Source organism: Tissierella sp. (assembly GCF_031460495.1).
In the GTDB taxonomy this organism is placed as follows: Bacteria; Bacillota; Clostridia; order Tissierellales; family Tissierellaceae; genus JAVKTS01.
Genome location: NZ_JAVKTS010000001.1, coordinates 288,356 through 749,728, shown reverse-complemented (window position 1 = coordinate 749,728; position 461,373 = coordinate 288,356). Strand labels below are relative to the sequence as shown.

Below are 461,373 nucleotides of genomic sequence, written 5' to 3'. Positions count from 1 at the left end.
TTAAATATTATATTTCCATTTTCTATTGATTGAACAATAGCTAAAGACTCTAGTTTGACACCTTGTTTTCTTATATTGTCTCCACCATTTTGGAAGCCCTTTTCTATTACAATACCTACTCCTGCAACTCTGCACTTTGCCTTGTTTACTATATCTATTAAGCCCTCTGCAGCTTTTCCATTGGCAAGAAAATCATCTACTATTAATACATTTTCTCCTTCATTTAAATATCTTTTGGATACTTTGATGGTATAGGTCTTGTCCTTGGTATAAGAATATACAGAGCTCTCATAAGTATCATTATCTAAGTTCTTTGACTCTGTTTTCTTAGCGAATACTACTGGCACATTAAAATGCAGGGCCGCGATAACTGCTATTGCAATACCAGATGCTTCTATGGTAAGTATCTTGTCTATTTTCTCAGATTGAAATCTAGACTTAAATTCTTTTCCTATCTCATTTAATAATTCCACATCTATCTGATGATTTAAAAAACTGTCTACTTTTATAATATTTCCTTCTTTAAAGGATCCATCTTTAATTATTCTTTGTTTTAATAATTCCATTTTTTTCACCTCTACACTAATTTTATATTATATTATAACAATTATTGAATTTATTCAACAAAGAAAATGAGCCATAAAAAAATGGCTCGTTAATCATCATGGTTTTGATCCTTATATCCTTCTCTTATTAATTTGTATTCTCCAGTCTGCACATCTAAATCATATATATTAAAATTTGTCTTTATATCAAATCCGTCAATATGAGTAGCTAAGTTTATAGAAGCTGAACCATCTTCTCCACTTCTTATTCTATGGAATACATTGGTGGTCCAAGTAATTAATCCACCACCCTCTACAATACGCTCACCATTATGCTCAATATAGTCTGGAGTGATTACAAATCTTTCAACCTTTCCATGCTCCTTTGTGTAAAGTTCTATGTATCTTTTCCCATGAAGTACAAATAGATTATCCTCTTGATTTGGATGCATGTACCAAGGGCGTTCTACATCTTCAACTGTTCCTGGTGATATGGCTCCATCTTCATGTAACACCCTATCTATGGCATGAACTGGAGGCACCATAGATTTAACCATTACATCAAAAACTACACCCTTTGTCTTTCTAAATTCCTTTAGTTTAATAACCTTAAAAAAGTTTTCTACTTCTCTTACAATATAACTCATAATATCCCCCTTTAAAATCTATATTCTAGCCATGCCTGTTTCACGAGCTACCTGGGATACAGCCTTGGCAATTTTAACTACTACTGTTTTATCAAAAATATTTGGAAGAATATTTTCTTCATTTAAATCTTCCTCATCAACAGCATTGGCAATAGCATAGGCTGCTGCTAATTTCATTTCTTCGTTAATATCTTTTGCCCGTACACTTAATGCTCCTTTAAATATACCAGGAAATGCTAATACATTATTCACCTGATTAGGATAATCCGATCTACCTGTGCCTACTATCCTAGCTCCATATGATCTTGCATCTTCTGGAATTATTTCAGGGTCAGGGTTTGCCATGGCAAGTATTATTGGATCTTTATTCATGGACTTAATATCTTCTCCATTTAATACATTTGATGTTGATACTCCAACGAAAATATCTGCATTAGTTAAGGCATCCTTTAAGCTACCTTCCACCTTTTTAGGATTAGTAATCTTAGCTATATCCTTATTATACTTATCTAAGGAAGGATCATTATATTCTAATATTCCTTTTCTATTACATACAATTATATCTTTAAATCCATCCTCCATAAGTAACTTTGCTATACTAATTCCTGCAGCCCCGGCTCCATTTATTACAATAGAGACCTTTTTCTTCTCTTTCTTTACTATCTTTAAAGAGTTTATTATAGCAGCTAGGACCACCACTGCAGTACCATGTTGGTCATCATGAAATACAGGAATATCTAATTCTTTTTTAAGTCTTTCCTCTATTTCAAAACATCTTGGAGCAGAGATATCCTCTAGATTTATTCCACCGAAAGTTGGAGAAATATTTTTCACTGTAGAGATAATCTCTTCTACATCTTGGCTTCTTAAACATATAGGAATAGCATCTATACCAGCAAATTCCTTAAATAGTATTGCCTTTCCTTCCATAACAGGTAGCCCTGCTTGAGAACCTATATTTCCTAATCCCAATATAGCAGACCCGTCTGTTATGACTGCCACCATATTTCCTTTATTAGTGTATTCATATACTAAACTTAAATTATTTTTTATTTCTGCACATGGTGCTGCTACTCCTGGAGAATAGGCTATGCTCAAGTCTTTATAATCCTTTATTTGAACTTTGCTTTTGATTTCTATCTTGCCTCTATTATTCTTATGTAATGCTAAAGATTCCTTATTTAAATCCATCTAATCTCCCCCTGCAAGACTATTCTATGATATCTATTTACCCAAAATTCATAAACCTTAACTATTGTACATGAAAAAATAGTGGAAATCTTCCACTATTTTTTCATGTATTATAGCTATACTTCATTTTTTATCGAAACTATATAATCATTGACCTATTCTCTACCTAATAACTTTTCTATAATCATATGTGTTTTGTATCCTTCTTCGAAGTCAACAATTTTTGCATCTTCTCCATCTATTGCTTTAAATATATTGTCTAGCAAACCTACTAAATGATTTTCCTCTTTTATATCTAACTTTTCTAATGCTTCTCCCTTTTTAGATATCCATAGTTCTCTCCAGTTTTTTAAGAATATTGACCCCTTTGTACCAAATATTTTAAAAGACAATTCTTCTTCCATACCTATATCAGTTACTCCATTGATTAAGACTGGAACCCCTTTCACTGTACCTCTTGCGATAATGCTTGTTTCTGAGATTGTGGGGTCCTCTGGATATTCAATAAAGCTGCTAACATCTTCTATATCTCCAAATAATCTTTGAATCATTTGAATATAGTGAGTAACTACTTCCCTTACAAAACCACCTTGCTCCCTTGATGAAATCCAATGGTTTTGTTGCCATAGTCTAGGCCAATGGGTGAAGTAGCCTTGGAACTCAACTCTAACTAAATCACCAATAAAGCCTTCTGATAAAAGCTCCTCCATTTTTTTATAGGCATTTATATATATAGTAGGAAAGTTCATTCCATGGACTATAGCTTTATCCTTTGCTACACTGTACATTTCCCTAGCCTCATCTGTTGAATTTGCCAAAGGTTTCTCACATATAAAATGTTTGTCTGTCTTTAGTATATCCATAGCTATAGGATAATGAAATTTTGGTGGAACTGCCAAATAAATAATATCTATATCTTCATCCTGTAGCAAATCATTATAGGAATCTACGGCTTGCAAATTATATTTCTCTGTTACTTCTTTTAATTTGTTGAGATCCACATCATATATTCCCTTAATATTTGCTCTTGGATGCTTGTTGCTAGCATTTATGATTCTCTCTGCAACTACACCTGCTCCAATTATTCCTATATTCATTTTTTTCACTATTGTGTTCATCCTTTCATCTTAAGTTAATTGCTATAGTTTATTGATTTATCTTTTCACAGGCCAAGTCTGTGTATATTATTCTACTCCTGCTATATTTACATTTAGAAGTTTAACTGCCCTAGGCCCACTAAAATTATTTATTTTTTGTAACTCTTTAGATAAGAACATTTCCTTATGAACTTCATTTATATTTCCTGAAATAGAACCTCCTGTAACTGCTACTTTCTTTTCTCCATCATTATACCAGCCTAATCTAATTTCTCCAGCAAAATCTCCTGTTAATGTATCCATTTGAAAATCAGAAAATACTTTAAGCTCTATATAAGCTCCTTCTCTAATTTCTTCTAAGGTTCTACTTCCACCTTCCACTATAATATTTCTTATATTGCCTGTGGCTTCTATATCTAAATAATGAGAAAATCTTGTATTACCCCAATATCTTTTCAATATGCCGTCTTCATATAAGGATACCTTGGAAAGTCTCAAACCTTCTTCATCATAAGGTAGGGATGCTGTAGAATTGTCTAAATTAGGGTCTAAGATAATATTTACTTTGTCACCCTTTACTCCATCGCCCTGTATATTTTCATTTAATTTAGCAGTTGATGTCTCTTCGTAAATAGAAGCTGCTGCAGCTTTATCATAGTAGTAATTGAAAAATTCTTTTACTGCCATTCCTGATAAAATCACTGGTATATCCTTCAACACAGGTGTAGGTTTAGCAATTGCCTTATCCTTAGATATCTTGAGCATTTCATCTACGGAATTGACTATTAATTTTTCATCGAAGTCTGAAAAAAGAATATCTTCATAAAGCTCTACTTCTTCTCCCTTTTCTTTCCAGTTTGTAATAAATTCAAGCTCCCCTCTGTAAGTTTCATAAGCTACATTTACACCTTGAGAGTTGAGTATTCTCACATTTACCTTATCTAAGAAAAGTTCTGCAGAATTAATCCCCCCATTTTCATATCTATCAGCTCGGAAGATTTCTTCTGTGAGTTTAGGTATCCAATTTGACATAGAATCCTTCTTAAAACGATTTTCAATTATTTCTTGTTCTTCTACTACAGGCTCTACTAATGGATAGTACTTATTTTTTACAAATCCTGCAGCATAAATAGCGTCCCTTATTACTATTATTATTTCTTCTTCATTCATAGTAGGATGAATTGCAGTAGTAGATGAACCCCTATACTTCTTGCCATCTTCCTCAAAATCTTTATAGACAGTAAGATTTATGTGGTGTACATTTTTAGCTCTATTCATATCAAGTTCTTTTTTTATAAAGAATAATTCCTTTGATTCTACTATTTTCTCGTTTATCTTCCAGCCATGTATTCCATCTATATTTGATAATATCCCTTTTATTTTCTCTAGCATTATCCCAACCTCACTTTTGCCTTGATGTATGGACCACCATCAGATACCTTGACCCATTCCTTGTAACCCTTTCCACATTCTCCACCAGCATGTATTTTAACATCTTCAGATAACATAGATATGGATTTTAGTAGATCTGGTACATAACCAGTCATAATAACGGGTGACATGATATTTCCTGTAAGCTCTCCATCCTTTATTTCCTTTGCAACAAGGATCATACATTGTATACCCCAATTTTTTGGATCTTCCATACCGCTTAAGACAGTTTCTAAAATATAACCCTTTTTTATTGAAGCAATCATGTCCTCTAGCTTGTCATTTCCTCCTTCAAAGAAAGTATTAGTCATCCTAGCATAGGCCTTTCTCTCAAAGGATTGTCTTTTACCATTGCCAGTAGGTTTAGTTCCAAGTCTCAGGGCAGAAAGCAAATCTGATATTCCAGTTTCAAGAATCCCTTTGTCTATTACCAAGGTATCAGTTCCAAGTATACCCTCATCATCAAACAAAAAGGATGAGATGTTTTCTACAGCGGCTGCCCCATCATGCATACTTACTAGACCTGAAGCTATTTCTTTACCAATATACTCTGCAGCCTTTGCACGATTTTTAACAAACATATCCATTTCAACACCATGACCAAAGGCTTCGTGAGCAATTAACCCTGATATTTCTGGTGAACAAATAACATCATATTCTCCTGGGATAATTCTTTTGGCATCTAAAAGTTTTTCTGCATAGGAAACTACTCCCTTTGCCTTTTCTTCGAGCTCATCAAGAAGCTCAACACCTTTTAGACCTGACGCCCCCACATAATAATATTTTGTATTATCATCCCTTCTCACTATAGCTGTAAGAGTACCTTCACTGTATATATATGATTGCTCTAGCTCTTTATTTTGAGATATAAACACTTTCGATACATGACAATCCTCATAGTATACATAAAAATCCACTAATAAATCTGAATATGTAAAGGCCTCATCCATAATTCTAGTCATTCTCTTAATTTTTTCCTCTGCCCCTACTTCTTCAGGAAGTATTTCTACCTCTTTAAAATGCTTGTCCATAACCTTATCCTCTTCTATGACTGGATAGCTACTTAGCCTTATATCTGAAGCCTTCAGTTTGTTAATATCATCATTTATCTTATCCTTTATGTCTTTACATAAGGAATCCAAACCTTCAAGTGATAACTTATTAAAGGAATACTCAGAATAGTTATATCCATTATGAAGCCTAACTACGAAACCCCTCTCACCGCCTGATGAATCGTTTATACTTGCTCCTGTCTTATAAACTGAGTAACTCTTGCCTCTTACATCAGTTCCTAAAACTGATACATACTTAAATTCTTTTGAAAGAATTTCTACTAATTTTCTTAGTGTGTTTTTTTGATTTGTTAGGTACTTTGACATTGATACCTGCATAGTGCACCTCCTTGTTGTATTTGCATTAAACGACATAACCATAAGACCATTTATTGATGGTATTGCTATGACCTATATATTGTATTCTACAAAAGTTTATGAAATCCTTCTTTTATATAAAATCATTCAAATAATATATAATTTCCCCTTATGTTTAAAGTCAATTGCAAGAGACTTGTTTTCTTTGTACAATTATTATTTTTATCTCCATTATTTAAATAACTATCTTAGACTTGAATGTATGTTCGAAAGCATATATAATATACAATAGTATCTTTAAACTACTATAAGCCAGTACATACATCTAAGGAGGAGTTTTATGACGGGAAAAACACATATGGCTATAGGAATCGTAGCAGCATTAACTGTTTCTGTAGGGCAACCCATAGAAAATCAACTAGTATTGGTAGCAGCTTCTGTCATTGGCTCTTTAATACCAGATTTAGATCATCCCAAAGCTAAGTTAAATCAAAAACTATTGTTTATTAAAAATGAAATATATAGGGTATTGTTTTATTTATCTTTAGCTATAGGATTCATCTACTTATATTTTCTGACAGAAAATAATATATTTGGTCTTTTAGGCATAGTGACCCTATTTATTGGACTATCAAGCCACAGAGGTTTTACCCATAGCATAATAGGTTTTCTGACAGTTTCATATATGGTCAAATTAATGACAGCAAAATATAATTTATCTCTTGTATATTCTGGATTTATTATAGGGTATGTCTTACATCTACTAGCTGACTTTTTTACAATAAAAGGTGTAAGGTTGTTTTTTCCTCTAAAAACAAACATTTCATCTCCAATAATAATTAAGCCTAATAGTGAATTTGAAGATATACTTTTCGTATTGTTAACCATATATTCAATATTTCTGCTATATAATTTTATAAAAATATAATTATATAGCAGAAATACAAGATGCAATTACTTTATATCACATAGAATAGAAATAGTTCACAGCATAATAGGATGGATTAGTCCATCCTATTTTACTTATATATGTCTCCTCTAGTATCTATCTTTATTACCTTTATGCAGTCCTTATCCAAATAGCTATAAATTATCCTATACTTCCCAACTCTAAGTCTAAACAATATAGGTACATTATTTCCTTCCAATCTCTTTATGTCACCTAAGGGGATATCTTCTATTGCTTTAATTATTCTTAAACCTGTCTTTTTATCATATGACTCTAGTGATTTTTTCGAGTCTTTTGAATAGATAGTCTCAATCATTTTCTTTATCCAGTATCGTCTTTTTTACTTCATCAGAACTGTACCATTCATCTTCTTCTAATATTCTTATTATTTCTTTTTCATCACTTGATTCAAGCAATAGAATTGGTTCTTCTTCTTCTTTAATAAACCTAATAAAGCTAATTACTTTTCCCAACTTCTCTTCTGATAAATCATCCATTAAATCTAAAATTATTTTTTTGGGGATAGCCATCCTAAACACTCCCTTATAGATATTATTGTAATTATTTATATTATATCATGTTCTAAATTAATCCATATAACTTTATAATTCTAATCCATTCAATATATCTCTTAACTGCTTTATCTCCTCGGCATTTAATGTAACACCCTTGCCCATTTTAATGTGCTCTGGATCCCATTCTCTTATATCATATTTTGCAGGGTAATTATTCCAAGATACAAGATTTATCTCCTTAGTCCAACCCTTCGCTGATTCTGATAATACACCTAAGTTTTCTGTTATTTCATATTTTATTTCTGCCATTGTATTGCCTCCTTTAGTTATTTACTGGATATTTTATCGCATTCTTGCCTATTTTATCCTCTATAGCTGCACTTACATCAATGTCTAGTTGATTAGCCAAGGATAAGCAATATATAATCACATCTGAAAGTTCTTCTTTGAGATGGATACTTTCAGTGGAGTTATTTATATTCCATGCCTCTTCTTCTGTCATCCACTGAAATATTTCCATTAATTCACTAGCTTCTATAGCTATACTCATGGAAAGGTTCTTTGGATTGTGGAATTGATTCCACTTTCTCTCTGCAACAAATTTAGCAATTTTATCTTTTACTTGTTGGATATTTGTTGTTTTGTCGGTCATTAGTTTATCTCCTATCTTTGATATGTTATCTTGAAATTTCACTTAAATAAAATTTGCCTAAGTCATACTAAGCTTCCTTTATATCAGAAAAGAACAAATGTACATATTGTACATTATACACATCTATTCCTTATATACATAATTAGGTAGTATGGCTAGAACACAAGAGAACCATTCATCTGTGTCAAAATCGTCTTTTGCGTCAGCTACCCACTACATACTTATTTGGTTATAGTCTTAAATGCTGCTGCCTGCTCTCTTATCCCTTTTTCAGCTGCAAATCTTTCAATACTTGATGCCCCGAAGAATCCATCTATTCCTTCTGTTCTTTCTATTACATATTTGGCATCCTCTGGATATGCAATAGGTCCACCATGGCAAATAACCATAATATCTGGATTAACAGCTTTGCCAGCCTTGATTATTTCCTCTATTCTAACTATACAATCATCCAATGTAAGGGCAGTCTTTGCTCCAATTGTACCCTTTGTTGTTAATCCCATATGTGCCACTAAGATATCGGCGCCTGCTTCTGCCATTGCTTTAGCCTGCTCTGGATCGAATACATAAGGTGTCGTTAACATATCTAAATCATGAGCCTTTTTAATCATTTCTACTTCTAGATCATAACCCATTCCTGTTTCCTCTAGATTTTGTCTAAATACCCCATCAATTAAACCTACAGTTGGAAAGTTTTGAACTCCATTAAAGCCTTGTTCCTTTAATTGTTTTAAATATACATCCATAACTCTAAATGGGTCTGTGCCACATACTCCTGCTAATACTGGAGTATGTTTCACCACTGGCAATACCTCTGAACCCATATCTATAACAATTTGATTTGCATCTCCATATGGTAATAATCCTGCTAATGAACCACGACCTGCCATTCTATATCTACCTGAATTATAAATAATGAGCATATCAGCTCCACCAGCCTCACTACTTTTTGCTGTAATACCAGTACCAGCCCCTACACCTAATAATATCTTTCCACTCTTTACTTCTTCTCTAAACTTTGCCATTATCTCTGTTCTTGTCATTGTGTTCATTTATATGTCCTCCTTCATCAACTCTATTAATCTTTTAGCTGCGGCTTCTGCAAATTCCTTATCATTTATTGCATTATCCATCTCTATTATCTCAACAATATCTTTATTTATCTCATTTCTTAAAGTATCAAATAAAGTCTTATCTTCTTCAGGTCCATAGAATACTTGACCTTCTACATCAATGGCAGATACACCCTTTAATGGTAGGAATAAAGCTGTTTTTCCCTTTGCCATATTTAACTTTTCAGCTATTTTATTGCCTATTATCTTGTTTTCTTCCACAGTGGTTCTCATCAATGTTACTGTAGGATTATGTTTATATAGATTACGGCCAGCAAATTTCTCTGGTACAGTGCCATATGGTCCAAAATTACACATATCCATGGCACCAACGGATACTACTTGTGGAATATTATTTTTCCCTGCGGCTTCTAGACGATTTGGTCCTGCATTTAAAACACCACCTACTATTTCATCTACCCATTCCGTTGTAGTTAGATCTAATACTCCTTTAATGAATCCTGCCTCAACAAGGGATTCCATTGATTGTCCACCAATACCTGTTGCATGAAATACCAATACTTCGTATCCTCGGTCTTCTAGATATTCTTTTGCATAATTTACGGACTGAGTAGTTACACCAAACATGGTAGCAGCTACCAATGGCTTTTTCTCAATTTCCTTTTTATTTTCATGTTCTAACATTCCTGCCATTGCAAAGACGGCATTGGAAAAGATCTTGGTGGATATGGAATTTAGTCCAGAAACATCTACTACTGATGGCATCATCATAATATCGCTAGTTCCCACATATTGAGATGTATTTCCTGATGCCATTGTAGATACCATTATCTTTGGTACACCTATTGGTAGTGCCCTCATAGCTGGAGTTACAAGAGATGTACCACCGGATCCTCCAAAGGAAATGATTCCATCAAACTTTCCCTGATTATATAGCTCTGGAATCAATTTTTCCATTCCCCTTGCTAAAATCTCAGTTGCCAATGCCCTATCTTTCTTTTCTGCCATAACTGTAATATTTTCACCTACTGCTTCTGCAATTTCCTTATTAGAAATATCTGGTTCAAATGTTGGTTCAAATACGCCAGTATGAATTGTAAATGTTTTTATGCCCAATTCTTCAAATAATTCCTTGATATAAGTATATTCAACACCCTTCGTATCAAATGTTCCTGCTATTGCAATAGTTTTCATTAAATCTCCTCCAATTACATTTTTATTATGATAATCCTAGGTTATTAATACCCCTATATGATCTTTTCCATTCTTTTTATTGTGCCCATTTAATTATCCTCCATATACAAAAAAGTCACCCTTTAATCATACAAGGTAACTTTTTATCACTATACACAGGGCAAGAGAATCTTCAGCCCCACCGTGCTATATCTTTATATCTAATTCCTTTTTATCTTCTTCACCATTATCCTTATTGGGTTTTAGGTCACTATAGGCTGCTGATAATAATTCTGCGTATTTTGGATCTTTGTCAAAAACCTGTTGCACTTCTATTTTTGCCTCTGTAATAATGGCTCTTGCTTCACTTTTAGTCTTAGCTCTTTTTAATCTTGCTTCAACATCTTTCCTTCTTCTAGCTGCCATGTCTGCCTTACGCAGTAGGTCTGGATCATTCTTTTCTAATAAGGCTCGTTCCTCTGAAGTAATATCGTCTCCTCTTGCAATTCTTCTGGCAATGCCTTCTATTTTGTATCTTAGATTTGTTGTTTCATTTTCCTTTGCTTGATTCCTTAGCATATCTATCAGTGAATTCTTATCTTCTATTTTGGATTCATACTTTGATTTTTTTGGTCCTTCTAAGAAACTTAATATATTAGGATTGTTATTGTTAATTTTCATAGTACACCTCCACCCATAATTATATTAATATCATCGGCTATAGATATGTATAACTTTATCTAAGTATATATTCAAGCCCTTCCTACTGATACTGTGTTATAATATACCTAATTAAAGCAAAATGAGGAGGGATAGCATGCTAGATTTGTTGATGAAAAGAAGAAGTATAAGAAAATACAAGGATATGGAAATAGAGGATGGAGTTCTAGATAAGTTATTGCAAGGGGCTCTAACTTCACCATCATCTAAAAATCGTAAACCTTGGGAGCTTATTGTAGTTAAGGATAAAAGCATATTAGAAAAACTTGGTGATACTAGAGGATCATCTTCAGGACCTTTGAAAAATGCCCCAGTAGGAATTGTGATTTTAGGTGATCCAGAGGCAAGTGAAATTTGGATAGAGGATTGTTCTATTATATCCACGGTCATTCAATTATTAGCAGAAGATCTAGGATTAGGTTCTTGTTGGATTCAGGTGAGAAGTAGAGTAAATGACAAGAATGAAAATGTAGAAGATTTAGTTAAGGGTATTTTAAATATTCCTGAAAAATATGAAGTAGAATGTATGATATCCATTGGTTATCCTAATGAAGAGAAATCAACTCATAGTAAAGAAGGACTCTCATATAATAAAATCCATGATAATGGTTTTTAGTAGATAATAAGGGCGACCAGTGGTCGCCCTTATTATTCCTATCCCATTAAGTGTTTTTCTAATATTTGTTCTTCTCTAAATCCTTGTAGTCCTAAATAATGATTTAAATTATTTAGTAAGTATTCTAATTTTACTGGACCTACTAGTTCTGAGCCTGTTACTGGTATTCCATATTTTTGTGCTTCTAATTTTACTAATTCATATGCTCTATATAATGGTGTTTGAGCACAGTTGAACATATTTATAGATACAACTACTCCTTCTCTTTCAGGGAATTTGATTCCTACTGCCCTTGTTGTAGAGAATCCACCACTTGGTCCTCTTACTGCTTTTGCTATTTCCTTTGCAATATTTACATTTTCTGTTCCCAAAAATACATTATATGCTGTTAATCCTTCTAAATCAGCTGATACTATTGTAGCACCATATTGTGGACTTAGTTTGCCATCTACCGATAGGTCTGGGCGTCTCGCTTCATGATCTGGATGATTTGCGTCATCTAATAGTTCCTTCAGTCCTTCATATTGTCCTTTTCTTATGAATGATATTGATTTTTTGTCTTCTGTTCTTGCGTTTTCTGCTGAGAAATATATTGGAACTTGATATTTTGCAAATAATTCGTTTCCTATTTCTTCAGCTAGTGTTTTACATTCTTCTAATGTAATGTTTTTAAATGGGAATAGTGGTATTGTATCTTGTCCACCTATCCTTGGATGAGAACCTTTTTGCTCTCTCATGTCAATTAATTCATAAGATTTTCCAGCCATTGCAAGTAATGCCTCTTTCAGTGGTTCTGGCTCTCCTAATATTGTCACAACTGTTCTATTAAAGTCATGCTCTGGTTCTACACTTACTAAAGTTACTCCTGGGCGATTTTTGATTTCTCCTGTTATCGCATCGATTACATCTTGTCTCCTACCATCTGAAAAATTTGGTACTGCTAAAATATATTGTTTATCTTGCATTATTATTCCCCCTTAATTTCCTATGATATAATATTAGCATATTTGACAAAATTTTGCTTTATGTACTTTCTACAAAAGGTGTCCTCATTTAGGCTTTTGATGTCTAGTTTTTCCATTATTTTTTACTAATAGGGCCTCCCCTCAATCTATGAATATCCTCTTGAGTGTCTATATCCACACCCAAGTTTTCATCTTCAAAATAAACCTTTTTTACTATATGGATATTGTCTTTAACTATATCTCTACCACCTTTATCTCCTACTATCTTTAGGAGTTCCTCTTTAAATTCTGATGAAATAATCATTGGCATTCCTTTATTACCATTGTAATATGGAACTAATATAGTAGAATTTGATTCTTTGTATTCTTTTAACAATTTGTCGATAATAGTTGAGGTCAATAAGGGTTGATCTCCTACTAAAAACATATAAGCTGTAGAACCTTCTGCCTCTTTAACCCCTAGTTTTAATCCTTCTGACTGACCTAAATGAGCTTTTTCATTGTATATCGTTCTAATATTATATTTATTTCCTATTTCTTTTACTTCATCTCTTCTATATATTAGAATCACATCATCTAGATTAGACTCTTTGCACGCTTTAACTACTCTTTCTATGACTTTTATGCCGTCTATTTCCAACAGAAGTTTATCTTCCTTCATTCTTGTAGAAAACCCTGATGCTTGTATTATTCCTATAATCATTTTTATTCTCCTAGCCTTTGAACTAGATTAAATATCTTTCAATAGAGATTCTATACCTAATCCTACTTCATAAAGCTTTTTATTTTCATCTGTCACAGTTAAAAACTTGAATAGCTTTCCGTCTTCCATTCTTTTCTTTATAGGTGTTACAATATACTCCTTTTTTTTGCTTTCAAAATCTGCAAAGCTAGGATCAGCTACATATAAGTTTAATCCTATGGCATCTTTTTCATTAGTATACTCTACAATACCTGATGAATCAGTTATATATATTGCATCAATACCAACTTCTTTAATTAACTGCTTGATTTGATTATCAGATACATTTTTATTGTTAATAAAGAAATCTTTCACTTCATAAGCTTGTTTTAACATCTTCTCTTCCATGACTTTACCTACTACAAATTGCTGCATATTGTATACATTATCTCTGATTTTTTCTACTGCTGTAGCTACAGATTTTGCTCTATTATGCTGATCCATAGTTTGATCAGTTGTTTGAACCATTTGAGAAGAAGTTTCTTCAGAGAATTGTGTGATTTTATCAATATTTATAGTCACTTCTTCTATCATTTTATTGTTTTGCCCTGTAACATCTTTTATTTGCTCTAAACTTTCTTTACCTAGATTCAAAGTCTCCACTATTGATCCTAGTTCTTCGTTTGTAACTTCAATTACCTTGCAGTTTTCATCCATGTACTCCATTTCTTCAACCATGGAACTTGTAATTGATGCGATTTCATCTCTAAGTACATTCATTACTTCTTCAATCTTCTTAGATACTTTATCTGTTTCTTCAGCTAGTTTACCTACTTCTGTAGCTACAACAGAAAAACCCTTACCCTCTTCCCCTGCTCTAGCTGCTTCTATTGAAGCATTTAAGGAAAGCATCTTTGTTTCACTGGATATTGAATGAATTAAATCTACTAGTCCTCCTACTTCATCAGAATAGTTTTTAAGCTTTGTCATTTGCTGAGAAGTTTCCTTTACCATGGACTTAGAATTTTTTATTCTATCCTCAATACCATGGATTTTACCTAAGCCCTTTTGAGCTGATGTAATAGAAGATGCTATAAATTGAATCTTGTCCATTATGTCTCTCTCAACATTCTTCATTGAGCTAATTATCTCATCTGTTAAATCGTTGGTTTTCTTTAGCATAAGAGATTGTTCTCTTGTATTGGAGTCAGATATCTCTACTGATGTGGCTACAAGCTCTGCTGAGGATAAACTATCCGTTGACAATACTCCCAAGCTCTCACATTCATTAAATATTTCAGTGGATATCTCTACTTGAGTCCTTAGATTGTTTCTAATCTGTTTGGCTACATTATAAATATTTTCTTTTGCTTCTTCAGATAAAACCATATCCTGTTGTATTGTAAAATCTAGGTCATTTATCTTTGATACAAGCTCTACTATTTCCTCTACTCCTCTGTTCTTTTGCAGCTGAACTATCACTAAAGTAAATATGACTGAAAGAATTAGAAGAATTCCAATTTTAATATACATGTTGTTTAAATACATTGCAGTTAGATGGTTAACTCCAAAGAAAATAATTGCTAATAATAAAATTCCAATAATACTTTTAATGTTTCTTTTCAAGTAATTGTCCCCCTCATATTTATTAGCACAATTTGCCACGCTCTCCTACATATACATCCCTAATTCCCTTTTCAAGCAATTGTCTTCTGATTACTTCTCCTAGGTGAAGCAACTCTATATTGTCTGCCTTGTTGAGAAATAGTACTTTCCTACCAGAGGTTCTCTTAAATAACCCATCCTCACTTGAGGCAAGTTTCACAATATCATTGACATCAACATAATGTGGCAAATCCACATTTAAAACTGATCCTAGTATTTCAGCCCTGTGTACATGTTCTTCATCCAAGGGCTTACCTATGGCATCAAGACCTATTACCCCAATTGTCATGGTTGTAATATTTGGTACCACTGGCTCATGATTGGCTGGAGCTTTTATTGGTTTCATCCTTGCTCCATCAGCTTCTACTAAAATAATATCAAAAATTCCTCTATTGTATATCTCTATTACTTCATCTTCAGAAACTCCTCGTATCTTTCCATCATCCATACTTCTGCCATATAAAGTAATAGAGCCTTTTAAGGGAATTAGATCATAATTTAATTCCCCTAGAACAAACTCATCATTATCTATATGTTGCTGATGAAATATTACTGTTGTAGTAGTCACTAAAACTTTTTTACCCATATCTTTAAACTCTTTTGCTAGAATATCCATAGATGTGCTTTTTCCACCAGCTCCTACGAAAGAAATTAAATGTCTTTTTTCTAAATCTAGGTCGAGAATCTCGTAGTTTTTCATTTTATGCACTTTCCCTTATGGCCTTCATTAGCTTTTCTGGTGTTACAGGAAGTTCTTTGATTCTAACACCAATTGCATCATAGATTGCATTTAATATTGCAGGAGCTATGGGTATCATCACAGGCTCACCTATGCCCTTTGCCCCATAAGGAGCAGTTGATTCGGGATCTTCTACTATAATATTCTTTATATCTATCATATCCATAGCTGTAGGTATGAGATATTTAGAAAATTTATTATTTTTCATTTTTCCATTTTCAATATTCAAGTCTTCAAATAAGGCATAACCAAGTCCCATGGCAAATCCACCATCCATTTGACCTTCTAACAATTGTGGATTTACCGCACGACCAGCATCTTGTGCAAAGGTAGCTCTTAGTAGATTGACTATACCTGTATTAGTATCAACTTCTACTTCAACTGCACATGCATTGAATGTATAAGGCCAATAAGGAGCACCCTGTCCTGTTTCCTCATCCATTTGAGTTGTTTGAGCAGTAAATTCGCCACTAGCCTCAAGGATTTTTTCTCCCTTATATATCTCTGCTAATTCTTTAAAGGAAATTCTTTTTTGTGGAAAAAAGCCTAATATTATTTCTCCATTTTCTAGAACTAGCCCTGCTGTAGAATTTAGACTTAGGGCTTCCTTTGTCTTTTTAAATAATTCAGTTCTCATATTTTCACATGCTATCTTTATAGCATTTCCAGTATTATATGTTTGTCTAGTTGCAGCTGCAGTTCCAGAATCAGGCATTAATGATGTATTTTCATGTACTAATTCTATATCTTCTACTCCTAGACCAAGTACTTCAGCAGCTATTTGTCTCATTGATGTTTTTGCACCTTGCCCTACCTCTGTAACTCCACAATATATGCCTATTTTCCCTTCTGGAAGAAGCCTTATTATTGCTCTTGATACATCTGGAAAACCATTGCCATAACCAGTTCCATAGAAAGAAACTCCTATACCCTTACCAATTTTCTTCATATTGCTCCCTCCTTTGCTTCTTCGGAGAAATTAAAATGCTCATTGACTTCTTCTATACATTTATCTAAAGGAACACTGTCTACTAATACCTGTCCTGTAGCTGTAGTAGAACCTAGTCTGAATATATTCTTCATCCTAAATTCAATAGGGTCCATACCTAATTTTTCTGCTAATATATCCATTTGTTGTTCGTGGGCTATAGGTACTTGAGTTGCACCGAATCCCCTCATTGCTCCAGTAAATGGATTGTTTGTATATACTGCATATGTGTCTACTTTCACATTTGGTATGACATAAGGTCCAGTAGCATGCACACCAGCTTTTCTCAGTACATTTATAGCCCATGAGCAATGTGCTCCAGAGTCCCCTATTATTTCTGCCTCCATATATTGTAAGAAGCCATCTTCATCTGCCCCAGTCTTATATTTCATAGTCATTGAGTGACGCTTTGAATGGGTTAAAAATGATTCTTCCCTTGAATATATAACCTTGATTGGTCTCTTTAATGTATAGGCAGCCAATGCTAAATGTATCTGTGGCGAAATATCTTCTCTAGCTCCAAATGCTCCACCTACGGCTGTATTGATTACCTTGATATTTTCTTCCGGTATCCCTAAGTTAATAGCTATTTCTTCTCTATCATAATGTGGATATTGAGTGGCTACTGCAACTACTAGTGTTCCATCTTCTTCAAGATATGCTAGACCTGCTTCTGGCTGTAAAAATGCATGCTCTACCATAGGTGAATAATATGTGTTTTCAACTATATACTTGCATTTTTTCTTGCCTTCTTCTATATCTCCATGTCTTAATTTATAGTTAAATATAATATTCGACTCTCCATGAACCTTGGGTGCATCTTCTTTCATAGCTTCTACTGGATCAAATACAGCTGGTAAATCTTCATATTCTATTTTGACTTTATTGTATGCTTCATCGCAAACTTTCTCACTTTCTGCTACAATAAATGCTATGGGTTCCCCAATTCTTATAACCTTTTCACTTGCAAATACTTCATGATCTTTTAGTACTACTCCATGGATATTTTCCTTTGGCACATCTTTATAGGTGAAAACCTTTAATACACCTTGGATTTCTTCTGCTTCTGTCACATCTATGTTAATCTTGGCATGAGGTCTTTCTGATCTTAGGGTCTTTCCATAAACCATATCATCTAAATATATGTCCTGAGGATAAAGGGCACTACCAGTAACTTTACTATATGCATCGACTCTGACAACACTTTTTCCTACTACATTTAGTTTCATTACTCTTTCTCCTCCTCCATATATTTTATAGCCATTTCAGTTGCATCCAGCATTTTATTATATCCAGTACATCTACATAGATTTCCTGAAATACCTTCTCTTATCTCATCTCTATTGGGATGAGAATTTTTATCTAATAGAGCTTTGGTAGATAGAACCATGCCAGGTATACAGAATCCACATTGTACTGCTCCAGCATCTATATAGGCTTGTTGTATAGGATGAAGTTTCCCATCCTTTTCCATTCCTTCTATTGTTGTAATATTAGAGCCATTGGCTTGAAAAGCCATTACTAGACAAGAGTTAACCGTCTCGCCATCCATTATTACAGTGCAAGCACCACATTCACCTTCTCCACAACCCTCTTTGGTGCCGTGAAACCCTAGTTTATCTCTTAATAAATCTATTAATCTCAAGTTCTCATCTACAGAAATTTCAAACAATTTTTGATTTACTGTAAGACCTATGTTTACCATGCACCCACCTCATTCTTAGATTCATTTCCAGACTCTAATGTTTCTCTTAATATACTAACAATGGCAGTCCTCTTATATGGCAGAGTAGACCTGCCTTTTAGCCTTTCATCCATGGCTATTTGTAATGCATCTACAGCTCCATCTATGGTTTCATTCTTAATCTTTTTACCTAAGAGATACTCTTCCACTTCTATTTCCCTCATGGGATATTTCCCCAATGCTCCACTGGCAGCTCTAACAAACTGTATAATATTATTCTCATCAAATTCAAGTAAAACTGCTGTTGTAAGTCTAGATATTGCCAAAGCTTTTCTAAGACCTAGCTTGGAGAAGTTTAGAACTTGATTATCCTTAGGTTTTTTAAATCTAATAGATCTTAGAAGTTCATTATCTCTTACTTGGTCATAGTAATAGTCTTCTAATGGTATCTCTCTTACTCCATCAGAACTTACAAGGCTAACTATACTACCTAAAGCTATAAGTGGCGGAATAGAATCAGCAGCTGCTGAACCATTTGCAATATTTCCTCCTATGGTTCCCTTGTTTCTTATTTGAGGTGATCCTACCATTCTACAAGCCTTATATAATCCTCTTAAATTGCCATGAAATATATCATTCTCCACAATCTGAGTAAAAGTAACTCCAGCACCTAAAGTAATATACTCTCCATCATCCTCAATCTTTTTTAATTCATCAATTTTTGTAATATCTATTAACACTCTAGGTGATATTTTCTCGTTTTTTAGGGCAATAACAATATCAGTTCCACCTGCTACTATTTTTGCTTCCTTGCCATATTTCCCAAGTAACTCTACTACTTCATCTATACTATTTCCGTTATAGACTTGATTTAAGGTCATATTTACACCCCTCATAATAGGATTCTTTGTTTTTAAAAAGCCGCCTCCGTATAGAAGGCGGCTTATGGTTGCTACATAAATATTGTCTTTGCTATGAATAATATCGCTAATACATACATAATTGGTGATATTTCTTTTGCTTTTCCTGCTACTAATTTTAATATTACATATGAAACCATACCAAATACGATTCCTTCGGCTATACTATATGCGAAAGGCATCATAACGATTGTCAAGAATGCTGGTATTGCTTCTGTATAATCTTCTAAATCGATTTCTTTAATTGGACTCATCATGAATAATCCAACTAATATTAATGCTGGTGCTGTTGCTTCTCCTGGTACCATTCCGAATAATGGTGCAAGTATTAGTGCTAATCCAAACATAATTCCTGTAGTTAAGGAAGTAAGTCCTGTTCTACCGCCTTCTGAAACTCCTGCTGCTGATTCTACGAATGTAGTTACTGTAGATGTACCTAAGCAAGCACCAACAGTAGTTCCTATAGCATCTGCTAAAAGAGCTTCTTTTACTTTAGGTAATTTACCATCTTTGTCTAACATACCTGCCTTAGAGGATACCCCAATTAAAGTACCTACAGTATCAAATACGTCTACAAATAGGAATGTGAATACTACTATAAGCATGTCAAATGTTAATATATTAGCCCACTCAAACTTCATGAATACTGGAGCTAATGATGGTGGTGCTGAAAATATTCCTAAGAAAGTTCCATTAGGCATATAACTGACACCCATTGGTATACCAATGATTGTTGTAATCAAAATACCAAAGAATAATGCGCCTTTTACCTTTCTAGCTAAAAGGAATCCTGTAACTACTAGGCCTATTAGTGCTAATAATGGTCCATTAGCTGTTAAATCACCTAAATTAAGTATTGTTCCGCCTTCTTTTACTACAATTCCTGCATTTGTGAAACCTATTAATGCTATAAATAAACCTATACCTACAGATACTGCCTTCTTTAAATTCATAGGAATTGAATTAAATATAGCTTCTCTTATTTGGAAGAATGATAATAAAATGAATATAATCCCTTCAATAAATACTGCTGTTAAAGCAAACTGCCATGTATGTCCCATACCAAATACTACAGTGTAAGTTAAGAATGCATTAAGTCCCATACCTGGTGCAAGTGCAAAAGGATAGTTTGCCATGAATGCCATAGCTACACAGGCTATTAAAGATGAAATTGCAGTTGCTGTAAATACTCCACCAAAATCCATACCTGCTTGTGAAAGTATGTCAGGGTTTACTATCAAGATATAAGCCATGGTCATGAAAGTTGTAATACCTGCCATTATTTCGGTTCTTACATCTGTCTTATGTTCCTTTAGTCTAAATTGCTTTTCGAAAAAACCAACCGCTGCATCATTTTTACTAGACATAATATTCCTCCTTATTAATAAGTATTAGAAAAAAGTCCTCCTTCCTACTTAATATATATTTAGTAATTAAACTAAATCTTATTTGATAACTGGTGAAAGAATCTTAAAGTTATTTACATCTATAAGTCCTTTATCAGTTATTTTCCAAGCGGGACTAGTAGATAATGCTAAAAATGATAAATGCATTAAAGGAGCATGGATTTTGCATCCCAAATCCTTTATTATAACATTTTCAACTTCAGCTATCTTTTGGCTTACTTGGTGTCCGTCTAGTTCATCAGTTATAAGTCCCCCTACAGGTAGTCTCATTTCAGATATAATTCTTCCTTTGTTTGCGATGGCTATACCTCCACCCATTTCAATAACCGCGTTTACAGCAATAGTCATATCTCTAATGTTTGTTCCTGCAACTAAAATATTGTGAGTATCATGAGCAACAGACTCTGCAAATGCTCCTTCTTTCATACCAAAACCTTTTACAAAAGCCTTCCCAATGTAATTTGTACGATTATATCTCTCAACACAAGCTATATATAGAGTATCCTTGGATATATCTGCTTCAACTACGCCTCTGTTAACTCTTAATGTTTCTTCAGATTTGCCAGTTAAGTTTTGATCTGGTATAACTTCTATACACCTTACCCTAGCATTGGAACCTTCTGCTTCTATTTCCAAATCCTTTTCAGAAATCGGACCTATTTTAACAGATTTTTTTACTTCCTCAGGATAAGTATATCTAGGTAGATCTATCAATAGTTCTCCCTTAGATGCAACTAGCTTACCCTTTAAAAATACTCCTGCTACTGTCATTTCGGTTAAATCATCTATTATGGCAATATCAGCTTGTTTTCCTGGAGATAGTACGCCAACATGGTCAAAGCCAAAATAGGTTGCTGGATTTATAGTAACCATTTGTATAGCTTCTGCAGGGCTTACGCCTTGCTTTATTGTTCTTCTAACTATTTCGTTCATATGTCCTACAGTCTCTAAATCTGCTGCTACCATATCATCAGTGGCTAATATACATCTTCTAGAGTCCATTCCCTCTTCAGTTACAGCTCGGATACATTCCGCCATATTCTTTTGAGTAGAACCTTCTCTCATGAAAACATATACTCCTTGACGTAGTTTTTCTACTGCTTCTGCCTTTGTAGTAGTTTCATGACAGGAACATTTTCCTGCTGCTGCAATTATATGTGCTGCTAATTCTTTTCCGAATAATTCTGGAGCATTTCCATCTACTACCATATTTTTAGATCTTGCATACATAGTTGAAGAAAGTAGATCTGTAATTATCTCAGGTGTATTTCTATATACATGCTTTGCATTACTAAATCCTTGTAATTCACCAATTCCGATTATATTCTTGTAATTTAGTAAGTCTTCCATATCCTTAGAATTAACATCATATCCTGCTGTTTCTAAATCAGGACAATCTGGTGTAAGGGCAGGTACTACTAAATATACATTAGATGGGACAAAATCTATCTCATCTGCCATAGCCTTCATACCTATTGGTCCGAGGGCATTTCCTATTTCATGTGGATCTGCCACTAAAGTAGTTGTCCCTGAAGGTATGGAAAGTCTTGAAAATTCTGTAACAGTAAGCATACTAGACTCAAAATGCATATGTGAATCTATGAATCCAGGTGATAGGTATTTTCCTTCCACATCTATTACAGTAGTTTCAGGTCCAATTAAATCCTTACAATCTCCTACTAATAGAATATATTTATGTTTAATAGCTATATCAGCCTTATATATCTCTCTAGTAATTACATTTATTACTTGACCATTGGTCAAGACTACATCTGCATGTTCCTTGCTTCCCATTAGGGCATCTATGGAAGATCTGTACTCCATTGCCATCTTTAAGTATTTTGTGTCTCTCAAATATATTACCTCCCCTCTACTCTTTATCTAATAGAGTTTTATTAATATCTATTTCATCTATAATACCTACTATTGCAGCATCTATAGGTGCATCCATCTTTCTAGCTGCAATTCTACTGGCAGTACCTGTAGTAAAGGCTACTAATTCTCCTATACCTGCACCTACAGTATCTACAGCAATAAGTGGGTCTCCTTTAGGTGAAAGATTTAGATCGAGAGGCTGTGTTACCATTAGTTTTGATCCCACTAATTTTTCATCTTTTCGTGTTGCTACTACTGTTCCGATAACTCTTCCAATGTGCAAAACTAGCCCCCCTTATTGAAGTTAATTTGTATGTTCATCTCTCTTGCTCTATCCTTTGCTAATGGTGTAATTATAGTGCCATTTAATAGATTCAAGTTTTGATTTTGAGTTAAATTTAGTATATCTCTCTCAGTAATTACTTTTTTATTTTCATTTATACGATTAGTCTTGTTTAAGTCTATTTTATTTGATTCTAACATTATGCTAAAATTCTCTAAGTAATTATCTTCTTTTATTTCTCTTGCACCCATTTTCTTTATGGTAGAAATATGATTCTCAAGTATATTTGAGATTTCTTTATTATTTGTTTCTTCTCCCAAGTAATACCTCACTGAGCTAAAGTCAATAACTACTTTTTTCCCTCCATATAGGAAAGTCCAAATAAGAGTTGGTATGCAAGAATCTATCATTCCCAATGTTACTTTTGAAAGAGTATTCATTGTGATATTTGGAGCTATTATGCTTGAATAATCTTTTGTTATATCTTTAAGTCTGAAAATATCAGATTCTCTATATACATTTACTGGAGACAAAAGGTTAATAATCTCTTTTGTATCAATTAATTGCTCTGCCATAAATGAAAAAGCCAAAGATATTTGAAGCCCTTTATTTTTAAGTTCTTTGATATGCTTTATTCTTTTATCTAATCCAATAGTGGATCCAGTGAGAACTACAAGGGCTTTTTCCCCTTTTGAAGAGGGGGATTCACCCTTGAGCCTATTAGATATATCCTGAAGTATATTTTCAGTTATCTTCGTTTTCATCTAAAACACTCCAATTTGATTATTCGTATTGTTTTAAGATAACTCTTTCAACTTCCGCATGTGGTCTTGGTATTACATGAACTGAGTGAAGTTCTCCAACTGATCTTGCTGCTTCTGCACCTGCATCTACTGCTGCCTTAACTGCACCAACATCTCCTCTAACCATTATAGTTACAAGACCAAAACCAATTTTCTCATATCCTACTAAAGTAACATTTGCAGCCTTTACCATTGCATCTGCTGCCTCAATACTACCTACTAATCCTTTAGTTTCAACTAATCCTAATGCTTGACTCATCATTATTCCTCCTTGTATTTAAGTTAAAATTCCACTATTTTTTCTTACTCTCTTCCTTTGGCTTAACTTCTTTTTCTTTTTTTACTTCTGTTTTTTCACTATGAGTATTTAAATTTTTTGCAAACTTAGCAATCAATGCATCTACCTCTTCATGGGGTCTTGGTATTACATGGGATGAAAATATGGTACCTACTCTATTTCCAGCCTGAACTCCTGCATCTACTGCTGCTTGCACAGCCGCTACTTCTCCAGCTATTTGAATATTTACTCCTACAGCTTTTCCTACACCTATTATCTTTTCTACTCCAACTAAAGTCACTTCTGCTGCCTTTGATGCTGCATCTAAAGCAGTAACTGCAGTTGTAAGTCCTAATGCTTCTATAAGACCTAATGCTTTATTCATATCACACCTCCGTCTTAACTAACGGTTATTTTTTATTCTATTTGCTGCCTCTTCTAGGGTTATGCTAGCATTCTTTGTTTTTATTTCTGCTACTTCTCTTGTACCTTTTATAATGTCAAATATTAATTCATTTTCTTTGTTATCTAAATTTGACCCATTTCCTTCAAGTCTAGGGCTAATTATTGAACTTTTGTCTTTTATAATGTTTCCCATTGCAACTCTAGATAATGGATTAGCCATGATTATTCACCACCATCAAAATTAAATATTTTATCAACTTCATCATGAGGTCTTGGAATTACATTTGCTGAAACTACCTCTGCTATTTGAGCTGCTCTTATCTTGGCATTTTCTACTGCTGCTGTAACTGCAGCTACATCTCCTGTAACTGTAACTGATACCAGTCCGGATCCTACTAATTGAAAATCCATAATCCTTACACTAGCAGCTTTTAGCATAGTATCTGCTGCCTCAATGGCTGCAACCATAGATTTAGTTTCAACCATTCCTATAGCTTCTCTCACTTTACCCCACCTTCTTCATTAAATATTTGGGTACTTCCCCGCATATAGTCTAATTATTTGTATTATAATATCTTCTTACTATATACTTTGAAAGTATTTACTTATATCTATATTATCATATCCTGGTATAATAGCTCTACTAAATTTTTCATCTTTATCCTCTAGAGGTTTTGTTGCATCTATACCTAATTTATCTGTAACCCCTCTAAGGTCATGGGAAGGCTCTAGTGAAGATCCTAGGGCTCCTTCAATTACAGTGAAATCCTGTGATGCTTGAGCTCTAGTAGTTATTGCCCATTCTATATCTCTAAGATCAAATATATCTACATCCTCGTCTACTATAACTACATGTTTTAAATCTTTATTCAGACCTAGTGCTGCCAGAATTGCTGTTTTCCCATCACCTTTTTTGTGTTTTCTAATGGATATAACGGCATTGAATCTATATCCTCCACCTTCTGTTACATTTACATCTACTACATCTAATTGATTTTTTAGGTGATAATATAGCTCTATTTCCCTTATCAAACCATTAGTCACATGCTCTTCTCTACATGGAAAAGCTGTTTGATAAATAGGATTATTTCTATGCATCACTGCATCTACTTCTATAATTGGATGAGGAGCCTGGGCACCGTAATATCCCATTAATTCTCCAAATGGTCCTTCTAATTCTCTCTTACCTGGTACAATTCTACCTTCTAAAACAATCTCTGCAAAGGCTGGGACTAAAATATCTACAGTTTCACATTGTACAAGTTCTAGAGCTTCACCTCTTAATCTACTATCTACTTGATATTTATCTACACCATAGGTTGCAGAACTGATTTGAGATGCCATTAAAAATGCTGCATCATATCCAAAAACTATGGCTACTTCTAAAGGTTTGTTCAGTTTCTCTAGTTTCAAGAAATCATTAGTTAACTTTGGTGAAGCTATTAAAGCTGATAGCTTATTTCCTCCATTTACTTGAAGTCTTCTAACAGAAGTAAAATATCTTCCAGTATCTGGATCCTTCACTACCATTACTCCAGCTGTGATAAAGCTTGAAGAATCCTTTTCTTGAAATTTGTTAATTGGTAATAGTTTTTGTAAATCTATGTTTCTTTTTATAATGTTTTCTCTTATAGGTCCATTTTGCACTACTTTGTAAGGCTCAGGATTAACTATTGCATCCATAAATCTTTCTATTCTATTCTCATGATTTAAATTAAGTAAGTCATAAATAATATCCCTATCTCCATATAGGCCTCCTATTGAAGACAGTTGATTATTCTTTATCTTGTTAAACAACATAGGCTTTTTATTGTTATAATAACTAAGTATTGCGCCCATTTCATATACATAGTCAACTTCTTTATTACATTCTAATAGCAAATCTTTACTTCTTAATCTATCTAGGGTATGTCTAAGCATTTGTCTTTCCAATTAGCAACCCTCCTTTCTACTGTCCTGTCCATCTTTTTACAAGATTATTTTCAATCCCTAGGGCATCTAATAATCTTCCAGTCATATTAAATACTATATCTTCTATTGTCTGTGGATGATTATAAAATCCTGGACTCGGTGGAAAAATAGTTACTCCCATACGAGATAGCTTCAACATATTTTCCAAATGTATAGGGCTTAAAGGTGTTTCTCTAGGCACCAATATCAGCGGTCGCCCTTCCTTTATTGTTACATCACAGGCCCTAGCTAGCAAAGAGTCTGAAAAACCACAAGCAACAGATGCTAATGTTTTCATCGAACATGGTAATATTATTGTTTTATCTACTTTAAAGGAACCGCTGGAAATTGGAGCTGCAAAGTTTTTGTTATCATGATAATGAGTTGCTAGAGATTTTAGTTCCTCTAGATTAACACCACATTCATGTTCCGTTACATACTCCCCCATAGTAGATACTACAAGATGAGTCTCAATATTTAATTCCTTCAAGGCTTTTAGGAGGGAAACTGCATAAATCGAACCACTTCCCCCAGATATCCCAACTACTATCCTCATTGTGCTTCCTCGCTTTCTATGTTTCTGGGACATAGACCTTGTTCATCTTTGCGGGACAGTACTCCTGTCCCCTTGTCCCTTTTTGAAAATTAGGGACAGTAAACCTGTCCCTCTCTTCTTATTTAACTTTATTTTCTGCGTCTCCGCCGCCTGCCCATGGGTCAATTCCTTTGTCCATAGCATCTTCGTATTCAGCAATTGTCATTAATTTTGTGAATATACTTAAGTCATTTAATCCATATTCATGCATTTCTTGAGTCTTAGAATGAATCCCATCAGTAAGGGATATTACCTTAAATGCTCTTGCTAAAGCATCTGTGGCTGTAGATCTTACACAAACATTAGTCCATGTACCTGTTACAACTACTGTCTCTATATTTTCTTCTCTTAGGAATAATTCTAAATCAGTATGAGCAAATGCACTATGTCTTCTCTTCTTAACTATATACTCATCACCTTCTGGCTTTAACTCAGGAATAAAATCAGATCCCCAAGTTCCATCTACTGCATGAACTGGTCTTACTTTAAAGTCTGCATCATTTTTTCTATGAGCTTCTTGAATGTGAACTAATTGTACATCGTCTTTTCCTGCTGCCTGTCTTTCCCTAACCCATTTAAATAATTCTTGAAGCTTTGGAGTAACTATTGTTGTTCCTTCACAATATAAAGCTCCTTTTGGATTACCGAAATCATTTAACATATCTATTACTAAAATTGCGTGTCTTGCCATTTCTTAATTCCTCCTTATGTTTTGTAATTAGTATTTTATTTCTCTTGGTAATACTTGAATACTTTGTCTCTTTATGAATTGACCAAATCCAGGCTTAGCAACTATGCCTTTGATTCCTCTTATATGTTTATCAATTACTTCTGGATGATTTATTCTATAGCTGTTTTCATATTCAGCACTATATAGATGTGGATATTGACTGAATTCGTCAGCATATTTTTCTTCTATTCCTGCTGGGAAATTGTGAACTATTGTTTTAAGTTCATCATCAGTTAATTTAGCTAAAGAGCTTTCATCTATATCTTCAAATACTAGATGCCCACGAACTACTGTCTTTGCAACTTTACCCTTTAAGTTCATGCCTTCAAGCGGTGAATAACCACACATGGAAGCTTGTTCTTTTGGATTAATAGTCCATTCTTTATCTAAATCTATTATAGTAAAGTCTGCATCTGAACCTATATGCATAGCACCCTTCTTTGGATATAATCCATAATGAACTGCTGCATTTTTACTTAATATATCAACTAATTTAGAAAGAGAAACTCTTCCCTTATTATAGCCTTCACTAACTAGTATAGGAACCATAGTTTCAACTCCTGGTATTCCTGGGAAAGCTGTCCATACATTCATACCTTCTCTAGCTTTTTCGCTTTCTATTTCATAAGGAGCATGGTCAGTACCTATAAAGTCTACGCTACCATTGTTAAGGCCTTCCCATAATTCTTCATTATCTCTTTTAGTTCTAAGTGGTGGAGCTATTTTTGCAAAGGCACCATGCTCTGTCATTGCATCTTGAGCATTTAGTGTCAAGTAGTGAGGGCAAGTCTCAGATGTAACATTTAATCCTTTTTTCTTTGCTTCTCCTACTAATTTTGCACCAATTCCTGTACTCATGTGAACAATATGAAGTCTAGCTCCTGATTCTTCAGCAAAGCTAATACCTAATTGTATAGCTACTTTTTCAGCTAATTCCATTCTTGCTTCAGCCCAAGCTGGACCATCCATTCTACCTTGTTTTTGGAAATCCTTTACATAGTAATCACACATGGAATAGTTTTCAGCATGAATACCTACTGGTAGACCTGTTTTCGCAACTGCTTTAAATGCTTCATACATCTCTGGATCTGTAACTCTTGGAAATGTAGGAACTGATGGAGTCATATAAGCTTTAAATGCAACTACTCCATAATCTGCTTGCTCTTGAACATGATCTAACCAACCTTCTCTTACATCTTCACCTGTAACTCCACCCCATAGGGCAAAATCTACTAGAGCCTGTGGCTGAACTAAATCTATCTTTAATTGTAATTGCTTGGCAGACCTTGCAGATGGCACTGAACAACATGGCATATCAATAACTGTAGTTATCCCGCCTGAAGCTGCAGCAGCAGTACCTGTTAGGAAATTTTCTCTATGTGGAAATCCTTGATACATGAAATGTGTATGTGAATCTATGCATCCTGGCAAAGTCAAATTTCCCTTTGCATCGATTATCTCTTTTGCTTTTACACCCTCTACTGAGTCTAAAAAACCAGCTATCTTCTCATCTTTAACTAAAATGTTCGTTAGTATAGTATCATCACCTTGAGGTATCCTTGCATTTGTTACTAAAACATCATACATCTTATAACCCCCTTATAAATATTAAATTTGTATTAATAATATCACAACGCTTGTAAATATTCCTTGTTAGTTTTCTATAAAAATATACCATGAGACTAACAATTATTCCAAATCTTTTGTGTGATTCTAATAAGATTTTTGTATATCTTTTATATACCCTTTATTTGGGTAATCAGTTATAATAATAATAATAAAAATAATTATTTAGTATACTTAATTAAATATTTGGAGGGGATTTAATGGCTTTAAAGCTAGTTGACCTATCTCAAGAAATTTTTCAAGGCATGAGCGTTTTTCCAATTCATCAGAAGACCTTTATAATGAGTAATATGAGTCATGAAGAAAATATGAAATTAACCGGAAGTAAGACCCTAGGATTCTCCGCAAGGAATTTACTTATTAGCGAACATGCCGGTACACATAGTGACGGAGTATGGGAATATAATCCCGAAGGGCCAACCATCGACAATATGCCTTTAGAGTATTTTTGGGGCTCAGCTATATGTTTAGATCTATCCCATATAAGATACCCAAACTATTTCGAACCTAGGGATTTAGAAGAAGCCTTATCCCGATCTGGACAAGAAATCAGACCTGGGGATATAGTTCTACTGTATACAGGCCATCATGATAGAAATTTTGGTACAGACATGTTTCAAACTGATTATTCTGGACTAAGCTATGATGCTGCAAAATGGTTAGCTGAGCAAGGAGTAGTGAACATAGGAGTAGATGCACCTGCTATTGATTTAACGCCAGATGATACTGATTTCTCAGCTCATCTCATTTGTGGGGAATACCATATAACTAATACTGAGAATTTGTGTAACTTAGACAAATTGGTAAACAAAAGATTTTTATATATGGGATTGCCACTTAAGATTAGAGAAGGTACAGGCTCACCTATTAGAGCAGTTGCATTAGTTGAAGAAGAATAAGCAAAGCCAGGAGATGATTTCTCCTGGCTTTATCTATACTAAATACTAAATTGTTTTTATATCCGATATAATAGTATATAAAAATATTCTTATTTTCTTTCGAACCATTTTTATATTTATTGCGACTAAGTATATGTAAGGGTGTTCAAGGGGGTGATGTAGATAAGTTATTTTAATAATACTCAGACTATAGACCAACTATTAGAAGAAGCAATACAAGGCAATACCAGGTCCTTCGAACTTATAATGAATCAATATATGAAAATTCTATATAACTATATCCTCACCAACATTTCAAACAAAGATGATGTAAATGATGTATTACAGGAAACCATGCTAGGAATTTGGCAAGGAATAAAGGGTTTTAAAAAAACTTCAACCTTTAAAACATGGATTATAGGTATATGCCGAAATAAAATCAATGATTTTTATCGCAAACATTATAATCGCAGCAATTTTGAAGTAATGGAATTTGGGGAAATTGAGAAAAACATTTGTCTATCTAATGATATTGAAAATATCATAGATCAGGTTGATATTAAAAAATCTTTATCTACTTTACCACAAATAGATAGGGAGCTACTTTTTTTAATATTTAATGCACAGCTTTCATACACTGAAATCCAAAGCATTACCGGAATTCCAATAGGTACAATAAAAAGCAAAGTATATTCTATAAAGAATAAGTTAAGACCTTTGCTCAATGAAAGGGAGAGCGCTTATGACTAATGAATGCCTAAATATTAGTGATTTCATTATTGCTTATATCAATAATACAATAAGTAATCATGATAAAACAACCCTTCTCGAACATCTTGCTGACTGTCCTGACTGTCGAGAGGAACTTGCCATAACTATTGCTTTATCTCAAACAATTGCCAAAGACATGATGGAAGTACCAGATGATGTCTTGGAAAGTGCATTTAATATGATTGCAGAGACTAAAGGAGACAACTCTAGTTTCAAATTATCAGATATAAAATCCTTATTAGAGCCTCTGAATGTTATACCTTATGCATTATCAACTACAAGAAAATCAATTAAACTTGCTTTACAATTTATTTAAGGAGGTAATTTAAATGGTAGAATTTAAAAAAGATGGCGACGCAAAGGAAATAGGTGAAATTTTGGATGCTGTTTCCGATAAAGTGCCAAAGCTTATCAGTGGTATAATGGGAACTCTTTATTCTGCTGAAGCTGGTAAAAATATGGGGCAGGCAGTTGGGAGCTTATACAAGGAGTTACTTGAATCAGGAATCCCTCAAGATGTGGCTCTTGATATGGCTAAGAACTATATGCTCTCACTGAAAGATGTCTCAAAGTTTGTTGACAAATAGTGTTGAGGGTATTGTATAATGATAACCCTTTATCACTATGTCAAATTCATAATTAAGTTTTTATTGGGCCTCATATTATTACCAATCTGGGTTCTTTATGCAGTAACAAAGTATATGATATTTAAGTATACTTTTAATAAAGAGTTAAAAATCTGCGGATTAGATAAGAATACATCTAAAGAGTTATCCAGAGGATTAAAAGAGCTTTTGCCTATTGAGATTCTAAAGTAACAAAAGCCAGGAGATGATTTCTCCTGGCTTTTGCTATTCCTTCATCCGATCAATTTCTGCTTTGATATTATTATAATCGTTATCTCTAATTTCCACAAAACCTTTTCTTGTTTTTAATCCATGTAGCCCTGCACAGGCTATATGGCATCCGTTGACTACTATGATAAAATCATATTCTATGTTTTCTGTAGCATAGTTAAAATCAAACTCTCTATAATCTGATTTTATTTTGTCTACCATAGTAACACGATCAAATCTTGAATTGCATCCACCACAATATTTTATGCCTACTATCACTTAGCACCACCATTTAAGATTTGTTTAGCAAAGGATAGTAATTCTTCATCAACTTGATTTACTAGAATTACTCCATCTATGGAATCCCCTAGTTTTTCTATTAATATTTCTTCTACGATTTCCTCAGTAGTTATCTGTGCAGAAGGACAACCGTGACAATTTCCCGTTAGTGTAATTCTTACTATTTTATCAATAATAGAATTAATCCTTATGTCTCCCCCATGGATTTTAAGCTGCGGTCTTATAAATTCTTCTACTATCTCTTCTACTTTCTGGAATAAAATATCTTTCACATCAAGTCCTCCGGTTTAATTATTTATCTTTGCTTGGATCTACTTGAGCAATTTTTCTTGCCATTTCTTTCTTAGCTTCAAGATTTCCTTGGCGAGCTATCATTATTCTTTGTGCTTGTGGTGAACCTGCACCATGCATGGATTCTGTTCTGTATCCAACTGCTGCAGTACCTAAAGTAATATTCTCTATAAGTCTTAGTACTCTCATACGATTTTCTGTTGAAGTTCCAGTCTTTCCTGCTAGGTATTTTTCAACATATTTGCCTATTTCAGGGTCTTTGTAGTCAGCTTCTGATGGCATAGTAACCATGATTCCACCTGCTAAATCCTCCGCCAATCTAGCTATTTCATATGGGAAACGAGTTACATTTTGCTTACATACATTTGCAAGTAATAAATCAATTAAATAGTTTCCAGAAGCAGTTTTACTTCCTTCTGCTGAACAAGCTACAGCACATGCCCATATAGTTTCATTTAAGTGCATCATTTCAATTAATTTGTCTTTTACATGACTAGCTTTGTTGGCTCCATTATAATCTGCCGCCAAAGCTGCTGCACCTATTAATACATCGCCTACACCTGTTTTACATGCATAGGATTGTCTATGATATCCAGCAAATCTTTCAACTAACATGCCAGCATATTTAGCTTCTTTGCACATAAATACTCTATCATTTGGAACAAATACATCATTGAATATAACTAATGCTTCATGTCCACCAAAATTAGCATTTCCAAGGTCAATATCTGCACCTTCTTCTAATTTTCTTGTATCACAAGATTGACGACCATAGATCATGATTACTCCCTCTGCATCTGATGGAACTGCAAAGCATACTGCATAGTCCTTGTCTTCATCTTTTAAAGCTATAGTAGGCATGATTAAATGCTCATGGGAGTTTACTGCCCCTGTTTGATGAGCCTTTGCTCCTCTAACTACGATTCCATCTTCTCTTACTTCAGTAATACGAAGATATAAATCTGGATCCTCTTGTTCTGATGGTGAAAGTCCTCTATCGCCCTTTGGATCTGTCATTGCTCCATCTACGGTATAGTCTTTTTCTTGAACAAATTTTAAGTAATTTACAAATCTCTCATGATAATTTGTTCCATATTCTTTATCCATTTCAAAAGTAGTTGAATAGATTGCATTAAAAGCATCCATACCTACACATCTTTGGAAGCATGAAGCAGTTTTTTGACCTAATAATCTTTGCATTTTTATTTTTTTAGTTAAATCCTCAGTACTGTGATGAATATGACAGAATCTATTTATTGTTTCTCCAGTTAAATGTGATTTTGTAGTCATTAAATCCTTATATTCATCTTGCTGTGCCAATTCATAGGTCATAGCTACTGAATTCATAGATGGTCTAATTATAGGATGATCAACAGGGTTCTCAACAAGCTCCCCAAACATATAAACCTTCAAATTCAACTTTCTTAAACTTTCTATATATTGTTCTCTCGTCATCAATGCCACTAACAACATCCCCTTTAATATATTTTGAACTCACTATTAAAACTGAGTATTAAATCTTGCTTCCCATTCTTTGATTAAATCTTCTCTGAAATCTGGATGAGCAATGTTAATCAAGGCTCTTCCTCTATCTTTTAGGGTCTTTCCCTTAAGATTTGCTATACCATATTCTGTAACGATATATTGCACATCATTTCTTGAAGTAGTCACAGCAGCACCTTCGTCAATTAAGGATACTATTCTTGAAACTGTTCCCTTTGCAGCTGTGGAAGGCATTGCAATAATTGATTTTCCGCCCTTTGACATGCTTGCTCCACGAACGAAATCTACTTGTCCGCCTACTCCACTGAATTGCTTTTTCCCTACAGTATCTGAAACTACTTGACCCATTAAATCTACCTGTATACAGGAGTTAATGGATACCATCTTGTAGTTTTGCATGATTACACAAGGATCATTTACATAATCCACTGGATACATTTCAACTTCAGGATTATTATTAACAAAATTATACAATCTTTCAGTACCCATTAAAAATGTGACTACCATCTTTCCTGGATGTATGGTTTTCATCTTGTTTGTAATTACTCCAGCCTCATAAAGCTCAACTACTCCATCTGATATCATTTCTGAATGAATACCTAAGTCCTTTTTATCCTTTAAAAACAATAATACGGCATCAGGTATTGCTCCAATACCTAATTGTAATGTTGAGCCATCTTCAACTAAAGAAGCACAATGCTCTCCAATGGCACGCTCTATATCAGATATTTTAGGTGGATTTAGTATTGGTAGAGGTGTATTTGCCTCTACTATATAATCCAAGTCTTTAATATTTACAAAAGAATCTCCATAAGTCCTTGGCATTTCTTCATTTACTTGAGCAATAGTTATTTTCGCACATTCTACTGCTGATTTAGTATAATCTACCGATGTGCCTAGACTACAATTTCCATCAGCATCTGGTGGACTAACCATGATTAGAGCCACATCTATTGGTAAATACCCGTCTCTGAAAAGCCTTGGTACTTCATGGAAAAAGCAAGGTGTATAATCTGCTCTTCCTTCATTTACTGGATTTCTACTTATTCCACCACAGAATATGGCATTATGTTTGAAATGCTTTTCCATACCCTCTTGTAAGTATTCACCCTTGCCCATTGGTACTAAATGGACTATTTCTACATCTCTATATTGATTTCTATTGGATACCATCGCGTCTATTAAAGCTGACGGTTCACCTATTGCATGGGCAATAACAACTCTATCTCCAGATTCTATATGTTTTACTGCTTCATCTAAAGAAACTAATCTATTTTTATATTCTACCATCCAATCCATACAATCACTCCTTAAAACAATCTAGCAAATATGCCTTTTATTTCATCCCTTGATAATTCTGTATAGTTATTTGCTAATAATCTTTGTTGTTTTTCAAGTACAGATATAGTGAATTCTTCAATTTCTTCTTCTTTCATTCCATACTCTCTAAGAGCTTTTTTAGGTAATAAATTGTTTAGTATCTTTTCTAGTTCTTCATATACATTTGCAGTTGTAGTTCCAATTAATTTTGCTAACATTTCATTTACTTCTTTTATTTTTCCATTTGGATTTAATCTATTATATGTCCTAAATACTTCTACGAAGAATTGATAATTTACTTCTCCATGAGGTACATGGTAAGTTCCTCCAACTGGATAGGATAATGCATGAACTGCTCCTACTCCTGTATTGGCAAAAGCTATACCTGCATAATTACTTGCAATTAGTATATCTTCAATTATTTCCATTCTATGATCTTCGCCCTTTTCAACTATCTCTAAATATCCCTTTAATATGATTTCAATAGCCTTTATACTGAATAATTCAGTATAGCAGTTGGATTTTGGAGAAACTAAGGATTCTATAGCGTGAATCAAGGCATCTATGGAGCTAGTTACAAAGAATTTATATGGTAATGTTTTCACCATTTCAGGAATCATGATTGCATAATCTGCATACAATTCGTCTATTGCTAATCCCATTTTTGTACCCTTGGATTTTATTTCTGCTATGGAAATATTTGTAGCCTCGCTACCAGTGCCACATGTTGTAGGGATTATGATTAATTCCTTATCCTTTAGCATTGGAATGGTCTTATCAAATAATTCTAATGCATTTGTTCCGTTTTTAATTACAAATAATTTTGCTATATCTATTACAGAACCTCCACCTATGGCAATTACTCTATTAAAATCAATTTCTTTAATATCATCAAATATCTTATCTATCATTTCATCTGATGGCTCACCTAGTCCATATTTTTCTTGATATACTACATTACAAGGTAAGTTGAAGCCCCCAAAATATGGTTGGAAAATATATTCATTAGTAAGTACTAGGTCTTTTTCAGTTACTGGAAAAGCCTCTATAAATTCAGCACAAGTGTTAAATTTATATATTTGTGGTTTAATAATTAATTGTCTCACTTAATCCACCCCTTATTTTTAATTAATTCCAAATTTCTTCATCTGTAGGAGCAGTTACTCCTTGTCTTACAAATGCTACTCTTGAAACATTAATTAAATGTCTATAATTCAAGTTTTCTGATATGCTATTATTTCCCCAAGTACCGCAGCCTAAAGTAGTAGTTGGTGATAAACCATTAAAGAATGATCCACCAGCAGTAGTAGATGATGGTGCATTTACTACAAGTCTTGATACTGTAAGGTTTAAACCAGCATATTTAATATGTTCTTGATTGTTTGAATGGATTGCAGTTGTATGTCCCTTTCCTTCTAATTCAAGATTAGTTTGAGCTATTTCTACTGCTTCTTCAAAAGTATTATATGGCAATATTATCATTGCTGGACACATTTTTTCCTTGCAAAGTAAATCTTCTTTTCCAACTCCTGTTGGTTTTAATAATATAACTTTTGTTTCTTTTGGTACTTCTACTCCTGCTAAATTCGCTATAAATTGTACAGATTGTCCTACTACATCACCATTTATCATTCCATTTTTAAACATTGCATCTCTAAATTTATTTACTGTTTCATCATCCTCTGCATAAAATGCTCCATTTACTTTCATTGCTTTTACTACTTCATCATATTTATCTTCTGGTACAATAATTGATTGTTCTCCAGAACAGATTATTCCATTATCAAATATTCTTCCTGCTATTACTTTTTGTGTTGCTTCTACATAGTCAATATCCCTATCTAAAATTACTTGAACATTACCTGCACCTACTCCAAATGAAGGTTTACCACTAGAATAAGCAGACTTAACCATTGCCATACCACCTGTTGCCAATACGACATCAGCTTTTTGCATTAATTCTCCTGTTAATTCTATAGAAGGTTCTTCTATTATTTGAATTAGATTATCTGGTGCACCTAGTTTCTTGATCTCTTGGTTCATCAATGCAACTGCATGTGTACTAGATTTTTTAGATCTAGGATGAGGGGCTACAATTATTGCATTGCCTCCTTTTAAAGCAAACATAGCATTACACATTGGTGTAACTATTGGGTTTGTAGTTGGAGTAACAGCACAAACTACTCCTATAGGCTTAGCTACTAAAATAAGTCCGTTTTCAGTTTCTTCACCAATTATTCCAATGGATTTTTTATCTCTTAAACTATTCCAAATAGTTTTTGATTTTCCTTTGTTTTTAGCCACTTTATCTTCATATACACCCATTCTAGTTTCTTCTACTGCCTCTTTTGCTAAAAGCTCAGCATTATCATAGATTACCTTACCCATAGCTTTTACTATAGCATCTACTTGTTCTTGATTAAATTTTTCAAATACCTTTTGAGCTTCTCTTGCTTTTTCTACCATCATATCCACAGCTGTTTTAGTCACCAAAATATCCCTCTTTTCATATTATTTTGTTGCTTATGAAACATAATATTGCAAGAACTATGCCATTTAATGTAAATTGTGAAATTTTTCATTCATATGTATTATGCTTGTTTTGTAATTATTTTTTTCTAAAAGAAATTATTCCACAGTATATTTGTTGCATATTTGCACCATTTAAAAATGTAAACAATGATATTTTTTTAACAATCATGAGCAAAATGGCCATCTTTTCCTTTTTGTCTACTTATTGCATATTGTCAACTGGTTGTATTTTTGCAACACTTACTTATGTTTTTGTCTTTTCCGAACAAAAGTTGCAGGATCTATTTCCAATGCCTTTGCTGCATCTCGTACATTTCCGTATTTATCATATGCAATCTTTAAAAGATGATTTTCTACTTTACCTAAGGCTTGTCTCAATGGTACTATATCATTTTCTTGTATAATATTCTGCTTGCTATCCCAAGTCAATATAGGCTGTGGAAGATCGTCTTTATTAATGATATCCTTCTCAGACATTACCATTATTCTCTCAATTATATTTCTTAGTTCCCTTACATTTCCTTTCCATTCATAGGAATACAAAGTCTTCAATACTTCAGGTGATATGGTTTTCTTAAAATTGTATTTTTTATTTAGCTTACTTAAAAAATAGTTTATAAGGGGCATAATATCATCTCTTCTATCTCTAAGGGGTGGTATTATAATTGGAACAACATTTAGTCTATAATATAAATCCTCTCTAAAGGTTTTTTCTCTTACCATTTCTTCTAGATCTCTATTAGTTGCTGCTAATATTCTAACATCAACAGTTACCTCGTTTATCCCACCTATTTTAGTAAATTGACCATCTTGAAGTACCCTCAAAAGTTTTACCTGTATATCAAGGGGTAATTCTCCTATTTCATCTAAAAAAATAGTCCCTCCATCTGCCACCTCAAACAAGCCCATTTTTCCATCCTTATTTGCTCCTGTAAAAGCACCCTTTTCATATCCAAAGAGTTCAGCTTCTATAAGGGTCTTAGGTATGGATCCACAATTGATTTTAATAAATTGTTTATTTTCCCTATAGCTATTTTTATATATTAGTTTGGCTATTTCTCCCTTACCTACACCTGTCTCTCCTGTAATAAGCACAGTTGTATCAATAGGAGCTACTCTAATAGACATCTTTATAATATCTAGCATCTTCTTATCCATGGCAATTAAGTCATTATTCTTCAATAACTCAATTTTCATAGCTTCTAATTCTACTGAATATTTCTTGGTCAAATTCTCTTTTTCATCTAGTTTTTCCTTTAACTCATACAGTTCAGTAATATCCCTTACATTTGTAACTACCATGGTTATTTCCCCTGCATTGTTAAATACAGGGGTAGAAGTTACCAAGGCTTTCTTCCCTGTACTGAAATTCTGTTCTATTGTATTTACTTTTCTATCTTCCAATACTAATAGAGTTGCAGATTGGGATATGTATCCTTCCCTTACTAGATCTTTCATATTTCGCCCAATTAATTCCTCAATCTTGATTCCAGCTATTCTTTCATATGCTTTATTTACAATAATTGTATTAGCTTGTCCGTCTGTTATGTAAATTCCATCAAAAGACGAATCCAATATATCATTTATTCTTAAATGCAAGCCTACTTCAGATAACAAAACAATCACCCCTTGCGGATAATTACAGAATATTTTTAATTCCCTTGTTTAATCTTGTTTATATTTTTAATAATAATGGAAATAGTTCCATCAGAATTATTTACAAACTCAATAATGTTTTTATTGCGATATATATCAACTGGAATATCAAGTTGAATTCCATTATCCATCTTTATTTTGTGCACAGTTAATTTCTTTTCTGGTTTTTTCCCATCCAAATCTACAATTCTATCAACTCCTGCACTTTCCACTCTTTCAATATACTCATTTTTAATATCAGGGCTATTTTTAAATATGGCATTTGCAACATTTTCTACCTCTATAGTCCCACTATCTAAGTTCTCATAGATTGCTTCTTTGATTGCAGATACTTTATCGAAGTCGTCATCATAATATCTTTTTGTAATATCTTTTGCCACATCTCTAATTACCTTGATACTTTCCTTGATTGAAAGATTTGTAGTACATTCAAGGAATAACTTTGAAAAGTACTCAATCTTTCCTCCTTCAATATCATATTCTCTCTCAAATACCTTAATTGATAAATCCTCTAAGTCAATTAAAGCTGCCTCAATATTTCTCTGAGTCTCCGAAGGGAACATTACCTTGTTTATAACTATCTTATTTAATGTACCAGAATCCCCATAATCCACATAATGGGTATATCCTTCTTTGTAATTAAATTTTAATATGGCAAGATAGTTTTTATTATCTGAATTTACCAAAGATATAAGTAAATCACCACAAGGAATTTCTGTGTACTTTTGCATTAATTCATATAATATTTCTGCAATTGATATACTAGTATCCACGAAATCCTCTCTTATATTCTCAATAAATCTTTCAATCTGAGAACTTCCCATAAACTTACCTAATTTTACGGATTGATCTTCAAATAATCGTTCAATATGTTTGCCAATAAAATCATGTATTCTTTCATCATCTAGATGTAGAGTCTCCCTAGAGTAAACTGGCAAAGCCGATGTTGCATCAAGTATGTGAAGTATTGCATTATTTATTCTAATTTCCAAAATTGATCTCTCCTTTACTGCCTTTAATTATACTATATTTTACAAAATATACGAAGAATAAAATAAAAAAGCCTCTATAAAGGCTAAAGCTTTTATATAGGCTTTAAAATATTTAGGTACCGCAAAAAGTTCGATAAGGTGATGTTAGGCTAGGAAGTGTCGCGTATTCACTTTGTTCTTGAGAATGGGCATATGGGCAGGAAAGAATATGAAGAAGTTTATTCATCACAGTATAATCTCCTTGATTTACAGCAGCGTCAAGTGCCTCTTCTACTCTGTGATTACGAGGGATTACTGCTGGATTTGAGTCTCGCATTAATTCATGTGAAGTTTCCTTTGATTCCTCTTGCCTACTTAGTCTTTCTTGCCACTTTTCATACCAGTGAGCAAATTCCTTAGAAGCAAAGAGTTCTGTATCTTGTGTTTTATCAAAAGTTAATGCAAGGAAGGTATTAGTGTAATCAGCGCCATATTTCTCCATCATAGTAAGAAGCTCTTCAATTAATGATTCGTCTTGTATTTCTTCCTTAAACAATCCAAGTTTTCCTCTCATTCCTTTTAACCAATTAAGATGAAACAAATCTGAAAAACTGGATATTGCATTTTGAGCTAGCTTGACAGCTTCTTCTTCATTTTCATGTAACAGAGGTAATAATGCTTCAGCAAATCTAGTTAGATTCCACTGAGCAATATGAGGTTGATTACCATAGGCATAGCGACCACGACTATCAATGGAGCTAAATACCGTTGCTGGATTATAGGTATCCATGAAAGCACATGGACCATAATCAATGCTTTCTCCACTTATGGTCATATTATCAGTATTCATTACTCCATGGATAAAGCCTACTAGTTGCCATTTTGCAAGTAATTGGGCCTGAACCTTAATTACTTCTTGAAGTAAGAAAATATAAGGATTGGCCACATTTTCATCCATTGAAAAATGTCTATTCAATGTGTAATCAGCCAATTCTTTTAGATCCTGAACTGTACCCAATCTAGAAGCATATTCAAAGGTACCTACTCGCAGATGACTAGCAGCTATCCTAGTAAGAACTGCACCAGGTAGCATCTTTTCTCGAATTATAGACTCACCCGTTGTAACTACTCCAAGGCTGCGTGTACTAGGAATCCCAAGGGAATACATTGCTTCACTTATGATATATTCACGCAGCATTGGCCCCAAGGCTGCTCGACCATCACCACCTCGTGAATAGGGAGTTCTACCTGAGCCTTTTAATTGAATATCAAATCTCTCTCCAGATGGAGTAATCTGCTCCCCTAGTAATATAGCTCTTCCATCTCCCAACATAGTAAAATGCCCAAATTGGTGTCCTGCATAGGCTTGAGCAATAGGAAAGGCATCTTCTGGAATATAATTTCCTGCCAGCATAGATATACCATCATTACTTTCCAACCATTGAACATTCAATCCTAAAGATATTGCCAAAGGATTGTTGAGAATAATTAACTTTGGTGAATTTACAGTGGTGGGTTTAGTATTAGTGAAAAACAATTCAGGTAAACCAGCATAACTACTATCTAAATTCAATCCTGTTTCTATTATTGTTTTTTTCTCTGTCATATTGTCTCCTTCCATCTATACTTTATAAGTTAAGATTCTATATATCAATAAACTATAATCTATTTAGTCAATACTCATGATATTTTATTATACCCATTAAATTAAGATTACATTAAAAAAGACATGAGAATCTCTCATGTCAACTTTAGTTTTTCTACTTGCTTAATAGTTCTTTTATTTTTATGGCTATTTCTAGATTTAATCTGTGGTTTGGGTTTTCTAAATCCATACCAGTTATTTCACTAATACGACTCATTCTATATAAAATAGTATTATAATGGGCAAACATTTGCTCAGATATTCTAGTTAGGTTCCCATTATTCATAAAATATATATTCAAGGTCTTTACTAATTCTGTTGATTTCTTCTCATCATAATCAACTAAAGGCTTTAATGTAGTATTATAGAAATCCTCCAATTCCTCTACTAATGAATCTTGAGATAATATTTTAAATATACCTAATTCATCAAAGGTTATTATTTCTTTACAGGTAATTGCTTTTCCTATCCTTACTGTACGAACAGCTTCTTGGAAACTTTTATCCACATTATCTAGGGATTTATATACTCTTCCTACTCCTATTTTGACTTCTAATTTAGCAAACTTACTGGCTATATTTTCTACAATCATATTATTAAATTCTTTAATTCTACTTAAGATTTGAGCAGAATCTGTGAAGCTTAAAAGTATTTGAATTCCATTGCCTTTTGTGGATACTATGCCTCTCAAATTCAAGTAATTCATTAATTCTTCTATGATTGACACTATTGGATTTAGGAATTCTTGTATGTAGTCAATTTGCAACTCTATTTCCTTGCTTTCATTCTCATGTCTAAAACTCATAACTTCTATAAGATAATGGTTGTCCATTTGAAGATTAAAAAATCTTGCTCTTTCTAAGGCTTTTTTCTTTCTTTTGCTATCTATAGAAATCAAATCTTCAAAGAATTCAGACCTATATCTGATTTCAACTTCCTTAATAGATAGTTCCTGTAAAATCGAGAGTGCAACGGTAGTGGAAGCAGATTCAATTATAGCTAAGTCAAATCCACCTAGAGGCATATCTGTCCCCCATGCAAATATATGACCATATATATTGTCTCTTAGAACAATGGGCATTATCATTCTTTTAATATATTTACCATTAATAAGAACTTTTTCCTCATCTAATTTCTTCAATTTGTTTTTATTGTTGTTAGAGTCATAAAATTCTTTTACCTGCTTAGTCAATTCACCGTTTAAATCATTTCTAATTCCATCACTACATTCTATAATCTCATTGGAAAAACTTAAATGAAGGATTACAGGATTTCTAATATTATCTTGGACTATTTGAATTAAATCCTCTACCCCATTTCCTTCTAACATAGCACCCATCAATTGCTCATGGACCTTCTCTATTCGTTCTAAAAGAGATGCTTGCTTGTTAAAGATCACCTTAAAAGAATCCATCATTATATCTGAAAGGGGAATGGAATAATGTATATCTATTATTGGGAAGCTTAATTCATTAGCTAATTCAAGGATTTCTGGAGATAGTGCTTCTAAATATGGAGATATTTTTATACCTAATCCTGCCACTTTCTTAGAAGCACATTCTCTTATAAGTTCTTTTTGTACATCAATATTTTCTCTCTTGAATGAATAAGCAGTAGTTAGAAGTAATTCTCCCTCCGTTGTCCATTCTAATATATCAGGATCTGCCATAATATTTACTCTAGATATGGTATTTCTCACACCACGAAAACCTGCAATTAAATTGCAGGATTTCATCACATCTAGTTTCAACATATCTTCTAAACTAATTCCATTTTGTCTAGACATAAATTTACCCCTCAGTTAGAATATAGTTATTACTTTTTGAAGCAGGCCAGTCCCTTTGCTTCTTAGTCCCTTGATGTACTTATTGTCTGAATGGCTCTTCGATCTTTCTTCCTCGTACATATCTTTCAATGATATTTCTATCATCGCCTATATAGACAAATCTTTGAATTCTTTCTTCAATAGTTAATTCCTTAATATCAGATAATTCCTTATCATCTATTATAAGAGCATCAAATTCGTATCCCTTCTCAAAACTTCCTACCTTTCCAAAGAAACTTCCTCCTCCTTTTGTTCCTAGGAAGAATCCTTCACTAAAAGTAAGTGGCGCAAATTCTTTGTTTGTATTTAGCCATACCATTTTTGATGCTTGGATAGCAGATACTATGACACTTGCTATATTTAGGCTATTGCCTCCTGAAATATCTGAAGCCAATCCAACTGGTACTCCTCTATCTAAATGTTTTCTAACAGGCATGATCCCACTGGATAAATTATAGTTTGAATATGGACAATGAGCTGCATATACGCCATTTTTCGCCATTAAATCAATCTCATCATCAGTATTATATATATTATGAGCCATTACGGTCTTCTTTTGACCAAAAAGGTTAAAGTCATCGTATACTGAGGCATAGTTCTTAGAATTAGGATACAATTCCTTCACCCACAATACTTCAGCAGTGTTTTCATTTAAGTGAGATTGAATAGGTATATTGTATATTGTAGCTAAATCTCCCAATGCCTTAAGCAATTCTTCTGAACAAGTTGGTATAAATCTTGGTGTAATAATTGGTTGTACTAGGCTAGACTTATCCATATATTCTTTTAATATTTCTTCAGTTTCTTCTATGGATACCTTTGTATCTTCATCTAAGTAATCTGTAGTATTTTGATCCATATTGACTTTCCCTACATATGCACCTAGACCAGATTCTATAAACATATCCATCAAAATCTTAGTGCTATCCTTATGTGTACTAGAAAAAACAACAGAGCGAGTAGTCCCAACTCTCCATAGCTCATTTATTAGTCTTGAGAATACTTTTCTAGAATAGTTTAAATCCTTGTATTTTCCTTCTTCGGGAAAAGTATAAGTTTCTAACCAAGGTATAAGCTCCTTGTCAAGCCCTAGACCCCTATTAGGATATTGAGGAGCATGAAGATGCAAGTCAACAAAACCTGGTATTATTAACTTCCCAGTAAAATCTTTAAATAAATAGTCTTTGTAGGATTCTTCCAACTCTTGAGAAATATCTACTATTTTTCCGTCTTCCACTATAATATATGAATCTTCATGAATTTCAAACTTCTCTTTACTTGGAGTAAAGACTACAGTACCTTTGAACACCACTTTATTCACACTTATCCACTCCTCATATTATTGCTTATTTTTATTAATTCTCACAAACATAATATTTCAACTATATTATATTCATAACTAAACAATAATCCTATGTATATATTATACAAATTATCCCTTCTAAGGAAATGATATTCTTCGGTCTTTATATCATTATAACATTAATTAGTTGATATCCTCAAATTATATATATAAATTATGCCTTTCCCAATATTATGTAAACTTCCCATGTATTGAGGGTTTATCTTTACCCCTATTCAATGTTATACTTTTAAAAAATGTAACCTATTTGTAACTATTGAAAGGAGGCAAGTTAAGAAAGTTAATTTTACTCAAAATTTCAAGGAGGACAGAAACATGTTTAATAAGAAAAGAAAAGTAATTTACTCATTAATAGCCGCCACAGTATTAAGTTCATCTGCAGCAAGTGCTGCAAACTTTAATTTGACCAATGTTAACTATAATTCATTATATAATACTTATGGAAGAGGATATTCAATAAATTATGATAATAGTAGTAGATACAACTACAATTACAACTATAATTCTGATCAAAATACACAATATCCTGTATTTAATTGGATAATAGTCAATAGTAGACCATCTACACCATCAAAACCAAGTACACCAGCACCAACTACACCTACAGAGCCAAGTACTCCTAAACCGACACCGGCTCCAACACCAGTACCAACACCAACACCAACACCAACTCCGACTCCAAAGCCAACGCCAACACCTGCTCCTGAAACACCATCAGTATCAGGCTTGTCAGCTATTGAATTGGAAGTTGTTAGATTGGTAAATATTGAGAGACAAAAAGAAGGACTTAAGCCATTAGCTGCAAGTAGTGAAATTTCAAATGTAGCTAGAAAGAAATCTGAAGATATGGCAGTCAAAAACTACTTTAGTCATACATCTCCAACTTATGGTTCACCATTTGATATGATGAAATCATTTGGTATTAAATATAATACTGCTGGAGAAAACATTGCCAAGGGTCAACAATCTGCACAATCTGTAGTTACTGCATGGATGAATTCATCAGGACACAGAGCTAATATAATGAACCCAAGCTTTGGTAAGATTGGTGTAGGTCATTATAGATCAAGTAATGGTACAAACTATTGGACTCAAATGTTCACTAACTAATATGTAATAAGTTGTTTGAAAATATATACTTTGTGGCGAAGAATTAATAAAAGGACCTAAGTTTTAGGTCCTTTTATTAATTCTATAAATTGTCTTGTCATTTTTGCAGTAAATCCCCATATAATATAGTCATTGTAGTTATAGAACATAACTGAATGTTTGCCACTTCTCCAATTATAATCTCTTCCATTAGGTATTAGATTATACGGAAATTCATCATTTAATACAGTTTGTAAATCTAAGTAATATACATCTGGCTCATTCTCTAAAAAGAAATCCAGAGGAACTGTGAATATATGATCCACTTCACTAGAATTTGGAGTTATCTTATCCACATTTACTCCAGAGATTGTTCCTAAAAAACAACGAATTGTCATATTTGCATAGGAAACCAAATAATCAAGTTCTCCAATTATGCTTATATTCTCTTCTTTAATATTTAACTCCTCTATTGTCTCCCTTATGGCCGCTTCTTCATAGGATTCGTTTAATTCTACTTCACCACCAGGGAAGGATATTTCTCCAGGCTGAGTATCCAGATTTTTAGATCTAAGCTCATATATTATCTCTAATCTCCCATCCCTTTCAATAATAGGTAGTAGTACTGAATATTCTCTCTTAATATCCATAGGCTTAGGAGTTCTATTCTTTATTCTTTCAGTTATTCTTTCTATATTCATTATATACCTCCAGACCTATATTTCTAATACTTCTACTCATTAAAAAAGGGGTCATAGACCCCTAGTTTTTATAGTAATGATTCGCCTTCATCCCAATCTACAGGACAAAGTCCACCAGTCTTTAATGCTCTAAGTACCCTAAGGGTTTCATCAACAGACCTTCCTACATTTAAATCATGGATTACAGAATATCTTACAATTCCTTCTGGATCTATGATAAATAATCCTCTTAAAGCAACACCTTCATCTTCTAATAGAACTCCGTAATCGCTAGATACTTTTTTTGTCATATCTGAAGCCATTGGGAAATTTACCTTTCCTAAACTTGAATTAATCCATGCTTTATGTGAATGTTCACTATCTACAGATACAGATAAGAGTTCAGTATCTTCTTTTTTGAAATCCTCAATTCTCTTACTATATCCTGTAATTTCTGTAGGGCATACAAAAGTAAAATCTAATGGGTAAAAGAACATTACAAGCCATTTTCCTTTATAATCATCCAACCTTACCTTGCCAAAGTCTGAACCGTCTCCCAAACAAGTATTCATGCTAAAATCTGGTGCTTTTCTACCAACTATTCTATCCATTTTCTACCTCCATATTTTAATCTTATTGTTTATAATTATTATTGTCTTACATAATATATATATCCAATTATATTTAAAATAATCATTTAAATGATAATAATTATCATTTAAATTTTCGAGATATTTTATTCTGTTTAAAAATAGTAGGATAGAATTAGTCTATCTTACTAAACACTATATCTGAGATCTCTAAAATTATGTCATCTTTATTAAATATAGGTAAGATATCCAGTTTTTCTATCAATTTATCTATCCTTCCTAATTCTTCTTGTTCAATTTCTATTCTTCTATTTCTTACTTTTGATAACAATTTTTCAAAAGTATATATTTCAAATCTAGGAATATTAAGTTTCTCTGCCTTCCTTTCCAAAAGATATATGAGAAGTTCTTCATAGCCGCATTTATTCTCCATTGATAATATTGAGCATATCTTAGGTATAATGCTTTCAAATAAGGATCTTCTATATTGCATTTCCGGGAGTTTTAGTATTTCTTGGATTTTGTTAACATTCTCCTCTGGTAAACTAAGCAAGAGATTTAAAAAATAATCTTGATCTTTGTGAGGTTCGATATAGTATCTTTCCCCTTTTAAGCCATGTACTGCTCTTAGTCCATCATAATAACCAATCTGGATATTGGATTTAGATCTACTAGAATCATACTCGTAGGATTTTCCTATTGAGTCTGATGGAGAAATAATTATTGAGTTTCTACCTTTCAAATCAATTCTTCTAGTAAATCCAAAGCCATGGGTTCTGACCAAAATCAAATCCTCATACCCTTTATCAATAAGCATTTTATATGGAAGGTTATCATAAAACCCTCCATCAAGATATGTTTTTCCTTCTAATTTTTCTTTTTTAAAAACAGGCAAATAAGCAGATCTCAGTAAATAATCTTGTAGTTTGCCTTGTGGGATATCTTCTAAAAAAAGATGTAGAGGCTTTCGGTCACTCATATTTATTGTAACCATTCCAAAATCCATTCCTGAATTTCTAATTCTCTTTTCATCTATATATTCATCTAGTAATTTTTTTAATGGAGTAATGTCTAGTCCCTTTCCACTTATAAAGGATTTCAATTTCTCTTTTAAAAAAGTCAAATCTTCTTTAACTAGTTTAAGTTTCATTATCTTATCTATTTCAGCATCATCTACATCAGCAACCATAGAATAAGCGATTTCATTCCAAAGATCATAGCATTTTTCATAATCACCTTGCACTATCATGGCTCCATTTAGTGCTCCAATGGATGTCCCTACAACTCCCTTTATTTGAATTCCAGATTCTAGCAATGCCTTATAAACACCAATTTGATATGATCCTTTAGCTCCTCCACCCTCTAAAACTAGACCATACATTTTAACACCTCTTTATTACTGATTGATTTTTATTATTCCTTCATTACTAATTTTAGTATTAAAATTATTTGAAATAGTATTTATATATTTGATCTTCTCTGCCTTTTTATCTTCTTCCACAGGAGTTGGCCTACCCATAACTATGGTACATGGAATGATTTTCACATTATCTATGGCTTTATCTATTATATTAATTTGAGCTATCATTGTACTTGCTGTAAGCTCATTTTTTGATCCAAATACAAAATTTCCTAAACTATAAAATATTGGCTTTCCATTATATATTTCAATGCCTTGGAGTACATGAGGGTGATGCCCCATAATTATATCAGCTCCTGCATCCACTAATTTCTTAGCTAGATCCATTTCCTCTTTCCTCGGACTAGTACTAAGTTCTACACCCCAATGTATGGACACTAGTACAATATCTACTTCTTTTTTCATATCTATTATTTGGTTCACTACTCCTTCTATATGGGAATCATAGGCTCCTACAATTCCAGGTCCCTTAGAAGTAGCATACCATTTTACATCAGGCACTACTCTAGAAAAAGATAAAATTCCAAATTTAATATTTTCTTTTTCTATAATAACCCCTTCCATTGCTTCTTTTCTATTACTACCTCCACCGGCTCTTTTTATTTCACCCTTGTCTATATGATTTAATGTATCTAAAAAGCCATCAATCCCATAATCTAAGGTATGATTATTAGCTAGAGTCACCACATCTATACTTGCATCTTTCATCGCTGCAAGATTCTTGGGATCCGACCTAAAATTATATTGCTTCTCTTCCCATTTTGTACCCCCATTTGTGATACTGGTTTCTAAATTTCCTATGGTTATATCATCATCCTGAAAATATCCTTCAACCATTTCCCAAGGATACCCTATCCCATTTCTATCTATTTGTCCTCTAACACTGCCATCCATCAGTATGTCTCCTACTATGGAAATTATGTATTTATCTTTGGTATTTACCTCTTGACGAGATAATACTGTTTTTTCTTTTTCAAATCTATGAATCCCTTTGCTTTCTATAGGAAGTAAATTTGAAAACATGGTTAATAAAAAAAATAAGTAAACTCCCCTGTTCATTGAATCCCCCCGATTATTGTAGTGAATAGTTATTGGTGAATATTAAATAGTGAATAGTTTTAAAGAATTAAATTGTTCTTCTCAACTATTCACCCTAAGATATTAGTTTTGCTTATATTTCTGAAGTACAGTGTGGACATCTTGAAGCATCTATGTGTATATCTGTATAACAATATGGACAAGCTTTTGTAGTAGGAGCTACTTCTACTGCTTCTTCTTTTCTCTTAAATCTATTCAATTGTCTTATAACTATAAAAATTGAAAAAGCAATTATTAAAAACTCAATAATAGTATTGATAAAAATTCCATAGTTTACTACACCGAAATGCAGGCTAGCAAAATCAACCTTACCTATTAATAGACCCATGATTGGCATTACTATATCATTTACTAAAGATGAGACTATTTTACCAAATGCACCACCTATAATTACACCCACCGCTAGATCAATTACATTACCTTTTACTGCAAATTCTTTGAATTCTTTTAACATTAGTCTTCCTCCTTTCTTTGTAGAAATATACCCATATTGTCAACCTATAAACTACTGAATTATACCAACAATTACATCATTGGCCTGTATAAGCCCTTCTTTACATAGTGTACCCACATTTTTGATAGTTTCTTCTATATTATTGCCTACAATTCCAATATTTGGCTTTACAATTACATTTTCCAAAGCTAAAAATGCTGACAGCACTGCCTCACCAGCAGATGAAGATAGTTTTAATGCGCAGTTTTCCTTAGCACCATCACAAATCATTCCTGTAAGGTTCGATAACATATTAGTTGCAGCCCCTGCAATTTGCTCATCATTTCCACCTAATATCCAAGTAATTGCTGAACTGGAACCAATACCTGCTGCTATGGCACAACCACACATTGCAGATAGTTTTCCAGTATACATCTTTACATACTTATTAATTATATGGGCAAAAAACACTCCTCTAATGAGTTTATCACGATGAATTTCATTATCCTCTGCAACTACCATTATAGGTAGAACCACTCCTAGTCCTTGATTCCCTGAGCCAGCAGAAGTCATTATAGGACAATCAGATCCACCCATTCTAGCATCTGCTGAAGCAGCTGTCAGTATTCTAGCTCTCATAGAAGAATCTGCATTTATCTTGCCCTCTTTCTGCAATTTATATAAAGCTGATCCTATTTTAAGACCTTTGCCCCCTGCCAACCCATCTTCTGCAGCATTCTTATTCATTATTATTCCATCTTCAATAAATCTTATATCCTCAATATTTATTTCCTCAGCAATTCTTCTGATTTCTTTAAAGGATAGTTCCTTAAGTATTGAATTGGATGATGCTATTTCTTCATTTAATGGATTTTCATATACTATTTCACCATTATATACTACCTTTTCTATATGATTATGTTTACCATTAAGGATTAATTCAACCTTTTCCTTATTGTTACTTAGGATGATTTCAACATATACATCTGGAGAATTCTCTAGATAGTTTACTGTAATTCTTCCTTCATCTATCATATTATGAGCCTTATCTATTAATTCTAAATCAACATTTCTAAGTATCATAAGTTCATCATCTGGATTACCACCTATTACTCCTAGAGCTGCTGCTAAATCTAAACCCCATTCAATTGTATTGGGAATAATAACTGACTTTCCATTTTTATATATATTTTTACTTACTAATATATCCATTCTATCTATTTCATCATTTAAATATTTTTTTGCATAAGCTGCTGCAAAAGCCACTGCTACAGGTTCAGTACATCCAATAGCAGGCACAGTCTCGTCTTTTACCATATTTAGCAGATACTCAACTTTATTGTCATAAGACATATCAATAACACCTCTCTCAATTTTTCCTATTCATTTGTTAATTAACTATCTTAATATCATTATAATACATTTCTTAGTATTTAGGGATAAAATTATTGGAAGGTTTATTGTATTATGATAATATAATGATAAAAGATTTTAGGAGTTGAGATTATGTCAAATAGGAAGAATTGGAAAGAATATTTCATGGAGATTACTGAGCTAGTGGCAACTCGTTCCACCTGTGATAGGGCTTGGGTTGGATGTATCCTAGTTAATGATGATAATAGAATAGTATCTAGTGGCTATAATGGCTCAGTTTCTGGCAACCCTCATTGCGATGATGCAGGTCATACTATGAGAGAAGGTCATTGTATAGCCACTATACATGCAGAGATAAATGCATTATTATACTGTGCAAAAGAAGGTATATCTGTAAAAAACTGCACAGCATATGTAACACATTTTCCATGCCTTAATTGTACCAAAGCCTTGATCCAAGCAGGTATCAAACATATTTATTACAAAAATGATTATAGAATAGATGATTATGCATTAGAATTACTTAAGAACAAGAATATTGGATACGAAAAAATATAATAAGTTTGGATTTTGGTGCCTGGCACCAAAATCCAAACTTATTTAAGGTAGAATTGCTTCTTTAGCTAATTTATCTGCTTCTTCATTATATTCTATACCTGAATGGGCCTTTACTTTTACAAATATTACCTTCAATTTATTCTTTATTGAGTCATAGAAAGCTTTGTAATTTTTTGTTCCTTCTTTATTTGTCTTCCAGTTTCCTGTTGCCCATTGTTCTATACCTGTGTAGTCGAAATGAAGGTATAGAGTATCTTTACCTTTCTCTAGGGCTAAATCCATTGCCACCATAGCCCCTTTTATTTCTCCCGATACATTTCTCATCTCTGCCAAGTCTTTATGATTTTCACGGCCACTATAGGTCTCTTTACCATCAATAGTTATAAAAACAACTCCATAGCTATAGGTCCAATTGGATAAATCAAAGCTGCCATCAACATATGCTATGACTTCATTTTCCTTTAAGTTGTTTTCATCAATTAGCTTGATTTCTTCATTTCCACCTTTTATGAATAATGATGCTTCTTCATATGTAGGAAATTTTTTATATTCTGCTCCTGAATATCCTCTTACTTGGTCCTCACATTCCTTCCAAGTCTCATATACACCAATACTGTTTCCCTTCCTAACTGCATAAAAATATTTTGCCATTTTTTCACCTCTGCTTCTTTAGTATAATAATTATAACATATCTGGACTAATTGGATTTAAAATTAACAATAATTAATAATTGAAGCTTAATTTATTAACAAAATTATACAATAGATGGTATAATAATATTGCAAATATATATTGGGGGGTTTTGCTAATGGATATTAATGTAATTGGAGTACCATTGAGCTATGGCTGTGATAGAGATGGTGCAAATTTAGGTCCTGGAACACTTAGGGAAAAGGGAATTATTGATATCATTAAAAAGAATGGACATAATGTACATGATATGGGTGATATACATGTACCATCTATAGGGGTTGAATTAAAATATGCTGATCATCCAAAGATGAAATATTTGAATACAGTCACTGAAATTAACACAAACCTAGCTAACAATGTATACTGCTCACTCAAGGGACAGGGTTTCCCTTTTGTAATTGGTGGGGATCATGCCTTAGGAATGGGTAGCATTGCCGGTGCAAGTAAGTTTTTCAAGGAATTAGCCGTAATTTGGGTGGATGCCCATGGGGATATAAATACCTTTGAAACTTCACCTTCAGGTAATATACATGGTATGCCACTGGCAGCATCAATGAATGTGGGTCATCCTACTCTAACAAATATCTATTTTGATGGTCAAAAAGTAAAACCTGAAAATGTATATATCCTAGGTGGTAGAGACATTGATCCTGGAGAGTTTGCTCTAGCTGATGAACTTAATCTTAATATGTATACTATAGAAGTAGTAAGGGAAAGAGGTCTGGATAATGTATTAGAAGAAATAATTGAAAAAATTAAGGCTTCTGATGTAGATGGGGTTCATCTAAGCTTTGATATAGATGTCCTTGATTCTAGCTTGGTACCAGGCACAGGAACTCCTGTCACAGAAGGATTTTCCATGGAAGAAGGCAAATCAGTCTTCACTTCTCTATTAGGTGGAAAATTTGTGACTTCAATGGATTTTGTAGAATTAAATCCACTAATTGATAATGAAGATAAGAGAACTGTTAAACATTGTATGGAAATGTTGGAACATATATTTAAAACAATTGATTAGATAAAGATTATGGGTGTATGACTATGGAAAATAAGACTTTCTTGATTACAAGATATTTAATTGTATTTATTATAGTGTTGGGAGTTACTTTCACTGAGATGCATAATCTTAGTTCTTTTGCTGTTGCCTTAATTTTGTTTTTTATTATAAATACTCAATTACGCTATTATTTCTTTAGGGGCAGAAATGCCCCTGTTTTTATATCAATAATGTTTGATTGGATATTGGCATATGCCTTGTGTAAAGACTTTAGTAGTATGATTTTGTCATACTTTATTTTAGGGATAATAGATAGCTTTTTCCTACTAGATAATTTTAGCAAATATATATCTAGCTTACTAGGGATTGTAACTCTCTTATTTACTTGTAGGGAATTGGAAATTAATTATCTCTTATCTTATATGACTACAATTATAGCTATAGGATTAATCTCTTCAATTATAAATGAAGAACGGCATAAGAAGTTAAAGGCAGAAAGTTTATATCATAGACTTAGAAAATCTGAAGATGAACTAATCAGAAGTAATCGCGAGTTAGAGACTTACGCAAATTCAGTTAAGGAACTATCAATACTTAAGGAGCGAAATAGGATATCAAGGGATATACATGATAGTGTTGGTCATAGCCTATCTACAATAATAATTCAACTTGGTGCTATTGAAAAGATTGGAAAAGATGATGGGGAGGCAGCTTCTCTAATGGCATCTAATTTGCAAGTCTTTGCTAGAAATGGTCTTGAGGAAATTAGAAAAGCTTTAAGAGAGCTTAAACCTAGGGAATTTAAGGAGTATGAATCCTTACTAGCTATTGAAGGATTAATAAGGGATTTTAATAAATTAACTGGTATAGATGTAAAACTAAGCTTTTCTAAGAACAAATGGCCCCTTAATGAAGAAATATCTTTAGTCTTATATAGAATTGTACAGGAGTCCCTGTCCAACTCTGCAAAGCATGGTAAAGCTACTAAGGTTAACATATTTATGCATTTTGGTGACAAGGAATTAATTGTTACTATACAAGATAATGGAATCGGTACTAATAAGATAAATCCTGGAATAGGTTTAACTAGTTTATCTGAAAGAGTTCGGGAACTTGGTGGAAAGGTTAGCTATGAAAGCCAAGAAGATAAAGGTTTTTTACTTAGGGTGGTGTATTATGGATAAAATTAGAATTGCAATAATTGATGATGAGAAGTTAATAAGGGAAGGACTTAAAATTATTCTATCTACCTATAATGATATGGATGTTGTTGCTATGGGTGAAAATGGATATGAAGCTTTGGAGATTTGTAAAAAAAATAGTATTGATTTAGTGTTAATGGATATTAGAATGCCCTTATGTGATGGTGTAAAAGGTACGCAACTTGTTAAGGATGAGTTCCCAGATATTAAGGTTCTAATACTTACCACATTTAAAGATATTGAATACATACAGGAAGCTCTTAAAAACGGAGCATCAGGATATCTTCTCAAAGATAGTTCTTATGATCTGATTTATGAAGGCATCAAGGCAGCACTCATGGGCAATATAGTCATTCATCCAGATGTAGCTAATGATATTCTAAACTATAGCCCAATAAAAGTTGATCCAGAAGAAATATGTAAAGAATATGATTTAAGCCATAAAGAATGTGATATCATTAAATATATATCTGATGGTTTCTCTAATAAGGAAATAGGAGAAAAACTTTTTCTCTCTGAAGGTACAATTAAAAATAATGTAAGCACAATTCTATCGAAGCTTGGACTAAGAGATCGAACTCAGATAGTAGTCTTTGCATTTAAAAACAATTTTGCCAAGTAGTGACTTTAGTCACTACTTTTCCATTACCTCGGGCAATATATACTTTCTATTTTATGCAATATAATGAGAATGAAGACAGTGAAGAGATATTCACTAAATTAAGGGGGCGATATTTATGAATATTATAGAAGTAAATAATATCAGCAAAAATTTTGATGATAAGATTGTATTGGACAATATTTCCTTTACTGTAGCAAAAGGGGATATCTTTGGACTAATAGGCCCAAATGGTGCTGGTAAATCTACTTTAATCAATATAATGACTGGGCTACTGGATGCCAATAATGGAAATATAGCAATAGGTGGATTTGATGTAAAGAAGAATTCTATCAAGGCAAAGGAATTCCTAGGTCTTGTCCCACAGGAACTAGCTTTGATGGAAACCGTATCAGCATATGATAACCTGGAGTTTTTCGCTAGTCTATATGGACTAAAGGGAAAGCTTTTGAAGGAAAGGATTAACTATGCACTGGATATTACAGGTCTTACTGAAAAGAGGAAAGATAAGGTAAAGAAGTTCTCTGGAGGTATGAAGAGAAGGTTAAACTTGGCTGCAGCTATAATGCATGAACCAAAGATACTAATCCTTGATGAGCCTACAGTAGGTATTGATCCTCAATCAAGAAACCATATTTTCGAATTCATCAAAGGTGTAAATAAAGAGAAAAATACTACAATACTTTACACTTCTCATTACATGGAGGAAGTAGAGCACCTTTGCAATAATATCTTTATCATAGATGAAGGAAGAGAAATTGCTTTTGGACCTAAAAAAACAGTTAAATCTATGATTAGTAGCAATAATAAGGTTAACCTAAGAGTTGATAATATTAATAAAGATCTATTAAATAATATTATAGTAATAAGCGGTGTACTAGATTGTGAATCTTCCCATGATGAAATCAATCTATTAGTTGATGAAGATAAATTTAGACTCGAATCATTGTTAAAGGTACTTGAAACCAATAATTCTACTATAAAGAGCATTAATGTTGATGAGCCAAATCTAGAAGAAGTATTCTTAGCCTTAACAGGCAAGAAACTAAGGGATTAGGTGATATTATGAAATTATTAGCATGGTTAAAGATATCTTTGAAATCAATAATAAGAGAACTGCCAGCATTTGTTTTATCCTATGCAATCTATCCAATAATAATTGCCCTAGTAATGGGTTATGTACAACAAGATATGTTCACACCAGCAATAAATGATCCTATCTTTTCTGTGGTCATTGTGGATGAAGATAATACAAAGGAATCTCAAAACCTAATATCTTTTTTAGGTAATGAAGAAATGTCTAAGGTTCTTACAATAAAATCTAGCCATAGTGAAGATTTTGATTATACCCTAAGAATTTTAAAGGGTTATGAAGATAGCTTGATTGGTAAGGCTTCCTCTGCTGTGAAGGTGGAAGCAGAAGAAAATTCTCCAACTTCTTTGGGAAATATTTTAGTCAATATAGTTGATAAATATAATATTGAAATAAGCCAAAGATTGATTATTGGAGATAGTATAGAAAATAACTCATTATCACAAGAAAACAAAGATAAATTAGTAGAAGAAATCAATACAATATTAGGAAAAGCCTATACAACTGATTCTATTAAAAACAATATCCATCCTGTAAGAAAGAGCTTAAACTCCTATGAATATTATTCAGTTACATTTTTAAACTTTGCATTTATTATATTTTTAATGTCAGTTATTGCTTCAGATGCAATTGAAAAAGAAATAGGACTTTATAATAGAATAATGTCTACTGCTATGACTAAGTTCCAATATTTCAACTATGGTATTATGTCAAATTATTTAACTATGATAATAGCTAACTTAATTTATGTAGGCGCTTATAGAATAAGCGGTTTATCATTTAAAGGGTCTTTACCTATATTAGTCTTAATCGTATTGGTACAAAGCCTTATGATAACAGTATTAGGTACTTTAATATCTACTATATTCAAGAAAAAATATGGCTTACCTTTGTTACAGATATTCTTAGTAGGCCAAATGATATTAGGTGGAATGATTGGACCCCTACACAAATGGAATAGTAGTCCTATATTTGACTTTTTTGCTAAATATAAACCTGATGCAGTAATTGTAAACACTTATAGAAACTATATAATCAACAATAATATATCTTCTATATCTAACTACCTATTAATAATGTTATGTATATCTATGGTATTGTATTTGATCAATCTCCTAGCTATTCAAATGAAATGGGGTGTAAGTAAATGAATCTGATTCAACTTATTATAGTAAATATTAAACGAATGCTAAGAAATCCCGTCAATGTTGCACTTTCTCTTATACTGCCCATTGCCGTAATTTTATTTGTTCATTTTCTAGAAAGTGGGGATATCCACAGTTCCAGTACATCATCTAATGTGAAGGTAGCCTATAATATTGAGGATCAGGGTGATTTATGGGAAGAATTATCCTTCCCAGCCCAATCACAATGGATTTTCCAAAATGAAAAAGATAAAGCACTAAATCTACTAGAAAGCAATGAAGTGGCTGTAGTCTACAATATTCCAGCAGATTTTACTGAAAAAATCAACAATTACGAGAAACCAATTATTGAGTCCTATAAAAGAGAAGAAGGAAATGTGACTATTCCATTGGAAATGGAAATTAATAATAAGATAAATGAATTCATCAAGGAAAAGATACTAATTGATAAAGGGCTTATATCCAGCAAAAATGATTTATATATTCTTAAAACTAAAACTCTGTTTGAAAGAAATAATAAGGTTGTAACAGGTGATCTGCATCTATCCACTATGATGTTAATATATTTTACTATTCTTGGTTCTTCCACAATTGTTACACAGCTGATGGAATATAAGAAAAAAAATGTTATTTCAAGAGCTATAACAACGCCCAATAAAAGCTCTGTCATTCTAGGAAGCCTAGCCCTTTCACAATTAATCTTTCAAGTAGCAGGGGATATGTTAATTGTGTTATTAGGATCAATAGCCCTTGGATACGATATAGTTAATCTACCAATTATCCTCATAAATATTTCATTAGCTGGTTTGTTCTCTATTACTTTATCTTTAGCTATGACAAGGATTTTCAATAATGAAGGCTCAGCTTCTTTGATTACAGCTTTGATTGCTATGTTAACTTTATTTCTATCTATGTTTGCTCAAGATGGAATATATCAAAATGTTCCTCAATTTATAAAAAACTTAGGTAAGTTTGCTCCACAATATTGGATTTTTGATAGCTTAGAAAAATCTCTTATCTTCCCAAATGTATTTATTGTACTATTGATGATATTAGCATTATTTACAGCTGGAAGTTATAAATTGAAGGATTTTGTTAGGAAGTAAAAAAAGTGATGCAATAGAGTCAACTCCTATTGCATCACTTTTAATATTTAGTAATCTATATTCCTCTTGTTCTCACTTATTTTCCTTCTCGAATGTTTTCTAATATTTCTACCATTTGCTCATAAGTCATCATGCCTGGTACTCCCCCTAGTAGAATGCCTTCTTCGTCTACAAAATATGAGTTAGGTAGGCCATTTACTAAGTAAGTAGTGGCTATTTCACCTTCTTCATCGAAGACTACTTCAAAGCTATAGCCTCCATCTTCCATATACTTTTTAACAGTGTCCTTATCTTCCATTACATTAACTGCTAATACAACTAAATCATCATTTTCATCATCTAATTTTTGAAGATCTGGCATTTCTACATCACACCAACTACACCAGGTTGCCCAGAAATTAATTAGAACTATTTTTCCCCTAAAATCTGAGAGTGATACATCTTCTCCCTCTAGGTTTTTAAGAGTAAAATCAGGAGATTGCTTTCCAGAAGCTATTTCAATTTCTTCTTCAGATTCTACTTCTTCAGCCACAGAATTTGTTGTATCATCAATCTTTTCTTCACTTAGATTGTCTTTAGGCACACTTGCCTCATCCTTATTGTCCTTGACGCCACTTGTACATCCTGTAATAAACATTGAAATTACTAATATTATCAATATAATCTTCTTCATTATTTACATCTCCTTTGCTATAGTAAAAAATTACTAATTCTCATCATCTTGTCAAAATATATTAGAATACCAAATATGACCATAAGTAATCCACCAATTATTGGAATATACTTTATGAACTTCTCTGCCTTATCCATAAATCTTGTAAATGCATTGATAAATAATGCAGTTAATATAAAAGGTATTGCCATTCCTAATGAGTAAATTAACAATAGATACACTCCCTTAGAAACTGTACCAGACCCTCCTGCATGCATTAATATAGCTCCGAGTATAGGTCCAAAGCAGGGAGTCCATCCAGCCGCAAAAGCCATTCCCATTAAAATTGAACTAAACCAAGAAGTGATTTTCTTTGGTGCTTTTATTCTTCTACTTATATTTAAAAATCTTAATTTTATGATACCCATCATATTTAGTCCAAAGATAATTATTATAATTCCACTAATTTTGGAAAATAAATCTTTATTTCTAATGAAAAGTTTTCCTATGAAACTGGCTGATGTACCCATTATCATAAAAACAATTGTAAATCCAATTACAAACCCCATGGTCCTAGTTAATGCAAATAATCTTTTTTTCTCAAGTTCGTCTTCCATATTAGTACCAGTTATATACATAATGTAGGCTGGAATTAATGGAAGTATACAAGGCGAAAAGAAGGATAGAAATCCTGCTCCAAATGCTGCTGACACTGAAACATTTATCCAGTTCATATTACCAACTCCTAATAATTTATACTAATATTAATATATTCCCCTTACAATTATTTACCCCAAATTCTCATAAAAAATCTCCTATATACCCCCCTCCCCTATTATCCCTTATATTTCATTTGAAATCAATAGTTAATTGTAGTATGATTTATTTATTGAACTATTTCGAGGAGGGAAATATATGAATAAAGATCGTATTATATCACAGTTTTTAGATTATATAAGAATAGAAAGCCCAAGTTATAAGGAAGGTAATTTTGCTAAGGTATTAAAAGAAGACTTAGAGAAAATAGGTTTTGAAGTAATTGTTGATGATTCTGGTGTTAAGGCAAATTCTGATACTGGTAATCTCATTGGATATTTAAAAGGAAATAAAAATGTAGAGCCTATAATGTTTTGTGCCCATATGGATACTGTAACTCCATGTGAAAATATTGAACCTATTATTGAAGATGGAATTATTAAATCTAAGGGGAATACTATTCTTTCTGCTGATGATAAGGCTGGAATAGTTGCCATATTAGAAGGCATTAGACATATTAAAGAAAATAATATAGCTCACGGTGATATAGAAGTGGTATTCACTATTTGTGAGGAAGTTGGTCTATACGGATCCAAATACCTAGATTACTCTAGACTTAAATCCAAGATGGCTTTTGTTTTAGATGCTAGTGGAGAAATAGGTGGAGTAAATGTCCAAGGCCCAGCTCAAACTCAAATCCACGCTAAAATCCATGGAAAAGCTGCCCATGCAGGACTTAGCCCTGAAAAAGGAATTAGTGCTATACAAGTTGCTGCTAGGGCAATAGATAACATGAATCTCCTTAGAATTGATGAGGAAACAACTGCCAATGTTGGTACAATTAAAGGCGGTCTAGCAACTAATATTGTAGCTGATTATGTAGAGGTAGAATTTGAATCCCGTAGCTTAGTTGAGGAAAAATTAAATAATCAAGTAAAGCATATGGTATATACTTTATCTAAAGCAGCTAAGGATTTTGATGCTAAGGTAGATATAGTTGTAGAAAATTCTTATCCTACTTTTAAATTAGCTAATGATGAAGCTATATTAAAGATAATTGAAAAGGCTATGAACAAAGTTGATATCCCTTATATGCCAAAGCCTACTGGTGGTGGATCTGATACAAATATCTTTAATGGTAAGGGCTTAAAGGCTGCTACCCTCGGTATTGGTATGTTCAACGCCCATAGTGTAGATGAATATATAGCTACAAAAGATATAATTAAAACTGCAGAACTAGTCTCTGCAATAATTGAAAGTATATAGGAAAATATGCAACAAAGAAGCTTCGAATTTCTTCGAAGCTTCTTATATCTTAATCAACTCTTGAATGAGCTATTCTACTGGCTGATGCAGCTGCGATTGCAGCTACTAAGTCATCTAAGAAGGTATGCACCTTTCCGCCTTTCATTTCATCTAACTCTTTTAATATTCCTATCTTTTCCTTATCTAAATATCCATAATTAGTCAATCCTATTGATCCATATACATTGACTATGGATAATGGAATTATCTCATCAATACCAAATAATCCTTCATCTGATTCTACTATACTTTGAAGGGGCTCTGGTAATCCTTTTTTCTCAGCTATTTCGTCTAATGCAATCCCTGTTAATATAGCATGAATTGTTTCTCTTTTTGCAAGAACCGATTTTATATTATCTAAGCAAACCTCCATAGTAAGGTCCGGATAATACTTTCCTTGCAGCATCATTACTAGTTTTCCAATATCCTCCAACACTACCCCTCTTTTTTTCAACATATCTATTGTCATCACATGCAGTTCTTCCATATTATATTTATATTTTCCCATTTTAATCCCTTCTTTCATCTAATCTATAACTTATACATTAAATCTATACTCAATTATATCTCCGTCATCCACAATATATTCCTTACCTTCTAAAGTCACTAGACCCTTTTCTTTAGCTTTTACCATGGAACCATATTCCTTCAAATGAACAAACTTACACACTTCTGCCCTAATAAATCCTTTTTCTATATCTGAGTGTATTTTTCCAGCAGCTACCTTGGCTATGGTATCTTTCTTTATTGTCCAAGCTCTTACCTCATCTTTTCCTGCAGTAAGGAATGATATTAGACCTAGATATTCATAGGCAGTTTTTGCTAATACATCAATACCCGATTCTGTAATTCCTAATTCTTCTATGAACATTTCTCTATCTTCCGGATCTAACTCAGTTATCTCTAGCTCAGTTTTGATGCAAAGTTCAATCAAAGGTGTATTTACACTTTGTGCAAGTTCATTTAGTGGCTTTTTTCCAGAATAGTCCTTGTTCATCAATTGATTTTCATCTATATTAGCTACCAATATAATTGGTTTTTCAGATAAAAATTGGAATGTCTTTAGAGTTTCCTTTTCCTCATGGCTAAGATCTATATTGTGTATTAAAAGACCACTTTCCAATCCTTCTCTACATTTCTTCAATACTTCTAGTTCTTCTTGGTTTTCCTTTGTGGATTTTTTAGATGTTTCTATACGATCTATTCGATTTTCAATAACTGCCAAGTCTGCAAATAGTAATTCTAGATTTATTGTTTCTATATCTCTCTTAGGATCTATATCTCCATCAACATGGATTACATTGTCATTTTCAAATACTCTAAGTACATGAACTAGAACATCTGCCTTTCTAATATTATCCAAAAATTGATTACCCACACCTTTCCCAGTGGAGGAGCCTTTTACAAGGCCAGGTACATCAATTACCTCTATTGTTGCATAGGTTGTTTTCTTTGATTGATATAAATCTGATAAAAAATCTATTCTCTCATCAGGAATCTTTGCAATACCTAGATTAGCATCTATTTTTCCTTGAGAAAATCCCGTTATTTCTATACTCGAGCCTGTTAAAAGATTAAATAAGCTAGTTTTACCTACAGATGGTAGACCAATTAATCCAATGTTCATATTAATACAGGATATTATCCTGCTTTTCAACTCCTTTTCCTAGAAATATATTCTTTAAGACTATAATATTCAAAAAACTAAATCTTGTATAGCATTAGCATAATTATTTACTCTTAGCTGATGCTAATCCAAATAAGCTTCCAACAATCCCTAATATTCCACTGATACCCATTATTAATATTATCATCATATATATTAAATCCTCTGCTGGTGGTAAAGGAATAAATGGAATTCCCCCTCCCATTTGCCTAAATCCATAATAAATAATAAATGATATTAATGCTGATGCTAAAATTCCTCCCCCTATGGTCAAAAATAAGCCTTCAAGTAAAAATGGAAATCCAATAAATCCATCTGGTGCTCCTAAGAGCTTCAATGTGTTGATTTGCTCCCTATTATTATATATTCCCTGTCTAATAATATGAGAAACTACTACTAAAGTAGAAATTCCTACGGCTGTCATAAATAAAACTCCCAAGACCTTAAGGATTAATACTATATTTTGCAACTTATCAATTACTTCCTTGTTATCTCTCACATATTCCATATTATCTACAGTGTCTAATTTCTCCAATATATTATCTATTTCATTTAAGTCAATTTTCATCTCTACAAATGCTGTAAATGGATTATCATCAAATAGCTTCAATATACTGGCTTCTTTTCCTAAGATTCCAACCATTCTGTTATATGATTCGTCTTCCTTTACTAGATTAACCTGTCTTACACCGGGTATCTGTCCTATATCCTCTATTAGTTTTCCAATCTCTAAATCGCCAATATTCTCATCATAATATACATTAAGCTCTGCCTCTCTCTGCAAAACTTCTACAACTTGGTTGCTTATCCACAAACCAGAGAAAATCATGGAGAGTATGAAAAATATAAGCCCAATACTGAAAACAGAAAAGATATTTGATAATAAATCTACCCGAAATATAGTCTTAGCCTCTTTCAAAAAATATCCTATATTATAAAAAAAGTTTCGCATTTAAGCCTCACCTCGGCTTTCTACAGAAATACTTCCCTTATCTACTTGAATAAATTTCCCCTCTTTTATATCTGAAATCAAATGTGTAGCATGGGTAGTTATTATTACAGTAGTATCTTTGTCCTTAAAAGAAGTGAGTAGTTCCAATATGTTAATTGCATTATCCAAATCTAGATTCCCTGTAGGCTCATCGGCTAATATTATAGCAGGCTTTCTTGCTACTGCTCTAGCTATGGCAACTCTCTGAGTCTCTCCAAAGGAAAGATGTTCAACTAATGAATGTATTTTATGCTCCAGACCTACTCTACATAATGCATTGATTGAGGCTTCTTTTATTTGCTTATTTGATAAACCTATAAACCTCATGCCTATCATAGTATTTTCTAGGGAAGTTCTGCCCTTTATTAGTTTAAATTCTTGAAAAACAGGACCTATTATTCTTCTTAATTTCCTAATCTTAGATGACCGCTCTTTTGTAATTGGTAAATTTAATATATTTAATTCTCCCATCGTAGGATACTCTATCCCCATAAAAAGCTTTAACAAACTTGTTTTACCTGATCCACTGGGTCCAGTAATATAAACAATATCACCTGCATCTATCTTTAGATTTACATCTTTTAACCCAACAGTGCCATCACCATATATTAAAGACATATTCTTTGCCTCAATCATTTATCTCTCCCCCAGTCTTAGAATATCTTTATAGATACTAACAATTCAAGATATCCTTTTTTTATTTCCACAGATTTAATAATATTTCCACCTATTAAAGGTTCAAGATTTAAAATAAAATATCCTTCTTTAAACAATTCTTCTATAGTCCCTTTTTCTAAAGGCATATCATAAAAGCTCCCTCTTTCAGCCTCAAATTGCAAGGTTTGTCCATCCACTATATTAAATTGTCCTGCTAAAGACAGCTTTTTATCTGGTGCATTAAGTTCAATCTCTCCATCTTTAAATCTAATCTCCATATATGGTAAAGATTTATATGAGGCAATTATGTCGTTAAATGTCTTTTCATCTATTGTTCCTTTAACACCTCTTAATGTAATTGTTTCTTTAACTGCATCCATAGGTAAATTTCCGTCTTGAATAATCCTAGAAAATTCCTTTGTAAAATCAGCTAATATTTGCTTAATTTCTTCCATCAACATAGCTACATATTCTAATCGTTGCATATATAGGTCCTTATCACCAGCAAGGGATTCAAGATAAGCTTCCTTTTCTGCTACCAGCTTTTGCTTCTGCTCCAAAGATTCCTCTAGAGCCTTCTGTCTTTCTTCTAGTAATTCAAGCTTTTGATCTAAATTTAACTTTTCACCTAAGAGTCTCTCCTTAGCTTCCTCTGTATCCTCTAATAGATTCCCAGTATTTCTAGTCAAATCTCTGATTAAATTTATACGACGAATAAGACTATTTAAATTATCGGAATCTAATATTATCTCTAAAAAAGAAGCGGGACCCATTCTTTGATAGGACTTTAATATGGATTCTAAAGCATTTAGGTTTTCATCATATTTAGTCTCTTCTTTTAGAATATTCTCTTCTAAACCATCTATTTCTTTAGTCATTATATGTATTTCTTCATTAATCCTTATGCTTTCTCTTTCCATTTCTTCGATCTCTTGTACTTGAAGAAATAGAAATTCTAAAATTTCTCTTTCTTCATGGGAAATACTATCTAGTTTTTGTTGAATCTCTGAAGTAGAATCATCCTTTTCTGCTAACATATTAGAGGATGTAAATATTAAAGAAATAGCTATTAAGAAAGATAAAAATAACAAGATTTTTTTGTTATGACTCTTCCACATAAGACACCTCAATTTTAAAATTTTGATTTTGCTCTATATTCTGTAGGAGTTTTTCCTTTACCACATTTAAAAGCAAATATCTCTACTATTATTATACCTATTCTTTATGGCCATTGAAAGACAATTAATATACTTATTGATTTATCCTTAAAATATATTCTTATAGTTTAGTTTTAAGTCAATATTCTGTAAATTTTTGGATAGTTTTTAAAACATTATAGGAGTCCTAATTGCTATAATATAAATAATATATAGTATTCTGAGTTTATTTAAAAGGAGGGTTTACTGTGAATGACAATGATATTGGTAACAAAGGAAAATCATCACTTGGTATGGATGAAAATGTTGCTGGCTTATTATCATATCTATTAGGATTCATCACTGGTATAATATTTTTTGCTCTTGAAAAAGAAAGCAAGTTTGTCAAATTTCATGCCATGCAATCTATACTTTTATCAGCATTTATCTTTGTAGTAAGTTTTGTACTTGGATTGGTTCCAATTATAGGCTGGATGATTTTATTGATTCTACCTTTAGTTGTTTTTCTTCTATGGGTATTGCTGATGGTAAAGGCATATAAATATGAGCATTTCAAGCTTCCAGTACTTGGTGACTTAGCAGAGAAATATTCAAATCAAATAAGTTTATAGTCTTTGTTTATTGTTTCTTATAGAAGGAGGGGTTAAAATTGAAAAATAAAGTAATTGTTATTTTAATTGTAATATTGGCAGTACTTTCAACTGGCTGCAAAAAGAAATTAGAAGATAAAATAGCAGAAAAAATTATTGAAGGTGCAAGTGGAGGACAAGTAGATATAGGCAAAGATATAACCACAATAAAATCTGGGACTAGTACGACTCAAGTAGGTGAAAACATAAAATGGCCAAAGGATAGAATGGCCAATTTACCCGAATTAAAAGCTAATATCAATATGTTGGTGGAAGACGAAGAAAATATTTTAGTTATGATATACTTTGATAGTTTAAAGAAGGACGATGCTGAAAAGTTTATTGAAACTGTGAAGAAACTCAATTATGAGGAAATAGTTTCAACTTCCAGTGGAGAAGGATTCATGTACTCAGGTAAAGATGAAGATGGCTCAGAAGTCGTATTTTCCTATACCTTCGATGGTGCAGGTAGCCTTTCTTACTCAGATAAACCATATATGTTCGGAGATAATCCTGATGGTGAGGATTCCGCAGGACAATTCACTGGAGATTATATTGGTGACCCTGCATCAGATGAAGATATTGATATGACAGATGATGTACCATGGCCAGAGGACTTCTTCAAGGGTATTCCAGAGCTAGAAGGAAAAATAATAGAAGTAAGCAGTGGAAGTCCAGAGGATAAATTTGTTTATGTCGAATATGTAGCTAAAGAAGATGCCTTTGATTATTTGGAAAAACTAAAGGAAGCTGGATTTGCTGATACACCATCTGAGTCCACATCTGGAAGTTATGTAAGTTATGAAGCTAGCAATGAAAAAGGAGATTATATTGTATTTACTTGGTCTGATAACGAATCTGCAACTATAAGTCTTGTTAAGGCCGAATGATAAATGTATAAAACAGGTGATTAAACTATTATATCTATATATAAAAAGTTCATTATAGATAAAAAAGCTAAATGTCTTGAACATTTAGCTTTTTATCTATAATTATATTAAATTGAACAAGGACTATATCCACAGTCTTGGCATTCTGCACATCCACTGGAATGCATTAAATGACCTCCACACATTGGACATGTATCTGGATCTTCAACTAATTGCTCAGCTGCTAATTCATTTAATTCATTTTTCAACTGATCTATCCTATCTAATCTACTATCTTTTTCTTTATTAGTAATTAATATACCAGACCTTGCACAGCCATCACGATAAATGGTGATTCCCTTTAACCCTCTTTCCCAAGCATATAAATATAGTTCTTCTACTTCTTCAACTGTAAATTCATTAGGAACATTAACAGTAGATGAAATACTAGCATCTATATATTGTTGCCATACAGCTTGAACTTCTATTCTATTTCTATAGTTTAAGTTAGAAGTTGTAATAAAGTAATCTGGCAAATCTTCTTCTTTTGATATATTGGTTTTATCCATATATTCCTTAACGATAGATGTAAATACTTTATAATATGTGTCAACATTATGAAGAGATTCGGACTTTCTTGTATAAGATACTTGGAATATAGGCTCCACTCCGTTACTACATCCAATTAAAGTCGATATGCTCCCTGTAGGTGGTATGGTTAACAGTTGACTATTGCGAAGTCCATACTCCTTAATTAACTCCAGTACATCCTCATCTGCATTCTCCAATAGGAAAGGAGATTTGAGAACTGCTTCTGCCTTATATCTAGGGAATGGTCCTTCTTCCTTAGCTAATAACGCTGATTGTCTTAAAGCCTCATTGACCATAGTGTTTCCTATTTTATGGATAAAGGAAATAGATTCCTCTCCTCCATATTTTATTCCTAGTTTAATAAACATATCCGCCAATCCCATGATTCCAAGTCCTATTTGTCTTAGGTCTCTAGACATTTCTCTTTGTTGTTCTAGTGGGTGTAGTTCCATATTTTCATCTAATACTTCATTTAAATAAATAACTCCATCTCTTACCATTTCACCAAATTTCTCAAATTCAAAATATGCATACTTGGTAAAAGGCTTCTTTACAAATTCTGATAAATTTATAGATGAGAGATTGCAGCTACCAAAAGCAGGAAGAGTTTCTTCAGCACATGGATTAACTCCTGCAAATTCAAAATCCTTATCCTCACTCATTAAATGCCAAGAGTCTATACGATCTTTATATAAAATCCCAGGTTCAGCCATATTCCAATTATTCTTTGCTAGTTTATTATACAGTTCTCTGGCATTTACTATTTTGCTAATTTCTTCACCTGTTGATGCTACTATAAAAGATAATTTATAATCTTCATTATTTTTAACTGCATTCATAAACTCATCATCTATATTTACAGATATATTTGCATAAGTAACCTTAGATAAATCATTCTTTACATCAATAAAATCTTCAATATCAGGATGATTGCAATCCATGTTTAGCATCAAAGCACCTCGTCTGCCTCTCATGCCAATTAATCCTGTAACCATAGAAAACAAGTCCATAAATGAAACTGCTCCTGTTGTAGTATTAGCAGCATTGTTAACCTTAGCACCTCTCGGTCTAAGCTTAGAAATAGTTAAACCTACTCCTCCACCATATGAATATGTTCTTGCTAGGTATTTTGCAGTATCAAATATTGATTCAATATTGTCCTCTACTTTCGGCATTACATAACAGTTTGATAATGTTATCTTTCTTCCGAACTTATCCAAGCCTCTACCTGCTAATATTCGTCCAGCTGGCATAAATTTCTTATCCTTTATAGCCTTTTTAATGGCATTATTTCCACCACCAACTCTAGTTAAAAAACCATCAAAAGATTCATTATTAAAGCGATATTTCTTCTCATAAATATCCCTTTGAAGATCCGACATTACCCATCCTTGTTCCCTTAGTTTAGCTCTCTCCTGCCTATATAAAATATAAAGCCTAGCCACATCAGGTCTCGACTTCATAAGTTCAATTTCGACAAAATCCTGGATCTTTTCAATATTGACTACTTCTAAATCACTAAAAGCAGTAACAGCCTTATCTGCAATTTCATTAGCTAAATTCTCATCAATACCTAATTCGGATTCAGCCATAGCTTTTTTAATAGCATTTGCAATCTTTTCAGATTCAAAAATCACTATAATCCCATTTCGTTTCTCAACATTTAACATTACAATCCCCCTATTCAAGTTACTATCAAATCAACTATATATAGTATTAGTTCTTATCTAAGTATACTACATCTATGGTTTAATTGGTAGTAGAAATTGTCGATGATATATTAAGAATTCTAAATTAATATAATAGCTGAATTAGAGGAGTTAATATACCGATAATACCTCCCAACAATCCTCCTAACCAAGTAATAGCCTTTAGTTCTCTGTCTGCAATATCTAGTATTAACTTCTCTGTAAAATTCACATCAAAACTGTTAATCTTTTCCTCAACTATTCCTGAAATATCGATGATTTCAACAATCTTCGACATTTCAGTCCTTATAAATTTGTCGAATAGAAGCCTAGAATAAGTATAAACTCTTGAAGCCGTGTGTTCATCAATGTTTCTGCAGTAAAAAGATATAGGTTTGCTCATGAAATGTTGAACTATATCATCTAAAAATAGGACTAAAGTATTGCTTGCCTCTTTAGAGTCTAAGATGAGATTTGCACTCTTAGATAAATAATCAATAATAAATCCTTTATTATTTGATTCTTCATCCTTTAGCTTATTCTGAATAATCTCTAGCAAAGATTTATGATTGTTCTCATCTTCTATGTAAGCTATTATCAAGTCTGCAATATTTGATAAGCCTTCAACACCAAAGCTATCTATTATTTCAGGGAATATATCTGAAGCTTTAGATTCCATTGCCTTATGAATTGAAGACTCCAAAATCATAATAATATCCTTGTTTGCTTCCTCACTGGCAATATACTTTTCTAGTATTTGAAATATCTTTTCTGATATGGTATCCGCACTGATAAAAGTAATTATTAGCTTACTCATATTTTTTGAAACCAAATCGGAAATTGATGCTTTCAATTTAGCCTGAACAATAGGATCATTAAAATTATCCCTTATAATATTTCCAATTCTATAGCCGTTTTCATCAATATATTTATTTATTGAATTGGTGATTTCAATTGGGATTATCTCAGATACATTTTTTTCATTTACACTTAGTTCCTTAAGTTTTAATTCCATAAAGTTAATTAGCCCAGTTCTAAGATCAGTGGACCTAGATATATCCAATAAAATCATAGCTAATTTTTTATCTAGTCTTTCATATATATGATCCGTATCTAATTCTTCAATATTAGCTCTAATAATATTAGATATCTTGGATTTAAATTTATCTTTCCTTATGTGTTGAAGTACTATATCAACTAAATTGCCTTCTATGGCTTTTACTATAGTACCATAGTCTTCATCTGAAAGATTTGTCAATATTTCTTTAATTGTTGCATCATTTTCTCTAAGGCTAGTTAATTTGCTTTCTATCCATTGCTTTGTTTGTTCCTCAGTTTTTTTGCTAGACAAAGATTCCATAATTGTATCAGGAGATAATAAATATACTCCTACTGTTTCCCCTATGCTTTTACCTATTCTCTCTCTCTCCTTAGGTATAAGTCCTGGTGTAAATGGTAGCTTCATTCCAAAAATCCGTTTCTCATAATGTGGCCTAAACAACATTTTTATTGCAAGCCAATTTGTAAAATATCCTATAACTGCTCCAACTATAATTGGTACTAAAAATTTCATCTATTCTCCTCCAAAAATATAATTTCATTTCTCAATTTAAATTTGCACTTAGTTAATATATTCTACCATAATTTCCTATAAATTAATCAAAAAAATATTGGGGTTATTTCCCCCAATATCTTTTACATAAGCTTACATATATTATTTGTGAACTCAATCGGATCTTCTATAGGTAATCCTTCTATTAATAAAGCCTGATTATATAGTAAGTTTGTATAGAGTTCTAGTTTTTCTTTGTCATTTTCAAAGGAAGATTTCAATGTATTAAATACATTGTGATGGACATTTATCTCAAGTACTTTATCAGCCTGTATACCATTATTGTCAGGCATTTGGCTTAAGATTTTTTCCATCTCTATGGAAAGATCTCCTTCACTAGATAAACAAACTGGATGCTCTTTTAGCCTCTTTGATGGTTTAATATCCTTTACCTTGCCACCCAATAATTCCTTCATGTGAGAAAACAAATCTTTATTCTCTTCTAATTCAGATTCTATTTCCTTATTCTCATCTGTCTCAATGCCTAAATCACCAGATGATACGGATTTGAATTCTTTTTCTTTATAATTCATCAACATTTTGATTGCAAATTCATCTACATCATCTGTAAGATATAATATTTCATAGCCCTTATCATTTACAAGCTCAGTTTGTGGCAATCTATTTATTCTTTCAACTGATTCTCCAGATGCATAGTAGATGTATTTTTGCTCCTCTGGCATTCTAGCTACATATTCTTCCAATGTAACCATTTTCTTTTCTTTTGAAGAATAGAAAAGAAGTAAATCCTGTAAAGTTTCCTTATTCATACCATAGCTACTATATATGCCAAATTTAAGTCCTCGACCAAAACTTTCAAAGAATTCTTCATACTTTTCTCTTTCATTCTTTAGTAATAGCATTAACTCATCTTTAATCTTATCTTCAATCTTTTTTGCTATAACTTTCAATTGTCTATCGTGCTGTAATATTTCTCTAGAAATATTCAAAGATAAATCCTCTGAATCTACTACTCCTTTTACAAAACTAAAATAGTCTGGAAGTAGATCTGGGCATTTACTCATTATCATTACACCATTTGAATATAGTTCTAGTCCCTTTTCATATTCCTTAGTATAAAAATCATAAGGAGTTTTACTAGGTATAAATAGTATTGAATTATATCTAACAACACCATCTACAGATAAATGTATTGATTTAATTGGCTTGTCAAAACCATAATGCTTCTCTGCGTAGAAGTTTTCGTAATCTTCTTCTGTTAATTCATTCTTGTTCTTTCTCCAAATAGGAACCATACTATTTACAACTTGTTCCTCTTTATACTCTTCATACTCATCTTCAGACCCTTCTTTTTTTCTGCTCTTTGTCACATTCATTTTAATTGGGTATCTAATAAAGTCTGAATATCTCTTAATAATCTCTTTTAATCTATATTCCTCTAGGAACTCGTCGTAATTTTCATCTTCACTATTTTCCTTAATCTTAAGTATTATCTCTGTTCCAATAGTATCTTTTTCACAAGGCTCTATAGTATAACCCTCTGCCCCATCAGATTCCCATTTATATCCTTGATCCGATCCAAAAGTTTTACTTATTACCCTTACATTTTCTGCCACCATAAATGCGGAATAAAAACCAACACCAAATTGACCTATTATATCAAAGCCATCTTTTATTTCATTTTCTTTCTTAAATGCAAAGCTACCACTATTTGCAATTACTCCAAGATTCTCCTCTAACTCTTCCTTTGACATTCCTATTCCCGTATCAGATATAGTCAATGTCCTATTATCCTCATCACTTGCTATATTGATATAATAATCATCCTTATTAAACGATATGCTTTCATCAGTTAAGGCTTTGTAGTAGATTTTGTCTATTGCATCAGATGCATTGGAAATTAACTCTCTTAAGAATATTTCCTTATGTGTGTAAATTGAATTGACCATTAGATCAAGCAAGCGTTTTGATTCTGCCCTAAATTCCCTTTTCTCCATAGTTATCTACTCCTTCTTTTTTACTATTATAAATTTATTAGCACTCTAAGTTTGAGAGTGCTAATAATAATTTTATATCATACTTTATTTTTTATGTCAATATCTAGTATTAAACGGTCCTAAAATTAATCTAGATGCAATAGGAATGGACCCATTACATCTAGATTAAATGTCTATCTATCTTCAATTATTGTGCATCTTGCCTTTACACAAATAGTTATTATATATTATTGCATAGTCGTTCTTGCAAGTTCTTTACTGGATTTTCCCATATCTTTTATAGCAATATCACTATTAATTATTCTATTATTCTGCTCATCAATTGTTGCCTGTATCTCTTCTATTGAAGCGGCATGTTCTTCTGATATGCTTGCTATATTTTCTATTTGATATTGGATCTCATTAAATCTGTTGAATAGATCTTCAACATTTTTATCCTCTAATTTCACCATATTCCTTACTTTATCAAAAGAGGATGTCATACTACCAAAGCTTTTAATCATACCCTCCATAAGATCCTTACCTATATCTGCTGCTTCGTTTCCTTGATTTACTTCCGATAGCACTATCTTAGTCCTTTGGTTTATTTCATTGATTATCCTGCTAGCATCGTTAACATTTTCCTTGCTAAGTTCTGCAAGTTTTCTCACCTCTTCTGCAACAACTGCAAAGCCCCTACCTGATTCACCAGCCCTAGCGGCTTCTATAGCTGCATTTAATGCAAGAAGATTTGTTTGTTCTGATATCTGTATTATAATGGATAATATTACATTAATATTATTTATACTGCTTTCCAGTTCTTGTACATTGTTTGCAGCTGATGTGACCGTACTATTGATTATTTCCATCTGTTCATTTGTTTTATTGAATATTTCAAGGCTATTTAATGTTAGTTTATCTGTTTCATTAGTAACTTGACTTACCTCCATTGAAATCTTCTGTGTATCTTTAACTATGTCACCGACTTCTAAAACTAAGTTGTTTATACTTTGGATACTATTTGCCTCCTGACTAACACCAGTGGCTATCTCTTGAACAGCTAAGGTAATAGAGTTACTTATATCTCTAATTATCTGAAGATCATTTGAAGAATTAGATATATTATTATTTAACACCTCTGTACTACTTTGTATAACTTTCATTGTATCTTCAAGCTTTTTCACTAATAAATTAGATTCATTTTCACTTTTAATTGAGGATTGTACATATTCATTTCCCCATTTACACATAAAGTATATGACTAATATAGATATGTCATAAAGAAACATATATGATATAAACTCATTGATACTCCCTGATTTAAGTACAGATGTAGGACTTATATAAAAATAAATTGACATAATAATATTGAAAAATATTCCATAATTTAATACCAAAGATTTTCTAAAGTAAAGTCCCATCATGGTTAGTGAAATATAATAACCTAAAAATATTTTAGGCTCTCCTTGGGTTAAGTGCGACATTACCAGGCCTACATATGTTGCCATAGATCCAATTATAAAACTTTTGACCTTATGATTAATTTTAGCAAAATAAGAAATCATGCTTATCGATATGAAAGTTAATCCTACTCCACTCATAATTAATCCATAATCAAAACCATTATTTAAAAAACTTTGTAATACCACCGATATAATAATTATCCAACTAAGAATTAAGTTAAACTTGTCTACTCTTGTAGCATCATAATTCTTTGATAATCCTACCATAATTATTACTACCCCCCAAGTTGTATTTATTGTAATATTAATAATAGATGTAGTTTATCACATTCATGTGATAAGTTCTACCATTTTTTTACATGACCCTGGTAATAATACACAATGTGACAAGTGCTATATTTCTTCCTAATATTTATCTATTACTTCCTTTTGATCTAATATCTCATTTCCTTCCAAAATCCTTGATAAGGTATATAATCTTTCGCCTATAAGCTCCCCATAATCATTTAATGCTTGACTGAATAGTTTGATATCCTCATCTATTTTTTCATTATTAGTGCCTAAGGCTATTGAATGTGTGGATCACTTTTCACTGTATATCAACATACCTTAGCAGAAATATCTACCTTACCCTGTCATCCACTGAGCTAGTCCAATGAAAGGCCTTTTGCATCTGAGTCATAAGCATTTCTAACATCAATATTCTCATAGATTGCAGATACTATCACTGGTTTATGCTTTAAAGCTGTTGGTATTTTCATTATTCTTTACTCCCTTCTTTGTTCACTAGTCTACTAAATTTAAAATCTATAGATACTATTTTCGAAAAGATGCAATTGAAATTTTTATTACTGTATCTAATAACATTGATTTTATTATTTTAAAGTTTATATCATAATTTCTCGCGATAATGGGAAAAATGGAACAATAACCCAAGAAAGGTGAATGAGTAAATGATAAATATAAATATTAATAATATGGACTATGAAATCCCTGAAAACTTGACAGTACTTCAGGCATGCAATCAATTTGGTATACATGTTCCAACCTTATGCCATGATGAAAGATTAGAGGCTGAAGCCTCATGCAATCTATGTATTGTTGAAGTTAATGGTCAATCTGACCTAAAAACTTCATGCTCTCTTAGAGTAGAAGAAGGTATGATAATTAAAACAAATAGCCAAAAAGTAATATCTGCTCGAAGAGAAGTGTTGGACAAATTAATATGGGGTCACCCTGATGATTGTACTGATTGTCATAAAACAAGAGATTGTAAACTACATTCTTATTGTGATGAATATGAAGTTGTAAATAAAACAGCTTCATATACAAGTGATAGAGAAATATATCCTAAGGACACTACAAATCTATTTTATGATATAGATCCTAACAAATGCATTTCTTGCAATCTATGCATAAATGTATGCAATGAATTACAAGGTAGAAGTTCCTTAGAAATCAACCATAAAGGATATATATCTAGAAAAACTTCATCCTCTGAAAATAATCAATGTGAAGACTGTGGGAATTGCGTATCAGTATGTCCCACAGGTGCTCTAATGCCAAAACAATATATGATGGAAGTAGGCGAACTGCACGATACAGAAACTATGAAGCAAAATAAGGAAGAAACTGAAGAATCAAGATATGTTAAAACAACATGTGCATATTGTGGAGTTGGCTGCCAACTAGAATTAGTAGTTAAAGATGAACATGTGGTAGATTGTAAGCCCGTTAATGTATTGCCTAACACGGGTTTGTTGTGCGTTAAGGGAAAGTTTGGTTTTAAATTCATTAATCACCCTGATAGATTAAAAACTCCTCTCATAAGGAAAAACGGTGAGTTTGTGGAAGCCTCTTGGGAAGAAGCATATAATTTAATAACTGAAAAAGCCAATGAAATAAAGTCAAAGTACGGAAGTGATGTGTTCGGTGGGTTGAGTTCAGCAAGATGTACAAATGAAGAAAATTATTTATTTCAAAAGCTTGTTAGAGTAGGGTTTGGTACTAACAATATTGATCATTGCGCACGACTCTGACATTCTTCATCAGTTGTAGGACTTGCAACTACTTTAGGAAGCGGCGCCATGACTAATAGTATCGAGGAAATATTAGATACAGACCTAATGTTTATAATTGGATCAAATACTTCAGAAAATCATCCAGTTATATCCAATAAAATGAGGATGGCGAAGAAAAAAGGGGCCAAAATTATTGTAGCAGACCCTAGAGAAACTGATATGGCTAAAATATCAGATATATATTTACAAATGAGGCCAGGTAATAATATTGCCCTTATAAATGCAATGATGAATGAGATAATCAAAAATGATTTGCACGATAAAAAATATATAGAAGAAAGAACCGAAAATTTTGATGAATTTGCAGAACATATTAAATCATTTACAGCAGAAAAGGTAGCTGATGTATGTGACCTTGATCCTGAAGATATAAAAAAAGCTGCTAGAATGTATGCAGAGGCTGAAAATGCTGGGATATACTATGCCATGGGAATAACTCAACATGTTTCAGGTAGCTATGCTGTTATGGCTTTATCTAACCTTGCAATGCTTTGTGGAAATATAGGAAAGGAATTCACAGGTATCAATCCTTTGCGTGGACAAAACAATGTACAGGGCTCATGTGATATGGGTAGCCTTCCTGGGGATTATCCAGGATATCAAAAGGTATATAAGAAGGAAGTGAGGGAAAAGTTTGAAAAGGCTTGGGGAGTTACTCTACCATCAAAATCAGGATTAACCCTACAAGAAATAATACACGGAGGAGAAGATGGCAGTATTAGGTTCCTATATATTATGGGTGAAAATCCTATGCTTACAGACCCAGATTTAAAGAATGTAGAAAAGGCTTTAAAAAATGTGGATTTTTTAGTTGTGCAAGATATCTTTCTATCTGAGACAGCTGCCATTGCTGATGTTGTCCTCCCTGCAGCCTCTTTTGCTGAGAAGGATGGAACTTTTACAAATACGGAGAGAAGAGTTCAACGAGTAAGAAAAGCAATCGAACCTGTTGGAGATTCTAAGCCTGACTGGAAAATCATTATGGATATAATGAATAGACTGGGAATGAATCAAAATTATAAGCACCCATCAGAAATAATGGAAGAAATTGCTTCACTAACCCCTGAATACGGCGGAATATCCTATGATAGATTAGAGGAAGTAGGAATACAATGGCCTTGCTTAGATAAGGATCACCCTGGAACTAAACTCTTGCATGAAGGAAAGTTTGATAGAGGGAAGGCCTTATTTGTAACAGTAGACAATATTTCAAGTGCAGAGCTAGTAGATATGCATTACCCATTTATTATGACTACAGGCAGGGTATTATATCAATATCACAGTATGACTATGACAGGTAGAGTAGATGCACTTGACAAGAAAGCCCCAGATTCCTTTATCGAGATGAATACAGCAACTGTTGATAGATTAGGATTACATGATGGAGAAGAAGTAAAAGTTACTTCTAGGCGTGGCTCAGTGGTCACTACAGTAAAGTCAACCGATAGGATAGCTGAAGATGTATTATTTATGCCTTTTCATTATTCAGATGCAAAGGTAAATTACCTAACAAATCCTGAAGTAGATAAAATGGCAAAGATACCAGAATTAAAAGTTGCAGCTGTAAGGGTTGAAAAAGTAGTCTAAGTAAAAGAGATTTTTGTATGTTTTTTTTAAAATAAATATATAAATATGTATATCTATGGTACAATAGGCATTAAGTACTATTTTTTACTAAAAGGAGGCTATTAATGGATAATTTTCAACGCAACTTAGATAAATATGCAAGGCTGGCAGTAAAAGTTGGTATAAATCTTAAAGAAAAAGAAGGTCTAATAGTAACAGGAAATGCCGTAACTTTGCCTCTTGCACGGGCTATTATGAGAGAAGCCTATGACGCAGGAGCAAAGCATGTTGAATTTCAATTAAATGACGATGAAATGAGTTTAGCAAGATTTAAACATGGTAAAGATTATGTATTTGAAGACTACCCTCAATGGAAGGTAGATTCTCTAGAAGCAATGTATAAAGATAATTACCACCATATATTTATTCTTGCTCCTGACCCAGAATTATTAAAAGATATAGATGGAGAAATAGTTGCTAAAAGCCAGAAATCTGCTTCACAAGCTATGGCATCTGTAATGAAGTATCGAATGACAGGAATTACAAAATGGAATATAGTAGCTATGCCATCAATTCCATGGGCAAAATCTGTGTTCCCTGATTTAGATGTTGATCTAGCCATGGAAAGATTATGGGAGAAAGTATTTTCAGCTACTAGAGTTGATCAAGATGATCCTGTAAAGGCTTGGGAAATCCATGATAAAAATTTGAAAAAATATAAGAATTTCTTAAATGATAAGCAATTTGAAAAACTAGTATTAAAAGGGCCAGGTACTGACCTAGAGGTTTATCTAGCTGAAGATCATTTCTGGATGGGTGGTTCCAAGGAAAGCCAAGCTGGCCACTCTTATGTAGCAAATATGCCTACAGAAGAAGTATTTACTACACCTCATCGCCTCAAAGTCAACGGAACATTAAAGGCTACAAAAGCCCTTAGCTTAAATGGAAGGCTTATTGAAGACTTTGGATTTACATTTAAGGATGGAAAAGTAGTTGATTTCTATGCAGAAAAGGGATATGACATCTTGAAAAAACTTATGGAAAATGATGAAGGTGCTACTTATTTAGGGGAGGTAGCTTTAGTTCAAGATGACTCTCCAATATCAAATACAGGTATATTGTTTAACAATACATTATTTGACGAAAATGCTTCAGTTCATTTTGCCTTAGGCAGAGCATATGCCTATGCCATGAGAAATGGTTCTAATATGACTGAAGAAGAACTAAAAGCAAAAGGTGCGAACTTCAGTTTAATTCATGAAGATTTTATGGTAGGCGGTCCAGAATTAAATATTACAGCATATGAAAAAGATGGCACTGAAGTACAATTATTCAAGAATGGAAACTGGGTATTTTAGAAAGTAAATAAGTTTGGAATTTGGTGCCTGGCACCGAATTCCAAACTTATTGTGATTTTATCATTAAATATTTTTCCTTATGTTGAATTATTTCAATTTCACCATATACTTCTTTGAATGTATTGCTTAGGGATTTGCTGTCTACATCATCGGTTTTAAAATCAGTAAAGATTTTATTATCTTTTAATATTATTATTCTATCGCAATAATAAAGTGCCATATTTGGATCGTGTAGAGTGATTAGTCCTGCCTTCTCTTCACCTTTTACTATTTCTTTTATTTTTGATAAAACCATATGACTGTTGTTAAAATCCAATGCACTATTAGGCTCATCAAATAACATAATCTCAGAATTCTGCATTAAAGATCTGGCTACAATAATTAGTTGTTTTTGCCCTTCACTTAATTGGAGAAAATTTTCATCAGCTAAGTCTTCTATCTCCATTTTTTCTAGTATACTATAGGCAATCTGCTTGTCTTCCCTAGTGGGGTAGCCAAATACCCCAAGATAAGGAGTAATACCCATCAGTACAATTTCTATTACCCTTGTATCATAAACTATACTATGTCGCTGAGGCATAAAGGAAATAAATCTTGCCCGTTGTTTTTCATTGTATTCATAAATATTTTTTCCATCTATAAGACATTTACCACTCTTTGCTCTTAATAGTCCACTAATTACCTTTAATAAAGTAGTCTTCCCTGTACCATTTAACCCTAGAAGACCGATAAATTCCTTTCTTTTCATATTAAAACTAATATCATTAACTATTAATTCCTTGTCATAGGCTGCTACAATATTTTCAACCTTTAGTAATTCCAATATGCATCCTCCTATCTGTAGCGACTCATTAAATATGCTAAATATGGTGCTCCGATAAAAGTAGTCAATATACTAATGGGGATTTCACTACTTCCTATACTTCTTGCTAGACAGTCAGCTATAATAAGGATTATTGCACCAATTAGTCCACTAAAAATAGCAGTATTAAAATCATTTCTTTTCATTATCATCCTTGCTATATGTGGTGCTATTAAACCTATAAATGATACAAGTCCAGTAATGCTTACAATACTGGCTACTACCAAGGTTGCAGCAAGAATAACATAAAGTCGTATCTTTTCAACTTGTAAACCAAGGCTTTTACCTTCGTCATCGCTTAATGACAAGATATTAATCTGCCATCTAAATAGTACTAACATTATAATACCAAATAAATAGAAAGGTAATATAGAAAAGAGCTTCTCTGATGTAACCCCAGCAAAACTCCCCATCGACCAAAATTCAATTGCTGCCAATTGTCTTTCTGGATCAGCAAAGTACTTCAATATCATTATAAATCCGTTACTTAGAGATCCAATCACTATACCTGCCAAAACAAAACTTGCAATTCCCTTATTGGATATTTTGGTAAGTCCAATAGCTACAAAAACTGCTAAAACTCCCCCCACAAAAGAACTAAAGGCTATAGTAAAAGTTCCTCCAGCTAAAAATACAATGCAAACAGCCGCCCCAAGTGTTGCTCCCGAAGAAACCCCTATAATATCTGGAGTCGCAAGGGGATTTTTAAAGATTGTTTGATATACAGATCCTGCTATACTGAGCCCCATTCCTGCAATAAGCAGCATAATTGTCCTAGGAAGCCTAAGATTAAAGAATACCATCCTTGCTGTATCGTCAACCTCACCACCAAGGAAGATTTTGAAAATATCCTTAATAGGAATGAGGTATCTCCCCACTCCTATGGATATTAGAAATGCAACACATAATAACACAATTGCTATACTGTAATGAGGCAGATATTTCCTATTAATTTCTCTTGTATCTACATTGTCTATTTTCATTATTTAGTTATTTTCTCTTTGTCTGGTGTAAATCCATAGAAAGTTTCGTAGAATTCTACCACCTCATCTTTAAATGCATCAAAAGCATGTAGGTCTTCATTTATAACAAATCCTAGCCATCTTGTGCCCAATATACTAGACGGTACTGGAGAATCCCAAGCTTCAAAGGAATCTGGCATTACATAAATCTTATTATTCTTTACTGCATCAATGGCAGCTAATTTAGGATCATTAAGAATATCCTCTTTTGTATAAGTTGCTCCTGGTACTATAACTATCATTTCTGGATTATAAGCGATTAACTGTTCATATGAAATGATAGACCAATAGGTATCATCTATATCATAAGCTACATTAGTGCCTCCAGCTGTTTCAATCATATAGCTTTGATACATTTTCTTTGAGGCAGTAGATAGAAAATCACTATTACCTCCAAGGTAAATCCTCATTCTACTACCATATTGAGCCATTAGTCTAATATCTATAGTTTTTTGATCATAATATGCTATCAACTTATCTGCTGTTGCTGTCGTTCCAGTAGCTTTTCCTATCATTTCAATAGCTTCTTTTAGTAAATCCATACTTTCAGGGTTTACTGCTATTACTGTTATGCCCATTTTTTCTAAGCTTTCTACAGCATCCTTTAACCTAATAGGTAATATAACTAAATCTGGATTAAGAGCTATTGTACCCTCTAAGTTAAATTCCTTTGCAGTGCCTACATTTGGTAACTCTAAAAATTGTGGTGCAGCTAATGAGTAAATAGGCTTTGTGTTTGCTTTTGCTTCTACTCCTACTACATTATCTTCTAATCCTAAAGCAATTAACATAGATGTAGTTATGTAATACCCACTTACTATTTTTTCTGCTTTCTTCTCCATAGTAATAGTTCTACCTAAGTGATCTGTAATTGTGATTGTTGAATCTTCCAGTTCTTTTTCACCTTCTTGTGGTGTTTCAGAACCTATATCTGGTGTTCCTATGTCTTCCTTTGCTTCATCCTTAGCTGTACACCCTATAACAGATATTACCATAACAAATGCAATTAAAAACAATAGACTTCTTTTCCAAAATTTCATGCTATTCCTCCTCGTAAATTCTTTAGTATGATGTATAAGCTAACACTTGATTACAGTATTCACCTAAATAAGATATACCATATATTATTTTAGGTGTCAATCCATTGACAAGTGGCATTTTAAAATGCAGTGGGAATTCCCTCTGCATTTTATTATACTAACTATTATATTAATCTTTCACTACTTCATTATCCTCATAGCTAACCCAATCACTATAACCACCTAGATATAGTCTTGGAGTAAGTCCTATTTCTTCCATTAGCATGTAATTTACAGTGCCTGTAATACCCGATCCACAATGAACAATTACTTCTTCATATTTTTCCAAGGATTTGAAATGGTCAATCAGGGATTCCTTATCCATTACCTTTCCATCAATTAACAAATCCATCCAAGGAAAGTTCAATGCATTAGGGATATGTCCTGGTATTCTATCCATGGGTTCCACTTCACCGGCATATCTCTCCTTAGCTCTTGCATCTACAATAGCAACATCCTTTGAATTAATAGCTGATTTTACATAATCAACATCTACTTTCATTAAATCATTTATATTCAAGGTCAATGAATTTGATTTTAGAGGTGTAGGTATCTCTGTTGTAAGTTCATTCCCATTCTCTATCCAAGCTTTTATTCCACCTTCCAAGACAAATACCTTATCTTTTCCTGCATATTTCAACATCCACCAAAGTCTACCTGCCATGGATAAATCACCATCATCATATATGATTATTGTAGAATCATTATTTACACCCAATTCTTTCATATTTTCAATAAATACTTCCATATTAGGTAATGGGTGTCTACCCCCATGCTGACCTAATTTCCCTGTCAAGGTGTCTTCCATTGAAACAAATTGAGCACCTTTTATATGACCTTCTTTATATTCTTCATAACCGTAATCAGGATCAGTCAAGCCTGCCCTCACATCTAATATAATCAAATTTTCCTCTAGCATATTATTTACTAACCATTCTTGGGATACAATATTCTTCATCTAATACCTCCTGGACAGATTTTATCTTGTACCTATATCTTAATCCTATTTATTGGTGCTACAAGTTGTAGACGGGCAACCACTACAGCTACCACCGCAACTAGATCCACCTGATTTTTTTCTCTTTCTAATACTAGTTATACTTAGCACTATGCAAACCACTATAATCCCAATTATAATCAAATCTACCATATTAAGCTCCTCCTAGCTATTTGATAATGAATATCAATTATACCTATATTATAAGCATAAATCAACTAGCTAGAAAAGTCAATATTTTTGAAATCAAATTATCTATAATATGAAAAAATAGCCGTCCTACGAGTATATAAACATTTGCTTGTAGGAAGGCTATTTTCACTTATTCATTTGTTTTTTAATCAGTAATTTAACTATCAGCTAAACTGGAATCAAGTTTATCCGTTTCTTTAGGCTTTATAGTAGTCTTCCAAGCATGCATTGCAAGGGATACTGCTATAACTCCATAGGCAACGAATACTCTAAAATATTCTCCTAGTTGTGCATTGTTAAACAACTCTTTTCCTGCTTGAGGTGCAACTATAAACAAGGTATGGAATAGTATAACCCCTATTATGGCTTGTTTGTTTGTTGCCTTATGAACTGATGCTCCACCTACAAGAAGTGCTGCTATGGCGAACTGACTTACTTGAGTATGGGCACCGTAGGTTGAGAAGGTACCAATGTTTTGTAAATAAATTAACTGACCCCAACAAGCAAGTACAGTAGATATAATCATGGCTATTATCCTTGTTCTATCAACATTTATACCAGCTGCATTGGCTACAGTACGACTTTGACCTACTGTACGCATATTCTGGCCAAGTCTGGTTCGAAGTAGCATATTGTTGAATATACATAGTACAACTATACATAGATATGTTGTTACAGGAATATTTACATACATTAATATTTCCTCAATTGGTCCTATATAGGTCAATAAGAAAATTAATCCTGCTGCTACTATTCCTGCTATTGGCTGTTTGATATTATATTCTTCAGTATGTTTAATGAATTTGTTGTCTATTATCTTCCAAACTTGAGAAATAATCAGAATTGCAATTCCTATGATTACACCATGAAGTAATAGCAATCTGTCCATTGCTAAAAATCCATTAATTCCAGGAATAAATGTTGCTCCATATATAGCTACAGCAGCAACTAATAGGATTAAATCCTTGATCATGGAAGTTTCAATTTTCTTTAATGCTCTTAGGATGAATTTCAATGCAAGGATTCCTACAACTATATAGAATGATAGACTAATTATTGTTAGCATTGAAACAGTGTCCAAGGAATACTTTAAATTGCTTGCCAAGTCTATAGTATTCTTTACTCCGATGCCTCCAGTTATGATTAGAGTATCATTTTGTACTGGAATAACTGCTCCAATTATAAATAGGAAAAATAATTGGTACAAGCCATCAGCAAAATAGCCTAAGACCATTCCCGCAATCATCTCTGCGCCCTTCATCTTGTTAAATAGCTTACCAACCAACCATCCAAATAATATTGCTATAGGGGTAGCCATTAGTACAGAAACAAGAAAACCTTCTATACCAGTAAAACCCCAGTAGACTATCCAAAATACGGCAATTTGAGCTGCTATTGCTCCTATTGTTATACCAAAGTTCAATCCCATACCTGCTAAAACCGGAATAAGCAAGGACAGAACTGTGAATCCATTTCTACCTATACGAGTAAATAATTCTCCGGCTATGAAGGTAAGAGGACTACCAGAAGCTACTATTGCACCTATACATAAAATTACAAATAATAGAACAACCTTATTATCGTTAATTATATTTAGAGTTTTATCTTTAATATTAGGCATTTTTGCTACCTCCTTTTGTCTTTGACAAGGCATATAGTATTATGCCATTGGAGATAATAATTCTAATAACATCTGAAAGATTGCTATCAGGCATTAATTTGTTAACCACAGGTAAAGCTACTGCTAATATCCCTTGGAATAAAAATGCTCCTATAATTACATGGGATATCTTTGCCCTATCTACACTAGCTCCCCCTATAAGCACTGCAGCTACACTGTGAAATCCCATCCACAATGGTGCATTATAAAGCTGTATGAAACCATAGCTTTGTGAATAGACAATTATTCCTACTGCACCTAATACAGTGGAAATAACTGTACCTAAAATCCTCATCTTATTCACATTTATACCAGAGGATTTTGTAAACACAGGGTTTGCTCCAGCTGCACTCATGGCGATACCCGCCTTACTTCTCATGAAAAGCCATACTATAAAACAAACCAATAAGAAAAAGATGATTAATCCTGTTGGAATATATAGGCCATTTATTCCTTCACCAATGGAGAAGTCTAACCATCTGTTGAATACTTCTCCAAAACTACTAGCAAGACTTATGGTATTTCTCATACCTTGCCCACCTAGTGGCCATATTAATTCGCCACTCTTAAATGGTAAGGAAAGCCATAAAATATTCATAAAAGCAATTACAGAGAAACCAACATAAGTTGAAACAGTTACCTCTGAGCCTTTTACTCTATTTAAAACCAAGCCATATCCTATCCCTAGTATACTCGCTATACCAATTCCAACGCCCATAGCTAATAATATACTTAGCCAAGGATTCATAGCTCCTACTTCAATTGTTATTATTGACCCTAAGAGTCCTGCAACTATACCTAATGATATTCCAAAATTCAAGCCAATACCACATTGAACAGCAGGTACCATTGCAAGTACTAATACTCCATACATTGCCCATCGGCGAATAGCATCTCCCAAAAGATTAGGTACACTTAATCCCAAAGGGGCAGCTAAAGCTAGCATAGATAGAAAAAACCCAATAATAATCAGTCTAGGTAAGCCAATGTTTTGATAGACATTATTCACTTTATCACGCATTCTTAGCACCTTCTTTCCTTGAACCTGCCATAGCAAGACCAAATTCTGCATCTGCTGCATCTGGTTTCAATATAGTAGCCAGCTTTCCTCCTGAAACTATTGCGATCCTATCGCATAATGACCGTAGCTCTACCAATTCAGAACTAACCATGATTATAGTTAGACCTTGCTCACGATTAAGTTTGACTAAATATTCTAGTACTAGTTTTTTAGCACCAATATCAATACCACGAGTTGGCTCTGATACAATTAGCAAATCAGGATTCATAGTAAGGGCACGAGCTAAACACACTTTTTGTTGATTTCCACCAGATAAACTTCCTGAAGCTTGCTTTGGACCAGTACAACGAATATCCAATAGTTCTATCATGTCCATGGCATGTTTTCTAGCCTTCTTTTGATCGAATAATTTAATTGGACCAAATTTTACTAAAAAATCATCATTGATTTGCATAGCCGAGAAAGCAATGTTTTGCTCAATTGATTCTCCTAAAAGTAATCCTACGCCCCTTCTATCTTCAGAAACACAGGCGATTCCATTCTCTAAAGCATTGCCTAATTTTGATAGTTCCAATTCCTTGCCAAATAGACTAACAGTGCCCTTTGATTCATACAGACCCATTATACCATTAGGGATACCAATTTTCCCTTGTCCAGCAAGACCACCTATTCCAAAAATCTCACCCTTGCGGATATCAAGATTAATTCCATTAACCATTTCGCCTGGCATATTAACATAATAATCCTTCATGGAAAGAGCTATATCATCATCTCTTAATACACGATTATCTTCCATATCATCAACGAGCTTTTCTACTTTTCTACCAATCATTAGTTCAGCAATTTCTTCAACGGAAGAATCCTTTACATCCTTTCGTATAACAAATTCACCATCTCTTAGAACTGTAAGACTATCTGCTATGGCCATTACTTCATCAAGACGGTGAGTTATAAATACTATGGCTATACCTTTATCTGCAATTAGACGCATGATTTCCAACAAGCGTTCCGCCTCGGATTCAGTAAGTACTGCAGTAGGCTCATCAAATACTAATAGCTTTATCCCAGTTTTATCAATTTCTCTTGCAATCTCAATAAATTGCATATAACCAATTGGTAATCCTGCAACTTTAACATACTCTTCTATATTAAGACCGATTGTAGCTAAGGCCTTTTTTGCATCTTTTTTCATCTTTGGAAAATCTAGAGTTTCTAAATTTTTCCCAAAAACTTTACTTAATAAATTCGGATTACTTATTTCCCTACCAACTTTTATATTTTCTGTAACAGTAAATCCTGGAATAAGCATGAATTCTTGATGAACCATTCCTATACCATAATTCATTGCATTATGTGGGGCATCTATTACTACAGATTTCCCATCAATTTCAACTGTTCCTTCAAATCCTCCAGTGGAATGTATCACAGGCATTCCAAACAATATATTCATCAATGTAGACTTTCCAGCCCCATTTTCACCCATTAAAGCATGTATTTCTCCGGCTTTAATTTTTAAATTAACATTTTTAAGCACACGATTACCGTAATATTCCTTTGATATGTTGTCCATATTTAGGAGATATTGATTTTCCATCTGAATCCCTCCTAGCTTTATGAAAATAATTGCTTTATTATATTATTAAAGTCAAACTTCCTCATTCTTTATAGAAAAAATCGCCGGCTACCGATCAAGCCGGCGATTTTTAGATTATGATTAGTTGTCAATTATAATCATTAAAGACTAAAATCATAGAAATCGCAAAGCAACATATAGAAATTATCTAGTTCAACACCATTTTCATTGAATTTACTTAACTTAGCTGAACCTTCTCCACCAGCGATTCTGTTCATTATCTTTGATAAAACAGCCTCATCTAAATCACCTTTTGTTCTGCCTTCAAGATGTTCTATAGCGTAGTCAACTCCTGCTTCAACCATTAGCATATTAACAGGAACGCTCCAAGTTGACATTCTTTTCTCTTGGCCTTTTTCTACAAGTTTTTCTTTTATAGAATCTAGCATATACTCAACATCACCTTCATGACCATCTACCTTAATATTAAGTGCAGCTGGATATCCATGGTAAGGACTTGGACAACATTGTTGTGGGAATATAGCTCCTTCTTCCCAAATTGAACGAATCAAAGGCTCTTGCATAGCACAGTTTGTAGAGAAAAATGCTGTATCCTTGCCATATTCTGCTATTTGACGAGGAACATCTGAAAGTATAAATTGTTGAGCTCCTGATACACCTGCATCTCCTGTAGGGTCTGGAGCAGTAACATCTACAAAGTTAATACCTAATTCTTTACATTCATCAACCATCAATTGACGACGAGCAGCTATAGTTGCATATGATAAGTGACGAGCAAATGAATAATGAATGAATGTTTTAGCTCCCATTTCAGCAGCTTTTTGTGGAATTGTTTTACCCATAGAAATTTCATCGACAAGCATTACAATGTCTGATTTGCTGGATATTGTAGCTGGATCTTCAGCTGCAACTCCTGATATAAATAACATATCTGGTCTTGTTTCACGAACTTTGTCTATAGCTGCAGAAGCACCTGGTACAGCTTGTACAAATACTATTGCTTTTACTTCTGGGTCAGATGCTAGGGAAACAACATTTGCAATAGTTGTTTCTGTTTCAGAAGAAAAGTTATCTGGATAAGTAGCTGTAACTATTATATCGCCGTATTTCTTTTGCATATTTTGTGCTGCTTGGTATTCTTCTTCTCCTTGGGATACAGTTCCAGTTATAATACCAATCTTGTAATCACCTGATGGACCATCAGCAGTTTTTGAACTACGACATCCTACTAATGCAAATACCATAATAAAAACCATGCACAAACAGATTATTCTCTTGGTCATTTGTCTTCCCCCTTAATTAATATTATCTTCGAACTAATCTAACAATTCAAAGTATTCTATTATATATTAAAGTATAAACCTCTTTATGAATATTTTCAAGATATATTATCCAAATATTCCAAAGTTTGGGAATAGTCGCAATAACAAATGCTGTTTTTAATATAAAAAGCACAAAGTTCTCATATTGAAAACTTTGTGCTTTTATATTTATTTAATAATATTTGTATTAAGTCTATCTTTGAGATTCGTATTGTCTTAAAAGTTGAACAAAAAGTTTTGGAATTTTATCCATGTTTTCAGGGGACTCAACGAAGGAAATTCTAAATTGAGTTTTTCCTGGGTTTTCTGCATCATTTTTAACATCATAGAAACCTTTCATTGGTGCCACAAGTAGAGTTGTCTCAACTCCATCTATTTTAGCTGATCCTTCTCCTGCACAGTATAGAACGAAATCTATTGAATCAAATCCTGGTTTTACAACATTTCTTACATCAATTACTGAGTATATTGATGCATCTGGACTTGATACAATAAGCCCTGGCTCTTCTTCTTTAAGACCATTGTACACTTTTACAATTTGATCTTTGTAATAATCTCTTTGTTGTTTGCACCAACCAAGAATATCTTCTTTGCTTTCATGAGCTAGTGCGCCAAATATATATTGACCAATTACATTGGCACAAAGGTTAGCTGTATATTCAGCAACTGAACGATTATTGTATTCTGGACTATCAGTGATTACTGCACCAATTCTTAAACCGCAAGCATTCCAAACTTTAGATGCTGTTTCTATACTAATTCTTCTGCCTTCAATTCCAGGAACATCTGCATCAGTTATTCCCCAGATACTTACAAGTTCTTCGTTTTCATCATAAAATAATTCACGATAAGCTTCATCACTTACCATCCACATATTATATTTAACACAAAGCTTAGCAAGATCCTTAAGTATATCATAATTATAATACTGTCCTGTTGGATTATCATAAGGAATTACTAAAAGTGCTCCTGGATTGTTTTCTTTTATCATTTCTTCAACTTTATTCATATCAGGTAAGTTGAACTTTCCATCTTCGCCCAAATGACGTTTTATAGTTACGGTTTTACGACCAGTTCTTTCTGCAAATGAAATATAATTAGTATAAGCAGGGTCTATCATCATAAGAGGTTTCTCGTCAGTTCCGGCAGGACCACAAACACCTAAAATTAATAATTCCATACCTGAAGATCCACCATCAGTTACTTGAACATAAAGCTTTGAAGTATCAAAGCCTTCACTTTTTAAGATATTCTTAAAAGCATCTTGTGCTTCAACAGTACCTGCTGTACCTGAATATCTTATAACGCCATTGGCAAATGGACTCTCTGGTGCATTAAGCTCAAACATTCTCTTCAACATAGCTGGATTTGTTGGTAGAGATACATTACCTATCCCAACATTGATTACTGCCTCAGGTTTTACTTTACGCTCATCATACTTCATTTGAGCTAAACGAACATCAGATGGTGTCCTTGACTCAAAATGTGCTGATAATATTGGTTTGTTCATTATACTTCCCCCTTTAGTTGGATTTTTATATGCAAACTTTGTTAATAAGAAAGTAGAACTTTCCTATTGGTTATAAAACTTTGGTATACTTAGCTATATTATACACTAATAAAAATTTGATTTCATCTTATTATTAAATTATTTATCAAGACTATACAATTCTCTAAATCAAATCTTTAGTATAATGGTACAACTTCTCTTACAATCAATATTTTATTCTTCACTGTAAATCTAATATCGAATTCTCCAAACTGCATACCATAGATTCTATCAGAATCTTTTTGATAGCTAGGCCTTGGATCATGGGCAAGTGCGCCAATTAGTGCACTCTGCTTATCATCAGGTATTAATTGCAATAGTTCTTCAGAAAATTCAACTTCAATAATATTATCATTAAGATAGTCAGTATATCCTCCTCTTGCATCAATATGGCAATCCGTATATGGTAGATAAGGCTTTATGTCTAAAATAGGAGTCTTATCTACTAGATCAACTCCTGAAATATGTAGAACCGGTCCATGTACAGAATCCAACTCTATTCTATCCAGCTTTACAGATGAAAGCCCTATAGGATTTGGGCGAAATGGTGAACGAGTTGCAAAAACACCCATCCGTTTGTTGCCTCCATATCTTGGAGGTCTTACTGTAGGTGAAAAACCATCTCCTACTACCTTTGAGAACTGCCAAACAAGCCAGATATGAGAGAAATCCTCCAGTCCCCTTAATGCATCAATATTGCGATATTCTGCTTCAAATATTATAGTGCCCCTTAGAGCATTGACTAGACCACTTTGGCGAGGAACACCAAATTTACTAGGAAAATCTGTTCTAATATGAGCAATAACCTTCATAGGGATTGTCCCTTGACTATAATTACTTTCTCTATTATCTGCCATTTAGTTCACCTATCTATATATCTGGATTTTTACTATATGATTATTATATCATTTATATGGCTTATATGTATAAATTTCTCAACTTAGTATGTTTGATAATAATCTAGTTGAAATAATTATAACCGATAATCCAAGAATATTATTCCTAGATTATCGGCTATTATCAGTGATTCCTATATTAATTTATTGTTTATTTTTGTTTATTATTTAGCCTTTCAATTTGCCTCTTAGGATAATCCATAGTTTCCCCTTCTGTTATATTCCATTCATTTTCTAGTAATTGAATATAACTGTTGTATGTCTCAGTTGCTTTCTTATTATCACCAATGATTTCATAAATCTTTGCTATTGCTTCTAAGGAGTCCGTATATCTCGGCTTTTTCATTAACTCAAAGTCCTTTTCAAAGCATGAGATTGCCTCTTCCCATTCTCCATTATAAGCGTGAACTACTGCTCTTTCAAAATATGGCCCACTTATATTAGAATGTACCTTTAACATGTCATTCCAAATCTCATTTGCTTTGTTTTTATGCCCATCCTTTAATTCTATTAAGGCCTTGTAATTCATTGTTCGCCAATCGTTGTCTTTTGTTCTTTTAATCATGTCTTCATATTCTTTAAGAATATTTCTGGCTTCTTGCAAACGTCCATCATTAATAAGGGAATCTAATAACCACATATATCCTGTTCTATGATCTGGGTGTTTCTTTACGAAATCCGTATAATAAGCAATGCTTTCTGCATGATTCATTACACTCCAGTCTCCAATAGGAACCTTGTGAGCATTATTAAGTCCTTTGTGCAAATCCGAGCATAAAGGTGCAAGTTTGATACCTTCCTTTGCATAGAATGCTGCTTTTTCTTGATATTCTCCAATTCTGTGGATGTACAAGTAAGCTAAGATTCTATGAGTATTTACCCGTTTTTCTTCCGAATTATTGTAATTGTCAATAAGCTCTTTTAAAAATTCTTCAGATTCATTAAATTCTGTATTTGACAAGTATCTTTTATCGTCAATCATATTATCTATTCTCTCAAGCTTCGCATCGTCAGTTAAAGAAAATAGTTCGTCTATTGTAACACCAAAATATACTGATATATTAGGTAATAATGAGATGTCAGGAGCTGTAGCCTCATTTTCCCATTTGGATACTGCTTGGGTAGTTACTCCAAGATAATTAGCTAAGGCTTCTTGAGTAACTCCTTTACCTTTTCTCAAATATTTAATCTTCTTTCCAATCTCAAGATTATTCATAATCAATTCTCCTCTCATTTTGATTGCCTAGGATAATTTGATTATATAGTATTATTTATTAAATGACTATCAAGGGTTTGTTGAACGAACTCCACCATTGGTTGATTAGATAATATATGATTACAGTTTAGAAAGATCCAACAAAATAATTTGCCAAGTAATTACTTGGCAAATTATTAGATGGATTTTAGATTGTTTTTTCTATATTCAGAAGGTGAAATTCCTTCCATACGCTTAAACACTGATGAAAAATGAGCTGTGCTCACAAATCCGCAGAGTCTAGCTATTTCCTCAATATGAGCATGATCATTTATCAGCTTTTCCTTAGCCTTATCTACTCTGATTCCCATCAAATAGCTATATGGCGTTTGTTCCATTTGCTTTTTAAAAATCCTTTGGAAATGGCAAGAACTTATATAGATAGTATTACATATTTCATTTATTGTAATATTACTGCTATAATATTTTTGCATATATCTTATAGATTGATCTATATAATCATTATCAGTAAAATTAATTCTTCCACTTATCAGAAACTCTGGCATGCTATCTCTCATTAACTGTATTATCAGCTGTTTTTCTATACTTTCGATCATCAATGGACAGTTTTCTCCAAAATCTATTATTTCTTTAATCCAAAACTCAATTAAATCTAATATTTGATGACTATAAGCATTATCATTATTTTTAAATTCAATTTTTTCCATATTTATTATTTGTGAAGCTATGTTCTCAAAAAAATCTTTTTTTACACCAATAGATATAAATTTTATTTGCCCAGTGCTATGTATATGATTAACTTCAACCTCTATACCTGGTTTAATGCAAATAAAACTCCCTTTTTTAAATTGAAACTCAATATTTCCAAGATTTATAGTAGGTGGCGTTGTATGAAATATTACAAAGTGATAATCCACTGTTTTGATTTTTATATCTTTTAAAAATTCTTCTGGAATAAAAATTGCAATGTTTTTGCTTACATAAGATTTAGTATTAGAATGAATATTCTTTGGAATTCTATCAATGAATTCATCAAAACTACTTCTCATAATATATGCCTCCTTCTATCCATATTTAAAAATCCTAGATATTTAAAATTATGTATTCTTGATAATATTATAACTTATATTTTTATTTATCTGTAAAGTTTTTTTCAATAATATGAGTTTTAACTATACTTCTTTGTTTTTATAAAATTTGCACCCCTTAGTCTGTTGCTTTTCCAAATTCTCCAGCCCATTCAAAAGCCTTTTTGGATATGATAACTGCAATAACCTCATTAATAACAGCGGCAGCTGCAATTGTTCCTTGGATTATAGCTGCAGAGGTGGGATCAAAGGTATTTAATGTTGTAACTGCAATCCCTGTGAAAACAAGGGAAACCCCAGAATGAGGTAATAGTGTAAGTCCTAAATATTTCTGCACTGTTTCTGGCAAGCCTGTCATTTTCGCTCCCCAAAAGGCACCTGTATATTTACCTATCGCCCTTGATATAATATATATCGCTGTAAATATTCCTGCACCTAAAATTAAGTGGTAATCAAGAGGCGCCCCAAGATTTAGGATAACTATGAGCATAGAAATTCCTAGAATTGGGCTGAAAGCATTCATTATTTGTGACAATCTTTCTTCAGATACTATATTTGCAAAGGTAGCAGAAAAAGCCATACCTATTAGCATGAAATTCAGCACTGGCTGTGCTAAAATCAGGTTATTAAAAATAAATCCTACACTTGAAACTAGCAAAATAAGTACAAGGGTAATCATTAATGTTATATTTTTAGAACGCTCTTTTTTAAGGACAACTCCTCCGACTAATCCGACCGCTACTCCGATAGCAATTGGTAATAATATCATCATAGCCAGTGTTTGATATAATGGTGTTGATACTTCTGCATTGGCAGCAGTAATAAATGTTATAATGCTGAAAAACACTATAATTGCAACAATATCATCAAGCACAGCCATAGGAATTAAAGTTCTCGTTACTGGACCATCTGTTTTAAATTCTTTCACTATAGATAAAGCAGGAGCTGGGGCTGTTGCAAGAGCAATTCCTCCAAATATAAGTGATATATATAATGGTACACCTATGAAATAAAATATTATTCCAAAAAATAATGTTACCACAAAAAAGGTCCCAAGAGATTGGGTAATGGTTGTTATAACGATTTGTTTTCCACTTCTTTTGAGCTCTTTCAATACAAGCTCAGTACCAATCATCATACCCATACCACACTCTAAAATGTTTAAAGTAGTTTGATACCAACTAGCATTCAACAGTTCATTATTAACTACCCCCACTGCATAAGGCCCTAAAATCATACCTGTTATAAGCCATCCTAAAATGGAAGGGAGCCTTATCTTAGATATAAGTTTACCCATAAAAAATGCCATAGAAGCTGCTATCAAAAGTCTTAATATTAATAGAATCATTGTTTTGTTTCCTCCTTTGCTACTCCATAAATCATAATTTTTAATAGTTTGCTTAATTTAAGCTCATGCTCATCTAATAGCTTCCTAAAATCTCTATAGGTTTTATTGTGAAAGTAGTTATTAAATGATTCTTGAAATATAAGAAAATATTCAATAGCTTCTTCACGACAAACATCACTTTTTAGACTGACATTTTGAAGAACTTGTCCATAAAAATTAACATTAAATTTATCCAGTTCAACTTTTATTTCCTTTATTTGCGTTATCAAGTGCTTAGGTGGCTGCAATAACGCATTTGCAAATATATTGCTAAAATTAGGATTTTCAACAAAGAATTCATGACGCATATCAAGATATTCTTTTATATCTTCTTCAACATTATTGAAAGTTATTATTTTGCTATTAAGGAAAGTAGTTAACCTACGAAAACATTCACTAACACAAACCAAATATAACTCATCTTTGTCTTTGAAATAATGATAAATAATTCCTTTTGATATATTGCCATTTTTGCAGATAGCATTTAAAGATGCTTCTGCATAGCTATTAATCCCAAATTCGGCTATAGCACTATTAATTATCTTTTGCCGTCTTAGCAAGTTTTTTTCTTCTCTTTTCATTCTTTTCACCTCTACATATTTTAGACCACTCAGTCAACATTATCACAAATAGACTGGTCGGTCAATAATTTTTATAGAAGTTATTTCCTAACACATATTTTATATAAGTTTTGATTTAATGAAACCATAAAATAAGAAATCAAAGTATGAAAGGGAAAGGGTTATGTATAGAGCTATGGAACATTCCTTCTTCAACAGAAGAAGCAATAGGAACAGTCTTTGTCCCTATTGCTTCTTACTTATACTATTGCTTTTTAGGCCTTAATAATGTGCTGGTGAGCTTACTCCAGTCATTGTGATTTCAAAATATTTAGGAAATGCCCCTATTATACCGTCTTCATTCATCGGGAACACCACCACATACCTTGATTCACCCCAAGATGCATTAACAATATCTGCAGGTAAACCAGTATTTAATTTAGTACTGAAAGAAGTATCAGTTACAACAATTTCACTAAAACCAGTTAAATCTCTGTCATTTTGGAAATTCATATAATTCCTTTTACTCCCAGATACATACACCTTGTATTTGCTTGCTCCTTTAACTGGTTGCCATGAAAGTCCATACCAACATCGTGAACCAACAAGTTCATCTGATTGTCTTTCTGACCACATAGTTTTTCCAACTATTCTTTCAAGTAAAGTAAATTTTAGTTTTTGAGGTGTGCTTTCAACTGTTCCATTTACAGTTGTAATACTAATATCAGTAGTCTTACCTATTTCCTCAGTATAAGCGAAAGCATCCTCAGTAAATTCATATACTTCGGACTTTCCATTGTTTGTAAAATAAACCTTAAATCCTGTTAATTCTCCAAGGCTTACTGGTCTTTTTAATCTAAATGTTACTTGCCCTAGATTTCCATCAAGTAACTTAAGATCATCCTCCATATAAAATACTGGTTGCTTTGGAACAGTGTATTTTGGATCATCTAAAACTATAGGTGTTTTTGGTTCTGTTGGTACTTCTGGTTGTGTAGGGGTTTTTGGGTCTGCAGGTGTAATGATTTTTTCATCACCTAAATTATTGTTTTTTTTTACCTCATAAGTTATTACGGCCTCTTTAGTACTGTTAATCCAATCTACTTTTGCATTAAGATTTTCAGCTGCAAAACGCACTGGTACATATGTGCGGCCATTTTGAACGATTGGTGTAACATCTATTTCACGCTTTTCTCCGTTCACGGTTATAGATTTTTTTCCTACCCACATATTAACGGTACTTCCATTTGCCGTTAATGTGATTTGTTGAGTGCTACTATCCCAACCAACTGTCCCACCCATAGCTTCTACAATTGCACGAATAGGAACCATTGAGCGTGATGAAACAACTATAGGGGTAGTCCCGCGACCGGGATCAATCTCCTGGATTTTGCCATTAACACTCATGTTTGGATTATCGATTTGAAGTACGATAAAATTCTTCACATTTTCTGATTTTGTAACTTCATTTCCTGTTTTTATTTTATATTTTGCTATTGCATCACCTAATTCTTCTTTTATACCTTTTATTGGGTCAGCTTCAACAAGCACTGGTTTAACTGTATAGTAATAGGTAGTATTTGGCTCTACATTAACATCAGCATATGAATTAATTGTAATATAAAAATCTGTAACTGAAATACCTAAATCATTTTCTGTTGTTGATCTAAATAAGCGATAACCAAGTACTCCTTTAGTTTTCCATGACATAATTACTCCTTCTTTAAATACCTCCGAGCTTATATCTTCGTCTGTTTTTACAGGAGGTGTAGGAGGCTTTGGTGTATCTGTAGTTTGAGCAGCATCGGTAAATTTAAAGCTTCCATCAAATGCACCATAACCATAAGATTCGATACCATTTTTCAAAGTACCAACATATGATGTTTGCCCTGGGAGAATAGTTATTTTAAGTGTTTTTGTCTCTCCAGCCTTTAAAATACCTGCATGAACAGCCGCTACTCCTATATCAGAATCATCCGAATATATTCCAGTTCCCCATGCACTTCCCTGTGTTGTACCAGTTACTTTTACATTAAGAATGGTTTCACCAAGACCACGATATTCTTCTAGATTTAAATATTTAGCATCAAATATCTTTTCTTCTGTAGTTTGAACTGCATCAGTGAATTTAAAGCTTCCATCAAATGCAGGATAATCATAAGTTTCGATGCCATTTTTCAAGGAACCAACATATGAGTTTTGTCCTGGGAGAATAGTTATTTTAATTGATTTTGTCTCTCCAGCCTTTAAAATACCTGCATGAACAGCCGCTACTCCTATATCAGAATCATCCGAATATATTCCAGTTCCCCATGCACTTCCTTGTGTTGTACCAGTCACTTTTACATTAAGAACAGTTTCGCCAAGACCACGATATTCTTCTAGATTTAAATAATTAGCATCAATACTGGTTTCACCACCTGCATATGTTTTAGGCGTTATAACTAATGAAACTAAAACAAATGCAATCACGAATACTTTAAATAACTTATATCTTTTCATCATAATAATACACCAATCCTTTCTTATTTTAAATATGAATACACTTAAACTTCACACACAAATATATATTTTCATCCTAAGTTGATATTCCATCCCCCTTCGCACAATAATAATATATCTCCCTTTAATATGTCACCTTCTAATTATAAACAATGAAGCAATGATTTTTTTGCGAATAATTGCTTTCTAATTTGCAAGATATTGACATTTGTATCATATTAATCCAATTCTAATACCCTTTGATTTATAATCCTCAAAACAAAATTAATTATCTTTTCATTTAATGGTAATACTATTATAGGAGTGGAGGGATATAATGAAATTCATTAATAATTATAAATTAGAAGAAAATATCCAAGGTTACACCCTTACCTTGTATTTAGACTTAGGGTTAACTGAGTTCGCAGATGAATTTGGAAGCAAAAAAGAAGATCAAATACATAACCTTGATAAGTTTATAAATGATTTTATTAAAAACAATCTTCCTGAATTAAAAATTAAAAGTGTTAAAATAATGGCAGGAACAATATTAATAGCCTCAATAAATTTACATGGATTCACTGGATTTGCAGAAGGATTGGAGCCAAAGGAAAAGCCCGTATTTAACATGACTTATTCCTATTTTGGAAATGGATATGACCTTATTGAAAGTTTAAACAATACAGGAGGCATCTTAGATGTAATTTCCCCTACTTATTTTGATTTAACATCTGATGGGCATTTAAAAATAACTGAACAGTTTAATCCTCATATTATTAGACAGATGCAAAACAAAGGCTATAGGGTAGTCCCCTTCCTCGGTAATCATTGGGACCGTAATGTGGGAAGGGTAGCTCTTAAAAATAAGGATGTTTTAATAAAAGAACTTGTTGATACTATCAATGAGTATAATCTTGACGGAATAAATGTTGATATTGAAAATTTAACTGTAGAAGATAGAGATGACTTTACATTATTTATAAAAGAATTAAGAGAGTCACTTCCTAGAGAAAAAGAGGTATCTGTAGCTGTTGCTGCCAATCCCCATGGATATACAGAAGGTTGGTATGGTTCCTTTGACTATTTAAGATTAGCAGAATATGCTGATTATCTAATGATTATGTCTTATGATGAGCATTATGAGACTGGTGATCCTGGGCCAGTTGCCAGTATAGGATTTGTGGAACAATCCATTAAATACGCATTAAGATATGCTCCCCCTTCAAAAATCGTATTAGGTCTGCCCTTCTTTGGAAGGTATTGGAAAGATGATGGAAGCATTAAAGGAAAAGGTACTAGCTTAGTTAGGATTGAAGAACTAATAAAGAAATATAGTGGCACTGTAACATTTGATAATCAACTAAAATCTCCAAAAGCTAATATCAATATTACAGGATATGAAAAGGACATCCCCCAAGGAAGATATACTCTTTGGTTTGAAAATCAAGAATCTATTTTAAATAAACTACGGTTAATTGAGAAATACAACTTAAAAGGAGCTGGCAGCTGGAGCCTTCAACAAGCCACTCAAAATATTTGGACTGTTTATAATCAATGGTATAAAGGTAGTAGAGTCTTTATTGATGTAGACGAAGGATGGGCTACGGCTCCAATACTCTCCATCAGTGAAAAAGGATGGATGATTGGGACAAGAGACTTTTATTTCGAGCCTAATAGGGCCTTAACTAGAGCAGAGGCTGCTACACTTTTAGTTCGTGTTTTAGAGTTGAAAAACAATTATTCCACTATACCTTATTTTAGAGATGTACCATATAATCATTGGGCAAAGAAAGATATAGAAATTGCTGCACAACATAAATTAATGGAGGGCTTGGGAAATCAGAGGTTTGCACCTAATGAATCATTAACAAGGGAAGAAATGGCTACATTGCTAACTAGATTATTAAAGATTTCTCCTTCCCAAAATCTTAAAAATCCCTTTAAGGACATAGACTACTCAAGTTGGTCTTATCCATATATAGTTACAATGGCTAAGGAAAATATATTTACAGGATATGAAGATGGCACATTTCGACCAAAGGAAAAAGTTACACGAGCTCAGATGGCAGCATTATTGGATAGAATCAAGGCCTTGATACCTTAGGGAGGATACAAAGGTCCTCCCTAAGTACACAAGCTCAAAATATAACTTAAATTTGATGATATTAAATTTTCTCCTTCTGGGTATATATGAGTAAATTTACAGAAGGGAGTGTAGGGTTTGAAGGATATATATGACAAGTTTATGATATTTATTAGAAATGAAGATAAGGAAAATGCATTACAACTATGCCTAAGTGCTCTAGAAGAAAAGAGTATTTCTGTTATTGATTTGTATGAATTAATTTTGACACCTGGATTGAATAGCATCATCGAAGAATATGATAATGATGAGGAATTAATATGGAGAGAACATGTTAGAAGTGGAATTATCAGGAGCATAATAGAAGCTGCTTACCCTTATGTTTTAAAGGGAAAAAGCATCAATGCTAACAAAGAAAAAGTAATAGTTTTGTGTCCTGAATATGAGGATCATGAGCTTGGTGCTAGAATGGTCTCTGATTTTTTTACTATTGCAGGATATGATTCAACTTTTATTGGTGCAAAGACTCCACAGAAAACGATTTTGAAGGCTATTGAAATTGTAAAACCAAAATATTTATGTATAAGTGTCACCAATTATTATAATCTGATTTCTGTCAAAAAACTAATTGAAACCATAAAAGACTCTATAGATTCAGGAATAAGCTTTATATTAGGCGGAAGTGCTTTCATATCAAATCCAAATACCTACAAAGAGATCGGTGGAGATCTTCTCCTTAGAAACTTCAAAGATATTGAAAGTTTAGATAGAGGAGTTGATAAAAATTGAGATTAGCATTTAATATAGCTACTAGGTTTTTAAAGTCTAGTAAAGGACAAACTGCCCTTATAGTTATAGGTATAGCCATTGGTGTTTCTGTACAGATTTTTATTGGATCTTTAATAGATGGATTGCAGATTTCCTTAATTGATAAAACCATAGGTAGCTCATCACATATTACTATAAAACCTAATGATAAAGAGAAATTCTTCCCTGACAATGAGGCTTTAATAGGTGAACTCAAGGAAAACAAGGATTTTATCGCTGTGTCTAAGGTCTTAGACTCTTCAGGCTTTATGTTTTATAAGGAAGAATCTTATCCTATTCTTATGAGGGGTTTTGAGTTTGAATCTGCAAATAAGATATATAAGTTCCAAGATAAGTTAATAGAAGGACATATGCCCTTATCATCTATGGAAGTTATAATTGGTAAAGATCTTGTAGAAGATATAGGAATCAATCTAGGAGAAAGTGTCCAATTTGCAACACCAGATAATAATATTCTTGATATAAAAATAGTAGGTATATTTGATTTAAAATCAGCTAGTATTAATAAGTCATGGCTAGTATCAAATTTAGATAGTGTACAAGCAATATTCCAAAAAGAAAATCTGTTATCATCCATAGAAACTCAAGTAGATGATGTTTTTGATGCTGATAAAATAGCAGATGATTTAAATGATGATTTAAATATGTTAAATCTTGAAACATCAAACTGGAAAGCACAGAATGAAGAGCTCTTATCTGCTCTAACGGGCCAATCAGCTTCTAGTTATATGATTCAAGTATTCGTACTCTTAGCAGTCCTACTTGGCATCGCGTCTGTTTTAGCAATATCTGTAGTTCAAAAGTCTAAGCAATTGGGAATATTAAAGGCAATGGGTATAAAAGATAATGTTGCTAGTAAGATTTTTCTATTGCAAGGTTTAATTCTAGGAATTATAGGATCAATCATTGGTACAGGATTAGGCTTAGGTCTTACATGGGCTTTTTCAACTTTTGTTAAAAACCCTGATGGCACTCCTTTAGTACCATTTTATCTGGATTATGCATTTATAACTATTTCAATAATAGTTGCTATCAGTGCTTCTACATTTGCGGCCTTTATTCCAGCTAAAAAATCTTCAAAACTGAATCCAATAGAGGTGATTAAAAATGGCTAAAATATTAGAATTAAAGAACATCAATAAAATATACGGAGAAAAAGTAAAGACTCAAGTTTTATATGATATTAATCTGGACTTTGAAGAATCTTCTTTTAACTCTATCATAGGTGCTTCTGGAAGTGGTAAATCTACATTGATGAATATCATAGGTACTCTTGATAAGGCTACAAATGGAGTAGTATTAGTAGATGGAAAAAATATTTCAGTTTTAGATAAGGACCAATTATCTACTTTAAGGAATGAAACTATAGGATTTATCTTTCAATTTCATTATTTACTTCCAGAATTTACAGTCTTAGAAAATATTCTGATGCCCTATAGAATAAAGCATAATAAGGTCACAAAAGAAGCTAAAAACAGGGCTAATGAACTAATTGATATAGTTGGATTGAGTAAGGTGAAAAATAATATGGCTACAGATATATCAGGTGGGCAGCAACAAAGGGCAGCAATTGCCAGATCCCTTATAAATAGTCCTAGAATAATATTAGGGGATGAACCAACTGGAAATCTTGATTCCGAAACAACAGAAACTGTTTTTAATCTTCTAAAAGAAATAAATAAAGAATTCAAATCAACCTTTATTTTAATCACTCATGATAAGAGGATTGCAGAAAAAGCAGATAGAATAATCGAAATCAAAGATGGTAGAATTAATATGGATATACAAAACTATGTTTAATAATTTAAATTATCTTGTATTCGAATTATAATATTAAATCTAATCATTTAGTGAATTTGACTTATAGTCTTCAGAATCTGGAGATCTATAAGTCAAAATCTTTTTTGTGACGAGTCAGGCTTGAATTATTTGCTTTTTATACTTTCTTTATCTACAGATCTAGAGTTTAATAAGTAATTTCCTTCTGCAAGAAAGTCCCACCTTTTATGTCATCAAAAGCTTTCTCCAATTCTGCTTTTGTATTCATTACAATAGGGCCTCCCCAAACGATTGGCTCTTCTAATGCCATTGAACTTATAAATAATACCTGAGCATTTTCATCCCCAGCTTTTATCACAACATGGTCTCCTTCCATAAGTTTCACTCCTGTCTTTTCTTTTATTAGCTCATCGCCAATATAAGCATCACCTGAAAGAGTAAAAATCATGATAGAGCGGTTACTTTCTGTATTTATAACAATAGAAGCATTGGCATCAATATGAATATCATAATAGTCCAATGGTAAATAGTTGCTTTTGAAGCCTTTTCTGTCTTCATATTCACCTGCTAGCAATCTTATCTTTCCGTTCTCAAGGATGATTTCTTCAATTTCATTGTTTTTAATACTATGGTAAGCTGGTGCTACCATTTTGTTTTTTGCTGGTAAATTCAGCCATAGTTGAACTCCAAGCATTCTTTCTGAGGCAGGCAATTTTTCTTCATGAAAAATACCAGATCCAGCTGTCATCCATTGAACTTCTCCATCAGAAATAGTATCTTCATTGCCTAAACTATCCTTGTGAGTCATTTTACCACGATAAATATAGCTGATTGTTTCTATCCCTCTATGTGGATGCATAGGAAATCCAGCTGTATAGTCATCGGGATTTGTGCTGTCAAATGAATCAAGCATTAGAATTGGGTCATACTCATCAACTGTCTCATGACCTAAAACTCTAACTAAGCTAACTCCAGCGCCATCTTTCGTTCTAAATCCTCTAACTTGTCGTTTAACTCTTCTTTCCATTTTATTACCTCCTGAAATATTTTAATTTAATGAGATTAACTTCTGCTTTCTAGCTCATAGTTTCAAATACTGTATACCCATTTACTATTCTTTTTATTTCATAATTCTTGCTTTCCTAAATTATTATAAATGTGTTCAATAAAATAAGGCCAACCACATATACAATAGGCTGACCTTGATACATCATTATGCTATTAAGACAATTTTGACTGATTATTAACATTTCTCTTAAAAGTATAATATGTTCCTCCAAAATAAAAAAAATATATAGCAAGCATTAAAGCAACTCCAAAGATTACACTTAAAATAAATGTTCTATCTCCAACAAAGACTGTAATTATATCCTTATAAAACAGATAATAATTATATATAAATATTGCAACACCAATCATTGCTATAGCAATAGGAACTATAAAATATATTGAAATTTGTTTTAAAATAATCCTATTTACTTCACTTTCTTCAATACCTAATCTTCTAAGCACATTAAATCTATCTTTATGCTCAATAGAGTCAGAGAGTTGACTAAGTGATAAAATAGTTAAACTTATCATTAGAAGTACTACACCTAAATATATGCCAAGAATTCTCATAGCTAAAGTTGCATTTAAAATATTATTAGTTTCGGATGATTTTATTCTTGTTCTAATTATACTCCGTGATATGTCATATTCTTTACTGTATCTTTCAATGAATTCAGCATTATTTTTCCCAAACCACTCATAAACATAATCATACTGGAAGTCATCAGCTTCTTCATAACTCATTTTATTCTTGATATTAGCTACAAAATTTGTCTCTATAAAAGCTAGATTATCACATACTTTATCTGGTAAAATTATAATACTATCTGTAGACAAATAAAATCCTTCTCCAATAGATTCTTTGTAAGCTGAATTTTTGCTAATACTATATATTTCCCCATTAATATTTAATTTGTCATTTTTAATTATATAGTTATTTATTACTTCATCTGTGGTGGCGTTATGCCATTGAGTAGTAAATTCATTGTCTTTTAACTCTATTTCTTCGTATCCTAACATACTTCTTAATTGGTTAAAGTCACTTAATCTGATTGTTAAAGTTGACTCACTATTTTCATCTACTTTTACAAGATATTTTTCTACCTGGCAGTAGCTCTTTACAGCATATCCCTCATCATTTAAATAATCCCTAATCCCGCTATAATCCAATTTAGGTATCTCGTTAATATCACTTATATTAGCTTCTGCTAAAAAACTGCTACTATAATTATTTCTTATATCTATATCATAAGGAACCCTCATATCTAAATAACCAGTTGCCCATTGAGCCATTACAAGTGTTATTATAAAACTTATCATAGATCCTAAAAAGGTCATTGATATTGTTGCCATTAATATGGGGGATGTCTTTATTTTAGATACTAATGATCCTATTAAAAATAAATTTGTTCCTTCATATTTAAAATTAACCCACTTATTTTTTATGTATATCATTATATAAGAAATTGAATAAAATAGCGCATAAGTCCCCATTATAAAAGTAATTAGAGATAAACCTATATACATTAATGACTTTACACTATAATCTACTTTTAAATTTATTAACTTAATGGTATAACTACCACAAATAATATATAAGATTACTGATAATGCAAAGATTACAGTATATACCTTGCCACTTCTTTTAAATTGGAACTCTACTTGTTTATGTGCATTTAGCATATCTATAAGTTTTATTTTTCTTAAAACTATAACATTATATAATCCTATAATACAAAACATAGATATAAAGAATATAAATGTAATTCCTAATGTATCCATATATAACTTTAAGCTAAGTACTACTTCTTGCTTTGCACTTATTAAGACTATGGCTGTGATTGCTTGAGAAAATAAAGTTCCAACAAATATTCCTGCTATTATGGCTAGAATTCCAATTATAAGAGTTTCAATAAAAAACATAAATGCTATGCTTTTTTGTTCTGCCCCAAGCAATACATATGTAGCAAATTCTTTCTTTCGCCTTCGTATCATGTATTTGTTTACATAAGCTACAAGTAGAATAAGAATCGCTGTAATTACATAGGTTGAATATTGCAATATTAACTTTAGATTTCTAAAATTATAAGACTCTTCTGTGATTAGTTCATAACTTGAACTAGAAAGAGATGTAATAGCGTAAAATAAACTCACAGATATTGTTATAGTTATAAAATAAATTAAATAATCTTTAATAGATTTTTTCGCATTACTTTTGGCTAACTTAGCGTACATCTCTAACATCACCACCTAATAATGCTACTACATCTAATATCTTGTTGAAAAATTGTCTTCTCGTATTTTCACCTTTTACCAACTCTGTGAATATTTTTCCATCCTTAATAAATAATATCCTGTCACAATAACTAGCTGTAAAGGAATCATGTGTTACCATTAATATTGTTGCATCTAAATCTCTATTCAAATTTGATATCATCTCTATTAATATTTGAGCAGATTTTGAATCAAGTGACCCCGTCGGTTCATCAGCAAGAATTAATTTAGGACTAGTTACTAATGCCCTTGCACAAGCAGTTCTTTGTTTTTGACCCCCTGATACCTCATAGGGATATTTTGAAAGCAAATCTTCTATTCCTAGTTCCTTTGCAACACTTAACACTTTATTGTCTATTTCACTCTTTTTAGTTTTATTTATAGTAAGAGCTAATGCTATATTTTCATGGACAGTTAATGTATCTAACAAGTTGAAATCTTGAAATATAAAGCCTAAATTTTCTCTCCTAAATTTTGCAATATTCTTTTGATTTATCTCTGTTAAATCTTTTCCGTCTAAATAAATATTGCCTGAACTAACATCATCAATTGTAGCTATCAAATTTAATAAAGTTGTTTTACCTGATCCAGATGGTCCCATTACACCAACAAATTCACCTTTTTTCACATTAAAGCTTATATCATCAATAGCTTTAACTATGTTACCCTTATTTCCATAGTATTTTTCAACACTGTTTATTCTTAATACCTCATTCATTATTATCACCCCAAAGACATTATAACTTATATATTACATGCTAGATTCGATTTAATATTACTTTCAAGTGACAATGTTGTAACATTACTAATTTAGAACTTGCAAAAGCTTCCTATAGGAAAAGTAATAACAACTTTTGTATAACTATTTATTTCTGATTCTATATCTATTAATAATCCTAATTTATCACATAATTTTTTGCATAAATATAATCCAATCCCTGTAGATTTGGTATTTAATCGACCTATATTTCCTGTAAATCCTTTTTCAAATACCCTATCTAATTCATCTGAAGGTATACCAATTCCATTATCTTCAACAATTAATCGAATTCCATTTTTTATACCTCTTACATATATCTTAACCTTTGGATTTTTATTATTCCTGTATTTTATAGCATTTACTATTATCTGATTTAAAATAAATTCAAGCCATTTGCTATCGCAATATACTGTTTTTTCTATATTATCTATATCTATATCTATATTATTTAAAATAAAACCTTGCTTATTTCTTGTAATCACACTATTAACACAAGACTGTAAGTTTACTTCCTTCACAAGGTAATCTTTATCTACTTCTTCACTTCTTGCATAAAATAATGCTTGCTCCACATATCTATCAATTTCCTCTAATTGCATAAGTATTGCTGCACTTTTAATTGTTCTATTATTTTCTTCTGTTAACTTTATAAGGGATATAGGTGTTTTTACTTCATGAATCCACTGTTCTATATACTCTTTATAATCCTTAAGTGTTAACCTTTCTTTATTGATTTCTTCTCTCATCGATTTGCTTGATTTTTTTAGAAGATAATAATAGGGTTCTGCTTCAATAAAAGGTGGTATTTCTAACACTTCGCTTATTAAGTATTTTTTATCTATCTTTGATACACATTTCTCAATTAATTCAAAATAATCTTTTCTTTTTCTATAAGCAATAACAAAATATATGAATAAAACAACAATCCATGATAATACTATTATCATTATTGCTTCAAGTTCATTGCCTATACTTAAAAGAAAGACAGATAAAAATATTAAGGCTATAATATTTAAAGATATTAATCCCATTATACTTTTTAGGTAATTTTTCAAACTCATATTATATAACCTTGCCCTCTTTTAGTTTTAATAAAATCTTCCAATCCTATTTCCTCTATTTTGTTTCTTATCCTTGTAATATTTACTGTAAGAGTATTATCATTTACAAACATGGCACTGTCCCACAAGTACTCCATAATTTCAAATCTTGAAACAATTTTATCTTTATTTATTAATAAGTAATATAAGATCTTTAATTCATTTTTTGTAAGCTCTTCACTATTTCCATCATGCTCAATTATCCCTTTTAAAATATTCAATTTTAAACCATTATGCTCAATTATATCTATATTAGAATTATTAGGATATACTCTTTTAATAAGAGCATTTATTCTGGCTAACAGTATTTGGGTGTTATATGGTTTTGTAATAAAATCATCTCCACCTAAAGTAATTGCCATAAGTTCATCTATATTTGTGTTTCTGCTTGTTATAAAGATTATAGGTATTTTTGAAAAGCTGCGTATCTCTGTACATATTTTAAATCCATCATCCTCAGGTAAATTTATATCTAATAAAATTAATTCTGGACTATTCTCTTTTACTATTTGTGGTATCTTATCAAAAGATTTTGGTTTCAAAACTGAGTAACCATTTATTGTTAGTAAATTCCCAATTTCATTTTGAAGTTGTTCATTATCGTCTATTATCATTATTGTAAACATATTTTTCTCTCCATTTCTTAATTTCTTTGTCCGTATTAAGGACAATTACTATATATTTTTTTAACTAAAAGTCATATCCAGAATTTACCTACATTCTACCATATGATTTTTAGAATATAAAGTTATTAAATTATGATTATAACTAAAGTTATTAAGTTATATGACAGACACCGTTCCAAGACCCCATTGATTAACCATATTAATACTAAATTAGTTTATATAGGTATTTTTAATTATTCTTGTCTAGACTACAATGATATAATTAGATTTGATGCGAGTAACTAATTAAATTTATATGGGGGAGAAAAAATGGATATTAAACATAGCGTAGATCTAATTGAATCATATTTAGATTTAGACAGAAAACCAGTAGGAGTTAAATTTTTCTTTGACAAGGATGAATTTAAGAATTTTGAAGTGCCTCAAAGAGATCGTAAAGTAACCTATTGCAACTCTGTTCAGCTAGCTAGTAGAGGTAACTCTATGAAACTAACTAAAGAAAATCAAGCATGTCCTAATGGAGCAATGGCTTTAAAAATGAAAGAAATTCCTGAGCCAATGGCAAGTGGAAAAGCAAGATTTAGTAAACATATTTATAAGGATGTGGAAACATCAAAAAGCATTAGTGATGAAATGCTGTTCTTAAAAGAAGAGCCTGCTGGCATAGTAGTTATGCCTCTTGAAAATTATAAAGAAGATCCAGATGTTGTAATTGTAGTTGGCAGTAGCTATAATGTTATGAGAATAATACAAGGACATGGCTATTTTAATGGCTACACATCTAACTTAAGAACTGTTGGGCTACAAGCAGTCTGTCAAGATTTAACAACTTATCCTTATAACACTAAAGATATTAATATCTCTTTATTATGTCCGGGAACTCGCTTAGTTGCGGACTGGCAAGCTAATGAAATAGGAATTGGTATTCCTTTTGAAAAATGGTATGAAGTTGTTGAAGGAGTTAAAGAAACAACTAATCCTTTTGAAAGAAATAAAAATAAAGAAGGCATCGAGAAAAGATTAAATGAACGCGGATTAGACAATAGTGGTATCAAATTTAATGAAAATTATGATGATGGATCTTATACTGGTGGAAAGATTGAAATTGAAAAATAAGTTTATGCAATAAATTATTTAATATTAAATCCGATTATTTAGTGATTTGACTTATAAGTCTTTAGAATCTGAAGACCTATAAGTCAATTTTTTTAGTAGCTTACACCGTAATCTAATACATATGGATTTTCATCAGCTTCAGCATAAGTTGGGAGGATTTATTAAATCACTTTATTATCTTTACAAATTTCTTTTTACCAATCCTTATTACATCAGAGTTTTCTAATACCTTAGTTAAATCATCTAAATTAACTTTTTCGCCATTAATTTGAATGCCTTCTTGCTTTACTAAACGAATAAACCCACTTTTACTATTAACAAATCCCATAGTAATTAACTCTGGAATGCAATCATTAATTGTATCCTTGTCTAATCCCAGAAGCAAAGTTGGAATATGGTCAGGAACTGATTTTTTACTGAAAGCAGCATCATAGTAGTTGATTGCCTTCTCTACATCTTCCTGAGAGTTATATAGAGATGTAATCATTTTAGCTAGTCTATATTTTACATCTCTTGGATTAACTCCTCTTTCTAGTTCAAGTTTTATTTCATTTATATCATCGGGATGTTCATCAGTGGTCAATTCATAGTATCTAATTATACTATTATCTGGTATTTCCATAACCTTTTTGAACATCACTTCGGCAGGTTCACTTACTCCGATGTAATTACCCAGACTCTTGCTCATTTTTTCAACACCATCAAGTCCTTCTAAAATAGGCATAAATATAGAAATTTGTTGCTCCTGTCCCATAGTTTTTTGTAATGTTCTTCCCATTAAAATGTTAAATGTTTGATCAGTTCCACCTAGCTCAATATCTGCCTTTAATTCAACTGAGTCATAGGCCTGCATTAATGGATAAAGAAACTCATGTATTCCTATAGGTACACTATTATTGTATCTGCTCTGAAAATCATCTCTCTCTAGCATCCTAGCAACTGTAGTTGTACTTGATAGCCTTATAACATCTTCAAAGGTAAGCTTTGAAAGCCACTCACTATTAAACCTGACTTCCGTCTTCTCCTGATCCAACACCTTAAATATCTGCTCGCAATATGTTAGGGCATTTTCTCTTACCTGCTCATCCGTAAGGGCTACCCTGCCTTTAGATTTCCCTGTGGGATCGCCTATCTTACCAGTAAAGTCACCGATAACAATAATGGCTAAATGTCCTAAGTCTTGCATCTGCTTTATTTTTCTTAGAACTACAGTATGACCAAGGTGAATATCAGGTGCTGAAGGATCTAGTCCCAACTTAATTGTAAGAGGTATATTTTCCTTACATGATTTTTCTAGCTTCTCTAGTAATTCATGATCGCTCACGCATTGGTGAACCCCTTTTAAAATAATTCTTAATTGCTCCTTTGGTGCCAGCATAATGTTATCCTCCTTAAAATATTGAATTTTGATATTTACAAGTTCCATAAGAAAAACAAAAAACTCTCATCCTTCTGTTTCCAAAAGGACAAGAGTTTATCTCGCGTTACCACCTAAAGTTTATAGGTAACTCACATTACCTACCTCACAGAGTACAGCGATGGCGATACTCCTGCACTTGATAACGGTGTGCTTTCCGTCGTAGCCTACTTGATGAATCATTTCGGTACGCAACTCCAAGAGGTATTCACACTTTTTATTCACGAGCCTCTCATCAACCGGCATCTTTCTGTTTGAAATCAAAAATGCTACTATTTCTTATCATACTCTTTTATTATACTTCCAATTCAATTACAGTATTTGTTATGCAAATGTTGAGTACTATAATATCAATTCTTAAAAAATTTGTCAATAATCAATTCTTCTTGATTTTTCCCACTTTTATCTTATTGTCCAATTTTTCTTTTTTAGTATATGCTGATTTGTTCTTTCCCCATTGATTCTCTTTTGATAGCTGACAATATGTTTTCCATCTCTCTCTGGAAAGTATCCCCTCTTTAATTGCTTGATTTACTGCGCATCCTGGCTCTTTGTCATGAATACAGTTGCGATATTTGCATTTGTCAAAAAGTTGAATCACATCTGAAAATGTATCGTTTATGCCTTTTTCAGCATCCCACATTCCAAGCTCCCTAATGCCTGGAGTATCAATAACAATTACTCCTGAAGCAAGCTCAATCAACTGTCTGTGGGTTGTTGTATGCCTCCCTTTAGAGTCATTTTCACGTATATTACTCACAGCCATAATTTCTTCCCCTGCAATTGCATTTACAAGGGTCGATTTTCCTACACCAGAAGATCCTAAAAAAACTATAGTTTTTCCTGCCTGTATATACATATCTAATTGTTTCATACCATATCCAGTCTTAGCGCTAATAGCAAAAACATCAGCCTTTTGTGATATACTCTTTACCTGCTCTATATAAGTATCTGGATTATGACATTCATCTGCTTTTGTCAAAATTACTATGGGTTTTCCACCACTTTGTAAAGATACACTAATATATCTTGTTAATCTATTCAAATTAAAATCATGATTCAAAGATGAAAGTATAAATACATAATCAAAATTGGCTGCTATTACCTGCTCTTTCACTGTTTTAACATATCCAGCAGCATGTCCTGAAAAATCTGTTCTAGAAAAATAACTCTTTCGTTCACATATTTCTTCAATCAAAGAATATCCATTTTCATTATATTTTAGAAGAACATAGTCCCCTACTACAGGATAATCTTTATTCATTTTATCTTTATAAAAAGTCCCTTTTAATTTTGCATTTGTTTCTCCATATTGGCATAGCACTCTAAATAATTCTCTCTGTACTTCGTTAACACGAGCTATAATTAAATTACCATCTTCTCTTGTCAGGATCTTTTCGTTCTTATAAATTTCTTCAAATCTCACTGTATTACCTCCAATTTTTTGCACAAAAAAACTTGCCCATCGACAAGTCCTGTTTATACAGTATTTACAAAAGGGTTGTTTTCTTTGAGTACATGAAAAACCTTGGTTCCAACATACACTCAAGTATTAAATTATTGATTCATCACCGTAATTGTATTTGTCATAATTTAATCAACTCCTTTCGAAATTAAATTGAAAGCTTTGTTTTCTTATATTGTACTAAAATGAAATAAAGAATACAACTACAATTTTCAATTATATAAATATAAAGAAGGTTCTTATACTTTTATTTACCTCATTTTGCATTATTAGTACAGGAAGCTATCTTTAATCTATAGGGTTTCTATTATCCATTAATTGTAATTTTGTTTCCTTGTCAAACTTCTCTAAGAATTATACTATATCTTTTCACCAAGTAATCCTTTTTTAATTCTGGTATCCAATTCACCAAAGGCAGTTTTATTACTATCGTATTTCAAAAGTTTTCTTGCTGACTCATAATCAAGCCATTCATATTTAATATGTTCATGTGACAATTTAAAATCTGCTTCATTTACATTCACTGCAAAAGAATATTCTGGAATAACAAAATAATTTTCTCCCCATCTCCGTCTATCAGCTTCATTGAAACATTCAATAGGAATACTACAACAGGTATCCAACACATAATATGTAGCTGTATACGCAATACTTGCCTCTTCATTAGCTTCTCTTTTAGCAGCTTCTATGGGAGTCTCATCATCTTCTCCACCACCTGCAACAAATTGCCAAATACCCATATCCGCCCTCAAAAACATACAATACTTAATTTGCTCATCCTGTATTAAATATGGTATAACTAATACTTGAAACTTTGCCCTTGCCATTAGACCTCTCCTCTACAATATATTTTATGTCACTTTAGCAAGCTCTTAAGTAGCCATCAATCGCTTGTCTAAATTTGAATATCTCTTAAGCAGCGGACCAACCACAAATAAACATCGTTAACTAAATTTAGAAATAAGGGCTTTTGACCTTATAGTTAATTCCCTTTTTTCTTAAAGTTCTTTTTATACTCTTATTCATCATAACTGGCATCATCTTTGTAATTACATAGGGAATTTCTATAGCAGCATTTTTATATAATTCTTCAGGTGATTTTCTATTGTTCTTTATATTATCAATAAATTTATTTACTGCAGGAACCACTTTCTTCGCTCCAATTATCTTATTAAGAGCTTGCCCATTTAAGACTGCACCGCCTCCCATTACATAGCCACCTTTATATTCAACTTCCTCTTTCTCACAAAAGCATTGTAATAGCTTTAATCCATGCTCATGGGTGTGTACATATGGCATTCCTCCCTGAATAAATCCATATAAACTCTGTCCATGGAGTACCCCTTCTTTACTTGACATTTTATTTAACAAATTAATTGTATCAGCTGGATATGAAGTTATATAGCATGGTCCTATCATAATTATACAATCTGACTTCTTTATCTTACTTAAAATAAAATCCATCTCATTTAGGTAGGAATATAAATCGCATGTATCTACTAAATCTGCTTCAGACCTAATTCTATCAGCAAAATAATTAGTTAGCATTTTGCTACTACCTTTTTCCCTTGGGCTTAGATTAATTATTACATGTTTCATTATAAAAGCACCTCTCTAGCAAGATTTTGTAGTTCATCATCTGTTATAGTTGGGTTGACGACCTTTCCCAAATATTCTATATTCATGATTGTTCCAACTTCTTTTAGGAAATACTCAAAACTGCTTTGCTCCATTTTAGATGCTATCTCACTAACACCTATTCCTATGATTTTCTTATTATTGCTAATAGTACCTTTTACTATTTCTTTGTTCCTAGTTTTATAAAAGCGATTACCTATAAGAGCTGTCTTATCAAGTATTTTTTTTATATCATATGAGAATCCACCCCAAATTAGAGGCGAAGTATACACTACTATATCTCCTTTTATTATAATGGGAAGGATTTGATCCATATCATCTCTAACAACGCATTTGCCATATGTCTTATAGGTACATCCATCACAACAATAGCAAGGCTTTATATTTCGTTCACTTGCGGATATAAATTCTACTTCTTCATTGTTACTAATCAGATAATTATAAAGGGCTTTCCCAACACCTTCATTGTTAACATCAGAGATTATAACTATCATACCAAATCAACCCCTTTTCATTTATACTCTTTCCTATTCTTAATATTGCTTCTTTCACTTACTAGATCATCACTAACTGCACTTTTTATAAGGCCAATAAAAACAGTTGCTCTAAGGTAATATATTGCATTTATCTATAATATATTATTTTGATATTTTCCTGTCAATGCTTATCAAATAAAAAACAGGTATTTTACAAATTTTACATTAATTCAATATAAGAAATAAAAAAGCAATATATCTTACAAAAAATATATTGCTTTTGAATATAAACATATAATCATAAATAAAACACAAAAGCTTGGATTAAAACAGTAGATTTTATTATATACTCCTATTTTCATTCATAAAAATATAATCTGCAAGTCTTATTGCTAAAGCAACATTAGAAATAACTGGACCAGCAGCAGTTAATGTAGGAAGAACACTATTATCTGCCACAAACAGACCAGGAACTCCATGTATTTGCCCATGAATATTTGTAGCTGAAGTTGCAGGGTCATGACCCATTCTACATGTACATGACTCATGCATATCTGCTCCAGGCAGTCTAAGAACTAAAGTAGATTCATCAAGAGTTACTCCCATAGCAGCAGCAGTTTGCCTGATACCTTGTTCAACTTGTTCAGCTACCCTACGATCTTTGTTGCTTAAAGAATATTGAACTTGTTGTAGAGGTACACCGAATTCATCTTTTGCAGAAGGGTCAATATATACTCTATTCTCAGCTCTAGACTCCACTTCTCCAAAGGCTGCAAAAACAACTAAAAGTTCATCTGGGAGTATCTTATCCTCAAATTGTTGGTATGAGAAATATTGATTAGGACCAAGAACTTGAATTTGATATGGGGAGTCATTGGTTTCAAATTTTAAAATGGAAAGATTGCCAAGTTTATCAGGGAACTGCCTTCGACTTATTGTTCCAATACCAATCATAGAAACATGACCTGTCAAATAACGACCAATAGCAGGCCCTTGTATTCCAGAATTAAGAAGTATTCTTGGAGTCTCTAAAGTACTGCAAGATAATACTATATTCTTTGCCCTAAGGGTATGGGATTTCTTATCAGGTGAAAATACTTCTACACCAGCAGCCCTTCCATTCTCTACAATAACTCTAGATGCATAGGCATTTACAGCAAGATCATAGGGTTTATCAAACATTGCAGCTGCTAGGGTATTTATAGAACTAAACCAAGGATTGGAATGAATTTCTCCTAAGTGGGAAGGTTCCATATCAAAAGCCAGTGGCATATTATTTGCTTCCCAAATGCCTCTTGCATGAAGTTTATTTAACATAATATCTTGCATTGCTGAACCTTTTGCATATTGAGTTGTAGTATTCAATAGATCTTCTGCCATACAATAATATACATCTAAGACTCTATTATCAATTGGCCAGTTCCTAAGTCCAGATTGAATTGGCCTTGGAGTAGCTGCATTCCAGAACAATGATCTTCCGCCCAGTGCATATACCATTCGAGCGCCTGAAAATTGAGGCAATCGTTCTCCAATAGGAGTAGAATTATCTGGAAGCAGTTGATCTCTTGCAGTATCAACATTCTGTGTAGGAATGTTAAGAGAATGGGAGTGAAACAACTTATCTCCCTTTTCAATTATACCTATCTTTTTTGCTCCTTGATCTTTCCATAGTTGACAGAGACTAGACAAGGTAGTTCCTCCTCCAGGCCCAGTTCCAATAATGAGCACATCATAATCTGTCGTTGACATTTCTTCAAGACTTTTTGTGGGAATCCAATTATTTAAATAAGGCATTATTGTTACTCCTTTCATAAATGTTATAGTTTAATTTATGATATGAAATTATAATTAGTTATGTTCTGATACAATTTTAAATTTAATACTGTCACTTGAATCTACATATAAAAGGCAGCTACATTTTCAAATGTAACTGCCTTAGCTATTTAACCTGACCCTTCTAACTACTAATCTAAAACTAATGTTGGTGGAGCATAGACCCTTGTTGCAAGTTCTTGATTTAGAAGATATAGTCCCTTTGCATCGCTGCCAAAGTTTTTATACTTAAGAATTAAATCATCTACATTCTTCTCCTCTTCACCTTGCTCCATAATAAACCAATCTAGAAATTGCATAGTCCTATAATCCTTAGCTTGGAATGCTGAATCATATATATCATGGATAGATTGAGTTATGAATTGCTCATGTTTCAAAGCCTCATGAAGAGGAAAATCAAAACTTAAGTACTCCATTTCAGGTCCTGCAATTTCTGTTAATTTAACTGATAGTCCATTATTTTGCATATATTGTATAAACAACATTGCATGATCCATCTCTTCCTGAGCTTGAATCTTAAACCAGTTCCCATAACCATCCAAGCCATTATCAATATAGTAATTTGAAATGTCTAAATACAAATAAGCAGAAAACATTTCTTTGTTTATCTGATCATTTAATAATTTGTAAATATTTTCTTTTATCATTTCTAATACCTCCTTTTATTATATGGTTAAACCACACTTATCTAATAATTACCCTAAAGCAGAGAAATTAATAACATAATTTGTCTTATTTTTAACCAATTTCTCCGATTGAAGTAATACTACATTTCTCAGACTAATTCTCATGTAGTTTTTGATTTATATTGCCTTAGTGTACTTACTCTCTAATCCAAGAGAATACATATTCCATATGGTCAGGCAATTTTAATTCTGGTTGATGTCTTGTATCAAAATAGCCTTTGATTCCCTTTTCCTTAACTGCTAAATCGAAGTGAGCTGCTGCTATTCCCATATCTATTCTTTGAATATCATATGGAAAAGCATCGCTATACTTTGGCTCCTTATATTCATAGAAATGGTATATATTATCTATAAGTAGAAGTCTCCAAGGTTGTTTATTTGATGCTGATGGCCCCAAACGAACCATTTCCAAAGGAAAGGCTAGATCTTCTGCATCTTTTTTTGTAAGTGATGTCCCAAAGTCATTTTTATAAAATAATTCATTCCATTCTTTACGATGATCCGCTTTAATCATTTTTCTCATTACAACCTCCTTCATATGCTTCTTATCAGCAGCATAACCATAGGGTGTTATAATTGGAAAAATCTCATTTTCTCCTACATTCATAGCTTTTGCGAACTCTTTACGATTAAATGTTCCACCTAACCAACAAGTCCCAAGACCAAGATGAGCTAAATAAAGAATGACTACTTCAAGCTCATATCCCAGTGCTTCTAATGCTATTGGTTCTAATTCTATGGTAGTTCCAATGTATTGTTTTGCTCCTTTAATAACACCATAAGTTCCAAGCTTACTTTCATTCTTTATATCCATATTATCAAGATAGTGAAAACTCACCTTTTTCCCAAAGGGATTATCCAAAGAATCTACGAAAGATTTAATAGCCTTTATTTTTTCTTCTTCAATTTCCTCTTCTTTATAATTTCTTACGCTATATCGTTTTACTACTGCTTCTTCTATTGAAAAATTAATATTCAATTAGATCTCTCCCTTCTATCATACATGGAACAAAACTAAATATAATCTTACTTATATTTCTAAAGAATACTTATAAGCAGTTTCTGTTGGATTATCATAATACCCTTCTACTTTGTTAATTACTTTATATCCAAAATCTTCAAATACCTTTTGCATTTTAAAATTTGTTTCTCTAGTCTCTCCTTTAAATATGTGCATGTCATCTTTCAACATCTCATCAATGACATACTGCATTAATATATGAGCATAGCCTTTATTTCTATGATCAGGATGAGTACCTATACTCATAATTTTAATATAGTCATCTTCACCCTTCCAGTTATAAATAGCAATATTAGCTTTTGTAACTTCATTTTCTTTGATAGCATAAACAAAAGTTTTTTTATCTTCCAAAAGTTCAATCCAAGTTTCCCGCTCTATATTATCCTCTGGGAAATAAATTGCTAGTGAATCAAAAAAATCATCTAAATCCTTTATACTAAGTCTCACTATATTTTCCATAATATTCTCCCCTTTTTTAGAAATATGCTAATTTACTGTAATTTAACAAATGAACATGAGATAATTAATGCACTTCTTGTTTATAATATGTTCTCTTTTTTTAATTCCTTTATTGCACTTTTTATAGCCATTTTGATTACAAAATATAGTACTAATGCTGGTAGAGTAATATATATTGGCAATAAAATCAAACCCGCAAATATATTTTTCATTATTTCAACTCCTCCTTAAATTTAAAATTAGCCTCGTATAAATCTACCGTTACGACGCTAAATATAAATTATGCGTCATTAGCTAAAACTTCAAATCATTCTTTCGATTAAGAAATTCATCTTGGAGAATCCCCATCATTATAATATCGTGGTATTTTCCTTCAATAAATATTGCTTCTCTCTTTCTTCCTTCTTCTACAAACCCCACACGCTTATATGCGCTATATCCTCTCTCATTAAAAGAAAACACTTCTAATTCAATTCTGTGTAAATTTAATTCTTCAAATCCAAATTTTAAAGTCATTTTGGTAGCTTCAGTCCCTATTCCTTTTCCAAAGTTTTTACTATCGAATAAACATATTCTAAAATGACCAGACATATTATCAATATCGATTTCATTAATAACCGATTCTCCAATAATTTTCCCCTCTCGATTAATTATCAAAAAATCATATCGTGACTCATCTTCAATAATCTTATTTACATAAAATGTAATTGATTCTTCTGTAGGAATATGTTTAGTTCCTGTATATAATTGTACTTCTTTATCTATTGATTTAAAACCACTCTTATAATATTCTCCTATATCTGCACTTCTAATAAGTCTTAGAGTTATCTCTTTACCAGAAATTGAAATGTTTTTCTTTTTCACATAATCACCCCATAAAATATAAATTATCTTTTGCTTCGCATAATACTACTAATGTTCATCTATAGTATATGACTCATCTATCCCCTTGTCTACCTAATTTTCCCAATTACCTTCTGTCATAACTGAGTTTATCCAATGTCATCTATATTTTTTACCTATTTAAAAGGGTCAAAAATCGGAGTTTATTCTCCGGTTTTTGACCCAACTTTTGTCCTTAAAGCACTATATGTGATGATTAATCCTTAATAAATAGCTATTGGTCCATGAGGACCATTGATAATTTCTATTCTTGTTTCAAAAATATCTGTTAAAATTCCTGAGTCCATGACCTCTTCAACAGTTCCAAAAGCGGCAATTTTCCCATCTTTCATAGCGCATATTCTATCAGAATATTTGGCTGCGAAGTTTATATCATGCATAACAGTCAAAATTGTTCTCCCGAATTCATCAGCAGCATACCTCAAATGCTCCATCATCTGAACAGAGCGTGCCACATCAAGATTATTCAGAGGTTCATCTAAAAGTACATACTCTGTCTCTTGACACAATACCATTGCAACATAGGCCCTTTGCCTTTGACCTCCAGAAAGCTCATCTAGGTATCTATTTTCTAAATCAGTCAGACCTAAGAAATCTATATATTTAGAAATTCTATCCTCATCTTTATTAGTTAATCTTCCCTTTGAATATGGAAAACGTCCAAATCCAACTAATTGTCTAACAGTAAGCCTAGTAACAAAATGATTTTCTTGTCGTAAGATAGTCAAAATTTTTGCCAAATTTTCTGATTTAGAATCAGTAACATCCATATTTGCTACCTTAATGTGACCTTCATCCATATGTAAAAGTCTCCCTATCATCAATAGTGTCGTAGATTTTCCGGCACCATTAGGTCCAATTAAAGAAGTAATCCCAGCTTTTGGTACTTCAATACTCAAAGGTCCTATTTCTACCTCATCACTGTACGCTTTTTTAACACCATCTATATTTATCATAAAGTCCCCTTCCTTAATATTACAATTAAAAATGTGATCCCACCAAACATTTCAATAATAACTGAAACTACACCCTGTGCATTGAATACATGATACATAAAGAAGTAAGCACCAGTTATTATCAAAAATCCTATGGCAAGCGCCATTGGAAAAATGTACCTATGATCATATGTTGATGCTGCTTGATAACTCAAAGTTGCAACTAAGAACCCATAGAAAGTAAGGGGTCCAACTAAAGCTGTTGAAATTGACATCAAAATAGAAACTAATATTAGAGCAAAAATTACGCCAAATTGGTGCTTAACTCCCAAAGAAGTACTGACATCCTTTCCAAGGGACAATACATTTAATTTTTTAGAATAAACAAGAAGAATTAATGCTGTAATTATTATAATTGGAATTGCAATAGGAAAATATGTAGAATCCGCATTATTGACAGAACCAAACAATCTTGCCTGTAAAATATCAAACTCGGAAGGGGCAAGCAACCTTCTCATAAAAGTTGACAAGGATCTCAACCCAGTTCCAATAATAACTCCGACCAATAGCATAAGTTGTAAGTCTCCATACTTTCCAGAAAGCAACCATCCATAAAGTATCAAACACATCAAGACCATGGCAATAACTTGAAATAAAAATGATCCAATACCATTGAAACTTATAAAGGTACTAGCACCAAAGAAAAACATTGTACTAGTATGAATTGTTGAGTAAAGTGCTTCAAAACCTAACAGTGAAGGAGTTATAACCTTATTATTGGTAATAGATTGAAAAGCAACTGTGGACAAAGACTGGCAAACTGCAGCTATAAGCATGGCAACAAGAGCTACCATCCTTCTTCTAACAACTGGGATAAAAGAAGGAGAGTCTATTGGAACTGGATTGTTATAAACCAAAAGTCCATAGGAAGCAAAAAGTCCAAAGGCAATCAATGTTGTAAGCAAAATCCAATAGCGTTTTTCTTCTTTCTTAGACCGAAAAGCTCTGGCAGATCTACTTTCAGTATGTATGTTTGAGCCAATTTTAATACTTTCTTTATTTCTATATACTAATTCGTTCATCTTGCCCTCCTTTGTCTCAATAAAATAAATATAAATACAATCGATCCCACTGTTCCAAGTATCATGGATACTGGCACTTCAAAGGGTTTTATGATAGTTCTAGAGATAATGTCACAAACAGTAATAGTACCCATTCCTATGACACATACCCAAGGTAGATTACTCCTTAGATCATCACCTCGATACATAGAAACAATATTTGGTACAATTAGCCCTAAAAAAGGTAAATTCCCAATAACAGCTGCGACTATACCAACTGCAAAAGAAATTAGTCCAGTACCTAATAGAACTATTTTATTATAATTTAATCCAAGGCTTGTTGTCAGATCTTCTCCAAGTCCAGCTAAAGTCAATTTATCAGCATAGATAAAAATGAAGAAAGTAACCATGACGATTAGCCATAAGTACTCATATCTACCAATTTGAACCGATGCAAAGGAACCAACAAACCATGTTTCAATATTTTGTGTCATTTGAAAAACCAGTCCAATAAAAGTTGAAACAGCAGAGATCACTGCTCCTAGCATCATGCCAATAATAGGAACGATTAAAGAAGAACGAAGCTTTACTCTTCTTAAGAAGAAAAAGAAAATCATAGTTCCAACAAAAGAAAAAAGGATTGCCCCTGTCATTCTTTGAACTAAAGTTGGTGCAGGAAATAACAAATATACAAAGGTAAGTCCCAAACCTGCCCATTCAATAGTTCCTGTTGTGGTAGATTCTACTAAACGATTCTGTGTAATAAGCTGCATTACTAGGCCTGACATTGACATAGCTGCACCAGTAAGCATTAAGGCAGCTGTCCTTGGAACACGAGTGATGAAAAACATACTCATCCCATCTTCTTGTCCTCGTATATCATAAACTCCTGTAAAAAGGGATATGATCCCTAAAATTACGACAATAATGATTGCGAATATAAAAGATTTCGTCCATATTTTATTGTAATTATATCGTTTGGGCTGAGAATCCTCAGCCCTATGCATTTTTTGTATTGTTTTATTCTGCACTATGGTATGCCCCTTTACTATTTAGCTAGAGCATTAGCAAGATTTTCAAATAACTCTAGATAAGTTTGTATTGATTCATTTGTGTAAGTGTCATTTGGTGCATAAACTATCTTTTCTTCACTTACAGCTCTTGTATTTTGAAGAGCAGGTGAATTATTGATGACATCCTCAGCAGGAACTGCATCAGTTGTGGAGGATACTGCAGCATCACGATCTAGTACAAATATCCAATCAGGATTACTTTGGGCAATAGCTTCAACAGAGATATCGTCTCCTTGATGATCTGAAGAAGCACTGCTAACTTCTAAGGCTGGAACCCATCCAAATATATCATACATTGGCCCCCATACGCGTCCAGAGTAAGGAGCTGAAAAACCAATATTTCCACCAGATACTACAACACTCATCACTTTATCTGTTCCATTATATGTAGACTTAACATTTTCAATAGATTTATCAAGTTCAGCTGCTAATTGCTCAGCTTCTTCATTTTTATCAAAGATTTTTCCTAAAGTAATTGTAGAATTCTTAAGGCCATTAAGTAAGTTTTCACCAGGTGTATCTGCTGTCTCAGAAACATCAAAATTGAGGTCAATAACAACTGCATTTGGCACTAATGCTTTTATATCTTCATAGTAGTTAGCAAATCTTTGACCGATAATAACAAGTTCAGGGTTTACAGCTGCTAAGATTTCAAGATTTGGTTCACGATGATTTCCAATATCTTGAACTGATTCATCAGCTACATATGGTGAATCAGAGGACATTACACCTTTTGGTACAGCCGCTAATTCTATGCCCCAGTCAGATAAAGTTTCAAATGTTCTATTATCTAAAGCAACAACATTTTTGGGATTAACTGGAACCGTAACACTTCCGTGAATATCAACGATATTAACTGTTGTAGCTTTTTCAGGCTCGCCTACAATTGATTCTTCTTTAGCTTCAGGCTCAATATTTGCATTAGTTGAGTTTGCGCAAGCTGTTCCCATTAAAGCAAAAACTGTAATAACAGTAATAAGTATAAGTAATTTAGATTTTTTCATATGTCTCTCCTTCATATATATAATTTTGTTGTAGATTATTGAAATGATAAAATTGATATATATATGTAATATCTTTGTGCTAATCTAACAATGATCTTTCTAATTTTTGGGGGAAGAAAAATATATCATTGGTTTAATTGATAACAATTATCATTTTCAATAACTTATTTTAATATACCAGAGCTTATTAAACATGTCAACTGGTTTTTGATATTTTTTTCTCTTCGATGATTGCTTAATCTTTATATAACTAAACTTTATACAAAACAAAAAAACATTGGATATTCTGTTATACAGCTATCCAATGTTTTTTTGTACTTTATATTTTACATTTTCTCTAAACTACAAATTAATTTCAAGTAATATTGGAGTGTGGTCTTGCCTTGGACCTGAATCGATCATTTCAGATTTAATAACCCTATCTGCAATGCGATCACTCACCAGCCAATAGTCAATTCTCCAGCCAGAATTATTGATTTTGCTTGTTTTAACACGCTGACCCCACCAAGTATAAATACCTGGTACATCACCATGAACATGGCGGAAGGTATCTGTAAAGCCTTTTGCTAATAGATTTGTGAAACCTTGACGTTCCTCATCTGTAAAGCCTGCTGATTGACGATTACTGTTGGGATTAGCCAAATCTATTTCTTCATGTGCCACATTGTAATCACCTGTAGCAATAACATACTTCTCTTTATCTAGTTCAGCTAGATAATCTGCATACTTTATGTCCCAAATCTGACGGTCTTCTAAACGATTCAAGCCATCCCCTGCATTGGGCGTATATACTTGAGTTAAATAGAAATTGTCAAACTCTAAGGTAATGATTCGACCCTCAAGATCCATGGTGCTTGGTGCTCCAATTGTTGGATAAATAACAGATGGTTTTAAATCCTTCTTATATAAAAACATAGTACCTGCATAACCCTTGCGGGCTGGTTCTACGGAACTATTCCAAACAATTTCATAATCTGGAAACTTATCACTCAAAATTTCCAAATGTTTCTTGCTAGGACCATTACTTGGTAACTTAGTCTCTTGTAAGGCAATAATTTCTGGATTATATTGTATAATCGTATTTAGTACATTTTTAGATAATATAGCACGGGCTGAATCACTAGTTAATGCTGCATTTAATGAATCGATATTCCATGAAATAAACTTCATTATTTTTCCTCCTTTTTGTGTCTTCCTTATAAGATTTTATATACTACCATCCTTTGTTTCAGGCTTTCCAGGTGGGACAGTTAGTAAAATAGAAATTATTGCCGACATTGTCATGAACAGATTAAAAAGCAAAGCTATGATAGCTGCATAGCGGATGGAAATATTGTCAGTACGACCTCTAAAAAATCCTTCGACAAAAGTAACTTGTTCAATACCTAGTCCTGTGAATATGGCAGCTGAAATAGCTATACCAAAAGCAGCACCTAAAGCAGATGCCATTCTATAAATGCCTGATGCAGAGCCAGCTTTATCTGCAGGAACTGAGGATAAGGCAGCATCAGCTGATGGGGTTGCATATAGACCTAGACCCATCCCAAAGAAAGTAAAGCCAATTGTAGCCACCAGCATGTATTGGTCGGTCATTAGATGAGTAAATGTTGTCATAAAAATACCAAAACCTGTAATTGCACATCCTAAAACCATAGGCTTGCGAGCACCCAACTTTTGCAATAGCTTCTCACCGACTTTAATTGCAATTAAAATAGCTATAAGATATCCTATGGTTAAAAAACCTGCTTGTAATGAAGTCAAACCTGCAGCTAATTGCACTAATGATAAAGTAACTATTAATGTACCTGCTGCTCCGTTGAGCAAGAAGTTTGAAATAGTAGCTCCCTTGTATGTTTTGTTGCTAAACATATCAAAGTCAATAAAGCTGTTTTCTCTGTTTTTTTCAATCTTGTAAAATACGAAGAATGTTATAGCTGACAATAGACCAAGACCCAATGTCATAGGGCTTAGCCATCCTATTTTCCCTCCTTGACTTATCATGATATTAATGGAGAGCATGCCTATCATGAAGGTTATAACTCCAGCTGAGTCGAAACCAGCCTTCTTTTTACTAGGTGGATTCTTGCTCTCGGGCACTCCAGCAATTAAGAAAAAACTAGCTATGGCAATGGCTATAGAAAACCAGTAAATCCAACGCCAACCTATGGTAGATGCAATGATACCCCCAAATAGAGAACTTAAGGCAGAACCACCCCAAGACCCAATAGAGTAAACACTGACAGCTCTTTGGCGGGCTGGACCTTCATAATAGGCTTTTATCAGGGCCAGTGCATTAGGCATAATGCAAGCTGAAGAAAGTCCCTGTATAGCACGACCTGTAAGTAAAAAAGTAGCAGTTCCCTTAGGTGATACCGCAATTAAAAACGATCCAATTACACTTAAAACTAATCCTATCTTTGTGATTTTAATACGCCCAAATCTATCCCCCAAACCACCTAGTACAACAATAAAAATACCAGAAAATAAGGCTGCTAGACTTATAGCCATATTGCTAGCATCTACACCAATTCCCAAATCTGTACGAATAGTTGTGGCTATATTTAATATTGTTTGGGCAAACATACCAAATGTGATAAGAGCCAACAACAAGCCTATTAGCAATTTATCATTGCCCTGATATCCCTGGCCTGATACATTGTTTTTTTTCAATAGAATTTCCTCCTAAAAATAAAAATCTAATTTTTTCTTGGCAACAAATAGATAATAATATCATTATACCCTCAAAATACAAATGATAAAGGTTATGTATAAAATATTTAATAAGATATGTCTTCCAAAACAGAAAGCCATCGAATGTCATCTACACATTCAATGGCTTAAACTCTTGATATTACTGTGTTCTATTGTCTTTCTAGTTTCACGACTACCTCAAAGCCTTGAGAGTACAATAAAGATGTTGTAAGTATCTAGTATACCCTTGGTAGAAAGGTATATTACTATAAATATATCCTCATCATTAATTAATCACAGCAACTACTCGAAGTTTGCTAATAACTCTCTCTTCAACCTTGCATCTTTCCCAGCACAGGTCCAACTTATTAGTCATAATTCAAATTATAGTTTCAGCCACAAAGCAGGACGAATGCCTCCGTTACAGTTGGTTACATTGTTGCCATTTACACCTATGCAACCGTCGGTTCCATGGACATACGCGGCGAGGTGATTATTACGACCGGGTGACCTAAGCCACCACCACCAGTAATACTTACTCCAAAGCTTTGCTATCCTCTTACTGTTGTTCTCATCATTCTTTTTCCAATATCTATTATTACCTCGGTTTTGTAGTTTTTCGGTGCTGTCGCCAAAATATCTACATACTTCTTCAAGGCTTAACAAGAATATGCTATCCTGCCCCTCTTCTCCAGCTTTTGTACCATACCATGGGTTGTCCAGGTATTTATTTGATACTTGTATGATTCTTGATTTATTAGTATCATCAAATTTGTCATAAAATTCACTGTTAAGATATTTTCTTATCTCGCAGTCATCCCATGTTGTGTCTTTATAAATATTATGGTAGGCGCGTTGCTCCACTATATCTTCAGTTATAATCAAAGCCGTGTTATTTTGTATGTCAAGTATGCGCCAATTATAACCACCAAATGATAATAATGAGCCGATTTTAATATCTTCCATTTAAGCACTTCCTTCTTTGTAATAGGTAATCTGCCTTACTCTTCGAACTTATTCTTAACCCTTCTCTTTAATCGGAAACAATAAATCAAGTTGTAAATCTTCCATTTTACTGCCTTTTTGTACATAATTATAAAAATTCAGTGTTTCTTCAAATCCTTGGCCAGCAACAGTTTCAGGCGATGTCCAGCGCGGGGAATCCCAGTCATTATCATATTTATCGCTTGCGTTAACCCATTCTTTTAATAAACCCCAGTCCTGAAAGTCCCATGTCCTCAACACATGTGCGGCATATAATCCGCCGTCAAAAGTTCGTTTTACTAAAGGCGCAGGTATCTCTAAGTCGTCAGGAATGGATACCCACATTTCATATACATGGGAAGGTTGTCCAATTACTGCTACTCCTTTAGAGCAGTCAAAACCAAAACTCCGAGCGTCAGGTTTGATTTTTAGTAATCCGCATTCTTTTACAAATTGGGTTATCATGTCACCCGCTTTACCTTCACAGCCTTCTCCCGTTGCGTAAGCAGCAGCCACAGTCATAGGCGGCAGATATACAATCCGCACATCTTGGTCTGCTAGTTTGCTTAAATTTTCATTTGCCTTGTTTAATTCATCCATCGATACCTTCTCCTTGATTTTATTTTGGGAAAATGAAAGAGTGCTTACAATGGCAAGCATGGTTTTATCGTTTAATAATTCAAGCTTCAAAAATACATCCGCTTTTTCCTGCAGCTCATCCACAAAGCGCATCAATATCGATTTGAGGGTGGACAGAGCCGTTATTTCCTCATCAAGCTCGCTTATGTTCTGCTTGAATATCTCGATAACCGCCACAGCGTTTTGGTTATTGAGAATATTTTTAATCTGCTTGACTGGAATTTGCAGCTTACGCAAGATGATGATCTGTTGTAGCCGTTGTATCGCATTTTCGTCATAAACCCTGTACGCATAATCATCTTTGCGACTGCTTTTTATCAACCCGATTTCTTCATAATAACACAACATTCTTCTCGAAATACCGTAATCCAATGAAACTTGTCTTATAGTTTTTAATTCCATGATTTTCTCCCTTTCTGTTTCCTTGATATTAATATAAACCGTTACACGGTGTACGAGTCAATGGGTAATTTAAAAAATATTCCTATTTATTTTCTTATTTACTGAAAACCATACCCACAATTTACCTACATTTTAACACATGACTTTTCCATTTACTATCTTAAAAAGAGCAAAAGAAAAAAGCCAACCAGAACACTATGTCCTAGTTAGCATCTATTACTGTTATGAGAGTTTCGCAGGTAACGATTTGATTCTCTAAAGATTCCCCTTGCTTTAATTTATCTGTGGATACCCTCGCATAAGCACTTCATTTTCATAGTCCCCCTTGCATATATCTTTCTATACACTTTATCAAGAAATCATTATTGCCTCTCCAACAGTACTACAGTCTCAACTGTACTCTCTTTGTCCCAACTAATTTCACTAACTTCAGCACCATTAAAAAAGACTGGAAATCCAAACTTTATATTCTTTAAAATACGTCCATCTTCTAATTCTTCTGGATAAATTTCAACCCTTTCTACAAAACTACTTATAAACTCTTTTTTCTCCATATCTGTGAATTTATCATACAGCTGGTCAAACATCCGTAAAATGTTGTAAATACTATCAGCGTTAAGTTTATCTGACTTGACATTCTGTATTCTTATGTTAACTTCTTCCATCTCTATTTCAATAGAATCTATCTTTTCATAGAATTGATTTAGACGATCCTGCATGTCCTCATATTTTCTATCATACAAAGATTCCATAATATCTAGGGCATCAATTTGTTGTGCTAATTTGTTTTTTGCCACCTCTGCTTGACGATGTGATTTTTTTAGATTTTTAAAATTCGCTTCCAGTTCCGCCGTATCAATTTTAGAATTTATTTTATCTTTTATTGCTTTCTCAAATTTTTCATTCTGTACCAGTTTAGTAATAACATCTGCAACAGCATCATCTATTTTAGCTTGACCCCATTGTTTTTTATAATCGCATTTATGACCATTTACACTCATTCTATGTTTGCAAGCATAATAGAAATAATCCCTATAATAAGTCCCATCCTTCTTCTTTTTCCTATTCACATTACCATACATGGAAGCCCCACAATTTGGGCATTTCAGTATACCAGACAAAATATTTGCGTGATCCAAACTATATTTCTTCTCATACTTAAATCCTGTTTGTTTCCGCTTTTCTTGTACTGCTTGCCACAATTCTTCTGATACTATTGCCTCATGGATTCCGTTATAAATGGGGAACTCTTTCTGCTTTACAATATGGAATTTATTTCGTTCACCTTGTACTTTCTCGTTTTTTCTCCTACCATATGACAGTTTACCACAATAAACAGGATTATCTAAAACAGCCTTTACAAAAGAAGCAGAAAAGGCTTCAAGCGTACCATTTTGACGTTTTTTCTTTTTATATCCATTATTATTAAGATAGGAAGCTACTGCATTTATACCCATATTTGTAGTAGTAAATTGCTCATAAATAACTTCTATAACTTTTACTTCATCTTCTGCTATTAATAGTTCCCCATCTATCAGTTTATAACCATATGGTGCAAACCCCCCATTCCATTTGCCTTCTCTTGCTTTTCTCTTACGACCTTCCATAGTTTGAACTAATATATTATCCCGTTCTATTTCAGCAACCGCAGACAAGACGGAAATCATGAGTTTTCCACTATCTTTACTGCTATCAATACTATCTTCAACACAGATTAAATTGACTCCGTAATCTTGCATAATTTGTAAGGAAGATAGAACATCTGCTGCATTTCTTCCAAACCTTGATAGCTTAAAAACCAGTACAAATTCAATCTTGTCTTTTCCTTCTTTTATATCTTCAAGCATTCTTAAAAAATTAGGTCTTCCATCAATGTTCTTCCCAGACCCTGCATCAGAATACTCGCCTACAATATGTAAATCCGCACCATACGCATATTTTATAAGTCTGTCTTTTTGAGCATCTAAACTATACCCATCAGCCTGCATTTCTGTTGAAACTCTTGTATATATGTAACACCTCTTATTCATCTATATCACTCCCTTTAGATAAACACTTAACAGTAATTCTCTGTCCCAACTATTATATCGGATTTTATTTGAAATATATATATATAAATTTAGAAAGAACCCTAAAAGAGTTCTTTCTAAATTTATGATGCTATCTCATTTCCACTTCGTCACCGTATTTCTCTATCATTCTTACCATAAAATCTACGCAACGCTCAAAAGTCGCATCTTTTTTTACTTTGAAATTATTTTGATTGGTTGCTTCCACTTTTTTCATAGCGTATCTCTCCTTAAATTTGATTTACGCTATGTAATAGAAAGACGTTCTGACGCAAGTCTAAGCACTAAACTACCAATGATTAGGGTTCTTATTACACGATTAGGTGACTAAATGACGTTCTGATACAAGTCTTTAACCATAGATCCCAAATTAAAAACAGGTGGCGAATTATCTCTAAAAAAGATAACTGCCACCTGCTCTTGGTAGTTCAAGTTTTTAATTATGATCCATTTGCCCCCACTTTACAGATATCGGTTTCCCATTGGCCATCATAAACACTTCAGGATATTTGAACATTTCCAGATACTTGCTGGCTAACTCATCTGTAAGACTTTCAAAATCTTCGCTATCAGGTCTTGCTAAACAGATAAAGAAAGTACCAGCTATGATTTCGTATAAATCCCCTTTGTCATCAGCAAGTCCTCTGTTTAGCTCCAGTCCATTTATTTTCCCTTCCTCGTTACATACAATTGCTACAGGGTCTGCAAATGGATACAGCGCCTCGATATAACCACCTACAACTTTTTGCATAGCCTTAAGACCCGAATCTATCTTCTTTATTTCTGCTATTTTGTTTGGCTCTACATAAACAACCCTCATTTATAAACCTCTCTCCTGTATAGGTGCTTTAAATTTTCACCCCTCACATTTAAAACCCTCTTGGTTTGCTCTGGATCAATTTTAACCCCCAATCTATACAACCCCCTTAACCCTGTACTAAAACCCTCTGGAAACCCCGTAGGTTAGTTCTGGACATTACCCACACTATAATTCTGACAACCCGCATATAGACAAAATACATTTTCCTTTTGTCTACTATGTATTACATCTGATTTTTAAGAATCTCCAAGCAAAGCGGGTCTATATCGCTTTCTTGGATTTTAGTAACCTTGAGCACCATCCGCTCAATTCCAGAATCAACAATAGAATAATAATTACCGTTAAAACAGTACCCAATGCCGTCAAAAATAATATGAGGTATCTCCATGCAGCTTAAAACCTCAGATAAACTTTCACAATTATCAGTGATGGGGAAGAAGTCCCCAATGTCGTCAAATTCAAACTTTGGCTCATTTTCTTTCTCTGGCTGGTCAGCCTCATCATCACCACAGTATAATTCGCCAATGTGTTCGTCTGCATAGCGTTGATTATTTCGCTCATTTTTGATTACACTGTTTACCACTTCTTCCATCTGAAATATATGATATGCTATATCACTTGCAAGCTTTTGAACATCCGGGCTAAACCTTGTATAGTCAAACACGAATCCTTTCTCTGTAATCTGATTTAATATTTCTGCACATAGAATTAAATCTTTGCTATAGTTCTTCATATGGCTATTGACCATATTTTTGATTGCTACTTCAATCATTTTCTGCTTCTCGATCATGTAGCACACCTGCCTCTCTTAATTCTTTTAGTTTTCTCCCCATGGCGCATTGGCTGATACCCTGCATTCTCGCTAAATCCTTGACCTTAACACCCTCGTTGCGAAGTTTAACCAGTTCAAGATTAGTCAGGTTCTTCCTTCCCGGGTCTATACCACTGACCATTTCAATTAGGATCCTGCAAATATGATTGGTCATTTCCAATTTACTGACTATACCGTCAAATTTTTCATGGATAGAATCCACCTTGCCGCTTAAACCCACGAATTCCTCTCTGGAAATAGAGCTTATAGCATCTTTTATCACAGGTTCTTTTAGCTTTTTGCTCTGTTTCGTAATTTTCTTATTTTCCACTTCCATTTATTTGAAACACCTCCTAAAATAACAATAACGCTGATTTTGGAGGAAGGTTTAGATATCATTTTTCATAATGTTTCGAGCCATGCTTTTAGTTTTTGGAGAGCTGATTTTATACCCTTGTTTATAGTATAGAAACAAAAAAATATTTTTACAAATAAAAAAACAGCCTAAAACCCATTATTCTTGGATTTTAGGCTGTTATAGATTTTCCATGCACAATTAGAAATTTTAAATTTATTTTCTATGAAGGATGGTATAACCACAATTTGTAAAGATACTAGCATGAACACTCCAATTAAGATTACGTTCACCAATAATAATCAATATTGGTTCTGGACACATTAGTTTTTTATCATTTGCTAGACTTATCATTTGGTTTATATCCGTACTACTAGGTATAGGTAATGAATTGGGATGGTAATGCCATTCTCCAATATAATATTGACCTTGAATCCATGCCGAGTCTAAGACTTTCTGTAATCCATCAGTGCCTCTGCAAAAATTGCATTTTAAATGTTTAGAATTCTTAGGTGGTGGAGTAGCTTGCAAAATATTTGCCGTTGACTGATCTGCTGAATAATTACCAAGTAAAATACCACCTGTTTCATAAGGATTTGATTTAGTACAATATTTAAGCATCTTCTCATATGCAATTTTATTTAGATTGATACTATATAATTGATTTTTATCCTGGAAAAATAAATCACTCATTTTCATTTCTATTCACCAACAGATAACCTTCAAAAATTCCATTTTCATTTTTTTGCTCATAAATAAGGGACAGTGTCTTCTCTGATTTACTCAAAATATAACTTTCGATTGCCTTTACCGAAGTTGACGCTGCAAGCCAAATATCATCACTTCGCCCAGGGAAAGTAGGGTGCCAACAACCAATCCCGTTCCTTGGCAAATTATAGTTATCATATAAATCCTTTTCCTCTTGAATATACGGGTAAATTAAATCATTGAAAGAATCAAAATTGAAAGATGTACCATGCATAATAGATATATATAAATGTTTTGCTCCCAAACCTACAGATACCGAAGCCAAAATGCACTTTTTCTTAAATTTATTTTTTTGTAAAATTTCAAGCACACTATTTGTGCCAGTACAGTCAATGATTATGTCGTATTTATCCAATTCCATATTAATATTGAGGTTATCGTCCATATCAAGTTTATTATTAATCACTTCAACATTGGCATGTGGGTTTAGCATATTAAGATGATTATATAATGATAATTCTTTAAGTTCCCCAATATTATTTAGGTTTAAAGTATGACGAGATAAATTTCCAATTTCAAATATATCCGAATCAGAAACAGTAAGATTATATATACCTGCCCTAATAAGAATTTCTGCTATTGATGCACCAATACAACCTGCCCCAATAAGCAATATACTTTTTCGCTGTAATAAATCATCCATTTTTCCTCTTTGCGATATTTCTTGTTGGTTCCAATTTTCCGAAACAATCCACTCCAACTTGGTGTTTTTAGTAAACACTTCACATTTGTCGCGCATCCACCACCCATGTTCATTTGTTCTAAATCCTTTTGCTGTCTTTTTACCACATGATACAACAGGCAAATAAAGTGCCTTCCAAGAAATAATCTCAGTTTCTCCTCCGAAAACCTTAGGAATAGGAAAGCCAAGTAATAGCAAGTGCCGCTTCCCATCTCGAACTTCCGATACAAGTTTTTGCAGAATACCAATGATATCAATATCTTGTTTTCTGAACGCATCTATTAAGTCGCCAATCGTTTCTGGTGCTTGCCATTCATTAATCACTGGAAGTTGTTTCAAAAGTATCCATGGAGCTTTAATTGGAGGGAATATCGTCTTTTTAGAAAGATGCTTACCCCATTGTGTATAATGTTCAATATTGTTGTTTAAAGACATGAACGCCTTAACATAGTATACAAATGGTTTACTTTTATACACATCTAACTCTGCTATTCCATACCGACAGTCGGTACTTTCCCATTGCATATAAGTAACCACATCTTCCGAAAAAGCAAATTGCAAATCCAATATATTGCTCAAGGAAAAATCAGGTAACTCAAATGGCTCGTTATCTGAAACTAATATGCCTTTTGCTGCTAACTCGAGCCAGCCAATTGCCCTTTTTACATGATGTAGCAAGCGTTCATCAACACTATATGGTTCTGATTGGAAATTTGATAATGTATTTACTTCTAGACATAATGCCCCTTTTCTCCACAGCCCATTTTTTTCGATTTTGGAATTGTTAGATTGATGATATAAAGTCTCTTTTATACTGTTTTCAACATCAGGATATACTTTAATTCTTCCCTTTGGATACCTAGATTCAACAACGATATACCACTGTGACCTTTGAGGAAAATAGGAGGTCTCATATTCAATCGATATGCCTAAGTGCAAAAACCAAACCTTTAATTCGTTTTCAAATTGCCAATCATCTAGTATTTCAACCTGCGATAAAGAGTCCAAAGCTCTTCGAGCACGATTTAAAATATTAAGAACTTGTTTTTCTTCCATTTATGCAAATCTTCCTTCTGGAATAGCGGTTGACTTTTCAGTACGAGCAGTAAAACCCGTTGTAGAATTGGTTTTTGAAGGCTCAGGAGCAGGAGGAAATTCGCTTCCCAATAATTCTCTCCATTTACAAACGCTGTCGTATAATTCAGTACAATCAAAAGCTTCTCGTGATACTATTGCAGCATAACAAACAGTATCGTAAAAATCAGAATATTCATCATCTGTTATCCTTTCAAAAACATCATGTTCGGGGACACCCCTATCAGCTAAAAATGGTTTGGTAGGGTGTTCAGCAACAATTTTTTCAAGTGTTAGCACTATGCCTTCGGCCACACTATTAATGCCATCTGGACAACAATCTCCAATCAAATGTTCCAAAGGATAACTCTTTGGGTGCTTTACATCTGGGTACTGGGTTTTGCGCCACCATTTTAATGCTTTAACAACGTTTATATAGTGAGAATTACAATTCTTGTTTTTTTCAACCGTCCAGCGAATTTGCTCAAGCGGATGTGTCTCATCCCATTTTTCGGCTTCACGATCAGGAATTAAAAGCGGCTCGGATTTCCATTGAGGTTCACTGTCCGATTCACAAAATATGTTATAAACACTTTCAAATAAGTTTTTGTCATATGACTTCATAAGTGACTTTTGCTGAAAGTCTTCAATAGTATACTCGGAAATTATAGCGTTATCTTGGAGTATGCCTGCTTCACTCTCGCTAGGTGCCGAGGTTGGCACAATATCTAAATCAACATAACTTAAACTTATGCCGATTGACCTACCCTGAATTCTATATTTATCTTTATAATACCTATTTAAAAAAGGAATAAACATATTTAAAGCTTCTTCCGGTGTATACTCCTCAGAATCTAATTTAGTTACAACAATAACATCTACATCCGACTTGTTCCCATTTTTAGGCTTCACAGCTGTTGATCTTCTGTAACTACCTTGTAGAAAGGTGCTAACTATTATTTCAGATAATGTTTCATCTTCCTCTAATCTCTTCCTTAATGTTGTATGTCCTGTCTTTAAATCCTTCACCTGATTGTCTGTTAAGCGGATGTTGGATAAAAAATCTTTAAAATATGATGGTACAGTAGACATAATAATCCTCCTTTAATTTGTAAAATCTATTGATGATAAATACGAACACGAGTCTCGCTGGTCAAAATCATATTCGTACAAAATACACTTACCAAATCCTCTTGAATTCTGTCCTAAGAAAAACATAAATGCATTTGGTGCAGCAGCAAAAATATGTAATGTTGCACGCCGTTCAGCCGTGCTTCTTTGTGCGATAGCGCTATAAACTGAATTAGCTAAAACAGTTGCATGCGTTCCGTCTTTAATCGAGAAGTTTGTAGCACCGTTTATATTTGGCGTACATTTAATAACACGCCCAATTGACAAATTATTTTCTTTTATATAGTGTATTACGTCATCATATATATTTCGAGTAACATTTAATATTAATGCAGAATCATACTGACCTTCATTTAATCCTTCGTGAGAAATATCCCAGTTAGGGTAACTTTCATTAGATGATAGTTTTACATCCCATAATATAGTACCATTAGTTGATGATCGTTGTATTGGAAAAATATTAACTCCCGACTTACTATCAAATAATCTTCCTGAGGCAAAAGCTATAGATGAGTGGGTCTCTAAAAATATTTGATACGCTTGTTTATTACATGTGTTGGAAATCAGGAATCCATCCAATTCTTTATAAATATCTATATTCCAGTCATACCCATATTTTAAATTGCGACCATCAAATTTATCAATTAGTGATAAGCAACTCTGAGTTTCATTTTCCAATTGCCCTGTGCCACGAGAAAAGCTTTTTACCCCGATTGATACCCTTTTAGGTGTATATTTATCTGCGACTAGAAAAATGCGCTTTTCTAATTCTTCGTCAAATACTTTTCTATCAATACCATTTCCGTGTGTTGAAGAAATCATCTGATCGTTTACAGTAGCCGAAGCGATGAAACTTATTTGATCAAATGTCAAAGTTCGATTGCTATATGAAATGTATTGATGTAAAGAATCTCTAACAATCTTTTCCAATACGTTAACATTAAATGGAAGACATGTAAACTTTATTATTTTACCTTTAATAATACTTGTATCAAATCCTTTTAGTGATGTTCTCGCTTTGCCATCCAATTTGTCACTTTGAAGTTTGTCCATAGAATTTATAAATGTAATAGCTTCATCATCGCATTGTCCTATTAAAAAAAGCTCAAATTCTATCGTACCTACATCATCTTTGATAAGATCCTGTAACCACTTTTTCACAGATTCTTTGCTGAAAGTATTTATTGTCGATTTAACTTGAATACTTCTAATAATTTTTCCGTCTTCTTCTAGTGCAATATCAACCTTATCGTTAGCAGAGTGCATCTCTATATAAATTTTATCCCAGCTCTCTTTGTACAAAGCTTCAAGAACTGAAGCAAAGGCTTGATATAAGAATCCTCGTGACGCTTCTTTTCCTCCCATAATATCCTCCTCCTTACTTTTTATATATTTTATGACAATTTATATAACTTCCCGTTATTGTCAGAATAATCTGTTAGTGTTTATTATAACATATATTTCCAATAATGCAGTAAGAAATTTATTTGGGTAAATAAGCAATTATGTCTTCGACTAGTTTTGTTTGTTGGTTGATTTATATCTATTAAGGGAACAGAAAGAATATGAGCCATAAAATTCACCAAGCTCGGATTTCATGGCTATTCTGTTTTATTAATACTCCTATCGTAACCCCGGTGAATCTGTTTTCCCCGAATTATTTCTTTCTCTGCATATATCTTTGAACAACCGCCTATCAATTAATATCCATTATTAAACCAATCCTCTTTGCGTACATCAATTCCTTGCCTTAGTTTTGCAATATCCTTATCCGTCCACTGCTCTCGATATAGCCGATTTTTAATTGTCTTTTTATCACAACCATAGTATTTGCCTATTTTAGTAAGACTATCGCCAGCCACTAGTTTATCCATAATATCATCAGTATTTATATTTTCCTTAAATGCAGGGTGTTTTTTCATTAACGTACCGTTGACCTTTTCAAGTTTATCAATCATTTTTTGCATTTCATCTACAAACCAATTTAAACGCAATATCTCTTTAATCAAGTCGTCTTGAGACATATCATCAAAATTATAATTTTCGTAGTACTTCATATAATTCATGCCTTTAACCTCCATTTTCTTAATCCCGACAAACTTTAGAAATTTACTATCTTTAAATATAAGTCCTTTTCATTTCACTGTAACTCCAATTAATCCAAACTGTACTATATGGGAAATTAATATTGATATACTTTTTTATTACATTGCTTTTTACTGATTCTAGAAACCAATTAAATACTCACAATCGACTTCAATTTTAGCATAATGTAGACAAGTAGTTTCTGTTATTCAATTTCCCCATACTGTATACCAAAGATTTCTCTAGGTCAGAAGGGGAGAAGTTATCCAAAATCAATCTCACTGCTATCCTCATGCTCCTTCATTTTCCTGTAAAAGGTTGAGCGTGATACCCCTAATAGCTTGCTTGCCTTAGATATGCTTATTTCTTCATTTTTTACAGAAGCATATAACTCCGTGAAGTTATCAAATGACTTCTTAGGTCTACCTTTGTATTTACCTTGCTGCTTAGCAATATCAATACCTTCACGCTGCCGCTGCAACAGGCATTCACGCTCAAACTGCGCCAGCCCTGCAAACATAGTGAACATCAATCGTCCTTGTGGTGTTGATGTGTCAATATTTTCTTTATGACTGATAAACTGCACTTTTTTCTGATTCAGCTTTTCTACCAAGTCCAGTAAATCCTTTGTAGAACGTGCTAGCCTTGAATAACTCTCAACCACTACGGTATCACCCTCACGAACAAAGCTAGTAGTGCGTTAAGCTGTGGCCTGTCTGTATTTTTTCCTGATAGCATATCAGTATATAATTTTTCTACCTCTAGACCTTGCATAATTGCTTTTTGCCGTTCCGTATTTTGTTCTGTGGTTGATACACGAATATATCCTACCTTCATAGTCAATTCCTCCATATAACAAGTATTATTAAAGCTCCAAAACTCTAAAAATCACCCTGTCCATATGAGTATACCTTAATAGAGCAAACCGCCAATATACCCATATGGCACAAAAATCGTTCCAATAAAACTATATTGGAATTTTGATACACCTTTTAGAGCGTTGTACTATTTAACACCCTTTTATAATTTTAGAGCAAAAATTCTCGATATTTTAGATTTTAGCTATGTTGGCATAACCAAATAAATGAAACATAACACTACTTATTGCACCTCTAAACTATCCATTGCCTTAATCTCTGCTCTTTTGGTTGACACTGTAGTAGTTGAGCATTTAAGCATAGAACTTATTTCTCGTATAGAATAGCCTTGTTCCGTTAAGTATTTTACCTGCTCTCTAAGGCTAGAACCTTTTAATTTTCTGCCAGATTGCAATTGCAAATGCTTCAGCAACAATTCTTGATTAGCAAGCAGCTCATTTATTTTTTCTCAATGTTTTCTATGGAAATTTTCTTTTCTGTCATCTATCTATCTCACTCTTTCACATATATTTTTCTATTCAAGCAAATATTTTTCTTCAAACACCAATTTTCTCACCTTACATTCCCATTTTTAAACTCATATTAAATTAAAATTTAGTTAGTTAACTAAATTTTATCTAACTAAAACCTACCTTTGTCATTATTCAGCTGATATGTGGAAGAACTCGCCCATAGTGCATGTATTTCCTTTTGAATAAACAGGGTAGGGGTACAGAAAAATGCTTATTTGCTTTCATAACCAGTTTTCAGAATGCAGCAATTATCCTTACAATCTTCATTTTGTGCATTTTCCATATAGATTGCTAAACTCTTTAATGCCTCCCCATCTTCTCGGAGCTTAGCAATTTGAGCATTAGAAGCCATACTGGAAGAACTTTTAAGCTGAGCAGCAATTTCAACTAGTTCTTCCAAAGCATTTAAAAAAACTTCTCTTCCTTTTTCAACGCGAATCATTTCTTTTACTTACGCTGTTCTGCTTTTAAATCGAATGTCGTTAACCACAATTTCTTCCTTTCTAGATAGTTCTAATATGTCCAGCATAAACTCTGCCGCCTGCTTATCTGTCAAATTTGTTTTGGTCATATCAATATGTATCATTCATTTCACCTCTCATCTCTAATACCATGCCATGAAATAACTTTTGCGTAGCAACACTTGGATTTTTTACCCTCTTTAATAATCTTAAGTCATGCTGCAAAGAATCATCTGTTACCACCGGCAGTGACTGTAACAAATTACTTTGTAATACTGCGAAAAAGTAAATATCAAAACTAAGCTGTGTCATTATAGTTATCTTTGCTCCTTCTTTTACAGCCTTGCCCGTAATAATCATAGTTTCCTGATCTGTGGCTGCCTGCAACATCAGTGCAGCACCATTTACTGATATGATTGCTGATTGATCATCATAAATTACATTCAACAATTTTTTATCATGTTTTTTTGTATAATACCCTAGGGTGCAGTTCAATGCCAATGCAAGTGACCACATAGCTGGTGTCTTTGTCAGCTTACTATCAATATCTAATATTATTGATATCTCTGGCATCATAATAATCATGGTATTCCCCCTCCATTCTTTATTGGTTTTTGGTTATTGTGAACTACGCTTGGGAGCTGGCTTGTGCCAATTTATAGAATGTCATATCATTCATTTAAGGGGGAAAGAGGTACTTTTTATATAGCAGACCTCTTTTTTACCCTTCAGTTTACATCGTGCCGCCCAAGCTGCGGCTTTGGTATTTGGGTTCTCTCATATTTCTTAATTTTTTTCAAAGATTTTTACGTCTAATTCACATCATTATTGATAAATAAAGAAACTACTATGCTATTGGCCATGTTTTCTTATGGCAGTATCCATAAGTGTAAAGTTTTCTTTAGATTCAATTGAATAGGTATAGTATTTAAATATACAATTTCGATTTATTTCTATAGGATAGCCATCACACGTTTCCCATGTAGAATAATTATGTTCAAAAATGCGTTTTTTGCTATATTCAACTTCTTTCTTTATTTCCTCAAGGCGTTGTGCTTGTTCTTGGAATTCTGTTTGTTCATTTGTTGCCCATGAACGGAGAACAATATTTCTATTTAACCCCTTAGAAGCCAGATAACCCTTTTGACCTTTTAAATATAATCTTGCATTAACCATATTTTTCTTAAGATAATTCGTTACTTTAAGCAGCTGATTTTTGCATCCAATTTTAGCTATAAACACTCCACCCAAGTTCCAAATTCCTTTAAGTTCGTTATATTCAATATAGTTAAGGTTACATATAATGTGATAATGCCAATTGCCATTTTCCTGCTTGTCCATAACTGCAACATATTTAAAATTTTCATATCTGTAGTTCATTTTCTGTATAAATTTTTTGAACTCTTTGTTGCAGGTTTTTAGATCGTGATATTTACTGTCATAAGATAGGTCGTTCATTTTTTCTTTATTTCCTATTACATTGTTTGGTGTAAAAATATCGTTCATTGTTTTTAAGAAATTGTCCTCTATTATTTTCAAGTCTTGATAAATTTCCTGAAATAAATTGTTTTCTTTGCTACTTAAACTAGTGCTCTGTGGGTGATCTTTTACAACATTGGCAAATGTCAGAGTTATCATCATACATTTTCTTGTTTGAAAATTATTCTCGATGAGTTCTTTAACAAGGTTACGCCTATTTTTATTGCGTTGCTTATAATTCTTAGCATGATATTTGCCTACAATAATTTCTTTCTCATGAACTTGACGGCCATATTTATCGTAATTAAATTCAGAAGTTTTATCACCTAAATAATAACCCTGCATTTCTCTTTTACCACCTTTGGCTTTAAGATTTGAGCCAATATAAATAATCTCTGTAGTTTCTGTTGCCCCTATAATCAACTTCTTTTCTGCCATCAATGAGCACCTCCATCCTTAGTAATAATGCCTACTAAGTCAGTGAGCTCATTTCGTTTTCTAATTTTGTTGTAATGATTAATTTCCTTTGTGTTATTAGACTTTTTACTGCCACCTTGTTCGTTGCCCAGATCCTTGATGCATATAATTTCTAATTTCGTTTCCTTGATTGCACTCCTGCATACTTTTAGAACTAGATTCATTTTAACCGCTCCCTCTTAATGGAAATCCCACCCAGTCATTGTTCTGTAGTGATTTACTTCCAATACGAAGTACATTCTAAATGAATATGCTGAAAATTTGTATGACTGTTGCAACTACAATGCAGAATGTTCTCTACAAAATGCCACGTTTGAATAAAATATCTAACAAGTCGTTACTCTTTGCAATGATTAGGCAAAACGATCAATGATTAGCTGGTTTATCAACTAGTACATTGACTATTGGATTCCAAAGAAAAGGACATAAAAATAGAGCCCCATTTAGTGGGTGCAACTTAGGGATCTTATGCTTTAAAAAATATCGGCATAGTTTGGTAAGTGATTACCGGCTATGCCGATATTTTTCATTTTCAGTATCCGTTGGTGTGTTAAATTCACCTATGCAGTTCCATATAATCTTAATTCGGCTAATGGTGTTTGCATCGGTACTACAAAACATAGGAACTTTCTCTGCCCCATCAGTGTCACAATCGACTAAAGGATGATATTTTGTTTGTTCCATAGGTTACACCAACTCTCCGTCAAGGTTACAAAAACGCCCTTTGCAATAAGCCATTGCATCGTCATAAGTAGCAAACACCACGCTAGAATAGCCATGTTGCACTTTCCATATTGGAAAGGTGGGATCTGAATTCTGTGAAATACCAACAGGCTCACCATTTTTAGTAGTAAGAATTGTTTTGCATTCATATTTGCCTTGCGAGAACATACTCTTATCTCTGTTTGTGAATTTAGGTTTCGTACCATAAAATTATCTCTCTATCTAGCTAAGCAGAATTTAAGTGAGGTTTTCCGGTGGATTTAAAATTTATTTTTTCTCCCAAATCACAGGCAAAGGTTTTATGTTGTTTTTTAACCTGTATAACAAAAATCCATATGCAAAAAAAATCTTTGCAAACACAATACAATGTTTGTGTTTGCAAAGATTTTATGTTATAATCTAAAATAATGATTACATAGGAGGTACATTATGAAAGTAAGCTATAAAAAACTATGGAAATTGCTTATAGATAGAGATATGAAAAAAAGAGATTTACAAAAGATTGCAGGTATTAGTTCTTCTTCAATTGCAAAGTTATCTAAAAATGAGTATGTAAGTATGGAAGTGCTGGTAAAAGTTTGTACAGCACTAAATGTTGATTTTGCAGATGTAATAGAAATTGTTTCAGACGAAAATATAGAGGGTGAGGAAATATAATATGGCAAAGAAGAAAGCTGATGAAAAGGCAATAAACATTGATAATATTTTATTTAATTGTAGAGATATTCTACGTGCAGCACGTAACTCAGGTTCGTTCTTCGAGAAGCGTGACATGGTGCTTACACTTGTTTTTTTACGTTTTATTGGTGAAAAGTACGAGGATGGAATTGAAAAGCTTCGTCAGACTTTAATTGAACAAGGACTAGATCCTGAGGATGAAAATATTAGATCAGCATTTTTTGATGATGCTACCTTTACAGATGGAACATATAATCTGCCAGTAGAATCACGCTGGTCAACTATTATCAATACACCTGCACCAAAACTTAATGTTGCACTTGATACTGCTCTTCATAGTATTGCGACAGATTCAAAAGACTTGAAAGGTTGTTTTGTCGAAGGCACATTTACAACACGAAACCTTGCACCTAACGACATAAAGAAAATTATTGATGAAGTAAATAAAATTAGTCACAAGGCATTTGGAGAAGAAAAAGACCTTATTGGACATGTATATGAATACTTCCTTAAAGAATTTGCTGTTAATGCTACAAAAGAAGAAGGAGAATTCTACACTCCTCATGACGTTGTAGAGCTTATTGCATCTATGATTGAGCCATATGAAGGAACTCTATATGATCCCGCTTGTGGATCTGGCGGTATGTTCATTCAAAGTGCTGAACTTGTAAAATCAAAACAAGGTAATATTAATAGCATAAACATTTATGGACAGGAAAAGGAACCAGCCACATATCGTCTTGCAAAAATGAATCTTGCATTACGTGGAATTAGTCACCATCTTGGTGAAACTAGTGATTCGTCTTTTACTAATGATTTACACAAAGGTTTGTATTTTAACTACATTATGGCAAATCCACCTTTCAATCTTAAAGGTTGGTATAATGACAATTTAAAAAATGATGCTCGTTGGTCAGACTATGTTACACCTCCAGAAAGCAATGCAAACTATGCTTGGATTTTGCATATGCTTTCCCACTTAAAACCAGCAGACGGTATCGCAGGGTTCTTGCTTGCTAACGGTGCATTAAATGATAGTGACACTTTAGAGATTCGTAAAAAACTTATTCAAAATGATAAGGTGGAAGCAATTGTTGTTTTGCCAAGAGAATTATTCATTACTACTGATATTAGCGTTACCCTTTGGATTTTAAACCAAAATAAAAAAGGTGGTAACTATCATGGAAGAAATCACCGTAATCGTGAACATGAAATACTCTTTATGGATTTGCGTCAATGGACAGAAAACCCTGTTAAAGGTGAAAATAAAAAGAAAGTCCGATTGATACCAGAGCAGATTGAAAAAGCAGCTGATATTTATCACACATGGCAAAGCGAAGGATGTGACGGAACAAAATTCGAAGCACCTGAACTTTATCGAAGTGTGGGTATTGCTGAGATTGAAATAAAAGGCTGGGCACTTACTCCAAGCAAATATATAGAATTTATTGATAATGACCTAAATATTGATTATGAAAAGGAAATGGCTCGTATTCAGACAGAAATGCAGGATATAATGAAAGCTGAAAAAAAATCCCAGCAAATGTTGGAAGATGCATTTAGGGGGATTGGCTATGAGATTGATTAAAGAAAAACTAGGTAAATATATTGAAAGAGTTGAGAATCGAAATACTGATTTAAAATATGGAATTAATGATGTTAGAGGTATTTCAAACTCAAAACAGATTCAACAGACAAAAGCCGATATTTCTGATAGAAATTTTGATAAATTTCAAATTGTAGGAAATAAAAATTTTGTGTTTAACCGTCGAACGACGAGAATGGGCGAGAAAATAGGGTTAGGTTTTAATAATACAGGTGAAGAATTTATTGTTACGGAAGATTATGTGGTTTTTAAGGTTTCTGATATAGAAGTCATATTACCAGAATATTTGTTTATATTTTTTAATCGACCAGAATTTGATAGATATTCAAGATGGGATTCTTGGGGAAGTGCAACGGAGTTCTTTAATTGGGGTGAAATGTGTGATGTATCCATTACAATTCCACCACTTCCAATTCAACAAAAATATGTAGATGTCTATAATGCTATGCTTGCAAATCAGCAATGCTATGAGCGTGGGCTTGAGGATTTGAAACTGGTTTGCGATGCTTATATTGAGGATTTAAGAAGAAATATGCCTTGTAAAAAGATTAAAACTTATTTATCGGAAGTTGATGAACGAAATGATGGAAATAAGGTTAAACTTGCACGGGGAGTTGATATTAATATGCAATTCATTGAACCCAAAAGAGTTGCTGAAGACTTTGAAAAAGGAAAAATAGTTCAGCATAGACAATTTGCTTATAACAAAGTAATGAAAGCAAATGGAACAAAACTACCTTTAGCATTAAGAGATGGCGAAGACTGCGTTATATCTGGTTCATATCAAGTCTTTCAAATAAATGATGAAAATGAATTATATCCTGAATATCTCATGTTATGGTTATCACGACCTGAGACACAAAGATATCTTGGCTTTAATTCATGGGGTTCTACAAGAGATGTTGTGAGTTTTGATGAAATTGGTGATATTACAATTCCTATTCCAGATATTGAACATCAAAAAAGTGCTGCAAATATTTATATTGTTTATATTTCAAGAAAACAAATTAATGAAAGGCTTAAAGCGCAGATTAAAGATATTTGCCCAATCCTAATAAAAGGCTCTATAGAAGAAGCTGAAAAATTAAAGGAGGCATAATATATGGCTAAATTAAAAGAATACAATGGACGATACTGTGAATCAGAATATGAGTATGCCTTTCTTGGCTTTCTAGAGGCTGAGGGTTGGCAGTATCTTTCTGGAAACGATATAAAACGTTCTGTTAAACGAGATGTATTGATTGAAGATGACTTCAAAACATTTATGGCAGATACAAACCATTACTTAAATGAAGATGAGGTTGCTGAGATTTTTGATGCTGTTCGCCTTGTAGGTAGTGAAAGTGATTTTGCTACCTTACATAAGGTTTATGGGTGGATGGTAGATGGTGTTCAGTTCACGCCTCAAGATGGAATGGCAAGAATGGTATCTTTGATTGATTTTGAAGACCCAAGCAATAATATTTTTCGTGCCGTTAATCAGTTTACTGTGGAATATACCAATAATGGCCAGAAAGAAAATCGCAGACCTGATGTTCTTTTGTTTGTAAATGGTATGCCACTTTGTGTAATAGAGCTTAAAAACCCAGCAGACGCTCGTGCAACAATTTATGATGCATGGGAACAAGTAAATATAAGATATTGGAGAGATATTCCACATCTTTTGCATTATTGTCCGTTAGCGTGTATTTCTGACGGTGTTAAAACAAGACTTGGAACTGTCCGCACACCTTATGAGCATTTCTATGCTTGGCGTCGTGTAAATGATGGTGATGAAATTTCTACTCTTCCTTTTGCTGAAACAGAAACCATGATAAAGGGTGTATATAGTCCTGCTCGTTTTCTTGAGATTTTTAGAGATTATATATATTTCCAAGATAGTATTTATGATACCGAAGAGCGTGAAATTGTATGTAGGTATCCTCAGTTTTTTGCGGCTAAACTTTTAAAAGAAAGTATTGTGAATTCAGTTGTCACAGGTAGTGGCAAAGGCGGTACATACTTTGGTGCAACTGGATGTGGTAAAACCTATACAATGGCTTTTCTTGCTCGTCAACTTGCACTCCGTTGTACTGATGTTTCTGAAATAGGTTCTCCAACTATTGTTTTAATTGTCGACAGAGATGAACTACAAAAACAAGGTGCAAAATTATTTACAAAAAGTAAGGAATTTTTAAATCTTGGTGAAGTCTCGGTTGTAAAAAATAGAGCTCATTTAAGGCAAGAACTCGGAGCAAGACAGAGTGGTGGATTTTATATCTGTACTATTCAGAAATTCTGCGACAGAGAAGATGACAAAATTGGCCTTATTAATGACCGAAAGAATATTATATGTTTTTCAGATGAAGCCCACAGAACTCAAATTGAGCATGCTAAAAAGATTCAATTCAGCAAAGACACAGACAAAAACATGAAAGCTATGGTGTCTAAGCCTTATGCAAAAGTATTAAAGGAAGCGTTTCCAGGTGCTACTTTTGTAGGTTTTACAGGTACGCCAATTGCAGAAACTTACCAAACTTTTGGTGAGGAAATTGACCGATATACAATGGACCAAGCTGTTGCAGACGGGTTAACAGTGTCTATCAAGTACCATCCTCGTATTGCGAAAGTTTTGCTCGATAAAGAAAAAGCTAAGGAAATTGAACAGTACTATAAAAAATGTGCTGATGATGGTGCAACTTACGAAGATATTGAAGCAAGTAAAAATGCCATGAGTTCTATGGAGATGATTTTGGGTGAGCCGTTGCGTTTGGAGCGACTTGCTGTTGATATTCATGATCATTATGTTTCGTCCTGTGCTGGGGATCCAGAGAGAATACAAAAAGCTATGATAGTTTGTTCTAGCAGACGTATAGCTTACGATTTATTACTGAAATTTAAAGACAAATATCCAGAATGGTTCGTGGAAAAGAAAGGTGCAGAAGATGTTGAGATAACGGAAGAAGAACTTAAAGAGTTAAAACCTATGCCATTCATTGCCATGGTTTCAAGTGTTGGTAGTAATGATGAAGCAAATATGTATAACTATTTAGGTGGCGCACGTAATGATAAGCGTTCTGAGGATTTAGATGCAGCGTTTAAACAAGAAAAATCTAACTTTAGAATGGTTGTTGTTGTAGATATGTGGATTACAGGTTTTGATGTACCTTCTCTTACATATATGTATAATGATAAGCCACTAAAAAAACATTTGCTGATACAGACTATTAGCCGAGTTAACAGAAAGAATCCTGGCAAAGAGTTTGGTATGATTATAGACTATATTGGTATTCGTGATAATATGCGTGAAGCAATGAAGATATATGGCGGGAACAATTCCGTTGCACCTACTGTAGATGATGTTGAACAAGCTACACAGGTGTTCAGAGAAGAACTAGAAATTTTAAAGACATTATTTGCTGATTATGATTTAATTCCATTCTTAAACCCAGAGTGCGACCCAATTATACGTTACAAATTACTTGCCAAAGCAGCGGAATATGTTTTTATTTCAACACAAGAATTACAGACGGAGGGAAATGGTAGAGTACAAAAAGTATCGTTTAAAACCTACTTTTTAAAGACAGTTAAAAGAATGAGAACCGCATTTGATATTTGCCAGCCTTCAGGTGAGCTTGGCGAGGCCGAATCTGCCCTTGCTCAGTGTTTTATGGCAATAGCTGGTTTCGTTCGTAAAATGAGTGGGACAAGCGAAGTTGATGCTGACACAATGAATCGTGCAGTTTCTAAAATGGTCGAGGAAGCTTTAAAATATAATCAAGTAGAAAGTGTTCTTGAAAGTGGTGAGGAAGAAGATATTTTCTCCCCTGAATATTTTGAAAAACTATCTGATGTTAAAATGCCTGCAACGAAGCTTGAACTTCTTATAAAAATGCTACGAAAACAAATTAAGGAATATGGAAAAGTGAATCAGGTAGCTGCAAAAACATTTCAAGAAATGTTGGAAAAGACAATTGCAGATTATCACGAGAGACGTAAAAAGCTTACAGCTGAAGAAGCAGGAGAAACACAAGAAAAAGCCTCCGATGATATTATTAAGATTGCAACAGAGCAAGCACTATCTATTTTACGTCAAATGAACGAAAATAGAGATAGCTTCCGAAAACTTGGTTTAACTTTTGAAGAAAAAGCTTTTTACGACATCCTAATTGCTTTACGTGACCAGTATAATTTTGAATATGGTACAGATAAAGAAGTAGATGGTGTGATTATTAACAACGAGTGTAAGTTGTTAGCAAAAAAAGTAAAGGAAATTATTGATACAAAGTCTTCATTTGCAGATTGGCTTAATAATCAAAATGTTCGTAACCAGTTGAAACTTGATATAAAGATATGCTTGGTGAAGAATGGTTATCCACCACAGTATAGCCCAGAGATTTTCAACAAGGTTATGGAACAGGTAGAGAACTTTGAAGAAAATTCAGATGCGTACTCTTCAACTTCACAGTTTGACAAGATTTATCAATATACTCCATCAGACAATCTTTCGATGGTGGCAGAGCAAAACACTCCATAGGGATTATAATACTGTAAAAAATGCGCTTGAATCATAATAAAAAATCCTACATCTAGGGGATATTCCCTAAATGTAGGATTGTCTGTTTGTGCCCGCTTGAAGGTGTCGCTCAAAAACTTATTTTGTTTTCATAAATCCCTAATTTGTACTCCCTTTCTGAAGCTCTTTGTTTTTTGGTAGTTTATTGGGTTATTAGTTCAGTATCTTGCTTATCATGACATCCACGCAGTCGTCATTGTCGAGGCAAACATTTGACACCATTCCTTTAAATCTGCTGACTTTGTGCCTGACATAATAAACGAGTTTAAAATAATCTTTTTATCTGCACTCGTTGGCTGCAAGCGAATTTCCAAATCCTTTTACTCATATCATCCTAAAATGTTTTTAAGTCTCTGTTATCACTTTTTCTTTTTCTGGTGGACATTGTGGCACTCGTGCATCCTCCAGTAGTAATATCAAGCTCATTAAGGTCTAGGTCAATCTCAATTCTATCATCAGGATTTTTTCTGGACAAAAGAACAACCGTCTCAACTTGGGCAGTACTCGGGAACATATCAATTAAAATTGACTTTTTTTGTATCCTCTTTTAATGATACCTTCAAATCCTTTACTAAAGTAACTGGGGCATAAGCATATTGATGATAACTAAAGAAAAATACTGACTGCTATTTATAAGCAAGTAAATTATTTTATTATAATTTTGTTAGTGCTTTAATATAGCGAGATAAAAATATAGACTTACACTCATTTGTGTAAGCCATTTTAACTTTTTATACTTCTCTAGCGACTTTATCTGTAAAATTTCTAACGAGCTCTTCGATATTTCTGCCTATAATATCAATATCATCCTTCTTTGCATCATCCACATGAACACCTACTGAAACAGTGACATTACACTGCCATTTAGAACTAAGACGAAGTGCGATAAGGCGAGCCAGTTCATCTTCTTTATGACCCGTAATACAGATTACACTTGCACTTGCAGAATTACTGCCATCCCCCGTAAGACTTTTCCTTGGAACAGCAACAGACACTGCCCCGATATGAGGCACATCTCCACCAAAAATACATACAGAAACATCCTTACCACAGAACACTGCATGGAGACAGACTTGATACTTTCCCTCCCCTACTTTAAAAGAAAATTCATTCATTTTTTGTCACCTTCCTTTTAATAAAAATACTCTATAATTGCGCTGATTTTTTATGTCCAATTGTAAATGCATAAAGTAGAATTAGTACAACTATAAAAATTATAGATATTGAATAGATTACACGATAACCTTGAGCTCCAGCTACAATTCCTAAAATTGGTGAACCCATTGCCATACCCAAATCCATGAAAGATAGGTACATTGCATTTGCTGTCCCGTGTTTTTTCTTGTCCACTCTACTTACTGCAACTGTTTGTAGCGTGGGTGTTAAAAAACCATATGCTATTCCATAAAATACTGCTGCAACAAGTAGGATTGTAGTGCTATCTACAATTGATAGCAAGTAAAGTCCTATGATACCGCATATTGCTGCAGGATACATTATTACTTTATGTCCTAATCTGTCGTATATAATACCTGAAGCTGCCTTTGATATCAATAATACAATAGATTCTACTAAGAAGAAAAGTGAAATCGTAGCTTCTATACCAGCTTCTTTTCCTAATGGTTTTAAAAAACTTGTTACTCCCCCAAGTGTGAAAGAGAAAAATAACACAATAATACATGGTAACAGTGCTCTTAAATCAAATGCATATTCAGTGAAAGAAATCTTTTCTATCACATCGCTAGTTACATCACTTCTTTTTTCTTTCTTATTATTACTTGACAATAGGGTAAGAACAAGAGTAGCAATTGCAAGTGCTGTTGATGTTAATATTAATGCTTTGTATGAAAAAGCTTGTAAAATTGAAAGTGCTATCATAGGAGCAAAGCTAGTTCCACCACTTGTTGCCATTCCATAGTAACCAATACCCTCTCCCATTCGCTTTGCCGGAATTACATTTGTTGCCATGGTTGCCATGCTTGTTGATAATATACCAAAGCAAATACCTTGTAATACTCTGATAAACAGCATTAGTGCTATAGAATTAGTTATAGATAAACTAAAAATAAGAATTGATAAAATGATAATAGTCATTATATTTAAAGATTTCACATTAACTTTTTTAATTATATATCCAATAATAGGCCTTGTTATAATTGCAGCGATCATGAAGAATGTTGTCATCATCCCACCTATAAATGCATTTCCTGTGGTTGCTGTAATATTTGCTGGAATACCTGATGTTAAAAACATCACACTTAAGAATAATGATAGGGCCATCAAAATTACAATAATAAACTGGGCTGTAAATATCTTATTTTCTTTACTTACATTCATATGTTAATTCCCCTTTTATTTAAATTTTAATTATTCATAAGAAAAGACCTCTAATCCTTTAGGACGAGAGGCACTCTCTTACAAGACATACTATTTCTTCAATAGTGGTGGAATTGGTGGGATTTGAGCTAATGTGTCAAATTCTTCTGGATTTAATTTAAACCTTTTGTCATATTGTTCTGGATCAGTTATATTTGTACCTTCGGTACTTCTCCATGAGAATGTACATGTATCACATAAATATACTTCCCATACATCACCAACTGGTGATTTTGCCATTATATCTATTGATTCGGAATTACATCTAGGACATTTCATTATTTGTTTCCTCCCTCTTTAATTAAATTACGAAGAATTTCTGACCATTTTTCTGTTCCAATTGGAGTTTCTAATAGCTCAGTATCTCTACCAAAATCTGGAGCAACAGGGGTTGTTGCATCAATAACTAATTTTGTATGCATTCCTGCTGGTTCAGAAGATGGGTCAAGAGGCATTCCTGGAGCATATGGAACTTTGAATACATCTTTATCTGGACGTACACGAGTTGTAAGAGCCCACATAACTTGTTCAAGGTTGAATGGATCAACAAATTCATCTACTATAATAACGATCTTTGTATATGACATTCCATGAGGTGTGGAAAGAAGTCTCATTGCAACAGCTTTTCCATATCCTCCAAAACGTGATTTTGTAGATACAATCGCACCGATACCATGTGTATACATAGCATTTACTGCTTGCACTTCTGGGAAGTCTCTCTTTATTTGATCATATAAAGGAATACTTGTATTAAGAGCCATTAAATAATCAATCTCTGTCCAAGGCATGCCAAGATACAAGTTTTCAAATATAGGATTTGTACGGTGTGTAATCTTTGTTATTTTTACAATTGGTTGAAGACGTGAACCAGAATAGCTTCCTGGAAATTCTCCAAATGGTCCTTCTATTTCTCGAACTCTCGGTTCAATATATCCTTCAAGTATGACCTCTGAACGAGCTGGAATATCAAGATTGCTGTTTTCTGCTTTAATAAGTTCTATTGGTTCTCCTTTAAGAGCACCTGCAAAATCATATTCTGATTGTACATATGCAATTGGTGTACTAGCCATAAAGCTTAAAACTGGATCATTACCAAGGCATATTGCTATAGGAAGTCTTTCATTCTTTTCTTCAGCATTTTTAAAGTGAACTGCAATATCATGGAAAGGTAATGGTTGAATTGCCACTTTATCTTTTCCTTTTACTTGAATTCTATAAATTCCAACATTCTGTTCATCATAGTTATCTGGTCTATTAGGATCTCTACTAACAATAAGTGCTTTTGAAAGATAGAATCCAGCATCAAATTCATTGATCCTAAAAAGTGGCAGTACATCAAAAAGATTAATATCATCTTCAATAATTACTTCCTTTACTGGTGCATCCTTCTTATCTACCCAAACTGGTTTCACTGGATATTGTTCCCAAAGTTCCTTTAATCTAAAGAATTGATCTTTAACGGGGGTGTCCTTAGGCATATTCAACATTAGTGCATGATTTTGCCAAGAACCATGAACATTAAGTACAAGTGGATTTTTATATCCTTTAATTTTTTCTATAAAAACTGCTGGTGCACTTTCCATATTTGGTGCACTACGCCCGATAGCACTAATATCTGGTTCAGGCATAACCTCATCTTTAATTCTTACTAATTGTTTTTCTGATTCTAGTAATTCTAAAAACTCTCTTAAATCTTTGTAAGCCATTTAATTACCTCCTAATTTATTCAAATAAACTACGCTAAATAAAAAACAAACTATATGTTCTATATAGTTATCATACCTTTTTGTATATATTTTTTTTCTATCCCTCGAATCCATCCCAGCGTTTTAAATCTGGTAGAATAAAACCAAGTTGATCAATTGTCCTATAAGCAATATGATTTACTATATCATCAATGTTTTCTGGATGATTATAAAATGCAGGCATTGGTGGAAGAATCGTTGTTCCCATTTGAGACAAAGCAAGCATATTTTCTAAATGAATACTGTTTAGAGGTGTTTCCCTTGTTAAAAGAATCAATTTTTTTCTTTCTTTTAAGATAACATCAGCTGAACGTGATATAAGATTATCTGCAAGCCCTACTCGAATAGATGCAAGTGTTTTCATAGTACATGGTGCAATAATCATTGCATCTATTGCAAATGAACCACTTGAAATTCTTGCTCCTAAATTATCTGCATTGTATGTATAATCAGCAAATTCTTCTACTTGTTCAGACATGTAGTTTGTCTCAGACTCTATAGTTTTTCTTGCCCAATCGGATAAAATTAGATGAGTTTCTACTTCTTTAATACCTTTTAAAATTTCCAATATGCGAATTCCAAAAATTGCTCCCGTTGCTCCTGTAATTGCCACTGTAACCTTCAATCTGTTTTTCACCTCTCTTCTCTATCTTCCTATCTTTATTATATAAGAGAAAAAACAATATTGAAAATATCTATAAAGTATGCCTATAATACCTTTAAGGTATATTAAAATTAAAAAGGGAGAGATTCAATGGATATTCGACAATTAAAATATTTTGTAACAATTGCTGAGGAAGGTAGTATAACTGCAGCAGCAGATCGGTTATATATAACGCAACCACCACTCTCAAGGCAATTGAAATCGATGGAAAAAGAGCTTGGAGTTACACTTTTTGATCGAACTAACAAAAAAAATATGAAACTTACTCCAGCAGGGGAAAATTTATTGAAAAATTCCAAAACAATACTTAATAGTATGGATGAAGCTATTACTGAGGTGAAAGAAATCGAGCAACATATGACTGATAAATTATCAATTGGCACCACTATCTATTGCTCTGAAATCTTACTTCCTGTTTTAGAGAATTTCTGCGAAAAACATCCATTCATTGTGCCAGAAATTCATGAAGGAAGTATATCTTATCTCATAGATTTATTAAAAAATCATATCATTGATATCGCTATTTCCCCATTGCCTTTTGACATGGATGGATTAACATATAAAGAACTCCAACAGGATACTTGTGTTTTTGTCACTACACAGGATTTCAAATTTACTGATGAATATATAACTCTGGATAAAATTTCACAGATTCCACTTCTACTTCTTGATACACCCGATTCTAATAGTTTATATAAAAGGATTCTTAATGAATTCCAGAAAAAAGGCATTAAGATAACTATTTCATGCATATGTAATGACTCTGGTCTATTATTAAGAATGTTATTAGGCAATTTTGGTTCAACTATTATACCTTATTCCATGATTAATAATAAACTAAGAGAGTCCGTTCAAGTTATACCTATAAAAAACAATCCTTGGACTACTACCTCTAATTTAATTTGGCGAAACGAAGGTTATGTTTCCTACACAATAAAAGAATTTATCAAAAGTATTAAATCATAGTAAGAAATGTTTTAGTAGCTGTATACGAGGATTTGATTCATCCCAATGATATCCACTACAGGTGTAATACTACCGCCTCTATGTATATGATGTTAGATTATGCTATATAATATAAACTTATAAAACAAGCTACTTTTTAATATCAATTATTCAAATGCTTTTTTCTTCGTAAGCATGACACCTCTTTATCAAGCCATACTTCAATATCCTGACTTATATCAATTATTGAATCATCTAAAGGAAAGCTAAACCCGTGACAACCTTTTTGGCAGGGTTCACCGAATAATTTCTTGTTGCATCCATAACCCCGGGAGATTTTTTCCTGTAAAGGCAATGGAAATGTTTCAATAATATCAGAATATATGTGAGTGCTTTGTGCCTTAATGAGGATTCGGTAACCAGATTCATGTGCTGCCGAAAAAGTCCATATTTCTTTATTTTTATGTGAATAGATAAACCGAATACCAAGATAGAATACATCCACTATACATGTCAATCCCGCGTCCAGATAACGCTGATGTAGTTTCAGAGCGAAATCTTGTACCAAGGCAGGCAACGGAGCAACAAAATCTTTCAAGATAGAGATGACTTCTGTATCTTCATCTTTCAAAACCCTATAATCGCACCGCAAGAAAATATCATGATTACCCTTGGTGTACAAATCTTTTTGAGCAATCGCCATAACCTTCAAACCTGTCAGCATAACAGGATTATCTGGATATGAAATTTTTAGTGATGCAGCTTTTGACATATCTAATGTTCGCGCGTCTAAGTAGATACCATCAAAATAAATACCGCAGCAAGTCAAAAATTTCAAGGCTTCAATTAATTTCGGAATAGAGATTTTTGCTTTCATCTGCCCGCCGTCCGCACCTATGACGGAGGTGAGCAATTTCAGGTCGTCAAGCAATATTGACCCACCGTTTTCGATGAGTTCTCCATGATACCCTATATTGAACAATATGCTTTTAACATTGTTCAGAAATGGATAGCTTACCGGCAAACTTGGATGAGAAACATTATTCTGCGTGTTTTTGACAGGTTTGTCATATAAACTACCGTCAGCAATTAAACGGTCACAGACCAAATAGAGAAGATCCCTGAAAGCAAGAATACCGTTTCGTATATTTTCTTCTCCCGAAACATGTTCAAACATAGCTTTGAGAGTATATGTTTCTGGTATATTTGGTGGAATTATGTTTTTTATATATCTCGCCATATCGCTAATAGTATTTTGCATTAAATCACTCCTCATTTTTAATTATTATAATGTCCTGAATCATTGCGTTCCTTTTAAGAAGCAATGATTCATTTCTAAAAACTCAGCTTATACATCAGAATCAAGCATTCAACATACCTTGAGAGGATAACAATGATGTCATAAGTATCTAGTACCCCCTTGGCGGTAGTAAAATTTTGACTTAATTTGCAAACAGATGAAGCATTAGATTTGTATTTGGTTTTCCTTAGTTAATACTAAGTACGGACAATCAAAACGTTTTTCATATGCATTATTTTCTTTAAGTTGTCGATTCCAAAAAAAGTTGATTAGTCCGATTTTGGAAAATATGTTAAAGAGAATTAGAGTCCCTTTGCTCAAACGAATTGGCTTAGCCAATTGTTGAATATTTATTGGGTTAAATGTACCTCCATTCACCAAGTTAACAATGGTATCTACCATTGGCTTAATCATTTTCTCTTGTGCAGTAGTTGGTCTCTGCTGTAAACCTTCTACCCCACCCTTAATAGCTGTACCAATATATGTTCTTCTTAATCTAAGAGCCAATTGTTCAAAATATGCCTCAAGATAGTGAGATTGGCTACTTTCTGGGAACCCTGATTGCACAAAATAACTGATACTCCCTTGGGAAGGCTTTAGTTTTTCAATAAATCCCATGATATGGGATGGCATTGCATGAACATAAAGGGGCATAAAAAACATAACATGTTTATCACTTTCAAAAGTATCTGCCCACATCTCCCATTTATCTCTCTCCTTCAAGTCACGAATCTCAACCCGATTACCAAGTACTTCAGTAACCTTTTTTAATATAATTTCCGAATTGCTACCACTCTTTCTAGGAGAGCCATTGTAAATCACTAGTTTATCTATAGGTTCAACTGTTACAATATCCGCGCCTGACCTTTTCGCTTTCCTAGATTGCAGTTGGACTAGTTGCAGACTTTCATCAATACGGTAAGCCTTGGATTTAAATTGGTATGCTGCACGATACAAATAATCCTCAATAACTTGCTCTTCCTGATTTTTTAAGTCTACCCTATCGAAGTAAAATACCAAGTCTGGATACTTCTTATATCTAGCAACATGGTGGCATTCCCCATCAACAATTTCTATATATGGATTGTAGTGCGGAATTGTCCTATCAAAAAATGCTTTCGCTTGATGACTAATAAATCCTTGCGCCGTATCCATTAGCAAAATTACTGTATCACTATTTATGTAATCGACGTAACTTTCAGCCATCTCATCCTTCATTACACATCTACCAGGAGTTTTCAGCCAGCAGTTCCAACAGCCGATACATGCATTTATTGATTGATCACCCAGTTTAATGATCTTGAAAGACTCATCAAAAAGATTCTGAATAACTTCATATGTTTCACTATCTGCTTTCTCTCTCAAATCAAATAATGTTTTCACTTTTTTCCCCTTTCTACTAAAATAGTTTTTAATTATTGAATCCCACTTCCGACCATATGGTATTTTATTCCAATCATGCTAATGGTAGTATACAACGAAAAAGTATTTATTTCAATCCATGATTGTCACTAGATAAATCGGCAGAAAAGACCCTTGCGATGGCCATAAATTCTATTTTATTTATTTTGTGAGAAAGGTCTCATTTAAAATTAAATAGCCATACATAAATAGTTTTGACATTGTTCTAAATCCTTTAGATTTTAATTTGAAATAAAAAAGAGGTGAAGCCTATGGATCATAAGTTGACCGTAGACTTCGCCTCCCATAATTATTACATCATTTAATCAGCAATTTTTTCAACCCCTGTGATGCCAATTGCTCCTGGTCCTCCATGACTGGAAATCACTGAACCCGCTTCCATCCATCTAGCTTTTTGAATACCGTTTTCTCTTAGCAGATCGTAAATCATCTCTTTCTGATTGTCTTCGACACCCGGAGCACCTACTACCATAACAGTATCAGGGTCAATGTTATAGCTTTTAAAAAAAACATTAATCATCTTTTTTAAGCAGCTATCAAAGGATCCACGGAATTTTCCCCCAGAGACCAAGTATCCATTTTCTAATATAATCGACGGATGAATCTTCAACAAACTTGCCCCATAAAAAGCTAGATTTGAGACACGACCACCAGCCTTTAGATAAAGAAGTGTTTTAGGTAGAAAAACCATATGGGTGCGTTCTCTAATATCTTCGACAAAAGCAATAATTGCTTCAGGACTTGTATTAGGATTATCTTCAATAAATTGAGCGGTTGCTTTAACAATAGCAGCTGCTCCGATAGATACATGCTTGGAGTCTACAAGGTAGACATTTTTATAATCTTGAGCTGCAATATTTGCTGAATTGAAGGAAACAGTTGTTACTGAAGAATATGCAATGTGGATTATATATGCATCTGGATGTTTGGCAAAAACTTGTTTGAAAACCTCAGCATTATCTTGAGGTGTAGAACCAGATGTTTTAGGTAGATTTCCTGTTTCTTCATAATAATCAAAAACTTTCTGAACATCAAAACTACCATCAGGATATGTTTGATCTTCCATTGTTACATGCATCGGAATGACTTGTATATTATAGCGATCGATTATTTCTTTAGATAGATCTGAACCACTTTCAGTTGTAATAATATATTTTTTCATAATTAACCTCCATTATTTGGGTAGATTATAGTTCTGTATGACTAATATCAGACTTTAGTTTTCATCATTTTTAGTTATAATCATTGTACCATATAGGCTTTATCAAATAAACTTATATTTCCATATTTTACATATCTTCAAATACAATCAATCTCGCCATGTCATAGTCCTCATGTTTTTCTATGGATATGTTCCCAATCAGCCTTCTCGACGCTTGTCTTCTTGGGCATTCCTGACATGAGATGTACATCGACTTCATTATGCCTTGAGAGGTCAATAAAGATGTCGCAAACTGATATTACCCCCTTGAAGGCAAGATAAATTTCTGATAAAAGCTATAATTTGCATCTTTGAAGGCAGAATAAATCAGGAACACATCTAGTTTTTTTGATATTATTTGGCCATACTTTAAAAATTACAATTATTTTAAATTGTAATCAACAAACCCTTCAAAAGATATTTATATTTTGAATGCTTTGTTCATCGCAACTTGTGTGCTATCTTATTGTCTTAGTACAATTGATTAAATTCCATTGATTTGTTCTGGGTTTATATATAATAAATGCATCTAGACTTTTACATCTGGATGCATTTATATTGCGATTAACCCTTAATTCTATTTATCTTTCTATCCTTTATTTCATAAATTATATCTGCAACATTATTAACTAAGGTCTTATCATGGGTTACAAATAGGATTGTGCCCTTATATTCCTTCATCATTGTTTCTAATGCATTTACAGCATAAGTATCTAGAAAAGTAGAAGGTTCATCCATCATAAGTATATTATACTCCCCAGATAGTATTTTTAACAACATTAGCTTAGTTAACTCTCCTCCACTTAATTGAAATAGTGATTTTCTGATGTCATCTTTTCCAAAACCCATCTGAACTAACATTGCTATTAATTCATTTGGCTTATAATCGGAATCTTCTAGTAAAAATTCTAATAAGGTTTCTTTACTATCTGATACATAATTTTGTTGCTCAAAATATCCAATCTGTGCTTTTTGGGCTATTGTGAAAGCTTCATCACCTGAAAGTATCATCCGTAAAAGAGTTGTTTTTCCTACACCATTGTCACCAATTATTGCAATTTTTTTTGCTAATGGAATAATGATAGATGTATCCTCAAACAAATGATGTTCTCCTAGTTTTTTATTGATATTATCTCCCATAATAGGATAATCATTATATAGTTTAATAGCCTTACTTTGTCTAAATATTACCCTAGTTTCCATTGTAGGTGGAGTTATTTCTTCTAAGTTTTCAAGTCTCTGTTCAATACTTTTTGCAGTTTTATTCACGCTTTTTACTTTACTACCTGTAGGCCTCTGTGTACTATTTTTCCCTGCTTGTTGAGTATTGTTTTTTGGTGGTTTCCCAATCTGCTTAGAATCAAGATTATTAGCCTGTTTTTTCTTAAACTCAGCGGCTTGTTCAAGCCTCTGTTTTTCATCAATATAGATTTGGTATTCTTTTTTATGTTGTTCTCTTTCACATCTCTTCAGTTCTATATAATCAGAGTAGTTACCATAATACTCTTTTATATCATGATTTTTTATTTCCCAAATCTTATGAACCATAGAATCTAGAAAATAGCGGTCATGGCTTATTATTATTAACGCTCCTGGAAAATACTCTAATTGTTGAATTAATAGTTCTACTCCATTTTTGTCTAGATGAGAAGTAGGTTCATCTGCAAGAATACATACTGCATTTTCTGCAAAAGCTTGAGAAATCCTATATCTTGTTTGCTCTCCACCACTCATATAATCATAGCTCTTATAATTAATCTGCCAAATAGAAGTCCAATAATCAAATTTATTAATATCAGTATTCTGTTTTGGTAGAATCTGAGGTATTAAAACTACATTACCATTATGTGCAACTTGATACCCACCAGGTTTCATATTCCCAGACAAGATATTTAGCAAAGATGTCTTTCCAGATCCATTATTACCTACTAATCCAATCCTTTCTCCTTCATATACTGTAAGCTCAGATATGTCTAAAATTTCTCTACCATTATATTCAAGATAAATATTCTTTGCTTTTATTACTTCACTCATAATTTTTCCTCCCATGATTAAATTGGAGCAACCAAAATAATTTAGGGAGCTAATAATTCCAACAATATCCTTCATTATTTATTCATAAGGATATTCTATTCATTTTAGCCTCCTATTCTTTTTATAGCAATAGAAGGAGGCTGCTCATATGCCTTCTATCGCTATTTAATAGAAGTCCATATCCATAATTTATCCATTTTACAATCCTCCTTAAAATAGATCTTTAGATCTGTATCTATATAAATCCATAGCAAGAATACATACCGGCTATGGATTTATCATCACTTTAATTCTATTACTTCATATAATTTAATTTAATATATTGTATCACACGAGCTACTAAAAGTCATTGCTAGTTTTCTGACTTATCTCATAACTTCTTTAAATTTGCCATTCAATTAACTATCTATCCTAATATTTATCTAATTCTAAGTATACAAATATGATATAATATATATAGAATTATATAGCCTTGGGATTATATAAAAACTACACTAAGATTTTTACATCTTACTGCAGTTATCTTTTATATATGCATCCTAGGATATGTCTGGATCACAAGATGAATCATTGCATTCCTCTATAGTTATAGCATTCATAACCTCATCTCCTCTTCTTGGGCATTCCTGGCATTAGATGTACATCGAATTCTTCAGTTGTTTCACTTCTTCACAATCCGTGTTACGACTTCAACATGCCTTGAATCGATAAAAAAGATGTCATAGATTGACATTATCCCCTTGGTGTCAAATTTCATTTTTAAAATTCTTATTGTACTAATATCCTATCAATCTAATAGCCAATAATTTTCTTCAAGTCATCTATTTTATCTTTATAGGCTAATGTACTTTGCATAAGGATAGTTTTTTTAGAACTTAGAGCTTTGGCATAGTAATAGGCGCACAATACCGTTCGATAGTCAATGCAGCTGCAAAAAGTCGCCGTTCGTCTGCTCCGTATAATATCATACCCCGTGGTGTATCATCCTCTGCCATACATAGCCTTAAAGCTAATGATGGCAACCCAATAAAATGCATGATGTTAGTAGGTCCAGTCATCAACCAGGCATCATATCCACATAAACTCTCAAATATCTGAGTTCGCAGCCTATTGCGCTCAGCTAGAGCCTCTATATATGTAATATCATCAAGCTTTCCTGAAGCCCCGTGCAATGCTTCACGCAGATATGTATTACCGTATTTCATCATTTGATCCGGATTTTTTTCATAATAGTTAACTATTTCCTCGAGAGTCCGATGATGGGCACTAGAACAGGATAAGTACGCTTCAAGATCATGTCGAAATTCATATCGCATAATATCACGCTGATATTTTGTATGAGCATGAGTGACCTCTGTGATCTGTACATGATCTGCCTTTAACGCATTAAGCACAGTATCATACCTTGCAAGCTGAGCTTCGGAAACCTGCTCTCGATTGAAAATATTTATAGCAAGGTGTATTTTTTCCGGTGGCATAGGTTCAACCGGCTGCAGTGCTTCATCTCTCATACTAGAATATACAAGCAGAGCGTCACTTAGGTCACGGGTAATAGGACCCGCGCTGTCGAGGGTTCTAGCAATTGGTATAATTCCATCTGAAGACAAAGAACCATGAGCTGGCTTAAGTCCAGTTACGCCATTTTCCGTGACACAGCCAACAATGGAGAAGGATGTGTCAGTACCAATCGCAGCAGAACATAATCCCGCTGACATTGCAACAGCCGAACCAGAACTCGATCCACCAGGGTTTTTTGCACAATCATATGCATTTTTAACTTGACCTCCATGTGAGCTATATCCACCAGGCATATTATTACCTGTATAGTTTGCAAATTCAGTCATATTGGTTTTCCCCAATATTAAAGCTCCGTTACGACGTAAATTCATAACAACATGAGCATCTTTTTCAGCAATGTTGTTTGAGAGAGCAAGGCTACCAGCAGTAGTTTGTAATCCAGAAACATCAATGTTATCCTTAATTAGTACTGGTAACCCAAACATAGCTACATTACGGTCTGTTTTCAAGGAATCCATTTTCTTAGCCTGAACTATAGCATTCTCATTTAATTCTGCTACCGTATTCAGACCATCAGCCCCATCAAATTTCTCTATTCGTTCAATATATGCCCTTGTAAGTTCTTCTACCCCGAGACGTTTGTTCCGTATCGCATCTGCAAGCTCCACTGCTGACATTGTAAACATTACTCTCATCCCCCTCTGAATAAGCGTTTTATTAATTTATGGATGCTTCTCCCTCCCTGTACCCACTATTATATCATTATTGAACTTCATCTAAGAACTCAATCATAATCTCAATAAATTCTTCAGGTTTATCGTAATGTATATCGTGCCCAGGAGAATCCACATCAATTCTTTTTCCATTTTCCAACAATTCAACCACATGGTCCGCATCTTCATCTGATAATGCTGCTACTAATAAATCTCCATCGTAACTTGTTGCAGCTTTTATGAATACTGTAGGGCTTTTTATTTTTGATAACACTTCTACTTGGTTATAGTCTTCAAACCATGTATTATCATAAAATGTTTCTCCAAATTTGAAATCATATGGGTAAGTTGCTGCTTCAAACATTCTATTTATCTGTGGAGGTAAATACTTTAAATGTACGGGTTCATTCGGATGTTTTTCATGATAGGCTACTGCATCTTTAGAAAACTTGTTCCAAAGAAAATCCCCAAACATGTTTTTCCAATAACTTCTTTCTAAACTATACTTAAAATAATCCTTCTCTCTATCTTGATTTTTAAAGTCTTCATATAATTGAAAACCATATACCCATACATATGTTTTTTCTCGTCTATCTGGTTCAGTTGAGAAAAAAGGTGAGTCTTCAATAACTGTCCCCAATACATGTTCTGGCGAATATGCAGCAATCCACGCAGCAATCATTCCACCTGAAGAATGACCAGAAACTACTGTCCTTTGCCCTATCTCTACATCAATAAATTCTATAAAATCTTTTGCCATTTCTTTTGCTGAATACTTCTCAGAATTCATATCAGATTCTCCATGTCCGTGACAATCGACAGCGTATACATGGAAATGCTTTGATAATTCAGGTAATACTTTTGCATAATCCTCCCAAGACATACCTTGACCATGAATTAGTAGAAGCGGTGTTTTTCCATTGCTTGGACCTACCCCATAATTTAATATTGTACCATCCTTTAGCTCTATTTGCTTTTCAGCAAATCCAGTATTGTACACTTTTTTTAGCGGTTTCTCAATATAAGTAATACTGGTATAAAAATAAGTTCCTACCAAAAATAGTATAAACGCTAGAATCCCACCTAATACTATTTTCCTTTTCTTCTTTATATGTCTCTCCCCATTAAATCATGTAATTCAAAATCTATTATCACCTTAATTCATCCTATATTAATTATATCTTCTACTCCTTGCTTTCTTTAGCATTATAAACTGCTTCTATAAAATGCATGAATTTATCGTGCTTTACTAAGGCAATTCCCTGAGCCTCATCACCTAGAACCAACAAGCTATCTCCAGGACAAATATTAAATATCTCTCTAGCTTTTTTAGGAATTACAATTTGTCCCCTTTCTCCAACCTTTACTGTTCCAAATGCATGTTTTCCTTCAGACTGAATACCTATTCCATTTCTCTCTTTCGAATGATTTACTAGGTCATCCAAGGAAACTCCATACAATTCTGCCAACGCAATGCAATTATTGATATCAGGTACAGTTTCACCACTTTCCCATTTTGCAACCGCTTGTCTTGATACACTTAACTTTTCAGCAACTTCTTCTTGTGTATATCTATGAATTTTTCGTAATTCTTTTAGATTCACATTTATCATACTTTTCACATCCTTATACTCATTATATTATGTTTTTTTCATTAATCAATCAATTAAAGATAACATACTATGTTATCTTTAATTGACAATAATCTTAATTTTTTATTTGGAATATAAGTTTGGATTCTCCTAAACAATAAAAACAAGGGTTCCTTAACACATGTAGCTCTGGCAGAACAGCTGCAAGAAAAACAAATTGTCTGGTAACCCTTTATTTATAAGATTTTTCAGTTCTTCTATTTACCCACCCTTGACATCAATACTACTGTCTCCAACCTAGAATGTTCCCAATCAAATTTCACTATGCTCATTTTCTTGGGCATTCTGACATGAGACGTACATCGACTTCTTCAGTCGTTTCACTCCTTCACAATCCGTGTTGCGACTTCAACATGCCTTGTGGAGACAATAATGATGTTGTAAGTAGATGGTACCCCCTTGGTAGCAGAGTCTATTAAAGAATATAATAGCCTTGTAAAACAATATTTTGGTTATTCCACTTTGCAGTTACCTAGTCATTTCTCCTACTGGGATGATCATGGCTGTTATCTTTTCCATTGGAGTTAAGTGCTTCAGTTCACATAGTCAAGCCGTCTAATGAAGGTGATTAGCAATTCTAGATGGATTGATTTTCGAAGTATCTCCACTTGTAATTTTTCCACCTTGAAAATTTATAATGTTTTCTATCTTTGTACATAAAAATCCCTCGATATATGTTCACATAAACGTATATCGAGGGTTAAATCTGAGTGGCTATTGAATGCTATTTTTTTCAGTGCACGCATTGAATTTAATACTGCGATTTATCCACTTCATACAACTCATTGAAGCTGAAAACACCTGTAAACCTGCAAAACCAGAAAATTGTATAAAAACTTAAAAACCCTTTTTAAAATAATTTGTAGAAGTTCCTAAAACTTTCCTTTAGAAGTATAAAAGACAGATCCACGTACAAGATTATTTGAACAATTACAAGAAGGTCAAAAGGACTTGTCCTTTTGACCTTACATTTTAATTATCTAATTCAATAATTTCTTCATCTTTAGCATCATCTACAGGATCTTCTATATTTTCTTGTTTGTCATATAGTTCTATTATACCTGTCTCAGAATCATAATACACTTCTAGTCCAAAACTTTCAGCAATAAATCTTAAAGGTACATAAGTACTTCCATTGTATAAAGTAGATACTGCATCTACTTCAACTTCCTGTCCATTTATCAGTGCTATATTACTATCTATTTGCAAAATTATTTCTATATCATCAGTTGAGATAGTTATTTTTTGCTCTTCTGATACCCATTCTACTGTAGCACCAAAACCTTCTGCTAAATCCCTCACTGGAACTAAAGTCTTGCCATCCTTTATAATTGGAGGGGCACTAAATGTGATATCTCCATTCTTAATATCAATAATAATATTTTCTACTGGTATTACTTCTATTCCTTCATCCTCTTTTTCTAACTCCCCAGTTTTTTTGCGAATCTCTTCCAGTTCTTCAGCGGTATATTTATTTCTTGTTATTTCTACCATTTCGCGTTGCAACCCTTTTCTAGTTTCCTTTAACCCATCCTTTTGAGATTGCAATTGTTCTGCCAATTCATTATCTCCATTAAATGTAGCCTCTTTTATTTGTGCTTTTAATTCCTTATCTTTTGCCTTAAGGGATTTCTTTTCTTCCTTAACTTTATCTCTTAATTCTTTCCATTCCTTATTATTTTCTCCGCCTTTTAATTCTCCAGTTTCCGTCTCTTCTAGTTCTTCCTCTAATTCTAATTGGTATTCCAAATCTTCTTCCCTTAATTCTTTTTGCTTTGGTCCTTTATTCTCGTTCTTATTTTTGTTTCTGTTATTATTTTCATTTTCTACTTTAACTTTAATAGATTCCTTAGTTTCAATGATATCTTTTTCACTTTTTGCAAAACTGAATAATGGTGATGCAACTACCATGGAAAAAGTTAATACTAATGTTAACATTCTTTTCATATTCTTCATAGATTCTTACCCCTTTCTTTATGTCTTATTTTAATAGTTTTATTATAACATAAATTTGCTTGAATTACGGCATTTTTCCCCTTTTATTGACAATTGATACAAAGTACCTATTTTTTTGGGAAACCGTGGGGCTCATAATTAGACGCAATAATGTGATAATGTTTTGACGATTCACACCCCGCATACCTTCGCCAGAAATTTGAATAAAGTCTTAACGAAACGGAAGTAAAAATTCAGGAAGAAGGGTTAAGAAACTAGGAAAACAATAAATAAGATTGATATAAAATGAAGGATGGAATAATTGATTAATGTCCCCTACATACTCACTTTATAAGTGAATTTATCGGGACATAAGTTGTTTAATTTTATGATTTTTATTGGTGAAAACTGGTGGAGTTAAAACTATTTTTTATTAGGACAATTAGGACACATTCCTCGTAAGCAGGGTTACAACTTCAACATGCCTTGGGATGACAATAAAGATGTCATTAAGACCCACTAGCTCCTTGGGGAGGATTAACATTTTGATTTAATTAAAGATCGTAAACGCTATTCTAAAACCAAGATCATCAATTTTAAAATCAGGCATGCTTTTTCTTCTAATCGTGGAACCACAATTGTTTTCAACTTCAGCCCAGCTACCTCCTCGAAAGACTCTATAATCACCGTATCGTTCCGGATCATACAAGTCCCAACACCACTCCCAAACATTACCAATCATATCATAAACACCCCATGGATTAGGAAGCAGTTTCCCGACTTCATGAGCTACCCCATTAGAGTTGTTCTGATACCATGCAATCTTATCAATCTTATCATACCTATATCCCTTGGTTCCCGCCTTACGCACATACTGCCATTCAGCATCTGATAATAATCGAAAACCACTCGCCTGATTGTGATATATAATGTCCTCACTTTCATCTGTAACTGTGTAGCATTCAGTCCTGCCAAGCATTCTAGACAATGCATTACAAAAAATAATCGAATCTAACCACGAAACTTCTGTTATTGGTAGGTTACTTACACTCTGTTCTACTACTTCATAATGCATTACAAAATTATAGAAATGCTGTGTTACTGGATATTTCATTACATAAAAAGGTTCAATAGTTTCCGTCCATGTAATAACCTTTCTATCACTTCCCCTTCCAGGGTCTGATAAAGTGTAATCTGAACTAGTCCATTTATTCAGATTAATATAATCATGTAATTCAACAACCCCACCTTCTATTGGTACCATCAAACTCATCAAATCTTTTAATAAAAACCCGCTATCATTTTCGATTGTTATAATGTCATCCCCCTTTCTTTTGTTTCTGGAACCTATTCCCTACTAGGCAGAAAGAGTAGTCTGCACCTATCTCACCAACTTCCACATGCCTTGAGAGTACGATAATATTTCATAGACCCCTATCATTATCAAAATTATCTAGTCTGATCCTGTCATTAATATCTGTTTATTTCAGCTTTGAATATATCTCTTTAATAATTTTTTATTTTTCTAGGAGTGAGATTCAATTTGTTCAAAGTCCTTATGCAGTTAGAATTATATTATCTATTTTCGAATCTAACTAATTTTCCTCCATGATAACAATAATAATTATCTGCATTCATAGATTTAATTCTTTCTAGTGAATCTTCAGCTATATTTAAGTCAAGTGTAAATGGTGGGTTTGCAATTATTAATTCCCGATTCTCCATAACAGCCGCATCTCCCGTTACAATTGAATTAGTCTCCGGTAAAAATAGGGAAATATGTCCTGGCATATGACCAGGAGTCGATATCACCTGACAGCCTCCTGCCCAGTCAAAATAATCTCCATCCTTAACTGTTATATCTACATTGACAGGTTTAAATTTCCTTAAAGTTTCACAGAATTCAATCCCGAATTGTTTCTGTTCTTCTGGCATGAACTTAAGCATTTCCTCTGCTTGCAACAGTCTAAGTGATTTCTTTTTACCAGAAACATACTCACTCTCTATCTCACTTGAAACCACTTTAATATGTGGGTGCTTTTCCTTAATTTCATATAAAGCTCCCATATGGTCATTATCATGATGTGTAATCAATAGCTTAGTTAATGAGCCAATATCTATACCCTTTGATTTCATTTCAACTTCTATTAAACCTAAAAAATTTGGATAACCACAATCAACCAATACAATGTCATTATTACCTATTAGTTAACAGGATTTATAGTTTGTATCTCACTTTTATATTCAAAATTAATATCTAAATTACTATATCGTTCATCAATTTTACTCCTCTCAGCAAAAGAGGTTAATGTATACTAATCTTTCTGTTTTTCTTCCCATAAAGTAACCGTCGAAAATGGACGAAATCCAATACTATAGTAGAACTGCTGCTTCGACCCTACCATAGCCTTTCTAGCTCCAAGTTCTCCGACACGACGTATGCCTTCCAATACTGCTGCCTTTCCCAAACCCATCTTACGATAATCTGGATCAGTAGCCACAGGCTCAACTACAGCAAATCCTGCATCTATATCATACCACATCCCACAATAAGAAACGAAATTACCATCTGGTGCAACGACAGCCACCTTTAGATTTAAATCTACATTTGGTCGGATCATCGATTGCCTTGCTTCATGCTCTTCTTCTTCAGAAAACTTTAATTCTCCCTTCCCATTCAGCTCATGATTAAATCCCTTCCATAAAACGCGCCTATATTGATATAGGTCAAAGGTTTCATTCATTGTAGTTATATGGAAGCCCTCAGGCAAATCATACGATGTAGATGTTTTATCCAAATAGAAAAATGAATCGAAATCTTTATCTTGTGTAGCAACAAATCCAAGTCCGACTGCAATTTCCTGAAATTTCAAGTCAGTATCACTTATAATGACACCAAATTTCCCATCCATTGATAGATTATCCTTAGCATACAGCAATATCTCCTTTTTCAAGAATGTATATTCCGGTAAAGTTAAACAGAATGCGATCCCCGGTTGAGTATCAAAAGTTGCAATCCCAACAACTTCTCCTTCATCCTCCCATAGCCCAATTCTGCCTACAGCAGATTTATCCAGACTTCTATGGGTTGCCATCCAATCCCACCTGGTGTATTCAAATTCCGCATACCCCAATTTTATAAAGAATGCCCTTACCTTATGATAATCTTCTGTGATACCTGGTTGTTTTGAATAATTTCTAAACTTTATTGTCATTTATATACCCCCATTAAGCTATAATACTTGCGTTATCATCCTTTCATTTAAAAACAAAAAACCTTTCCCAACTAAAAGTCCTGGAAAGGTTATAAGTATAATCATAGAAATTTAGTATCAAAAACTACTCCAAAATAGAAATAGTTAATTAATACTATATAAATTCTAGTTAAATTGACACTATTATAATCCTATCCAAAACTTATAGTAGTTTTAAGCAACACCAACTAACATATCCTAAAGATTAAAAGATATGTGATCCTTACCTATACTACCTTAACTTCTAAAAACTGGATAAGATTATATGATCATTTTAACTAATCACCTCATGTTTGTTTTTTACAATTAAAGTATAGTACGTTTAAGATTATAATTCAATGATTTATCAATAAGTTTTTCATCTAATTATCATAAATACTTATGGAGAAACAAAGTTATCTCAAATTTATTGAGAATCTTTGCATAAAACATACATCTACTTACAACTCGCTTCACTCCTTGTAAGCAGTGTTACCGTCTCCACATGTGGTGTCCTTGGAAATTGATCCATGCATTTTACCTTCTCTATCTTATATCCCCTTTCAATAAATACCTTCAAATCCCTTACTAAAGTGACAGGGTTGCAGCTTACATATACAAAAGTCTCTGGGTTGAAGTCTATTATTTTATTTATTGCCTTTGGGTGGATACCGTCTCTTGGTGGATCTATAACAATTAAGTCTGGTTTTTCATTTAAATCATCTACGGCTTTTAGTACATCTCCTGCTATGAATTCTACATTATCTAGATTATTTAGCTTAGCATTTTCATGAGCCTTATCCACTGCTTCCCCTACTATTTCAATACCTATTACCTTCTTAGCCACAGGTGCCATTATTTGAGCTATTGTACCTGTGCCTGAATACAAGTCAAATACTAGTTTATCATCTATATCCCCTGCAAAATCTCTTACCATGGTATATAGCTTTTCAGCGCCTAGGGTATTAGTTTGGAAGAAAGAAAATGGTGATATATTAAATCTAAGTCCAAGCATTTCTTCAACAATATAATCTCTGCCATAAAGCAAATCTAGTTTATCTGCCTTTACTACATCGGAAAGGCTATCATTAGTAGTATGAAGTACTCCAACTATTTTCCCTTGCAAACAAAGAGAACCGTCCCTAATGTTTGTGAGGAAGTTTTCTTTATTTAGTTCTTCTTGACTTGATGTTACTAGGTTGACTAGGATTTCTCCAGTAGATATGGCCTTTCTTACAACTAAATGCCTTAGAAAACCTGTATGAGATCTTTTGTTGTAAAAAGAGGTCTTTAGTTCCTTAAAATAATTGAGAACAGTTGCAAGTATAGTAGTAAAATCCTTATCTACTATATTACACTCTTCAACATTTGCTATTTCATAGAATCTACCCTTACGATGAAGTCCCAGTGCCAATGGACCATCCTTTTCTTCATCACCAAAGGTATATTCCATTTTATTTCTATATCCTTCAACTATTGGGCTTTTTTCTATTCCTAGGAAGTTTATCTCCAATTCTTCTTGCTCAAATAAATCCCTAACTTGTTTTTCTTTTAATATAAGTTCATTTTCGTAGGATAGAGTTTGATAAGTACAGCCACCACAAATGCCAAAGTGAGGGCATCCTACTTCTGTTTCCATAGGAGACTTTTCTAGTACATTTACTATTTTAGACTCTATAATACCTTTCCTTTTTCGACTTACCCTAGCCTCTACCTTTTGTCCTTCTATTCCACCTTTAAACCTAATATTATGCTCTCCATATAAAGCCTTGCCCTTATTTGGAAAAGCTACTTCCTTTATCTCAAATTCTATTAATTCATTTTTCTTTACCATTATTCCACTCCTTATGTTTATCTGTGGGACAGTACTCCTGTCCCTCTGTCCCAGAATTTGTCTAGGATTTTCTTCATATCTGTATTATTTCTAGTATTTTTATACCCTTGCCATTCATTAGGGAAAAGGGATTTATATCTTTTAGTTCCATATCTATCATCTATTAGCAAAATAGCTCCCCTATCCTCAGGAGATCTGATTACTCTCCCTGCCGCCTGGAGTACCTTATTCATCCCAGGGAATACATAGGCATACTCATAGCCTTCCCCTATATTGTGGTCAAAATAGTCTTTGATTATATTTCTTTCAAAGCAAATAAGTGGAAGCCCTACACCTACTACTATGGCTCCAATTAGTTTCTCTCCCGTTAAATCAATGCCTTCAGAGAATATTCCACCCATTACTGCAAAGGCTAAAATATTATCTTCATTAAATTTCAATAAAAATTCTTCCCTTTCTACTTCACTCATTTTACTATCTTGAATGATTATATTCAAGTCTTCATTTCTATCTGTGATTAGTTCATATACCTTAGTCATATAGACATAGGATGGAAAGAATACAAAATAATTACCCTTCTTAGCTGAAATAAAAGTCTCTATATATTTCACAATATCTATATAGGTTCTCTCTCTATCCTTGTACTTTGTAGATACTTGATTTGCCACTGTTAGGCAAAGATTGTCCCTAGGGAAAGGTGAACTAAGTTTGATATTGTAATCCCCTTCTTTTCCTCCCAGTAGGTCCATATGGTATTCCAAGGGAGTTAAGGTAGCGGAAAAGAGTATAGAGCTTCTCCCTCTACTCATGGCATGTGAAAGCAAACTAGAGGAATCTACACAATATAGTTTCAGTACTAAACCCCTGGACTCTTCCTTGATGTAAGTTACAAAATGTTCATCATAGAAATCTGAAATCTTTATGAAGCTAATAAGGTTAAAGTATAATTCAAGAACTTTCTCATATTCCTCATGATTTTTCTCCTCAATAAGCCATGGATCCATTACTGTCATAAGCTTCTTAATTGGATAATATAGTTCATCTATTTCTTCCCTTTGATAATATTCTCCATCTATTTCCAAATCCTTTCTCAACTTATTCATTAAGCTATTACATTTGTTCATACTCTTGTATATAGGAGGATACTCTTCCTTAAATATATCTCTAAGATCAAGAAAAGAGCTCTTGTTCAATTCAGCTGAAAACATCTCTCTTGATCTATCTACTAAATTGTGTGCTTCATCTATTAAAAAAACATAATCATCCTTATCCTCTCCAAAAAACCTTTTCAAATATACTTGGGGATCAAATACATAATTATAGTCACATATAATCACATCTGCCCATAGACTGACATCTAATATGAATTCAAAGGGGCAAACATTATGCTTTTTAGCATATAAAATAGCCAGATCCCTAGTAATCAAATCCTCATTTTCAAAAATATCCATTATAGCTGCATTAACTCTATCATAATGACCCTTTGCATATTCACAATCCCTAGGATTACATTTTACTTCATCATTTAAACAGATTTTATCCTTAGCAGTAATTACTATAGTCTTAGCCCTTAGACCTTTACTCAGTAGCATTTCCATAGAGGAAATAGGTACTTCCCTTGTTATGGTCTTTGCAGTTAAATAAAATATCTTTGAAGCTATACCCTCTCCAATGGACTTAATGGAGGGAAATAGTGTAGACATGGTCTTTCCAATTCCAGTAGGTGCTTGGGCAAATAGTTTTTTCCCTTCTTCTATAGTCTTATATGCAGCTACTGCCAGCTCTCTCTGGCCTTTTCTGTAACTAGTAAAGGGAAATGATAAATCTTTTATGGATTTATCTCTAGTCTCACCCCAATAAAATGTAACACTAGCCCATTCAATATATTTATCCGTCAAGAAAAAGAAAAACTCTTCCAACTCTTTCAAAGTATATTTCCTTCTAAATATTTTCTTTTCCTCAGATTCTATATGAAAATATGTTAATTGAATATCTATATATTCTAAATTGTTTTGGATAGAATACATATATCCGTAGCATTTCGCTTGAGCCCAATGTAGCTCATTATAGTCTTCCTCTATATCCTCCAAATCTTTAGTGGTACTTTTTATCTCATCAATTATAATCTCATCAGGATACATAAATATTCCATCTGCACGACCTTGTAGCTCTATGATAAAATTTTCATAGTATACTTCATGCTTCAATGTATACTCTGCCTTATATTCATGGCCATAGGATTTTTGTACCTTTTGATGAGCTAGGGTTCCATCTAAAGCTCTTGACATGGACATAAAACTATTATCAATATCTCCTGACCTACAGACAAATTCAACTAAATTTCTAACAGATACTTTTATAATATTTTTCATATTCTCATCCTTTAAATAAATATGTAGATAAAACTATTTCCTCATTCCTTTATTATAACAAAAGACACTCATAATAGAGTGCCTTTTATAATTATTTATTTGATTCTACTAAAATATTTTCAAAATTAGTTATTCCTAGAGGACTAACCCTTACACCAGCCACATTTTTCTTTGAGGCAAATGCTATCTTAGGATGATAAATAAATACCCATGGATAATCATCTACTATAAGCTTTTGAATATCTTTGTATATTCCTATTTTCTTATTAGGATTAATTATTTCCTTTGCTTTGTCCATTAACTCAATTACCTTAGGATTATTATATCTTGTAAAGTTCGTTTGATTATTATAATTGAACAAGGGTTGAAGATAATTATCTGGATCTCCTGTATCAGCTATCCATCTACCAATGAATAAATCACATTTAGCTATAGTTTCAGGTCTTAGATAATCCTTAGGTGATATAGCTTTTACTTCAGTCTTTAGACCCAAATCCTCCAGATCTTTTATTATATATTCACTTATTCTATAGAACAAGGCAGTATTAGGTTCATCTCTAATTACTACTTTTATTGAAGAAGCATTTTTATTAATTCCTTCTTTATTTAAGATATCCTTTGCAGCGGAAACATTATATGAAATACTTGGCAGATATCCATTATCTACAATGCTTGGAGGAATAGGTCCATTAGCTTCCTCTCCTAGACCACCTAATATGTCATCAATTATTCTCTTCTTGTTTATAGCCATGTTTAGAGCTCGTCTCGACTCCTTACTCTTAGCAAATATGGAATTTCCCTCTAAATTGAAGCCAACATAATAAGTCCCCATTAAATCCTTTAAATCAATATTAATATCTGGTGTCCTCTTAATCTTTACAAGACTTTCTTTGTTATTAATATTTGCAAAATCATATATGCCATCAATAAGCCCTTGAGCTATATCATCATTCCTATAGTTGACAATAACCTTATCTTGATAAGCTGCTCCCCCGTAATAATTCTTAAAAGATTTTAGTACGCAATATTCATTAGTAGTTTCATCTAAGATATATGGTCCACAACCAGTCAATTTACCCTTTTCAAAATCTTCCTTGGCTAATATACTAGCACTGAATTGACCTAAATTTAATAAAAATCCACTATAAGGACTAATTAACTTAATAGCTACCCTATAATTATCAAGAACTTTTACCCCTGTAATTTCCCTTGCCTTGCCCCTTACATAATCCTCAGCACCTTGAATATGCTCTAAGAACCAAGTATTAGGAGACTTTAATGCAGGACTCATCATTCTTTCATAGGAGTACTTCACATCTGCAGCAGTTATTTCCCTGCCATTATGGAACTTAGCACCACGCCTTAAGCTAAATATCCAAGTAACACCATCATCCTCTACATGCCAGCTTTTTGCTACCCCTGGGGATATTTCCCCTGTTGAACCAATATATAAAAGAGAACCATAAATATTAAATAACAACTGGGCACTCTCCTGATCATTAGCTAGCTGAGGATCAAATTCCAGAGGCATGGAATTCAAAGATGTGTTTATGATAGATTCCTTATCAACAACATCTGTAACCAATTCTTTTAACATACTCCCTGATATTCTACTTAAATCATTAGATACCTGTGATAAAGTGTTTAAGGAGGTTTTTGCATATTGAGTATTCATAGATGCAATATCTACAAGGAAAGTAACCTTCTTGGAATTTTCAGTCATATCCATAGTACAATTAATTACATTCTCTAGACTTTGTGTCTGCTTAGATACAGCATTGTTTATTTCTTCAGTAACAGTTGTAGTAGTATTTATAGAAGAAATTATTTCATTAAAAACCACCATAGTATTGTTAGCGATTTCAGTACCCTCATTAACTTTATCCATGCTTTTGTCCATTGCTTCTATGGTATTGTCTATTTCCTCATTCATTTCCTTAATAATTGTAGCAATTTGATTTGCTGAATCCGTACTGTTTTCAGCTAGTTTCTTTACTTCATTAGCTACAACAGCAAAACCCTTACCAGCTTCCCCTGCTCTGGCTGCCTCTATGGACGCATTTAGAGCAAGTAGGTTTGTATTATATGAAATGCTATTTATAGCCTTTAACATTTTATTAATATTTTCCGCTTTTTCATTCAGTTTATTAACTACTGATTTAGCATACTCCATTGATTTTTCAATTTCTTTCATTGCATTAATGGAATTCCTTACAGCATCATTTCCTGTATAGGCAGTAACCAAGGTATCTACGGCAATTTGTTTTGAGTTTTCTGTACTAGCATTGACTTCCTCAGCCAATGCAGAATAATTTCCTATTTCATTTATTACCCTATTAATAGAATCCATTTGAATATCAACATGATCGGCTAAATCATATGTAATCTGTATTAAATTATCCGTAGCAAATGCCGTCTCATCAATCTTCATAGCCATTCTATCAACGATATGCTCTTGATTCTTCTTCAACATCCCCATGTCATTAGAGTACTTGTCCATCTGTTTTTCATATTCTACAGGTACTGGTGCTTCTTCCGCTCTCTTATTTCTCTTATAAAGCTTAAACATTTTATCCCCCCATTAGAACTTTGTCCGTGCAACTTAAATACATTATATGACATTAAACCAGCCCTATCCCTAAATGTTATCAAATTATTCTAAGTTTTCATATAATCTATATTATATATTCTACATAAGTTTACAAATTCCTTCTTTTTTTGTAAATTTTTTCTAAAAAACCTTCATCTTAAAGCAGATGAAGGTCAAAGCCACTTTTTATTTACTTGTTTTACATTATAATCTCTGTCGCTAATACCACAATATGAGCATCTCCTAATTCCTCGCTCTTTGTCTTTTATGAATATTACAGGCTTAGAACAATATGGACACCACAATTGTCTAGCCTTTAGCTTCACTCCCTTGGGAATGCATGTATCAGGAACCTTATTATTAGTATTTATTGTACTGAACATATCTATTTGCTTATCCATATTTTCACCTTCTCTACTTAATCCTTTTAATACCCTTTTCCTTCAATCGATTATTTATATATTCGGAAGCTATTGTATATAGTACTGAGAACAGAGGAATGAACAATAGTATCCCAAGTACTCCCATTAAACTTCCTCCTACTGTTACAGCAACAAGAATCCATATAGATGGAAGCCCAGAGGCCTTTCCTACTACATGAGGGTATATTAAGTTTCCTTCTATTTGTTGTATCACTAAAAACATAATAATGAATAATAAAGCCATCTTTGGACTCTCAACTACAATCAAAAACACACCTATAAAACATCCAACAAAAGAACCAAAGATAGGAACTAAAGCTGTAACTGCAATAACTGTACTAATCATTAGGGCATAAGGGAATTTAAATATAACCATGGCCACAAAGAAAAGTACTCCAATAATTATTGCTTCTAATAATTGACCAGATAAAAAGTTGGCAAAAGTAGTGTTTGATAATCTTCCTATATAAAATATTCTATCAGCAGCTTTTTTAGGGAATAAAGCTAAAATAACCTTTTTCCATTGTCTTGTTAAGCTTTCTTTTTGTAATAGCAAGTAAATTGAAAATACAAATCCTACAGCAAATGTAACTATACCACTGACCACCGATGAAGCTATTGAAAATGTGGATCCTAGCCATAGAAATACACTATTCTTGAGGAAAGCAAATATATTACTTTGTATTGTATTCCAATCAAAGCTGATACTATTAATCCAATCCATTATCCATGGGTTATCACTTAAATTTTCTGTGATAAACATCTCCATAGTTTTCCAATATGTAGGTAATTTTACTGCTAAATCCTTAGTTGTTCTAGCTAATTCTGGAACTATAATAAATAGTACTATAAAAATTGTAGCTAAAAATACTAGTAGTGTCACCAAATAGCTTAAAGGTCTTCTAAAGCTTTCCTTGGTCTTTCTTAGTGGAGAGTTAGATTTAAATAATTTTTTCTCAATATAATTCATTGGATTGTTGAGGATAAATGCTATGGCACCCCCAATAATAAAAGGAGTTATAATTGCTAAAAAACCAGAAATTATTCCCCAGATACCAACTATATTGTCTAATAGCCACATCAATACAATTGCAAAAGTGATTAAAAGTATTGCGTTTTTCATCTGCTTTGAATTAAACTCCATGAATAAAACCACATCCCTATTTATTTATCGTCCTATACTCATTTCAGATCTCATATAACATTGAAATGAACTTAAATATAATATGCTTATTATATTATATTTCATTTACTGACGCAAATCATTATATTAATTATCTATAGAGAAAAGTATTATGTTGCCTCTCTGTTTTTTATTAGTTTCTTGGTTTTTTTATTTGAAAATGGGTAATATTGTAATATCAAATTTATTTAAAAAGGAGAATAACATATGAGTAAACATCTTATACTCTACAGACATGGAATGGCAGAGGATAAATCAAGAGCCTCAGAGGATGATTTAAGGTCTCTTTCAATTAGGGGAAAGACACTATTAAAGAAAAGTATATCAGGATTTGATACAATGCTTGGTAACCATGATAAAGTCCAAATTTACTCTAGCTCAAAATTAAGAGCAAGAGAAACTGCTGAGACACTATCAGAAGAATTATCTCTTCCAAGCCCAATAATTCTAGATTTCCTTGGAACTGGAGGTAGCGTTCGTTTACTTAGAGAACTTATTTCTGGCATTGAACCAGGCACTACTGTCATCATGGTAGGTCAACAACCTTTCCTTTCAATATGGAGTCAAGAACTCTCAGGAGTTTTTATACCATTTAAAAAAGGATCTGCTGCCTGCTTTAAATTCCCTGATGAAGGCGGCGAAGTAAAAGCTGAACTAAGATGGTATCTACAAACTCGTGATTTTATAAGAATTGATGAAAAATAATAATTAATATTAAATCCCAATGAATAATCATTGGGATTTAGTCTTTGACGGGGTAAATTTAGTTTAGCAATTCTATTTTAACAATCTTACTAATAAATCATATATTATTTGAGTAGTTTTAACTAAGCTATCAATTGAAACCCATTCATCAGCAGCATGATAGTTTTTGCCATGGGTTCCAAAAATAAATGCTGGTGCTCCTACTCTTGTCCCAAGGTAATTAAAGTCTCCAATACTAGAGAAATATGCAATATTTCCATTAGTTCCAGTAATCTCTTTAATACTTTCTTGTAGTTTTATTGTATATTCATTATCTTCATCTACTACATAAGGCTGAAAAGCATCTACTTCTTCATGAGGAGCATCTCTAAATACAACTTCATATTTACTCCTAATATTTGCCTTAGCTGCAGCAGTCTTTACCTCTTCAATTAAAAGATTCTTGTCTTCACCTCTTACAGTATGTCTGAATACTGTGAAGCTGGCTTTTTCTGCAGTACTAGCAGCAGCTCCCCCTCCATTGATATCAATCACAACTAAAGAACCTTTGCCTAATTTAGGATCTTCATATAATGGAATCTTCTCCAATTCAGTAATTAGTTTAGCTGCATCTACTATTGCATTAATTCCTAATTCAGGATTAGCTGCATGGCTAGCCTTACCATATAGGTTTACTCTATAGTTGTATCCTCCTCTCGCACCTAAACATATACAAGGAAATTCAACAGCGGCAAAACCACTACTTGGCTCTGCAATTAATGACATATCAATATCTTTAAGTAATCCATCCAATATTATGGCATCTGTTCCCAAACCATAAGGTCCTTCTTCATCAGATACAAGGGAGTATACTATTTCACCTTTGAAATCATCTACATTGCGTAAGAAAGCTTCTAAAGCTATCATTATTGCAGTGCAACCACTCTTCATATCCAATGCACCTAATCCATATAGCTTGTCTCCTTCAATAGTTGCTTTTAGTGGATCCTTTGTCCATCCTTCTGTAATTGTAACTGTATCTAAGTGTCCATTTAGATGAATTTTAGGACCTTTTTCCCTTCCTTTAATACTTCCTACTAAATTTATGCCATTGAAGTTTGTAACCTTGCCTTCATAATACTTATGATAATCCACAGGTATATTTCTATCCTTTAACCAATTGTAAGCAAATTCCATTATCTCTTGCTCTTTAAAATATGGACTATATATGCTTATGAGATTAGATAATAGGTCGATTAAATCTTGTCTACAGTCATCCATAAACCATCACTCCACTTTATTATTTTCATTATTATAACATACAAGTGACTATTTTCAAAATAATGCAAAAATTATTGTCTAATTATGTTTGTAATGATAAGATAAAGAAGACTAGAATAATTTCAAGAGGTGATAATATGGCTAAATTAAATATAAAGGAGCTTCCAAAGTTATTCCAAGATTTTGATTTTCTATTAATAACAGATAAGGAAGGTTATATTCAGTACTATAAGACCGTTAATAGTCTAGGTGCTAGAATAGTAGAAAATCCTATTGGTATGCATATATTAAATTTACATCAACATCTTGATATGGATACAAGTACAGTCATGAGAGCTTTAACAAATAATGAAGTAATTATAAATGAAAAACAGCATTTAAATATCTTTAAAGAAAGAACTGTTACTGTACTGGTTACCACATTGCCTTTGATATACAATAATGAAATAATAGGCGCAATAGAAATTGATAGATATTTTGATAAGGATTTTATGGGACTTGATAAAGATAGCATAGAAAATAATATGATAAAAAACCATTTGTTCTTTACAATTGACGATATAATAGAAAATAGCCCAAAGATGAAAAGAGTAAAAAAACAGATTTTAAAGGTAGCACAAACAAACTCACCTGTGATGATATATGGAGAAACTGGAACAGGTAAGGAGTTAGTGGCAAAAGCAATACATAACCATAGTTTTAGGAAAAGCAGCCCTTTTTTAGTACAAAATTGCTCCACCATTCCTTCAACATTGGGGGAAAGCATTCTTTTCGGAACTACAAAGGGAAGTTTTACTGGTTCACAGAATAAGGTTGGTATTTTTGATATCGCTGATGGAGGCACCTTAGTCCTTGATGAATTGAATTCCATGGACATAAACCTTCAATCTAAATTATTAAGAGTAACAGAAAATAATTGCTTTAGACGAGTAGGCGGTGAAAATCTTATAAATGTTGATGTAAGACTAATATCTACTTTAAATGAAGAGCCTGAGTATCTTATGGAATCTAATAGAATAAGAAAAGATTTGTTTTATAGATTAGGGGTTGTACTCATACATATACCTCCCCTAAGAGAAAGAAAAGAAGATATCCCACCTCTAATAGACTTCTTTATAAATGAATATAATTTGAAAATGAATAAAAATATTGTAGGTGTAAGTAAAGAAGTTTTAGATCTATTTATGAATTATAATTGGCCTGGCAATGTTAGAGAAATTAAACATATTATCGAAAGTGCATTTAACTTTATAGAAGGCGATGTTATAGAAGTAAAAGATTTACCAAATCACATACTAAAATCTAATGTAAATGACAAAAATATAATAGACATAAAAGAATCAGATGAATTTGATTTATCTGAGGTCATGAAAAAATCCGAGATTAAGTATATTAATTTAGCCTTAGAGAGTAGCAATACACTCAAGGATGCAGCAAAATTATTAAAAATATCAAGGCAATCACTTAAATATAAGATGGAAAGCTATGGAATCGAAATTAATCAAAAATAGGCAAATAATTATTTGCCTATTTTTGTTCTTTTTAATATATCTGAATGATATAAATTATATAATAGAAACTTTACTCTTTCTCTAGCCCTTTAATTTACTCAATATTTAGACTAATTCAAACATTGAGTAAGTTGGCACATTAATTGCAATATATATTTATAGCTTTTACATTTTAATTATACTTCTTTAAATTAAAAAGATCGGAGGTGAGTTTAGTAAATATCAAATAGTTTTGTTTTTACAAAAATATTAAGGAGGGAATTTAATGCAAAGTTTACTAGATGCAATTATTAATTTTTCAAATTGGCTTTGGGGAATCCCAATGTTGGTAATCTTAGTTGGTGGAAGTTTATTTTTAACTATTAGATTAGGATTTGTACAATTTAGGTATTTTGGATATGCAATGAAGCAAACTTTTGGTAAGATGTTTAAGAAGCAAGATAAAGGAGAAGGTACTATATCTGCTTTCCAAGCAGCATCAGCTGCTTTAGCTTCAGCTATAGGTGCTTCCAATATTGTTGGTGTACCTGTGGCAATAGCTTTTGGTGGACCAGGTGCTGTATTCTGGATGTGGGTTATAGCTCTTGTAGGAGCAGGTGCCAAGTTCTCAGAAGTTGTATTAGGTATTAAATACAGAGTATTGAATGAAGAAGGAGAGTATGTTGGTGGTCCTATGTACTTCCTAAAGAATGGTGTAGGAGGAACTTTTGGTAAAATACTTGGTGTCTTATTCTCATTTTTCCTAATGATTGAACTTATACCATCCATAGCTACTCAATCTGCATCATTTGTGCAAACAGCTACAACTATAAATATGCCATCTTGGTTAAGTGGTGTATTATTAGCAACAGTCGTAGCTTTAGTAGTATTTGGTGGTATAAAGAGAATTGGAAATGTTACTGAAAAATTAGTTCCTTTTATGGCATTATTATACGTAATAGGTGCTTTAGCAATAATTATCGTAAATATTACTGAATTACCAAATGCACTTGCTGTAATATTTAAACATGCATTTACTCCAATGGCTGCAGTAGGTGGATTCACAGGTTCTACTATAGCTGCTGCTATAAGATGGGGTACAGCAAGAGGAGTATACTCCAATGAATCAGGTATGGGTACAGCTCCAATAGCACATGCTGCAGCAGTTACTGATCATCCTGTTCGTCAAGCTATGTGGGGTATATTTGAAAATGTTGTTGATACATTAATAGTATGTACTGCGACAGGTCTTGTAGTAATAATAACAGGCGTTTACCTAAATATTCCTGCTAGTGAGGCAGCAACCATGCCATCGCTTGCTTTCCAAACACTACTTGGTGCAAATCTCGGTAGTATAATAGTAACTATAGCTATAGCATTGTTTGTACTTTCAACTATCATTGTTATAGTTTATTATGGTGAAAAACAAGCTGAGTATTTATTTAATACTAAATTCTCAAAAGTAATGCGTATTGTCTATTTATTATCCATTTTAGCCGGCGCATTTGGTGGACTTGAATTCTTATACCAATTCTTAGATATAATGCTAGCATTGATAATAATACCTAATATGATAGGATTAGTAATGTTAAGTGGAGAAGTTAGGGACTTGAAGAATGAGTTCTTTAGTAATCCTGAATTATATGAGAAAGCAAAACCTAAAAAAAGTACGACATAAGCATTTATGACTTAGGAGGTAGATAGGATGAAAGATCTTAGTAATAAAATTAAGGATCTTACTATTGAATTAACTGAAATCTATAGTGTAGTTGGTTCAAAGGAAGAAAATGATGTAGTAGAAAGAATATACCATAAGTTTAAAGAAATGAAATATTTTAAAGCTAACCCTTCAATGGTTAAGTATATAGATGTAAAAAATGATAATCTCAACCGTAAAAGTGTATTAGCTTATGTCAAAGGTAAAAAAGGTAATAGCAAAAAAACAGTTATATTAATCGCTCATACTGATACTGTTGGTACATCTGATTATGGAACAATAAAGGAATACGCAACTAAACCCCTTGAGTTAAAGGAAAAACTAAAGGATCTTTCTATTCCAGAGGATGCCTTAAAGGACTTAGAGTCTAATGAGTATCTATTTGGTAGAGGTATATTTGATATGAAATGTGGGCTTTCTACTCTAATGACCATTGTAGAGGAACTTTCTGGTAGTATAGAAGACCTGGAAGGAAATCTAGTTTTTGCTGCTGTATGTGATGAAGAGGGTAATTCAGGAGGCATGTTGAATATTGTACCTGAACTTATTAAACTTAGAGAAAAAGAAGGATTTGAGTACCAAGCATTGGTAGATACAGATTATATGGCTCCAAGATACGAAGGCGATGAATCTAAGTATATATATGTAGGAACTGTAGGAAAATTAATGCCTTCATTCTATATAGTAGGCTCCGAAGCACACGGTGGAGACCCATTTAGAGGTTTAGACCCTAACCATATATCCTCGGCTATAGTGGAAGAAATGGATTTTAACACTAAATATAGTGATGAAGCTGAAGGAGAAGTCACTGTTCCACCTATTTCATTGAGACAACAGGATTTAAAGTCTGAATACTCAGTGCAAACAGCTAGATCAAGCTATTTGTATTTTAACTTTGGTACTCATAGTAGTACTCCTGATGAACTAATGGAAAAGGTTAAGGCTGGAACTAACTTAGCCTTCCAAAAAGTTATAGATACTCTAAATGTAGAATATAAGAAATACTGTAACTTTAATAATTATCCATATGCTAGCCTACCATGGACTCCAAGAGTTATCTCTTATGATGAGCTTTATAAAAAGGTTAAAGGTGAAAGAGGTCATGAGGTTGATAACTTAATTGAGAGAATGAATACAGAGCTATTGGCAGATGAAGGTGTGGATGATAGGGTATTTGCATTAAAGATGGTAGAAGCAGTTCACAATATGTGGTCTGATAAGGATCCAGTAGTTGTAGTTTATTTCTCACCTCCATATTATCCTCATATATATGTAAAAGGGGAAACAGAGTTGGAGAAAAAACTATTAGATACAGTGGATAATGTAATTAAAAACACTGAATCAAAATATGATATTCAAATGAAGAAATTCTATCCTTATATTTCTGATTTAAGCTACGGAGCTGCACCAAGAGAAGAGAATGCTGTTGAATCATTGAAAAACAACATGCCAGGATTTGGTGTGAAGTATAATCTACCGATTGAAGATATGCAATCTCTAAATCTCCCTGTTGTAAACATAGGACCTTTTGGAAAGGATGCTCATAAGTTTACAGAAAGGCTTCAAGAGGATTATTCTTTCAATATAGCACCTAAGATGGTTTATGACACTATAATTAATCTATTGAAATAAGTAAAAATCTGTTGCTAGATATCTAGCAACAGATTTTTTTACTTTGTTAAATTATTTATATTTTTTATATACACATCATTAGAGTCTTCCCAAATTACAACTCTACCATCAGATGAAATATCAATTAATCTTCCAAAACCAGAAACCTCAAAATCTTTGCCCGTTTCTATATTTCTGCCGCATATTATTTTTATACCTTTATTTTTATCACGATCTTGCCAAACTACAATTTTACCATCTGAAGAAATCTTAGGATCTTCTTGTATTCCAGGTTTATTGCAGATTACAAATTCTTCCATTGTCTCTAGATTGAATCCATATATATCTAAACTACTGTAGGAACTCTCATATTTATTTCCATTTCTATTGTCTTCCCACACTGCAATCTTCCCATTATCTGAAATTATGAGGTTTTCTTTATATCCTCCTGTTTCTTCTCCACAAACAACAAATTCTTTCCCTGTCTCTAGATTGAATGCGAAAATTTCTCCAGAAAATATTGTTTTACTCCAAGTTCTAAAATATACTGCAATTTTTCCATCTGAACTCATACTAGTACTATAGCGATTTCTAAATGGCATAGGAAATCCCATTCTATCAGCATCAATGACAAGTTCCTTATCTGTATTTAAATCTTTTGCCCGTATATGGACAAATCGTTTTTCATCTACATCCCAATTTCTATAATCCGTCCAAATTATAATATTGCCATCTTCTGAAATCCCCTCTATCCATTGGTCACCTTCAGCTTCACAGACTACAAACTCTTTTCCTGTCTCTAAGTCTTTACCATAAATATCATCATGCCAATTTATTCTTTCTCCAGAAAGATTGTCATGCCAAAATACCAATTTACCATCTGGAGATAACTGCCAAAATGATCTATAACCAATATCTTCGCAAATGATGAACTTCTTACCTGTTTCTAAGTTTTTACCAACCATGCTTTCAGCACCAGAAGAATTATATTCTGACCAAATTATAGTCTTGCCGTTGGAAGATATTATTGGGCGAAAATACTTTGATCCTTTATAAGGAATTGTAAAAGTCTCACCTGTATCTAGTTTTAAACCTCGAATATAATTACTTATTATAAACATTTCACCAGTACTTTCATCTTTACTATAAAAATCTTCTTCATCTTCATCATAGGGCATACTAATTAAATCCTTCCAAATTACAACTTTACCATTTGATGACATACTCATTTGAGTTACATTTTTCAAAGTTATTGTTTCTCCATCCTTAAAATCAAAAGCTTTTTGAATAAGTCCAACTTCAATAGCCTTATTTTCATCTACAACTTTGTCAGCTATTAATTTATCTATAAGTTTAATATCTTGTCCTTGAACTTTAGAATTTAATGCAGCTAACATAACTTCTGAAGCATCTCTTTTAGTAAATGATTTAGAATTTAACGAATCACCTTTTTTTATTATACCAGCATTTATTCCTAGAGTTTCTGTATTATTCCAAGCTTCATCTTTGTCATAGCCTAAGGCTCTCAATTGAAGAGAATAAAACATCTTTTCTGTTAATAACCCATTTGGATCAAATTTCCCTTGGGATACCCCAGATGTAATTGATAAATCAACAGCCATTGTAGCCCACCCTTTAAACCATTCAGGTACATCTGTAAAAGGACAACTATCAGCTCTCTTGTTTACAGTTTCCTCAGTATAACCTAAGGACCTTAAAATCATTGTAAGGCCTATCATTCTAGATAAGTTTTTATCTAAAACCTGAGGGGAAATATCATCCAATAGACCTAATTTATTTAGTTTTATTGGATTAGTGTCTTCTATAGCAAATGAAATACTAAAATTTGATAGTATTAGCATTAGTGTAAGAAATAAAGCAAGGCATTTTTTAAGTTTTTTCAATATTTTCATCCCATTTCATAAGAATTTACATACTTAAACAGTATATCACAAAAGTGCTTTTATTGGCTATGTTTAGCATTTAATGTATTTTCATCCTATTACAACTCTCCTAATATTTACTTCTTTCCACGCCCCTTATAATCTTCTTCAATTTTTTCTTTCCAATTATGCATAACTACTCTATTTGCACGAAAATCACTTACTACTTCACTTACAACATCATAATTCAATTTTGTACCTTCACTATCTGCGTGATAGGTAGCTGCCCTATCTGCACCAATTCCAAATCTCTCTGCAGTAGAGATAGCGTCAATATTTGCACCTAAGAAAATGAACTCCCATCTATATTTAGTCTTTTGTCTTTCAATCATTGTCCTAATATTTTCATAAGTGTATTCACGGCTAGCATTTTCCATGCCATCAGTAGTTATGACAAATACAACTTTATCAGCTCGATAATCCTTTTGAGTATTTTTTTGAGCATTTCCTATTTTGTTAATAGTTTTTCCAATGGCATCTAATAATGCTGTGGATCCTTCAACAGAATATTCTTTTTCTGTAATAGGTTTAATTCCCTTTATATTGATTCTGTCATGGATGATATCATATTTATCATCAAATAATACTGTAGTTACAATAGCTTCTCCATCTTCCTTTTGTTGTTTGTTTAACATGGCATTGAATCCTCCGATTGTGTCACTTTCTAGACCTGACATTGAACCGCTCTTATCTAAGATAAATACCAATTCAGTTATTTTTCTTTCCATTATATAATCCCCCTCTTTATTTGATAATTAAAGAATATCAAATAAAGAGGTATAATTGGTCGCTTCCAAAGCGACAATTATACCCCTAAGGTAATCTGATCAAAAGCAAATAATGCTTCATTTATTTCGTGTATATTATAGTTTTCTTCCTCAATAAAATATTCAATAATTACATCAAATTTATTGCTTCGGGATAAGGTATATCCAGCCTTCCCTAGTAAATCCAATGTCTCATCTAAGTTCAGTCCTAGTGCAATTGCAAAGGATATGGCAGTTACCTTGCTAGGATTATAATCTTTGTCACTTCGTATCTTAGAAAAGAGTCTACGATCTATATTGGCTCTTTTATAGGTTTCTACATCAGTCATTCCTCTTTCATCAATAATCCTAAGTAGCATTTGTGAAAAAGATTCTTCAAGTTTTGCCATTACATCCTTTAATTGAGGTTTAACCTCTGGTGTTGGCATATAAAAATCTTCACTATATACTAAATCTTTCTCTTCAATTCTTTTAAGTTGATATCGTACTGTTTGCTCTAATTCCCTAGAACGATTAAAGCTTTTATGTTCTTCAACATAATTATCATCAATATATCTCTTAATCCCTGTAAAAAGCTTTTCACTTAATCTAATGGCATTTTTATCATATACTACAAGATATACTTGCATTTCATGTTTCAATAAAAATTCTCCAATGGTAGAAACAGCAATTTGAAGGGCCTGATCCTTTGGATAGCTATAGATCCCAGATGAAATTAAAGGAAAAGCTATAGATTTGCATTTATACTTTAAGCCAAGTTTCAGAGAATTTATGTAGCAGCTTCGCAATAGATGGGCTTCATTTTCATTACCACCTTGCCATATAGGACCAACTGTATGGATTATGTACTTGGCAGCAAGGTCATATCCATTTGTAACAACAGCTTGACCCACATCACATGAGCCAATGCTACTACACTCATCTTGTAACTTTTCAGCACCAGCTGCAGAAAAGATAGCGCCACATACTCCGCCCCCAATTTTCAATTCCATATTTGCAGCATTGACTATTGCATCAACAGACATTTTTGTTATATCATTTCTGATTATCTCTAGTGGCATATGACCACCCCCTATTTAATAAATACATAAGAAAGTATATATCCCGCTATAAGCCCTCCAAGATGGGCAGTAATACTAATACTTGGCACAAGTATTGTAAGTACTAAATTTATTCCTATCATTGATATGATACTCTTTCTTCCTTCAGGGGTTATCATTTCTTTGTGACGGTGAATTAGATATATAAATGCTCCAAATATCCCAAATAAGCTTCCTGATGCTCCAGCTGATACAGAAATAGGGTTAAAAATATAAGTAGTTATATTTCCCATCAAGCCCGTTAACAAGAAAAAAAGTATGTATTTTTTCTTACCTAAAAATCTTTCTATTTGTGTTCCAAATACATAGAGAGCATATCCATTAAAAAACAAGTGGCTGATGCCTATATGAATAAAAATCGAAGTAATAAACCTATAGTATTGATTATACTTGAAAATAAAGGGAGGGAAAAAGGCTCCAAATCTAACTAAGGTCTCTATATCATTGGTGCCACCATTTAAACTAATTACTATAAAATAAATAATAATTATCAATAAAAAGGTAAAAGTCACCGGACTCTCTTTAATATATCTAAGTAGTTTTTCTTTTTTTATGACTATCATCCTTTACATATAAATTTGAACTTCCTTATAATAGTTGACATTTCTTTTTACTGCCTAAATCAAATATTAACTGGTGCTAAATAACTAAAAATCTCTGTATTTCTAATGAGTCCATATCCTAAAGCTATAATTATCATTAGAATTATTATAGCCTTTGATAGTTTTTTATACTTACTACCCTCTAATAGATAATAAGCTACAAACATTGGTGGAATCATAAATATAAGGGCATTATACCTCAGAGCTTGATAAAAATCGAATCTAAGAATGGAATTTACTGCTCTTGTCATTCCGCAGCCTGGACAATAAAGTCCTGTAATTTCATTGAATATGCACGGAAATATAGGTCCATTTCTAGGATCAGCAAAGTATACAAATATTCCCAGGATAAGTAGAATTGGCAATAATATTTTAATATCTTTTTTAGTTATTATATTCATATTGAATTATACCATTGATTTCTGATTGCATAATACAATAAGAAACAATACCTAGTTGAAAAATTGCTAGTATCAAATACAGAATAGAATTATCTTGAGCTCTTATCCCTGACCTGTCTTGAGCTTGGTATATAAGTTTACCCATCTTATAATTCCAAAAGAAGAAATAAATCCCACAAGTAACTATTGTAAGCAAAAATGCCATACCACCAGATGTAGATCTATCCCCACTTAAATAGCTAGCTTCATCAGTAAGCTTTATGAACCAATAAATACTATATAATCCACAAGTGAGAAGTGAAAATATAATTGCCAAGCCAATATTTCTCTTTTGTAACATAAAAATTCCTCCTTTAGTTGATTATTCTCCCCAGATTTCCATATTATTTATGCTCTCTTTGACTATATACCCACCTGATAAGACTTTATAATAATAAGTTAAAATAGAATTCAAATAAAAAAGGCCAGCTATTGCTAACCTTGTTACACTAATTTAAGCACTTATGAATTTAATAATTTTTCATAAATTGCATTAAATATAATATTACATTTTCCAATCACTGCTTTTGGTGCTTTCTCTATGAATTCAAATTGTCTAATACTCAAATCTAAAACCTTAACTTGGTCCATCAATATGTCACCTTTAGTTTTGAGATTATACTCATCTAAGTTTACTCTTGTGAGGAAGGTACTAGTTGAATTAGTTATTGGTACCACTGTTACTAGGCCATTTAACTCTTTTTGAGTAATGGGATCTGATATAACAAGACCTGGTCTATATCCTTTTTGCTCATGTCCTTCTGATGGCGAAAAGCAAATTTTTATTATATCTCCGCATTCTAAATTATTATAATTCTTTTTATCTTCTATAGACATATCTATTACCACTCTTCTTTTCCAACTGGATTCCCCCAATCGATTTCTGTTATTGGATTTAATATTTCACCTTTAGATTGCTCAACTAATAGCTCAAATTTTGTTTTATTTTGCTTCTTAATTAATAATAATTTATCTCCATCTATATCTACATTAAAACTTATATCTTCTATATTGCTACTATCAATATTCAATTCATCTAATACCTTCTTAGGTATACGAATAGCTGCACTATTACCCCATTTAACTAAATTGATATCCATTAAAATCACCTCTATTTCATTTTACTATCCCTTAATAAAAGTATATACTCGTATATACTTTTTGTCAACTGTATTATCATGAAAAATAATGACTTCATGATAATTATAATAATAGCAAAACTCAATAATTACCCATTTACTATGATTTGTCAGTTTTTTTATGGTATGATGTTATCTATGAAGTGATTTAATCACTATTTCATAAATTACATAATTAAAATGAGGTGTTGAAATTCATGACAAAATATGAAATGTTCTTAACTCGATGTACAGCTAATAAACAAAAGAGGATTATTAATTCTTTGATAGTTATTATGATTTTGCTTTTTTCAATTAATTACTCTTATGCTTATAGCTTAAGTATATCTTCACCTTCTGCCATTTTAATAGAGTCAAAGACTGGCAAGATTCTCTATCAAAAAAATATGGATGTTCAAAGACCAATGGCAAGTACCTCAAAGATAATGACTTACCTATTAGTTATGGAAGCAGTAGAAAATGGTAGTATTAGATTAGATGATAAGGTAAAGGTCAGCAAAAATGCTACAAGTGCTGGAGGAACATCTTACAACTTAAAAGAAAATGATGTTTTGTCAGTAAATGAACTTTTAAGTTCTATGATGATAATTTCAGCTAATGATTCAGCTCTTGTATTAGCAGAGTACATAGGAGATACTGTGGAGAATTTTTGTATTAAAATGAATGATAAAGCAAAATCTCTAGGGCTAATGAGTGCATACTTTGTAAATCCTAATGGAATGCCATTAAAAAATAAGGATCAAAATAAAATATCAGCTAAAGACCTAGCAATGTTAACTAAATATACATTGGACAGATATGGGGATTCTTTATTGGAAATTACTAGTCAGAAGCAATTTAATGGAACATATAAGAACTTTTCTAAAAAAAATACAAATGAATTGTTAGAAACAACTTCTTTTATAGATGGATTGAAAACAGGCTATACCGACTTAGCAGGATATTGCTTAGTTTCTACATCTAAGGTAAAGGATTCAGAAAAAAACAGACTTATTGCAGTAGTATTAGGTGGAAAATCTAAGAAAGAAAGATCTGATGATAGTAAAAAAATAATAGACTTTGGTCTAAATAACTTTTATACACAAGAAGTTCTAGAAAAAGGAGAAGTCTTAAGTTATTATCAAATCACATCTGATGAATATATACCAATTGAATTTCTTGCTAAAGATACACTTTCAATTTTATCGCCGAAAAATACAGATATAGCCAAAAATAAAGAAGTCATATTTCAAAATTTTGATTTTAATAAAGATATCTTAAATAGTGGAGAGATACAATCTATTTTAAGACTTAAAGATGGAACAGAGACAGAAATCTCTTTAATAGCCAATAGAGGCATTTCTGTTTATATAGATGACAATCCTATAATCTTCGATCAAGCTATTCCAATGGTTAAGGATGGGTCCACACTAGTGCCTCTAAGGTTAATCGCTGAACATCTTGGAGTAAATATAGAGTGGGATCAATCAAACAAGGCTATTATTTGCGAGAAGGATAATATAAGGTTTAAGTTAATTGTTGATAGCAAAATAGCTATTATTAATAATAAGTTTGTCACTTTAGATATAGCTCCTCAAGTAATCCAAGGAAACGCCATGGTCCCCGCTAGATTTATAGCAGAAGCTTTGGGCATGGAAATTGAATGGGATAGTGATATACGGGCAGTAAAGATATATAGTGTATAAAAAAATTGCTACACAGCTAAATAGTTGTGTAGCAATTTTATATTAGGGATTAAAAATTTGGTAATATATTTTCATTTCCTATAATGTATTACTTGATCAATATTTACAAAACCTAGTTTCTCATATATCTTCCCTGCTTCAAGATTATCATACTGAAGATATAAATCCTTTCCTTCTTTGAGTAAAATGCTACATAGTGATTGTAGACATTGTGTAGCTAATCCTTTACATCTATAGTCCCTATTAGTAGCTACTCCTACAATGACTGCTGTATCCTTTATTTCAAAATCAGTCTGTGCCACCGATATAATTTCTCCATCTTCTTCGATGCAAACTCCTCGTCCACGATTGTTGTTTAACTTTTCTTCCATTACTTCTCTTGGGCTAAAGCTTTGAAATACTTCTTTATATAGTTCTACTATTTTATCTAAATCATCTACATCTATATCTCTCATTTTATATTTAATCTGTATAGGCTTCATTATATAGTCCTTGTCTAATTTAGATATATAAGCCCCATCTTTTATAGATGTAAACAAACCTTTATCTAAAAATTTGTGACAATATGATTTGGGACCTATTAATGCATCATATTCTAAAGTGGAAATCAAGTTTTCAAAACCATCAATATCAAATTCTTCTGGAGCAAAAAATTGTAGAACTCCACTCTTTCTTCGAAATAATACAGCAATTAATTCATCTTTTCTATATTCTCCGTAGATTTTATCATAAACTTGCTTTTTGCTTGTTAGTCCTAGGAGAATAAAATAATTTCTTGCAATATCTTTTTCCACAAATTTCTTAACGGAATAGTATTCATTTGGCAGAATCTCTCTAATCATATTCTAACACTCCTATTTGATGTACTAGAAATATTGTAATACATAATTAAACCATTTGTAAATCCAAATTACGAATATTGATATAATTTATTCTAATCTGGATATTCTAATTAGAGATAGGATATATTAATTCAAAAAACAATTGGAGGAAAATACATGAGTAAGATACTTTATATTAAAGCCAATGCAAAACCTGAAGGTGCCTCAAGAACATTTAAAGTTTCTGATAGTTTTATTGAAGCATATAAAGAGAATCATCCTGATGATACAATAATAACTCTTGATTTATATAAAGAAAATATAGAGTTATTATCCGCAGATGATATAAATACAGTTTTTGGACCTAAAACAACTGAGAGTAGAAATCATCCAATTCTAAAATATGCATATCAATTTGCCGAAGTCGATAAATATGTAATTGCAGAGCCTATGTGGAATTTAAGCATTCCTGCAATCTTAAAGGCATATGTTGACTATATCTGTGTAACTGGTATTACATTCAAATATACCTCTGAGGGTCCAGTTGGTTTATGTACAGGAAAAAAGGCAATTAATATTGCCTCAAGAGGGGGAAGTTATTCTGCGGAACCATATTCAGCATATGAAATGGGAGATAGATACTTAAGAACCATTTTTGGTTTTTTAGGCATTACAGATTTTACTACAATAGCTGCAGATGGATTAGACTCTACAGGTAATAATGTTGATGAAATTGTCAACAATGCTATTAAAGAAGCTAAGGAATTAGCAAGGAATTTCTAGTTAATCTTTTCTAACAATGAGTCCTTCTAAAAACATAATCACAAAGTACATGGTTTAAACTATGTACTTTGTGATTATTGTATCTCTAACAATTGATTTACATCATACTAAAATTTATTACTATCATCAAACAATCGTGCATTTGTTTTATAATTCTTCCGTTGCTACTATCTCAATATTATCTCCGAACTTTTCATCCAGTTCTTTTAATTTTATTTCATCACTATTACCATATGACTTAGGTATTTCAACAATACCTAACTTATATCCATGGTTTAGTTTTTCTAAAATAATATTTTTGAACCAATTATGATATAGACTAGTCCTAAATGATAAACCAGAAGCACTCTTATCACTGCTAGATGAAGATCCATCTATTTCTTCTCTATTTCTAATATTGGATATAAAATGATAAAGTAATTCTTTCTCCATATCCTCCCCTAAGTCTTTATAAGCTACTAGTAATACTTTGTACTTTGATTCTTGAGATTCTTCTCTCTTAAACATTCCAATCCCCCCATATTCTATTATAGCTTTTAATTAGGTTATGTCTTAAAATAATTATACCCTATTGTTAAGAATGTATCAAGGCTATAAATTCTTTGCATTTCACTAAGCTTTAAATTTAGATATGGCTTCCTGCATTTCGTTAGCTAGTCCAGCTAAGATTTCACTTGAATTAGCTATTTCCATCATGGTTGCTGTCTGTTCTTCTACTGATGCAGATGCTTCCTCTGTTCCTGCTGCATTTTCCTGAGATATAGATGATAAGTTGTATATTATCTCAACGATAACATCCTTCTTGTTTATCATTTCCTGTCCAGATTTATTGATAAGATCTATTACTTTATTCATGCTTTCAATTGCTTTTGAAATCCCAATAAACTTATCATTGGTTTGTTCTACACTTTGATTTTGTAATTTTGAAATCTCTGATACTTCTTTCATCGTTGTTACAGCTTGACTTATCTTGTTATTTAAATCTGTTATAATCTCCGTAATCTCTTCAGTGAAACCATTAGATTGCTCTGCTAATTTTCTTATTTCATCCGCTACTACTGCAAATCCTCTTCCTGCTTCCCCAGCTCTAGCTGCTTCAATTGCTGCATTTAGAGCTAGTAAGTTAGTTTGTTCAGCTATGCTTCGAATCATATTGCTGGCATTTTCTATTTTTTCTGCACTTTCATTGGTACTATCGATTACATTTTGAATTTCCATTGTTGCATCATTACTAGATTCCGTTGCCTGCATTAATTCTCCAAGGGTTTCAAATCCTTCATCCTTTAGCTTGCCAACTTCAATAGTTGAATCATTAAGTTGTTTTAGATAGTCTTCATTTTTCTCCACCAATCCACCTAAATCAGCTATATGCTTTGCTCCCTTTTCTGTATCCAGTGCTTGATGAGTTGCACCTTTAGCGATTTCTTCAATAGCTCTTGCTACTTCATCAGCTGCTATGGCAGATTGTTCACTAGATATAGTAAGTTCATTGGATGATGATGCAAGATGTATTGCTGATTCGGATATCTGTCTTGAAAAGATTCTGAGATTATCTAGAATTCTTTGGAATGAATTGGCCAAAGATCCAATTTCATCCTTCCTATTAGTTAAAACATGTGGAATATCCTCAGTCACATCCAGATTTGCAATATTATCTGCACGCTTTGTGACTCCTTCTAATGCCTTACCCATTCTATTGGAGAAATTATACATTACTATGATTACTAATACTAGGAAGATCAATACACCTGCGCTTGTATATTTAAGGACATTTACAGCACCCTTGTTGAAGTCCATCTCATAACTTCCAGCTGTAACAACCCATCCCCAATTTGGATCTAATTTATTAAATACAATCTTTTTCCCTATATTTTCACTATGAGGTAGGAACCAATCATAATATGTGAAACCCCCACCATCTTTAGCCTTTTGGATACTATCTTGCACAAGAAAAACACCAGTCCCAGCCTTATCTGTTACATCCCAAACATTTTTCCCTTCTAAACTTGGATGTGCTATTTCAACACCTTCCTGACTATATACTACAAAATAACCAGATTCTCCTAAATCTAAAGGTGAATTTATTGGTCGGATACCGTCCTCCTTCATTTCACCAAGCAAGTATTCCTTTACCATTTCCTGTGCTTGATCCAATGTAAAAGTTCCCTTCTTAACACCTTGTTCTGCTAAATCAATCATTTGAATAGCAGTTTCCACTGCATTTTGGAGAATAATTTCTCCTTTCTCATTCAACTGTTGTTTTGAAGTGTTGTAGCCTAAAAGTCCAATAGCAATGTTCGATACAACTAAGACCATAGTAGTCATTAATAATATCTTGTTTTTGATGGATCCACTGATCTTGTGCATAGTCCTACCCCCTATTATTTTGATGTTTGTTCCATTATACCCCATCATGACAAATAATTGTAATATTCTGCAAATATTTCTATATTAATTATTAAATAACAGTATGTCCTTATGTTTAGATTATCATATTTGGGTATTATATATAATACAAATGATAACAATTATCAATTAGATTAATATACTGTATATTATAAATATAAAGGAGGCAAAAAAATGAGATTTGAAGATTACAATCCTCTAGAAGGAAAGCATTACAATATTTTAGATATTAATGGTGAAATAATAAGAGAAGAAGAGCTTCCATCTCTTTCAGATGATGAATTGTTGTATCTCTACAAGACTATGTTATATACACGAACTATAGATGAAAAAGCATTATCCTACCAAAGACAAGGACGAATGCTGACTTATGCTCCAAATACAGGTCAAGAAGCTACCCAAGTGGGTAGTGCTTATGCTATGGAAAAGGATGATTGGTTGGTTCCTTCTTTTAGAGAATTAGGAGCTTGGCTAGTTAAGGGGGTTCCCCTTAAAAATATTTATCTATATTGGTATGGTAATGAATGGGGAAGCCATATGCCTGAAGGTGTAAAGGTACTTCCAGTATCTGTCCCTATTGCATCTCAATTTCAACATGCTGCAGGAATTGGTATGGCAAACAATATCAAGGGAGAAAACAATGTGGTAGTTGCTTATGTGGGAGATGGTGGTACTTCTCAAGGTGATTTCCACGAGGCTTTAAATTTTGCTGCTGTATTTAAAGCTCCAGTAGTATTTATTATTCAAAATAATCAATATGCTATTTCAGTTTCTCGAAAGGAACAAACAACAAGTAAGACCCTTGCGCAAAAATCTATTTCTTATGATATGCCAGGCATAGTCGTAGATGGCAATGATATATTTGCCATGTATTCCGCTACAAAGAATGCTATAGATAGAGCAAGAAATGGTGAAGGTCCTTCCTTGATTGAAGCCTTTACCTATAGATTAGGAGCTCATACAACTTCCGATGACCCTACTATTTATAGAGATGACTCCGAAGTAGAAGAATGGAAGGAAAAAGATCCAATACTAAGATTTAAAAAATATCTATTAGCTAAAAATATATTAACTGAGGAATGGGATGAAAAAACTAAAAAGGAACTAGAAGTAGAGGTAATGTCTACTTTCGAAGAAATTGAAGATAAATCTGATACTGCAATTGAAGATATTTTCAAGTATCATTATGCAAGTATGCCTCCAGTTTTAGAGGAACAACTTAACGAGTATAAAGCTTTTTTGGAAGGGGGTAAATAATTATGTCAAATAAATTAAATATAGTTCAGGCTGTGAACCAAGCTTTAATGAATGAAATGGAAAATGATAAAACTGTAATTGTTTACGGTGAAGATGTTGGTCTTGAGGGTGGAGTTTTTAGAGCTACTGTTGGACTACAAGAAAAGTTCGGAAAAGAAAGGGCATTTGATACACCCCTTGCTGAATCTGCAATCGTAGGTACTGGAGTAGGTATGGCTATCAATGGGCTAAAGCCTGTAGTCGAAATGCAATTCATGGGATTCTCATATCCTGCTTTTAATCAAATAATATCTCATGTTTCTAGGATGCGTAATCGTACTAGAGGTGGAATTACACTTCCTATGGTTATTCGTGCTCCTTATGGTGGAGGCATTCGTGCATTGGAACATCATTCAGAAAGTACAGAAGCAATTTATGCTCATATACCAGGTCTAAAGGTAGTTATACCTTCTACTCCTTATGATGCAAAGGGACTTCTTATAGCTGCCATTAGGGACCCTGACCCTGTATTGTTTTTAGAACCAAAGCGTATCTATAGGGCATTCAAACAAGATATTCCAGAGGAAGCCTATGTACTTCCTATTGGGAAAGCAAAAATTGTAGAAGAAGGTAAAGATGTGACTATTATAACTTGGGGTGCTATGGTTAGGGATGTGCAAAAAGCTAGTGAAATGGTGAAGTCTAAGGGAATTATCCCTGAAATAATTGATCTGCGTACTATTTCACCTATGGATAGGGATACAATCATTGAATCAGTTAAAAAGACTGGTAGAGCAATAGTAGTTCATGAAGCACCTAAGTCCTTTGGTGTTGGCGCAGAAATCGTATCTATTATTAATGAAAAGGCTTTCTTGTATTTGGAAGCTCCTCCAACTAGGGTAACTGGTTTTGATACTATATTTCCATTACCAAGGGGAGAAAAGCACTATATTCCATCTCCTGAAAGAATTGCAAAAACCATTGAAGATGTAGTTAAGTTTTAATTGAGGAGGATAGATTACTATGAAATATGAATTTCGTTTTCCAGATATAGGTGAAGGTATAAGAGAAGGAACCTTAATGAAATGGTTAGTTCATGAAGGTGAAGATATAGAGGAAGGTCAATCTCTAGCAGAAGTTGAAACAGATAAAGTCACAACAGAAATACCATCTCCAAGGACAGGTAAAGTCTTAGAGTTGAAGTTTGAAGAAGGAGATACAATTGAAGTAGAGCAAGTATTTATCACTATCAGCATTGGTGGAGAATCTGAAAATTCTCAAGCTCCTGAGGAGCAAGAAGTAGTAGAGGAAGAAACTGCTGGTGTAGTAGGTGAAGTAATAGCTTCTTCAGAATTAATTCCAGCTAGTACAGAGGGTATGATTACTTCATCTAAAGAATCAGATGAAGCTAAAAAAGTCCTGGCTACTCCAGTTGCTCGGCAATTAGCTAAAGACTTAAATGTTGATATAAGGACAGTCCAAGGCACTGGCCCGAATGGTAGAGTGATGAAAGAAGATATAAACAAAACTAAGGAAACTAGTCAGCCTATCCAACAGGTAAAAGCAGCTGAAATCTCTAGCGATAGTATTGTATACAGTGATAGTGAAAGAATTGAGAGAATTCCACTTACTAGAATTCGAAAGACCATAGCAGAGCAAATGGTAGTATCTAGATTTACCATACCTCATACAACAGCAATGGATGAAATAGATGTAACTGCACTTGATGAGTTTAGAAATAAATATAAGGATAGGTTGAAGACTGAGGATGTTAATTTAACCTATTTACCTTTCATTATCAAAGCCGTTATCAATATATTAAAAGAATATCCTGAATTTAATTCATCCTATGATATGGAAAATCAGGAACTATTACTAAAACACTTTTATCATATAGGTATAGCTACTGATACTGATAGAGGTCTGATGGTGCCGGTCCTTAGAGATGCGGATAAGAAGAGTATAGTTCATATTGCCAAGGAAATTGAAGATTTAACTAGTCGTGCTAAAAATAATAAATCTGAACTTCATGAGCTAAAGGGCAGTACTTTTACTATTACTAATTTTGGCTCTATTGGAGGACTGTTTGGAATCCCAATTATTAACTATCCAGAGTCAGCAATCTTGGGTATGGGTCGTATTGTTAAAAAACCTATAGTGAAAGATGATGAAATAGTAATCGCTAAGGTTCTACCTTTATCCCTTTCCTATGATCACAGAATAATTGATGGTGCCAGTGGAGCTCGTTTCCTAAATCTATTATCCCAGCTTTTATCTGACCCTGAAATATTGTTGATGAAATCTTAGAAAGGTAACGGTGATTAAGATGAATAAATATGATCTTATTATCCTAGGTGGAGGTCCTGGAGGTTATGTGGCTGCCATTAAGGCAGCCCAACTAGGGGCAAAAGTTGCTGTAGTAGAAAAAGAAAAGCTTGGTGGAGTTTGTTTAAACTGGGGTTGCATTCCTACTAAAACACTTTTAAAAAGTGCAAAACTATATAAAGATATATTGCGAGCAAATGATTTTGGTATTGTTGGTATTGATTCTTCCACTGTATCTGTAGGTTGGAAATCAATGTTGAAAAGGAAAGATAAAGTTGTAAATCAATTAGTATCAGGAATCTATATGCTCTTCAAGAAAAATAGAATTGACCTTTTTGAAGGCAAAGGAACTATATTGAATAAAAATCAGATTGAAGTCAATGGTGAAACCATCACTGGTGACAATCTCATTATTGCTATAGGAGCTGGCGACTCCTCCCCTCCTATTCCTGGACTAGATGAGGCTGTAAGGTCTGGGAAAGCAATAAATAGTAAGGGAGCTTTGCAGCTTGAAGAGATTCCTAAGGATTTAGTAGTAGTTGGTGGCGGGGTCATTGCAGTTGAATTTGCTACACTATTCAATGCCTTGGGGTCAAATGTGACTATAATTCAGAGATCTGGCAGGATACTCTCTGGAGTAGAAAACGAAATGGCTACTACTCTTGAGAAGCATCTAAAAAGAGAAGGCATAAATATATTGACTAATACAAAACTAAAATCAATTGGTGAAGATGGAGTATTAATTGAGCATAAAAATGAAGATAAATTAATTAAAGGAGATAAATATCTTGTTTCCTTAGGAGTAAAGCCAGATTTAAAGGAAATGAAAAATTTAGACTTGAAGATTAATTCTAAAGGTTTTATTGAAACAAATAATAGAATGGAAACCAGCATTAAAGGAGTCTACGCAATAGGAGATTTAAATGGCAGGTATGCCTTAGCTCATGTTGCATCAGCTGAAGGTATCGTAGCAGCTGAAAATATCATGGGTAAGGATAGTACTTTAAATTACAATATAGTTCCTTCCTGTGTCTATACCTTCCCTGAATTAGCCAGTGTAGGAATGACTGAAGAAGAAGCAAGGGAAAAGGGTCACGATATTACAGTTAGCAAATTCCCATTAGCTGCTAATGGAAAAGCATTGGCTGAAGGTGAAACTTTGGGCTTTGTAAAGATTATCTCTGATAATCAATATGGTGAAATATTAGGCACTCATATAATGGCCTCTCATGCTACAGATATGATTGCTGAAGCTATTGTAGCTATGCAGCTTGAAGGCACTGTATACGATATAGCAAAAGCCATCCACCCTCACCCTACTCTCTCAGAAATCATGATGGAAGCTGCCTTTGGTTCAATAGATAAACCGATACACATGTAAAAACTCCCGAAAGGGAGTTTTTATCTATTAGTTATTTAAGTACAATACTCAAATAATCTAATATGAATTTTATAATTAGTCATTTTCATTAATTTACCTAGTATGAAATATCCAGTTAATATGCAAAATAAAGACTAATACTTTATTTAGGGGTGATTTATTTGAGTTTTAAACCAATGAACCAAAACGCGACAAAAGCCTTAGAACAAATGCAGCTGGAGATAGCAAATGAATTTGACGCAAACTTAACTATCTCTGAGAAATCCGATGGAGCTGTGACTAGGGACTTGGTTACAAGAGCAGAAAATCAGCTTGCTGATAAAGACACGTTTAATCCAAGCTAAGTAAAATATAGATGCCCTTTTTTTATAAATTCAGAAAAGGGCATCTATATCTTTATATTTAATTATTGATTGAATAATTTGTTTCTATTTCCTTGTTTTCTCTCTTGTTTTCGTACATCAACCTATCAATATGCTTTTGAAATTCTTCCACATCCATATGAGAATTATAATCATAAACCGCATAACCACAGCTAAACCCAAGCTTATATGGCTGATTGCTTGATTATTGTACTTTTCATTGGGTAGTGGATATATTAGATCTTCCGCAAAATAACAAATTCCAAGGATTAAACCCTGGAATTTCAAATTAGCTACTTTACAATTTTCGTTCTATTTTCAGTGTTTACTAGCCTTGTTATAATGGCTGCTGCTTCAGCTCTGCTAATGTTTGACTCTGGCTTAAAAGTCAACTCTTTATCTGACCCAGTCACTATTCCTGAATTATATAATGTGAATATCGAATAATCATATTTTGTATTATAGTCTACATCTGGTAGTTCTGTAATATTGTTTATCTCCGGATACTCCATATAAGGTAAAGTTTTTGAGAAGATATAGGCTAATTCAGCCCTAGTTGCATCTTTTGTATAATCTATAAATTCGTCGCCGCATATTATTTGTTGTTCCTTTAGATAAGCAATAGCACCGTCATACCAATTAGATCCAGTGTTATCAAATATAGGACTATTTCCATAGTAAATTTTGTTTATCCTAGCTGCCATAGTTACTGCCTCTGCCAAAGTAACATTTCCTTTAGGATCGAATTTTCCCTCACCTTTTCCAGCCATGAAGCCTAATTCATAACATTCAATAACTGCCTTTGCATACCAAGCATTATCCTCTATATCATTGAATATGCCCTTCTCGTAGATATTTTTAGCTTTATAATTGCTTAAGCCTATGCCTTTAAAGGGATAAGCACCTGTATAAGGAGTTTCACCTACTACTTCTACAATGTATTCATTAGGACCAGCAGCCCAAGCAACACTTGACACAAGATAAAACCCAGGTTCATTTAAGGTTATATATCCAGAAACTACACCTAATTCCTCCTCATAATCCTCTCCATCTTCATAGATTATCTCATCCCATTTTAAAACCTCAACATCTTTGTCTATATACACATAATCCTTTACCTTAGATATATCCAATGGGTAAACACCGATAAAAGCTAAGTTATCATAATCATCTTTAATTCTTAAAATAGTAGGCCCTTTAGCCATTTGTTTTAAATATTGATACCCAGAATCAAGAGCTACTAATTCTTTTGAAATTAAGTTGTCCAAAGTAAATGTACTTTCATAGCGATAATCAATTTCAGCAGCTACTGAAATTGATGAGCCTACAAAAATCATCAAAGCTAATAATAATAGTAAAACTGTTTTTTTCATGATATTCCTCCTAAGTCTTATGTTTTTTGTTTAACCTATTTATATTGCTTATAGATTAACCAGTGTTTTATATGGATGCTACTTTTCCAAAAAACACTATTGACCCAATGTTATCAAAGGATACCAGTTTTGGCAACATATGGAATGATAAGCTTATGTTATTCCTGAATAATGCTTGTAATTCTACTTTGATAATTTCAATCTCCACAGAAGAGCCTATCAAACTTACTCTGTATCCTATTTTTTCTCTCCTCCGTCTCTCCTTGATCCACTGAAATAGTTATTATATCTCCTTCCTTAGCCTCTATAGGAAGTATAACCCTTGGGATGTTAATCATTTCTTTGTTCTCTAATTCTACTATGGCAAATTCCTCTTCAAACCTATCAATAGTAATTTTCATCTTTTGCCCCCCTAGTTATCAAATCTATATATTTCATTACCTTCTTTGTCATAAAGCACTGCTGGGTCGCTTTCTGAATTATTCCAGATATTTTCACTACCCCAAGTAAGATTACCATCTTTTCCTCCACTAGTTACGATAACTATTTCATTTGCCTTTAGGATATAGTCTGGGAATATATATTCTTGATTGCCTTTAACAGATAATAGTCTCCACCCTTCTAAATTAATATCTGTTGAAGAATCATTTTTTATAGTTACTGTCTCCCCTACCTTATCAAGGTCACTGATTATTACTTTAGGCTTAGGTGAATTGTCATAAGTCTGAATCCCCTTGTCATGGAAGCTAATGGTTTTGCTATCACTTTTTAATATGATACTTCCCTCTTGATCTGTCCTAAGAATATCTATCTTTTTTTTCTCTAAACTTTCCACTATCTCCTTATGTGGATGTCCATAGCTATTTCCTGTTTCTGACATGATAACTGCTAGACTAGGATCAACTGCATCTAAAAAGGCCTGAGAAGTAGATGTTATACTTCCATGATGTCCCACTTTAAGCACATCAGATTTCAATAAATTTTTATTATCTTTAAGCATTTCTTCTTCTGATAATTTCTCTGCATCTCCTGTAAATAAAAATGAGTTATCACCATTTGTAAGCTTTATAACTACTGAATAATCATTTAAACTACTATATTCTTCTCCCTTAGGGGCAAGTAAAATAAACTCAGCACCATTTAAAGTATATTTATTTCCTACCTTAGCTTTTGTAATAGATAGACCCTTATTGCTTATACTATCAAGTACATCCTCAAAGGTTTTAGTTGTAGCTATGGCATTTGGCATGATTATTTTTTCTATTTCCATATTATCAATTACATCATCTAATCCACCTATATGATCTTCGTGGGGGTGAGTCCCTATTACATATTTCAGCTTTTTTATCTTTTGCTTCTTAAGGTAATTTACTACTAAGTCACCATCGTCATTGTTTCCTGCGTCTATTAGCATGGATTCATTGCCTTTTTTTATTAAAACTGAATCTGCCTGGCCTACATCGATAAAATGCACTTCTAAAATATCACCTGTATCAGCTACTGAATTCGGCTCTACTACAGCCTCACAGCCTCCTAATAAAACGATTGTAAATATTGCTAGTATTAGTACAAGAACTTTGCTATTATTTTTCATTATTTCCCTCATTTCCTATAATACTATACTTCCAAACTACTTCAACTTCACTTCATATACCTTACTATCTTTGCTATTACTATATACAAGAGTATCATCATTAACAAAGGCATTGTCTGCTGTATCAGATGATTTAAAGACTACTTCTCCCTCATTATCAAATACCATAATTCTAGATGAAATATTAGTATTCTCTTCAAATAAGCATATGATATAATCTTCATCTTGTCTAAGGGATATCACCTTTGCCCTTGGATTTAGGGAATTCTTGCTTCCAACTCTATATAGTTCATTATTTAAATCATTTACATAGTATATGCTATGATTTAATACCTTGATTCCATAATATTGGCTAACATGGCCTTCTGCATCTATTTGCTTTTCCACTCCGTCCTTTATGGATATTTTATATATCTTACCATCAGATGCAAAGTATATATTTTCCCAATCCATTACAAAAGAACTAACCCTAGTATCACTTAGTTTTATAGTCTCATTTGTATTTAGATCTACTCTGTATAGTCTACTGTAGTCTGTATCCTTATCCATATGGAAACCTAGTACATATATGCTATTGTCCACTAGGTAAATATCTTTACTTGCAGACCCTCCTGCAGACTCTTTTCTTACTTCCCAGTCCCATCCATATAAATATGATGGATCTCCTACCTCTCTGTACTCTTCATCTCCATATTTTATAGAAAGATTATTTGGTCCTGGCGGTGTCCATTGGTTAACTTTTATTGTAGTATCTCCATATTCCTTAAAGGTCAAATATCCTGATTCAACTTCATCGTAAGTCCCATCAGTATTTAGCCTTATATAATGATCCGAACCCATAATTGCTCCGCCTGTATGATATTCAAGCCATATATCTCCATTATTCTTATATAGACTATAGTTAACATAAATATTTTCATCTATATAAGTCCACATTGGAAGCTGGTATACCTTTCTTGCATTCCTTCCATTGGAAACTTGGTATATAGCACCATTTTCTCCACCATAATAATAATTTTCTCCATCTCCAATTATTGCTTTACCGTCAAAGTCTGAGAAACTTAATTCCTTGACTTTTGGATTTGATGAACGGATTACCAGTCCATTTTTAGAATCAAATTTGTATACCCAACCAAATTCTTCTACTGCAAATCTCCATGTAAGAGGAAAATATGTTACATCTCTAAATACTAGCAATGGATACTGTTCCTTTGAGTTATCTATTGTTTTTCCATTAATATTGATATTGAAGCTAGGAACGCTTGCATTAAATGATGCTCCATTTTTTGCTTTTCCTTTATAATCCCTATATCCACCTGATATACCAGTAGTTTGAATATCTAATCCATTTTTGCTGTCCCATTTAGTTTCTAATCCTAAAAATCTAGAATCATAATAGGTCATTGGAAAATAAGTTATGTCCTTATATACAATCAATGGATATTGACGATATAAGTTATCCACAGTAGTATCATTTAATGTAACTTTAAAACTTGGAATACTAACATTTACTGCTTTTAACTGTGCATATATTCCTTCTGTATTCCCAGATATTAGTATAAGTGAAACAATTATTAGTATGATAGATTTCTTCTTCATTTCTTACCTCCTCAACACATTTAACTCTTATATATAGTATATCTTAATTACTATGATTTGTAGTATTACAATATAATTACAAGTATAGAAAACTTCTTTCTTACACAAAATAATGCAAATAATTAACAAGAGGTGATTATTCATGAAGAGATCTGTAAAAAATAATGATAGAAGAACTTTTGAAAATATAGAAATAGGAAGTGAATTGATTCCTGTCTTAGATGTAAATCATAATAAAGAAAAGGAGAAAAACTCAAAGAAAATTCCTAAAAGAAAAGCTACTGAAGATGATTTAGATACATTTTATCCAGTTTAATAATTTAAATAAAGCTAAAGTCCATAGTTACTATGTTCTTTAGCTTTTCTATCTTCTATTTAATTTTTTCTATAATAAGTAAAATATTGCCAAATGCAATGGATATGCTATGTAAAATAGCATCTGTAATGCTTTGTTTTTTGGACCAAGTTCTCCATTATATAGATATATAATAGGCAAAGAAAGCAATGAAAATTGTTGTGCTATTCCAGCAAGTAAGTTGGTAACAAGAAGTACTAATCCTACTTTTTGCAATCTCTTAGCTTTAGGTAATTCCTTATAATAGTAAAATGCCAATATATAAACGATGCCAATAAAACTATAATCAACAAAGAAGAAGGTGGCTAAAAGCACAGCACAACCTATAACTAAGGATTTATTATAGTTGAATTTTTCTTCCTTATTATCCAATATATAAATCGTAACTAAGCCAATTAATAAAGTAAAAAATATATTTTGGTGACTAAATCCTATTTTCCCATAAAAGGCATAGTCAAAAGGAATTTCAGATATTAAGGCAAAGATAAATAACCTAATTCCATATTTTTTTACATCTTTAGTGTGCATATAGCCTTCTACTAACAAGAAACAATATATTGGGAAAGCTAATCTCCCAATGATTCTATAGATATCTGTCCCTTCATGAAAGATAGCGCCATAGTGATCTATTATCATAGATACTAGAGCTATTATCTTTAATACAAATACATTCATTTTCAATCCCCCCTAATTAACTAATTCTAGCATATGAATATTGTTCTGTCTAAGAGTGTATAATAATTTTTCAGGAAATTATACATGACAAAAATACGCATAGTATTTTTTCTACATCAAATTTTACCACATTTTTGTCAATTGTTTCCTTATTGGCTTTGTTATAATATTAACTTAACAAGATAGTTAAATTATTAATTAACAATCGATTGAAAATTAATTAAAATAGGAGGGTTTATATGAAGTTAAAGGGTAAAGTAGCAATTGTAACTGGTTCAACATCTGGAATGGGTCGTGCAACAGCTGAGATGTATGCAAGAGAAGGTGCTAAAGTTGTTGTTACAGGTAGAAATGAAGCTAGAGCTAAAGAAGTAGTAGATAAAATTAAAGCTGAAGGCAACGAAGCTATCTATATAGTAGCAGATATGACTAAACTTGAAGATGTTAAAATGATATTTGACAAGACTATGGAAGCTTATGGTACTGTTGATATTTTATTCAATAATGCAGGAATGTTAAGTATTACTCCTCTGATGAATTTATCATTAAAAGAATGGGAAGATACTTTTAGAGTAAATGTTACAGCTCCTTTATATCTTGCTCAATTAGTTGCTCCTGTAATGAAAGAAAAAGGAAAAGGCATTATAATCAATACAAGTTCTGTAGCTGGAGCACATGCACATCATGGTATGGCAGCTTATGTTTCATCAAAGCATGCTCTATCTGGCTTAACTAAGTCAATGGCTTGGGAATTAGGACCTGAAATTAGAGTAAATGCTATATTACCAGGAGCTATTATGACTGCTATGGTTGAAAGCGTAGGAGGAGATGCAGCAGTTAAACATTTAGTTGAAGGTTCACCTCTAAAGAAAGCTGGACAGCCAGATGAAATAGCTAGTGTTGCTTTATTCTTAGCTACTGATGAATCTTCCTTTGTTACTGGACAATTATTAAGAGTAGATGGTGGAATTGATATCTAACATGATAAAAATTTATATAAGGGGGAAATAAAATGAAATTGAAAAATAAAGTTGCAATTGTAACAGGTGCTAGTGCAGGAATGGGTAAGGACATAGCTTATTATTTTGCTAAGGAAGGTGCTACTGTATATGCTGTAGCTAGAAGATTAGAAAGACTAGAAGAATTAGCAAATAGTGCTAAGGATTTGGAAGGTAAAATAATACCTGTTGCAGCTGATTTAATGTCTAAAGAAGCTACAGAAAATATGATTGAAAATGCTTATAAGCAATCTGGCAAACTAGACATTTTAGTAAATAATGCTGGAATAATGGATGACTTTAGCCCTGTTGGCGAAGTAAAAGATGAAACCCTTGAAAAAGTATTTAACTTAAATGTATACTCACCTTTCTACTCTATTAGAAAAGTTGTAAATATTTTTCTAGCTCATGGTGGTGGAAATATTATAAATATTGCTTCCATAGGTGGATTATATGGATCAAGAGCAGGAGCTGTTTATACTGCATCAAAACATGCATTAATTGGTCTTACAAAGAATACAGCCTTTATGTATTCTAAGAAAAATATTAGATGCAATGCTATTTGTCCTGGTGGAATAGAAACTGAAATCGCAACAGGAGAATTTATGAAGGATGTTAACACAGAAGGAATGAACATGGCTATGTCAGGTGTTGCAGGTAATCCAAGAGCAGGCCAAGGCCATGAAATTGCAACAGTTGCAGTGTTTTTAGCAAGTGATGATGCAGGTTATGTAAACGGACAATGTATAGCAGTTGACGGAGGATGGACTGCTTACTAAAATCAATTAATAAAAAATTTATATAATAGTGCAAAGTAGTAGATGGTTGTTCATGATTAAAACTCCCTTAGGGGAGTTTTTATTTGTTGATTTGATTTTTTCTAGTAAAGTGTAATATAATTATGTGCATAGGGGGGAATTATATGCAGATAGAAAAAATCGATTTTAAAGATAATAGTCCTTTTCATATTAGAATACAGTCAATAAATAGATATCCAATCCATTGGCATGAAAATGTTACTGAAATTATACTACCTATAAAAGGCTCAATTGAGGTTAAATCTAATTTTGAGCATCTACAAGTAGGTGAAGGAGATTTTTTATTCATCAACAACAAAACTATCCACTACATCCAAAGTCCTAATGAAGCCATTGTAGTTATATTTTATATTAATTTGAATTACTTTGAAGAGCAATTCCCCTATATCAAGAATATGTTTTTTAGAAATAGTATTTATCATGATGATCCTCAAAGTGAAAGTGAGTTTGATACAGAGACTAAGGAAAAATTCAAAAGCTACTTTAGAAATCTCTTAATCAGTCTTTTATTAGAATCAATAGATCATAAATTTACAACTAATTCACTCTTGGACAAGCTAATCAATAAATTGGTCTATCAAATGATCTATGAGTTCAATTGGATACAATTCATGCAAAAAGATGGGGATTTCATTAGCTCTACTCATTTGGACAGGTATCATAGGATTGTAAAATATATTGAAGATAATTATCAAAATAAAATAAGCTTAGATGATGTTGTGTCTCAAGAATATATTTCAAAGACATATTTTTCTCATTTCTGGAAAAATCTTAGCACCTTTACTTTCAGAGAGAGAATTAGCTATGAAAGAGTATTAAAATCCGAACTTTTATTATTTAAAAACATGACAATCTTGGAGATATCCAATCAATGTGGATTTTCCGATGTAAAATATTATTATGAAAACTTTAAAAGATGGTATGGATGCATGCCCCTTGAGCACAAGGGTAAATGTATTTTGTATGAAACAAAGGGCTCTAAGTATAAGGAAATGAAGTTTTCTAATATAGAAGAACTTCTTTCAGCTTATATGAAAATGTATTTTGTCTTAGATATTAATCAGGATAAAGATATGGACTTTCCAACTTTGATTGATAAGTATCTGTATTTGAAATATTACCATAATATTCACAACAAACAGCAATCAGATACTCCTAAGTACCTTTTTATTGATCCAATGAAGTATTCAACTATTGGCATGGAGAAAAATAGTATTGTGTTTAATTGGGGTGCTTTAGACCTTCTATTGAATCTTATCTTTGATTTTGAATTTAAAGCACAGATTAAACTAAGTAGCGATAACATTCATGGTATTCTAATTCAGGATTATACAAGGTCTTTCGTAGAGAGTTGTATATCTCGTTATGGTATTGAAGCTGTTAGAGAATGGCACTTTTTAATTAATTATAGGGATAGTTTAATGTTTGATAATCATGACCCTATTGAAAAAATACTAACTGATAAAATTAGAGATGTGAATATTAGTTATTACATAGAGCCATAGATAATAAAACGCTTGTAATTTGATAATTTTTTACATAAATTCATATATTTACAAAATTGATAATATCTTATACACTATAAGCTGGTACATAATACTAAAATATGAGGTGATATGTTGAAAAATTTTGAAACAATGTTAAATGAATATGCAAGGCTATGCGTTAAAGTAGGTATCAATCTACAACAAGGTCAACCTTTAGTAATTAGCGCTCCTATTGAAGGTGTAGATTTTGTAAGACTAGTAGCTAAAAATGCTTATGAGCTTGGTGCTAGCGAAGTTCATGTTAATTGGAATGATGAAGTACTTACAAAATTAAAATATGAAAATGCTCCTATGGAAGTTTTTGAAAACTTCCCTAAATGGTTTGCAGATGGACAAGTGGATTTTGCTAAGAAAAATGCAGGCTTCCTTTCTATCTCTGCTCAAGACCCAGAGCTTTTAAAATCAATTGATCCAAAGAAGATTGCTACTTATAACAAATCAGCTTCTTTAGCTTTAAAAGAATTTAGAAACTATACTATGAATGATATTAATGCATGGTGTGTAGTCTCTATTCCTACAAAATCTTGGGCTAAGAGAGTTTTCCCAGATGTATCAGAAGATGAAGCAGTAGAAAAACTATGGGCTGCAATATTCAATGCTACTCGTATGGATTTAAAAGATCCAATTAAGGCATGGGAAAATCATATAGAAACCTTAATCAAGAAAAGCGATTTCTTAAATAAAAATGATTTTAAATCCTTACACTATACCTCTTCAAATGGAACAGATTTAGTAGTAGAATTGCCAAATGATCATATATGGGTATCAGGGGGCAGTACAAATGCTAAAGATACTTATTTTGTAGCTAATATGCCTACAGAAGAAGTATTTACTATGCCACTTAAGACAGGAGTAAATGGCCATGTCTATAGTACAAAGCCTTTGAATTATGGTGGAAAGTTAATTGATGATTTTAAACTTACATTTAAAGATGGTAAGGTAGTTGATTTCGATGCTAAAGTAGGCAAAGAAGTATTGACTGACTTGCTTTCCATAGATGATGGAGCAAAATATCTTGGTGAAGTTGCTTTAGTTCCTTTTGCATCACCTATTTCTGAATCAAATATAGTATTTATGAATACATTATTTGATGAAAATGCTTCCTGCCATTTCGCCTTTGGTAAGGCTTATCCTACTAATATAAAGGGTGGAGAAAAAATGTCCGATGAAGAGTTAGAAGCTAATGGTGTTAACAACTCCCTTACTCATGTGGACTTTATGATAGGCTCTCCTGATATGTCAATTGTTGGTACAAGAAAAGATGGAGAAAAAATACAAATATTTAAAAATGGAAACTGGGCATTTTAGTCCATAAAAATAGCTGAGAATTAATTCTCAGCTATTTTCCTTTTTTGCAAATAGATTTTAATAGGATATATTCCTTCTGCTTTGGGTAATTATATCTTTAAGGATGGTGATTTATTTGAAGAGTTTAACAGAATATAAACTTAAAGGATTAGAATTAAAAAATAGGATAGTAATGCCACCTATGTGTATGTACTCATCTGATGAAGATGGCATGGTTAAGGATTTCCATGAGGTACATTATATCTCTAGAGCAATAGGTGATGTAGGCTTAATCATAGTTGAAGCTACTGGCGTTCTTCCAAATGGTAGGATAACTAGCAATGATTTAGGTATATGGAGTGATAATCATATACTAGGGCTAAAATCCTTAGTAGATAAAGCAAAGGTCTATGGTAGCAAAATGGCTATTCAATTGGCCCATGCAGGAAGAAAATGCGAATCCAATGATGAATATATTGTAGCCCCTTCACCTATTAGATTTAATGAGAAATATAGAGTACCTCGTGAACTAAATAAAGATGAAATTAAGGAAATAGTCTTAGCCTTTAGAGATGCTGCTAGACGGGCAGATGAAGCTGGTTTTGATACTATTGAAATCCACGGGGCTCATGGATATTTAATACATGAATTCCTGTCACCTATTACAAATAAGAGAACTGATGAATATGGTGGTAGTCTAGAAAATAGGACTAGATTTTTAAAAGAAATATTAGGATCTATAAAAGAAGTATGGCCTAAGGAAAAACCAATACTTCTTAGAGTAAGTGCTGATGATTATTCCCAAGATGGAATTAATAAGGAAGAAATGGTCAGGATAATAAATGAAGTAAAAGAAAATATTGATATGGTTCATGTAAGTACTGGTGGACTCATTAGTGTCAAGTTCCCAATCTTCCCTGGATATCAAGTGACACATTCTGACACCATAAGAAAGGAATGCAATATACCTACTATTGCAGTAGGACTAATTTATGAATATGATCAAATAGAAGAAATCTTAAATAACAATAGAGCTGATTTAGTAGCTTTAGGAAGAGCACTTCTTAGAGATCCGAATATAGTATTAAATATGGCTTACGAAAATGATCTAGATATCATTTATCCTAAGCAATATGAAAGAGGATATTACTAAAACTGTAGCAGGTCCCCCACCTGCTGCAGTTTTTTTACTTAAGCACTGAGGATGGCTCTTTTTGTTTTTTTACAAAAGGAACCGTCCACTGTATTATCTGTCTCTAATTTTCAGCTTTTATACTTTCTATGATTATCTTTTCATTGATTCTCTTTAATGGATAGATTCCTGATATCAAAGCTATTATGATGCATCCAACTGAAGCTATGATCACATCATTCCATGGAACTTCCCATACAAATTGTTTTATATTTATTACTATATTATATAGCAAATAAGTTAATAGAGATCCTATAAAACTACCTATTACACTAGCATATAATCCATAGTATAAAGACTCTAAAGATACCATTCGCTTTATTCCAGATTGACTCATCCCAACAGCTTTTATCATGGCAATTTCCTTAGTTCTTAGGATAATATTTGTACTTATGGTATTTATTATATTAATAGAGCTTATTAAAGCTATAATAACAACAAATCCATATAAGAAAATACTTATAACAATACTTATTTCCTCTGTTCTAGCTGTATTCTCAATTAGGTCCACATAGTTAAAGCCCTGTACTTCATTTTCAAGATTTGAAAAATAGTCTCTAACCTGTTGTACATTTTCATTATCCTTAGTATATACATGCACCACTTTAAAATCATCTAGATTAATATTATAGCTAGATGATAAATTATTTATTATCTTTTCAGTAGTAAATACTGTAATAGATGAACTATTGCTGTATAATCTGTCTAATATGCCTTCTTCTAGAATTCCACTTACCGTTAGATTAGTACTAAATTCATTTCCATTTCCAGTAAACTCCATTGTATCTCCTATTTTAAACTTATATCCTTCTAAGGATATGGTTTTCTCTCCAAACTCACTATAGGAAAAAGCATTGTTTATTACTAAAACTCCATTTTCCTTATTTATCTTTTCCACATCTATAGTTCCATCTTTTAATACAGACTTAAGCTCATTGAAATTTTCATCTTCTATGGAATATACAGCAATATTAGATACTGTTATTTTACCTTCTTCTTCCTTTGCAAAGTAACTTGGGGCTCTTTCTATCATTTGAGTATCTATATGCTTTTCTTCTACTTTACCTTTTCCATTTAATTGATTTAATAGAATAATCTTCTCTACTTCATCTATATTCATTAAATCATTATATACCTTTTCAGTTTGTTCACCTAATTGTGAAACATAAAATTGTCCCGAATCTCCCTGTACAATTACACCCATTTGGAACATAAAGTTTGAGAAGCTTGAGAAAGTAATAAATAATATAATACTAATAACCATTGAAAAAACTGTAATTATAAATCTCTTTCTGTTTCTTCTTAAATTTTTATAGGCGATTTCACCTTCCATCCCTAGGAAAAATCTCACTAATTTATTTGTTCTAGTTTTTTTATATTTTTCTTTCTTTAATGCTCCAGTATTTTTTATGGCTTCTAGTGGAGATACCTTTGAAGCTAATTTTGCTGGGCCTATGGCTGATAGAAATACTGTAAACACTCCGACTACAGAGCTGATTATCATTACAGGTATAGAAAGACCTATCTCCATATCATTAAATAGTATTATATCTGTGGTTATTAAGCTTATTATATATAAAACCACTGTCATAGCAAATATTCCTAATGCTAAGCCAAATGGTATAGAAATTAAGCTTAATATACCTGCTTCTTTTAACACTAATCTTTTTATCTGCTTAGGTGTAGCTCCCACAGATCTTAATAGTCCAAATTGTGATATTCGCTCTATTACCGATATGTTGAAAGAATTATATATAACTGCAACTGTTGAAATTATTATTAATCCAACAACAAAAGCCAATATGGCTGTTAGTGATGAATTAAATGTTGCATCTAAGCTTTCTGCATATAATCTAAGAACTTTATTGTTATATAAAAGCTTTGATTGGTCTATATTCAAATCCTCTGCTATTTTATTTAAGTTTTCATTAGCATTTTTCACATCTGGAGTCTTTACATATACATCATATTCGCCTTCCAAAGTATTATCCGTTTCACCTATAATTGCTGATGTACGCAACTCTCCATTCCATATATAATTTGGTTTTATAAATCCAACTATGGTAAATTCTTTTTCTTCATCTGAAATAAAATCATTAGTTTGACTATACTCTATTTTTCCAATTGGTAATTTAATTTTATCACCAAGCTTTATTTCTTTATCAAAATATTTACTTAACCAATTTTCTATAATTATTTCATTCTCTTTGTTAGGCATTCTACCTTCAGATAAATCTACATTTGGAATCATTTTTAAGGCATTTTTATCATAGCTGTATAGGTTTATATATCTATGCTGTAAATCTAATCCGTAGGCTTCTCTCTCCTGCTCTGTGGTGTTGCCTAGTGCTAAACTTTCACCAGTTTTACCAACTCCATGGTCTATAACTAAAGTATGGTTGATGATTTTATCTTTTTCCTCTAAAGTTAAATTTCGAAATATTCCATGCTGAGATCCATTTTCTCTTATGGCTTCCTTAATCAGTGCATCTCGTGCAGAAACTACTATAGTTCCTATGGAAGTTATTAAGGCAACAGATAATATAATCCCAAGTATAGTTAATAAGGTTCTATTTTTCTGTCCCTTTAAATATCTATAGGTGATTTGTTTATAGTTTTTCACCATTCATCACCTCGTCTTTAATAATAACTCCATCCTCTATGGTAATTACTCTATCTGCTTGAGCTGCAATATTTATATCGTGAGTAATTAATATGAGAGTTTGATTATACTTCTTTACAGATATCTTAAGTAAATCTATGATTTCCTTACTATTTTTACTATCTAAATTTCCAGTAGGCTCATCTGCTAAAACTATAGATGGCTTGTATACTAAAGCCCTACCTATGGAAACCCTTTGTTGTTGCCCTCCAGACAGTTGACTTGGAAGGTGGTCTAATCTATTTTCTAAGCCTAATATCTTTATTAACTCTTGAAAATACTCTTTATTCTCCTTCTTTAAGTCCAGCAACAAAGGCAATTTAATGTTTTCTTCCGCTGTTAGTACTGGAACTAAGTTATAAAATTGAAATATAAATCCAACTTTTCTTCTTCTAAATATTGCCATTTCCTTTTCAGATAAATTATATAAGTCTACTCCATCTACATAAACTTTCCCGCTGCTTGGTTTATCTACTCCACCTAACAAATGTAATAATGTGGATTTCCCTGAACCACTGGCTCCTACTATTGCCACAAATTCACCATTATTTATCGTTAAATTGATGTCTTTTAATGCTTCTACTTTTGTATTTTCCGTTCCATAAGATTTACATAAATCAACTATTTTTACAACTTCCATTTCATTTCCTCCTATCAATATTATAACTATAGTATAAAAGCTTAATCTTACTATTGAGTGAATTTTAATCTTACAATTTAGTAAGATTAGTTATTTATTTTTAAGAAGGAAATATTAAACTCTGTTCCTATATTTTCTTGACTTTTTACTGATATACTTCCATTTTGAGCCTCTATAATTAACTTTGCTAGATTAAGCCCTATTCCTATACTATCTGATTTTTCTTCACTATTTACCTTAAAAAATCTTTCAAATATATGAGCTAGATGTTGATTTTTTATACCAATTCCATTATCTATTATCTTTATATTAGTAAACAAAGGATTGTCTTCTATTTGAATTTTTACTTTTCCTCTACTGTGCTCCAATGCATTTTTTACCATATTAATAAATGCTTCCTGTATCCAATTTTCATCTCCATATATAATGGAATTTTCCATTCCTTCTATTGTTATTTCTTGATTAGCTATCTTTTCATTTAGAGCAATCAATGTATTATCTAATAAATTAGATATATTGATCTTCTCTTTTTTAAATTCTATTGTACCAGATTCTATCTTTGCTAGTTTTAAAAGATTAATTATTAGCCATTCCATTCTATCTAATTGATTTTTTTCTTTTTCTAAAAAATCCTTCCTAGTTTCCATATTCATATTTTCATCTTCATTTAAGATATGATTTATTACAATTAATGAAGATAAAGGAGTTTTCAACTGATGTGAAATATCTGATATAATATTTTTTAAAAAGAGCTTCTCTTTTTTTAATGTACTGATACTATTTTCTAATCTATTTGCCATTTGATTAAATTGATAATTTAATATATTGAATTCTCCTTCTCCATCCTCTTTTAAATAAACATCAAAATCCCCATCTACTACCTTCTCTGCTGCAGTGGATACATTGGAAACCTTTTTATATGTTTTCTTATATTCATTTGAAACTATGACTAATATAGGAATTATTAAGAATAAAGTAAACAAAGTCGCCATCAATGAGATATTGTTATTTTGAAAAATAGGATGTAGTTCTTTATTAAGCAAAGTGTTATATCCATATTTTTCTAATGCTTCTTCCCCCAAATTTTTATTTTCTAAAGATATATGCTTTGTAAAATAAGGTACTATAATATCTTCTAAATCCTCATCTAAAGACAATAAATTACCTACTAAGGCCATATCTCTTTCTATGAAATCTTCCTTTAATTTATCTACTTGCTTATCCATAATGAAAAAAATCAATATACTAAATATGACTTGAATCAATATAAGCTTTATAATTATTGAACGAAACTCTTTATTTCTAAGCAAAGCTCTACCCCCTTATATCTACATCCCATCTATATCCTACACCTCTTATGGTCTTTATATATATAGGATTTGATGAGTCCTCCTCTATTTTCTCCCTGAGCCTTCTTATATAAACTGAGAGGGAATTATCATCTACAAATTCTCCATCTATATCCCAAAGCTTTTCCAATATTATTGTTCTCGATAAAACCTGATGAGAATTATTCATTAATATACCCAATAGCTTATATTCTGAAGGTGTAAGCTGTACCGGTTCTCCCTTAATATATGCCTTGTATTCTATTAGATTTAATTTTACATCTCCAGATACTAAAACATCCCATTTAGTAATATTAGCTATTCTCCTAAGTACGGCCTTTATTCTAGACATCAATTCCTTTATTCTAAAGGGTTTAGTTATATAATCATCTGCTCCCATGTCTAATCCCATAACTATATTTACTTCTTCATCTTGTGCAGTTAGAAATATTACAGGAGTACTTTTATATTTTCTTATATGTTTACATAACTCAAATCCATTTCCATCTGGTAAACCTATATCAAGTATTATTAAATCATAGTCTAAAGTATCTATTAACTCCTTCCCCTTTACAAAAGAATTTCCTATACTCACTTCATATCCTTCCATTTTCAAAGAATATTCTATACCCATGGCTAAAGTTGCATCATCTTCCACTAAAAGTATCTTAGTCATCTTTGCACCCCTTTCATTGAAAATATTATAGCATAAAAATAAATGTAATATCTATAAAAGCGTTGGGGACGGTTCTTTTTGCTTTTCCCTTTGATTTTTATGGTAAAATTACATATTATAGCAATACAGGAAATATTTTTGCTCCATCTCTATGTTAAACTTAAATTACCCTAGGCGGAAAGGAGAACAATAATGACCATAATTGAATTGCTTCAAAAATCAATTGACTATATCGAAGAAAATCTAAATTCGGAGTTATCATTATCAGAGCTTGCAGCAATCTCAGGATTTTCTACCTATCATTTCTGTAGAATTTTCTCCAGCTATGTAGGCATGCCTGTTGCAGCTTTTATTACTAATCGTAGACTCCAACATGGAATCTATGAGATTCAAAGTGGCAAGAAATCAATAGATATAGCTCTACTATACGGCTTTGATACCTATGCGGGATTCTTTAAAGCATTCAAGCGTGAATATGGTTGCTCTCCTACAAGATTCTTAAAACTAAATACTGCAAAAAGGCCAATTGCAGTAAATTTAATGAGGGAGGCAAAATTTATGTTAACACAGACTCAAATAAGACAACTTTTATCAAACTGGGATATATATGCAAATCTAGAAATCGGCACTACCTTTAAAGCTGGTGGTTCCGTAAAATCCAATGATACATGGACTATTGGAGATGATTATATCTTCAAAACAGGGAAAAACATTTCAGGACTAAGAACCCATATTGCTATTTCAAGGGAATTAGAAAAAGCGGGCATGCTTTCAGCAAGTCCCGTTAAAACTATTAGTGGTGAGGATTTTATTATTGAAGATGACAGATACTTTTGTATTACAAACCGTATCAAGGGTGAATTTTTAACACCTGAAGAGCGTTATACAGGAGATAGGGTTAAAACAGGCAAAAAATATGGTGAAGCAATTGGCAACCTACACAAAATCCTTAAAAAACAAGATAATAACTTGGAAGTAAATGATAGCAACCTTCTTAAAACTGTTTTAGATTGGGCATTACCGAAAACGAGAACAACCATGGAGCAATGGGGATGTCCATTACCAGATGAATTTTACAATGATTTTACTGAAAATCTAATCAAAATTTACGATGATTTGCCACGACATATAATTCATCGTGATGCTAATCCATCAAATATTATGCTTCATAATGGTGAAGTTAGTGGGTTTATTGATTTTGTAATTAGTCAGCGTAATGTAAGAATTTTTGACCCTTGCTATTGTGCCACAGGAATTTTATCAGAAGCAGATGAGATTGAGGATGGTTTTGATAAATGGGATGAAATTTTAAAAGGAATTATTGCTGGATATGACAAAGTATGCAAATTAACAATAGGAGAGAAATTCGCAATTCCATATATAATTTATTCCATTCAAATGATTTTTATTGCATGGTTCCTAACAGAAGAAACCTACAAAAATATTGCCATGAGAAACAGAGAAATGCTTATTTGGATTTGGGAAAATAGAGAAAAATGCTTTGGAAATCTATAACTTAAAATACCACAAGCAATATCAAAGGGGATATTAAAAAAATTGTAGCAAGGTGCCCTTCCTGCTACAATTTTTTTATTCCAAAACATGGATATATTGAATTATAATTTCATTGTAGTATAATTAACTTAATTACACAAAATGAAGGGTGATTATTATGCGAATAGGTCTTGATGTTGGCTCTACTACGCTTAAAGCAGTAGTACTAGACAAGAATGATAATATTATATTTAGCTCTTATGAACGTCATTATTCTCAAATCACTCATAAGACTGCTGAATTATTAAAAAGAATTATGAAAGAATGCAAGATAAATGAAGATGTGAATTTCTCCATTTCTGGTTCTGCTGGTATGGGATTAGCAGATAAGTGTGATATTTCCTTTGTGCAAGAGGTATATGCTACTCGTGTGGCTGTAAGTAAGCTGCTTCCAAATACTGATGTGGTCATTGAACTTGGAGGAGAGGATGCTAAGATACTTTTCCTAAGCGATGGATTAGAAGTTCGTATGAACGGCTCTTGTGCAGGTGGCACTGGTGCTTTTATAGATCAAATGGCAACTCTATTAAATGTAAGTCCTGATGAGATGAATCATTTAGCTGCATCTCATGATAGAACATATACCATTGCATCAAGATGTGGAGTATTTGCCAAATCTGATGTACAACCTTTGTTAAATCAAGGTGCTAAAAAAAATGATGTGGCGGCTAGTATCTTCTATGCTGTTGTAAATCAAACAGTAGGTGGCTTAGCCCAAGGTAGAAAACTGACAGGTAATATTGTATATCTAGGTGGTCCTCTTACCTTTTTGCCAGAGCTAAGAAATAGCTTTGATACTACTCTAAATACAAAAGGAACTTGTCCAGAGAACTCATTATACTTTGTTGCATTAGGAGCAGCATTGATGCCTCACAATCAACGACAAGATCTTGCTTCCTTGATATCCCTTATAGAAAATTATAAGGGTGATGGAGAGTTTGCTTCAAGCTCTGCTTTATTTAAAGATGAAGAGGATTATAAAACTTTCTTAGATAGGCATGAAAAAGAAAAGGTTCTATATTCTAATCCAAATGAATATAAAGGTAATGCATATCTAGGTATTGACGCTGGTTCTACTACAGTTAAGATGACTATAATTGATGACAATGAATTCATTCTATATTCAAAGTATGTAGCCAGTAGCGGCAATCCTGTATCTATTATAAAAGATTTCCTAAAGGAGTTCTATACTCTATATCCTCATATTTCTATTATATCTTCAGCTGTTACAGGCTATGGTGAAGATATAATAAAAAATGCATTCAAGATAGATTATGGCCTTGTAGAAACTATTGCACATTTTACTGCTGCTAAGAAATTTAAGCCTAATGTGGACTTTATAATAGATATAGGTGGTCAAGATATTAAATGCTTTAAGATTAGAAATGATGTAATTGACAATGTCTTTCTAAATGAAGCATGTTCTTCTGGTTGTGGCTCATTTTTGCAAACCTTTGCAGAAGCTTTAAATTACAGTATTATAGATTTTGCTAAGCTTGGAATCTTTGCTACTAAACCAGTTGATCTTGGGTCTCGCTGTACAGTCTTTATGAACTCTTCTGTAAAGCAAGCTCAAAAGGATGGTGCTACTATTGAAGATATTTCTGCTGGACTATCTTCTTCTGTAGTTAAAAATGCTATATATAAGGTAATTCGTGCCGCCTCGGCTGAAGACTTAGGAGAAAACATTGTAGTACAAGGTGGTACATTTTTAAATGATGCTGTCCTTAGATCCTTCGAACTGGAAATAGAGAAGGAAGTTGTACGACCTAATATCTCCGGTCTAATGGGTGCTTATGGAGCAGCTTTATACTCCAAAGTTAATTCCAAAGGCAATAGCTCTATTCTATCTAATGATGATTTAAATCAATTTTCCCATGAAGTTAAGGGAACTAATTGTGGCCTTTGTAATAATAATTGTAGACTTACTATCAATACCTTTGATAATGATAGAAAATTTATCAGTGGGAATCGCTGTGAAAGACCATTAGCAAAAAAGAATACAACTAAAAATTTAAGTATTTACGATTATAAATTAAACTTATTAAATGAGTATAAGCCAGTAAAAGGTTCTAGGGGAAAAATTGGTATACCAATGGTACTAAATATGTACGAATTATTACCTTTTTGGCATAGTTTCTTTACTGAGTTAGGATTTGAGGTCAATATCTCTCCTAAATCTAACAGAGATTTGTACTTAAGCGGTCAGCATACTATACCCTCTGATACTATTTGCTATCCAGCAAAACTTGTTCATGGACATATTGGCGCCCTAATTAATGATGGTATAAATACAATATTCTATCCATGTATGAGCTACAATCTAGATGAAGGTCTAGGGGATAATCATTATAATTGTCCTGTTGTTGCATATTATCCAGAGCTAGTAGCTGCTAATATAACAGAGCTTAAAGAAATTAATTTTATCTATGATTATATAGGCCTTCACAGACCAAAGGATTTTATCAAGAAGATCCATGTAATTTTATCTAGATATTATAAAGATATAAAGATTAATGAGATCAAAAATGCAGTAAATAAAGGTTTTGAAGAGTATTATTCATATATGAAAAAGATTAGAGATAAGGGTAATGAATATATTGAATATGCTAATGAAAATGAACTGCCAGTTATTGTATTGGCAGGTAGACCATATCATGTGGATCCTGAGGTAAACAATAGTATCGATAAACTAATTTGTCAATTAGGAGCAATTGTAGTGTCAGAAGATGTAATAAGCCATAATATTAAAGAAAGTCCTACAGATGTATTAGACCAATGGACTTATCACTCTAGATTATATGCTGCAGCACAATATATAAAGGATAAACCTAATATGAATTTAGTGCAATTAGTATCCTTTGGCTGTGGTCTAGATGCTGTAACTACAGACGAAGTTTGTGAGATACTGGAAAACGAAGGTAAGATTTATACTCAGATTAAAATTGATGAAATAACAAATCTTGGAGCAGTAAGAATTAGACTTAGGAGTCTTATGGAAGCCCTAAATCAAGGGAAGGGGTTAATGCAAGATGCTAAATAATAATAATCAAAATTCAAAGGTTATGTTTACTAAAGAGATGAAAGATGATTACACCATATTAGTTCCTGAAATGTCCCCTATTCATTTCTCTATTTATAAAAATATCTTTGAAGAGTATGGCTACAAGATGGAAATACTACAGAATGAAGGCCCTTCCGTAGTACATGAAGGACTAAAATATGTACACAATGATACTTGTTATCCTGCACTCTTGGTCATAGGTCAAATGATAGATGCATTAAAATCTGGTAAATATGATATAAATAAAACTGCATTATTGATTAGCCAAACTGGTGGAGGATGTCGTGCTTCAAATTATATACATTTACTAAGGAAGGCTCTAGCTAAAGCTGGTTTTAAGCATATCCCAGTTATTTCTTTTAATCTTGCTGGTCTTGAAAAAGATAGTGGATTTAAATTGACCTTACCATTGATAAAAAGACTGTTGGTGGCAACAACCTATGGAGATATGTTGATGCTATTGCAAAATCAAGTAAAGGCATATGAAATCACTAGGGGCGAAAGTGATCAGCTAGTTCAGCATTGGATTCAAGACTTAGAAAAACAATCTAAGTCGAATAATGGATATAGAATAAAAGAAATAAAGGCGAATCTTAAAAAAATAGTTAAGTCCTTCTCAAAAATACCTCTTTATCTTGAGGAAAAAATCAAAGTAGGTATTGTAGGAGAAATATATGTAAAATATTCTAAATTAGCTAACAATCATTTAGTGGATTTCCTTATTGACCAAGGCTGTGAAGTCATGGTGCCTGGCATCATGGGCTTTGCGATATATACTGTAGATAACAGGGTTGAAGATGTGAATATCTATGGGGGAAGTTCTGTGAAAAGGAGCATTTCATCAAAAATTAGAGATTATCTTGTGAAGTTTGAAGAAATGATAATAGATGCTGTAAAAGAGAATAGTAATTTTACTCCTCCTTCTTCTTTTGAAGATTTAAAAGCAGTAGGAAAAGATATCATTGGTCATGGCTGCAAGATGGGTGAGGGCTGGGTACTTACAGCTGAAATGGTTGACTTAGTAAAGACTGGATATGAAAATATAGTATGTGCTCAACCCTTTGGATGTTTACCTAATCATATCATTGGTAAAGGAATGATTCGTAAAATCAAGGATATTTATTCATCTGCAAATATAGTACCTATAGATTATGACCCTAGTGCAACTAAAGTAAATCAGGAAAATAGGATTAAATTAATGTTATCTATGGCAAAGGAAAAGCTTGATATAAACAATCCTATTAAAGCAAAGAAAGAGCAATTAATTCCAGAAAAGAAAGCTATAAATTTAGGTAAAAAACTTGAAGTAGAGAGTTACTAAAATAAAAGATGCAATTAGTCTACATTCCCTGTAGTACCAATTGCATCTTTTTTATCTAATTTGCTATTTTTGTCCTTTTTATTGCAGTAAATAATGCAACTGCTGAAATTGCACCTACAATTCCTTGCAATAAGTTACCTGGAATTGATGCCATAGCTGCCTTTCCACCGTACATAAATATTTCTGCAAAATAATATCCAAAGGCCATCCATATTCCACCTACGCTTGTAGCAAAAAGTGGGCTTCTTTGACCTAGTTTAGTCTCAAGTAGTCTTCCTGCAATATATCCCTCTAATCCTTTAACTATAAGAGTAATAGGAGCATAATGGGTATATCCAAGCAATATATCTGCTAAAGCTGACCCTACTCCACCTACTAAAAATCCGCCCTTTCTCCCTAGCATAAGGGCTGCTAAAAATACTACCATATCCCCAAGGTTCAAGTATCCATTGGTGCCAAAGGTTGGTATGTGGACTACCATAGTCATAACTACAGTTAAAGCCATGAGTATTGCTAGCCTAGTTATTGTTTTAGTATTCATTTCTTTCATTTCAATTCCCCCTCTGTTTTGTATGGGTACGCTTATCCGTTCCCTTATGTAGTGTATCTATATTAAGAGTAACACTTTCCTTATAGTATTGCAAGTGTTTTAATAAAAAAAATATCAGGATCTTATATCCTGATATTTTTTATCTATGCTATTTTTTCACGCTCAATTTGTTTGTTTACCTTTATACTTAATTCTATACCCTCATTTTTTACAAGGAAATATGCACTAATACTAGCTAATATATCTGATATTGGATATGATATCCAAACACCTAATGCTCCTAGGTTGAATACTCTTACCAGTATAATAGACAAAGGTAACATTATCAATAATTGTTTAAGTACTGCTACAAGTATTGAAGTCTTTGCCTTTCCCATAGCTTGAAAATAGAATATAGATACATAGTAAATGCTAACTACTGGTAATACTGAAATCATTATTCTAAGGGCTATTATTGATTCTTTTATTATCTCAGCTTCCTTTACAAATATGGATATTATTTGTGGTGCGAATATCATGACCAATACCCACATTATAGCCGATGTAATAAAAGCGTAAATTGTAGTCTTATACATTACTGCCTTTAGTCTTTTATAGTTCTTGGCTCCCACATTAAATGCAGCGATAGGTTGCATTGCTGAAGCGATACCAAACATAGTAATAAATAAAAACATATAAACCTTAGATATAACTCCAAGTACTATTATTCCATTATCTCCTACTGAATTAAGTAGTAGATGATTCAATACTGCCATTAGAATTCCGTCTTCTGATTCTATTATAAAGGAAGATAAGCCTACTAAAATAATTGGTAATATTAATTTTTTATCTAATTCAAATCCTGATGTTATTTTATATTCTTTTTTCACCTTTGAATAATGATAATATGCATATGAAAACCCTATAATTTGAGATATTGTTGTTGCAACTGCAGCACCTTTGATACCCATCTTAAATTCAACTACTAATATATAATCAAGAATTATATTAATTATAGCTCCTATACTAGTACTTATTATTGAAATCTTATTATTGCCTAAGGATACCATAATATTTGATATAAAAGTTGTTAGACTTAAGAATATAGATCCAAATATAATTATACTTAGATAAGAATTAGCATATTCTAATGTCTGATTACTTGCACCAAGACCTATAAGGATCTTCTCTGAAAATATATATATTAAAATTGTAATCGTTAGCATAATTAAAGCTGAAAGTGAATAACCATTCTTAATAACTTTTCTAGCTTTTTCTGTATTACCTTGCCCGTTCGCTCTAGAAAATGCTGTTGATGTTCCAACTGCTACCATGATACTTAATGCTATTATTATTCTTTGAATTGGAAATACCAGGACCAAAGCTCCTATTCCTATTCCACCTACTTCTCTTCCTACAAATATTGTATCTACCATATTGTATAATTCAGATACAAGAAATGAAATTATAATTGGTATAGAAATCCTAAGTAATAGTTTCCCGATTTTTTCCTCTGCAAATATCTTGCTATTTTTACCCATAATAAAACCTCCATTTATGTTACTTCATTATGTTAACATAAATGGAGGCTCCTTTTCATTCACTTGTTTAGCCTCTTTTTCGGACTATTTGAGTTTTTTTAAAAACCATCATTTTTTATAAATCTTAAAATAATCCAAAAAAATCTTAACTTTGTACATTATTTAGCAAGATAAGTATCCCACCATAAGGTTTTACAGTAGCTACTAGATTATATATTGAAGCTTTCTTACCATAATAAAAAGTTACATTTGGATGTATATATTCCTTGAGTAGCTCCCAGTTGTCATTATCAAGTCTCTCTGGACTATTTAAATACACCCATTTATCATATACTGAACCAAATCCCTTATTAAGATTATATTTAGTCACTTGGAAGTCATTGGCCATATTTAAAATATTTAAAGAAACTTTCCTCTCTTTTACCTTTTCAATTGCTAAATCCTCATATATTACTCTTTCATCTATTTCTATAGGATTGAAAAGCATTATCTGATATCCATATTCAGATTTCGTAACTATATAGCCTTCCCCCTTGTCTATTATCTCATTACCTAATAAAGACAATAACATATAAGCATAATAAGAAGGTTTCTTTAAATAATTTGAGGTACATATACCATTACCACCAAAGAAAGTGTCATTATCCAATATGGTCTCTTTAGATATCTCATCTATCATATTTAAAACCACCCTATTATTTAGGTGAATATAGTTATATAGAACATAGGGAACCATGGATATTGTATCCTGCATTGGGGATATGGTTTTCTGTGGAAAATATGGCTCTAAATCCTTAACTTCAGTGCTTAACCATTTTTCAATATCTTCTTCATAGATGTTGGAAAAATGATTGATGAAATCATCAATTACATATTTCTCTACATTTTTTGTAATAATTATAGGAATAAGATTTAATTCCTTTAATGTATCAAGGATATTTTCAACCCTGGTCCAATTAATAAATTTATGACTTTTATCTCTATAAATATCCATATCTTCTGAAAAAAGTCTATTGACTATGCAATATTTGAATCTTATCTCTCTTTGAATCTCCTCTAAAATCCTTCTGTTTTCTTCTTCAAGTAAGAGATATATATCCCCTAAATCTATTAGGTCTGGTTTTTTAAATTCACCTATAGACTCCTTGTTTAAATCGATATCAATTTTTATTATCCTATTATCGTAATCATATCTCTCATAATCCTCTATATACTGAGTAAGAAATGGAATAGCTTCTTTAATATCAATATAAGTCAACTTTTTCATCTTTTCTAACTCTTTTTCACTGACCTTGTATTTCTTCCTATATTGCATAGGAGTACAGTCATAGTGGAGTTTGAAATGCTTGTTATAATACCTTACATGGGAAAAGCCAACTTCCTCGGATACTTCGGATATATTTTTACTCGTATCTAATAATAGCTTAGTTGATTCTTCTACCCTTATTTGGTTTAAATACTCGTTAAAACCAAGACCAAAGGTATCCTTTATTTTATATGATAAATATTGAGAAGTTAAAAATTCTTTATTAGCTATCTCTTGCAAACTGACCTTATTCATATAGTTGTTACTTAAGTATTTGACTATCCTATGATATCTTTCCAGTTGTACCTCATCTTCTTTTAGACTTTCTTCTTCATAAAAAAGATAATGAAAATTATTTAATAAATGATACATCATTTCTAATAAGTTCTCTTCAATCTTATCCTCATAATCATCTATTTTTGAGACTGCTTCATATAACAGGATTGATATATATCTTCTAAGCTCATAATATTTTTCTTCATTTTGAATATGTTCATCACTGGAATTCGTGTAAAAGAATACTTCCTTTGCATCATCATAGTATCTTTCAAAGAAATTCGGCTCTATACTGAGTAAAAGAACCAAGTTCTCTGGATCATTAGATTTTATACTACATACCTCATTAACATTAATTATCTCTATTTCTCTTTCTTCTAATGTATAGATTTCATTCTCTACTCCTACATCTATAGTCCCTTTCAAGACAAAAAGAATCTCTATGGAATCATTCCAGTGAATTGGATATTCCAAGATATTAGCTAAATGAATATTAATAGGTAAATCCTTCATGTATTGAACATATTCTTTCCTCATGATTACTCTCCTTAACTAAAAAACTCCTTTTTCATTTAAGAATTCTTTGTATTGCATATCAGTACCTAATATATGTTTTTCTATCCAATTAGCAATAAATACAATTAAATCCATAGCAGTTTTTCTCTGTGTCAAGTCAACTTCCTCAGCCTTTATGGATTTAATTTTACCTACAAAGGCATCATGTTGTAGCTTGTGTTGAACAAGATCTGAATAATTATTGGTCTTCATCATTGCTTCTTCATATGCAAAATGTTCGACTGTATAATTTGCTAGCTCTCCTACTACATCCATTATCTCGTCATACCTGTCAACTCCATCTTTTGCTGAAATTAAAGTATATAACTCTGAACCTAATCTAAATAACTCCATATGTTGCTCATCAATCTTTTCTATATTGACGCTAAAACTATCTTTCCACTTAAACATATTCTTTTCCCCCTAGTTAAAATTATTGTTACAATACTTTCATTTATACCCATCATATCATATTTATACCATTTTCAAGTTTTAAAATTCTTAAATTTATAATTTAATTAGGCTGTTTTAGTGTATAATATAAACAAGAATATAAGGAGGTGTAGTATGGATAAAGAAAAGTTTATTCCAGAGGTGAAAACTCAACTTCGCTCTAGAATAATAGAGGTGCCTTCTGTGATTTATAAATGTAGTGGAATAAAGATATTAGGTACAAGAATTAAATCATTACTATTTACCACTGATGTTGCAATAATTAAGAATTCAAATGCTAATTCAATTATAGCAGTTTATCCTTTCACTCCACAATTGTCTATTACCCAATCCATATTAGAAGTGGCTGCTGTCCCAGTATTCGTTGGTGTAGGTGGTGGATTAACTACTGGTAAACGATCTGTAGGTATTGCATTTCAGGCAGAGTTAATGGGAGCTTATGGAGTTGTAGTTAATGCTCCAACAGCAAATGAAGTGATTCGAGAGATGAAAGAACAAATAGATATCCCAATCATAGCTACAGTAGTATCTGAATTTGATGACTATAGGGGTAAGATAGAAGCTGGAGCAAGTATCTTAAATATATCTGGAGGTCCTAGAACAGCTTCTCTTGTGAAGCAAATTAGGGATGAATTTGGCAAGGATCTTCCAATTATTGCTACAGGTGGTCCTACTGATGAATCAATACTTGAAACTATTGAAGCAGGAGCAAATGCTATAACTTATACACCACCTACTAGTGCTGAAATATTTGCTGGGGTAATGGAAAAATACAGACATGAAAAGGAAAATAAATAAATAGTAAAATATTGAAAATCTTAATAAAAAAACCTGACAGTCATCTAGACTGTCAGGTTTTTTATTATTTATTATTTATCTTCTACCATTTAACTTTTCTTTAGAAAAATATTCTTTAGTAAGCTTAATAACTACTGGACTTAGGAATACAAGAGCTATTAAGTTTGGAATAGCCATTAAACCATTTAATGTATCTGCTATATCCCAAAGAAGTTCAAGTCCACCTACGGAACCTATAACTATGAAAGGGATCCATAGCATTCTATATGCCATATTGATTTTTGATCCCAATAGATATTCTGCACAACGCTCTCCATAGTATTCCCATCCTAATATAGTTGAGAAAGCAAACAATAAAAGACCTATGGCAACTATCCATCCACCATAAACTGGCATAACAGAGTTAAATGCCGCTGTAGTTAAAGCTGCCGCTGTTAAACCACTATCCCATACTCCTGATGTTAAAATTGCTAAAGATGTTATAGTAGCTATAACTAATGTATCTATCCATACTTCAAACACTCCCCATAATCCTTGGCGTACAGCACTATCTGTAGTTGCTGCAGCATGAGCTATAGGAGCAGAACCTAAGCCTGCTTCGTTTGTAAATACTCCTCTTGCAACTCCATATCTCATAGCAAGCATAACAGTTGAGCCTGTAAAACCTCCAACTGCAGCTGTTCCAGTAAATGCATGAGAGAGTATTAGCTTTATTGCTCCTGGTAATTGAGAAATATTCATTATAATAATTGCCAATCCACCTAAGATATAGAATGCAGCCATGAAAGGTACAAATATTTCAGTTACTTGACCTATTCTCTTAATTCCACCTATAACTACTATAGCTGCAAATATTGCACATACAATTCCAACAGTTAGTTTATCTAGACCAAATGTCACATTAAGTGCTTCTGCTATGGAATTTGCTTGAACCATATTTCCTATACCAAATGCTGCCACCGCTCCGAAGAAAGCAAATATCTTAGCTAACCATTTCATGTTTAGTCCGTTTGTAATGTAATACATAGGACCTCCAACAAATCTTCCATCTGGTGTTTTTTCTCTATATCTAATAGCTAACACTACTTCTGCGAATTTAGTAGTCATACCAACTATAGCAGCGAACCACATCCAAAATACTGCCCCAGGTCCACCTACTGCTATTGCTGTAGCTACTCCAGCGATATTACCTGTTCCAACTGTTGCTGCAAGTGCTGTAGATACTGCTTGAAAAGCGGATACTTCTCCCTGACCCTTTTCTTCCTTAGAAAACATCTTCATTAAAGTGTTCCTAAGTACATAACCTAATTTAGCAATTGAAAAGAAATTAGTTCGAATGGTTAGGTAAATACCAGTACCTACTAATAATATAAGTATTGGTGGTCCCCAAACGATATCGTTGATAAATTTGTTAATTGATATGAGCAGCTCCATTAATCTTCCTCCTAATCTTAGTTTAATCTAGATTATAGATGGGTTGCTTCAAAATAACTCATAATTATTCAATTTTAATTTCCGAATGTTTTTAATTGTTATAATTTTCGCAAATCATTTGCAAGCCTGAGAGAAATCTTTTCATATTAATTGAACCTTTTTCGCTACTTTTGTTCCTAATATAATCCATTTCCCGCTTTACTTGTTCAAAACTAAACAAGGTATTTGAATATTCCACAAAAGTTTCATTCATATAATCCTCTATACCCATACTTGCAATATTGCTTAAGGCCATATTAATTGCCCTTCTTGCTTTTTGCTCTGTAGCCTTAGGATTAGGACTAAACCTTGAACATAGATTTCTTATGGATATATCATTTATATTTATTTCGTTTTCAATTAAATACCTTGCAGCCTTTACTATGTAATCACTACCTATTTCACTAATTATTCCCAGCTTTAAAAGGACTATTTTGATATCTTGTTCACAATTGTTAAATTCTTTATTTTTATGAGAAATGGGTGCAATATCGTTAAAAATTTCTTGAACTTTTTTGATTTTATTTTCTAATTCAACCTCATATTTCACCTTTTTTATTATTGACTCAACCTCATATTCATTTATTGGTTTGCGAACAAAAAATTCTGCCCCATATCTATATACATTCTCAACTGTTTCCTTTGCAAACTCATTAGAGATTACAATAAATCTTGTATTTATTTTCTTCCTACTAATTTCTTCTATTATACGAAAGCCATCAAATCCTTCATATAAAAGATCTATAAGAATCAAATCTGGTTCAAAAACTTCCAATTCCTCTAAAATATCTAATTCCTCATTTGTTTCACCTACTATTACACCAAGATCAGCATTATGGATTATTTCTTTTAAAGATTTAATATCATCTGCATTGTTGTCTAGTATAAGAATCTTCATTTTTTCCCCCCATTATAATCTATTATGAATCTTTAGTATGTTTTAAAAACTCCCATTTTGTTTCGCTGGTTACAACTGATATAAGTATTGACATGCAACCAATAAAGAATCTTAGGCTTAGCTCTTCTTTCAAGAATATAATAGCAAATGTGCTTCCAAATACTGCTTCTAAACTGAGTATTATAGCTGTATGTGTAGAATTTGTATATTTCTGTGCAATGGTTTGTAACAAAAATGCAAGCATTGTACTAAATACAGCTAAATATAAAATTGGAATTATAGTTTGTCCCTGAATTGCAAGAGGTTTACCTTCAAATAAAAGTGCAAATATTAATGAAAGCACCGCAGCAGTAGCTAGTTGAACTATGGATATAACATATGGGTCTGATTCCTTTGCAAAATATCCTGTTGATGAAATATGGAGTGCAAAAAATACAGCACATATCAGCGTAAGGAAATCTCCATATCCCATGGCTAGATTACTATCTAGACTTAGTATCCCTATTCCTACTAAACACAAGAAGGCAGCAGCTAAATCAAACTTATCAGGCTTTTTCTTTGATATTCCCCAATAAATAAATGGCACCATAACCACATTTGTGGCAGTAATAAAAGCCTGCTTCCCTGCTTCTGTATATTGTAATCCTACAGTCTGAGTAGCAAAACCTGCGAACAAGAATAAGCCGATTATTACTCCTCCCTTAATATCTTTTAAGGAAGCTTTTCTAATTTTCTTAAAGAAAATCACGGATAATAGTACAGCAGAAACAAAAAATCTATAAAATAGCATATAAAAAGGTGTAATATGATCCAGGGCATTTTTTGTTACTATAAAGCCTGAACCCCATATAATAGCAACCAATAATAAAGACATATCTGCATAAAAAGCTTTTTTGTTTTTCAAGTATTATCTACTCCTTTCTTTTAATCATTATATCATAATCTAGAATTTTTATTAACTATCACCAAAATAATACAATTTAATAAAATAGTATTATCTCAATATTAAGGGTGATATTATGTATAGAAATTTGGTTATGGGTAGTGATAGTTCTGTTAGATTGATAAATGGTAATTCTGTAAATTATATAAACTTTGATAATGCTGCTACAACACCTCCATTTAAATCCGTTATAACTGAGATAGTCAATTTCTCTCCCTCTTATTCATCTGTCCATAGGGGTACTGGATACAAGTCCATAGTTTCCTCTAGAATCTATGATGAAGGCAGAGAAATTGTATTGGACTTCGTAGGAGGAGATAGGGATTACCATACATGTGTATTTTTGAAGAACACAACTGAGTGCATAAACAAATTATCCTATAGGTTAAAAGATACTCTAAAGGAAAAAATAGTTTTATCTACTTATATGGAACATCATTCTAATCTATTACCTTGGAAATATAAGTATAATACTGACTTTGTGGAAGTAGACGCTGTAGGTAGATTATGTTTGGAAGATTTAGAATTTAAGCTAAAAATGTACCAAGGAAAAGTTGGCTTAGTCACTGTAACTGGTGCATCTAATGTGACTGGTTATATTAATCCTATATATAGCATTGCAAAAATCTGTCATAAATATGGAGCTAAAATTCTAGTAGATGGAGCACAGCTTATTCCCCATAGTTTTTTTGATATGAAGCCTAAGGATAGCTTAGAACATATTGATTATTTAGCTTTCTCTGCACATAAAATGTATGCACCCTTTGGTACAGGTGTATTAGTAGCCCCAAAGGAGATATTTGATTATGGTTTACCAGAGCAGTTAGGAGGGGGAATTGTAAAATATGTTTCTATGGAAGATACAATATGGGCAAATCCACCAGAGAAAGAGGAGGCTGGAACCCCTAACCTAATGGGAGTTCTTGCATTATCAACTAGCATCAGAACATTGCAGGAACTTGGAATGAATTCAATAGAAGAATATGAAAGAGATTTAACCAGATATGCTCTTAATTTATTAAAAAATATACCTGACCTTGTTTTATATGACGATTGTGATGTAAATAATAAGGTATCAATTATATCTTTTAATATGAAAGGATTGGAACACAATGAGTTGGCTAGTATACTTGCTCTTTATGGTGGAATAGCTGTTAGAAACGGTTGCTTCTGTGCCCAACCTTATGTCCAAAGATTACTTAAGATATCTAATGAAGAAATGAAGAAGTATAGGGAAAATGAATCCTTGCCAAGACCTGGTTTAGTAAGGATAAGTCTTGGTTTATATAATGATTATAATGAAATATATTTACTTTCATATATTCTTAATGAAATCAGCCAAAATATAGATTTTTTCAAAGCAAAGTATAGAAATCCTTCTTTCTGCTAAATCTAGTGGAAAGGAGGTTTTTTTATGGATAATAAGGATAAAAAGAAGATAAGCATACTTATGTTTAGTGGCGATTATGATAAGGCTTTAGCAGCTCTTGTCTTGGCAAACTCTGCCAGTGGTATTAATATGGAGGTCACAATGTTCTTTGCATTTTGGGGATTAATGTTGGTGAGGGATCCAAATAATGCATCTGATGAAGAGAAAACAAGAGCAGAAAAAATGTTTGCAAACATGACTCCAAAATATATTGAAGATCTACCTCTATCGAAAATGAATTTTGCAGGTATAGGTAAAAAAATGTTAGTAGGAATGATGGAAGACAGTGAAACCCCTACATTATCTGATTTCTTAAAGGGAGCATTAAAAAAAGGCGTAAATATGAAAGCATGCAAACTATCCTGTGAAGTCATGGGCTTTAAAGAGGAAGAGCTTCTCAAAGAAGTTAGTATAGTAACAGCAGAAGAATATTTAGTAGATGCCCTAGATTCTGATATCCAACTATTTATATAACAAAGGCAACATAGAGGGATACTCCCTTTGTGTTGTTTTTCTTTGATTATTCTTCAAAATATTATATACTAAAGATAACTGAAATTGTATTGGAGGTTTATTATATGGATTTTCCTTTATTAAATGATTTGAAAGAGATGAAAGAAGTGATTTGGTATAATAATAATTATACTAATTTTAGTGAAGTAAAGGATTCTCTAGCTGTTTCTTATGATGATGTCTTAGAGGCTTTAGAGAGGCTAGAAAGATTTGCATCATATATAAAAAAAGTATTCCCTGAAGTAATAGATGGGATTATTGAATCCCCTGTGTCTAAGCTTGAAAAAATAAAGATAAGAATGGAAAATGAACATAAGAAGAAGATCTATGGTGATTTAATCTTAAAAAGGGATGACCTACTTCCCATAGCTGGCTCTATTAAGGCTCGTGGTGGTATATACGAGGTTCTTAAATATGCAGAAACTCTAGCAATGGATAATGGTCTTCTTGAATTAAATGATGATTATTCTATATTAGCTAGTGATAATTTGAAGGAATTCTTTTCATCTTATACTATTCAAGTAGGTAGTACAGGGAACCTTGGATTAAGTATTGGTACTATATCTGCAAAGCTAGGCTTTAATGTAATAGTTCATATGTCTCAGGATGCAAAGCAATGGAAAAAGGATTTGCTTCGCTCTAGAGGAGTTGAGGTAGTTGAATATGAGTCAGATTATTCAAAAGCTGTAGAGGAAGGAAGGGCATTGTCTGATAATGACCCTAAGTCCTACTTTATTGATGATGAGAACTCTAAAGATTTATTTATGGGATATGCTGTAGCTGGGCTAAGGACTAAGAAGCAGCTTGATGCCATGGGTATTGTAGTAGATGTAGAACATCCTCTATTGGTATATCTACCTTGTGGTGTAGGCGGTGGACCTGGTGGTGTTGCATATGGATTGAAGCTTATGTATGGTGACAATGTACATTGCTTCTTTGCTGAACCAACTCATTCTCCTGCGATGCTCTTAGGATTAGCCTCAGGGCTTCATGATAAAGTTTCAGTAGAGGATATTGGACTTGATAACAAAACTGCAGCTGATGGTTTAGCAGTTGGAAGACCTTCCTCCTTTGTAGGAAAAATCATGGACAAGACTTTAACCGGAGCTTTTACAATTGATGACCATAGATTATACGATTTTCTAAAAGAATTATATGAGGAAGAAAAAATATTTTTAGAGCCTTCTGCCTTAGCTGGACTTTTAGGGCCTATATTTACTTCTGATAAATATCAGAATAAAAATATCACTCATATGTGCTGGGGAACTGGGGGCTCTTTAGTTCCAGATGATATTAGAAAGTCCTTGATCAATAAAGAATAAAACTGCAAAAGGAGTAAATTCCTTTTGCAGTTTTTATTTTCATGAGCTTTTAGAGATACCCCCATGACAAAACCAAGATTAAAATTCCTTAGTCTTATATATTTGCTTTGATATTTGAAGAGATATAAAACATAAAATAATCCCAAGGCCTAGTAGTGAATAGGTAATAGACTTAAAATCCATTTTCATTGCAGCATCAAACCACTTTGATGTTCCTATATTAGGCATATATTTGCTTACCAAATTTGGAGATAGTACTAATATTATATAAAATATTGAGTTAAATATCTGTACTTTTTCCATATTGTAATATTGAAAAGGTAAGAATAGTGAAATGAATATTAAACATATACCTGATAAAAAAAGCATATCCAATATTTTAACAGGGTTTCCCAAATTATTGCTGGCAAACAAATATTTTGATATATTGGTTGCAATGAAGATAACTCCTATTGAAAACAATAAATATAGAATTGAAGATATATATCTAGCTTTAACTATGTCATTTCTATTGATAGATAAGGAATTTAGCATTATATCAGACTTGGCTTTTATATCATACTGAGTTGTATATGATATTGAAACATATACCATCAAGAATATACCATATCCATAGATCAGCTTTGATTTTAATATCTCATTAACCGTATTTCCGATAATAGCCGATACTATACCTACTACTAATATAAATAAGTTCATAAACCTAAGTACTTTAATATCTTTTATTACTAGATTTTTCAAACCAATCCCTCCTAATATAAATCCCTTGTTTCATATAGTCCTATAGATATTAGCATGGACAATAGGTATATTATCCCTACTAAAAGCAATACCAAAGGTCCTTGAAAATAGTTAGATAGCAACATTGACCCTATTTCATCACTTATGGCACTGGTAATATTTATTATTAGTATAAAAATTATTATATTTGCTATATTGCTTAGTTTAGGAGGCAACCTAAATTGTGCAGGAAAAGAAATAGATGAACTAAACAATAAGACCAACAAGCTTTGTTTTATGGTTAAAATATCAAATTTGCCATCATATTCAAAACCTAAAAGTTTGAAAATATAAAAACATATCCATGTATACACTAGGCCTATAAGAAAATAAATAAACATAGCTAAATATCTACTTATGACTATATCCTTCTTTTTAATAGGTAGAGACTGTATTAACATATGGGGTTTATCTCTTAATTCATATTTGAAAGGAATAGAACTTAATACAAATCCATAACTTATTAGCATTAGAGAATAAACTCCTGTAGTATTTTCTGATCCTAGAATTAACATCATAAGAGGAAAAAACAAGACTAAAGTTATTACATTTGATTTAATGGAAAAAATCAACAATAAGTCTTTTTTAATTAAATTTAACATACCTCTACCTCCTTACACTATAGACCATTATGTCTTCTAAGGATGGCCTTTCTATTAATGCCTGATTACCAAATATGGCCTTGATTTTTTGTGAGTTTGCTATAAGGCCCTCAAATCCTACATTAGTCTCTCTAATACCAAGGAATTCTTTTCTAGTATCTTTATCCAGTAAATTATTTCCACCCTTTACAATAGCATAGGACTCTAATGCTTCATCCTTAGATTTTGAAAATACTATCTTTCCTTCATTTATAAATGTAATATAATCTGCGATTTTTTCTAAATCTGTAGTTATATGAGTGGAGAAGAATATGGATTTATTTTCATCTTGGATAATATTATACAAGATATCTAAAATTTCCCTTCTAAACACTGGATCTAACCCTGATGTAGGCTCATCCATTATTATCAAGTCTGCATCGTGAGATAAAGCCAATGCTAATGAGAATTTCATCTTCATTCCCTTGGATAGTTTCTTTATTTTTTGTCCTACATCTAAATCAAAATCCTTCATATATTTATTGAATAAGTCATTATTCCATTCCTTATAAAAAGGCGCTACAATATTTTTCATTTGACTGATGCTTAAATCTTCATAAAAATATGATTCATCATATACAAATCCTATTCTATTTTTTATTTCCCTCTCAAATTCAATATTATCCTTATTAAATACTTTTATTTCCCCAGAATCTTTTTTGAGAAGATTCATTATCAGCTTTATAGTTGTACTTTTTCCTGCTCCATTAGGCCCTATGAATCCCATTATATATCCAGGTTCTAGCCTAAAAGATATATTATCTAGCTCAAATGTTTTAAATTTTTTAGATAAACTTTTTACTTCTAGCATTTATTCTACCTCCTCAAACAGAATTTTTAGCATTTCATTTATCTCTAAGTATTTTAGTCCAAGCAATTTAGATTCATCTACTATTTCAGATAATTTCTGCTCTATAAGTTTTAATTTCTTCTCTTTCATTAGTTCTTTGTTTTGTATAGCTACAAATGAGCCCTTCCCCTGCATAGTTTCTATAAAACCCTCTTTTTCTAATTCCTCATATGCCCTTTTAGTTGTGATCACAGATATCTGTAAGTCTTTGGCCAGACCTCTTATTGAAGGTAAGGATTCCCCTTCTTCCAACTCCCCTCTTATTATCATTCCTTTTATTTGACTTGATATTTGCTCATATATAGGCTCATTAGATGAATTAGATACAATTATCCTCATGCTACACCTCCTTAAAAGAAACTGTTCATCTTGTATATACTGTATATATAATCTATATACAGTATATGCCTTAATTATTACTATGTCAATAATTAATTAGTAAAAAATAGCAAATAAATTAAAAAAATAAGTTTAGGAATTGGTGCCAGGCACCAATTTCTAAACTTATTCCTATATATTTAGTACATCTCTCATATTGTATAATCCTGGTTGCTTGCCTATGATAAATTTTGCTGCTTCTAATGCTCCTTGGGCAAATACTTTGCGATCATAGGCTTCATGAGATATTTTTATTGATTCTAGTTCATTAATGAAATTTGCTTCATGATAGCCTACAATATTCCCACCCCTAATAGAATGAATGCCTATTTCTCCTTTTTCCCTTGGACATTCTCCTTCTCTGCCATATTGATGTTTTCTTAGCTCATTTAAGCCTCTTTCAATGGATTCCACTATTGTTACAGCGCTACCTGATGGAGCATCTTTTTTTCGATTATGATGGGATTCTAATACTTCAATATCTACCTTATCCTTGAATACTGATGCCGCTTGCTCTACTAATGCAAACATTAGGTTCATTCCCAAGGACATATTAGTTGCTTGAAGTATTGGAATTCTAGTAGAAGCTTCCTTTATCTTTTTAAGCTGTTCCTCATTATATCCAGTGCTACCTATTACAATAGGTAAACCTCTATCTAATCCCAGCTTAAGTACTCTATCTATAGCGGATTCATGGGTGAAGTCTATTAACACATCAAACTTTACATCTTCCACTGGGTTCCCAACATTTCTGCATAACCCATAGACATTATTCCAATAAGAATCCTCTATGGCTAACTCTTTAATAATTGTTCCCATCTTTCCCCTTATCCCATAGATTAATAAATTCATAATATCCTCCTAAATGATATTCATCCTCTTCATCTCTTGAATTAATTTGATTCTATTATTATCTTCCATAGATGTCAAAGGCAATCTTAGTTCGTCTTCTATATATCTCATCTCTGATAAAGCTGCCTTTACTGGTATTGGATTTACCTCGCAGAATAGCAAATCTATAAGCTTCTTATATTCCAGTTGAATTCTTAATGCTTCTGCAACATCTCCATTCATAAATGCTTCACACATTTCTTGCATTTCCTTTGGTATTACATTGGACGCTACTGAAATAACTCCATGACCACCACATGCATATATTGGCACTACTTGATCATCATTACCTGAATAAATCATAAAATCTTCAGGTACAATCCTTTTTATCTCTAGTATTTGTGAAATATTACCACTTGCTTCTTTAACTCCTATAACATTATCTACTCTACTCATAGATAAAACTACTTCTGGTGGAATGTTTACTGCTGTTCTACTAGGTACATTGTATAATATTACAGGTAATTTTGTAGCATTAGCTACTGCTGTGAAATGCGCTATCATGCCACTATTTGTACATTTATTGTAATATGGTGTAACTATTAGTATTCCATCTGCTCCTAGCTCTTCAGCTTGTTTTGTATTTTCAACAGCACTCTCTGTACAATTAGAACCAGTACCAACTATGACAGGAATTCTTTTGCCTACTTTCTCTACTGCAGTTCGTATGATAAGTTCTTTTTCTTCCTTACTTATAGTTGAAGCTTCTCCTGTAGTACCTAGTACTATTAATGCTTGAGTTCCATTTTCAATTTGAAAATCGATTAATTTCTCATAGGCTTCCTTATGAAACTTCCCATCTTTAAATGGTGTAACAATTGCAACTCCTGCACCTTTAAACATTGATTATCCCTCCAATTTTATATTTTCTATAGCCTCAATAATCTGTATTGCATTAGTAGCTGCACCTTTTCTAAGGTTATCTGCTACTACCCAAAGTGATATACCCTTAGGATTATATAAGTCCTTACGAATTCTTCCTACATAGGTCAAATCTGTGTTTTCTACTTCTAATGGAGTAGGGTATTTATTTATCTTTGGTTCATCTTCTACTATTATACCCTCTGATTCTTCTAATAAATTTTTAATTTCTTCTACATTTGCTTCTTCCTTAAGCTCCAAATATATTGATTCACTATGACCATAGAAGACTGGTATTCTAACTGCAGTTGGATTGATTTCTATTGTATCATCAGCTAATATCTTGTGAGTTTCATATACCATTTTTAATTCTTCTTTGGTAAATCCATTCTCGTTGAATACATCTATATGGGGTATGCAATTGCCGGCTATTTTTCTTGTATATACCTTATTTGGATAATTAGTATCTTCCATCTGGCTTTGTAATTCTACTATAGCCTTGTGTCCGCTACCTGATACAGCTTGATAAGTGGATACTACTATTCTCCTTATACCGTATTTCTTGTATATAGGTGTAATCGCTACTACCATTTGAGTTGTAGAGCAGTTTGGATTAGCTATAATACCTCTATAGCCTTTTAATACACTAGCATTAACTTCTGGTATAACTAAAGGTATATCCTTATCCATTCTAAAATGTGATGAATTATCTATTACCATATTACCTGCACTTGCAGCGATTGGTGCATATTTTTCTGATATGCTTCCTCCTGCAGCAAATAAGAGATAATCGTATTTTTCTTTCATTACTTCTTCAGTTAAAAGCTCTATTGTAATTTCTTTTTTTAATTTATCCAAATAAATAGTTTTTCCAGCTGACTTTTCTGATGCAAAAAGTCTTAGCTCATCTATTGGTATATTTCTCTCCATAACTACTTCTAACATTTTTTGTCCTACTGCACCTGTTGCTCCTACAATTCCAATAATCAAACCCATATTATCACTCCTTGTACATTGAATTAACAAATATATTATATATCTTTTACCCTTTGTAAACAAGATTATGTTATCTTAAGTACATTTTTTATACTCCTTAATCCCATTATATGAGATAATAGCATAATATTAACTACTAATTCAATTTATTTAGTTGTATAATATAAAAGTATATAGTTTATATGGAGGTGGCATTTTGTTTTCAAAAAAGCTCAATGTAGTATTAATCATAATTGTATTAATCTTTATCTCCACAGCTAGTTTTGCTGAGGATGCCTTAAGTATTAGCAGATGGATAGTAGATTCTAAGTTGATTGATAATGGTGATTTAGTGGTTTCAGAGGATCTCACTTTTAATTTCAAAGATAGCTTCAATGGAGTTTATCGTGATATTGTCCTAAGTGGTACATCAGGTATAAATGACTTGGAGCTCTACGAGATGATTGAAGGAGTTGAAGTTCCTTATAATCTTGTGGCATCAGCTAAAAAAGGTGATAATGGTGTATTTACAACTACCAATGAAATAAACACTCTGAATATAATAATATTTTCACCTTCTAAAAACGAATCAAAAACCTTTCGTATTAAGTATACTGTCAAGGATGTAGCAATTAATAATATAGATACTGGTGAACTATATTATAAGTTTTTAGGTAATCAAAACTCCACAGCAGTGGATTATTTTTCTGCTACTATTAAATTACCAGGTAATGACATGGAAAAAACTAAGATATTTGCCCATGGTCCTCTCAATGGTGAAATCAAATTTGTCGAAGGGAAAAGGGATTTAATTAAATTAGATGTATCCAATGTGCCTATTGATACATTTATAGAGGCTAGAATACTATTTCCAAAATCTTTTATAGATTCTAGCACAAATATGGGAAACAGGACTTTTGACGATATAATGAGTGAAGAATTATCATTGATAAAAGCAATAGAAGATAAGGCTATATCTAAATCTAAAAACAAAAGCCTATTTAATAATATATCTATAGTAATGACTGCAATAGGAACTATAATCACTGGTCTTATCTTTAATAAGCTTAGAAGAAAAGCAGATATATATGACTCTATGAATACCTTATCTCCAGAAGATATTACACCTGCAGAACTTAGGGTCTTCTACATGCAGGTCATTGATTCTAGGTCTTTGATGACATCAATATTTGATTTGGCGAGAAAAGAGTATATGTCTATTGAAGAGATAGAAAGCTCTAAGAAGAAAAAAAGGGATTTCCAATTTTCCAGAACTACTAGGTCTAAAAAAGATCTAGTACCCCATGAAATGTATCTTTTAGATTGGCTATTTAATACTATTGGTGATGGTGATAAAGTATCTACAAAGGATATCGAAGAATATAGAAATAAAAACTTTATGAGTTTTGGCAAGGAATTTAACCTATGGCAAAAGAAAATTCGAGAAGATGTTAAGGCTAGGGGTTATTATGATAGTAGTAGTGGTAAATTTGCTGGACTAATTCTTATTGCATCTCTACTTTGCTTTAGTATTGGTATTACAAGCCTTATATTAGAAGGTCTCTATGGTATAGCTTTAATTATCCTATCAGTATTTACCTTTGTATATGGAATTGTTTTATTCACCAGAAAATCTGATAAGGGTCATATTCAATATGGCTTATGGAAAGATTTTAAGAAAAATGTAGATATGCAAAGAAAAGTTACAGAGGAATATGATGTCTCTATACCAAGAGATATGACCTTAATCTATGCTTTAGCCTTAGGATTGCCAATGAAATCATTAGATAATCTTAGAGGAACAATGCCTGCATCCTATGACTCCAGTCATTGGGCATATTGGTATTTCCTAAGCAATCGTAAGGGCGGGTCTAGTTTTGAAGATAGATTCAATTCATCTTTTTATGGTGATGCAACGGGGACTAGCTCAAGCTCTACAGGAAGTGGAGGTGGCTTCTCTAGTGGTGGAGGAGGAGGTGCCGGTGGCGGCGGTGCTGGAGGATTTTAAAATCAGTTAGTGAAAAAACTATAGGGAATAGCTTTAAGATATAAATCTTTTAGCTATTCCCTATTCACTCTTAGTTGTCACTATATTAGTTCTTTTAATTCTCCTATTATTCTATAATCAGTGGTTTTCAATTCTTGAATATTTTGTTTCCCTAGGAGAAGCATTAATACTTTCATCTTATATATTAATCCTTCTAAATAATCCCTAGCGGTATTATATCCTCCATGAAGTAAATATGACAGTATCTCACCAGATATACCAGCCATATTACCACCGATGATCAGTGCCTTGACTATATCCATACTATTTCTTATACCACCGCTTGCAATTAAGTTCAAGTCATCTGGTAATTCCCTACATTTAATCAATGTAAGAGCAGTTGGTATTCCCCATGAGTATAGGTCTGAAAAATCCATATTATTATATCTAACATTCTCGATTTCTATAAAATTAGTGCCCCCAGATCCAGATACATCAATATTTCTAACTCCAATATTATATAATTTAGAAGCTACTTCCTTTGAAATACCAAATCCTACTTCCTTTACTATAACTGGCTTATCTATCTCTTTAACTATTCTCTCAATATTATCTAAAATTCCTGTAAAATCTCTATCACCTTCAAGCATGACCACTTCTTGAGCAGGATTTAGATGTAATTGAATAGCATCACCATTTACTAGTTCCAATGCTGATTTTACATCGTCTAAACTAGAGTTAGCACCTAGATTGGCAATGACAATACCATTATCCCCTAGGTTTTCTCTAACAATCTTAAAGGATTCCTTACATCCTTCCTCTTCTTCACATAAGGCTATGGTTTGAGAGCCTACTGCCATAGGAATATTAAACTCCTTGGCAAGTAATGACAATTCTCGATTTATTTCCCAGGAAAAGTCAGACCCACCTGTCATAGCATTGATGATTATAGGATAATCTACTGTTTTCCCTAAGAAAGATGTTTTTGTGTCTATATCTGCAAAATTCAAATTAGGCAATGCATTATGTTGTAAAAATACATCTCCCAAAAGTGTATCTCCCTTATAAGTTGTCCTAAGATAGTTCTCTACATGCTCTTTTTTTCTCTTTTTTCTCATTTTTTCACCTCTATCTATTATTGACTTAATAAATAGTCTCCAAACATTTCTTGGACAATTGCACTAGTCTCTTCTCTATTATATATCCAATAATCAGTTCCTGCAATCCTTTCTCCAACTCCTGGAATTGTATTGGTTTTCATGTTCTCAATGTCTATCTTCTTGGCAGCAAATGCTCCCTTTACCATAATATCTAGAGAAATATTAGTTTCTACATAAGTATAGTATGTCTCTACAAACTTTGGTAATTTTGCAATATTTTTAAGTTTTAATGTCTGCTTTATGAATTCCTTCATAAACATTTGCTGTGCTCCAATTCGACCTATATCTCCTTCAGCATATCCAGATGTATAATCGTTATTATGTCTCCATCTCAAAAAATCATGGGAATTTTTCCCATCTAAGGTTTGTAATCCTTTTTTGATATTTATATTTAGTGGTGGATCGGCATAAGGATCTTTATATTTCATATTCCTAGGTACATCTATCTCTACTCCACCTATTTCATCTACTATTTCCATTACAGCTTTGTAGTCAACTTTTACATAATAATCTATATCCAGATTTAGGAAGTCTCTTAAAGACTTTAAAGTAAGAGCTGGCCCTCCATATGCATGGGCATGATTAATTTTATCTTCTTTCCCCTTTACAAGTACCCTCGTATCCCTTGGTATAGATAACATATTGATTTGTCCTGTATCAAAGTTTACTCTAAATAGCATCATAGTATCAGACCTAGTACCCTTTGATTTTTTTACATCTTTAGCGTCTACACCCATGAGTAAAAACAAAATTTCATTCTTTACCTTTTGTTTTACCTCATTTCCTTCTCCAAAATCAATATCATCTTCTAGACCCTCCATAGCCTCAGTGGAACGTTCTTTAAATACGCCTAGCTTATTAAGTCCTGAAAAAATTACACCAAAACATATAAATGATATTATAAATGATATTAAAAATTTCTTTTTCATCCTCACACCTCTAACTTTTAAGTATACATTAAATAATACTACATCTAGACCTTAATTACAATTAGAAATAAAATTTGAATTGGTTACAATTTAGCTACAAATTAAATCTTGATAAAAAAAAGAGGCTATTAGCCTCTAAAACTTCTAAAATAATATATGCCCAATAATGGCAATTATCGGTAATGTAACCAAAGTTCTCTGCAAGAATATAATGAATAGTTCCCCTACATTTACTGGAATCTTAGAACCTAAGATAACAGCACCAACTTCTGATAGATATATAAGTTGAGTAACGGAAGTTCCTGCAATTACAAATCTAGTTAATTCAGATTCTATACTAGCACCTATTACAGATGGTAAGAACATATCAGCAAAACCTATAATCATAGTTTGACTTGCTTCTACTGCAAAAGGTATCTTTAGTATATTTAGTATAGGAATAAAGGGCATCCCTAACCAAGTAAATATAGGAGTGAATTCAGCCAATATAACTGCTATTGTTCCAAAAGCCATGATAACTGGCATAACCCCTACCCACATTTCAAGGACATTGTGAAGTCCACCTTTTACAAATCCTTTTACATCTGTACTGTTTTTGGCCTTTTCAATAGCTTGGTCAAGTCCCCAAGTAAATGGAGTAAATCCACTAGGCACATTTTCCATATTATCTCTGTTAGTATCTGTTAGATAAGTATCTTTTTTCCATGATAATGGTGGAATTCGTGGCACTATAATTGCTGCTACTACTCCTGCAAATGTTACAGCTAGGTAATAAGGAACAAAATGTTGTACTAACCCTACCTCATCCAAAACTACTAATGCAAATGTTATTGATACTGCTGAGAATGTGGTAGCTATTACTGATGCTTCCCTAGTAGAATAATATCCTTCTTCGTATTGATTGTTTGTTAATAAAACTCCTATAGTTCCATCTCCTAGCCATGATGTAATGCAGTCAATAGAAGATCTACCAGGAAGTTTAAATATTGGTCTCATAACTGGAGTAAGCATTGATCCAACAAATTCAAGTAAACCAAAGTCTAATAATAATGGAAGTAAAAATGCTGCAAAGAAGAATATTGCAAATAGCGTAGTTAAAAGTCCATGTAATAATAACCCTCCAGTATTTTCATTCCAAATCCATTCAGGCCCTAATTCAAAATAAGTCATGATAGCAAGTACCATACCAATTATTCTAACTACAAACCAAAATGAAGTTACATTGAACAATCCCTTTAACTCTTTAGATTTTTCAATAAAACTAGGTTTTGTTGTTTTATAAATAATAGTCATTACTCCAGTAAAAGTAATAAGTACAGTTACTAAAGTAGGCAATGCTGTCTCTAATAATCCTGAAAAGAATTTTGATAAAATTGCAACTGGAATAGTGTAATCTCCCTTATATTTTAGGGGAATCATAAAAAGTATAATACCAATTAAAGATGGAACAATAAAACGTGAGTATTCTGCCCCAGAATACTTCTTCTTAGTCTTTCCTGACATAAAAACCCTCCTTTTCATTTTTAATATTCATTATACTCCTTTCTTTATTCTATTACAATCATAGCATTTAATATGCAAATCCTCAAGCAATATTTGGAATATTTAAAATCTTCTTTACCATTAGTCTATGAATGATTCTTAGGTGCTTTCAGGTTATTGTAAACTTCTTCTTCTATGATATTTTTACAATATATGTAAAATAATATTTTATTTATAAAATCATTTTTAGTATAGATATTTTTTATTGGACTTGCTACCCGCATTGTGATATTTTATTGTAGAGAATTAATAATACAAGGAAAAAGGAGAGAAGTGGATGAATCAAATTATTAAAAAATTACCATTGCCAATTGTTGGTCTTATGCTTGCTCTAGTAGCTTTAGGCAATTTAGTACAATCCTATGGTGAAATTTACAGGAATATCTTTGGTGTGTTATCAGCAATCATTTTAATTCTAGTATTAATAAAAATTGTTAAATACTCAAATGGAGTTAACGAAGCTCTTGATAATCCTGTAGTTGCTAGTGTTTTCCCTACTTTTTCTATGGGAGTTATGCTATTAGCTACATATTTAAAGCCATTGTCATCATCTATAGCATTTGGCATGTGGACTATAGGATTAGTACTTCATGTGGCCTTGATGATTTCTTTTACAAGAAAATATGTATTTGACTTTAATATCAAAAAGGTGTTTCCATCTTGGTTTATTGTTTATGTCGGAATAGCAATTGGTGCTATAACTGCTCCAGCTTTTGATAAAGCAAATATTGGACAAATTCTATTTTGGTTTGGTTTTATATCCTATCTAGTATTATTGCCAATTGTTTTAAGAAGAGTTTATGTAGTTAAAGACATGGCAGAACCCACATTGCCAACTATTATAATCTTTGCTGCACCTGCTGCTCTTTGCTTAGCAGGATATATGAATTCCTTTGCTGAAAAGAATATGATAATTGTTTATTTATTATTAGCATTATCACAATTATTCTATTTGTTTGCATTGACACAATTACCTAAATTATTAAAGTTAAAGTTCTACCCAGCTTATTCCGCATTTACTTTCCCAATGGTAATTAGTGCAGTATCATTAAAATTAACAAACGGGTTTTTAACTAAGTCAGAACAACCAATAGCTTTTCTTAAACATCTTGTAAAATTCGAAGAAATAGTAGCAGTTGCAATTGTACTTTATGTTATGATTAGATATATTAGTTTTTTATTGGCTAAGCCACAAACTGCAAAATAATCATTAAAAATACCACCATAGGTGGTATTTTTTTATTCTGACATCAATCTCTTTTCTCCTGTAATAGCTTGTATAGGTGCAATATCATGGGAAAATTCTAGGGTACCTAAGAACTCGCCATTTTCATCTCTCACAGCATAATAACTAATCATTACATATTTTTCTCCCATTTTAATCCAGAAGCTTTCACTATCTTTTCTTCCAGATTGCAAATCATCTACAATTTTTTCTACTACATGAACAGATGCTGGTGGATGACAATTTTCTACAGATCTTCCTATTATAGCCTTAGTCCTAGCAAATATCCTATCTTTACCTTGAGAAAAATATTTTACTAGATTGTCTTTGTCTACAAAGGTCATATCTCCTGGGATAGTATTGAGTATACAAGAAATTTGCTTAGGTGTTAGTATTCCTGATTCAAATTTAATATATCCATCATTTTCATTACCTTGACTTTCTTCTTTTACTTTGTTTTCAACATTTACATTGACTCTATTCCATTTTTTCTCTGGAACTATGATAGCAAAACCTATTTCATCAGATTCATTATAGATAGATATCCACTCATCCTCCGTTAGAGTATCTAAGGACATTGGAAACAGTATACTATCTTCCTTATATATCATCTCATTTACTTGATTTAACATAGTCTCCATCTTTTCTACTATTTCTTCTTTATTTCCCTTATAAGTAGTTAGAGATAATTTAACATCCTTTATTAAAGCTCTTATCTCATCATCTACGCCCCACATAACCTTTGGTGGTGATGTAATTCCGTATTTTTCCAAGTAAGGAAATATTAAATTTTCCTTTCTACTATAATGCTTATCTATATCCCAAAGCAGGTTTATATCTCCCACCAAAGCTAATATATTTTCCTTAGAATCATCCTCTTTAAACTTCATTAAGTTTGGTTTTATTGTTTTCTCCATATGTTCCTCTATTGCTCTATTCTCAAGCTTCATAGTATGGACTGGATGGCCTGGTACTTCTTCTGGATGGTGAATTTCTTCTATGGATCCTTTAAATACAGCCGCATGAACATCACATAGGTTTTGTATCTCTTCTATAGGTAGTCCTTCTTTAACTAGTTGAACTTCCATCTCAGATATTTCTTTTGCTGATACTCCTTGTATTACCTCTGCAAACTTAGCCCTAACTTCATCTACAGTTTTTCCTTCATGTAGCTCCCTAATAACTTCTTTCATCATCTTCTGCCTGTGCTCTCTATTGTTTATTAATTCACTCATTTTATCACTCCTAAAATCCTATATTTATACTATATAATACCCCTTAATTCCCAATATAATTAATTAAACAAATAAAAAATTGCTCCTAAAAAGGAGCAATTCTTCTATTTGCTTGCTTCTAACAATGATAATGCTTCATTTACTAAAGATAATACATTATCTGTAACACTTTTATCAATAATATATTTATTTTCTTCAATTACATCTAAATATTTACTCACTACAAATGCTGTAACAGAATCTTTAGTATTGATAGTTTTTTCATAACTATCAACTACATCCTTGTAAATCTTTTTTGATTCATAATCAGCTATTGGAGTATTATCTAATCCATTTAAATAAATGTCTAATTTAGTTCTATAACTTCTTAGCATTTCTTCATATTTCTTGCCCTCTGAATATTTTTGAATATAATTCTCAGTCTTTAGTATTCTATCTGCTAGTTCATCATAAGATATGACCAGCCCAGCATCTATAGCAACGGGTTTGTCTGAATCCAAGGCTTTTATAGCAATATAATCTTTTATCTCATCAGAAATATAATTATTATATTGTTTCATCTTTTCATAATCTCTTATTGGGTAAAAGCTGCCTTCTAAGTTTATCAATTTATAATTGCTTGCAAGGAGCTTTGTAACATGGTCACGAAGTTTCTCATCTTGGATATCTTTTACTTTACCTTCAGGAAAGAATAACTCTGTACCCCCAATTGTCATTAACTCTCCCTTAGTATCTATTTCAAAAAGCTTGTCTGTTAGTGAGCTTGTTGAATCTTCTAGTATAATTTCTAAATCCAATACCATTCTATCTCCTTCTATTTGAGAAAGATTTTTTATGTTTTCATTTATAAATGCTACAATCTTATTTGGTTCATCTTTATTTTTTATCATCTTATCAAATTCTTTCATGACTTTTTCTACATCTACCTTATCTTCCCCTTGTTCATCTATAGATTGTATTGGATCCTTGCCAGGTTTGCCTGTATCATCATTTTTCTTTTTGCAACCTGAAAGGGCTATAACCAAAACTAGCATAATACATATAATTGATATTACATAAGACTTTTTCATAACAACCCTTCTTTCATTAAAATTTTTGCTACATTATCATTATACCAAAACTATAACATATTCTAAATATTAAGTCGTTACAATTTAATTACAAATATGCCAAGAATAATAGATGTATATTTCTTGAGTTTTATTGTACAATTATATTAATGTAAATAGAAGGGGGTTGCCATGGAATCAAAAATACTAGTGCAAGATAAATCTATCTCTGAAGTTAATCTATTCTTTCTTCTTACAATGATTTGGTCTGTAGGCATACAATTTCTTCCAATACCTGCTAATTCTTATCAGTATTTTGCATTTTTAATACCTATTATTATTTATCTGTTCTTTAATAGACAGAATTTAGAAAGAATATTAAGACCTAATATGCTAAATCTAAAAAGCATATTTTTAATAATTCTTATTTGGCTATCTATATTGCCTGTTCTATATTTTATTGTTGAATTATATGTAAGTTTGTTTGGAAATACACTGGCAGATATAGTATCTGAAGATGCTCATGATACCTTTATCTTTAATTTATTCTTTGCTGCAATTACACCTGCTGTTCTAGAGGAAATTCTAATGCGTGGAATTATATTAGACGGATACAGAAATAAGCCTAAATTCATTGCAGCCTTAATGAATGGGCTTTTATTTGGTATGCTACATCTAAACTCTTTTCAGTTTTTCCATACCTTTATAGCTGGATTTATAGCTGTTTATCTTGTATTGGGGACTAATTCCATCTTTGCAGGAATACTCATCCATGTGATAAATAATGGTTTGCCTTTAGTATTAGATTATCTATATCCAATTAATACAAATGTTGGATATGCTGAAGACCCAAATTTTCTTTCTTTAGGATTGTTTGCTATATTAGGTATAATATTAGTTGTTTTTTTCATAAGATTATTGTTTAAAGTAAATAATATTCCTTTCAAGGAAGATAGTTATATATCTAGAGAAAGAATTTTCACTACTTCACTTGTTCTATCTATAGTTTTATTTATAGTCATTAGCATTTTAATCATATATTCAATTTAAAGCCCCTGAAATCTCAGGGGCTTTCCTATTACATACTTGGAACACAAATCATCTTACCTACTACAAAATCTGACGGTGTTAAATTTGGGTTCATTTTCATTAGGTTTTCTACAGTTGTGCTGAATTTTCTTGCTAAGGCTACTACTACCACTCCATCCATTGGGATATCTGCTTGAACTATTGTATACTTCCTAGTTCCCATGGGACAAGGGCATCCTCTATCCATATGAGGCATTATACAAATTTGCTGACCTACCATCAAATTGTCAAAATCCACATTTGGATTAGCCTCCATAAGATCCATTACTGATACATTAAATCTTAGTATGATTGATGCTAAATTATCATTTGCTCTAACTACATATACTGTACCACCTGGACAAGATATTGGTGGTGGCTCTATTCTTGGGATACAAATTAATTGACCTATTTGGAGATTATTTGGATCTACTCCTGGATTAGCTGCCATTAGTGTAGCTAATGGTATATTGAACATCATTGCTATGCTAAATAAGGTATCGCCTGCTTTAACTGCATAAAATAGTCCATCACATGGAGGCGGAGGTGTAGTTCCACTAGGAATACATATCACTTGACCTATTTGTAGGTTATTTGGGTTGATTCCAGGGTTTATTGCCATTATTGCCTCTACTGTTGTATTATATCTAATTGCTAGCATATAAAGTGTATCTCCTGATTTTATTGTGTAGGAAAAGCTTCCCATTGGGCATGTTGGTGGCGGAGGTGTAGTTCCACCTGGTATACAAATTCTTTGACCTATTTGAAGGTTATTCGGATTAATTCCAGGGTTTATTGCTATTATTGCCTCTACTGTTGTATTGTATGTGATTGCTAGTTTATAGAGCGTATCTCCCGATTTTATTGTGTAGGAAAAGCTTCCTGTTGGGCATGTTGTTGGTGGAGGTGTAGGTGAACCTGGTATACATATCCTTTGACCTATTTGAAGGTTGTTTGGGTTGATTCCAGGGTTTATTGCCATTATTGCCTCTACTGTTGTATTGTATGTGATTGCTAATTTATAGAGCGTATCTCCCGATTTTATTGTATAGGGAAAGCTTCCCGTTGGACATGTTGTTGGCGGAGGTGTAGGTGAACCTGGAATACATATCCTTTGACCTATTTGTAGGTTGTTTGGGTTGATTCCTGGGTTTATTGCCATTATTGCCTCTACTGTTGTATTGTATGTGATTGCCAGTTTATAGAGTGTATCTCCTGACTTTATTGTATAGGAAAAACTTCCTGTTGGACATGTTGTTCTTCCCATTGCATAATTTTCACTCATATTTACCACCCTTCTTTCATTATTCTTTGCATTAATATATTATGCTAGAATAGGATTAAGGGTTACTATAGTATAATAGTTATTTGATGTTTTTACCTTGATAATAATTCCTTGTTTTTAGCTCTTTATCAATCATTGACAATACATTTAACTTATCTAAGCTCCATTTTGGTTCATGAAGCAAGTCTTTTTTTCCATCCCCAGTCACCCTATGAACCACCATATCTTGGGGAAGTAACTCAATAGCATCTACTACAGTAGATACATATTCTTCTTTACTCATTATATAAAATGGATTTTTTAAATAATAATTATATAGATCCGTAGCTCTTTGAATGTATAGAGAATGTAGCTTTACTCCCCAAGTAGATGTACTGCCCACATATTTTACAGTCTCAAGTATTTCCTCTGAGCTTTCACCAGGTAGTCCTATTATTATGTGAGTGACGGTTTTTATATTTCTTGATTTTAGTTTTTCTATTGCTTCACTATATATAGATAAGGGATATCCCCTTCTAATAAATTTAGCTGATTTTTCATGAATAGTTTGGAGACCTAATTCAATCCATAGATAAGTCTTTTCATTTAATTCTTCTAATAACTGAAGTACATCTTCATCCAAGCAATCTGGTCTTGTAGCTATGGCTAGTCCTACTACTCCTTCTATATTTATGGCCTCATAGTATAATTTTCTAAGCCTATCTACAGAAGCGTAGGTATTTGTGAAGTTTTGAAAATATGCAATGTATTTATCTGTATTCCATTTCCTTGAAAGTAATTTTTTCTGCTGCTCTATTTGCTCTTGTATAGAGTCAAGCCTAGACCCTGCAAATTCTCCAGATCCTTCTTCACTACAAAATATACAACCTTTATCTCCTACTCTTCCATCTCGATTCGGACAGGTGAAGCCACCATCTAAGGATAGCTTCATCACTTTTTGTCCAAATTCTCTTTTTAATTCATCGTTTAATCGGTTGTATCGATTATCGATAGCATGATGGTTTAATTGATAATTCTTCTTGTTTATATTCATTGTTCAAATATCCTCCAATTTAGCCCTGTCTTATTTTGATAATTCAATAATATCAGTGGCTACTTTATCTATAAATCTCCTATCATGCTCTACTAAAATCATCGTTGGAGAGTATTCCAAAATCATATTTTCTATCTGAATTCTAGATATTACATCAATATAATTAAGAGGTTCATCCCAAATATATAAATGTGCTTCTTCACATATAGACTTAGCTAGCAATATCTTTTTCTTTTGTCCCATACTAAAATTCTCAATAGGAATATCAAATTGCTCCCTAGTAAAGCCTAGTTGCCTTAGAGTAGTTAGAAGTTTTGTTTTATCTACTTGTTCTTTCCTTACAAAATCATTTATATTTCCACTAACATTATGAAATTTCTGTGGAACATATGAAATTGCAATTCCCTTTGCGATTTGAAGTTTACCATCCCAAGGGACATCACTTCCTAATATGGCTTTTATAATACTAGATTTACCACTTCCATTATCACCCTTGAAAACAATGCAATCGCCTTTTTCTATTGTAAATTGTATTGCTTTAAAGAGATTCTTATTTTCATATGCGATTGAAAAATTTTCTGCTAATACATATTGTTTTGCATGATGATTTAATGGATTCATCTGTAATTTATCTATAGCTTCTATATTTTTTAGTAGCTTTTCCTTTTCCTCTATAGCCTTTTCATATCTTTTTTCTATGGCCTTGGACCGTTTCATCATTTTAGCAGCCATATGTCCTATATAACCCCTATCTACACTACCAGTACCAATTTTCGTTGCTTCTACCTTATCAGACCATTGGGCTTTTTCCCTTGAAGATTGTTTTAACCTTCTGATTTCTTTTCTAAGCTTTTGATTTTTTTCTAGTTCATATCTGTCCTCTAGGTTCTTATTTTCCTCCCAGGTATAATAGGTTCCCCTTTGGATTACTATCTTGCTCTTTTCTATAGTTAATATATGATCTACTATACTATTTACAAACTCCCTATCATGGGATACAAGTATAAATCCTTTTTTACTTTTTAGATATTTTGCTACTACTTCTCTTCCATGGGTATCTAAATGATTCGTAGGTTCATCGATAAGTAAAAACCTTTCCTCTTCTGCAAATAGTAGAGCTAATAAAATCTTGGTTTGCTCCCCACCACTTAAGGTAGAAAATGGCCTATGGAGAGTATCTTCTTCTACTTCTAATAGATTTATTTCTCTCTGTAATCTCCACAACTCAAAATTCGGCTGTATTGTTTCTAATAAATCCAGAGTCATCATATCATAATTTTCAATAGAAAAAGGAAAGTAAGCCATGGAAATTGCTTTAGTAATCGTTCCTTCATAAGGGTATTTATCCATTAATAGTTTTAAAAATGTTGTTTTGCCATAGCCATTTCTACCTATAAACCCTAGCTTCCAATCAGTATCTAGTTGTAAATCTAAATTACTAAAGATAGGCTCTAGGCTTCCAGGGTATTCAAATGTTAGATTGCGAATATCAATCAATGTCATATAAGATTCTCCTTCCATAATTAAAATATTAGCGAGAATCATAATTTGAATACAAAAAAAGTTGAGGATAGAAAGCTCTCAACTAAGGTTACAAAAATATATTCTAATTATCTTTGGTGGTAATTTTAATAAATATATTAAAAGAGATTTCTCGCTAAAATTTGCACAACAAAAATACTCTATTAGTTCAAGAATAAAAGCTGTGCTTATTTAATTCATTATTTAGCAAGATATATATACATGTGTCCACCCCTTCTATAATATTAATTAAAGTATACCATATGTTTTAAATGTTTTCTAGGTAGATATTTGTATTATTTATATGAGACGACTAATAATGCGTTACTATCATCCTATATTATATATAGTCGAGATAAATTCATATTATATAAATTATATGCAATACCAAATAATTATTTCAATCTTACAAATCGTTGTTAAGTATATTATTAACTAATATCGAAATCTCTTCTTTATCTCCATTTTTTATAACTTGTTCTAAAATATGCAAATCTTTTGAGTCTATTTTATAAATCCCAGCAAAAGGTTGGTCTATATACAATTCGCCATTTTCTTCATAAATTGACCTCCAACTATTTCCTGATGATTTAAATTTATAAAGAACAATTGTAAATTTTGTTTTACTTGGAAACTGTGAATTGCTTTGTACACCTGTTTTCTTAGCATTATTGAATATATTTAGGAAACTATGTATATCCACCTGTTTATCAAGAGTAACCTTCTGAATACCCTCCTCACCAATAACATCAACTAATATTATACTACTTAAATCTTCAGGATTAGGACCCTTTAAAGATTTATTATTTATACTTACAATTAAAACTAACACTATGGCAATAATGCCCAAGATAGTCATGTTTTTTGTTACTCTATTCATAGTATCCCCCTATAATTTCAGTTCTTAGCAGAATCGTTTATACTTCGTATAAATCTACTTATGTACATTTAACATGAAATTTATCAATCAAATCTATGTATTTCTAAAGTATCAACAAGGACTCTAAATAATACTATAAATAAAACATAGGCAATTATTAAGATATTACCTATGTTTTATCACCTTTATTACTTGTATATATCCCCTCTAATATCAACTTCAGATATAATTATATTCTCATTTTCAATATAATATATTATTCTATATTTGCCAACTCTTAACCTAAATAGAGATGGGAATTTTTTACTTTTTCTGAGCTCATTCTTTCGTCATTCTTTATTTTATCCCAGTATATCCCTGTACCGTTACTCCTGTACAGCCACTGCTATCCTCTTTAATGCATCTTCTAGTACTATCCTTGGGCAAGCTATATTAAATCTAAAATAACCATCTCCACCAGTACCAAAATCCTTCCCATTATTTAATAATACCTTGCCCTTTTTAATTAAAAGTTCATTTACTTCATCAGAGGTCTTGCCTAGTTTATTGAAATCAAGCCACATTAAGTAGGTACCATCGGGCTTATATGCTACTACTTCTGGAATATTCTTTTTAATGTATTCTGTTGCAAAATCAGCATTTCCTTCTATATACTCTAATACCTCTGCCAACCATTCCTTGCCATATTTATATGCTGCTTCAAATCCTGCAACAGAAAGGGTATTAGCATGATGAAGACCCAAAACATCTATGGCCTGATTATAGGCTTTTCTCATATCTTCATTTGGAATAATAGCTATAGAGGCAAATAAACCTGCAATATTAAAAGTTTTACTAGGTGCCATAAATGTAATAGTATTCAATTCAAGCTCTCTTGATATGGAAGCTATTGGTATATGCTTATGATTTTTATATGTTATGTCTGAATGTATTTCATCTGATAATATAATCATATTGTTTTCAAGACATATTCGTCCATACTCTTCAAGTTCTTCCTTGGTCCACACCCTACCTACAGGATTATGAGGGCTACAAGATATAGCCAATTTAGTTTTCTCACTAATCTTACTCCTCATATCCTCAAAATCCAATATATACCTGTTTCCATCAAAAACTAAATGATTTTCAACAGCCACCCTATTATTATTCTTTAATATTTTATAGAAGGGATGGTATACTGGTGATTGCAATAATGCCCCATCATTTTCTTTAGTGAATGCCCTTACTGCAATACCAATTGCTGGAACAACCCCAGGTACAAATGTTATCCATTCCTTTTCTATCTTCCAATTATGTTTGTCATAGATCCAATTAATTATTATTTCATAGAATGAATCTGGATTAATATCATATCCTAGTATTCCATGTTCAATTGGTCCCTTCAATCCATTGAGTATTTCATCTGCCACTTTAAAGTCCATATCTGCAATCCACATAGGTAAAATATCCTCATCACCATATTCTAACCTTGGTGCCATCCATTTAATTGAATTCGAGTTTTTCCTATCAACTACTTCATCAAAATTGTACTTCATAATAATTTTCTCCTCCTTCATTAACTCCACTAATCTTGAAATATCATTCCATTTAACTCAGCTTTTACATTTCTCCAATTTGGATAATATTCATCCATTATAGCCTTAAACTTAGGTCCATGACCTCTTTCTATTAGATGAGCTATTTCGTGGACTATAATGTATTCAAGACAATGATATGGTTTTTTAGCTAACTCTAGATTCAACCAAATTCTCTTGGCATTGATATTACAAGTACCCCATCTGGTTTTCATCTGTTTAACTCCCCATTCATTGATTTTCAGTCCCATTATATTTTCCCATTTCTCTATCATTGACGGAATCAAAGACTTCAATTCCTTTCGATACCACTCTTTCATAGTAGCTGCTCTTTTTCCTTTATCGCTTCCTTCTCTAACATATAAGTCTATGAATTTATTACTTCTAATCTCAACTTTAGCTTTGTTAATATCTTCAGTGATTACATTAAGTAAATATCTTTGACCAAAATAATAATGTTCTTCTCCAGAGACATATTCTAGTTCTGGAATCTTTTCTTGATTTTCAAACTTTAACTGCTGTTTCTTTATCCAAGCTAATCTAGATATAATAAATAATCTAATACTTTCATCTGTCATTCTATTAGGTGCTGAAATCTTTACTTGTCCATTAGGTGGATGCACTGATAAGCGTATGGTTTTTATATTCTTTTTTGCTACTTCTATTTCTATATCCTCTATGGTTAATTTAATCATTTAATACTCCTTCCTCAAGAAAAGGTGCATACATCATAATTGCATGATTATCTGCTAAAAAATCATCTATATATAAGTATATCATTCTTTTACCCTAAATATATTACTTATCTCTAATTATACTTATGTAGCTAAATAATTGCTTAATCTCACTTACTCATGATATATTAGTAAGCAAAGTGGGGTGTTCGTATATGAAAAGTATAAGAAACTTGGCTAAAGAAAAGAAAGTATTATTTTCAATATGGGGATTGTTAGTATTTGTTGCTATACTTAATTTATTCAATTTTTCTTTTATATCAGATAGGGTTCAATATGGCTATTATGTGGTTTACTTTATAATGACTTTTATAGTATTCATATCAATAAAGAAAAAAAGTGATTTTAGAGTTAGTCAACTTTTAATTGCGTTGATTACCCTATTGACTCTAGTTTTATCAATAAAAGATATATTCTTAGCTATGCCAATTTTTCTACTTTATCCTCTTTTAAGCTGTAGAAAATCTCATTGGAGATCTATGATACTAGCTGCTTCTACATACTTTATTGCAATCTTAGGGATAATGTTAATATTATTTATAGGATATGGCTTCGGAAGTACTACTTTAATAGAGCAAAATAAATCTCCCGACTCTAATCATCAGATTTCTATGTATCTTGTTGATGGTGGTGCAACTGGTGGAAATACTTTAATCTACCTAGATAGGCTATATTTAAATACATTTAAGCATAGAAAAAGAGTATTTGTTGGTGGTTTTGGTGCAGATAATAAACTTATGTGGATTGACGATAAAACCTTCGCTATTGATGAACATATCATTAATATAAATACCACAGAAACTATTTGGGAATGAAGATAATAGAGGATGAATAACTGCACTGCATAAGGAGATAATATCTCTAGAGGTGATGGCATGTATCGTAATTATACTAAAATAAAGAAATGGGAGACAGTAGGTTTTTTCTGGATAATTATAGTTGGTTCTCTACTTCATTTTACTTACAAATGGTCTGGAGAATCTAGTATAGTAGCTATTTTCAGCCCTGTCAATGAAAGTGTTTGGGAACATCTAAAGCTAGGATATTTTTCTCTCTTATTATTCTCTATTATTGAATACGGCTTTATTAAAAATGATACAAATAGTTTCTTTATTGGAAAAGCTATTGGAGTTCTCGCCATGGAAATATTTATAGTTATAGTATTCTACGCATATACTTCAATAACAAAAGAAGCTGTAACATTTATTGATATTGGCTCTTTTCTAGTGGGTGCATTAATATGTCAATTAATTAGTTACAAGATAATGAAGAAAGAATTTAGTAATATGACAAATATTCTTGGGTTAATTATATTTATCTTAATAGGATCTAGTTTTATTTTATTTACCTTTTATACTCCAAAATTGCCTATATTCATGGATCCAAAGACTAAAAAATATGGGATAGATATGGTCAATCCTATGTAAGGACACAAGGGTCCTTACATAGGATTGGAATAATAAGCTTTATTGTGTAAATATAAATTCTTCTATAATACTTATTACCTTACCATCCTTTACTTCAATAAAGAATGGTACTTTTTGAGCAGGTGGATCATCTGTATATGATGTAGTTAAGTGTTGCATAAACTCTTCTCTGTTTCTTGTTGTATAAAGTCTTTGACCTTCTGGATTTTCTACAAAGAGAAGATTATAATCAGTAAAGCTATATGAAGTTTCATCTGTTAATTCAAAAGATGTTTTTCCATTGCTTGGATTGTGGATATAATAGCCATTAGGCATATCAATATCTTTTAAATCTAGCTCTGCAGCTCTATCCTTATCTTCTCTTGTAATTATTTCAACTTCATCTAAATACAAGGTATTTCCATCAAACACTATATATCCAGCCAAATGTCCCTTAATTCTATTTTTTAACTCATTAATTAGTAATTCTTTAATCTTTTTTTCCAATTCCTTAGCATGATCTTCTAAGCTTGGGTTTTTATTAAATCCATTTATTTCAATAAAGTCTTCTATTTTTGCTGGATTTATAATAGTTAAATCTGTCTCTTTAACTTGAACTTGACCTAAGGTAATATGAATAAAAAACATTCCTACATCAACTGGATCTCCTAAAAACAAATTTTCACCATTATTAAATCCCATTTGTAATTCTTTATACTTTTCTTCTATTCTTAAATCCGTATCAGGAAACTCATGATAAACATTTCCATTCCCATCCATCCATCTCTCTACAACCCAAATCCCCTTATCTCCTTGGTCAACTGGTTGAGATAAAAGTAGTTGGCTAATTTCTCCTGTAGATAATGGAAATCTAATAACTACATGATCACTTTTATAACTTTCATTAGGTAATAAACCTTTACTCTCCAGCATAATTCGAAGACTTATTTCTTGTTTAGCTAAAGTATCAAAGCCAAATTCTTGAGGATAAAATGCTCCTAGGTATTTCATGTTATTCCCTTCATTGGCAAAAGCCATAAATGGTTTCCCCATACTAGAGTCATCAGTAATCCATCCATCTTCTTCCTGCATTCCACCTGCCATGGCAACCTTAGTGATATCGTCTGGTTTCAGCCTAAATTCCAAACTCCATATCTCTACTGGTGATGAAAGTATATTATCAAATGTTACTAACTTCTCTAGTTTAGTAATCTTACTATCTATAATCTTAAATCCTTGCCACCCACCTTCAGGATCTTCATACATAGCAATTTGCTGATTTATAAACTCCTTAGCATAGTCTTCTACTGCCATTTTATCTAATACTTCTGATGAATTAACTTTCTTCTCCTTTGGATTACTTAACAAGCCTACAGCTGCAATGACTACTACAACAATCCCTATTATAGTCATCCAAAATCCAGGTTTCTTATAGTTTAAAATATTTTTAATTCTCCCTTTTGTATTATTCTCACCAAAGGCCAATGGAGATCCGCCAATAATTCTTTTGCCAGTAGCTAATGTTAAAAGGGAGTTGGAATAATCCTTTTTAATATTTGGTCCCATTTCTTTTAATACCTTTTCATCGCAGGATAGTTCCATATCCTTGCTCATAAGGAAAAATGATAGCCAAACTAGAGGATTAAACCAGTGAACTGAGACTATTAAGAAGCATAATAACTTTAGAATATGATCATATCTTTTAATGTGGGTTTCCTCATGTTTTATTATATAAGGCATTTCAGTCTGGGATAGATCAGTTGGTAGATATATCTTTGGATTTACTAATCCAAATACAAATGGAGTTTTTATATTGTTTGTTTCAAAAACATTACCATATAATAATTTTGCTGATTTAAGTCTTTTTGATAAGCTTATACTTGTATAGACTGTATAAATTATTAGAACTCCTATACCTAGTAGCCATATTGTTTGACCTAGGAAAATCCATATTTCCATAGGGTTTACACTGGCACCAATAGTAGGTGAAGGTAAATAATTATTTACTGCACGATCTATTGCTACAATACCACTGTTGATCTGTGGTGATTGTGTGTATATGATTTCCTCAGGTATGGTTTTTGTATTAATAGATATAAGACTAAATATACTCTCAAATGAAAATGGAAAAACTAATCTAAAAAATACAATTGACCAAAGGCCATATGAAAAAACTTTAGGTGCCTTTTTCAAGAAGAACCTAAGAATTAAAACAAATAAAATCACATAAGAAGATGTAATGCTCATATTTATTATTTGTAAAAATAATTTATCCATTATATTTCCTCCCTTCAAAAAACTTTCTTTACTCTTTGTGATCCTGTATTAGTTTTTGTAGTTCTTCAACTTCTTTATCACTTAACTTCTTGCCCCTTGTAAATGCAGCAATAAACTTTGGTAAAGAACCACCAAAGTTTTCATCAACAAAAATCTTAGATTGTTCTCCATAGAAGTCATCTCTTTTAATTAAAGAAATTACTATGCTATTATTGTTTTTGAAAATCTTTTTATGTTCAAGTCGTCTTAACATTGTGTAAGTAGTTGATTTCTTCCATTGAAATTCAACTTCACATAATTTTACTAAATCTGGGGAATTAATTGGTTCATTTGCCCAGATAAGCTCTGCAAGTCTTTCTTCTGCTTCAGTAAGTCTATACTCTGTCATATTTAACACATCCTTTCAGTCTACAATTCATAAACCACTCTTGTTTATAGTTTACAAAATGTAAACTGACTTGTCAATAGAATAATAAAATTTCATATTTCATTGTTTATATTTGTTTAATTCAATTATAATATAAGTATATGATTTGTTTGCGAAAGATAAGGTGATATTATGAGTAAAATTCCTCAAAGATTAATAGAGAAATTAAATAGTCTTCCATCTCTTCCTGGAATATATAAAATGAAAGATTCTAATGGGAGAATTATTTATGTGGGGAAAAGCAAGTGTCTTAAAAATAGAGTACGTTCATATTTTACAGCAAATCACAAACAGAGTAAGATAGAAAAAATGGTATCACTGATTGATGATATAGAATATATAGTTACAGACACTCATTTAGAAGCCTTATTATTAGAATGTGAATTAATTAAAAAACTAAAACCCATGTTTAATACACAACTTAAAAACGATGAAAAATATGCTTATATCAAGATAGAAGATTATAACATATACAACCCTTTATCTGTAGTGAATAAGAGAGAAGAAAATACCTATGGACCTTTTAGGAGAAAATTCTCCCTTGTGGAAATGATTAATTCATTAAAGAATCTCTATCCAATTCAAATAATTAATGGAGGATATGATTTTGAGTATAATTTAATCCCTCTTACTATGGGAAAAGATATTTATGAAGAAAACAAGTCTATATTACAAGAGATTTTTTCAGATGATAGGAACTTAATGAAATTAATTGAGAAATTAGAGGAGAAAATGAAAGAAGCAGCTTCTTCCTACCGATTTGAAACTGCCTCTACCTATAGAGATATGATCTATACCTTGAACTACTTGAAGTCTGGAATATATGGTTACAAAAATATGTTCGCTAAAAACATAATTCTAAAAATCCCTATACCTAATGGATATAAGTTATTTTTTGTCTCCAAAGGTCAAATATTATTAAAAGAAAGTTATTCTTTAGTAACTGAATTAGATGTAAAAAACTTTATAAATAAGGGTAAGGATTTACTAGTAGCTAATACCACATTTATAAATGAAAAGGCAAGTATGGATTTTAGAGATATATTATACTCTGAAATCAAATCCTTGCCTAAAGAAATGGTCTTAATTTTAGAATAAATGGTAGCGAATCAGCTGATTCATAGTGATGAAATTTCCCTTACCAATTTTCTGTATTTGTATCTTTAACCTTATCTGCTGTTTTTCCAAGTGATATCAATATTGACATTCTTTCAAGAACTACTACTATGAGTTCTGCTATTGCTTACATTAAAACACTCCATAATTAAAAAATAGTTAATTTAAATCTTACTTCGCCTTTTTTTATCTTTATGATGTAAAATATAAAGAATACATCATTAAACATTATTATTCTATTCGCTCTCCATAAATAACAACTCTACCTTCATCTGGGCAAGAAATATTAAACTTTGGAGCTTTTGTATTTCCGTAATCCAAAGTTCCACCATTTTGCAATGTGTAAACAAACGGATACATACAGTTCCATAACTCATGACATATTGAAGGGCAAATATCTCCAACTATAAATTCATCACCAGCTTTCAAATAACCCTCTCTACATTTACTTTCTTTGACTACAATTTTTACTTTTGACATAAAGAACCTCCTAGAATAGAATATATCTTTAGTTCACATATATTATAAGTAATATTCATCAATAAATAAAATTTATTCCCTATGTTTTTAGATGACAAAGTTTAATTTATTAATCTCCATAACTGTTCTCTCAATATTCTTTATTCTAATAATTATCCTTTATTAAGTAAATCATATATATAATGCTTAATTTTAGGCAGCTCATTTTCTACTACATTCCATACTATTTTCACATCTACACCAAAATAATTGTGAATTAGGATATCTCTTAATCCGGCCATTTCTTTCCATGGAATCCCTAAATGTTTACTCTTGGTATCCATAGATATGTTCTTTGTTGCTTCACCTATAACTTCAAGATTTCTAATCACTGCATCCTGTATTAGCCCTGATTCAAAAAATTCTTCTTTACCTCTAAAAGTATAATCCTCGATATTATTAATACATTTAAAAATATGAGTTAAATATAGTCTATCATCTTTCATATTTCTATTATCTCCTTTAACACACTTTCTTTAATGTCTTTATGCAGAGAATCAATTGTAACTACATCCACCTTCTTATCAAATATTTCTTCCAAAGAATATTTGAATCCGATTAAGTCAAATAAGGATCTATCATCATCTAAATTCACCAAAAAATCTATATCACTATCTTTTGTATCTTCCCGTCTTGAAGTAGAACCAAATAATTGTATTTTATTTACCCCATATTCGAAAGCAATTAATAGAATTTCATCTTTTTTCTCATAGATCATATCTAAAATACTCATATTTTCACCTTCTCCTATATTATCTTTATGCAAATTATACCCTATATTCATTTAAAGATATATCAAATTATTCTTTTATTTGCATTGTTAACATCTTTTTCTATATTTTATATGATAAATAACAGACTATCTATTGATCTTTATTATCTTATATCATACTTATATATCATCTCATCATATGTTTTATCATATCTAATGCTTTGAATGTTCAACTTCAAGTATTCTCCTATTCCTTCAAATTCAATAGTTCTAGTATAGTTTATCTTTACACTATCTCCATTTACTATTTTATCATAATCTCCAGTAATAGTTCTTTTCACTGATTTTCTTTCTCCATCGATATTTAAGAATGTCCTATTTAATGCTAAGTCTTCATCTTTAGATTGCAAAATTTATATTATTATTGTACAGATAGCTCCCATAGATATAATGAAGCAACTGATCCATATGGAGAGTATCTTTTTCTATACTTTTCAAAATCCACCTTAGTTAACTCCTTTAAATTATATAAATTCATCATTCCTCTTCTAATGGCTAAATCATTGTAACTCAATACATCCATTCTACCAAGAGAAAATATCATGAGCATCTCTGCAGTCCAAGTTCCAACTCCATATAGAGATGTGAGTTTTTTCATTATCTCTTCATCAGACAAGGTATGGAGATTGTGAAAATCTACTTGCTTTGTAATTGCTGCATCTGCAATACCTTTAATGTAAGTTGCCTTCCTCACAGACATTCCACATTTTTGTATATCATCCAAATTAGCCTTAAAAATACTCTCAGGATTTATCTCTCCAAGAAGCTGAGTTAATCTATCATTTACTGTGATAGCTGCCTTTGAAGAGATTTGCTGACTAACAATACTTGAAATTAGAGATGAAAATGGATCTAGTTCAACCTCACGCTGAATCATGCCAACTCTATCAATAGCTGCTCCCAATTTCTTATCCTTTTTCTTCAGATATTCTATTTCTTTATCTCCATATATAAAATAATTCAAAATATCACCTCTTGTGCTTTTAACCTTATTATACAATATATAAGGTTATATTTCTATTTTACTCATATTTTGTTATAAAGCTGTCTATCTTGTCTTGATATTCTTTATTGTAATCTAACCACATATCGCAATGTTTGCTATCATCTACTGTCCAAATTTCTCTATTGTTTTCTGGGATGGAGTCATAAATGTCCTTTCCCATAAAATAAGGCGTCGTTGAATCAGATTTACTATTGATAATCAGCACTGGAGTAATTACTTCTTTCATTGCATTTGCTACATCTGCATCCTGATAGGTAAATCCTAATTTTAATTTGTTTAAGACATTTCCGCACCATGTCATATAGGATACTGGTAACCCAATTTTCATGTTCCTCATTTCTTCCTCTACCATCCACTTCATACTACTCACTGGACAGTCTAAAATCATAAAATCAATCTTGCTGTCCATGTTTTCATATCCTAATGCCAAACCTGCCGTTGCCCCGCCAAAGGAAGCACCCCATACTCCTATTTTTTGCCCTGGAGCTTCTTGCTCCACATAGTTCACCCAGTCAATCAGGTCATATTTCTCCCAATAGCCAAATGTTGTATACCTAGCAGTATTTTCGTTTGTGCTACGCTGATCATAAGTTATAACATTGTATCCTTTTTTCAGAAAATACTCAGCAAATGGATAATTGGAATATCGATTACCCCCTAAACCATGAACCAATATTACTGTCTGATTGTCTTTACTGCTTTGGGATTCTATTGCATAGATATAATCCGCAGGTATAGTGTGTTCATCAAAAGAAGATGTAATTTCAAGTTCTTCTACATTATACATATTAGAAAAGCTCTCATAATCTATATCATATTTTTCCCAAAAAGCGGCAGATACCTCTTTAGTTTCCTCGCTAGTTACAAGCTGAGTTGAACCTGAAAATACTTGTAAGCCTATAAAGCTTGATGCGCCTATGAATAAAACCATGAATATTCCTAGGACAAGAGTTAGTATTACCAATAGTTTTTTCTTCATATTTCTTACCCCCTATTTCTCTAGTTTCTTCAATGCAAAGAATGATGAAATTATAATAAGAATACATACTACTATAAAAGCAAAACCACTCATAATGTCTGTTGGATAAGGGGCAATAACTCGTTTGAAAGCAAATGTAGCAATCAAGGAAATTGGCATAAACGATACAATGATTATATTAAGCCAATTAATAATAAAAGATGGCTTAGAGTTAGATATGAGTTTACCTATAAAGTAGGCTGCGAACCCAACTACTTGAATAATCATTGATCCCCAAATACTCTCTGCTGTTTGTTCCTCATACCAAGACCCAAAAGCATTGAATTCTGTATGCTATCTTCATAACAACACTCTTTTTCTTTTTATTAGTGTCATATTAACATTAAAGCTGGTTGCCTAGCCACCAAGCACACTTGGTTTCTTGTCAACTGACAGTTGCATTTATTACTTTATAACATTCTCTTCTTAAATAATTTAGTTATAATACCTAATCAAGTAATTTTTCAAGTTTTTCTAAATTATGTATTACTTTATATTTTCTACATGTCAATTTGCGGTATAAATATTGATTTACTTCTCTACACATTAGAAAACTGTTAATGCCTAGCTTTTTAGCTCCATTGCAATTTATTATATTATCATCAATAAATACTGTTTCTTCAACAGATACACCTAGTTCATCAATAGCAGCTTTATACATCAACTCTTCTGGTTTATTTGTCCCTAATACAGATGATATAATAAATGATGAAAAATAATCTCTAAGATCAGCCTTTACAAAAACTTCTTCTAATGATGGCCAAGCATCTGATACAACGGCTAACTTATATTTCTTACTCAAATGTGGAATTGCATCATAGACATCTTTATAAAACTCATATTTTTCTGGATTAAAAACCAAATCTTTCGTTACATTCTCTATATTTGTATTACTAAGCTTTAGTTCAGGTAAATAACTGAAGAAAGTATCATAATACTTTTTAAAATGAAAATACTCTTCATCTAAATTTACTATAGATTTCTGTTTTGAAATATACTCAGTAGCTTTTGAAAAAGCCATTCTTACCTTTGAAGGTGGAATATCATCAAATATTTTTTTATCAACATAAGTAAAAAAATCCGGAGTAATAAACCAATGTCCAGTTCTTGGTCTATTTAATACTCGCCCAGAGTCAATTAAAATAGCTTTTATTTTCTTTTCCATTTCATTCCTCCAACTCGATTTTATTTCTTAGGGTATTACTTTAAAGTTTAGTTTATGTGAAGTTTTGATTTATATCTCATAGTTTACATGCTCATTGATGAATATTCTATAAATGATGTGCATCAACTCATAATCTAGTTTCTATTTCTACTATTAGATTTCATCTTTTCATAAATAGATTCATCCAATAAAAACATATCTTCAATTAGAATTTTACCTTCTTCATTCTCAGTAGTTTTAATAATTAAATCATTGCCATTATTATACTCTACAACTATATAATTCTTTACACTATATTGTCTAGCTATCTTAGAGCTAATCTCTTCAAATTTATTCATTAAATTATCTATATCATGGGGCACTAACCGTGATGAAAGAAATAATCTATCATTATCATGAGCTGCTATTGATATTGCTGAGGGAATACTAGAAATATAATTTGCATTCGTTCGTAATTTACTTAAATTACTATAAAAATACACATTTGTTATAAATAACAATAATATTATTATTTCAAAAATCTTATTAACTTTAATATTTGATTTTTCAGCTTTCATTTAATCCAACCTCCCTACATTTAAATCATCTTACATCAAATAAAACTACTGTTACGACTCATTTTATAAATTATGGGCCATTTTTTATCTATTGTATATTGGTAATTTAGATGTATTAACGACTTCCCCATCTTCTAAACTTACTTCTGTATAAATTACAAAATATGGCTCATATAAAAAACCTCTTCTATCAGGGTCTTTTTGTTTATTTATTATTTCTTCAATATTATTATTACTATATTTCCATCCATTTGTGCTGTCAGTATCAGTAAATATTAAAATTGGACCTTCACCTGATTCAATTCTTAAAGTATAAAAATCTACCTTTACAGCATTTTCATATCCTAATAATTCTATTTAAGATTTATTGCTTTTATTAAGTTTATAATTTAAATACAGATTTATAACTAGGAGCATATTGGTTGAAATCAGAAGAAATCCTTTGTTCCTCCAAATTGTAAAGTAGGTAAGTATCAGAATACACCATATAATAAGGCAAATAAATGTTAAACTTTCTTGTTCCAAAATGATCTCCCCTTTTAAAATTATTCATACTATTACTAAAATATTTATTCTAAAATGATAGAAAATTAACTTAATTTCATTATATATTACTAGAACCATAAATTCATCACTTTTATTCCATAAACTAACATCTAACTTGTATAAAATAGTATTCCACCATCAAAAGATTCATTTGAAATAAAAGTTGCCAGAAAAACTCTATGTTTTCCTGGCAATATCTTTGCTAAATATATTTAATACCATGTATTCCTTTTATTCCAAACCCTGGCTCTTCGCTCAATGTAATAGTTGATTCGTTAAAAATGGAGCCTCCATCTATTGGGTCTTCACTACATAAAACTGGACCATCTAAATCAATTTTTGTTATTATACTCTTAGCTGCAGCTAAATGTACCGCAGCATTTACACTTATTTTTGCTTCTAACATACAACCTATCATGCACTCAACTCCATAAATCTCAGCTAAACTACATATTTTCAAAGCATTATGAATACCACCAGTTTTCATTAACTTGATATTTAAGTAGTCGGCAGCTCTCATTTCTAGTATCTTTATTGCATCTCTAGGTGAAAATATGCTTTCATCAGCCATTACTGGAATAGATACATTATCTGTTACCATCTTAAGACCCTCTATATCATATCCCACAACTGGTTGCTCTACTAGCTCAATATTAAGACCAGCATCCTCCATCTTATTCAGCACATGGATTGCTTCCTTTGGTTTCCAACCCTGATTAGCATCAATTCTAAGTTCTACATTGTATCCTACTGCTTTTCTAATTGCCTTCATTCTTTCTATATCCTTACTTGAATCCTTGCCTACTTTAATCTTTAATGTCTTATATCCCCTATTGATAGCATCTATACTATCTCTAGCCATTTCTTCTGGATCGTTTACGCTTATAGTAATATCTGTAATTATTTCTTTACGATATCCTCCTAAAAGCTTATATGTGGGAGCCTTGTATAATTGACCATATAGATCATATACTGCAATATCGATGCCTGCTTTAGCACTAGTATTCCCTACTAATGATTTATCTATCTTTAACATAATTTCTTCTAAGTTTTCAACATCCATTCCAATTATAGCTTTCTTTATATGGGTCTCAATAGCTCCAATAATTGCTCCAGTAGTATCTCCTGTAATTACTCCAGTAGGTGGAACCTCTCCATATCCAAAATGGCCAGTATCCGTTTCAACTATAATGATTATATCTTCAATGCTGTTTACTGTTCTAAGAGCAGTCTTAAAAGGCCTCTTTAGAGGTACAGAGATTTGTCCAAGCTTAATATCAGTTATTTTCATGTTAAACCCCCTCGTTTATTAAAATCAAGATACCATTTTTTATTTCATCTAAATATTTAATTCATCATAGCTTAAATTCTATTTAATATAAAATATCCTTGTTGATCTTTGAATATTACCTTCAATATCTGTGATTTCAAAGGTAACTACATGAAATTTTTCCTTTAATCTTTTATTTATCTTTAAAGATAAAGTAGATGTGCCTTTATTATAATTAGCATTATATGAAATTCCATCTACAATTATCCTAGATTTGATTTCATTGATTTCTATCAAATCTTCACTTTCTATCTTTGCACTTAAGAAAGGAGCTGAATCTGATACAATCTCTCCCATCTTGTGATAGGGCATTATATACATTTTGTTATCAATTTCTCTTATCTTTCTATCACTTAAATCCTCAACCTTCTTTAGTACTCTTAATACATTCTTGCCTAATATTTTTTCTATATCTTCCTTTTTATAGCCTCTTGCGATCAATTCATCGGTTACGTTATACAATTCCGAAGAATCCTTTAAATCAGTAGGTAATCTAGCACCATCAAAATCAGAACCTATGGCAACATGATCAATGCCTATTAAATCTACTACATAATCTATATGATCTACATAATCTTTAATATTTGCTTGATTTGATTTTGTCAAAAATCCTGGATACAGAGCTATTCCTATTACTCCACCATTGTTAGCTAAAGCCCTTAATTGTTTATCAGTTAAATTTCTAGGATGATTCTTTAGAGAATATACACCTGAATGAGTTGCCATTATAGGTGATTTCGAAGTGTTTATAACATCCCAAAATGTACTTTCAGCCATATGGGAAACATCGATTATCATTCCTAGTCGATTCATTTCTAAAACCACTTTTTCTCCTAATTTTGTAAGTCCTCCTGATGATGGAGTTTTTGACATGTCATTATAAGTTCTATCAGCACCTTCCCCTAAAGCATTTGAAAAGTTCCAATTTAAAGCTATAGCTTTAATTCCTAAGTCATTATATTGCCTAAGCAACTCCAAGGACTCATCTCTATCCAAAGAATATCCTCCTTCAATAGTTGGAACTGCTGCAATCTTACCATCATATAAGGCTTTTTCTATATCTGATAAAGATTTTGTAATCTTAAATGTATCCCTATTGTTAGCTTCAGTCCAATATAATGCATTGATAAGTGATAAAGTTCTACTTATACTTCTTTGTGTATTGTCCTGATATCCAGAAGTATATGCGGCAAAAAACAGTACATTTAAGCCGCCCTTCTTCAATTTAGGAATATCTATATGATTATCTGTATCGTATTTTAAATCTAATGTAGGCAGCCAAGTCTCTTTGTCAATAACCTTCAGCATAGTATCATTGTGACTATCAACTACTATTGATTTAAAGTGGACTTTGGAAATATCTTCTCCACCATGGGCAAATCCAAAAAGAGGATATAAATAAAATAACATTGAAATCATAATAAAGCATAATATCAATCTATTTCCCATCTAAACCCTCCTTCTTAATAATTATTCTAATATAATCAATTCTTTTTTATCTGCGTCAAGCTTAGCCTTCAAACCCAATAGCAATGTAACCATTGGGTTACAATGTCCTGCCCTAAGATTAGCTATGCTAGGCTTTCCTGCTGGCTTTATATGATCTCCTATTACTTGTTCTAGACTCAAACTTTCATCATATTTTTGTGGCTCACAATTTTTAAAGTCTCCAAGTATAATTCCTTCTGCTTCATTTAATTTACCTGCTAATCTCAATTGATTTAGCATCCTATCTATCCTATAGGGTTCTTCTCCTATTTCTTCAATGAATAAAATCTTTCCCTTTACATCTATTTCATAGGGAGTGCCAATTGTAGCTGCAATTAAAGACAAGTTCCCACCTATTATACTTCCTTCAGCTATACCACCATTAATAGTGATTATTTCTTCTCCTGGAGGATTGGATATTATACCCACAACTTGAGGATCCATTATGGCTCTAAATAAACTGTCCTTAGAAAATTCAGAAAAATCATCTATCATATCTGATGAAACCATTGGTCCATGATATGTAACCAAGCCAGATATTTGAGTAAAAGCTATATGAAGGGCTGTTATGTCACTATATCCAACAAAAACCTTTGGGTTGTTTTTTATAGCGTCATAATCAATTAAATCAAGAATCCTCGGGCTTCCATATCCACCTCTCATACATATAATTCCATCTACTTCTTTATCCATAAACATTTGATTTATATCTTCTGCTCTAAGAGAATCATTCCCTGATAAATATCCATATCTTCCATAAGGACTTTTCCCCATCTTTACTTTAAAACCCATTTCCACAAGCTTATCATAAGCTTTCTTGATATTTTCCTCTGAGGTATAACTAGATGGTGCTACAATCCCTATTGTATCTCCTAATTTTAGCATTCTCGGTTTAATCATTAGACTCTCCCCTCTATGAGATCTTAGTTTAGAAAATTGTACCTATATCTGATATTGTCTTTGCTAAATCCTCTTTGTAATCTTCATGTTTTGGATTTAAGCTATTTATTTTTACTCCATTGATACTTGAGCTTGAATGGATATATTTGTCATCGCCTATATACATGGCTACATGCCCTGGGAAAAACAATAGGTCTCCCGCTTTTATTTGCTCTATACTTATTTTTTTCATATATTCATCTTTGCGCACTGCATCTCTATAGATTATGATTCCATTTAACATATAGGAAATGGAACACAAGCCTGAACAATCTAATCCCAAGGGACTCTTTCCACCCCATCTATATTGGGTTCCTAAATAATACATGGCAGTTTTAACTAAATTATTCCTCAGTAAATCTTCATCTTCTATATTATAGGATGTAATTTTGTCAGCTATAAAACTAGTTCTAACCCACCCTCTACTTTGATCAGCTAGTTGAATTTCTGACCAATTATCTACTTCCTTTCCAGTAGCAATTACTACGGCACCTCTCGTTAAGACTTCTTTTACATATCCTTTATAGCTTGGGTCTGGCATTACATCAACTATATTATGGTTAATTACAGTTTTGGCATTATTCATCCATTCTCTTGACTTAATATCATCCATAATCATATTAGATTTATGAACATAACCATTATAATTATAATGAGTTTCGATATAGTACCATCCATCTTCTTTCTCTTCTAATACCTTGACAAGCATACCGTATAAACCTTCATCAGCCATTTCACTGTCAAATTTAGGATATAGGTTAATTGGAACTACAATTTTACTCAAGATTCCTAGTGTTTGTCCGTGTATATTCAAGTTTATCACCTCATTAGATATTATTTATTTTTGCCTTCAAGAAAATAATCATATACTAGCTTTGAAATTCTTCCTATTGTCCTTTTACCATCTAAATCATTTTTTCCATCTGTTGTAAAGATACCTATTAGATAATCTATGTTTTCTAAATAAAATATTCCTATATCATGATTTAATCCACTTAATTCACCTGTCTTATGAGCTATTGTCTCCTTGTCTAAAATATACCTAGGTAACATATCCCTATGTTTTTGCTTAGATAGTATTTCTATCATGGTTTCACACATCTTAGAACTAAGGATGTTTTTATTATAGATTTTCTCCATAAGAATGGCCATATCTATTGAACTTATCAAGTTTTCTCTACCCTCTTTTGCTGCTTTGAAGTCCATCATCTTTCTTTTCAATACTGTATCCTTAAGGTTTAACTCTTTAGCCCTTTGATTAATATTTTCATAGCCAATCAAATCTATCAAAACATTTGTAGCAGTATTATCACTAAGGATTATCATCAATGTAATTAAATCCACAAAAGAGTATTCCCCTAATCTAAGATCGCTAATGATACTATAGTCTACTCTATCTTCTTCTTTAATCTTAATTTTTTGGTCTAAGGAAAACTTTCCCTTTTCAACTTGATTTAGTGCTTCTACCATGATTAAAATTTTTATTATACTAGCTGATGGGAAAACTCTATTTTCATCATATTTTAAAATCCATTGATTATGAGTTAAATCTTTTATCACAATTGAAACTTTTTGATTTGCAGAGTTTACTTCTTCTAAAATAATGTCCTTTATCATAATCATCACCTATATTATCTTTTTGGGGGAAAGCCCCAAAGCTTAATATTCAAAGGAATTATAAGCTTTAAGGCTTTAATAATTATTAATCTATATTTAATTACCCTTATTCTAATCTTGGGCTTAGAATATATACTATCTTGCTCCATGCTTTTTCAAATCCTGATAGCTGATATTCTCTACGCACTGTTTCTAACTCTGGAGCTGCAGGATCATTAACGATTATATATTCTTCCCCATCTTTTACTGTAAATCCTCTAACTACTATAAGATGTCCACTTGGATAAGTTTGAGGCGCACCTATCAATATATCTTCAGACTTTGTCTTTATAGATGCAATAACAGGTATAGCTTTTGATATTTTTTCTTTTATATCATCTACTGATGTATAACGAGCAACATAAGCATCAAGTCCCTTTGTACCTGCATAAGAAGCATTAAATGACCAATTTCCATATATATTTGCTTCTTTATCTAATACTTTCTTAGCTACTTCTTCAGTATCCATATCGTATCCATAATACTCTAGTACCATGGATAATGAAGTAGGGCTACATATAACATTTCCTATATTTGGTATTAGCATCTGTGTTCTTTCTGGAACATCAAGTTCCACTAGATAATTCCCATCTTCAGCAAAAACCTTCTTAGTTTCTTCTATTAACTTCAGAGCTAGAAATACATTTCTTACTTCTGGACTAGGTGTATCAGGTTCTTTCCGTGTTAATTCTACACAATATTTAACAGCATGAGCACCTTTTTCTAAAAGAACTTCTAATGTATCAATTGACATATTAGCCATCCTATCACTTTGATTGCTTACACTTCCTCGATATTGGCTTTCAGACCACTTTCCATATGAAAACCACATACTCCATTCATCTTCAATCTTCACTTGAATAGATAATTCAATTTCAGTTTCTTTTGGTGTATTTACATTCCATGAAGCTACCAGTTCCTCGAACTCTTCTGTATTTATAACAGGTGAAATGTATTTTCCATAAAGTGCTGAATCTTCTAAGATTATTTCACTCTTATCATTTATCTTAACATTTTCATATTCTCCAATTTTAAAATCTTCTTGTCTATTAATGATTAATCCATCTGAATAAGATACTTCCTTTGATATCTCAATCTTGTTGCAACCACTAAGCAATAGTGCCACCCCCGTTAACAAAATTATTAGTTTCTTAAACACACAGACTCCCCCGGTCATAGAATTATTTACTATGCTAAACCTTTAAGCCTTTATTTATTTAGGATATTCATATATTCTTCTATTTCTTTATCATTAGCTAAGATAAAATGTTCAGCTTCTATTTCTACCCATTTTGGTGGGTTGTTTTCATAATCATGACAACTAGGATCATAGACCTCTAGTACTTTTTCTTTTTCTTTCCTTGGATCAGGCAATGGAATTGCTGAAAGCAAAGATCTTGTATAGGGATGTAATGGGTTCATATAAAGCTTTTCAGTTTCAGCTAGCTCTACTATTTTACCCTTGTGAATTACAGCTACCCTATCTGTAATAAAGCGGACTACAGATAAATCATGAGCAATGAATAAATATGTTAATCCTTTGCTCTTTTGTAATTCTGATAATAAATTAAGTACTTGGGCACGAATAGAAACATCAAGCGCTGATATTGGTTCATCAGCTATAATCAGTTCCGGCTCCATAACTACAGCCCTAGCAACGCCTATTCTCTGCCTTTGACCTCCTGAAAACTCATGTGGAAAACGGCTGAGAAACTCAGGCAACAATCCAACATCTAGTAATGCCTTTTCAACTTTTTCTTTTCTTTCTTCTTCATCTTTATAGTTTTTTATATTGTATAGTCCTTCAGATACAATATAATCTACCTTTGCTCTTTCATTTAGGGAAGCCATAGGGTCTTGGAATATCATTTGAACTCTCTTAGTTACCTCTTTATCTAATTCCTTATCTATTTTTCCATTGATTTTCTTTCCCTTAAATATTATTTCTCCCCCGGCTGTTTCATTGAGTCGTATAATGGCTCTCCCTATTGTGGTCTTTCCAGAACCAGACTCTCCTACTAGTCCAAAGGTTTCTCCCTTATAAATATTAAAACTTACATCTTCCACTGCTACAAATTTATTTTTCTTTCTTTTTCCAAATTCTACCCTTAGGTCTTTTACCTCTAATAAGACTTCTTTTTGGTTATTAGGCATTATTTCTAACCTCCCACTGTTGTCTTAATATATTTATGGATTCAGGTGGATTTACCTTTGGAGCCCGTGGATCTAGTAGCCATGTCTTTGCTTTATGTGTAGGACTTACCTGAAAATATGGCGGTCTCTCAACAAAGTCTATTTTTAGGGCTCTAGGATTTCTAGGCGCAAAAGCGTCTCCCTTAATCTCATAGAATAAATTTGGTGGAGTACCCTTTATAGAGAATAAATCCTCCCCTTTTACTCCCAATTGTGGAAGTGACGATAGTAGTGCCCAAGTATATGGATGCTGTCCATTGTAGAATACTTCTTCACATTGACCTATCTCAACTATATCACCTGCATACATAACTGCTATTCTATCTGCAACATTAGCTACAACTCCCAAGTCATGGGTAATATATATTGTAGTTAATTGATATTTTTCTTTAAGATTTTTTAACAAATCTAATATTTGAGCCTGTATAGTTACATCTAAAGCTGTGGTAGGTTCATCACAAATTAATATCTTTGGATTACAAGCAATGGCTATGGCTATGACAACCCTCTGTCTCATACCTCCTGAAAACTCATGAGGATATTGCTTATATCTTCTTTCAGGGTCAGGGATACCTACATCGGTTAATAGTTCAAGCACTTTCTTTTTTGCCTCTTCATTTTTTAAGCCCTGATGCAATTCAACAGCTTCTTGTACTTGCTTGCCTATATTTTTCAAAGGATTTAATGAAGTCATAGGATCTTGAAACACCATAGCAATTTTTTTTCCTCTAATATTTATCCAATCATTCTCTGTTTTATAATTTGAAATATCTTCACCGTCAAACATTATACTTCCAGAGTCTATCCATCCATTACCATCTAGTAGTCCCATAAAACTCTTATTGAAAACTGATTTTCCTGATCCTGACTCCCCTACTATGGCCAAGCTTTCTCCCTCATATAAATCTAAAGAAGTTTCTCTTATGGCAGTTAATGTATCTCCTCTTAATTTAAATTTAATTACTAAATCCTTTACAGATAATATGATCTTTTTATCGTCCATAGTGCACCTCCTATACATGGTTTTTAGGGTCTGCTGCATCAGAAAAAACATTCCCCATCATATAAAACGAAATGGTAATTATAGAAATAACTATTGAGGGAAATATTAATTGATACCTTTGAGATGCAACCATCATAAGGGATCTTCCTTCATTTATTAGGTTACCAAGTGATGGAATACTTACAGGTAAACCAAGACCTATATAAGTTAGGAATACTTCATAACCTATAGTCTGTGGAATAGATAATGCAATTGTCAGCATAATAACTGAAACCAAATATGGAAGTAGATTTTTGGCAATTATCCTCCTTGTAGGAGTACCTAAACATTTTGATGCTAAATTATATTCTCTATCCCTAATGATAACAGTCAAATTTCGTACAAAACGAGCCATATCAATCCAGGATGTTAATCCCATGGCAATGATCATAGTATATAAACTAGGCTTCATTATATAAGTCATTAGAACTAATATTATTGTTTTAGGAATATTGTTAATTACATTGTATATCTCAGTCATTGGCCTATCTAGCCATCTTATATATCCCCACATGGCGCCTACAGTAATGCCTATAACAGCCTCCCAAATACCTACTGTTATACCTATCATCAAGGATGTTCTAGACCCATTCCATATACGGGACCAAAGATCTTGACCAATTGAGTTGGTGCCAAACCAATGCTCTGAACTAGGAGAATTGTTTGCAAGTGGCAACCTGGTTTCAGGGTTTATATGAATTTCAGTTGGTGACTTTTGATTAGGTAAATAAGGTTGAATTATAGTGAATACCAATATTACGGCCATTAGAGTTAATAGGAAAACAGCTAATCTATTTTTTATAAAAACCTGCCAAGTAGAACGCCAATATGAGTAGTTTGAATAACCTCCACGTTTAGCTTCTTCTTCATTGTATTCTGCAAACTGGAACAAATCTTCGTTTATAGAATCAGTTAATTTATTTACTACACCTTTCCCCATTATCTAGCGCCCCCTTTTTTCTGTAAATTTATACGAGGATCAAATAAGGCCATCAGTATATCTCCTAAAAACAATCCAACGATACCTATTGATGAGTATACAAGTACTAAGGCTTGCACTAAAGTGTTATCTTGCCTTTTAATTACTTCTACAAGTAATCCACCCATACCAGGAATCGAATATAGTGATTCAATATATATTGAGCCAGCTATAGTAAAAAGTATTGCAGAAGGTAAGTATTGTGCCATTGGTACGAATGCATTACGAAATACATGCTTTACCATTATTTGTTTGCTTTTTAAGCCTTTGGCTCTAGCTAATTTGACATAATCTTTATTTAGCTCATCTACCATATAGCGTCTCATCCACATAGCATAGCTTGCAATTCCTCCTAAGGACATTGATATTACTGGTAATATCCATGTTTTAGGCTTATCTATGTCAAACAACATTGGTAATTTAAAAATACCTGTTACATATAATTGCAAAAATAAAAAATATACTGCAGCTGGTACCGCTCTTATAAAGACAACATATCCTGTCCCTAACTTATCCCAGAATTTATTCTTATTTCTAGCCATGGCTATACCCAAAGATACTCCAAGTAATAGAGATATCCCTATGGCACCTAATCCAAAATATAAGGAATATGGTACTTTATCTTTTATAATATCTAAAACAGGAACCTTAGGTCTAAATGTAATGGATTTACCTAAGTCACCATTTAATAGATCTTTATAAAATCCAATTAATTGCTTATGCATAGGATCCCTAAGACCCATATTAGTCAGTATAGCTTCTCTTTGATTTTCATCTAGCTTTTCATAGGATGCACCGAAATATCCTTCCTCCGGCAATAATCGCATAAGAAGAAAGACTACTGTAACTATTATAAATAGGGTAAGCAAGGATTGTAATAGTCTCTTAATGGAATATTTTAGCATTTTTTTCCCCCTCTTCTCTTTATGTCAACTATATTAAGTATTAAGAAAAATCAAGAAAAATCAAATATCCTTGAACTATGTATTAGTCTAAATACTTTTATTAAGCTATAGTATCTTATTATTTAGACCTAAGGATTACCACAAAGCAACCCTTAGGTCCTATAGTATTATTTACTCTTCTTTAGTGCTTCAGTACGTTCTGCTTCCCAAATTGGAAGTAATGCTTTGAATTCTTCTGAGTTCATAGGTTTTTCCAATATTTTTTGTCCTTTGTATCTTTCTGATGATACTCCAAATGGTGAATACTGTGATTCAAATGGACTTAGTCTAGAAGCTGCATAGCCTCCACCGCCAAGTGCATATGGTATAACAAATGCTTCTCCTATTAAAAATGCTTCTGCTTCAGCAAATAGTTCATAGCGCTTGTCAATGTCTAAAACTTCTGCATTAGCTTTATCTACTAAATTTGTATATGTCTTTTCTCCATTAGCTTCAGTATATCCTTCTACTTTCTCTGGGAAGTTATAAGTTCCGCCAGGTGCGAATGGACCAGTATATGTTTCAGGGTCTGCATAGTCAGGACCCCAGTTGCATTCTAAGAATGCATATTTTCCTGAACGCCTTACTTCTGATAAGAAGTTTGTAGGTGGTTTCGCATCTATTTGAATGTCTATATAATCCTTACCAAGTAAATTTTCCATTTGCTGTTCTATTACTTGAACACGGTTTGCCAATTCAGTTCCACCAGAGTTATATGGCATATATACTATTATTGGGAAACTTGCTTTTCCTTTTAATTCTTCCATAGCTTTATCTCTGTATTCCTTTGCCAATGCTTCATTGAATGAATCATTGCTTGCGAATTCCTTTAGACCTCCCAATTGAGTGTAGTCTACTCCATCTAAGTCAACAAAACTCTTTGGTGTAATAGTATTTGACAGTTTTTGTGCTGGATTATAAGGTTCTGAAGTTGTCATGGCAGATATTCTATCTAATCCATGGAACAATGATTTACGGAAATTAAGATTATTTACAGCAATCTTCCAATTATCTGGTTCAAATGCAGCATCAAATTGAGGATCAAAATTTAAGGCATAGAAAAAAGTATAAAAACTAGTTCTATTTGGTCTAACTAAATCCTTTTTAGCTGGATCCTTCATCCATTCTTCAATTAATGAAGCAGATATATCAGCATAATCTATTTCCCCACGTAAAAACAATTCTGGTGATAGTGTTGCAGCCTCTTGATTATAGGTCATCTTAATCTTGTCTATGAATATATTGTCTTTATCCCAATATTTATCATTCTTCACTAGAATTCTTCTAGTCTGCGGCTCAAAAGTTTCCATTATATATGCACCATTATATAAGAAAAAGCTATTATCCGTTCCAAAACTATCTCCAACTTCTTCTAAGAAGTCTCCATTAACAGGTAGGAAACAAACATAATTTAGCATAGAAAGGAAATACGGTGTGTTTTGTTTTAGAGTATACTCTAGTGTATAATCATCAATTGCCTTTACCCCTACTTGTTCAAAATCGGTTACTTCACCATTATAGAATTCTTCTGCATTTTTTATTACTGAGTAGAATATATTTGCTGTCTGTGATTCATTAGCAGGGTTTAATAAGTATCTAGCAGAATCAACAAAATCTTTAGCTTTAACTTCTGCATATTCTTCACCTTCATGAGTAAGCCATTTTACACCTTGACGGATTTTTAAAGTCCAAACTAATCCATCATCCGAACTACTCCATTCAGTTGCTAAACTAGGTATTGCTACCCCATATTTGTCATAATCAATTAAGTTATCAACCATATTTGCAGCTAAGGCAAATTCATTTGCACTTGCAGTTACTAAATAATTTAGAGTAGTAATTTCTCCTGAGTAAACAGTTGAATACTCTTGTGGCTTAGTTTCTTCTACCTTCTTACCTGGCTTATCACCATCTGGTGTAGTAGTTGGTTTTGAGCAACCTACCAAGATAATCATTATAGCCATCATTAAAGCTACTAATCTTTTCATATTTCTCCCCCTCAATTTTCATTCTTAAATTTCATTGCTTTCTTTACAAAGCTTACACCATACTCTTAATACTTGAAGTTTTCTTCATAAGCAATAAATTTATCAACCTCCTTAACAAGATTACACTTGCTCACTATATTATATTTATTGATTATCAAAATTCATGCTATGATTGCATTATTTATATAATATTGCAAGAATTATGCCATTTTAAGATTTTAATCCTAAAATTCCAATAAGACTTAATGAATTGCATATTTGCAAAGTTTAGATAATACAATTTTATTAGAATAATCTGATTATTCTAAGCGGTGCAATTTTGTTTTTCCGAATTCTCGTAATCTAGGTAATATATATCCATCTATGATTCAAGCTATATATCTCAAGTTATTATAATATCTTCTTTGTTATATATTATAATACTTTTAATCTTCTTTCCAAAATCCGGACAGCTTCCGAATTTTAGGAAAAAGGCTAATTGTTGCTGCATCATAAAAATTCTTCTAAAGCTATATCTAAATATGGATTAGGAGTTTCTATACTATCTACAAAATGCCACCATTCCCCTTGGTGAATTTCAAATCCTAAACCCAACATAACTTCCATGAGGAAATTTACATTTTTTCTTGCTTCTAAAGTCATATGTTCATATGTTGGTGATGCTTTTTCTGTAAAATCATCAAACTCACTAGGCATTTCAAGTTCCTTGCCATCCTTATCTACTAATGTTATATCTACTGCCATTCCGTTATTGTGCCTTGGACGAAAACCTGATGTAATTGGTTTATCAGGTGGCTTTGCCACAAAAGGAGTATTTGGATATGCTTCATAAAATGCTCTTTGTATATTAAGTGGTCTATATGCATCCCAAACTTTTATAGAATAGCCTTTTTCTTTGAATATATTGTTGGCTTTTACTAACTTTTCCCCAGTTTCTCTTCGTATAGCACATACCTTTACTGGATAAAAACACTTTTCAAAGAAGTTATCAGCAGTAGCATATTTTAAATCAATAATAAAGCTATCATCTAAATCAGTTAATAAAACAAGTCCTTCTATTTGTCTTATAATTTTACCATTACTTAACTTAACATATTGGATATTATTCTCTTTCATATTTCCCCCTATCTTATCATTAGCTTATAAAAACCAAATAAGGTTAATTGTCTAAGGCTAATAAACATAATTTTGACTTAAGCTACTCTATGTTGTATTTTTTTATCCTTTCATAAAAAGTTGTTTTGCTTATATTTAAAGCCTCTATTGCCTTCTTCTTATCTCCGCCATAGAAAGATAATGTATTTTCAATTGCTATTTTCTCTTGTTCTTCTAAGAATTGTCTTAAAGGTAAAATGCTATGGTCCATACTTTTGTGTCTATCTATTTTTAAGGTTATATGCTTAGAAATTATATTATTTCCTTCAGCTAAGTTTACTGCTCTTTCTAGTATGTTTTCTAACTCTCTTATATTGCCAGGCCAATCATATTTTAATATTAAATTAATTGCCTCAGAGGAAATTCTCTTATTTTCACAGCCTATTTCTTCACATATTCTAGGTAATAGAAGTTCTATCAATAAATTTATATCTTGCTTTCTTTCCCTTAATGGTGGTATCCAGATGGGAAATACATTGATTCTATAATATAAGTCCTCTCTAAAATTACCCTTTATCATTTCTTCTTCTAAATTTTTATTAGTGGCAGCAATAATGCGAATATTTACTGTAACTTTTTCTGTTCCACCTACTCTATAAAAACTCTTTTCTTGAATTATTTGCAATAACTTAACCTGTAAGTTCTGAGAAATATCACCAATTTCATCTAAAAATATGGTTCCTCCATTAGCAATTTCAAAGAAGCCTTTCTTTCCATCATTTCTAGCTCCAGTAAATGCACCTTTTTCATATCCAAACAACTCGGACTCCAATAAATTTTCAGGTATTGCACCACAATTTACATGTATAAAAGGCTTATCCTTAAGCTTGCTATTTTCATGGATCGCTTTAGCCAATATGGTTTTTCCTGTTCCACTTTCTCCTAATATCAATACATTTGAATTAGTTTTAGATGCTTTCAAAGCCATTTTCTTTACATGCTCTATTTGTTGACTGTTTCCAACAAAGCTTGGAAAAGTCTTGTTTAATATTTCTCCCTCTAATAGCTGCTCTGCTGCTTTTTCAAGCTCCTTAATAGCATTATCCCTTTCAGCTATAACTGTTTTTATTTGAGAAATATCTTCTACTTTTAAAGCAGCTCCTATTCTTTGCCCTTTATCTTCTACATGTAAAAGGGTACACATAGTTGGGAATCCATTTATTTCTTCAAACTCATCTATGTAAGAAATATCCTTTCCCTTAGCAGCTTCATAAAATTGCTGAATAATTGAATCAGATTTATGAATTTCAAAAATATTTCTACCAATTACATCTAGATTCTCAGTATCTTTTCCCTTGGCTCTATATTGGCTGCCCTTTAATATATCGTTAATACTCTCTCCCCTAGCTGTATATCCCTGGGATTGGTAAAACTTCATCATCTTTGTATCCTTATCTAAAATTACCATATGCCCTATTGCATTGATGTAATTCATGATGTACTCTTCATCTCTTACCTTGATGGATATAATCTTACTTGCAAAATCTATTTCTACTTCTATATCAATTCCTAAAAATGTAGTTTCTAATCTCAAAAATTCTTCATTGTGCCCTTTTTTTAGAAGCTTGAATACAGGTTCATCTACTGATTTTTTATTAAACATACCGATGGCAATTAGTGAATCTCCTATGTCTATATCCTTATCCTTAATACCTAGTACTTTTAAAGAATTAGAATCCATTTTCCCATCATCTTGACCTATGGAATTATCTGCAATAATGACTATATCTCCATTACTAATTTTCCCTTTTTCCTGGTTAATTTGCTGATCATCTCTTATGCCAAATATTTCTTTAGCTTTATCATTATAAACTTGTATTTTTCCTTCCCTATCTATTACAATAAAACCTTCAGACATCATGTCAGTAAACATTTTCACATAAGACTCTGAATTGAAAGACATATAATCACCCTTTAGAAATGTATTATACTATATTGTATCATTTTGGTGTCTATTAAGGTAGTCCTATTAAATGGAATATTATTGTATAAACATCCTTGCTGTCATCAAATCTTGGATATCCTTCGCTACATACTCTACTGTATGATCGTCTATAAGCTTAACTCCGGGATAATATCTTGCTCTATTTGCATCTTGATGTTCCCTAAATCTGATTTCTAATATTAATTCCTTTGGCGATTCTATCTTGCATTCCTTGATTTTTCTAAGCCCTTCCTTTACTCCATTCTTTATGCATTCACATGCATAATCTGGTTGCGTATTAAATGTAGCCCCACCTTCTCCCCATTTTACTGCAACAGTTTCAATATTTGGAACTAACTCCCTTGTATCCTCACAAAGCATTTTATCCCCAGATAAAAATACTACTGGTACTCCATAGTATGCTGATATCAAGGCATTCATTGTAAATTCAGATGCTAGTTTGCCATTTATTTTAGTATATGTTAGTTTTGTAGAATCCATAGTATGAGCTAGTGGATTTCCATTTTGGCCTGCAGCTGAATGATATCCAATGAAAATTGTGGCATCACAAGTTTCATCTATGCCTGCCATCATGGATTCTGGCGAAGAAGTCCATCCCCTTATTATGATTGATTCTTTTGGAAGTCTATTAATATCAATATTTCTTGCTGAATCATGGGCATCCTTTATGACTATTTCTTTTGCACCCATCTCTATTGCTGCTTCACATGCTGCTATAGTTTCCTTTGTCATCTGCTCAGCTGCCCAAGCATATTCACTGTGGCCTAGTTCTGTTTCATTCCAGTTGGTGACCCCAGTTATACCTTCAATATCTACACTAATATATACCTTCATTTTACTACCTCCTTAATTACATTAATAAATTATTTTTTAAGTAATTGAATTAGGGTTTCTGTTTGTAAAATAACTCCTATTTTAATACATTCTTCATCAACCATAAATTCGTCACTATGGATTGCTGCTGTCCATCCCTTAGATTTATTGCCACATCCTAAATTGTAGTATCCTCCTTTTACTTCATTACAGAAAAAAGAAAAATCATCTGCTCCCATACTAGGGAATTCTTTAAAATGAACATTATCCTTGCCTAATATTCTCTCTGCAGATTCATAAAGTACGTCAACGACTTCATCATTATTTATTAGGGCAGGATATCCTTCCTCAAATTCAACAATTGCACTTGCCCCATGTGCTTTTGCTGTGTTTTCTGCTATTTCTTTAATTCTACTCTTAGCATATATCCTTGTTTCTGGGTCTAATGTTCTCAATGTACCTGACATAATAACTTCTGAAGCTATTATGTTATTCTTAATGCCTCCATGTATTTGTCCCAGTGTAAATACTGCTGGTTCTAGAGGTGAAATATTTCTACTTATAAAAGATTGTAAGGCTGTAATCAAATATCCAGATATGACTATTGCATCAACGGATTTCTCTGGATAAGCTGCATGACTTGATTTACCATTTATCTTTATACTAAACTCATTAGTAGCTGCATTCATCTTCCCATATTTTAACTCTACATGACCAACATCCATATAGGGCATTACATGCAATGATAGGGCATAGTCAACATCAGGATTCTTTAAGCATCTATCTTCAATCATTCTCTTTGCTCCACCTATTGTTTCCTCTGCAGGTTGAAAAAATATTTTTACATTCCCTTCAAGTTCATCTTCCATTTCCTTAAACAATCTTGCTACTCCAAGGTGTATAGTGGTATGGACATCATGTCCACAGGCATGCATTATTCCATTATTAACTGATTTAAATGATATATCATTTTCCTCTATGATTGGTAATGCATCTATATCTGCCCTTGCAGCAACTGTTTTCCCTTGATTTTTGCCTCGGATTATGGCTACAACTCCTGTATTTGCAATACCTTGTTTATATTCAATACCCCATTTGCTTAGATATTCGCAGATCTTATTAGATGTTCTCTCTTCATTTTCACTAAGCTCTGGATGCATATGGAAATCCCTTCTTATGTCTACAAGTTCATGAAACAATTCATCGACTCTTTTTTTGATATTCATTTTAGTCTCCTTATCCAATGTAATTAATTACATTTACTATTTCATTATCTTTTATATAAACTCTAGGTGGTCGCATAGAAATTCTTGTGATTATTTCATTCTTGTTTGTTTCTGCTAATTGAGACGCAGTATGAAGGTCTAATGTATTATCTGAACCATCGCCATAGATAATGACCTCATCACCCTCTTTTGCTTCTGCTATATCTGTCAAGTCAACCATACATTGATCCATACAAATTATTCCTATTATGGGTGCTTTCCTCCCATGAATTGTAACATATCCCTTGTCTCTTAAATTTCTAGGGTAGCCATCTGCATATCCAAAGGGAAGAGTACCTATTACACTATCTCTCTCAGCCTTCCACAGGTAATCATAGCTTACACCTTCACCTTTAGTGAGTCTTTTTATATAAGCTATTTTTGTCTTAAATCTCAGAGCTTGTTTTAAATCTAAAGTACCATAATGAAAACCCTTGATACCATATAATATTGCACCAGGTCTAATCATATTCATTCTATATTCTGGATAATCAACTGCTGATATACTATCCTCTATATGTTTGTATTTAAATACAATTCGTCTTTTTTCTAGCTTTTCTATGGCAGTCATGAATCTATTGTACTGTAACTTATCTTCTTCCTTACCAGCCAGTGCAAGATGGGAGAAGATTCCTTCTACATTGATGTTACTTAGTCTACAAATCTTTTCTATTTCATCCAGACTATCTTCACAATCCTTAAACCCAAGTCTATTAAATCCTGTATCATATTTTATATGGACTACAGGCTTTTTACTGTGTTTTATACCTAATTCATTTAAGATTTTAGCCTGTTTATATGAAAATATTGTCTGCACTATATGATTTTTAACAACATGTTCTAAATATTCGTCTGGAGTGTGTCCCATAATAAATATTTTATAGTCTTTAAAACTCTTTCTCAAATCTATAGCCTCACTAAGAGTTGCTACGGCTAAATAGTCTGCTCCATTTTCCATGAGGGTTTGAGCTATTCCAACTGCCCCATGTCCATATCCGTTAGCTTTAACTACTGCCGCTATGGCTACATCATCACCTAGCATTTTCCTAATGCTTTTAATATTGAAAACTATATTATCAAGATTAATCTCAACTAATGTATCTCTCAATATTAATTCCATTCCTTGATTCCTCCAAAATATATTAACTCTATTATATACTATACATCATTCCTTAGTAAATCATCATAAGTTTCTCTTTTTACTATTAATCTATCTTGGCCTTCAGATAACATCACCACAGGTGGTCTTAGAATTCTGTTGTAATTACTTGACATAGAATAATTATAGGCCCCTGTTGATAATACAGCCAACATATCTCCAGTCTCTATCTCTGGAACCTTCAGATCCCAGATTAAAATATCACCAGATTCACAACATTTACCTGCTATGGTTACTGTCTTAGTTAAATCTTGATCTGCTTTGTTCACTATAATCCCTTCGTACTTAGCTTCATATAGGCTAGGCCTTGGATTATCAGGCATGCCACCATCTACTGAAACATAAGTCCGTATTCCCGGAATTTCTTTAATAGTTCCTATTGTATAAACAGTAATCCCTGCCTCCCCTACTAACCATCTCCCAGGTTCTATAATGACCAAGGGACTTTCTAAGTCGTATTCCTTGCACTTTTCTTCAACTTCTTCCATTATGGAATCTGTAAAATAAGCTAAAGGCTTTCTCTTATCATCCTGGGAATAATGTATACCATATCCTCCACCAGTATTTAATTCCTTAGTAACAAAGCCGTACTCATCCTTTACCTTTTTCATTAATTTTGTCATTATGTCAATTGACTTAATATGATTTTTATTATCAGAAATTTGAGATCCTATATGAAAATGAAATCCTAGTAATTCAACAAATTCTAAGCTCATTACCTTTTCCATGGCTTCACTAATTGTTCTATTATCCAATGGTATACCAAATTTAGTATCAACCTGACCTGTTTGAATATATTTGTGGGTATCACTTTCTATTCCAGGACTAATCCTAAATAATATATATGTCTTTTTATTATATTTTCTTCCTATTTCTTCAATTAAATCAAGCTCTCTAAGGTTATCAACCACTATTCTTCCTACATTGTTTTCAATTGCTAATTCTATTTCATCAGAAGTCTTGTTATTTCCATGAAAAATTATATCTTCCATGGGAAAATCAGCTTGAATTGCAGTATAAAGTTCTCCACCAGATACTACATCCATTCCAATGCCTTCTCTTTTAATAATCCTAGCCATTTCCTTAGTTAGAAATGCCTTGCTTGCATATACAGCTCTTGTATTAGGGTATCTTTCTATAAAGTCCTCTCTAATCTCCTTACATCTTTCCTTAATATAATCTTCAGACATTATATATAAAGGTGTCCCATATTTTTTTGCTAGCTTAAAAGTATCACATCCTGAAAACATATAATTGCTCATTTAAACACATCCCCTCTACAAAATGATTTTACTTATTATATAAGCAATAAGTATGCCAAAATATATATGACTAATTCTTAATGTTTCTATAATTTCTACTGAATTTTAGACCCTGTATTTTCCCATTTGACAAACTGTTTTCCGCAATTTCGGATAGAATAAGAAAGGGCAGGTTTCTCTTTCCAATCTTATTGGAAGGAGAAACCTGCCCCTATACATGATTATTTATCTTCTATAGTTTTTCTGCAAAACTCTTTCCAAATTCCTTACATCTTTCCAATGCTTGAGTATCAGGATTCCAAAGTTCTTTTGCTCCACCTTCTATTACTTCAAGTTTTGCTGCTTTTAATGATTCTTCTAATACTCCAACAGATTCACCAGACCAACCATAGGATCCAAAAGCTGCAGCTTTTTTATTCTTAAACCCAATACCTTTTATCATTTCAAGAATTCCACCAGTTGCATTCATAATACCTTTGTTAACTGTAGATGATCCAAACAATATGGCTTTAGCTTTAAATAGTTCCGTTATAACATCATTCTTATCTGTATGAGCTGCATTAAATAGCTTAACAGTTACTGTATTATCTACAGATCTAATTCCTTCTGCAATAGCTTCTGCCATTTTTCTTGTTGCATTCCACATAGTGTCATATACTATTGTAATTTGATTTTCTTGATAAGCATCTGCCCACTCTAAATATTTGTGTACTATTTGCGCTGGATTATCTCTCCAAATAACTCCATGAGATGTAGCTATCATATTTAATGGTAAATTGAAACTCAATACTTCTTTGATTTTATTTGTAACCAACGGACTAAATGGAGTAAGTATATTTGCGTAGTATTTTATAGCCTCTTGGAATAGTTCTCCTTGGTCTACTAGGTCATTATACATTAAGTCTGATGCATAATGTTGACCAAAGGCATCATTGCTAAATAAGATACTGTCTCCACTCATGTAAGTCATCATACTGTCTGGCCAGTGTAACATTCTTGCTTCTACAAATGTTAGTGTTGATTCCCCAATATTCAGAGTATCACCAGTCTTTACTTCTACAAAGTTCCAATCTTCATGATAATGTGCTTTTAGTATTTTAGCTCCATTAGCTGTACAGTAAATTGGAGTATTTGGTATCTCCTTCATAAGTAATGGTAGTGTTCCACTATGGTCTACTTCTCCATGTTGCGCTATTATATAGTCAATCTTGTTTAGGTCAATTTCTTTTTTTAGATTTGCAATAAACTCATCTGCAAAGGGAGTCCATACAGTGTCTATAAGTACATTTTTTTCGTCTTTTATCAAGTATGAATTATAAGATGAACCTCTGTCTGTTGAATATTCATCACCATGAAAGCGCCTTAGCTCCCAGTCAATCTTACCTACCCATGTTACCTTATCTGTTATTTTAAAACTCATCTTATTACCTCCTTATTAATTTTATCTATTATATAATTAATACCCAATCCCTTTGAAATAATTCCCACTTATGATTATTCTCCCATTAAATATTTAATATATGGTGAACTAATAGGAATCATAATAACTGTTTCATTATCTATTGAAGTCTTATAAGAATTTAATGTAGTATACAGCTTGAAGAATTCAGGATCTTGGCCGTATGAATCATTATAAGTCTTAGCTGCTTCTTTTTCCCCTTCCCCTATTATCTCTTGAGCCTGCGAATTAGTTTTTGCTATTAATTCAGCTACTTCTCTATCTGCATTTGCCATGATTTTAGTTTTCTCTGAATCACCTTGAGATAAATATTCTTGAGCTTTACTTGCTCTCTCAGAAATCATTCTTTTATATACAGATTGCTCATTACTTTCTGGTAAATCAATTCTCTTCATTTGAATATCTACTATTTCAATTCCATTTGAATTGCTTTTAAGTGTCTCATTAATATTTTGTTGCACTACTAAATCTATACTACCCCTATTATTATCTGCTGGATTGATTATTGCACCGTATTCCAATTTTCCAAGCTCATTTCTAACACTAGAATACATAATATCGCTTAGTCTTGCCTCTGCGCCATCTATTGTTTTTAATGTTTCTAACATTTGTATAGGATCGGTTATCTTCCACAATGTATAATAGTCAACAAGTATTCTTTTTTTATCAAATGTGTTTATTTCCGTAGCAGGTACATCATAAAAAAGTACATGTCGTGGTAATTTGGAAACTGATTGAATAAAAGGCATCTTCATTTTCAGTCCATCGCTATCGATTACTTTTACTATCTGTCCAAATTGTTTTATAATACCGTATTCATTTGGCTTTATTACAAAGATATTGCTTAGTAGTGTAATGAAAATTAGTAATATAGGCAAATAAACATAAAGAACTTTCTTTACTATATTATTAGGTCCCTTAGTTCGTGAATTTTCATTTTCCATTTAATTTGCCCCCTTTTTCAAAAAGCTATCTACAGGTAAATATCTTACTGTATCTCCGCTATCATCTACAATTATTAGATTAGCATCTTTATAAGCTAGTTCTAATGCTTGAATGGTTAGTCTATATCTGGTTATTTCAGGGTTCATCTTATACTCTGAATAAATAGCATTGAATTTTGCTACATCACCTTTAGCCTTTTCAATTGTACTGATTTTTTCCCCTTCTGCCCTACTTAATATAGCAGCTTGTTCACCTTCTACTTGATTTATCTTTTCATTCCTATATTTTGTCGCCTCATTAATCTTTGTAATTCTTTCTTCCCTAGCATCTGTAACTGACTTAAATGCAGCATCTACTTCATTTGTAGGCAAGTCCACATCTTGTAGGTTTACATTTATTATTGATACACCTAGCTCATAGTTGTTACTCAATTCAATGAGATTTTCCCTTATATCATTTATTATTTTTGTTCTTCCATCTGTAAGTGCATCATCAACTGTAGAACTACCTATTACATTTCTTAGAGATGAAGAAGTGGCATTATATAAAATAGTTTCTGGATTGTTAGTGTTATACAGGAATGCTATAGGGTCCACAATTTTCCATTGGACTTCCAAGTCAGCTAATATAATATTTTCATCTCCTGTTATCATCTTAGATTCAGATTCGTTTGTTACTATATCACTACCTACTTCTTTATAGCCTAATGTTAATGAAAATGTTTCCTTTGACAACTTATGTACATTTTGAATAGGAAAAGGTAATTTGAATTTAAGTCCTGATCCAATTATATCTGTACTTGGTTTTCCAAATGTAGTGAGTACGGCATATTCAGTTTGATCTACAGTATAAAAACTGGTTAATAAAGCTACTATGACTAAAATGCCAATGATTGTAGTCCATATAAGCTTGGTATTTATCCCGAAATTAAACTTTTTCTTTGCTTTAGGATTAATCTCATATACATTGTCATCATCTTTCTTTTTCTGCTTGTTCTTTATAGCTTTGTCAATGACTACATAAGCTATTAATCCAATAAATAAAATAATAAATTGCATACTATTCCTCCTTTTTTCTTTCCTTACTACTTATACCCAGGTCGTCATAATATTAACAAATCCTTATAATAAAGTTATAAATATTTATGTCTGGGTAAAATATAGATGACAAAATACACAGTGAGGTGGGAAAATTGGAATCAATTAGAATAATGGTAGAAGAGCATACTAATATTAGGAGAATGTTAAAAGTAGTAAGAAATTATTGTTATAGAGTAATGACTAAATCAGACTATGATTTAAATGACTTACCCAAGATTATTGACTTCGTAAGAACTTATGCTGATAAACATCATCATGGTAAAGAAGAAGATATTTTATTTGTTACTATGAATAATGAAATTGAAAAGCTTGCAAAGTCCGGGGCTATTACTGGTATGTATATTGAGCATGATAATGGCAGACTTTATATGACTAATCTTGAAAAGGCCTTTGAGAAGCTTAAAACTGGTGATGATGAAGCAAGACTTGATATCATAGCAAATGCAATCTGTTATACAGATTTGCTAGATAGGCATATAGAAAAGGAAAATACGGCAATGTACAAATTTGCTGAAAATGCATTAAATGATACCAGCAAATCTTTTATCGAAGATGAATGTAAAAAAATAGAAGATATGGCCGTTGAAGCTGGACTACAAGATAAGTATCTTGCACTTTTAGAGGAATTAGAAGCAAAGTATATAAAATAGCAAAAAAACAAAATCAAAGTGATGAATATTGATAAATTCATCACTTTTCTTATTTAAATTATAGTACTCCCTACTCTTGATGTAAATGAATATCAGAAAATCCCTCTTATTATCAAAGAAACTCCTATTAGAATAAGTGGTATTCCTATAATTGCTCCAATAATAGTTATACTTAACATAATACCAACACCTAAAACTATAAGTCCTAGGACTACTGCCACTAATCTACCTGTAAGCTTTATCATGCTTTCAGTTAATTTCCACGCTAATGTAAAAGGCCAAAACAAAATCTTCATACATTCAACCCCCTTATATAAATCTCAATATTATATATATACTGAAGCAAAATTTTTCCTATAACTATATTATATGAATACCTTCTCTTAAGGTCTACTATTTTACAATATTAGGGTAGATAGATATTGCATCCTACTACATTGGGTAACTACAACGACTTATTTAATAAAAAACACATAATAACTAAGACTCGAAATTATATTCGTTTAATCATCCCTACAAATTGGAATTTAACCTTGCAAACCTCTTGATTGTCTTTCCATATCCTCTATAACAACATCATAAATCTCTCCTAATGAAGAACAGTATTCAAGAACCTTCCAAGGCTCATTTGTATGGAAATGAATTTTAATCAAATTATTATCTCCAACAGCCAGCAAGCAATCCCCTTTAAAATTATTTGTAAAATAATCATTGATTACATCTTCATCAAGGTTCTCTCCTTCAACCAATAACTGTATATCATATTTAAACTCTAACATATCCTGTCTCCTTTTCAAATTCTTATTTATAGTATTGCTTATAAATATTTCTTGTGACGCAAATACCCACAAAATCCACCATTGTTTCAGAGTTTAATTTTCCTTGCTACATTATTAATACGATTTTGTATATTCAGGTTCCCAAAGCAACTTGCCATCAGAAGAGTATATATATTCATCCTCAAACCATGGTTCTCTTTGCATTTTAGACCCCCCTATCCAAGTGTCTACAGTGTAGTGATGTTCAAGTCCTATATTATCTGTTGCAATTACTATCATAGTACATACCTCACCATCACCTAGAGGGATCTTCTTATTTATTTCATAACCAGAATCAAATACTTCATTTGGTATATCTTCTTCAGAGATTGTCTTGTCATCTAGTTTAATAACTAATCTTATCTTAGTAAACTTAATATCCTTACTTGATTCTTTAGTATCTACACTTAGATTTCCACTCCTAGAATATGTACCACCACTATAGCTTGCTTGACCAAGGAGTCGTGGAAACATATTGGGGAAAATTTCATTCTTAATATCTATAATACCAATTTGCTTCCCGTCCATAGTTTTTTTAACACCTTTTTCATCAATTACAATATTAGGTAATGCATCAGAAAAAATACTACGGTCAACAGTAGTAGTAAAACTAGTACCAGCTTTATTCATAGGTAATAACTCACCATTGAAATCAAGGCTAACCATTGTATTTTCACTAACTTCTTTAGGTGTAAGAGTAAAAGTAATGGGCACCGTTAGATTATCTCTATTAACAGTTCCTATCTCAGTAGTACTAATTTCAATAAGGCTTTCTTTTCTATTTAGCATATCATCAACATTTGAATAGATTGCATTCATATCATTTCTAAGGTCATTACTTAAATTGTTAATTTGATTTTTTGTATATTCTGTTTGACTTTCCAGTCTATTGATCCTTAATAATAAGGAAAATTGGGATAATACAAGTGCTCCAATTAGTATATATATTCCATTCCTCTTCAAACTATACTCCTCCTTCTGCTGCAAATAAATTACGCCATAATCTACAAAATATAATTATCTATGAGTATATCTTAATTTTATCTTTTCCTAAAAATATAAGTAACAATAAAGCCTCTATCATCTTGATTTTCAGTATACTTAATTAATTCAAAAGACTTTGTTATATATTCAAAGTCAGATGGTTGGATTAAATCTTCCTTTTTAATTTTAGAATCAGCTTTATGTTTATTTCCAAAACCACAAACAAATAAAACACCTTCGGAAGTTATGTGACTTTCAATATCTTTAAGTTGCTGTTTATTTAATCTATAATGATTAATTAATATATTATCATAAATTCCAATATTATTTAAAGAATTTGGTACTGTTAAATCAATTTCTTTTGTATTCACTAAATAACTGTTTCTTTTTGCAAACATCTTTAGTCGTTCCAGTGCTTTACCGCTAAAGTCTACTCCTGTAACATTAAAACCTTCATTAAGTAAAAATAAAGTATTCCTGCCATCACCACATGCTATATCAAGAAAGCTTCCTTTTTTAAAGTACTCTACATTGTCAACTATTGACTTTTCTGGACTTAAAGGATTATCACTTCTTATAGCAAATTTATTATCCCAGTATTCTTTATCCCCCATATACTCCATTACATTACCCCAATCTATATGTATTTCAGACTACTAATATCTAAAACAACTGATGCTTATTTTGACAATGATGTAAATTACTTTGACAATCTATATATATACATAATTACTTCTGAACCATTTGCGGTACTATCATTATATGTAGCAATCCATAGGCTATCTGATGAAACATACAATCTCCACTTGCTTTTGTTTCCATCATTATCATAAATGCTATACTGATAATCAACATCACTACCAATAAAGGTGTAAACATCCGATAATAAAGATGATTCCTTAGAAATTTCTTCTTTAACATATTTAGGAGAAGTGAATTCTACGGTATATTCTGTAGATTCAATTTTGAACAAATCCTCCTTAATAGCATATATTGTTTCTTCCATTTGGCTATTTACATAGTCTTTGGTTGAGGATGATAATGGTGATAAATAGCTTACTTCATCAAATGTATATACATCATAAATATTCTTCTCCGATTCACTGCTGCAAACTACTAGAAAAACTAATAGAACCAGTCCCACTGTTAACATCAATACCCTTTTCATTGCAAACCTCCTTATTATATAATGAATAACTATTGAGAAGTAAAGCTTACTGCTACATCTTTTGATGTTTTAACTTTCTTTTTTCATACAATAGTCTTTCCTTGTTAGGTTTGCTATCATCTAATAAAAAATCAGCCCAATCCAATTTAAGTTTATCTTTACTTTCTTGCCAATATAGAAGACGGTCCTTATAATAGCTAATCTTTTCGCTAACTGGTTTTTGGAAGTTATCTTTTCCATATTTTAAAACTAATGCAGTTAACTCGTACATAGGCAACCCCATGGCATGTGTTTCTACATGCACGGTAGCCCAAGCATGGCCAATTGCATGGCATAGAGCACCATATTCAGCATCATTAATTTCTTTTGCAACTGCATGTGAATCCAAAATTGCTTGTTTGGCTATAGGCATTTTAATTTTACCCCTTGCCCAAGATTCACAAAGTTCTATGCAGGTTCTTGGTCTGCTTTCACTCTGATATTTTGACTCAAATTGCCCTAAGGGCAGCTTTGCACAATCCAATGCCCACATTACAATTGTACGATGATTTTGTAATTGTATCAATTCTATCAAGTTCTGTAAACATTGGCTTTCACGAGTAAACAAAATTTGATTTTTCCTTTTCAATTTTAATTCTACATCTGAAAACATGTTTAACCTCCCAAAAATTATATAAAAAGATATGTACATCTTTTAAATTATGCGAATTAAATAATTTTAAACTATTATTACAAAAAATAATTCTTTTTCTCTTTTTTTATCTCCTTATTCACATATCTACTAAATACGAATTGATACAGTATACCTATGATTGAAATAATGATTGGAAACCACTTTTGAGATGGCATAATCTTAAGCAAGATTAATGCAAAAATCATTAATATTAGTCCTACCCAAGGACCAATAAAACTCCATTTCCCAAATAGTTCCCTAACTACCCTTTTGTATATATCTTCACTTAGTTTGTCTTTGGTAAAACCATCTTCATTAAGTGAAGCCCATAGACCTCTAATCAAAATATAAATCCACAATGGAATATAAGCAATAGCTAACGAATCTCCTGCCATTAAATCTTTAATCGCTATTATAAAAAATATTAATGTAATAATAAGTCTCTTCCAACTATATACTTTCACGCCAACCACTTCCTTTAGATTAGTTCCACATTTATCTACCGTTACGACGCTAAAAATAAAATATAACGTACACACAATTACTTTGCTTAATGCTTATTTTGAACGTAGATGCACAATTTCAGTTCTAATCTTTTCAATCAACTCTTTTCTCTGTTCTTCATTTGGTCTAGTAGATTCGTCAAATAGTACACTATTTGGTAATTGATAAACCGAACTTTTGATAGGAGTATCTCCTTTTACCCTCGGATATAAATGCCAGTGAATATGAGGGCACCCGTTTCCAAGTAGTTCATAATTCATTTTGTCTGGCTTAAATACATTAAAAACAGCCTCAGCGACTAAAGACATTTCTTCAAGGAATTTAACTTTAAAATCATGTTCTAAATTATGCAATTCCGGACCATGTTCTTTGCAACTGAAGAGAGTATACCCTTTGAACCTTTGATACCATCCCAAAATTACATATCCCGTTTCAAGTTCCATAATAAAGTAAGGATCTGCCACAATGTTCTTTTGGTTTTCACACATCATACATACCATAAAATAAATACCCCCATCGTATAAAATATTAATAATCCTCAGTTCGCACTTTTTTACTTATATACATTAGCTAACTTCATTTCCTATTACCTATGATTCTAACACTTAGGTTATTATTTTAACTTTTCTACTATAAAATCTGAGTCTAAGAAGAAATCTTGTCTTTTATTCTCATCCTCTATATCTTCAAATCCCAATTGATAAACCCTTGGATTTGTATTAGATTTTACAGTTAATAGTTTATTATTTGTATCATAAGAGCAAATATATCTAGTATAGGTGGTCTGATTATACTTTTTATTTCTAACAAATCCATTTGGCATAGTCATTGCAGCCAAGATATTGTAGGAATTAGAAAGGGCTTCCTTATAATCCTTGGACTCTATATTCATTTTAGTTAAGTAAAAAGCTTTAATAAACCTAGAATTAGGATCATAGCCTCCTGGTAAATTCTTTGAGGAGTTGAAATCACTAAGTTTATCTAAGTCAATAAGCTTATTTAACTTATTAACATGAGATTCGAAACCCGGTGAATTAGTCATTACATCATATGGATTTTCATAGCATATCAATTCTCTTCTTTTAGGTTCAACAACAATACATCTCTTAGTAGAATCCGTAAACATAAAATGAAAATCTGGTGATATTGCATTTTCTCCTCTATGATCTTTAGTAGATATATGAATATTTGGTAAATCTTCAATTAATTCCTCTACGGATTTGTAGTTTGCAAGTGCATAGGTGAGATAAGTCAAACTAGATATGTTAATCTTTCCTGCTTTCACTTCATTAGCGTAAAGGTTAAATCCCGAAAAAGCATTGGTAATTCCTATTAATCCATATTCATTTACCCCATCTTTCAGTGGAATTCTATTTTCAAAGCACATACCCAAAGACTTATACTTTGAGTACAATGGATTTCCCATTAGATCATTACAAAAATTGTATTTTCTTGGTAGATAGATTGCATTATATTTCAATGGAATTTCATAATCCATTGTCCTTCCCATGACACAAGCATCTTCATAATTTATTTTAATAGCTGTACACATATTATCCCTCTCATCTTGAGTATTTCATAAGTTTTTTTATTCTATTTCTTCTAGTGCATCAATATCTAATAGTACTATTCTTCTATGGCCAATTAATTTTATAATTCCCATGTCTTGAAAAGCTGTTAACTTTCTACTTAAAGTCTCCTGACTCATACCCATATAGGAAGCTAAATCTCCCTTACTCATCTTCAGAGTTATTTCTCCTCTTTCATTTGCCATTCTGATTAAAGCTTCTGCCAGCCTTTTTTCGACTCCATGTAGACTAATATTTTCAATTTGATTTTCTGCTGTATCCAATCTTTGGCTTAACTCTTCCATGACCTTAAATGCTATAGACGGATATTTTTTCATTAACTCTTTTAACTTTCCTCCATCAATCATACATGCTACAGTTTTTGACAGAGCCTGACCATTATCAGTTAGAGGTAATGGACTAAATAGAGATAGTTCTCCCATAAACTCGCCAGGTCCTAATACCCTAATTACTTGTTCTTTCCCTGAATCTGTAAAGCGTGTAATCTTTACTCTTCCAGAGTGAATTACAAAGAGCTTTTCTCCCTTATCTCCTGCCATATATAGCATTTCGCCTTTTTCAAAAATCTTTTCTCTTGTTATTCTGGCAACTTCCATCATCTCATCATAAGTTAGGCTACTAAAGATTGGCACTATTTCTATGCAATTTTTACCTTCTCTTTTAAAACAGTTGCAATCCATATATACATCCTCCTTAACTTAAGTCTATCCTTCTTCTTACCCAATTTTCATATTATTAATATACTATTTAATATTATCCCTTTTATTGTAATAAATTCGTAATTCTTTATCTATAAATAATATGGTATTATAATAATAGGGATGGTGATAAAATGAAAAATTCAATTAAGAAATTTAGCTTATTTTTAGTAGTTATGTTAATTCTATCAGTTGCAGTTGCTTGTACACCAAAGGAGAAAGTTAATGAACCAGAGAGTCCTGTAGATGTAATAGGTCAAGAAAATCCTCAGGAAGATCCTAGCGATGAAGAGTTAGAGTCAGAACCAAAAGGTACTATTATTGAAGCAACTAACAAAGTTGATGTTGCCAAACTTTCTTTACTTGACTCCTATATATTTGATATAGATGGAGATGGTACTGAAGAAACTATTTCACTATATACTGCAGCAGAGAAAGATTCTAAGGGTGAAATCATGTGGGATGATGGACAGAATTGGAAGCTTTTAGTTGAAGGTGTGGATAAGGACTATGTACTATTTGATGACTATGTTCAACTAGGTACCATTAAATTCCATGTATATACATCAGATGATGATTTTTATGTAAGTACAATTCAAACAGGTACTGCAAGCTTAAAATTTACTGAGTATAGCTTCGATAAAGAAACTAAGAATTTTATTTCTAATGTGAAATTTGAAACTACAGGCAATGTAAATATGCTTCACTCCTCATTCGGATACTAAAAAAGCCCTTAGATAGGGCTTTTTTAATTCATCATTTCATCTATTTTCTCTTTTGATACAGGTTTACTGAAATGGTATCCCTGTGCAATATCACAGTCCATTTCCTTTAGTATAGTTAATTGCTCTAGATTTTCAACACCTTCAGCAGTTACCTTTAAGCCAATTTGCTTTGCTAATATTATTATGGTATTAGCTAACATCTTATTTTTATGATTTTTCTCTATATCAGAAATAAAGGATCTATCAATTTTAAGTTCATTTACGCTCATTTCATTTAGATAGCTTAGACTTGAATAGCCTGTACCAAAATCATCTATGGCAACTCCAATTCCTAAATTCTTTAGCATATCCAAGATGTTCAAGGTATACTCTATATCTGATATTACTATGGTCTCTGTAATCTCTAGTGTAAGGTTCTTAGGTTCTAATCCAGATTCAATAAGTATACTTACTAATTCCTTCACAAAAGTCTTATGTTGAAATTGTTTTGCTGAAATATTTACAGACATTATAATATCGTTTCCTTGATCAATCCATTCTCTTGCTTGCATACAAGCCTGTCTCAATATCCATTCTCCCATTTGAATTATTAGTCCAGTCTCTTCAGCCAAGGCTATAAATTTGTCTGGATATAGTAATCCCTTATCTGGATTATTCCATCTAACCAAAGCTTCTAAGCCCACAATCTTACCCGTTTTTATCTCTATTTGTGGTTGATAGTGCAATACTAGTTGATCGTTATCACATGCTTGTCTAAGTTGATTTAATAATACCATCTTCTCTAATCCCTCAGAAGAAATTTCATCACCATAAATATAATAGGAATTCCCACCAAGATCCTTTGCTTTATATAATGCTAAGTCAGAATTCATAAGTAGCGCTTGTGTATCTACCCCTCCATCAGGATAAATGGCTATCCCAATACTTGTGGTCAAATATAGTTCATAATCTCTAATATAATATGGCTCTTTAAAATCCATTAAGATAGAGTTTGCTAGAGATACTATTTCACTTTCATCTTTAATTCCTTTCATCAATATGAAAAACTCATCTCCTCCAACCCTGGCTACAATATCCAAATCTTTAACTAACTTACTAAGTCTTATTCCCAATAAGTTAAGTATATGGTCTCCCACATGATGTCCTAATGTATCATTAATATGTTTAAATCTATCTATGTCCAAGAAAAATACTGCAAATGAATCCACTTCATCTTTAATATTATCCAATATTCCATTTAATTCTTCTACGAAATATATTCTGTTAGGCAATGATGTAATAGAATCATTATATGCAAGGTTGTAAATTTCTTTTTGTTTTACTATTAAGTCATCATTTGCTTGTTCAAGTTCTTGTGTCCTCTTTAATACTTGCTTTTTAAGCCTAATATTATATAGATATAAAAATAAAACAACTAACCCAATAAGAATTGCAAGGATCATTATTTCATTTTTATAGTCTTTAATCAGCAATTTTATATAGCCTAGATCTTCACCAAACCACTTTCCATATATCCTATCAAAGGTTTTGTTTTTCTTGATTTGCTCAAGGCCCTCTTCCAAAGTATTAAGTAGCTCTTGGTTATCCTTTAAAACAGTTGGTCCATATTTCACTGAAGTAATAGACTCTCCTACTGTCATAATTTTATCTGTCAGCTTATTTCTCTGTAGATGAAATATCCCTACTACCCTATTTCCTAATACTGCATCTACCTCATTATTAGCTAATTCAAATAAGCAATCTTCTAAATCTTTTTCTGGAAGTGCTATAACATTTGGAATATCATGTATAAAAGACTCGTTTAAATCGTTCTTTTGATATGACACTTTCAAACCTGAAAGATCCTCTATACTATTGATATGTACTGTATCCTTATTAACAAATATTACTTGCTCATTAATTATGGTAGGTGAAGTAAACTTGTACTTCTTTAATCTGTCTTCAGTTTGAGACATACCAATCAAACTATCAACTTCATTATTTTCCAATGCTAATATTGCATCATTCCACTCCATTGGTATGATTTCAATATATAGACCTGCAGCATGGGCAATCGCATTAATTATGTCAATATTATATCCCCTATAATTTCCATTTTCATCTATATATTCATAGGGTGGATGATTTTCATCTCCTGCAAATCTGATGATCTTTATTTCTTCCTTTGTTATAGCATTTCCTTCATCTACAAATATACCTTGAATAAAAACCAAAGTTAATACTGTAACGAATATTAAAATATTTTTTTTCATTGGAAGTTTCATATTATCATCCTTTTTGTCGTATACATTATATTAATTGTGAATACTATATTTTATCTATTAGCTATTGTGTTTTTTATACAATTAATAAAACTATCTATATCTTCTATACTAGTATCAAAGGATGTGACTAGTCTAATCAAACCTGTTTCCTCATCCATTACATAAAAAGCAAAATTCTCCTGTAAAGCCTTAACTAAATCCTTATCCATATATGCAAATATCATATTTGTCGCAGGTTCATTTTTTAATCTTACTTCCTTAAATTGAGATAGCTCTTTTGCAAAGTATTTACCCATATTATTTGAGTTTAATGCATTTTCCTTCCAAAGTTCTTCATTTAAATATGGGATAAATTGGGCAGATACAAATCTCATCTTAGATAATAGTTGCATACCTTGTTTTCTATAAAATTTAAAAGCCTTGCTTAAATCTTTATTTAATGAAATTATTGCCTCACCGATCATCATTCCATTTTTAGTGCCTCCAAATGATAATAAATCTACTCCCGTATCTGTTATCATTTCTTTAAAAGTAGTATTTAACGCTACGACTGCATTTGATATTCTTGCTCCATCTACATGGAGTAACATATTGTTTTCATGAGCAAAATCAGCCAATTCCTTTATTTCATCTATAGAATACAATGTTCCGGTCTCCGTTGTTTGAGCTATTGAAATTATCTTAGGTTGAGATTGATGCTCATCACCTAATGAATGAAGAAATGATTTTACATCTTCTTTATCAATTTTTCCATTTTGATTTGGTACATATAATATTTTTGATCCGCTAAACTTTTCAAAAGCACCACATTCATCTACATTTATATGAGATGTATCAGCACAAACAACTGCCTCATAAGACTTTAAAAGACCACTAAGGCCAATTACATTGGCTGCTGTACCTGTAGTGACAAAATATACATCTACATCTTTTTCTAATAGATTTTTTATCTTATCTATAGCTTCTTTTGTAGTCTTGTCATTACCATAAGCATAGTCGTGTTCAAAATTAGCTTTTATTACTGCTTCCATTATTTTAGGGTGCACTCCTGAATTATTATCACTCATAAACATTTTCATATTAATTCCTCCATAAATTTACTTATTATAACATAATTATACTATATTTCAAACTTAAACGGTATAGGCATATTGACATAATCTAGAAATATTCTTAAAATATCTTATATGATATAATATATATGGAGGTGAAAAAAATGAAATCTTATTTTATCGTAATAATCATTGGTTATATATTTGGATGTTTGCAATGGTCTTACATTCTGAGTAAAACCTTTTTAAAGGTTGATATTAGAACTCTTGGGGGAGGTAATGCAGGGGCATCTAATACCGTAATCTCTTTAGGTTGGAAATGGGGTATTGTAGTTGCACTTTTGGATATCTTAAAAGGAATTATTTCTATTCTTATTATTAAATATTTATTTGAAATTTCTTATTTAGAAGAAAATATTTTTCTTCTATATCTAAATGGTATTTCTGTCATTTTGGGTCATGATTTCCCATTTTTTATGGGTTTTAGAGGCGGAAAAGGGGCAGCATCTCTATTAGGAATGACAATAGGATTGGATTATAGACTAGGTATATTAGGCTTTCTTGTGATTGCCCTTGTAACTATTTTTACTGATTATATAGCTTTAGGTACTTTAGCTTTAAATATTTTTCTAGTATTATCTGCTATTTATCTAGGATATGGCCATGGCTCAATAATCTTAGCTTTACTTATAGCAGCTGTAGCTGTTTACCTTCATATTCCTAATATTAAGTCTATAGTGAATAAGGAAGAAAAGGGCCTAAGAGAAGCTTTAAAGAAAAAAGTCAAAAACACATAAAAGTCTTCCTCTGGAAGACTTTTTTAATGTTATCATTTTTACCTTTCGTATCCTCTTATTTGCTTTTAGGATTGGCTATTTCAACTTTAACCTTTGTACCTTTTATTCGTGCGCCGTCTAATCTCTCTAGAACATCATCTGCATAATCCCCAGGTATCTCTACGAATGTGAATTTATCATATACATCTATAGTTCCAACTAATTTCTTTTCTATTCCTGTTTCTTCTATTAAAGCTGAAAGTATATGTCTTGGGCTTACACCTTTTCTTTTACCTATATTGATATGAACCCTTGTTGAAGCACCTGAAGATTTTCTAGAATTTGATGATTTAGAAGCAGAAGCTTTAGCTTGGCCCCCAAAATCTACCATATCTAATTCTTGATGCCCATCTAATCTATTTTCAACCATATAGAATTTTAATAATGCAGCTGCAATATCAAAAGAAGTATATTCTTCTTCTAATAAAGATTCTATAATTTTCTCATATTTAGTTAAATCCTCATTGTCGATCTCTTGCTTTATTTTTCCAAGCATTGATGAAGTATAATTCGCCTCTATATCCTTCAATGTTGGTAAATCTTTTCTTGCAATTTTAGTCTTTGTAAATCTTTGAATATCTCTTAGTTTATAAATGTCTCTTCCTGATACAAAACTAAAAGCCTTTCCTTCTCTACCTGCTCTAGCAGTTCTACCAATTCTATGAACATAATATTCTTCATCTTGTGGCATATCATAATTTATTACTAAATCTATATCGTCAACATCTATTCCTCTAGCTGCTACATCAGTTGCCACTAAAACATCAATTGTACCCTTTCTAAACTTACCCATTACATTATCTCTTTGAGATTGCTTCAAATCTCCATGTAAACCATCTGCAAAATATCCTCTGCTTTGAAGCTCTTCAATGAGTTCGTCTACTTTCTTCTTTGTATTACAGAATACTATTGATAGTTTTGGATTGTACATATCGATAAGTCTACATAGTATTTCAGTCTTCATATGTTGCTTTAATTCAAAGTAAGCCTGCTCTACTTTTGGTACAGTCAGTTCTTTGTGAACTACTTTAATAATTTCAGGATCAACTTGGTAACGAGCTGCAAATTTCATGATTTCAGATGCCATAGTTGCTGAGAAAAATATGGTTTGTCTCTCTTCTCTTAGTTCATTCATTACTAGAGCTATATCATCTCTAAAACCCATATCAAACATTTCATCCGCTTCATCTAATACCATCATGCTTACATTCCCAATTTTTAGGGTCTTTCTTTTTATATGGTCTATTACCCTTCCAGGTGTACCAATTACAACAGTAACTCCTGATTTTAATGCTCTAATTTGTCTGTCTATAGGTTGCCCACCATATATAGGCAGAACAGTTAATCCTCTTTTATGCTTTGCAAGTTTTCCGATCTCTTCTGCTACTTGAATACAAAGCTCCCTTGTAGGACATAAAACTAACGCCTGAACAGATTTGTCTGCTGGATTGCATTTTTCAATAATTGGAATACCAAATGCTGCAGTTTTCCCTGTTCCTGTTTGAGCTTGACCAATTACATCTTTTCCTTCTAGTATAATTGGAATTGCCTGAGATTGTATTGGTGACATTTCTTCAAACCCCATGTCACTAATTCCTCTTTGTAATTCTTTTGATAAATTCATCTCTTCAAATCTTAATTTTTCCATTAAAATAAATCGTCCTCCTTAATCTTTAACCTATTTATTATACACTTAATACTAATTAAATACAAGTCAAATGTAATAATGTTCATATTACCTAGCTGCAGTATTTGCTTTATTTAATATTAACTATGTCATATTATTTATTATACCCATAATAATGGATATCACTAATCATATATAAAAAACTAGACTAAAACCTATTTATTTTATATAATCTTTAGGGAAGATTTATAAATTGAGAGGGGATTTAAATGAGTATTTTAACAGTAACAAATCTAAGCCATGGTTTCGGTGATAGAGAAATATTAAAAAATGTTAATTTTAGATTGTTAAAGGGTGAGCATGTAGGATTAATAGGTGCTAACGGTGAGGGTAAATCCTCTTTTATGAATATAATCACAGGAAAATTAGAGCCTGATGAAGGCCAAATAGAATGGGCCAAAAGAGTTAGAGTTGGTTATTTAGATCAGCATACATCTTTAGAAAAAGGTCAGACTATTCGTGATGCATTAAAAGGTGCCTTCAAATATCTATTTGATTTAGAACAAGAAATGCAAGACATGTATATGAAAATGGGTGATGTATCTGAAGATGAATTGACTACTTTACTGGAAGATGTAGGTACAATACAGGATATCCTAGACCATAATGACTTTTATATTATAGATGCAAAGGTTGAAGATATTGCAAGAGGACTTGGATTAGATGACATAGGCCTTGAAAAGGATGTAAATGATTTATCTGGTGGACAAAGAACTAAGATATTGCTAGCTAAATTACTCCTTGAAAAACCAGATATCCTATTACTTGATGAGCCTACTAACTACTTAGATGAGCCACATATAATATGGTTAAGGAGATATCTGCAAGAATATGAAAATGCTTTTATTCTCATATCCCATGATATTCCATTTCTTAATTCTGTTATCAACTTAATCTACCATGTAGAAGATAAAGAATTAACTAGATATGTAGGAGATTATGATAATTTCCAAAATATATACGAAGCTAAAAAATCACAATTAGAAGCCGCATATAAAAAGCAGCAACAAGAGATCTCAGATTTAGAGGACTTTGTGGCTAGAAACAAGGCTAGAGTTGCCACTAGAAATATGGCAATGTCTAGACAGAAAAAATTAGATAAGATGGATATAATTGAATTAGCTCGTGAAAAACCAAAACCAGAATTTAATTTCAAAGAAGGTAGAACTGCAGGGAGACTAATATTTGAAACCAAGGATTTGGTCATAGGCTATAATGAACCATTATCCAAACCTCTTAATTTAATAATGGAAAGAGGGCAAAAAATTGCATTAATTGGAGCTAATGGTCTTGGAAAAACTACATTATTAAGAAGTATACTTGGCCAAATTAAATCCGTATCTGGAGAAGTAGAACTAGGTGACAATTTGCAAATTGGATATTTTGAACAAGAAATTAAAGATAAAAACAATAATTCCTGTATAGATGAAATATGGCAAGAGTTCCCTGGACTTACTCAATATGAAGTTAGGGCAGCACTAGCAAAATGTGGTTTAACTACAAAACATATTGAATCAAAGGTAATGGTCCTATCTGGTGGGGAACAAGCCAAGGTAAGACTATGTAAATTAATCAACAGAGAAACCAATATACTCATCCTAGATGAGCCTACTAACCATCTAGATGTAGATGCAAAGGAAGAATTAAAAAGAGCTTTAAAAGCCTATAAGGGCAGCATTCTCCTTATATCTCATGAGCCAGACTTCTATCAAGATGTGGCTACAGAGATTTGGAATTGCGAAAATTGGACTACGAAGTTATTTTAATATGAAGAAAAAGTAGCAAGGAGTATTTTGCTACTTTTTCTTTACATCAAGAACCTTTTTTTAAAAAGGTTCTTTTTATATTTAGAGCCTCAAAATAGTTCTTTCCCATTTAATAATTTATGTTATAATGGAATTAATTAAATATTTTGAAAGGCGGGATAATATGCGTTGGAGTTTAAATGAATTATATAGTTCCTTTGATTCTAAGGAGTATAGTGCAGATTTCGAAAAGCTTAATAAATTAATTGAAGATTTTATTAAGTGGGCAGATGAAAATTTATTATCTAAGGATAATCCTGTAGCAAAAATGGAGAACTATATTGTATTGTCTAGGGAAATAAGATCACTATTTTCAAAATTATTTTCTTATGCAAGCCTAACAACATCTGTAGAAGCTAAAAACGAAGTAGCTCTTCAATATTATGATAAGCTTAGCGTAAAATATTCAGATTTAACTAAACCAAATGTACAATTTCAATCCTTTATGAAGGATATTGATGATCTAGATGTATTGATTGACTCATCAGAATTATTAAAAGAGCATAAATTCTACTTACAACAAGTAAAAGAGCATACTAAATACATGCTTAGCGAAAAGGAAGAAGTTCTTATTTCAAAGATGTCCAACACTGGTTCTTCAGCATGGACTAATTTACAGAACAAAATTTCATCCACACTATTAGTTGATATCACCATAGATGGAGAAAAAAAATCACTTCCACTTCCTGCTGTTAGAAACCTTGCATATGACAAAGATCCTGCAAAGAGAAAAGCAGCATATGAAGCTGAATTAGAAGCATATGCAAAAATAGAAGAATCTTCAGCAGCTGCATTAAACGGAATTAAAGGCGAAGTATTAACTACTTCTGCTCTAAGAGGATTTTCTTCTCCATTAGAAGAGACCTTAGTCAATTCTAGAATGGACAAAGAAACTCTAGACGCTATGTTTACTGCTATGAAAGAATTCTTGCCAGTATTCCACAAATATTATAGGAAAAAAGCAGAATTACTTGGACATAAAAATGGATTACCTTTCTATGAAATGTTTGCACCAATGGGTGAAGTAAATATGACATTTACCTACCCTGAGGCTATGACTTATATAGTAGACAACTTTAGAACTTTCTCAGATAAACTAGCTGACTTCGTTCAAAATGCTTATGATAAAAACTGGCTAGATGTAGAGCCTAGAGAAGGAAAAAGAGGGGGAGCATTCTGTTCAAATCTTCACCCAATAAAAGAGAGCAGAATAATGTCCAACTTTGATGGTAGTTTCTCCAATATGACTACTCTAGCTCATGAGTTAGGTCATGGATATCATGGATTCAATTTAAAGGATGAGTCCATATTAAATAGTGGATACCCTATGCCAATAGCTGAAACGGCATCAATATTCTGTGAGACAATAGTTGTTAATGCAGCCTTAAAGGAAGCTAGCGATGCAGAAAGATTAAGCATTTTAGAATCTTCAATCTCAGATGCTGGTCAAGTTATAGTTGATATCTATAGTAGATTCTTGTTTGAAACAGAATTATTTGAAAGAAGAAAGACCCATGGACTTTCAGTAAATGAATTTAAAGAAATAATGATGGATGCTCAAAGACAAGCTTATGGTGATGGATTAGATCATTCAGCCCTACATCCATATATGTGGGTAAATAAAACTCATTATTACTCAGCAGGTCGTAACTTCTACAACTTCCCATATGCATTTGGACTATTATTCTCCAAAGGATTATATGCGGAATATCTAAAACGCGGTGATAAATTCGTACAAGAATATGATGAGCTACTAAATGCTACAGGCAAAAATAACATAAAAGATGTAGCCCTAAGAATGGATATAGATGTAAGAAACCCTGAATTCTTCAGAAACTCCCTAAGATTAATTGAGAAGGATATAGAAGAATTTATAAAACTATCAAGTAAATAAATACAAATAAGTTTAAAAATCGGTGCCAGGCACCGATTTTTAAACTTATTCATTAAGTAGATAATCATCAAATATTTCCATGATTAACAATTCAGTTTTTTCTTCATCATAAACATAATATGATGCTTCTCCAATATACTTCCCTTCTCCAGGGATTGTTTCCGTATTAATATTGTTTATATCTAATTTTGTTGCAAGTTTTGCTCCCTGTAAAATTACATCCATAGGTATATTCGTTTCCACATTCTTATAATAGCTTTTAATAATCTTAGGAAGCTTAGTAATGTTTTTAATCTTTAGTGTCTGTTTTATAAACTCTTTCATAAACATTTGCTGTGCTTGAATTCTACCCACATCCCCATCAACATATCCTAATGTCATGTCATTATTATGTCTCCATCTCAAGAAATCATGGGCATTCTTTCCATCTAATACTTGCAAACCTTTTTTTATATTTATATTTAATGTTGGATCAGCTGTATATTCCATATTTCTAGGTACATCTATCTCTACCCCACCTATTGCATCTACTATTTCCATTACGGCATTAAAATCAACTTTTACATAATAATCAATATCTAGATTTAAGAACTCTCTTACAGTCATCATAGTAAGTTCTGGTCCTCCAATAGAATGAGCGTGAGTAATCTTATCATTCTTACCCTTAACCAAAACCCTAGTATCCCTAGGTATGGAAAGCAAGTTAGTTTCTCCAGTATCAAAATTAACCTTAAACAACATCATAGTGTCCGTACGAGTTCCCTTATATGTCTTTGTACCATTAGCATCTACACCCATAAGTAGAAATAAGATTTCATCATCTATTTTCTGCTCTACTGTGTTATCCTCTCCCAAATTGATTTCTCCACTATTATTATCTACAGTGAAAATTGGATCATCATTTTGAAAAGTTTTCTTACCTAATATTATGAAAATCAGAGCAAAAAATATTATGGCTAATATAAATTTTCGTTTCATATGAACACCCCTATTTGGCTAAAGCTTGTCATACAATATATACATAGTACCAAAGTATGAAATTTCTGTCAATATAGCTGATTTGCCTAATATTAAAGGGTATATTTGAAAAATATACCCTTTAATAGTTTTATTTTTTTACATCATCTCTAAAAATGCATTTATTCTTGTATTTATCTGTCCTACATCTAATTTTGAATAATCTGTTTCAATATACAAATAAGGTTTTTCCTTTTTCTCAGTTACAAATCTTTTTACATTATAAGATTCTACACTGAATGTATGACAGGCTTGTAAAACCACTTCTATTACTCCATCTATTTCATATTCATCTATCATTTCATCTAATGCTTCAAATCGTCTTGGATTTGGTGTCATTACTGAGCAACTGACATTTAGGTATTTTTCCGTTAAAGCATCTATAGGATCTTTTGTTTCATCTACTTGAGTAGCCTTTTCTCTAACACCACTACAATTTTCAAAAGCTACTATATCTGCACCAGAATCCTCTATGGTTTTTAGAACCTTATCTCTAACTCCTCCTAATGGGCAACCAGTCACAAGTATTCTAGGCCTGTTTGATTTAGTACCCTTTAGTTCCTTCTCAAATTTCTCCCTCAGTTCTTTTGTTCTTTCAACTATAAAATCACATTGAGCTTTTCTATCAAATTGAAATCCTAAAGCCTCCATAGTTTCATTTACCTCACGGCCTGATATAGGTGAGGGATTCAATTTGCCTAATTCATAGAAATCTAGAAGTACTTTTCTTTCACCATTCCTTTCCTTTATCTCTTCCCTTAACATCTCTTCAGTGATCTTTACATTCAACTTTTCTTCCAATACTTCCTTTAATCTAACTAATTCCTCTCTCCAATATCTAAATCCATGATCCTTATCCTGCCCTTGAGGTAAATGCATGACATGAGTAGGTCTAAGTTCACCTAGTAGCTCATACATTTTTTTCTTACCATCACAAGTAGTTTCCCCTACTATCAGGTCAGCAAAATAAAAATATGGACATGTTTCAGATACTGCAAAGCCATAGCTGGATTTTATAAGGGGGCAAAGATTTTTAGGTAAGTGTTGCTCAGCATGATGTATTGGTACATCTGATGTACCACATAGACTAACAGCTACTGCCCCTGCAGCATGAATCAGTTCAATAGGTGTATATGTACAAAAGACTCCTACAACTGGAGTTCCCTTTTCTTTCAATGCTTTTACTTTTAAAAACCCTTCTCTCCTTGCCTCTTCGTAGCTTTCAAAATTCTCTGGTAACTTCAACATATATTTCACTCCTTTAACAATCATTCATACTATTATATAAAAATTGGCATATGTTTATCAAATCAGATTTATCTATAGTAAATTTATTATCATTAAGGAAAATAATATTGTTAAAATAAATACAAATAAGTTTGGAATTCGGTGCCTGGCACCGAATTCCAAACTTATTGATTGTGTTTCATATGGATAAGCTGTCCCTTATTTCTAATTAGTTGAATTTCAGCTAGAATGCTTAGGGCAATGTCTTCAGGACTTCCTCCAGATATTTTTAGGCCTATAGGGGCATAAACTTTATTTAGAATTTCTTGAGATATTCCTTTATCCTTCAAGTTCTTCATCATAGTTATTATCTTTTTCTTAGATCCCATAGCACCAATATATTTGGCGTCACTATTTATTACAACTTCTAGAGCATCTTGATCATAGGCATGTCCTCTAGTTGCTATTACAATATAAGAATTTTCATCTATAGGATATTGCTGTAGCCTCTCCTTCATATCTCCCAGGATTAACTCATGGGATAATGGAAACCTTTCCTCATTTAAAAATTCTTCCCTATCTTCAAAGATTACTATATCAAATCCTAGTAGGGCTGCAAATTGATATATTGCATGGGCTACATGACCTCCTCCTGCAATTAGGAGTTTGGGTCTTTTCTTGTAAACATCTATAAATATATCTACCTCTCCCCCACATATCATTTCTACTCCATTTGTATTTAAAGGAAGATTTATACTATGGGTATTTCCATCCTTTATAGCTTCAAGACATAGTTCTATAACTCTCTTCTCTAACTTTCCTCCACCTATGGTTCCATGAATTGTTCCATCTTCCAATACAGCCATTATAGTGCCTTCTCTTCGCGGAGCAGAACCTTCAGCTCTTGTAATAGTTGCTATAGCTAATTCTCTTCCATCTTCAATATCCTTCAAAGCTTTTTTCATTACATATAAATCTGGCATCCTATATCCCCCTTTCAATTCTTAAATATTGTATAGCCTCCAATACTCCACCACCAATTGCCCTTGCCTTATCTGAAATAGTAAAAGTATAATCTTTTATACCTCTGGGATCAATATCTCCTATCTTTGCTTTCTCAGGCACATATATGCCTTCCCTAATAAGCCCTCTTAGTATGCCCGATATTCTAGCTTCAACAGCTATATCCCCTACATTACATACTATCTCTCCCGCCTCTACCCTATCACCTATATTAAAAAACGGCTTAACCATTCCTCCCTTAGGAGACCTAATTATTCTTTCTTCAGCATATCCCATTGTTTCCCCTGGTATACCTGTATTTTCAGCAGCTTGTCCTTCGTATATAACCTTACCTAAATAATGTCCTCGTTTACTCTCTACTACTAAATCCACATCTACTCCTGCTTCGAATCCTGGACCAACTCCTATTGTTATAGGTGACATATTTCTATTAGTTCCTAAGTTTCTTTTAGCAATAATTGCATCTATTACAGCTAAAGGCTTAATCTCACTAATTATACTTCCAGTTTCATCTATATATACAGGAATTGTATTGTTATTAATTGTCTCTTTAATTTCTTGTAAATTCTTGGCAAAAACAGCCTTAACCCCTTCAACAGTTATCTCTCCTATATAAATTGCCTCGCTAAAGGACACAGCTCTTCTAATGGCTAAAGGTTTTTCTATCTCTAGAATTATTATTTTATACCCTGCTTTAAATAGCCTATGTCCTATTCCAGTGGCTAAATCTCCACCGCCTCTTATGACTATAGTGTTCAATACATCACCCCTCAATGTTCTGCTTCTATTTCCATAATGTCAATAACTTAATTATATTATATTAAATATAACAATACTATGGATAAATACAACAATATTATATCAAGTCTAAATATTCTAAATATTTACGAAATGTTATTTTGTTAGTAAATTGTAATATAAATTTCATTTCTTTAGGTAATCATTATGATATAATCTATTTATTAAACTAAAGACTCAATTGGGAGGTTGAATATGAAAATAAATATATATGTTTTATGTGGTGGAAAATCAGTTGAACATGATGTATCATTGAAATCTGCTTCAGCTATAATTAATGCAATAGATAAAGAAAAATATAATGTTTATCCAATTTATATTACTAACGAAGGTATATGGTGCAGTTTAGGTCTGTTGGAGGAAAAAATCAATAGCCCTGATGAATTGAGACGCACAAGTTCTTCTACAGTGGCTACTTCAATAGGGAGTTTTCTAACTAATGCTCTTAAAGATCATGAAAAGAATTTGGTTATTCCAGCCCTTCATGGTCCTAATGGAGAAGATGGTACTATTCAAGGACTTTTAGAATTATTAGATATTCCCTATGTAGGAAATGAAGTTCTATCCTCTGCTGTAGCCATGGATAAATCAATAACTAAAGATTTATTTGCAAAGTATAATATCCCTCAGGTCAAATATTCCTCCTTTAGGCTACATAATTGGAAGAACAATGAGGAAGATTGCTATAGCTTAGTTGAAGACGAAGTTGGTTATCCTTGCTATGTGAAGCCTTCCAATGGTGGTTCAAGCGTCGGTATTACAAGGGCTGAAAACAGAGAAGAACTTAAAGCATCTTTCAAGGAAGCATTCCTTTATGACCGTAAAATAATCGTTGAAGAGGAAGCGGTAGCTCGTGAAATGCAAATATCAGTAGTGGGTAACAATCATCCAAAGGCTTCTGTTCCAGGAGAATTCATTATGGAAAGATCATTTTTTGACTATAATGCCAAATATATAGATGGGAAGTTAATACCTGTAATACCTGCAAGATTGACAGCAGAAGTTACCAGCAAGGTTCGGGAAACTGCAGAAAGAGCCTTTAGAATACTAAATTGCCATGGCCTTGCTAGGGTGGACATATTCGTTACAGATGATAATGAAATATTTGTTAACGAAGTAAATACTATGCCTGGTTTTACAGCTGTAAGTATGACACCAGTTTTATGGGGTGCCACTGACGGCACTAGCTATGCAGAATTAATTGAAAGATTAATATCTTTAGCTTTAGAAAGGTATGATGAAAAAAAAGCCATTATAAATAAGAGGTGAGATCTTTGATTAGAAGAAAATTAAAAGAAATTCAAAAGATGTGTGGTGGTTCTGGACTATCAAATAAATTTGAAGAAATTGTGATTGAAGGTGTATCTACAGATTCTAGAAATATAGGCCCTAATCAACTATTCATACCATTAATAGGTGAAAATTTCAATGGTCATGATTTTATATCTATGGCTATTGGAAAGGGTGCTATTGCCACATTATGGGATAAAAATGAACCTAGGCCTAATAATGATTTTCCATTTATATTAGTTGATGATACTACATCCGCCCTACAAGAATTGGCTAAATCATATCGTAAAGAGCTAAGTACAAAAGTTATAGGGATTACTGGAAGTAATGGAAAAACCTCCACCAAGGATATCTTGGCAAGTCTTTTAAAGACTCAATACAAGACTCATAAAACCATAGGTAATTTTAATAATTTTATTGGATTGCCCTTAACAATTTTATCCATGGAAGAGGATGTAGAAATGGCAGTACTAGAGATGGGTATGGATAATTTTGGACAAATTGAATTATTGACTTCCATCGCTAGTCCAAATGCTGCAATAATCACTAATATAGGTGAGGCTCACTTAGAAGGCCTAAAGACTAAGGAAAATATCGCCAAGGCAAAGCTGGAAATTTTAAAAGGACTTAAACCTAATGACCTTTTCTTATATTATGGAGATGATACTATTTTAAAGAAGGCAATAGATAATTCATCTATTAATTACAATGTTAAAACCTATGGAATGGAAGCCTCTAATGACTATCAAGCAGAAGTAATATTTGTTAATGAAAAAGGAGACTCCTTTAATATAAAGAAACCTTTAGATAAAGAGTTTTTCATAAACATGTTAGGAAAACATCAAGTACTTAATGCTACTGCAGCCATAGCAGTGGCACAATGTTTTGGTATAAGTCTTGAGAATATAGAAAAGGGATTGTTATCCATTGAAAAGACAGGCATGAGAAATGAACTAATTCATGCTAAAGGATTCAGTATTTTAAATGATTCTTATAAATCCAATCCTTCCTCTGTATTAGCAGCTTTAAATACTATGTCTACAATGACAGATTACGATCAGAAAATTGTTGTACTTGGAGATATGCAGGGATTAGGAGAAGAAGAAATAAATATGCATAAAGAAATTGGACTAAAGATTGATCCAAATGAAATAGACTATGTCTTTACTTTTGGACCTCTTTCAAAATATATTGGAGAAACTGCTATAATAAACTTAGGTAAGGATAGAGTAGCATCCTTTGATAACAAACCTGAATTGATTAAAAAAATCAAAGAAGTCATGAAGCCTAAATCCTTAATCCTGACAAAGGCCTCAAGAGCATTGGCTATGGAAGAAGTTGTAGAAGCTTTACTAAATTAATTTAAATAAGTTTGGATTTTGGTGCCAGGCACCAAAATCCAAACTTATTATATAACTTCTATGATATCTCCCTCTTTTATAACTCCACCCTTTAAGACTTTGGTGAATATTCCTTCTTTAGGCATTACGCATTTTCCAACTTTTTGGGAAATCTCACATCCTGTATGACATTGCTTACCTATTTGAGTTACCTCTTGGATTGTCTCTCCTATAACAAGTTTTGTTCCTATTGGAAGATCATATAAGATTATTCCTTCAGTAGTTATATTTTCTGCAAATATTCCAGGAACTAAACCCTCTATCCCTTCATTCTCCATCTTAACAAAACTCTCTATTCCCAATAAACTTACCTGCCTATGCCAATTACCAGAATGGGCATCATTTTCAATACCATAGTTTTCAATAAATAAACTTTCTTTTATTGGTTTTTTAATTACACCTTTTTTATCAGAAGTATTTATGGATAGTACCTTACCTTTTGCGGCTTTGCACAAATAATACTCACCTGATTTTCCACCAGTTTTTCTTATAAGTCTAACATCCTCAATAACCATTTCCTTGTCAACAGCTTTGCACATATCATAGATGGTCAAACCTGCTATGGTTACAGCTGTTAGAGCCTCCATTTCTACTCCTGTCCTACCTATTGTTTTTATTTCTGCTTCTATTTCAATTCCATCATCTAAAAAAGCAAATCTAATATCAGAGCCTGTAAGTAATAAATGGTGACACATGGGAACCAATTCACTTGTTCTCTTAGCTCCCATTATTCCAGCTACCTGTGCTACTGAGAGAACATCACCTTTGCTTATAAGTCCTTCTTTGATCTTATCAAGAGTTTCTCTCTGCATTTTGATTTTTCCTCTTGCAATAGCCATTCGCTTAGTATCTTCTTTTTCACCAATTTCAACCATATGTGCCCTTCCATGTTCATTGAAATGAGTTAATTCCATTTTTATCCCCCTATTTGATTCATATTTCTAGTAATATATTTTCCTTCTTCTAAATGATGAGATTCTTCTTTTTCACAAATAGAATTAAGAATTATTTCTTTTATATCTCTCCCTCTCCTTAGTACTTCTTTTATATCAATTTCCTTATTTGAGTGTAAACATAGTTTCAATTGTCCTCTTGATGTTAATCTAACTCTGTTGCAGTTAGAACAGAACTTACATGATATTGGATTTATTATCCCTACTTTACCTTTTCCATTAGGCAATCTATAGTATACTGCTGGTGAAGATATATCTTCCCTTGGAATTGGCATCAAATCCCTAACTTTATCTAAAATTATGTTATTGGAAATAAAATTTTCTTCTGCCCAACTGGATGCTTCACCTATGGGCATTAATTCTATAAATCGTAAATCTATATCTTCCTCAGTTAATTTGACTAAGGATTCTATCTCATCATCATTAAATCCACCTATTAGTACAGTATTTATCTTTATAGGCAATAGTCCTACTTTTCTTGCCTCTTTTATTCCTTCAAGGACATGATCCAAATTACCACCTCTGGTAATTTTATAATACTTGTCCTTATCTAAAGTATCTAAACTAATATTAACCCTATTTAACCCTGCTTCCTTTAATTCATTGGCATATTCCTTCAAGAGCAAGCCATTAGTGGTCATGGACAAGTCCTTTATTCCTTCTAATTTAGATACCCTTGAAATTAAATCAACTATACCTTTTCGTACTAGAGGTTCCCCTCCAGTAAATCTTACTTTATTTATACCTAAATCTACAAAGGCTTTTGTTATCTCATATATCTCTTCTAATGTTAACATAGTATCATGAGAAAACTTAGAAACTCCCTTCTCAGGCATACAATACTTGCATCTTAAATTACATCTATCCGTCACTGAGATTCTAAGATAACTTATTTCTCTACCAAAAGAATCTTTCATCTAATCACCTTTTTTTCTTTAGATTAATATTACATATCCTGTATTTTTAAATTCATATCCACCTAATGAACTAACTCTATCTTGAAATTCTTTAGACTTTAACACTTCTATAAATTCTTTAATAATTGGATTTTCTAACATATTTTCATATACTAAGAAATCATAGTCTTCATAAGTAATATCAATGAAATCCAAATCAAGTGCTTTTGAAGCAGAATATATTCCTAGTCCAGTTGTAGCTGTGCCAGTCTTTACTGCTGTTGCAACTGCCATATGGGTAGTCATTTCCCTACTATATCCTTTTACTTTCTCAATATCTATACCATCAAGTTTTAGATGATAATCCAGTAATATTCTAGTTCCTGCACCTCTTTGTCTATTTACATATATTATATCATCTCTCACTAAATCTTTGAAATCTCTAATATTCCTTGGATTTCCTTTTTGTACAATAAATCCTTGCTGCCTTTTCACACCTTTAATAATTGCCATCTTCTCATTTCCAAAATATTTCTTTACATAAGAAATATTATATTCTCCCGTCTCTTCATCTAAAAGATGTATTGGAGCTATATGACACTCTCCCCTTTTCATAGACAATATTCCACCCATACTACCTACATGTCCTGATGTTAATGGGATTATATCAGATAATATATCCATAATCAAATCATGGCTCCCAATTGATACTATAGTCCCTTTTATTGCTGATAAAGGTTTTAGAAGTTCCACATCTATTTTCTCTCCTGCCTCTATTCCTTCAATGTTTTGAGGAATAATCCCTATACCGTCTGCCTTCACTAAAGACATAGTGACTCCTGCACCACTAGATAAGGGCGTAGCTATAAGCTGGTCATTTACAAATCCCAGATTTACCCTTACTAGTTCTCTGTTTTTTAGTGATGATACTATTCTTTTAGAAACAGTAGCCTGTACTAAATCTGCTTTTCTATCCTTAATTCCACTATATTTATTAATTAAAGGTACCACAAAAGCATCAAATACTAGATATGCAGATACAGGATATCCTGGTATTCCAATAACAGGCTTTCCATTGATAATGCCTAAAATAGTAGGTTTGCCTGGCTTCATAGCTATTCCATGGACTAGGACTTCTCCAAGTTCTCTAATAAGCTTAACTGTGTAATCTGTAGTCCCAGCAGATGAACCTGCATTTATTAATAGTATATCGTTTTCTTCTACCCCTTTTAATATGGCTTTCTTCAATAAATCATAATCATCTTTATGAGGAGAATATCTATGAGAAATGCCTCCATTTTTCAGTATGGCAGCTTCAAAAACCCTAGAATTTGAATCAATTATTTTCCCATCTTCTAAATTCTTAATTTCTTCAATAATTTCGCTTCCTGTGGGAAGTATGCCTATTCTTGGTTTCTTATAAACCTTAATACTTTCAATACCCCCGGAAATCAATGCTCCTATGTCTATTGGTCTAATCCTATGTCTTGATGGAATGATCATTTCAGTAGCAACTACATCTTCACCAATTTGTCTAACATGCTGCCAGGGATAGACTGATTTTAATATTTGAACTTTCCCTTGACCACAGTCAATGACATCCTCTATCATAATGACAGAATCAAAAGGTTCTTTAATTTGATTTCCCGTATTTATATAAATAAAATCCTTAGCTATTTCTAAAGTCAAAGGGTTGGATTCAGTTGCCCCTAATGTATTGGATGACTTCACTGCGATTCCATCCATAGCTGCAGCATTATAATTAGGTGATGAAATCTTTGCACTAACTGCCTCAATAGTCACCCTATCTAATGAATCTATAACCTTAACTTCCTCATATTCAGGGATTATATTAAGTTTCTCAAAGTACATCTCCTTAGCTAATTCCACATCTATATTATCAATATAAGTATTTCTCTCCACTTCTTTTTCCTCCGTTTGATATTCAGTATTCACTAGAAAAGGTATACTTCCCTTTCTTCGCCTTTGTAAACCCCTTCTTCATGGATTTCTATTATTATATAGCCTTGAGATTCTGATAGTAAGCTAATCATTCCAGATTTCCCAAAGCTAGGAGTGGCATAAAATCTTCCGTCTCTTTCACCAAGACTAACCATTTGATATGTTGTTCTCCCTGGTGATGAAGGAAAATTTGAATCTACAATAGCATTTATCCTAGGACTGATAGTATCTATCCCTAATTTCTTATTTATAAAGAACTCTAAGAATGTTTTAAATACAATTATTGAGGATACCGGGTGACCAGGTAAACCAAAAATTAACTTTCCTTTTCCTTCTCCCATAATGGTAGGTTTCCCAGGTTTTATAGATACTCCATGGACAAAAACACCCTTCCCATTAAATGAATTTATGACCTGATGTGTATAATCTCTTGTCCCTACAGAGCTTCCTCCTGAAATCATCACTATATCAGATACTTCCAGAGCCTTTTCTACTTCTGCTCTTAATACATGGTAATCATCTTTTATTATGGTATTGCCTACAACTTCTCCCCCAAGTTTTTCTATTAAAGCAGATAGGGCATATGAATTGATATCCCTTACTTTACCCATAGTAAGCTCTTCATCTATACCTATTATTTCATCTCCTGTAGATATATTATAAAACCTAGGCTTTCTATATATATTAAAGCTAGAGATACCCAAAGCTGCTAAAACTCCTACAACTTCTGGTGTAATCTTTCTTCCTTTTTTCAAAGCTAATGCATTTTTTTCTATATCCTCACCTTTATGAATAATGTTTTCATCTTGAGATATAGATTTATATATTAATATAGTATTATCATCCATCTTTTCTGTATTCTCAATCATTATTACCCCATCTGCTCCCTGAGGAATCATACCTCCAGTAGGCACATAAACTGCTTCCCCAGATTTGATAGATATTTTCGCCTCCTGCCCCATTAATACTTCTCCTACTATGGTTAAAATACTAGGGATGGAATCAGTTGCCCCATGACTATCAGATACTTTGATAGCATATCCATCTACAGTAGAACGATTAAACTCTGGTACATTTATATCTGAATATATATCCTCTGCTAGTACCCTACCCACAGATTCTAATATATTGATTTTTTCAGTTTGAAACTCGTAGTCTTTGAAGTTATCCATAAGTAAGCTTTTTCCTTCGTCCACGGATACTACCTTGAAAAATTCCATATAAACCTCCATATTTTGTATTTCTTATTCATTTAAATATTTCGCTTTAATCTCACTATGTTTCTTCTCACCCAATTTATAGAGTTCTTCCTCTTCTTTGTTAGTCACAACTAATTGTGGAACCTTTGCAGGTTTACCATCTACTAGATGTACCATTGTGAAAAAAGCTGTCAATGCTGTCTCAGGTTGTGAATAATTTTCTACATTATGGACCACTACATTTACCAAAATCTGCATGGAGGATGTACCTACATAGGCAAGTTGGGCTATACATGTAACAATATTACCAATATTGACTGGCTTATGAAATACAATTTCATCTACTCTGGCAGTAACTACCATTCCCTTGGCGTGCTTAAATGCTGCAATACCTGCTATATTATCCATAACCTTCATTAATTCCCCACCATGAATACTTCCGTGAATATTTGCATACCTTGGCTCCATTATCAAAGATGTTTCAGCTCTTGAAAAAGATATATTATTATATACATCGCTATATAAATTATTTGTCATTTTAGGCCTCCATTAATTGTGTTTATTTGATTATATCATAAAAGTATTGTGGCTATTCTTAAATAATAGTTAAGCTTTCTTAAGATTAGCATAACTAATATTTCAGAATTATATATTATCTAAATCATATAAATTAATATATTACTATTTTATATGAGGTGATTTTTTGAGTAAAGACAGATTTATTTATGGATCTATCGTGATGATCTTTATGAATTTTTTTACTAGAATTATTGGATTTACATATGATGTTTTATTATCAAATCTTTTGGGCGCAGAAGCCATGGGATTATTTCAAATTTCTATGTCTACCCTTATGACTTTCTTAATCATAAGCAGTTCTGGAATTCCCACTTGCGTCACTAAACTGGTAGCGGAACAAAATTCTAAAAAGAACAAATATAATGTAGAGAATATTTACAGAACTGCCATATTGTTGAATCTTTTTATCTCCATTATACTTGGTATAGCTCTTTTATTCTCTTCTGAGTTTATTTCAATTAAAATACTTAAGAATGAAGATATGCTATTTGGTGTATATCTTTTATTTCCTGCAATTATTATTCTTTCACTAAGCACTATTTTAAAATCATATTTTTATGGTATGAAAAATGTCATCACACCAAGTATTGCTCAAATCATTGAACATTCTACAAGATTTATAATTATAATAGGGATGATTTATTATATAAGGCCTGTAAATCCAATACATGGAGCTATGATTGCTATTTTTGGTATTAGTATTGGAGAATTTTTTGATCTAATATGGTCTTTTTTTGCTAAAAGAAGATTATACAAATCCAATAATCTACCTGGTAAACAGAATGAGAATTCTTTTTTAATTAAAATTCTATCCATGTCATTTCCTCTAACAATATCCGGATTTTTCAGTATTATATTAAGGTTTTCTAATACAATCTTAATCCCTAGCAGACTTATTACAGCTGGATATACTAGTAGTGAGTCCGTTGCAACCTTTGGTAGAATTATGGGAATGACTATGCCCTTGGTTCATCTACCATTTATAGTTACATCAGCTTTGGTAATCAATTTAATTCCTAGTTTATCTGAACAAGTTATTTTGAAAAGATATAAAGACATTAAAAGTGATATACAGCTTTCATTGAAGGCCACTTTGTTAGTATCTATTCCTTTGACCACAATATATGTGACCCTCTCTAAATCTTTAGCTATATTTTTATATAATGACCCCTTGGTCTCTGACTTTATACATATAATGGGTTATGGTACAGTATTTATGGCTTTACAACATAATCTTTCTGGTATACTCTATGGATTAAATAAACAGGTAAAAGCTACTATTAACAGGCTTATTGGTATGATTATTCAAGTAATTATTGTATACTTTCTTGTGGGAAATCCAAAGTATGGAATCAATGGCTTTTATATTTCCTATTATTCTTCTGCTATAATAATTATGATATTAGATATTTTCACTGTAAAAAAATCAATTAAATTGAAGTTAAATTATCTAGATATCTTAGGCAAACCTTTGCTTGCTTCTGCCTTTATGATTTTACTTATTTATATTAGCACCTATGATTTAGCAAACCTTCAACACCTTAGTCCATTTGCTTTCATATCTAGTTTATTCCTAGGTTTTCTATCCTATATATTCATCCTCGTGGTTACTAAGGCAATACCTAAGAACTTCTTTGGAAGGGTCTTTAGACCCCGTTAATTGTATCTGCCCCTTTTCTTAAGGAACAACAATCTACATTTGAATTACATTATGTCCTAGCCTTGTACTTTGCTCAATATTATGTGTTATTATAATTACTGTTCCTCCAGTTTCTTCATTAAAGCTAAGGATTTGTCTTTCTAATACCTTAATAGAATCTGGATCTATGTTTGATGTTGGTTCGTCTAATAATAATAATTGTGGTTTAAATACTAAGGCTCTGGCCAATGCAACTTTTTGTGATTCCCCACCTGACAATAGATGGGCTTTCTTTTCCATTAAATCTTCTATCTCAAGACTCTTAATTATATTTAAAACTAAGGATTTCCTATGGGATTTATCTATTCCTCTAATCCTTAGAGGATATTCAATATTGCCATAGACTGTTCTTTTAAATAAATATGGTTTTTGAAATACTATGGTCATATTATCTATTATCTTTTTATCGAGTTTAGATCCATCATAGCTAATGTCTCCACTATATTTTTCATCTAATCCAGCTATTATATTTAATAAAGTGGTCTTGCCACAACCATTTGGCCCTGTAATGCCTGTAATCTTACCTTTTTCAATAGTCAGATTCTCAATGTTTAGTATTTGTTTTTTGTCGTAACTTTTCCTTAGATTCTCTATTCTGACTTCCATATTAATCCTCCTGACTATAAGAAGAGCCTGGACAAAAGCGTTAAGGTAGCTCTTCTTGAAACTCACTGACGGAAAGTTCCTTATATAAAAAAGAACAAAAGTAGAACTTTCCTATTCGTTATAGGAATATATTATGCTATGTATGACGAATGATATTAGAAGTAGCACAATCCCTAAAGCAATTGCCATAGGGTAATCTCCCATTGAATTCATCATAGATATAGTTGTTGTAATGACTCTTGTATGCCCCTTTATATTTCCCCCAACTATCATTACAGCTCCAACTTCTGATATGGCTCTTGAAAATGCTGTAGCTACATTTACTAGGATATCTGCTTTTAATTCCCTTATAATCAATATAATTGTATCCCATTTGCTAGCACCTAAAGTAAAGGCTACTTTCTCAATAGCATTACCTCTACTTTTAGCTAGTCCATATGTAAGTCCTAAAATCAAGGGAATCACCAATAGTGTTTGAGCGATTATCATTGCATTTTTTGTATATAGTAAATCTAAATAGCCCAATGGCCCTCTTCTTGATAGTAATATTGCCACTATAAGCCCTACAACTACAGATGGTATGCTCATCATTGTATATATTATTCTAGAAAATAATCTTTTTCCCTTGAATCTTTTGATACCTAAATAAACCCCTAATGGAATAGATAAAATTGAGGCTAAGATAGTAGCAGAAGTTGAAACTATAATAGATAGAAGGACTATTCTTAGTACTTCTTTATCTAATGAAACTAGAAGTTTTATTGCTTCTTTGAATCCTTGTAATATGTAGTCCAAATTATTCACCAACTTATCTATAGTAACAAAATTTTGACAGGAGGACTAGCTAAGATCATTGAAGTCTCAGATTGTCATCCCAAATGAAACCGTCCCCCTGTCGCACTATTATTTATTCTGCGTTAGGAATGAATAATGGTTCCCCGTATTCTTCTACGCCAAATTCTTTAATCAAGGATTGTCCCTTATCAGAGAGCATCCAGTTCATAAACTCTAATGCACCTTCATCATTTATATTATCATTTTTGCTTGGATCAACAGGTATTACACCGTATTGGTTAAGCAAATTTGTATCTCCTTCTACAATTATGTCTAAATCTAGATCTGATTTCATGCTCAAATAAGTAGCCCTATCTGAAATAGTATAGCCTTGTTTTTCACTAGCCATTTTGAGTACATCTCCCATACCTGCTCCTGCTTCAAGATACCATTCTCCTGCTGGTTCGATTCCTGCTGCCTTCCATAATGCTAACTCTTTTTTATGTGTACCTGAGTCATCTCCTCTTGATACAAATCTTGCTCCATGTGCTGATATAGCCTTTAGTCCTTCAACTATGTCATTTGGATAGTTAGCCTGGGAAGGTAATACCTTATCCTTAGGACCTACTAATATAAAGTCATTATACATTACATCATGTCTTTCTGTTCCATGACCTTCTTCTACAAATTTTAACTCATCTGCCTTAGCATGTACTAAAAGTACATCTGCTTCTCCATCTCTACCCATTTGTAAAGCCTTACCTGTACCTACGGCAACAGTTTTTACTTCAATTCCCGTTTCTTCCGTAAATTTTGGAAGCAAGAAATCTAGCAATCCTGAGTCTTGAGTAGATGTAGTGGTGGATAGGATAATTGATCCCTTTGCTTCAACTACTTCTGGTGTTTTCTCTGTGTCTTGTACTACTTCAGGTGTTTTTGGTGCTTCTTCTTTTGGTGCACATGCAGCTGTAGTGATGATTAGCAAGAGGGCAAGTAAGAATACTAAAGATTTTTTCATAAATACCACTCTCCTTTTTAATTTTGAAGAAAAAAAAGCAGCCTAAAGAAAGGCTGTTATACCATCTTCCTTTCCAAACACGGGAGGCACAAGGATTTCTCCTTATACCTATAGGCTTTAATCTCATTACTATGACTTGGCGGGACAGTGCTCCTGTCCCTCTGTCCCGCTTTAGAGATTAAAGCTCGGAAAACTTGAATAAATGTTCATTTTTTCTCCTCTTGCAAATCCTATTATCACTATATTTAACTCCCTAGCCAATTCTACAGAAAGGCTGGTAGGTGCTGCTCTAGATATTATTGCTGGTATTCCTCTTTTTGCTACTTTTATTAGCATTTCAGACGATATTCTTCCTGATGCTAAGACTAATTTATCTGATAAATCCATATTATCCATCAAGGCCTTGCCTAGTATTTTATCCAAGGCATTATGTCTTCCAATATCTTCCTCAAAGATTAGTATAGCAGACTTACTACATAAAGCACAACTATGTACTCCACCAGTACTTAAGAATAATTCTGAATTTCGATTAAATTCTTTTACTAGAGATTTTATTTCATCAATTTTGATATCTATTGGCTTCTCAATCTTTTTTGATTTAAAGGAGTCCAATACATTATAAAACAAAGTACCCTTACCACAGCCTGATGTTATAGTTCTTTTTCCCTGAAGTTTTTCAGCCAAAGACTTCCTTTCTTTTACATAGACATGGCTAGTTCCTTTTAATTCATCTACTTGGATTTTTTCCACATTGGAGATATCATCGATGAAGCCTTCTGAGTAGAGAAAACCAAGGGTAAGTTCTTCAAGGGATTTTGGACTACATAGGAGGGTTATTATTTCTTCATCATTTAAAAATATAGTAAAAGGATATTCTATAATAAGAATATCCTCTTCTTTTATAATGCTTTCACCTTTTACTCTTAATATATCAATATTCTTAGTAGGATTCATATTATTTTACCTCAATTATCCCGTATTTTTTTAGATAATAATTCAAATCTTCTTTAGTATTCAAATTTAAAAACATATCCCAGTTTGGACTAAATTTTCTTGCTATAGATTCTTCAATATAATGGATTTTTAAATTTCCAAGTAATGAATTAATTGATCTTCTATTGGATAATAAATGTTTCTCTATGTCTTCTACTATATCTATAGAATAGAAACTACTAAAAGGTTCAACCCAGTCACCAAAGTTAGTTACACATCCATCTATGTTTTTATCTCCTATACATTCTTTCATATACCTAATATAGTCCATACTAATATTTGGCATATCACATGCAAGAACAAAAACAAATTGAGATGAGGACACCTTAAGGCCTGCATGAATGCCAGCCAAAGGGCCCTTATCTTCTATTATATCTTGAGTTATTTTGTGGCTAAGGCCTATATAATACTCTGGTTTGTTTGTGACAATAACGATTTCTTCAAATTCTTCATTTAGCTTATTAATGATAGAATCCATAAGTCTTCTCTCATTAATTTTTAGAAATTGCTTATCAAAACCCATTCTAGAGCTTTTACCTCCAGCAAGTATTATAGCCGTACCAAATTTTTTCATATGATCACCTTGCACAATCGTGAGTTTTTCCTGTTAGGATTTCTAACCCATGTGTTACACTATCCATTATATAATCTAAAGACTCATTAACTGCCTTTGGGCTACCTGGTAAATTGATTATTAAGGTTTCTTTTCTTATTCCTGATACTGCCCTAGATAACATGGCTCTTGGAGTAATGCTAAGACTATAACTTCTTATGGCTTCAGATATTCCATTTGCCATTCTGTCGCAAACTTTTATGGTTGCTTCAGGAGTTACATCTCTAGGACTAAATCCTGTTCCTCCAGTAGTTAGAATTAAGTCTACCTTTAAATCATCTACCATATGAATCATTTCTTTCATGATAGAATCTTCTTCATCAGGGATTATAACCTTTTTCTCTACAATATATCCCTTTGCCTTTACGATCTTATCAATAGCTTCTCCCGATTTATCTTCTCTTTCTCCAGCAAAACCTTTATCAGAGGCTATAATTATTCCTACTCTAAAAATAGTACCACCCCTCTAACTATTTATCTTCTCCAACCTTACTGCTGCTACCTTTAGCTCAGGTATCTTAGCTATTGGATCTACTGCAGTACTTGTAAGATAGTTTGCTGCACCTTCTGCAAAATGGAATGGCATAAATAATACATCTTCATCTATTATATCTGTAATTCTTGCAGCAACTTGAATTTCCCCACGCCTTGATGTTAATTTTACCATATCTCCATCTTCTATACCTATTTTATTAGCAGTAATTTCATTAACTTCAACATAGTTGGTAGAGGCCTTTTTCATAAGTCCCTCTACTCTTCCTGTCATGGTCATAGTATGATAATGATATAATATTCTTCCAGTAGTAAAGGCAAATGGATATTCCTCATCTGGCATCTCAGCACTATCTACTTGATGCACTGGCATAAACAGTCCCTTACCTCTTGCTATGGCATCCTTATGAAGGTATTTTGTACCAAGATGATCTTTATCAGGACAAGGCCATTGTATACCAGCCTTATCTATTCTCTTGAAGTTTATCCCTCCATAGGAAGGAGTCAAGGAAGCTATTTCATCCATTATTTCTGATGGTTCAAAGTATTTATCCTTATATCCAAGTAAATTCATTATATCCATCAGTATCTTCCAATCTGGTTTAGAATCTCCTATTGGATTTATTGCCTTTCTTACTCTTTGTATTCTTCTCTCCGTATTGGAGAAAGTACCATCCTTCTCTGCAAATGATGCTGCAGGAAGTATAACATCTGCTAATTCGCAAGTTTCAGTAAGGAATATATCTTGTACTACTAAAAAGTCTAGATTATTTAGGGACTTTCTAACATGATTTATATCTGGATCAGAAACCATTGGATTTTCACCCATTATATACATGAATTTAACATTACCTTCATCTGCTTCATGTAGCATTTCAGAAACAGTAAGTCCTACTTTTCTAGATAATTTTGCATTCCATGCCTTCTCAAATTTTTCTGCAACTTCCTCTTTAAATACCTTTTGATATCCTGGTAGATCAGATGGAAGTGCACCCATATCACAGGCACCTTGTACATTATTTTGTCCTCGTAGAGGATTTACTCCTGCAGATTCTTTACCTACATTACCACATAATAAGGCAAGATTTGATACAGACATTACCCCATGAGTTCCAGTAGTATGTTGAGTTATTCCCATTGTATAGTATATACCTGCCTTTTTTGCTTCTCCATATATCATGGCAGCTTTAACTATATCATCAGCATTTACTCCGCATATTTCAGCTACTCTTTCAGGAGTATATTCTTTCACTAGTCTTACTAATTCTTCATAGTTTTCTGTTCTTTCTTCTATATAGGATTTATCCTGTAATCCTCTTTCGATGATTACATGCATAATACCATTTAATAATGCAATATTAGTTCCAGGCTTCAATTGTAAGAATACATCAGCATAATCTGCCAATTCAATTCTTCTTGGATCAGCCACTATTAGCTTAGCTCCATTTTTCTTTATAGCTTGCTTCATAGTTGCACCAATTATTGGGTGATTTTCTGTAGTATTTGATCCTATTACAAAAATAGCATCTGTCCCTAGTATTTCTTCAATACTATTAGTCATAGCTCCGCTACCTAATGTTGTTGCAAGACCTGCAACAGTTGAGGCATGTCAGAGTCGAGCACAGTGATCAACATTGTTGGTACCTATCACTGCTCTAAATAGTTTTTGAAATAAGTAATTCTCCTCGTTTGTACAACGAGCTGATGAAAGACCTGCAAAAGCCTCTGGACCATTTTCAGCCTTTATTCCTTTGATTTTTGACACAATCAATCTATATGCTTCATCCCAAGTCGCTTCAACAAATTCTCCATCTTTCTTGATTAATGGAGTCTTTAGTCTATCTGGGTGGCTAATAAATTTATATCCAAATTTACCTTTTACGCATAGTAGTCCTTTGTTAAAGGTATCAAATGCAGGCTCCACGCCTACTACTTGTTGACCTTTTACTATTAAGTCCATTTGACAACCTACTCCACAATAGGAGCATGTAGTCCTGACTTTGTGAGTTTCCCAATGTCTAAATTTAGTTTTTATCTTCGGGAGTAATGCCCCTACTGGACATGCTGATACACAGTTTCCACATGAAACACATTTGGAATTCTCTAGTCCTTGGTTAAAAGGAGTAGCCACTATAGTATCAAATCCCCTATTTTCAAAACCGATAGCATTAGTGCATTGTAATTCGTCACAAACTCTAACACATAGTCCACATAGAATACATTTATCTGGATCGTAGGAATAAAAATGATTTGAACTATCTATATTCTTGTCTCGCATTTCTCCCTTGTAGCTGCCATCCACAAGACCGTATTCATAGGCATAGTTTTGTAGCTTACAAGTCCCTGATTTATCACAAGTAAGACATTCCATTGGATGATTTGATAATATTAAATCTAATACATCCCTTCTAGCGTTCATTACTTTAGGGTTATTTGTATTTATCTCCATTCCCTCTTTTACTTTTGTAGTACAAGAAGTTACAAGATTTTTTGATCCAGCTACTTCAACTAAACACATTCTACAAGCTGCATAAGGTGCTAACCTTTCATCATGGCATAGAGTAGGTATTTCTATACCTAGATTATTGCAGGCTTGAAGAACTGTCGTACCATCTTCTACCTCATATTTCATACCATTTATCCTTAGTTCAATCATGGCACTCACCTCCTACCTTGATTATTTTTATTCATTTGTATTCTCAATCTTTTCTATTTTCTCCATTACATCTGATAATCCAATAGCCTTTGCCCAAGTGGATTCAACAAATTTTCCACCAATCTTTCTATATGGTTTGTCTGGATTATCTATATTCAATAGTTCAGTAGTTAACCTGCCTTTAAGACATAAAGGTCTACCATTTGCAGGTGCCTTAGCTCTAACTCCGATTTTTTTCTTATTCTTAGATAATACTTCAAATTCACAACCATAAGCACATACCTTACATTGTATTGTTTTTTTGTCAGCTTCCCAATTTCTTATCTTTCCAAGCTGTCTCTTATCTACTAAAGCTCCAACTGGACATACTGTTACACATCTATTGCAAGATACACATTTTGATGTCTCAAAAGTTTGATCTGCATCTAATACTATTCTAGTATCATATCCTCTTTCAGCAAAGGCAAGGACTTCTCTTTCTCCCTTTACTTGAGAACAGGTTCTAACACATTTTCCACATAAAATGCATTTACTATTATCTTTGAATATATATGGACTTGATGTATCTAGCAGTTCTGGTCTCATAGCTCCATCATGATCCCTAAACTTAACATCATATCTATATGAATACTTTTGTAATAAACATTCTCCTGCTTTTTGACAGGTTAGACAATCATTTGGATGACTATCCAATAGCATCTGTAAAATATCTTTTCTTGCTCGAACAACTTTGTCTGTCTCTGAATGTACAACCATTCCATCCTTTACCTTAAGGGAACAGGAGGTCTCAAGCTTTCTACTTCCTTCCACTTCAACTAAACACATTCGACATGCTGCCACTATATCCAGATTAGGATCATAGCATAATGCAGGAATGTCTATATCAAGCTCCTTTGCAGCTTGTATCACTGAATAGTCTTCGGGCACTGTTATTTTCTGCCCATCTATAGTAAGAGTTACATTTCTCATTATTCTACCTCCTTATCTATCTCTTAATTACTGCCTTAGGTTTCAATGGGCAAGCTGCCATACATGCTCCACATTTTATACATTTTGAAGCATCAATTACATGCCTTTCCTTTAACTTACCATCTATACAACCAACTGGACAGGCTTTAGCACATTTTGTACATCCTATACAATTTTCTCCAATATAATATTCTAATAATGCCTGACATGCACCTGCAGGACATTTTTTATCTTTTATATGAGCTTCATATTCATCTCTAAAATATTTCAAAGTAGTAATTACTGGATTAGCAGCTGATTGACCAAGTCCACAAAGGGATGCAGAGGTCATTGTTTCTGATAAGCTCTCTAATCTTTCAATATCTCCTTCTTCACCTTTTCCTTCTGTGATTCTTTCTAGTATCTCAAGCATTCTCTTAGTACCTTCTCTACATGGTACGCATTTCCCACATGACTCCTCTACTGAAAAATCTAGGAAGAATCTAGCAATATCAACCATACAATTTGATTCATCCATTACAACCATTCCACCTGAACCCATTATAGAACCTAATTCCCCTAAGGATTCGAAATCTACTGCTGTATCTAGATGTTCTGCTGGTATACATCCACCTGAAGGTCCACCGGTTTGTACAGCCTTGAATTCCTTACCGTTTGGTATACCTCCACCAATTCCATAGACAATCTCTCTAAGAGACATTCCCATTGGTACTTCAATTAACCCAGTATTTTCTATCTTTCCTCCCAATGCAAATACCTTAGTTCCAGGAGACTTTTCTGTACCAATATTTCTAAACCATTCTACCCCTTTTTGGAATATTATAGGTATATTTGCAAGAGTTTCTACATTGTTAATTATAGTTGGCTTTTGCCATAATCCTTTATGAGCAGTTCTATGGATTTTAGTCCTAGGCATACCTCTTCTACCTTCTATGGATTCCATAAGGGCAGTACCTTCGCCGCATACAAATGCTCCTGCTCCAAGTCTCAGTTCAATATCAAAATTAAAATCTGTACCTAGGATTTTCTTTCCTAATAGTCCATATTCTCTAGCTTGTTCTAATGCTACTTCTAGTCTTTGCACAGCTATAGGATACTCTGCTCTAACATAGATAAAACCTTGATCTGCTCCTACAGCATAACCTGCTATAGCCATAGCTTCCAATACAGAATGTGGGTCTCCCTCTAATATTGATCTATCCATAAATGCACCTGGGTCTCCCTCATCTGCATTACAGATTATATATTTTTGATCTGCATTGTATTTATATGCCTCTTCCCATTTTCTGCCTGCCGGGAATCCTGCTCCACCTCTACCACGCAAATTAGAATCTTTCATGATCTTTATTACTTCTTCTTGAGTCATTTCAGTAATGATTTTTCCTAATGCTGAGTATCCGTCAAGTGCTATGTATTCTTCTATATCTTCTGGCGCAATAACCCCGCAGTTTCTAAGTGCAATTCTCGTTTGTTTTTTATAGAAATTAACTTCACTTACTGGTTTAATCTTATCTTCCACATAGGATTCTTTGAATAATCTTCTTTTTACTATATGGCCTTTTACTATATGTTCTTCTACTATTTCTTCAACATCTTCTAATGTAACATGGCTATAAAATACACCTTCAGGATAGACAACTATATTTGGTCCTGATTCGCATAGTCCAAAGCATCCTGTAAGTATTACCTGAATGTCTTCAGATAATCCCTTTTCATTTATCTTTTCTTCAATTAAACTTTTTATTTTATCTCCATTAGATGAGTGACAGCCTGTCCCACCACAAACCAAAATATGGTGTTTTTTGAAACCATGACTTTCATCAATAAACTCCTTGCCTAGCTCTGATTGACGAAGTTTTATCCTATTCAAGCCTTCTTGTCTAATTTTATTTAATTCAACAATTGTGGTCATATCCTACACCTCCATTTATCTATATTTATCTAATATACCTTTTACATCTTCAGGTTTTAATCTTCCATATACATCATCATTCACTGATAAAACTGGTGCTAATCCACAAGCCCCAATACATCTAGTCGCTGTTAGAGAAAATTTCATGTCTGGCGTAGTTTTTCCAGATTCAATACCTAGTTCTTCTACTACTTTGTTTAGTAAATCTTGAGAACCTTTCACATAGCAAGCAGTACCTAAACAAACCCCAATTTTAAACTCTCCCTTAGGTATTAATGAAAATTGGGAGTAAAAAGTAACTACTCCATATATTTCTGACAAAGGAATGCTCAATCCCTTAGATATCATCTCTAAAACCTCTACAGGTAAATATCCAAATAATTCTTGGCCATTTTGTAGCACAGGCATCAAAGCTCCTTGCTTGTCTTCATTTTCCCTAATGAATCTTTTAAACTCTTCAAGCTTTTCTTTGTTCTTTTCCATATCAAATTTAAACTCCATAAATAGTCCTCCTTTTTCATCTTATTTTAAAAATAGACAGCCATTTTAATATGCTGTCTATACTGGTGTCAAATAAATATAAAAACTTGCTCTTCCTATTATATTTTTGTATTTATTTTATCTATAGATACCAATTGCACAATGCTATTTTATAATAATTTATATATTTTGTCAATTTGTAAAACTAGCCAATCAACAGGACTTCAAATACGGTTATTCAAAGCTTTCAATATTTCTTGTTTTTATAGTATAATAAATGATATTAAGATATTAGGGGCGGGTAACAAACACGAAACAGTTGTTTGTTACCTGCCCTGGTTATCACTGAATATTATATTTTTTCAATCTACTATATAATCTGCTGCGATCAATGTTTAACAATTTCGCTGCTTTCGTTTTATTTCCACCGGTCTGTTGTAAGGCTTGTAGAACCAGTTCCTTTTCCGTATCTTGTATTTGTTTGCGAAGCGAATAATCCTCCATATGCTTTTCCCTGTCATTTCGATCCAACCCAAGTATGATATCTTTGCGATTCAGCTTGTCGATAAAAAAATCCAACTCTTTGATTGTGATAATATCCTTACGGCAGATTACAGCAGCCCGTTCAATGATGTGTTCCAGCTCACGGACATTTCCTGGCCAATCGTAGCTTTGAAACAATTCGATTACTTTATCATCTATTCCCTGGATGTTAAGGTTATTTTCTTGATTAATGCGAGAAAGAAAATGTTGACATAATGGCTTAATGTCATCCAGACGATCACGCAGAGGAGGTACAGTCAATTCAACAATATTAATACGATAATATAAATCTTGGCGGAACTTCCCCTCTGCTATCATGGTATCTATGTTTTGATTTGTACAGCATATGAGTCTTGCAGTAAAGGGGATCTCCTTGATACCACCGACCTTTTCAAATTCTTTTTCTTGGAGGACACGCAACAGCTTCACTTGTAAATTCATAGGCATTTCTCCGATTTCGTCCAGTAACAGAGTTCCCTTATCCGCCAGTTCAAATTTCCCAATCTTTCCACCCTTTGCAGCTCCTGTAAATGCTCCGTCTGCATATCCGAACAATTCTGATTCCAATAATGTGCTTGGTATCGCAGCACAATTGATTTTCACATAATTATTAAAAACGCGATTGCTGACCTGATGAATAGCCTTTGCAAATACTTCTTTTCCCACTCCTGTCTCACCAGTAATGAGAATCGACAGATTGGAATCAGCATAATCTAATATTGTTTTTTTTAAATTCTTAATCACTTTAGATTGTCCCACAATCCTTTCTAACGGATTCATGCTCTTTTCAATTGCATTGAGCTTCTGCTGATACATCTGGTTTTCCTGCTTTATTACCTCAATCTCTTTATGCAATCTATCAACTTCAAACAGATTGTTTATTGTCGTCGTTGCTAGGGCTCCAATCACCTTTTCATTTTCTATGATTGGAATACGATTACACACAACTGAAATTTCATGACCTTTGGAATGATCATAAAGAGTCATAATGGAGCCAATTTCTTCTTTTCCTGTTTTTAGAACTGTGCGCAGCCTGGTATCTGGGATCACATCATCAACCAACTTACCCCTTGCAATTTCTTTCGTCGTTCCCAAGAGCTTCGCATATACATCATTTAAATACACAATCCGCCCACTATTATCAATGATCACAAAATTAGGGAATGCCTCTAAGGCTGCTTGAATAAGTTGATGCATAATTTCACTTCCTCTATTTTTACTTTTATTCTATCACAGCTGAATACATATCACAACAAATTTGTAGCGAAAACACTACGATGTTGTTATGCTTTTGTTGTGTTTTTGTTACACTTTCATATTTATAACACCCACATTTCATCTAATAATGGGATAATTGCCTTATCTTATGACTTGGCATAAAAATTGCTATTATATATGTGTGAATTCTAATTTACTATATAAAAATAAAGCAACAAAGGAGTGAGAAAGATAATACAAAATATCAGTGTAATCGGAGCAGGAACAATGGGACACGGGATAGCAAATGTATTTGCGATGCACGGCTACAAAGTGAATCTATATGAGTCTTTTGATAATGTTCGCAACACAGTTATGGAGCAAATTCGAAGCGAACTGATCTTCATGGCTGATGAGAACTATATTCAGCATGACACAATTGAAAAAACACTATCTAACATTACTTTGTACAGCAATCTTGAGCAGGCAGTCGCAAACGCAGATTTCGTTATCGAAGCAATTCCAGAAAACCTGGACCTGAAAAAAAGTTTGTTCGAAAGGTTAGATATGATTTGCCCCGAACATACCATTATTGCAAGCAATACATCTAGTCTATCTTTAAATGAAATGATTGAGAATTTACCTGAAAAACGTAAAGCTCGCACAATGGTTTGTCATTGGTACAATCCTGCTCATTTAATCCCAATCGCAGAACTATCCTATTTTGGAAATATGGAAGATAGTGTATTTCAAGAAGTTTATGACTTGCATGTGAAAGCAGGAAAACAACCTATCAAAGTATTAAAAGACATACCCGGTTTGATCGCCAACAGAATGCTTCACGCAATGGCTCGTGAAATCTTTCATCTGATTGAAATCGGAGCTGCATCTGCTGATGATATTGATAAAGCGTTAAAATTTGGTCCAGGCTTCCGGAGTGCAACTGCCGGAATTTTGGAAACTGCAGATATGGGCGGGCTCGATGTCTGGTGTACAGCTGAAGACAATTTATTTGGAACGCTGAACAATTCTACACATGCCTGTGAATTTTTGCGAGACAAGGTCAAACGAGGAAAACTAGGATTGAAAAGTGGCGAAGGCTTCTACACTTATCCGGTTGAAACCCGTGATGAGATGAAGAATGCATTCAATAAGAGGCTTCTTAATCAACTTAAGGTTAGTAAAAATATCAATAAATAAATAGGAGGAATTAATCATGACAAAGAAAGTTATTATAACAGCAGCAATCACTGGAGCAGTACACATCCCTAGCATGTCGGAGTATCTTCCTGACACACCAGATAAAATCATCGAAGAAGCTGTTGCTGCCTATAAAGCAGGTGCATCAATCGTGCATCTTCATGCAAGGGATCCTAAGGATGGTAGACCTAGTAGTGACCCAAAGCTGATGAAATACATTACAGACGGCGTTCGGGAGCGTTGCGATGTTGTAGTTGGTATTAGCACAGGCGGTGCCATTGGTATGACCATCGAAGAGAGGTTGGCATCTGTTCCAGTATGCAAAGCAGAACTAGCTTCATGTAATGCAGGTTCAGTTAACTTCTGTTTCTCCCCGATTGCAGATAAAATCAAAAATCCCAAGTACGACTGGGAAATTCCATTCGTAAAAAACACTTATAATGTTCCTTTTGCTAACACCTTTAAGGATATTGAAGATTATATAAGAGTTATGGATGAAAACGGTACAAAACCTGAATTTGAGGTTTATGAGGTGGGCATGCTGAGCAATATTGCTTATTTTGTCAATAAGGGAATGATCAAGGGCCCGGTTTACCTGCAGTTTGTCCTGGGCGTCATGGGTGGCTTGCCTGCAACTGTTGATAATCTTCTCTTCTTGTACAATACAGCATGTAAAGTGCTGGGAGATAATTTTGTCTGGTCCTGTGCTGCAGCAGGTAAAGATCAGTTCGACATTATTACTACCGCTATGATTCTAGGTGGCAACATGCGAGTTGGGTTGGAAGATAATCTTTACCTGTCTAAAGGCGTACTTGCTAAATCTAATGCAGAATCAGTCGCTAAGGCTGTCAACATGGTGAAATTGGTGGATCGTAAGATTGCTACACCTGATGAGGCCCGTGAAATTCTGGGACTAAAATAGAATAGTAAAATAAATGAAGCAGGCTGGCGTTATTTCAACGCCAGCCTGTAAATCTGATTATTTAAGTTCCGGTAGGTTAAAACGATCGAGACATTGCATCGTAGGCATAGGAATTTTACCGTTCTCAAAGTCCTTGACAATATCAATGATTGTGTCGCATGTCGGGGTAGGTACGCCAACTTTTTTACCCCACTCACTGCAGATTCCGACGATATGGTCTATCTCACATGGGATACCCTTTTCCATATCTTGAAGCATGCTAGCCTTCAGGAGTCTATGGGGCTTGAAATATTCTCGTAACCAAGTATTCGCCTTATGGAGTCCTTCCGTGTCCTCAAACGCTAGGTTGTAATAGCTCCAGCCCGGAACTAGGTCTTCAAGCTGGATATTTCGCTTGCGAACAATCTGTACAATCTCATTTCCTACATGCGCTGCACAAGAAGTTGCCTTTTCATTATCCAGTATTTCAGCATATGTAGACCCAAGAGCTGCGGACATACCACTGAGGGTAGCGTTTTGAATAACCTTAGCCCAACGGGTCCCCATTAGGTTTTCCATCACCACACAGGTTCCGGCAAGATTCAGAATTTTAGCAACGGCTTCGATCTGCTCTGTCTTACTACCATCAATCTCCCCGATTTCATATCGCATTGCGGACACATCTGAGGTTAATTCTGATACACCAGGACCTCGATAGGAGGCTCCCCAACCTACGATGCCGCCAACTGTCCGTTCCTCACCAATGACCTTTGCCACTGATTCCTCAGGCACGCCGTTTTGCAGCGTGCACACGACGCTGTTGGCACCAAGGTGAGGAAGTAACTGCTGCAACACAACATCGTTGTAAGTCTGTTTTGCCAGAATAATGACAATATCATAAATTCCGTCCATCTCTTCCGGGGTTATAGCCTTAACAGGTATGTTGTCCAACTGTAATTTTCCTATAACCCTTGCACCATTTTTATTGAGTGCGTCTACATGTTCCTTATTTGCATCGATGAGTGTCATCTCACCACCGTTTTTTGATACCAATGCCCCAATTATTGTCCCAAGTGATCCTACGCCCATTAGTGCTGTTCTCATGAATGTATAACCCCTTTCCTTTAATTTATGCAGTTTGTAACAAATACCTATTTGTATACCTATTTATAAATCAAGCCATATTAGATTATGAAGATATATGTTGCTCTAGATATAGCAAGTAACCAAGTCCTGTCGAGGCGATATGTACCCACGATACAGGACTTGTTAGTTAAAATATTAGAAAGACTAGTTTATAAGCTTATTTGCTCCCAAGATATGCTTCGATGACCTTTGGGTCACTACTTACAGTCTCGCTGTCACCTGAGAGAATAATTTTTCCTGTTTCAAGCACGAAGGCACGGTCTGATATTTTAAGCGCAGAATTTGCCATCTGCTCTACGAGAAGGATAGTCATTCCAGTGTTACTTATCTCCTTCAGTAGCTTGAATACATCAGCTACTATAATAGGCGCAAGCCCTAGGGAAGGCTCATCAAGAATTAGCAGCTCAGGCTTTGTCATAAGTGCACGAGCTATGGCAAGCATCTGCTGCTCACCTCCGGACAATGTTCCAGCCCACTGCTTATTACGCTCCTTTAGGCGCGGAAACCTATGGTACATTTCTTTCACGCGCTCCGCGATCTTGTTATTATCTGATTCAGTATGAGCACCCAGAAGCAAGTTTTCCTCAACTGTATGGGCTGGGAATATTTGCCTTCCCTCTGGCACAAGACGGATTCCCATCTTCACAAGATGCTGCGGTTTTGTTTTGCTTATATCAGTTCCTTTATAAATTATTGAACCACTGTTCGCGCGTTGAAGGCCTACTATGGTGTTAAGTGTAGTGCTCTTGCCTGCACCGTTGGCTCCGATTATTGTTACAATCTCTCCAGGTTTTACATCAAAGGATATTCCGTGAATAACCTCTGTCTTACCATATGAGAAAGATAAATCTTTTACTTGTAGCATATTATTCACCTCATTCTCCAAGATAGGCGGTACGGACTACCGGTTCTTTAGATACTTTTTCTGGAGTACCCTCAGCAATCTTTACGCCGTGATCGATAACGGTGATCCAATCCGAAACTTCCATAACTAGATTCATATGATGTTCGATAAGAAGAATCGAAATTCCAGTATTACGTATTTTTTTAATCATTTCAGCGAACTGCTCAGTCTCAACTTCTGTAAGTCCTGCACATGGCTCATCAAGTAGCAGAAGATCCGGCTTAGCAACTAGTGCACGGCCAATCTCCATAAGCTTCTGCTGGCCGGCAGACATACTGTCAGGGCTTTCGTTTGCCTTGTCCTCGATACCTAAAAGCTGGAGACATTCCTGAGCATCAGCATATGCCTCACGGTCCAATCTATGCTTTTTACCCGTCTGAAACAAAGCGTGGAAAAGCCCGTAGTGTTTATCAAAGCGTGATCCGGTGGTTACATTGTCTATTACTGACATAGAGTTAAATAGGCGAACATGCTGATAAGTTCTTGTCATGCCCTTTTCCACAAGATTATAGGATTCCATGCCTGTAACATTTTCGCCATTGAACCAGACCTCACCACTGGTTGGCTCTTCTATTCCTGTCATGTTGTTGATACAAGTAGACTTTCCTGCACCATTTGGCCCAATAAGAGCGTGTATGGTGCCGCGCTTCACCGTAAGATCCAGGTTGTTCACTGCCGTAAGTCCCCCATATTGCTTGGTAAGACCTTTTACAACAAGGACATCTTCATCCTCTCTTTCACTCTTTACCGCGTACTTTGAAAAGTCAATTTCTGCATATGGATCGATTTTATCTATATATCTATTGTTTTCAATTTCCTTGAACCTTTCCTTGATAATACCAACAATCCCTTTTGGCATTACTTGAGTAATAATAATCAGCATAGCTCCGTAAAAAATTACTTTCATTTCTGGATTAGCATTGAACAACTCGGGTACCACAGTAATAAGGACAGCACCTACTATAGGACCTGATAATGTACCAGAACCACCTGTGATAACCATAAGTAAAATCATTATTGAAAGGCCGAATCCAAAGGAATCTGGACTTATATATCCCATGTAAGTAGCGTAGAATACGCCAGCAAATCCCGAAATGGCTGAACTTATGAAGAAACCTATGACACGAGTTTTACGAAAATTAATACCTACACCAGAGGCTGCGATTTCGTCGTCCTTCATGGCCAAGAAATCCCGACCCCACAAACTTTTCCTTAAATTTTTCTGAATGATGAACACAATCACCACCATGGCGAAAGTGACATAATATTTAGCATTCAGCGACACCGGTGTACCAAAGAAAACCCATTTGGCCACACGGAATCCTTGAGATCCCCCGGTAAAGTTGCTTTGGCTTAGTATCTGCAGTACGACTTCGATAACTCCGAAGCTTACTAAAGAAAGATAAATTCCGTTGACCTTATAAGCTGACAGGGAAATGACAAAACTTACTATCCCAGCAACTAAGGAGCCTATTAAAGCAGACACTATGAAGGGGAGGCCTAAGCTAGTATACATGATAGCTGATGTATATGCGCCTGCCGCGTAAATTGCACCCGTGGAGAAAGTGGTAATTCCACAAAATCCAGACGCAATATTAAAGCCTATTGCAAGAATGCAGTATACAAATATGACTAGAATATAGCCTACGTAGTATCGTCCTATGAAAGCAGGAGCTAATAAAGAGAATACTACAAAAGCTGTCCAGAGCACATAGAGTACTGCACTATATTTTTTCTGCTTTGATTTTGCTGCGATTGAAGATTCTTGCATTTACTATCCCTCCTGGTAAGAAAACTATGACTAAAATCATGATTATAAAGCTGAATGAATTGAGGAAACTCGGTGGTACTCCTAAAATAGAAAGTAGTTGTTCAATTAGGCCCAGCGCGATGCCGCCCAAGAACGCACCCTTGGTGTTACCTATACCTCCTATCAAAGCTGCAGCGAAACCTTTTAAGCCGATGGAAGAAGTCATCATATAGCTGGCGTAAGTGTACGGGGCTATAAGACAACCCGCTATAGCCGCAACAGCACCAGCAAGGGCAAAAGATATGATAATCATGAAATTGCTGTCTATTCCCATCAACTTTGCCGCTTCAGGCTTGACTGAAACTGCGCGCAAGGCCCGACCGATTTTCGTCCCGTTGCACATCATCTGATAGGAAATCCCTATAGCCGCAGCAATAAGTATCATAACTATCTCGTGAATGTAGATATTGGCTCCGAAAATGATGATTCTTTGGCCACCAAAAAGATATGGGAAAGCGTTAGCCTGAAGTCCAAATATCATACGAGCTACATTGTCGAGTATAAGAGATGCACCGAATAAAGTGATTATCCATCCGATGTTATTATGAAGGTTACCGAGTTTCTCGACACACAACTTGTAAATTATTATGCTCAGTACGATATTAACTAATATCCCTGCAAGAAGGCCTACAAAGTAAGGAAGTTGGTAAACTCCTATGCACCAGTAAGCTACCATAGCACCCGTCATGACGATTGACGCGTGAGCGAAGTTTATTATATATGTGGTAGATACCACTATGTTTATGGCAAGAGCAAGTAGAGCATACATCGAGCCATAAGCTAAAGCAAAAATGAGTGTTTGCATAACAAACCTCCTGTAAAAGTATTTTTCACTTCTCCTATTATAAGTAGTTCATTAATTTATTATAGTTTTCCATATTATAATGCCGGGGAAAGGCATGACCGTTCCCCGACTCTTTCTTTAAATGAAGTTAGCAGCTATGCTAAAATTAGTCGAATATTGGGTTCCTTACAGTTACAGGTTCGCCCTTTAATGAACCTACATCGTAAAGATATCTTCCCATATAGCAACTTGCAAGTTCGTCTGCACTAAACCCTTCATGATCTGTAGCAGTGAATGTATAACCTGATTCATAAAGAACAGATTCAAAATTGGTAACGCTTTCAAGAGCTTCTTTAATCTTATCAGCATCTAATGAATTTGTTTTCTCTATAGCGTGCTTCATAAGCATTAAGCAGTCATATGCACGACCAGCTTCAATCCAACCCCAAGTACGGCCTGAACCATCAATCTTGTAATCACCAAAGTCTGTATACATCCTATCATACCAAGGTTGTGAGTAACCAAGATTTGGATTTTCATCGCCTTCTTTTACACTTCCACTCTTTAATCCTTGATATAGAACATGTTGTGTTGGTTCTTCACCAGCAAGTTCACCAAAATTTGCCAAAGCAGTACCCATATAACCAAGGTAAGTATATTTACCAGTCATGCCTACTCTGTCAAGAGCTGCAACAATTTTTGCTGCGTCTGCACCTGTTGCAAAAGCAGCAACAACATCAGGATTAGCGCTTGCAATATTCTGTGCAACTGGTGTCATATCCACAGTTCCAGGTGCAAATTGAACAGTTGATGCGAAGTCTAGACCATATTCTTTAGCATATTTCTCCATAGAGGCTATTCCGTCACTTCCAAGAGTACCATTATCTCCAAGAAGTACAACCCTCTCATATCCACCTTTAATAGCGTTTTTCACAAGCCCTTCCGCCATAGTATCATTATTTACTTGAGTACGGAATACATAAGGATATTCTACTGGATCTACTAAATTTGCCGCACTTGCTGAAGCTAGAAGAGTAACAATTTTATTCTCAGTCAAATAGTCAAGTGAAGCAGCAACGCAAGTAGAGTTAGCAGGGCCTAGTAATAATTTAATACCCTCTTTTTCTACAAGTTCTTTCACATAAGTAGCGGACTTTGTTGGATCCCCAGTATCGTCTCTAGATACATATCTTACAGGAACTCCCAAAATACCGCCTTCTGCATTGATTTCATCTATAGTGTATTTAGCTATTTCATGGATCGGAAGTCCCAATCCAGCGTAAGGACCTGTAATTGGACCTACATAACCTATGACTATTTCATCTACTCCAAGACCTGATGTGGAGTTGCCAGAAGGTGTAGAATCATCACTTCCTGTACATGCTACTAGTGACAATACCATAATTAGCGAAAGACCTAAAGCAAGTATACGTTTTTTCATAATATAATCTCCTTTTCATAATATTTATCAAATCACATGCTTTTTGATTCATGTGAGTATTGATTTAAATTTACAAGTGTTGAAACAATTAATGAAATCACGACTTAATTCTTTTTTCTTTACATTCCTGGAAATGGTTTGACAGAATTTTGTATCGCCAATTCCAGCTTTTCAACCGGAGGTTCGCACATTGCCGCTTCTTCGTCCCCAAAATTTATAAATTTAACATTTTCCTTGGTAATAGGTGTCCATTCAGCTAATTCACCATTATTAGGATTACCACTCTTTATAAAAGCAGCAAAATAGTCTATCATGTTATCAGTTATGCGATAGTCAATTTCTGTAAATGGACGCCAATTTAAATCCAATGACCCAAAAGCATACCAAAGATCACATGCATGATACGCACCTGCGTCATCCCCTGGTAGTTGCCTGTCCATGTAGTATGCGTATACAGGGCTTCTACCAGCTTCACTTTGGCTTACTGCCCATTCGATAGCTTTGGTATAAAGAATATACGGAAACATATCTTCACTAGATAATCCAAAAATACATGGGATATCATTTACTTCTCCATTTGCAACTAATTCTGATACAGGTTTTGGGATAATATCACCATCTATAATAGGCTTTGCAGAATGATTAGTTAAATCAATATCCGTTGCCATAGCTTCGGTCCATGCCTTATAAATTTCTTTAGACGGTTTATTTTTTAGTTTATCTATTGAGTCAACTCCAAATTTTTTCTTTACAATATCCCAAGTAGCTTCAGTAAACCATGGCTTCGCTGGAATACCTAGAACATCGAGATTTCCTCCGCCACTCATCATAATCGCACCTGAAAGTAGGCCTTTTGCCTGTGGTGAGTAAAGCAAGCATTGTAAAGATAATGCTCCTGCACTCTCGCCTATTCCAACAACATTATCAGGATTACCTCCGAATGCTGCTATATTTTCTTTAAGCCATTTAAAGGCTACAATCTGATCTTTTAATGCATAATTACCATTATGGTCTTCGTCATATGCGTTAGCAAAAGCATTAAGGCGATAATTTATACTAACCATAATTATACCGCGTTTGCAGTATTCCTCTCCTATAATGTAGGTTGCACTGTTGCCACCGCTAACAAAAGAACCACCATGAACAAACACCGCAACAGGAGCATTTTCTACACCTTCCGGTACCCAGATATTTAGATTAAGGCAGTCTTCACTGTAGTTAATAACAGGCTTTTCAGCCGCCTGATCATAGTAAAATTTTGAAAAAGGAGTGTCATGACCCTCAAAAAATGCATTGTATTGTAAGCACCATGGACCAGATTTAGTAGCATCATACTCGCCCTGCCAGCCTTGAATAATTTCGGGATCTTCCCAACGTGCGGCAGTGGCATAGCGTACTCCCTTGTAAAGTGAATATCCATCTTTTCTGATACCCTTTATTTTACCACATGGTGTATCAGCAAATATGTAACTGCATGGTTTATTTTTGTATCTCATTTTTTATTAAATCTCTCCTTCCTACCAGTATCGATATTCCGAATAGTAGTATCTAATTACTATTGGTATATAAATATTATCATGTCAACTTTATTAGTTCAAATAGCTAAAAGTCAGTGGAGAATATACCTTTTAGGAATACCAATAGTGTGAATCACTGTGTTGCAACACAATTTAAGCCGCCAAATCTTAAAAACATCAAGACTTGACGGCTAGTTCAGACCAAGGTTAATGGTTATGCATATCCATAATTATAGTTATATCAAGCATGTTACCTTACTCATTTGTAATAACTTATCAACACTCAAATAGATTAATATTCCGAAGTATATTCACCTAATATATTAATAAATTCATTGGCAAGAGGAGATCTTACCGTATTTGTCCTCTGCAACCATCCCATTTCAAACTGCATGTTTTCGCCAGGGATTGGTATCAATCTTATGTCATCGAAGAAACCATATCTTTCATATATCCCATTATTTAGCAAAATTAAAGAGAATCCATCAGTCTTACAAACCATTCCCCTCATCGTTCCAGTATTATTAGTTATTATCTCCTTGTTTGATGTTTCAAGCTTGCTCCTTCCGAAGATTTGACGCATAAATTCCCATCCTGTAACTTTCGAAGGTGAGGACGGAGATATGGCTATTATAGGCATGTCCGCTAGGCGACGAAGCTCAAGTCCTTTAATTTCTTCCGGATAGTTTCTACTGCTTTTACTAACACCAATATATGGTACAACCCCTCCAAGACAGCGATATTCAACACCCTTTGCAAGTGCTTTATTTATTATTTTCTTAAGGTCATTATGCCAGAAAGTAACGATACCTATTTCAACTTCACCTTTGTTAATTAGCTCCAGTTGATCATCAAATCCACATTCAGTATACCTTATATTTATTGGATTCTTACTATATTTATTATAAAGTTCAGGTATCATGTGTTGCATAAAATGGTAAGACATGGATGCTATGTTTAGTTCCATAAAAGCTGTCACAGATTTTCTTTTAAACAAATCATACTCAAGTTTGTCAACCTGATCTAAAATATCCTGAGCATTATCAACAAATCTTCGTCCAATAGGTGTTAACCGTATACCCGTACTCACTCTCTCGAATATTTGTATTCCAATTTCTTCTTCAAACTTTTTCAGTATTTTTGATACGCCTGGTTGAGAAATAAATAGGTTTTGTGCAGCCCCTGATATTGACCCGGCTTTTGCTATTTCAACTATTACTTCAATCTGGGATATTTTCATTTTATACCTTCCTCCAGTAGACCACAGAAAATATTGAATGTGCTTACATGTAAAGTATATTTAATATTTTTATGCTTGTCAACTTGGGCTTTGACAGTTATACAATAATAGGATCTAGAAAAATCAAGCATTTATCACATGACCGTTGAAAAATCACTCTAAATAATGCTAGGGTTTTTTTAACTTGCTGGACTTCAAATACAGTTATTCAAAGCTTTCAATATTTCTTGTTTTTATAGTATAATAAATGATATTAAGATATTAAGGAGTGACTTTTATGTTAAAAGCTATGCTAGTTAACTTTAACAATAAGGAAATGTTTTTCTTAGCTTACTTAATCTGTATAAATCTTTTTTCATTTATATTGTTTGGGGTAGATAAGAAGAAGGCTGTAAAGAGTCAATGGAGAATATCCGAGGCTTCATTGCTAGGTGTTTCTATATTAGGAGGAGCAATAGGGTCTTTAATAGGAATGGTTATTTTCAAACATAAATTATCTAAGAAAGTCTTTTATATTGGTATACCATTAATGATAATATTAACTAAGATTGTAGAAATAATTATATTTAATTTTATTAGAAATTTATAACTAAATAAGGGATCTTGCTTTCACAATATCCCTTATTCTCCGTTGAGCAAAATAATACATTCTCTAATGTGTTCCAAATAATTATAAGTTATCCTTAATAACTGCTTGAATGCATTCATCTTTATTAAAATCTTCATGGGGAGTCGGATCTACATAAATATGAGGAGTGGTCTTTGTTTCCATATTTATGGTGCCATCCGCATTGATTCCTAGTTCTCTACTATATCTAATTACAAACTTACTATTGTACAAAAAATAGAGTGGAATTTCTTCAAATACTCTATCTCCCCCAGTTGTTTCTCCAACTAATGTAGCGAATCCTGAATCCTTGGCAAAGGAAGCAAATTTTTCAGAGGCTGAAAAGACACCCTTATCTACTAGTAAATATATTTTACCATTAAAATCTATAAGGTCTGAAGTGTCCAAGCTCTTATTCCATGGATTTATACGAATGGAGTAAGTATTATAAAAATCAAAGTCTTTTACTTCATGTGGAAATTGATTTAATGTTTCTTCATCTAATTCACTAATAACTCTTAGGTTTCTCACTTTATATACATCAAGGTTATTTCTATGACCATCTTTAAAAAAAACATGATATTTTGCAGTTAAAGTCTCATCTGTTAGTAACTCTACAATATTTGTCCAATAAACATTATATCCTCCACCATTACCCCTTATATCAATAATTAGCTTTTCATATCCTTCTACATCCTTTAGAAATTTACTTATTTTAAAATAATCCTCTTCCACTACATCAAAGTTAGCCATCTTTTTAATTTTCATATATGCCAATTTATCTTCTATTAATACTTTAGTTTCTAAAACAGCTTCTTGATACAATTCAATACATTCTATATTACCATCAAATTTGTATCTATTCATAACATGAGGATTAGTAAGGGCTTCATACCAAGGAAGGTATCTAAGAGCATTGTATTTAGCATAACTCAAATAATAAACTTTGTAAAATTCTCTATAATTTCCACCATTAAATATATTAACATGACCATTGTTTAAATCATCTAATATCCTATCCATAGCTACAAAAAACTCTGCATCATTTTTTGTATTTCTAATTAATCTTTCATATTTTCTTTTATTTGATAACCAATCTATTCCATGTAGTCTTTCGTTTACTTTAAAAAAAGGATAGTTTTTTTCTAGTAAATCATACAAATACTCAAAGTCTTGAAGCTTTTCTTTAGTTGTTAAGTTAGCTTCCAGTATTTCATAATCAGATGCATCCATTGCTGTTACTTGAAATTCATCTCTGCTGTTGTAAGTCCTTTCTAAAGTAACTGTTGATAGTATTATTAATGTAGCAATAATGAGTCTTCTTTTCCACTTTTTAGTCATTTCAACCTCCTTATTACACTATAACATTAATAGAATTAATCCCCTTGGTCTTCTTCATCTATTTCTGCTGTATACTTAAGGGGTTACCCACAATTTAATATTAATACTTAAGCCATGGTTTACTTATAATATATACATTATCAATTATTTAATCAATAATAGCAATTCGACATTACCTACATTACTTGTAGACTTTTGTCAATTAAAAAATGACAGGAGTTTTTTCCTGTCATTTTCTATAAAGTACTCTTATTTAAATATTCCGAAAGGCTTACCTACTGGCAAGAATTTCTTTCCAAAATGTTCATTTAATACTGATGCACCTGCTCCATAGAATGATAATAATGCTATTATCATCTCGGAATATGCAGCTAATTTATGTGGAAATTCTCCTCCAATACCAAATGAATCAAGAGTTAAACCAACAAACAATAGGTCAATAAAGAAGAATATAGAGAATAATACCTTATGGGTCTCCATGGCACCTATAGTCATGAAAATCGTGAAAATCAAATATCCTAAAAATGCAAATCCTAATTGTTTCGTATCTACTGCTGAAGCTAATTTTTCTCCAAATACTCCCATGTTTATCATCCAAGATGCCGCAACACCCATCCAAAAGAATGCATATGCTCCAAATGCAGTAGCACCGAAAGTATTATTCCTTTGTGAATCAGCTATTGAAGCGTATAATTGTGCGAAAGCACCTAAAAATATTGCCCATGGTATAACAAAGGATAAACCAGTTGTTAACCCTAATTTTTGTGATGATGCTACAAATGTTACCATTGCTAGTCCAAACAATCCTATGGCTGATGGGTCTGCATTAACAATTTTAATGTTTTGTGTCTGATTTGTGTTCATAACTTCCTCCTTTAAAATAATGTAACCTTATCTATGATACCATTTTTAAAAGATTTTTCAAGTTAATCTTTTATCATTTTAGGAATAAGTTATTTAGATGTTTTCAATCTGCCAATCTATGGGTTTCTTACCTATAGATTCTAAAAACCTATTAGTTTTAGAAAAAGGCTTGGATCCAAAGAAACCTCTGCTAGCAGATAAGGGACTAGGGTGAACCGATTTTATTATATGATGCTTTGTATTGCTTATTAGGGATTCTTTTTTTATGGCATTATTTCCCCAGAGAATAAAGACTATAGGGTCTTCTCTTTCATTTAGTAATTTAATTATATGGTCTGTAAATATCTCCCATCCAATTTTACTATGGGAATTCGCTTCTCCAGCCCTTACTGTCAAAGCAGTATTTAACAACAATACTCCTTCTTCTGCCCATTTCTTCAAGACTCCATTGTTAGGTATATAACATCCTAGGTCATTCTTTAGTTCCTTGTACATATTCAATAATGAAGGTGGTATTCTTACTCCTTCCTTCACAGAAAATGCTAATCCATAGGCTTGATTTGGTCCATGATAAGGATCCTGCCCTAGTATGACAACCTTCACATCTTTATAAGCAGTAAAATGCAATGCATTGAAAATATCATGCATATTGGGATATATGGTCTTATTTTTATATTCTTCTAATAAAAATTCTCTAAGTTTAAGATAATATTCCTTTTGCATTTCATCTTCTAATAAATCCTGCCAATCATTATTAAATATTTTTTTCATATGCTTCTTCTCCCTTCCTCTCTAATATATATTCTACCCAATTTTTAAAATAAAGCTAAACCATTTTCGGCTTAGCTTTATTATTATAAAAAATTTAATTTTTCATAGTTTTAATTAAAATTACTTCCTGTGCCTTGGACAATTATCTCCATTGCTAAACCAGCTACATGGCTTGCATCCCAAACATTCTACAATCTTTTCTCCATCTTTTACATGATTTGCAAAATTATAATCTGAAAGCTGCCCTCTACCTATAGCAACGAAATCCACTAAATTATGATCTATCAAATAGCGAGCTTTTTCTGGAGTGTTAATTGAATTTACAGCAATTACTGGAATATTTACATGTTCTTTTATTTTAGTTCCACCATATACTATCCAATTGCAAGGGAAATCTTCTGGCAATTCTTGGTTTATTCTTGTATTATCAAAGCCTGTGGAAACATGAAGATAATCTATACCCATATTTTCAAACTTCTTTGCCATATCAATACTAGTTTCTAAATCACTCTCATTACAACCCATGCGTATACCAACTATAAAATTCTCATTTACATTTTGCTTAATTCCTTCAATTATTCTCCCTGCAATTCTCACTCTATTATCCAGGCTTCCACCATATTCATCTTCTCGTTTATTTACTTTAGTGGAAAAGAACTGTGTCAAAAGATATGAATGAGCACCATGAATCTCAATCCCATCGAATCCAGCTTTTTCTGCCCTAATAGCTGCATTTATAAAGTCTTCCTCTATGGAATGTATTTCACTTATGGTCATAGCCCTAGCTGTTACCTTTCCATCGTCATAATCTGAGGATGTTGCAGTATCTTCATTTATAGCCTTGGATGTTCTAATGCCAGCGTGATGAAGTTGTATAAATACCTTAGCCCCATTTTCATGGCAAGTTTGTGATATCTTCTTTAATCCATCTATAAACTTGTCCGACCATATTCCCAATTGATCTGCTGACAATCTTCCTTTTTCATTAACACAAGTTGCCTCTACAATGATTAATCCAGCCCCACCCTTAGCTATTGATTCGTAGTGATTAATATTTTTTTCTGATACAAAAGCATTCTTTTCTGCAAATGAAAAGCAAACCATAGGTGGTAGTACTATTCTATTCTTTATTTCTAGATTCTTTATCTTTCTTGATTTAAACAATGACTCCATTTTATCCCATCCTTTCATATTAACCAGACATGGGAAGGGCCCCAGTGCCTTACTATTTTGCTAAATTGTTTTTGAAGCTTTGCTTCTAGTGAACCAGCTGCTTATAATAGCAGAGGCACACCCAACTCCTTTTTCAACTCCTATGGCATTTACAGGGCAATTAATATCACATGCCCCACATTCTATACATCTGTCCTTATTAGATAAAAAGGCTTTTCCTTCATCTATACTGATAACAGCATGTGGACACACATTAAGACATATACCACATCCCCCGCATTTCTCTTGATTGATTTCTATCTTTGCAACATTTTTAATATATTTCATAAGTAAATTCCTCCTCAGCCCATTACAGAAACTTATCTACAAGCATAAGGACTATCCCTACTAATGCAGAAATGACTATTATTGGCGTTGATAATAGAACTTCTTTTTTTACACCAGATAAAGATGTAAATGTTGTAGAACCAGTAAAATTCATACCTAAATAACTAATCATTGAAGACAACAATAATCCATTGCCCACATTCATTAATATGCTATTATTATAATGAAAAACACTGGAATATGTAATCACTACAAAAGACCAGATAATCCCCAAAATTAGTGCCTTAATAGAAAACATTCTAAATGGTAATATGGGGAGAAGTATTGGAAATAATATTGTCCCGATAATTGCTGCTATAATATAGGGAAGTGTATTTAATGCCCCACTTTTCAGGATTTGCATAATGCTATGATTTGCTCCTCCTATTAATTGCATAAAGATAAAGAATATAAAAGCAAATGGTAAATACTTAATACACATTACAGATTCAAGGGGTGAAACTGCTATTCTTTCTCTTAGGTTGAATTTTACTCTTCTCATTTCTTCAGTAGCTTGACAATTACTTTCTAAAAACTCTTTAATATCCTTGGCATAAACTGGTCCATATGCAATCTTAAATCCAGTAAACTTAGTTACTTGATAAGCACTTACTCCTGGCGCACCTAGCTGAGGTAGGATCAGTTGTTTATGAGTAACTAGTTTTTTTAACTTGCACTTATTAATTCTATATATGATTTCTTCAGTGGAGAATGTTCCCTTCCCTGCTGCACACCAGACATTCACACCATTTGTATCAATAACCAAAATCCATAGGTTTAATCCATTAAGCTCTTTTCTGAGCTTATCTATTGTCAACTTATAATTTGCTGTTACTAATACATGAGATTCCTCATTAGGAGTACCTATTGCATATATCCCAGTAGGCACTTTATAGTCATCTCTACCGATTCCTAATCTTACTCCTAAATTACCTAATCTATCTTTCTCTTTAAGCTCAGTAGTTAAAGTACTTATTAGACCTAGAGGAGTTTCTATTTGACCATCTAATGCATGTATAATTCTTATATCTTTTATATCTTCTTCTTTTTGCTTAATTTTATCTTTTAATCGCTCTTCCAAACTAGAAGTTGTCGGTTTTTCAATAACTCAACATGTGTTGTTATTAGATATGTCCTTATTCATATCAAAACTCCCCTCCTCAATATTCTAATTTCTACTAAACAAGTTTTAATTGCTTATGATAAGATGGTGTTTATAATTTAATTATGTCCTTTATTACTTCCCCAGCAATAATCAATCCTGCCACAGATGGTACAAAGGATACACTCCCTGGTATTTGCCTTCTAGCAGTACAATTTCGTGCTGTACCTGGAGGGCAAACACATTTGTTTTTACAGTTATCCTCTTCATTTTCTATTGGCTTTAATGCTGGTTCTTTTGAATATACTACCTTTAAAGAATCTATACCTCTTTTTCTTAATTCTGAACGCATGGTTCTAGCAAGAGGACATATAGTCGTTTTAAATATATCTGTGACTTCAAATTTAGTTGGATCTAGCTTATTTCCTGCACCCATGCAAGAAATAATTGGAGTATTACATGCCTTTGATTTTTCAATTAGGATTAGCTTTGAGGATACAGTATCAATAGCATCTACCACATAAGTGTATTTAGATAGATCAAAATCATCTGCGTTATCTACAGTATAGAAAGTCTGATGTATCTCTACATTCACCTTTGGATTTATTTCTAAGATTCTATCTCTCATTACTTCTACTTTATGTTTACCTATGGTCTTTCTTGTGGCTATTAGTTGTCTATTTATATTTGTCAAACATACTTTATCATCATCTATTATGGCAATATTACCTACTCCACTTCTTACCAAAGCTTCTACTGTAAAGGAGCCAACTCCACCTATTCCAAATACTGCAACAGATGAGCTTTTTAGCTTTTCTACTCCTTCAACGCCAAGCAAAAGCTCGGTTCTTGAAAATTCATTCATCTATTTCTCTCCTTAAGTCAAATTTTAATATGAAAATCCCACTATAAAGTGGGATTCATTAATATATTATACTATTTTAAATCAGGGATATCTACCCTAGATTATTATTGAGTCTTACTTTGTTTGTTTTAGATGCAACTTAGCCTCTTCAACTAATTCTTTCATTAGATCTTTTACTGGCATAATTCTATCTATCTTATATGAATTGGCACCTGCAAAAACAAATCCCGAGTTAAGGTTTCCCTTTTGTCCATTTATTAATGCATTTGCTATACAATACTGGACTTCTTCAGGTTTGCATGGTTTAAGACAATTTGTAATACATTTAATTGGTTTCCTTAAGCCCATCTTCGCATCCTCTATAAACTTATTATTTATAGCTCGACCTACTAAACCAACAGGACTGTTAATTAAAACTATGTCTTCTTCCTTTACATTTATATAAGCTTCTTTAAATGAATCCGATGCATCACATTCATCAGTAGCTGCAAATCTACTTCCCATTTGAACTCCTGATGCACCTAGATTAATTAATCTAGCAATATCTTCACCATTCATTATTCCACCAGCAGCTATAACGGGAATTTCTCTCTTATACTTTTCTTCATATGGTTTAATAGCTTCCAATACTTCAATTAGCAATACATCTAAATCCTTAGAGGGATCATCTAATTCTTCCCTAGAAAATCCTAAATGCCCACCAGCTTTTGGCCCCTCAAGTACTATGGCATCTGGAACTACATCATATCTTTTATCCCAAGTCTTGCATATTAAAGTAGCAGCTCTGTCAGACGAAACAATAGGTACAACCTTTGTATCAGTTCCCTTTGTAAAACTAGGTAGACTTAGTGGAAGTCCAGCACCTGAAAAGATTATATCTATTTTTTCCCTGACAGCCTCTACAACTATTTCTTCAAAATTATTCAGTACAGCCATAATATTGATACCTATTATGCCATTTTTTGATATTTCTTTAGCCTTTCTAATATGATACTTTAGTGCCCTTGAATTAGCTTCCTTCTTATCTTTGTAATAATCACCTTCATTAAAACCAATCTCAACACCAGATAACACTCCTATTCCCCCATTTAAAGCAACATTGCCTGCTAGGTTTGATAAGGAAATTCCTACACCCATACCTCCTTGCACAATGGGTAATTTAGCAACTAGATTTCCTATTTTAAGTTCAGGTAGTTTCATTTTTACCTCCTATAAAATTATTTGTACTATATAATATAGCCTAGTACTTAGTATATATATGTTTACACAAAAAAGAAAGTGCCTTTTTTATGTAGCTATAAATTAAGCAAGTTTCCTATAACAATGATTTGATTTATTTTCTTTTAGCTTGGGTATAATTATATAGAATATACTAATAGGAGTGATTTTATGAGATTTCCAATTGGTTTTATAGGCCATGGTTCACCTATAAATATCATATCAGATAACGAATATACTAAAAGCATTTATAATATCTGTGAAAATTTGCCTACACCAAAGGCAATTGTAGTAGTGACCGCTCACTGGATGTCAGACGGAGCTACTGCAGTAACTACTACAGAAAATCCAGAGCTTATATATGATTTTTATGGTTTTCCAGAGGAATTATATAAGGTAAAATATCCATGCCCTGGATTTCCAGAAATTGAAGAAATCCTAAAAAGTAGTAATGTCAAGCCAATAGATACTTATGGTCTTGATCATGGAGTATGGTCAATATTAAAACATATGTATCCAAAGGCAGATATTCCAGTAGTTGCCATGAGTATTGATATTGCACAGCCTGCTGAATACCATTATGAGATGGGAAAAAAATTAAAATTCTTAAGAGAAAATGATGTTTTGGTCTTAGGTAGTGGGAATATTGTCCACAACTTATACTTAGCAGATATGTATTCTGATCCTAATCCATATGATTGGGCAATTGATTTTGAAAATGAAGTAATAAGTGACCTTGGAGCAAGAAATTTTAATCATTTAGTAGAATATGGTGATAAGAAAACTAAGTCAATACCTACTAAAGATCATTACCTACCACTATTGTATATATTAGGAATGGTAGATAAAGATGATAGCTTAGATATAATTTATAAGGGGATTCAAAATAAATCTATATCTATGCTAAGCTTTTTATTTAAATAATTTTATTATAGGGCTAGCTTGTAGCTGGCCTTATATTTTCTGGAGGAATGTAAATGAAAAAGGTTAATAAACCTAAAAGACCATTAATATATTATTATGCAATTACTATGCTTGTAGTAATGATACTTAACGCTTTTGTATTTCCAGCTTTCTTAAAACAACAAATAACAGAAGTAGATTATGGCACATTTTTAACGCAAATAGAAGAAGGAAATGTTAAAAAAGTTGAAGTCCAAGACAACAAAATCGGCTTTGTCACTTTGGATGAAGATGGAAAAGAAGCTTTATTTATAACAGGTAGGATGGATGACCCTGATTTGGTCAATCGTTTAAATGAACAAAGAGATAAAATCAGTTTCTTGGAAGTAATTCCTAGAGAAAGATCTCCCATTGAAAATTTCTTATTATCTTGGGTTGTACCAATATTTTTCTTTGTTATCATTGGTCAATTACTTTCCCGTAATTTACAAGGTAGAATGGGTGGTAATTCCATGAGCTTTGGTAAAAGTAATGCAAAGGTATATGTAGAGGCACAAACAGGAAAGACATTCACTGATGTTGCTGGACAAAATGAAGCAAAAGAAGCTCTGACCGAAATCGTTGACTTCTTGCATAATCCAAAAAAATATGCTGAAATCGGTGCCCAACTCCCTAAGGGAGCATTGCTTGTAGGCCCGCCTGGTACAGGTAAAACATTATTAGCCCAAGCAGTTGCAGGAGAAGCAAAAGTTCCCTTTTTCTCTATATCAGGATCTGAATTTGTTGAAATGTTTGTAGGTATGGGTGCAGCCCGTGTTCGTGATTTGTTTAAACAAGCACAGGAAAAAGCCCCTTGTATAGTCTTTATCGATGAAATTGATGCAATCGGTAAAAAGCGTGATAATTCAGGTATGGGTGGAAATGATGAGCGTGAACAAACACTAAATCAGCTACTTACTGAAATGGATGGATTTGATGGCAGTATAGGAGTTGTCATTTTAGCTGCAACTAATAGACCTGAGACTTTAGATAAAGCTCTTTTGCGTCCGGGAAGATTTGATAGGCGTATTCCCGTAGAATTACCTGATTTAAAAGGTCGTGAAGATATATTAAAAGTACATGCTAAAAAGATCAAGGTTGAAGACAATATTGACTATAATGCCATCGCTAGAGCCACCTCAGGTGCGTCAGGGGCGGAACTGGCGAATATTGTAAATGAAGCAGCTTTACGGGCAGTAAAGTTTGGAGGAACTAAAGTTAATCAATGGGATTTGGAAGAATCAGTTGAAACAGTCATAGCTGGATACCAAAGAAAGGGTGCAGTCATATCTCCAAAGGAAAAACTTATTGTTTCCTACCATGAGATTGGCCACGCATTAGTAGCAGCTAAGCAGAAAAATACTGCTCCTGTTCACAAAATAACCATTATTCCTAGAACTTCTGGAGCCTTAGGATATACAATGCAAGTTGAAGAAGATGAGAAATTTTTAATGTCAAAAGAAGAATTATTTAATAGAATAGTTACTTTAACTGGTGGACGGGCTGCTGAAGAAGTAATATTTGATTCAATTACAACCGGAGCATCTAATGATATTGAACAAGCTACTAAAATTGCCAGGGCAATGATAACTAGATATGGAATGAGTGATGAATTTGGTATGGTAGCATTAGAAACCGTTTCAAATCAATATCTTGGTGGAGACCCTGCTCTTGCTTGTTCTCCTGAAATGTCTTCTAAAATAGATGAAGCAGTTCTTCAAATCATTAAGGAATCCTATGAAAAATCCAAAAATATTCTTAAGGAGAATATAGGCAAGCTCCATGAACTATCTGAGTATCTATTGGAGAAAGAAACCATAAGTGGAGAGGAATTTATGGCAATCTTAGATAATCCTGAAAATAAGTATAATAGTAATAAAGATAAAATTTAATATTACAAAAAATAAAACCAGCTTTTTAGCTGGTTTTTTTACTTGTAGTACATCATTAATATAAACTAATCCCATTTATATACTTCTTTTGATGTTTTATCTTTGGACTTATTGTGAAGTTTTTCCTTCTTTTTAAGATTCATCCTTTCTTTTCTGGCAGCAAACTTAGCTTCCCTTTGAAGCTTAATATAATTATTCCACCTGTCATCACAGAGAATTCCTGTTGATAGAGCATTTTTAATAGCACAACCTGGTTCTTTTCCATGTTTGCAATCCTTAAATTTACACTGGGTCATTAATTCTTCTATTTCAGAAAATGTTGTATCCAGTCCATCTTCAATATTCCATAGTGATAATTCCCTCATGCCAGGTGTATCTATTATCATTGTTCCATTATTTAGCATAATCAGTTGTCTATGGGTAGTTGTATGTCTGCCTTTACTATCATCTGATCTAATGTCATTAACCTTCATTATGGTATCCCCAGAGAGAGCATTGACTAAAGATGATTTTCCAACACCTGAAGAGCCTAGAAAAACTATGGTTTCTCTAGGTTTAAGATAATTTCTCAGCTCATCTATCCCTTCTCCTGTAACAGAGCTAATATAGAATATTGGTACTCCGATGGCTACTTCCTCAATCTGTGTGGAGAACTCATCTATATCTTCTACTAAATCAGACTTAGTCAAAACAATGGCTGGATTAGCTCCGCTCTCCCAAGCAATGGAAAGATATCTCTCGATTCTTTTTATATTAAAGTCATGATTCAAGGAAGAAATAATAAATACATGATCAAAATTTGCAGCTATCATTTGCTCCTTTTGATAGTGGGTATCAAATCTAGAGAATTTACTCTTTCTATCCAATACATTGTATACTACATCATCTCCATATGGATTTACCTTGATCAAAACAAAATCTCCTACTGCAGGATATATTATATTATAGTTGTCATTATAAAATATTGATCCCTTCAGCTTCGCTCCCTTTTCTATACTATCATATCCAATGATATACATCTCCTTATGCACTGCCATTACCCTTGCTGGTACAAGCTCATCTTTATCAATATTCATTTCTTCTATTTGTTTCTTAAAGCTACTTGTGAATCCATAATCTTCAATTCTTTTACTCATTCAGTTCCTCCATTATTTTCAATTTTTTATTTGTTTTCTTTTCTATAATCCAAGTATTTCTCCTGTCTTCCATATAACATCTCTCCTTTCTAAACCCTAAAAATGGGCACAAAAATACCGTAGACAAAACCATCCATGGATATCTACGGTAATATTATTTAATTATTATCCAGCTGCGAAAGGTTGATTCTACGGCACAAGGTTAATTGCATGACAAAAAAACATACTACTCCTACTTACACCTTGGCCCATATTTGATTTTATTGAGTAACCACCATTATTATCCTTATCATATTAAATCAAATCCTCCTTCCAATACTATAATTTTAGTATATATGTGAGAAATACTGTTGTCAAGAGAAATATAATTCTTTGGTCTACTTTATTTTGCTTACAATATCTTTAATAACTGAATCAATATCCTGGTTTCCATTTATTATTATTTCTTCTTCCAATAATTCAATGAGTTTAATTTGATTTCTAATGTGTCCATTTTCATCCATTACTCCCATCAAAACTCTTTGATACATTAGATATGATATCTTTTCAGGAATTACACCATCAGCTACTCCCGGATATAAGTTTTTTACATTATCGACCAAAGTCTTGACTATTTGCTTATTTAATATCCTTGAGTAATTTGCTCTACATACTTCAACTAGCTTATCTATTATAAGCTCATATGTCCTTTCATTTACCACATCTAGCTCATTTTGTAACAATACCTTATCATATGACTTTATGCAATATTCATTAGCTTTAAGATTCACATCATCTCTAATTCTTATTATAGGTACTAAAATCCCAGTATCCATTGCTAACTTTTTTCGCTTTTCATTTATAATATTTGTTTTAAGTCCTTCAACAAATGCAGGAATAAGTTTTTCACCGAAAATAATCAGCAAAGGTTCTGCACAAGAATTCATCAAGATTTCTCTTTGCTCTACCATATCATCATTTTCTACTACTTTACCTGTTTCTTGTATTCCCAAAAGATCATTTGAATTTACACCCAAGATAGTACATATACCAGCTACAAGACTAATGTCAGGTAATCCTAATCCTCGTTCCCATTTCGAGACTGCTTGTGGAGTAACCCCAAGTCTTGATGCAAACTCCTCTTGTGTCATATTCTTATTCTGCCTAATCTTAGATAACATATCGCCAAATCTTTTTATATCCATTTATATCTCCCCTTTTTAATATAATCGAAACATACTTTATCTATTTCAAATATATCAATCTATGGGCTCCCTGTAAAGCAACTAACTGTTTAGTATGGAGTCAACTACTATACTTAGGATAGAAAAAGATAGGTATATAATATGCGTAAAAAATAATAGGGTTAATTTTGATGAATGGTGATATGAATTTTTTCAAGGGATATTGAGCATATTTATAATGTTAAACAAAATTGAAGTGAAAGGAATGATGAAATGAAAGATAAAGAAATGGAAAAGACCCGTTCTATGAACATTATTTCTGCACCAGGCAATGTCATTTCTAGTGATAAAGCATCAATCTCAAACAATGATTCTTCCTGCATCTATGGAGGTAAAAATCATGGAGTTGGTTCCGTCATCAAGAATGAAGATGGTAGAACATATACTTGTACAGAGGATGGTACTTGGCAAATCTCCAAGGATAAAGAATAGGAAGAAAGCTTGCATATTAATAAACTGTCCATTTAATTTGTGATGGACAGTTTGATATGCTGCAAATCTTCTAGTGCTTTAGGAGAATATTCAATCTTTGACATAATTATAATCCCAACATAGCTTCAACATCATCTGGTGAAAGCCACCCTTCCTCTCTTGCTGATTTCTCACCTTCTCCTAACTTTGCCAATAATCTAATGCTAGCTTTTAACTTATCTAATTCTTCAAGCTTTATAATAGCATATTCTCCTCGTCCATTTCTGGTTAAATAGACTGGACTATCTTCCTTTACTTCATTGAGTACTTCTGTATAATTCCGTAAATCAGAAATTGGTTTAATATTCAGCATAATGATCATCTCCTTATGCAGCTATTTTATCTTATATACAGTTAATAACAATGTAAATTTACATGTTTTTTTGCAGCAACTCTATTGTATTTTCTAAAAGCCTTGCTTTTCTAGCCATTCATATAACTTTTTGTCACGACAAGATTTTGTCTCTTCATCTCCCTCATATTTTCCTAAGATTAGTTCATCATGGATATTTCCATCTATAATGTATATCACTCTGCTTGCCCTTGCAGCTACTTTTGCATCATGGGTAACAATAATGACCGTAGTACCTTCTGAATTGACCCCATTTATAATATCCATTACTTCTCTTGTGGTGCTATTGTTTAGGGCTCCAGTAGGTTCATCACCAAATAGAATATCCGGATGATTAATAAGAGCCCGGCAGATTGCTGCACGCTGTAGCTGCCCTCCTGAAACCTTCTTAATATCATGACTACCCAGACTGGAAATTCCTGTCTTTTCCATTAGATCATCTGCATCTTGATTTACCTGATCTCTTAAAGTGCCAGCCTTGAATCCAGGGAGTACAATATTATCCCTGATAGATAAATTTTTCAAGAGATATGAGTGTTGAAAAACAAATCCTATCTGCTTTAGTCTTACTTCACTCATCTTTTCATCATTAAGATTTGATATATCCTTGCCACAAAGCAGCACATTACCGGAAGTTGGTCTATCCATTCCACTTATACTATAAAGCAAAGTAGATTTCCCAGAGCCGGACTGTCCCATAATTGCTATGAATTCCCCCTCATCAACCTTAAAACTTATATCATTTAACACCTGTATATCTTCAAAACTTTTACATAAATTATTTACTTCTAATATCCTTTTCAAGTGGCACCCCCATACTTTCTATTCTTTAATAATAGAAATAATATTATATTTTTTAATTGTTCTCATAATAATCCATGTTACCAAGAGTATAAGCATCATCAATAACAATGGACAAATGATGTATTCCATTACAGAATTGGTAATAAGGTGAACTTTCTTAACCCCAATTCCTGCTATACCTAGGGCAGCGTTAACAATCTTTTCTCCTAATAGATCAGTAAAGATAATTCCTGCCAAGATGCCCATTATTGAAACAAAACCTGTTTTTATCATGTACTGCTTACTTAAATCCTGTTCTGAAAACCCTATAGCTTTTAAAACTGCTATTTCAGATAAGTCTTTTGCAAAACGAAGCTTCAGAAACAAAACAGTAATAAGCATTACTAAACATGAGCCAATAATTATAATTGCAAAAACCATAGTCCTAAGCTGTTTTGAAACTCCACCCAGAGTCTGATTAATAAACTCCTCCATTGGATCTACCGTTACTCCTGTTCCAAGGATTTTTGTCCATTCATCCGCCTTATTTTCTACTTCTGAATTATCCTTGAGATTAATAGAAAATGAATATTTGTTAGCATCAAGATCTGAAAATCCATATTTTGACTTGGCTGTAATCCCACCACTGGTAACATCCTGATAGATTCCTGAAATTGCAAATTTCTGCTCTTTGTTATCAAATAAAAGTATAATTTCATCTCCAACCTCTTTCTCAATTTCATTGGCATTGAGATAAGAAATAGCAAGCTCATTTTCTCCTTCAGGAGCCTTGCCACTGATATACTGTAATCCATTTCCTGCGTTATCTCCACTGTCTATATCCAGATTTATAAGTATATTGTTAGAATTAGCAGCCTTGACTCGTATAGTTCGATATTCATAATAATCATTAATAGAATTATCCTTTTCCAAAAGCTCTTTTACATTATAATAGTTAATTTCAAGCTTTTCCCCATTTTCCACTTCAATCAAGATATCCTCCAGCGAACTTCCCATATAAGTGATGAATTCAGGTGCCTCAAAGGTATTCAACAGATTAACTGGAATCATAATCATCATTACAGCAATTAACACAACCACAAATACAATTATCCAGTTATTAAACTTATGGAAAATCTCACGCATACTCATTAGCCAGTTAACAGAAAGTCTCTTGTTTTTGTGCAATCCGTCCTTTATAGAGCCTTTCTCTTTTTCAAACCCCTTTCCACTAACTAAAGCATCAACAACTGTAAGATTTTTAATTTTCTTCAATACTTTTTTACAATAATAATTTATAAGAAGAAAAACTAGACAAGCAACTGCAAGTGACAATATCACTGCCAAAGGAGATGTTTTTATATTTCCAAATGTAGTACTAATATGCTTTGTAAATACGCCACTACTTAGCAATGCTATTATATATCCTGCTATTACACCTATAATAGCTAGTACCCGATACTTGCTAAGATATAAGTCTCTTATATCAGCAAAGGTCAGACCTATGGCCTTCATTGTGCCGATTTCACTGACTTCTTCCTCCAGAGCAGCCATAATTGTAAACTTTATACAAATAAAGGAAACAATAATTAAAAACAGGCTTACCAGAAGCAAAACAAATACTGTAACGATATCAGTCATAGCACTAAGTAAAAAAATCATTGTGTAGGTTACTGCCTGACCATTCTGCGGAAGTCCTGCATTCTCATAGGAGGTTTGGAAAAGTGAAGCTTCATTTGTATTTGAGAAATAAGCTTCTATAAGATATTCATGCTCTCCTACCTTACCTGAAAGCTTTTCAAAATCTTCATCGCTTATGAGCATTCTCGTAGATGATGCCATTGTGGAATTCATCTGAGAATCTAAAACAAATTCTTTAATCACAAACTCAGCTCTGACATCATGATCGATCAAAATAAGGCTGTCACCGATTTCAATATCATACATTCCCTTCAATATTATTGGAATGCCTATTTCCCCTTCATAAAGGGTTATTTTTTTATGTTCAGAATTTAAGAGTAAATCCTTGGCTTCATTCTGCTTTACAAGACCAATATCAAGACGACAATCAGAAAGATCATAAGAATCCTCCTTTCCAACAACAATAAGATTTTCTCCGTAGACATTAATCATTGTGACTATTTGACTATAAGTCACCAATTCATTTTCTGATATAAACTTGTTTATTTGCTCATGATTGAGTTCTCCTTTGTGCATCTGAAGGAAATGAGGCGGCTGCGCCGTCTTATATAATCCAGAAATAGATGTAAAGGTTTTAACTGCCATTAACATAGACAAAACTGCAATACTTGCCGAAAACATCATAAACAAAAGCAATGCAATATTAATAACTTTATTTCTTACAAAATCATTTTTAACCATTGACCATTTCATTTACCTACTCCTTTCCTGTTCGGTTTTTTACCTACTTATCTAAATTTATCCGTAGTTCTGCATAAATAACTGCATAAAAGAGTCTTCTGGAACATCCAGCATTTTCTCAAGCATGGAAATTATTGCTGCCATTACCTTCATCTGCGAATCAGCATCTAGTTCAAAAATACCTTCATCTGTTAAAGATAATGATGATGCCAGAAAAATCTGCATGTACTCCAGAGGATATCTACAGTTCCATACCTTATTTGCAATTCCTTCTTCAATAATCTTTACTAAAATAGGCGCCATAGTCGTAACCATTTGATTTAAGACTTTCTGATGCAATAAAGCATTTTCAACTTTATGTATATCATCTAGCATATTATCATCAATCTGGCTTGTAATCCTCATTGCCATAAATGCCCTCAAGAGTTTTTCTTCTTGACTAATATTATTCATCTTAAGTATTTCATTAGCTCTACTGACTACAATGTCTTTGTACCTAAGCACAATTTCATCTAAAACTTCTTCTTTTGATTTAAAATAATGATAAAAAGTACCCTTTGCAATGCCCACCCCTTTGAGTATGTCATTAACAGTACATTTATCATATCCCTTCATATAAAACAGCCTTTCAGCAGTATCTAGAATTTCATTTCTTCTCTCATCATATTCTTTAATAATTCTCATTTTGTCACTCCATTCTGTTTTATCGACCGACTGCCGGTCTATAATTAGTATATTATACCACTTTATATCTGTCAATCTTTTTTAAAAATTATATGTAACTAATTTTGCTATTTTACATTTTGGAAAAATCTAAATCATGAAGTATGAAAAATTAAACCCCCACTTATATTAATTATAAATGGGGGCCTTGATTATTATTTCAAAACAAATCCATATTTTACTGGATCTTCTTCATCTATTACAAAATGGTTGAATCCGGTTATAAAAGCAGAGCCTGTTATTTCAGGTATTATGGCGTCAAATTCACCAACTTTGCATTCTTCCAAGACTCTACCTTTAAATTTAGTATTGATTATACTTTCATATACGAAGGCTTCATCAATACCTAGTTCTCCCTTGGCATACAAGGTTGCCATTTTAGCGCTTGTACCTGTTCCACAAGGGGATCTATCAGCTTGACCATCTCCAAATATTACTACATTTTGATAATTTGCATCCTCACTCTTGGGATTTCCATAAACTTCTACTAAATCAACAGTATTAATATGAGATTGAGTTGGATGTTGTACTTGGATTTCTTTATTAATGATATCCCTTAGTTTCATAGCTCTTTCGATTATTATATTCAAATTCTTTGTATCAATATCTACCTTTAATTCAGTATCTCTCACTATGGCAAAGAAACTGCCTCCAAAAGAAATATCAAACTTCACTATACCCAAATCAGCTACTTCCACTTCAATATCCTTTTTATATAAAAATGAAGGAACATTGACTACTGAAACTTCCTTAGCTCTTCCCTTTTCAACCTTTACCTTAGCTTTAACTAATCCAGCTGGAGCTTCCAATACAATATTTGTAATTGGCTCTGTCACTTCTACCATTCCGGTCTCTACTGCTACTGTAGCTGCACCAATACTTCCGTGCCCACACATATTTAAGTATCCTCCACCATCCATGAATATTATTCCCAAATCTGCCTCTGGCACAGTAGTAGCAGTTATAATGGAGCCAAACATATCATTATGTCCTCTTGGTTCATGCATTACAGCTGTTCTAAGGTAGTCCATATGATTTACTAAATACTCCTTTTTTTCAGGCATGGTCTTCCCCGGTATAGTTGGTACTCCGCCTATTATGATCCTAGTTGGTTCTCCCATTGTATGGGAGTCCACAGCATGTATACTTTTAGTAAAATTCATAGCCATCCTCCTCAATAATAAATATATTGTCTTTCAATATTTATACCTTTGCAACATATTCATATGGAAGAGGTACTATCTTACCAGGTGAATCGATTTCTACTAGCTTCAATAATGAATCCTTACAGATATTATATTGCATTTCTATATTATTCGGAGCTCCTGCGTTTGCTCCCATTGGTACTAGTGGAGCAACTGCTCTAGGAGTACCACTTTGTCTTACTACTGGAGGAAGAGCAGCTATTATTATGGTTGGTATACCTGCTTCCTCAATCGCTCTCTGCACAATCACGGCAGAGCGGTGGCAAGTACCTCACCCAGCAGTCATCAAGACAGCATCTACTCCCTCTTCTTTCAATATCCTTGCAATCTCAGGACCTGTTTCATTTTTAAACTTTTCTTGGTTTCCTCCACCACCCATAAATCCTATATGTACAGGAGCAATGGATTTTATAAAACCATCTTTTGCAAGTTCATGTAGTCTATCTATTGGAAACATACAGTTAATATCTTTGTTAACATCTCCATTATCGTATCCACCATGAGATACCATCAATTCCTTAGATGGAGTTGTGTCTCTAACTTCTCTAAATGAAAAGTCTCCTGCTAAATTAAATCTTTTATCCTTCTTTTCGTGAACACCAGCTGCTGTAACCAGAGCAATAACCATATCCTTTAAATCTTTAGTTACAGGAGTCCATACTGGAGGGGGTGTAATTGGTACAAATATCTCTGATTGTAATCCCTTTACTACCGTCAAGCTCATTATTATACCTCCTTATTTCTTTTTTTATCTATATTACTTACATATTTATCATTTGCTACTGGACTCAAGACTTCTACATAGCTCATATTAAGCCCTACTTCTTGCCCTATCTCTAGAGGGTAATCAGTAATTAATAGTCTCATTGGGATTTTTAAATATCCCATTCTTCCCTTAAAATCTATACCTACTGCACCATCACTTATTTCAACGATAATTCCTTCTAAATACCTTGTTTCATCTATATATTTCATATCAACACCTGACTTAGCTTATTTTAGCTATATTTTTCCTTTCTCTTCTCGCTCATTGGAAGTGAAGTTTCATTATCTGGTCTATTGATTTTCTCACCTGTAGCCTTTTCAATTAACTCCAAATTACTTTCTTTTACCTTAGGATTCCAACTTCTCTCTGGAGCAGCAACTTCTTCTCCAGCCATTGCAGCCTTTAACATGGCTAAGATTCTGATTCCATCATCTTTTGTTAAAGTATTACATGAAAGTATTTCATTTTCAATTCCTGCTTCAGTTTTATTAAGGTCTACCATATGAGTCATATATTGATTGCCAACTACCAATGCTCCTTGAACTGCGCAGAAAGATGTACCTACTACTGAAATTCCCCTCATACCTATTTGTTCAATATGACTAGCAAAATCAATATGATTGTTTCCAAATCCTTCAGTGGTGACTACTGCTCCATCCACATCCATAGCTTCAACTGTCATTCCAACTCTTTCAGACACATAGAATTTTTCAGAATTGATTTGAGGACTACCAACTAATACAATGCCACATAAATCTATTTCTTCATCTCTTAAGGCTTCTATTACAAGAGGTTCTCTCCAGTAATGTCTTGAACATTCCTTAGTAGCTGGTCCAATGCAAGTAAGAGCATGTATAGCCCCATCAAGTATTTCCAATGGTGAACAAACTATTGGTACATTGCCAAGGTCAACATTTGGTTTTGCTCCTAATATCCCTACTGGTTCCATTGGCAGTATTAAGTTATCATGCATTGCACCTTGACCCATGATTTCTTTAACTATGACAATCTTTTTCTTACCTGGTCTTCTTGTTTGAACAAACTCTTCTTCTTCCACTACTAAAGAATCATCTAGTTTCTTCAATGCCTCTCTAATCTCTTGTGTAATGAAATCTGTAGCTTTGTGAGCTGCAAGAGGTCCTGGTCTTTCCATATTAGTATGTTCTTTAATAACTACTTCTGTCTTTATGAATATTTCTCCCTTTTCAGGAGCACCAGCTCTTCCCCACATAATATTCTCTTCAAGAATACCTTCTGATGAACCAAATTCACCGATCTGAACTCCATTTTCATCTGTACCTGTTACCATTATAATAACGCCATCAAGTACCCTAGTTACTCCTGTACCTAATTTGCTACCCTCTTCTTTTGTAGCTATAGGCTGAACATCCATTATAGTTTCTGAATACTGATTATATTTATCAGGAGTAATTAGCTCAACTTTTATTTTCTTAACTAGTTTATCTACCTTTATTGCATCTTCTCCGATATTTTCTCTAATATATAAAGTAGTTCCTTCGATTTTAGTTTCAGGTCCAAATTTAACTTCATTTATTTGGAAATGTTTTTTAACAAGTCTTCTAAGTACTTTTTCAGGAGCTGGTTTAACTATTTCTGCTACTGCCTCTGATTTATTGCTTACTGTATTAACTGCCATTGTTTGTGAAGGTGGAACATATCCTCCCAATGGAACTTCAATATCAATACCCTTGCCTTCAGCTATTTTTATCCTTAGGACTCCACCTTGTATCATTCCTGTAGCTGCATTTTCTTCTGCTTTTTCTATAGGAGCCACATAGCCTTCCAGCATATCTGCTGTAATAGGTGTAAGAGCTGCTAGATCTTTGTTAAGCTTTGCTCCAAGGACTTCTCCCCTTGTCATTACTTCTTCCTTAAGATTAATAAGAAGTGAGTCCTCTAACTTTTCAAAGTTCATTGGGTTTTCTAAATCAGCTGCCTTAATTACATGACCGGCTTTCATATTAAATTTTAAAACTGCCTTTTTATCAGAATCCTCAAGTTTTTCTTCTTTTATATTACCTGACTCTTGGACTATTAGACCCTCTACTATATCTGATGTTATAGGGTTTAATGAATCTATGGTCTTGGTAAGCTTAGCTCCTATAACTTGTCCTATCTTTACAACATTTGCTGGTATGGAAAGCAAGCCAGAATCTATAAGGTCTGGAAAAATCCCTGGGTCTTCAAGATGGTCTGCTGATATTATAGTACCTGCTTCTGTTCTACAGCATACTACTGCAAATTCATTATTAAGTTTTTGTGCTTGTTCAGCGCTTATTGACATATTCTATACCTCCTTAATAAAATCTTATTCTGCTATTTTTCTTCCATAGGAAGTCTTCTCGTTAACTCATGATCAACTGTTCTAAATATATGGTCTGTATGGTGATATACTGCTAGGTCCATATCTGGAGCACAGCACATTACAGTATTTGTACAGTCACTGCAATTGGATACTAAAACTCTTTTAGCACCATTTTTCTTAAGGTCCATTATTCCTTGAACTTGTCCAGGACAGTCCCCTGGGGTTAAGCATTTATTTGCTCCCCTTACTTCTACAATATTTTTACATTTTGTTACAGCTACAACTTTTGATTTCATTTTAGCAGCTATATCTCTAAGTCTATTTTCATCTGCACCACAGGCACAAACTAGAAGTCCTATTGGTCCAACATATTCTGGCAATGGAATAGTAACTATAGCTCCACCAGATATTTTAGTCACCACGGATTTGTGAATATCTCCTGCTTTACCTGTATATGGTCCTCCTATTACTACTTCCCCAAATTCTCCATCTATTCCTCCACATTCTTCGATTAAACTGCTTATTGGAGTTCCAATAGGTACTTGGAAAAAAACAGTAGCTTCTTTACCATTCTTTAATTTGCCTCCTACTGTAATATCCTTATCTATGACAGGCTTTAGGTCCTCAACTGCACGAGTTAAATTTCCTAAGGTCTCTCCATTCATGACTACTACATTGGCCTCAATTGGTAATTGTTCAGGCGTAAGCCAGTTGCCAAATATTTCATGAATTATTGCTCTTTCTTCTCCCATAGGGTACATATCCCTTAATTCCTTTACTTCCACATCTATTGCATCACCAAGAGCCTTATTTAGGGAATCTATGGCAGTCTTATTTTTTGCTTTTATAGCTATATATCCCTTTGGAGCTTTTGTTGCTTCCATAGCATATCTTACACCTTTTATAACTAATTCAGGATTTTCTTCTAGCAATCTTATATTGTGACTTAATATTGGCTCACACTCTACACAGTTTGCAATTACATAGCCATCTGGTATCTGTGATTTTAGCTTTATATGAGCTGGAAAGCCTGCTCCACCAGCACCAACTATACCTGCCTCAAAGGCCATATCTGCGATATTATCACTCTTTTTTATCTTTATATAATCCTGCTTATCCGTAATATTTCCTTCAATTTCTATAGCTTCTTCTGTTATGTTTTTAACTATCCCAGACACAGATGCGTGTAACTTTGCTCCTAGTCCGTTAGGTTCAGCTATACACTGACCTCGTAATACTTCATCTCCTACTATTACATTTGGTAGGCATGGTGGACCTACATGTTGCTTTAGTGGAATTACATATAACCCCATTCTCTTTCCTCCTTAGCTATGTATAAAATATTTTACTAACCATCAACTATATTTATAATGCAAGTTTTATGCCATAAGTGTCTACTCAATTATATCGGGTATTTCACTGCATTGCATCTTTTGTTGCAATAAAAAAATCTAATATATGACAGATACCTGACACCAGTAAGTATATATTAGATTTATATATTTTTAGTTGATATAGATTTTATTTATCAAGAATTGGCTATTTGCAAAGTTTGTTAAAAATAATATTTACTTTCTGATCTTTTCCTATAGAACTATTTCAAAAGTCACTGTCAGTTTTTTGGATTTTATGCGTCAACTAATTGACATTAGGTTGAAGTATTGAAATAATCCTATTTTCTACCCTTCCTTCATCTAATCCATATAACTGGTTAAATTATATAGATTCAATTTATAATATAGAGTTGATCTTTTAATTTTTAATAGCTCAGCTGCTTGAACCTTATTTCCTTTTGTGGCCAACAATGCATCTATAATTATGTTTTTTTCAAAATCATCTACTGCTTTCTTTAAATCAAAGTCATTGTTGATATCCATACCTATAAAGGTAGTAGGATTACTTGTATTGACTATGCCTATAGGTAAGTCTTCAATCTCTATTGAGTTATTCTTTGATAAGATCACTAGTCTCTCGATGGTGTTCTTTAATTCTCTAATATTTCCTTTCCAATGATAATCAGATAATATCTTCATTGCATCGGGGGATATATTCATTTCACCCTTCTTATTCTTCTCTGAAAACTCCAAGATGAAATCATTTATAAGCGCTGGAATATCTTCCTTTCTTTCTCTCAATGGAGGTATAAGTATAGAAACTACATTTAATCTATAATATAAATCTTCTCTAAATTTTCCTTCATCCATAAGCTGATGTAAGTCTTTATTTGTTGCAGCGATAATCCTTGCATCTACTTTTATAGGCTTTCCTCCACCTACTCTAATTACTATTCCATCTTGCAAGACTCTAAGCAATTTGGCTTGCATGATTAAAGGCATATCTCCTATTTCATCTAAAAACAAGGTCCCACCATTAGCTAACTCAAATTTCCCTGGTCTTCCTTTTTTATAAGCCCCTGTAAAAGCTCCTTCAACATAGCCAAATAATTCTGATTCCAAAAGATTTGACGGAATTGCACTACAGTTCACTGGAATAAAATTTCCCTTTCTGTCACTCTCTTGATGGATTGCCCTTGAAAACACTTCTTTTCCAGTTCCACTTTCACCAGTGATTAGTACAGATGCATCTGTTCTGGCTACTTGCTTAGCTATGATCATTGCATCTACCAAGGCTTTAGACTTTCCAATAATCTTTCCAAAAAAATACTTATCTTGAGTAATTTCTTTCATCTGTTGTTCTAAGATTTCCACCTTAGTCTTTTCTTTCTCTAGCTCCATATATAAATTTGTAATCTCATTGAAATCTCTATCTGTAGATACTGCACCTATCAACTCACCATTATATATAAGTGGTGTTGCAGATAGTAAAATATCAGATTCATTTTTAGGCTTATGTTTTATATTTTCAAAGGTTTTTTTCTCCCTTAAAACTTTAAGTAACAGAGCATTGGGAAAAAACTTTTCAATATGATAACCTACGATTTCTTCTGCTTTTATGCCATATAATCTCTCAGAGCTGGCATTCCAAAATGTCACAATACCAGAAGTATTTATAACACAAACAGCTTCATGAAGATTACCTAATATTAATCTTAATTGAAGCTCTATTTGACTATTTCCAATGCTTTCAAAATCTTTATTAAAGTCTTTTGTCACTTTACCACCTACTTAATTTTTCTTCTCTATATTTAAAACTATTTTATCATATTTCAGCTATTAATGTGTGAATTTAGTCTACTAAAATAATATTTATTTCACTATTTAAAGATTGCTTAGTTCAATGTTTAAGGTTAAAATATATATGAATATTGAATATGGAGGCGAGGACATTTGAATAAGTTTATATTTACTGGTGGACTATTGATAAATGGTACTGGAGAAGTCATAGAAAACTCTATGGTAGTTGTAGAAGATAAAAAAATTAAATATGCTGGACCTATTACTGATACAAAGTTTGATGGTGAAGTAATTGATATAACTGGAAAGACTATTATGCCAGGCTTAATTGATTCACATCTTCATTTTAGTGGAAACTTAAGTGATAATGATAGTGAGTGGGTACTGGAACCTGTTACTCAAAAAACCATAGTTGCTGTAGCACAAGCTAAAGAAGCATTGGAACATGGGTTAACAACTGTTGGAGAAATTTCTCGCTCTGGGATACATATTAGAAATATGATTGAACAAGGTATTATCTCTGGACCTAGAGTTGTTACAACTGGTCTCGGATTCTGTAGAACTGCAGGCCATGGTGATTCTCATAAATTGCCTTTAGAATATAACAATGACTCACATCCATGGGCAGAAAGAGTAGACGGTCCTTGGGAACTTAGAAAAGCTATTAGAAAAAGACTCCGTGAAAATCCAGATGCTGTTAAAATTTGGTCTACAGGAGGAGGAATATGGAAGTATGATGCTAAAGCTGCTACTCATTATTCAATGGAAGAAATTCAAGCAGTAGTTGATGAGTGCAATATGGTAGGAATCCCTGTATGGTCCCATGCAGAAGGTTATGAGGGTGCTTTAAACTCCTGTAAAACAGGTGTATCTTCTATTATACATGGTCAGGAATTAAATGAAGAATGCCTTGAAATAATGAAGGAAAAGGATATTACCTTCTGCCCTACTTTGCAATTCTTCTTTGAATGGTTTACAGTCTATGAGCCGCCTTATAGACCTATACACGATAAATATCCAGGCAATACAACTGCTGAAAAAGAATTAAATCGTATAATTGATAACTTGCAAAATGCAAATAAAAAAGGAATTCGTATCACTGTAGGATCAGATTCCTTCTGTAGTAGTTTAACTCCTTATGGAAAATATGCTATAACAGAAATGTATGCCTTAAATAAAGCTGGTTTATCAGAAATGGAAGTAATATTAGCTGCAACTAAAAATGGTGCAGAAATGTTGAAAGTAGATAATATTACCGGAACATTAGAAGAAGGTAAATTCGCTGATATAATCGTCCTTAAGGATAACCCTCTTCTTGATATTCATAATATTTCTGTTGAAAAAATGGAAGTAATTATGAAGGAAGGACAATTTGTAAGAAATTTAATTAAATAGATATACAAAAAACAGCTTTATAGGAGCCACTGAAAATTCGTTATAATAATACTTTTTCAGTTGTATCCTATATAGGCTGTTTTTTTATTGTCATCATGCTTTTTCTACTAGATGTTTCCAATACCTCATTGGCATACATCTTTTTTGTAGTTTAGGATTTATTTTTGTTTCTATGGCTATGGATTTAAAGTATGCCTTCCATAGCTGTTGATACTCTTCTTCTTCCTCCTTTAATAGCAAATCATCTTTGATTTTTATATCCTGAATAATCCACTCCTTGCCATTGTAAAGTGCACCTATTCCCCTTTTCACATCATGAATAACCCAATTTTCGTTGGTCATCCTAGATACAAAATAGGGTGCAATAAGACCTACAATATTGTGGTCTGGTTCTATGGAGGAATAAAACAGTCCATTTTCCAACTGTTTAAATCTTACAAGTCCAAGCATTCTATGTCTTTCACCGCTAACTTTTCTATATATATTATCCATTTTCAACACAATATCATTGCTTAGATTCAAATCCACCTGGGGCCCAAATTTGAAGCCTAGCCTAATATATTCAAGTATAATTCTTCCATGTCTTGGTAGTTCTGATAAATAACTGTAGAAAACCCTCCTTAGGCTTTCTTCGGATATTTTATCCTCTATGGCCTTATATACTTTAGTAGCCTTCTCCATTTCTGTGGCTATAAATACTCTTCTTATTAAGAAATTTTCTTCCATACTATCCTCAGCTACTATATCGTCAATATCTTCCTCCCTATAATAGGCTTCATATATTGATGTCAACAAACCATCAAAGCTACCATCATAAATATATTGAATCATTATAACTGACCTCCTATTTGAATATATTTATCCTCTAAGGATACCTTATCGAATAGAGATAGTTGGTGATGGTTTTTTTCCATGGGAATTTTTTCAACTATTTGATTTCTAATTATTTCACTATCCATACTCTTTATACCATAATATTTTCCCTTACAGGTAATGAAATATTGGGCTCTTTTCAATACTATTCCTAATTTCTTTAAATCATAAAAATCTATTGATGTAAATCTTCTAGCTTGGATAATCTTCATTGCTGATTTCACTCCAATACCTGGTACCCTAAGCAAAGTGTCGTAGTCAGCCTTATTTATTTCCACTGGGAATAATTGAATATTGCGAAGAGCCCAATCACATTTTGGATCTAAGGCTAAATCAAAGTCAGGTTTCTCTTCATCTAATAGTTCCTTTGCTTGAAATCCATAAAATCTAAGTAGCCAGTCTGCTTGATAAAGTCTATTCTCCCTTACAAGGGGAGGGGATTTTAATACTGGCAATTTTGGATTATTGGATACTGGTATAAAGGCAGAATAATATACTCTTTTTAGATTATATGAATTATATAGGCCCTCTGAAAGCCTGAGTATCTTTAAATCATGGTCTTGGGTTGCTCCTACTATTAATTGTGTAGTCTGGCCTGCTGGGACAAATTTGGGACTGGAACGAAATATCTTTCTTTCCTCTGTGGATTGCATGATTCCTGTCTTTATTAATTTCATTGGTGTAAATATGCTTTCTTTATTCTTATGAGGTGCTAGGAGCTTCAATCCTTCCTCTGTGGGTAACTCAATATTTACGCTCATTCTGTCCACATATTTACCTACTTTATCAACTATTTCCTTATCTGCACCAGGTATTGCCTTTGTATGTATATATCCATTGAACTTTTCTTCTTCTCTAAGCTTTTGTACTACTTTGAGAAGTAACTCCATAGTATAATTGGGAGATTTAAAGACTGCTGCACTTAAAAATAATCCTTCAATATAATTTCTCTTGTAGAAATTCATAGTTAAATCAACTATCTCATCTGGTGTAAAAGTAGCTCTAGGTAAATCATTAGATGATCTATTAACACAATATACACAATCATATATACAGTAATTGGTCATGAGAATCTTTAATAAGGATATACATCGTCCATCATCGGCCCAACTATGGCATATACCAGAAGAGCTTGCTATACCTAGGCCATCTTTAGTATTCTTTCTATCGCTACCTGATGATGAACAAGATACATCATATTTTGCTGCATCAGACAGTATCTTTAATTTTTCTAAAATATCCATACTTGCACCCCAATTCAAGATTATAGGAAAATTATAACATAAGTAAATACACAAATCAAACATATGTTTGATTTGTGCCAGACTTTTTTATTTTAAGGATAAATTGACAAGTTATAATAATTATTATAAAATATTTTTCATGGCTCGAAATATATAGCCTATAGTTTATCAAGTTAATTAGGAGGTAAAATATGGCGAAGTTTAAGGAATTATTTGCCCCAAAAGACTTAACTGAGGGTACACCTTGGAAGAGAATCACTGAATTTACAATCCCTCTATTAATCGGCAATATAGCTCAGCAATTTTATAATACTGCTGATTCTATTATTGTTGGTAAATATGTAGGCGATAATGCCCTTGCTGCAGTTGGTAGTGCATCTCCTATATTAAACCTCTTGCTTGTTCTATTTGTTGGAATCTCTACAGGTGCAAGCATAATGGTAGCTCAATATTTTGGAGCTAAGGATAGGAAAAAGTTGTCCCATACTATTGGTGTATGTATATCACTTACGGCTATAGCTTCAATAATTATTATGATTCTAGGCCCAATAGTTGCCAGACCCTTACTTACTATTCTCAAGACACCACAAAGCATTATAGATTGGTGTGCAGACTATCTAGTTATTTTCTTCGTAGGTATTGCAGGATTTGCTTACTATAATATTTTTGCTGGTGTTCTCCGTGGACTTGGTGATTCTTTATCAGCACTTATATTTTTACTTATTTCAACGGTTTTGAATGTGGCCCTTGATATTTGGTTTGTTGCTGGCTTTAACATGGGTGTTGCTGGAGTAGCATTGGCAACTGTTATTGCACAAGGAGTATCAGCTATATTATGTCTTGTAAAACTATTTAGAATGAAAGATAACTTTGATCTAAACTGGTCAGTACTTAAATTAGATAAAGAGTTTTCACTAAGACTTATAAAACTAGGATTACCATCAGGCTTAACACAGGCAATATTTTCCCTCGCTATGATAGTTGTCCAATCACTAACAAATAGCTTTGGCGAAATGGTTATAGCTTGCAATGTAATAGTTATGCGTGTAGATGGATTTGCCATGATGCCTAATTTTTCTTTTGGAAATGCAATGACAACCTATACTGGGCAAAATATTGGTGCTCATAAAATCGATAGAGTTAAGCAAGGCGCTAAAGATGGTACTTTAATTGCCATGGGAGTATCTACTGTAATAACAATCTGTATTTTAATTTTCGGTAGATATTTAATAGGCATCTTTACAGATACTACGGAATTAATTGATTTGAGTATGAGAATGTTGAGAATTCTCGCTGTAGGTTATATTGCAATGGCTGTAACTCAAAGTTTAGCTGGTGTTATGAGAGGGGCAGGAGATACATTAACTCCTATGTGGATTTCCCTTATTACTACTGTTGTCATTAGAGTACCTGTTGCTTACACTCTTGCTTATTTAACAAGAAGTGATCTTTATCCTACTGGAAGGCCTGAATCAACCTTTATTTCTCTATTGGTTTCTTGGACCCTAGGATCCATTATAACTACTATCTTTTATAGAAAAGGAAAATGGACTAAAAAAGGATTAATAGATTAAGTATAAAAATCTTCAAGATATCTTAATTAATATAAAAATAACTAAAGCCCTAAAGCTTTAGTTATTTTTTATTTATCTTTATATTTATATTTTAGTTTCCAGCTAATACTGCCTTTGCAGCATGCTCTCCAGCTAAACGACCACTTGTCAATGCAAACTGAACTGCACTTCCTGACATATATACTTGGTTGTATAGTACTTTATTTGCTACTTCTCCACCTGCGTATAGATTGTTAATTACGGAACCATCTGCCTTTAAGACTTGATAGTTTTCATTAGTTTTTACGCCACCAAAAGTACCCATAGTCTTAGGATAAAATTTTACTGCATAATATGATCCTGTTTCAACTGGAACTATCATTGCTTGTGGTTTACCAAAAGCATCATTTCCTGTTTTAGCTCCTTCATTGAAAGCTTTCATAGTATTAACTAAATTCGCTTCTGATACTCCCATTGCTTTAGCTAGCTCTTCAAAAGTTTCACCTGTAGCAATTTCATCATTTGGTAATAGTCCTTTTAAGGCTTCAGCATGTTTTGCATTTCCTTCGCTTGAATCTATTAACATCCAAACTTGTTCTTGCTCAGACACTTTGTTTGTTACAATTGCATAATGGCTAGATTCATTCATGAATCTTTCACCTTTTTCATTGATTAGAACCTTAGTGCTATCCCACTCAATACCTCTTAGCTCTTGAACCTTGCTTCCCATTCCAAGACCAATTACCCAAGCTTCTTCATATAAAGCAGCACCTAGTTTTTCAGCCATTATAATACCATCTCCTGTACTGCCTACAGAAGCAGCACTCATAGCAGCTGTTCCAGCCATTTGAGGCACTAAACGCTCTAATAGCTCTTCGTTCTTAGCAAATCCACCTGTAGCTAAGATTACCTTTTTAGCATTTATTTTTATTCTTCCTTCTGGACCTTCAGCAATAACTCCAATTACATTTCCACTATCATCTGTTAATAAATCAGTAGCTGGAGTTTCTGTAAGAATTTGTACTCCTTCAGCGCTAATAAACTTTTCAATATTGTTAGTTACATCAGCTCCACCTTTTTCAGGAAAATGCAAACGAGCTACAGGGTCAAATCCAAATCCTTCAATCTTTGTATATGCATGTTTTATATAATCCACTAACCAATGTGTAGTTACTATTGCTTCATCCATGAAAGTATCTACTACATCATAATCAGGATATTTACCATTAGGATTGCTAGTACTTTGTCTTTCTTTCCACAAACTCATCCAAGATTCTTTGGAATCTTCAATGCCTAATTCCTTTTGGAAACGAGTACCAGTTGCAGAAATACCACCACCTGATAATGCAGTAGAACCACCTACTGTTGCCAGCTTCTCTAATACAATAACATCAGCACCATGTTCATGAGCTGAAGCAGCTGCAGCAAGACCAGTTCCTCCCCCACCTATTACAACTACATCTGTTGACATTTCAGTCTCAGTTTTATTATCATCTTTTTTATCAGTAGCTAGCTTAAGGGAATCTACATTTCCACCTGCTTGCTTAACGCAATCCTCTACAGCTAAAAGTATAGCATTAGATGTATTTGTAGCACCTGCTATTACATCAACAGCTAGGGTTTGATTCTCTACAATTTCTGTAGGAATACGATCAATAGGTGCATTACTAATTCCATCTGTTTCAGCATGTTCTAAGACTTTTACTGATACTATTGAATTTTCATCAAATACTACTTCCACCTTTACATCTCCATTGTTTCCTTTTCCAACACCTGTATAGCTACCTGCTTTATAAGTACCTGATCCATTTGGTACTTCATTTGTAGTTTCTTTTGCACAAGCAGCTAAGCTTATCATAAGTACAAAGCACAGTAGCAAAGTAATTGATTTTTTCCAATTAAATTTCATACTTAATCCTCCTTTTTAGTTTGTTATTAAACTAACAATATACTGTAATCACATTATATATTCTCGCCATAGGCCTATGTCAACTTTGTATTTACCATTAAATTAAGCAAAGCATCAAAAAATCTGGGGTATACCCAAGACTTCCGATGCTTTGTAATAGCGACTTATTGTTTTTTATTTCTCCTTTTTTTGTCCAGCATAAATAGTGCAATATAGTTCCTTATCCTTTATATCTAAATTATAAGGATTATTCTCAATTATTGGTCCAATAGTTTCAACTTCTGTTCTAATATAGTCTAAATCATCCAATTTCTCCAGTAATTTATCTCTATTATAATACTCTCTAGTTTCTATAGGCAGACTATAATAATCCTTTGACTTTATGTCAAAATACGGATAAATTCCTACTAAGATTCCCTCCTTCTTTAACAAAGGTGAATAGACTTTAGGCAAGAATTTTTTATTTAATAGCCCATAATTTTTAGTCATCCAATGATCAATTATTAAATCAAGTGATGAGTTTACAATTGGTAATCTATCAATATCACAGCAAAAGAAGATAAAATTATTATGATTAAATTCTAATTCCAAGTTATTTTTCAACTTAGCTATTCTATTTATATCATTATCTACTAGAATATATCTAGCATCATTTGGCAAATAGTTAATATATTGCATTAAGAAATTACCAACACAATTTTCTATTTCTAAAATGTACTTCGGTCCTTTACTATATTTTTCAATATTTTCTATTAGCATAGCCATTCCATCATAATAAAAGTTGATGAACTTATGGGAAGCTGCATCTAAATACTCCTTCTTGGAAGGCATTGCTTTGCCATTCATAGTCTTTTCCCTTACAGCACTTTCTTCTATGTAAATACCATTCTCAATAATAGCAGTATAGTCACATACACACCTAACATTTGCATCTATAATCATATTCTTTTCTATGGTCCCATTGTATATATTTAATATTCCTTTACAATCAGGACAGCATAATATATCCATAGAAGCCATTGGTAAACCCAAATTTTCTTTTCCTTCTGCTTTTGCTGCTTTAAATTTAATTATTCTATTATTTAATTCGTGATCTATTTCCTTGAATCTTTGCTGTTCTTTTTCAATTTGCTCTCGCTTATTTTCTAATACTGAAATGCAATATTTCCTATATTCCTCTGTTTGTTCACCCACTAGCCTTCGGAAACATAGTATCTCTTGAATTTGCTGTAAAGAAAAATCTAACTGTTTCAGCTCCATAATCTTTTCAATCTCTTTGCTATCTGATTCTGTAAATCTATAATGAGCCCCCACCTTTTTAGTCACTAAAAGGCCCATATCTAAGTAATGTCTAATAGTATCTTGAGTTACCTTGTGTTTTTTAGCAAAATCACTAATTCTAATTTTAATCAACTCCCTTGTGCCTACAATATTTATAGCTCACAGAAATTAATAATCTCTCTTCTATATTTATTATGTATTATACCATATTGTTGTCCTTAAATCCGTATTTCTAATTCTATGACAAATTGACAAAATTTATGATTTTCGATATTATTGTCTTTATATAATAATCTTAATTTATAGATATTAATGCAAGTGAAAAATATATGTCAGGTTTTAGGAAAGGATAATTAAAATGAAAAAAATTATATTAAGTGCTGATAGCACATGCGATTTGAATCATGAATTAACCCAGCATTATAATATCATCCGTTGCCCTTATGCCATTCTTCTAGATGGTAAGAGTTACAAAGATAATGTAGATATTGCACCTAATGATATCTTCAATACATATTATGAGAAGAAAATATTGCCAACAACTTCAGCCATAAATGTAGCAGAGTATTACAATTATTTTAAACCTTTTGTGGATGAAGGTTATGAAATAGTACATATCAATCTAAGCAGCTCACTTACTAGTGGATATAATAATTGTTGTTTAGCAGCAAATGAACTTAAGGGAGTTTATCCAATAGATTCACAAAACCTTTCTACTGGATCTGGACTTTTAGTATTAAAGGCTGCAGATTTAATAGAAAAGGGACTTTCTGCAAAAGAAATTAGTGATGAGCTACAGGGTCATAGAGGAAAAATACATATGAGTTTCGTACTAGACACTTTGGATTTTTTATATGCTGGTGGTCGTTGTTCAAAGATTTCATCCCTTGGATCAAACTTATTGAAAATAAAGCCTGTCATTAATGTAGATAACGGATCTGGTTCTATGAATGTAGGAAATAAATATAGAGGAACCTTGGATAAGGTTATAGTCAAATATATCAAAGACAAACTCTCGGAATATACTAACATTAACGAGGATTATATGTTTTTAGTCCATTCTGGAATAGATTCTAGCTATATTGACCTTGCAAAAAAGACAATACTAGAATGCACAAATTTCAAAGAAATTTATGTAACTATGGCAAGTTGTACGATATCCTGTCATTGTGGACCAAACACTCTAGGTATAGCCTTTGAAACAAAGTAATTTAAAAAGATGATGATTCCCTTCAAATGGAAATCATCATCTTTTTCTAAATAAGAAAATCTTTACTAAAACATTCCTGCAAATCCTGCTATCAATACTATAACTGCAAATATCATTCTATATATGGCAAATATCTTCATAGGCTTTTTCTTTAAATAAGAAATAAACTTATTTATTACGATTAAAGCTACTATAAAGGATACAATAAATCCTACAGCTAAAGAAATAATCTCTGCCAAAGTAAGGACACCTATTCCCCCAATTTTTAATATCTTTAAAAAGCTCATACCTACCATTACGGGAATTGCTAAAAAGAAAGAAAACTCAGCAGCAGCCACAGTTGAAAGTCCTGATACCCATCCACCTATTATTGTAGAAGCAGATCTGGACATCCCTGGGATTATAGCTAAACATTGAAACAGACCAACTATTATTGCTTGCTTGGCAGTAACATTTAATTCTTTACTCTTTATTTTATTGCTTCTAAATCTCTTTTCAGCATACATCATCCATATACCACCAAAGAATAAGGTTATTGCAATAGGAATAGGGCTAAATAGGTATTTGTCCGCTAAATCATCTAGCAATATCCCAAAAACACCTCCAGGAATACAAGCAATAAATATCATAAACCAAAACTTAAATCCGGATTTTTCATATCCTACTTTTTGTGGAAAGAAATTTAGAAGAGTATCTTTTATTTTCTTCCAATATAGAATAATTACTGCTAATATAGCTCCTAATTGTATTACATATGTATACATTTCCACATATTTAGGGGTTGTTACCTCAAACTTTAATAAGTTTTGAAAAATAACTAAATGCCCCGTTGAAGAAACTGGCAAAAATTCTGTTAAACCTTCTACAATACCCAATATCGCTGATTTTATAATTAAAAAAATAGTATCCACTAATTTGCCCCCTTATATCATATTAATTAATCTATTATAAACTCTTTATTTTTTCTCTTCAAAAGCCATTTTAGACTGATTACAAGTAGGACATTTCCAATCATCTGGCAAATCTTCGAAACTTGTCATAGGCTCTATATCATGAACTTTATCTCCTCTTTCAGGTCTGTAAATATATCCACATACTGTGCATTTATAATCTGTCACCTCATCACCCTCCATTATTATATTTTTTTGCATATTACTATTATACACCATAATTAAATCTATCCTAATACATTTTCATAAAATTTATATCCTCTCTATTATATCCTATGAAGGTGATAATTCCTTATTCAAAAATTAATTAATTTTTTACTTGACATATTTTGTAATTACAATTATAATAAGATTGTAACCATTACAAAGTAGTAATAGTTATTATTCATTAAGTCTAGTGATCTATGAAATAAGGATGTGAATTAGTTGAAAACTACTTTTGAAAATTTATCACAGGAATTGAAAAATAAAAACATTCGTCTTTCACACCAGAGACTAAAGGTGTTGGAGTATATGACTAATAATAGATGTCACCCTACTGTAGATCAAATTTACAATGATCTTCACAAGGAAATACCTAGCTTATCAAAAACTACTATTTACAATACATTAAAAACATTGATTGAAGCTAATTTAGTCAAGATCATCAACATAGAGGATAATGAAACTAGATATGATATAGTGACAAATAACCATGGACATTTTAAATGTCAATCTTGTGGAAATATATATGATTTTGAAATAAATATAGATTCCTTTAACTCAAAGGATTTGGATTACTTCAAGATTGATAGTAAAGATATATATTTCAAGGGTGTTTGCCCAAATTGTTGCAAAGAAGATAATTATTAGGCCAATTGAGCCTATTATAATAAATTAAATTAATGGAGGAGATAAGAAATGAGTAAAACAATTGATAATTTAATGGATGCATTTGCTGGTGAATCCCAAGCAAATAGAAAGTACTTAGCTTATGCAAAGAAAGCAGAAGCAGATGGAAAAATTAATGCTGCAAAATTATTTAGAGCAGCTGCAGATGCAGAAACTATTCATGCTCTTAAACATTTTCAAGTAGCAGGTAAAGTAGGTACAACTGCAGAAAATCTTCAAGATGGAGTTAATGGTGAAACATATGAGTTTGAAACTATGTATCCTCCATTTATAGAAGCTGCTGAAGCAGAAGGAAATAAGGCTGCTGTTCAAACATTTACTTATGCTATGGAAGCAGAAAAAGTTCATGCAGGACTTTATAAGGAAGCACTAGAAAACATTAACAATGAAGAAGAAATCTTCTACTATCTATGCCCAGTTTGTGGAAATATTGAAAAGTTTGTTCCAGAAAAATGTAGTATATGTAATGTAGCAGGATCAAAATTCATTAAATATTAAGATTTTGCACTGAGAAAATAATCTCAGTGCATTTTTTCCTTTTGCTAGGTAGGTTTTCATGATAATATAGTAATAACAAGTATCAAGATAAAAAATTCTATAGTATAATAAGATTACTATGTTTTAGAAAAGAGGAGAATTTATGAAGAAAAAAGTAATATTAGGTATGAGTGGAGGAGTTGATTCTTCTGTTTCTGCCTTATTGCTTAAAGAAGCAGGATATGAAGTTATAGGATTATTTATGAAAAACTGGGATGAGAAGAATGAATATGGAGAATGTACTGCAACTCAAGACTCTGAAGATGCAAGAAGAGTAGCTGACCAACTGGATATTCCATATTATACAATAAACTTCGAGAAGCAATATTGGGATAAAGTCTTTACCTATTTTTTAGATGAATATAAAAAAGGAAGAACTCCTAATCCAGATGTAATGTGCAATCAAGAAATAAAGTTTAATGCATTTTTAGACTATGCTTTAAGTCTAGATGCTGATTATATTGCTATGGGTCATTATGCACAAGTTAAAGAAAATCATGCTGGATATTGCCTTGTTAGAGGTAATGATCAAAATAAGGATCAAAGCTATTTTCTTTCTAGAATAGGTCAAAAAGCCCTTTCAAAAACATTATTTCCTATAGGGCATTTGGATAAAAAGCAAGTTCGAGAGTTAGCTGAAAAACATAATCTATATACTGCTGAGAAAAAAGACTCGACAGGCATATGCTTCATTGGAGAAAGAGATTTTGATGAATTTTTAGATAAATATCTTCTGGCTAAAGAAGGAGATATGATAGATGTAAATGGCAAGAAGGTAGGCAAGCACAGTGGTCTAATTCACTACACTTTAGGTCAAAGAAAAGGCATAGGTATAGGAGGAGTTGGAACAGGAGAACCTTGGTTTGTAGCAGGAAAAAATCTAAAGGAAAATATTCTTTATGTTGCACAAGGAGAAAATAATCCTGCCCTCTACTCTACTTCTTTAATAGGAGAATCACCATCTTGGATATTGGAGAAAGCTCCTAGTATGCCATTAAAATGTACAGCTAAGTTTAGATATAGGCAAAAGGATATTCCTGTCACTGTGAATATATTGGATAATGGAGAGCTTCATATAAAATATGATAATCCTATAAAAGCAGTAACACCAGGTCAAGTAGCTGTACTATATCAGGAAGAAATATGCCTGGGAGGATGTATAATTAAATCCATAGAGCCATTAGATAATAAATACCTATACCTCAATCACAGTTAGATAAAGACTCGTCTTAAGACGGGTCTTTTATTTGTTTTGTGGAAAATTAATTCGAACCATTTCAACAAAGAAGAATAGACTAATTAGAGGGTTAATATAGTTATTCATAGTAGAAGAAGGGAGGTTGTCATGGAAATAATCAGGTACAAACAGATCCAACAAGTTCAGTTAATTGTAATAGTATTAAATATGGCTACATCAATATCTAAATTACTTATTGGTGTTTTTATTAACTCAGTTTCAGTAACAGCAGATGGTCTGCATTCCATGGCCGATGGTTTAAATAATGTAGTAGGTATGGTGGGTGTTTATTTTGCCTTCCAGCCTGTAGATGAGAAGCACCCTTATGGGCATAGAAAGTTTGAAACTCTGACAACTTTGTTTATCAGTGCTCTTCTAATAGTTACATCTATAGGCCTACTGAAAGGAGTCTACGACAGAATTATAAATCCTGTGATTCCAACAGTTAACAGTATTAGCTTTATTATTATGCTATTTAGTATTATAGTTAATATTGCTATAACTAAATTCGAGAAAAAAAAGGGAATAGTTCTACAGAGCGATTTTTTAATTTCAGATGCTACTCACACCTTGAGTGATGTATTCGTTTCAATGTCTGTAATGGGTACTTTGCTTGCAATCAAGCTTGGATTTCCTTGGGTTGATATATTGGTTTCAATTTTAATTTCAATGCTTATTGCTAAAGCAGCTATTGATATCTTAAAGAATGGTGCAAACATCCTTTGTGATGCCAGGGTTCTAGATCCTAGTCAAATTTCCAATATTGTTTATGAATTTGATGAAGTCCTTTCTTGTCATAAAATTCGCTCCAGGGGCTGTGCAGATGATATTCATTTAGATTTGCATGTAGTAGTAGGTGATGATTTGACTCTTGAAAAAGCCCATAGCCTTGTCCATAATATTGATAACCTGTTGAAATCAAGGCTTCCAGGTGTGACAGATGTGAATGTTCATGTAGATCCACTAGATTATTACAGAAAGAAAATAGATCAAACAGCCAATAGCTCTTAGACTATATTTATATGCAATGATACTGAATCAATTATTCTTAGCTTTTGATTGAGAAAGGTGTGCCAATGGCACACCTTTAAATATAATTATTTAATTTCCTTATTCTTTTGTTTATCCATCAACAATAAATCTGCACAATAATTAATGATGTCACTTCTTTTGATAATTCCAATGAATATTCCTTGGTCATCAACTACTGGAACAAAATTCTGGTTTTTTGATTGTAAGATTAAATCCTCCATATTTGCACTTATGGATACTGTCTTACTTTGGGTATTTCTTTTAACATCTTTTATTGGTATCTTGCTTGTACCTTCTATTGTCAGATCATTTGTATTCTTAAGTGTCCAAAGTAAATCCCCTTCAGTAATGGCTCCAATATATTTACCCTTCTTATCAATAAGTGGTATGGCAGTATATCTATGATGTTCCATTTTCTCTAGAGTTTGCCTCATAGTTGAATCGATTACTTCATACACAGTTTCACTTTTTGGTGTTAGAAAAAATGCTATATTCATATTAGTTCCTTTCTCATCTGAAATTAATTTTAATATTAAATAGTTTTTAAGTGGTAATAACTCCACCCTTTATTTTATAGTTTCTCTACAAAATAGTCAATCCCCATAGCATCTTTTGTAGGGGGTAAAAAAATTTAATACATTATTCACTGAGCCACGAATAGAGACATATAATCCTAAATCAAAACTTGTTAAGTTTGCTGTTGATTATCTAATAAGGTTAGGGCTAGCTGCAATTGAAAACCATAATCAGAGTCTGTTAAATCATTCTCTAAAATATCTTCACATTTTTTTATCCTATATTTTATGGTATTTCTATGCAAAAACATCCTACTTGCTGTAGTAGTCACACTACATCTGCATTCTAAATATACTTGTAAAGTCCTACGTAATTCTATTATCATCTCATCTGTGCTATAAGCTAATTCTTTTAATATATGCAGGCAAAAACCTTGAATCTGCTCATTAGATACTGATTTTAACAAATCTGAAGCATTTTTAGGCCTGTAGTATTTGATAAATGAAATATTTTCTTTCCCTTCACCATATCTATAGCTTTCAATTGCTTCTTTATAAGAAAATCTAACAGAATTAATATCTACCATACTATTTCCATAGGAAAATATAATTTCAATCTTAAATATTTTGAGTACCATATCATGGATATCTGATAATATACCATGTATATCAGAAAAACTTCCTTGTAATAATATTACATATCTAAAATATGATGTTTCTGGGAATACAATTATTCTGCCATTGCTAAATCTTCTTAATTCCTTCTCCATCCAATCATATATCAATACATATTGTTCTTCCTTGCTTGAAAAATTGGCATCATTATACTTATCATCTTTAAAGGTTTCTAAATTACCTAATATTATCGTATAATCCTCTGAGTCACGTAATCCAAATTTCTTACCTATGTCCATTAGTTGATGTGGAGTCCAAAATTCATCCTTATATCTATTGACTAAAATATTTAAAAACTCTTCCTTATTTTTGTGAGTATTGCCTAGTATATATAGGTTTTTATGCATTGAAAGTCGGAATATAAGAAGGAATTGTTCAATAACCATTTCTGATAAGGCTGTGACTTGGTTTTTGTTATCAAAGACAAAAATATAATAATAATTTTGTCCTACATTATTTATTGGATATATGGAGGTCTTTTCTACTTGAGAATTTTTAATCGGCTGAAATTCCCCACTCTTTCTATTATATAATTCATATTTATGGAAGGTGTTTTCTGCTAAAGCTATCTGCCCCTTGGTGCAGGATGAGTTGTAGCTAATGATTTTACCAAATGGATTCATTAATGCAACTGACTTTTTTAAAACATGGCCTAGGTTATTGAGCAAATTATTTATTGAAGCTCCTTGCATTACGAGACTTGAAAACTTTTTTTGTGTATTTAGAGCTAATAACAATTCCTCATTCTGATTGCTCCATAAATAGGATAATAGATCATGATATACTTCCCCCAATGTGAATTCAAGAGGGATTTGTAATAAAGGAAATCCTAACTCATCAGAAATTCTTATAACTTCTTCATCTAATTTATCGATAAACCTGCCAAGTTTAATTGCAAGTCCTGAACAAGAAACATCGTTTAAGCTGCTGATTAAATTTACTAAGCCTTCTTGGTTGTCTTTATAAGACATTGCAGTAGTTATAAGTAAAGAATTTGGTGTAAGATAGGTTGCCACATCTGGCGTTTCAGTTGATTCAACTGTTACAATTCTTCTAGTTAAATCTGCTTTTTCATTTATTACTTTAAAATTCTTAAATTTCTCTATTTTTAATATTTCTTGAACTATCATCCTATTACCTTCACCTTCCGTTCTTAATATTAATTAAACAACCTCTTTAATTACATATTATTTGTTAATATTCATCTTGTCATACCTTTATTTTAGTATAACTTAGAGGATTAATCAATTAAAAAGGTAGATCTCCAACAAATGGAAAACCTACCTTTTTAAAACTTATTCTTCATTATTATAATTAATATTAATACTTTTTTCTTGTAATTTTACATATGAATTCTAGTTCCAGTATCTCCCTTGATTCCTTCCTTAGCCTTCTCTAACAGTGTAATTAGTGCAGATCTGCCCGCTTTAGACCCTGCAAAGTCCATTGCAGCTACTATCTTTGGTAACATGGAACCTGGTGCAAAATGCCCTTCTTCTATATACTTTTTAGCTTCTTCTATACTTAAATCAGATAGCCACTTTTCATTTTCCTTTCCAAAGTTTATTGCAACCTTCTCTACTGCTGTTAGGATTATTAAGAAATCTGCATCCAGTTCTTTTGCCAATAAACCACTAGCAAAATCCTTATCTATTACTGCATCTATACCCTTTAAATTATTTCCCTCTTCTATAACTGGTATACCCCCGCCTCCACAAGAAATTACTAATTGTCCACTTTCTACTAAAGCTTTTATTGAATCAATTTCAACTATTCTTATAGGAGCTGGTGAAGGTACTACCCTTCTATATCCTCGTCCTGAATCCTCTACAATGACAAAACCATGCTCTTCTTTAGCAAGATTTGCTTCTTCTAATGACATAAATCTTCCAATTGGCTTTGTTGGATTTTGAAAGGACGGATCTTCTCTATCAACTACAATTTGGGTCATTATAGTAGTTACTGGAATATTTTGAATTTTTCTATTTAGTAATTCCTCTCTAAGTGCATTTTCCAAATCAAATCCTATATAAGTTTGACTCATAGCTCCAGAAATATATAGTGGTATAGATGAACTTGACATTGCATTGTGTATCATACCTACCTGGGGACCATTTCCATGAGCTATTACTACCTCACAGCCTTCTTCTATTAAGTCTACAATAGCAGTGGCAGTTGTTTTAACTGCTACTTTTTGCTCTTCCAAGTTATTTCCTAAAGCATTACCACCTAAAGCTATTACTATTCGTTTTTTCTTATTCACAATGATTCCTCCTAGCTTTCTTAATTCTTATTTAGAATATCATAGTTTAACTCGTTTACATCTTTAGCTATAAGCATTGAAATTAAAGCATCTATATCTACATTTAGAACCGTCCTAAACATACCTGAAAACCAATCTATTCCCGATAAAAGAACTATTCCTTCCAATGGTAATCCTATGCTTGGTATTACTATAGTTAAAGCAACTAGTCCCCCTCCAGGAACTACTACAGTACCTAAGCAAGCCAATGTAGATAATGTAATTATTCTTATTATATCCGTAATACCAATCTCTATATTATAAATCTGCGCAACTGTAATGCATGCTAATGTTAAAAACATTGCTAATCCATTACTATTTAGAGTCATTGCCAAAGGGTTAACCAGATTAGATATTCTACTACTTACACCTAATTTTTCTTCACTATCTTTCATCTTAATTGGCAAGGTAACCGCTGACGATGTGGTGGTAAATGCCATCATTGTCATATTTGTAAGTTTTCGTGCTATAGTTAAAGGACTCACCTTACAGTACATGGCAGTAAATGTAATAGTTATAATAAGATGTATTATAGTACCAATTCCAAGTAAAATCAAGAATTTAATTAAAGGCAATATAACCGATAGACCTATAGTTCCCGTAGTATATGCTAAAAGTGCCCCAATTCCAAAGGGAGCTATTACCATGATCTTACTAATCATATTGATAATAACTACATTTAAATCCTTAACCCACTCAAGAATCACATTACTTATCTTCTTTTCACGAAGGGTACTTAAAGTCGCACCAAACAATACTGCAAAAACAATTACTTGAATCATATTTCCACTTGCCATAGAATTAATTACATTTGTAGGGAAAAAGTCTACAATTAATTGACCTAATTCTTGTACAGGTTGTTCTACTATGGCGCCTTTAGCTTCAAGGGTGATGCCACTTCCTGGTTTTAAAAAGCTACCTAGGCTTACTCCTATAACTCCTGACAAAATAGTAGTTATCATAAACCAGAACATCATCTTAACACCTAACTTCCCAAGATCCTTGGTATCTAAATTTCCAACTGATTCAATTACTGCTCCCATTATAAGAATGACTACAGACATTTGAATTAGTCTTAAAAATATGTCTCCTAAGATCTTGAGATATTTTGCATTATCTCCAAGTAATAAACCAGCTATCATTCCAATAATCATGGCCATAAGAATTTGTTTTATTGTTGAAAGTTTTTTCGCTTTCATATTTACCTCCATTTTGAGCTTTAAATATAAATTTATTCCATATTAGTATTTTTTTGATGCATTAAGTGCAAAATTTATTCCTGTTAATATTCCTGATAAAATATCTGCGCCAGAGGTATTACCTAGTTCCAAAAGTTCATCAATATATTTTCTAACCTCAATAATATTAACTGATTTAATAGCATTATAAAGATTAATCAATGTACTTGAATACATCTGACAAAAAGCACATTTATAATAATTTATACTTATATCAGTTGTATACTTATCAATGACAATTAAATTCTTTAGTTCCTCAACAAAAATATCTCCTAAAATAGGAGTTATCTCATTTATATATAGTATTCCTTGTAAAAAATCATCTCCTGAAGGAGTCAATCCAATTCCTCTTCCTACTAGCTTTTTCAAGATTCTCTGAATATCAAGAGAATTTGAACTGTTAAATTTTGAACACAAGTCTTTTACAAAATCTTCCTTTAAATTAGATAACTCTCCAACTGTTTTACCAAATCCAGTCATTATATTAATGTCTGCAATCTCTAGCATAATGGCTAGATTTTCCAAAGATATTACATTTTGATTAGTTATTAATCTATTGTCAATTATATGGGCATTGCTAAAATCAATAAAAATTTCTTTTGACTCCAATCCATTAAGTCTGTCATTCCAATAGAGATAATCTTCGTGGATTTCCGTAAAACTCTTATCCATACCATTTTCTAATAATACCCCAAGGGGTGGAAAATTAATTTTTCCTACACCAATGAAAGAAAGTTTTCCTTCTATATTTAAATTTATACCATTGTTAAATCTACTATGGATTTTATAAGGACCAGGGGATAGCAGTTCAAGCATTTGCCCAGATACCTTTGATGCTTTTAATAATTCCTTCACTACTATCCCACACTCCCTTAATTCTCTATTATTTATTTATAAATCTTAATTTTCTTTAAATCCTAGTTTTTTTGCATAAGCTAAAATGGCCTTTTCAAAACATTCAATTGGTGGGTGCACTGTTCCTGCGCCTATTTGACCAAAGCCTGCTATTTTATGTGCAATACCTGTATTAATAACAGGAGTTATTACTTTTTCAACAACTTTTCTGGCATCAATTCCTAGACAAGCTCCTTTGAAACTCCATGTAGGAATTATAAAGTTTGGATTATGTCCTATACATATCTCAGCCATTTCATTGCTTATTTTTAGAGCATCATCAAACCCACCAGTTCCTACAAATCTAGTTACAGCAGGTGCTGCTATCATTGCCATTCCACCTACACCAAATGCTTCAGTTATAGCACTATCCCCTAGATCAGGGCTAGCATCCTCACTGTCGTAACCAGTAAAGTATAAACCTTGTGGTGTATTTACTGGAGCTGTAAACCACTCATCACCCATACCACTTATACGAATACCAAAGTTTTCTCCATTTCTACACATGGCTGTAACTACAGTACCTTCTTCAATCATTCTTGCACCATCCATCACAGCCTTGGAGCATGCCATCATAATATTTAGGAAAAACTGATCAGTATCAGCTAAAAATTTGATTACATCTTTTCTTTCCTTTTCATCAATATCTAGTGATAAAATTACTGGAGTTACTTCCTTCAAAAATACAAGGGAAGCTGCTATATTTCTTTGATGGAATTCATCTCCCATTGCAATTGCCTTTGCAATCATTGGATTTACACTTAATCCACCTTCAAATGTACGAAGTGCTTTGCCAAGAACTGGACCAAGTACATCTCTCATCCAATTTAATCTGTTAATTACTTCTTGAGAGTATGCTCCAAATCTTAGAACCTGACCAATACCTTCATTCATTGTACAATATGCATAATTATTATCTGTAACATTTTTAGCTACAAATACAGGCATATGTGCTGAAGTTATACCACCCATTGGGCCAACTGCATTTACATGATGACATGGAATGAATTCTACCCCTCCTGATGACAATAGCTTATGAGCCTCATCTTCATCTTTTGCCCAACCTTCAAATAGAACTGCTCCTATACAAGACCCTTGCATAGGACTCGCCATATTTTCCCACAAGATTGGTGGTCCAGCATGTAATAAAACCTTCTTGTCCCGTAACTCTTCTATTACAGTATGTGCTGGAACTACATCTAAAATAACAGGCACAGCAGCAACAATCTTTTGGATGACGGCCTGATTTGCTTCATCAATTGTTATATATTTCATTTGCAATTCTCCTTTTCCTATAATCCATATCCTCTAAGAAATTGTAAAACCTTGATCATTCTTACATCTCCGCCTGCTGGTGGCGTCCAATTATACTGAACTACCTCTGCTTTAAAGTCTTCTAAAACATCAGCGAAGCTTTTTAATCCGATATTTATTACTCTAGGTTTATTTTCTATTAACTCTATTAATTTCTCAGATAACTCTGGGTTATTAGATTTTCTTAAATTTCTTGGCAATATTTCTTTTTCCAATTCTTCATATTTATGTCCAATAAGGTATAGTGCCATTTCTACTGCCATTTTGTTAGTATCACATACAATAACACCTAAATCTTCCATTTGCTTCTTTTGGAAATCAAAGTTTTGGATATCCTTTTTTGTTCCGCATATAGTAGTCACAAAGAAAAGCTTTCTATTTTCTTCTTTAGCTTTTTCTTGTAATGATTCAATACTTTTGGATAATTCTCCTGCCATATTTTCATGGGATCCATATCCTAAAACTATATCAAGTAGTATAACACCAGTAGATTTATCATTTCCTGCATTTTTCATATATTCAATTCTTGTACTGGCATCTATCATTGGATGTGGCTTACCCTGTGTATATTTATCATCACCTAAATCTATTACTTCATGGCCTGCTACTTTTAGAATATACCCTTCACTTGTTTCAGTTTTTGTAGGTAATTTTAATGTATCTTTTAATAATATAGCAGCTTCAGATGCCAATGTTCCTCCTGAGTAATAGGCTTTAATTGTCTTTTCTTCATCTTTATTAAATCGGTCATCATGTTCAATTACATAATCTTCTAACTCAATTGATTCATTTCGTACAAGTTTTACCGCTATCCTTGCTGCTTCATCTAATGTATATGCATGATAGAATCCATTCTCATGGGTTTCAGGTTTTTCACCTAGGAATAGAGTGATCACTGGCTTTTCAATTGATTCCAATCTTTTTACAATCTTATCTCTAACATGCTTCGCAGGTGGTTTTGATACTATTATCATAACTTCTACACTAGGATCATTTGCTAATACATTAATAGAATCAAGCATGGTAATTCCACCAACTGTAGCAGATAAGTCCCTGCCACCTGTCCCTATAGCATTAGTTACTCCTTCTCCAAGTCTATCTATAATTGTTGTTAACTCTTGAATTCCAGTACCTGAGGCACCAACTATGCCTATTTTTCCCTTTTCTACATAGTTTGTAAATGCAATTGGAGTACCGTGTATTATACCAGTACCGCAATCAGGTCCCATTACCAATAGCCCTTTCACATGTGCCTTCTCCTTTAGGCGAACTTCATCTTCTAAGGATACATTATCACTGAAAATAAATACATTCAGATTTTCATCTAATGCTCTATCTGCTTCCATAGCAGCATAGGTTCCCGGAATAGATATTACAGCCAAATTTGCATCAGGTAATACACTAGTAGCTTGTTCCCAAGACTTTACTGCTTTATCCTCATTCCCACCATTAGATTTAGCTGATTGATTGTTTAAAAAGTCATCCGTTTCTTTTGCTACTATTTCTTCAATATTCTCTAATTCAGTATCTATAACCATTACCATATCATTTGAACTTGCACTTACAAGTTCAGAGGTCTCCATTCCACTCGCTTTAAAAATATCTTTATTAGCTGGAGTTCCCATCATTATAGATACCTTATTTACTCCATCTATGGAAGATATTTTATTTGTCAGTAACATCAATACAACTGAATCTTGATAACTTCCTTTTTTTACTAAGGTTCTTAACATATATAAACTCCTTCCTATTCAGCAAACTTATTTTTATGGTCATATCTATCGTAATGAATATCATCGCTAATTAAATATTCATAGATATCATCAACTATTTCTATGCCGCCTGTATTTTCATATTTTTCTTTTCTTAATAAGCCTCTCTCACCTGGATAATAAACCTTATCAAATCCCGGTGCAGGTTTTACTTCACTTAATTCTGTCAACACTTTAGACATGTTTTCTTTAAACATATCTATATCTATAAATCTTGATGGATCAATTACTATGTGTAGTTGACCAAGATCTCTTCCCTTTGATAAATCATCATACATAGAAGATACATGCTTACCGAATGGTAAGCCTAACATTACTCCCGATAGAACATCTACCATCATCATTAAACCATATCCTTTTGCACCAGAAATTGGTAATAAGGCATTAACTTTAGTTGAGTCTGTAGTTGAGTTTCCATGTTCATCAACAGCCCAATCACTTGGAATTGGCTCTTTCTTAGAACGAGCAACTAATATCTTTCCCCAGGACTGTACTGTAGTAGCCATATCAAATATAACTTTTCTTCCATCTGAAGTTGGAACACCAAATGCTATTGGATTTGTTCCATAATAGGGCTCACTTCCTCCATATGGTACTGCCATTGGATCTGATTGACATAGTGATATAGCTACTAAATCATTATCTGCAGCCATTTCCACATAATAACCCAAACTTCCACTATGGGAGATATTTTTTATCCCTACCACTGCAACACCAGATTCTTTCGCCATCTTAATAGCTTCCTCCATTGCATTGGTAGCTGCAACAAAACCATTCCCATTATCTCCATGATACATACCACTTGAAGGGCCCGTTGCTTCAAATCTAAAGTTTGGATTAGTATTTATACCGCCTTTAGCAATTCTTTCAGAATAGTATTCTACTCGAACAGCGCCATGGGAATGAATCCCCCTAGCATCAGCCCATGTTAATATTTCTGCTACTTTATCTGAGTGTTCATCAGATAATCCTGCCTTCACAAATTTATCTTTCATCAATTTTTTTAATTCTTGTTCATTAAGCTTCATGTCTTTGCCCTCCTATAGTTTTACAGCTTAGGATCCCTATTACAGTCTTTTGAATAGATGTATGCAAAACTTTCATCTCTTCCAATACCATAAGCTGCCTGTAAGCAATATGCACTCATAAATATATAGTCTCCCTTTTCTACAGGTACCCACTCATTATCAAGGTTATACATTCCTTTTCCAGAGAAAATATAGGCACCATGCTCTGCGAAGTGTGTCTCAATATATCCATGGCTTGCACCAGGTTTAAATGATAAAATGTGGAAGTTCATGTCAAATCCAAAGTTATTAGTAGCTGGAAGGAAGTTTTTTATTATTACATCTGTCATTCCTTCATATGCTATTTCTTCTAAGTCATTACTATTTCCAATGACGGTATGGGCTTCATATCCTTCTATCTTGTCATAAAGTCTCTTATATAAAAATCCTTTTGCTGGTGTATCCCCAACATTTTCAAAATACAGTTTTTTTCCAGCAGGGCTAAAGATATATCCCCCATTAGTTAGTTCTTCAGACTTATCATCATTCCATACCTTTACATTTCCTTCGAATATATAGAAGAAAACCTCTACGCCATCTCCACCAAATCCTAAATGATTTTTTCCGTCTTCTTTAATTCCCACTAAATAATCTACAAAGCTTGCACCAATCTTTGGTGAAGATAGAATCGTAAGATCACAGTTCTCAAATCCTACAATTGCATTTGTTACAATTCCATCTGGTTCAATTAATGCATAGTTATCTTTTTTTACAATTGATCGATTTTCTAATATACCCTCTCTATAGCCCATTACTCCATTTATATAACTCATTTTGAATCCTCCTAACATATTTTTAGCAGTGAAAGCAATTGAGTTACAATTGCTTTCATCTTATAATTAATTAAGCTTGTTTGTTTACTAAATTTCTATTATTTGCAAATATGAATATAACTGTTCCTATGATCAATAATCCTGCTCCAATATAGAACCCTAATTCACCTGAACCTGTTTTATCTATTATATAACCTGTAAATGCAGGTGCTACTATTGAGGATGACATTCCGAAGAAGTTGAACATGCCTAATGTTGTAGCAAGTTCTTTTTTATTTGCAGTATCTGATATATAAGAAATCAATACTGGGTCAACTGCCATTTTACCCAAGAATCCATAAGCTAGAAGAATACCAGCTAGTAAAGTTGCATTTGGAACTAACATAGATAATGCTATAAGAACAAAAGCAGCTAGTTCTAAACCAATAATTATCTTAGACTTTTTATCTCTTTTCTTATCTGACTTATGTGCAAAATACAGAGCTCCAGGAACTGCTGTTACTGAAATCATAGATGTTATTATACCTATCATCCCACCTGTAATTCCTCTTTCAGATTCTAGGAATTTTGGTAACCATGTTACTATCAAATAATATGTGTAGCAAGTCGTAAAATATAAGATATAACAAGAAACCATTTTAAAACTGAATAATGACCTTTTTTTAACATCTGTGTTTACTACTTCTACCTTTTCAACTTTAGCTTCTCTAACTACTGAAGTATTTTTGATTGCTAATGCAAACCATACTACCATAAGAGCAATCAATGATGCTGAAATTATAACCATAGTTTGCCATGGTAATCCTAAAGTTTTTACTATATAACTTGAACTTGTCATACCAATAATCATACCTAATGCTGAACCACTATTTACTATAGCTGTTGCTAAACCTTTCTTTTCTGCTGGTACATGTTGTGCTGTTAGAGAGAATGCTGCTCCGTAATAAGTTCCACAACCTACTCCTGCTAATACACTACCAACATAAATCATCATTAGACTTGTTGCCCGTGATATAGAAAATGCACCTAATGCAAATATAATAAATCCTGGAATTAAAATCTTCTTTTGTCCAAATTTATCCACTAGGAAACCTGATGGGATTTGCATAGATGTATATCCAAAGAAATAGCAGCTAGCAATTAGACCCATTGCTGCATTTGTCTGCAATCCTATAGTGCCTTGAATCTCAGAATAAATTGGTGACAACATTGCCCTATAAATCCAAATAACTACCCAGCCTAAACAAAATGTAAATACAATTGTTTTCCAATAATCCTTTGGTAAAACATTTAATCCTTTTTTTTCGTCCATTATTATATCCCCTTATTTTTAGTATGCTAATTTGTAAATAGTTGCTGCTAAAGCTTCTATACCTTGTTTCAAGTCTTCAAGCTCAGTAAATTCTTTAGGGTTGTGACTTATGCCCTTTACACTTGGAACAAATATCATCCCTGTATTGATTCTAGGCGCAATAATCTGTGAATCATGACCAGCACCACTATGCATTAATTTATAGTTTAGATTTTGTTCCTTACATGCTTCTTCTATTATATTTATAACTTCCTTGTTCATAGGAACAGGTTCTTCATCCATCCATCTATCAATTTCTATTTCAACATTTGATTCTTTAGATATACGTTTCATATCTTCTTCAATAATAGCAGTAAAATCCTTTAAGAATTGACTATCAGTATGTCTACAGTCCATAGTAAATTCTGCATACCCTGGAACTACATTTACTGTATTAGGCTTAACATTGATCTTTCCAAATGTTAATACAAGAGGATTACCAGCTTCTTTAGCTTTATTAATTGACTCTGTTACGATTTGAGCAAACACCTGCATTACATCTCTACGATATTCCATAAGAGTAGTACCTGCATGGTTGGCTTCTCCCTTTAAAGTGATGTTGTATCTTCTTTGGCCAACTATACTAGTGATAATACCTACAGATTTCTTTTCCATCTCTAGTGCATTCCCTTGCTCTATATGAAGTTCTACAAAGGTTTTTACATGAGATAAGGATGATTCATTATTGGACTTAAAATCAAATCCACTTTCGTGCATTGCATCTACAAATTTCGTACCGTTTTCATCAACTATATCTATTACATCTTCCTTTTTTGTTAAACCCAATAGGTTTTTGCTACCCCAGAATACATAAGGGAATCTACTTCCTTCTTCTTCTGCCATGGATATAACTTCAATATTCTTTTTAGGCTTTCCATAAGTCTCTAAAAGATACTTAATAGCTAAGAATCCTCCAAATATACCCAATGCCCCATCTAATTTACCGCCATTTACAACTGTGTCTACGTGAGAACCAGTAGCTATTGTTTCTTCAGAACCCTCAGTTCCTTCAACACGGCCAAAAAGGTTACCAACAGCATCAAACTCTGCTTTCATCCCTATGCTTTCAAACTTTTCTTTTAGTGAGTTTTGGGCATCTAGCCACTCTTTTGTATATAAGAGTCTAGTTACCCCTCCGCTTTCAAGCAGACCAAAAGAGGAAAGCCAATTCATAGTACTACTAATTTCATTTGTATTTATAGCCATACCTTTCATCCTCTCAAATTTTTTTAAGCATTATATTCACTTGTTAAGCTAATCTTATAAAATTCAATTCACATTATCTATGTCCATATTAGATAATAATGTTTATGGTTTTTGTTAACTTTGTACAATGATAGAAAGAGAAATTAAATGATAGAATAAGATTAATATTTATTGTTAAAAATAGATATTAAATATAGGATGGTAATTTATATGAAAAAAAATACATTTGAAATAATCAACATTAAGATATCTGATCATCAAAATGCTTTCCTTTACAAAAATAAAGGAATTAAACCCAAAGCAGTTTTATTATATTTTCATGGTGGTGGATTGTTATATGGGAATCCAAATGATTTACCAGATCTACATTTAGAAAAGTTTTGTGAAAACAATTATGCTATTATATCTTTTGAATATAGATTAGCACCCAAATACAAATTGCCTGATATCCTCTCAGATGTAATATTTTGTATAAATTGGTATCTTGATAATCGATATAAGTTTTTCAACCTTGATATATCATATTTTCTATGGGGTAGGTCTGCTGGTGCTTATCTTGCTTTATTAGCTGCAAGGGAAAAATATAAGGAAAATCCTCTTGGAATATTATCATATTATGGATACGGTTTTTTAGAAGAATTTTGGTCAAGTACTCCAAATCCCCACTATAATAGTTTGCCTAAAATAGATGAAGAATCAATTAATAATATATTAAGTAAAGAAGACAAATCAATCAATAGTAGATACGCTCTATATGTATATGCTCGTCAAAAAGGTACATGGTTGTCATTAATTTATGATGAACCAATTAAATATTTATTATTAAAATACTCTTTAAGAACATTTAATAATTATCAGGATTATCCACCAGTTTTTCTTACCCACAGCTTTTATGATCCTGATGTTCCCTGTGATGAATCAAAATCCCTTCATAGGTTGATTCCTAAATCAGAGCTATTTCTTGTATCATCAGATGTACATGATTTTGATAGATATGTGGAGAAATCTAATACTATGGAATTATTAGAAAGAAGTTTAAGTTTTCTAAATAAAAATATAGCTAGGTCCATTTCGACTTAGCTATATTTTTTGGGTCAGATCAGAGGATGGGTGAATTCTTTTGTATTCTGATTAAAATTTGAATTTGGATATTTCTTCTATTAAATTATCAGAGCTTACCTTTGTATCTGTTACCTTTTCCATTACACTATTGGATCTCACACTAGCATCAGAGACTCTAATAGCAATTTCTGTAGTTCCACTTGCACTTTCATTAGATGCTACAGCTACTCCATCTATGGCTTGAGCCATATTCTCAATGGAAGCTAGTAGTTCTTCAGAAGTTGCACTAAACTCAAGAACCAAATCTTCAACAAACTTTGCATCCTTACGATATTCATTCGCAACATCTAACATGTTTTTATAATCATTATCAACATCCACAGAAACAAAGTTTAGAAGATTATTTGCATTTTTTGCAAGATTATTTACCGCTGAAATTACATGGCTTGTTACTTCTGTAATTTTATTAACTCCTAATTTTGATTGCTCTGCAAGTTTAGTGATTTCATCAGCTACAACAGAGAATCCTCTTCCTGCTTCCCCAGCTCTTGCAGCTTCAATAGCTGCATTTAAAGCCAATAAATTTGTTTGTTCAGTTATTCCCATAATAGAAGCTGAAAGAACATTAATCTCTTCAACAATTTTGGATTCTTCAATTGCTTTCTCAAGCTCTTCCTTAGTCTCTAGTAAAATAGCTGTAGCCTTTTCTAGAGATAAATCCATTCTTTCCTTTGTAGTTTCAGCCTTTTCACTAATATCTTTGGCTGCAAGCGCACCCTTTCCAGAGCTTTCAGCAATGGATTGAGCTGCTCTTTCTATTTCCATAGAAGTTGCTGTCATTTCTTGCGAAGCTGCAGCTGTTTCCTCTGTATTTGCTGAAAGTTCTTCCGTTGTAGCAGATATTCCTTCCAGATTATCATTCAACTCATTAACTTCACTGACCACATCTTCAACTCTATTTTGTATATTCATTGATTCCGATGTAATTTTCATGGCTAAATCCTTAAGAGAATCCTTCATAGTTTGAATGCCATTTGCAATAATACCAATTTCATCTTTCCTTGATAGCATTTCTTTGTCTACCTCAACCATGAAATTACCTTCTGCAATTACTTCTAAATAATCAGCAGACTTTTTAATTGGACCTGCAATTTTACTTGCTACTATTGTAATAAGCACTACAGCTATGATAATTGAGACAATACCGATCATAGCACTAAATACTCCAGTTCCATTGATGAATGCCATAGCATCATCTTTGTTCTCTACAGTAACAACTGCCCAATTATCTGATACCCCTGGAAGAGTAATGCTTTGATAAGCACTGACCACATCTACTCCATCATTATCCTTATATGTGTCTGATCCACTTTCTCCATTTAGAGCCTTCTCGGTTATTTCCATCAATGTCTGCGGAACTTCAATATCTTGCTCCTCTGTCACTTGGTTGCCACTTTCATCAACAATAACTGCTCCGCTACTATCTGTCTTTAAGACTGTCTTTTTCAAAGTTCTATAATTATATAATTCTGATACCTGTACAGTATCAGGGTGTGCTATTACTACGCCTTCACCATCAATAATAAAGGCAAATCTACTACCCTCACTATATTTCTGCACTCGTTCCTGAAGTTCAGTTAACTTTATATCTGCTGCCATAACACCTACTATTCTATTAGTATCCCCATATATAGGCATAGCTATGGTTGTAACAGGGGTATTTGTAGCTAAAGTATAATAGGATTTACTTACAAAGGCAGTTTGCTCTTCCATAGCCTTAATAAACCACCAACGATTACCACGATTTCCCAGCTCACCAGTAGTTCTAGCTGTTTGCATACCATTTGCATCCTGAACATATAGCAAATCAAAATAAGAATGTTTATCATAAACATTCATCAGTGTATTCTTTTGATCTCTAGGCTCAAAACCTTTAATATCACTACTTAAAGCAATTTGCTCTGTAAGGGAATAACCCTCCTTTATAAATGCTGTTACCTGGTCCGAGATAGAACTTGCTAGTAGCTTATTATTTTCTTCCAGTTCTTTCTCATAATTTTGTCGCATATAAATATTGCTCGCTACTGTAGAAATAATTAAGGGTACAATAACTAGTATTAATGTGTAAATCACTAACTTTTGACGAATTGTCTTCATTTGTTTTCTCCTCACGTGTATGATATTTGTCTTCTTTATAAATATTTGATACTACTATCTATTGTGATATTTTTAGCACAAGCAACAGTTTTAATAAATTTCCATATTACATAATATATGGAAATTCATATTAAGTCAACTCAATATAGAATTTTGCTGTAACTATTTGCCGAAATTTATTTTTGAACTAAGATCAATAATAAATCTATTAATCTTGATTTTTATTTAAATAAAATAATTGTAATCAGTCTTAAAAAATGTTATGCTACTAAATGTGATCTCACAAGAAGTCATAATATATAAAATCAAATAGAAAAATTGCAATTGGGCAGATTATATATCAAAGAGCTTACTTTTATAAGCTCTTTTTATGATAAAGAAAGGTGATAATATATATGATAAAAGTTGATAACTTATCCTACTCATTTCCACAAAAGGATCTATATAATAAAATTTCATTTACATTAGAAGAAGGTCAGCACTGTGCTTTTATAGGCACAAGTGGCAGCGGAAAAAGTTCTTTGGTGGATTTGATTATGGATCCTGAAAGATATACCTTCGATGGAACAATAGAGATTGATCCCCATTGTAGAATTGGATATGTAAGCCAGTTCTCCCAAACAAACAAGACAAAAGAAATTACAGTCTTGGAATATATCGGCGAAGAATTTATTAGGCTACAAAATGAAATATCCTCAATTTGTACTGAAATGGAAACATCTTCAGATATTGATCCCTTATTAGAAAAGTACCAGCAAGCTTTAGATGCCTTTGATGCCATTGGTGGAGATGATTTTGAAAGCCATATTAATAAGAAACTAAGTTTAGCAAATCTAATCAAACATAAAGATCTAATGATTTCTCAGCTTAGTGGTGGAGAATTCAAACTTATTCAAGTAATTAAGGAAATGTTAAATAGCCCAGATTTAATGATTATGGACGAACCAGATGTATTTTTAGACTTAGATAACCTTATTTCACTTAAAAACCTAATTAATTCACATAAAGGAATACTACTAGTTATTACTCACAATAGATTTCTGTTAAATCATTGTTTTAATAAAATCTTGCACCTTGAAAATATGGAGCTCCAAGAGTTTGATGGCAGATATATTGATTACAACTTTTCACTACTGGAAAGCAAAATTAAATTACAAGAATTAGCTCATGCAGATGCTGAGGAAATTGAGAGAAATGACAAAATAATTGATAAACTAAGATTTATTGCAACCTTCAATACTGAAGCAGCTAGAGGAAAATCACTAAATGCTAGAGTTAAAATTCAAGAAAGATTGGAAGCTCGTAGGATTAAATCACCCTTTGTATATATTAATCAACCGGATATAAGCTTAGTTACGGATAATGAAATAGAAGAAACTATTGCTTTAAAAGTCAATGACTATAACCTTGCCTTTGATGATGTGCTACTAGAAAGTATTAACTTTGAGATAAAATCAACTGATAAAGTAGCCCTAATCGGTGGAAATGGTAGCGGTAAAACCACTTTGCTTCGAGAAATATTTAGAAACAACAATGAGTCTATTGTCATAAATGAAAATATTGAAGTTGCTTATTTATCTCAATTTCAAGATGAAATGCTAACTGATTCTAATACCATTGCTGAAGAACTCTTCGATGCTGGGTTTAAAACCTATGAAGAGATTGGCGCTTGTATTTCAAGCTATGGTTTTGATGAAGAATTTATGCATCAAAAAATAGGCTCTTTATCTGGTGGAGAAAAAAATATACTTCAATTAGCTAAAATTTCCGTTAGCAATGCAAATATGTTGCTTCTCGATGAGCCAACAAGTCATTTGGACACTTATTCACAGCTAGCATTGGAAAAGGCCTTAATAAACTATAATGGCGCAATTCTAATGGTTTCTCATGATTTTTATTCTATAGTAAATTGTATGGATTTTGTTTTACTTATTGAAGATAAGAAGATTAGAAAGATTAGTACAAGAAAATTTAGAAAGATGATTTATGAAAATCATTTTGATAAAGACTATTTAGAAATTGAACAAAAGAAAAAAGCAGTTGAAAGAAAAATAGAATTGGCTTTAAATGACTATGATTTTGAACTCGCAAAGCTTTTATCCGAAGAATTAGAATCAATAATTAAGCTACTATAGACCGTACACTTTTAACTAAAACAATCTATTAAAAAACTCCTGTAAATTTTACAGGAGTTTTTATTTCAATTTTGCATCTTATTTAGTTGTTTTTATTGCACGCATTGAATTTAAAATAGCAAGTACTGCTACCCCAACATCTCCAAAGACTGCTTCCCACATAGTACCTAAGCCTAGAGCTATAAGTACTAGTAAAATTGCTTTGATACCTAAAGCAAAAACTATATTTTGCACTACTATTGTTCTTGTTCTCTTTGCTATTTTAATGGCTGTAGCAATTTTTGAAGGTTCATCATTCATAATAACTACATCAGCTGCTTCTATGGCAGCATCCGAACCAACTCCACCCATTGCTATACCTATATCTGCCCTAGCTAATACAGGTGCATCATTTATACCATCCCCTACAAATACCAGCTTACCTCTAGATGATTTTTCTTTATCTAAAAGTTCTAGCTTTTCAACCTTTTGGTCAGGTAATAGTTCTGCGTGAACTTCATCAAGTCCCAGCTCCTTGGCAACTTTCATAGCTACTATTTTATTATCCCCAGTTAGCATAACAGTCTTTTTAACACCCATTGCCTTTAAAGCTTTTATTGCCTTAGCTGAGTCCTCTTTAACTTCATCAGATATTACTATATATCCTATATATTCCTTATCTACAGCAACATGAACTACTGTACCTATAGATTCAAACTCTTCATATAGTATATTTTCCTTACTCATTAATCTATTGTTTCCAGCTAAAACTTCTTTGCCTTCAACTATTACTCTAATGCCATGGCCTGGTATTTCTTCATAGTCTTTTATTGTTTCCTTATCTATTTCTTTACCATAAGCTCCTAAAATAGAAGTAGCTATTGGATGATTAGAGTAGCTTTCTGCATGAGCTGCTAAGGCTATAAGTTCATCTTTAGAAATATTATTTTGTGGCTTTATGTCAGTTACTTTAAATACACCCTTTGTCAGTGTTCCTGTTTTATCAAAAACAACAACTTCAACATTATTCAAGGCTTCAAGGTAGTTTCCACCTTTTACAAGAATTCCATTCTTCGAAGCTCCACCTATTCCCCCAAAGAAGCCAAGAGGAATTGATACAACTAAAGCACATGGACAAGACACTACTAAGAAAGATAAAGCCCTATAAAGCCACTGAGAGAATGTTGCACCTTCTATAAGAAGTGGTGGTATTATAGCTAAGGAAGCTGCTGAGAAAACAACAAATGGTGTATAATATCTAGCAAATTTTGTTATAAAGTTCTCTGTAGGGGCTTTCTTGCTACTTGCATTTTGGACTAAATCTAGTATCTTTGCAACAGTTGAATCTCCAAATTCCTTTTCTACCTCAATTGTTAAGAGACCATTCTTGTTGATAACTCCACCTAAAATGCTATCACCTATAACTACTTCTCTAGGAACTGATTCTCCAGTTAAGGCAGATGTATCTACCATGGAGTTTCCTTCAATAACCTTACCATCAAGGGGCACCTTTTCACCTGGTTTTACTACTATTATATCACCAATGCTAACTTCTTCAGGATCAACTCTTCTAAGCTCATCCCCTATTTTAAGATTAGCAAAATCAGGTCTTATATCCATAAGGGCTGTGATAGATTTTCTTGAGCGATTAACAGCTATACCTTGGAATATCTCTCCAACCTGATAAAAAAGCATAACTGCAACACCCTCAGCATACTCACCAATAAAAAAGGCACCAATAGTCGCTATGCTCATAAGAAAGTTTTCATCAAATACTTGCCCTCTACGAATATTATTAAGTGCTCTTAGGACTACTTTTCCACCTGCAATTCCATAACTTATGAGATATAACATTAGGGTTACAGCATTTGGAAGCTTCATTGCAGTTGCTGCTACAAAAATTGCAGCACTGACTGCAAATTTAATTATTTCTTCTTTACTAGAATCACCATGATCATGGTCATGGTCATGAGCGTGAGTATGCTCCTTTGATTTCTTGCTTTCAAGAACAATTACATTAACATCAGGCTCTATTCTTTTAACTATTTCCTTAATATCATCAATAATAGCATTTTCTTTGGATGGATTATCTATCTCCATGATAAGCTTTGTCGATACAAAATCCACTACAGCAGACTTGACACCATCTATATTGTTTGATTCCCTTTCTATCTTTGCAGCACAGTTACCACAACATAAGCCTTCCAGTAGTACTTCTTTTTTTAGTATTTTTCCTGTTTGTTTTTCTCTTATCTTCACATGAGATTCAATTTTTTGTACCATCTCACTTGCTGCCTGAATTAGTTCTTGTGTCCTGTCTATTTCTTCTATTTCTAAGGTTAGAGTCTTGGTTACAAAATTCACATTAGCTAAACCAATTCCCTCAATTTGACCAATTTTTTCTTCAATCTTAGATGCACAATGTGCACAATCTAATCCTTCAAGGATAAATTCCTTTTTAATTATTGCTTTTTCCATAAATATAATCCCCCTGTCATTAATTCTTCTCATTAATATGAATTAGACCTTGATCAAATATGCTCTTAACATGTTCATCTTCTAAAGAATAATAAACTACTTTACCATCTTTTCTGTACTTAACTAGTCTCGCTTGTTTTAAAACTCTCAATTGGTGTGAAATTGCAGATTGGGTCATATGTAAAAGTGCAGCAATATCACAAACACACATTTCAGCTTGGAATAAGGCACATAGTATCCTAACCCTTGTACTATCGCCAAGTGCTTTAAATAATTCAGCTAAATCATAAAGTGTTTCCTCTTGAGGCATGTGTGCTTTTACCCTATTGACAACATCCTCGTGTATTACAGTACAGCTGCAACTATCAATATTGTTTCTTTCTTCCATAAAAAAACCACCCTTTTGTTAATATGATATATGAACATCTGAATACTTGTTCATATATCATATTATATGCTCTAATCTAATCTATGTCAATATAATTTAATAAAATATAAACAATGCTAAGATAAGTAAATAAATCAAGGCTGACCCCGCTTTTTGGGTATTACTATAATATATAATTAAAATAATTGGAGGTAAAATATGCTTAAAATCGGTTGTCATTTGTCTACATCTAGAGGTTACGAAGCTATGGGTAAAAATGCCTTGGAGATAGGAGCTAATGTATTCCAGTTCTTTACAAGAAATCCTAGAGGAAGCAAGGCTAAGGATATAGATCCTGAGGATATAAAAAAATTATTAAATTTAATGGATGAAAATAATTTTGGCAAGCTACTAGCACACGCCCCCTATACCTTAAATCCTTGTTCAAACAAACTTGAAACAAGAGAATTTGCAAAGCTAATAATGGAGGATGATCTAAAAAGAATGGAATATCTTCCGCATAATTACTATAACTTTCATCCTGGTAGTCATGTAGGACAGGGTGTGGAGATTGGAATTGGATATATAATTGATATGTTAAATGGTATATTAAAGCCTGAGCAAAGGACCATAGTTCTACTAGAGACCATGTCAGGTAAAGGAACAGAAATAGGAAGTAGATTTGAAGAGTTGAAAAGAATTATTGATGGTATTATTCTCTCTGAAAAAGTGGGGGTTTGTATGGATACATGTCATATCTACGATGCTGGTTATGATATTGTCAATGATTTAGATGGGGTATTGAAGGAATTTGATAAAATCATTGGTCTTGATAAGCTTTATGCAATACACTTAAATGATACAAAGAATCCTTTTTCTAGTCACAAGGATAGACATGAAAAAATAGGTGAGGGAAACATTGGATTGGAGCCTATGTCTCGGATTATTAATCATCCGAGATTAAAATCTTTACCATTCTATCTAGAGACACCCAATGAGCTAGATGGTCATGCGAAGGAAATAAAATTGCTAAGGGAATTGGTTGAATGAGATAAAGGGACAAGACTGTCCCTTAAGTAAATAATTCAAGCTTGAACCCGCTTTACTGCTTTATTATTTCATTTATTTTATCCACTAAGGATTCCCAGGAAAATTGTTTTATCTTATCTTTTTCATCAATTAAACAACTTTTTCTATTTCTAACTTTTTCTATTTGAGTAAGTATAGCTTCTTTAAGATTCTCTCTAAATTTCGGTAAATCTTCTTCCACAGGTTTGTCTACATCATATATTCTAGGTAGTGGAACATATTTTATTATTCCAGATTCCTCTATATCCTTACCCAAAAGGGTCATTAATGCTTCTATCTCTGTAGTGACTACATATAAACCAGATGCTAAAGATTCTATAGCCATAAGTCCTAATCCTTCATAAAAAGAAGGCATTAGAAATATATCTTTCTTTCTAAGTTCTTCACCTAAGGCTATTTGATCTTTTACATTATATACTTTGATACCTTTATCATCCTTAATATACTTTTCTAATTCTTTCTTGTTTCTCTCATCTGGAACACCTATTATATCTAAGCTTACATCATCTAAGTTTAATTCTTTGTATACTTTTAATAATTCATATATCCCTTTGGATGGATCTATTTTAGCTGAATAAACTAATCTTATTTTATCATTATATTCCTTTTTTTCAGGAAAAAAGAAAATATTTTGGTTAAAGCCTCCACCTACAGAGATTATATTATCTCTTTCTATGTCTTGATATATGTTTGCTATTTCATCTATTTGATTCTCTGATAAAGCAAAGATTAAATCTAATTTTCCCAAATTTTTAGCATATTTATTGTAAATTGCTGGATTCATTTGAGCTTGTCTCATATCCGTATTATGGCATATTCCTATTATTTTTGAATCAGTAAAAATCTCCGCTACTATTGAGGATAATATCCAAAGATGATGAGTAAAGATTATGTCTGGACTATATTTTTCCTTAATAGATATAAGTCTTTTCTTAAAAGCATTTATCCATTTATCAAACATCTCATCGGTCATCTCAGAATAAAGAGTATTATCATAAGGCATAATATCACTCATGCCTACTATGGGAAAAGGTAGTTCTTCTGTTTTAAACTCTACAGGATATATGTCCTTTTCATCTAAAAGATCCCATTTGAAATCATCTTCTGTGCCAAAAACAACTTTCTGTTCATAATTATATTTCTTAAAGTTTTCTACTAAATTAGAAAAATAAACTCCAGATCCAGTTCTAGAAGGTAATTGAGCTAATACATGTAATATTTTCATTTTTCCTCCCTATTTTCTATGTGAATTTGTTTTTTATCTATATAATATGAAGATACATTTTAAAATCTATACTATCTCTTTATACCCAAATTCTAAATATACTATATCACCTTCACTATATATCTTATCCCTTGAAAGTTCTATTGCTATAAACTCAGTGTCTCCAGTTGATATATGATATTCTAATATAGCTCCTTTGAATATTCTTTTTTCTATTCTTCCTTCTATAGTGTTTTCCATTGGTTTGCCATGTAGTTTAATGCCTTCTGGTCTTACAAATTCTACTTGTCCATTTGTGTTTTTTATGTTGGAACGGCCAATAAACTGTAATGGAAATTCTCCATTTGGATAATTATATATCTCCATTGGTGAAGATATTTGTTCTATTTTCCCCTTATTCATCAAGATAATCTGGTCTGCCACTGAAAAAGCATCTTCTTGATCATGGGTTACAAAGATAGTTGTTATATCAAACACCTTCTGTATTCTTTGAATTTCTTCTCTCATAACTAATCTCAACTTAGCATCTAGGTTTGAAAAGGGTTCATCTAATAGCAACAAATCTGGTTTTACTACCAAAGACCTTGCCAAGGCAACTCTTTGCTGTTCTCCACCAGAAAGCTGATTTATCCTTCTATTATCATAAGCTTTCAAACCAACCATTTCTAAAATCCCTTGTCCTTCTTTTATTGCTTCTTTTCTAGTCATCTTTTTAAACTTTAACCCATAAATTGTATTTTCTATGACTGATTTATGTGGAAATAAGCCATAGGATTGAAATACTGTTGATATAGGTCTCTCCTCTGGGCTTAGTTTTAATATATCTATATTATCAAGAGTCACATTTCCTGACTCTGGGTTCTCAAAGCCACCTAAACACCTTAATATCGTAGTCTTCCCAGAGCCACTTGGTCCAAGGATACAGGTAATACTGCCTTTTTCTGCTTGAAAGGAAACATTATCTACTACTTTTTTATCTCCATATATTTTAGTTAGGTTGGATACCGTAAGAAACATCCTTATTCCTCCTTTTTCTTGATATTAGGAAAAAATATAGTCCATTTACCATAAGACAGATTAATATAATCAAAAATGCTATGACTGAGCCTACCCCATACTTTCCTGATTCTATGACATCAAACATTACCATAGTAGCTAGTTTTTGTTTTGGATATATTAAGAATATTATTGAGCCAATAGTTGTCATAGTTGAAGTAAATCCATTTACAAAAGAAATAAATAAACCATTTTTACTTAAAGGAAGAATAATATCCTTTATTACATGAAGATTATGTCCACCTAAATCTTTCACAGAATTAATAGTATCTCTGTTTATCTGAGTCAAGGTAGAATATCCTACCTTTGAAGCAAAAGGTAGTTGTCTAAAGGTAACATTTAAGATTACTATTAAAAGAGTTCCTGTTAATTCTAATGGTGCTTTATTAAAAGCTAATATATATCCAATCCCGAAAAATGTCCCAGGTACAATATATGGCATTGTAGCTATAAAATCTATTATCTTGGCTATTTTATAATTTCTAATAAAAGCATAGTATTCTAATATAAGCCCAATAACTGAACTAACTATACCAGCCACTAATGATACTAATATTGTTCTAGGAAATGTAGTCATTACACTTATCTTACTATCCCTAAAATGATCCAAGGTAAAATACATCTTTCCCTGATACATATCTGTAAAAGCTGACATAATAATTGAAGTGTATTGAATTAAAATCCAAACCAGAAAAAATGTCGCTCCAATTTTCATGATATTATATAAAAACCCTTGTCTTTTTAGACTTATACCTTCACCTGAATTAGTTCCATGTTGACTCATAGCTACTGATTTAAATTTTGTCATATATAATACAAAGACTAAAATAGCTGGAATAAACAATATAACTGAAATAGTCGCTGCTCTTCTTATATTTCCCTTTGCTATTACAGATAGATATGCTTCTGTTGCCAAGACATTAAAAGCACCTCCAATTATCCTTGGAGTTGAAAAATCTGCCAATGACCTTATAAAAGATAATAGCATAACTACAGTTATTGATGGTCCCATGAGAGGTAGAATAATATCTTTAATAATATCTGTAGTCTTGGCTCCCAAAGAGCGAGCTGATTCTATAAGGGTTTTGTCCAATTGGTTTAAATATCCTATAAGCAAGATTGCATTCATAGAAGTAAAACCTAGACTTTGCATCAATACTATTCCTAATTGCCCATAAGGTGAAATAGATAATCCTAATAATCCATAAGTAACAAGCCCTCTTCTTCCAAAGAGTTTTATATAGGAAAGTGATGTAACAAATGGAGGAGAAATAATTGTTAGCATAAGTATTGCCATGATTATTTTCTTAACTTTATTGCTTGATGTATAGGAATATACTGCTATCATTATGGAAAAAAGAGTACTTAAAATTGTAGTGTATATTCCAGTAGTTATAGAATTTTTTATTAAATAGGATTCTTCCTTTACAAATGAAAAATAAGATAAATCAATGCTTCCATTTTCCATTAAAGAAGTTATAAAGACTGAAACAAATGGATATAGTATAAAAATTAGTACAGATAATATTATGGCTAACATTAATATTTTATCTAATGAATCTAAAACTTTCTTTTTCATATTCCTATCCTTTCAAGTATTATAATCTAATTATATAGATTATCTTTAGAAATGAAAAGGTGAAATGGTTAACCATTTCACCTAAAATTTATTTTCCTTCAGTTAATTTTTCCCATCTACTTAAGATTTCTTGTCTCATGCTTCCAAAAGTTGAGATATCTTGATCAATTAGTTTGTCAACCGGTAGACCTAAGTCATAACCGCCGACTCCTTCTTTAATCATTTGTGCTCCATCTTTACCATCTAACTCTGCTAGTTTTTCTTGATTGTCATCTCTTAGCATAAAGTCGATAAAAGCCTTTGCTATATCTTCTCCTTCTCCACCCTTAAATATTGCTACTCCTTCTGGTACCCAAGGTATACCATCTTCAGGATATACAACAGTCAAGTTGTTTTTTGTAGCTGCATCAAAAGAAGATTTATCTGCTGGTATTATTCCTATTGCAAACTCTCCTGCTACAGTTTTTTCTTCTGGATCCTTACCTCTTTTACCGTAGAATGGAATATTTGCATTTAATTTTTCTAAAAATGCCCAGCCTGCTTCTTCACCATACATGTCCAATATTCCTTTTACTGCTCCATAGTTTGTCCCTGAAATAGCTGGATTTGCCATTATTATTTCATCTTTATATTTTGGATCTGCTAACTCTGCCCAAGTTGTAGGAGCTTCTAGTCCCTTTTCATTTAACAACCCTTCATTAACTAAGAATCCAACTACTGTTAATCCCTTTGATATCCAAAAACCTTCTGAGTCTCTGTATTGACTTGGAACCTTATCTGCTTCTTTAGGAACATAAGATTCTAATAAGCCAGAATCTTTTGCTGCCATAAAGGCATCAATTCCGCCGCCAAACCAAAGATCTGCCATTGGTTTTCCGCCTTCTGCTTCTATTCTAGATATTACTTCTCCACTTGACATGGATAAGAAGTCTACTTTAGCATTTACTTCTTGTGCAAAGGCATCAAATAACTCTACATATTTTTCAGATGTAGTTACTACATTCATTTGTCTTCCTTCAAAGTCAAGTTTCTCTACTTCTTCTACTACTTCTTGCTCTACTATTTCTGTGTCTTTTGGCTCTACGACATCTTTATTATTATCATTTGCTTGACCACAAGCTGTTAAAATCATTGTCAATAACAATAATAAAGATAATAGTTTTATACTTTTTCTTTTCATATCTTTACCTCTTCCTTTATAATATATTTATTTGCTGTTTTCTTAATCTACACTTTATAGTATCATCCCAAAATATTACAATCAATGTTTATAGATATTATTAATCATAATAATTTTATTATAATATTTATTAATAGCACTAGTATTGATACCCTTTATAACAACTTGGTGTTCTATTACATTTTTCTATACCAGATTAATAAAAGCAGTTTATATGTTATTATTTAAATAACAAGATAATTGGAGGCAAAATAATGATGATAATCGATACTCATATACATGAAAACAAGTACTCTTCAGATAGCTTTATTGATTTTAAAGAATGCATAGATACAGCAAGACTAATAGGCCTAGATGGCATATGTATCACAAACCATGATAATAACCATCTTAGAAATGACATAGGTGATTCAGCTAAGATTAATGGGGTCTTAGTAATAGTTGGCGCAGAAGTACTAACCCATCAAGGAGATATACTGGTATTTGGTTTAAAAGATATCCCTAAAGAAAAGATACATGCAGGGGAACTCCTCAGATTGGTGAGAAAACATAAAGGGGTAGCTGTTGCTGCTCACCCTTTTAGGAATAATAATAGAGGATTAGAAAATCATCTACATGAAGTAGCTGATCTATTAGACGGTGTTGAATCCTTTAATGGAAGTACTTATTCTTACCATAACCTACATGCATATGCTACTGCTACTGAATTATCTTTACCATCTTTAGGTGCTAGCGATGCTCATATAATGGATAAGATTGGTAGATATGCAACTAAATTTTACGATACTATAAGAGATGATAAAGATTTCATAGAAGCTATTAGATCAAAAAAATTTCATCCTGTAATGAGAAAAAACGGACAATTTGTTAATTTTGATTATTGCTATGAAGAGTTACTTCCAACTGAAAAATTTGTGGACTTGAGCCATAAATAATACACCACCCTATAATGCTTACATTATAGGGTGGCTCTATTTTATTGCTTATATATCTACTTCCTTGTTGTTTGCAATAGCCAATGCTACACGCTCTGGAGACAGAGGCAAATGGTAAAAGTTAATTCCTAAGGCATCATAAAGAGCATTACCTATAACGGATGGTACTGAAATCATAGGATGTTCTGCAACACCACGAGCACCAAAAGGTCCGTCCAATTGAGGATTCTCTATAAATATTGGTACCATTTCATCTGGTATATCCTTAGCCGTAGGTATCTTGTAGTCTGTAAATGATGGATTGAGTAATCGTCCATCTGGACCAAACTTAAGGCCTTCAAATATAGCTGAACCTATACCTTGTAATACCCCTCCTATTACTTGACCATCAATTATCTTTTTATTGATAACTTGCCCAACATCGAATGCAGATGCTATTTTAAATATATGAATATCTCCAGTTTCTATATCAACTTCTAAATCAACTCCATGGGCTCCGTAGGTCCATACTAAAGCTGGACGACCTTGCCCAGTTTCTGAATCAAGATTTGTAAGCCCATCAGCAATATAAGTTCCTTTACCAATTACTATTCCGCCAATAGCGTTTCCATTTGCATAAGCATAACCCCTAGCTAATTGGCCATATGACAAGCGTAGTTCTTTTTGATGAACATGATAAATGTAGCCATCTTTGTGGGCTAACTTATCAACATTACATCTAAATACTTGGGCAGCTGTTTCTTTCATCTGTCTAATTGCGTCTTCAGCAGCTCTTATTATTGCATTTCCGCCCATAAAGGTGAACTTTGAAGCAACAGTTTGCCAATCATATGGGTTTTTATGAGTATCACTTTCCCATACTACTTCTACCTTTTCCATTGGCAAATCTAATGTTTCTGCTGCAATTTGCTGCATAGCAGTATTTGAGCCTTGCCCCATATCTATTGCACCTATTAATACCTTAGCATTTCCATCTCCATCCATTTGCACAATAGCCGCTGTAGCTGTACTAGTAGGCATAGCTGGAGCTTTTTGTAAAACAGCAATCCCTTTACCACGAATCTTTCCAGTCTTTCTTTGGGCTTCGCGTTCTTCTTCAGTTTGATACCCAGTCCAAGCAATTTCTTTAGCAACTGCTTCTAAACAATCTGAAGGGCTTCCTGTTGATTTTGAAATTATTTCTCCACTTATTGTATGTTTTCCTGGTCTTAATATATTTATCATACGAAACTCATAAGGATCCATTCCTAGTTTTTGAGCTATTATATCCATTTGTCTTTCTATAACCCAATGGAACTCTAAATGTCCAAATCCTCTATAAGCAGTACTAAATGTTTTATTTGTATATACAGTACGAGAGTGTATCTCTACATTAGGGATTTCATATGCTCCTGCACCAGCATAGGTAGCCGTTTTACCAACATTTACACCATAGTCTGCATAGGCACCACTGTCCCAATCGTAATGGGCTTCTATAGCAGTAATCTTACCATCTTTCATTACACCAGTTTTAATTCTACCCCTCATAGCTGCCCTAAGTGGTAATTGGTTAAATTCTTCTTCACGAGTGGCTTGCAATTTTACAGGTCTTCCTTTAGCAGCTTTTGAAAGCAAGGTAACCAGAGGCTCTAAATGAATACCAGCTTTACCACCAAATGCTCCACCTATATATGGTATAATGACTTGAATGTTAGATTCGGATATTCCTAAAGACTTAGCTAATAATTGCCTAATGGCAAATGGTGATTGAGCTGATGACCAAATCTTAATCTTATCCGAATAGGGATCGGCTGCTGCAATTGCAACATGGGTCTCTATAGGAGTATGGGCTGCTGCTGGTAAAAACATTTCGTTTTCAATTATAAAATCAGATTCAGCAAATGCCTTTTTAACATCACCGTGTATGTTTTTATTCCAGCTTGCAATATTAGAGTCTGGTTGTGGGTAGAAAACTCCCTTTAAATATTCTAATTCATTAATATCTTCATGAACTAATATTTTTGCTTCTAAAGCTTCATCTATAGTAAGGACTGCAGGCAAGACTTCATATTCAACTTTAATTAAAGAAATAGCGCGCTGTGCTGTGGCTTCATCAACTGCTGCAACAGCTGCAACTACCTCACCTTGATATCTTACTATATCTCTTGCAATAATACATTTATCAACCATATATAATCCTACTAAATAAGGTGCATCTTCTCCGGTTAAAACTGCCTTAACCCCAGGAAGTGCCTTTGCAGCTGAAATATCAATAGATATAATCTTTGCACGAGCATGTGGTGAAAGCAATACTCTTGCATGAAGCATACCTGGCAATTCCATATCATGGACATAAATTGCTCTACCTGTTACCTTTTCAAGCGCTTCTGCTCTATCTGGAGACTTACCAATATGTCTAAATTGTTTCTTCTCCATTATTTCAACTCCTCTCTTTCCCTTTTAGCTGCTGATAAAACAGCATCTATAATAGGTTGATAACCAGTGCAACGACAGAAATTACCAGCCAATCCTTCCTTTACCTCTTCAACAGTTGGATTTGGATTTCTATCTAATAAGTTTCTTGCAGACATTAACATACCTGGTGTACAAAATCCACATTGCAAACCATCATCTCTTATAAATTCTTGTTGTAAAATAGAAAGTTCCCCGTCTTTAGACAAACCTTCAACTGTAGTTATATTTGAACCTTGAGCTTCTAAAGCTAATATCAAGCAGGAAGTTACCGTTCTACCATCCATTATAATTGTACAAGCACCACATTCTCCTTCTCCGCATCCTTCTTTAGCTCCAAAAAGCTTTAATCTAGTGCGCAAAAAATTTAATAATGTCATAGTTGGATCTGCTAATTCGTGAACCATCTCTCCATTTACCACTAGACTTAGAGGCATAGGAGGCATGTGTGATTCAACATATTCAAAACAATTATTTTTTTCATCATGATTATGATTGCACATATTCTGTTGCCCCCTTTTCTATAAGCTCCAATAGTCCTCTCTTTGCCAATACTCCCCCTATATGCAAACGAAACTCTCTAGAAGAACGCAAGCTACCTCGTCTAGGATTCATATATTTCTTTATTTCTTCTTGTATCCATGGTCCTAATTCAGGATTTAGTTCTTTAGTTGCGAGGGATTTCTCCAATTCAGTAAGTCGTAAAGGTATTGGTTCTACAGCTGCTAAGGCTACATATACTTCTTTACTTGCAGTCAAACGCATAGCTAAACCTACATTACATAGATCATGACCTTTAATACGGGCTTTTCTTAAATAAATGCTAGTGTCTCCAAATTCTACATCCGGAAGAGACACACCAAGAACTATTTCATTCTCTTTAACTGCAGTTTTCTTTACTCCTGTAAAAAAATCAGGAAGATTTAATATACGAATACCTTCACTAGAAGCGATATGAACTTTTGCATCGTATACAAGTAATGGAGCAGATGTATCTGCACCAGGAGATGCGTGGCATATGTTGCCAACTAGAGTAGCCCGATTCCTAACTAAATAAGAACCTAATGAATCTGCTGCATGGCATAATGCAGGATACTTTTCACGAATAACATCCTCTTCAGCTATTCTATTTACTGGAATTGATGCACCAATAAATAAACCTTTACCAGGAGTATATTCTAAAATCTTTGTTTCTGGGATATCTTTTATGTCTAAAATATGCTCACATATAACTGCATTATTACGAAGTAAAAGCATTAGATCAGTACCACCTGCCAATATCTTCGTATCAGAGTGATTTTGCAAATATGTTAGCCCTTTTTCTAAACTGTCTGGTCTATAATAATCAAACTTGCTTAACATATATCCTACCCCCTTAAAATAATATTTCTTAATAGAAACTCAATCCTATTAAAGCATATACCTCCTTATCTTAGATTAAAGATTTTTAATATACATACTGTTTAAAAAGTAATATTTATTGTGAAGTCCTATTCATGCTATCTACACTAAGAGGAAGTCTTCTATATTGTGTTGCTTGTTCAAATGAATAGGCTATTTCAATCAAAGTAGCTTCATCCCACTCCTTAGCTAATATTTCAATTCCTACTGGTATTCCAATTGGAGCTGAATATGTAGGGCTTGTGAATCCAGCAGGTAATACACAGGAAGGGAAACCTGTTACAGATCCAATGACTCCATTTCTTTCAACCTGTACATCTCCAATCTTTACAACAGGTATTTTTTGATGTGGATACACGATTGCATCTAGTTCATATTCTGCTATTATATTCATAAGAAAATTTCTAAGTTCCATTCTTTTTATCAAACGCTTATTATACTCTGGCATTTCTATATCTAAAGTCTGTGCAGTCTTGATGTTTTCTTCTATTCCTTGATGATACTTCTCTGAAGCAATTATATCTGCTAAAGAGTGCATATTTGTTCGATGACCCAAATTATTAAGATAAATATTTAAATGAGCTTTCAAATCATATAGATGAATGCTAATCTCCTTTACCAACCTATCAGCGTCTATGTTTTCTTCTATAGGGACAATAATTGCTCCCTTCTTTCTCATTTCTTCTATGGATTCATATATTATTTTATTAACTTCTTGATGAATCTCCTTATTTCCAAAGAAACTTTTCAGTATTCCAATTCTCTTTCTCTTTAGACCATCCTTATTTAAATACTTAGTATAAGACTTAGGTATTTTTCCCTTAGACCATGCTGTTGAAGAGTCATTAATATCATATCCTGCTATTACATCCAATATTTTCGCAGCATCTTCAACTGTTCGTGTAATAGGTCCAGCAGTATCTTGAGTTAATGAATATGGAACAATGCCATCTCTGCTTACTAACCCAATAGTTGGTCTGAACCCTACCAAGCTGCAAGCTGATGCAGGAGACCGTATTGAGTTTACAGTGTCAGTACCTATACCTATAATGCCAAAGTTAGCAGCTATACCAGCACCCGTTCCACCACTTGAACCTCCTGGTGTTCTGGATAAATCATAAGGATTTAATGTATGCCCTAAAATGGAGCTAACAGTTTCTCCCCAAATTGCAAATTCGTGAAGATTAGTTTTCGCTAATATAATAGCCCCTGCATCCTTTAGTTTTTTTGTTATGAAAGCATCATCCTCAGGTATTACCCCTTCTAAGCTAAGGGAACCAGCTGTGGTAGGCATATCCCCAGTGTCTACATTGTCCTTTAATAGTACTGGAATTCCATGAAGTGGCCCTGTAAAACCTTCTTCCTTAAACCTTCTATCCAAATCATCAGCAATATCCAATACATTTGGATTTATCATGATAACAGAATTAAGATTAGGTGCTTTTTTATCAAATTTCTCTATTCTTTCTAAGTACATCTCTACTAGTTTACGGCAGGTTAATTCACCTTTTTCAATTGCAGAATGGACTGATTCAATAGTCGCTTCTTCTATATTAAAAACCATTTTAGACCCATCCATATCCTACACCTTCCCAACATAATATTTATCTCAACCTTTAAATGAATAGACTGTCCCCTATTGAACAGTCTATTCATATTTATTAATAAAACAATGTTAATCTACTTAATGGTATTTTAAGTTTCTGATGGTTTTTCCCCAATTGAAAGAAGTAGATTTAAAACAATACCGAAAACAGCTGCTGTTGCAATAGCTGGAAACTCAGCTCCAAAGATAGGTATCATTCCACTTGGGAATCCATAAGTACCACCTAGACCAATAATGAATATTACTGCTATAACAGCAAGGTTTTTAGAACTAAACATATCTACTCTCTTTTCAATTATTATAGCTATACCTTGTGCCGCTATAACACCAAATAGATATATGGAAAGTCCGCCAATTACTGCATTAGGAATGGAATATACAACATTAATAAGTGGTGTAAAGCATGAAATAATCATAGTTATTATAGCTGCTGCAGCTAAAACAGGAACGGAGAAGTTCTTTGATATTGCCATGGCACTAATGTTTTCACCATAGTTAGTTCCAGCTGGCCCACCAATAAATCCAGATATAATATCTCCACATCCATCACCAATTAGATTTAACCATAATTTACTTGACAGATCATATTTCTTTTTGGAATTTTTCTTTTTAGCTAAGTCATTTACATAAATATCAAGTTGATAAATATGAGCAGTTGATTCTGGAACAGTAGCTATAGCTATAGGCATTATGGCAAACATTGCCGCAAGTGATGGTTTAGGCAAAGTAAATATAGGAAGATTAAATACAGATACTGACTCTATAGTATCGAAATTTACAAATGATACTCCAGTTGCTCCCCCTATAATAAGTGCAACTATATACCCTGTAATAAGACCGAATAAAATAGGTAGTTGACTAAAAGTACCTTTTTTAAGATAAACTGAATATAAAATAGTTGAGATTAATGTAGTTAATGCAATTATCCAAGCTGAATTTGTAGCTGAAGCTACGCTTGCTGCTGCAACTCCTGCTGGAATTGATGCAGCATTACTAAGTGCATTTGCAGCCAATGATAATCCTATTATCATGGAAATAGCTCCTGTAACTGTAGCTGGAAGAACCTTATCAATCTTACCTTGCCCAGCTTTTTTAATTACAAATCCAGCAGCTATTGAAACAAAACCTGACATAACAATACCAAATTGTGCTATAGAAATCTTATCATTAAGTCCAAGACCTGCAAATTGCTCAGCTGCCATAATTGAAGCAATAGCTGTTATATACGAGAAGCTTGAGCCATAATACAAAGGAATTTCTCTTTTAGTAATAAGTATGAATCCTAGAGTTGCTAATCCACTAGCAAAAATAGTCGTTGAAACATGGAATCCTGTTATAAGTGCTACTAAAACTGTGGCTGGAAACATAACTACAATCTGTTGAAGTGCGAATAAAATAAGCTTAATAAATTGTGGTTTTTCATCTGGCAAATAACCGGTTACTTCTGGGCTTACCGCTAGTTTTGCTTCTTGCTTTGACATGATTTTACCCCCTTAAATTTATTAATCATAAAAGCAAAATATCTAATCTACCCTCCTTTAGTAAATTTTATCACTGATTACTTCTAACTATATGGTTTCCAGGCTGTAGCTAGAGATGCAGCTTGGTAATGTTCATTTAGTGAATATTGCGATAATTTGATGTAAAAATATTATTAATCTGCTTTTATCATATCGTGAATTTTAAGAGCTATTTGAAGATTTAGCCTATCATCGTAATCATCAAAATCTATTCCAGTAATCTCTTTTACTCGTTGAATCCTATATACAATTGTATTGTAATGAGTAAACATTTCCCCGGAGATTTTCTTTAGATTACCTGCATATTTAAAGTAATTTTTTAAGGTATCAATAAATTCCGTTCCTTTTTCCTTATCATACTTAATTAAGCTACCTAATAATTCATTATAAATCTGTATAAGATCTGGTCTAATTTCTTCATAGGACAAAATCCTATAAATACCTAATTCATCAAAGTAAGCAAGTCTTTTATTCTCTACTCTATGGAGATATTCTATTGCTCTATTTGCTTCATTATAACTCCTCCATAGTTCCATAGAGTCACTATAGTTACCCCCAATACCAATCACAATATTGTCAATAATAGATTCAAACTTAGCATATTTAATTATTTCATTGCAAAAAGCACTAATATCTTCTTTTACCTTTTTGATAGAATCATTCTGTTCATTTCCATAAAGAATTATAATTTTATTACTTTTGTTTCCAAGCATTAGCTTTGGATAGCTATTTTTTATAATTCGGTTTATAATGCTAAATAATCTTCTGTTTATCTGATAAAGATAGTCAGTTAACCTAGGATTAAATTTACTAGATTTACTAGTAGTATTATTTGATATTACGATTACAGAATAACTTAGTGAAGTATCGAAATCAAAATAATCCGCTATTTCTATTGCCTTTTTATGCCTAGCTTCTTCCTTAGATAGAAGATCATCGAGGAACTCAATCCTATAAAGCTTGTTAGTCTGATTATTCACAATCTCTGTCAGCACGCCAGTAATTATAGTTGAATAGGATAAATCATAAGAAATTTCTATTAAAGGAAATCCTAAATCATCGGCAATTTTTAAAACATCCATTGGTACTTCTTTAATATATCTCTTAGTTTTTATTCCAAGTCCAGCTAATCCCTTTTCCTTTAGATGAATAATCAAATCTCTAAAACCTTCTAAATCATCCTTCATGGAAAATGCTGTTGTAAGTAAAAATTCCCCTTCTTCTACCCAATTAATAATATCAGGCACTTCCATGACATTAACTTTAGTAATTACATTTGTTAATCCCTTTTTTCCTGCTAATATCTTTCCTTCATTCATAATATCTAAATCTAATAATTCTTCTACTGTAATCCCAGATATATTATACATACCATCACCCCATAATTTATCTTAGCATAAGATATTAAATATGCCTATTATAAATTATCTCTTTACATCGTTAAAGCACTCCATCACTAAATAGTTCTTCAACTGTTTCATCATCATACTTTAAATATTCTTTTAGTATCTCTTCAGTATGCTGTCCAAGAACTGGAGCAGGAGTTCTGATACTTCCCGGTGTATTGCTAAGCTTTATTGGTATGCCTGGCATTTTGAAGTTCCCGGCAATTGGGTGTTCAATCTCAACTATCATTTCTCTTGCTAAAACCTGTGGATCATTTACCACCATATCTATAGAGTTAATAGGTCCATTAGGTATCCCTTCCATATCCAAGCAAAGCTGCCACTCCTTTGTAGTTTTTACCTTAAAAGCTGGAGAGAGCAAAGGCCTTAATTCATCATAGTTTTCATTTCTAAGTGGATTATCTTTAAACCTTTCATCATGAATAAGTTCTCTTGTTTCAAGACATTCACAAAGCTTTGCCCAAAGATTATTGTTCCCTGCAGCTACCATTATTTCCCCGTCAGATGTTTCGAAGGTCTCAAAAGGCACTATTGATGTATGTCTGTTTCCATATGGTCTTGGTACATCTCCAGTTACATAATATCGCGCAATGGCGTTTTCAAGCATTGCTACTTGACAATCAAGCATTGCCACATCAACTTTTTGCCCCTTTCCTGTAGTATGTCTGCTTTCCAATGCAGCTAAAATCCCAATAGCAGTAAACATACCTGCAGATATATCCCCTATTGATGAGCCTACTCTGGTTGCTTTTCCATCCTTCTCTCCTGTTATACTCATGATTCCCCCCATAGCCTGAACAACAGCATCGTATGCAGCTCTTTTGCTATAGGGTCCTGTATGACCATAACCTGATGCTGCTGCATATATAAGTTTTGGATTAATTGTTGAAAGATAATCATAACCAAGACCTAACTTTTCCATAGTACCAGGCCTGTAATTCTCCACCAGTACATCCATATCCTTTATAATTTCAAGAAATATTTCTTTACCCTTTTCAGTCTTTAGATTTAGTGTCATGCTTCTTTTATTTCTATTGATGCTCATAAAATAGGCGCTTTCCTCATTTAAGTAAGGTCCATATCCTCTTGAATCATCTCCAGTTTTAGGCACTTCAATTTTTATAACATCTGCACCCATATCTGCCAATATCATAGTAGCATATGGACCAGCCAATACTCTTGTAAGGTCAAGGATTCTAATATTTTCCAATGCTTGTTTCATAGCAATCCTCCTATTGTAACTACCCGTCTGAAAGACGGGTAGTCCATGCTATTCATCTTATACTGATTCAAATGCTACTATACGACAAATTGAAGATTCTCCACCTTGGAACTTCCAAGGGAAACATCCAACAACTACTCGTTTATTTGATAATTGGTCAATATCTCCACCAACATTTTCAGCATGAATTAATTCATATGGTTTAATGAATAGTTTAGTGTGCATTGCTTGATATACTTGTGGCCATGGGTATATTTCATCTAATCCCTTACCAAATTTTTCTTTCATATATTTATCACATGCTTCTGCTTCTCTTGGTTCCCAATCACGGATTTTAGTGTTCATAGGATGATCTGCTGAACCGCAGTCAACTCCGATCCACTTAAGTTCCATATCTATTGCCCATTGAACAAAATCCATTGAAGGTCCTGGATGTCTTAACATATATCTTCTTTCATCTGCTTGTGGTTGGTCCCATCCATATCTATGATATCCAGTATTTATAATAAGAATATCTCCCTTTCTTACTTCTACTCTATCCATAATATCTTGAGGAGTATATATACCAAAGTCTTCTGATATATCAGATAAATCAACTACTGCTGCTGGTCCAACTAGTTTTTCCATTTCTAATGATGCAATATCTCTTCCTGCCGTATCAAAGTGCATTGGTCCATCTAAGTGAGTTCCTACATGATTTGAAGTAGTGATTAATTGTCCGTTAGCTCCATTAGGTGCTAATCTCTTAAAAAACTTGATTTGAAGAGGTTCATAAGTAGGCCAAGGTGGTGTTAAATGGCTAAGATTTTGTGTTAAATCATAAATCTTTACATTTCCCCAGTTTTCTAATAAATTCATTTTATTTCCTCCCTTTATTTAGTTTGATTTTTTAATTAATGACAATATACAATAATCTATGCTTGGGATAATTCTCCATCTGCTTCTAGTATTTCTACAAATGCTTCTAAAGCATCTTCAAAACATTTCATAGGTGGATGTACGATCCCTGCTCCCACCTGCCCAACACCAGGATCCTTATGGGCAATACCCGTGTTGATTACTGGAAGAATTCCTGTTTCTACAACTTTTTGGATATCAATGCCTGTTGCTGTTCCTCTAAAATCAAGAACTGGTATTTTATATATATTATTTTCAGCTTCTGTTATTTCGTACATGGATTTTGAGTAATTTATAGCGTCCTGTGGATTTCCTCCTACAAATTGAACTATTGGAATAGCAGTGGCCATGGCAAATCCGCCGATTCCTGCTGTTTCAGTTATACAGCTATCCCCTAAATCTGGGTTAGCATCTGCCATTGTATATCCCGGGAAATAAAGTCCATCAATTAATTCAGCTGGTGCTGCAAACCATCTGTCACCAAGACCTGAGACTCTAACTCCAAATTCTGTCCCATTTCTAGCCATTGTACTTACTATTGTGCTGTATTTAATACCCGCAGCAGCATCCATAGTACATTTACATGCTGGCATTGATAAATTTAGGAAGAAATGGTCATTACTATTTAGGAATTTAAGTACATCTACCTTATCTTTTTCTGAGAATTTAGTCATTACTATAGCTGGAGCAAGTTGTCTAATCACTAATGAAGTGCCAGCTTTGTTTCTGTTATGACCTTCATCACCCATTTGTAAAATTTGTGCTATCAAGGATTTAAAGTCTATTTCACCAGTAATCTCTAATGCCTCTTTTAAAACTGGTGCTAAGGTTTTTTCCATCCAATCTAGTCTAGTTATGACCTCTTCTCCAAAAGCTCCAAATCTTAATACCTTTCCCAATCCTTCATTCATAGTACAATATGCAAAATTTCCATAAGTCTTATTCTCCATTACCCAAACAGGCATTGAGTAGGTAACCACGCCTGCCATTGGCCCTACTGCATTGTGATGATGACAGGAATCAAATGTTATTTCCCCTGATGCAGCAAGTGCTCTTGCTTCTTCCTCGTTTGATGCCAGTCTTTCATAGATTAAACCACCGATAACAGCCCCCTGAAGTGGTCCACTCATTTTATCCCAAGTAACTGGTGGTCCTGCGTGAAGTATGGTCTTTTTAGTCATTCCTGGGACATCATCGCTCGCCTTCCCTACCCTAACAAGCGTAGGTTGAGCACTTAATATTCTCTCAAGGACCTCTTGATTAGCCTTAGCAATTTTTTCTGCTATCATTTTTACCACTCCTTTTGAAATATTAGAAACAAACCCTATTATTTAAGTCTTGATAATAAAGAGGAGAGTTTTTTATTACCACCAGCTGAGGGTCTCCAATCAACATGTATAACTTTTATCTTTTGTTCCTTTAAATCCTTGTAAAATGATTCCAAGCCTACATTTATTACTTTAAGTTCTTTGTTAAAAAGTTCATTCACTTTCATATGAAAAACCTCCAATCCTATTTAATCTTGTCTAGAATTAAGCCAGTAAGTCTTACTGCCTGAGCATTTGATGGCATTACTATAACTCCTATTTCCTCAAGTCTCTTCTTAGATTCTTCTAGACTTTGAGGGTCACTGTTAGTTCCACATACATATCCTATGACTGATAGGTACTTGCCCCTACTTGACATTTTTTCCTTTGCTTCAATAATTGAAGGTATCATTTCTCCGACTGGATCCTTATGAGCACCATAACCAAGTACAAAGTCCATCAGTAATACAGCCATTTCATCATCATTTGATTCTTGGTAAAGTCTTTCAATCCTGCTTAGGGGATCTATCATTGGGTGTGGTTTTCCTACTGTAAATTCATCATCTCCAAAATCAATACAAGTATTTCCAGTGCTTATCCTTATGTCCTTCATTCTATATTCAGGTAAAAGTGGTATATTTGAATATATATCTTTAATATCCTTACTTAGTAATTTCATAGCTTCATCTGCTAATGTTCCACCAGTATAAAAGCCTCTGAAGTATTTTTGCTCTTGAGCAAATTTACTTACTTCTTCATCAACAATCCTATTAATTTTCTCATCTGACAGGTCAAATCTATCAAAATCTTCAACTTCTTCATTTCTCAATAATGCTACTGCTTTTCTTGCAGCATCTTCTAAAGAGCAAGACGGATATGCACCATATTTTTCAATAATACTTCTGTCACCACCAATGAAATGAACAACCACTGGTTTTGGAGAATCTTTTACTGCCTTAAGTATTTTTTCTGCAACCTCTTCCGCTGGTGGTTTTGAAACAAGTAAAATTACAGAAGTTTCAGGATCATTCATAAGAGCTTCAATGCCAAGCAACATCATAGAGCCACCAATTTCCTTCTTTAAATCCCTTCCACCTGTTCCTATTACCTGCGATACTCCCTCTCCAAGCTTATCTATAAGAACAGTAACTTCCTGTGTTCCTGTACCTGATGCCCCCACTACTCCAATATGTCCTTTTTTTACAACATTGGCAAAAGCTAATGGCACATTATTTATTATTGCTGTACCGCAGTCAGGTCCCATCATAAGAAGTCCTTGGCTAACGGCTAGATCCTTTAGCTCCTTTTCTTCTTCAATGCTTACATTGTCACTAAAGAGCATAACATTTAGTCCCTTATTTAAGGCTTTTTTTACTTCATCAGCTGCATATTTGCCAGGAATCGATATAAGAACCATATTAGATTGTGGTTCATGTTTTATAGCAGAGTCCAAAGTTGGTGGCATGTAGTCATTATCTCTGTCTTTCTTCTTCTGGTTTAGAAGATTATCTACATCATTCATAATATCTTCAATTTCAACTTCATCATCTGCTAGTATACTTATAAAGAAATCATTTGGAGTTATCTCAGTGATTTCAGAGTTTGATAATCCTAAATTCTGTGCAATTTCCTTATTTAAGTCAGTACCCATACCTATTAATGCTTCTTGTACACCTTTTTTCTTCTTTATGTCTTTTGAAAGTATCATTAATGTAACAGAATCATAATAGGTATTCTTCTTAATATTATATTTCACATTAGCCATAACTTACCAACCTCCTAGAAAATTGATTAAATTGAATTATAGTTCCAATATAAATTCCAGAGATAATATCTGTTCCTGATGTTTCACCAAAATCTGCTACTCTCTTTAAAAGGAGATTATAATCATCAATATTGGTATAAGAAAGTAAGGAAAGCATTAAGTCTCTTATATCCTGATTTACCTCTCCCTTAGATGAAGTCTTTAGCATTTCTTCACTAACTCTTGTAGTTTTTCCGTCTATTTTCTCAGTCATAAGCTGATTGAATGCTAGGCAATCAACAATGTCCTTATTTAAATAGTCAAATAAATATATTCTAGAAATCATAAGTCCATTTATAAAATCATCCATAGATGGAGTAAGCCCTGGACCAAATCCAACTACATCTTTAACTCTGTCTCCAATAGTAGCTTTACACTCTCCTATATAAGATTCAATAAAATCTGAAAATCTTTCCTTAATAAAAATAATTCCTTTATCTGAAGTTTGATTTATTGGAATCAATTGAAATCCACAATATTTGTCATTAAGAGTAGTTAGCAATGATAAAATTCCTTCTGTTTTCTCAGAGTGAATCAGAAAACCTTTCATTAACTCTAACTTTTCAAAAATACTTTCTACATCATCCCTTGGATATGCAAAAATTGGATTTCCATCCCATTTAGAAGCTTTATCAATAAAAATATCAATACCAAGTCTCTCAAGTCTTATGTAATTATGGTAAAAATTAATTGTCATGGAAGATTCAATGCCAAGATTAAGAAAGGATATATTATCTGATACTCTAATGGTATATGGAGCCATAGGCTTATTAAAATTGAGAAATGTGATAAACTCATTATCTGATGTTATTACATTGAAGGCATTATGAAAAACTGAATGAACTAGCCCTGTGAAGTTTGTGTACTGCATTTTTCTATAAAGATTAACACATATGCTATTTGCAATCATAGGATTCAAACCTTTATATTTATTTAGTTTCTATAATCTAATAATATATCATTTATTGTCCATTTACTTTATAGAAAATTCCAAAAATTTTAACAACTCTTTGTTAGTATTTCATAAATAATAAAGTCCATGGTTGTCATTTCAAGTGAAACAAGGAATCTATAATTATGCAGTGTCAACTTAAAAAAACTCCTGCTAAAAAGCAGAAGTTTTATGTTATATTATTAATCCACTTACGGGATTTCAATCGCATTAATCCTAAGATTAATTTTGCTACTTCTTCCAAAATTGCCAAGGCATATACCAAGTGTACAGGAAGTTTAAACAAAAATGCTCCCATAATGGTTAGAGGAACTCCTATAAACCACATTGTAGATCCCTCTATTATAAGGGCACTTCTTGCATCCCCTGCCCCACGCAAAATACCTACTATTATAATCATTCCTAAAAATCTAACAATAAATATTATAGAGATTATATAGAGCATAATTAAAGTACTGCTCCTTACTTCACTAGAAACACTAAACAAATCTAATATAAGAGGAGATGTTAATGCCAAACTTAATCCTAAAATTATACTGACAAACGAAGAAATTCCCATGAATTTTTTAGCATAATCAATGGTTTGTTCTTCTTTTCCTTCCCCTATGCTGTTACCAATCATTATAGCAGATGCACTTGCCATTCCAAAGGTCACTACCATAAACATATTACTTACAGTATTACATATTTGAATAGCAGCTGTAGCCCCTGTCCCCATACGACCATAAACAACGGAATAAATAAGGCTTGCCATAGCCCATAATACATCATTTAATAAAACAGGCAGAATAATCCTATAAGATTTCTTGAAAAAGTCCAGGTTTAAATCTTTTAATTCTCTTAATTTTGCTGCAAATACTCCATTATCTTTATAAACTAAAAACACAAGTGCTATTGCTTCAACTACTCTGGCTATTAATGTAGCAATTGCAGCTCCTTCTACCCCTAAGGCAGGAGCACCAAATTTTCCAAATATGAGAATATAGTTAAAAAACACATTACATAAAAGTGCTGCTATATTAACAATCAAAGGTGCAAGAGTATTTCCTATTGAACGCAAAGAATAACTGTAGATAAAAGTTACTGCTGTAAAAATATAGCTAAATAATACTATAAATAAGTATTTTCCTCCTAAATCTATAACTGTAGAATCTTTATTAAATATTGAAATGATTTTTTCAGGATTAATAAAACCTACAGCCATGAAAATTATAGAAACAAGCAAAACAGATACTAATCCTAAACCAAGCACTCTTTTTATATTTGTAAAGTCTTTCTTTCCCCAGTATTGAGAAATATAAACGCTACATCCTCCACATAAGCCAATAAGTATCATGGTAAAAAAGAAAAAGTACTGATTGGCTATTCCAACAGCAGCTATTTCTACTTCTCCTAATTTTCCCACCATGATGGTATCTACCATATTAAGTGAAGAAGTAATCAAATTTTGAATCATAACAGGTAAAGCTATTTTGAGCATATTTCTCAAAAAAACCTTATCAATTTTTGAAGCTAATTTAAGTCCTTTATACATTTTGTACCTCCAAGATGATATTATGCCAAAATCAATTTTATTTTAATTATCTTTACTTCTTATTATATCATAACAATCTATTAATCCTTCTTTGCAATAATTGTAAACTCTCCAGGTAATTTTTCATTTGTCCAAGATGGATGTTCATCAAATCTATTTAGGATAAATCCATTTTCAATAACTGCATTAATGATTTCACTAATGGTGTATTTCCTATAACTACATAAAGGCATATGTCTGCGAATCTCATCAGGGAAAAATCTTGCATGAGCCATTTCACCTTCAAGTACATCTGTTGAAAAATAACTCATTGTTGCTTGTTCTAATTCTAGAATATCTGATACCTTTTGAAATGGATGAAAATCACTGCAAATCATTCTTCCATTTGGCTTTAAAAGCTGATACATTATTTTCATAAATTGGTCAATATCATGAAAATAATGTAGAACTCCTCCTTCCATAAAAACCACATCAAAATATCCTTCATATTTGCTCATGTCAATTTCCAATACATCACCAACTACAAAATCAATATCCACATTAGCTTCATCTGCAACTTCAAGTGCATATTTTCTATTATCCTCTGAAATATCAAAGATTGTAACTTTCGAGCCTAAAATTGCTAATGGAATTGCTTTTTTACCACATGAACCGCAAATATTAGCAATTTTAATACCTTCATATGTATCAAAATAGCGCACATATTTTCTTAACATCGTCATTGGGTTTTCTAAATTTTCCTTAGCTCTATCAGATGGTTTCCCAGAAGTATTTACCCAAAAATCATATGTATTATATTCCCAAGCCTTTTTATTTTGCTCACTATAACCTATCATATAATCCCCCTTAGTGAATTGGTATTTACCATCGCCCCATATTTTTGCAATGTTTTTCTAAATATACTTTCTTTAATTCTTCAGGTGAAATAGAATAACAAAGCATTACATCATTAAAGTACATTAGAACATCGCACAACTCCTCTACAAAATCCTTCCTTGTCTCTTCATTATCCACAATCTGATTGTCACCTTTTTTCTTGATTATGTCTGCAACTTCACCTGCCTCAATCATCATCCATAATAATTGATTACGACCCTTTTCTGGTGACAATGCACCCCATTTATCCTTATATTTTTCTTGTAATTCCTTTTGCATTTTTTGCATCTCATTTAGACCAAAACTATCCATATCGAATTCCTCCATCTAATTACCATTGTTATGTATTGAATAACAGCTTTTTGCATCATATTAAATAAAGAACACGCAACAAGTATCTAATAATAATTATATTTCTTTCATCATTAAACACTCGGTTACTCCTCTTTTATACAAGTTTGGAATAATTCCAACCTCCTTATACCCAATACTTTGATACAATTGTTTAGCTCTTGGATTAAAGTCTGCAACTACAAGAAATAACTTTGAAGAATTTTTAGAAGTTGTTTCTTCAAAGTATTGTAATAGTTTTTTCCCTATTCCAAAATTACGAAACTCCTCTTTTACAGCTATGATATGTAAATACGGAAAGCTATGAAATGAACCATTAAGAATAAACCAAACAAAGCCTAAACATTCACATTCTTTATTTATGGCAATAAAAATTTCTCCTTTAGAAATTCCTTCATTTAAGGCTCGAATAGCTTTATCTTCTTCAGAAAAATATACTCTTCCTAATTCAGACTTCTGTAAAGCAATTTTACAGTCAATCAAGTGTTTGTTTTCAGCTTTGATAATATTTATATCCATTAACTATTGCCTCCCATCAAATTTAACAAGAATTTATTCTTACTAAGACTTATAATACTACTGTTGCGACTCTAAGGTAAATTAGACTCACCATACCTAAGGACTTAATCATCAATTCCTATCATTTTAATAAGATACATTGCATTTTTAGTTGTAGAGATGCCCCTATTAATTTTATAATCAAAATATATCTTATTATTCTTGTAATACTCTTTAAAATGGTAGTTTCTAATTTTCCCGTTGCTTTCTCTTTCAAGGACTTCCAATTCTAAATCATGGGTTGATACTAACCCTATTGCCATATTATTTATTAACTTATTTATAAGTATCTTTGCCCCTTCATGTCTATCATGAGAGTTAGTTCCTTTAAATACCTCATCTAATAAGAAAAACACATTATTTGTTTTAGATTCATCTACGATTTTCTTAATTCTAAGAAGTTCAGCATAAAAGGAGGATGTATTTTGTTCAAGGCTATCACTTACTCTCATGCATGTGTATATATTAAATATACTACAACAAAAATCTTTAGCACATACTGGTGCACCTGCATAGGCTAATATCAGATTAATTCCTATGGTTCTTAAATATGTACTTTTACCAGACATATTTGAACCTGTTATTAACAAGACCTTGGTCGAACCATCTATTTTGAAATCATTACATACGCGCTTATCAGTAAGTAAAGGGTGCCCCATATCTTTTGCCATAATATAATATGGATTATCTATTATTTTTGGGATTGTCCAATCTGGATTATCGTGCCCTATATTAGCTAGGCTCGATAAAGCTTCAAATTCCCCCACTGTTTCAAACCAAGTCCTTATCAGAAGCCCCGACTTTTTCTTCCATTGTTCCAATGCAATCATGCACTGATAATCCCATAATGTTATAATATTAATTATCATAAAATATGGATTGTTCCTATTAGAAATACTATCAGCAATATTCTCTAATTCTTTTATCTGTTGACAAGCTGTAAGTTTATCTATATCTACAAGTTTATCTTTTAATTTTATAAGATATTCAGATTTAAAACTCCTCTTTTCTATATAATTTATCATCTTCCTGTATACTTTTATACTATCTACATGTCTATATACTAAATCTAGTTGTTTTGATCTTTCAGCATATTTAAATATAAGTAAGATTATTTGTATTGCCAACATTAGAATAGGGATTTGGAATGGTATTTTTTTAAAGATGGCTAGCAAAAAAAATCCTATACTAATCATGGGAATTAATCCAGCTCCAATTATTAACCAATACTTTGTATACATTTCATTTTTCGTTTCAAAGAATTCGTATAAAGCATCGTGATCATTAGATTTATTATTTACTATTAAACCCTCTGCCATAAATCTTTGACGCCAGGGTAACTTGCAACTTAGTTCATCAATAGCTTTCTGCCTGTTTCTAATTACCTCTTTATCTTTACAGGGTTGAGTAAGATATTTCCTCAGTATATCTCTTCCCATATAGGTTGTTGTAGTATTAATATATTGAAATAAAGATGCTTGACCAAATATATCAAGATCATTTGAAAAGCTATGATTATCATCTCGAAACTCTGCACCAGTGTCACCGAAATTATTCCAATCCCCTTTTAGGCGTAATAACGCATCTTCATTAATCTTATTGAATGCATGAAAATATCTATTATTGGCTTTCAACTTATTATGCTTGATAACTAGAAATACAAAGATCGACATATATACAATAAATATATAGTAAATCAAATAGTATCTTTTGATAAAGTATAAATACATTATATTTGCTATCCCCGTTAAAGCTATAATTAATCTGATATTGGTAATCATATCAACCCTTTTAGCTTGTTTCTGTAATAAATCATAATAAACCTTTTTTCTTTTCTCATAGATTTTTAATGGCTTATTAATTGTAATCCCCCCTATTTTAGATTATAGGTTTTTAGCAGGTATCTAGTTGATTATTGCATATTTATCTACCGTTACGACGCTAAAAATAAAGAATGTGTTATATAGATACTTAAGAATTATGCCTATTTTGTTAGTTTAGCATCTTCTGATAAAATGCTCAGTATGTTGACTTATATTAAATATTTTTTCTTTAATAAATGAAGGGTATATTGTTATTGACTTTATCTGTTCTAATGGCATCCACCCCAAAAAAACATTGCAATTATCTTTTTGGGAAATAAACTCCCCATTATCTGAAATATCAGAGCCATCACATAGGTTTATTAAATAGTAAAATGCTATTGTATTTGCCAGCTTGTTATTCCAATGCCAGAAGCACTCTTCTGTCCAGATAAGTCGTTGGCAATTAATATCGGCTCCAGTTTCTTCTTTGTACTCTCTAATTAAGGATTCTATAGAGGTTTCACCAATCTTCACATGCCCGCCTGGTAAAGCGTACTCATTACTTTCTTCGTCTCGTTGAACTAAAATTTTACTATTTCGTATCAATACACCAACAGTTCTGAAACTACAAATATATGATTCACTACTGAAAATCCAATCCTTTTGCACTATCAACACCTCAACTAATATAATAATCTGCTTCACACTTATCTACTGTTACTATGCTAAATATAAATGATCGAGCTAAATTGTTCTATAAATATTTAATAATATCTAAAAGAGACTTTATTCGGGTATAATCAAATAGCTCAGAATTTACATTAATCCCAAATGTCATAATACCAAACTTATTTCCAAGTTCTACATCAGAGACAGAATCTCCAACTGTAAATGACTTGTCTAATTCTATATGCGGATACTTTTTTAAAGCCATATCTACAAGCCCTGTTTTGGGCTTAAAGCAATTGCAATTTTCTTTTCTTGAATGTGGGCAGTAGAGCGTATCTAATATGTCTATTTCATTATTATTTAGTTCCAGCAATAGCTTTTCTGTAAATTTTCTGTACTGTAATAATGTGATGATTCCATCATTTATCAGGTATTGATTTGTAATAATGATGATGTGATAACCTTTTTGGCTTATAACTTTTAATGCTTCTAACGAACCATCAAGTAACTCAGGTTCATAAATATATCTCCAGTCATCATCTTGATAATCTTTATTTATTGTTCCATCTCTATCTACAAACGCAACCTTCATATATAACACCCACCCATGAAAAATATTTGTACCAGCTATTACGCAATAATCTACTAACGCATATTTTAAAAGAGAATGGAAGCTGTATAACCTTCGTATTAAGCTATATAATTAGATTAGATTTTTCATATAACTGTAACCCATTCTATTAGCTCCATCACCTGTAGTACATTTCCCATATTCAACAATCGAATATCCACATTTCCGATAAAGTTTTTGAGCAATAAAATTTTCATCAGTTGTATGTATACCAATCTTGGTAAAACCCTTACTCTTTGCATACTCTTCTGAAAAAGCAACCGCACAATGACCTATTCCTTTATTTTGCTGTTCAGGTGATACTGCAAGCATAGCAATCCATGCAGTTTCAGTATTTGAAAGCCCATTTAATCTTAACCAACCAACTGGAATGCCATCAAAACAAATTATAAAATGACTTTCATCACTATTATTCTTCCAATACTTATTATATGTTTCTAGCCATTCTTCATAATTCTTGACAGCGTTATGTAAAGAAGCAATAATATCTTTTTCGTTTAGCAATCCAGTAAGAAATGAAATATCTTTTTCCTCCATTTTGCAAAAATCAATCAAACCTATCATCCCCAAATCTAAATATAAGTTAGTTACATATAAATTTACCTTTGTGACGTATTTTATAAAAAGTGCGAATTATTAGTCAAATAAAATTATACCTATCAAATATAACGTCTTACTCTATTCATATATTTTATATATTCTTCTCCAAATTTCTTAATACACCATCTTTCTTCTGAAAGAATAATCCAATGAGCAGATATTTGGAAACATATTAATAACACAAGCAATATCCATGATTGTGTTAGAAATACACACCCTAAGAAATAAATGAAATATGCAATGTACATAGGGTTGCGGGATACTCGATATAACCCATTTAAATTTATTCCGCTCATTTTAGGCTTAGCATAATTTATTATAGATACCCCATATAAAATAATTCCTATACTATAGATTATTATACCTATGTAAAACCAATCAGAGTCTGCCCTGATTTTAAGCAATAATAAATATAGTAGTATAAGGGAGGTTGAAATTTGATAAACCCAATATGCTACTTTTTCTCTTCCGATTACTGGGGCAAATAAACCTGCACGTTTAAGTGCTTCTTTGTTTACTATATTCAAAAGCCCATACCTAATAAGTATAATTGGTATTACAGTCAAAACTGCATTCATTTTATCCCACCTCCTATATCTTTAACTTATAACTACTTCCGACTATTGCATAATTATTCAAATATACAGGATATTAATATATAGAATACAGTCATCCCATTCCATGTGGTCATTCAATAATACCTCATACTAATTTAACCTTTTTACATTTAATAATTTTAATAATTGCGACGTAATAATCTACTAATGTTCATCTATAGTATATAAATCATCCATCCACTTATCAACATCATTTTCACAATTGTCCTAAGTAATCTGAATTTTATCCTATTTTAAAAATCCAAAAAGGTAATTAACACAACTCTATCTATATCTAAAAAAGTCAGTCAGAATAAACAAATTCTAACTGACTTTCCAAAGGATATTTTCAACAGAAGTAACTTCTATCCCTTCATCATCAAAACGCTGAGTCGTAAGGTACTTGAAACCCAGTTTCTTTTGAAGCATTTCAGAAGCAGTATTAAAAGGAAAATGACCACATTGAATGTAATCCATACCCTCTATGTCAAATAGGTGCTTAACCACAGCAGTTACTGCTTCCAACATTAAACCTTTACGCTGATAGTTCTTAGAGATGGAGAAAGACATGCTTTTTCCGACTTTGCCCTTTAATTCCTCTAATTTTAAAAGTTCCTTGGGAACAGCACAAACAGTAAGATTGCCAATAATTCTACCTGTATCCTTATAGACCAACCCATAGCATCGTTCTTCTTTATCTTTGAGCCATTCAAAATTCCAAAGTGCATCTTCTCTGGAGTGCATCAACCTCCTACCCATCATTCTACACATTTCATCATCCATTGCGTATTCGCAAAAATCATTAAAATCATCTTCCTGGAACTTACGCAAAACAAGGCGTTCTGTTTCTATAAACATAAGGTATCTCCTCCACAAATATCATTCTATAAACATTTTATACCTATATCTGAACAATATCAATGTTATTCAGATACAGGTATAAATAGGGTTGCCTTATATTTGCCGAGAATCATTGGCTTAGGCCCAATTTTCCTGATATCTCCATAGCTTGTTTTAAGGCCAATTGCTGACAAAGCCATCACCATACAAAATTTTAAAGTTCCTGAAATTTCAGGTACTATATTATAGAAGAATAATTTTTCCTGTAAAATTTACTCCTGGGTTGAATTGCTTATACTTATTTAATATGGGATTCAATGCCATACCAACTAAAAGGGCCATGACAGTGGCACCTATAATGTCGCCTGCTATTAGACTACTTAAAAACATTGCGACAATAGCTACACCAGCACTAAAAAACAAACCTGGTACGAAGTTTTTTATTTTTTTAACATAAGATACCTCCACAATTACTTAAATAATATCTTGAGTATATCATCTAATTTGTATAAAATGAAATTATGATAATTTGTATTTATATAAATTAAATTTATATGGAGGTCCCAAATGTTAGATAATAGATTACAAACATTCCTTACACTTTGTGAAACTTGCAATTATACAGAGACTGCTGAAAAATTAAACATGACACAACCTGCTGTTACACAGCATATTCAGTTTTTAGAGAATTATTACCAGGTAGTATTAATATCAGGTAAAGGAAAGAATTTTTCTCTTACTAAAGAAGGTAAAGCATTGCAGCAATATGTAAAAACACTTAAAGCAAATTCAGAGCGAATTTTACCCTTATTGCACCGTATTAAAAATCAAGTCAAACCATTGAATTTTGGAGCAACATTAACTATTGGGGAATACACTGTTCCACCTATTTTGCATAAAATACTTAAAGAAGATCCAGAAACTAATATTTCAATGTTTGTAGAAAATACTAATGTTCTACAGGAAATGCTTTATGATGGGAAAATAGACTTCGCCCTGCTGGAAGGTCATTTTAACCAAAATCAATTTGAATTCAAATTAATATCCAATGAAACATTTATTGGTGTTTGTTCTCCAGAAAATGAGATTGCATGCAAAACTAATGATCTGCAGGAATTGCTTGAGCAAAATCTTATTCTCCGCGAACCTGGAAGTGGAACCCGTGATATACTAGAACAAGCATTGTACAATCAAAATTTAAGTATTAAAGATTTTAAAAGAAAAATTGAAGTTGGTAATATGAATGTTATTAAAGAATTGTGTCATCAAAACATTGGCATCACTTTTATGTACCGTGAAGCTGTAAAAAAGGAAATATCTCAAGGATATCTTAAAGAAATTCCAATACGAAATTTTCATATTAGTCATCCTTTTAATTTTGTTTATTTAAAAAATTGTCCTGATAAATCTCAAATAGAATATTGGTTTGAAAAAATAATACACTATTTCAATAATAGAATATCTTGTTAGAATAATAAAAGATGCTATGAAAGAGATAAAAACAAATAAATCCTGTTAAGACTTAATAATCTTAACAGGATTTATTTATTGAATACAAAAATATAAAATTGTTACTTTACTAATAGGCAAACAGATTCTGTATTCCTTGAGAGGATAATAATGATGTCGTAAATACTTAGCTGCAGTCTTTCTTGAGATATTAAGACCTTCTTCTATATAGTCAATCTTAGTATAGAATTCAAAAAATAACGGAGAAGAAATTAATGTAGGGGCTATTTTCTTTAAAAAAGTTAGAAACTTGATTTACATCAAGGTTTTATATCTTAAATTGCTTTAAAATGAATCTATAAACCGACGAAAGGAGCAAAAAAACATGACAAAGGCGGTATTTCAACTGGAACAGGTAACATGCCCATCCTGCATTTCGAAGATAGAAACTTCTTTGAAGAAAATTGCTGGTGTTGAGGATGTGGAGGTCTTATTTAATGCAAGCAGGGTAAGAGCTCAATTTGATGAATCTCAGGTTAGAGTAGAACAATTAGGACAAATCATAGAAAAGCTGGGATATCCAGTCTTATCTATTAGAGCTTCTTAATACAAAAAATAATTGGAGGTATGGAAAAATGAAAAAATCAAGGATTTTTAAATCGGTTATGGGTTTGATGACAGCAATAGCAATTATGATTATGCTTCCTATATCAGCCAGTGCCCATTGTGATACAATGGATGGTCCTACTGTTATCGATGGACTGGAGGCAATGGAGGAAAATAATATTAACCATGCATTGATATGGGTAATGCCTGATTATGAGGCAGAGATAACAGAAGTCTTTGAACTTAGCATGAAGGTTAAAGACCTGAGCCCAGATGCAAAGGCCCTTGCAGAACAGTATTTCCTTTCTGAGCTTATCAGAGTGCACAGAGCTGGGGAAGGTGCACCATTTACAGGAGTGAAACCTTCAGGAACAACTGTTGATAAGGTAGTAATAGCAGCTGACGAGAGTATTGCAATTGGTGATTTGTCACCGATGGAAGGTCTTATAGAAGAAGAAAGAATGCAGGAATTAGAGGAAAGATTTGATAATGCAATGGCTTTAAAGGATTTTGATGTTAATGATGTTGAAGCTGGAAGAGAATATATTGAAGCTTATGTTAAATTCTTTAAATTTGCCGAGGGCGAGGAAGATCATCATGGAGAAGTAGGTGGCCACGAAGAAGCAGGTCATTCTGAAGAAGAAACAGCTACTCATGAAGAAGAGGCAGTAGAAACTCATAGTAAAGAAGTAGCAAGTGAAAATAATAAAAATTGGCTTCCATGGTCATTAGCAGGATTATTCCTGATTACAACTATAATATCACATGTTAAATTAGATAAAGCTAAGAAGAAATAGATAAATAAACCGCTTTAAGTCAAACTATCTTAAAGCGGTTTTTAGAATTAAAATACTACTATAGGAGACCAAAAATGAATACTATAAAGAGATGGATATCCTTTTTAACAGCTGTCATTTTAATTGTTCTACTACTTTATAAATTTGTTTTCTTTGTTGTAGTTGTACCAAGTGCTTCTATGTATCCTGCAATAGAAATCGGCGACCGTATTATTACTAGCAGAATTCATAATTACAGCTCAATTGAGCGAGGAGACATTTTAGTGTTTTACTCAGAAGAGTTTCGGGAAACAATGATAAAGAGGGTTATTGGGCTGCCAGATGACTTAGTTGAAATAAATAAAAATGGAGAGGTCTTTGTAAACAATAAGAAGCTGGATGAACCATATGTAAAATATCCTGATAATTTGAGTGGGAGCTTTTCAGTACCTGAAGGGAAATATTTTTTCCTTGGTGATTTTAGAATACATTCTATGGATAGCAGAAAGTGGAAGGAACCCTTTATTTCTGAAGACAAGATTTTAGGTAAGGCAAAACTTATAATATTTCCACTTGATAGAATAAAAATAATCAACTCAGAGGAGTGATAAATGTGCATCATCATGAAGAAAAAGGCCATCATGTTTGTATTTCTGTAGTTCCGATTTTCAACCATCTGGAGGAGGACCAAATGGCTGAGATTATGGAAGTAACTAGATCAGTTTCATTTAAAAAGGGAGAGATAATCTATCGTGCAGGTGATTTTTCAGACTCTCTATATATTGTAAACAAAGGGAAAATTAAAATTTATCGGTTATCTGAATCCGGAAAAGAGCAGCTGGTACGTATTTTACATGTAGGGGATTTTACAGGTGAGCTGGCATTGTTTAAGGAATCTGTTCGTGAAGCATATGCAGAAGCAATGGAAAAGACTGAGGTCTGCACAATAAAGCGTCAGGATTTACAGGAGCTTCTTATGAAATATCCTTCTATTTCTTTAAAAATATTAAATGAGTTTTCAAATAGATTAGGACAGTCAGAAAAACAAACTGCACGATTTGCAGCAGAAAAAGTGGAGACACGACTAGCCCTTTTCTTAGCTGAGTGTGTGGATAGTGAAGAACAATCATCAGAAATTATATTGCCCATGAGTAAAAAAGACTTAGCATCCTACTTAGGTACAACTCCAGAAACCATAAGCAGAAAGCTGTATGATCTTGAAGACGCAGGACTTATTAAGCAGAAGCAACATAGGAAAATTGAGATATTGGATTTGGATGGATTACTTCTTGTTTAAAGACGATAGCAGATACTCGAGTTGTTACTACAAAGGATATGGATAAATTATGTGATACTATGGTAATTTAAAAAAGATGACTCCTGTAGAACACAGAAATCATCTTAATGAAGTGGCATAAGTAAATAAAAATCCTCATTTTTAGAATAAATTATATAATTGGGCCATCGGAAGTTTTTCTGCTGGTTCACAAGTTATCTTTTCTCCATTGATCAATACTTCATAAGACTCAGGATCTACTACCATGTCTTCTACAATTACATCATTGTGAATCATATCTTTTTTGCCTATATTCCTGCAATTTTCAACTGGCAATACTTTCTTTTGTAAATTTAATTTATCTATAGTTCCATTTTCAATTGAAATTTTTGAAACAAAAGTAATACAAGTTTCGTATACAGCTTTTCCTAAAGCTCCAAACATAGTTTTATAGCGAACCGGTTGAGGAGTAGGTATAGTAGCATTGTCATCTCCCATTCTAGCATTTACAACCATGCCACCTTTTACTATAACTTCAGGTCTTACTCCAAAGAAAGCTGGTTTCCACAGTACTAAATCAGCAAATTTACCTACTTCTATAGAGCCTATATATTTTGATATTCCATGGGCTATTGCAGGATTTATAGTATATTTTGCTACATATCTTTTTACTCTAAAATTATCACTATCTTCAGTATCGCTTTCTAAAGGACCTCTTTGCATCTTCATTTTATCTGCTGTTTGCCAAGTTCTTGTAATTACCTCTCCTATACGACCCATTGCTTGAGAATCAGAGCTCATTATGCTAAATATACCCATATCTTGAAGAACGTCTTCTGCAGCTATAGTTTCAGGACGAATTCTAGAGTCAGCAAAGGCTATATCTTCTGGTATATCTGGATCTAAATGATGGCATACCATTAGCATGTCTAGATGTTCATCTATAGTATTAATAGTATATGGCATAGTAGGATTAGTTGAAGCTGGCAATATATTTGTTTTAGCAGATGCGACTATTATATCTGGCGCGTGGCCACCTCCTGCTCCCTCTGTATGGAAAGTATGCATAGTTCTACAACCTATAGCTTCTAAAGTATCTTCTACAAATCCACCTTCATTTAAAGTATCTGCATGTAGAGCTACTTGAACATCATATTTATCAGCAACAGTTAAACTTGCATTTATTGTAGCAGGTGTTGCTCCCCAGTCTTCATGAATTTTTAACCCTAAAGCTCCAGCTTCTACCTGCTCAATTAAAGGTGCTTCAGTAGAACAATTTCCTTTACCAAAGAAACCTAAATTTACAGGTAAATTTTCTGCAGCTTTTAACATTTTATGAATATTCCATGGTCCTGGAGTACAGGTTGTAGCCTTTGAACCTTCAGCAGGACCTGTTCCACCACCAATCAAAGTTGTAGTTCCACTTGTCAAAGCAACTTCTATCTGCCCTGGATTTATAAAGTGAATATGTGTATCTATGGCCCCTGCTGTTAGAATACACCCATCACCTGCTAATACCTCTGTACCAGCCCCTATTGTTAAATTATGATGGATGTTGTCTGATATATCTGGATTTCCTGCAATACCTATTCCTATTATGTTTCCGTCTTTTATACCAACATCTGCTTTTACAATTCCCCAATGGTCAATTATTATTGCATTTGTAATTACTAAATCTAATGCATCCCTACTAGTAACTGTTGCAGATTGACCCATACCATCTCGGATAGTCTTACCGCCACCAAACTTCATTTCTTCACCATATATTGTATAATCATCTTCTATTTCAATAAATAAATTAGTGTCAGCTAATCTTACTCTATCTCCAGTAGTTGGTCCATATAAAGTAAAATAGTCCTTTCCAGAAATTGTTTTACTCATAATATCACCCCTATTCTATAAAATTTTTAGCTTTGGCTCTTTCTAAACTATTTTCAAGATTATGTTTGTTAATACGTGCATTGGTAAGGTTATTAAATCCCACTATAACCTTATTTCCTCCTATTTCCACTAAGTCTACTTCCTTTTCTTCCCCTGGTTCAAATCTAACAGCTGTTCCAGCTGGTATATCTAATCTCATTCCAAAGGATTTTTCTCTATCGAATTTTAATTGCTTATTTACTTCAAAGAAGTGATAGTGAGATCCAACTTGAATAGCTCTATCTCCATGGTTGGATACTTTAATTTTTATAGTTCTTTTATGTTTATTTAAAGTTATATCTACATCTTTAACTATTACTTCACCTGGTATCATTTCTTTCTCCTTTCTAAATAATAGGGTTATGAACAGTTACAAGCTTTGTTCCATCTGGAAAGGTAGCCTCAATTTGAATATCATCAATCATTTCAGGAACACCTTCCATTACATCTTCTCTACTTAAAACCTTAGTTCCTAAATGCATAAGTTCTGATACAGTTTTTCCATCTCTTGCTAATTCAAGCAGCTCTGCACTAATAAGTGCAATCGATTCTATATAGTTAAGCTTTACACCTCTATCTTTACGCTTTCTTGCAACTTCACCAGTTGTAAAAATCATTAGCTTCTCTATGTCTTTTGAATTTAAATGCATTTTTTCTCCTCCTTGCCTTCTTCAATAGTTTTTATTATTCTTTCTGAAATTCTCTCTAGAGACTGAGAGTTAAAACCTAATATACGAATTACAACATCCTTACTCCAGGTATAGCTAACTCCACCATCTACATTGTTTTGCTCAATAATATCTCTAATTTCACTTATAATTGTTTCGCTTAAATCAAAATTGAAAATTAAGATATTAGCTAAATGAGTGTAGTTTTCTAACATTCCTATTTCTCCAACATAAAAATCTTTAGGTTTAAAAAATGTATTGTCTCTATATAATAATTTTCCCATTGCCCTAACATCTACTAATGATTTAAAATATTTATATTGGAATATTTCACCTCTTGAATATCTGCCACAAGCAATTATTTCAGAAATTATAAATTTAGATGTATCATCTTCTAATTCAACATTTACTTTTGAAGAAAAAGCTGAGTTTGCAAAAGGTATAGTTGGTAATGGTATATATTTCAAAAAAGCATTCTTTGAAATATAAATATCTGTATTTCTCTTTGCCTCTTCTTCTTTCATCTTGTGAATTTTTTCATAAGATTGAGAAGTAATTATGGTATTAGAGCCTTCTAGGGTTTTAATATTAATTTCTTGAACATCACCCTCCAGAATACCTGCGGAAACAGTTATAGCTACTATCTTTAATGCACCATTTTTCTCATAAAATGGCCTTGTTATTTTAAAAGGGGTTGTGAAGTATACATCTTCAATAATAGTTTTACCATTTCTGCCTTTAGTAGTTATATTTAACTTTGATGTATTTTTATAAGAGTTACCCATTTCTATATTCCTTCTAATAATACATTTTCTTTAATCCATTTAATTACTTCATCCTCACCTTTATCCTGTTTTAGATTAGAAAATATAAAGGGCTTATCTCCTCTCATTTTCTTTGCATCTCTTTCCATAACCTCTAAACTTGCTCCTATATAAGGTGCTAAGTCTATTTTATTTATAAGTAAGAGATCTGAACGAGTAATTCCGGGGCCTCCTTTTCTTGGGATTTTATCTCCACCTGATACATCTATTACAAATATAGTAGCATCTACTAATGCTGGACTAAATGTAGCTGAAAGATTATCTCCTCCACTTTCCACAAATATTATCTTTACATCAGGGAATCTTTTTACAACTTCATCTATTGCTTCTAAATTCATTGAAGCATCTTCACGTATGGCAGTATGAGGACATCCACCAGTTTCAACTCCAATAATACGATCATGTTCCAATATACTATTTTCCATTAAAAATTCTGCATCTTCCTTAGTGTAAATATCATTTGTAACTACACAAATACTATAATCATTAGACATTTTTCTAGTTAATTTCTCTATTAATGCTGTCTTTCCTGAGCCAACTGGCCCAGCTACTCCTATTTTTACATATGGCATATTTTCATCTCCTTAAAATATCTAAGACATATAAAGTCTTGAATATAATATTTCATGCTGCATAGATCTAATTTCAAACCCTGGCATAGATAGACCTATGTCTGATTCTCCTAGAGAATAAAGTTTTTCTATAATTGCTTCAAATAATGGATAAAGATTAGCTAATATTTCTTGACCTACTAATTGGCTTAATGGAACAGTTTTAACTAAGTTAGTAATTATAGCCGATGTAGAAGAATAAAGATAATTTATCATAGCTTGTTTTTTATCTATGCCAGTTGAAGCACATAGAACTCCATAAGCTATACTATGGTTATTAGGAATACCTTCATCGACTGTTAATTTAATGTAATTATTAAATATATCATTAGGCAAATCAGAATTCATACTCATTACAGTCTTAACAAACCTTGCACCTAATTTTTCACTAGCTTCCCTAGTTTCTTTTGGAGTTTTAACTGCTCTTATTATAGATTCTAGTTCAATTATTTTTTTATAATCTTCATTGCAGGCATAATTATAAGCATAGAAGGCTGATAATAATTCAGTATATAAAAAACTACCTAATAAATTTCTACGAATATATAAATTAGCGCTCTCTTTATCATTAACAATATTTCTTTGGATATAAGTTTCAAGTCCAAATGAATGAGAATAGCCACCGATTGGAAAAAGAGAGTCATTTATCTGTAATAGTAAAAATGAATAATCTTTCATATTTTTAGTGACCATGGCTATGATCGTGGTGGTGACTATGTTCATTATCGTGGCTATGACTGTGGCTAGTATTAACAGATGAGATAGACTTATCTCTATGTATTTTCATAGTTTTAACACAAGCTTCTACTTCCAACTTTTTTAACATGACAAGCATTGGCTTATCATAAGGTAGAATAAGCTCGCTATAATCTTCACTATAGAATAAGGGAGAGTGTCTATTTCCTATTTCATAACATACTTTAGCTACTGTTTTTAAATCATTTGCCTTTACTGCTATACATTCATCTTCTATAATGTTTACTACTATAGCTTGACCATCTATAACTTCAAGAATATCTCCTTGTAAAATTCCCCTGGTTATATCGTCACTATCCAATCTAATTCCTATGCTAATTCCTTTATTAGTTACAAGCTTTTGTATCCTCTTTCCTGAGTCATACCAATGTATATTTACATAATCTATCGGAAGGCCCTCAAATTCTTTATCCTTAATACTTCCTTTAATTCTATTTATTATCCTATTTTCCATAATGTTAAAATTCCTCCTTTTCTTATACACTTAATCTTTTCCAATTAAAACAGATATATACTATATTTGTTATAAAACTAAAGATTTGGCGCTTACATAATATTAGACAAAAAGAGTTGGTAACATCAGGTTACCAACTCTTTTTTGTTATACTCATTCCTTGCATACAAAGAGGTAATTCTATTCCATTAGACTCAAGGAGCTCCTTATCAGTCAATATTTTTTCACAGCTTCCATCTTTTATAATCTCACCATCATTCATCAAAATCACACGATTACATGTTTCCATGACAAAATCCAGTTTTTAAATCTTTATTATTTAACTTATTGAAAACCAAGGAAGTACTTTTATTATCATAGATACTACTATTGTTGTAACCGCCATGGATGTTACATTTCCTATAGTTGGATGATAGTCATCAGGGAGTGCATCGCAAAAATATTCTGCTAAGGGGGCACCTATTATTGCACCTAATACTCCTGCTGTAACCGCTACTCCTATTGAAGATCCAAACATTAGAACGCAAGCTGGCCCAGCACTTACTACTGGTACAAATGTTGCATACCATCCTCTTTCTACATATTTATTAAAGTATAAAAATATACCTACTGCTGAAGCAATAAATTGTGATAATATAATTGCCGGAATTGCTCCTGAAGCATAGGCTCCATGGTTCACATTTAGTATCCAGTCCAAACACACCCCTATTATAAGAAATAATCCAGCAATTTCATTTCCATAGAATTGAGGTTCTGTAAAATCTGCTAAAACTCTTCTTACAAACCACAATGGTTTCTCCATTTCTTTCAAAGTTTGCTCTTGTGATTTTACACCCCTATTTAATGGTTTTAATGGTATCTTTTTAATCCAAGGTAAAGTTTTACATATGGCCGCTATCAATATCCCTGTAATAGTCATAGCAAATAAACTTGAATCTGCTACTGGTACCCCAAGTACGGGCATTATATTATTCATTATCCAAAAAGCTACTGGAAAGGACATAATTCCTCCGAGAAAAGATCCTGTAAGCAAATTTACTATACTTGGTCCATAAATTAATATTATAGCAGGTGGAGCAGCTACTACTGAAATAAATGTTGGTAGCCAAGTATATTCTCCATTCTGGAAAAATCTTGTAAAATCAAATACAAATACTGCTAAGAATAATGATAATAATTGAGAAGCTAATACCCAAGGAAAAAGAGTTGTACCATAACAAATATTAAAACCTGCTAACTTAGAGTTTTTTATGTCTAATCTCCAAGCTATAATTCCTCCTAAAATTAATCCTAATGAAGCAAATAATCCTGCATAAAATTCAGGTTCTGTAAAGTTCATTATAGACCATATTAATTTATATAGTAGATTATCACCTGCACTAGATACTATTGTATTATAATCTAGCCAACTACTTACATTATTTATTCTGCTTAAAACAAAATAAATTAAAAAACCTATCCCGATTGATATAATTAGTCCTGATAAAGAACCTAAATTATATGTTTTTTTATTATCTTTCATGATTTTTACATTACTCCTCTGTTTTCACCATCTACTTCACATATAATTTACTATTACTTATTGTTTAACTAATAGTATTTATATATTTCATAAATACTATTCGTACTATACTAACTTCCAGTCATTTAAATATCAGAGGTAATTGCATCGCAATTACTTCACATAGAACTAGATTCCAAAACAATAGATAAATTATAATCATTTTTTACTATTTCCTTTTTATCTACTAAAAACGACTGCTCAGTTTTCTCTATCTACTTCTTTTTCTAGTGCATGATATCTTTTAATAATATCTTATATAATTGCACATCTTCCACCTTTTTTAGGACAAAAGCATAAGTAATAGATATAATGCATTAGGGAGGGCACATAGGCCCTCCCTTGGTTTTACTACACTAAATATTGATTAAAATGCAGGACTACTTGCCCAATTGTATTCATCGATTAAAAATTGTCTTACTTTATCGCTTGTTAGATGTTCAATTAAGACCTTTATTTTTTCACTATCTTTGTTATCATTTCTAGCAACTAAAGAAATAGCATATCCTTCAGTTACATAGTCTTGTTTTTCAACATATAATCGTTGATCATCTCCAACTAATTCTAAACTTTTTGCATAAGTAGGATACATTATTGCAAGCCCTGTTTCTGTATACCTTTGAGCTAAGCTAGTTAAAGGCACTTGATCATCAAGTATCAAATTTTTAGGATTAGACTCAATATCATCAAGGGTTAATTCAGTTGTTTTATTGTCTTTAAATGTGAGTAATCCAGCTTGGCCTAATAGATATAAAGCTCTACTTAAGTTAGTTGAATCATCTGGTAGTGTAATACTTGCATCATTGGGTATTTCTTCAATTGTTTTATAATCTTTTGAATATAAAGCAAATGTAGCATGATATATAGGCTGAATAGTTACTAAATCTGAATTATTAGCCTTGTTAAATGATTGCAGAAAATAATCATGTTGAATCATATTTGCATCTAGTTCTTTATTTTTTAGCAAATTATTAGGTGCTTGATAATCAGCAAACTCATTGATAACTAAATCGTATCCTGCTTCTTTTACATCATCTTTTATTAAGGTTAAAATATCTTTCATTGGATAAAATGCAACACCAACATTAATTTCATTATTATTATCAGTAGTAGCTACTCCACATCCTACTAATGAAATACTTAATACAAGTATGCTTAATATTACTATAATCTTTTTCATACTTATCATCTCCTCTTTATCTTTTGTCAATTTTATTAGCTATTATATTGCCACTTGTCTGTATAATCTGGACTATTAATATCATCATTACAATAATAATCCACATCAATTTGTAATTAAAATTATAATAACCCTCACTTATTGCCAAGTATCCTAAGCCTCCCCCACCAATTATACCCATTACAGTTGAATATGATAATAGACTAATGATAGTAGAAGTAAAACTTAGAACTAAGCCAGAGCGAGCTTCTTTTAATAAAAAATGTATGAAATATTGTATTGTACTAGCTCCTAGAGCATAAGAGGTTTCATAAATATTTTTATTTACATCTAATAAATCCTGCTCTATAAAGCGGGAAAATATGGCAATCCCAATGAAGCTTAAGGGGATTTTTGATGCATCAACACCAAAACCAGTCCCTAAAATCAGTCGGTTAAGTGGTATTATTACAATTATAAATAAAATAAATGGTATGGATCGAGTTATATTTATTAGACCAGATATAATAAAATATATTGTTTTATCTTTGTAAATCCCATTTGATCCTGTGATAAACAAAACAAATCCAAGAAATAATCCTATAATTAGAGAAATACACATTGCAGTAAACATCATATCTAGAGTTTCAAATAAGGACCCAAAAATCTCTATCTTGAAGGTCTTGAATGTTTCTATATATTGATTAATCATGTAACAAAGCCTCCTTATAGGAAAGAGGAGTTAATTCCTTTGTTTCTAAAGAAAGAACATCTGCAAGTCCACCCTTCTCTATGATGGCAACTCGATTGCATAAGGCTTTAATTACAGATATATCATGTGACACTATGACTATTGTAGTTCCAAACTTTTCGTTAACATCTCTTAATAGCTTTAATATTTCATAGCTCATCTTTTCATCTAAGGCTGAAGTAGGTTCATCACAAAAAATAAGCTTTGGATTTGTCATTAATGTACGGGCAATGGCAACTCTTTGCTTTTCTCCACCAGATAGGGTTCCAATATAGGATTGTTCAAAATTAGTAAGACCAACAAAGTATAATAATTCTCTTGCTTTTTCAATATAATCTTTTTTGTTTCCTTTTCTTAACTTTGATGGCAGAAGTACATTATCTAGGACATTTAAATTATTTAATAGATTAAATCCTTGAAAAATCATGGATGTATCTTTAACTAATTTATGTTTTGTTTTTTTATCTAGTTCTTCATCCATTAAATATATATTTCCATCATCAGGTTCGATAAATCCATTCATCAATCGTAAAATAGTTGATTTACCACTACCTGTTTCTCCAACTATCCCATAAATTTCTTTTTTGTGGATAGATAAATTAATTTCATTTATAACTCTAGTTTCTTTACCATTTATAATAAAATATTTTGATACATTTTCAAATCTAATCATAAGTTCACCTGCCTATTTACACACTAAAAGCTATTATATCAAAAATAAATGAAACTTTAAACTAAATCCTTATATGACAAACACTTAAATATAAGCTACCCACTATTACTACCCCACTTAGTAGATAATTATCCATAACTTTGCACAAAAAAACTTGTCTATGGACAAGTTTTTTATAAATATTTATAAAATAGTTGTTTTCATGAAAAACACAGAATTAATCCCATTGTCCTGGAAATCTTAATTTTTGTAGCAGTGGAAACTTTTTATTATATTCCTCCACTTCTTCCTTTGGAAGATTATTGAAAGCTTCTGATTCATAGAATTTTCCTTTTATGCCTTTCATACTATCCTCTGCTAATTCAATTCCCATAAATGCATCAAAGTTTTTCCCGTTAGCAGTTGTAATATTAAAGTTGTCACATGTCTTAAATCCTATTCTAGGATAATAATCTGGTTCTCCAAAAATTACAATCCCCTTATACCCCTTATCTGCAGCTATTTTCATTGTTTCTCTTAACAACAACTCACCAACTCCGCATCCCTGCCATTTAGGCTCTACGCAAAGAGGTCCAAAGGTTATAATTTCATGTGTGTTGCTACCATCAACAACCCTTGATTTTGAATACATTATGCATCCTATTACTTCTCCATCTTTTATTGCTATTCTGCTTAGCTCTGGAAGATAGTCTTTATCTTGGCGTAATTTATGGACAAGGTAATGTTCATCACATCCAAGATGGTGTTTATTCCAAAATGCATGCTGTGTCATTAACTCTACATTGTACCAGTCCGACTCTGTTTCCATTCTTATTTCTATTTCTTCTCTATTTAATCTTTTCTTTTCCTCTAGAAACCATCCAAATTCTAGCCTTACTTCCTTTCTATCTAAATCATTGTTCTTATAGCAACATGTATCCATGCCAATCAAAGTAAAGCCTTCATGCTGATAAAAATCTACTGCATTTACATTACATGATTGTGTTTCCAGTATAATAGCACGACGACGCTCTCTCCTTTCTTGTTCCTTGGCCACTTCAATTAATCTATGGCCTATTCCTTGCTTCTGATATTTTTCAGCCACCCAAAGCTCTGTAACTCTTAGGCGATTAGACCATATTTCTTGATCAGTTTCAATTGCTGCAACTAACTCATCATTAACTAACACTCCCCAAGCATAAGCATTTTCCCAGTGTTCTTCATATAACTTATCTGGAAAATCGTATTCTTCTGGTGTATGAGTCAATGGCTCACTAAAATCTTTCTTTTCTATCTCAATAGTAAATCCTTTATCTCTTTTGTTTACTATAACATCATAATACTTATCTGTTGTGTATTTTATTGGAATTACTGTTCCCTTCCATTCTTCTTTTGGTAAATGTATAATTTCATATTCCATAGAATTTATCCTTTCTCCTTTATATGTACAAACCATTCAAAATATCTGATATTTACATCCTCTCCTCACCCACTACTAGATAGTGATATTATACCATATCATTTAATAAAAATATCCCTAAATTCAATATCTAGGGGAACAATCGGTTATGTAAAAACAGGTCCCCAATTCCAACGATTGATAGAACTTGGGACTTATAATTTACATATCTAGCTTATTACTTGTTTTAAAGAATTCTTTAAGTCATCCTCATCTGTACTTAAGGGTTTCAAATTAAATGTATCTACCAATGTAAATATGTTTTTAAACATCTTCACAACTATTTTATACTTGTTTTGAATTGAAATTATTTTCTTTCACTTAAATATGTGGAAACTAGTATTAGTACCCCACCTAGCATTTGTAAGATTCCCATGGGTTCACCTAGAAATATAAAGGATATAAGTACCGCAAATATGGGATCAATATAGCTTAATATCGCTATTGATTGCCCCTCAACTTCCTTTATTGCCGAAAAATATAATAAGTAAGCAATTCCAGTATGTACTATGCCTAGTAATAGTATGATTATCCAAGATTTCGCATCCACTAATCCAAAGTTTAATTTATCGTTGCCAATAACTAATGGTAACAGTACCATACCCGCTACAAATAGTTGTATCAATGTAATAGTAAATGCTGGTATGCCCTTAATATGTTTGTTAAGAATAACTACTATTGAATAAAGTACTGCCCCTGATAAGCCATATAATATACCTTTTATATTATTATATGATGAAATATTACTCGTCCCTCCTGCTTGTAATATTAAAAATAACCCTATTATTGAAACAAGGATATATGTTATTTTCTTGATACTTAATCTTTCTTTTAGTACAAGGGATGAAAAAACGGCTATAAATATCGGTGCAGTATAATAACTTAGGGTAGCATTTGAAATTGTAGTGTATTTATAACCTTGAAACAATAATATCCAATTAACTCCAATTATTGCTCCCGATAAAATTAATAAGGATAAATTTCTTTTCAATTCAATTCCAGTGAGTCTTTGTTTCTTAAATATACCTAATATAAATAAAAACACACTTCCTATTAACGCCCTAAAAAAAGCAATCTCTGCACTACCTAAATTAATTTCTCTAACTAAAACCCCTATTGTTCCCCATATTAACATGGCTATTACTATTTTAATTTTTTCTTTAGTAAAATTTAATATTTGAATCACCTCGTTAAGTATATTATATATTTCTATTATGCAGGCGAAAACTAATGTCTAGAAACGGTTTATTAATTAATACCTTGAAAACAGATCTTTTATCAAAAAGTATGACTCCTTTAATCTTTCTTCGTAAATAGGCATATCCCAATTTTCCCATGTATAAGCACTCATATGACCCAATACATTATTTTCTATAGAAGGTAATGAATCTCTTATCTTACCTTCTTCATCAATATACAAAGCTCCTACATATATTTGATCGATAAATCTGCTTGCTTCTGCTCCATCTGTATACAAAGCCCCCATGAATTCTTTTTGACTTGGGTCTTTTGCTTGTATCAGCAGCCAAGGAATTCTTAACTCGATTCCTCCTTCATCATTTAATGAATAATCTACCAAAGAATCATATTCACTAGAAGATGGATTTCCATTACCTTCCTTAAGCTTTCCAGTTTCATAGGAACTAAATGGAATTGTAATATCTTTATCAGGTAAATAATATTCTTTATTTAATACATAATTAATCTTAGAGAATTTCCCACTGTTTTTAGCAGGTATGCTCTCTAATGGTTCAATCAACTCTAAATGATAAGCATATAAATATGTGTAAAAGTCATAGTATTCATCCACTAGAATACGAGATTCATCTTCATTCAAATTGATTACAAAATCAACACCATTAGAAAACTTAAGATCCTCTTTTCCAGCTATAAATTCATTACCTTGGTCTGGTATAATATCTAATAATAAAATTGGATAAGCATTGCCTTTTTTATTATAGTCTAAACGAATATAAAGGTATCTTTCATCATGGTCCACATAGAGTGCATTTATATCTCCCTCTAGCTTCTCATAAATAGAAGCTGCTTCCCACTCACTTGTATTGCCATCAACCTGAATCTTATGGCGATCAAAGCTCAACAATCCAAATTGTTGTTCATTTGTTTGAGCATTTGACCAAAGGGGTCGTCTATTTGGATTATCATAATCCATAGTATTCCAAGTGCGCTTAAACCATTCGTCTTGCCAAGTAAAGACAAGTCCCCCTAGTAACTTTTCTTCCATTATATCTTCAAATAAATGGCTAATGATCTCTCCTTGCTCTTGTTCTGACAAATAGCCTTGATTCCATCCAAAAGGATTTTCGTGGGCCAAGCCCCTTGAACCAGGCACTCCAAACTCTGCTACTAAAATAGGAAGTCCATGAGAATCATGTAATTCGTCTAAATATCCTGCATAGTTATTATATTTTCCACAATGATCTACAAAGCTTTGATACTTTTCATCATAGTTTAAAAAATCAGGATAATATGGATAAATATGATACGAAGCAAATTGTTTTGTTAGGTCAGCCTCACCCTTAGTATAGATAACATTTGGATTGACACTTACTAAATCCTCTTGATCAGTAAAATCAGAAGGATGATCTAGAATATCTGTTGTCGGCCAGTTGGTAAAACTCATTGGTCTAATCCATTGATAATTTTCAATTTCGTACTGAGTAATTATATCCATCTGCTCCGCAAGCCAATATTCAAATGGAGCTGCATCTATAGTCTCAAAATACTTGCCCTTATAATCACCAATTGAAGCATGTATTTTATTTGTATTTTCTACCATAAATGGATACCACTCTATGCCCAATATCCACCCAATTACATATTCTGAAATATCTGCATGGTAAACGCCAGAAGCATGTCCAGGCCTAGACTCAACGATTTTGTTCCCGTGGATAACATCAACCAGCCTTTTCATCTCCTCTTGAAAATCCTGTAGATTATTTTCTTCAAAGGCATCTAAGGATTCTACTAATTCTTCTTCATTAATCCACACACCATGTAATACATATATTTTTTCATCATGGCTTTCATTGTATTGTTTCAAAGCATTATAAAATCCAGGCGGATGAAGTGTATATACCCGTATGGTATTGCTCTTCATATCTCCAATATATTCAAACCAACGATAATATTCTTCTTCAGTTATAGCTGCTTCCCCTGGGAAAGTGCCAGGTTTAGCCATACCTATATTTACTCCTTTAATATTTAAGCTAGTCCATTTATTATCCTTGAGAATCTCAAAAGAATCATTTTCTATTCTGGCATTATACTTAATCTCATCTGAGTTTTTCTCTGCTGGTAAAGTAATAGACCTCTCTAAATTCTCTAATATTACCTCCATCATAGGAAAATATGTAGACCAATAAAAACTATTATCGGAAAATTTTTGAGCTATTTTATTTATCTTTTCCAGACCTTTTATTTGATAAATAGAAGGCATTGATGATACTTTGTTAAAATCCCCTGCAAAATAATAGCTTGAAGATGACCTATGTTCACTTGCTATAACACCTGCAAATTCAATAGGAACTCCATATTTCTCCAATAGGGTTTTCCCCTCATCTGTTAGCTTCCATTCATAATTTGCCAACACAGTTGCACGATCTTTTGGTGTAACAATATCAAACCAATAAAAATAATCTGGACTACTTGTCAGCCCAAATCGTTTTTCTCCTTCTTCAGTAAAAGAAAGACTTATTCCTCCATCTTTTATATGTTTTTCACCTTCTAAAATTACTACTTCAAACTCAATATCATTGACTAAGATAAATCCTTCCCCACTATATTCCCAGGTGTCTCCAAATGTATCTACTAGCCATTGGGGAATTTCACTGTTTTTTTCAGGATTTAATTCTTCAAAATATCGCCCTGTCCACCCGGACCAGTCTATGCCCAGATAGTCAGTCACACTATCTCTTACTGCTTTTTTTGTAGGTGAAGCAAAGGAGTTATATTCTGCAATAAGCAAACTATTATCCTTCTCATTTAACCAATTAACTATATTAGCCCACTCTTCCTCTTCAAGTCCACCATAGACTTTTTCAGAAGAAGAGGTATCTTTATCTTTCTCAAGCCAAGGCAAGTCCTCTCTATCTACACCATAAGTATCAGCTAAATAAATAAGATCATATTCATTATAGCTAGCTGGCAATGATCGCACTTCATAGCTTTCAAGCTTTACATTTGGAGAAAATCCAAAATAATCATTTGCTAAATCATATGAATTGTTTGATTTATCCTTGTATTTTAAGTGATTTAATAACCATGTAACCCCTAGATGCTCCTTATATAATTCATTTGGCACAGTTTTATCAATAATTGCCACTTGTAGATTCTTGTAAGGTTTTAAATGCCAGAGAATAATTGGCAAGGTAAAAAGAATTAACAAGGACAATACAATTACATAAAATCGCTTCATTTAGATCCTCCTTCCTTGGAAAGTCCCACTCTCTTCATCTTTCCCCAATCTTTTCTTCTCAGTATACTTTGTACAAATCCTTCACATCTCCATATCAAAGATAAAGGTCTATACCAAAATGTTTCAGTTAAAGACATTAGAATTAGCTTTACAAAATCCTTTATGCTTGTGTAGGTATTCATACTCCAAGATTCCAACAATATAGAAAAGGCAGACAAAATAGACCCATATAAAACAAATAGCAAGGTTAGTAATATTGAAAATTCATAATAAATACTTCCTAAAAAGAAAGAAGTCACAATATAAATATATCCACCTAATTCAATAATTGGTCCAAAACATTCAACAAATAAAAAATATGGAAAAGCAATCATACCAATCTTTCCGTATTTAGGATTTAATGTCATCCTTTTATGTTTCCATAAGCTCTCAATTAGTCCTTGATGCCATCTTCTTCTCTGTCTTCTTAAATCCCCTAGGTTTTCCGGAGCTTCTGTCCAACATACAGGATCAGGAACAAACTGAATTTTTTTCTTCAGTTTCTTTTCCTTCAAAAATCGGTGTAGTCTTACTACTAGTTCCATATCTTCACCAATGGTATCAGTAGCATATCCACCTACTTCAACAACCCATTTTTTGGAGAATACACTAAAGGCACCTGAAATAA

General features: G+C 32.7%; 432 protein-coding genes, 4 pseudogenes, 1 riboswitch and 1 other annotated feature (2 of these 438 only partly in view). Of the genes and pseudogenes, 89 read left to right on the top strand and 347 right to left on the bottom strand.

Translation table 11 applies throughout. The annotated features are described in order from the left end of the window. From RIN63_RS03530 to RIN63_RS03505, 6 genes are all read right to left on the bottom strand, one after another. On the bottom strand, positions 1 to 566 hold the 5' portion of the coding sequence (locus RIN63_RS03530; protein WP_310443280.1) for a xanthine phosphoribosyltransferase. It extends 4 nt beyond the left edge of the window; the window shows 566 of its 570 coding nt (coding positions 1–566); it begins with the start codon at positions 564 to 566; the stop codon falls past the left edge of the window. Between the two features lie 89 nt (positions 567 to 655). Then, entirely contained in the window at positions 656 to 1,192 is a 537-nt protein-coding gene (locus RIN63_RS03525; protein ID WP_310443279.1) for a hypothetical protein, read from the bottom strand. Positions 1,193 to 1,210: 18 nt separating this feature from the next. Further along, positions 1,211 to 2,383 (bottom strand): NADP-dependent malic enzyme, encoded by a 1,173-nt coding sequence (locus RIN63_RS03520; protein ID WP_310443278.1) that lies wholly within the window; start codon positions 2,381 to 2,383, stop codon positions 1,211 to 1,213. 155 nt (positions 2,384 to 2,538) lie between these two features. Next, a complete protein-coding gene (locus tag RIN63_RS03515) occupies positions 2,539 to 3,480 on the bottom strand; it encodes a Gfo/Idh/MocA family oxidoreductase (RefSeq protein ID WP_310443339.1) in 942 nt (313 codons plus the stop codon). 87 nt (positions 3,481 to 3,567) lie between these two features. Continuing rightward, positions 3,568 to 4,872, bottom strand: a complete 1,305-nt coding sequence (locus tag RIN63_RS03510) for a metallopeptidase TldD-related protein (protein WP_310443277.1) — start codon at positions 4,870 to 4,872, stop codon at positions 3,568 to 3,570. Continuing rightward, positions 4,872 to 6,302 carry a TldD/PmbA family protein gene (locus RIN63_RS03505; RefSeq protein WP_310443276.1) on the bottom strand — a complete coding sequence of 477 codons (1,431 nt, stop codon included), beginning with the start codon at positions 6,300 to 6,302 and terminating at the stop codon, positions 4,872 to 4,874. The genes RIN63_RS03510 and RIN63_RS03505 overlap by 1 nt, the downstream gene beginning before the upstream one ends. Before the next feature lie 319 nt (positions 6,303 to 6,621). Here RIN63_RS03505 and RIN63_RS03500 point away from each other — a divergent pair, with 319 nt between their 5' ends. Next, complete coding sequence (locus tag RIN63_RS03500; RefSeq protein ID WP_310443275.1) at positions 6,622 to 7,209, top strand: metal-dependent hydrolase; 588 nt, start codon at positions 6,622 to 6,624, stop codon at positions 7,207 to 7,209. A 91-nt stretch (positions 7,210 to 7,300) separates the two neighbouring features. Here RIN63_RS03500 and RIN63_RS03495 read toward each other — a convergent pair whose 3' ends face one another. The 7 genes from RIN63_RS03495 to RIN63_RS03465 form a co-directional block, all read right to left on the bottom strand. Beyond that, positions 7,301 to 7,546 carry a type II toxin-antitoxin system RelE/ParE family toxin gene (locus RIN63_RS03495; RefSeq protein ID WP_310443274.1) on the bottom strand — a complete coding sequence of 82 codons (246 nt, stop codon included), beginning with the start codon at positions 7,544 to 7,546 and terminating at the stop codon, positions 7,301 to 7,303. Further along, positions 7,539 to 7,760: a hypothetical protein gene (locus RIN63_RS03490; protein WP_310443273.1), complete on the bottom strand. Its 222-nt coding sequence runs from the start codon at positions 7,758 to 7,760 to the stop codon at positions 7,539 to 7,541. The genes RIN63_RS03495 and RIN63_RS03490 overlap by 8 nt, the downstream gene beginning before the upstream one ends. A gap of 72 nt (positions 7,761 to 7,832) precedes the next feature. Continuing rightward, positions 7,833 to 8,054, bottom strand: a complete 222-nt coding sequence (locus RIN63_RS03485) for a YdbC family protein (RefSeq protein ID WP_310443272.1) — start codon at positions 8,052 to 8,054, stop codon at positions 7,833 to 7,835. A 13-nt stretch (positions 8,055 to 8,067) separates the two neighbouring features. Continuing rightward, positions 8,068 to 8,397: a nucleotide pyrophosphohydrolase gene (locus RIN63_RS03480; protein ID WP_310443271.1), complete on the bottom strand. Its 330-nt coding sequence runs from the start codon at positions 8,395 to 8,397 to the stop codon at positions 8,068 to 8,070. A 221-nt stretch (positions 8,398 to 8,618) separates the two neighbouring features. Beyond that, positions 8,619 to 9,449, bottom strand: a complete 831-nt coding sequence (locus RIN63_RS03475; protein ID WP_310443270.1) for a phosphoenolpyruvate hydrolase family protein — start codon at positions 9,447 to 9,449, stop codon at positions 8,619 to 8,621. Next, complete coding sequence (locus RIN63_RS03470; protein WP_310443269.1) at positions 9,450 to 10,664, bottom strand: Tm-1-like ATP-binding domain-containing protein; 1,215 nt, start codon at positions 10,662 to 10,664, stop codon at positions 9,450 to 9,452. Positions 10,665 to 10,850: 186 nt separating this feature from the next. Beyond that, the gene (locus RIN63_RS03465; protein ID WP_310443268.1) at positions 10,851 to 11,324 is read right to left on the bottom strand and encodes a hypothetical protein; all 474 of its coding nucleotides are present in this window, start codon (positions 11,322 to 11,324) and stop codon (positions 10,851 to 10,853) included. Between the two features lie 136 nt (positions 11,325 to 11,460). Here RIN63_RS03465 and RIN63_RS03460 point away from each other — a divergent pair, with 136 nt between their 5' ends. Then, positions 11,461 to 11,979 (top strand): nitroreductase family protein, encoded by a 519-nt coding sequence (locus RIN63_RS03460; protein WP_310443267.1) that lies wholly within the window; start codon positions 11,461 to 11,463, stop codon positions 11,977 to 11,979. 38 nt (positions 11,980 to 12,017) lie between these two features. Here RIN63_RS03460 and ftcD read toward each other — a convergent pair whose 3' ends face one another. The 20 genes from ftcD to RIN63_RS03360 form a co-directional block, all read right to left on the bottom strand. Next, positions 12,018 to 12,944 carry a glutamate formimidoyltransferase gene (gene ftcD, locus RIN63_RS03455; RefSeq protein ID WP_310443266.1) on the bottom strand — a complete coding sequence of 309 codons (927 nt, stop codon included), beginning with the start codon at positions 12,942 to 12,944 and terminating at the stop codon, positions 12,018 to 12,020. Positions 12,945 to 13,059: 115 nt separating this feature from the next. Beyond that, entirely contained in the window at positions 13,060 to 13,647 is a 588-nt protein-coding gene (locus RIN63_RS03450; protein WP_310443265.1) for a nucleotidyltransferase family protein, read from the bottom strand. A 27-nt stretch (positions 13,648 to 13,674) separates the two neighbouring features. Then, a complete protein-coding gene (locus RIN63_RS03445; protein WP_310443264.1) occupies positions 13,675 to 15,252 on the bottom strand; it encodes a methyl-accepting chemotaxis protein in 1,578 nt (525 codons plus the stop codon). 22 nt (positions 15,253 to 15,274) lie between these two features. Next, entirely contained in the window at positions 15,275 to 15,991 is a 717-nt protein-coding gene (gene yqeC / locus RIN63_RS03440) for a selenium cofactor biosynthesis protein YqeC (protein ID WP_310443263.1), read from the bottom strand. 1 nt (position 15,992) lies between these two features. Further along, entirely contained in the window at positions 15,993 to 16,979 is a 987-nt protein-coding gene (locus tag RIN63_RS03435) for a molybdopterin cofactor-binding domain-containing protein (protein ID WP_310443262.1), read from the bottom strand. Then, positions 16,976 to 18,247: a molybdopterin cofactor-binding domain-containing protein gene (locus tag RIN63_RS03430; RefSeq protein WP_310443261.1), complete on the bottom strand. Its 1,272-nt coding sequence runs from the start codon at positions 18,245 to 18,247 to the stop codon at positions 16,976 to 16,978. Before RIN63_RS03430 ends, RIN63_RS03435 begins: the two co-directional genes overlap by 4 nt. Next, positions 18,247 to 18,723: a 2Fe-2S iron-sulfur cluster-binding protein gene (locus tag RIN63_RS03425; RefSeq protein ID WP_310443260.1), complete on the bottom strand. Its 477-nt coding sequence runs from the start codon at positions 18,721 to 18,723 to the stop codon at positions 18,247 to 18,249. Before RIN63_RS03425 ends, RIN63_RS03430 begins: the two co-directional genes overlap by 1 nt. Beyond that, positions 18,717 to 19,583, bottom strand: a complete 867-nt coding sequence (locus RIN63_RS03420; protein ID WP_310443259.1) for an FAD binding domain-containing protein — start codon at positions 19,581 to 19,583, stop codon at positions 18,717 to 18,719. The genes RIN63_RS03425 and RIN63_RS03420 overlap by 7 nt, the downstream gene beginning before the upstream one ends. A 71-nt stretch (positions 19,584 to 19,654) precedes the next feature. Further along, positions 19,655 to 20,989 (bottom strand): NCS2 family permease, encoded by a 1,335-nt coding sequence (locus tag RIN63_RS03415; protein WP_310443258.1) that lies wholly within the window; start codon positions 20,987 to 20,989, stop codon positions 19,655 to 19,657. A gap of 78 nt (positions 20,990 to 21,067) precedes the next feature. After that, positions 21,068 to 22,882, bottom strand: a complete 1,815-nt coding sequence (gene ade, locus RIN63_RS03410) for an adenine deaminase (protein WP_310443257.1) — start codon at positions 22,880 to 22,882, stop codon at positions 21,068 to 21,070. A gap of 16 nt (positions 22,883 to 22,898) precedes the next feature. Further along, entirely contained in the window at positions 22,899 to 23,186 is a 288-nt protein-coding gene (locus RIN63_RS03405; protein WP_310443256.1) for a EutN/CcmL family microcompartment protein, read from the bottom strand. A 2-nt stretch (positions 23,187 to 23,188) separates the two neighbouring features. Then, the gene (locus RIN63_RS03400; RefSeq protein ID WP_310443255.1) at positions 23,189 to 23,950 is read right to left on the bottom strand and encodes a flavoprotein; all 762 of its coding nucleotides are present in this window, start codon (positions 23,948 to 23,950) and stop codon (positions 23,189 to 23,191) included. Positions 23,951 to 23,969: 19 nt separating this feature from the next. Beyond that, on the bottom strand, positions 23,970 to 24,251 hold the full coding sequence (locus RIN63_RS03395; RefSeq protein ID WP_310443254.1) for a BMC domain-containing protein: 282 nt from the start codon (positions 24,249 to 24,251) through the stop codon (positions 23,970 to 23,972). Positions 24,252 to 24,282: 31 nt separating this feature from the next. Then, a complete protein-coding gene (locus RIN63_RS03390; RefSeq protein WP_310443253.1) occupies positions 24,283 to 24,651 on the bottom strand; it encodes a BMC domain-containing protein in 369 nt (122 codons plus the stop codon). Positions 24,652 to 24,669: 18 nt separating this feature from the next. After that, positions 24,670 to 24,891 (bottom strand): hypothetical protein, encoded by a 222-nt coding sequence (locus RIN63_RS03385; RefSeq protein WP_310443252.1) that lies wholly within the window; start codon positions 24,889 to 24,891, stop codon positions 24,670 to 24,672. A 2-nt stretch (positions 24,892 to 24,893) separates the two neighbouring features. Continuing rightward, positions 24,894 to 25,175 (bottom strand): BMC domain-containing protein, encoded by a 282-nt coding sequence (locus tag RIN63_RS03380; RefSeq protein ID WP_310443251.1) that lies wholly within the window; start codon positions 25,173 to 25,175, stop codon positions 24,894 to 24,896. A 78-nt stretch (positions 25,176 to 25,253) separates the two neighbouring features. Then, positions 25,254 to 26,603 (bottom strand): UbiD family decarboxylase, encoded by a 1,350-nt coding sequence (locus tag RIN63_RS03375; protein ID WP_310443250.1) that lies wholly within the window; start codon positions 26,601 to 26,603, stop codon positions 25,254 to 25,256. A gap of 16 nt (positions 26,604 to 26,619) precedes the next feature. After that, positions 26,620 to 27,177: a UbiX family flavin prenyltransferase gene (locus RIN63_RS03370; protein WP_310443249.1), complete on the bottom strand. Its 558-nt coding sequence runs from the start codon at positions 27,175 to 27,177 to the stop codon at positions 26,620 to 26,622. Positions 27,178 to 27,295: 118 nt separating this feature from the next. Then, positions 27,296 to 27,907 (bottom strand): isochorismatase family cysteine hydrolase, encoded by a 612-nt coding sequence (locus tag RIN63_RS03365; protein ID WP_310443248.1) that lies wholly within the window; start codon positions 27,905 to 27,907, stop codon positions 27,296 to 27,298. A 27-nt stretch (positions 27,908 to 27,934) separates the two neighbouring features. Then, on the bottom strand, positions 27,935 to 29,533 hold the full coding sequence (locus RIN63_RS03360; RefSeq protein ID WP_310443247.1) for a dihydroorotase: 1,599 nt from the start codon (positions 29,531 to 29,533) through the stop codon (positions 27,935 to 27,937). Between the two features lie 239 nt (positions 29,534 to 29,772). On the opposite strand from RIN63_RS03360, the gene RIN63_RS03355 reads away from it, so the two are divergent. The 4 genes from RIN63_RS03355 to RIN63_RS03340 all read left to right on the top strand — a co-directional run bounded on the left by RIN63_RS03355 (position 29,773) and on the right by RIN63_RS03340 (position 31,808). Beyond that, positions 29,773 to 30,471, top strand: a complete 699-nt coding sequence (locus RIN63_RS03355; RefSeq protein ID WP_310443246.1) for a cyclase family protein — start codon at positions 29,773 to 29,775, stop codon at positions 30,469 to 30,471. Between the two features lie 246 nt (positions 30,472 to 30,717). Further along, positions 30,718 to 31,200: a sigma-70 family RNA polymerase sigma factor gene (locus tag RIN63_RS03350; protein ID WP_310443245.1), complete on the top strand. Its 483-nt coding sequence runs from the start codon at positions 30,718 to 30,720 to the stop codon at positions 31,198 to 31,200. Further along, positions 31,193 to 31,537, top strand: coding sequence for a zf-HC2 domain-containing protein (locus RIN63_RS03345; protein WP_310443244.1), 345 nt, complete (start codon positions 31,193 to 31,195; stop codon positions 31,535 to 31,537). Before RIN63_RS03350 ends, RIN63_RS03345 begins: the two co-directional genes overlap by 8 nt. 13 nt (positions 31,538 to 31,550) lie before the next feature. Beyond that, complete coding sequence (locus RIN63_RS03340; protein ID WP_310443243.1) at positions 31,551 to 31,808, top strand: hypothetical protein; 258 nt, start codon at positions 31,551 to 31,553, stop codon at positions 31,806 to 31,808. 264 nt (positions 31,809 to 32,072) lie between these two features. Here the strand turns inward: RIN63_RS03340 and RIN63_RS03335 are convergent, their stop codons facing one another. The 11 genes from RIN63_RS03335 to RIN63_RS03285 form a co-directional block, all read right to left on the bottom strand. After that, positions 32,073 to 32,336: a hypothetical protein gene (locus RIN63_RS03335; RefSeq protein WP_310443242.1), complete on the bottom strand. Its 264-nt coding sequence runs from the start codon at positions 32,334 to 32,336 to the stop codon at positions 32,073 to 32,075. Then, positions 32,333 to 32,629, bottom strand: a complete 297-nt coding sequence (locus RIN63_RS03330) for a NifU family protein (protein ID WP_310443241.1) — start codon at positions 32,627 to 32,629, stop codon at positions 32,333 to 32,335. The genes RIN63_RS03335 and RIN63_RS03330 overlap by 4 nt, the downstream gene beginning before the upstream one ends. A gap of 19 nt (positions 32,630 to 32,648) precedes the next feature. Further along, entirely contained in the window at positions 32,649 to 34,103 is a 1,455-nt protein-coding gene (locus tag RIN63_RS03325) for a 4-hydroxyphenylacetate 3-hydroxylase family protein (protein WP_310443338.1), read from the bottom strand. A 45-nt stretch (positions 34,104 to 34,148) separates the two neighbouring features. Beyond that, the gene (locus tag RIN63_RS03320) at positions 34,149 to 35,450 is read right to left on the bottom strand and encodes an acetyl-CoA hydrolase/transferase C-terminal domain-containing protein (RefSeq protein ID WP_310443240.1); all 1,302 of its coding nucleotides are present in this window, start codon (positions 35,448 to 35,450) and stop codon (positions 34,149 to 34,151) included. An 11-nt stretch (positions 35,451 to 35,461) separates the two neighbouring features. After that, on the bottom strand, positions 35,462 to 36,577 hold the full coding sequence (locus tag RIN63_RS03315) for a 4-hydroxybutyrate dehydrogenase (protein WP_310443239.1): 1,116 nt from the start codon (positions 36,575 to 36,577) through the stop codon (positions 35,462 to 35,464). A 22-nt stretch (positions 36,578 to 36,599) separates the two neighbouring features. After that, complete coding sequence (locus RIN63_RS03310; protein ID WP_310443238.1) at positions 36,600 to 37,961, bottom strand: aldehyde dehydrogenase family protein; 1,362 nt, start codon at positions 37,959 to 37,961, stop codon at positions 36,600 to 36,602. 282 nt (positions 37,962 to 38,243) lie between these two features. Then, complete coding sequence (locus RIN63_RS03305; protein WP_310443237.1) at positions 38,244 to 39,620, bottom strand: sigma 54-interacting transcriptional regulator; 1,377 nt, start codon at positions 39,618 to 39,620, stop codon at positions 38,244 to 38,246. 35 nt (positions 39,621 to 39,655) lie between these two features. After that, a complete protein-coding gene (locus RIN63_RS03300; RefSeq protein ID WP_310443236.1) occupies positions 39,656 to 40,651 on the bottom strand; it encodes a nucleoid-associated protein in 996 nt (331 codons plus the stop codon). A gap of 112 nt (positions 40,652 to 40,763) precedes the next feature. After that, positions 40,764 to 42,236 (bottom strand): protein adenylyltransferase SelO family protein, encoded by a 1,473-nt coding sequence (locus tag RIN63_RS03295; protein WP_310443235.1) that lies wholly within the window; start codon positions 42,234 to 42,236, stop codon positions 40,764 to 40,766. A gap of 154 nt (positions 42,237 to 42,390) precedes the next feature. Then, the gene (locus RIN63_RS03290) at positions 42,391 to 44,061 is read right to left on the bottom strand and encodes a PucR family transcriptional regulator ligand-binding domain-containing protein (protein ID WP_310443234.1); all 1,671 of its coding nucleotides are present in this window, start codon (positions 44,059 to 44,061) and stop codon (positions 42,391 to 42,393) included. Between the two features lie 79 nt (positions 44,062 to 44,140). After that, on the bottom strand, positions 44,141 to 45,421 hold the full coding sequence (locus RIN63_RS03285) for an amidohydrolase family protein (RefSeq protein WP_310443233.1): 1,281 nt from the start codon (positions 45,419 to 45,421) through the stop codon (positions 44,141 to 44,143). Positions 45,422 to 45,778: 357 nt separating this feature from the next. On the opposite strand from RIN63_RS03285, the gene RIN63_RS03280 reads away from it, so the two are divergent. Then, positions 45,779 to 46,573 carry a CAP domain-containing protein gene (locus tag RIN63_RS03280; protein ID WP_310443232.1) on the top strand — a complete coding sequence of 265 codons (795 nt, stop codon included), beginning with the start codon at positions 45,779 to 45,781 and terminating at the stop codon, positions 46,571 to 46,573. 56 nt (positions 46,574 to 46,629) lie between these two features. Here RIN63_RS03280 and RIN63_RS03275 read toward each other — a convergent pair whose 3' ends face one another. From RIN63_RS03275 to RIN63_RS03250, 6 genes are all read right to left on the bottom strand, one after another. Next, complete coding sequence (locus RIN63_RS03275; RefSeq protein WP_310443231.1) at positions 46,630 to 47,253, bottom strand: CoA pyrophosphatase; 624 nt, start codon at positions 47,251 to 47,253, stop codon at positions 46,630 to 46,632. A 68-nt stretch (positions 47,254 to 47,321) separates the two neighbouring features. Next, positions 47,322 to 47,843, bottom strand: a complete 522-nt coding sequence (locus RIN63_RS03270) for a peroxiredoxin (RefSeq protein ID WP_310443230.1) — start codon at positions 47,841 to 47,843, stop codon at positions 47,322 to 47,324. Between the two features lie 154 nt (positions 47,844 to 47,997). Further along, entirely contained in the window at positions 47,998 to 49,203 is a 1,206-nt protein-coding gene (locus RIN63_RS03265; RefSeq protein ID WP_310443229.1) for a patatin-like phospholipase family protein, read from the bottom strand. A 15-nt stretch (positions 49,204 to 49,218) separates the two neighbouring features. After that, a complete protein-coding gene (locus RIN63_RS03260) occupies positions 49,219 to 50,301 on the bottom strand; it encodes a CapA family protein (protein ID WP_310443228.1) in 1,083 nt (360 codons plus the stop codon). Positions 50,302 to 50,413: 112 nt separating this feature from the next. Next, complete coding sequence (mscL, locus tag RIN63_RS03255; RefSeq protein WP_310443227.1) at positions 50,414 to 50,794, bottom strand: large conductance mechanosensitive channel protein MscL; 381 nt, start codon at positions 50,792 to 50,794, stop codon at positions 50,414 to 50,416. Positions 50,795 to 50,845: 51 nt separating this feature from the next. Then, the gene (locus tag RIN63_RS03250) at positions 50,846 to 52,126 is read right to left on the bottom strand and encodes an L-serine ammonia-lyase, iron-sulfur-dependent, subunit alpha (protein ID WP_310443226.1); all 1,281 of its coding nucleotides are present in this window, start codon (positions 52,124 to 52,126) and stop codon (positions 50,846 to 50,848) included. Positions 52,127 to 52,279: 153 nt separating this feature from the next. Here RIN63_RS03250 and RIN63_RS03245 point away from each other — a divergent pair, with 153 nt between their 5' ends. Further along, positions 52,280 to 52,705, top strand: a complete 426-nt coding sequence (locus RIN63_RS03245) for a deaminase (RefSeq protein WP_310443225.1) — start codon at positions 52,280 to 52,282, stop codon at positions 52,703 to 52,705. A gap of 42 nt (positions 52,706 to 52,747) precedes the next feature. Here the strand turns inward: RIN63_RS03245 and RIN63_RS03240 are convergent, their stop codons facing one another. Next, positions 52,748 to 53,356, bottom strand: a complete 609-nt coding sequence (locus RIN63_RS03240) for a ribonuclease H family protein (RefSeq protein WP_310443224.1) — start codon at positions 53,354 to 53,356, stop codon at positions 52,748 to 52,750. A 157-nt stretch (positions 53,357 to 53,513) separates the two neighbouring features. Here RIN63_RS03240 and rocF point away from each other — a divergent pair, with 157 nt between their 5' ends. From rocF to RIN63_RS03210, 6 genes are all read left to right on the top strand, one after another. Beyond that, on the top strand, positions 53,514 to 54,416 hold the full coding sequence (gene rocF, locus RIN63_RS03235) for an arginase (protein ID WP_310443223.1): 903 nt from the start codon (positions 53,514 to 53,516) through the stop codon (positions 54,414 to 54,416). A gap of 23 nt (positions 54,417 to 54,439) precedes the next feature. Then, positions 54,440 to 55,579 carry a sensor histidine kinase gene (locus RIN63_RS03230; protein ID WP_310443222.1) on the top strand — a complete coding sequence of 380 codons (1,140 nt, stop codon included), beginning with the start codon at positions 54,440 to 54,442 and terminating at the stop codon, positions 55,577 to 55,579. Further along, complete coding sequence (locus RIN63_RS03225; RefSeq protein ID WP_310443221.1) at positions 55,572 to 56,219, top strand: response regulator transcription factor; 648 nt, start codon at positions 55,572 to 55,574, stop codon at positions 56,217 to 56,219. Before RIN63_RS03230 ends, RIN63_RS03225 begins: the two co-directional genes overlap by 8 nt. A gap of 115 nt (positions 56,220 to 56,334) precedes the next feature. Further along, positions 56,335 to 57,273, top strand: coding sequence for an ABC transporter ATP-binding protein (locus RIN63_RS03220; protein ID WP_310443220.1), 939 nt, complete (start codon positions 56,335 to 56,337; stop codon positions 57,271 to 57,273). A gap of 8 nt (positions 57,274 to 57,281) precedes the next feature. Further along, the gene (locus RIN63_RS03215) at positions 57,282 to 58,460 is read left to right on the top strand and encodes an ABC transporter permease (protein WP_310443219.1); all 1,179 of its coding nucleotides are present in this window, start codon (positions 57,282 to 57,284) and stop codon (positions 58,458 to 58,460) included. Beyond that, a complete protein-coding gene (locus tag RIN63_RS03210) occupies positions 58,457 to 59,560 on the top strand; it encodes an ABC transporter permease (RefSeq protein ID WP_310443218.1) in 1,104 nt (367 codons plus the stop codon). The genes RIN63_RS03215 and RIN63_RS03210 overlap by 4 nt, the downstream gene beginning before the upstream one ends. Positions 59,561 to 59,636: 76 nt before the next feature. Here the strand turns inward: RIN63_RS03210 and RIN63_RS03205 are convergent, their stop codons facing one another. Then, positions 59,637 to 60,233: a TlpA disulfide reductase family protein gene (locus RIN63_RS03205; protein WP_310443216.1), complete on the bottom strand. Its 597-nt coding sequence runs from the start codon at positions 60,231 to 60,233 to the stop codon at positions 59,637 to 59,639. A gap of 17 nt (positions 60,234 to 60,250) precedes the next feature. Next, entirely contained in the window at positions 60,251 to 60,946 is a 696-nt protein-coding gene (locus RIN63_RS03200; RefSeq protein WP_310443215.1) for a cytochrome c biogenesis protein CcdA, read from the bottom strand. 181 nt (positions 60,947 to 61,127) lie between these two features. Here RIN63_RS03200 and RIN63_RS03195 point away from each other — a divergent pair, with 181 nt between their 5' ends. Beyond that, complete coding sequence (locus RIN63_RS03195) at positions 61,128 to 62,234, top strand: M20/M25/M40 family metallo-hydrolase (protein WP_310443214.1); 1,107 nt, start codon at positions 61,128 to 61,130, stop codon at positions 62,232 to 62,234. Between the two features lie 49 nt (positions 62,235 to 62,283). Here the strand turns inward: RIN63_RS03195 and RIN63_RS03190 are convergent, their stop codons facing one another. The 5 genes from RIN63_RS03190 to RIN63_RS03170 all read right to left on the bottom strand — a co-directional run bounded on the left by RIN63_RS03190 (position 62,284) and on the right by RIN63_RS03170 (position 66,624). Beyond that, complete coding sequence (locus tag RIN63_RS03190; RefSeq protein WP_310443213.1) at positions 62,284 to 62,781, bottom strand: phosphatidylglycerophosphatase A; 498 nt, start codon at positions 62,779 to 62,781, stop codon at positions 62,284 to 62,286. Between the two features lie 30 nt (positions 62,782 to 62,811). Continuing rightward, on the bottom strand, positions 62,812 to 63,900 hold the full coding sequence (ychF, locus tag RIN63_RS03185) for a redox-regulated ATPase YchF (RefSeq protein WP_310443212.1): 1,089 nt from the start codon (positions 63,898 to 63,900) through the stop codon (positions 62,812 to 62,814). 103 nt (positions 63,901 to 64,003) lie between these two features. After that, complete coding sequence (locus RIN63_RS03180) at positions 64,004 to 64,891, bottom strand: permease-like cell division protein FtsX (RefSeq protein ID WP_310443211.1); 888 nt, start codon at positions 64,889 to 64,891, stop codon at positions 64,004 to 64,006. Next, positions 64,892 to 65,566, bottom strand: a complete 675-nt coding sequence (locus tag RIN63_RS03175; RefSeq protein ID WP_310443210.1) for an ATP-binding cassette domain-containing protein — start codon at positions 65,564 to 65,566, stop codon at positions 64,892 to 64,894. It lies immediately after the preceding gene. Positions 65,567 to 65,583: 17 nt separating this feature from the next. Beyond that, positions 65,584 to 66,624 carry a hypothetical protein gene (locus RIN63_RS03170; RefSeq protein ID WP_310443209.1) on the bottom strand — a complete coding sequence of 347 codons (1,041 nt, stop codon included), beginning with the start codon at positions 66,622 to 66,624 and terminating at the stop codon, positions 65,584 to 65,586. A gap of 368 nt (positions 66,625 to 66,992) precedes the next feature. Between RIN63_RS03170 and RIN63_RS03165 the strand changes: the two genes are divergently transcribed. After that, a complete protein-coding gene (locus tag RIN63_RS03165) occupies positions 66,993 to 67,355 on the top strand; it encodes a DUF4870 domain-containing protein (RefSeq protein ID WP_310443208.1) in 363 nt (120 codons plus the stop codon). Positions 67,356 to 67,393: 38 nt separating this feature from the next. Next, the gene (locus RIN63_RS03160; protein ID WP_310443207.1) at positions 67,394 to 68,263 is read left to right on the top strand and encodes a hypothetical protein; all 870 of its coding nucleotides are present in this window, start codon (positions 67,394 to 67,396) and stop codon (positions 68,261 to 68,263) included. A 107-nt stretch (positions 68,264 to 68,370) separates the two neighbouring features. On the opposite strand, the gene RIN63_RS03155 is transcribed toward RIN63_RS03160, so the two are convergent. The 6 genes from RIN63_RS03155 to RIN63_RS03130 form a co-directional block, all read right to left on the bottom strand. Further along, positions 68,371 to 70,503, bottom strand: coding sequence for an adenosylcobalamin-dependent ribonucleoside-diphosphate reductase (locus RIN63_RS03155; protein WP_310443206.1), 2,133 nt, complete (start codon positions 70,501 to 70,503; stop codon positions 68,371 to 68,373). A 124-nt stretch (positions 70,504 to 70,627) separates the two neighbouring features. After that, entirely contained in the window at positions 70,628 to 72,094 is a 1,467-nt protein-coding gene (locus RIN63_RS03150; RefSeq protein ID WP_310443205.1) for a DUF445 family protein, read from the bottom strand. A 122-nt stretch (positions 72,095 to 72,216) separates the two neighbouring features. Next, entirely contained in the window at positions 72,217 to 74,091 is a 1,875-nt protein-coding gene (htpG, locus tag RIN63_RS03145; RefSeq protein WP_310443204.1) for a molecular chaperone HtpG, read from the bottom strand. A gap of 227 nt (positions 74,092 to 74,318) precedes the next feature. Beyond that, positions 74,319 to 75,800 (bottom strand): methyl-accepting chemotaxis protein, encoded by a 1,482-nt coding sequence (locus RIN63_RS03140; RefSeq protein WP_310443203.1) that lies wholly within the window; start codon positions 75,798 to 75,800, stop codon positions 74,319 to 74,321. A 138-nt stretch (positions 75,801 to 75,938) separates the two neighbouring features. Further along, entirely contained in the window at positions 75,939 to 76,064 is a 126-nt protein-coding gene (locus tag RIN63_RS03135; protein WP_310443337.1) for a hypothetical protein, read from the bottom strand. A gap of 116 nt (positions 76,065 to 76,180) precedes the next feature. Beyond that, positions 76,181 to 76,294: a DUF6530 family protein gene (locus tag RIN63_RS03130; RefSeq protein WP_310443202.1), complete on the bottom strand. Its 114-nt coding sequence runs from the start codon at positions 76,292 to 76,294 to the stop codon at positions 76,181 to 76,183. A 192-nt stretch (positions 76,295 to 76,486) separates the two neighbouring features. On the opposite strand from RIN63_RS03130, the gene fdhF (RIN63_RS03125) reads away from it, so the two are divergent. Both fdhF (RIN63_RS03125) and RIN63_RS03120 read left to right on the top strand, forming a co-directional pair. Further along, the gene (gene fdhF / locus RIN63_RS03125) at positions 76,487 to 79,201 is read left to right on the top strand and encodes a formate dehydrogenase subunit alpha (RefSeq protein ID WP_310443201.1); all 2,715 of its coding nucleotides are present in this window, start codon (positions 76,487 to 76,489) and stop codon (positions 79,199 to 79,201) included. A gap of 104 nt (positions 79,202 to 79,305) precedes the next feature. Continuing rightward, positions 79,306 to 80,538, top strand: coding sequence for an aminopeptidase (locus RIN63_RS03120; protein WP_310443200.1), 1,233 nt, complete (start codon positions 79,306 to 79,308; stop codon positions 80,536 to 80,538). Positions 80,539 to 80,584: 46 nt separating this feature from the next. Here the strand turns inward: RIN63_RS03120 and RIN63_RS03115 are convergent, their stop codons facing one another. From RIN63_RS03115 to RIN63_RS03040, 16 genes are all read right to left on the bottom strand, one after another. Then, positions 80,585 to 81,361 carry an ABC transporter ATP-binding protein gene (locus RIN63_RS03115; RefSeq protein WP_310443199.1) on the bottom strand — a complete coding sequence of 259 codons (777 nt, stop codon included), beginning with the start codon at positions 81,359 to 81,361 and terminating at the stop codon, positions 80,585 to 80,587. An 11-nt stretch (positions 81,362 to 81,372) separates the two neighbouring features. Further along, complete coding sequence (locus RIN63_RS03110) at positions 81,373 to 82,383, bottom strand: iron ABC transporter permease (RefSeq protein ID WP_310443198.1); 1,011 nt, start codon at positions 82,381 to 82,383, stop codon at positions 81,373 to 81,375. Then, on the bottom strand, positions 82,383 to 83,462 hold the full coding sequence (locus RIN63_RS03105; RefSeq protein WP_310443197.1) for an ABC transporter substrate-binding protein: 1,080 nt from the start codon (positions 83,460 to 83,462) through the stop codon (positions 82,383 to 82,385). The genes RIN63_RS03110 and RIN63_RS03105 overlap by 1 nt, the downstream gene beginning before the upstream one ends. A 169-nt stretch (positions 83,463 to 83,631) precedes the next feature. Further along, positions 83,632 to 84,459, bottom strand: a complete 828-nt coding sequence (locus tag RIN63_RS03100) for a sulfurtransferase (RefSeq protein ID WP_310443196.1) — start codon at positions 84,457 to 84,459, stop codon at positions 83,632 to 83,634. Between the two features lie 45 nt (positions 84,460 to 84,504). Next, the gene (locus RIN63_RS03095; protein WP_310443195.1) at positions 84,505 to 84,651 is read right to left on the bottom strand and encodes a FeoB-associated Cys-rich membrane protein; all 147 of its coding nucleotides are present in this window, start codon (positions 84,649 to 84,651) and stop codon (positions 84,505 to 84,507) included. Between the two features lie 196 nt (positions 84,652 to 84,847). Then, the gene (locus RIN63_RS03090; protein ID WP_310443194.1) at positions 84,848 to 86,311 is read right to left on the bottom strand and encodes an ABC transporter permease subunit; all 1,464 of its coding nucleotides are present in this window, start codon (positions 86,309 to 86,311) and stop codon (positions 84,848 to 84,850) included. Continuing rightward, a complete protein-coding gene (locus RIN63_RS03085) occupies positions 86,304 to 87,371 on the bottom strand; it encodes an ABC transporter permease subunit (protein ID WP_310443193.1) in 1,068 nt (355 codons plus the stop codon). The genes RIN63_RS03090 and RIN63_RS03085 overlap by 8 nt, the downstream gene beginning before the upstream one ends. Further along, positions 87,364 to 88,965 (bottom strand): sugar ABC transporter ATP-binding protein, encoded by a 1,602-nt coding sequence (locus RIN63_RS03080; RefSeq protein ID WP_310443192.1) that lies wholly within the window; start codon positions 88,963 to 88,965, stop codon positions 87,364 to 87,366. The genes RIN63_RS03085 and RIN63_RS03080 overlap by 8 nt, the downstream gene beginning before the upstream one ends. 140 nt (positions 88,966 to 89,105) lie before the next feature. Beyond that, positions 89,106 to 90,248, bottom strand: a complete 1,143-nt coding sequence (locus tag RIN63_RS03075) for a DUF3798 domain-containing protein (RefSeq protein ID WP_310443191.1) — start codon at positions 90,246 to 90,248, stop codon at positions 89,106 to 89,108. Positions 90,249 to 90,480: 232 nt separating this feature from the next. Continuing rightward, a complete protein-coding gene (locus tag RIN63_RS03070; RefSeq protein ID WP_310443190.1) occupies positions 90,481 to 91,797 on the bottom strand; it encodes an aminotransferase class I/II-fold pyridoxal phosphate-dependent enzyme in 1,317 nt (438 codons plus the stop codon). Between the two features lie 176 nt (positions 91,798 to 91,973). Beyond that, positions 91,974 to 92,693 (bottom strand): tRNA (N6-threonylcarbamoyladenosine(37)-N6)-methyltransferase TrmO, encoded by a 720-nt coding sequence (tsaA, locus tag RIN63_RS03065; protein ID WP_310443189.1) that lies wholly within the window; start codon positions 92,691 to 92,693, stop codon positions 91,974 to 91,976. Between the two features lie 190 nt (positions 92,694 to 92,883). Next, positions 92,884 to 93,948 (bottom strand): helix-turn-helix domain-containing protein, encoded by a 1,065-nt coding sequence (locus tag RIN63_RS03060; protein WP_310443188.1) that lies wholly within the window; start codon positions 93,946 to 93,948, stop codon positions 92,884 to 92,886. A 176-nt stretch (positions 93,949 to 94,124) separates the two neighbouring features. After that, the gene (locus tag RIN63_RS03055; protein WP_310443187.1) at positions 94,125 to 94,997 is read right to left on the bottom strand and encodes an AraC family transcriptional regulator; all 873 of its coding nucleotides are present in this window, start codon (positions 94,995 to 94,997) and stop codon (positions 94,125 to 94,127) included. A gap of 157 nt (positions 94,998 to 95,154) precedes the next feature. Next, complete coding sequence (locus tag RIN63_RS03050) at positions 95,155 to 96,384, bottom strand: cation:proton antiporter (RefSeq protein ID WP_310443186.1); 1,230 nt, start codon at positions 96,382 to 96,384, stop codon at positions 95,155 to 95,157. Further along, positions 96,381 to 97,004, bottom strand: a complete 624-nt coding sequence (locus RIN63_RS03045; protein ID WP_310443185.1) for a TetR/AcrR family transcriptional regulator — start codon at positions 97,002 to 97,004, stop codon at positions 96,381 to 96,383. Before RIN63_RS03045 ends, RIN63_RS03050 begins: the two co-directional genes overlap by 4 nt. Before the next feature lie 261 nt (positions 97,005 to 97,265). Next, complete coding sequence (locus RIN63_RS03040) at positions 97,266 to 99,488, bottom strand: stalk domain-containing protein (RefSeq protein WP_310443184.1); 2,223 nt, start codon at positions 99,486 to 99,488, stop codon at positions 97,266 to 97,268. A 313-nt stretch (positions 99,489 to 99,801) separates the two neighbouring features. On the opposite strand from RIN63_RS03040, the gene RIN63_RS03035 reads away from it, so the two are divergent. The 4 genes from RIN63_RS03035 (at position 99,802) to RIN63_RS03020 (ending at position 104,175) form a co-directional block, all read left to right on the top strand. Continuing rightward, entirely contained in the window at positions 99,802 to 101,568 is a 1,767-nt protein-coding gene (locus RIN63_RS03035; RefSeq protein WP_310443183.1) for a glycosyl hydrolase family 18 protein, read from the top strand. Between the two features lie 117 nt (positions 101,569 to 101,685). Continuing rightward, entirely contained in the window at positions 101,686 to 102,336 is a 651-nt protein-coding gene (locus tag RIN63_RS03030) for a cobalamin-dependent protein (protein WP_310443182.1), read from the top strand. Further along, positions 102,333 to 103,490: an FtsX-like permease family protein gene (locus RIN63_RS03025; RefSeq protein ID WP_310443181.1), complete on the top strand. Its 1,158-nt coding sequence runs from the start codon at positions 102,333 to 102,335 to the stop codon at positions 103,488 to 103,490. The genes RIN63_RS03030 and RIN63_RS03025 overlap by 4 nt, the downstream gene beginning before the upstream one ends. Further along, entirely contained in the window at positions 103,483 to 104,175 is a 693-nt protein-coding gene (locus tag RIN63_RS03020; RefSeq protein WP_310443180.1) for an ABC transporter ATP-binding protein, read from the top strand. Before RIN63_RS03025 ends, RIN63_RS03020 begins: the two co-directional genes overlap by 8 nt. A gap of 166 nt (positions 104,176 to 104,341) precedes the next feature. Here the strand turns inward: RIN63_RS03020 and RIN63_RS03015 are convergent, their stop codons facing one another. The 5 genes from RIN63_RS03015 to RIN63_RS02995 form a co-directional block, all read right to left on the bottom strand. After that, complete coding sequence (locus RIN63_RS03015; RefSeq protein ID WP_310443179.1) at positions 104,342 to 105,181, bottom strand: pirin family protein; 840 nt, start codon at positions 105,179 to 105,181, stop codon at positions 104,342 to 104,344. A 194-nt stretch (positions 105,182 to 105,375) separates the two neighbouring features. Beyond that, complete coding sequence (locus tag RIN63_RS03010) at positions 105,376 to 107,439, bottom strand: FtsX-like permease family protein (RefSeq protein WP_310443178.1); 2,064 nt, start codon at positions 107,437 to 107,439, stop codon at positions 105,376 to 105,378. Beyond that, positions 107,429 to 108,196 carry an ABC transporter ATP-binding protein gene (locus tag RIN63_RS03005; protein WP_310443177.1) on the bottom strand — a complete coding sequence of 256 codons (768 nt, stop codon included), beginning with the start codon at positions 108,194 to 108,196 and terminating at the stop codon, positions 107,429 to 107,431. The genes RIN63_RS03010 and RIN63_RS03005 overlap by 11 nt, the downstream gene beginning before the upstream one ends. Positions 108,197 to 108,288: 92 nt before the next feature. Then, positions 108,289 to 109,299 (bottom strand): sensor histidine kinase, encoded by a 1,011-nt coding sequence (locus RIN63_RS03000; protein ID WP_310443176.1) that lies wholly within the window; start codon positions 109,297 to 109,299, stop codon positions 108,289 to 108,291. Further along, positions 109,296 to 109,964 (bottom strand): response regulator transcription factor, encoded by a 669-nt coding sequence (locus tag RIN63_RS02995; protein WP_310443175.1) that lies wholly within the window; start codon positions 109,962 to 109,964, stop codon positions 109,296 to 109,298. The genes RIN63_RS03000 and RIN63_RS02995 overlap by 4 nt, the downstream gene beginning before the upstream one ends. A 309-nt stretch (positions 109,965 to 110,273) precedes the next feature. On the opposite strand from RIN63_RS02995, the gene RIN63_RS02990 reads away from it, so the two are divergent. Further along, the gene (locus RIN63_RS02990) at positions 110,274 to 111,080 is read left to right on the top strand and encodes a DUF169 domain-containing protein (protein ID WP_310443174.1); all 807 of its coding nucleotides are present in this window, start codon (positions 110,274 to 110,276) and stop codon (positions 111,078 to 111,080) included. 166 nt (positions 111,081 to 111,246) lie between these two features. Here RIN63_RS02990 and tyrS read toward each other — a convergent pair whose 3' ends face one another. The 37 genes and pseudogenes from tyrS to RIN63_RS02810 all read right to left on the bottom strand — a co-directional run bounded on the left by tyrS (position 111,247) and on the right by RIN63_RS02810 (position 143,533). Continuing rightward, positions 111,247 to 112,458: a tyrosine--tRNA ligase gene (tyrS, locus tag RIN63_RS02985; protein WP_310443173.1), complete on the bottom strand. Its 1,212-nt coding sequence runs from the start codon at positions 112,456 to 112,458 to the stop codon at positions 111,247 to 111,249. 81 nt (positions 112,459 to 112,539) lie between these two features. Beyond that, positions 112,540 to 112,792: a binding site (T-box leader), on the bottom strand. 81 nt (positions 112,793 to 112,873) lie between these two features. Further along, a complete protein-coding gene (rsgA, locus tag RIN63_RS02980) occupies positions 112,874 to 113,923 on the bottom strand; it encodes a ribosome small subunit-dependent GTPase A (RefSeq protein WP_310443171.1) in 1,050 nt (349 codons plus the stop codon). A 398-nt stretch (positions 113,924 to 114,321) separates the two neighbouring features. Further along, positions 114,322 to 114,789: an NUDIX pyrophosphatase gene (locus tag RIN63_RS02975; RefSeq protein ID WP_310443170.1), complete on the bottom strand. Its 468-nt coding sequence runs from the start codon at positions 114,787 to 114,789 to the stop codon at positions 114,322 to 114,324. Positions 114,790 to 114,916: 127 nt separating this feature from the next. Next, the gene (locus tag RIN63_RS02970; RefSeq protein ID WP_310443169.1) at positions 114,917 to 115,561 is read right to left on the bottom strand and encodes an NAD(P)H-dependent oxidoreductase; all 645 of its coding nucleotides are present in this window, start codon (positions 115,559 to 115,561) and stop codon (positions 114,917 to 114,919) included. After that, positions 115,561 to 116,094 (bottom strand): NAD(P)H-dependent oxidoreductase, encoded by a 534-nt coding sequence (locus RIN63_RS02965; protein WP_310443168.1) that lies wholly within the window; start codon positions 116,092 to 116,094, stop codon positions 115,561 to 115,563. Before RIN63_RS02965 ends, RIN63_RS02970 begins: the two co-directional genes overlap by 1 nt. 324 nt (positions 116,095 to 116,418) lie before the next feature. Continuing rightward, the gene (locus RIN63_RS02960) at positions 116,419 to 117,870 is read right to left on the bottom strand and encodes a GMC oxidoreductase (RefSeq protein ID WP_310443167.1); all 1,452 of its coding nucleotides are present in this window, start codon (positions 117,868 to 117,870) and stop codon (positions 116,419 to 116,421) included. 170 nt (positions 117,871 to 118,040) lie between these two features. Continuing rightward, entirely contained in the window at positions 118,041 to 118,556 is a 516-nt protein-coding gene (locus tag RIN63_RS02955) for a ferritin (protein WP_310443166.1), read from the bottom strand. A gap of 175 nt (positions 118,557 to 118,731) precedes the next feature. After that, positions 118,732 to 119,574, bottom strand: coding sequence for a nitroreductase family protein (locus tag RIN63_RS02950; protein WP_310443165.1), 843 nt, complete (start codon positions 119,572 to 119,574; stop codon positions 118,732 to 118,734). Positions 119,575 to 119,625: 51 nt separating this feature from the next. Further along, a complete protein-coding gene (locus RIN63_RS02945) occupies positions 119,626 to 120,075 on the bottom strand; it encodes an N-acetyltransferase (RefSeq protein WP_310443164.1) in 450 nt (149 codons plus the stop codon). A gap of 80 nt (positions 120,076 to 120,155) precedes the next feature. Beyond that, entirely contained in the window at positions 120,156 to 120,287 is a 132-nt protein-coding gene (locus tag RIN63_RS02940) for a hypothetical protein (RefSeq protein WP_310443163.1), read from the bottom strand. Between the two features lie 82 nt (positions 120,288 to 120,369). Further along, positions 120,370 to 120,939: a GNAT family protein gene (locus RIN63_RS02935; RefSeq protein WP_310443162.1), complete on the bottom strand. Its 570-nt coding sequence runs from the start codon at positions 120,937 to 120,939 to the stop codon at positions 120,370 to 120,372. A 242-nt stretch (positions 120,940 to 121,181) separates the two neighbouring features. Continuing rightward, on the bottom strand, positions 121,182 to 121,934 hold the full coding sequence (locus RIN63_RS02930; protein ID WP_310443161.1) for an ATP-binding cassette domain-containing protein: 753 nt from the start codon (positions 121,932 to 121,934) through the stop codon (positions 121,182 to 121,184). Continuing rightward, positions 121,931 to 122,995 (bottom strand): iron chelate uptake ABC transporter family permease subunit, encoded by a 1,065-nt coding sequence (locus RIN63_RS02925; protein WP_310443160.1) that lies wholly within the window; start codon positions 122,993 to 122,995, stop codon positions 121,931 to 121,933. Before RIN63_RS02925 ends, RIN63_RS02930 begins: the two co-directional genes overlap by 4 nt. Further along, complete coding sequence (locus RIN63_RS02920) at positions 122,992 to 124,005, bottom strand: iron chelate uptake ABC transporter family permease subunit (RefSeq protein ID WP_310443159.1); 1,014 nt, start codon at positions 124,003 to 124,005, stop codon at positions 122,992 to 122,994. Before RIN63_RS02920 ends, RIN63_RS02925 begins: the two co-directional genes overlap by 4 nt. A gap of 17 nt (positions 124,006 to 124,022) precedes the next feature. After that, entirely contained in the window at positions 124,023 to 125,051 is a 1,029-nt protein-coding gene (locus RIN63_RS02915; protein ID WP_310443158.1) for a siderophore ABC transporter substrate-binding protein, read from the bottom strand. Positions 125,052 to 125,393: 342 nt separating this feature from the next. Beyond that, the gene (locus tag RIN63_RS02910; RefSeq protein ID WP_310443157.1) at positions 125,394 to 126,221 is read right to left on the bottom strand and encodes an exodeoxyribonuclease III; all 828 of its coding nucleotides are present in this window, start codon (positions 126,219 to 126,221) and stop codon (positions 125,394 to 125,396) included. A 36-nt stretch (positions 126,222 to 126,257) separates the two neighbouring features. Then, positions 126,258 to 127,721: an MFS transporter gene (locus tag RIN63_RS02905; protein WP_310443156.1), complete on the bottom strand. Its 1,464-nt coding sequence runs from the start codon at positions 127,719 to 127,721 to the stop codon at positions 126,258 to 126,260. A 405-nt stretch (positions 127,722 to 128,126) separates the two neighbouring features. Beyond that, positions 128,127 to 128,708: a DUF6273 domain-containing protein gene (locus RIN63_RS02900; protein ID WP_310443155.1), complete on the bottom strand. Its 582-nt coding sequence runs from the start codon at positions 128,706 to 128,708 to the stop codon at positions 128,127 to 128,129. Positions 128,709 to 128,762: 54 nt separating this feature from the next. Continuing rightward, the gene (locus RIN63_RS02895) at positions 128,763 to 129,767 is read right to left on the bottom strand and encodes a MerR family transcriptional regulator (RefSeq protein ID WP_310443154.1); all 1,005 of its coding nucleotides are present in this window, start codon (positions 129,765 to 129,767) and stop codon (positions 128,763 to 128,765) included. Positions 129,768 to 129,969: 202 nt separating this feature from the next. Continuing rightward, positions 129,970 to 130,062 (bottom strand): annotated as a pseudogene (locus tag RIN63_RS15375) (hypothetical protein); the annotation flags it as partial. A 67-nt stretch (positions 130,063 to 130,129) separates the two neighbouring features. Continuing rightward, entirely contained in the window at positions 130,130 to 131,797 is a 1,668-nt protein-coding gene (locus RIN63_RS02890) for a recombinase family protein (RefSeq protein WP_310443153.1), read from the bottom strand. A 130-nt stretch (positions 131,798 to 131,927) separates the two neighbouring features. Continuing rightward, the gene (locus tag RIN63_RS02885) at positions 131,928 to 132,053 is read right to left on the bottom strand and encodes a hypothetical protein (protein ID WP_310443152.1); all 126 of its coding nucleotides are present in this window, start codon (positions 132,051 to 132,053) and stop codon (positions 131,928 to 131,930) included. Between the two features lie 219 nt (positions 132,054 to 132,272). Further along, the gene (locus tag RIN63_RS02880; protein ID WP_310443151.1) at positions 132,273 to 132,656 is read right to left on the bottom strand and encodes a DUF3846 domain-containing protein; all 384 of its coding nucleotides are present in this window, start codon (positions 132,654 to 132,656) and stop codon (positions 132,273 to 132,275) included. A 223-nt stretch (positions 132,657 to 132,879) separates the two neighbouring features. After that, entirely contained in the window at positions 132,880 to 133,428 is a 549-nt protein-coding gene (locus tag RIN63_RS02875) for a hypothetical protein (RefSeq protein ID WP_310443150.1), read from the bottom strand. After that, positions 133,421 to 133,804, bottom strand: coding sequence for a hypothetical protein (locus tag RIN63_RS02870; protein ID WP_310443149.1), 384 nt, complete (start codon positions 133,802 to 133,804; stop codon positions 133,421 to 133,423). Before RIN63_RS02870 ends, RIN63_RS02875 begins: the two co-directional genes overlap by 8 nt. A 234-nt stretch (positions 133,805 to 134,038) precedes the next feature. Further along, positions 134,039 to 134,521 (bottom strand): Mov34/MPN/PAD-1 family protein, encoded by a 483-nt coding sequence (locus RIN63_RS02865; RefSeq protein WP_310443148.1) that lies wholly within the window; start codon positions 134,519 to 134,521, stop codon positions 134,039 to 134,041. Further along, positions 134,508 to 136,328, bottom strand: a complete 1,821-nt coding sequence (locus RIN63_RS02860) for a ThiF family adenylyltransferase (RefSeq protein ID WP_310443147.1) — start codon at positions 136,326 to 136,328, stop codon at positions 134,508 to 134,510. Before RIN63_RS02860 ends, RIN63_RS02865 begins: the two co-directional genes overlap by 14 nt. Further along, complete coding sequence (locus RIN63_RS02855) at positions 136,329 to 137,438, bottom strand: SMODS domain-containing nucleotidyltransferase (RefSeq protein WP_310443146.1); 1,110 nt, start codon at positions 137,436 to 137,438, stop codon at positions 136,329 to 136,331. A gap of 12 nt (positions 137,439 to 137,450) precedes the next feature. Continuing rightward, positions 137,451 to 138,842 (bottom strand): SAVED domain-containing protein, encoded by a 1,392-nt coding sequence (locus RIN63_RS02850; RefSeq protein ID WP_310443145.1) that lies wholly within the window; start codon positions 138,840 to 138,842, stop codon positions 137,451 to 137,453. A gap of 335 nt (positions 138,843 to 139,177) precedes the next feature. Next, entirely contained in the window at positions 139,178 to 139,543 is a 366-nt protein-coding gene (locus RIN63_RS02845; RefSeq protein ID WP_310443144.1) for a hypothetical protein, read from the bottom strand. Between the two features lie 281 nt (positions 139,544 to 139,824). Then, positions 139,825 to 140,043 carry a helix-turn-helix domain-containing protein gene (locus RIN63_RS02840; RefSeq protein WP_310443336.1) on the bottom strand — a complete coding sequence of 73 codons (219 nt, stop codon included), beginning with the start codon at positions 140,041 to 140,043 and terminating at the stop codon, positions 139,825 to 139,827. Positions 140,044 to 140,052: 9 nt separating this feature from the next. Further along, positions 140,053 to 140,336: pseudogene (locus RIN63_RS02835) on the bottom strand (recombinase family protein); the annotation flags it as partial. Positions 140,337 to 140,663: 327 nt separating this feature from the next. Then, complete coding sequence (locus RIN63_RS02830; protein WP_310443143.1) at positions 140,664 to 140,852, bottom strand: helix-turn-helix domain-containing protein; 189 nt, start codon at positions 140,850 to 140,852, stop codon at positions 140,664 to 140,666. Between the two features lie 311 nt (positions 140,853 to 141,163). Further along, positions 141,164 to 141,394, bottom strand: a complete 231-nt coding sequence (locus RIN63_RS02825) for a hypothetical protein (RefSeq protein WP_310443142.1) — start codon at positions 141,392 to 141,394, stop codon at positions 141,164 to 141,166. Positions 141,395 to 141,524: 130 nt separating this feature from the next. Continuing rightward, positions 141,525 to 141,998 carry a hypothetical protein gene (locus RIN63_RS02820; protein WP_310443141.1) on the bottom strand — a complete coding sequence of 158 codons (474 nt, stop codon included), beginning with the start codon at positions 141,996 to 141,998 and terminating at the stop codon, positions 141,525 to 141,527. Positions 141,999 to 142,265: 267 nt separating this feature from the next. Continuing rightward, positions 142,266 to 143,330 carry a hypothetical protein gene (locus RIN63_RS02815; protein ID WP_310443140.1) on the bottom strand — a complete coding sequence of 355 codons (1,065 nt, stop codon included), beginning with the start codon at positions 143,328 to 143,330 and terminating at the stop codon, positions 142,266 to 142,268. Then, positions 143,330 to 143,533 (bottom strand): hypothetical protein, encoded by a 204-nt coding sequence (locus RIN63_RS02810; protein ID WP_310443139.1) that lies wholly within the window; start codon positions 143,531 to 143,533, stop codon positions 143,330 to 143,332. The genes RIN63_RS02815 and RIN63_RS02810 overlap by 1 nt, the downstream gene beginning before the upstream one ends. A 988-nt stretch (positions 143,534 to 144,521) precedes the next feature. Here RIN63_RS02810 and RIN63_RS02805 point away from each other — a divergent pair. Genes RIN63_RS02805 through RIN63_RS02790 form a run of 4 tightly spaced genes read left to right on the top strand, consistent with a single transcriptional unit; the run spans position 144,522 to position 150,892 of the window. Then, complete coding sequence (locus RIN63_RS02805; RefSeq protein ID WP_310443138.1) at positions 144,522 to 144,749, top strand: helix-turn-helix transcriptional regulator; 228 nt, start codon at positions 144,522 to 144,524, stop codon at positions 144,747 to 144,749. 1 nt (position 144,750) lies between these two features. Continuing rightward, positions 144,751 to 146,358: an N-6 DNA methylase gene (locus RIN63_RS02800; protein WP_310443137.1), complete on the top strand. Its 1,608-nt coding sequence runs from the start codon at positions 144,751 to 144,753 to the stop codon at positions 146,356 to 146,358. Continuing rightward, positions 146,345 to 147,475, top strand: coding sequence for a restriction endonuclease subunit S (locus RIN63_RS02795; RefSeq protein WP_310443136.1), 1,131 nt, complete (start codon positions 146,345 to 146,347; stop codon positions 147,473 to 147,475). The genes RIN63_RS02800 and RIN63_RS02795 overlap by 14 nt, the downstream gene beginning before the upstream one ends. Positions 147,476 to 147,478: 3 nt before the next feature. Then, on the top strand, positions 147,479 to 150,892 hold the full coding sequence (locus tag RIN63_RS02790) for an HsdR family type I site-specific deoxyribonuclease (RefSeq protein ID WP_310443135.1): 3,414 nt from the start codon (positions 147,479 to 147,481) through the stop codon (positions 150,890 to 150,892). A gap of 770 nt (positions 150,893 to 151,662) precedes the next feature. On the opposite strand, the gene RIN63_RS02785 is transcribed toward RIN63_RS02790, so the two are convergent. The 5 genes from RIN63_RS02785 to RIN63_RS02765 all read right to left on the bottom strand — a co-directional run bounded on the left by RIN63_RS02785 (position 151,663) and on the right by RIN63_RS02765 (position 155,689). Beyond that, on the bottom strand, positions 151,663 to 152,046 hold the full coding sequence (locus tag RIN63_RS02785; RefSeq protein WP_399324040.1) for a hypothetical protein: 384 nt from the start codon (positions 152,044 to 152,046) through the stop codon (positions 151,663 to 151,665). Positions 152,047 to 152,077: 31 nt separating this feature from the next. Beyond that, the gene (locus tag RIN63_RS02780) at positions 152,078 to 153,268 is read right to left on the bottom strand and encodes an MFS transporter (protein ID WP_310443133.1); all 1,191 of its coding nucleotides are present in this window, start codon (positions 153,266 to 153,268) and stop codon (positions 152,078 to 152,080) included. A 90-nt stretch (positions 153,269 to 153,358) separates the two neighbouring features. Then, positions 153,359 to 153,586, bottom strand: coding sequence for a non-oxidative hydroxyarylic acid decarboxylases subunit D (locus RIN63_RS02775; protein WP_310443132.1), 228 nt, complete (start codon positions 153,584 to 153,586; stop codon positions 153,359 to 153,361). Beyond that, positions 153,586 to 155,013, bottom strand: coding sequence for a non-oxidative hydroxyarylic acid decarboxylases subunit C (locus tag RIN63_RS02770; RefSeq protein ID WP_310443131.1), 1,428 nt, complete (start codon positions 155,011 to 155,013; stop codon positions 153,586 to 153,588). Before RIN63_RS02770 ends, RIN63_RS02775 begins: the two co-directional genes overlap by 1 nt. A 97-nt stretch (positions 155,014 to 155,110) precedes the next feature. After that, positions 155,111 to 155,689: a UbiX family flavin prenyltransferase gene (locus RIN63_RS02765; RefSeq protein ID WP_310443130.1), complete on the bottom strand. Its 579-nt coding sequence runs from the start codon at positions 155,687 to 155,689 to the stop codon at positions 155,111 to 155,113. A 117-nt stretch (positions 155,690 to 155,806) separates the two neighbouring features. On the opposite strand from RIN63_RS02765, the gene RIN63_RS02760 reads away from it, so the two are divergent. Then, on the top strand, positions 155,807 to 156,682 hold the full coding sequence (locus tag RIN63_RS02760; protein ID WP_310443129.1) for a LysR family transcriptional regulator: 876 nt from the start codon (positions 155,807 to 155,809) through the stop codon (positions 156,680 to 156,682). A gap of 142 nt (positions 156,683 to 156,824) precedes the next feature. Here RIN63_RS02760 and RIN63_RS02755 read toward each other — a convergent pair whose 3' ends face one another. The 17 genes from RIN63_RS02755 to RIN63_RS02675 all read right to left on the bottom strand — a co-directional run bounded on the left by RIN63_RS02755 (position 156,825) and on the right by RIN63_RS02675 (position 180,010). Continuing rightward, on the bottom strand, positions 156,825 to 157,922 hold the full coding sequence (locus tag RIN63_RS02755) for a hypothetical protein (protein WP_310443128.1): 1,098 nt from the start codon (positions 157,920 to 157,922) through the stop codon (positions 156,825 to 156,827). A gap of 204 nt (positions 157,923 to 158,126) precedes the next feature. Beyond that, entirely contained in the window at positions 158,127 to 159,179 is a 1,053-nt protein-coding gene (locus RIN63_RS02750) for a hypothetical protein (protein WP_310443127.1), read from the bottom strand. 505 nt (positions 159,180 to 159,684) lie between these two features. After that, complete coding sequence (locus RIN63_RS02745) at positions 159,685 to 160,545, bottom strand: DegV family protein (protein WP_310443126.1); 861 nt, start codon at positions 160,543 to 160,545, stop codon at positions 159,685 to 159,687. Positions 160,546 to 160,672: 127 nt separating this feature from the next. Beyond that, on the bottom strand, positions 160,673 to 160,804 hold the full coding sequence (locus RIN63_RS02740) for a hypothetical protein (protein WP_310443125.1): 132 nt from the start codon (positions 160,802 to 160,804) through the stop codon (positions 160,673 to 160,675). A 344-nt stretch (positions 160,805 to 161,148) separates the two neighbouring features. Next, entirely contained in the window at positions 161,149 to 162,618 is a 1,470-nt protein-coding gene (abc-f, locus tag RIN63_RS02735; protein WP_310443124.1) for a ribosomal protection-like ABC-F family protein, read from the bottom strand. Positions 162,619 to 163,493: 875 nt separating this feature from the next. Continuing rightward, positions 163,494 to 164,822, bottom strand: a complete 1,329-nt coding sequence (locus tag RIN63_RS02730) for an amidase family protein (protein WP_310443123.1) — start codon at positions 164,820 to 164,822, stop codon at positions 163,494 to 163,496. A 76-nt stretch (positions 164,823 to 164,898) separates the two neighbouring features. Next, the gene (locus RIN63_RS02725; protein ID WP_310443122.1) at positions 164,899 to 165,906 is read right to left on the bottom strand and encodes an alpha/beta hydrolase; all 1,008 of its coding nucleotides are present in this window, start codon (positions 165,904 to 165,906) and stop codon (positions 164,899 to 164,901) included. 127 nt (positions 165,907 to 166,033) lie between these two features. After that, a complete protein-coding gene (locus RIN63_RS02720; RefSeq protein WP_310443121.1) occupies positions 166,034 to 166,462 on the bottom strand; it encodes a helix-turn-helix domain-containing protein in 429 nt (142 codons plus the stop codon). A gap of 1,011 nt (positions 166,463 to 167,473) precedes the next feature. Then, positions 167,474 to 168,457 carry a copper amine oxidase N-terminal domain-containing protein gene (locus tag RIN63_RS02715; RefSeq protein WP_310443120.1) on the bottom strand — a complete coding sequence of 328 codons (984 nt, stop codon included), beginning with the start codon at positions 168,455 to 168,457 and terminating at the stop codon, positions 167,474 to 167,476. 529 nt (positions 168,458 to 168,986) lie between these two features. Next, the gene (locus RIN63_RS02710; RefSeq protein WP_310443119.1) at positions 168,987 to 169,709 is read right to left on the bottom strand and encodes a formylglycine-generating enzyme family protein; all 723 of its coding nucleotides are present in this window, start codon (positions 169,707 to 169,709) and stop codon (positions 168,987 to 168,989) included. A gap of 302 nt (positions 169,710 to 170,011) precedes the next feature. Next, complete coding sequence (locus RIN63_RS02705) at positions 170,012 to 170,620, bottom strand: MBL fold metallo-hydrolase (RefSeq protein WP_310443118.1); 609 nt, start codon at positions 170,618 to 170,620, stop codon at positions 170,012 to 170,014. Between the two features lie 131 nt (positions 170,621 to 170,751). Further along, positions 170,752 to 171,651, bottom strand: coding sequence for a GNAT family N-acetyltransferase (locus RIN63_RS02700; RefSeq protein WP_310443117.1), 900 nt, complete (start codon positions 171,649 to 171,651; stop codon positions 170,752 to 170,754). A gap of 475 nt (positions 171,652 to 172,126) precedes the next feature. Beyond that, entirely contained in the window at positions 172,127 to 173,503 is a 1,377-nt protein-coding gene (rlmD, locus tag RIN63_RS02695) for a 23S rRNA (uracil(1939)-C(5))-methyltransferase RlmD (RefSeq protein WP_310443116.1), read from the bottom strand. 17 nt (positions 173,504 to 173,520) lie between these two features. After that, complete coding sequence (locus tag RIN63_RS02690; protein ID WP_310443115.1) at positions 173,521 to 175,875, bottom strand: ATP-dependent DNA helicase; 2,355 nt, start codon at positions 175,873 to 175,875, stop codon at positions 173,521 to 173,523. A gap of 91 nt (positions 175,876 to 175,966) precedes the next feature. Further along, entirely contained in the window at positions 175,967 to 178,444 is a 2,478-nt protein-coding gene (locus RIN63_RS02685; RefSeq protein ID WP_310443114.1) for an ABC transporter substrate-binding protein, read from the bottom strand. A 194-nt stretch (positions 178,445 to 178,638) separates the two neighbouring features. Beyond that, a complete protein-coding gene (locus RIN63_RS02680; protein ID WP_310443113.1) occupies positions 178,639 to 178,866 on the bottom strand; it encodes a hypothetical protein in 228 nt (75 codons plus the stop codon). A 13-nt stretch (positions 178,867 to 178,879) separates the two neighbouring features. Then, positions 178,880 to 180,010, bottom strand: a complete 1,131-nt coding sequence (locus RIN63_RS02675) for an AI-2E family transporter (protein ID WP_310443112.1) — start codon at positions 180,008 to 180,010, stop codon at positions 178,880 to 178,882. 267 nt (positions 180,011 to 180,277) lie between these two features. Between RIN63_RS02675 and RIN63_RS02670 the strand changes: the two genes are divergently transcribed. Next, a complete protein-coding gene (locus RIN63_RS02670; RefSeq protein ID WP_310443111.1) occupies positions 180,278 to 180,775 on the top strand; it encodes a hypothetical protein in 498 nt (165 codons plus the stop codon). A gap of 72 nt (positions 180,776 to 180,847) precedes the next feature. Here RIN63_RS02670 and RIN63_RS02665 read toward each other — a convergent pair whose 3' ends face one another. After that, positions 180,848 to 182,035 (bottom strand): M20/M25/M40 family metallo-hydrolase, encoded by a 1,188-nt coding sequence (locus RIN63_RS02665; RefSeq protein WP_310443110.1) that lies wholly within the window; start codon positions 182,033 to 182,035, stop codon positions 180,848 to 180,850. Positions 182,036 to 182,172: 137 nt separating this feature from the next. Between RIN63_RS02665 and RIN63_RS02660 the strand changes: the two genes are divergently transcribed. The 3 genes from RIN63_RS02660 to RIN63_RS02650 all read left to right on the top strand — a co-directional run bounded on the left by RIN63_RS02660 (position 182,173) and on the right by RIN63_RS02650 (position 186,874). Further along, a complete protein-coding gene (locus RIN63_RS02660) occupies positions 182,173 to 183,546 on the top strand; it encodes a sigma 54-interacting transcriptional regulator (protein WP_310443109.1) in 1,374 nt (457 codons plus the stop codon). A 265-nt stretch (positions 183,547 to 183,811) separates the two neighbouring features. Then, a complete protein-coding gene (locus RIN63_RS02655; RefSeq protein WP_310443108.1) occupies positions 183,812 to 185,203 on the top strand; it encodes a sodium:alanine symporter family protein in 1,392 nt (463 codons plus the stop codon). Between the two features lie 27 nt (positions 185,204 to 185,230). Then, a complete protein-coding gene (locus RIN63_RS02650) occupies positions 185,231 to 186,874 on the top strand; it encodes a M20/M25/M40 family metallo-hydrolase (RefSeq protein WP_310443107.1) in 1,644 nt (547 codons plus the stop codon). A gap of 38 nt (positions 186,875 to 186,912) precedes the next feature. Here RIN63_RS02650 and RIN63_RS02645 read toward each other — a convergent pair whose 3' ends face one another. The 8 genes from RIN63_RS02645 to RIN63_RS02610 form a co-directional block, all read right to left on the bottom strand. Beyond that, positions 186,913 to 188,757, bottom strand: coding sequence for a hypothetical protein (locus RIN63_RS02645; protein ID WP_310443106.1), 1,845 nt, complete (start codon positions 188,755 to 188,757; stop codon positions 186,913 to 186,915). A gap of 116 nt (positions 188,758 to 188,873) precedes the next feature. Further along, the gene (locus RIN63_RS02640; protein ID WP_310443105.1) at positions 188,874 to 189,524 is read right to left on the bottom strand and encodes a vWA domain-containing protein; all 651 of its coding nucleotides are present in this window, start codon (positions 189,522 to 189,524) and stop codon (positions 188,874 to 188,876) included. 77 nt (positions 189,525 to 189,601) lie between these two features. After that, a complete protein-coding gene (locus tag RIN63_RS02635; RefSeq protein WP_310443104.1) occupies positions 189,602 to 190,624 on the bottom strand; it encodes a macro domain-containing protein in 1,023 nt (340 codons plus the stop codon). An 11-nt stretch (positions 190,625 to 190,635) separates the two neighbouring features. Next, positions 190,636 to 191,226, bottom strand: coding sequence for a rhomboid family intramembrane serine protease (locus tag RIN63_RS02630; RefSeq protein WP_310443103.1), 591 nt, complete (start codon positions 191,224 to 191,226; stop codon positions 190,636 to 190,638). A gap of 59 nt (positions 191,227 to 191,285) precedes the next feature. Beyond that, complete coding sequence (locus RIN63_RS02625) at positions 191,286 to 191,666, bottom strand: DUF2752 domain-containing protein (protein WP_310443102.1); 381 nt, start codon at positions 191,664 to 191,666, stop codon at positions 191,286 to 191,288. Next, the gene (locus RIN63_RS02620) at positions 191,650 to 192,006 is read right to left on the bottom strand and encodes a DUF4234 domain-containing protein (RefSeq protein ID WP_310443101.1); all 357 of its coding nucleotides are present in this window, start codon (positions 192,004 to 192,006) and stop codon (positions 191,650 to 191,652) included. Before RIN63_RS02620 ends, RIN63_RS02625 begins: the two co-directional genes overlap by 17 nt. 161 nt (positions 192,007 to 192,167) lie before the next feature. Continuing rightward, positions 192,168 to 192,542, bottom strand: coding sequence for a type II toxin-antitoxin system PemK/MazF family toxin (locus RIN63_RS02615; protein WP_310443100.1), 375 nt, complete (start codon positions 192,540 to 192,542; stop codon positions 192,168 to 192,170). A gap of 5 nt (positions 192,543 to 192,547) precedes the next feature. Beyond that, the gene (locus RIN63_RS02610) at positions 192,548 to 192,805 is read right to left on the bottom strand and encodes an AbrB/MazE/SpoVT family DNA-binding domain-containing protein (protein ID WP_310443099.1); all 258 of its coding nucleotides are present in this window, start codon (positions 192,803 to 192,805) and stop codon (positions 192,548 to 192,550) included. Between the two features lie 236 nt (positions 192,806 to 193,041). On the opposite strand from RIN63_RS02610, the gene RIN63_RS02605 reads away from it, so the two are divergent. Beyond that, the gene (locus RIN63_RS02605) at positions 193,042 to 194,529 is read left to right on the top strand and encodes a stalk domain-containing protein (protein WP_310443098.1); all 1,488 of its coding nucleotides are present in this window, start codon (positions 193,042 to 193,044) and stop codon (positions 194,527 to 194,529) included. A 71-nt stretch (positions 194,530 to 194,600) separates the two neighbouring features. On the opposite strand, the gene RIN63_RS02600 is transcribed toward RIN63_RS02605, so the two are convergent. Beyond that, complete coding sequence (locus RIN63_RS02600; RefSeq protein WP_310443097.1) at positions 194,601 to 195,371, bottom strand: GNAT family N-acetyltransferase; 771 nt, start codon at positions 195,369 to 195,371, stop codon at positions 194,601 to 194,603. Positions 195,372 to 195,527: 156 nt separating this feature from the next. On the opposite strand from RIN63_RS02600, the gene RIN63_RS02595 reads away from it, so the two are divergent. Continuing rightward, on the top strand, positions 195,528 to 196,133 hold the full coding sequence (locus RIN63_RS02595; protein ID WP_310443096.1) for an FMN-dependent NADH-azoreductase: 606 nt from the start codon (positions 195,528 to 195,530) through the stop codon (positions 196,131 to 196,133). A gap of 147 nt (positions 196,134 to 196,280) precedes the next feature. Here the strand turns inward: RIN63_RS02595 and RIN63_RS02590 are convergent, their stop codons facing one another. Then, the gene (locus RIN63_RS02590; RefSeq protein ID WP_310443095.1) at positions 196,281 to 196,640 is read right to left on the bottom strand and encodes a hypothetical protein; all 360 of its coding nucleotides are present in this window, start codon (positions 196,638 to 196,640) and stop codon (positions 196,281 to 196,283) included. Positions 196,641 to 196,745: 105 nt separating this feature from the next. Further along, the gene (locus RIN63_RS02585) at positions 196,746 to 198,500 is read right to left on the bottom strand and encodes a cache domain-containing protein (protein WP_310443094.1); all 1,755 of its coding nucleotides are present in this window, start codon (positions 198,498 to 198,500) and stop codon (positions 196,746 to 196,748) included. 213 nt (positions 198,501 to 198,713) lie between these two features. Between RIN63_RS02585 and pdhA the strand changes: the two genes are divergently transcribed. From pdhA to RIN63_RS02560, 5 genes are all read left to right on the top strand, one after another. Further along, positions 198,714 to 199,796 (top strand): pyruvate dehydrogenase (acetyl-transferring) E1 component subunit alpha, encoded by a 1,083-nt coding sequence (gene pdhA, locus RIN63_RS02580; protein ID WP_310443093.1) that lies wholly within the window; start codon positions 198,714 to 198,716, stop codon positions 199,794 to 199,796. A gap of 2 nt (positions 199,797 to 199,798) precedes the next feature. Further along, on the top strand, positions 199,799 to 200,779 hold the full coding sequence (locus RIN63_RS02575) for an alpha-ketoacid dehydrogenase subunit beta (protein ID WP_310443092.1): 981 nt from the start codon (positions 199,799 to 199,801) through the stop codon (positions 200,777 to 200,779). Between the two features lie 19 nt (positions 200,780 to 200,798). Next, positions 200,799 to 202,082 (top strand): dihydrolipoamide acetyltransferase family protein, encoded by a 1,284-nt coding sequence (locus RIN63_RS02570; RefSeq protein WP_310443091.1) that lies wholly within the window; start codon positions 200,799 to 200,801, stop codon positions 202,080 to 202,082. Between the two features lie 19 nt (positions 202,083 to 202,101). Then, entirely contained in the window at positions 202,102 to 203,481 is a 1,380-nt protein-coding gene (gene lpdA / locus RIN63_RS02565) for a dihydrolipoyl dehydrogenase (protein ID WP_310443090.1), read from the top strand. A gap of 176 nt (positions 203,482 to 203,657) precedes the next feature. Further along, a complete protein-coding gene (locus tag RIN63_RS02560) occupies positions 203,658 to 203,825 on the top strand; it encodes a small, acid-soluble spore protein, alpha/beta type (RefSeq protein ID WP_310443089.1) in 168 nt (55 codons plus the stop codon). A 311-nt stretch (positions 203,826 to 204,136) separates the two neighbouring features. Here the strand turns inward: RIN63_RS02560 and RIN63_RS02555 are convergent, their stop codons facing one another. The 4 genes from RIN63_RS02555 to RIN63_RS02540 all read right to left on the bottom strand — a co-directional run bounded on the left by RIN63_RS02555 (position 204,137) and on the right by RIN63_RS02540 (position 208,409). After that, a complete protein-coding gene (locus RIN63_RS02555) occupies positions 204,137 to 205,216 on the bottom strand; it encodes an S-layer homology domain-containing protein (protein WP_310443088.1) in 1,080 nt (359 codons plus the stop codon). 197 nt (positions 205,217 to 205,413) lie between these two features. Beyond that, positions 205,414 to 205,617 carry a DUF3006 domain-containing protein gene (locus tag RIN63_RS02550; RefSeq protein ID WP_310443087.1) on the bottom strand — a complete coding sequence of 68 codons (204 nt, stop codon included), beginning with the start codon at positions 205,615 to 205,617 and terminating at the stop codon, positions 205,414 to 205,416. An 11-nt stretch (positions 205,618 to 205,628) separates the two neighbouring features. Then, positions 205,629 to 206,810, bottom strand: a complete 1,182-nt coding sequence (locus tag RIN63_RS02545) for an MBL fold metallo-hydrolase (RefSeq protein WP_310443086.1) — start codon at positions 206,808 to 206,810, stop codon at positions 205,629 to 205,631. Between the two features lie 36 nt (positions 206,811 to 206,846). Beyond that, entirely contained in the window at positions 206,847 to 208,409 is a 1,563-nt protein-coding gene (locus RIN63_RS02540; protein WP_310443085.1) for a hypothetical protein, read from the bottom strand. Between the two features lie 142 nt (positions 208,410 to 208,551). Here RIN63_RS02540 and RIN63_RS02535 point away from each other — a divergent pair, with 142 nt between their 5' ends. Then, complete coding sequence (locus RIN63_RS02535) at positions 208,552 to 208,725, top strand: hypothetical protein (protein ID WP_310443084.1); 174 nt, start codon at positions 208,552 to 208,554, stop codon at positions 208,723 to 208,725. A 69-nt stretch (positions 208,726 to 208,794) separates the two neighbouring features. On the opposite strand, the gene RIN63_RS02530 is transcribed toward RIN63_RS02535, so the two are convergent. Next, the gene (locus RIN63_RS02530; protein WP_310443083.1) at positions 208,795 to 209,439 is read right to left on the bottom strand and encodes a TraX family protein; all 645 of its coding nucleotides are present in this window, start codon (positions 209,437 to 209,439) and stop codon (positions 208,795 to 208,797) included. Between the two features lie 239 nt (positions 209,440 to 209,678). Here RIN63_RS02530 and RIN63_RS02525 point away from each other — a divergent pair, with 239 nt between their 5' ends. The 5 genes from RIN63_RS02525 (at position 209,679) to namA (ending at position 215,242) form a co-directional block, all read left to right on the top strand. Then, positions 209,679 to 210,419 (top strand): SDR family oxidoreductase, encoded by a 741-nt coding sequence (locus RIN63_RS02525; RefSeq protein WP_310443082.1) that lies wholly within the window; start codon positions 209,679 to 209,681, stop codon positions 210,417 to 210,419. A gap of 32 nt (positions 210,420 to 210,451) precedes the next feature. Then, a complete protein-coding gene (locus RIN63_RS02520) occupies positions 210,452 to 211,216 on the top strand; it encodes a glucose 1-dehydrogenase (RefSeq protein ID WP_310443081.1) in 765 nt (254 codons plus the stop codon). Between the two features lie 143 nt (positions 211,217 to 211,359). Further along, positions 211,360 to 212,760, top strand: coding sequence for a helix-turn-helix domain-containing protein (locus RIN63_RS02515; RefSeq protein ID WP_310443080.1), 1,401 nt, complete (start codon positions 211,360 to 211,362; stop codon positions 212,758 to 212,760). A 111-nt stretch (positions 212,761 to 212,871) separates the two neighbouring features. Further along, a complete protein-coding gene (locus RIN63_RS02510; protein ID WP_310443079.1) occupies positions 212,872 to 214,110 on the top strand; it encodes an aminopeptidase in 1,239 nt (412 codons plus the stop codon). Positions 214,111 to 214,225: 115 nt separating this feature from the next. After that, on the top strand, positions 214,226 to 215,242 hold the full coding sequence (gene namA / locus RIN63_RS02505; RefSeq protein WP_310443078.1) for an NADPH dehydrogenase NamA: 1,017 nt from the start codon (positions 214,226 to 214,228) through the stop codon (positions 215,240 to 215,242). A 103-nt stretch (positions 215,243 to 215,345) separates the two neighbouring features. Here the strand turns inward: namA and RIN63_RS02500 are convergent, their stop codons facing one another. From RIN63_RS02500 to RIN63_RS02485, 4 genes are all read right to left on the bottom strand, one after another. Beyond that, positions 215,346 to 217,904, bottom strand: a complete 2,559-nt coding sequence (locus RIN63_RS02500) for an FtsX-like permease family protein (RefSeq protein ID WP_310443077.1) — start codon at positions 217,902 to 217,904, stop codon at positions 215,346 to 215,348. Then, positions 217,891 to 218,583 carry an ABC transporter ATP-binding protein gene (locus tag RIN63_RS02495; RefSeq protein WP_310443076.1) on the bottom strand — a complete coding sequence of 231 codons (693 nt, stop codon included), beginning with the start codon at positions 218,581 to 218,583 and terminating at the stop codon, positions 217,891 to 217,893. Before RIN63_RS02495 ends, RIN63_RS02500 begins: the two co-directional genes overlap by 14 nt. An 86-nt stretch (positions 218,584 to 218,669) precedes the next feature. Beyond that, positions 218,670 to 219,893, bottom strand: coding sequence for a HAMP domain-containing sensor histidine kinase (locus RIN63_RS02490; RefSeq protein ID WP_310443075.1), 1,224 nt, complete (start codon positions 219,891 to 219,893; stop codon positions 218,670 to 218,672). Between the two features lie 4 nt (positions 219,894 to 219,897). Beyond that, positions 219,898 to 220,587 (bottom strand): response regulator transcription factor, encoded by a 690-nt coding sequence (locus tag RIN63_RS02485; protein ID WP_310443074.1) that lies wholly within the window; start codon positions 220,585 to 220,587, stop codon positions 219,898 to 219,900. A gap of 192 nt (positions 220,588 to 220,779) precedes the next feature. Here RIN63_RS02485 and RIN63_RS02480 point away from each other — a divergent pair, with 192 nt between their 5' ends. The 3 genes from RIN63_RS02480 to RIN63_RS02470 all read left to right on the top strand — a co-directional run bounded on the left by RIN63_RS02480 (position 220,780) and on the right by RIN63_RS02470 (position 226,526). Continuing rightward, entirely contained in the window at positions 220,780 to 222,102 is a 1,323-nt protein-coding gene (locus tag RIN63_RS02480; RefSeq protein ID WP_310443073.1) for a helix-turn-helix domain-containing protein, read from the top strand. Between the two features lie 157 nt (positions 222,103 to 222,259). Then, positions 222,260 to 225,184 (top strand): acyl-CoA dehydratase activase, encoded by a 2,925-nt coding sequence (locus RIN63_RS02475; protein WP_310443072.1) that lies wholly within the window; start codon positions 222,260 to 222,262, stop codon positions 225,182 to 225,184. Then, positions 225,174 to 226,526 carry a 2-hydroxyacyl-CoA dehydratase gene (locus tag RIN63_RS02470; RefSeq protein ID WP_310443071.1) on the top strand — a complete coding sequence of 451 codons (1,353 nt, stop codon included), beginning with the start codon at positions 225,174 to 225,176 and terminating at the stop codon, positions 226,524 to 226,526. The genes RIN63_RS02475 and RIN63_RS02470 overlap by 11 nt, the downstream gene beginning before the upstream one ends. A 55-nt stretch (positions 226,527 to 226,581) precedes the next feature. On the opposite strand, the gene RIN63_RS02465 is transcribed toward RIN63_RS02470, so the two are convergent. The 4 genes from RIN63_RS02465 to RIN63_RS02450 all read right to left on the bottom strand — a co-directional run bounded on the left by RIN63_RS02465 (position 226,582) and on the right by RIN63_RS02450 (position 231,144). Then, complete coding sequence (locus tag RIN63_RS02465; protein ID WP_310443070.1) at positions 226,582 to 227,076, bottom strand: ECF transporter S component; 495 nt, start codon at positions 227,074 to 227,076, stop codon at positions 226,582 to 226,584. Between the two features lie 143 nt (positions 227,077 to 227,219). Continuing rightward, the gene (locus RIN63_RS02460; protein ID WP_310443069.1) at positions 227,220 to 228,596 is read right to left on the bottom strand and encodes an MATE family efflux transporter; all 1,377 of its coding nucleotides are present in this window, start codon (positions 228,594 to 228,596) and stop codon (positions 227,220 to 227,222) included. 145 nt (positions 228,597 to 228,741) lie between these two features. After that, positions 228,742 to 230,715, bottom strand: coding sequence for a helix-turn-helix domain-containing protein (locus RIN63_RS02455; protein WP_310443068.1), 1,974 nt, complete (start codon positions 230,713 to 230,715; stop codon positions 228,742 to 228,744). 15 nt (positions 230,716 to 230,730) lie between these two features. Beyond that, positions 230,731 to 231,144: a bacteriohemerythrin gene (locus RIN63_RS02450; protein WP_310443067.1), complete on the bottom strand. Its 414-nt coding sequence runs from the start codon at positions 231,142 to 231,144 to the stop codon at positions 230,731 to 230,733. A gap of 156 nt (positions 231,145 to 231,300) precedes the next feature. Here RIN63_RS02450 and RIN63_RS02445 point away from each other — a divergent pair, with 156 nt between their 5' ends. Next, entirely contained in the window at positions 231,301 to 231,984 is a 684-nt protein-coding gene (locus RIN63_RS02445; protein WP_310443066.1) for a hydrolase, read from the top strand. Between the two features lie 75 nt (positions 231,985 to 232,059). Here the strand turns inward: RIN63_RS02445 and RIN63_RS02440 are convergent, their stop codons facing one another. From RIN63_RS02440 to RIN63_RS02430, 3 genes are all read right to left on the bottom strand, one after another. Then, on the bottom strand, positions 232,060 to 233,418 hold the full coding sequence (locus RIN63_RS02440; protein WP_310443065.1) for a sodium:alanine symporter family protein: 1,359 nt from the start codon (positions 233,416 to 233,418) through the stop codon (positions 232,060 to 232,062). Positions 233,419 to 233,509: 91 nt separating this feature from the next. Then, positions 233,510 to 234,355, bottom strand: a complete 846-nt coding sequence (locus RIN63_RS02435) for a DNA-binding domain-containing protein (protein WP_310443064.1) — start codon at positions 234,353 to 234,355, stop codon at positions 233,510 to 233,512. 22 nt (positions 234,356 to 234,377) lie between these two features. Further along, on the bottom strand, positions 234,378 to 235,259 hold the full coding sequence (locus tag RIN63_RS02430; RefSeq protein ID WP_310443063.1) for a DMT family transporter: 882 nt from the start codon (positions 235,257 to 235,259) through the stop codon (positions 234,378 to 234,380). A 115-nt stretch (positions 235,260 to 235,374) separates the two neighbouring features. Between RIN63_RS02430 and RIN63_RS02425 the strand changes: the two genes are divergently transcribed. From RIN63_RS02425 to RIN63_RS02415, 3 genes are all read left to right on the top strand, one after another. Then, the gene (locus RIN63_RS02425) at positions 235,375 to 236,688 is read left to right on the top strand and encodes an aminotransferase class V-fold PLP-dependent enzyme (protein ID WP_310443062.1); all 1,314 of its coding nucleotides are present in this window, start codon (positions 235,375 to 235,377) and stop codon (positions 236,686 to 236,688) included. Between the two features lie 24 nt (positions 236,689 to 236,712). Continuing rightward, on the top strand, positions 236,713 to 237,201 hold the full coding sequence (locus RIN63_RS02420) for a DsrE/DsrF/DrsH-like family protein (protein WP_310443061.1): 489 nt from the start codon (positions 236,713 to 236,715) through the stop codon (positions 237,199 to 237,201). Between the two features lie 104 nt (positions 237,202 to 237,305). Next, entirely contained in the window at positions 237,306 to 238,562 is a 1,257-nt protein-coding gene (locus tag RIN63_RS02415) for a D-serine ammonia-lyase (RefSeq protein ID WP_310443060.1), read from the top strand. A 78-nt stretch (positions 238,563 to 238,640) separates the two neighbouring features. Here the strand turns inward: RIN63_RS02415 and RIN63_RS02410 are convergent, their stop codons facing one another. From RIN63_RS02410 to RIN63_RS02380, 7 genes are all read right to left on the bottom strand, one after another. Next, positions 238,641 to 239,303 (bottom strand): ABC-2 transporter permease, encoded by a 663-nt coding sequence (locus RIN63_RS02410; RefSeq protein WP_310443059.1) that lies wholly within the window; start codon positions 239,301 to 239,303, stop codon positions 238,641 to 238,643. A gap of 11 nt (positions 239,304 to 239,314) precedes the next feature. Beyond that, positions 239,315 to 239,944: an ABC-2 transporter permease gene (locus RIN63_RS02405; RefSeq protein ID WP_310443058.1), complete on the bottom strand. Its 630-nt coding sequence runs from the start codon at positions 239,942 to 239,944 to the stop codon at positions 239,315 to 239,317. A gap of 4 nt (positions 239,945 to 239,948) precedes the next feature. Further along, on the bottom strand, positions 239,949 to 240,794 hold the full coding sequence (locus RIN63_RS02400) for an ABC transporter ATP-binding protein (RefSeq protein WP_310443057.1): 846 nt from the start codon (positions 240,792 to 240,794) through the stop codon (positions 239,949 to 239,951). Beyond that, a complete protein-coding gene (locus tag RIN63_RS02395) occupies positions 240,795 to 241,172 on the bottom strand; it encodes a GntR family transcriptional regulator (RefSeq protein WP_310443056.1) in 378 nt (125 codons plus the stop codon). Positions 241,173 to 241,343: 171 nt separating this feature from the next. Further along, positions 241,344 to 242,063, bottom strand: a complete 720-nt coding sequence (gene dapB / locus RIN63_RS02390) for a 4-hydroxy-tetrahydrodipicolinate reductase (protein ID WP_310443055.1) — start codon at positions 242,061 to 242,063, stop codon at positions 241,344 to 241,346. A 9-nt stretch (positions 242,064 to 242,072) separates the two neighbouring features. Next, positions 242,073 to 242,945, bottom strand: a complete 873-nt coding sequence (gene dapA, locus RIN63_RS02385; protein ID WP_310443054.1) for a 4-hydroxy-tetrahydrodipicolinate synthase — start codon at positions 242,943 to 242,945, stop codon at positions 242,073 to 242,075. A 3-nt stretch (positions 242,946 to 242,948) separates the two neighbouring features. Beyond that, positions 242,949 to 243,959 (bottom strand): aspartate-semialdehyde dehydrogenase, encoded by a 1,011-nt coding sequence (locus RIN63_RS02380; RefSeq protein WP_310443053.1) that lies wholly within the window; start codon positions 243,957 to 243,959, stop codon positions 242,949 to 242,951. 196 nt (positions 243,960 to 244,155) lie between these two features. On the opposite strand from RIN63_RS02380, the gene RIN63_RS02375 reads away from it, so the two are divergent. Continuing rightward, positions 244,156 to 245,946, top strand: coding sequence for a DUF2207 domain-containing protein (locus RIN63_RS02375; protein WP_310443052.1), 1,791 nt, complete (start codon positions 244,156 to 244,158; stop codon positions 245,944 to 245,946). A gap of 80 nt (positions 245,947 to 246,026) precedes the next feature. On the opposite strand, the gene fni is transcribed toward RIN63_RS02375, so the two are convergent. The 3 genes from fni to RIN63_RS02360 all read right to left on the bottom strand — a co-directional run bounded on the left by fni (position 246,027) and on the right by RIN63_RS02360 (position 249,517). Then, positions 246,027 to 247,043 (bottom strand): type 2 isopentenyl-diphosphate Delta-isomerase, encoded by a 1,017-nt coding sequence (gene fni / locus RIN63_RS02370; RefSeq protein ID WP_310443051.1) that lies wholly within the window; start codon positions 247,041 to 247,043, stop codon positions 246,027 to 246,029. Between the two features lie 17 nt (positions 247,044 to 247,060). Next, positions 247,061 to 248,014: an LCP family protein gene (locus tag RIN63_RS02365; RefSeq protein ID WP_310443050.1), complete on the bottom strand. Its 954-nt coding sequence runs from the start codon at positions 248,012 to 248,014 to the stop codon at positions 247,061 to 247,063. 144 nt (positions 248,015 to 248,158) lie between these two features. Then, on the bottom strand, positions 248,159 to 249,517 hold the full coding sequence (locus tag RIN63_RS02360; RefSeq protein WP_310443049.1) for a YjiH family protein: 1,359 nt from the start codon (positions 249,515 to 249,517) through the stop codon (positions 248,159 to 248,161). A gap of 316 nt (positions 249,518 to 249,833) precedes the next feature. Here RIN63_RS02360 and RIN63_RS02355 point away from each other — a divergent pair, with 316 nt between their 5' ends. Further along, positions 249,834 to 250,763, top strand: a complete 930-nt coding sequence (locus tag RIN63_RS02355) for a TDT family transporter (protein ID WP_310443048.1) — start codon at positions 249,834 to 249,836, stop codon at positions 250,761 to 250,763. 32 nt (positions 250,764 to 250,795) lie between these two features. Here the strand turns inward: RIN63_RS02355 and RIN63_RS02350 are convergent, their stop codons facing one another. Then, complete coding sequence (locus RIN63_RS02350) at positions 250,796 to 252,016, bottom strand: DUF438 domain-containing protein (protein ID WP_310443047.1); 1,221 nt, start codon at positions 252,014 to 252,016, stop codon at positions 250,796 to 250,798. Between the two features lie 104 nt (positions 252,017 to 252,120). Beyond that, complete coding sequence (locus RIN63_RS02345; protein WP_310443046.1) at positions 252,121 to 253,086, bottom strand: hypothetical protein; 966 nt, start codon at positions 253,084 to 253,086, stop codon at positions 252,121 to 252,123. Between the two features lie 171 nt (positions 253,087 to 253,257). On the opposite strand from RIN63_RS02345, the gene RIN63_RS02340 reads away from it, so the two are divergent. After that, positions 253,258 to 254,115 (top strand): CPBP family intramembrane glutamic endopeptidase, encoded by an 858-nt coding sequence (locus RIN63_RS02340; protein ID WP_310443045.1) that lies wholly within the window; start codon positions 253,258 to 253,260, stop codon positions 254,113 to 254,115. A gap of 28 nt (positions 254,116 to 254,143) precedes the next feature. Here RIN63_RS02340 and RIN63_RS02335 read toward each other — a convergent pair whose 3' ends face one another. From RIN63_RS02335 to RIN63_RS02310, 7 genes and pseudogenes are all read right to left on the bottom strand, one after another. Further along, entirely contained in the window at positions 254,144 to 255,418 is a 1,275-nt protein-coding gene (locus RIN63_RS02335; protein ID WP_310443044.1) for a LysM peptidoglycan-binding domain-containing protein, read from the bottom strand. 79 nt (positions 255,419 to 255,497) lie between these two features. Then, positions 255,498 to 256,451, bottom strand: coding sequence for a TIGR01212 family radical SAM protein (locus tag RIN63_RS02330; protein WP_310443043.1), 954 nt, complete (start codon positions 256,449 to 256,451; stop codon positions 255,498 to 255,500). Between the two features lie 30 nt (positions 256,452 to 256,481). Next, positions 256,482 to 257,954 carry a ribosomal protection-like ABC-F family protein gene (abc-f, locus tag RIN63_RS02325; protein WP_310443042.1) on the bottom strand — a complete coding sequence of 491 codons (1,473 nt, stop codon included), beginning with the start codon at positions 257,952 to 257,954 and terminating at the stop codon, positions 256,482 to 256,484. A gap of 424 nt (positions 257,955 to 258,378) precedes the next feature. Next, on the bottom strand, positions 258,379 to 258,852 hold the full coding sequence (locus tag RIN63_RS02320) for a DUF5301 domain-containing protein (protein ID WP_310443041.1): 474 nt from the start codon (positions 258,850 to 258,852) through the stop codon (positions 258,379 to 258,381). Positions 258,853 to 259,040: 188 nt separating this feature from the next. After that, positions 259,041 to 259,154, bottom strand: a pseudogene (locus RIN63_RS15370) (type II toxin-antitoxin system RelE/ParE family toxin); the annotation flags it as partial. Positions 259,155 to 259,217: 63 nt separating this feature from the next. After that, positions 259,218 to 260,387 carry a MalY/PatB family protein gene (locus RIN63_RS02315; protein WP_310443040.1) on the bottom strand — a complete coding sequence of 390 codons (1,170 nt, stop codon included), beginning with the start codon at positions 260,385 to 260,387 and terminating at the stop codon, positions 259,218 to 259,220. A gap of 29 nt (positions 260,388 to 260,416) precedes the next feature. Further along, on the bottom strand, positions 260,417 to 261,121 hold the full coding sequence (locus RIN63_RS02310; RefSeq protein WP_310443039.1) for a SprT family zinc-dependent metalloprotease: 705 nt from the start codon (positions 261,119 to 261,121) through the stop codon (positions 260,417 to 260,419). A gap of 194 nt (positions 261,122 to 261,315) precedes the next feature. Here RIN63_RS02310 and RIN63_RS02305 point away from each other — a divergent pair, with 194 nt between their 5' ends. Further along, positions 261,316 to 261,975: a DUF5412 family protein gene (locus RIN63_RS02305; RefSeq protein WP_310443038.1), complete on the top strand. Its 660-nt coding sequence runs from the start codon at positions 261,316 to 261,318 to the stop codon at positions 261,973 to 261,975. Positions 261,976 to 262,035: 60 nt separating this feature from the next. Then, on the top strand, positions 262,036 to 262,587 hold the full coding sequence (locus RIN63_RS02300) for a DUF6512 family protein (RefSeq protein ID WP_310443037.1): 552 nt from the start codon (positions 262,036 to 262,038) through the stop codon (positions 262,585 to 262,587). Between the two features lie 39 nt (positions 262,588 to 262,626). Here RIN63_RS02300 and RIN63_RS02295 read toward each other — a convergent pair whose 3' ends face one another. Both RIN63_RS02295 and RIN63_RS02290 read right to left on the bottom strand, forming a co-directional pair. Further along, the gene (locus tag RIN63_RS02295; protein WP_310443036.1) at positions 262,627 to 264,843 is read right to left on the bottom strand and encodes a M56 family metallopeptidase; all 2,217 of its coding nucleotides are present in this window, start codon (positions 264,841 to 264,843) and stop codon (positions 262,627 to 262,629) included. 28 nt (positions 264,844 to 264,871) lie between these two features. Beyond that, positions 264,872 to 265,231 carry a BlaI/MecI/CopY family transcriptional regulator gene (locus tag RIN63_RS02290; protein WP_310443035.1) on the bottom strand — a complete coding sequence of 120 codons (360 nt, stop codon included), beginning with the start codon at positions 265,229 to 265,231 and terminating at the stop codon, positions 264,872 to 264,874. A gap of 171 nt (positions 265,232 to 265,402) precedes the next feature. Here RIN63_RS02290 and RIN63_RS02285 point away from each other — a divergent pair, with 171 nt between their 5' ends. Further along, positions 265,403 to 266,368 (top strand): GIY-YIG nuclease family protein, encoded by a 966-nt coding sequence (locus RIN63_RS02285; protein WP_310443034.1) that lies wholly within the window; start codon positions 265,403 to 265,405, stop codon positions 266,366 to 266,368. Positions 266,369 to 266,617: 249 nt separating this feature from the next. Here the strand turns inward: RIN63_RS02285 and RIN63_RS02280 are convergent, their stop codons facing one another. From RIN63_RS02280 to hflK, 29 genes are all read right to left on the bottom strand, one after another. Next, positions 266,618 to 266,866 (bottom strand): TIGR04076 family protein, encoded by a 249-nt coding sequence (locus tag RIN63_RS02280; protein WP_310443033.1) that lies wholly within the window; start codon positions 266,864 to 266,866, stop codon positions 266,618 to 266,620. 152 nt (positions 266,867 to 267,018) lie between these two features. Further along, the gene (locus RIN63_RS02275) at positions 267,019 to 267,351 is read right to left on the bottom strand and encodes a DUF86 domain-containing protein (protein ID WP_310443032.1); all 333 of its coding nucleotides are present in this window, start codon (positions 267,349 to 267,351) and stop codon (positions 267,019 to 267,021) included. Beyond that, a complete protein-coding gene (locus RIN63_RS02270; protein ID WP_310443031.1) occupies positions 267,348 to 267,638 on the bottom strand; it encodes a nucleotidyltransferase domain-containing protein in 291 nt (96 codons plus the stop codon). The genes RIN63_RS02275 and RIN63_RS02270 overlap by 4 nt, the downstream gene beginning before the upstream one ends. Positions 267,639 to 267,781: 143 nt before the next feature. After that, complete coding sequence (locus RIN63_RS02265) at positions 267,782 to 268,027, bottom strand: hypothetical protein (RefSeq protein ID WP_310443030.1); 246 nt, start codon at positions 268,025 to 268,027, stop codon at positions 267,782 to 267,784. A gap of 11 nt (positions 268,028 to 268,038) precedes the next feature. Next, positions 268,039 to 268,641: a hypothetical protein gene (locus tag RIN63_RS02260; protein WP_310443029.1), complete on the bottom strand. Its 603-nt coding sequence runs from the start codon at positions 268,639 to 268,641 to the stop codon at positions 268,039 to 268,041. 58 nt (positions 268,642 to 268,699) lie between these two features. Beyond that, positions 268,700 to 269,662, bottom strand: coding sequence for an alpha/beta hydrolase (locus RIN63_RS02255; RefSeq protein WP_310443028.1), 963 nt, complete (start codon positions 269,660 to 269,662; stop codon positions 268,700 to 268,702). A 12-nt stretch (positions 269,663 to 269,674) separates the two neighbouring features. After that, complete coding sequence (locus tag RIN63_RS02250) at positions 269,675 to 269,929, bottom strand: hypothetical protein (protein WP_310443027.1); 255 nt, start codon at positions 269,927 to 269,929, stop codon at positions 269,675 to 269,677. A 220-nt stretch (positions 269,930 to 270,149) separates the two neighbouring features. Further along, the gene (locus RIN63_RS02245; protein WP_310443026.1) at positions 270,150 to 270,866 is read right to left on the bottom strand and encodes an HAD-IA family hydrolase; all 717 of its coding nucleotides are present in this window, start codon (positions 270,864 to 270,866) and stop codon (positions 270,150 to 270,152) included. 134 nt (positions 270,867 to 271,000) lie between these two features. Then, positions 271,001 to 271,423 carry a hypothetical protein gene (locus RIN63_RS02240; RefSeq protein WP_310443025.1) on the bottom strand — a complete coding sequence of 141 codons (423 nt, stop codon included), beginning with the start codon at positions 271,421 to 271,423 and terminating at the stop codon, positions 271,001 to 271,003. A gap of 748 nt (positions 271,424 to 272,171) precedes the next feature. Then, positions 272,172 to 273,260, bottom strand: coding sequence for a dipeptide epimerase (locus RIN63_RS02235; protein ID WP_310443024.1), 1,089 nt, complete (start codon positions 273,258 to 273,260; stop codon positions 272,172 to 272,174). A gap of 78 nt (positions 273,261 to 273,338) precedes the next feature. After that, positions 273,339 to 274,748 carry a dipeptidase gene (locus tag RIN63_RS02230; protein WP_310443023.1) on the bottom strand — a complete coding sequence of 470 codons (1,410 nt, stop codon included), beginning with the start codon at positions 274,746 to 274,748 and terminating at the stop codon, positions 273,339 to 273,341. Between the two features lie 21 nt (positions 274,749 to 274,769). Further along, complete coding sequence (locus RIN63_RS02225) at positions 274,770 to 275,687, bottom strand: LD-carboxypeptidase (protein ID WP_310443022.1); 918 nt, start codon at positions 275,685 to 275,687, stop codon at positions 274,770 to 274,772. Between the two features lie 28 nt (positions 275,688 to 275,715). Next, entirely contained in the window at positions 275,716 to 276,540 is an 825-nt protein-coding gene (locus RIN63_RS02220) for an SH3 domain-containing C40 family peptidase (protein ID WP_310443021.1), read from the bottom strand. 20 nt (positions 276,541 to 276,560) lie between these two features. Further along, positions 276,561 to 277,343: a serine hydrolase gene (locus RIN63_RS02215; protein WP_310443020.1), complete on the bottom strand. Its 783-nt coding sequence runs from the start codon at positions 277,341 to 277,343 to the stop codon at positions 276,561 to 276,563. 106 nt (positions 277,344 to 277,449) lie between these two features. After that, positions 277,450 to 278,541: a peptidase C39 family protein gene (locus tag RIN63_RS02210; RefSeq protein ID WP_310443019.1), complete on the bottom strand. Its 1,092-nt coding sequence runs from the start codon at positions 278,539 to 278,541 to the stop codon at positions 277,450 to 277,452. Positions 278,542 to 278,591: 50 nt separating this feature from the next. Continuing rightward, on the bottom strand, positions 278,592 to 279,536 hold the full coding sequence (locus RIN63_RS02205; RefSeq protein WP_310443018.1) for an ATP-binding cassette domain-containing protein: 945 nt from the start codon (positions 279,534 to 279,536) through the stop codon (positions 278,592 to 278,594). Continuing rightward, a complete protein-coding gene (locus RIN63_RS02200; RefSeq protein ID WP_310443017.1) occupies positions 279,529 to 280,578 on the bottom strand; it encodes an ABC transporter ATP-binding protein in 1,050 nt (349 codons plus the stop codon). The genes RIN63_RS02205 and RIN63_RS02200 overlap by 8 nt, the downstream gene beginning before the upstream one ends. Positions 280,579 to 280,588: 10 nt before the next feature. After that, complete coding sequence (locus RIN63_RS02195; RefSeq protein ID WP_310443016.1) at positions 280,589 to 281,557, bottom strand: ABC transporter permease; 969 nt, start codon at positions 281,555 to 281,557, stop codon at positions 280,589 to 280,591. After that, positions 281,557 to 282,501, bottom strand: a complete 945-nt coding sequence (locus tag RIN63_RS02190) for an ABC transporter permease (RefSeq protein ID WP_310443015.1) — start codon at positions 282,499 to 282,501, stop codon at positions 281,557 to 281,559. Before RIN63_RS02190 ends, RIN63_RS02195 begins: the two co-directional genes overlap by 1 nt. A gap of 167 nt (positions 282,502 to 282,668) precedes the next feature. Then, positions 282,669 to 284,528, bottom strand: coding sequence for a peptide ABC transporter substrate-binding protein (locus RIN63_RS02185; RefSeq protein ID WP_310443014.1), 1,860 nt, complete (start codon positions 284,526 to 284,528; stop codon positions 282,669 to 282,671). Positions 284,529 to 285,017: 489 nt separating this feature from the next. After that, complete coding sequence (locus RIN63_RS02180; protein WP_310443013.1) at positions 285,018 to 285,644, bottom strand: M15 family metallopeptidase; 627 nt, start codon at positions 285,642 to 285,644, stop codon at positions 285,018 to 285,020. Positions 285,645 to 285,726: 82 nt separating this feature from the next. After that, positions 285,727 to 287,556: a sigma 54-interacting transcriptional regulator gene (locus RIN63_RS02175; RefSeq protein ID WP_310443335.1), complete on the bottom strand. Its 1,830-nt coding sequence runs from the start codon at positions 287,554 to 287,556 to the stop codon at positions 285,727 to 285,729. 108 nt (positions 287,557 to 287,664) lie between these two features. After that, complete coding sequence (locus tag RIN63_RS02170; protein WP_310443012.1) at positions 287,665 to 288,462, bottom strand: M55 family metallopeptidase; 798 nt, start codon at positions 288,460 to 288,462, stop codon at positions 287,665 to 287,667. Positions 288,463 to 288,491: 29 nt separating this feature from the next. Next, a complete protein-coding gene (locus tag RIN63_RS02165) occupies positions 288,492 to 289,667 on the bottom strand; it encodes a M20 family metallopeptidase (RefSeq protein ID WP_310443011.1) in 1,176 nt (391 codons plus the stop codon). A 10-nt stretch (positions 289,668 to 289,677) separates the two neighbouring features. Then, on the bottom strand, positions 289,678 to 290,826 hold the full coding sequence (gene alr / locus RIN63_RS02160; protein ID WP_310443010.1) for an alanine racemase: 1,149 nt from the start codon (positions 290,824 to 290,826) through the stop codon (positions 289,678 to 289,680). Between the two features lie 38 nt (positions 290,827 to 290,864). Further along, positions 290,865 to 292,127 (bottom strand): diaminopimelate decarboxylase, encoded by a 1,263-nt coding sequence (gene lysA / locus RIN63_RS02155; protein ID WP_310443009.1) that lies wholly within the window; start codon positions 292,125 to 292,127, stop codon positions 290,865 to 290,867. Positions 292,128 to 292,359: 232 nt separating this feature from the next. After that, on the bottom strand, positions 292,360 to 293,547 hold the full coding sequence (locus tag RIN63_RS02150; RefSeq protein WP_310443008.1) for an anaerobic nitric oxide reductase flavorubredoxin: 1,188 nt from the start codon (positions 293,545 to 293,547) through the stop codon (positions 292,360 to 292,362). 74 nt (positions 293,548 to 293,621) lie between these two features. Continuing rightward, positions 293,622 to 294,530 (bottom strand): protease modulator HflC, encoded by a 909-nt coding sequence (locus RIN63_RS02145; protein WP_310443007.1) that lies wholly within the window; start codon positions 294,528 to 294,530, stop codon positions 293,622 to 293,624. After that, entirely contained in the window at positions 294,531 to 295,589 is a 1,059-nt protein-coding gene (gene hflK / locus RIN63_RS02140) for an FtsH protease activity modulator HflK (RefSeq protein ID WP_310443006.1), read from the bottom strand. 134 nt (positions 295,590 to 295,723) lie between these two features. Between hflK and RIN63_RS02135 the strand changes: the two genes are divergently transcribed. Then, positions 295,724 to 296,281, top strand: a complete 558-nt coding sequence (locus tag RIN63_RS02135) for a hemerythrin domain-containing protein (RefSeq protein ID WP_310443005.1) — start codon at positions 295,724 to 295,726, stop codon at positions 296,279 to 296,281. A 92-nt stretch (positions 296,282 to 296,373) separates the two neighbouring features. Here the strand turns inward: RIN63_RS02135 and RIN63_RS02130 are convergent, their stop codons facing one another. The 10 genes from RIN63_RS02130 to RIN63_RS02085 all read right to left on the bottom strand — a co-directional run bounded on the left by RIN63_RS02130 (position 296,374) and on the right by RIN63_RS02085 (position 302,697). Further along, on the bottom strand, positions 296,374 to 296,577 hold the full coding sequence (locus RIN63_RS02130) for a hypothetical protein (protein WP_310443004.1): 204 nt from the start codon (positions 296,575 to 296,577) through the stop codon (positions 296,374 to 296,376). A 231-nt stretch (positions 296,578 to 296,808) separates the two neighbouring features. Further along, entirely contained in the window at positions 296,809 to 297,060 is a 252-nt protein-coding gene (locus RIN63_RS02125; RefSeq protein ID WP_310443003.1) for a kinase to dihydroxyacetone kinase, read from the bottom strand. A gap of 114 nt (positions 297,061 to 297,174) precedes the next feature. Further along, positions 297,175 to 298,062 (bottom strand): hypothetical protein, encoded by an 888-nt coding sequence (locus RIN63_RS02120; RefSeq protein ID WP_310443002.1) that lies wholly within the window; start codon positions 298,060 to 298,062, stop codon positions 297,175 to 297,177. Positions 298,063 to 298,139: 77 nt separating this feature from the next. Beyond that, positions 298,140 to 298,706 carry a methyltransferase domain-containing protein gene (locus RIN63_RS02115; protein WP_310443001.1) on the bottom strand — a complete coding sequence of 189 codons (567 nt, stop codon included), beginning with the start codon at positions 298,704 to 298,706 and terminating at the stop codon, positions 298,140 to 298,142. Positions 298,707 to 298,783: 77 nt separating this feature from the next. Beyond that, on the bottom strand, positions 298,784 to 299,251 hold the full coding sequence (locus RIN63_RS02110) for a hypothetical protein (protein WP_310443000.1): 468 nt from the start codon (positions 299,249 to 299,251) through the stop codon (positions 298,784 to 298,786). Between the two features lie 52 nt (positions 299,252 to 299,303). After that, positions 299,304 to 299,903, bottom strand: a complete 600-nt coding sequence (locus RIN63_RS02105) for a putative immunity protein (protein ID WP_310442999.1) — start codon at positions 299,901 to 299,903, stop codon at positions 299,304 to 299,306. 77 nt (positions 299,904 to 299,980) lie between these two features. Beyond that, entirely contained in the window at positions 299,981 to 300,388 is a 408-nt protein-coding gene (locus tag RIN63_RS02100) for a hypothetical protein (RefSeq protein ID WP_310442998.1), read from the bottom strand. Positions 300,389 to 300,481: 93 nt separating this feature from the next. Beyond that, entirely contained in the window at positions 300,482 to 300,928 is a 447-nt protein-coding gene (locus tag RIN63_RS02095) for an HIT family protein (RefSeq protein ID WP_310442997.1), read from the bottom strand. A gap of 113 nt (positions 300,929 to 301,041) precedes the next feature. After that, positions 301,042 to 301,980: a linear amide C-N hydrolase gene (locus RIN63_RS02090; RefSeq protein WP_310442996.1), complete on the bottom strand. Its 939-nt coding sequence runs from the start codon at positions 301,978 to 301,980 to the stop codon at positions 301,042 to 301,044. A 36-nt stretch (positions 301,981 to 302,016) separates the two neighbouring features. Next, the gene (locus tag RIN63_RS02085) at positions 302,017 to 302,697 is read right to left on the bottom strand and encodes a Crp/Fnr family transcriptional regulator (RefSeq protein ID WP_310442995.1); all 681 of its coding nucleotides are present in this window, start codon (positions 302,695 to 302,697) and stop codon (positions 302,017 to 302,019) included. Positions 302,698 to 302,849: 152 nt separating this feature from the next. On the opposite strand from RIN63_RS02085, the gene RIN63_RS02080 reads away from it, so the two are divergent. Then, entirely contained in the window at positions 302,850 to 303,440 is a 591-nt protein-coding gene (locus RIN63_RS02080) for a hypothetical protein (RefSeq protein WP_310442994.1), read from the top strand. Positions 303,441 to 303,463: 23 nt separating this feature from the next. Here RIN63_RS02080 and RIN63_RS02075 read toward each other — a convergent pair whose 3' ends face one another. After that, positions 303,464 to 305,692: an EAL domain-containing protein gene (locus RIN63_RS02075; RefSeq protein ID WP_310442993.1), complete on the bottom strand. Its 2,229-nt coding sequence runs from the start codon at positions 305,690 to 305,692 to the stop codon at positions 303,464 to 303,466. Between the two features lie 62 nt (positions 305,693 to 305,754). Next, positions 305,755 to 306,783 carry an aminotransferase class V-fold PLP-dependent enzyme gene (locus RIN63_RS02070; protein ID WP_310442992.1) on the bottom strand — a complete coding sequence of 343 codons (1,029 nt, stop codon included), beginning with the start codon at positions 306,781 to 306,783 and terminating at the stop codon, positions 305,755 to 305,757. A 137-nt stretch (positions 306,784 to 306,920) separates the two neighbouring features. Between RIN63_RS02070 and RIN63_RS02065 the strand changes: the two genes are divergently transcribed. Beyond that, positions 306,921 to 307,553 (top strand): glycerol-3-phosphate acyltransferase, encoded by a 633-nt coding sequence (locus RIN63_RS02065; protein WP_310442991.1) that lies wholly within the window; start codon positions 306,921 to 306,923, stop codon positions 307,551 to 307,553. A 55-nt stretch (positions 307,554 to 307,608) separates the two neighbouring features. Here RIN63_RS02065 and RIN63_RS02060 read toward each other — a convergent pair whose 3' ends face one another. Then, positions 307,609 to 309,240 (bottom strand): DEAD/DEAH box helicase, encoded by a 1,632-nt coding sequence (locus RIN63_RS02060; protein WP_310442990.1) that lies wholly within the window; start codon positions 309,238 to 309,240, stop codon positions 307,609 to 307,611. 248 nt (positions 309,241 to 309,488) lie between these two features. On the opposite strand from RIN63_RS02060, the gene RIN63_RS02055 reads away from it, so the two are divergent. Then, a complete protein-coding gene (locus RIN63_RS02055) occupies positions 309,489 to 311,045 on the top strand; it encodes an ABC-F family ATP-binding cassette domain-containing protein (RefSeq protein ID WP_310442989.1) in 1,557 nt (518 codons plus the stop codon). A gap of 163 nt (positions 311,046 to 311,208) precedes the next feature. Beyond that, the gene (locus RIN63_RS02050; protein WP_310442988.1) at positions 311,209 to 312,978 is read left to right on the top strand and encodes a M3 family oligoendopeptidase; all 1,770 of its coding nucleotides are present in this window, start codon (positions 311,209 to 311,211) and stop codon (positions 312,976 to 312,978) included. Between the two features lie 45 nt (positions 312,979 to 313,023). Here the strand turns inward: RIN63_RS02050 and RIN63_RS02045 are convergent, their stop codons facing one another. From RIN63_RS02045 to yqeB, 4 genes are all read right to left on the bottom strand, one after another. Continuing rightward, entirely contained in the window at positions 313,024 to 313,956 is a 933-nt protein-coding gene (locus tag RIN63_RS02045) for an LCP family protein (protein WP_310442987.1), read from the bottom strand. 138 nt (positions 313,957 to 314,094) lie between these two features. Continuing rightward, complete coding sequence (locus RIN63_RS02040) at positions 314,095 to 315,243, bottom strand: double-cubane-cluster-containing anaerobic reductase (protein ID WP_310442986.1); 1,149 nt, start codon at positions 315,241 to 315,243, stop codon at positions 314,095 to 314,097. Between the two features lie 164 nt (positions 315,244 to 315,407). After that, entirely contained in the window at positions 315,408 to 316,205 is a 798-nt protein-coding gene (locus RIN63_RS02035; protein WP_310442985.1) for an XdhC/CoxI family protein, read from the bottom strand. Between the two features lies 1 nt (position 316,206). Next, positions 316,207 to 317,004, bottom strand: coding sequence for a selenium-dependent molybdenum cofactor biosynthesis protein YqeB (yqeB, locus tag RIN63_RS02030; protein WP_310442984.1), 798 nt, complete (start codon positions 317,002 to 317,004; stop codon positions 316,207 to 316,209). 234 nt (positions 317,005 to 317,238) lie between these two features. On the opposite strand from yqeB, the gene RIN63_RS02025 reads away from it, so the two are divergent. Further along, the gene (locus tag RIN63_RS02025; RefSeq protein WP_310442983.1) at positions 317,239 to 318,312 is read left to right on the top strand and encodes a D-alanine--D-alanine ligase; all 1,074 of its coding nucleotides are present in this window, start codon (positions 317,239 to 317,241) and stop codon (positions 318,310 to 318,312) included. Positions 318,313 to 318,317: 5 nt separating this feature from the next. Further along, positions 318,318 to 319,694 carry a UDP-N-acetylmuramoyl-tripeptide--D-alanyl-D-alanine ligase gene (gene murF, locus RIN63_RS02020; RefSeq protein ID WP_310442982.1) on the top strand — a complete coding sequence of 459 codons (1,377 nt, stop codon included), beginning with the start codon at positions 318,318 to 318,320 and terminating at the stop codon, positions 319,692 to 319,694. Between the two features lie 47 nt (positions 319,695 to 319,741). Here the strand turns inward: murF and RIN63_RS02015 are convergent, their stop codons facing one another. From RIN63_RS02015 to RIN63_RS01990, 6 genes and pseudogenes are all read right to left on the bottom strand, one after another. After that, positions 319,742 to 320,188, bottom strand: a complete 447-nt coding sequence (locus tag RIN63_RS02015; RefSeq protein ID WP_310443334.1) for an MOSC domain-containing protein — start codon at positions 320,186 to 320,188, stop codon at positions 319,742 to 319,744. Between the two features lie 12 nt (positions 320,189 to 320,200). After that, a pseudogene (gene moaC, locus RIN63_RS02010) lies at positions 320,201 to 320,647 on the bottom strand (cyclic pyranopterin monophosphate synthase MoaC); the annotation flags it as partial. Between the two features lie 2 nt (positions 320,648 to 320,649). Then, positions 320,650 to 321,603 (bottom strand): GTP 3',8-cyclase MoaA, encoded by a 954-nt coding sequence (moaA, locus tag RIN63_RS02005; RefSeq protein WP_310442981.1) that lies wholly within the window; start codon positions 321,601 to 321,603, stop codon positions 320,650 to 320,652. 18 nt (positions 321,604 to 321,621) lie between these two features. Then, a complete protein-coding gene (locus RIN63_RS02000) occupies positions 321,622 to 323,505 on the bottom strand; it encodes a molybdopterin biosynthesis protein (protein WP_310442980.1) in 1,884 nt (627 codons plus the stop codon). Between the two features lie 32 nt (positions 323,506 to 323,537). After that, the gene (locus RIN63_RS01995; protein WP_310442979.1) at positions 323,538 to 324,764 is read right to left on the bottom strand and encodes a molybdopterin molybdotransferase MoeA; all 1,227 of its coding nucleotides are present in this window, start codon (positions 324,762 to 324,764) and stop codon (positions 323,538 to 323,540) included. Between the two features lie 24 nt (positions 324,765 to 324,788). After that, entirely contained in the window at positions 324,789 to 325,280 is a 492-nt protein-coding gene (locus tag RIN63_RS01990) for an acyl-CoA thioesterase (RefSeq protein ID WP_310442978.1), read from the bottom strand. A gap of 166 nt (positions 325,281 to 325,446) precedes the next feature. On the opposite strand from RIN63_RS01990, the gene RIN63_RS01985 reads away from it, so the two are divergent. Next, a complete protein-coding gene (locus RIN63_RS01985; protein ID WP_310442977.1) occupies positions 325,447 to 326,982 on the top strand; it encodes an oligosaccharide flippase family protein in 1,536 nt (511 codons plus the stop codon). A gap of 33 nt (positions 326,983 to 327,015) precedes the next feature. Here the strand turns inward: RIN63_RS01985 and RIN63_RS01980 are convergent, their stop codons facing one another. The 11 genes from RIN63_RS01980 to RIN63_RS01930 form a co-directional block, all read right to left on the bottom strand. After that, positions 327,016 to 327,627, bottom strand: coding sequence for an ATP-binding cassette domain-containing protein (locus tag RIN63_RS01980; protein WP_310442976.1), 612 nt, complete (start codon positions 327,625 to 327,627; stop codon positions 327,016 to 327,018). Between the two features lie 111 nt (positions 327,628 to 327,738). Continuing rightward, positions 327,739 to 328,422, bottom strand: a complete 684-nt coding sequence (locus RIN63_RS01975; protein WP_399323945.1) for an ABC transporter permease — start codon at positions 328,420 to 328,422, stop codon at positions 327,739 to 327,741. 112 nt (positions 328,423 to 328,534) lie between these two features. After that, on the bottom strand, positions 328,535 to 329,419 hold the full coding sequence (locus tag RIN63_RS01970) for a substrate-binding domain-containing protein (RefSeq protein ID WP_310442975.1): 885 nt from the start codon (positions 329,417 to 329,419) through the stop codon (positions 328,535 to 328,537). Between the two features lie 50 nt (positions 329,420 to 329,469). Further along, positions 329,470 to 329,622: riboswitch (molybdenum cofactor riboswitch) on the bottom strand. Further along, the gene (gene fdhD, locus RIN63_RS01965; RefSeq protein ID WP_310442974.1) at positions 329,591 to 330,373 is read right to left on the bottom strand and encodes a formate dehydrogenase accessory sulfurtransferase FdhD; all 783 of its coding nucleotides are present in this window, start codon (positions 330,371 to 330,373) and stop codon (positions 329,591 to 329,593) included. Its footprint overlaps the riboswitch before it by 32 nt. 1 nt (position 330,374) lies before the next feature. Next, complete coding sequence (locus tag RIN63_RS01960) at positions 330,375 to 330,986, bottom strand: molybdenum cofactor guanylyltransferase (RefSeq protein ID WP_310442973.1); 612 nt, start codon at positions 330,984 to 330,986, stop codon at positions 330,375 to 330,377. 4 nt (positions 330,987 to 330,990) lie between these two features. Then, on the bottom strand, positions 330,991 to 331,461 hold the full coding sequence (locus RIN63_RS01955; RefSeq protein WP_310443332.1) for a MogA/MoaB family molybdenum cofactor biosynthesis protein: 471 nt from the start codon (positions 331,459 to 331,461) through the stop codon (positions 330,991 to 330,993). A 30-nt stretch (positions 331,462 to 331,491) separates the two neighbouring features. After that, positions 331,492 to 334,173, bottom strand: a complete 2,682-nt coding sequence (fdhF, locus tag RIN63_RS01950; RefSeq protein ID WP_310442972.1) for a formate dehydrogenase subunit alpha — start codon at positions 334,171 to 334,173, stop codon at positions 331,492 to 331,494. A gap of 27 nt (positions 334,174 to 334,200) precedes the next feature. Next, positions 334,201 to 335,142: a 2Fe-2S iron-sulfur cluster-binding protein gene (locus tag RIN63_RS01945; protein WP_310442971.1), complete on the bottom strand. Its 942-nt coding sequence runs from the start codon at positions 335,140 to 335,142 to the stop codon at positions 334,201 to 334,203. A gap of 16 nt (positions 335,143 to 335,158) precedes the next feature. After that, a complete protein-coding gene (locus RIN63_RS01940; RefSeq protein WP_310442970.1) occupies positions 335,159 to 337,054 on the bottom strand; it encodes an NADH-quinone oxidoreductase subunit NuoF in 1,896 nt (631 codons plus the stop codon). Positions 337,055 to 337,069: 15 nt separating this feature from the next. Beyond that, on the bottom strand, positions 337,070 to 337,555 hold the full coding sequence (locus tag RIN63_RS01935; RefSeq protein ID WP_310442969.1) for an NAD(P)H-dependent oxidoreductase subunit E: 486 nt from the start codon (positions 337,553 to 337,555) through the stop codon (positions 337,070 to 337,072). Between the two features lie 321 nt (positions 337,556 to 337,876). Further along, positions 337,877 to 339,274 (bottom strand): sigma 54-interacting transcriptional regulator, encoded by a 1,398-nt coding sequence (locus RIN63_RS01930; protein WP_310442968.1) that lies wholly within the window; start codon positions 339,272 to 339,274, stop codon positions 337,877 to 337,879. A 243-nt stretch (positions 339,275 to 339,517) separates the two neighbouring features. Between RIN63_RS01930 and RIN63_RS01925 the strand changes: the two genes are divergently transcribed. Further along, positions 339,518 to 340,474: a 3-hydroxyacyl-CoA dehydrogenase NAD-binding domain-containing protein gene (locus RIN63_RS01925; RefSeq protein WP_310442967.1), complete on the top strand. Its 957-nt coding sequence runs from the start codon at positions 339,518 to 339,520 to the stop codon at positions 340,472 to 340,474. Between the two features lie 16 nt (positions 340,475 to 340,490). Then, positions 340,491 to 341,396 (top strand): 3-keto-5-aminohexanoate cleavage protein, encoded by a 906-nt coding sequence (locus RIN63_RS01920; protein WP_310442966.1) that lies wholly within the window; start codon positions 340,491 to 340,493, stop codon positions 341,394 to 341,396. A 57-nt stretch (positions 341,397 to 341,453) separates the two neighbouring features. Here the strand turns inward: RIN63_RS01920 and RIN63_RS01915 are convergent, their stop codons facing one another. The 7 genes from RIN63_RS01915 to RIN63_RS01885 all read right to left on the bottom strand — a co-directional run bounded on the left by RIN63_RS01915 (position 341,454) and on the right by RIN63_RS01885 (position 350,217). After that, complete coding sequence (locus RIN63_RS01915; protein ID WP_310442965.1) at positions 341,454 to 342,479, bottom strand: ketopantoate reductase family protein; 1,026 nt, start codon at positions 342,477 to 342,479, stop codon at positions 341,454 to 341,456. A gap of 199 nt (positions 342,480 to 342,678) precedes the next feature. Further along, positions 342,679 to 343,386, bottom strand: a complete 708-nt coding sequence (locus RIN63_RS01910; RefSeq protein ID WP_310442964.1) for an ABC transporter ATP-binding protein — start codon at positions 343,384 to 343,386, stop codon at positions 342,679 to 342,681. A 10-nt stretch (positions 343,387 to 343,396) separates the two neighbouring features. Then, on the bottom strand, positions 343,397 to 345,196 hold the full coding sequence (locus RIN63_RS01905; protein WP_310442963.1) for a branched-chain amino acid ABC transporter ATP-binding protein/permease: 1,800 nt from the start codon (positions 345,194 to 345,196) through the stop codon (positions 343,397 to 343,399). Beyond that, positions 345,150 to 346,040: a branched-chain amino acid ABC transporter permease gene (locus RIN63_RS01900; protein WP_310442962.1), complete on the bottom strand. Its 891-nt coding sequence runs from the start codon at positions 346,038 to 346,040 to the stop codon at positions 345,150 to 345,152. Before RIN63_RS01900 ends, RIN63_RS01905 begins: the two co-directional genes overlap by 47 nt. A 145-nt stretch (positions 346,041 to 346,185) precedes the next feature. Next, positions 346,186 to 347,460 (bottom strand): ABC transporter substrate-binding protein, encoded by a 1,275-nt coding sequence (locus RIN63_RS01895; protein ID WP_310442961.1) that lies wholly within the window; start codon positions 347,458 to 347,460, stop codon positions 346,186 to 346,188. Positions 347,461 to 347,579: 119 nt separating this feature from the next. Further along, on the bottom strand, positions 347,580 to 348,956 hold the full coding sequence (locus tag RIN63_RS01890) for a carboxylesterase family protein (RefSeq protein ID WP_310442960.1): 1,377 nt from the start codon (positions 348,954 to 348,956) through the stop codon (positions 347,580 to 347,582). 313 nt (positions 348,957 to 349,269) lie between these two features. Continuing rightward, a complete protein-coding gene (locus tag RIN63_RS01885) occupies positions 349,270 to 350,217 on the bottom strand; it encodes a LysR family transcriptional regulator (RefSeq protein WP_310442959.1) in 948 nt (315 codons plus the stop codon). Between the two features lie 277 nt (positions 350,218 to 350,494). On the opposite strand from RIN63_RS01885, the gene RIN63_RS01880 reads away from it, so the two are divergent. Further along, positions 350,495 to 350,806: a DUF1294 domain-containing protein gene (locus RIN63_RS01880; RefSeq protein ID WP_310442958.1), complete on the top strand. Its 312-nt coding sequence runs from the start codon at positions 350,495 to 350,497 to the stop codon at positions 350,804 to 350,806. Between the two features lie 81 nt (positions 350,807 to 350,887). On the opposite strand, the gene RIN63_RS01875 is transcribed toward RIN63_RS01880, so the two are convergent. The 8 genes from RIN63_RS01875 to RIN63_RS01840 form a co-directional block, all read right to left on the bottom strand. After that, positions 350,888 to 352,165 (bottom strand): S41 family peptidase, encoded by a 1,278-nt coding sequence (locus tag RIN63_RS01875; RefSeq protein ID WP_310442957.1) that lies wholly within the window; start codon positions 352,163 to 352,165, stop codon positions 350,888 to 350,890. 249 nt (positions 352,166 to 352,414) lie between these two features. Beyond that, positions 352,415 to 353,029, bottom strand: a complete 615-nt coding sequence (locus RIN63_RS01870) for an acetate uptake transporter (protein WP_310442956.1) — start codon at positions 353,027 to 353,029, stop codon at positions 352,415 to 352,417. Between the two features lie 93 nt (positions 353,030 to 353,122). Next, a complete protein-coding gene (locus tag RIN63_RS01865) occupies positions 353,123 to 353,800 on the bottom strand; it encodes a uracil-DNA glycosylase (protein ID WP_310442955.1) in 678 nt (225 codons plus the stop codon). A 120-nt stretch (positions 353,801 to 353,920) separates the two neighbouring features. Further along, positions 353,921 to 354,973, bottom strand: a complete 1,053-nt coding sequence (locus RIN63_RS01860) for an NADH:flavin oxidoreductase (RefSeq protein WP_310442954.1) — start codon at positions 354,971 to 354,973, stop codon at positions 353,921 to 353,923. A gap of 60 nt (positions 354,974 to 355,033) precedes the next feature. Then, a complete protein-coding gene (hgcB, locus tag RIN63_RS01855) occupies positions 355,034 to 355,300 on the bottom strand; it encodes a mercury methylation ferredoxin HgcB (protein ID WP_310442953.1) in 267 nt (88 codons plus the stop codon). A gap of 22 nt (positions 355,301 to 355,322) precedes the next feature. Further along, positions 355,323 to 356,444, bottom strand: coding sequence for a mercury methylation corrinoid protein HgcA (hgcA, locus tag RIN63_RS01850; protein ID WP_399324156.1), 1,122 nt, complete (start codon positions 356,442 to 356,444; stop codon positions 355,323 to 355,325). A 109-nt stretch (positions 356,445 to 356,553) separates the two neighbouring features. Continuing rightward, the gene (locus tag RIN63_RS01845) at positions 356,554 to 357,306 is read right to left on the bottom strand and encodes a tRNA threonylcarbamoyladenosine dehydratase (RefSeq protein WP_310442951.1); all 753 of its coding nucleotides are present in this window, start codon (positions 357,304 to 357,306) and stop codon (positions 356,554 to 356,556) included. 114 nt (positions 357,307 to 357,420) lie between these two features. Further along, entirely contained in the window at positions 357,421 to 358,506 is a 1,086-nt protein-coding gene (locus tag RIN63_RS01840; RefSeq protein WP_310442950.1) for a nitronate monooxygenase family protein, read from the bottom strand. A 189-nt stretch (positions 358,507 to 358,695) separates the two neighbouring features. On the opposite strand from RIN63_RS01840, the gene ygiD reads away from it, so the two are divergent. Both ygiD and ftsH read left to right on the top strand, forming a co-directional pair. Continuing rightward, on the top strand, positions 358,696 to 359,448 hold the full coding sequence (gene ygiD, locus RIN63_RS01835) for a 4,5-DOPA dioxygenase extradiol (protein WP_310442949.1): 753 nt from the start codon (positions 358,696 to 358,698) through the stop codon (positions 359,446 to 359,448). A gap of 53 nt (positions 359,449 to 359,501) precedes the next feature. Beyond that, positions 359,502 to 361,358: an ATP-dependent zinc metalloprotease FtsH gene (ftsH, locus tag RIN63_RS01830; RefSeq protein ID WP_310442948.1), complete on the top strand. Its 1,857-nt coding sequence runs from the start codon at positions 359,502 to 359,504 to the stop codon at positions 361,356 to 361,358. Between the two features lie 65 nt (positions 361,359 to 361,423). Here ftsH and rsgA (RIN63_RS01825) read toward each other — a convergent pair whose 3' ends face one another. Both rsgA (RIN63_RS01825) and RIN63_RS01820 read right to left on the bottom strand, forming a co-directional pair. Then, positions 361,424 to 362,494, bottom strand: a complete 1,071-nt coding sequence (gene rsgA / locus RIN63_RS01825; protein WP_310442947.1) for a ribosome small subunit-dependent GTPase A — start codon at positions 362,492 to 362,494, stop codon at positions 361,424 to 361,426. Positions 362,495 to 362,871: 377 nt separating this feature from the next. After that, positions 362,872 to 363,678, bottom strand: a complete 807-nt coding sequence (locus RIN63_RS01820; RefSeq protein WP_310442946.1) for an FHIPEP family type III secretion protein — start codon at positions 363,676 to 363,678, stop codon at positions 362,872 to 362,874. A 252-nt stretch (positions 363,679 to 363,930) separates the two neighbouring features. Here RIN63_RS01820 and RIN63_RS01815 point away from each other — a divergent pair, with 252 nt between their 5' ends. Then, complete coding sequence (locus tag RIN63_RS01815; protein ID WP_310442945.1) at positions 363,931 to 364,149, top strand: hypothetical protein; 219 nt, start codon at positions 363,931 to 363,933, stop codon at positions 364,147 to 364,149. Positions 364,150 to 364,255: 106 nt separating this feature from the next. On the opposite strand, the gene RIN63_RS01810 is transcribed toward RIN63_RS01815, so the two are convergent. The 10 genes from RIN63_RS01810 to RIN63_RS01765 form a co-directional block, all read right to left on the bottom strand. Then, positions 364,256 to 364,501, bottom strand: a complete 246-nt coding sequence (locus RIN63_RS01810; protein ID WP_310442944.1) for a type II toxin-antitoxin system prevent-host-death family antitoxin — start codon at positions 364,499 to 364,501, stop codon at positions 364,256 to 364,258. A 93-nt stretch (positions 364,502 to 364,594) separates the two neighbouring features. Next, complete coding sequence (locus RIN63_RS01805; RefSeq protein WP_310442943.1) at positions 364,595 to 365,344, bottom strand: ABC transporter ATP-binding protein; 750 nt, start codon at positions 365,342 to 365,344, stop codon at positions 364,595 to 364,597. 18 nt (positions 365,345 to 365,362) lie between these two features. Then, a complete protein-coding gene (locus tag RIN63_RS01800; RefSeq protein WP_310442942.1) occupies positions 365,363 to 367,717 on the bottom strand; it encodes an FtsX-like permease family protein in 2,355 nt (784 codons plus the stop codon). A 45-nt stretch (positions 367,718 to 367,762) separates the two neighbouring features. Continuing rightward, entirely contained in the window at positions 367,763 to 368,389 is a 627-nt protein-coding gene (locus RIN63_RS01795; protein WP_310442941.1) for a TetR/AcrR family transcriptional regulator, read from the bottom strand. A 194-nt stretch (positions 368,390 to 368,583) separates the two neighbouring features. Then, the gene (locus RIN63_RS01790; RefSeq protein WP_310442940.1) at positions 368,584 to 369,591 is read right to left on the bottom strand and encodes a proline racemase; all 1,008 of its coding nucleotides are present in this window, start codon (positions 369,589 to 369,591) and stop codon (positions 368,584 to 368,586) included. Positions 369,592 to 369,631: 40 nt separating this feature from the next. Further along, complete coding sequence (gene prdB / locus RIN63_RS01785; protein WP_310442939.1) at positions 369,632 to 370,357, bottom strand: D-proline reductase (dithiol) protein PrdB; 726 nt, start codon at positions 370,355 to 370,357, stop codon at positions 369,632 to 369,634. Positions 370,358 to 370,359: 2 nt separating this feature from the next. Continuing rightward, positions 370,360 to 370,608, bottom strand: coding sequence for a CBO2463/CBO2479 domain-containing protein (locus RIN63_RS01780; protein ID WP_310442938.1), 249 nt, complete (start codon positions 370,606 to 370,608; stop codon positions 370,360 to 370,362). A 23-nt stretch (positions 370,609 to 370,631) separates the two neighbouring features. After that, the gene (gene prdA, locus RIN63_RS01775) at positions 370,632 to 372,704 is read right to left on the bottom strand and encodes a D-proline reductase (dithiol) proprotein PrdA (RefSeq protein WP_310442937.1); all 2,073 of its coding nucleotides are present in this window, start codon (positions 372,702 to 372,704) and stop codon (positions 370,632 to 370,634) included. A gap of 32 nt (positions 372,705 to 372,736) precedes the next feature. Then, on the bottom strand, positions 372,737 to 374,038 hold the full coding sequence (gene prdC / locus RIN63_RS01770) for a proline reductase-associated electron transfer protein PrdC (RefSeq protein WP_310442936.1): 1,302 nt from the start codon (positions 374,036 to 374,038) through the stop codon (positions 372,737 to 372,739). 381 nt (positions 374,039 to 374,419) lie between these two features. Continuing rightward, a complete protein-coding gene (locus tag RIN63_RS01765) occupies positions 374,420 to 375,838 on the bottom strand; it encodes a sigma 54-interacting transcriptional regulator (RefSeq protein ID WP_310442935.1) in 1,419 nt (472 codons plus the stop codon). Positions 375,839 to 376,012: 174 nt separating this feature from the next. Here RIN63_RS01765 and RIN63_RS01760 point away from each other — a divergent pair, with 174 nt between their 5' ends. After that, the gene (locus RIN63_RS01760; protein WP_310442934.1) at positions 376,013 to 377,254 is read left to right on the top strand and encodes an amidohydrolase family protein; all 1,242 of its coding nucleotides are present in this window, start codon (positions 376,013 to 376,015) and stop codon (positions 377,252 to 377,254) included. A gap of 93 nt (positions 377,255 to 377,347) precedes the next feature. Here RIN63_RS01760 and RIN63_RS01755 read toward each other — a convergent pair whose 3' ends face one another. Both RIN63_RS01755 and RIN63_RS01750 read right to left on the bottom strand, forming a co-directional pair. Continuing rightward, positions 377,348 to 378,085, bottom strand: a complete 738-nt coding sequence (locus RIN63_RS01755) for a TIGR03915 family putative DNA repair protein (RefSeq protein WP_310442933.1) — start codon at positions 378,083 to 378,085, stop codon at positions 377,348 to 377,350. Then, complete coding sequence (locus tag RIN63_RS01750; RefSeq protein WP_310442932.1) at positions 378,085 to 379,371, bottom strand: putative DNA modification/repair radical SAM protein; 1,287 nt, start codon at positions 379,369 to 379,371, stop codon at positions 378,085 to 378,087. Before RIN63_RS01750 ends, RIN63_RS01755 begins: the two co-directional genes overlap by 1 nt. 191 nt (positions 379,372 to 379,562) lie before the next feature. On the opposite strand from RIN63_RS01750, the gene RIN63_RS01745 reads away from it, so the two are divergent. Next, the gene (locus RIN63_RS01745; RefSeq protein ID WP_310442931.1) at positions 379,563 to 380,945 is read left to right on the top strand and encodes an MATE family efflux transporter; all 1,383 of its coding nucleotides are present in this window, start codon (positions 379,563 to 379,565) and stop codon (positions 380,943 to 380,945) included. Positions 380,946 to 381,036: 91 nt separating this feature from the next. On the opposite strand, the gene RIN63_RS01740 is transcribed toward RIN63_RS01745, so the two are convergent. Both RIN63_RS01740 and RIN63_RS01735 read right to left on the bottom strand, forming a co-directional pair. Then, positions 381,037 to 382,833, bottom strand: coding sequence for an FAD-dependent oxidoreductase (locus RIN63_RS01740; protein ID WP_310442930.1), 1,797 nt, complete (start codon positions 382,831 to 382,833; stop codon positions 381,037 to 381,039). Positions 382,834 to 383,007: 174 nt separating this feature from the next. Continuing rightward, positions 383,008 to 384,246, bottom strand: coding sequence for a MerR family transcriptional regulator (locus RIN63_RS01735; RefSeq protein WP_310442929.1), 1,239 nt, complete (start codon positions 384,244 to 384,246; stop codon positions 383,008 to 383,010). Between the two features lie 226 nt (positions 384,247 to 384,472). On the opposite strand from RIN63_RS01735, the gene RIN63_RS01730 reads away from it, so the two are divergent. After that, positions 384,473 to 385,324, top strand: a complete 852-nt coding sequence (locus tag RIN63_RS01730) for a DegV family protein (protein ID WP_310442928.1) — start codon at positions 384,473 to 384,475, stop codon at positions 385,322 to 385,324. A gap of 65 nt (positions 385,325 to 385,389) precedes the next feature. Here the strand turns inward: RIN63_RS01730 and RIN63_RS01725 are convergent, their stop codons facing one another. Further along, positions 385,390 to 386,235, bottom strand: coding sequence for an undecaprenyl-diphosphate phosphatase (locus RIN63_RS01725; RefSeq protein WP_310442927.1), 846 nt, complete (start codon positions 386,233 to 386,235; stop codon positions 385,390 to 385,392). 45 nt (positions 386,236 to 386,280) lie between these two features. Continuing rightward, positions 386,281 to 386,442, bottom strand: a complete 162-nt coding sequence (locus RIN63_RS01720; RefSeq protein ID WP_310442926.1) for a rubredoxin — start codon at positions 386,440 to 386,442, stop codon at positions 386,281 to 386,283. A gap of 258 nt (positions 386,443 to 386,700) precedes the next feature. Here RIN63_RS01720 and RIN63_RS01715 point away from each other — a divergent pair, with 258 nt between their 5' ends. From RIN63_RS01715 to RIN63_RS01700, 4 genes are all read left to right on the top strand, one after another. Further along, positions 386,701 to 387,126 carry a Fur family transcriptional regulator gene (locus tag RIN63_RS01715; protein ID WP_310442925.1) on the top strand — a complete coding sequence of 142 codons (426 nt, stop codon included), beginning with the start codon at positions 386,701 to 386,703 and terminating at the stop codon, positions 387,124 to 387,126. A gap of 48 nt (positions 387,127 to 387,174) precedes the next feature. Then, a complete protein-coding gene (locus RIN63_RS01710; RefSeq protein WP_310442924.1) occupies positions 387,175 to 387,663 on the top strand; it encodes a rubrerythrin family protein in 489 nt (162 codons plus the stop codon). A gap of 142 nt (positions 387,664 to 387,805) precedes the next feature. Continuing rightward, positions 387,806 to 388,918, top strand: coding sequence for a tRNA 2-thiouridine(34) synthase MnmA (gene mnmA / locus RIN63_RS01705; protein WP_310442923.1), 1,113 nt, complete (start codon positions 387,806 to 387,808; stop codon positions 388,916 to 388,918). Positions 388,919 to 389,047: 129 nt separating this feature from the next. Continuing rightward, complete coding sequence (locus RIN63_RS01700; RefSeq protein ID WP_310442922.1) at positions 389,048 to 389,950, top strand: cation diffusion facilitator family transporter; 903 nt, start codon at positions 389,048 to 389,050, stop codon at positions 389,948 to 389,950. Between the two features lie 86 nt (positions 389,951 to 390,036). On the opposite strand, the gene RIN63_RS01695 is transcribed toward RIN63_RS01700, so the two are convergent. The 11 genes from RIN63_RS01695 to allC all read right to left on the bottom strand — a co-directional run bounded on the left by RIN63_RS01695 (position 390,037) and on the right by allC (position 403,078). Beyond that, positions 390,037 to 390,468, bottom strand: coding sequence for a CBS domain-containing protein (locus tag RIN63_RS01695; protein ID WP_310442921.1), 432 nt, complete (start codon positions 390,466 to 390,468; stop codon positions 390,037 to 390,039). A 191-nt stretch (positions 390,469 to 390,659) separates the two neighbouring features. Further along, positions 390,660 to 392,291 (bottom strand): PucR family transcriptional regulator, encoded by a 1,632-nt coding sequence (locus RIN63_RS01690; protein WP_310442920.1) that lies wholly within the window; start codon positions 392,289 to 392,291, stop codon positions 390,660 to 390,662. 212 nt (positions 392,292 to 392,503) lie between these two features. Beyond that, positions 392,504 to 393,424, bottom strand: coding sequence for a carbamate kinase (arcC, locus tag RIN63_RS01685; protein WP_310442919.1), 921 nt, complete (start codon positions 393,422 to 393,424; stop codon positions 392,504 to 392,506). Between the two features lie 20 nt (positions 393,425 to 393,444). Next, positions 393,445 to 394,662, bottom strand: a complete 1,218-nt coding sequence (locus RIN63_RS01680; RefSeq protein WP_310442918.1) for a dicarboxylate/amino acid:cation symporter — start codon at positions 394,660 to 394,662, stop codon at positions 393,445 to 393,447. Between the two features lie 42 nt (positions 394,663 to 394,704). Continuing rightward, positions 394,705 to 395,556, bottom strand: a complete 852-nt coding sequence (locus tag RIN63_RS01675) for a DUF2877 domain-containing protein (RefSeq protein WP_310442917.1) — start codon at positions 395,554 to 395,556, stop codon at positions 394,705 to 394,707. Positions 395,557 to 395,601: 45 nt separating this feature from the next. Beyond that, positions 395,602 to 396,870: a DUF1116 domain-containing protein gene (locus RIN63_RS01670; protein WP_310442916.1), complete on the bottom strand. Its 1,269-nt coding sequence runs from the start codon at positions 396,868 to 396,870 to the stop codon at positions 395,602 to 395,604. 17 nt (positions 396,871 to 396,887) lie between these two features. Next, entirely contained in the window at positions 396,888 to 398,642 is a 1,755-nt protein-coding gene (gene fdrA, locus RIN63_RS01665) for an acyl-CoA synthetase FdrA (RefSeq protein WP_310442915.1), read from the bottom strand. A gap of 14 nt (positions 398,643 to 398,656) precedes the next feature. After that, on the bottom strand, positions 398,657 to 399,709 hold the full coding sequence (gene allD / locus RIN63_RS01660; protein ID WP_310442914.1) for an ureidoglycolate dehydrogenase: 1,053 nt from the start codon (positions 399,707 to 399,709) through the stop codon (positions 398,657 to 398,659). 20 nt (positions 399,710 to 399,729) lie between these two features. After that, on the bottom strand, positions 399,730 to 400,521 hold the full coding sequence (gene allE / locus RIN63_RS01655) for a (S)-ureidoglycine aminohydrolase (protein ID WP_310442913.1): 792 nt from the start codon (positions 400,519 to 400,521) through the stop codon (positions 399,730 to 399,732). Positions 400,522 to 400,591: 70 nt separating this feature from the next. Next, a complete protein-coding gene (locus RIN63_RS01650) occupies positions 400,592 to 401,833 on the bottom strand; it encodes an MFS transporter (RefSeq protein WP_310442912.1) in 1,242 nt (413 codons plus the stop codon). Positions 401,834 to 401,851: 18 nt separating this feature from the next. Further along, complete coding sequence (gene allC, locus RIN63_RS01645; RefSeq protein ID WP_310442911.1) at positions 401,852 to 403,078, bottom strand: allantoate deiminase; 1,227 nt, start codon at positions 403,076 to 403,078, stop codon at positions 401,852 to 401,854. A 210-nt stretch (positions 403,079 to 403,288) separates the two neighbouring features. Here allC and RIN63_RS01640 point away from each other — a divergent pair, with 210 nt between their 5' ends. After that, positions 403,289 to 404,158, top strand: coding sequence for an alpha/beta hydrolase (locus RIN63_RS01640; RefSeq protein WP_310442910.1), 870 nt, complete (start codon positions 403,289 to 403,291; stop codon positions 404,156 to 404,158). Positions 404,159 to 404,209: 51 nt separating this feature from the next. Here RIN63_RS01640 and RIN63_RS01635 read toward each other — a convergent pair whose 3' ends face one another. Continuing rightward, complete coding sequence (locus RIN63_RS01635) at positions 404,210 to 406,297, bottom strand: methyl-accepting chemotaxis protein (RefSeq protein ID WP_310442909.1); 2,088 nt, start codon at positions 406,295 to 406,297, stop codon at positions 404,210 to 404,212. Positions 406,298 to 406,692: 395 nt separating this feature from the next. Here RIN63_RS01635 and RIN63_RS01630 point away from each other — a divergent pair, with 395 nt between their 5' ends. Beyond that, complete coding sequence (locus RIN63_RS01630) at positions 406,693 to 408,432, top strand: ATP-binding cassette domain-containing protein (protein ID WP_310442908.1); 1,740 nt, start codon at positions 406,693 to 406,695, stop codon at positions 408,430 to 408,432. Between the two features lie 78 nt (positions 408,433 to 408,510). Here RIN63_RS01630 and RIN63_RS01625 read toward each other — a convergent pair whose 3' ends face one another. Together RIN63_RS01625 and RIN63_RS01620 are read right to left on the bottom strand one after the other, a co-directional pair. Then, positions 408,511 to 410,889, bottom strand: a complete 2,379-nt coding sequence (locus tag RIN63_RS01625) for a heavy metal translocating P-type ATPase (RefSeq protein ID WP_399323912.1) — start codon at positions 410,887 to 410,889, stop codon at positions 408,511 to 408,513. A gap of 19 nt (positions 410,890 to 410,908) precedes the next feature. Then, entirely contained in the window at positions 410,909 to 411,277 is a 369-nt protein-coding gene (locus tag RIN63_RS01620) for a metalloregulator ArsR/SmtB family transcription factor (RefSeq protein WP_310442907.1), read from the bottom strand. Positions 411,278 to 411,475: 198 nt separating this feature from the next. Here RIN63_RS01620 and RIN63_RS01615 point away from each other — a divergent pair, with 198 nt between their 5' ends. Further along, a complete protein-coding gene (locus tag RIN63_RS01615) occupies positions 411,476 to 412,306 on the top strand; it encodes a deoxyribonuclease IV (RefSeq protein WP_310442906.1) in 831 nt (276 codons plus the stop codon). A 52-nt stretch (positions 412,307 to 412,358) separates the two neighbouring features. Here RIN63_RS01615 and RIN63_RS01610 read toward each other — a convergent pair whose 3' ends face one another. The 4 genes from RIN63_RS01610 to RIN63_RS01595 all read right to left on the bottom strand — a co-directional run bounded on the left by RIN63_RS01610 (position 412,359) and on the right by RIN63_RS01595 (position 417,385). Further along, complete coding sequence (locus tag RIN63_RS01610) at positions 412,359 to 413,570, bottom strand: glycosyltransferase family 4 protein (protein WP_310442905.1); 1,212 nt, start codon at positions 413,568 to 413,570, stop codon at positions 412,359 to 412,361. 66 nt (positions 413,571 to 413,636) lie between these two features. Next, positions 413,637 to 414,587 carry an ABC transporter ATP-binding protein gene (locus RIN63_RS01605; RefSeq protein ID WP_310442904.1) on the bottom strand — a complete coding sequence of 317 codons (951 nt, stop codon included), beginning with the start codon at positions 414,585 to 414,587 and terminating at the stop codon, positions 413,637 to 413,639. Beyond that, entirely contained in the window at positions 414,559 to 416,205 is a 1,647-nt protein-coding gene (locus RIN63_RS01600) for an iron ABC transporter permease (RefSeq protein WP_310442903.1), read from the bottom strand. Before RIN63_RS01600 ends, RIN63_RS01605 begins: the two co-directional genes overlap by 29 nt. A gap of 88 nt (positions 416,206 to 416,293) precedes the next feature. Next, entirely contained in the window at positions 416,294 to 417,385 is a 1,092-nt protein-coding gene (locus RIN63_RS01595) for an ABC transporter substrate-binding protein (RefSeq protein WP_310442902.1), read from the bottom strand. 254 nt (positions 417,386 to 417,639) lie between these two features. Here RIN63_RS01595 and RIN63_RS01590 point away from each other — a divergent pair, with 254 nt between their 5' ends. After that, positions 417,640 to 418,320, top strand: coding sequence for a PHP domain-containing protein (locus RIN63_RS01590; protein WP_310442901.1), 681 nt, complete (start codon positions 417,640 to 417,642; stop codon positions 418,318 to 418,320). Between the two features lie 48 nt (positions 418,321 to 418,368). On the opposite strand, the gene RIN63_RS01585 is transcribed toward RIN63_RS01590, so the two are convergent. From RIN63_RS01585 to RIN63_RS01475, 24 genes are all read right to left on the bottom strand, one after another. Next, complete coding sequence (locus RIN63_RS01585; RefSeq protein WP_310442900.1) at positions 418,369 to 420,735, bottom strand: xanthine dehydrogenase family protein molybdopterin-binding subunit; 2,367 nt, start codon at positions 420,733 to 420,735, stop codon at positions 418,369 to 418,371. Further along, on the bottom strand, positions 420,735 to 421,274 hold the full coding sequence (locus RIN63_RS01580) for a 2Fe-2S iron-sulfur cluster-binding protein (protein WP_310442899.1): 540 nt from the start codon (positions 421,272 to 421,274) through the stop codon (positions 420,735 to 420,737). The genes RIN63_RS01585 and RIN63_RS01580 overlap by 1 nt, the downstream gene beginning before the upstream one ends. Next, positions 421,261 to 422,133: a xanthine dehydrogenase family protein subunit M gene (locus RIN63_RS01575; protein ID WP_310442898.1), complete on the bottom strand. Its 873-nt coding sequence runs from the start codon at positions 422,131 to 422,133 to the stop codon at positions 421,261 to 421,263. The genes RIN63_RS01580 and RIN63_RS01575 overlap by 14 nt, the downstream gene beginning before the upstream one ends. A 115-nt stretch (positions 422,134 to 422,248) precedes the next feature. Beyond that, a complete protein-coding gene (locus RIN63_RS01570; protein WP_310442897.1) occupies positions 422,249 to 423,751 on the bottom strand; it encodes an amidase family protein in 1,503 nt (500 codons plus the stop codon). A 116-nt stretch (positions 423,752 to 423,867) separates the two neighbouring features. Then, entirely contained in the window at positions 423,868 to 425,259 is a 1,392-nt protein-coding gene (locus RIN63_RS01565; RefSeq protein WP_310442896.1) for a solute carrier family 23 protein, read from the bottom strand. 173 nt (positions 425,260 to 425,432) lie between these two features. Then, positions 425,433 to 426,668 (bottom strand): PucR family transcriptional regulator ligand-binding domain-containing protein, encoded by a 1,236-nt coding sequence (locus RIN63_RS01560; protein WP_310442895.1) that lies wholly within the window; start codon positions 426,666 to 426,668, stop codon positions 425,433 to 425,435. Positions 426,669 to 426,738: 70 nt separating this feature from the next. Further along, positions 426,739 to 427,926 (bottom strand): CoA transferase, encoded by a 1,188-nt coding sequence (locus tag RIN63_RS01555; protein WP_310442894.1) that lies wholly within the window; start codon positions 427,924 to 427,926, stop codon positions 426,739 to 426,741. 57 nt (positions 427,927 to 427,983) lie between these two features. Continuing rightward, positions 427,984 to 428,784 carry a cyclase family protein gene (locus tag RIN63_RS01550; RefSeq protein WP_310442893.1) on the bottom strand — a complete coding sequence of 267 codons (801 nt, stop codon included), beginning with the start codon at positions 428,782 to 428,784 and terminating at the stop codon, positions 427,984 to 427,986. A 56-nt stretch (positions 428,785 to 428,840) separates the two neighbouring features. Continuing rightward, positions 428,841 to 430,112 carry a DUF1116 domain-containing protein gene (locus RIN63_RS01545; protein WP_310442892.1) on the bottom strand — a complete coding sequence of 424 codons (1,272 nt, stop codon included), beginning with the start codon at positions 430,110 to 430,112 and terminating at the stop codon, positions 428,841 to 428,843. Between the two features lie 38 nt (positions 430,113 to 430,150). Continuing rightward, positions 430,151 to 430,318, bottom strand: a complete 168-nt coding sequence (locus tag RIN63_RS01540) for a hypothetical protein (protein WP_310442891.1) — start codon at positions 430,316 to 430,318, stop codon at positions 430,151 to 430,153. Between the two features lie 17 nt (positions 430,319 to 430,335). Further along, on the bottom strand, positions 430,336 to 431,895 hold the full coding sequence (gene fdrA, locus RIN63_RS01535) for an acyl-CoA synthetase FdrA (RefSeq protein WP_310442890.1): 1,560 nt from the start codon (positions 431,893 to 431,895) through the stop codon (positions 430,336 to 430,338). Then, the gene (locus RIN63_RS01530) at positions 431,888 to 432,844 is read right to left on the bottom strand and encodes a DUF2877 domain-containing protein (protein WP_310442889.1); all 957 of its coding nucleotides are present in this window, start codon (positions 432,842 to 432,844) and stop codon (positions 431,888 to 431,890) included. Before RIN63_RS01530 ends, fdrA (RIN63_RS01535) begins: the two co-directional genes overlap by 8 nt. Before the next feature lie 211 nt (positions 432,845 to 433,055). Beyond that, a complete protein-coding gene (locus tag RIN63_RS01525) occupies positions 433,056 to 434,420 on the bottom strand; it encodes an MATE family efflux transporter (RefSeq protein ID WP_310442888.1) in 1,365 nt (454 codons plus the stop codon). Between the two features lie 80 nt (positions 434,421 to 434,500). After that, positions 434,501 to 435,256: a class I SAM-dependent methyltransferase gene (locus RIN63_RS01520; RefSeq protein WP_310442887.1), complete on the bottom strand. Its 756-nt coding sequence runs from the start codon at positions 435,254 to 435,256 to the stop codon at positions 434,501 to 434,503. A 25-nt stretch (positions 435,257 to 435,281) separates the two neighbouring features. After that, on the bottom strand, positions 435,282 to 435,608 hold the full coding sequence (locus tag RIN63_RS01515; protein WP_310442886.1) for a MazG nucleotide pyrophosphohydrolase domain-containing protein: 327 nt from the start codon (positions 435,606 to 435,608) through the stop codon (positions 435,282 to 435,284). A 96-nt stretch (positions 435,609 to 435,704) separates the two neighbouring features. After that, positions 435,705 to 436,166, bottom strand: coding sequence for an N-acetyltransferase (locus tag RIN63_RS01510; protein WP_310442885.1), 462 nt, complete (start codon positions 436,164 to 436,166; stop codon positions 435,705 to 435,707). A gap of 104 nt (positions 436,167 to 436,270) precedes the next feature. Continuing rightward, the gene (locus tag RIN63_RS01505; protein WP_310442884.1) at positions 436,271 to 437,878 is read right to left on the bottom strand and encodes a MutS-related protein; all 1,608 of its coding nucleotides are present in this window, start codon (positions 437,876 to 437,878) and stop codon (positions 436,271 to 436,273) included. A 324-nt stretch (positions 437,879 to 438,202) separates the two neighbouring features. Continuing rightward, positions 438,203 to 438,679: an NUDIX domain-containing protein gene (locus RIN63_RS01500; RefSeq protein ID WP_310442883.1), complete on the bottom strand. Its 477-nt coding sequence runs from the start codon at positions 438,677 to 438,679 to the stop codon at positions 438,203 to 438,205. Positions 438,680 to 438,764: 85 nt separating this feature from the next. Beyond that, the gene (locus RIN63_RS01495; protein ID WP_310442882.1) at positions 438,765 to 439,271 is read right to left on the bottom strand and encodes an HAD-IIIA family hydrolase; all 507 of its coding nucleotides are present in this window, start codon (positions 439,269 to 439,271) and stop codon (positions 438,765 to 438,767) included. Positions 439,272 to 439,382: 111 nt separating this feature from the next. Continuing rightward, on the bottom strand, positions 439,383 to 439,865 hold the full coding sequence (locus RIN63_RS01490; protein ID WP_310442881.1) for a GNAT family N-acetyltransferase: 483 nt from the start codon (positions 439,863 to 439,865) through the stop codon (positions 439,383 to 439,385). Between the two features lie 104 nt (positions 439,866 to 439,969). Further along, complete coding sequence (locus RIN63_RS01485) at positions 439,970 to 440,488, bottom strand: isoprenylcysteine carboxylmethyltransferase family protein (protein WP_310442880.1); 519 nt, start codon at positions 440,486 to 440,488, stop codon at positions 439,970 to 439,972. 342 nt (positions 440,489 to 440,830) lie between these two features. Further along, positions 440,831 to 441,364, bottom strand: coding sequence for a GNAT family protein (locus tag RIN63_RS01480; RefSeq protein WP_310442879.1), 534 nt, complete (start codon positions 441,362 to 441,364; stop codon positions 440,831 to 440,833). 65 nt (positions 441,365 to 441,429) lie between these two features. Further along, positions 441,430 to 441,576: a putative sulfate exporter family transporter gene (locus tag RIN63_RS15365; protein ID WP_399324153.1), complete on the bottom strand. Its 147-nt coding sequence runs from the start codon at positions 441,574 to 441,576 to the stop codon at positions 441,430 to 441,432. Positions 441,577 to 441,589: 13 nt separating this feature from the next. Beyond that, a complete protein-coding gene (locus RIN63_RS01475) occupies positions 441,590 to 441,814 on the bottom strand; it encodes a putative sulfate exporter family transporter (RefSeq protein ID WP_310442878.1) in 225 nt (74 codons plus the stop codon). A 99-nt stretch (positions 441,815 to 441,913) separates the two neighbouring features. Between RIN63_RS01475 and RIN63_RS01470 the strand changes: the two genes are divergently transcribed. The 5 genes from RIN63_RS01470 (at position 441,914) to RIN63_RS01450 (ending at position 445,474) form a co-directional block, all read left to right on the top strand. Next, positions 441,914 to 442,816: a LysR family transcriptional regulator gene (locus tag RIN63_RS01470; RefSeq protein WP_310442877.1), complete on the top strand. Its 903-nt coding sequence runs from the start codon at positions 441,914 to 441,916 to the stop codon at positions 442,814 to 442,816. Positions 442,817 to 443,180: 364 nt separating this feature from the next. Beyond that, entirely contained in the window at positions 443,181 to 443,402 is a 222-nt protein-coding gene (locus RIN63_RS01465) for a heavy-metal-associated domain-containing protein (protein WP_310442876.1), read from the top strand. Positions 443,403 to 443,430: 28 nt separating this feature from the next. Then, the gene (locus tag RIN63_RS01460) at positions 443,431 to 444,198 is read left to right on the top strand and encodes a DUF6448 family protein (RefSeq protein ID WP_310442875.1); all 768 of its coding nucleotides are present in this window, start codon (positions 443,431 to 443,433) and stop codon (positions 444,196 to 444,198) included. A gap of 74 nt (positions 444,199 to 444,272) precedes the next feature. Beyond that, positions 444,273 to 444,785: a signal peptidase I gene (lepB, locus tag RIN63_RS01455; protein ID WP_310442874.1), complete on the top strand. Its 513-nt coding sequence runs from the start codon at positions 444,273 to 444,275 to the stop codon at positions 444,783 to 444,785. Positions 444,786 to 444,868: 83 nt separating this feature from the next. Next, the gene (locus tag RIN63_RS01450; protein ID WP_310442873.1) at positions 444,869 to 445,474 is read left to right on the top strand and encodes a Crp/Fnr family transcriptional regulator; all 606 of its coding nucleotides are present in this window, start codon (positions 444,869 to 444,871) and stop codon (positions 445,472 to 445,474) included. 141 nt (positions 445,475 to 445,615) lie between these two features. Here the strand turns inward: RIN63_RS01450 and ureC are convergent, their stop codons facing one another. From ureC to RIN63_RS01370, 16 genes are all read right to left on the bottom strand, one after another. Continuing rightward, a complete protein-coding gene (gene ureC / locus RIN63_RS01445; protein ID WP_310442872.1) occupies positions 445,616 to 447,334 on the bottom strand; it encodes an urease subunit alpha in 1,719 nt (572 codons plus the stop codon). A gap of 10 nt (positions 447,335 to 447,344) precedes the next feature. Further along, a complete protein-coding gene (ureB, locus tag RIN63_RS01440; RefSeq protein WP_310442871.1) occupies positions 447,345 to 447,707 on the bottom strand; it encodes an urease subunit beta in 363 nt (120 codons plus the stop codon). A 13-nt stretch (positions 447,708 to 447,720) separates the two neighbouring features. Beyond that, on the bottom strand, positions 447,721 to 448,023 hold the full coding sequence (ureA, locus tag RIN63_RS01435) for an urease subunit gamma (protein ID WP_310442870.1): 303 nt from the start codon (positions 448,021 to 448,023) through the stop codon (positions 447,721 to 447,723). Continuing rightward, positions 448,014 to 448,826 carry an urease accessory protein UreD gene (locus tag RIN63_RS01430; protein WP_310442869.1) on the bottom strand — a complete coding sequence of 271 codons (813 nt, stop codon included), beginning with the start codon at positions 448,824 to 448,826 and terminating at the stop codon, positions 448,014 to 448,016. The genes ureA and RIN63_RS01430 overlap by 10 nt, the downstream gene beginning before the upstream one ends. Positions 448,827 to 448,828: 2 nt before the next feature. Further along, positions 448,829 to 449,437: an urease accessory protein UreG gene (gene ureG / locus RIN63_RS01425; RefSeq protein WP_310442868.1), complete on the bottom strand. Its 609-nt coding sequence runs from the start codon at positions 449,435 to 449,437 to the stop codon at positions 448,829 to 448,831. Positions 449,438 to 449,458: 21 nt separating this feature from the next. After that, on the bottom strand, positions 449,459 to 450,169 hold the full coding sequence (locus tag RIN63_RS01420) for an urease accessory protein UreF (RefSeq protein ID WP_310442867.1): 711 nt from the start codon (positions 450,167 to 450,169) through the stop codon (positions 449,459 to 449,461). Next, positions 450,159 to 450,686 carry an urease accessory protein UreE gene (locus tag RIN63_RS01415; RefSeq protein WP_310442866.1) on the bottom strand — a complete coding sequence of 176 codons (528 nt, stop codon included), beginning with the start codon at positions 450,684 to 450,686 and terminating at the stop codon, positions 450,159 to 450,161. The genes RIN63_RS01420 and RIN63_RS01415 overlap by 11 nt, the downstream gene beginning before the upstream one ends. Positions 450,687 to 450,816: 130 nt before the next feature. After that, complete coding sequence (locus RIN63_RS01410) at positions 450,817 to 450,975, bottom strand: hypothetical protein (protein WP_310442865.1); 159 nt, start codon at positions 450,973 to 450,975, stop codon at positions 450,817 to 450,819. A 30-nt stretch (positions 450,976 to 451,005) separates the two neighbouring features. Continuing rightward, on the bottom strand, positions 451,006 to 452,208 hold the full coding sequence (locus tag RIN63_RS01405) for a hypothetical protein (protein ID WP_310442864.1): 1,203 nt from the start codon (positions 452,206 to 452,208) through the stop codon (positions 451,006 to 451,008). A gap of 406 nt (positions 452,209 to 452,614) precedes the next feature. Continuing rightward, complete coding sequence (locus tag RIN63_RS01400) at positions 452,615 to 453,427, bottom strand: MetQ/NlpA family ABC transporter substrate-binding protein (protein WP_310442863.1); 813 nt, start codon at positions 453,425 to 453,427, stop codon at positions 452,615 to 452,617. 16 nt (positions 453,428 to 453,443) lie between these two features. Next, the gene (locus tag RIN63_RS01395; protein WP_310442862.1) at positions 453,444 to 454,118 is read right to left on the bottom strand and encodes an ABC transporter permease subunit; all 675 of its coding nucleotides are present in this window, start codon (positions 454,116 to 454,118) and stop codon (positions 453,444 to 453,446) included. Next, positions 454,111 to 454,830, bottom strand: a complete 720-nt coding sequence (locus tag RIN63_RS01390; protein ID WP_310442861.1) for an ATP-binding cassette domain-containing protein — start codon at positions 454,828 to 454,830, stop codon at positions 454,111 to 454,113. Before RIN63_RS01390 ends, RIN63_RS01395 begins: the two co-directional genes overlap by 8 nt. A 217-nt stretch (positions 454,831 to 455,047) precedes the next feature. Further along, entirely contained in the window at positions 455,048 to 456,265 is a 1,218-nt protein-coding gene (locus RIN63_RS01385) for a GNAT family N-acetyltransferase (RefSeq protein WP_310442860.1), read from the bottom strand. A gap of 310 nt (positions 456,266 to 456,575) precedes the next feature. Next, positions 456,576 to 457,454, bottom strand: coding sequence for a DMT family transporter (locus tag RIN63_RS01380; RefSeq protein ID WP_310442859.1), 879 nt, complete (start codon positions 457,452 to 457,454; stop codon positions 456,576 to 456,578). 66 nt (positions 457,455 to 457,520) lie between these two features. Next, the gene (locus tag RIN63_RS01375) at positions 457,521 to 460,706 is read right to left on the bottom strand and encodes a hypothetical protein (RefSeq protein ID WP_310442858.1); all 3,186 of its coding nucleotides are present in this window, start codon (positions 460,704 to 460,706) and stop codon (positions 457,521 to 457,523) included. After that, on the bottom strand, positions 460,703 to 461,373 hold the final stretch of the coding sequence (locus tag RIN63_RS01370; RefSeq protein ID WP_310442857.1) for a glycosyltransferase. 754 nt of this gene lie beyond the right edge of the window; only the last 671 of its 1,425 coding nucleotides appear in the window; the start codon falls outside the window, past its right edge; it ends in the stop codon at positions 460,703 to 460,705. Before RIN63_RS01370 ends, RIN63_RS01375 begins: the two co-directional genes overlap by 4 nt.

Excerpts from the sequence above, each read along its gene's own strand:
- RIN63_RS01860 (WP_310442954.1), bottom strand. The coding sequence starts at position 354,973 with ATGGAGTCATTGTTTAAATCAAGAAAGATAAAGAATCTAGAAATAAAG.
- RIN63_RS02720 (WP_310443121.1), bottom strand. The coding sequence starts at position 166,462 with ATGATAAATGTGAATCTAAAAGAATTACGAAAAATTCATAGATATACA.
- RIN63_RS03195 (WP_310443214.1), top strand. The coding sequence starts at position 61,128 with ATGAATAAAGATCGTATTATATCACAGTTTTTAGATTATATAAGAATA.
- RIN63_RS01680 (WP_310442918.1), bottom strand. The coding sequence starts at position 394,662 with ATGAAAGCGAAAAAACTTTCAACAATAAAACAAATTCTTATGGCCATG.
- RIN63_RS02890 (WP_310443153.1), bottom strand. The coding sequence starts at position 131,797 with ATGAATAAGAGGTGTTACATATATACAAGAGTTTCAACAGAAATGCAG.
- RIN63_RS03340 (WP_310443243.1), top strand. The coding sequence starts at position 31,551 with ATGGTAGAATTTAAAAAAGATGGCGACGCAAAGGAAATAGGTGAAATT.
- RIN63_RS01790 (WP_310442940.1), bottom strand. The coding sequence starts at position 369,591 with ATGAATTTTACTAAAAGTATACATGCTGTGGACTCCCATACAATGGGA.
- RIN63_RS03080 (WP_310443192.1), bottom strand. The coding sequence starts at position 88,965 with ATGGAAAATCAATATCTCCTAAATATGGACAACATATCAAAGGAATAT.
- RIN63_RS02845 (WP_310443144.1), bottom strand. The coding sequence starts at position 139,543 with ATGAATTATATGAAGTACTACGAAAATTATAATTTTGATGATATGTCT.
- RIN63_RS02555 (WP_310443088.1), bottom strand. The coding sequence starts at position 205,216 with ATGAAAAAAACAGTTTTACTATTATTATTAGCTTTGATGATTTTTGTA.
- RIN63_RS01420 (WP_310442867.1), bottom strand. The coding sequence starts at position 450,169 with ATGGTCACTAAAAATATGAAAGATTATTCATTTTTACTATTACAGATA.
- RIN63_RS03245 (WP_310443225.1), top strand. The coding sequence starts at position 52,280 with ATGTCAAATAGGAAGAATTGGAAAGAATATTTCATGGAGATTACTGAG.
- RIN63_RS01650 (WP_310442912.1), bottom strand. The coding sequence starts at position 401,833 with ATGGACGAAAAAAAAGGATTAAATGTTTTACCAAAGGATTATTGGAAA.
- RIN63_RS02340 (WP_310443045.1), top strand. The coding sequence starts at position 253,258 with ATGGAATCAAAAATACTAGTGCAAGATAAATCTATCTCTGAAGTTAAT.
- RIN63_RS01530 (WP_310442889.1), bottom strand. The coding sequence starts at position 432,844 with ATGATTGCAAATAGCATATGTGTTAATCTTTATAGAAAAATGCAGTAC.
- RIN63_RS01740 (WP_310442930.1), bottom strand. The coding sequence starts at position 382,833 with ATGAAATTTAATTGGAAAAAATCAATTACTTTGCTACTGTGCTTTGTA.
- RIN63_RS02525 (WP_310443082.1), top strand. The coding sequence starts at position 209,679 with ATGAAGTTAAAGGGTAAAGTAGCAATTGTAACTGGTTCAACATCTGGA.
- RIN63_RS01845 (WP_310442951.1), bottom strand. The coding sequence starts at position 357,306 with ATGAATGAATTTTCAAGAACCGAGCTTTTGCTTGGCGTTGAAGGAGTA.
- RIN63_RS02760 (WP_310443129.1), top strand. The coding sequence starts at position 155,807 with ATGGATATTCGACAATTAAAATATTTTGTAACAATTGCTGAGGAAGGT.
- RIN63_RS02965 (WP_310443168.1), bottom strand. The coding sequence starts at position 116,094 with ATGATAGTTATAATCTCTGATGTTAACAATGAAGGTGTTGGGAAAGCC.
- RIN63_RS01525 (WP_310442888.1), bottom strand. The coding sequence starts at position 434,420 with ATGTATAAAGGACTTAAATTAGCTTCAAAAATTGATAAGGTTTTTTTG.
- RIN63_RS03470 (WP_310443269.1), bottom strand. The coding sequence starts at position 10,664 with ATGAAAACTATTGCAATAGCAGGAACATTTGATACGAAGGGTGTTGAA.
- RIN63_RS02130 (WP_310443004.1), bottom strand. The coding sequence starts at position 296,577 with ATGAAGATTTTGTTTTGGCCTTTTACATTAGCGTGGAAATTAACTGAA.
- RIN63_RS02350 (WP_310443047.1), bottom strand. The coding sequence starts at position 252,016 with ATGAGTGAATTAATAAACAATAGAGAGCACAGGCAGAAGATGATGAAA.
- RIN63_RS03000 (WP_310443176.1), bottom strand. The coding sequence starts at position 109,299 with ATGAGTTTGAAAAATTACCTAAAAAGTATAATGGGATTAATATCTTTA.
- RIN63_RS02820 (WP_310443141.1), bottom strand. The coding sequence starts at position 141,998 with ATGATTATTATGATGCCAGAGATATCAATAATATTAGATATTGATAGT.
- RIN63_RS02520 (WP_310443081.1), top strand. The coding sequence starts at position 210,452 with ATGAAATTGAAAAATAAAGTTGCAATTGTAACAGGTGCTAGTGCAGGA.
- RIN63_RS02090 (WP_310442996.1), bottom strand. The coding sequence starts at position 301,980 with ATGTGTACAGCTATTAAAATAAATTATGAAGATGCTTGTGTCATGGGA.
- RIN63_RS03290 (WP_310443234.1), bottom strand. The coding sequence starts at position 44,061 with ATGTCTAGACAAAATGGAATTAGTTTAGAAGATATGTTGAAACTAGAT.
- RIN63_RS01620 (WP_310442907.1), bottom strand. The coding sequence starts at position 411,277 with ATGGAAGAAAGAAACAATATTGATAGTTGCAGCTGTACTGTAATACAC.
- RIN63_RS01730 (WP_310442928.1), top strand. The coding sequence starts at position 384,473 with ATGAAAAAAATTATATTAAGTGCTGATAGCACATGCGATTTGAATCAT.
- RIN63_RS03170 (WP_310443209.1), bottom strand. The coding sequence starts at position 66,624 with ATGTTAGCAGAAAAGGATGATTCTACTTCAGAGATTCAACAAAAACTA.
- RIN63_RS02165 (WP_310443011.1), bottom strand. The coding sequence starts at position 289,667 with ATGAATATCAAAAAAAGAGTCGATGAATTGTTTCATGAACTTGTAGAC.
- RIN63_RS02910 (WP_310443157.1), bottom strand. The coding sequence starts at position 126,221 with ATGAAGTTTATTTCATGGAATATCGATTCATTAAATGCAGCATTAACT.
- RIN63_RS02345 (WP_310443046.1), bottom strand. The coding sequence starts at position 253,086 with ATGAAAAAGTCTTATGTAATATCAATTATATGTATTATGCTAGTTTTG.
- RIN63_RS03400 (WP_310443255.1), bottom strand. The coding sequence starts at position 23,950 with ATGAAAACGAAGATAACTGAAAATATACTTCAGGATATATCTAATAGG.
- RIN63_RS01430 (WP_310442869.1), bottom strand. The coding sequence starts at position 448,826 with ATGGGTAACTCTTATAAAAATACATCAAAGTTAAATATAACTACTAAA.
- RIN63_RS02560 (WP_310443089.1), top strand. The coding sequence starts at position 203,658 with ATGAACCAAAACGCGACAAAAGCCTTAGAACAAATGCAGCTGGAGATA.
- RIN63_RS02550 (WP_310443087.1), bottom strand. The coding sequence starts at position 205,617 with ATGAAAATTACTATTGATAGGTTTGAAGAGGAATTTGCCATAGTAGAA.
- RIN63_RS03070 (WP_310443190.1), bottom strand. The coding sequence starts at position 91,797 with ATGAACAAACCAATATTATCAGCACATTTTGAGTCAAGGACACCATCT.
- RIN63_RS03485 (WP_310443272.1), bottom strand. The coding sequence starts at position 8,054 with ATGGCAGAAATAAAATATGAAATAACAGAAAACTTAGGTGTATTATCA.
- RIN63_RS03500 (WP_310443275.1), top strand. The coding sequence starts at position 6,622 with ATGACGGGAAAAACACATATGGCTATAGGAATCGTAGCAGCATTAACT.
- RIN63_RS01900 (WP_310442962.1), bottom strand. The coding sequence starts at position 346,040 with ATGCAAACACTCATTTTTGCTTTAGCTTATGGCTCGATGTATGCTCTA.
- RIN63_RS01520 (WP_310442887.1), bottom strand. The coding sequence starts at position 435,256 with ATGATAGGTTATAGTGAGCAAAATAAAAAGGCTTGGGAATATAATACA.
- RIN63_RS02630 (WP_310443103.1), bottom strand. The coding sequence starts at position 191,226 with ATGATAGTCATAAAAAAAGAAAAACTACTTAGATATATTAAAGAGAGT.
- RIN63_RS01590 (WP_310442901.1), top strand. The coding sequence starts at position 417,640 with ATGATGATAATCGATACTCATATACATGAAAACAAGTACTCTTCAGAT.
- RIN63_RS01400 (WP_310442863.1), bottom strand. The coding sequence starts at position 453,427 with ATGAAAAAGATTATAGTAATATTAAGCATACTTGTATTAAGTATTTCA.
- RIN63_RS02200 (WP_310443017.1), bottom strand. The coding sequence starts at position 280,578 with ATGGACGATAAAAAGATCATATTATCTGTAAAGGATTTAGTAATTAAA.
- RIN63_RS02485 (WP_310443074.1), bottom strand. The coding sequence starts at position 220,587 with ATGACTAAGATACTTTTAGTGGAAGATGATGCAACTTTAGCCATGGGT.
- RIN63_RS02185 (WP_310443014.1), bottom strand. The coding sequence starts at position 284,528 with ATGAAAAGATTAGTAGCTTTAATGATGGCTATAATGATTATCTTGGTA.
- RIN63_RS02180 (WP_310443013.1), bottom strand. The coding sequence starts at position 285,644 with ATGAAAGAGAATAATATCCAATATGTTAAGTTAAGTAATGGTAAAATT.
- RIN63_RS02085 (WP_310442995.1), bottom strand. The coding sequence starts at position 302,697 with ATGGATTGCAACTGTTTTAAAAGAGAAGGTAAAAATTGCATAGAAATA.
- RIN63_RS01670 (WP_310442916.1), bottom strand. The coding sequence starts at position 396,870 with ATGAAATATATAACAATTGATGAAGCAAATCAGGCCGTCATCCAAAAG.
- RIN63_RS01415 (WP_310442866.1), bottom strand. The coding sequence starts at position 450,686 with ATGGAAAATAGGATAATAAATAGAATTAAAGGAAGTATTAAGGATAAA.
- RIN63_RS02320 (WP_310443041.1), bottom strand. The coding sequence starts at position 258,852 with ATGAATAGAGTAACAAAAAACATGACTATCTTGGGCATTATTGCCATA.
- RIN63_RS02570 (WP_310443091.1), top strand. The coding sequence starts at position 200,799 with ATGAAATATGAATTTCGTTTTCCAGATATAGGTGAAGGTATAAGAGAA.
- RIN63_RS02975 (WP_310443170.1), bottom strand. The coding sequence starts at position 114,789 with ATGGCAAGGGCAAAGTTTCAAGTATTAGTTATACCATATTTAATACAG.
- RIN63_RS02035 (WP_310442985.1), bottom strand. The coding sequence starts at position 316,205 with ATGCCAGATTTATATGTAATGAAAAAAGCTTTGAAGGATATTGAAGAT.
- RIN63_RS03385 (WP_310443252.1), bottom strand. The coding sequence starts at position 24,891 with ATGGCTAATCCATTATCTAGAGTTGCAATGGGAAACATTATAAAAGAC.
- RIN63_RS02535 (WP_310443084.1), top strand. The coding sequence starts at position 208,552 with ATGAAGAGATCTGTAAAAAATAATGATAGAAGAACTTTTGAAAATATA.
- RIN63_RS03295 (WP_310443235.1), bottom strand. The coding sequence starts at position 42,236 with ATGACAGAGAAAAAAACAATAATAGAAACAGGATTGAATTTAGATAGT.
- RIN63_RS02590 (WP_310443095.1), bottom strand. The coding sequence starts at position 196,640 with ATGTTTAAGAGAGAAGAATCTCAAGAATCAAAGTACAAAGTATTACTA.
- RIN63_RS02530 (WP_310443083.1), bottom strand. The coding sequence starts at position 209,439 with ATGAATGTATTTGTATTAAAGATAATAGCTCTAGTATCTATGATAATA.
- RIN63_RS01990 (WP_310442978.1), bottom strand. The coding sequence starts at position 325,280 with ATGACAAATAATTTATATAGCGATGTATATAATAATATATCTTTTTCA.
- RIN63_RS01615 (WP_310442906.1), top strand. The coding sequence starts at position 411,476 with ATGCTTAAAATCGGTTGTCATTTGTCTACATCTAGAGGTTACGAAGCT.
- RIN63_RS02865 (WP_310443148.1), bottom strand. The coding sequence starts at position 134,521 with ATGAAAATGAGTGATTTATTTTTCCAGGATAAAAATCAATTATATAGT.
- RIN63_RS02680 (WP_310443113.1), bottom strand. The coding sequence starts at position 178,866 with ATGGATAAGCAAATAGATATGTTCAGTACAATAAATACTAATAATAAG.
- RIN63_RS03110 (WP_310443198.1), bottom strand. The coding sequence starts at position 82,383 with ATGAAAATAGACAATGTAGATACAAGAGAAATTAATAGGAAATATCTG.
- RIN63_RS03130 (WP_310443202.1), bottom strand. The coding sequence starts at position 76,294 with ATGAAAATACCAACAGCTTTAAAGCATAAACCAGTGATAGTATCTGCA.
- RIN63_RS03215 (WP_310443219.1), top strand. The coding sequence starts at position 57,282 with ATGAAATTATTAGCATGGTTAAAGATATCTTTGAAATCAATAATAAGA.
- RIN63_RS02355 (WP_310443048.1), top strand. The coding sequence starts at position 249,834 with ATGAATCAAATTATTAAAAAATTACCATTGCCAATTGTTGGTCTTATG.
- RIN63_RS01930 (WP_310442968.1), bottom strand. The coding sequence starts at position 339,274 with ATGCATCAACTTATTCAAGCAGCCTTAGAGGCATTCCCTAATTTTGTG.
- RIN63_RS01875 (WP_310442957.1), bottom strand. The coding sequence starts at position 352,165 with ATGACTAAAAAGTGGAAAAGAAGACTCATTATTGCTACATTAATAATA.
- RIN63_RS02195 (WP_310443016.1), bottom strand. The coding sequence starts at position 281,557 with ATGGGGAAAGGTGTAGTAAATAAATTAACTGATTCTATAAACGAAGAT.
- RIN63_RS02255 (WP_310443028.1), bottom strand. The coding sequence starts at position 269,662 with ATGAAGAAAAAACTATTGGTAATACTAACTCTTGTCCTAGGAATATTC.
- ftsH (WP_310442948.1), top strand. The coding sequence starts at position 359,502 with ATGAAAAAGGTTAATAAACCTAAAAGACCATTAATATATTATTATGCA.
- RIN63_RS02595 (WP_310443096.1), top strand. The coding sequence starts at position 195,528 with ATGAGTAAGATACTTTATATTAAAGCCAATGCAAAACCTGAAGGTGCC.
- RIN63_RS03140 (WP_310443203.1), bottom strand. The coding sequence starts at position 75,800 with ATGGTAGGATTATCAAAGAATTATGATGCTACAAGAGTAGACAAGTTT.
- RIN63_RS02970 (WP_310443169.1), bottom strand. The coding sequence starts at position 115,561 with ATGAAACATGTAATAATTAATCTAAGCCCAAGGGAAAAAGGTAGTAGC.
- RIN63_RS03200 (WP_310443215.1), bottom strand. The coding sequence starts at position 60,946 with ATGAACTGGATAAATGTTTCAGTGTCAGCAGCATTTGGAGCAGGATTT.
- RIN63_RS02435 (WP_310443064.1), bottom strand. The coding sequence starts at position 234,355 with ATGAAGATTCTTATACTAGACAACAATGCAGATGATATTAAATCTTTA.
- RIN63_RS02665 (WP_310443110.1), bottom strand. The coding sequence starts at position 182,035 with ATGGATGACTGTAGACAAGATTTAATCGACCTATTATCTAATCTCATA.
- RIN63_RS02515 (WP_310443080.1), top strand. The coding sequence starts at position 211,360 with ATGCAGATAGAAAAAATCGATTTTAAAGATAATAGTCCTTTTCATATT.
- RIN63_RS01980 (WP_310442976.1), bottom strand. The coding sequence starts at position 327,627 with ATGGAAGTCAGAATAGAGAATCTAAGGAAAAGTTACGACAAAAAACAA.
- allE (WP_310442913.1), bottom strand. The coding sequence starts at position 400,521 with ATGAGTTATATAAATGGAGTAATGGGCTATAGAGAGGGTATATTAGAA.
- RIN63_RS01880 (WP_310442958.1), top strand. The coding sequence starts at position 350,495 with ATGTTAAAAGCTATGCTAGTTAACTTTAACAATAAGGAAATGTTTTTC.
- RIN63_RS02280 (WP_310443033.1), bottom strand. The coding sequence starts at position 266,866 with ATGTCAAAAGTAAAAATTGTAGTCAAAGAAAGTAAATGTAGAGAGGGT.
- RIN63_RS02780 (WP_310443133.1), bottom strand. The coding sequence starts at position 153,268 with ATGAATGTAAGTAAAGAAAATAAGATATTTACAGCCCAGTTTATTATT.
- RIN63_RS02620 (WP_310443101.1), bottom strand. The coding sequence starts at position 192,006 with ATGTTACAAAAGAGAAATATTGGCTTGGCAATTATATTTTCACTTCTC.
- RIN63_RS02230 (WP_310443023.1), bottom strand. The coding sequence starts at position 274,748 with ATGGGAAATAGATTGATATTATGCTTTATTATGATTTCAATGTTATTT.
- RIN63_RS01690 (WP_310442920.1), bottom strand. The coding sequence starts at position 392,291 with ATGATAGTTCAAGAAATATTAAAAATAGAGAAATTTAAGAATTTTAAA.
- RIN63_RS01585 (WP_310442900.1), bottom strand. The coding sequence starts at position 420,735 with ATGGAGAAGAAACAATTTAGACATATTGGTAAGTCTCCAGATAGAGCA.
- RIN63_RS03225 (WP_310443221.1), top strand. The coding sequence starts at position 55,572 with ATGGATAAAATTAGAATTGCAATAATTGATGATGAGAAGTTAATAAGG.
- RIN63_RS02925 (WP_310443160.1), bottom strand. The coding sequence starts at position 122,995 with ATGAACGAATTAGTATATAGAAATAAAGAAAGTATTAAAATTGGCTCA.
- RIN63_RS02175 (WP_310443335.1), bottom strand. The coding sequence starts at position 287,556 with ATGTTTACTGACATGATGTCTGAAGGTTTTATTGTAATAGATAGGGAA.
- RIN63_RS03355 (WP_310443246.1), top strand. The coding sequence starts at position 29,773 with ATGGCTTTAAAGCTAGTTGACCTATCTCAAGAAATTTTTCAAGGCATG.
- RIN63_RS02940 (WP_310443163.1), bottom strand. The coding sequence starts at position 120,287 with ATGAAAAATATATTTGCGGGTTTGATTTTATTGCCAATATATATTACT.
- RIN63_RS02945 (WP_310443164.1), bottom strand. The coding sequence starts at position 120,075 with ATGGAAAATATAGTGAGACTTAGTATAAAGGATTTAGATGATTTTTTT.
- RIN63_RS02700 (WP_310443117.1), bottom strand. The coding sequence starts at position 171,651 with ATGACAATAAAGTTTAGAAATTATTCAAAACAACCAGGTATCACAGAA.
- RIN63_RS02545 (WP_310443086.1), bottom strand. The coding sequence starts at position 206,810 with ATGAAAAATAATAGCAAAGTTCTTGTACTAATACTAGCAATATTTACA.
- RIN63_RS03100 (WP_310443196.1), bottom strand. The coding sequence starts at position 84,459 with ATGAAGAATATTGTATCCCAAGAATGGTTAGTAAATAATATGCTAGAG.
- RIN63_RS02775 (WP_310443132.1), bottom strand. The coding sequence starts at position 153,586 with ATGAAATGTCCTAGATGTAATTCCGAATCAATAGATATAATGGCAAAA.
- RIN63_RS01495 (WP_310442882.1), bottom strand. The coding sequence starts at position 439,271 with ATGAAGGTTGCGTTTGTAGATAGAGATGGAACAATAAATAAAGATTAT.
- RIN63_RS01800 (WP_310442942.1), bottom strand. The coding sequence starts at position 367,717 with ATGAAATGGTCAATGGTTAAAAATGATTTTGTAAGAAATAAAGTTATT.
- RIN63_RS02810 (WP_310443139.1), bottom strand. The coding sequence starts at position 143,533 with ATGAATCTAGTTCTAAAAGTATGCAGGAGTGCAATCAAGGAAACGAAA.
- RIN63_RS01780 (WP_310442938.1), bottom strand. The coding sequence starts at position 370,608 with ATGAAATATATAGATGAAACAAGGTATTTAGAAGGAATTATCGTTGAA.
- RIN63_RS03415 (WP_310443258.1), bottom strand. The coding sequence starts at position 20,989 with ATGTCTAGTAAAAATGATGCAGCGGTTGGTTTTTTCGAAAAGCAATTT.
- RIN63_RS02190 (WP_310443015.1), bottom strand. The coding sequence starts at position 282,501 with ATGCTAAAATATTCCATTAAGAGACTATTACAATCCTTGCTTACCCTA.
- mscL (WP_310443227.1), bottom strand. The coding sequence starts at position 50,794 with ATGTTAAAAGAATTCAAAGAATTTGCAGTAAAAGGTAATGTAATTGAT.
- lepB (WP_310442874.1), top strand. The coding sequence starts at position 444,273 with ATGAATACTATAAAGAGATGGATATCCTTTTTAACAGCTGTCATTTTA.
- RIN63_RS03505 (WP_310443276.1), bottom strand. The coding sequence starts at position 6,302 with ATGCAGGTATCAATGTCAAAGTACCTAACAAATCAAAAAAACACACTA.
- RIN63_RS02055 (WP_310442989.1), top strand. The coding sequence starts at position 309,489 with ATGAGTATTTTAACAGTAACAAATCTAAGCCATGGTTTCGGTGATAGA.
- RIN63_RS01450 (WP_310442873.1), top strand. The coding sequence starts at position 444,869 with ATGGCTGAGATTATGGAAGTAACTAGATCAGTTTCATTTAAAAAGGGA.
- mnmA (WP_310442923.1), top strand. The coding sequence starts at position 387,806 with ATGAAGAAAAAAGTAATATTAGGTATGAGTGGAGGAGTTGATTCTTCT.
- RIN63_RS02635 (WP_310443104.1), bottom strand. The coding sequence starts at position 190,624 with ATGCCACTAGAGATAATCAGAAATGATATAACAAAAATGTCTGTTGAT.
- RIN63_RS02275 (WP_310443032.1), bottom strand. The coding sequence starts at position 267,351 with ATGAAAGATGATAGACTATATTTAACTCATATTTTTAAATGTATTAAT.
- RIN63_RS02040 (WP_310442986.1), bottom strand. The coding sequence starts at position 315,243 with ATGTTGAAGTTACCAGAGAATTTTGAAAGCTACGAAGAGGCAAGGAGA.
- RIN63_RS01870 (WP_310442956.1), bottom strand. The coding sequence starts at position 353,029 with ATGAACACAAATCAGACACAAAACATTAAAATTGTTAATGCAGACCCA.
- RIN63_RS02710 (WP_310443119.1), bottom strand. The coding sequence starts at position 169,709 with ATGAGTTTGATGGTACCAATAGAAGGTGGGGTTGTTGAATTACATGAT.
- RIN63_RS02315 (WP_310443040.1), bottom strand. The coding sequence starts at position 260,387 with ATGAAGTACAATTTTGATGAAGTAGTTGATAGGAAAAACTCGAATTCA.
- RIN63_RS03010 (WP_310443178.1), bottom strand. The coding sequence starts at position 107,439 with ATGTACGCTAAGTTAGCCAAAAGTAATGCGAAAAAATCTATTAAAGAT.
- fdrA (WP_310442915.1), bottom strand. The coding sequence starts at position 398,642 with ATGTTAAGAACCTTAGTAAAAAAAGGAAGTTATCAAGATTCAGTTGTA.
- RIN63_RS03190 (WP_310443213.1), bottom strand. The coding sequence starts at position 62,781 with ATGGGAAAATATAAATATAATATGGAAGAACTGCATGTGATGACAATA.
- RIN63_RS02510 (WP_310443079.1), top strand. The coding sequence starts at position 212,872 with ATGTTGAAAAATTTTGAAACAATGTTAAATGAATATGCAAGGCTATGC.
- RIN63_RS03435 (WP_310443262.1), bottom strand. The coding sequence starts at position 16,979 with ATGAAGAAAATTGGTAAGGGTATAGGAGTTTCTTTCTATGGAACTGGT.
- moaA (WP_310442981.1), bottom strand. The coding sequence starts at position 321,603 with ATGAAAGATTCTTTTGGTAGAGAAATAAGTTATCTTAGAATCTCAGTG.
- lpdA (WP_310443090.1), top strand. The coding sequence starts at position 202,102 with ATGAATAAATATGATCTTATTATCCTAGGTGGAGGTCCTGGAGGTTAT.
- RIN63_RS01630 (WP_310442908.1), top strand. The coding sequence starts at position 406,693 with ATGATAAAAGTTGATAACTTATCCTACTCATTTCCACAAAAGGATCTA.
- RIN63_RS03430 (WP_310443261.1), bottom strand. The coding sequence starts at position 18,247 with ATGAAACTAAATGTAGTAGGAAAAAGTGTTGTCAGAGTCGATGCATAT.
- RIN63_RS02045 (WP_310442987.1), bottom strand. The coding sequence starts at position 313,956 with ATGAAACGAAAATTTATATTAGCCATAATATTTTTTGCTCTGATTTTC.
- RIN63_RS03120 (WP_310443200.1), top strand. The coding sequence starts at position 79,306 with ATGGATAATTTTCAACGCAACTTAGATAAATATGCAAGGCTGGCAGTA.
- RIN63_RS03035 (WP_310443183.1), top strand. The coding sequence starts at position 99,802 with ATGAAATTCATTAATAATTATAAATTAGAAGAAAATATCCAAGGTTAC.
- RIN63_RS03360 (WP_310443247.1), bottom strand. The coding sequence starts at position 29,533 with ATGTATGATGTTTTAGTAACAAATGCAAGGATACCTCAAGGTGATGAT.
- RIN63_RS02250 (WP_310443027.1), bottom strand. The coding sequence starts at position 269,929 with ATGATTATTCAAGTAGTTGGGTTCGCAGCCTACTTTATAGGTAAACTC.
- RIN63_RS02270 (WP_310443031.1), bottom strand. The coding sequence starts at position 267,638 with ATGAGTATTTTAGATATGATCTATGAGAAAAAAGATGAAATTCTATTA.
- RIN63_RS03205 (WP_310443216.1), bottom strand. The coding sequence starts at position 60,233 with ATGAAGAAGATTATATTGATAATATTAGTAATTTCAATGTTTATTACA.
- RIN63_RS03230 (WP_310443222.1), top strand. The coding sequence starts at position 54,440 with ATGGAAAATAAGACTTTCTTGATTACAAGATATTTAATTGTATTTATT.
- RIN63_RS01580 (WP_310442899.1), bottom strand. The coding sequence starts at position 421,274 with ATGTGCAATCATAATCATGATGAAAAAAATAATTGTTTTGAATATGTT.
- RIN63_RS02770 (WP_310443131.1), bottom strand. The coding sequence starts at position 155,013 with ATGGCTTACAAAGATTTAAGAGAGTTTTTAGAATTACTAGAATCAGAA.
- RIN63_RS02955 (WP_310443166.1), bottom strand. The coding sequence starts at position 118,556 with ATGATAAAAGAAAATATTTACAAATTATTAAATGATCAGATAAACAAA.
- RIN63_RS02575 (WP_310443092.1), top strand. The coding sequence starts at position 199,799 with ATGTCAAATAAATTAAATATAGTTCAGGCTGTGAACCAAGCTTTAATG.
- RIN63_RS02300 (WP_310443037.1), top strand. The coding sequence starts at position 262,036 with ATGTATCGTAATTATACTAAAATAAAGAAATGGGAGACAGTAGGTTTT.
- RIN63_RS01815 (WP_310442945.1), top strand. The coding sequence starts at position 363,931 with ATGAAAGATAAAGAAATGGAAAAGACCCGTTCTATGAACATTATTTCT.
- RIN63_RS02235 (WP_310443024.1), bottom strand. The coding sequence starts at position 273,260 with ATGAAAATAACTGATATTAAGCTTGGACAAATCTCTGTACCTCTAAAG.
- RIN63_RS01390 (WP_310442861.1), bottom strand. The coding sequence starts at position 454,830 with ATGATTAGATTTGAAAATGTATCAAAATATTTTATTATAAATGGTAAA.
- RIN63_RS02475 (WP_310443072.1), top strand. The coding sequence starts at position 222,260 with ATGCGAATAGGTCTTGATGTTGGCTCTACTACGCTTAAAGCAGTAGTA.
- RIN63_RS02465 (WP_310443070.1), bottom strand. The coding sequence starts at position 227,076 with ATGAAAGAAATGAATACTAAAACAATAACTAGGCTAGCAATACTCATG.
- dapA (WP_310443054.1), bottom strand. The coding sequence starts at position 242,945 with ATGTTTAAAGGTGCAGGAGTTGCAATTGTTACACCATTTAAAGATGGG.
- RIN63_RS02805 (WP_310443138.1), top strand. The coding sequence starts at position 144,522 with ATGAAAGTAAGCTATAAAAAACTATGGAAATTGCTTATAGATAGAGAT.
- RIN63_RS01505 (WP_310442884.1), bottom strand. The coding sequence starts at position 437,878 with ATGTCGATCTTTGTATTTCTAGTTATCAAGCATAATAAGTTGAAAGCC.
- RIN63_RS02290 (WP_310443035.1), bottom strand. The coding sequence starts at position 265,231 with ATGACAGAGTATAGACTTACTGAAGCAGAAGAAAGACTTGCAGAGCTT.
- RIN63_RS03090 (WP_310443194.1), bottom strand. The coding sequence starts at position 86,311 with ATGCCTAATATTAAAGATAAAACTCTAAATATAATTAACGATAATAAG.
- RIN63_RS02850 (WP_310443145.1), bottom strand. The coding sequence starts at position 138,842 with ATGGGAGGAAAAGAAGCGTCACGAGGATTCTTATATCAAGCCTTTGCT.
- RIN63_RS01820 (WP_310442946.1), bottom strand. The coding sequence starts at position 363,678 with ATGGATATAAAAAGATTTGGCGATATGTTATCTAAGATTAGGCAGAAT.
- RIN63_RS01515 (WP_310442886.1), bottom strand. The coding sequence starts at position 435,608 with ATGGATAGTTTTGGTCTAAATGAGATGCAAAAAATGCAAAAGGAATTA.
- RIN63_RS03395 (WP_310443254.1), bottom strand. The coding sequence starts at position 24,251 with ATGATGAGTCAAGCATTAGGATTAGTTGAAACTAAAGGATTAGTAGGT.
- RIN63_RS02335 (WP_310443044.1), bottom strand. The coding sequence starts at position 255,418 with ATGAGTGAAAATTATGCAATGGGAAGAACAACATGTCCAACAGGAAGT.
- RIN63_RS03280 (WP_310443232.1), top strand. The coding sequence starts at position 45,779 with ATGTTTAATAAGAAAAGAAAAGTAATTTACTCATTAATAGCCGCCACA.
- RIN63_RS03015 (WP_310443179.1), bottom strand. The coding sequence starts at position 105,181 with ATGGAAAGAAGAGTTAAACGACAAGTTAGAGGATTTAGAACGAAAGAT.
- RIN63_RS02330 (WP_310443043.1), bottom strand. The coding sequence starts at position 256,451 with ATGAATATAAACAAGAAGAATTATCAATTAAACCATCATGCTATCGAT.
- tsaA (WP_310443189.1), bottom strand. The coding sequence starts at position 92,693 with ATGGCAGATAATAGAGAAAGTAATTATAGTCAAGGGACAATCCCTATG.
- RIN63_RS02415 (WP_310443060.1), top strand. The coding sequence starts at position 237,306 with ATGGATTTTCCTTTATTAAATGATTTGAAAGAGATGAAAGAAGTGATT.
- RIN63_RS02585 (WP_310443094.1), bottom strand. The coding sequence starts at position 198,500 with ATGCACAAGATCAGTGGATCCATCAAAAACAAGATATTATTAATGACT.
- RIN63_RS01635 (WP_310442909.1), bottom strand. The coding sequence starts at position 406,297 with ATGAAGACAATTCGTCAAAAGTTAGTGATTTACACATTAATACTAGTT.
- rsgA (WP_310442947.1), bottom strand. The coding sequence starts at position 362,494 with ATGAGTAAAAGAATTGAAGATTATGGATTCACAAGTAGCTTTAAGAAA.
- RIN63_RS03365 (WP_310443248.1), bottom strand. The coding sequence starts at position 27,907 with ATGGCAAGACACGCAATTTTAGTAATAGATATGTTAAATGATTTCGGT.
- RIN63_RS01565 (WP_310442896.1), bottom strand. The coding sequence starts at position 425,259 with ATGTCAAAGCAAGAAGCAAAACTAGCGGTAAGCCCAGAAGTAACCGGT.
- RIN63_RS03460 (WP_310443267.1), top strand. The coding sequence starts at position 11,461 with ATGCTAGATTTGTTGATGAAAAGAAGAAGTATAAGAAAATACAAGGAT.
- RIN63_RS03250 (WP_310443226.1), bottom strand. The coding sequence starts at position 52,126 with ATGTCTTATGACAATAAAGTTGAGTATCTGCTAAATATGGTAAAAGAC.
- RIN63_RS01410 (WP_310442865.1), bottom strand. The coding sequence starts at position 450,975 with ATGGAAACATGTAATCGTGTGATTTTGATGAATGATGGTGAGATTATA.
- RIN63_RS02205 (WP_310443018.1), bottom strand. The coding sequence starts at position 279,536 with ATGCCTAATAACCAAAAAGAAGTCTTATTAGAGGTAAAAGACCTAAGG.
- RIN63_RS01910 (WP_310442964.1), bottom strand. The coding sequence starts at position 343,386 with ATGCTACAAGTAAAAGATTTATCTTTCTCATATGGTAAGACAGAGGTT.
- RIN63_RS03345 (WP_310443244.1), top strand. The coding sequence starts at position 31,193 with ATGACTAATGAATGCCTAAATATTAGTGATTTCATTATTGCTTATATC.
- RIN63_RS02080 (WP_310442994.1), top strand. The coding sequence starts at position 302,850 with ATGAAAAATTCAATTAAGAAATTTAGCTTATTTTTAGTAGTTATGTTA.
- RIN63_RS02930 (WP_310443161.1), bottom strand. The coding sequence starts at position 121,934 with ATGATAAATATAGATGGTGTTAAAAAAGCGTACAGTGATGAGGTAGAA.
- RIN63_RS01405 (WP_310442864.1), bottom strand. The coding sequence starts at position 452,208 with ATGAAAGATAATAAAAAAACATATAATTTAGGTTCTTTATCAGGACTA.
- RIN63_RS01700 (WP_310442922.1), top strand. The coding sequence starts at position 389,048 with ATGGAAATAATCAGGTACAAACAGATCCAACAAGTTCAGTTAATTGTA.
- allC (WP_310442911.1), bottom strand. The coding sequence starts at position 403,078 with ATGGCTATAAATACAAATGAAATTAGTAGTACTATGAATTGGCTTTCC.
- RIN63_RS02455 (WP_310443068.1), bottom strand. The coding sequence starts at position 230,715 with ATGAGGAAAGAATATGTTCAATACATGAAGGATTTACCTATTAATATT.
- RIN63_RS03490 (WP_310443273.1), bottom strand. The coding sequence starts at position 7,760 with ATGGCTATCCCCAAAAAAATAATTTTAGATTTAATGGATGATTTATCA.
- RIN63_RS01945 (WP_310442971.1), bottom strand. The coding sequence starts at position 335,142 with ATGAGAAATGTAACTCTTACTATAGATGGGCAGAAAATAACAGTGCCC.
- RIN63_RS02450 (WP_310443067.1), bottom strand. The coding sequence starts at position 231,144 with ATGTTTAAGTGGAAAGATAGTTTTAGCGTCAATATAGAAAAGATTGAT.
- RIN63_RS03210 (WP_310443218.1), top strand. The coding sequence starts at position 58,457 with ATGAATCTGATTCAACTTATTATAGTAAATATTAAACGAATGCTAAGA.
- RIN63_RS03180 (WP_310443211.1), bottom strand. The coding sequence starts at position 64,891 with ATGCGAAACTTTTTTTATAATATAGGATATTTTTTGAAAGAGGCTAAG.
- RIN63_RS03075 (WP_310443191.1), bottom strand. The coding sequence starts at position 90,248 with ATGACCAAGAGAATAATCTGTTTGTGCATGGTTTTTATTATGGTATTT.
- RIN63_RS01890 (WP_310442960.1), bottom strand. The coding sequence starts at position 348,956 with ATGAGATACAAAAATAAACCATGCAGTTACATATTTGCTGATACACCA.
- RIN63_RS01905 (WP_310442963.1), bottom strand. The coding sequence starts at position 345,196 with ATGCAAGAATCTTCAATCGCAGCAAAATCAAAGCAGAAAAAATATAGT.
- RIN63_RS02420 (WP_310443061.1), top strand. The coding sequence starts at position 236,713 with ATGGATAATAAGGATAAAAAGAAGATAAGCATACTTATGTTTAGTGGC.
- RIN63_RS02060 (WP_310442990.1), bottom strand. The coding sequence starts at position 309,240 with ATGGAAAAATTAAGATTTGAAGAGATGAATTTATCAAAAGAATTACAA.
- RIN63_RS01375 (WP_310442858.1), bottom strand. The coding sequence starts at position 460,706 with ATGAAGCGATTTTATGTAATTGTATTGTCCTTGTTAATTCTTTTTACC.
- RIN63_RS02660 (WP_310443109.1), top strand. The coding sequence starts at position 182,173 with ATGGCTAAATTAAATATAAAGGAGCTTCCAAAGTTATTCCAAGATTTT.
- RIN63_RS01960 (WP_310442973.1), bottom strand. The coding sequence starts at position 330,986 with ATGAAAAAATTTGGTACGGCTATAATACTTGCTGGAGGTAAAAGCTCT.
- RIN63_RS03525 (WP_310443279.1), bottom strand. The coding sequence starts at position 1,192 with ATGAGTTATATTGTAAGAGAAGTAGAAAACTTTTTTAAGGTTATTAAA.
- RIN63_RS03220 (WP_310443220.1), top strand. The coding sequence starts at position 56,335 with ATGAATATTATAGAAGTAAATAATATCAGCAAAAATTTTGATGATAAG.
- RIN63_RS01640 (WP_310442910.1), top strand. The coding sequence starts at position 403,289 with ATGAAAAAAAATACATTTGAAATAATCAACATTAAGATATCTGATCAT.
- RIN63_RS02110 (WP_310443000.1), bottom strand. The coding sequence starts at position 299,251 with ATGAAAAGGGTATTGATGTTAACAGTGGGACTGGTTCTATTAGTTTTT.
- RIN63_RS02240 (WP_310443025.1), bottom strand. The coding sequence starts at position 271,423 with ATGAAAGCTGAAAAATCAAATATTAAAGTTAATAAGATTTTTGAAATA.
- RIN63_RS02115 (WP_310443001.1), bottom strand. The coding sequence starts at position 298,706 with ATGGAGTATATGGGGGATAAAGAATACTGGGATAATAAATTTGCTATA.
- RIN63_RS02990 (WP_310443174.1), top strand. The coding sequence starts at position 110,274 with ATGGATATTAAACATAGCGTAGATCTAATTGAATCATATTTAGATTTA.
- RIN63_RS02650 (WP_310443107.1), top strand. The coding sequence starts at position 185,231 with ATGAAAGATCTTAGTAATAAAATTAAGGATCTTACTATTGAATTAACT.
- RIN63_RS03045 (WP_310443185.1), bottom strand. The coding sequence starts at position 97,004 with ATGAAAAGAGAAGAAAAAAACTTGCTAAGACGGCAAAAGATAATTAAT.
- RIN63_RS01560 (WP_310442895.1), bottom strand. The coding sequence starts at position 426,668 with ATGTATAATATATCTGGGATTACAGTAGAAGAATTATTAGATTTAGAT.
- RIN63_RS02730 (WP_310443123.1), bottom strand. The coding sequence starts at position 164,822 with ATGTTTACAATGTCAGCAGTGGAGCTTGCAGATGCGATACGGAACAAA.
- RIN63_RS03270 (WP_310443230.1), bottom strand. The coding sequence starts at position 47,843 with ATGGATAGAATAGTTGGTAGAAAAGCACCAGATTTTAGCATGAATACT.
- RIN63_RS02480 (WP_310443073.1), top strand. The coding sequence starts at position 220,780 with ATGACCATAATTGAATTGCTTCAAAAATCAATTGACTATATCGAAGAA.
- RIN63_RS02885 (WP_310443152.1), bottom strand. The coding sequence starts at position 132,053 with ATGAAAAAAGTGGAAGCAACCAATCAAAATAATTTCAAAGTAAAAAAA.
- RIN63_RS01485 (WP_310442880.1), bottom strand. The coding sequence starts at position 440,488 with ATGAATGCAGTTTTGACTGTAATACCAATTATACTTATTAGGTATGGG.
- RIN63_RS02640 (WP_310443105.1), bottom strand. The coding sequence starts at position 189,524 with ATGGAAAGAAAAATAACTGAATTGGTATTTATCTTAGATAAGAGCGGT.
- RIN63_RS02215 (WP_310443020.1), bottom strand. The coding sequence starts at position 277,343 with ATGATAAAGGACATTATTTTAGAAGAAGTAAACTCTGCAAATCAAAAA.
- RIN63_RS01995 (WP_310442979.1), bottom strand. The coding sequence starts at position 324,764 with ATGGAATTTTTCAAGGTAGTATCCGTGGACGAAGGAAAAAGCTTACTT.
- RIN63_RS02605 (WP_310443098.1), top strand. The coding sequence starts at position 193,042 with ATGACAAAATATGAAATGTTCTTAACTCGATGTACAGCTAATAAACAA.
- RIN63_RS03005 (WP_310443177.1), bottom strand. The coding sequence starts at position 108,196 with ATGAATGAGGTATTAAGAATAAACAGTGTTGAAAAATACTATGGAAAT.
- pdhA (WP_310443093.1), top strand. The coding sequence starts at position 198,714 with ATGAGATTTGAAGATTACAATCCTCTAGAAGGAAAGCATTACAATATT.
- RIN63_RS02785 (WP_399324040.1), bottom strand. The coding sequence starts at position 152,046 with ATGAATGAATTTTCTTTTAAAGTAGGGGAGGGAAAGTATCAAGTCTGT.
- RIN63_RS02285 (WP_310443034.1), top strand. The coding sequence starts at position 265,403 with ATGAGTAAAATTCCTCAAAGATTAATAGAGAAATTAAATAGTCTTCCA.
- RIN63_RS01920 (WP_310442966.1), top strand. The coding sequence starts at position 340,491 with ATGACAAAGAAAGTTATTATAACAGCAGCAATCACTGGAGCAGTACAC.
- tyrS (WP_310443173.1), bottom strand. The coding sequence starts at position 112,458 with ATGCTGGCACCAAAGGAGCAATTAAGAATTATTTTAAAAGGGGTTCAC.
- RIN63_RS01865 (WP_310442955.1), bottom strand. The coding sequence starts at position 353,800 with ATGAAAAAAATATTTAATAATGATTGGCAGGATTTATTAGAAGATGAA.
- RIN63_RS02625 (WP_310443102.1), bottom strand. The coding sequence starts at position 191,666 with ATGAATATAATAACTAAAAAAGATATTAAAATATTATTGCCAATTCTA.
- RIN63_RS03275 (WP_310443231.1), bottom strand. The coding sequence starts at position 47,253 with ATGAATATAGAAAGAATAACTGAAAGAATAAAGAATAGAACTCCTAAG.
- RIN63_RS02145 (WP_310443007.1), bottom strand. The coding sequence starts at position 294,530 with ATGGAAAATGAAAATTCACGAACTAAGGGACCTAATAATATAGTAAAG.
- fdrA (WP_310442890.1), bottom strand. The coding sequence starts at position 431,895 with ATGGCTAATGTGAAATATAATATTAAGAAGAATACCTATTATGATTCT.
- RIN63_RS02295 (WP_310443036.1), bottom strand. The coding sequence starts at position 264,843 with ATGGATAAATTATTTTTACAAATAATAAATATGAGCATTACATCTTCT.
- RIN63_RS03155 (WP_310443206.1), bottom strand. The coding sequence starts at position 70,503 with ATGTTAAATGTTGAGAAACGAAATGGGATTATAGTGATTTTTGAATCT.
- RIN63_RS03420 (WP_310443259.1), bottom strand. The coding sequence starts at position 19,583 with ATGACCTTAAATCAAGTCTATAACGGAAATAGTATAGATGAAGTAGTA.
- RIN63_RS03040 (WP_310443184.1), bottom strand. The coding sequence starts at position 99,488 with ATGATGAAAAGATATAAGTTATTTAAAGTATTCGTGATTGCATTTGTT.
- RIN63_RS01895 (WP_310442961.1), bottom strand. The coding sequence starts at position 347,460 with ATGAAAAAACGTATACTTGCTTTAGGTCTTTCGCTAATTATGGTATTG.
- RIN63_RS02380 (WP_310443053.1), bottom strand. The coding sequence starts at position 243,959 with ATGGGTTTGATTATTGGAATTGTAGGAGCAACAGGTGCAGTAGGACAA.
- RIN63_RS01935 (WP_310442969.1), bottom strand. The coding sequence starts at position 337,555 with ATGGAGTTTAAATTTGATATGGAAAAGAACAAAGAAAAGCTTGAAGAG.
- RIN63_RS02050 (WP_310442988.1), top strand. The coding sequence starts at position 311,209 with ATGCGTTGGAGTTTAAATGAATTATATAGTTCCTTTGATTCTAAGGAG.
- RIN63_RS03265 (WP_310443229.1), bottom strand. The coding sequence starts at position 49,203 with ATGTATGGTCTAGTTTTAGAGGGTGGAGGAGCTAAAGGATCATATCAA.
- RIN63_RS02440 (WP_310443065.1), bottom strand. The coding sequence starts at position 233,418 with ATGGAGCTGCTCATATCAATTAACAAATTTATCAACGATATCGTTTGG.
- RIN63_RS03105 (WP_310443197.1), bottom strand. The coding sequence starts at position 83,462 with ATGAAATTTTGGAAAAGAAGTCTATTGTTTTTAATTGCATTTGTTATG.
- RIN63_RS02825 (WP_310443142.1), bottom strand. The coding sequence starts at position 141,394 with ATGATTCGCGTTGAAAAAGGAAGAGAAGTTTTTTTAAATGCTTTGGAA.
- RIN63_RS01545 (WP_310442892.1), bottom strand. The coding sequence starts at position 430,112 with ATGATAGCAGAAAAAATTGCTAAGGCTAATCAAGAGGTCCTTGAGAGA.
- RIN63_RS01510 (WP_310442885.1), bottom strand. The coding sequence starts at position 436,166 with ATGGATATAAATATTATCAAAGCTGAAAACAAACACTTGATTGACTGT.
- RIN63_RS01755 (WP_310442933.1), bottom strand. The coding sequence starts at position 378,085 with ATGATTCAATATATTTATGATGGTAGCTTTGATGGTTTGTTGACATCA.
- RIN63_RS01625 (WP_399323912.1), bottom strand. The coding sequence starts at position 410,889 with ATGGAAAAAGCAATAATTAAAAAGGAATTTATCCTTGAAGGATTAGAT.
- RIN63_RS02125 (WP_310443003.1), bottom strand. The coding sequence starts at position 297,060 with ATGTTAGAGTTTAAATATGATATACAGTTATTGGTTGAAGGAGAGAAC.
- RIN63_RS01810 (WP_310442944.1), bottom strand. The coding sequence starts at position 364,501 with ATGCTGAATATTAAACCAATTTCTGATTTACGGAATTATACAGAAGTA.
- RIN63_RS02025 (WP_310442983.1), top strand. The coding sequence starts at position 317,239 with ATGAAAATAAATATATATGTTTTATGTGGTGGAAAATCAGTTGAACAT.
- htpG (WP_310443204.1), bottom strand. The coding sequence starts at position 74,091 with ATGGAGAAAAGGGAATTTAGGGCAGAATCAAAACGCTTGCTTGATCTA.
- dapB (WP_310443055.1), bottom strand. The coding sequence starts at position 242,063 with ATGAATTTATTAATCTATGGGATAAGGGGAAAGATGGGAACAATTATT.
- RIN63_RS03320 (WP_310443240.1), bottom strand. The coding sequence starts at position 35,450 with ATGGATTGGATGGTAGAATATAAAAATAGATTAGTTTCTTTAGATGAA.
- RIN63_RS02395 (WP_310443056.1), bottom strand. The coding sequence starts at position 241,172 with ATGAGGATAATTGTATCTAATTCATCTAATGAGCCTATATATGAGCAA.
- RIN63_RS02225 (WP_310443022.1), bottom strand. The coding sequence starts at position 275,687 with ATGATTAAACCGAGAATGCTAAAATTAGGAGATACAATAGGGATTGTA.
- ftcD (WP_310443266.1), bottom strand. The coding sequence starts at position 12,944 with ATGCAAGATAAACAATATATTTTAGCAGTACCAAATTTTTCAGATGGT.
- RIN63_RS01465 (WP_310442876.1), top strand. The coding sequence starts at position 443,181 with ATGACAAAGGCGGTATTTCAACTGGAACAGGTAACATGCCCATCCTGC.
- RIN63_RS02690 (WP_310443115.1), bottom strand. The coding sequence starts at position 175,875 with ATGAAAAATATTATAAAAGTATCTGTTAGAAATTTAGTTGAATTTGTC.
- abc-f (WP_310443042.1), bottom strand. The coding sequence starts at position 257,954 with ATGACATTGATTGATATTCGCAATCTAACATTTGAATACCCTGGAAGC.
- RIN63_RS01480 (WP_310442879.1), bottom strand. The coding sequence starts at position 441,364 with ATGTTTATAGAAACAGAACGCCTTGTTTTGCGTAAGTTCCAGGAAGAT.
- RIN63_RS03095 (WP_310443195.1), bottom strand. The coding sequence starts at position 84,651 with ATGGTAGATTTGATTATAATTGGGATTATAGTGGTTTGCATAGTGCTA.
- RIN63_RS03480 (WP_310443271.1), bottom strand. The coding sequence starts at position 8,397 with ATGACCGACAAAACAACAAATATCCAACAAGTAAAAGATAAAATTGCT.
- RIN63_RS02405 (WP_310443058.1), bottom strand. The coding sequence starts at position 239,944 with ATGTTAAATTTAATTAAAAAAGACTTATTGTTGATTTTTTCCATTAAA.
- RIN63_RS02065 (WP_310442991.1), top strand. The coding sequence starts at position 306,921 with ATGAAATCTTATTTTATCGTAATAATCATTGGTTATATATTTGGATGT.
- RIN63_RS03020 (WP_310443180.1), top strand. The coding sequence starts at position 103,483 with ATGGCTAAAATATTAGAATTAAAGAACATCAATAAAATATACGGAGAA.
- prdC (WP_310442936.1), bottom strand. The coding sequence starts at position 374,038 with ATGGGGTTATATGTAATTCCACTAAAGCAACATGTAGGTCCACCATGC.
- ygiD (WP_310442949.1), top strand. The coding sequence starts at position 358,696 with ATGAGATTTCCAATTGGTTTTATAGGCCATGGTTCACCTATAAATATC.
- RIN63_RS01750 (WP_310442932.1), bottom strand. The coding sequence starts at position 379,371 with ATGGATATTTTAGAAAAATTAAAGATACTGTCTGATGCAGCAAAATAT.
- RIN63_RS03150 (WP_310443205.1), bottom strand. The coding sequence starts at position 72,094 with ATGAAATTTTTAGTACCAATTATAGTTGGAGCAGTTATAGGATATTTT.
- RIN63_RS02675 (WP_310443112.1), bottom strand. The coding sequence starts at position 180,010 with ATGAAAAACGCAATACTTTTAATCACTTTTGCAATTGTATTGATGTGG.
- RIN63_RS02895 (WP_310443154.1), bottom strand. The coding sequence starts at position 129,767 with ATGGAATTAAAAACTATAAGACAAGTTTCATTGGATTACGGTATTTCG.
- RIN63_RS03520 (WP_310443278.1), bottom strand. The coding sequence starts at position 2,383 with ATGGATTTAAATAAGGAATCTTTAGCATTACATAAGAATAATAGAGGC.
- RIN63_RS01575 (WP_310442898.1), bottom strand. The coding sequence starts at position 422,133 with ATGTTAAGCAAGTTTGATTATTATAGACCAGACAGTTTAGAAAAAGGG.
- RIN63_RS02245 (WP_310443026.1), bottom strand. The coding sequence starts at position 270,866 with ATGGAAAAGAAAATAAAAGCTATTTTAATTGACTCTGGGCGAGTATTA.
- RIN63_RS02400 (WP_310443057.1), bottom strand. The coding sequence starts at position 240,794 with ATGCTAGAAGTAAAAAGTTTATCTAAAAAATTTAAAACATTTGAGCTA.
- RIN63_RS03085 (WP_310443193.1), bottom strand. The coding sequence starts at position 87,371 with ATGCGTGATAAAGTGAATAATGTCTATCAAAACATTGGCTTACCTAGA.
- RIN63_RS03260 (WP_310443228.1), bottom strand. The coding sequence starts at position 50,301 with ATGAACAGGGGAGTTTACTTATTTTTTTTATTAACCATGTTTTCAAAT.
- RIN63_RS02610 (WP_310443099.1), bottom strand. The coding sequence starts at position 192,805 with ATGGATATCAATTTAGTTAAATGGGGTAATAGTGCAGCTATTCGTATA.
- ureC (WP_310442872.1), bottom strand. The coding sequence starts at position 447,334 with ATGAGTAAAACAATTTCTGGAAAGGACTATTTTACTTTATATGGACCA.
- RIN63_RS02880 (WP_310443151.1), bottom strand. The coding sequence starts at position 132,656 with ATGAGGGTTGTTTATGTAGAGCCAAACAAAATAGCAGAAATAAAGAAG.
- RIN63_RS02460 (WP_310443069.1), bottom strand. The coding sequence starts at position 228,596 with ATGGGTAAAAATAGCAAGATATTTGCAGAGGAAAAAATCGGGAAACTA.
- RIN63_RS02445 (WP_310443066.1), top strand. The coding sequence starts at position 231,301 with ATGGATAAAGAAAAGTTTATTCCAGAGGTGAAAACTCAACTTCGCTCT.
- RIN63_RS02075 (WP_310442993.1), bottom strand. The coding sequence starts at position 305,692 with ATGAAAAAAAATATTTTAATATTCGTTACAGTATTAACTTTGGTTTTT.
- RIN63_RS01940 (WP_310442970.1), bottom strand. The coding sequence starts at position 337,054 with ATGACCACAATTGTTGAATTAAATAAAATTAGACAAGAAGGCTTGAAT.
- RIN63_RS03240 (WP_310443224.1), bottom strand. The coding sequence starts at position 53,356 with ATGGCAAAATATTTTTATGCAGTTAGGAAGGGAAACAGTATTGGTGTA.
- RIN63_RS02740 (WP_310443125.1), bottom strand. The coding sequence starts at position 160,804 with ATGAAGTCGATGTACATCTCATGTCAGGAATGCCCAAGAAGACAAGCG.
- ureB (WP_310442871.1), bottom strand. The coding sequence starts at position 447,707 with ATGATACCAGGTGAAGTAATAGTTAAAGATGTAGATATAACTTTAAAT.
- RIN63_RS03050 (WP_310443186.1), bottom strand. The coding sequence starts at position 96,384 with ATGATTCTATTAATATTAAGACTTTTGATAGCAGCTTCTATGGCATTT.
- RIN63_RS02600 (WP_310443097.1), bottom strand. The coding sequence starts at position 195,371 with ATGATTAGAGAGATTCTGCCAAATGAATACTATTCCGTTAAGAAATTT.
- RIN63_RS02755 (WP_310443128.1), bottom strand. The coding sequence starts at position 157,922 with ATGCAAAATACTATTAGCGATATGGCGAGATATATAAAAAACATAATT.
- RIN63_RS03475 (WP_310443270.1), bottom strand. The coding sequence starts at position 9,449 with ATGAACACAATGACAAGAACAGAGATAATGGCAAAGTTTAGAGAAGAA.
- RIN63_RS01395 (WP_310442862.1), bottom strand. The coding sequence starts at position 454,118 with ATGATTAATCAATATATAGAAACATTCAAGACCTTCAAGATAGAGATT.
- ureG (WP_310442868.1), bottom strand. The coding sequence starts at position 449,437 with ATGCCATATGTAAAAATAGGAGTAGCTGGGCCAGTTGGCTCAGGAAAG.
- RIN63_RS02960 (WP_310443167.1), bottom strand. The coding sequence starts at position 117,870 with ATGCCTTATTTAAATAATTGGATTCCCACAAAAAGTCTTGAAGAAATG.
- RIN63_RS01550 (WP_310442893.1), bottom strand. The coding sequence starts at position 428,784 with ATGAATTTATTAGAAAACTGGGGAAATGTAAAGATTTATGATTTAACA.
- RIN63_RS01610 (WP_310442905.1), bottom strand. The coding sequence starts at position 413,570 with ATGAAAATATTACATGTATTAGCTCAATTACCTTCTAGAACTGGATCT.
- RIN63_RS01460 (WP_310442875.1), top strand. The coding sequence starts at position 443,431 with ATGAAAAAATCAAGGATTTTTAAATCGGTTATGGGTTTGATGACAGCA.
- RIN63_RS01695 (WP_310442921.1), bottom strand. The coding sequence starts at position 390,468 with ATGAATATAGCATTTTTTCTAACACCAAAAAGTGAAACTGTGTATGAA.
- RIN63_RS02855 (WP_310443146.1), bottom strand. The coding sequence starts at position 137,438 with ATGTCTACTGTACCATCATATTTTAAAGATTTTTTATCCAACATCCGC.
- RIN63_RS03495 (WP_310443274.1), bottom strand. The coding sequence starts at position 7,546 with ATGATTGAGACTATCTATTCAAAAGACTCGAAAAAATCACTAGAGTCA.
- RIN63_RS03325 (WP_310443338.1), bottom strand. The coding sequence starts at position 34,103 with ATGACGAGAGAACAATATATAGAAAGTTTAAGAAAGTTGAATTTGAAG.
- abc-f (WP_310443124.1), bottom strand. The coding sequence starts at position 162,618 with ATGAGTGAAGTAATAAAAGCAAAGAATATTTATCTTGAATATAATGGT.
- RIN63_RS01915 (WP_310442965.1), bottom strand. The coding sequence starts at position 342,479 with ATGAGAACAGCACTAATGGGCGTAGGATCACTTGGGACAATAATTGGG.
- prdA (WP_310442937.1), bottom strand. The coding sequence starts at position 372,704 with ATGTCAATAAGCGCTGAACAAGCACAAAAACTTAATAATGAATTTGCA.
- RIN63_RS02900 (WP_310443155.1), bottom strand. The coding sequence starts at position 128,708 with ATGGAAGATATTAAAATCGGCTCATTATTATCATTTGGTGGTTATAAT.
- RIN63_RS02310 (WP_310443039.1), bottom strand. The coding sequence starts at position 261,121 with ATGATTAAATTAACCATAGAGGATATAGAAATAGAAGTAGCAAAAAAG.
- allD (WP_310442914.1), bottom strand. The coding sequence starts at position 399,709 with ATGAAGCTTAATGAACAAGAATTAAAAAAATTGATGAAAGATAAATTT.
- RIN63_RS01885 (WP_310442959.1), bottom strand. The coding sequence starts at position 350,217 with ATGAAAATATCCCAGATTGAAGTAATAGTTGAAATAGCAAAAGCCGGG.
- yqeC (WP_310443263.1), bottom strand. The coding sequence starts at position 15,991 with ATGAAAAACTACGAGATTCTCGACCTAGATTTAGAAAAAAGACATTTA.
- RIN63_RS01795 (WP_310442941.1), bottom strand. The coding sequence starts at position 368,389 with ATGAGAATTATTAAAGAATATGATGAGAGAAGAAATGAAATTCTAGAT.
- RIN63_RS01970 (WP_310442975.1), bottom strand. The coding sequence starts at position 329,419 with ATGAAAAAATCTTTAGTATTCTTACTTGCCCTCTTGCTAATCATCACT.
- RIN63_RS02800 (WP_310443137.1), top strand. The coding sequence starts at position 144,751 with ATGGCAAAGAAGAAAGCTGATGAAAAGGCAATAAACATTGATAATATT.
- RIN63_RS02365 (WP_310443050.1), bottom strand. The coding sequence starts at position 248,014 with ATGAAAAAGAAATTTTTAATATCATTTATAATATCATTTATATGTTTT.
- RIN63_RS02715 (WP_310443120.1), bottom strand. The coding sequence starts at position 168,457 with ATGAAGAATATGAAAAGAATGTTAACATTAGTATTAACTTTTTCCATG.
- RIN63_RS03350 (WP_310443245.1), top strand. The coding sequence starts at position 30,718 with ATGAATCAATATATGAAAATTCTATATAACTATATCCTCACCAACATT.
- hgcB (WP_310442953.1), bottom strand. The coding sequence starts at position 355,300 with ATGAAATATATTAAAAATGTTGCAAAGATAGAAATCAATCAAGAGAAA.
- RIN63_RS03175 (WP_310443210.1), bottom strand. The coding sequence starts at position 65,566 with ATGATTGAGGCAAAGAATATGTCTTTAATATATGGTGATGGCACTGTT.
- RIN63_RS02470 (WP_310443071.1), top strand. The coding sequence starts at position 225,174 with ATGCTAAATAATAATAATCAAAATTCAAAGGTTATGTTTACTAAAGAG.
- RIN63_RS01385 (WP_310442860.1), bottom strand. The coding sequence starts at position 456,265 with ATGGTTTGTACATATAAAGGAGAAAGGATAAATTCTATGGAATATGAA.
- RIN63_RS02875 (WP_310443150.1), bottom strand. The coding sequence starts at position 133,428 with ATGATTGAAGTAGCAATCAAAAATATGGTCAATAGCCATATGAAGAAC.
- RIN63_RS01555 (WP_310442894.1), bottom strand. The coding sequence starts at position 427,926 with ATGAAACAAGCATTGGAAAATATTAGAATCCTTGACCTTACAAGAGTA.
- RIN63_RS03060 (WP_310443188.1), bottom strand. The coding sequence starts at position 93,948 with ATGAATAATCTTGAGATTGGAAAGAAGATTAAATATTTGAGAAAAGGT.
- RIN63_RS02425 (WP_310443062.1), top strand. The coding sequence starts at position 235,375 with ATGTATAGAAATTTGGTTATGGGTAGTGATAGTTCTGTTAGATTGATA.
- RIN63_RS02495 (WP_310443076.1), bottom strand. The coding sequence starts at position 218,583 with ATGGAAGTTGTAAAAATAGTTGATTTATGTAAATCTTATGGAACGGAA.
- rocF (WP_310443223.1), top strand. The coding sequence starts at position 53,514 with ATGGATATTAATGTAATTGGAGTACCATTGAGCTATGGCTGTGATAGA.
- alr (WP_310443010.1), bottom strand. The coding sequence starts at position 290,826 with ATGGAATTAATATTGAGAGATACATTAGTTGAGATTAATCTTGATAAT.
- RIN63_RS01570 (WP_310442897.1), bottom strand. The coding sequence starts at position 423,751 with ATGGATGGGTCTAAAATGGTTTTTAATATAGAAGAAGCGACTATTGAA.
- RIN63_RS02670 (WP_310443111.1), top strand. The coding sequence starts at position 180,278 with ATGAGTAAACATCTTATACTCTACAGACATGGAATGGCAGAGGATAAA.
- fni (WP_310443051.1), bottom strand. The coding sequence starts at position 247,043 with ATGAGAAAAAAGAGAAAAAAAGAGCATGTAGAGAACTATCTTAGGACA.
- RIN63_RS02685 (WP_310443114.1), bottom strand. The coding sequence starts at position 178,444 with ATGTTTAAGCTTTATAAGAGAAATAAGAGAGCGGAAGAAGCACCAGTA.
- RIN63_RS02655 (WP_310443108.1), top strand. The coding sequence starts at position 183,812 with ATGCAAAGTTTACTAGATGCAATTATTAATTTTTCAAATTGGCTTTGG.
- RIN63_RS02540 (WP_310443085.1), bottom strand. The coding sequence starts at position 208,409 with ATGAAGAAGAAATCTATCATACTAATAATTGTTTCACTTATACTAATA.
- RIN63_RS02360 (WP_310443049.1), bottom strand. The coding sequence starts at position 249,517 with ATGTCAGGAAAGACTAAGAAGAAGTATTCTGGGGCAGAATACTCACGT.
- RIN63_RS02170 (WP_310443012.1), bottom strand. The coding sequence starts at position 288,462 with ATGAAGGTATATATTAGTGTAGATATTGAAGGTATAACTGGGGTCACC.
- RIN63_RS02795 (WP_310443136.1), top strand. The coding sequence starts at position 146,345 with ATGAGATTGATTAAAGAAAAACTAGGTAAATATATTGAAAGAGTTGAG.
- RIN63_RS01600 (WP_310442903.1), bottom strand. The coding sequence starts at position 416,205 with ATGAAAAAGAAAGTTTTAGATTCATTAGATAAAATATTAATGTTAGCC.
- lysA (WP_310443009.1), bottom strand. The coding sequence starts at position 292,127 with ATGAGCAATTATATGTTTTCAGGATGTGATACTTTTAAGCTAGCAAAA.
- RIN63_RS01470 (WP_310442877.1), top strand. The coding sequence starts at position 441,914 with ATGTTAGATAATAGATTACAAACATTCCTTACACTTTGTGAAACTTGC.
- RIN63_RS02870 (WP_310443149.1), bottom strand. The coding sequence starts at position 133,804 with ATGGAAGTGGAAAATAAGAAAATTACGAAACAGAGCAAAAAGCTAAAA.
- ychF (WP_310443212.1), bottom strand. The coding sequence starts at position 63,900 with ATGAACATTGGATTAATTGGTCTACCATCTGTAGGTAAAACTAGCTTA.
- hflK (WP_310443006.1), bottom strand. The coding sequence starts at position 295,589 with ATGCAATTTATTATTTTATTTATTGGATTAATAGCTTATGTAGTCATT.
- RIN63_RS01710 (WP_310442924.1), top strand. The coding sequence starts at position 387,175 with ATGAGTAAAACAATTGATAATTTAATGGATGCATTTGCTGGTGAATCC.
- RIN63_RS01745 (WP_310442931.1), top strand. The coding sequence starts at position 379,563 with ATGGCGAAGTTTAAGGAATTATTTGCCCCAAAAGACTTAACTGAGGGT.
- RIN63_RS01540 (WP_310442891.1), bottom strand. The coding sequence starts at position 430,318 with ATGAAAGTGAATGAACTTTTTAACAAAGAACTTAAAGTAATAAATGTA.
- RIN63_RS03370 (WP_310443249.1), bottom strand. The coding sequence starts at position 27,177 with ATGAGGATAGTAGTTGGGATATCTGGGGGAAGTGGTTCGATTTATGCA.
- RIN63_RS01595 (WP_310442902.1), bottom strand. The coding sequence starts at position 417,385 with ATGAAAAGAAAAAGTATAAAACTATTATCTTTATTATTGTTATTGACA.
- RIN63_RS01605 (WP_310442904.1), bottom strand. The coding sequence starts at position 414,587 with ATGTTTCTTACGGTATCCAACCTAACTAAAATATATGGAGATAAAAAA.
- RIN63_RS01840 (WP_310442950.1), bottom strand. The coding sequence starts at position 358,506 with ATGAAACTACCTGAACTTAAAATAGGAAATCTAGTTGCTAAATTACCC.
- RIN63_RS03425 (WP_310443260.1), bottom strand. The coding sequence starts at position 18,723 with ATGGTAAACATAGGTCTTACAGTAAATCAAAAATTGTTTGAAATTTCT.
- RIN63_RS03450 (WP_310443265.1), bottom strand. The coding sequence starts at position 13,647 with ATGATTATAGGAATAATACAAGCATCAGGGTTTTCTACAAGAATGAAG.
- RIN63_RS02745 (WP_310443126.1), bottom strand. The coding sequence starts at position 160,545 with ATGAAAAAATATATTATTACAACTGAAAGTGGTTCAGATCTATCTAAA.
- RIN63_RS03510 (WP_310443277.1), bottom strand. The coding sequence starts at position 4,872 with ATGCTAGAGAAAATAAAAGGGATATTATCAAATATAGATGGAATACAT.
- RIN63_RS02105 (WP_310442999.1), bottom strand. The coding sequence starts at position 299,903 with ATGTTTTCAGATGTAGAATTAAAATTGAAAAGGAAAAATCAAATTTTG.
- RIN63_RS02095 (WP_310442997.1), bottom strand. The coding sequence starts at position 300,928 with ATGGTATGTATGATGTGTGAAAACCAAAAGAACATTGTGGCAGATCCT.
- RIN63_RS03515 (WP_310443339.1), bottom strand. The coding sequence starts at position 3,480 with ATGAATATAGGAATAATTGGAGCAGGTGTAGTTGCAGAGAGAATCATA.
- RIN63_RS02150 (WP_310443008.1), bottom strand. The coding sequence starts at position 293,547 with ATGAGTTTTAAAATAACAGATAAGGTAACATGGGTAGGTAAGATTGAC.
- RIN63_RS02860 (WP_310443147.1), bottom strand. The coding sequence starts at position 136,328 with ATGGAAGAAAAACAAGTTCTTAATATTTTAAATCGTGCTCGAAGAGCT.
- RIN63_RS02790 (WP_310443135.1), top strand. The coding sequence starts at position 147,479 with ATGGCTAAATTAAAAGAATACAATGGACGATACTGTGAATCAGAATAT.
- RIN63_RS02995 (WP_310443175.1), bottom strand. The coding sequence starts at position 109,964 with ATGTTTACAATAATGATAATAGACGATAATGAACAACTTCAAAATGAA.
- RIN63_RS03465 (WP_310443268.1), bottom strand. The coding sequence starts at position 11,324 with ATGAAAATTAACAATAACAATCCTAATATATTAAGTTTCTTAGAAGGA.
- RIN63_RS02915 (WP_310443158.1), bottom strand. The coding sequence starts at position 125,051 with ATGAAAAAATCTAAATTACTTATACTTATTACTGTTATTACAGTTTTT.
- RIN63_RS03390 (WP_310443253.1), bottom strand. The coding sequence starts at position 24,651 with ATGAATAAAGCATTAGGTCTTATAGAAGCATTAGGACTTACAACTGCA.
- ureA (WP_310442870.1), bottom strand. The coding sequence starts at position 448,023 with ATGCATTTAAATTCAAAAGACATAGAGAAGCTAATGATTTTTACAACT.
- RIN63_RS02815 (WP_310443140.1), bottom strand. The coding sequence starts at position 143,330 with ATGGCAGAAAAGAAGTTGATTATAGGGGCAACAGAAACTACAGAGATT.
- RIN63_RS03055 (WP_310443187.1), bottom strand. The coding sequence starts at position 94,997 with ATGAGAAGTAGTTTTGATGAATTCATTGATAGAATTCCAAAGAATATT.
- RIN63_RS02070 (WP_310442992.1), bottom strand. The coding sequence starts at position 306,783 with ATGAAAATGTTTATGAGTGATAATAATTCAGGAGTGCACCCTAAAATA.
- RIN63_RS02615 (WP_310443100.1), bottom strand. The coding sequence starts at position 192,542 with ATGTCTATAGAAGATAAAAAGAATTATAATAATTTAGAATGCGGAGAT.
- rlmD (WP_310443116.1), bottom strand. The coding sequence starts at position 173,503 with ATGGTAAAGAAAAATGAATTAATAGAATTTGAGATAAAGGAAGTAGCT.
- RIN63_RS02750 (WP_310443127.1), bottom strand. The coding sequence starts at position 159,179 with ATGAAGGATGAGATGGCTGAAAGTTACGTCGATTACATAAATAGTGAT.
- fdhD (WP_310442974.1), bottom strand. The coding sequence starts at position 330,373 with ATGAATCCTACTAAGAATATTGATATATTAAGAGTAAAAGGTGAAAGC.
- RIN63_RS02305 (WP_310443038.1), top strand. The coding sequence starts at position 261,316 with ATGAAAAGTATAAGAAACTTGGCTAAAGAAAAGAAAGTATTATTTTCA.